The 461,373-nt window shown below is 68.2% G+C and carries 354 protein-coding genes and 5 pseudogenes (2 of these 359 running past the window's edge); 173 read left to right on the top strand and 186 right to left on the bottom strand.

Annotated features, from left to right (window positions below; genetic code table 11):
* Both ACIG5A_RS04920 and ACIG5A_RS04915 read right to left on the bottom strand, forming a co-directional pair.
* Positions 1-6,637: the beginning of an SDR family NAD(P)-dependent oxidoreductase gene (locus tag ACIG5A_RS04920; protein ID WP_397237802.1), read on the bottom strand. The gene continues 8,795 nt to the left of window position 1, outside the view; only the first 6,637 of its 15,432 coding nucleotides appear in the window; the start codon lies at positions 6,635-6,637; the stop codon falls past the left edge of the window.
* Positions 6,634-7,677 carry a hypothetical protein gene (locus ACIG5A_RS04915; protein WP_397237800.1) on the bottom strand — a complete coding sequence of 348 codons (1,044 nt, stop codon included), beginning with the start codon at positions 7,675-7,677 and terminating at the stop codon, positions 6,634-6,636. The genes ACIG5A_RS04920 and ACIG5A_RS04915 overlap by 4 nt, the downstream gene beginning before the upstream one ends.
* An 88-nt stretch (positions 7,678-7,765) precedes the next feature.
* Between ACIG5A_RS04915 and ACIG5A_RS04910 the strand changes: the two genes are divergently transcribed.
* From ACIG5A_RS04910 to ACIG5A_RS04885, 6 genes are all read left to right on the top strand, one after another.
* The gene (locus ACIG5A_RS04910; protein ID WP_397237798.1) at positions 7,766-8,272 is read left to right on the top strand and encodes a hypothetical protein; all 507 of its coding nucleotides are present in this window, start codon (positions 7,766-7,768) and stop codon (positions 8,270-8,272) included.
* Between the two features lie 31 nt (positions 8,273-8,303).
* On the top strand, positions 8,304-9,368 hold the full coding sequence (locus ACIG5A_RS04905) for a hypothetical protein (protein ID WP_397237796.1): 1,065 nt from the start codon (positions 8,304-8,306) through the stop codon (positions 9,366-9,368).
* Positions 9,369-9,670: 302 nt separating this feature from the next.
* Positions 9,671-10,483, top strand: a complete 813-nt coding sequence (locus tag ACIG5A_RS04900) for an SAM-dependent methyltransferase (protein ID WP_397237794.1) — start codon at positions 9,671-9,673, stop codon at positions 10,481-10,483.
* 138 nt (positions 10,484-10,621) lie between these two features.
* Entirely contained in the window at positions 10,622-11,104 is a 483-nt protein-coding gene (locus ACIG5A_RS04895) for a hypothetical protein (protein ID WP_397237792.1), read from the top strand.
* 15 nt (positions 11,105-11,119) lie between these two features.
* On the top strand, positions 11,120-11,857 hold the full coding sequence (locus tag ACIG5A_RS04890) for an ABC transporter ATP-binding protein (protein ID WP_397237790.1): 738 nt from the start codon (positions 11,120-11,122) through the stop codon (positions 11,855-11,857).
* Positions 11,854-12,693 carry an ABC transporter permease gene (locus tag ACIG5A_RS04885; protein WP_397237788.1) on the top strand — a complete coding sequence of 280 codons (840 nt, stop codon included), beginning with the start codon at positions 11,854-11,856 and terminating at the stop codon, positions 12,691-12,693. The genes ACIG5A_RS04890 and ACIG5A_RS04885 overlap by 4 nt, the downstream gene beginning before the upstream one ends.
* Before the next feature lie 5 nt (positions 12,694-12,698).
* On the opposite strand, the gene ACIG5A_RS04880 is transcribed toward ACIG5A_RS04885, so the two are convergent.
* Positions 12,699-14,165: a cytochrome P450 gene (locus tag ACIG5A_RS04880; protein WP_397238810.1), complete on the bottom strand. Its 1,467-nt coding sequence runs from the start codon at positions 14,163-14,165 to the stop codon at positions 12,699-12,701.
* Positions 14,166-14,849: 684 nt separating this feature from the next.
* On the opposite strand from ACIG5A_RS04880, the gene ACIG5A_RS04875 reads away from it, so the two are divergent.
* From ACIG5A_RS04875 to ACIG5A_RS04860, 4 genes are read left to right on the top strand one after another with little or no spacing between them, the layout of a single operon-like run.
* A complete protein-coding gene (locus ACIG5A_RS04875) occupies positions 14,850-15,137 on the top strand; it encodes a hypothetical protein (protein ID WP_397237786.1) in 288 nt (95 codons plus the stop codon).
* Positions 15,134-16,534 carry a hypothetical protein gene (locus ACIG5A_RS04870; protein ID WP_397237784.1) on the top strand — a complete coding sequence of 467 codons (1,401 nt, stop codon included), beginning with the start codon at positions 15,134-15,136 and terminating at the stop codon, positions 16,532-16,534. Before ACIG5A_RS04875 ends, ACIG5A_RS04870 begins: the two co-directional genes overlap by 4 nt.
* Positions 16,518-17,078 carry a hypothetical protein gene (locus ACIG5A_RS04865; RefSeq protein ID WP_397237782.1) on the top strand — a complete coding sequence of 187 codons (561 nt, stop codon included), beginning with the start codon at positions 16,518-16,520 and terminating at the stop codon, positions 17,076-17,078. Before ACIG5A_RS04870 ends, ACIG5A_RS04865 begins: the two co-directional genes overlap by 17 nt.
* A 29-nt stretch (positions 17,079-17,107) precedes the next feature.
* Positions 17,108-17,398 (top strand): hypothetical protein, encoded by a 291-nt coding sequence (locus ACIG5A_RS04860; RefSeq protein ID WP_397237780.1) that lies wholly within the window; start codon positions 17,108-17,110, stop codon positions 17,396-17,398.
* Between the two features lie 288 nt (positions 17,399-17,686).
* Here ACIG5A_RS04860 and ACIG5A_RS04855 read toward each other — a convergent pair whose 3' ends face one another.
* The 7 genes and pseudogenes from ACIG5A_RS04855 to ACIG5A_RS04825 all read right to left on the bottom strand — a co-directional run bounded on the left by ACIG5A_RS04855 (position 17,687) and on the right by ACIG5A_RS04825 (position 24,118).
* On the bottom strand, positions 17,687-18,586 hold the full coding sequence (locus ACIG5A_RS04855) for a ribokinase (RefSeq protein ID WP_397237778.1): 900 nt from the start codon (positions 18,584-18,586) through the stop codon (positions 17,687-17,689).
* Between the two features lie 27 nt (positions 18,587-18,613).
* Complete coding sequence (locus tag ACIG5A_RS04850; RefSeq protein WP_397238808.1) at positions 18,614-19,438, bottom strand: D-ribose ABC transporter substrate-binding protein; 825 nt, start codon at positions 19,436-19,438, stop codon at positions 18,614-18,616.
* A 147-nt stretch (positions 19,439-19,585) separates the two neighbouring features.
* Positions 19,586-20,500: pseudogene (locus ACIG5A_RS04845) on the bottom strand (ABC transporter permease); the annotation flags it as partial.
* 43 nt (positions 20,501-20,543) lie between these two features.
* A complete protein-coding gene (locus ACIG5A_RS04840; protein WP_397237776.1) occupies positions 20,544-22,076 on the bottom strand; it encodes a sugar ABC transporter ATP-binding protein in 1,533 nt (510 codons plus the stop codon).
* Positions 22,073-23,086, bottom strand: coding sequence for a LacI family DNA-binding transcriptional regulator (locus ACIG5A_RS04835; RefSeq protein WP_397237774.1), 1,014 nt, complete (start codon positions 23,084-23,086; stop codon positions 22,073-22,075). The genes ACIG5A_RS04840 and ACIG5A_RS04835 overlap by 4 nt, the downstream gene beginning before the upstream one ends.
* Before the next feature lie 130 nt (positions 23,087-23,216).
* Positions 23,217-23,717: a DUF3237 domain-containing protein gene (locus tag ACIG5A_RS04830; protein WP_397237772.1), complete on the bottom strand. Its 501-nt coding sequence runs from the start codon at positions 23,715-23,717 to the stop codon at positions 23,217-23,219.
* A complete protein-coding gene (locus ACIG5A_RS04825; protein WP_397237770.1) occupies positions 23,714-24,118 on the bottom strand; it encodes a nuclear transport factor 2 family protein in 405 nt (134 codons plus the stop codon). Before ACIG5A_RS04825 ends, ACIG5A_RS04830 begins: the two co-directional genes overlap by 4 nt.
* Positions 24,119-24,217: 99 nt before the next feature.
* Between ACIG5A_RS04825 and ACIG5A_RS04820 the strand changes: the two genes are divergently transcribed.
* The 4 genes from ACIG5A_RS04820 to ACIG5A_RS04805 all read left to right on the top strand — a co-directional run bounded on the left by ACIG5A_RS04820 (position 24,218) and on the right by ACIG5A_RS04805 (position 30,128).
* Entirely contained in the window at positions 24,218-24,793 is a 576-nt protein-coding gene (locus tag ACIG5A_RS04820) for a TetR/AcrR family transcriptional regulator (protein WP_397237768.1), read from the top strand.
* A gap of 214 nt (positions 24,794-25,007) precedes the next feature.
* Entirely contained in the window at positions 25,008-26,270 is a 1,263-nt protein-coding gene (locus ACIG5A_RS04815; RefSeq protein WP_397237766.1) for a sialidase family protein, read from the top strand.
* Positions 26,271-27,002: 732 nt separating this feature from the next.
* The gene (locus tag ACIG5A_RS04810) at positions 27,003-28,676 is read left to right on the top strand and encodes a M4 family metallopeptidase (RefSeq protein ID WP_397237764.1); all 1,674 of its coding nucleotides are present in this window, start codon (positions 27,003-27,005) and stop codon (positions 28,674-28,676) included.
* 255 nt (positions 28,677-28,931) lie between these two features.
* Positions 28,932-30,128, top strand: a complete 1,197-nt coding sequence (locus tag ACIG5A_RS04805; protein ID WP_397237762.1) for an FAD-dependent oxidoreductase — start codon at positions 28,932-28,934, stop codon at positions 30,126-30,128.
* Between the two features lie 111 nt (positions 30,129-30,239).
* Here the strand turns inward: ACIG5A_RS04805 and ACIG5A_RS04800 are convergent, their stop codons facing one another.
* The 3 genes from ACIG5A_RS04800 to ACIG5A_RS04790 all read right to left on the bottom strand — a co-directional run bounded on the left by ACIG5A_RS04800 (position 30,240) and on the right by ACIG5A_RS04790 (position 34,271).
* Positions 30,240-31,007, bottom strand: a complete 768-nt coding sequence (locus tag ACIG5A_RS04800) for a hypothetical protein (RefSeq protein WP_397237760.1) — start codon at positions 31,005-31,007, stop codon at positions 30,240-30,242.
* Between the two features lie 192 nt (positions 31,008-31,199).
* Positions 31,200-32,579, bottom strand: coding sequence for a hemopexin repeat-containing protein (locus ACIG5A_RS04795; protein ID WP_397237758.1), 1,380 nt, complete (start codon positions 32,577-32,579; stop codon positions 31,200-31,202).
* Between the two features lie 246 nt (positions 32,580-32,825).
* The gene (locus ACIG5A_RS04790; protein WP_397237756.1) at positions 32,826-34,271 is read right to left on the bottom strand and encodes an MFS transporter; all 1,446 of its coding nucleotides are present in this window, start codon (positions 34,269-34,271) and stop codon (positions 32,826-32,828) included.
* Positions 34,272-34,321: 50 nt separating this feature from the next.
* Between ACIG5A_RS04790 and soxR the strand changes: the two genes are divergently transcribed.
* Positions 34,322-34,780 (top strand): redox-sensitive transcriptional activator SoxR, encoded by a 459-nt coding sequence (soxR, locus tag ACIG5A_RS04785; protein ID WP_397237753.1) that lies wholly within the window; start codon positions 34,322-34,324, stop codon positions 34,778-34,780.
* Between the two features lie 32 nt (positions 34,781-34,812).
* Here the strand turns inward: soxR and ACIG5A_RS04780 are convergent, their stop codons facing one another.
* Complete coding sequence (locus ACIG5A_RS04780; RefSeq protein ID WP_397237751.1) at positions 34,813-35,280, bottom strand: hypothetical protein; 468 nt, start codon at positions 35,278-35,280, stop codon at positions 34,813-34,815.
* Positions 35,281-35,419: 139 nt separating this feature from the next.
* On the opposite strand from ACIG5A_RS04780, the gene ACIG5A_RS04775 reads away from it, so the two are divergent.
* From ACIG5A_RS04775 to ACIG5A_RS04755, 5 genes are all read left to right on the top strand, one after another.
* The gene (locus ACIG5A_RS04775; RefSeq protein WP_397237749.1) at positions 35,420-36,634 is read left to right on the top strand and encodes an aminotransferase class I/II-fold pyridoxal phosphate-dependent enzyme; all 1,215 of its coding nucleotides are present in this window, start codon (positions 35,420-35,422) and stop codon (positions 36,632-36,634) included.
* 116 nt (positions 36,635-36,750) lie between these two features.
* On the top strand, positions 36,751-37,767 hold the full coding sequence (locus ACIG5A_RS04770) for a FecCD family ABC transporter permease (protein ID WP_397237747.1): 1,017 nt from the start codon (positions 36,751-36,753) through the stop codon (positions 37,765-37,767).
* The gene (locus tag ACIG5A_RS04765) at positions 37,764-38,804 is read left to right on the top strand and encodes a FecCD family ABC transporter permease (protein ID WP_397237745.1); all 1,041 of its coding nucleotides are present in this window, start codon (positions 37,764-37,766) and stop codon (positions 38,802-38,804) included. Before ACIG5A_RS04770 ends, ACIG5A_RS04765 begins: the two co-directional genes overlap by 4 nt.
* 29 nt (positions 38,805-38,833) lie before the next feature.
* Entirely contained in the window at positions 38,834-39,655 is an 822-nt protein-coding gene (locus tag ACIG5A_RS04760) for an ABC transporter ATP-binding protein (RefSeq protein ID WP_397237743.1), read from the top strand.
* A 14-nt stretch (positions 39,656-39,669) separates the two neighbouring features.
* Positions 39,670-40,689 (top strand): ABC transporter substrate-binding protein, encoded by a 1,020-nt coding sequence (locus ACIG5A_RS04755; RefSeq protein ID WP_397237741.1) that lies wholly within the window; start codon positions 39,670-39,672, stop codon positions 40,687-40,689.
* A gap of 16 nt (positions 40,690-40,705) precedes the next feature.
* Here ACIG5A_RS04755 and ACIG5A_RS04750 read toward each other — a convergent pair whose 3' ends face one another.
* The gene (locus tag ACIG5A_RS04750; RefSeq protein ID WP_397237739.1) at positions 40,706-41,332 is read right to left on the bottom strand and encodes a TetR/AcrR family transcriptional regulator; all 627 of its coding nucleotides are present in this window, start codon (positions 41,330-41,332) and stop codon (positions 40,706-40,708) included.
* A 173-nt stretch (positions 41,333-41,505) separates the two neighbouring features.
* Between ACIG5A_RS04750 and ACIG5A_RS04745 the strand changes: the two genes are divergently transcribed.
* On the top strand, positions 41,506-42,444 hold the full coding sequence (locus ACIG5A_RS04745; RefSeq protein ID WP_397237737.1) for a metal-dependent hydrolase: 939 nt from the start codon (positions 41,506-41,508) through the stop codon (positions 42,442-42,444).
* Positions 42,441-43,589, top strand: a complete 1,149-nt coding sequence (locus ACIG5A_RS04740) for a hypothetical protein (protein ID WP_397237735.1) — start codon at positions 42,441-42,443, stop codon at positions 43,587-43,589. The genes ACIG5A_RS04745 and ACIG5A_RS04740 overlap by 4 nt, the downstream gene beginning before the upstream one ends.
* Here the strand turns inward: ACIG5A_RS04740 and ACIG5A_RS04735 are convergent, their stop codons facing one another.
* Entirely contained in the window at positions 43,590-44,192 is a 603-nt protein-coding gene (locus ACIG5A_RS04735; protein ID WP_397237733.1) for a TetR/AcrR family transcriptional regulator, read from the bottom strand.
* A gap of 49 nt (positions 44,193-44,241) precedes the next feature.
* Here ACIG5A_RS04735 and ACIG5A_RS04730 point away from each other — a divergent pair, with 49 nt between their 5' ends.
* The gene (locus ACIG5A_RS04730) at positions 44,242-45,702 is read left to right on the top strand and encodes an MDR family MFS transporter (protein WP_397237731.1); all 1,461 of its coding nucleotides are present in this window, start codon (positions 44,242-44,244) and stop codon (positions 45,700-45,702) included.
* 43 nt (positions 45,703-45,745) lie between these two features.
* On the opposite strand, the gene ACIG5A_RS04725 is transcribed toward ACIG5A_RS04730, so the two are convergent.
* The 7 genes from ACIG5A_RS04725 to ACIG5A_RS04695 all read right to left on the bottom strand — a co-directional run bounded on the left by ACIG5A_RS04725 (position 45,746) and on the right by ACIG5A_RS04695 (position 53,040).
* Positions 45,746-46,498: a hypothetical protein gene (locus ACIG5A_RS04725; protein WP_397237729.1), complete on the bottom strand. Its 753-nt coding sequence runs from the start codon at positions 46,496-46,498 to the stop codon at positions 45,746-45,748.
* Positions 46,499-47,010: 512 nt separating this feature from the next.
* Positions 47,011-47,514, bottom strand: coding sequence for a MaoC family dehydratase (locus ACIG5A_RS04720; RefSeq protein ID WP_397237727.1), 504 nt, complete (start codon positions 47,512-47,514; stop codon positions 47,011-47,013).
* A 3-nt stretch (positions 47,515-47,517) separates the two neighbouring features.
* Positions 47,518-48,498, bottom strand: coding sequence for an ornithine cyclodeaminase family protein (locus tag ACIG5A_RS04715; protein WP_397237725.1), 981 nt, complete (start codon positions 48,496-48,498; stop codon positions 47,518-47,520).
* A complete protein-coding gene (locus ACIG5A_RS04710) occupies positions 48,485-49,387 on the bottom strand; it encodes an HpcH/HpaI aldolase/citrate lyase family protein (RefSeq protein WP_397237723.1) in 903 nt (300 codons plus the stop codon). Before ACIG5A_RS04710 ends, ACIG5A_RS04715 begins: the two co-directional genes overlap by 14 nt.
* Positions 49,384-50,643, bottom strand: a complete 1,260-nt coding sequence (locus tag ACIG5A_RS04705; RefSeq protein WP_397237721.1) for an aminotransferase class I/II-fold pyridoxal phosphate-dependent enzyme — start codon at positions 50,641-50,643, stop codon at positions 49,384-49,386. The genes ACIG5A_RS04710 and ACIG5A_RS04705 overlap by 4 nt, the downstream gene beginning before the upstream one ends.
* Positions 50,640-51,869 carry an MFS transporter gene (locus ACIG5A_RS04700; protein ID WP_397237719.1) on the bottom strand — a complete coding sequence of 410 codons (1,230 nt, stop codon included), beginning with the start codon at positions 51,867-51,869 and terminating at the stop codon, positions 50,640-50,642. The genes ACIG5A_RS04705 and ACIG5A_RS04700 overlap by 4 nt, the downstream gene beginning before the upstream one ends.
* 418 nt (positions 51,870-52,287) lie before the next feature.
* Positions 52,288-53,040, bottom strand: a complete 753-nt coding sequence (locus ACIG5A_RS04695) for an AraC family transcriptional regulator (protein ID WP_397237717.1) — start codon at positions 53,038-53,040, stop codon at positions 52,288-52,290.
* Positions 53,041-53,197: 157 nt separating this feature from the next.
* On the opposite strand from ACIG5A_RS04695, the gene ACIG5A_RS04690 reads away from it, so the two are divergent.
* A complete protein-coding gene (locus ACIG5A_RS04690) occupies positions 53,198-54,364 on the top strand; it encodes an FAD-dependent oxidoreductase (protein WP_397237715.1) in 1,167 nt (388 codons plus the stop codon).
* Here ACIG5A_RS04690 and ACIG5A_RS04685 read toward each other — a convergent pair.
* The 4 genes from ACIG5A_RS04685 to ACIG5A_RS04670 are packed head-to-tail and all read right to left on the bottom strand — an operon-like array spanning position 54,361 to position 58,633.
* Positions 54,361-56,082, bottom strand: a complete 1,722-nt coding sequence (locus tag ACIG5A_RS04685; protein WP_397237713.1) for an aminotransferase class V-fold PLP-dependent enzyme — start codon at positions 56,080-56,082, stop codon at positions 54,361-54,363. The genes ACIG5A_RS04690 and ACIG5A_RS04685 overlap by 4 nt on opposite strands.
* Positions 56,079-56,846, bottom strand: coding sequence for an amino acid ABC transporter ATP-binding protein (locus ACIG5A_RS04680; RefSeq protein WP_397237711.1), 768 nt, complete (start codon positions 56,844-56,846; stop codon positions 56,079-56,081). The genes ACIG5A_RS04685 and ACIG5A_RS04680 overlap by 4 nt, the downstream gene beginning before the upstream one ends.
* Positions 56,839-57,714: an amino acid ABC transporter permease gene (locus tag ACIG5A_RS04675; protein WP_397237709.1), complete on the bottom strand. Its 876-nt coding sequence runs from the start codon at positions 57,712-57,714 to the stop codon at positions 56,839-56,841. Before ACIG5A_RS04675 ends, ACIG5A_RS04680 begins: the two co-directional genes overlap by 8 nt.
* On the bottom strand, positions 57,701-58,633 hold the full coding sequence (locus tag ACIG5A_RS04670) for an ABC transporter substrate-binding protein (RefSeq protein WP_397237707.1): 933 nt from the start codon (positions 58,631-58,633) through the stop codon (positions 57,701-57,703). The genes ACIG5A_RS04675 and ACIG5A_RS04670 overlap by 14 nt, the downstream gene beginning before the upstream one ends.
* 156 nt (positions 58,634-58,789) lie before the next feature.
* On the opposite strand from ACIG5A_RS04670, the gene ACIG5A_RS04665 reads away from it, so the two are divergent.
* The 8 genes and pseudogenes from ACIG5A_RS04665 to ACIG5A_RS04630 form a co-directional block, all read left to right on the top strand.
* The gene (locus tag ACIG5A_RS04665) at positions 58,790-59,971 is read left to right on the top strand and encodes an acyl-CoA dehydrogenase (protein ID WP_397237705.1); all 1,182 of its coding nucleotides are present in this window, start codon (positions 58,790-58,792) and stop codon (positions 59,969-59,971) included.
* Between the two features lie 206 nt (positions 59,972-60,177).
* The gene (locus ACIG5A_RS04660) at positions 60,178-61,167 is read left to right on the top strand and encodes an AvrD family protein (protein ID WP_397237703.1); all 990 of its coding nucleotides are present in this window, start codon (positions 60,178-60,180) and stop codon (positions 61,165-61,167) included.
* The gene (locus ACIG5A_RS04655; protein WP_397237701.1) at positions 61,164-61,868 is read left to right on the top strand and encodes an AAA family ATPase; all 705 of its coding nucleotides are present in this window, start codon (positions 61,164-61,166) and stop codon (positions 61,866-61,868) included. Before ACIG5A_RS04660 ends, ACIG5A_RS04655 begins: the two co-directional genes overlap by 4 nt.
* Positions 61,865-62,878: a beta-ketoacyl-ACP synthase III gene (locus ACIG5A_RS04650; RefSeq protein ID WP_397237699.1), complete on the top strand. Its 1,014-nt coding sequence runs from the start codon at positions 61,865-61,867 to the stop codon at positions 62,876-62,878. The genes ACIG5A_RS04655 and ACIG5A_RS04650 overlap by 4 nt, the downstream gene beginning before the upstream one ends.
* A complete protein-coding gene (locus ACIG5A_RS04645; protein ID WP_397237697.1) occupies positions 62,875-63,132 on the top strand; it encodes an acyl carrier protein in 258 nt (85 codons plus the stop codon). Before ACIG5A_RS04650 ends, ACIG5A_RS04645 begins: the two co-directional genes overlap by 4 nt.
* Before the next feature lie 12 nt (positions 63,133-63,144).
* A complete protein-coding gene (locus ACIG5A_RS04640; RefSeq protein WP_397237695.1) occupies positions 63,145-63,777 on the top strand; it encodes an AAA family ATPase in 633 nt (210 codons plus the stop codon).
* Positions 63,774-64,694: a TIGR03619 family F420-dependent LLM class oxidoreductase gene (locus tag ACIG5A_RS04635; protein ID WP_397237693.1), complete on the top strand. Its 921-nt coding sequence runs from the start codon at positions 63,774-63,776 to the stop codon at positions 64,692-64,694. The genes ACIG5A_RS04640 and ACIG5A_RS04635 overlap by 4 nt, the downstream gene beginning before the upstream one ends.
* A 21-nt stretch (positions 64,695-64,715) precedes the next feature.
* Positions 64,716-65,432: pseudogene (locus tag ACIG5A_RS04630) on the top strand (alpha/beta hydrolase); the annotation flags it as partial.
* A gap of 116 nt (positions 65,433-65,548) precedes the next feature.
* On the opposite strand, the gene ACIG5A_RS04625 reads toward ACIG5A_RS04630, so the two are convergent.
* Genes ACIG5A_RS04625 through ACIG5A_RS04615 form a run of 3 tightly spaced genes read right to left on the bottom strand, consistent with a single transcriptional unit; the run spans position 65,549 to position 67,267 of the window.
* Positions 65,549-66,259, bottom strand: a complete 711-nt coding sequence (locus ACIG5A_RS04625; protein ID WP_397237689.1) for an HAD family hydrolase — start codon at positions 66,257-66,259, stop codon at positions 65,549-65,551.
* Positions 66,260-66,271: 12 nt separating this feature from the next.
* Positions 66,272-66,778 (bottom strand): flavin reductase family protein, encoded by a 507-nt coding sequence (locus tag ACIG5A_RS04620; RefSeq protein WP_397237685.1) that lies wholly within the window; start codon positions 66,776-66,778, stop codon positions 66,272-66,274.
* A 24-nt stretch (positions 66,779-66,802) separates the two neighbouring features.
* Positions 66,803-67,267 (bottom strand): nuclear transport factor 2 family protein, encoded by a 465-nt coding sequence (locus ACIG5A_RS04615; RefSeq protein WP_397237683.1) that lies wholly within the window; start codon positions 67,265-67,267, stop codon positions 66,803-66,805.
* Positions 67,268-67,547: 280 nt separating this feature from the next.
* On the opposite strand from ACIG5A_RS04615, the gene ACIG5A_RS04610 reads away from it, so the two are divergent.
* Positions 67,548-67,988: a transcriptional regulator gene (locus ACIG5A_RS04610; protein ID WP_397237681.1), complete on the top strand. Its 441-nt coding sequence runs from the start codon at positions 67,548-67,550 to the stop codon at positions 67,986-67,988.
* On the opposite strand, the gene ACIG5A_RS04605 is transcribed toward ACIG5A_RS04610, so the two are convergent.
* A complete protein-coding gene (locus tag ACIG5A_RS04605; protein WP_397237679.1) occupies positions 67,951-69,096 on the bottom strand; it encodes a hypothetical protein in 1,146 nt (381 codons plus the stop codon). The genes ACIG5A_RS04610 and ACIG5A_RS04605 overlap by 38 nt on opposite strands.
* Complete coding sequence (locus tag ACIG5A_RS04600) at positions 69,093-69,578, bottom strand: hypothetical protein (protein ID WP_397237677.1); 486 nt, start codon at positions 69,576-69,578, stop codon at positions 69,093-69,095. The genes ACIG5A_RS04605 and ACIG5A_RS04600 overlap by 4 nt, the downstream gene beginning before the upstream one ends.
* A gap of 374 nt (positions 69,579-69,952) precedes the next feature.
* Between ACIG5A_RS04600 and ACIG5A_RS04595 the strand changes: the two genes are divergently transcribed.
* Both ACIG5A_RS04595 and ACIG5A_RS04590 read left to right on the top strand, forming a co-directional pair.
* The gene (locus ACIG5A_RS04595) at positions 69,953-70,789 is read left to right on the top strand and encodes a helix-turn-helix transcriptional regulator (RefSeq protein WP_397237675.1); all 837 of its coding nucleotides are present in this window, start codon (positions 69,953-69,955) and stop codon (positions 70,787-70,789) included.
* An 11-nt stretch (positions 70,790-70,800) separates the two neighbouring features.
* Entirely contained in the window at positions 70,801-71,457 is a 657-nt protein-coding gene (locus ACIG5A_RS04590; RefSeq protein ID WP_397237673.1) for an NADPH-dependent F420 reductase, read from the top strand.
* 61 nt (positions 71,458-71,518) lie between these two features.
* On the opposite strand, the gene ACIG5A_RS04585 is transcribed toward ACIG5A_RS04590, so the two are convergent.
* The gene (locus tag ACIG5A_RS04585; RefSeq protein ID WP_397237671.1) at positions 71,519-71,851 is read right to left on the bottom strand and encodes an ArsR/SmtB family transcription factor; all 333 of its coding nucleotides are present in this window, start codon (positions 71,849-71,851) and stop codon (positions 71,519-71,521) included.
* 198 nt (positions 71,852-72,049) lie between these two features.
* Here ACIG5A_RS04585 and ACIG5A_RS04580 point away from each other — a divergent pair, with 198 nt between their 5' ends.
* Entirely contained in the window at positions 72,050-73,477 is a 1,428-nt protein-coding gene (locus tag ACIG5A_RS04580) for an MFS transporter (RefSeq protein ID WP_397237669.1), read from the top strand.
* A 62-nt stretch (positions 73,478-73,539) separates the two neighbouring features.
* On the opposite strand, the gene ACIG5A_RS04575 is transcribed toward ACIG5A_RS04580, so the two are convergent.
* Positions 73,540-74,691, bottom strand: a complete 1,152-nt coding sequence (locus tag ACIG5A_RS04575) for an LLM class flavin-dependent oxidoreductase (protein ID WP_397237667.1) — start codon at positions 74,689-74,691, stop codon at positions 73,540-73,542.
* A 157-nt stretch (positions 74,692-74,848) separates the two neighbouring features.
* A complete protein-coding gene (locus tag ACIG5A_RS04570) occupies positions 74,849-75,604 on the bottom strand; it encodes a helix-turn-helix domain-containing protein (protein WP_397237665.1) in 756 nt (251 codons plus the stop codon).
* Positions 75,605-75,801: 197 nt separating this feature from the next.
* On the opposite strand from ACIG5A_RS04570, the gene ACIG5A_RS04565 reads away from it, so the two are divergent.
* Positions 75,802-76,935: a serine hydrolase domain-containing protein gene (locus tag ACIG5A_RS04565; RefSeq protein WP_397237663.1), complete on the top strand. Its 1,134-nt coding sequence runs from the start codon at positions 75,802-75,804 to the stop codon at positions 76,933-76,935.
* Positions 76,936-77,192: 257 nt separating this feature from the next.
* Here the strand turns inward: ACIG5A_RS04565 and ACIG5A_RS04560 are convergent, their stop codons facing one another.
* Positions 77,193-78,746, bottom strand: a complete 1,554-nt coding sequence (locus ACIG5A_RS04560; RefSeq protein WP_397237661.1) for an acyl-CoA carboxylase subunit beta — start codon at positions 78,744-78,746, stop codon at positions 77,193-77,195.
* Between the two features lie 275 nt (positions 78,747-79,021).
* Here ACIG5A_RS04560 and ACIG5A_RS04555 point away from each other — a divergent pair, with 275 nt between their 5' ends.
* Positions 79,022-79,591, top strand: coding sequence for a hypothetical protein (locus tag ACIG5A_RS04555; RefSeq protein WP_397237659.1), 570 nt, complete (start codon positions 79,022-79,024; stop codon positions 79,589-79,591).
* 74 nt (positions 79,592-79,665) lie between these two features.
* Positions 79,666-79,866 (top strand): hypothetical protein, encoded by a 201-nt coding sequence (locus tag ACIG5A_RS04550; protein WP_397237657.1) that lies wholly within the window; start codon positions 79,666-79,668, stop codon positions 79,864-79,866.
* 346 nt (positions 79,867-80,212) lie between these two features.
* Here the strand turns inward: ACIG5A_RS04550 and ACIG5A_RS04545 are convergent, their stop codons facing one another.
* On the bottom strand, positions 80,213-80,440 hold the full coding sequence (locus tag ACIG5A_RS04545) for a hypothetical protein (RefSeq protein ID WP_397237655.1): 228 nt from the start codon (positions 80,438-80,440) through the stop codon (positions 80,213-80,215).
* 55 nt (positions 80,441-80,495) lie between these two features.
* Here ACIG5A_RS04545 and ACIG5A_RS04540 point away from each other — a divergent pair, with 55 nt between their 5' ends.
* From ACIG5A_RS04540 to ACIG5A_RS04490, 11 genes are all read left to right on the top strand, one after another.
* Positions 80,496-80,663: a hypothetical protein gene (locus tag ACIG5A_RS04540; protein WP_397237653.1), complete on the top strand. Its 168-nt coding sequence runs from the start codon at positions 80,496-80,498 to the stop codon at positions 80,661-80,663.
* Complete coding sequence (locus ACIG5A_RS04535; RefSeq protein WP_397237651.1) at positions 80,660-81,925, top strand: DUF222 domain-containing protein; 1,266 nt, start codon at positions 80,660-80,662, stop codon at positions 81,923-81,925. The genes ACIG5A_RS04540 and ACIG5A_RS04535 overlap by 4 nt, the downstream gene beginning before the upstream one ends.
* 347 nt (positions 81,926-82,272) lie before the next feature.
* On the top strand, positions 82,273-83,679 hold the full coding sequence (locus ACIG5A_RS04530) for a M14 family zinc carboxypeptidase (protein ID WP_397237649.1): 1,407 nt from the start codon (positions 82,273-82,275) through the stop codon (positions 83,677-83,679).
* Positions 83,680-83,873: 194 nt separating this feature from the next.
* The gene (locus ACIG5A_RS04525; RefSeq protein WP_397237647.1) at positions 83,874-85,163 is read left to right on the top strand and encodes an SMI1/KNR4 family protein; all 1,290 of its coding nucleotides are present in this window, start codon (positions 83,874-83,876) and stop codon (positions 85,161-85,163) included.
* 301 nt (positions 85,164-85,464) lie between these two features.
* The gene (locus tag ACIG5A_RS04520) at positions 85,465-87,582 is read left to right on the top strand and encodes a hypothetical protein (protein ID WP_397237645.1); all 2,118 of its coding nucleotides are present in this window, start codon (positions 85,465-85,467) and stop codon (positions 87,580-87,582) included.
* A gap of 276 nt (positions 87,583-87,858) precedes the next feature.
* Positions 87,859-89,175, top strand: coding sequence for a DegT/DnrJ/EryC1/StrS family aminotransferase (locus ACIG5A_RS04515; RefSeq protein ID WP_397237643.1), 1,317 nt, complete (start codon positions 87,859-87,861; stop codon positions 89,173-89,175).
* Positions 89,176-89,190: 15 nt separating this feature from the next.
* Positions 89,191-90,129, top strand: coding sequence for a sulfotransferase (locus tag ACIG5A_RS04510; protein ID WP_397237641.1), 939 nt, complete (start codon positions 89,191-89,193; stop codon positions 90,127-90,129).
* Positions 90,130-90,133: 4 nt separating this feature from the next.
* The gene (locus tag ACIG5A_RS04505; protein ID WP_397237639.1) at positions 90,134-90,949 is read left to right on the top strand and encodes an SDR family NAD(P)-dependent oxidoreductase; all 816 of its coding nucleotides are present in this window, start codon (positions 90,134-90,136) and stop codon (positions 90,947-90,949) included.
* A 49-nt stretch (positions 90,950-90,998) separates the two neighbouring features.
* Positions 90,999-91,874, top strand: a complete 876-nt coding sequence (locus tag ACIG5A_RS04500; protein ID WP_397237637.1) for a family 3 encapsulin nanocompartment shell protein — start codon at positions 90,999-91,001, stop codon at positions 91,872-91,874.
* A gap of 9 nt (positions 91,875-91,883) precedes the next feature.
* Positions 91,884-93,173: an NAD(P)/FAD-dependent oxidoreductase gene (locus ACIG5A_RS04495; RefSeq protein WP_397237635.1), complete on the top strand. Its 1,290-nt coding sequence runs from the start codon at positions 91,884-91,886 to the stop codon at positions 93,171-93,173.
* A 5-nt stretch (positions 93,174-93,178) separates the two neighbouring features.
* Positions 93,179-93,901 carry an aspartate/glutamate racemase family protein gene (locus tag ACIG5A_RS04490; protein WP_397237633.1) on the top strand — a complete coding sequence of 241 codons (723 nt, stop codon included), beginning with the start codon at positions 93,179-93,181 and terminating at the stop codon, positions 93,899-93,901.
* A 15-nt stretch (positions 93,902-93,916) separates the two neighbouring features.
* Here ACIG5A_RS04490 and ACIG5A_RS04485 read toward each other — a convergent pair whose 3' ends face one another.
* Complete coding sequence (locus tag ACIG5A_RS04485) at positions 93,917-94,198, bottom strand: hypothetical protein (RefSeq protein ID WP_397237631.1); 282 nt, start codon at positions 94,196-94,198, stop codon at positions 93,917-93,919.
* A complete protein-coding gene (locus ACIG5A_RS04480; RefSeq protein ID WP_397237629.1) occupies positions 94,195-94,344 on the bottom strand; it encodes a hypothetical protein in 150 nt (49 codons plus the stop codon). The genes ACIG5A_RS04485 and ACIG5A_RS04480 overlap by 4 nt, the downstream gene beginning before the upstream one ends.
* 106 nt (positions 94,345-94,450) lie before the next feature.
* Here ACIG5A_RS04480 and ACIG5A_RS04475 point away from each other — a divergent pair, with 106 nt between their 5' ends.
* Entirely contained in the window at positions 94,451-95,056 is a 606-nt protein-coding gene (locus ACIG5A_RS04475; protein WP_397237627.1) for a TetR/AcrR family transcriptional regulator, read from the top strand.
* Between the two features lie 731 nt (positions 95,057-95,787).
* Positions 95,788-97,704 carry a BTAD domain-containing putative transcriptional regulator gene (locus tag ACIG5A_RS04470; protein ID WP_397237625.1) on the top strand — a complete coding sequence of 639 codons (1,917 nt, stop codon included), beginning with the start codon at positions 95,788-95,790 and terminating at the stop codon, positions 97,702-97,704.
* On the opposite strand, the gene ACIG5A_RS04465 is transcribed toward ACIG5A_RS04470, so the two are convergent.
* From ACIG5A_RS04465 to ACIG5A_RS04455, 3 genes are read right to left on the bottom strand one after another with little or no spacing between them, the layout of a single operon-like run.
* Positions 97,693-98,469 (bottom strand): thioesterase II family protein, encoded by a 777-nt coding sequence (locus tag ACIG5A_RS04465; RefSeq protein ID WP_397237623.1) that lies wholly within the window; start codon positions 98,467-98,469, stop codon positions 97,693-97,695. The two genes, ACIG5A_RS04470 and ACIG5A_RS04465, sit on opposite strands and share 12 nt — an antisense overlap.
* Before the next feature lie 14 nt (positions 98,470-98,483).
* The gene (locus ACIG5A_RS04460; RefSeq protein ID WP_397237621.1) at positions 98,484-99,149 is read right to left on the bottom strand and encodes a 4'-phosphopantetheinyl transferase; all 666 of its coding nucleotides are present in this window, start codon (positions 99,147-99,149) and stop codon (positions 98,484-98,486) included.
* Positions 99,146-100,054: a metallophosphoesterase family protein gene (locus tag ACIG5A_RS04455; RefSeq protein WP_397237619.1), complete on the bottom strand. Its 909-nt coding sequence runs from the start codon at positions 100,052-100,054 to the stop codon at positions 99,146-99,148. The genes ACIG5A_RS04460 and ACIG5A_RS04455 overlap by 4 nt, the downstream gene beginning before the upstream one ends.
* Positions 100,055-100,230: 176 nt before the next feature.
* Between ACIG5A_RS04455 and ACIG5A_RS04450 the strand changes: the two genes are divergently transcribed.
* The gene (locus tag ACIG5A_RS04450; protein WP_397237617.1) at positions 100,231-100,896 is read left to right on the top strand and encodes a class I SAM-dependent methyltransferase; all 666 of its coding nucleotides are present in this window, start codon (positions 100,231-100,233) and stop codon (positions 100,894-100,896) included.
* A 112-nt stretch (positions 100,897-101,008) separates the two neighbouring features.
* Here the strand turns inward: ACIG5A_RS04450 and ACIG5A_RS04445 are convergent, their stop codons facing one another.
* From ACIG5A_RS04445 to ACIG5A_RS04395, 11 genes and pseudogenes are all read right to left on the bottom strand, one after another.
* Positions 101,009-102,094 carry an HAD-IIIC family phosphatase gene (locus ACIG5A_RS04445; protein WP_397237615.1) on the bottom strand — a complete coding sequence of 362 codons (1,086 nt, stop codon included), beginning with the start codon at positions 102,092-102,094 and terminating at the stop codon, positions 101,009-101,011.
* Positions 102,095-102,109: 15 nt separating this feature from the next.
* Positions 102,110-103,219, bottom strand: coding sequence for an acyl-CoA dehydrogenase family protein (locus ACIG5A_RS04440; RefSeq protein ID WP_397237613.1), 1,110 nt, complete (start codon positions 103,217-103,219; stop codon positions 102,110-102,112).
* Positions 103,216-103,491, bottom strand: a complete 276-nt coding sequence (locus ACIG5A_RS04435) for an acyl carrier protein (protein WP_397237611.1) — start codon at positions 103,489-103,491, stop codon at positions 103,216-103,218. The genes ACIG5A_RS04440 and ACIG5A_RS04435 overlap by 4 nt, the downstream gene beginning before the upstream one ends.
* Positions 103,492-103,502: 11 nt before the next feature.
* Positions 103,503-104,339, bottom strand: coding sequence for a 3-hydroxyacyl-CoA dehydrogenase family protein (locus ACIG5A_RS04430; RefSeq protein WP_397237609.1), 837 nt, complete (start codon positions 104,337-104,339; stop codon positions 103,503-103,505).
* Entirely contained in the window at positions 104,339-110,827 is a 6,489-nt protein-coding gene (locus ACIG5A_RS04425; protein WP_397237607.1) for a type I polyketide synthase, read from the bottom strand. The genes ACIG5A_RS04430 and ACIG5A_RS04425 overlap by 1 nt, the downstream gene beginning before the upstream one ends.
* Positions 110,828-110,852: 25 nt before the next feature.
* The gene (locus ACIG5A_RS04420; protein WP_397237605.1) at positions 110,853-120,749 is read right to left on the bottom strand and encodes an SDR family NAD(P)-dependent oxidoreductase; all 9,897 of its coding nucleotides are present in this window, start codon (positions 120,747-120,749) and stop codon (positions 110,853-110,855) included.
* 35 nt (positions 120,750-120,784) lie between these two features.
* Positions 120,785-133,132, bottom strand: a pseudogene (locus ACIG5A_RS04415) (SDR family NAD(P)-dependent oxidoreductase); the annotation flags it as partial.
* Positions 133,125-149,015 carry an SDR family NAD(P)-dependent oxidoreductase gene (locus ACIG5A_RS04410; protein WP_397237603.1) on the bottom strand — a complete coding sequence of 5,297 codons (15,891 nt, stop codon included), beginning with the start codon at positions 149,013-149,015 and terminating at the stop codon, positions 133,125-133,127. The gene ACIG5A_RS04410 and the pseudogene ACIG5A_RS04415, both read right to left, overlap by 8 nt.
* Positions 148,990-163,398: a type I polyketide synthase gene (locus tag ACIG5A_RS04405; protein ID WP_397237601.1), complete on the bottom strand. Its 14,409-nt coding sequence runs from the start codon at positions 163,396-163,398 to the stop codon at positions 148,990-148,992. The genes ACIG5A_RS04410 and ACIG5A_RS04405 overlap by 26 nt, the downstream gene beginning before the upstream one ends.
* Positions 163,399-163,409: 11 nt before the next feature.
* Positions 163,410-168,869: a type I polyketide synthase gene (locus ACIG5A_RS04400; RefSeq protein WP_397237599.1), complete on the bottom strand. Its 5,460-nt coding sequence runs from the start codon at positions 168,867-168,869 to the stop codon at positions 163,410-163,412.
* 11 nt (positions 168,870-168,880) lie between these two features.
* The gene (locus ACIG5A_RS04395; protein ID WP_397237597.1) at positions 168,881-177,397 is read right to left on the bottom strand and encodes a type I polyketide synthase; all 8,517 of its coding nucleotides are present in this window, start codon (positions 177,395-177,397) and stop codon (positions 168,881-168,883) included.
* Between the two features lie 236 nt (positions 177,398-177,633).
* Here ACIG5A_RS04395 and ACIG5A_RS04390 point away from each other — a divergent pair, with 236 nt between their 5' ends.
* The gene (locus ACIG5A_RS04390; protein WP_397237595.1) at positions 177,634-178,596 is read left to right on the top strand and encodes a hypothetical protein; all 963 of its coding nucleotides are present in this window, start codon (positions 177,634-177,636) and stop codon (positions 178,594-178,596) included.
* The gene (locus ACIG5A_RS04385; protein ID WP_397237593.1) at positions 178,593-179,672 is read left to right on the top strand and encodes a hypothetical protein; all 1,080 of its coding nucleotides are present in this window, start codon (positions 178,593-178,595) and stop codon (positions 179,670-179,672) included. The genes ACIG5A_RS04390 and ACIG5A_RS04385 overlap by 4 nt, the downstream gene beginning before the upstream one ends.
* Before the next feature lie 68 nt (positions 179,673-179,740).
* On the opposite strand, the gene hemA is transcribed toward ACIG5A_RS04385, so the two are convergent.
* The gene (gene hemA, locus ACIG5A_RS04380) at positions 179,741-180,979 is read right to left on the bottom strand and encodes a 5-aminolevulinate synthase (protein ID WP_397237591.1); all 1,239 of its coding nucleotides are present in this window, start codon (positions 180,977-180,979) and stop codon (positions 179,741-179,743) included.
* 311 nt (positions 180,980-181,290) lie between these two features.
* Here hemA and ACIG5A_RS04375 point away from each other — a divergent pair, with 311 nt between their 5' ends.
* Together ACIG5A_RS04375 and ACIG5A_RS04370 are read left to right on the top strand one after the other, a co-directional pair.
* Positions 181,291-182,835: an AMP-binding protein gene (locus tag ACIG5A_RS04375; RefSeq protein WP_397237589.1), complete on the top strand. Its 1,545-nt coding sequence runs from the start codon at positions 181,291-181,293 to the stop codon at positions 182,833-182,835.
* 6 nt (positions 182,836-182,841) lie between these two features.
* Entirely contained in the window at positions 182,842-184,410 is a 1,569-nt protein-coding gene (locus tag ACIG5A_RS04370; RefSeq protein WP_397237587.1) for a long-chain fatty acid--CoA ligase, read from the top strand.
* On the opposite strand, the gene ACIG5A_RS04365 is transcribed toward ACIG5A_RS04370, so the two are convergent.
* Both ACIG5A_RS04365 and ACIG5A_RS04360 read right to left on the bottom strand, forming a co-directional pair.
* Positions 184,371-185,039: a response regulator gene (locus tag ACIG5A_RS04365; RefSeq protein ID WP_397237585.1), complete on the bottom strand. Its 669-nt coding sequence runs from the start codon at positions 185,037-185,039 to the stop codon at positions 184,371-184,373. The genes ACIG5A_RS04370 and ACIG5A_RS04365 overlap by 40 nt on opposite strands.
* Positions 185,014-186,288 carry a sensor histidine kinase gene (locus tag ACIG5A_RS04360; RefSeq protein WP_397237583.1) on the bottom strand — a complete coding sequence of 425 codons (1,275 nt, stop codon included), beginning with the start codon at positions 186,286-186,288 and terminating at the stop codon, positions 185,014-185,016. Before ACIG5A_RS04360 ends, ACIG5A_RS04365 begins: the two co-directional genes overlap by 26 nt.
* Positions 186,289-186,535: 247 nt before the next feature.
* Between ACIG5A_RS04360 and ACIG5A_RS04355 the strand changes: the two genes are divergently transcribed.
* Complete coding sequence (locus ACIG5A_RS04355) at positions 186,536-186,772, top strand: helix-turn-helix transcriptional regulator (protein ID WP_397237581.1); 237 nt, start codon at positions 186,536-186,538, stop codon at positions 186,770-186,772.
* 39 nt (positions 186,773-186,811) lie between these two features.
* Here ACIG5A_RS04355 and ACIG5A_RS04350 read toward each other — a convergent pair whose 3' ends face one another.
* Positions 186,812-187,471, bottom strand: a complete 660-nt coding sequence (locus ACIG5A_RS04350; protein WP_397237579.1) for a response regulator transcription factor — start codon at positions 187,469-187,471, stop codon at positions 186,812-186,814.
* Between the two features lie 200 nt (positions 187,472-187,671).
* On the opposite strand from ACIG5A_RS04350, the gene ACIG5A_RS04345 reads away from it, so the two are divergent.
* The 6 genes from ACIG5A_RS04345 to ACIG5A_RS04320 all read left to right on the top strand — a co-directional run bounded on the left by ACIG5A_RS04345 (position 187,672) and on the right by ACIG5A_RS04320 (position 197,155).
* Positions 187,672-188,136 (top strand): WXG100 family type VII secretion target, encoded by a 465-nt coding sequence (locus tag ACIG5A_RS04345; protein WP_397237577.1) that lies wholly within the window; start codon positions 187,672-187,674, stop codon positions 188,134-188,136.
* 8 nt (positions 188,137-188,144) lie between these two features.
* A complete protein-coding gene (locus ACIG5A_RS04340) occupies positions 188,145-188,660 on the top strand; it encodes a YbaB/EbfC family nucleoid-associated protein (RefSeq protein WP_397237575.1) in 516 nt (171 codons plus the stop codon).
* A gap of 15 nt (positions 188,661-188,675) precedes the next feature.
* Positions 188,676-190,307 carry a hypothetical protein gene (locus ACIG5A_RS04335; RefSeq protein WP_397237573.1) on the top strand — a complete coding sequence of 544 codons (1,632 nt, stop codon included), beginning with the start codon at positions 188,676-188,678 and terminating at the stop codon, positions 190,305-190,307.
* Entirely contained in the window at positions 190,304-194,299 is a 3,996-nt protein-coding gene (locus ACIG5A_RS04330; RefSeq protein WP_397237571.1) for a nucleotidyl transferase AbiEii/AbiGii toxin family protein, read from the top strand. The genes ACIG5A_RS04335 and ACIG5A_RS04330 overlap by 4 nt, the downstream gene beginning before the upstream one ends.
* Before the next feature lie 151 nt (positions 194,300-194,450).
* Positions 194,451-196,370: a hypothetical protein gene (locus tag ACIG5A_RS04325; protein ID WP_397237569.1), complete on the top strand. Its 1,920-nt coding sequence runs from the start codon at positions 194,451-194,453 to the stop codon at positions 196,368-196,370.
* Entirely contained in the window at positions 196,367-197,155 is a 789-nt protein-coding gene (locus tag ACIG5A_RS04320) for an ESX secretion-associated protein EspG (RefSeq protein ID WP_397237567.1), read from the top strand. Before ACIG5A_RS04325 ends, ACIG5A_RS04320 begins: the two co-directional genes overlap by 4 nt.
* 6 nt (positions 197,156-197,161) lie before the next feature.
* Here the strand turns inward: ACIG5A_RS04320 and ACIG5A_RS04315 are convergent, their stop codons facing one another.
* Entirely contained in the window at positions 197,162-197,635 is a 474-nt protein-coding gene (locus ACIG5A_RS04315) for an NUDIX domain-containing protein (RefSeq protein ID WP_397237565.1), read from the bottom strand.
* A gap of 82 nt (positions 197,636-197,717) precedes the next feature.
* On the bottom strand, positions 197,718-198,149 hold the full coding sequence (locus ACIG5A_RS04310) for a pyridoxamine 5'-phosphate oxidase family protein (protein WP_397237563.1): 432 nt from the start codon (positions 198,147-198,149) through the stop codon (positions 197,718-197,720).
* A 174-nt stretch (positions 198,150-198,323) separates the two neighbouring features.
* Between ACIG5A_RS04310 and ACIG5A_RS04305 the strand changes: the two genes are divergently transcribed.
* Positions 198,324-198,569, top strand: coding sequence for a hypothetical protein (locus ACIG5A_RS04305; RefSeq protein WP_397237561.1), 246 nt, complete (start codon positions 198,324-198,326; stop codon positions 198,567-198,569).
* On the opposite strand, the gene ACIG5A_RS04300 is transcribed toward ACIG5A_RS04305, so the two are convergent.
* From ACIG5A_RS04300 to ACIG5A_RS04285, 4 genes are read right to left on the bottom strand one after another with little or no spacing between them, the layout of a single operon-like run.
* Positions 198,566-199,306 carry a GAF and ANTAR domain-containing protein gene (locus ACIG5A_RS04300; RefSeq protein ID WP_397237559.1) on the bottom strand — a complete coding sequence of 247 codons (741 nt, stop codon included), beginning with the start codon at positions 199,304-199,306 and terminating at the stop codon, positions 198,566-198,568. The two genes, ACIG5A_RS04305 and ACIG5A_RS04300, sit on opposite strands and share 4 nt — an antisense overlap.
* Before the next feature lie 16 nt (positions 199,307-199,322).
* The gene (locus ACIG5A_RS04295) at positions 199,323-200,210 is read right to left on the bottom strand and encodes a hypothetical protein (protein WP_397237557.1); all 888 of its coding nucleotides are present in this window, start codon (positions 200,208-200,210) and stop codon (positions 199,323-199,325) included.
* Between the two features lie 36 nt (positions 200,211-200,246).
* Entirely contained in the window at positions 200,247-202,148 is a 1,902-nt protein-coding gene (locus ACIG5A_RS04290) for a CheR family methyltransferase (protein ID WP_397238805.1), read from the bottom strand.
* Positions 202,149-202,150: 2 nt separating this feature from the next.
* Positions 202,151-202,732: a chemotaxis protein CheB gene (locus ACIG5A_RS04285; protein WP_397237555.1), complete on the bottom strand. Its 582-nt coding sequence runs from the start codon at positions 202,730-202,732 to the stop codon at positions 202,151-202,153.
* Positions 202,733-203,939: 1,207 nt separating this feature from the next.
* Here ACIG5A_RS04285 and ACIG5A_RS04280 point away from each other — a divergent pair.
* The 13 genes from ACIG5A_RS04280 (at position 203,940) to ACIG5A_RS04220 (ending at position 215,515) form a co-directional block, all read left to right on the top strand.
* Entirely contained in the window at positions 203,940-204,155 is a 216-nt protein-coding gene (locus ACIG5A_RS04280; RefSeq protein ID WP_397237551.1) for a DUF397 domain-containing protein, read from the top strand.
* A 461-nt stretch (positions 204,156-204,616) separates the two neighbouring features.
* Complete coding sequence (locus ACIG5A_RS04275) at positions 204,617-205,393, top strand: hypothetical protein (RefSeq protein WP_397238803.1); 777 nt, start codon at positions 204,617-204,619, stop codon at positions 205,391-205,393.
* Positions 205,386-206,408 carry a pyridoxal-phosphate dependent enzyme gene (locus ACIG5A_RS04270; protein ID WP_397237549.1) on the top strand — a complete coding sequence of 341 codons (1,023 nt, stop codon included), beginning with the start codon at positions 205,386-205,388 and terminating at the stop codon, positions 206,406-206,408. Before ACIG5A_RS04275 ends, ACIG5A_RS04270 begins: the two co-directional genes overlap by 8 nt.
* A gap of 1 nt (position 206,409) precedes the next feature.
* Positions 206,410-207,624 (top strand): hypothetical protein, encoded by a 1,215-nt coding sequence (locus ACIG5A_RS04265; RefSeq protein WP_397237547.1) that lies wholly within the window; start codon positions 206,410-206,412, stop codon positions 207,622-207,624.
* On the top strand, positions 207,621-208,865 hold the full coding sequence (locus ACIG5A_RS04260) for an MFS transporter (protein ID WP_397237545.1): 1,245 nt from the start codon (positions 207,621-207,623) through the stop codon (positions 208,863-208,865). Before ACIG5A_RS04265 ends, ACIG5A_RS04260 begins: the two co-directional genes overlap by 4 nt.
* Positions 208,862-209,656: an SAM-dependent methyltransferase gene (locus ACIG5A_RS04255; protein ID WP_397237543.1), complete on the top strand. Its 795-nt coding sequence runs from the start codon at positions 208,862-208,864 to the stop codon at positions 209,654-209,656. The genes ACIG5A_RS04260 and ACIG5A_RS04255 overlap by 4 nt, the downstream gene beginning before the upstream one ends.
* Positions 209,653-210,732 (top strand): pyridoxal-phosphate dependent enzyme, encoded by a 1,080-nt coding sequence (locus ACIG5A_RS04250; protein ID WP_397237541.1) that lies wholly within the window; start codon positions 209,653-209,655, stop codon positions 210,730-210,732. Before ACIG5A_RS04255 ends, ACIG5A_RS04250 begins: the two co-directional genes overlap by 4 nt.
* 52 nt (positions 210,733-210,784) lie before the next feature.
* Positions 210,785-211,438, top strand: coding sequence for a class I SAM-dependent methyltransferase (locus tag ACIG5A_RS04245; protein ID WP_397237539.1), 654 nt, complete (start codon positions 210,785-210,787; stop codon positions 211,436-211,438).
* 8 nt (positions 211,439-211,446) lie between these two features.
* The gene (locus ACIG5A_RS04240) at positions 211,447-212,130 is read left to right on the top strand and encodes a YqcI/YcgG family protein (protein ID WP_397237537.1); all 684 of its coding nucleotides are present in this window, start codon (positions 211,447-211,449) and stop codon (positions 212,128-212,130) included.
* Positions 212,127-212,684, top strand: coding sequence for a non-canonical purine NTP pyrophosphatase (locus tag ACIG5A_RS04235; protein ID WP_397237535.1), 558 nt, complete (start codon positions 212,127-212,129; stop codon positions 212,682-212,684). Before ACIG5A_RS04240 ends, ACIG5A_RS04235 begins: the two co-directional genes overlap by 4 nt.
* 48 nt (positions 212,685-212,732) lie before the next feature.
* A complete protein-coding gene (locus ACIG5A_RS04230) occupies positions 212,733-213,266 on the top strand; it encodes a TIGR00730 family Rossman fold protein (RefSeq protein WP_397237533.1) in 534 nt (177 codons plus the stop codon).
* Complete coding sequence (locus ACIG5A_RS04225; protein WP_397237531.1) at positions 213,263-214,138, top strand: hypothetical protein; 876 nt, start codon at positions 213,263-213,265, stop codon at positions 214,136-214,138. The genes ACIG5A_RS04230 and ACIG5A_RS04225 overlap by 4 nt, the downstream gene beginning before the upstream one ends.
* A gap of 147 nt (positions 214,139-214,285) precedes the next feature.
* Positions 214,286-215,515: a helix-turn-helix domain-containing protein gene (locus ACIG5A_RS04220; RefSeq protein ID WP_397237529.1), complete on the top strand. Its 1,230-nt coding sequence runs from the start codon at positions 214,286-214,288 to the stop codon at positions 215,513-215,515.
* A gap of 5 nt (positions 215,516-215,520) precedes the next feature.
* Here ACIG5A_RS04220 and ACIG5A_RS04215 read toward each other — a convergent pair whose 3' ends face one another.
* The 7 genes and pseudogenes from ACIG5A_RS04215 to ACIG5A_RS04185 all read right to left on the bottom strand — a co-directional run bounded on the left by ACIG5A_RS04215 (position 215,521) and on the right by ACIG5A_RS04185 (position 221,913).
* Positions 215,521-216,357 carry an SDR family NAD(P)-dependent oxidoreductase gene (locus tag ACIG5A_RS04215; RefSeq protein ID WP_397237526.1) on the bottom strand — a complete coding sequence of 279 codons (837 nt, stop codon included), beginning with the start codon at positions 216,355-216,357 and terminating at the stop codon, positions 215,521-215,523.
* A 27-nt stretch (positions 216,358-216,384) separates the two neighbouring features.
* Positions 216,385-217,152, bottom strand: a complete 768-nt coding sequence (locus tag ACIG5A_RS04210) for a hypothetical protein (protein ID WP_397237524.1) — start codon at positions 217,150-217,152, stop codon at positions 216,385-216,387.
* A complete protein-coding gene (locus tag ACIG5A_RS04205) occupies positions 217,088-218,047 on the bottom strand; it encodes a terpene synthase family protein (protein WP_397238801.1) in 960 nt (319 codons plus the stop codon). The genes ACIG5A_RS04210 and ACIG5A_RS04205 overlap by 65 nt, the downstream gene beginning before the upstream one ends.
* Positions 218,048-218,124: 77 nt before the next feature.
* Positions 218,125-218,454 (bottom strand): cytochrome P450, encoded by a 330-nt coding sequence (locus tag ACIG5A_RS04200; protein WP_397238799.1) that lies wholly within the window; start codon positions 218,452-218,454, stop codon positions 218,125-218,127.
* A gap of 97 nt (positions 218,455-218,551) precedes the next feature.
* Positions 218,552-219,583, bottom strand: a pseudogene (locus ACIG5A_RS04195) (cytochrome P450); the annotation flags it as partial.
* A complete protein-coding gene (locus tag ACIG5A_RS04190; RefSeq protein WP_397237522.1) occupies positions 219,475-220,539 on the bottom strand; it encodes a terpene synthase family protein in 1,065 nt (354 codons plus the stop codon). The pseudogene ACIG5A_RS04195 and the gene ACIG5A_RS04190, both read right to left, overlap by 109 nt.
* Positions 220,540-220,551: 12 nt before the next feature.
* On the bottom strand, positions 220,552-221,913 hold the full coding sequence (locus tag ACIG5A_RS04185; RefSeq protein WP_397237520.1) for a cytochrome P450: 1,362 nt from the start codon (positions 221,911-221,913) through the stop codon (positions 220,552-220,554).
* A gap of 172 nt (positions 221,914-222,085) precedes the next feature.
* Between ACIG5A_RS04185 and ACIG5A_RS04180 the strand changes: the two genes are divergently transcribed.
* Complete coding sequence (locus ACIG5A_RS04180) at positions 222,086-223,120, top strand: polyprenyl synthetase family protein (RefSeq protein ID WP_397237518.1); 1,035 nt, start codon at positions 222,086-222,088, stop codon at positions 223,118-223,120.
* Between the two features lie 82 nt (positions 223,121-223,202).
* Positions 223,203-223,943, top strand: coding sequence for an AAA family ATPase (locus ACIG5A_RS04175; protein ID WP_397237516.1), 741 nt, complete (start codon positions 223,203-223,205; stop codon positions 223,941-223,943).
* A 60-nt stretch (positions 223,944-224,003) separates the two neighbouring features.
* Here the strand turns inward: ACIG5A_RS04175 and ACIG5A_RS04170 are convergent, their stop codons facing one another.
* The gene (locus tag ACIG5A_RS04170) at positions 224,004-225,458 is read right to left on the bottom strand and encodes an amidase (RefSeq protein ID WP_397237514.1); all 1,455 of its coding nucleotides are present in this window, start codon (positions 225,456-225,458) and stop codon (positions 224,004-224,006) included.
* 400 nt (positions 225,459-225,858) lie between these two features.
* On the opposite strand from ACIG5A_RS04170, the gene ACIG5A_RS04165 reads away from it, so the two are divergent.
* Complete coding sequence (locus tag ACIG5A_RS04165; protein ID WP_397237512.1) at positions 225,859-226,785, top strand: cutinase family protein; 927 nt, start codon at positions 225,859-225,861, stop codon at positions 226,783-226,785.
* A gap of 138 nt (positions 226,786-226,923) precedes the next feature.
* Positions 226,924-228,666, top strand: a complete 1,743-nt coding sequence (locus ACIG5A_RS04160; RefSeq protein ID WP_397237510.1) for a phospholipase D-like domain-containing protein — start codon at positions 226,924-226,926, stop codon at positions 228,664-228,666.
* On the opposite strand, the gene lanL is transcribed toward ACIG5A_RS04160, so the two are convergent.
* The 3 genes from lanL to ACIG5A_RS04145 all read right to left on the bottom strand — a co-directional run bounded on the left by lanL (position 228,663) and on the right by ACIG5A_RS04145 (position 231,691).
* On the bottom strand, positions 228,663-231,233 hold the full coding sequence (gene lanL / locus ACIG5A_RS04155; RefSeq protein WP_397237508.1) for a class IV lanthionine synthetase LanL: 2,571 nt from the start codon (positions 231,231-231,233) through the stop codon (positions 228,663-228,665). The two genes, ACIG5A_RS04160 and lanL, sit on opposite strands and share 4 nt — an antisense overlap.
* Positions 231,234-231,414: 181 nt before the next feature.
* Positions 231,415-231,549, bottom strand: coding sequence for a hypothetical protein (locus ACIG5A_RS04150; RefSeq protein ID WP_397237506.1), 135 nt, complete (start codon positions 231,547-231,549; stop codon positions 231,415-231,417).
* Positions 231,550-231,559: 10 nt separating this feature from the next.
* Complete coding sequence (locus ACIG5A_RS04145; RefSeq protein ID WP_397237504.1) at positions 231,560-231,691, bottom strand: hypothetical protein; 132 nt, start codon at positions 231,689-231,691, stop codon at positions 231,560-231,562.
* Here ACIG5A_RS04145 and ACIG5A_RS04140 point away from each other — a divergent pair.
* The 3 genes from ACIG5A_RS04140 (at position 231,663) to ACIG5A_RS04130 (ending at position 234,706) form a co-directional block, all read left to right on the top strand.
* The gene (locus tag ACIG5A_RS04140) at positions 231,663-232,982 is read left to right on the top strand and encodes a radical SAM protein (protein WP_397237502.1); all 1,320 of its coding nucleotides are present in this window, start codon (positions 231,663-231,665) and stop codon (positions 232,980-232,982) included. The genes ACIG5A_RS04145 and ACIG5A_RS04140 overlap by 29 nt on opposite strands.
* Positions 232,983-233,022: 40 nt before the next feature.
* Positions 233,023-233,592, top strand: a complete 570-nt coding sequence (locus ACIG5A_RS04135) for a TetR/AcrR family transcriptional regulator (protein WP_397237500.1) — start codon at positions 233,023-233,025, stop codon at positions 233,590-233,592.
* Positions 233,593-233,671: 79 nt separating this feature from the next.
* Positions 233,672-234,706: a medium chain dehydrogenase/reductase family protein gene (locus ACIG5A_RS04130; protein WP_397237498.1), complete on the top strand. Its 1,035-nt coding sequence runs from the start codon at positions 233,672-233,674 to the stop codon at positions 234,704-234,706.
* A 35-nt stretch (positions 234,707-234,741) separates the two neighbouring features.
* On the opposite strand, the gene ACIG5A_RS04125 is transcribed toward ACIG5A_RS04130, so the two are convergent.
* A complete protein-coding gene (locus tag ACIG5A_RS04125; protein ID WP_397237496.1) occupies positions 234,742-235,575 on the bottom strand; it encodes an NmrA family NAD(P)-binding protein in 834 nt (277 codons plus the stop codon).
* A complete protein-coding gene (locus ACIG5A_RS04120; RefSeq protein WP_397237494.1) occupies positions 235,568-236,002 on the bottom strand; it encodes a nuclear transport factor 2 family protein in 435 nt (144 codons plus the stop codon). The genes ACIG5A_RS04125 and ACIG5A_RS04120 overlap by 8 nt, the downstream gene beginning before the upstream one ends.
* 89 nt (positions 236,003-236,091) lie before the next feature.
* Here ACIG5A_RS04120 and ACIG5A_RS04115 point away from each other — a divergent pair, with 89 nt between their 5' ends.
* Positions 236,092-236,688: a TetR/AcrR family transcriptional regulator gene (locus ACIG5A_RS04115; protein ID WP_397237492.1), complete on the top strand. Its 597-nt coding sequence runs from the start codon at positions 236,092-236,094 to the stop codon at positions 236,686-236,688.
* A gap of 227 nt (positions 236,689-236,915) precedes the next feature.
* Here the strand turns inward: ACIG5A_RS04115 and ACIG5A_RS04110 are convergent, their stop codons facing one another.
* Positions 236,916-238,250 (bottom strand): cytochrome P450, encoded by a 1,335-nt coding sequence (locus ACIG5A_RS04110; protein WP_397237490.1) that lies wholly within the window; start codon positions 238,248-238,250, stop codon positions 236,916-236,918.
* A 280-nt stretch (positions 238,251-238,530) separates the two neighbouring features.
* Here ACIG5A_RS04110 and ACIG5A_RS04105 point away from each other — a divergent pair, with 280 nt between their 5' ends.
* Positions 238,531-239,055 carry a hypothetical protein gene (locus ACIG5A_RS04105; protein WP_397237488.1) on the top strand — a complete coding sequence of 175 codons (525 nt, stop codon included), beginning with the start codon at positions 238,531-238,533 and terminating at the stop codon, positions 239,053-239,055.
* Between the two features lie 4 nt (positions 239,056-239,059).
* Positions 239,060-240,271 (top strand): DUF6545 domain-containing protein, encoded by a 1,212-nt coding sequence (locus ACIG5A_RS04100; protein WP_397237486.1) that lies wholly within the window; start codon positions 239,060-239,062, stop codon positions 240,269-240,271.
* On the opposite strand, the gene ACIG5A_RS04095 is transcribed toward ACIG5A_RS04100, so the two are convergent.
* The 4 genes from ACIG5A_RS04095 to ACIG5A_RS04080 are packed head-to-tail and all read right to left on the bottom strand — an operon-like array spanning position 240,268 to position 251,676.
* Positions 240,268-241,089, bottom strand: a complete 822-nt coding sequence (locus tag ACIG5A_RS04095) for an SDR family oxidoreductase (protein ID WP_397237484.1) — start codon at positions 241,087-241,089, stop codon at positions 240,268-240,270. The genes ACIG5A_RS04100 and ACIG5A_RS04095 overlap by 4 nt on opposite strands.
* Positions 241,086-241,562 carry a PaaI family thioesterase gene (locus tag ACIG5A_RS04090; protein ID WP_397237482.1) on the bottom strand — a complete coding sequence of 159 codons (477 nt, stop codon included), beginning with the start codon at positions 241,560-241,562 and terminating at the stop codon, positions 241,086-241,088. Before ACIG5A_RS04090 ends, ACIG5A_RS04095 begins: the two co-directional genes overlap by 4 nt.
* A 15-nt stretch (positions 241,563-241,577) precedes the next feature.
* Complete coding sequence (locus ACIG5A_RS04085) at positions 241,578-243,173, bottom strand: NAD(P)/FAD-dependent oxidoreductase (protein WP_397237480.1); 1,596 nt, start codon at positions 243,171-243,173, stop codon at positions 241,578-241,580.
* 34 nt (positions 243,174-243,207) lie between these two features.
* Positions 243,208-251,676 carry an SDR family NAD(P)-dependent oxidoreductase gene (locus ACIG5A_RS04080; RefSeq protein ID WP_397237478.1) on the bottom strand — a complete coding sequence of 2,823 codons (8,469 nt, stop codon included), beginning with the start codon at positions 251,674-251,676 and terminating at the stop codon, positions 243,208-243,210.
* Positions 251,677-252,105: 429 nt separating this feature from the next.
* On the opposite strand from ACIG5A_RS04080, the gene ACIG5A_RS04075 reads away from it, so the two are divergent.
* A complete protein-coding gene (locus ACIG5A_RS04075) occupies positions 252,106-252,651 on the top strand; it encodes a hypothetical protein (RefSeq protein ID WP_397237476.1) in 546 nt (181 codons plus the stop codon).
* 19 nt (positions 252,652-252,670) lie between these two features.
* Here the strand turns inward: ACIG5A_RS04075 and ACIG5A_RS04070 are convergent, their stop codons facing one another.
* From ACIG5A_RS04070 to ACIG5A_RS04060, 3 genes are read right to left on the bottom strand one after another with little or no spacing between them, the layout of a single operon-like run.
* The gene (locus ACIG5A_RS04070) at positions 252,671-253,828 is read right to left on the bottom strand and encodes a glycerate kinase (protein WP_397237474.1); all 1,158 of its coding nucleotides are present in this window, start codon (positions 253,826-253,828) and stop codon (positions 252,671-252,673) included.
* A gap of 34 nt (positions 253,829-253,862) precedes the next feature.
* Positions 253,863-255,173, bottom strand: coding sequence for a 2-hydroxycarboxylate transporter family protein (locus ACIG5A_RS04065; protein WP_397237472.1), 1,311 nt, complete (start codon positions 255,171-255,173; stop codon positions 253,863-253,865).
* The gene (locus ACIG5A_RS04060; RefSeq protein ID WP_397237470.1) at positions 255,173-256,273 is read right to left on the bottom strand and encodes a tartrate dehydrogenase; all 1,101 of its coding nucleotides are present in this window, start codon (positions 256,271-256,273) and stop codon (positions 255,173-255,175) included. The genes ACIG5A_RS04065 and ACIG5A_RS04060 overlap by 1 nt, the downstream gene beginning before the upstream one ends.
* 112 nt (positions 256,274-256,385) lie before the next feature.
* Here ACIG5A_RS04060 and ACIG5A_RS04055 point away from each other — a divergent pair, with 112 nt between their 5' ends.
* Entirely contained in the window at positions 256,386-257,345 is a 960-nt protein-coding gene (locus ACIG5A_RS04055; RefSeq protein ID WP_397237468.1) for a LysR family transcriptional regulator, read from the top strand.
* 82 nt (positions 257,346-257,427) lie between these two features.
* Entirely contained in the window at positions 257,428-258,072 is a 645-nt protein-coding gene (locus ACIG5A_RS04050; protein WP_397237466.1) for a hypothetical protein, read from the top strand.
* Positions 258,073-258,096: 24 nt separating this feature from the next.
* Here the strand turns inward: ACIG5A_RS04050 and ACIG5A_RS04045 are convergent, their stop codons facing one another.
* Entirely contained in the window at positions 258,097-258,945 is an 849-nt protein-coding gene (locus tag ACIG5A_RS04045) for a sterol desaturase family protein (RefSeq protein ID WP_397237464.1), read from the bottom strand.
* A 417-nt stretch (positions 258,946-259,362) separates the two neighbouring features.
* On the opposite strand from ACIG5A_RS04045, the gene ACIG5A_RS04040 reads away from it, so the two are divergent.
* Positions 259,363-259,920, top strand: coding sequence for an RNA polymerase sigma factor (locus ACIG5A_RS04040; RefSeq protein WP_397237462.1), 558 nt, complete (start codon positions 259,363-259,365; stop codon positions 259,918-259,920).
* Positions 259,917-260,882, top strand: coding sequence for a hypothetical protein (locus ACIG5A_RS04035; protein ID WP_397237460.1), 966 nt, complete (start codon positions 259,917-259,919; stop codon positions 260,880-260,882). The genes ACIG5A_RS04040 and ACIG5A_RS04035 overlap by 4 nt, the downstream gene beginning before the upstream one ends.
* 343 nt (positions 260,883-261,225) lie before the next feature.
* On the opposite strand, the gene ACIG5A_RS04030 is transcribed toward ACIG5A_RS04035, so the two are convergent.
* Entirely contained in the window at positions 261,226-261,720 is a 495-nt protein-coding gene (locus tag ACIG5A_RS04030) for an RICIN domain-containing protein (protein ID WP_397237458.1), read from the bottom strand.
* Between the two features lie 321 nt (positions 261,721-262,041).
* On the opposite strand from ACIG5A_RS04030, the gene ACIG5A_RS04025 reads away from it, so the two are divergent.
* From ACIG5A_RS04025 to rox, 6 genes are all read left to right on the top strand, one after another.
* Positions 262,042-263,916: a protein kinase gene (locus tag ACIG5A_RS04025; RefSeq protein WP_397237456.1), complete on the top strand. Its 1,875-nt coding sequence runs from the start codon at positions 262,042-262,044 to the stop codon at positions 263,914-263,916.
* A 165-nt stretch (positions 263,917-264,081) separates the two neighbouring features.
* Positions 264,082-265,347 (top strand): glycosyltransferase, encoded by a 1,266-nt coding sequence (locus ACIG5A_RS04020; protein WP_397237454.1) that lies wholly within the window; start codon positions 264,082-264,084, stop codon positions 265,345-265,347.
* A 101-nt stretch (positions 265,348-265,448) separates the two neighbouring features.
* The gene (locus tag ACIG5A_RS04015) at positions 265,449-265,904 is read left to right on the top strand and encodes a hypothetical protein (RefSeq protein ID WP_397237452.1); all 456 of its coding nucleotides are present in this window, start codon (positions 265,449-265,451) and stop codon (positions 265,902-265,904) included.
* A 39-nt stretch (positions 265,905-265,943) separates the two neighbouring features.
* Positions 265,944-266,087, top strand: a complete 144-nt coding sequence (locus ACIG5A_RS04010) for a hypothetical protein (RefSeq protein WP_397237450.1) — start codon at positions 265,944-265,946, stop codon at positions 266,085-266,087.
* Between the two features lie 48 nt (positions 266,088-266,135).
* Positions 266,136-267,155, top strand: coding sequence for a DUF5995 family protein (locus ACIG5A_RS04005; protein ID WP_397237448.1), 1,020 nt, complete (start codon positions 266,136-266,138; stop codon positions 267,153-267,155).
* Between the two features lie 182 nt (positions 267,156-267,337).
* A complete protein-coding gene (gene rox / locus ACIG5A_RS04000) occupies positions 267,338-268,765 on the top strand; it encodes a rifampin monooxygenase (protein WP_397237446.1) in 1,428 nt (475 codons plus the stop codon).
* An 84-nt stretch (positions 268,766-268,849) separates the two neighbouring features.
* Here the strand turns inward: rox and ACIG5A_RS03995 are convergent, their stop codons facing one another.
* Positions 268,850-269,107, bottom strand: coding sequence for a hypothetical protein (locus tag ACIG5A_RS03995; RefSeq protein WP_397237444.1), 258 nt, complete (start codon positions 269,105-269,107; stop codon positions 268,850-268,852).
* Between the two features lie 108 nt (positions 269,108-269,215).
* Positions 269,216-269,386: a hypothetical protein gene (locus ACIG5A_RS03990; protein WP_397237442.1), complete on the bottom strand. Its 171-nt coding sequence runs from the start codon at positions 269,384-269,386 to the stop codon at positions 269,216-269,218.
* Between ACIG5A_RS03990 and ACIG5A_RS03985 the strand changes: the two genes are divergently transcribed.
* The 9 genes from ACIG5A_RS03985 to ACIG5A_RS03945 all read left to right on the top strand — a co-directional run bounded on the left by ACIG5A_RS03985 (position 269,370) and on the right by ACIG5A_RS03945 (position 287,514).
* Positions 269,370-269,690, top strand: a complete 321-nt coding sequence (locus ACIG5A_RS03985; protein ID WP_397237440.1) for a hypothetical protein — start codon at positions 269,370-269,372, stop codon at positions 269,688-269,690. The two genes, ACIG5A_RS03990 and ACIG5A_RS03985, sit on opposite strands and share 17 nt — an antisense overlap.
* 891 nt (positions 269,691-270,581) lie before the next feature.
* On the top strand, positions 270,582-279,071 hold the full coding sequence (locus ACIG5A_RS03980) for an SDR family NAD(P)-dependent oxidoreductase (protein ID WP_397237438.1): 8,490 nt from the start codon (positions 270,582-270,584) through the stop codon (positions 279,069-279,071).
* Between the two features lie 28 nt (positions 279,072-279,099).
* Positions 279,100-280,677, top strand: a complete 1,578-nt coding sequence (locus ACIG5A_RS03975; protein WP_397237436.1) for an NAD(P)/FAD-dependent oxidoreductase — start codon at positions 279,100-279,102, stop codon at positions 280,675-280,677.
* Between the two features lie 4 nt (positions 280,678-280,681).
* Positions 280,682-281,599: an SDR family oxidoreductase gene (locus ACIG5A_RS03970; RefSeq protein ID WP_397237433.1), complete on the top strand. Its 918-nt coding sequence runs from the start codon at positions 280,682-280,684 to the stop codon at positions 281,597-281,599.
* A 7-nt stretch (positions 281,600-281,606) separates the two neighbouring features.
* Entirely contained in the window at positions 281,607-283,361 is a 1,755-nt protein-coding gene (locus ACIG5A_RS03965; RefSeq protein WP_397237431.1) for a long-chain-acyl-CoA synthetase, read from the top strand.
* Positions 283,358-284,140, top strand: a complete 783-nt coding sequence (locus ACIG5A_RS03960) for an alpha/beta fold hydrolase (RefSeq protein WP_397237429.1) — start codon at positions 283,358-283,360, stop codon at positions 284,138-284,140. Before ACIG5A_RS03965 ends, ACIG5A_RS03960 begins: the two co-directional genes overlap by 4 nt.
* Positions 284,130-284,609: a PaaI family thioesterase gene (locus tag ACIG5A_RS03955; protein WP_397237427.1), complete on the top strand. Its 480-nt coding sequence runs from the start codon at positions 284,130-284,132 to the stop codon at positions 284,607-284,609. The genes ACIG5A_RS03960 and ACIG5A_RS03955 overlap by 11 nt, the downstream gene beginning before the upstream one ends.
* A 240-nt stretch (positions 284,610-284,849) precedes the next feature.
* Positions 284,850-286,061 (top strand): lipase family protein, encoded by a 1,212-nt coding sequence (locus ACIG5A_RS03950; protein WP_397237425.1) that lies wholly within the window; start codon positions 284,850-284,852, stop codon positions 286,059-286,061.
* 208 nt (positions 286,062-286,269) lie between these two features.
* Positions 286,270-287,514, top strand: coding sequence for a hypothetical protein (locus ACIG5A_RS03945; protein ID WP_397237423.1), 1,245 nt, complete (start codon positions 286,270-286,272; stop codon positions 287,512-287,514).
* A gap of 18 nt (positions 287,515-287,532) precedes the next feature.
* On the opposite strand, the gene ACIG5A_RS03940 is transcribed toward ACIG5A_RS03945, so the two are convergent.
* The 7 genes from ACIG5A_RS03940 to ACIG5A_RS03910 form a co-directional block, all read right to left on the bottom strand.
* A complete protein-coding gene (locus ACIG5A_RS03940; protein ID WP_397237421.1) occupies positions 287,533-288,582 on the bottom strand; it encodes a polyprenyl synthetase family protein in 1,050 nt (349 codons plus the stop codon).
* Entirely contained in the window at positions 288,579-289,601 is a 1,023-nt protein-coding gene (locus tag ACIG5A_RS03935; RefSeq protein WP_397237419.1) for a hypothetical protein, read from the bottom strand. Before ACIG5A_RS03935 ends, ACIG5A_RS03940 begins: the two co-directional genes overlap by 4 nt.
* Entirely contained in the window at positions 289,598-290,962 is a 1,365-nt protein-coding gene (locus tag ACIG5A_RS03930; RefSeq protein WP_397237417.1) for a cytochrome P450, read from the bottom strand. The genes ACIG5A_RS03935 and ACIG5A_RS03930 overlap by 4 nt, the downstream gene beginning before the upstream one ends.
* A gap of 19 nt (positions 290,963-290,981) precedes the next feature.
* The gene (locus tag ACIG5A_RS03925) at positions 290,982-292,331 is read right to left on the bottom strand and encodes a cytochrome P450 (RefSeq protein WP_397237415.1); all 1,350 of its coding nucleotides are present in this window, start codon (positions 292,329-292,331) and stop codon (positions 290,982-290,984) included.
* 259 nt (positions 292,332-292,590) lie between these two features.
* Entirely contained in the window at positions 292,591-293,988 is a 1,398-nt protein-coding gene (locus ACIG5A_RS03920; protein WP_397237413.1) for a pyridoxal phosphate-dependent decarboxylase family protein, read from the bottom strand.
* Between the two features lie 36 nt (positions 293,989-294,024).
* Entirely contained in the window at positions 294,025-296,022 is a 1,998-nt protein-coding gene (gene asnB / locus ACIG5A_RS03915; protein WP_397237411.1) for an asparagine synthase (glutamine-hydrolyzing), read from the bottom strand.
* A 45-nt stretch (positions 296,023-296,067) separates the two neighbouring features.
* Positions 296,068-297,378, bottom strand: coding sequence for a glutamine synthetase family protein (locus ACIG5A_RS03910; protein ID WP_397237409.1), 1,311 nt, complete (start codon positions 297,376-297,378; stop codon positions 296,068-296,070).
* Between the two features lie 404 nt (positions 297,379-297,782).
* On the opposite strand from ACIG5A_RS03910, the gene ACIG5A_RS03905 reads away from it, so the two are divergent.
* On the top strand, positions 297,783-299,183 hold the full coding sequence (locus ACIG5A_RS03905; protein ID WP_397238797.1) for a cytochrome P450: 1,401 nt from the start codon (positions 297,783-297,785) through the stop codon (positions 299,181-299,183).
* Here the strand turns inward: ACIG5A_RS03905 and ACIG5A_RS03900 are convergent.
* From ACIG5A_RS03900 to ACIG5A_RS03840, 13 genes are all read right to left on the bottom strand, one after another.
* A complete protein-coding gene (locus tag ACIG5A_RS03900) occupies positions 299,153-300,649 on the bottom strand; it encodes a flavin-containing monooxygenase (protein WP_397237407.1) in 1,497 nt (498 codons plus the stop codon). The two genes, ACIG5A_RS03905 and ACIG5A_RS03900, sit on opposite strands and share 31 nt — an antisense overlap.
* Before the next feature lie 6 nt (positions 300,650-300,655).
* The gene (locus tag ACIG5A_RS03895; protein ID WP_397237405.1) at positions 300,656-302,164 is read right to left on the bottom strand and encodes a flavin-containing monooxygenase; all 1,509 of its coding nucleotides are present in this window, start codon (positions 302,162-302,164) and stop codon (positions 300,656-300,658) included.
* Between the two features lie 7 nt (positions 302,165-302,171).
* Entirely contained in the window at positions 302,172-303,344 is a 1,173-nt protein-coding gene (locus ACIG5A_RS03890) for a hydroxymethylglutaryl-CoA synthase (protein WP_397237403.1), read from the bottom strand.
* Positions 303,341-304,399, bottom strand: coding sequence for a hydroxymethylglutaryl-CoA reductase (locus tag ACIG5A_RS03885; protein WP_397237401.1), 1,059 nt, complete (start codon positions 304,397-304,399; stop codon positions 303,341-303,343). The genes ACIG5A_RS03890 and ACIG5A_RS03885 overlap by 4 nt, the downstream gene beginning before the upstream one ends.
* A complete protein-coding gene (locus tag ACIG5A_RS03880) occupies positions 304,396-305,493 on the bottom strand; it encodes a phosphomevalonate kinase (protein ID WP_397237399.1) in 1,098 nt (365 codons plus the stop codon). Before ACIG5A_RS03880 ends, ACIG5A_RS03885 begins: the two co-directional genes overlap by 4 nt.
* On the bottom strand, positions 305,490-306,527 hold the full coding sequence (mvaD, locus tag ACIG5A_RS03875; protein ID WP_397237397.1) for a diphosphomevalonate decarboxylase: 1,038 nt from the start codon (positions 306,525-306,527) through the stop codon (positions 305,490-305,492). The genes ACIG5A_RS03880 and mvaD overlap by 4 nt, the downstream gene beginning before the upstream one ends.
* A gap of 44 nt (positions 306,528-306,571) precedes the next feature.
* The gene (gene mvk, locus ACIG5A_RS03870; RefSeq protein ID WP_397237395.1) at positions 306,572-307,546 is read right to left on the bottom strand and encodes a mevalonate kinase; all 975 of its coding nucleotides are present in this window, start codon (positions 307,544-307,546) and stop codon (positions 306,572-306,574) included.
* A gap of 132 nt (positions 307,547-307,678) precedes the next feature.
* Entirely contained in the window at positions 307,679-308,500 is an 822-nt protein-coding gene (locus ACIG5A_RS03865; RefSeq protein WP_397237393.1) for a methyltransferase family protein, read from the bottom strand.
* A complete protein-coding gene (locus ACIG5A_RS03860) occupies positions 308,491-309,498 on the bottom strand; it encodes a fatty acid desaturase (protein WP_397237391.1) in 1,008 nt (335 codons plus the stop codon). The genes ACIG5A_RS03865 and ACIG5A_RS03860 overlap by 10 nt, the downstream gene beginning before the upstream one ends.
* Before the next feature lie 61 nt (positions 309,499-309,559).
* On the bottom strand, positions 309,560-310,828 hold the full coding sequence (locus ACIG5A_RS03855) for a hypothetical protein (RefSeq protein ID WP_397237389.1): 1,269 nt from the start codon (positions 310,826-310,828) through the stop codon (positions 309,560-309,562).
* Positions 310,825-311,916, bottom strand: coding sequence for a polyprenyl synthetase family protein (locus ACIG5A_RS03850; RefSeq protein WP_397237387.1), 1,092 nt, complete (start codon positions 311,914-311,916; stop codon positions 310,825-310,827). Before ACIG5A_RS03850 ends, ACIG5A_RS03855 begins: the two co-directional genes overlap by 4 nt.
* A gap of 464 nt (positions 311,917-312,380) precedes the next feature.
* Complete coding sequence (locus ACIG5A_RS03845; protein WP_397237385.1) at positions 312,381-313,001, bottom strand: response regulator; 621 nt, start codon at positions 312,999-313,001, stop codon at positions 312,381-312,383.
* Positions 313,002-313,071: 70 nt separating this feature from the next.
* Positions 313,072-314,268: a sensor histidine kinase gene (locus tag ACIG5A_RS03840; RefSeq protein WP_397237383.1), complete on the bottom strand. Its 1,197-nt coding sequence runs from the start codon at positions 314,266-314,268 to the stop codon at positions 313,072-313,074.
* Between the two features lie 86 nt (positions 314,269-314,354).
* On the opposite strand from ACIG5A_RS03840, the gene ACIG5A_RS03835 reads away from it, so the two are divergent.
* The 6 genes from ACIG5A_RS03835 to ACIG5A_RS03810 all read left to right on the top strand — a co-directional run bounded on the left by ACIG5A_RS03835 (position 314,355) and on the right by ACIG5A_RS03810 (position 320,223).
* Positions 314,355-317,354, top strand: coding sequence for an RND family transporter (locus ACIG5A_RS03835; RefSeq protein ID WP_397237381.1), 3,000 nt, complete (start codon positions 314,355-314,357; stop codon positions 317,352-317,354).
* Positions 317,355-317,660: 306 nt separating this feature from the next.
* Positions 317,661-318,041 (top strand): hypothetical protein, encoded by a 381-nt coding sequence (locus ACIG5A_RS03830; protein ID WP_397237379.1) that lies wholly within the window; start codon positions 317,661-317,663, stop codon positions 318,039-318,041.
* Between the two features lie 41 nt (positions 318,042-318,082).
* Positions 318,083-318,844, top strand: coding sequence for a F0F1 ATP synthase subunit A (gene atpB, locus ACIG5A_RS03825; protein ID WP_397238795.1), 762 nt, complete (start codon positions 318,083-318,085; stop codon positions 318,842-318,844).
* A gap of 42 nt (positions 318,845-318,886) precedes the next feature.
* Positions 318,887-319,138, top strand: coding sequence for a F0F1 ATP synthase subunit C (locus tag ACIG5A_RS03820; protein ID WP_397237377.1), 252 nt, complete (start codon positions 318,887-318,889; stop codon positions 319,136-319,138).
* 6 nt (positions 319,139-319,144) lie between these two features.
* Complete coding sequence (locus ACIG5A_RS03815; RefSeq protein WP_397237375.1) at positions 319,145-319,660, top strand: F0F1 ATP synthase subunit B; 516 nt, start codon at positions 319,145-319,147, stop codon at positions 319,658-319,660.
* Entirely contained in the window at positions 319,657-320,223 is a 567-nt protein-coding gene (locus ACIG5A_RS03810) for a hypothetical protein (protein WP_397237373.1), read from the top strand. The genes ACIG5A_RS03815 and ACIG5A_RS03810 overlap by 4 nt, the downstream gene beginning before the upstream one ends.
* 65 nt (positions 320,224-320,288) lie before the next feature.
* Here the strand turns inward: ACIG5A_RS03810 and ACIG5A_RS03805 are convergent, their stop codons facing one another.
* The gene (locus ACIG5A_RS03805; RefSeq protein WP_397237371.1) at positions 320,289-321,194 is read right to left on the bottom strand and encodes an aromatic prenyltransferase; all 906 of its coding nucleotides are present in this window, start codon (positions 321,192-321,194) and stop codon (positions 320,289-320,291) included.
* Positions 321,195-321,410: 216 nt separating this feature from the next.
* Here ACIG5A_RS03805 and ACIG5A_RS03800 point away from each other — a divergent pair, with 216 nt between their 5' ends.
* The 7 genes from ACIG5A_RS03800 to ACIG5A_RS03770 all read left to right on the top strand — a co-directional run bounded on the left by ACIG5A_RS03800 (position 321,411) and on the right by ACIG5A_RS03770 (position 328,692).
* Positions 321,411-322,226, top strand: a complete 816-nt coding sequence (locus tag ACIG5A_RS03800; protein ID WP_397237369.1) for an endo alpha-1,4 polygalactosaminidase — start codon at positions 321,411-321,413, stop codon at positions 322,224-322,226.
* Positions 322,227-322,401: 175 nt separating this feature from the next.
* Entirely contained in the window at positions 322,402-324,426 is a 2,025-nt protein-coding gene (locus tag ACIG5A_RS03795) for an MMPL family transporter (RefSeq protein WP_397237367.1), read from the top strand.
* A gap of 5 nt (positions 324,427-324,431) precedes the next feature.
* Positions 324,432-325,598 (top strand): sensor histidine kinase, encoded by a 1,167-nt coding sequence (locus ACIG5A_RS03790; protein ID WP_397237365.1) that lies wholly within the window; start codon positions 324,432-324,434, stop codon positions 325,596-325,598.
* Positions 325,595-326,233, top strand: coding sequence for a response regulator (locus ACIG5A_RS03785; protein WP_397237363.1), 639 nt, complete (start codon positions 325,595-325,597; stop codon positions 326,231-326,233). The genes ACIG5A_RS03790 and ACIG5A_RS03785 overlap by 4 nt, the downstream gene beginning before the upstream one ends.
* A gap of 252 nt (positions 326,234-326,485) precedes the next feature.
* Positions 326,486-327,199 carry a tRNA-dependent cyclodipeptide synthase gene (locus ACIG5A_RS03780; RefSeq protein WP_397237361.1) on the top strand — a complete coding sequence of 238 codons (714 nt, stop codon included), beginning with the start codon at positions 326,486-326,488 and terminating at the stop codon, positions 327,197-327,199.
* On the top strand, positions 327,196-328,386 hold the full coding sequence (locus ACIG5A_RS03775; RefSeq protein WP_397237358.1) for a cytochrome P450: 1,191 nt from the start codon (positions 327,196-327,198) through the stop codon (positions 328,384-328,386). The genes ACIG5A_RS03780 and ACIG5A_RS03775 overlap by 4 nt, the downstream gene beginning before the upstream one ends.
* Positions 328,387-328,428: 42 nt before the next feature.
* A complete protein-coding gene (locus tag ACIG5A_RS03770) occupies positions 328,429-328,692 on the top strand; it encodes a ribosomal protein L7/L12 (protein ID WP_397237356.1) in 264 nt (87 codons plus the stop codon).
* Here ACIG5A_RS03770 and hrpB read toward each other — a convergent pair.
* Positions 328,689-331,130: an ATP-dependent helicase HrpB gene (gene hrpB / locus ACIG5A_RS03765; RefSeq protein WP_397237354.1), complete on the bottom strand. Its 2,442-nt coding sequence runs from the start codon at positions 331,128-331,130 to the stop codon at positions 328,689-328,691. The two genes, ACIG5A_RS03770 and hrpB, sit on opposite strands and share 4 nt — an antisense overlap.
* Positions 331,131-331,283: 153 nt before the next feature.
* Here hrpB and ACIG5A_RS03760 point away from each other — a divergent pair, with 153 nt between their 5' ends.
* The 3 genes from ACIG5A_RS03760 to ACIG5A_RS03750 all read left to right on the top strand — a co-directional run bounded on the left by ACIG5A_RS03760 (position 331,284) and on the right by ACIG5A_RS03750 (position 334,968).
* Complete coding sequence (locus tag ACIG5A_RS03760) at positions 331,284-332,072, top strand: arylamine N-acetyltransferase (RefSeq protein ID WP_397237352.1); 789 nt, start codon at positions 331,284-331,286, stop codon at positions 332,070-332,072.
* Between the two features lie 137 nt (positions 332,073-332,209).
* Positions 332,210-333,106, top strand: a complete 897-nt coding sequence (locus ACIG5A_RS03755) for an aminoglycoside phosphotransferase family protein (protein ID WP_397237350.1) — start codon at positions 332,210-332,212, stop codon at positions 333,104-333,106.
* Positions 333,107-333,207: 101 nt separating this feature from the next.
* Entirely contained in the window at positions 333,208-334,968 is a 1,761-nt protein-coding gene (locus tag ACIG5A_RS03750) for a flavin monoamine oxidase family protein (protein WP_397237348.1), read from the top strand.
* A gap of 7 nt (positions 334,969-334,975) precedes the next feature.
* Here ACIG5A_RS03750 and ACIG5A_RS03745 read toward each other — a convergent pair whose 3' ends face one another.
* The 7 genes from ACIG5A_RS03745 to ACIG5A_RS03715 form a co-directional block, all read right to left on the bottom strand.
* Complete coding sequence (locus ACIG5A_RS03745) at positions 334,976-335,488, bottom strand: DUF4232 domain-containing protein (RefSeq protein ID WP_397237346.1); 513 nt, start codon at positions 335,486-335,488, stop codon at positions 334,976-334,978.
* A gap of 17 nt (positions 335,489-335,505) precedes the next feature.
* On the bottom strand, positions 335,506-336,402 hold the full coding sequence (locus ACIG5A_RS03740) for a TIGR03619 family F420-dependent LLM class oxidoreductase (protein WP_397237344.1): 897 nt from the start codon (positions 336,400-336,402) through the stop codon (positions 335,506-335,508).
* A gap of 103 nt (positions 336,403-336,505) precedes the next feature.
* Positions 336,506-337,276 carry an ESX secretion-associated protein EspG gene (locus tag ACIG5A_RS03735; protein ID WP_397237342.1) on the bottom strand — a complete coding sequence of 257 codons (771 nt, stop codon included), beginning with the start codon at positions 337,274-337,276 and terminating at the stop codon, positions 336,506-336,508.
* Positions 337,273-339,738 carry a PPE domain-containing protein gene (locus ACIG5A_RS03730; protein ID WP_397237340.1) on the bottom strand — a complete coding sequence of 822 codons (2,466 nt, stop codon included), beginning with the start codon at positions 339,736-339,738 and terminating at the stop codon, positions 337,273-337,275. Before ACIG5A_RS03730 ends, ACIG5A_RS03735 begins: the two co-directional genes overlap by 4 nt.
* Complete coding sequence (locus tag ACIG5A_RS03725; protein WP_397237338.1) at positions 339,738-340,148, bottom strand: YbaB/EbfC family nucleoid-associated protein; 411 nt, start codon at positions 340,146-340,148, stop codon at positions 339,738-339,740. Before ACIG5A_RS03725 ends, ACIG5A_RS03730 begins: the two co-directional genes overlap by 1 nt.
* Positions 340,145-342,967, bottom strand: a complete 2,823-nt coding sequence (locus tag ACIG5A_RS03720; protein WP_397237336.1) for a hypothetical protein — start codon at positions 342,965-342,967, stop codon at positions 340,145-340,147. The genes ACIG5A_RS03725 and ACIG5A_RS03720 overlap by 4 nt, the downstream gene beginning before the upstream one ends.
* Positions 342,968-343,282, bottom strand: coding sequence for a WXG100 family type VII secretion target (locus ACIG5A_RS03715; protein WP_397237334.1), 315 nt, complete (start codon positions 343,280-343,282; stop codon positions 342,968-342,970).
* A gap of 144 nt (positions 343,283-343,426) precedes the next feature.
* Between ACIG5A_RS03715 and ACIG5A_RS03710 the strand changes: the two genes are divergently transcribed.
* A complete protein-coding gene (locus ACIG5A_RS03710) occupies positions 343,427-344,071 on the top strand; it encodes a hemerythrin domain-containing protein (RefSeq protein WP_397237332.1) in 645 nt (214 codons plus the stop codon).
* 4 nt (positions 344,072-344,075) lie between these two features.
* Here ACIG5A_RS03710 and ACIG5A_RS03705 read toward each other — a convergent pair whose 3' ends face one another.
* From ACIG5A_RS03705 to ACIG5A_RS03680, 6 genes are all read right to left on the bottom strand, one after another.
* On the bottom strand, positions 344,076-346,925 hold the full coding sequence (locus tag ACIG5A_RS03705) for an AfsR/SARP family transcriptional regulator (protein ID WP_397237330.1): 2,850 nt from the start codon (positions 346,923-346,925) through the stop codon (positions 344,076-344,078).
* Between the two features lie 157 nt (positions 346,926-347,082).
* On the bottom strand, positions 347,083-347,886 hold the full coding sequence (locus ACIG5A_RS03700) for an SDR family oxidoreductase (protein ID WP_397237328.1): 804 nt from the start codon (positions 347,884-347,886) through the stop codon (positions 347,083-347,085).
* Between the two features lie 255 nt (positions 347,887-348,141).
* Positions 348,142-349,587, bottom strand: coding sequence for a DUF222 domain-containing protein (locus ACIG5A_RS03695; protein ID WP_397237326.1), 1,446 nt, complete (start codon positions 349,585-349,587; stop codon positions 348,142-348,144).
* A gap of 955 nt (positions 349,588-350,542) precedes the next feature.
* Positions 350,543-352,243 carry an SMI1/KNR4 family protein gene (locus ACIG5A_RS03690; RefSeq protein ID WP_397237324.1) on the bottom strand — a complete coding sequence of 567 codons (1,701 nt, stop codon included), beginning with the start codon at positions 352,241-352,243 and terminating at the stop codon, positions 350,543-350,545.
* A gap of 105 nt (positions 352,244-352,348) precedes the next feature.
* Positions 352,349-352,981 carry a cytochrome b gene (locus ACIG5A_RS03685; protein ID WP_397237322.1) on the bottom strand — a complete coding sequence of 211 codons (633 nt, stop codon included), beginning with the start codon at positions 352,979-352,981 and terminating at the stop codon, positions 352,349-352,351.
* Complete coding sequence (locus ACIG5A_RS03680; RefSeq protein WP_397237320.1) at positions 352,978-354,045, bottom strand: catalase family peroxidase; 1,068 nt, start codon at positions 354,043-354,045, stop codon at positions 352,978-352,980. The genes ACIG5A_RS03685 and ACIG5A_RS03680 overlap by 4 nt, the downstream gene beginning before the upstream one ends.
* A 246-nt stretch (positions 354,046-354,291) precedes the next feature.
* On the opposite strand from ACIG5A_RS03680, the gene ACIG5A_RS03675 reads away from it, so the two are divergent.
* A complete protein-coding gene (locus ACIG5A_RS03675; RefSeq protein ID WP_397237318.1) occupies positions 354,292-355,089 on the top strand; it encodes a VOC family protein in 798 nt (265 codons plus the stop codon).
* A 79-nt stretch (positions 355,090-355,168) separates the two neighbouring features.
* Here ACIG5A_RS03675 and ACIG5A_RS03670 read toward each other — a convergent pair whose 3' ends face one another.
* Entirely contained in the window at positions 355,169-356,017 is an 849-nt protein-coding gene (locus ACIG5A_RS03670; protein ID WP_397237317.1) for an SDR family oxidoreductase, read from the bottom strand.
* Between the two features lie 229 nt (positions 356,018-356,246).
* On the opposite strand from ACIG5A_RS03670, the gene ACIG5A_RS03665 reads away from it, so the two are divergent.
* The 4 genes from ACIG5A_RS03665 (at position 356,247) to ACIG5A_RS03650 (ending at position 358,649) form a co-directional block, all read left to right on the top strand.
* The gene (locus ACIG5A_RS03665) at positions 356,247-357,002 is read left to right on the top strand and encodes a 2-phosphosulfolactate phosphatase (protein ID WP_397237315.1); all 756 of its coding nucleotides are present in this window, start codon (positions 356,247-356,249) and stop codon (positions 357,000-357,002) included.
* Between the two features lie 80 nt (positions 357,003-357,082).
* Positions 357,083-357,523 carry a T6SS immunity protein Tdi1 domain-containing protein gene (locus tag ACIG5A_RS03660; RefSeq protein ID WP_397237313.1) on the top strand — a complete coding sequence of 147 codons (441 nt, stop codon included), beginning with the start codon at positions 357,083-357,085 and terminating at the stop codon, positions 357,521-357,523.
* 87 nt (positions 357,524-357,610) lie between these two features.
* Positions 357,611-358,036 (top strand): hypothetical protein, encoded by a 426-nt coding sequence (locus tag ACIG5A_RS03655; protein ID WP_397237311.1) that lies wholly within the window; start codon positions 357,611-357,613, stop codon positions 358,034-358,036.
* Between the two features lie 22 nt (positions 358,037-358,058).
* Entirely contained in the window at positions 358,059-358,649 is a 591-nt protein-coding gene (locus ACIG5A_RS03650; protein ID WP_397237309.1) for a phosphoribosylanthranilate isomerase, read from the top strand.
* 10 nt (positions 358,650-358,659) lie between these two features.
* Here ACIG5A_RS03650 and ACIG5A_RS03645 read toward each other — a convergent pair whose 3' ends face one another.
* Positions 358,660-359,865, bottom strand: a complete 1,206-nt coding sequence (locus ACIG5A_RS03645; protein ID WP_397237307.1) for a hypothetical protein — start codon at positions 359,863-359,865, stop codon at positions 358,660-358,662.
* A gap of 96 nt (positions 359,866-359,961) precedes the next feature.
* Between ACIG5A_RS03645 and ACIG5A_RS03640 the strand changes: the two genes are divergently transcribed.
* The gene (locus tag ACIG5A_RS03640) at positions 359,962-361,644 is read left to right on the top strand and encodes a hypothetical protein (RefSeq protein ID WP_397237305.1); all 1,683 of its coding nucleotides are present in this window, start codon (positions 359,962-359,964) and stop codon (positions 361,642-361,644) included.
* Between the two features lie 116 nt (positions 361,645-361,760).
* On the opposite strand, the gene ACIG5A_RS03635 is transcribed toward ACIG5A_RS03640, so the two are convergent.
* From ACIG5A_RS03635 to ACIG5A_RS03615, 5 genes are all read right to left on the bottom strand, one after another.
* Complete coding sequence (locus ACIG5A_RS03635; RefSeq protein WP_397237303.1) at positions 361,761-362,957, bottom strand: JmjC domain-containing protein; 1,197 nt, start codon at positions 362,955-362,957, stop codon at positions 361,761-361,763.
* Positions 362,947-363,093: a hypothetical protein gene (locus tag ACIG5A_RS03630; RefSeq protein WP_397237301.1), complete on the bottom strand. Its 147-nt coding sequence runs from the start codon at positions 363,091-363,093 to the stop codon at positions 362,947-362,949. The genes ACIG5A_RS03635 and ACIG5A_RS03630 overlap by 11 nt, the downstream gene beginning before the upstream one ends.
* Before the next feature lie 160 nt (positions 363,094-363,253).
* Positions 363,254-363,613, bottom strand: a complete 360-nt coding sequence (locus ACIG5A_RS03625) for an antibiotic biosynthesis monooxygenase family protein (protein WP_397237299.1) — start codon at positions 363,611-363,613, stop codon at positions 363,254-363,256.
* A 26-nt stretch (positions 363,614-363,639) separates the two neighbouring features.
* On the bottom strand, positions 363,640-364,308 hold the full coding sequence (locus ACIG5A_RS03620) for an NAD(P)-dependent oxidoreductase (protein WP_397237297.1): 669 nt from the start codon (positions 364,306-364,308) through the stop codon (positions 363,640-363,642).
* An 18-nt stretch (positions 364,309-364,326) separates the two neighbouring features.
* Positions 364,327-364,833 (bottom strand): carboxymuconolactone decarboxylase family protein, encoded by a 507-nt coding sequence (locus tag ACIG5A_RS03615; protein ID WP_397237295.1) that lies wholly within the window; start codon positions 364,831-364,833, stop codon positions 364,327-364,329.
* A 117-nt stretch (positions 364,834-364,950) separates the two neighbouring features.
* Here ACIG5A_RS03615 and ACIG5A_RS03610 point away from each other — a divergent pair, with 117 nt between their 5' ends.
* Both ACIG5A_RS03610 and ACIG5A_RS03605 read left to right on the top strand, forming a co-directional pair.
* Positions 364,951-365,151 carry a hypothetical protein gene (locus tag ACIG5A_RS03610; protein ID WP_397237293.1) on the top strand — a complete coding sequence of 67 codons (201 nt, stop codon included), beginning with the start codon at positions 364,951-364,953 and terminating at the stop codon, positions 365,149-365,151.
* On the top strand, positions 365,148-365,468 hold the full coding sequence (locus ACIG5A_RS03605) for a hypothetical protein (protein ID WP_397237291.1): 321 nt from the start codon (positions 365,148-365,150) through the stop codon (positions 365,466-365,468). The genes ACIG5A_RS03610 and ACIG5A_RS03605 overlap by 4 nt, the downstream gene beginning before the upstream one ends.
* Positions 365,469-365,522: 54 nt before the next feature.
* On the opposite strand, the gene ACIG5A_RS03600 is transcribed toward ACIG5A_RS03605, so the two are convergent.
* The 11 genes and pseudogenes from ACIG5A_RS03600 to ACIG5A_RS03550 form a co-directional block, all read right to left on the bottom strand.
* Positions 365,523-365,750 carry a ferredoxin gene (locus ACIG5A_RS03600; RefSeq protein ID WP_397237289.1) on the bottom strand — a complete coding sequence of 76 codons (228 nt, stop codon included), beginning with the start codon at positions 365,748-365,750 and terminating at the stop codon, positions 365,523-365,525.
* Positions 365,751-365,755: 5 nt separating this feature from the next.
* On the bottom strand, positions 365,756-366,958 hold the full coding sequence (locus ACIG5A_RS03595; protein ID WP_397237287.1) for a cytochrome P450: 1,203 nt from the start codon (positions 366,956-366,958) through the stop codon (positions 365,756-365,758).
* 99 nt (positions 366,959-367,057) lie between these two features.
* Positions 367,058-367,645, bottom strand: coding sequence for a TetR family transcriptional regulator (locus ACIG5A_RS03590; protein ID WP_397237285.1), 588 nt, complete (start codon positions 367,643-367,645; stop codon positions 367,058-367,060).
* A gap of 59 nt (positions 367,646-367,704) precedes the next feature.
* A complete protein-coding gene (locus ACIG5A_RS03585) occupies positions 367,705-368,988 on the bottom strand; it encodes an enolase C-terminal domain-like protein (protein WP_397237283.1) in 1,284 nt (427 codons plus the stop codon).
* A complete protein-coding gene (locus ACIG5A_RS03580) occupies positions 368,985-370,415 on the bottom strand; it encodes an aldehyde dehydrogenase (NADP(+)) (RefSeq protein ID WP_397237281.1) in 1,431 nt (476 codons plus the stop codon). The genes ACIG5A_RS03585 and ACIG5A_RS03580 overlap by 4 nt, the downstream gene beginning before the upstream one ends.
* Positions 370,416-370,432: 17 nt before the next feature.
* Complete coding sequence (locus tag ACIG5A_RS03575; RefSeq protein ID WP_397237279.1) at positions 370,433-371,566, bottom strand: mandelate racemase/muconate lactonizing enzyme family protein; 1,134 nt, start codon at positions 371,564-371,566, stop codon at positions 370,433-370,435.
* On the bottom strand, positions 371,563-372,486 hold the full coding sequence (gene kdgD / locus ACIG5A_RS03570; RefSeq protein WP_397237278.1) for a 5-dehydro-4-deoxyglucarate dehydratase: 924 nt from the start codon (positions 372,484-372,486) through the stop codon (positions 371,563-371,565). Before kdgD ends, ACIG5A_RS03575 begins: the two co-directional genes overlap by 4 nt.
* Before the next feature lie 26 nt (positions 372,487-372,512).
* Positions 372,513-373,397, bottom strand: coding sequence for a LysR family transcriptional regulator (locus tag ACIG5A_RS03565; RefSeq protein WP_397238793.1), 885 nt, complete (start codon positions 373,395-373,397; stop codon positions 372,513-372,515).
* A gap of 199 nt (positions 373,398-373,596) precedes the next feature.
* Positions 373,597-374,592 carry a lactonase family protein gene (locus ACIG5A_RS03560; RefSeq protein WP_397237277.1) on the bottom strand — a complete coding sequence of 332 codons (996 nt, stop codon included), beginning with the start codon at positions 374,590-374,592 and terminating at the stop codon, positions 373,597-373,599.
* A gap of 4 nt (positions 374,593-374,596) precedes the next feature.
* A pseudogene (locus ACIG5A_RS03555) lies at positions 374,597-375,961 on the bottom strand (sugar porter family MFS transporter); the annotation flags it as partial.
* A 117-nt stretch (positions 375,962-376,078) separates the two neighbouring features.
* The gene (locus tag ACIG5A_RS03550; protein WP_397237275.1) at positions 376,079-376,885 is read right to left on the bottom strand and encodes an NAD-dependent epimerase/dehydratase family protein; all 807 of its coding nucleotides are present in this window, start codon (positions 376,883-376,885) and stop codon (positions 376,079-376,081) included.
* A gap of 400 nt (positions 376,886-377,285) precedes the next feature.
* Here ACIG5A_RS03550 and ACIG5A_RS03545 point away from each other — a divergent pair, with 400 nt between their 5' ends.
* Both ACIG5A_RS03545 and ACIG5A_RS03540 read left to right on the top strand, forming a co-directional pair.
* Positions 377,286-377,924 (top strand): hypothetical protein, encoded by a 639-nt coding sequence (locus tag ACIG5A_RS03545; RefSeq protein ID WP_397237273.1) that lies wholly within the window; start codon positions 377,286-377,288, stop codon positions 377,922-377,924.
* Positions 377,925-377,940: 16 nt separating this feature from the next.
* Positions 377,941-378,342 (top strand): phage tail protein, encoded by a 402-nt coding sequence (locus tag ACIG5A_RS03540; protein WP_397237271.1) that lies wholly within the window; start codon positions 377,941-377,943, stop codon positions 378,340-378,342.
* A 66-nt stretch (positions 378,343-378,408) separates the two neighbouring features.
* On the opposite strand, the gene ACIG5A_RS03535 is transcribed toward ACIG5A_RS03540, so the two are convergent.
* Both ACIG5A_RS03535 and ACIG5A_RS03530 read right to left on the bottom strand, forming a co-directional pair.
* On the bottom strand, positions 378,409-378,747 hold the full coding sequence (locus tag ACIG5A_RS03535; protein WP_397237269.1) for a hypothetical protein: 339 nt from the start codon (positions 378,745-378,747) through the stop codon (positions 378,409-378,411).
* 56 nt (positions 378,748-378,803) lie between these two features.
* Complete coding sequence (locus ACIG5A_RS03530) at positions 378,804-379,802, bottom strand: methyltransferase (protein WP_397237267.1); 999 nt, start codon at positions 379,800-379,802, stop codon at positions 378,804-378,806.
* A 105-nt stretch (positions 379,803-379,907) separates the two neighbouring features.
* On the opposite strand from ACIG5A_RS03530, the gene ACIG5A_RS03525 reads away from it, so the two are divergent.
* On the top strand, positions 379,908-380,390 hold the full coding sequence (locus ACIG5A_RS03525; protein ID WP_397237265.1) for a hypothetical protein: 483 nt from the start codon (positions 379,908-379,910) through the stop codon (positions 380,388-380,390).
* Between the two features lie 423 nt (positions 380,391-380,813).
* Here the strand turns inward: ACIG5A_RS03525 and ACIG5A_RS03520 are convergent, their stop codons facing one another.
* Entirely contained in the window at positions 380,814-381,587 is a 774-nt protein-coding gene (locus ACIG5A_RS03520) for an ATP-grasp domain-containing protein (protein ID WP_397237263.1), read from the bottom strand.
* A gap of 239 nt (positions 381,588-381,826) precedes the next feature.
* Between ACIG5A_RS03520 and ACIG5A_RS03515 the strand changes: the two genes are divergently transcribed.
* Positions 381,827-382,294, top strand: coding sequence for a hypothetical protein (locus tag ACIG5A_RS03515; protein WP_397237261.1), 468 nt, complete (start codon positions 381,827-381,829; stop codon positions 382,292-382,294).
* A 165-nt stretch (positions 382,295-382,459) separates the two neighbouring features.
* Here ACIG5A_RS03515 and ACIG5A_RS03510 read toward each other — a convergent pair whose 3' ends face one another.
* A complete protein-coding gene (locus tag ACIG5A_RS03510) occupies positions 382,460-383,689 on the bottom strand; it encodes an alpha/beta fold hydrolase (protein ID WP_397237259.1) in 1,230 nt (409 codons plus the stop codon).
* Positions 383,690-383,893: 204 nt separating this feature from the next.
* Between ACIG5A_RS03510 and ACIG5A_RS03505 the strand changes: the two genes are divergently transcribed.
* On the top strand, positions 383,894-384,688 hold the full coding sequence (locus tag ACIG5A_RS03505) for a maleylpyruvate isomerase family mycothiol-dependent enzyme (RefSeq protein WP_397237257.1): 795 nt from the start codon (positions 383,894-383,896) through the stop codon (positions 384,686-384,688).
* A gap of 114 nt (positions 384,689-384,802) precedes the next feature.
* Here the strand turns inward: ACIG5A_RS03505 and ACIG5A_RS03500 are convergent, their stop codons facing one another.
* Positions 384,803-385,120 carry a DUF222 domain-containing protein gene (locus tag ACIG5A_RS03500; RefSeq protein WP_397237255.1) on the bottom strand — a complete coding sequence of 106 codons (318 nt, stop codon included), beginning with the start codon at positions 385,118-385,120 and terminating at the stop codon, positions 384,803-384,805.
* Positions 385,121-385,176: 56 nt separating this feature from the next.
* Here ACIG5A_RS03500 and ACIG5A_RS03495 point away from each other — a divergent pair, with 56 nt between their 5' ends.
* The 4 genes from ACIG5A_RS03495 (at position 385,177) to ACIG5A_RS03480 (ending at position 387,264) form a co-directional block, all read left to right on the top strand.
* Entirely contained in the window at positions 385,177-385,401 is a 225-nt protein-coding gene (locus tag ACIG5A_RS03495) for a helix-turn-helix domain-containing protein (protein ID WP_397237253.1), read from the top strand.
* Positions 385,402-385,527: 126 nt separating this feature from the next.
* Entirely contained in the window at positions 385,528-386,049 is a 522-nt protein-coding gene (locus ACIG5A_RS03490; protein ID WP_397237251.1) for a hypothetical protein, read from the top strand.
* A 151-nt stretch (positions 386,050-386,200) separates the two neighbouring features.
* A complete protein-coding gene (locus tag ACIG5A_RS03485) occupies positions 386,201-386,845 on the top strand; it encodes a hypothetical protein (protein ID WP_397237249.1) in 645 nt (214 codons plus the stop codon).
* A gap of 98 nt (positions 386,846-386,943) precedes the next feature.
* On the top strand, positions 386,944-387,264 hold the full coding sequence (locus ACIG5A_RS03480) for a hypothetical protein (protein WP_397237247.1): 321 nt from the start codon (positions 386,944-386,946) through the stop codon (positions 387,262-387,264).
* A 94-nt stretch (positions 387,265-387,358) separates the two neighbouring features.
* Here ACIG5A_RS03480 and ACIG5A_RS03475 read toward each other — a convergent pair whose 3' ends face one another.
* Positions 387,359-389,035 (bottom strand): hypothetical protein, encoded by a 1,677-nt coding sequence (locus ACIG5A_RS03475; protein WP_397237245.1) that lies wholly within the window; start codon positions 389,033-389,035, stop codon positions 387,359-387,361.
* A gap of 107 nt (positions 389,036-389,142) precedes the next feature.
* Between ACIG5A_RS03475 and ACIG5A_RS03470 the strand changes: the two genes are divergently transcribed.
* Complete coding sequence (locus ACIG5A_RS03470; protein ID WP_397237243.1) at positions 389,143-389,547, top strand: hypothetical protein; 405 nt, start codon at positions 389,143-389,145, stop codon at positions 389,545-389,547.
* 84 nt (positions 389,548-389,631) lie between these two features.
* Positions 389,632-390,879 (top strand): hypothetical protein, encoded by a 1,248-nt coding sequence (locus tag ACIG5A_RS03465; RefSeq protein WP_397237241.1) that lies wholly within the window; start codon positions 389,632-389,634, stop codon positions 390,877-390,879.
* 663 nt (positions 390,880-391,542) lie between these two features.
* Here ACIG5A_RS03465 and ACIG5A_RS03460 read toward each other — a convergent pair.
* Genes ACIG5A_RS03460 through ACIG5A_RS03445 form a run of 4 tightly spaced genes read right to left on the bottom strand, consistent with a single transcriptional unit; the run spans position 391,543 to position 398,781 of the window.
* The gene (locus ACIG5A_RS03460) at positions 391,543-393,171 is read right to left on the bottom strand and encodes a DHA2 family efflux MFS transporter permease subunit (RefSeq protein WP_397237239.1); all 1,629 of its coding nucleotides are present in this window, start codon (positions 393,169-393,171) and stop codon (positions 391,543-391,545) included.
* On the bottom strand, positions 393,168-396,488 hold the full coding sequence (locus ACIG5A_RS03455; RefSeq protein ID WP_397237237.1) for a serine hydrolase: 3,321 nt from the start codon (positions 396,486-396,488) through the stop codon (positions 393,168-393,170). Before ACIG5A_RS03455 ends, ACIG5A_RS03460 begins: the two co-directional genes overlap by 4 nt.
* Positions 396,485-397,873, bottom strand: coding sequence for a serine hydrolase domain-containing protein (locus tag ACIG5A_RS03450; RefSeq protein WP_397237235.1), 1,389 nt, complete (start codon positions 397,871-397,873; stop codon positions 396,485-396,487). Before ACIG5A_RS03450 ends, ACIG5A_RS03455 begins: the two co-directional genes overlap by 4 nt.
* Positions 397,870-398,781, bottom strand: coding sequence for a serine hydrolase (locus ACIG5A_RS03445; protein ID WP_397237233.1), 912 nt, complete (start codon positions 398,779-398,781; stop codon positions 397,870-397,872). Before ACIG5A_RS03445 ends, ACIG5A_RS03450 begins: the two co-directional genes overlap by 4 nt.
* A 283-nt stretch (positions 398,782-399,064) precedes the next feature.
* Here ACIG5A_RS03445 and ACIG5A_RS03440 point away from each other — a divergent pair, with 283 nt between their 5' ends.
* From ACIG5A_RS03440 to ACIG5A_RS03420, 5 genes are all read left to right on the top strand, one after another.
* Positions 399,065-400,225 (top strand): M20 family metallopeptidase, encoded by a 1,161-nt coding sequence (locus ACIG5A_RS03440; protein ID WP_397237231.1) that lies wholly within the window; start codon positions 399,065-399,067, stop codon positions 400,223-400,225.
* On the top strand, positions 400,222-401,067 hold the full coding sequence (locus ACIG5A_RS03435; RefSeq protein WP_397237229.1) for a GNAT family N-acetyltransferase: 846 nt from the start codon (positions 400,222-400,224) through the stop codon (positions 401,065-401,067). The genes ACIG5A_RS03440 and ACIG5A_RS03435 overlap by 4 nt, the downstream gene beginning before the upstream one ends.
* On the top strand, positions 401,064-402,167 hold the full coding sequence (gene menC / locus ACIG5A_RS03430; protein ID WP_397237227.1) for an o-succinylbenzoate synthase: 1,104 nt from the start codon (positions 401,064-401,066) through the stop codon (positions 402,165-402,167). The genes ACIG5A_RS03435 and menC overlap by 4 nt, the downstream gene beginning before the upstream one ends.
* Before the next feature lie 36 nt (positions 402,168-402,203).
* The gene (locus ACIG5A_RS03425) at positions 402,204-403,838 is read left to right on the top strand and encodes a PucR family transcriptional regulator (RefSeq protein WP_397237225.1); all 1,635 of its coding nucleotides are present in this window, start codon (positions 402,204-402,206) and stop codon (positions 403,836-403,838) included.
* Between the two features lie 185 nt (positions 403,839-404,023).
* Positions 404,024-404,758 (top strand): lytic polysaccharide monooxygenase, encoded by a 735-nt coding sequence (locus tag ACIG5A_RS03420; RefSeq protein WP_397237223.1) that lies wholly within the window; start codon positions 404,024-404,026, stop codon positions 404,756-404,758.
* Positions 404,759-404,825: 67 nt separating this feature from the next.
* On the opposite strand, the gene ACIG5A_RS03415 is transcribed toward ACIG5A_RS03420, so the two are convergent.
* Complete coding sequence (locus ACIG5A_RS03415) at positions 404,826-405,821, bottom strand: MASE1 domain-containing protein (protein WP_397237221.1); 996 nt, start codon at positions 405,819-405,821, stop codon at positions 404,826-404,828.
* A gap of 232 nt (positions 405,822-406,053) precedes the next feature.
* Between ACIG5A_RS03415 and ACIG5A_RS03410 the strand changes: the two genes are divergently transcribed.
* The 3 genes from ACIG5A_RS03410 (at position 406,054) to ACIG5A_RS03400 (ending at position 409,029) form a co-directional block, all read left to right on the top strand.
* Complete coding sequence (locus ACIG5A_RS03410) at positions 406,054-406,440, top strand: hypothetical protein (RefSeq protein ID WP_397237219.1); 387 nt, start codon at positions 406,054-406,056, stop codon at positions 406,438-406,440.
* A gap of 110 nt (positions 406,441-406,550) precedes the next feature.
* Positions 406,551-407,219, top strand: coding sequence for a response regulator (locus tag ACIG5A_RS03405; RefSeq protein ID WP_397237217.1), 669 nt, complete (start codon positions 406,551-406,553; stop codon positions 407,217-407,219).
* Between the two features lie 64 nt (positions 407,220-407,283).
* Positions 407,284-409,029 (top strand): GAF domain-containing protein, encoded by a 1,746-nt coding sequence (locus ACIG5A_RS03400; protein WP_397237215.1) that lies wholly within the window; start codon positions 407,284-407,286, stop codon positions 409,027-409,029.
* 80 nt (positions 409,030-409,109) lie between these two features.
* Here ACIG5A_RS03400 and dgoD read toward each other — a convergent pair whose 3' ends face one another.
* From dgoD to ACIG5A_RS03360, 8 genes are all read right to left on the bottom strand, one after another.
* Entirely contained in the window at positions 409,110-410,255 is a 1,146-nt protein-coding gene (gene dgoD / locus ACIG5A_RS03395) for a galactonate dehydratase (RefSeq protein ID WP_397237213.1), read from the bottom strand.
* Positions 410,252-411,007 carry an SDR family NAD(P)-dependent oxidoreductase gene (locus ACIG5A_RS03390; protein WP_397237211.1) on the bottom strand — a complete coding sequence of 252 codons (756 nt, stop codon included), beginning with the start codon at positions 411,005-411,007 and terminating at the stop codon, positions 410,252-410,254. Before ACIG5A_RS03390 ends, dgoD begins: the two co-directional genes overlap by 4 nt.
* A 196-nt stretch (positions 411,008-411,203) precedes the next feature.
* Entirely contained in the window at positions 411,204-412,148 is a 945-nt protein-coding gene (locus tag ACIG5A_RS03385) for a sugar kinase (RefSeq protein WP_397237209.1), read from the bottom strand.
* A gap of 163 nt (positions 412,149-412,311) precedes the next feature.
* On the bottom strand, positions 412,312-412,923 hold the full coding sequence (locus ACIG5A_RS03380; protein ID WP_397237207.1) for a bifunctional 4-hydroxy-2-oxoglutarate aldolase/2-dehydro-3-deoxy-phosphogluconate aldolase: 612 nt from the start codon (positions 412,921-412,923) through the stop codon (positions 412,312-412,314).
* A 119-nt stretch (positions 412,924-413,042) separates the two neighbouring features.
* Positions 413,043-413,921, bottom strand: coding sequence for an SMP-30/gluconolactonase/LRE family protein (locus ACIG5A_RS03375; protein ID WP_397237205.1), 879 nt, complete (start codon positions 413,919-413,921; stop codon positions 413,043-413,045).
* A gap of 58 nt (positions 413,922-413,979) precedes the next feature.
* Positions 413,980-415,032 (bottom strand): ABC transporter permease, encoded by a 1,053-nt coding sequence (locus ACIG5A_RS03370; RefSeq protein ID WP_397237203.1) that lies wholly within the window; start codon positions 415,030-415,032, stop codon positions 413,980-413,982.
* On the bottom strand, positions 415,029-416,552 hold the full coding sequence (locus ACIG5A_RS03365; protein ID WP_397237201.1) for a sugar ABC transporter ATP-binding protein: 1,524 nt from the start codon (positions 416,550-416,552) through the stop codon (positions 415,029-415,031). The genes ACIG5A_RS03370 and ACIG5A_RS03365 overlap by 4 nt, the downstream gene beginning before the upstream one ends.
* The gene (locus ACIG5A_RS03360) at positions 416,543-417,592 is read right to left on the bottom strand and encodes a substrate-binding domain-containing protein (protein ID WP_397237199.1); all 1,050 of its coding nucleotides are present in this window, start codon (positions 417,590-417,592) and stop codon (positions 416,543-416,545) included. Before ACIG5A_RS03360 ends, ACIG5A_RS03365 begins: the two co-directional genes overlap by 10 nt.
* Before the next feature lie 142 nt (positions 417,593-417,734).
* Between ACIG5A_RS03360 and ACIG5A_RS03355 the strand changes: the two genes are divergently transcribed.
* The 7 genes from ACIG5A_RS03355 (at position 417,735) to ACIG5A_RS03325 (ending at position 423,233) form a co-directional block, all read left to right on the top strand.
* Positions 417,735-418,964: an ROK family protein gene (locus ACIG5A_RS03355; RefSeq protein ID WP_397237197.1), complete on the top strand. Its 1,230-nt coding sequence runs from the start codon at positions 417,735-417,737 to the stop codon at positions 418,962-418,964.
* 114 nt (positions 418,965-419,078) lie between these two features.
* The gene (locus ACIG5A_RS03350; protein ID WP_397237195.1) at positions 419,079-419,624 is read left to right on the top strand and encodes an RNA polymerase sigma factor; all 546 of its coding nucleotides are present in this window, start codon (positions 419,079-419,081) and stop codon (positions 419,622-419,624) included.
* Positions 419,624-420,304 (top strand): ubiquinol-cytochrome c reductase iron-sulfur subunit, encoded by a 681-nt coding sequence (locus ACIG5A_RS03345; RefSeq protein ID WP_397237193.1) that lies wholly within the window; start codon positions 419,624-419,626, stop codon positions 420,302-420,304. The genes ACIG5A_RS03350 and ACIG5A_RS03345 overlap by 1 nt, the downstream gene beginning before the upstream one ends.
* A 69-nt stretch (positions 420,305-420,373) precedes the next feature.
* Positions 420,374-420,856, top strand: coding sequence for a cupredoxin family copper-binding protein (locus ACIG5A_RS03340; RefSeq protein WP_397237191.1), 483 nt, complete (start codon positions 420,374-420,376; stop codon positions 420,854-420,856).
* Between the two features lie 44 nt (positions 420,857-420,900).
* Positions 420,901-421,803, top strand: a complete 903-nt coding sequence (locus ACIG5A_RS03335; protein WP_397238791.1) for a metallophosphoesterase family protein — start codon at positions 420,901-420,903, stop codon at positions 421,801-421,803.
* Complete coding sequence (locus ACIG5A_RS03330; RefSeq protein ID WP_397237189.1) at positions 421,800-422,198, top strand: hypothetical protein; 399 nt, start codon at positions 421,800-421,802, stop codon at positions 422,196-422,198. Before ACIG5A_RS03335 ends, ACIG5A_RS03330 begins: the two co-directional genes overlap by 4 nt.
* A gap of 105 nt (positions 422,199-422,303) precedes the next feature.
* Complete coding sequence (locus ACIG5A_RS03325; RefSeq protein ID WP_397237187.1) at positions 422,304-423,233, top strand: NADP-dependent oxidoreductase; 930 nt, start codon at positions 422,304-422,306, stop codon at positions 423,231-423,233.
* Between the two features lie 1,021 nt (positions 423,234-424,254).
* On the opposite strand, the gene ACIG5A_RS03320 is transcribed toward ACIG5A_RS03325, so the two are convergent.
* The gene (locus ACIG5A_RS03320; RefSeq protein ID WP_397237185.1) at positions 424,255-424,941 is read right to left on the bottom strand and encodes a methyltransferase domain-containing protein; all 687 of its coding nucleotides are present in this window, start codon (positions 424,939-424,941) and stop codon (positions 424,255-424,257) included.
* Here ACIG5A_RS03320 and ACIG5A_RS03315 point away from each other — a divergent pair.
* The 3 genes from ACIG5A_RS03315 to ACIG5A_RS03305 are packed head-to-tail and all read left to right on the top strand — an operon-like array spanning position 424,940 to position 427,185.
* Positions 424,940-425,338 carry a MerR family transcriptional regulator gene (locus ACIG5A_RS03315; RefSeq protein ID WP_397237183.1) on the top strand — a complete coding sequence of 133 codons (399 nt, stop codon included), beginning with the start codon at positions 424,940-424,942 and terminating at the stop codon, positions 425,336-425,338. The genes ACIG5A_RS03320 and ACIG5A_RS03315 overlap by 2 nt on opposite strands.
* 30 nt (positions 425,339-425,368) lie before the next feature.
* On the top strand, positions 425,369-426,571 hold the full coding sequence (locus ACIG5A_RS03310) for a hypothetical protein (RefSeq protein ID WP_397237181.1): 1,203 nt from the start codon (positions 425,369-425,371) through the stop codon (positions 426,569-426,571).
* A 14-nt stretch (positions 426,572-426,585) separates the two neighbouring features.
* Positions 426,586-427,185, top strand: a complete 600-nt coding sequence (locus tag ACIG5A_RS03305) for an HD domain-containing protein (protein WP_397237179.1) — start codon at positions 426,586-426,588, stop codon at positions 427,183-427,185.
* Between the two features lie 47 nt (positions 427,186-427,232).
* Here the strand turns inward: ACIG5A_RS03305 and ACIG5A_RS03300 are convergent, their stop codons facing one another.
* Positions 427,233-428,336 (bottom strand): glycerophosphodiester phosphodiesterase, encoded by a 1,104-nt coding sequence (locus ACIG5A_RS03300; RefSeq protein ID WP_397237177.1) that lies wholly within the window; start codon positions 428,334-428,336, stop codon positions 427,233-427,235.
* Between the two features lie 100 nt (positions 428,337-428,436).
* On the opposite strand from ACIG5A_RS03300, the gene glpT reads away from it, so the two are divergent.
* Entirely contained in the window at positions 428,437-429,798 is a 1,362-nt protein-coding gene (gene glpT, locus ACIG5A_RS03295) for a glycerol-3-phosphate transporter (protein ID WP_397237175.1), read from the top strand.
* Here the strand turns inward: glpT and ACIG5A_RS03290 are convergent, their stop codons facing one another.
* The 4 genes from ACIG5A_RS03290 to ACIG5A_RS03275 are packed head-to-tail and all read right to left on the bottom strand — an operon-like array spanning position 429,799 to position 432,806.
* The gene (locus tag ACIG5A_RS03290) at positions 429,799-430,650 is read right to left on the bottom strand and encodes a LysR family transcriptional regulator (protein ID WP_397237173.1); all 852 of its coding nucleotides are present in this window, start codon (positions 430,648-430,650) and stop codon (positions 429,799-429,801) included.
* Between the two features lie 31 nt (positions 430,651-430,681).
* Complete coding sequence (locus tag ACIG5A_RS03285) at positions 430,682-430,966, bottom strand: hypothetical protein (protein WP_397237171.1); 285 nt, start codon at positions 430,964-430,966, stop codon at positions 430,682-430,684.
* Positions 430,967-430,980: 14 nt separating this feature from the next.
* Positions 430,981-431,514 carry an LpqN/LpqT family lipoprotein gene (locus ACIG5A_RS03280; protein WP_397237169.1) on the bottom strand — a complete coding sequence of 178 codons (534 nt, stop codon included), beginning with the start codon at positions 431,512-431,514 and terminating at the stop codon, positions 430,981-430,983.
* Positions 431,511-432,806: a phage head morphogenesis protein gene (locus ACIG5A_RS03275; RefSeq protein ID WP_397237167.1), complete on the bottom strand. Its 1,296-nt coding sequence runs from the start codon at positions 432,804-432,806 to the stop codon at positions 431,511-431,513. Before ACIG5A_RS03275 ends, ACIG5A_RS03280 begins: the two co-directional genes overlap by 4 nt.
* Before the next feature lie 480 nt (positions 432,807-433,286).
* Between ACIG5A_RS03275 and ACIG5A_RS03270 the strand changes: the two genes are divergently transcribed.
* A complete protein-coding gene (locus ACIG5A_RS03270) occupies positions 433,287-433,688 on the top strand; it encodes a hypothetical protein (RefSeq protein WP_397237165.1) in 402 nt (133 codons plus the stop codon).
* Here ACIG5A_RS03270 and ACIG5A_RS03265 read toward each other — a convergent pair.
* From ACIG5A_RS03265 to ACIG5A_RS03230, 8 genes are all read right to left on the bottom strand, one after another.
* Positions 433,644-434,885 (bottom strand): glycerate kinase, encoded by a 1,242-nt coding sequence (locus ACIG5A_RS03265; protein ID WP_397237163.1) that lies wholly within the window; start codon positions 434,883-434,885, stop codon positions 433,644-433,646. The genes ACIG5A_RS03270 and ACIG5A_RS03265 overlap by 45 nt on opposite strands.
* Positions 434,854-436,629, bottom strand: coding sequence for a glyoxylate carboligase (gcl, locus tag ACIG5A_RS03260; protein ID WP_397237161.1), 1,776 nt, complete (start codon positions 436,627-436,629; stop codon positions 434,854-434,856). The genes ACIG5A_RS03265 and gcl overlap by 32 nt, the downstream gene beginning before the upstream one ends.
* Positions 436,630-436,631: 2 nt before the next feature.
* On the bottom strand, positions 436,632-437,531 hold the full coding sequence (locus tag ACIG5A_RS03255; RefSeq protein ID WP_397237159.1) for a 2-hydroxy-3-oxopropionate reductase: 900 nt from the start codon (positions 437,529-437,531) through the stop codon (positions 436,632-436,634).
* Positions 437,524-438,348, bottom strand: coding sequence for a hydroxypyruvate isomerase family protein (locus ACIG5A_RS03250; RefSeq protein WP_397237157.1), 825 nt, complete (start codon positions 438,346-438,348; stop codon positions 437,524-437,526). The genes ACIG5A_RS03255 and ACIG5A_RS03250 overlap by 8 nt, the downstream gene beginning before the upstream one ends.
* A gap of 15 nt (positions 438,349-438,363) precedes the next feature.
* Positions 438,364-439,131: a fumarylacetoacetate hydrolase family protein gene (locus tag ACIG5A_RS03245; RefSeq protein WP_397237155.1), complete on the bottom strand. Its 768-nt coding sequence runs from the start codon at positions 439,129-439,131 to the stop codon at positions 438,364-438,366.
* 9 nt (positions 439,132-439,140) lie between these two features.
* On the bottom strand, positions 439,141-442,056 hold the full coding sequence (locus ACIG5A_RS03240) for an FAD-binding and (Fe-S)-binding domain-containing protein (RefSeq protein ID WP_397237153.1): 2,916 nt from the start codon (positions 442,054-442,056) through the stop codon (positions 439,141-439,143).
* 86 nt (positions 442,057-442,142) lie between these two features.
* Positions 442,143-443,495: an MFS transporter gene (locus tag ACIG5A_RS03235; protein WP_397237151.1), complete on the bottom strand. Its 1,353-nt coding sequence runs from the start codon at positions 443,493-443,495 to the stop codon at positions 442,143-442,145.
* Positions 443,496-443,678: 183 nt separating this feature from the next.
* On the bottom strand, positions 443,679-444,845 hold the full coding sequence (locus ACIG5A_RS03230) for a pyridoxal-phosphate-dependent aminotransferase family protein (protein ID WP_397237149.1): 1,167 nt from the start codon (positions 444,843-444,845) through the stop codon (positions 443,679-443,681).
* A 92-nt stretch (positions 444,846-444,937) separates the two neighbouring features.
* Between ACIG5A_RS03230 and ACIG5A_RS03225 the strand changes: the two genes are divergently transcribed.
* Together ACIG5A_RS03225 and ACIG5A_RS03220 are read left to right on the top strand one after the other, a co-directional pair.
* Positions 444,938-445,675: an IclR family transcriptional regulator gene (locus ACIG5A_RS03225; RefSeq protein ID WP_397237147.1), complete on the top strand. Its 738-nt coding sequence runs from the start codon at positions 444,938-444,940 to the stop codon at positions 445,673-445,675.
* A 178-nt stretch (positions 445,676-445,853) separates the two neighbouring features.
* Positions 445,854-447,752 carry a nitrate- and nitrite sensing domain-containing protein gene (locus ACIG5A_RS03220; protein WP_397237145.1) on the top strand — a complete coding sequence of 633 codons (1,899 nt, stop codon included), beginning with the start codon at positions 445,854-445,856 and terminating at the stop codon, positions 447,750-447,752.
* A 124-nt stretch (positions 447,753-447,876) separates the two neighbouring features.
* Here ACIG5A_RS03220 and ACIG5A_RS03215 read toward each other — a convergent pair whose 3' ends face one another.
* Positions 447,877-448,242 carry a hypothetical protein gene (locus ACIG5A_RS03215; RefSeq protein ID WP_397237143.1) on the bottom strand — a complete coding sequence of 122 codons (366 nt, stop codon included), beginning with the start codon at positions 448,240-448,242 and terminating at the stop codon, positions 447,877-447,879.
* A gap of 113 nt (positions 448,243-448,355) precedes the next feature.
* Entirely contained in the window at positions 448,356-448,898 is a 543-nt protein-coding gene (locus ACIG5A_RS03210; RefSeq protein ID WP_397237141.1) for a YaeQ family protein, read from the bottom strand.
* Between the two features lie 66 nt (positions 448,899-448,964).
* Between ACIG5A_RS03210 and ACIG5A_RS03205 the strand changes: the two genes are divergently transcribed.
* Both ACIG5A_RS03205 and ACIG5A_RS03200 read left to right on the top strand, forming a co-directional pair.
* Positions 448,965-449,618 carry a hypothetical protein gene (locus ACIG5A_RS03205; protein WP_397237139.1) on the top strand — a complete coding sequence of 218 codons (654 nt, stop codon included), beginning with the start codon at positions 448,965-448,967 and terminating at the stop codon, positions 449,616-449,618.
* Positions 449,619-449,622: 4 nt separating this feature from the next.
* The gene (locus ACIG5A_RS03200; protein WP_397237137.1) at positions 449,623-450,012 is read left to right on the top strand and encodes a hypothetical protein; all 390 of its coding nucleotides are present in this window, start codon (positions 449,623-449,625) and stop codon (positions 450,010-450,012) included.
* Between the two features lie 3 nt (positions 450,013-450,015).
* On the opposite strand, the gene ACIG5A_RS03195 is transcribed toward ACIG5A_RS03200, so the two are convergent.
* Both ACIG5A_RS03195 and ACIG5A_RS03190 read right to left on the bottom strand, forming a co-directional pair.
* Positions 450,016-451,248 (bottom strand): MFS transporter, encoded by a 1,233-nt coding sequence (locus ACIG5A_RS03195; RefSeq protein WP_397237135.1) that lies wholly within the window; start codon positions 451,246-451,248, stop codon positions 450,016-450,018.
* Positions 451,249-451,415: 167 nt separating this feature from the next.
* The gene (locus tag ACIG5A_RS03190) at positions 451,416-451,862 is read right to left on the bottom strand and encodes a winged helix-turn-helix transcriptional regulator (RefSeq protein ID WP_397237133.1); all 447 of its coding nucleotides are present in this window, start codon (positions 451,860-451,862) and stop codon (positions 451,416-451,418) included.
* A gap of 85 nt (positions 451,863-451,947) precedes the next feature.
* Here ACIG5A_RS03190 and ACIG5A_RS03185 point away from each other — a divergent pair, with 85 nt between their 5' ends.
* Positions 451,948-453,171, top strand: a complete 1,224-nt coding sequence (locus tag ACIG5A_RS03185) for an MFS transporter (RefSeq protein ID WP_397237131.1) — start codon at positions 451,948-451,950, stop codon at positions 453,169-453,171.
* A gap of 41 nt (positions 453,172-453,212) precedes the next feature.
* Here ACIG5A_RS03185 and ACIG5A_RS03180 read toward each other — a convergent pair whose 3' ends face one another.
* On the bottom strand, positions 453,213-454,367 hold the full coding sequence (locus ACIG5A_RS03180; RefSeq protein ID WP_397237129.1) for an LLM class flavin-dependent oxidoreductase: 1,155 nt from the start codon (positions 454,365-454,367) through the stop codon (positions 453,213-453,215).
* Between the two features lie 271 nt (positions 454,368-454,638).
* Between ACIG5A_RS03180 and ACIG5A_RS03175 the strand changes: the two genes are divergently transcribed.
* Both ACIG5A_RS03175 and ACIG5A_RS03170 read left to right on the top strand, forming a co-directional pair.
* On the top strand, positions 454,639-455,301 hold the full coding sequence (locus ACIG5A_RS03175; RefSeq protein WP_397237127.1) for a class II aldolase/adducin family protein: 663 nt from the start codon (positions 454,639-454,641) through the stop codon (positions 455,299-455,301).
* Between the two features lie 223 nt (positions 455,302-455,524).
* Positions 455,525-455,905, top strand: a complete 381-nt coding sequence (locus ACIG5A_RS03170) for a VOC family protein (protein WP_397237125.1) — start codon at positions 455,525-455,527, stop codon at positions 455,903-455,905.
* Positions 455,906-455,971: 66 nt separating this feature from the next.
* Here the strand turns inward: ACIG5A_RS03170 and ACIG5A_RS03165 are convergent, their stop codons facing one another.
* From ACIG5A_RS03165 to ACIG5A_RS03150, 4 genes are all read right to left on the bottom strand, one after another.
* Positions 455,972-457,009 (bottom strand): asparaginase, encoded by a 1,038-nt coding sequence (locus ACIG5A_RS03165; protein ID WP_397237123.1) that lies wholly within the window; start codon positions 457,007-457,009, stop codon positions 455,972-455,974.
* 72 nt (positions 457,010-457,081) lie between these two features.
* Positions 457,082-457,297, bottom strand: coding sequence for a hypothetical protein (locus ACIG5A_RS03160; RefSeq protein WP_397237121.1), 216 nt, complete (start codon positions 457,295-457,297; stop codon positions 457,082-457,084).
* A 143-nt stretch (positions 457,298-457,440) separates the two neighbouring features.
* Positions 457,441-457,926, bottom strand: coding sequence for a hypothetical protein (locus ACIG5A_RS03155; protein WP_397237119.1), 486 nt, complete (start codon positions 457,924-457,926; stop codon positions 457,441-457,443).
* A gap of 229 nt (positions 457,927-458,155) precedes the next feature.
* On the bottom strand, positions 458,156-458,551 hold the full coding sequence (locus ACIG5A_RS03150) for a PPOX class F420-dependent oxidoreductase (protein WP_397237117.1): 396 nt from the start codon (positions 458,549-458,551) through the stop codon (positions 458,156-458,158).
* Positions 458,552-458,657: 106 nt separating this feature from the next.
* On the opposite strand from ACIG5A_RS03150, the gene ACIG5A_RS03145 reads away from it, so the two are divergent.
* Complete coding sequence (locus ACIG5A_RS03145; protein ID WP_397237115.1) at positions 458,658-458,960, top strand: ArsR/SmtB family transcription factor; 303 nt, start codon at positions 458,658-458,660, stop codon at positions 458,958-458,960.
* Between the two features lie 16 nt (positions 458,961-458,976).
* On the opposite strand, the gene ACIG5A_RS03140 is transcribed toward ACIG5A_RS03145, so the two are convergent.
* The 3 genes in view from ACIG5A_RS03140 to ACIG5A_RS03130 are tightly spaced (at most 49 nt apart) and all read right to left on the bottom strand, a layout consistent with a single transcriptional unit that may run on beyond the window.
* Complete coding sequence (locus tag ACIG5A_RS03140) at positions 458,977-459,561, bottom strand: hypothetical protein (protein WP_397237113.1); 585 nt, start codon at positions 459,559-459,561, stop codon at positions 458,977-458,979.
* 49 nt (positions 459,562-459,610) lie between these two features.
* Entirely contained in the window at positions 459,611-460,840 is a 1,230-nt protein-coding gene (locus ACIG5A_RS03135; protein WP_397237111.1) for a TMEM143 family protein, read from the bottom strand.
* Between the two features lie 35 nt (positions 460,841-460,875).
* On the bottom strand, positions 460,876-461,373 hold the final stretch of the coding sequence (locus ACIG5A_RS03130) for an amino acid adenylation domain-containing protein (RefSeq protein WP_397237108.1). Its footprint extends 7,746 nt past the window's final position; 498 of the gene's 8,244 nt are visible here — the last part of the coding sequence; the start codon falls outside the window, past its right edge; its stop codon occupies positions 460,876-460,878.

Genomic DNA, 461,373 nt, shown 5'->3' with positions numbered 1-461,373 from the left:
GCTGGGAGCTGCCGTTGGGCGCGGTGAGCCCGTTGGAGGTGCCGTCGGAGTTCACCGCCGATCCGCGGATCACGGCCAGCACCCGGCGCCCCGCTCGGGTGGCATCCGACAGCCGTTGCAGGACAAGGACTCCCGCCCCCTCCGCCCAGCCGGTACCGTCGGCGTCCGCGCCGAACGCCCGGCAGCGGCCATCGGCGGACAGCCCGCCCTGGCGGGAGAATTCGACGAATATCCCGGGTCCGGCCAGTACGGTCACCCCACCCGCGACCGCGGTCGCGCATTCGCCCGCTCGCAACGATTGGGCCGCCAGGTGCAGCGCCACCAGCGATGACGAGCACGCCGTATCCACCGTCACCGCGGGCCCCTCGGTGCCGAGCACATAGGCGACGCGACCGGAGATCACCGCGGGCAGTGTCCCGGTGAGCAGATACCCCTCGGCCGGTCCGGGCACGGCCGGGTCGGGCCCGTAGGACTGCGGCGTCGCGCCGACGAATACGCCGGTCGCGCTGCCACGCATCGACGCGGGGTCGATGCGCGCGTCCTCGAGCGCCTCCCAGGCGGCCTCGAGGAAAATCCGTTGCTGCGGTTCCATCGCGAGGGCCTCGCGCGGGGATATGCCGAAGAACCCGGCATCGAAATCCGTTGCGCCGTCGAGGAATCCGCCGCCGGTGGTGGCGCTCGCCCCGGCCCTCAGCCGGTCGAGGTCCCAGCCGCGGTCGGCCGGGAAACCGGTGATCGCGTCGGCTCCGGACTCGAGCAGCTGCCAGAACTCCGCCGGACCGCGCACTCCGCCGGGCAGCCGGACCGCCATGCCGATCACCGCGATGGGCTCGGTATTCGCGACGTTCGCGGCGATCTCCTCGTCGGCGCCGCCGCCCGCGAGCCGTTCGGCCAGGTGCGCCGCGAGCATGGCCGCGGTCGGATGGTCGAAGACCGCGGTGACCGGCAGGGTCACCCCGGTGTCGTGCGCGAGGCGGGTGCGCAGGTCCACGGCCGTGAGCGAGTCGAAACCGGCGTCGCGGAACGGCCGCCCGGCGGGTATCGGATCCCGTTCGCCGAGGACAAGGGCGGCCTCGCGGCACACCAGATCGACCAGGTCGGTCCGGTCGGTGTCGACCGGTGCCGCGGCGGCGGGCTCCGGTGGGTCGCCGAGCCAGAAGCGCCGCCGCTCGAAGACCGAGGTCGGCAGCGGTACCGGACGGGACGGCGGTAGCACGGCCGTCCAGTCGACGTGGCCGCCCGCGATGAACACTTCGGCCAGCGCCCGGGTGATCCGTCCGGGACCGCCGTCGTCGCGGCGCAGCGTGCCCGCGACGACGACGTCGCGCCCCGCGCTGTCGGCGATGGCCGCGGTGAGCACCGGATGCCCGCTGGACTCGACGAACAGGCCGTATCCAGCCTCCGCGAGTCGCGCGACGGCCTCGGCGAAGCGGACGGGCCTGCGCAGATTCCGTACCCAGTAGTCCGGCTCGAGCGGGCCGCCCACCCAGGCCACGTCGACGGTGGACATCCAGGGGATGCGGGGCGCTCGCGCCACGATTCCCATGAGAGCCACGGCGATCCGGTCCGCTGCCTGCTCGACCTGCGTGGTGTGCGAGGCGTAATCCACCGGCACCCGGCGCACGCGGATTCCGCTTGCGCGATACCGTGATTCGAGTTCGGTGAGCGTGTCCGGATCTCCCGCGAGCACGACGGCGCGCGGACCGTTCACCGCGGCGAGCTCCACACCGGCGACGGGTTCGATCTCCTCCGGCGCCACCGCCACCGACAGCATTCCACCGCGCCCGGCCAGCTCGTCGGCGATGATCCGGCTGCGCAGGGCGACCACCCGCGCGGCGTCCTCGAGCGACAGCGCACCGGCCACGCAGGCGGCGGCGATTTCGCCCTGGGAGTGTCCGAGAACCGCATCGGGCCGGAATCCGGCCGATTCCCACACCGCCGCAAGGGCAACCATGACCGCGAACGACACCGGTTGCACCACGTCGACCCGATCGAATTCCGGCGCTCCCCGCACGCCGAAAACAATGTCGCGCAGTGACCATCCGGTATGCGGTTCGAGCGCCGCGGCACAGTCGGCCATGCGGGCGGCGAATACCGGATTCGCCGCCCACAATTCGCGGCCCATTCCGCGCCACTGGGCGCCCTGTCCCGGAAACACCAGCACCGACCGGCCCGAATCGACGGCGACACCGGTGACGGCATCGGGTGACGGCCGCCGCGCGGCGAGGTCGCGCAGCCCGTCCTCGGTCAGCACGACGGCGCGGTGCGCGCGCAATGGCCGGGTGGTCACCAGCGATCGAGCGACGCCGCCCGCGCCGTGTCCGGCGATGTGCGCGTCCAGCCTGGCCGCCTGCTCGGCGAGCGCGGCGGCCGAACGCGCCGACAGCACCAGCGGCCACGCCTGCGCCGCGGGTTCCGCGGTCGGGAGCGGTGGCTGTTCGAGCACGACGTGCGCGTTGGTTCCGGAGATTCCGAACGACGAGACCGCTGCGCGCCGCGGCCGTCCGGTCGGCGGCCACGGTACCGGTTCGGTCAGCAATCGCACGGCGCCGCGGGACCAGTCGACGCTTTCGGTGGGCTGTTCCGCGTGCAGCGTGCGCGGCAGCAGTTGGTGCCGCAGCGCGAGCACGAGTTTGATCACACCGGCCACCCCGGCGGCCGCCTGGGTATGGCCGACATTCGATTTCACCGATCCCAGCCACAGCGGTTCATCCCGATCCGGCCCGTAGACGGCCAGCAGCGCTTCGGCTTCGATCGGGTCGCCGAGCCGGGTTCCGGTGCCGTGCGCTTCCACCGCATCCACCTCGCAGGCGCGCAGTCCCGCGTCCGCCAGTGCCCGCCGGATCACCCGCTGCTGCGCGGGACCACTCGGCGCGGTCAGGCCGTTGGAGGCGCCGTCGGAATTCACCGCCGATCCTCGCAGCACGGCGAGCACCTCGCGGCCCTGCGCACGCGCATCGGAAAGGCGTTGCAGCACAAGCACTCCCGCGCCTTCGGCCCAGCCGGTGCCGTCGGCCGCCGCGGCGAAGGCGCGGCAGCGCCCGTCCGGGGACAACCCGCCCTGGCGGGTGAACTCGACGAACATGCCCGGATTCGCCAGCACCGCGGCCCCGCCCGCGAGCGCCGTCGCGCACTCCCCCGACCGCAGAGACCGGGCCGCGAGGTGCAGCGCGACCAGCGACGACGAGCACGCCGTATCCACCGTCACCGCGGGACCCTCGGTGCCGAGTACGTAGGCGACCCGCCCGGACAGCACGCCCGCCGACGTGCCGGTGAGCGTGTACCCCGCTGTCTCCCGGGTGGTTTCGTGCATGCGGTGCCCGTAGTCCGATGCCGTGGCGCCGAAGAAGATGCCGACTTCGGCGCCGCGCAGTCCGGTCGGGTCGAATCCGGCGTATTCGAGTGCCTCCCAGGAGGTTTCGAGCAGCAGTCGCTGCTGCGGATCCATCGCCGTCGCCTCGCGCGCGGAGATGCCGAAGAAGCCCGGATCGAAACCGGCCACGTCGGTGAGGAATCCACCGTGGTTGCCGAGTGCGTCCGCGTGCCAACCGCGGTCGACCGGCGCCGTGCTGATCAGGTCGGCGCCGGCGGCCAGTGCCGTCCAGAACGTTTCCGGCGAGTCGATGCCGCCGGGGAAGCGGCAACCGATCCCGACGATCACCACGGGGTCGTCGGAATCCGATGCGGCGGTTTCGTTTCCGGGCCGTGCGGGCTCCGCGGCCGGGGTGGGCCCCTCCGCACCGCGGTTCGCGGCGGCGGCGAGGTGCGTGGCGAGGCGTTCCGGGGTGGGGTGGGCGAACAGGGCCGTGGTGTTCAGCCGCACGCTCGTCGCGGTGTCGAGCCGAGTGGCCAGCTCCACCAGCATCGCGGAGTCGAAGCCGAGGTCCTGAAAGGACACCGCGGGATCCACCTCGGCAGGATCGGCGAACCCGAGCGCGGCGGCGGTTTCGTATCGGACCACGGTGGCGAGATCGTCTCCCGGCGCGGCGGCGCGCGGCTCGGCGTCCTCGCCCACCCAATATCTCTGACGTTGAAATGCGTAGTGCGGAAGCGCAATGCGATCCACATGCCGGTACCTGGCCGTCCAGTCCACCGGCATTCCCCCGGTGGACAGTTCGGCCAGCGCGACGAACAACCGGTCCGGCCCCGCTTCGCCGCGCCGCAGCGTCGGCACCGTCACCACCGCACGGTCCTCGGCCAGTGCGCAGTCCCTGATCCCCGCCAGCAGCACCGGATGCGGGCTGATCTCGACGAAAGCCCCGTATTCCGCATCGAGCAGCCCGCGCACGGCCGCGTGCAGTCGGACGGGCTCGCGCAGGTTGCGATACCAGTACTCGGCGTTCAGTTCGGCGCCGGTCAGCTGTCCGCCGGTGACCGTGGAGTGGAACGGAATCGCCGCCGGGCGCGGGCGCAGCGCGGCGAGCGCGGCGATCAGCTCGTCGCGTACCGGTTCCACCAGCGCCGAATGCGACGCGTAGTCCAGGGCAACCCTGCGTATCCGCGTCGTCGGCCCCCAGGCGGCGGCCAGCTCGTCGAGCGCGTCGAGTTCGCCTGCGACGGCGACGGATTCGGGACCGGAGAGCACGGCCACCGCCAGCCGGTCGCCCCACGGAACGAGCCGCTCGCGCACCGTGTGTTCCGGCAGCCCCACCCAGATCATGCCGCTGCCACCATCGAGGTGCCGCGCCACGAGCCGGCCACGCAGCGCGCTGAGCCGCGCGCCGTCCGCCAGGGAGAGCGCGCCCGCGACGCACGCGGCGGCGATCTCGCCCTGGGATTGACCCACCACGGCGGCCGGGGTGATGCCCTGCTCCCGCCAGAGCGCGGCCAGCGCGACCATCGTGGTCCACAGCGCGGGCTGGATCACGTCGGAGCGGTCCATCGCCGGGCCCGTGCCGCGCAGCACCTCGGTCACCGAGTAGTCGACCCACGGCGCGAGCGCGGCATCGCATTCCGCGACCGCCGCGGCGAATACCGGCGCGGTACGCAGCAATTCGGCCGCCATGCCGGGCCACTGCGTGCCCTGGCCCGGGAAGACGAAGACGACGTCGCCCCGCACCTGCCCCGCCTTCCCCCGGACCACCCGCGAGTGCGGCGTCCCCGCGGCGATCGCGCGCAGCCCCTCGGCCAGTTCGGCGCCGGAACGGCCGACGACCGCGGCGCGATGGGACAGCGGGCTGCGGGCCGCCAGCGATCGGGCGATCTCCATCGGCCCGCCGGCGGCGAATGCCGCTGCGCTACTGTCCGATTCGGCCGAGTGCAGATGTGCGGCGAGCCGACCGGCCTGTGCCCGCAACGCCGCGTCGGTATGTCCGGACAGTGGCCAGACGATCGGTCCGGTCGCGGTCGCCCGCGACGGTTGCGGCGCGGGCCAGGACTGCACGACGAGATGCGCGTTGGTGCCCCCGATCCCGAACGACGACACTCCGGCCAGCACCGGGCCCGTGCCGGATCCTGGCCACGGCTCGCATTCGCGCACTACCCGCAGCCGTGCCCGCGTGAAACGGATGGCCGGGTTGGGTTCGCTGAAATTGAGGCTGGCGGGCAATACCCGATGTCCCAGCGCGAGCACGGTTTTGATCAGCCCGATAACACCGGCCGCGGCCTCGAGGTGCCCGATATTCGTTTTCACCGATCCGACCGGCAGTGGTTCGGCGCGGCCACCGTGGACCTCGCCGAGGGCCGCGGCCTCGACCGGATCGCCGACCGGGGTTCCGGTGCCGTGCAGTTCGACGTATCCGATCTCCTCGGCCGTCACCGCGGCCCGGCGATAGGCGGCGCGCAGCACTCGCGCCTGCGCCTGGGCGCTCGGCACGGTGAGCGCGTCGCAGGCGCCGTCGTGGTTGACCGCTCCGCCCCGCAGGACCGCGTGCACGCGGTCGCCGTCCGCGAGCGCGCGGGCCAGTGGTTTCAGCACCACCAGACCGCCGCCCTCACCGCGGGCGAAACCGTTGGCAGCGGCGTCGAAGGTATGGCAGCGGCCGTCGGCCGACAGCGCGCCGAGCCTGGCCAGCGCCTCGGCCGTATCGCCGGTGAGGTTGAGGTGTATGCCACCGGCGACCGCCAGGTCCGATTCGCCGCCGCGCAGGCTTTCGCACGCGGTGTGCACCGCGACCAGTCCGGACGACTGCCCGGTATCCACTACGAGGCTCGGACCGTCGAATCCGAAGTAGTGGGACAGCCGGTTGGCGAGGATGCCGCGGTTCGTCCCGGTGAGCGTATGCGGGCTCGGTGTGCCCACCCGCGCGGCCAGTAGGGCGTAGTCCGCCGAAGTGGCGCCGACGAATACGCCGGTGCCGAATCCGGGTCCCGGCACGATTCCGGCGTCTTCGAATGCCTCCCAGCATAATTCGAGCAACAGCCGTTGCTGCGGGTCGGCGTCGCGCGCCTCACGGGGAGACATCCCGAACAGTGACGCGTCGAATCCCGCCACATCGGCGAGATAACCCGCGCGCGCCATGACGCCCGCGCGAACCGCGGCATCGAGCGCGGCGACGCGGTCGGATGGCGGCGCGGACAGCGTGTCCCGGCCGTCGATCAGCACCTGCCACAGCTCGGCGACGGTGTCGGCGCCCGGCACCCGGCACGCCATACCGATGACGGCGACATCCGAGTCCAGGGACGCGTTGTCGTTCACGGCTGTTCGGCGCCCGCCGCTTCGAGCGGCGCCGCGTAGGGTGCGACGAAGGCCATGAGTTCGGCCATCCACGCCGCCGGGTGCACTGCCCTGCAGGCGGCGCCCGGCATGGCGCGCGCGGCTTCGACCGCCTCGAGCAACGCGGCGGTGGTCACAGTCGCGTTGTACCGGTCCATCAGCCATTGCCTGCCCTGCTCGCGAATGCGTGCCGCGCCGGGCAGATCGAGCAGTTCCAGCGCACGGTCGGCGAGCTGCACGGTCTTCAGGTCCGGCACCGGCCAGGCCGACGGCGCCTCGAACAGCTCGTCACCACCGCCGAGTCCGTATCCGGTGACCAGGCAGCCCGCGGCGAGCGCTTCGGCAACGGGCAGCCCGAAGCCTTCGCCCTCGGGCGCACCGAGGGCGATGAATACCGAGGTGCCGGCCAGGATCTCCGCAACCTGCTCGTGCGATACGCCGCGGATATCGCGCAGTTCGACACCGGCGCAGCGGGGATCGTTGCGCAGAATCTGTTTGAGCAGCGCACTTTCCGAGGGGCGCTTGCGGGACATCCAGGCAATGCTGCGGGTGCGTTGCGGCGCGGGCCGGAACAACTCGGCGTCGATCGGATTCGGCACCAGTTGCGGTGCAGGCAGATTCGGGATCGCCCGGCTCAGCACCTCGACGCCGTTGCGTGAGATCGTCCAGAGCGCGGGGTCGGTGCTCCAGCCCGGGTAGGGGTTGAGATCGGGGCACGTCAGAAACGTCATGAAATGGCCCTGCACGATGATGACCTTGCGGCCACCCGGCGCCGGATCACGGCCCGGCAATACGGTCAGTTCGGGCACGACCACGAGATCCTCTGCGCCGAGGTCGATTTCGGCTCCGGACAGCGTGGGCACCGTGTCCTCGAACCAGTTGTAGCGGAATCCCGGCGTCGGCGACCAGCGGTAAGCCTCGACGCCCGCGGCGTCGAGCAGCGCGACATGTTCGGTCAGCAGGCGGTTCCCGCCGACAGGATATTGGTACTCGTATCCGGTGTAGATCACCCGTCCAGCCATCGCCGACCTCGCATTTCACACTAATGACGCCCAGTAGGGGCGTTTCAGCCATCCGCAGCTGCTCACAGGGCATCCCCCGCGAGCACATATGGGAATTCAGCTGATTGAACGTGCGCGAAACGCTACAAACTCAGTCGAATATGATCAAGATCTTCTCGAGTTTGCCGATGGTCATGCCAGCAGCCGTGCCAGCGCTCAAAAATTGCGACGACAAGCAATTACCGCCATAGCCACGCGGTTACACGTTCGAAAAGTCACTCGGCGCGTTGCCACACGACACGCCGAAAGTATTTCCGATGACTCGCGATGCGCAGCCGGAAATGATCAAAGTTATTACAGCTTCGACAAATCATCATTTTTGAATCATATTTCGATCAATCAGGCAGCCCATCAATGGCTTTCGCGCCCGGAATCGGCTCGCGGAGGACCGCGGATGTCGATCACTCGCCCGTTCTCGCGGACCTTCGGCACCGGGGCGCCGACGGCGACGAACGCGTTGGAGCCGGTGAATATCGTTCATCGCGTGGGACTCTCGTCCTTCAGCGACCTGGATGCCCCAGACGGCCCGCTCGGAACGGCCGATATGCGACACTGACGCTGTGCAGCCGAAGCGCAGGGTTCACTTCGTGGGCAGCTTGCCCACAGAGTTGGACAGTCCAGAGAAGGCAATGGCGTTCGCCGTCGACACGGCCGGTGAATTCCTGGACGGCATGGTTCCGGGCGGTGAAGCGGATCCTTACCGCGCCAAGTGGTACATCAGGCCCATCATCGACCGGCTCGGCAAGGCCCCGGCGCTGGCGCCCGTACGCAGCGGCGACTGGTCAACGCTGCGTTCCCGCGACACCTTCCGGCTTCGAACAGGCCGATCGCTGGCCGAGGCCGACGTCGACGCCGCGCTCGGCTATGCGGAGGAGGCCGGGCGCGCCGGGGACGCACTGGTCGACATGTGCCGAACCCATCCCGGACTTCGCTTGCAGGTCGGCATACCGACGCCCTTCGTCATCGGTTTCATCGCCTTCGAGGCGCGGATGCTCAGATGGCGAGGCGCACCCGGTGGTGGTGACCGCGGCTTCCCCTATTACCGCCCGATCGTCGACGCCACCGTCAGGGAGATCGTCCGCATCCAGGAAGCGTTGGGGGACAACGTCGTATTCCAACTCGAACTGGCGGCGGAGACGCTGCTCTGCGCGATGACTCCCGGGGTCCTGCGGCATGGCCCGGCCACCGTGGCGGGTCGAGCGATCGCGCGCCTCGTCGCACGGGCGCCCCACGATGCCCGTTTCGGCGTGCACCTGTGCTACGGGAGCCTCGACGACAAACCGGCCGTGACGCCGAGATCGACGGCACCGGTCGTCGCGCTGGCCAACGCGATAGCGCGATACTGGCCTGCGGGAAGACATCTCGACTTCGTCCACATGCCCATGGGCGATGGCAAACAGGCGCCGGTCCGGCCGCGGTACTACGCGCCACTGACCCGCCTCGAATTGCCTGCCAGCACGCGGGTGATCGCCGGGCTGGCGCATCCGGCGCAGCCGCTCGCGCAGGCACGACAGGGGCTGGCGGCGGCGGAATCGGCCTACGGCGGCGTGCTGGACGTCGCGGCCCCGTGCGGTCTAGGCCGCTATACGACCGTCGACCGGGCACGGTCCGCGGTGGCACACGCGGTCGCCTTGGCCGAAACGGATCTCTGAACCGCCGGTCGTCGACCGGGCTCGACACCGGCACCGACACCGGCGGCGACGCACTCTCCGACGCCGCCGTGCACACGTCATGACCCGGCCAGCGACGGCAGTCCGAAGTAAGCGCTGGTAGACCTGCCGTGGGCGGTGAATCGTGTTGTGTCGGAGCATGGTTCGCCGATGGCTCGGATCGGGGACCGGTCCGCGCGGGCGGCGCGGCGCGACGCTCGGGCAACAAATTTTTCCGCCACATCCGGGCGACAGATCTCCGGAGGAGCACCCGGCTGCGGTACCGATCGGCTACGGTTGAACCTGTGGTCGAAGGAACTGAAGGGCCTGCGTCGGAGATCAACCGAACGCCACAACCGTTCAACCCGGGTCAGCTGAACTCTGCCCGGGTGTACGACTATCTGTTGGGCGGGAAAGACAGTCGCGAGGTCGACCAGGACATGGCCGGCCAAATGCTCTCTGACGCACCCGAACTCCGGACGTTGGTCTGGTTCGCCCGCGGCTTCATGCGCAAGGCGGTCGAGATGGCCGCGGAAGCCGGTATCCACCAGTTCATCGATCTCGGCTCGGGTATCCCGACCTCGCCCAACGTGCACGAGGTTGCGCGGGCGATCGACCCGTCGGCGCAGGTGGTGTACGTCGACTACGACCCGGTGGTGCACGCCCATTGCGACGCGCTCCTGGCCAAGCCGCGGGGTATCACCGCACTTCTCGGCGATATTCGCCGTCCCGACGACATCCTCGATCAGCTGAAGAACCGCACCCTGATAGACCTCAGCGAGCCGGTGGCCATCACGCTCATCGGGGTGCTGCATTACGTGATGGACGAGGAACACCCCGCCGCGATCATGGCCGCCTTCCGCGATCAATTGGCGCCGGGCAGCTACGTGGCGATGACTCACGGCTCGCTTGATTCCACTCCGGAAATACTCAAGGTGCTCGAGGGCACCCGGGGCTCGTCGGCCCAAGTCGCCTTCCGGTCCAAGGCACAGACCGAGTCCTTCATGGCCGGGTTCGAGTTGCTCGAACCCGGTGTTGTGCCGGTGCAGCAGTGGCTACGCCCCGACCTGCCCGAGACTCGCATGGTCATGCTCGGCGCCATCGGCCGCAAGCCATGACGCGCCGGCGTGAACCGGAGTAGACAGGAACATTTGCAAACCACCGACGAAGGCGCTCGAACTCGCTAATTTGTTGTTTGCCGCCTGCACATTTCGTGCGTGCATCAGGCTCTGTCCCAGTCGATCAGAGGATGAAAGATGAAGACCCTCAAAACTGTCGCTGGTGTCGTGTCGACGATCACAGCGGTCACCATGGTCACGACCGGCGTCTCGATTGCCAATGCCCCTATTGCCTCCGCCGTTCCCGACAACTTTCTCATCACCGACGATGTCCCCACCCTGGACCAGCTCAACGACCAGGTCGACTTGCTCATCGAACAGCCCTCCTCCGACGAGGCCAAGGCCGCCAACATGGAGGGCGGCATGAGAGCGATCGTGGTGGCGAAGACCCTCTACAACCTCGGCTGGTACCGAGCCCCGCGCGGGTCGAACGACATCACCGGTCCCGAAACCCACGACGGCAACGTGCACACCGCGATGCTCCGCAGCAAATCGGCGGGCCAACCGGATCTGGTCGCGCGCGTGGTCTGGAAGCGCATCGATGGTGTCTGGAAGCTGTCCAACAGCTCCGTGTGCGAGGGCATCAAGGCCGTGGGGCTGGCGCTGGCCTGCGACTTCTGACCGGCTGCGAGCGGCGTGATCGACATCCGTGACCTCACCCTGGCCTACCCGGGCGTGACCGTGCTCGAAGTCCCCGAACTGACGGTGGCAGACGGGACACTCACCTACCTGATCGGCCTCAACGGCACCGGCAAGACCACGCTGCTGCGGTGTATCTGTGGCGTCATCGCGCCTGCCGTCGGCACCGTCCGTGTCGACGGCACCCTCGTCCGGGCCCATCACACCACACCGGCAACGCTGGGCATGCACCTCAACTACCGAGCCTTCGACCCGCGCCACACCGCGCGGCGGCACCTGCGCTGGATCGCCCGCGCCCGTGGCATACCCACCGGCCGGGTCGGCGACGTCCTCGACCTCGTCGACCTCGCCGGGGTCGCCGATCGCCGGCTGGGGCACTATTCGCTCGGCATGCTCCAACGCGTCGGTATCGCCGCCGCATTGCTCTCCGAGCCGCGAACCCTGCTGCTCGACGAACCGCTCAACGGCCTCGACATCGCGGGCATCCGCTGGATTCGCGCACTGCTGCGCGATCTCGCCGATGCCGGAACCTGTGTCCTGGTTGCCACGCACCTGCTCGACGAGGTCGAACGCAACGCCGACCACATCGTCGTCCTCGGAAACGGGCGCGTGCTGGCCGACCAGTCCTACGCCCACCTCATGAACACCCTCGGTCCCGATGAGACCAGGCTCGAAGACGCCTACCTGCGAATCGCCGGGCTGCCCACCGACGTCACATTGGGCGTGGGCACATGAACAGCCCCGGTCCGGCCACTCTGATCCGCCGCGGCGTCGCCGCCGAATGGACCCGCACCACCGGACGCAGCTTCCTGTGGACCGTCGCCGTCCCCATCACCTTCGCACTGCCGCTGGTCATCACGTTCGGAATCGCCGCTGTCGCAGAACGACTCGCCACCGTTCCCGGGCAGAGTTACGTGGCCACGGTCTCCACCACCAATTCCGTGTACTGGGTGATGACCTTGTCCGTGTCGGTGATGATGGTCGCCACCGCTTACGCCCACGCCACTCAATGGCGCGGTCAGACAAGCGATTTGAACGCCTTCCTGTTTCCCCGGGCCTGGACGGTCGCGTTGGCCCGGTGGATCTACTACGGCGCCGTCACGGCGATATCGACAACTGTTCTGCTCGTGATCGTCATGGTCACGCTGCCACACCAGTTCCCCCACATCTATGGGGCCGTCGACATCACCGACTCGGCCGGTATCCGGTTCCTCTGGACCGTCCCGAGCTACGCGTTCGCCGCATGCGGAATAGGCATCGCGGTCGGATCACTGATTCGCACTCCGTCCGCCGCCATCGCCGTCCTCTTGTTCTGGATCTATGTGGCCGAGAACAACATCAACCTGCTGCCGCACGGACACACGCTGCAGGCCTACGCACCGTTCCTCAACGCCGTCGCCGCCACCGGCCAGGAAGTCGCCTTCCTCCCCCGCTTCGGCCGCAACGGATCGCTGCTCTACTTCATCCTCGTCGCGGTCGCCCTGTTCCTCGGCGCAGCCGTCCTGCCCATCGTCATCCGCCGGTTGTCCGGATACCGCAGAACGACGCTCACCAAATCAGGCACGGCCTGAGCCGATTACACGGAGGCCGGACGAACCTCGAGCGGAAGCCTTTCCATTCCGGGGATCGGCCCCAGGGATCGCGGGACCCGCTTGGTAGCGACCGGCTGGAAGTCCCACTTCGACAGCAGGCTGTGGACAGTCGTTTGCAGCGCCAGCCAGGCATAGTTGTTGCCGATACACATCTGGTTGCCCTTGCTGAACGGAATGAAGCTCCGGCATTTCGACCCGCTCGACCACCGATCGGGATCGAAGGTATTCGGATCGGTGAAAATCTGCGGGTTGCGGTGAATAGCCGCGATGCTGTAGCCGATATTGGTCCCGGCCGGAAATGTGAAACCGTCGAGCTCGACCGTGGTGATGTTGCGTCTGGTCTGCAGCAGCGCCGAATGGACCCGCGTGACCTCGTTCAGGAAGTGGTTCAGGTAGTCCAGCTGGTCGAGGCTCCGTGGGCTGAGATCCCCTGCGGCGGAGAACTCTTTCTGCAGTTGCGCAGCCACCTCCGGATGCCGCGACAGCTCGTACAGAGCCCAGGTCAGCGTGGCGGTCGAGGCGTCGATCCCGCCGAACAGAATCGTCATGGCCTGCTCGATCAGGTACTCGTCACCATGGTGTTCGTCCGACGAATCCAGCAGCATGTCGATCAGGTCGTCCCGGCGCTCACCGCTGGCCCGGCGCGCGACGAACAGCTCCCTGCAGTAGTCCCGCAGCTGCGTTCCCGCCGAGATGAATCTGCGGTTCACCGGCAACGGCAGGTTCGTCAACCGCTTGGGCAGCACGCTGCCCACCATGGCGCCCGCGCCGATGTCCGTGATCAGACTCGAGATGAGTTGTATCTCCTCGGTCTCGGGTCTGTGCGAGAACATGGACTCGAGGAGGTTGGCGATCACCATCCCCAGCATCGCGGCACGCACATCGACGATCTGGCCCGGCCGCCATGAGCTCGCCAGCGCGTCCGCGTTGCGCTGCATGACGTCCGCGTAGCTTTCCAACTCTGTCCGATGGAACGCTGGTTGCAGCAGACGGCGAAGATACTTGTGTTCCTGACCATCCGCGACGATCAGCGACTCGCCGAAGACGAGACGGATGCGTTCGAAGAGAAGCCCGCGCTCGAAGGCGTCGGAGTTCTCCACCAGCACCCGGTGGAGCAGTTCGAAATCGGTGATGACATAGACGGCGAGGCTGCCGATATCGACGCGTGCTATCTTTCCGATGCTGGCCAGATCCACCATGAACTGAACGGGATCACGCCACATCCGCCAACCGTGTCCGAGCACTGGCAAACGTCCGGGCCCGCACGGAACTTCACGAAGATCCACTGCATGTTGCCTTTCTTCCGGCGGTTCGAGCCCGGAGATTTCGGGTGCTCGGATCACACTCCGGACAGCAGCGACCCACTCCTTCCCGCATGCCCATCGGCGAGGTCGCGGCGCAACCGGTCCACACCTTCGACTGTAGTGGGGTCTGCTCGTACCGAGAAGCATGTACGCCTGCTTGCGCTGTCGCGACAACCACCTCCTTCACCGCCCCGTCGCGGCTGTTGCCACGCACCACCCCCTCGGTCTCGGACTTCTCCGATCGTTCACGCGGGGACTTCTGCACGAATAGGTGACAACCGGGCTGGATGACCGAGGCCCGTTGCCAGTCAACGCGTTACATTAGCCGGGATTTCCCACCGCCACCGACTTTCCTGCCGAACAACCAACGGCCCGATCGCCGATCCGGGCCCATCGACCCCGAGCCCGTGCCTCCTCCGGACACCAGAAGGGCCGAAACCCTGTGCCGGACCGCTTCTACGCCTCGGACGCGCGCCCCCGGCGAGTGGCGAACAAACCGGCTGCCGCATCGGTTCGGGCGCTGCGAGATCTCGCACGGCAGACAGAAAGTCTTCCGGCAGAACACGTTTAGCGAACCCTGACTATCGCAAGCCCCTAGAATACATGGCGCAGGGCGGATCTCGATGGGCGATAGCATCAATGCCTACGCGCCACCCGAATCAATTGATAGTGCGCTCTGGGGGAATACTCGATGCCAGCAGCAGGATCCAGGCGGGCAACTCGCCCGCGCAAAGCCTCGCCGCCCAGTTCGACTCCGCGACGGAACTTATTCGACATGTACCGTTTCGATCCCGTTCAGGGAATCGGCACCAGGAATAAAGGTCGCGGGCGGTGAGCGGGTTCGAGGTCGAGATCGGCCAGTTGCGGGCGGCGGCCAAGGCGGCGGGATCCGCTGCGGGACAAGCCCTTACGGCGGAACCCGGGGCCGGGTTGGCTGCGGTCGCGACCGCATTGCCCGGCGGGGCCACGGCGAAGAGCGCACCTACTCTGGCGTCGACGTTCAACGAGCGCGCGAAGGGGTGGGCAGGCGAAATCGGCCAGTGGAGCGAAACGGTCAGCTCGGCCGCGACGTTGTATTCCGAAAATGAGGCCGAGGCGACAAAGGCTTTCCGCGGATGACCATCGGCTACGACGACGTCCGCAAATGGGACGCTGGGGCGCTCGATACATCGGCCACCAATCTGCGCGGGCGGCGGGACACGCTCATCGGGTTGCAGGACGAGCTCGACGACGCCAGGAAATTACCCGAATGGCACGGTCCCGCAAGCGATCGCGCGCGCGGCTCGCTGGGAAATACGCGAAACAACGCCGAGATCCTGATCGCGGAGCTGTCCGCCGTCGAGCGCGCGCTACAGGATATGTCGGACGACGTGTCGGCCTTGCAGAACCGGGTCACCAACAACGACTCCCTCGCCGACGCCTACCAGTTCCGCATCGCGGCCGACGGCGCGATCGTGGACAGCAAGCCCGCCGATCCCCCACTGAAGTCGCGGATGGAGGCCGAAGACCGCGCCGAGATCCGGCGGTACCGCGACATCATCAGGAAGCAGTTGGAGCAGGAAACCAGGGCGATACTCACCACGGCGACCACCATCGACGCCGCCCTCGCCCGGGTGATGCAACTCGCGCAGGACCGTAAGATCAGCGACCACGGAGCGACCACCCTGGACGCCGCGCGCAAGGGTGGGGAGATCGACGCCCAAGTGGCCGAGATGGAGCAGGCGCTGCGCGACGCCGGGCTGCTGACCGGGCCGCCCGTGTCCGGCTACTACCGGCAGTGGCTGGAGAACGCCGTGCGCCGTGGCGTCTCGATCGACACGATCAAACAGATCGCCGCCGAACACCACATCACGCCCGAGGACTTCAAGATCCTCGAAGGATTGGAAGAGATCCGCGAGGACGAGGACGGCGACGGGATCTTCAAGTCGTACTTCTTGCTGCCGACCAACATCAGCGGAAACGACGCCGCGAAGGCGGTGCGGATGACCTACATCCTCAACGCGGGCACCGACTACGGCACCGAGGGTGAAAAGACCGACTTCGCACCGACCCCGTACGGATCCGCGGAACTGCGGCGAATCACCGAACGGCAGAAGGCGAACTCCTGGAGCTACCGGGAAGATGTGGGATTCGTGCACGGCAACGGTGGACGGTTGGCGACCACCCCGAACGGCATGATGATGGGCCTGGGCGGAAACTTCATCCAGGACCTGTACAGCCAAAAAGGCGGAACGACTTGGGGCGACACGTTCATGGTCAACATCGACGACCCGAAAGACGCGGCGCAGCAAATTCGAGAGGTGGCAAGGTCGGGCCACGCGTGGTACGACGGCAAGGACGGCCCGTACCAGGGGAATCTGGACCTCGACCGACTGCTGCACCACGAGGAACGCCACTCCCAGCAATGGGCGCGCAAGGGGCACGCGGGCTTCCTCGCCTCCTACGCGTGGGAGCAGATCACCGGCGGTAACAAAACCGAGGAGGAGGCGGGACTTTCCGATGGCGGATATCGCTGAGCGGCGGCGGGTCATCGGGGCGGTCCTGCTGCTGGCGGCGGTGACCGCCGGATGCGAGACCAAGGCGCAGTTCGCGCCGTCGCTGCCACCGGCGGCCGGATTCCGCGTCGACGACGGCATCTTGAAACTCTGGACGGGCACCCCGTGCGATGGCGTCACCGGCCTGACGTTGATCTTCGACTCCGGCACGCGGGAAAGCACGGAACAGCGGTGGACCGCGCCGCGGCCGGGGGTGCTGGTGGAGCATATGGACTTGCTGAGGACCGCCAAGGAATCCGCTCCGGACGCCGGTGGCCCGCTACAGATCCAGAAGCCGCTGCCCGCCGACTACGACTGGACCACGGCAGGCTCGCTCAACTTCTCGGTCGACGGCCCGAAGGCATACGGCGCCAGGGCCGACGTCGCCCAGATCCTGCGCGAATCGGCCCAACACCCTTCCGGGAGTTACCTTTTCGGCCCGCGCGGCTGGATGGACGCATCCGACGTCCGGCGCGAGAACCAGAAGTCCTTCCTGACCATCTGCACCCCTGACCCGCAGCGATAGCGGCACCGGCCAACCCCGCGAAGTCGACCATGGACACACCCGATCGCACCAGCCGCAGAGGCAGCCTGCGGACAACGCTCCGTGGCCTCGTGCTCGGCGCATTTGCCTGCACCGCCGCGTTGATCGTGCTGCTCGGCGGCACGGCAGTACTCAGCGCCACCGGCTTGCTGTTCGATCCGCACGGCTACAGAACGTTCGCCGGAATCCTCTTCGCGGCGATCCTGTCACCAGTCGCGCTGGCCCTGTGGCTGCTGTACCGAACGATGCGACGACGCAGCAATGACAAGCGGCCGCACCGCATCGGCCGAGCTCCGCGGTAACGTCGGGTCAGGCCGTATCGACCCGATCGCGGAGGATCGCCATGACATCGACCAGCCGGTTCGACCTCCCCGACCGTATGACGTGGGAGGAGCTCGAACTCCTTCCACAGGAGATCGCCCGGCAGATCGAGCTCCATGACGGTCGCGTGGTCCGTGCCCGCATGTCCAAACCGCGTCACCAGCGCTTCAGCGCAGGATTGGCAATGTCCTCGAACGCAACGCCCAGGTGGCCATCCGTGCTGGTGAGCCCTCCGGCTGGTGGCAGCCCAGTCGATCTCGGCGTCGGGCTCAGAGCGCGTCCAGCTGGTCGGCGGTGGGGTAGGACGCTTGGGCGCCTGGTTTGGTGACGGCGGCGGCGCCTACTCGGGAGGCGTAGGCGGCTGCGGTGGGGAGGGGTTCTCCCTGGGCGAGGCGCCAGGCCAGGGCCGCGGTGAAGGCGTCGCCCGCTCCGGTGGTGTCGACGACCTCGACGCTGCGGGCGGGGATGGGTGTGGCGCCCGCCGGGTCGGCGACGAGTGCACCGTCGGCGCCCAGGGTGATCACGACGGAGCGTGGGCCGAGGGCGAGCAGGGCCGCGGCCCATGCTCCGGGGTCGGGGCCTGCCGTCGGGCCGAGGAGCACGCGGGCCTCGTGTTCGTTGACGATCAGTGGGTCGCAGGCCGCGAGCAGCTCGGGCGGCAATGCGCGCGGCGGTGATGCGTTCAAGACAAATCGGTTGTGCGGCAACAGGTTTCGTACCACCTCCAGCACGGACTCCAGCGGTATCTCCAATTGGGCCGACACCACGCGCGCGGCGCGCAGCAGGTGTGCCGCGCCGCGTACGTCCTCCGGTGTGAGCCGCCCGTTGGCGCCGGGCGACACCACGATGCTGTTGTCGCCGGACGGGTCGACCGTGATCAGTGCGACGCCGGTGGGCGCACCACCGATCAGTACGGCCGTCGTGTCGGCACCGGCGTCGCGCTGCGCATCGAGCAGCATCCGCCCGTTGGCGTCATCGCCGACCCTGGCCAGCAGCGCGGTCCGCGCGCCGAGCCGGGCGGCCGCGACCGCCTGATTGGCGCCCTTCCCGCCGGGAAGCACGACCAGATCGGAGCCGAGCACCGTCTCCCCCGCCAGCGGCCGCCGCTCGACCTCGACGATCAGATCGGCGTTGGCCGAACCGACGACCAGCAGGTCATAGCTATCCACGCGTTGCCTCCCTTGGTATTTCGCGGGTCACTTGCCGAATCCGGCCACGTTCTGTTTGGTCACGACCTGCACCGGCACGTGCACCGTCTGTTCGACCGTCTTGTGCTGGGCGGCGAGCAGCGCGTTGCGCACCGCGATCCGGCCGAGTTCCTTCGGCTGCTGGGCCACCGAGGCGAACAGCGTGCCGGATTCGACCGCGGTCAATCCGTCCGGGGTTCCGTCGAATCCGATGACCTGTACCGACGTGCCCGCCGCCGTCCCGAGTGCCTTGATCGCGCCGAGCGCCATCTCGTCGTTCTCGGCGAAGACGCCCTTGATATCCGGATGGGCCTGCAGCAGATTCGTCATCACGTCGAGGCCCTTGGTGCGGTCGAAGTCGGCGGGCTGTTTCGCGACGACGGTGATGCCGGGATAGTCGCGCAGGCCGGCTTCGAAACCCGCGCCGCGCTCACGGCTCGCCGAGGTGCCCGGCTGCCCCTGCAGGATGACGATCGTGCCTCGGCCGCCGAGCTTTTCGGCCAGTGCCTTGGACCCGAGCCTGCCGCCCTCGACATTGTCGGAGGCGACGAGGGCGGCGGTCTCGGCCTTGTTCACGCCGCGGTCGATGGCGACCACCGGAATCCTGGCCTTGTTCGCGGCGCGCACCGCGGGCCCCGCCGCATCCGAATCGACCGGGTTGACGATGATCGCCCCGCTGTTCGCGCTGGTGAAGTTCTGCAGCTGATTCGCCTGCTGTGACGCGTCGTTCTGGGCGTCGGTCACGGTCAGGTCCACGCCGAGCTTGTCCGCCTCTTCCTGTGCGCCCTGCTTGATCTGCACGAAAAAGGGGTTGTTCAGCGTGGACAGCGACATGCCGAGCTTCGTGTCCGTCGACGAGGATCCGTTGTGCAGCAACGACAATCCGCCCACCGCGGCGACGGCGACCACGGCCGCGAGTGCGTATGTCAGTGCCTGACGGCCCTTTCCGCCCGTGCTGTTGCCGACCACGACCGCTGCCGTCCGGCCCGCCTTGCGCCGCAACGTATCCAGCAGTACCGCGAGCGCGATGACCACGCCGATCACCACCTGCTGCCAGAAGGCGGAGACCGAGAGCAGGTTGAGGCCGTTGCGCAGCACCGCCAGAATCAGTGCGCCGACCAGTGTTCCGGAGGCCTTGCCCGAACCGCCCGCCAGGCTGGCGCCGCCGATGACCACCGCGGCGATCGCATCGAGCTCGTAGCCCTGCGCCGCCTGCGGTTGTGCCGAGGACAGCCTGGCGGCGAGCACGATGCCTGCGGTCGCCGCGAAAAGCCCGGCCAGCGCGTAGATGACGACCTTCTGCCGCTGTACCCGCAGCCCGGACAGGCGGGCCGCTTCCTCGTTGCCGCCGATCGCGTACATGGCGCGGCCGATGTAGGTGCGCCCGAGGATGAACGCGGTGAGCAACCCCATCACGATCATGACCAGCACCGGGACCGGTAGCCAGCCGCCGAGCGTATCGCCCAGGTGCGCAATCGAATCCGGCACGGCGATCGGGCTGCCCTGTGAAATCACAAGGGACAGACCGCGCCCCACCGACAGCATGGCGAGTGTCGCGATGAACGGCGGCAGCTTCCCGTAGGAGATCAGCACGCCGTTGACACCGCCGCACAGGAGACCGGTGCCGACCGCGAGGACCACCGCGAGCCAGACCGGAAGTCCCGCCGAGGTGGCGCTCCACGCGAGGACGGTGGCCGAGAGCGCGGCGACCGAACCGACCGAGAGGTCGATACCCGCCGCGACGATCACGAAGGTGACGCCGAAGGCGAGGATGGCGGTAACCGCCGCCTGCACACCGATATTCAGCAGATTGTTCGTCGTCAGGAAGTCGCCAGACAGCGCGGACAGCGCGATGACGAGCACGATGAGCGCGGTGAGCGCGCCGTTGTCGAGCAGCAGACGCCGGAGGCTGCGCGGGCCTGCCGGATGATCGGGCGAGTCAGCGGCCACGGTTGGTCTCCAGTTCGATCGAGGATTCGGTGGACGGGGTGGTGACGGCCAGCGCCATGACGGCGTCCTGCGTCGCCTGGTCGGAGGAGAGCTCGCCGACGATCCGGCCGTGGGCCATCACCAGCACGCGGTCGCTCATGCCGAGCACTTCCGGCAGGTCGCTGGAGATCATCAGCACCGCGGCGCCCGCCGCCGTCAATGCGTTGATGAGCTGGTAGATCTCGACTTTCGCGCCGACATCGATACCGCGGGTCGGCTCGTCGAGGATCAGCACCTTGGTGTCGGCGAGCAGCCATTTGCCGATGACGACCTTCTGCTGATTGCCGCCGGACAGAGTGCGCACCTGCTGGCCGAGGCCCGCCATCCGCACGCCGAGCTGCGCGGCCATCCGTGCCGCCGCCCGATGCTGTGCCGCGCCGTCGACGAGTCCGGCGCGGGTGGCCGAGCGCAGCGTGGCGAGGCCGAGATTCGCCTCGACGGAGGCATCGAGGACGAGTCCCTGCCCCTTGCGGTCCTCCGGCACCAGGCCCATGCCGGCGCCGACCGCGGCGACCACGTCGTGGCGGCGCAGCTCGCGACCCGAAACCTGTACGGTCCCTTGGTCATACGGATCCGCGCCGAAGATCGCCCGTGCCACCTCGGTGCGCCCGGCGCCGACGAGTCCGGCGACGCCGACCACCTCGCCAGCCCGCACCCGGAAGCTCACCTCGTGGAATACGCCCGCGCGGGTGAGCTTGTCGACCGCGAGCAGCGGCGGCCCGGCGTCGGTGCGTTCGCGCGGATACTGCTGGTCGATCGAGCGCCCCACCATCAGGCGGACGAGCTCGTCCTGCGTGGTGGACGCGGGCACCTGACCGACGCTGCGCCCGTCGCGAATGACCGTCACCCGGTCACCGAGCGCCGCGATCTCTTCCAGATGGTGGGTGATGAAGACGATGCCGACCCCGTCCGCGCGCAGCCTGCGCACGATCGCGAACAGCGTCTCGACCTCCTCGGAGGTGAGCACCGCGGTCGGCTCGTCCATGATCAGTACCCGGGCGCGCAGGCTCAGCGCCTTGGCGATCTCGACCATCTGCAGCCGGGCGATACCGAGCTCGCGGACTTGCGCGCGCGGCGAGACCGCGACACCGACCTGCTCGAGCAGCGCGGCCGCGTCGGCCTCCATGCGCTTGCGGTCGATCATCCCGAATCGGCGCGGTTGCCGCCCGAGGAAGATGTTCTCGGCGACGGTCAAGTCGGGGACGAGGTTGAACTCCTGGTAGATCGTCGCGATGCCGAGGCGCTCGGCATCCTGTGCGCCGTCGATGCGAACCTCGGTGCCGTCGAACAGGATTCGTCCGTCATCGGGCCGATGGGCACCGGACAGCGTCTTGATCAGCGTGCTCTTGCCCGCACCGTTCTCGCCGAGCAGGACGTGGACCTCGCCGCGGCGCAGGTCGAAGTCGACACCGTCGAGCGCGACGACGCCGGGGAATACCTTGCGTATCCCCTCGATGCGCAGCAGCTCGTCCGTGGGGCTCATGTATCGCTCCTCTGTCCGGTCGGCGCCTCGCCACAGGAGCGGCGCACGATGAGCCTGGCCTGCAGCGTGACCGATTGTGGTGACCTGCCCTCGATCCGGTCGACGAGGGCGTGGACCGCCGCCCGGCCGAGTTCGCCGGTCGGCTGCGCGATCGCGGTGATCGGCGGGTCGGTGTGGACGAACCACGGGATGTCGTCGAATGCGGCGAGCGCGATGTCGTCGGGAACCCGAAGCCCTTGTGCGCGAATGGCATCCAGCGCGCCGAGCGCCATCAGGTTGTCCGCCGCGAAGATGACCTCCGGCGGCTCGGGCATGGCGAGGAAGCGCTCCGTCGCGCGGCGCCCGCTCACCGCCTGGAAATCCCCGTGCTCGACGTAGGCGTCGGGGCAGGCGAGTCCGTAGGTGGCCAGTGCCGCGCGGAAGGCGTCGATCCGCTCCCTGCCGGTGGTCGTCGTCGCCGGACCCGCGATGATCGCCAGGCGCCGATGGCCGAGCCGATACAGATGGGCGACGAGGTCGCGCACGGCGGCGCGGCCGTCGGCGCGGATCACCGGCACGTCGAGGTCGGGAATCCAGCGATCGACGAACACCATCGGGCCGCCCGCGCAGGCGGCGTCGTACACCAGCGGCGAACCACCGTCGGCCGGCGAGACGAGCAGCCCGTCGATGCGCCGGTCGAGCAGCGTCCGAATGTGATGGTCCTGCAGTTCCGGCCGCTCGTCGGCGTTGCCGATGATGACGCTGTAGCCGAGTTCGCGCGCCTGTTCCTCGACCGAGCGCGCCAGCTCGGTGAAATACGGATTGAGCACGTCGCTGATGACCAGGCCGAGTGTGCGGGTCTGATCGGTGCGCAGCGACCTGGCGACCACATTCGGCCGGTATCCGAGCGCTTCAACGGCGGCAAGCACCCGAGCCCGCGCCTCCGGACTGACCGAGGGCCGATCGTTGAGCGCCCGCGACACGGTGGCGACCGAAACCCCCGCCTCGGCGGCAACATCCTTGATGCTCACCACGGCAACACCACCTCCGTGTAATCGTTTACAGCAAGGATTGGAAACGATTACACGGGTCCGCGTCAAGTCCTGATTCCGCGCGTGCCGGGCTCGCGGTCAGGCAACGGGTGCGACAGGACAGCTCCTGCTACAGAATCCGATACATCCGGTGGTCGATGCGGCCCTCGCCGTATTCGCCGTAGCCGACAACAACCAGCCCGCACAGCCATGAGTAGCGTTCGTCGGAGGTCTCGAACCTGGGAGTCGGCCGCACATAACTCTCGTCCACGGACAGCCGTTCCCCGTTTGCCAGGCGCTGCCGTCCGTCGGGCGGGAAGCGAAGCACTCCGTTGGACTCGTAGTGGATGAGGACGCCGTCGTCGGTGCGCAGTGTCGCGCGAACGTCCATGCGACTGACCCCATCGGCCCCCAGCCAGACCCAGTCGCCGCCGCCTGGCAGCATTTCGCCGCGGAAGCCGGGCCCGTGGAAGCGACCGCCCTTGGTCACGAATGTCATCCGAGTGCCGAGCGGCGTCGAGATCATCTGCGCGGGCTCGAGGTCGATGCTGAGATCGCAGAGATGCTCGACCGGCAGCGCATCGAGCAACGCCCGATCGAACAATCGCGTGACCGGCTCGAGCGCGCTCACGCCGCACCCCCGAATGCGGCCTTCAATTCGGCGAAATCGAAGAACGTGTCCTTCCGTGCGACGAGTCCGTCGGACGCCACCTCGACGACGTCGAGGCAATGGACGCCCCGGCGATCCTCACCGGGCCGCCGGAAGGTCAGCGTCCAGTCCAGAACCCAATGCCCGCTGCCGAACAACACACGCCGCTCCTCGAAACCGAACCCCGGGTAGCGCTCGAAAACCTGCGCGAACTCGCGACGTAGCGCCTCGCGACCACGGACGGCAGTGCCGCGACCGTGGGCCTGGAACCGCGAGTCAGGGGTGTGCAGAGCAACGATCGCGTCGACGTCGTGCGCCTCCCACGCCGCGAAATATCGTCTCGTGATCTCGGAAAGATCCAAGGTCGCCGGTTGGATTGTCATCGAAACTCCTCAGGTCGGGACAAGTCGACACTAAAATATACGATCGTATGCGTCAAGGCGTACGATCGTACGGACGTAAGATTCGATACGATCGTACGCATGACTCGAACAGGTGACACGCGTCGCGCCGCGATCGTCGATCGCGCGGTACACGTCGCATCGATGGAAGGTCTGGAGGGACTTACGCTCGGGCGACTGGCGGAGGCTCTGAACACCAGCAAGAGCGGCATCCAGTCCCTCTTCGGCACCAAGCAGGAACTCCAACTCTCGATCGTCGCCGCCGCATCACAGGTCTTCGAGCGCGACGTCCTGCTCCCCGCCGAACAGCAGCCCGCCGGGCTGCCGCGACTGCGCGCGTTGATGTCGTTGTGGATCGACTACCTGGAGACCTTCGAGGGCGGATGCCTCTTCGTCGCTGCCGCAAGCGAACTCGACGGCCGGTCCGGGCCCGTCCGAGACGCCGTCACCGTCGCGGTCGGGCGGGCCGATGCCCTGCTTCACCGCGACGTCGAACTCGCCCGTCGCCTGCACGAGCTGCCGCCGGACACCGATGTCGAGCAGCTCGTCTTCGAACTCCACGCCATGGTGCTCCAGGCGAATCACGACCGCCAGCTTCTCGGCCGGACCGACGCTCTGACCCGCGCGCGCAACGCGGTCAACCGGCTACTCGACTGACAACAGCTGGCCGCAGATATCCGGCCTGCACCCGGGCCCGCGCCCGCGGACTCACCGAGGGCCGATCGTCGAGCGCCCGCGACACAGCGGCGACCGAAACCCCGCCGCCCGCCGGTCGATTCGACAACCGGGCCGTCCGGCGGGCTCCGGAATCCGAATCACCGTGGTCCGGTCGCCATGAATGAACTCGGCGGCGCGAAGGGAGTGATCTGCGATGGGTCTGGTGCGCGGCGGGGTGTTGGTCGCCCTGGCATCGGCGTTGTTCCTGGCCGGGAGCTCGACCGGGTCCGGGAGTAAACAGGCCGCAGCGGCGAGCCCGTTCCGGACACCGGTTGTGGTCGGGCACAGGGCTTTCGAGCCCGGGATACAGGTCGCGCCGGATGGAACGCTGTACATCGAGGGACCGACCGGCGTGCTGTCGGGCGGTATCTCGAGTCCCAGCAGCGTTTTTCGGTCACCGGACGCCGGGACGAGTTGGACGGCCACGCCGCCGGGCATGCGCGGGTGGTGGCCCGGTGGCGGAGACGCCGCGCTGTCGATCGCACCCAACGGCGATCTGGCCTTCGCCGACCTGTGGGCGGGCAGTTCGACCGCGAGCCGATCGACCGACCGCGGCGACGGGTGGACCGCGGTCCCGATCGCGGGCCTGCCGATCCAGGACCGGCAGTGGCTTGCGAGTACGGGATCGGCGACTTACCTTGCGTACCACCAGCTTCCCAGCGGGGTCGCGGTATCGAGGTCGTTCGGTGACGGCCTGTTCTACCCGCTGACCACCGTGGCCGCCACCGTGCTCGACCAGGGCGGCTGCCTGACCTGCTCGCCGGGCGGTGTCATCGCCGCGAGCGGTGGGCCGCTCGGCGACAAGGTCGGAGTCATCTTCAACGCACTCAACGGCGGGGTCGGGTTCAGCCGTTCGATCGATGGCGGGCTCACGTGGTCGGTGAAAACCTTGGCGGCGGTGGGGAGTTCGGACACCACCCTCAACTTCCCCACCGTCGCCGATGCCGGTGACGGCCGGTTGGTCGCGGTCTGGCTGCGGGTCGCGGGCGGGCGCAGCTCGGTTCACCTTGCCACCTCGACCGATTGGGGTGACACCTGGACCGCGCCGAAAACCGTTGTCGGCTCCGGCACTTCGGTATACCCGTGGGTGGCGGCCAAGGGCGGCAAGGTCGCCGTCTCCCTGTACTGGAACAGCACCGACGCCACCGCCGACAGCACCGCCGACGGCGTGCCCTGGTACGAGTCCTACCTCGAAAGCACCGATTTCGCGGCAAGTTTCGGCCCGCTGCACACGGCAGATCCCACCCCGGCGAAAACCGGTCCGATCTGCACGGGCGGTACGACCTGCTCCGCCAACCGCGAACTGGGCGATTTCCAATCGGTGGCCCTCGATGACGCGGGCCGCGCCAACCTGGCCTACAACCGCTCGATCGACAACGGGACCGACGTCGAGGTCCGATTCACCCGCCAGGACTGACAGTAGCCCTCGGCGACTCCTGCGCGTCGAAAATCGCACCGGCACACCGGCCGCAGAATTTATCCCGACCAATAGACAGCCGCCGATTACGCCACAGCCATGGCGGCACCGGCCGACATTCCACTATTACGCCATCAATAGGCGCGTCAAAAACGACGACATGGGTAACTGGCCGCAATTAAATGGCCCGTTTCGTCAATCACCGCATGGAATGTATTCGTGTGCGACTTTACATTGTCGCGCTCCGGCGTCGAAATGTGATCGCGGCAAGATTCACGGGAGCATGTCACCCGAAAGGGAGAATCACTCGACCGCGATTCCGGCCGGGCTCATCGGGCCCGTGACCACGGGGCGGCCCACGAGTGCTCGTGGCCTGGGCGTGTACGCACGCGATTCGTCGCGCGTGCGGTCCCGGACCGCGGGCAAGGCTCTCCCCCGGAGTCCTGATTTCGATCGTTGCGCACATCTGCCCGACCTTGGGTCAAGTAGGTGATTCCACAATGATCTTCACTGGACAGAGCCGCCCGAACCGGGCTACCCAGTTCGATCATTGCCCGAGTTGCCTCTGCTGCCGATGGACTCGATCATACAGCCGGTAGCACCGGCCAATTGAGGCGCGGAACATTTGCTACCGCGGCTTACCGCTGGCCAGACGGCTTTCTCGGTCCCATCCGCCGATTCCCCAGTTTATTCCTCAGTTGGGAAGGCTACGAGACGTGTTTTTACTTGGCTATGAGACACACACATAAACGGGCATTACGATCTTCCGCCTGCGCGATATTCGCCACCGCGGCGATCGTGTTCACCTATGGCCCCGGTGCCTATGGCGAGCCACCGTCCTTGCCGTCCCTGCCGGGCGATCTGTCCGCGGTGCCGAAGGACGTGCTGTCGGATCCCCAAGGCACCGTCCTGCAGGTGATACCCAAGGAACCGCTGTCGGTTCCAGGAGGAACCGCCGCCGAAGCACCCGCCGCGGCACTCGCACATGTTCCTGGCGTGACGAAGGTTCTCGGCCAGAACGGCGATATCGTCGGCGAACTCGTCGTGGATTCGGTGTTCCCGGTCGGTGAGGGGGCCACCGTACGCCTGCGTCAGGAGATCGACTCGGTGCCGGTGTTCAGCGCGTCGGTGGCACAGTCCCTGGCCGCCGACGGCTCGCTGATCTCGGCGACCGGTTCGGTATCGAAGAAGTCGGAGGGCAAGTTCGCGACGACGACTCCGTCGGACCAGGTGGCGGCCACCGCGGTGAAGAAGGTCGCGGACGAGAGCAAGACGCCGGCCGACAAGCTGGCCGCGGCCGAGACCAAGGCCTACTGGTACGACCCGAAACTGGCCGCCAAGGACGACGCGCAGAGCGTGGCCGTTCCGGCATTCAAGGTCGAGGTCAACGGCGAGGTCGACGCGGAAGGCGAACCCACGCAGTGGATCGTGTTCGTCGATGCCACCAACACCGACAAGGTGCTCGACAGCTGGAGCGTGGTCAAGCACCTGAACCGTGTCGTGTGCGACAACGCGAACCGGCGGATCGACCCCAGCCAGGCCGCGTGCGGCACCGGTAGCCTCCGGGCCACCAGGAAGGAAGGCCAGGGTCCGGTCGCGGTGCAGGATGTCAACCAGATCTACGACTACCTGGGCAACACCGAGGCGTTCTACGCCAAGTACACCCCGCTGGCCAGCCTGACCAACCTCATCGGCTCCGACACCGGAGACGGCAACGGAAAAGCGTTGCGCGGCACCGTTCGTCTCTGCACCACCACGGCGTGCCCGTACCGCAACGCCTTCTGGTCCGGCAGCTACATGGCCTACGGCTCGGGTCTCACCACCGAGGACATCACCGGCCATGAGCTCACCCACGGCGTCACCCAGCACACCAGCGGCCTTGTCTACCGCAACGAGCCGGGCGCGATCAATGAATCCATGTCGGATATCTTCGGCGAGCTCACCTTCCTGGTGAACACCAGCAATACCTGCAACACCCCGGCCAATCGGTGGCGGCTCGGCGCTTGCAGCGCCATCGGCGTGATCCGCGATATGAAGAATCCGAACGCCTTCCAGGACCCGGACACCTACCGGGGCACCTACTGGTACTCCGGTTCCGGAGACAACGGCGGAGTCCACACCAACAGCGGTGTCGGCAACAAGGCCGCACAGCTCATGGTCGACGGCGGCAGCCTCAACGGCGTATCCGTCACCGGCATCGGCATCCCGAAGACCGCCGCGCTGTACTGGACCACGCAGACGATTTTGACCTCCAACTCCAACTACGCGGCACTGGGCAGCGCGCTGGCGGCAGCGTGCAAGACCAACGTCCGCAACGGGACTGCCGGAACGACAGCGGCCGACTGCACCCAGGTGGTCAACGCCACCAAGGCCGTCAAGATGCCGAACCTGCAGGCCAACGACTAGAACTAACCGAAATCTAACCTTTCGAGCCGATCGTCAGGCCCGGCCCCACGCCGGGCCTGACCTTTTGCCCACCCCCGGTGCGGCCTGAGATCGACTGTTGCGCACCGTGTCAGCGCCGGTTATCGTTCTCGGCGGACGCGCGAAGACACAGTCCGGTTCGGTTAGTCCGGACAGCTCTCGTAGCCGAACTCCGACACCCGTCAGGGTGCGACCTGTGCGTCCCTTCCATTGATGCTGCATGCGAAGGGACTGTTCATGTCGAACAATCATGTCGTTGTCATCGGCGCCGGACTCGGCGGCCTCGCCTTGGCGCAGGGATTGGTCAGGGCCGGAATCGACGTCACCGTCTTCGAGCGCGACGACGCGCTCACCGCGCGAGCGCAGGGTTATCGGCTGCACCTCGACGGCCGGACCCGCGATACGCTCCAGGAACTGCTATCCCCCACTCTGATGCGGGTTTTCGACGCCACCGCGGCCGTCGTAACCCCGCGATTCACGGTGCTGAATGCCCAACTCGACGAGCTGACCGTCAGGCCGTCGGCGCCGGGCGTCGTGGATTTCGCGGTCGACCGGCTGGTGCTGCGGCAGATCCTGCTCGCCGGGATCGAAGACCGGGTGCACTTCGGCAAGGAGATGCGGGAGTTTCGTCTCGGACCCGACGGCAGGCCGACCGCCTGCTTCGCCGACGGCAGTCGTATCACCGGCGATGTGCTGGTCGGCGCCGACGGCGTGAATTCCGTGGTCCGCCAACGCTATCTGCCGCACGCGCGGGTGGTGGATACCGGCGTGCGCGGCCTGCACGCCATTGTCCCGCTCACGAACGAAACCCGAAACCTGTTCGACGACTACATGTTCGGGGTCTATACCGTCATCGCGGGCGGCGCCGGCACTCATCTGGGTATCGGGCCGATGCGGTTTCCGGAGCCGCCGCACACCGTCGCCGGGGCGCTGCTGCCGGGACTGCGCCTGCTCCCGGTGTCCGACTACGCGGTGTGCGCTTTCGGCGCGCGCCGCGAACGGCTGGGTTTGCCCGATGATCGGCTGCGCGCACTCGACGGTCCCGCGATGCACTCGATCGTCACGGACGCGGTACGCGACTGGCATCCACGGCTGCGCGATATCGTCGCCCACATCGACCCCGCCTCGATTTTCCCGCTGATCATGCGCAGCAGCGTGCCCATCCCCGCCTGGCCGACCACGCGGGTGACCCTGCTCGGCGACGCCATCCACGCGATGAGCCCCGCCTCGGGCGTCGGCGCCTGCACCGCACTGCGCGACGCCGCCCGCCTGTGCTCGGCGCTGCGCCGAGCGGCGACCGGGCGTGATCTGATCACGGAACTGCGCGAGTACGAGGCGGAAATGATCGACTACGGCTTCGCGGCCGTGCGCGTCGGCGCCGAGAACGGGCACCGATTCCTGGCCCAGGATCCGCTGCCCATCGCAGCGCTCTGAGCGGGCCTGCTTCGAGAACACTTGGCGCCGAACGCTTCTGAGTAAGCCACTGGTAGCGGAGATCGCTCGGTGCGGTATCGGTCGTGACCGATACCGCACCAGCCGCGATGGTTACTGTGCTCGGTCCAGGCCGAGGTCGGGCAGCAGGGTGAAGACGCCCGGGTCGGTCGGTTGGGTGGGTCGGGGCGCCGGTGCCGGTGCCGGTGCGTTGGGGCCGATGACGGTGGTGGTGAAGATCGGCGCCGGGTCCGGATAACAGGACACCGGGACGTCCACCGCGAAGAACCCCGCCTGGGCATTGACGACCATGGTCAAGCCCGGATCGGCATAGCTCGTACCGGCCAGTGTGGTCGTGATCGAGCCGGAGTTGCCCGCCGTCACGTTCACGCCGAGGGCGGGCAAAGTGAACGTCGAGCCACCGGGCAGCCGGTTTGTCACCTTCATGACGGCTTTGCCGCCGCTGGTGTTGATCGTCGCGTTGACGGTCCCGCCGGACAGCGACGAGGACACATAGGTGGAGTTGGTCGGGAAGGGTGCGGTCAGCGCCAGGTCACGCACGTAATTGATCTTGTACCCGCCCTGCGTGCCTGGAATCTGCCCCTGGCCCGCGGTCAGCGTGATGCCGACCGCGGCACCGGGAGCCGCGGTGGCCGGTGCCGTTCCGGTGACCTGCATGGTCATCGTCGATTCCTGCGGTGCGCCGATCGGCGGCCTGGCCTGACATTTGAAGTTGACGGTCACCGGCCCCGCCGCAGTGGCCTCCGCCGCAGCAGGGCCCGCCGAAGCAGGCCCCGACAACAGCGCCGCGGGTGCGAGCGCCAGCGATACGAGCGCCGAGATCGCGGATACGCGAGCAATTTTCGCCGAATGTGTTTTCATCGCCGTTCCTCATGAATCTTTATGGCGCCACGGACGACCGCGATGTGCCGGACGTGGCGGCGAGCAATGATGTAACAGCCCAATCATCCGAAAAGCAGATGCTTCTGATTGTCTACAACGATTATGTGCATGGCGCACACCGCAGTTGAAGCGGACGAACTGGGGATTCGACTGGGGATTCGCGGCGCGGATTCAGAACTCGTCGGGTGGGCCGCTGATTATGAAGCCGTTGAGCGCGACCTTGGCGTGCGGCGAGAATTCCGAACACCACGGCAATGCGTTCAGGTCGTTCCAGATCGCGTCGTAGCGCTGGGATTCCTCGGCCTCACTTTTCGCCGGGAACAGGTGGACGGTATCGCGCATCCCCGGGTTGGTGAAACCGCCACCGCGCGACTGCCGTGCACCGTGCGAATAGCCGATCGTGGTGAATCCGACCACCCGGTGCCCGGCGAAGAACACCGACAGGGCGATCAGCAAAGCGGTTCCCGGCGAGTTCCGGCCCGCCAGGCAGCCGAACAACATCACCGGTGCGGTCGGGTCGAGCGCATCTCTGATGGCGGCCAGGTCATTCCGCAGCCCCGTATTGGTGGCGAGCGTGATCGGAGTCAACCGCACCCGGTCCACCGCGGCGCCGTTGATCGCGACCTCACCGGACTCGCCGTGGGCGTTGATGGCAAGCCGGGACACCTGTCCGCGCTGCAACGGACCACAGCTCTGGAACAGATTGCCGCACACGAAGTTCGGCACGTCCAGCGGTTCGTCGACCAGCTGTCGCCGCAGGCTGTTCGAACTACCGAAGGTCAGTCCGGTATCCCACCCGGCCTGGCCGCGTGTCGTGCCGAGCGGATAGGGCAGTTTGCTGAGCGTCGAATTGTCCGCCTCGAGCAGCCGGGCATCCGGTCCGACATTCAAGGCGGTATCGATCTGCGCCCAGACCGCGACGCCGTGCTTCCATTCACCGGCGATCGAGTGCGGATACCCGGGCGACGGCGCGTCGGCGCCCCAGTCGTACCTGGCGTACCGGCCGTCTTTGAAGAAGTAGGCGAAGTTCGTGAAGTCCCCGCCGCCGTTGATCGCCGCATCGACCCCGGAGCCGAAGTCCGCGGGCAGATTCCACGCGGACATGTCCTTGATGCCTTCGGTCGCATCGGTCGCCCAGACATAGGCGACATACTTGCTGCCCTTGAAGAAATAGGTACGGCCACGGAACCGACCCTGACCGTCCAGCACCGCGTCCACACCGGACAGGAACTCGGCGGGCAGCCGCCACAGCGCGATATCCCGGTCGACCAGATCGAAAGTGTCGGTGGCCCAGTCGTAACGGTCGTACCGGTTACCTTTGAAAAAGTAGGCCTTGTCGGCGAACTCGCCGAACCCGTTCACGGCCGCGTCGAAACCCGAGAGCAATCGGCCCGGCGGATGCCATTCGGTCATATTCCGCGGATAGCCGAAGTCCTCCCGGTCGTTGCGCCAATCCCACCGCACGTAACGGTCGCCCTGGAACAGATAGGCCTTGCCCGTGAACTGCCCGCGCCCTTGGAGCGCCGCATCTACTCGATCTTCCAGATGCATGGTGGTCCCGCCTTACCGATGGATCGAAGTGGCGGACCCCGCGACACCCGCGCCACCCTGTGCACCAACCCTAAGAACCGGGCGGCGCGACAGCACGAGTAGTCGGTACTCGATGCGCTGCCCCCACCCGCCAGATCCGGGCGGGTACCGCATCCCACCGGAGGATCCCCCGCGACCGGCCGTCCGCCTGCCCGTGGCCGCAGGCTCCCATGGGCCCGACGCGGCACGGCCGATCGCGGTGGCGGACTACGCGGACTGCTTCCGCCTGCGGGTCGCGAAGGCAGCCGTGGCCGTGCCCAGCGCGGTGACCACCGCCATGCCGAGGACCATCAGGCGGGCGGAGTCGACCACCGTGTCGTCGCCGATGCGCATGAGCGTGCCCGCGACGGCGGAGGCCACGGCGTAGGCGATCAGCTGCGTGGTGCTCAGGGAGGCAGCGGCTTTCGCGCCTTCGGCCGGGTCGTCCGTGCTACCCATGGCGGCGACGCCCAGGTGCGGGAAAGCCAGGCCGATGCCGAGGCCTGCGATGAAAAGGAAGACGGCCCAACCGATCACGAGGACAGTGGCGGCACCGTCGGCCTGCAGCACACCGTAGGCGACCAGGCCGCCGGTCAGGATCAGCGGGGCGATGCGGATCGCGCGCCGCGCACCGCGACCGGCCAGGCTGACGCTGGGAATCTGCGCGACCACCCAGCCCACCGACAGCGCCGCCCCGAGGAATCCGGCGGCCAGCGGCGAAAGACCGCCGAGCTGCTGCCCGAACAGCGGGATGAAGTTCTCCGTCATCACCCCCGCGCACAGCGCGGCGACGGTGAGGTAGATCCACTTCAGCGAGGCGCCGCGGACGTAGGTCAGTCGCGGTAGCACACTGACCGAGCCCTTCGCCTCGACGACCAGGAACGCCGCGATCAGCGCGACACCGGCCGCCAATGCGACGGCAGTCGCGATACCCAGCGGCACAGTGGAACTGAGACTGAACGCGGTCGCAGCGAGGGTCAGCAGCAACAGCGACAGCGCGGGAACCGGGGCCTGCTCCCCCGCCGCCGCCGTCCGGCGCGGCAGCGCGCGCCGGGTGAGCGCGGCGAGCAGCAGCGCCACGGCGAGCAGCAGCCCGTACGCCCACCGCCACAGACCGAGCTCGGCGAAGACGCCGCCGAGCGCGGGCCCGATCAGCGCGCCGACACCCCACATCGCGGAGACCAGCCCGGCCGCGCGACCCCAAAGATGTTCCGGCAGTGCGGTTCTGATGACGGCGAAGCCGAGGCCCGCGAGCAGGCCGCCGCCGAAGCCCTGCACGACGCGCCCTGCGACGAGTACCTCCATGGTCGGACTGAGCGCGTTGATCGCCGCGCCCGCCGCGAAGATCAGGAACCCGGCGAGGTAGGCGAACGCCGCGCCGCGCGCGGCCAGGATGCGGCTGACCAGCATGGAGGCGATCACGGCGGCCATCAGGAAGCCGGTCGCGACCCAGGCGTAGTACCGCTCGCCACCGATGTCGTCGACGATCGACGGCATCAGCGCGGCGGTGAAGTAGAGGTTCATCGCGTACAGCGCGACGCCGCCCGCCAGGATCAGCACGGTCGGCAGATGTCGCGCGGTGAACAGTTCGGACCAGCGTCCGGTGCCTTCGGCGGTTGTCGCGCTATCCGTATCTACCTCGGCTGATGGGGTATTCGATGAAGTCGCAGTCACAACGAGCTAGGCTAGAACTTAAAGTCCACTTGAAGTCAAGAGAGCGCTACATGGCCAAACCCACCGATCTGCTCACCATCGGCGAAGTCGCCGAGCGCGCGGGCGTCGCGACCTCCGCGGTCCGCTTCTACGAGGACCAGGGGCTGATCAACTCGGTCCGCACCTCCGGTAACCAGCGCCGCTACCGCCGTCACGTGCTACGCCGGCTGTCGTTGGTGCTGTTCGCGAAACGGCTCGGCATCCCGCTGGCCGAGGTGGCCGAAGCGTTCGACGGCCTTCCCGAGGAACGCATGCCGAGCAAGCGCGACTGGGATCGAATCGCCAAGCGCTGGAGCGACACCCTCGAGGCCCGCCGCAAAGAGATCGAACAGCTCCAGCGCGAACTGACCGGCTGCATCGGCTGCGGCTGCCTGTCGCTACGCCGCTGCTACGTCCTGAACCCCGCCGACACCCTCGCCGAACACGGCTCCGGCCCCCAGCGACTGCTGCACCCCGACGAAGACGAATAGGCCCAGTCAGCAGGATTACGCGGTCAGCAGGATTACGCGGGCGGTAGGTAGCGCGCCGGGATCGGTTGCTGCTCGGACTCTTCGTCCCAGAGGATCGTCACCACCCACCAGCGTCCGTCTTTGTGCAGCAGCTGAATGCTGTTGACGCCGCGGATGACCGGGGCGCCATCCGGTGTCAGCCGGGACTCGTAGGTGCTCATCGCGTGCACCACCGCGCCGAACCGCTCGGTGCGGCGGGCTATTTCGGCTTCATAGAAGGACTGCACCTGGAGCAGCGGCCGGATCTCCGCGATGAACGCGTCACAATCCAGCGGCTGGCCGCCGGGGTGATGCTCGGTGAGCGGTGCGCTCGGGATCAACCGCGCACCCGGCAGGAACAGCGCGCGCATCCGATCGAAATCGCGGTCGCCCGGCGGGCCCGAGATCACGTCGTACAGCGCGTCGATGATGGCGTCCACCGATACCGTGTCGGCTTCGGTTCGGTCGGTCGTTGTCGTCATGCGGTTCATTGTCGGCACCGGCCCGCGTGCGCACCCAGCTGCCGGTTCGCTGTGTGGACCGCTCCCTTCAGTTCGCCGCGAGTCCGCGACATGCTGTGCACTGCAATCACTTCCACCTACGATCACGCGAGGGCGCGACGTGCGGACCGAACCGGAGATATCCACCCTGACCGAGGATCTCGCCGCCGCGGGTCTCGCGGACGGGTTGCTCATGCGCAGCGCCGAGGACGACGCGTTGGACGGCCGCACCGTCCGATTGGACGGCCGGTCGCTGCTGAACTTCGGGGCGTGCGGGTATCTGGGACTGGAGCTGGACGCGCGGCTGCGCAAGGCCGCCATCGCGGCGGTCATGCGCTACGGCACGCAATTCGCTTCCTCCCGCGCCTATCTGGAGGCGCCGGCGTATCCACTGCTGGAACGGTTGCTCGGCGACATGTTCGACGGTCACGTCCTGGTCGCGCCGAGCACGACGCTGGCGCACTTCACGGCGCTACCCGTCGTGGTGGGGACCGCCGACGCGGTCATCTTCGATCGACAGGTCCACCACAGCGTCCAATCGGTGGCACCGCAGCTCAATGCGCGGGGTACGACACTCGAGTTCGTGCCGCACAATGACCTCGTACGCCTCGAGCGGGCCATCGAGCGGCTCGCGGCGGCGCACGAGCGGGTGTGGTACCTGGCCGACGGCGTCTACAGCATGTTCGGCGACCTGGCACCGCTGCCGGCATTGGCGGCGCTGCTGCGGCGTTTCGAGCAGTTGCACCTGTACATGGACGACTCGCACGGGATCGGGTGGTCCGGTCGCCACGGCCACGGCCCGACGCTGGACCTGCTGGCCGGACACGAACGGGTTGTCGTCGCCGCCTCGTTGAACAAATCCTTCGCGGCGGCGGGTGCCGCCCTGGTGCTGCGGTCGGCGGCAATGAAGAAGCGGCTGCGAATACTCGGTGGTCCCGCGGTCTTCTCCGGACCGATCCAGCCGCCGATGCTCGGTGCGGCGGTGGCCTCCGCCCACATCCACCTCGGCCCGGAACTGGCCGAACGGCAGGCGGCATTGCGCGCCCGCATCGAACTGTGCACCAGCCTCATGCTCGAAGCCGGTCTGCCCCTGGCGAATTCGTCGATCAGCCCGATCCGCCACGTCACCTTCGGACATCCGGACATCGCCCGCGAAGTCGGCAGACACCTACTCGCCGAAGGCATCTACACCAACCTCGCGATCTTCCCGGCCGTTCCGCTGCGACAGGCCGGTCTGCGGGTGACGATCACCCTCCACCACCGCCCGGACGACATCCACGCCCTCGTCGACGCCCTTGCCCGGCACTGCCCGCCGGACCTTCGGCCACTCGCCTAGCGAATCCTCCCCACACCAGCCACCAATGGCGATCCTGCCGGTGGTGCGGACGGCTCGCCTGCCATGAATTAGGGTAGGCAAACCGTATCGTCCGCAATCGAAGGTGACCGACACAGATGGATCGCGCCCGCGCCAGGACGCTCCCGCTCGCAGTGGGGCTGGTGCTGCTGTTGGCAGTGCTCGCGTTCGCGATGATGCTGAGCATCGCCGTCGGGTCCCGCGCGTTGACGTTCACGACCGTCCTGGACGCCGTGCTCCACTACAACCCCGCCGATGTCGACCACGCCGTCGTGCGCGATCTGCGGCTGCCGCGCACGGTGATCGGCGTGCTGGTCGGTATCGCGCTGGGACTGGCCGGATCGATCATCCAGGGCGCCACCCGGAATCCGCTCGCCGATCCCGGACTGCTCGGCGTCAACGCGGGCGCCGCACTGTGCGTCGTGCTCGGAATCAGTGTGCTCGGCCTCAGTTCGGTAACCAGCTACGTGTGGTTCGGCTTCGCGGGCGCCGCGATTGCGGGCGCGGTCGTCTACCTCGTCAGTTCGCTCGGCCGCGACGGCGCCACACCGATGAAGCTCGCGCTCGCGGGAGCCGCGGTCACCGCCGCGTTGCAGTCCGTGACCAGCGGGCTGCTGCTCACCGACACCACCACCTTCGATCAATACCGCTTCTGGCAGGTGGGCTCGCTCGCCGAGCGCGACCTGCCGACCATCGGACAGGCGCTGCCGTTCCTCGCGGTCGGCATCCTGCTCGCGGCGCTGTCGGCGCGCATGTTGAACGCGCTGGCGCTCGGCACGGACGTTGCCCGCTCGCTCGGCCAGAATGTGCTGCTCGCCCGCGGTGTCGCCGCGGGCGCGGTGGTCGTCCTGTGCGGCGCGGCAACGGCTATCGCCGGACCCATCGCCTTCGTCGGCCTGATGATTCCGCATGCCGCCCGGCTGATCACCGGCCCCGACCACCGTTGGCTGCTGCCGTATTCCGCGGTACTCGCCTCGATCCTGCTGCTGGTCGCGGACGTGGTCGGCCGCGTCATCGCCCGGCCCGCCGAGGTGCAGGTGGGTGTCGTGACCGCCGTCATCGGCGGGCCGCTGCTCGTCGTGCTGGTGCGCCGCCGCAAGCCGGCGCAGGCATGACCGCGGTCGATGCGGCCGCGCTGGCCGCCGTCGCCGAGGCTCGGCGCGCAGGTGCCACCCGCGCACGGGCGGTGACACTCGGGTTGTTCCTGGCGCTGCTGATGGTTTTCGCGCTGACCTTGTCCGTCGGCTCGTATTCGGTTCCGCTGAGCGAAGTTCCGGGCATTCTGCTCGGCGGCGGCGCACCGCAGGACGCGTTCGTGGTCACGCGGCTGCGGTTGCCGCGCGCGGTCGCGGGCATGCTCGTCGGTATCGCGTTCGGTATCGGCGGCACCCTGTTTCAGCGGCTGCTGCGAAACCCGCTGGCAAGTCCGGATGTGATCGGGGTTTCCCAGGGCGCGAGCGCGGCCGCCGTCACCGGTCTGATCGTCTTCGGACTGTCCGGCGCGTCGCTGGCGCTCGCCGCCTTCGCGGGCGCGGTCGGCACGGGCGCGGTGATCTACGGGCTCGCGCGGCGCGGCGGGGTGAACGGTTTTCGCCTCGTGCTGGTCGGTGTCGGTGTCGGCGCGGTGCTGACCAGCGTCGTGTCCTACCTCATGACGTGGGCCGATGTCGCACTCGCCCAGCAGGCGCTGGTCTGGATGATCGGCAATCTCAATGGCCGGAGCTGGAATTCGGTCGTGCCGCTGGCGATCGCTCTCGCGCTGCTCCTCCCCGCCGCCGCGCTGCTCGCCCCCGCGCTCGACGGGTTGCAGCTCGGTGACGACGTCGCGGTCGGCCTCGGCCTGCGGGTGGAGCACACGCGGCTGCTGTTGCTGCTGATCGCCACCGCCAGTGTGGCTTTCGCGACGGCGGTGGCCGGTCCCATCGCCTTCGTCGCCTTCGTCGCGAACCCGATCGCCACCCGGCTCACCGGCGGTGGCCGGACGGCATTGGTACCGGCCGCGCTCACCGGCGCGCTGGTCACACTGGTCGCCGATTTCGTCGCACAGCATCTGCTCGGCGCCCCACTGCCGGTCGGGGTGGTCACCGGCGCCGTCGGCGCACCGTACCTGCTGTGGCTGCTCGCCGCGGCCAATCGGGCCGGGCGGGTCTGAAGGGGCCGTGCGTGTTTGAAAGGGATGCCGTGACACCAACACTGCGCACCGAGAACCTGCGGCTCGGCTATGGGCCGGTGACAATCGTCGACGACCTCACCGTGCACATCCCCGAGGGCCTCGTCACGATGATCGTCGGCACCAACGCGTGCGGGAAGTCGACGCTGCTGCGCGGCCTGGCGCGGCTGCTCACGCCCGCCGAGGGCGGGGTCTACCTGGGCGACGCGCCGATTTCTTCGCTGCGGAGCAAGGATGTCGCGCGGGTACTCGGGCTGCTGCCGCAGTCGCCGGTCGCGCCCGAGGGCATCACGGTCGCGGATCTGGTCGGCCGCGGCCGCTATCCGCATCAGGGCATGTTCCGCCGATGGTCGGCCGAGGACGACGCGGCCGTGGCGCGTGCCATGCAGGTCACCGACACCGTCGAGCTGGCGGCACGCTCGGTCGACGAACTCTCCGGCGGCCAGCGCCAGCGCGTGTGGATCGCCATGGCGCTGGCCCAGCGCACCCCGATCATGCTGCTCGACGAGCCGACCACCTTCCTCGATATCGCCCATCAGGTGGACGTACTCGACCTGCTCGCGGACCTCAACGAGAAAGACGGCACCACGGTGGTGATCGTGCTGCACGACCTCAATCTGGCCGCCCGCTATGGCGATCACCTCATCGCCATGAAAGGCGGCCGCATCGCCTGCGAGGGCGCGCCGTCGGACGTCCTCACCGCGGAATTGGTGGAGGACGTCTTCGGCATGCGGTCACAGATCATTCCGGACCCGGTGTCCGGCACCCCGATGGTCGTTCCGATCGGACGGCATCGCTCCGGCCGGGCCGCCGCGCTCGCCACCCGCTCCTAGGAAGGAATCACACAATGGCTCGATGGACGAAAGCCGTGGTCGCGGTGGCCGCCGCCGCCCTGCTCGCCGCATGCTCGGCCGATCCCGCGACGACTCCCGCGGGTGCGGGCGATACCGGTCACGGTGACAAGAATGTCGCCACCGGTGGCGCCCAGTTCGCCACCGCCGATATCGAGACCGCCAAACTCAAGGCGGACGTCGGGCCCGGGGTGTTTCCGCGCACGGTCACGCAGGCCATGGGACAGACGCGCATCGAGAAGAAGCCGGCGCGGGTCATCGTTCTCGACTCCGGCGAGTTGGACGACGTCCTCGCGCTCGGCGTGACACCGGTCGGCATGGCGACCACCGCAGGACAGCAGGGGGTGCCGTCGTATCTGGCCGACCGCGTGCGTGACATCGCGACGGTCGGTCCGACCAACACCCTCGACCTCGAGAAGATCGCGGCGTTGAAACCGGACCTGATCCTGGGCAGCAAGTTGCGCGTCAACGATCTGTATCCGCAGCTGTCGGCCATCGCGCCGACCGTGTTCTCCATCCGGCCGGGCTTCCCGTGGAAGGAGAACTTCCTGCTGGTCGGCGCCGCGCTCGGCGCGGAGGAGCAGGCCACGAAGCTGCTCAACGACTATCAGGCCATGGCGAATCGGGTGAAGGCCAAACTGCCGGGCGCGCAGACGATTTCGCTCCTGCGCTTCATGAGCGGCAACATCCGCCTGTACGGCAACAAATCCTTCATCGGCGTCATCCTCACCGATGTCGGCCTGTCGCGGCCCGCGAATCAGAACGTCGACGAGCTGGCGGTGCAGATCTCGAAGGAGAACATCGACCAGGCCGCGGCCGACTGGATCTTCTACTCGAGCTACGGCGCGGACGCCTCGCCGGACCAGAAAGCCGTGACCGCGGGCCCGATCTGGCGGAACATGAACGCGGTCAAGGCCGGTCACGCCATCGCGGTCGACGACGAGGTGTGGTTCCTCGGACTCGGCCCGATCGGCGCGATGCGCGTGCTCGACGACCTCGGCAAGACCCTCGCCTGAACGTTCCCTGGCGGTATCAGCGATGGGGGCTCGACACGGCGGTCGGCTGGGCGATGATCGCCGATCCCATCCAGCGCCGTAGATACCGCCGCAACTCGTCGTCGCTCCGTGGTGGATTGCCCGGCGACACGAAGAACGACTGCATGGTGCGCAGCAGGAATTCGACCAGCTCGGGCAAAGATTCGTCGTCGTAGCCGTAGTGCGCCCAATCGACGTCGAAGCGCTTGATCATGGTGATGCCGAAGGCTTGCGCCTCCTCGGAAGTGATGCCGCTGGGGTCGGCGTTCGAATAGGTGGCCGTGAGCAGAATGCCGAGATGCGGCGTCCTGCGCACCTGAGTGAGGGTGAAGACCACACCCTCGGTCATCGCCTCGACCGGATCGGTTCGCCCGCTGACGTGCGCGGCGAGCCGATCCAGAAATCCGCCGACCGAGGCGATCGCCGAGGCCCGCATGAGCGCGTCCGCGCTGGGGAAGTAGCGGTAGACCGTCTGCCGGATGACCCCGAGCGACTCCGCGACGTCGGCGATGCTGATCTCCGCGCCGGTGCGCCCGATCAATTCGACTGCGGCAGTGACGATTCGACGAGCCGCCTCGTCATCGTTGTCCGGCGGACTCCCGCCCCACCCGCGCCTTCGTGCCACGCCCGACCGTAACACGGACTCGCCGGTCGCTTCGGACGGCACGCACCCTGAGCAGGGTTTTCATATCATACACTTGAACAGCGTCGTGTATGTTTGTATGTTCACAGCGGCATCGGAGCGCGCGACCCGGGCCGACACGCCCACCCACCTCCCGAAGACGAGGTATCGCCGAAATGACGGAATTGATCGTGCGGAAGCTGACTTTCGCATTCGAGGAACACGACGTGCCGTTTCTCTGGAATCCGGAGAACCCCGCCTTCTCGAGCATGGCCAACGCGGTCTCGTTCCTGGCCATCGGATTCGAGAAGATGATCGTGAAAATGATCATGCAGGCCAAGCCGCAGTTCACCGATCCGGCGGTCGCCGAGGAGGCGGACGCGTTCATGCGGCAGGAGGGGCAGCACTCGACCGCACACCGGCAGCATGTGCGCGGACTGATCCGCGCCTATCCCGGACTGCGCGAAACCCTCGATGCGGTGGTCGGCGAATTCGACCGGCTCACAGCGGAAACCCCGGTGAAGTACCGGCTCGCCTACACCGCCGATCTGGAGGCCACCTTCACCTCGGTGTTCAAACTGATGCTCGACAACGAGGCAGCCCTGTTCCGCCCCGGCGACGATCGGGTCGCCTCGCTGTTCATCTGGCATTTCGTCGAGGAGGTCGAGCATCGCAGTTCCGCGCTCATCATCTTCGATTCCGTTGTGGGCAGCGATATCTACCGGATGCGGGTAGCCCCCTCGATTTTCCGGCATGTCCTTCGGGTGATCCGAATCGCCTGCGCCGGGTTCAACAAGCATGTGCCACTGGAGGATCGGAAGATCGACGCGCTGTCGATGTTCGCGTCGTACCGCTACCGGCAGCGCCTGGGTAAATTGCTGCCACGCTTCGCGATGCCCGGCCACGGCCCGATGCCGCGCGCCTTCGACGATCTGCCGCTGCGCGAACAGCTCATCGCGTTGCGCGGGGTCGTGCGCAGTCAACTGCCGAAACACAATCCCGCACTGGAGAAGACGCCCGCGCTCGCCGACGTGTGGTTCGAGCGGTACCGCGACGGATACGACGTCACACGCTGGTACACCGCCGAGGCGAGCGGATCGGCGGCGAACCGGTGACCGACCATTGCCCACCCACCTTCGACGAACTCGCCACGGCGCTGGGGTTCACCTGTGACAGCGCTGGCGGGCTGGTCGAGCTGAGAAATCCACTGGCACTGGAAAACTGGACGCTGCCGGTACTGGAGACGACCATCATTCTCGGGTCGCTGCTCGCTCTCACGCTGGCCGTCGTGCGCCTGCGCCGGAAGGGCGATCCCACCAATCTGGTGCTCTGGTTCGGCGCAACCGCCTATCTGTTCCTCATCGAACCGCCGCTGTATTTCCCGGCCGCGTTCGGGATCTCGGGGCAGGTGGACACCATGTTCGCGCACAACGTGTTCACGGTGGACTTCCTGTGGGGACGGCTGCCGCTCTATATCGTGGCGATCTACCCGTTCATGGCCACCATCGCCTACGAAATCGTCCGGATGCTAGGCGTTTTCACGCGATACGGCGCGATCGCCGGAGCGGCCTGCGTCGGCTTCGTCCACCACGCGTTCTACGAGATCTTCGACCAGCTCGGCCCGCAACTGCGCTGGTGGGAGTGGTCCACCTCGAATCCGCTCAACCAGCCCATGTTCGATTCCGTGCCCCTGCCGAGCGTGGTGGTCTTCGCCGCGCTGTGGCCGATGTCGCTCGCCTTCTGCGTCTACTGGTTCGTCGGGCGGCGAGTGGATCGGGGCGAGCACTTCTCCGGGCCCCAACTGATCTGGCGCACCGTCGTCATCGGCCTACTGGCCGCCGCTGGAACCTTCATCCTCCCGCTTCCCGCCACGATTCTCGGCCTGGGCGGCACGACCATCCGCGGCACCGTCTACGCGGCGGAACTGATCGTCCTGACACTGGTCGCGATCCCCGTCCTCTACCGCCGATGGACCTGCCTCCGCCAGGACACTGCCGCCGAACCCCGCCATGCCGACGACCTCGTCCGCGTCTACAGCGTGGTCTACCTCCTCGTCATGGCGATCCTGTGGGCCACCGCCCTCCCGGACTTCCTCGACGCCACCGACGGCATCACCCGCAACGGCGACCCCATCGGCAACCTCTGGTACACCCTCGCCTGCTTCACCATCGCAATCCTCTGCACCGCAGCCACTTTCACCCTGCCGACCCCTCATCCGGCAGGCAACAGACGGCGTAGCCTGGCTGCACCGGCACGATGATCAGGGTCGGGTGGCGTAGCCGTTGAGCAGAAGTTCGGCGACGTAGGGGCCGATCATCGCCGGGTCGGCGCGCATGCTGCGGGCGAAGCGGCCGACGATCTGCAGGGTGCCGACAATCGCGTGCGGGAGGAGTTCGGGCGGCAGGTCGGTGCGCAGGAACCCTTCGCGGCGACCGCGTTCGACGAGTTCGAACACGACCTGCTGCATCCGCCGGGCCGCCGGTGACGACGACGGCCGATGCCGGTCGGTGGGTAACGGCTGCCAGTCGGTGTTGGTGGACAGCACCGGATAGCGGTGGCTGAGCGCGGCCATCGCCGTGATCAGGTCACGCAGCGCGGTGATCGGGTCGGCGTCGCGCTCGCGGGCGCGGTCGACGATATCGCGCGCCTCGCGGGCGGCGGCGTCGTAGATCGCGGCACGCAGCGCGTCGCGGTTGCGGTAGCGGCGGTAGATGGTCATCCGGGTGAGACCGGCTTCGTCGGCGATGCGCTGGATGGTCGCGTTCGGGTCTTCGGCGAGTACTCGCGCGCCGACGCTCAGGATGTGCTCGTCGTTGTGGCGTGCGTCGGCGCGTGGACCGCGGCGCCGGCCGGTCGCATTCATCCATTAAATGTTACACATGCGCACCAGTTAGCCTTCTAGCGTCGGCGCCATGTCCTCGAATTCCGTAGCGGTGCAACGCCTCGACCCGCATCTGATACGCCTCGCTCTGGTCCTGGTCACCGGGATCTTCATGAGCATGCTCGACACCACCATCGTCAACGTCGCGCTGAGCACGCTGGGGCGCGAACTCGACGCCGGACTGTCCACGATCCAGTGGGTGGTCACCGGATACCTGCTCGCGCTCGCGGTGGCGATACCCGCCACCGGATGGCTGACCGACCGGTTCGGCGCGAAGCAGGTGTTCGCCGCCTCGATCGTGGTGTTCACCGCGACGTCCGGCCTGTGCGCGGCCGCGTGGAATGTGCACAGCCTCATCGTGTTCCGCATCGCGCAGGGCGCGGCGGGTGCGTTGCTGATGCCGGTCGCGCAGACGATCCTCGCGCAGGCCGCGGGGCCCGAACGGATGGGGCGGGTGATGGCGCTGATCGGGGCGCCCGCGATGCTCGGGCCGATCTTCGGGCCGATGCTCGGCGGGGCGATCGTCGACAACCTGTCCTGGCGGTGGATCTTCCTGATCAACGTGCCGGTGGGGGTACTCGCGCTGACCCTGTGCGTACGCATGCTGCCCGCGAGTTCCCCTGCGGTGGAACGTAATCCGTTCGACGTGCGCGGGTGGCTCATACTCGGACCCGCGCTCGCGCTACTGGTGTATGGACTGTCGCAGGCGGGGGCGGCGAGCAGCTTCACCCCGGTCCGGGTGTGGGCGACGATCCTGGGCGGTGCGCTCCTGCTCGCGGCGTTCCTCGGGCACGCGGCCGTCCGCGGCGAGCGAGCGCTCCTCCCACTGGGATACTTTCGCGATCCGGCGTTCAGCGGCGCCGCCGTCGTATCGCTGACGCTCGGCATCACGATCTTCGGCGCCTTGCTGTTGATACCGCTCTATTACCAGCAGGTGCGCGGCGACTCCGCACTCATGGCCGGATTGCTGCTCGCCCCACAGGGATTGGGCGCCGCACTCGCGATGCCGGTGGGCGGTTGGCTCACCGATACCTTCGGGCCGCGCCGCGTCGTCCTCGCCGGTGGTGCGCTCATCGCGGTGAGCACCGTGGCGCTGACCCGGATCACCGACACGACCGCCTATCCGGTGATGGCGGCGATCCTGCTGGTGCGCGGGCTCGGTCTCGGCACCACCATGATGCCCGCGATGGCCGCCGGTTACCGCAACCTGCCCGCGCGGGCGGCCGGACACGCCAGCGGTGTGCTACAGATCTTCTCCCGCGTCGGCGGCACCCTCGGTGCCGCGATCATGGCCGTGGTCCTCGCCCAACAGCTCACCCGCACCACGGATCACACCCCCGCCGGGCTCAGCCACGCCTACGCCGTCACCTTCTGGTGGGCCACCGCCATCGCCGCGATCGGCGCCGCGATCTCCCTCCTGCTGCCCAATACCCCACCGCCGCAACCGGTCCTGGATTCGGAATCCGCCGAAGGCCGCGCGGACACAGCGTAATCACCGTCACCAGGCGAGCCGGTCAACGCTCCCTCGCTCGCGGTCAGTCGAGGGCACCTCCGAGCAGTAGCAACCACAGCAGATGCAGGATCGGGTCGTATTCGAACGTGATGGTCACCTTCGGTTGCTGGGCGTGGTTGGCGGTATCGATCGGGGCGCATTCGGGAACGGCATTGAGTCCCTGGCCATAGTGGCATGCCATGGTGATGGATGTCAGTGCGGCGCCCGGGGAAAGCGACGAGCCGGCGCCACCGCCACCACCGCCACCACCCTCGTTACCGGCCGCCCCCGGGCCCTGGCAACCACCTTGCATACCCCCGCCACCACCACCGCCGCCGCCCTTACCACGCCCGGCTCCGCCCGCCCCTCCGGTGCGGTCGCCGATCTCCGGGGCGAAATCGGCGGGCGGACAAGAGTATGAGCCCAGTACGGCAGGGCCGTACTGGCCATCGGGTCCTTTACCGCTCGGGTTGGCGTTGCCATCTTGCCCGCCGCCCACACCGGGATCTGTTTGCGCAGCGGTGATGCCCAGGCCGCTCCCGCCGCTGGAGCCGCACCCGACACAGTTGGCGTCTCCGGGGCCGGCCCAGCCACCGCTGCCACCGGGCTCGCCCACCCCGCCGGCGCCACCGCCTCCCCCACCGCCTGCCGCGATGATCAGTGGAACGTGGTTGCCGTCGCGGATCTCCGAAGGATCGCCACCCGCACCACCACCGGTTCCCTCGGCCACATCGCCTTTGCTGCTCCCCACCACGACGAACAGCACGTCGCCGGAGTTGACGGAGAGATCGGACACGACCCTCGCCCCGTATCCGCCTTCTCCCCTGGCACCACCACCTGTGCCGCCGGCACCGCCGCGACCGCCGACCGCGGTGACATGAATTCTGGTGACACCGAACGGAAGCGGGGTCGGGACGACGAATTCGTACTCACCGGCCGTAGTGAATTCGCATACGGCGGTGCGACTGTAGGGCCACGCCGGTGGATCGCATCGCTCGGGTAGCAGCGGCTCCGCCGAGGCAGGTGCAACGGAGAACAGGGCCACAAGGACTCCGACCAGTGCGGCGGCGAACACTCCGGTGACACGTCGATGCGTCACCGTGCCGCGCCACCGTGCCGAGCATGTGACGGTTACTGCCATCGGGCCACCTTCGGTCGCTTCGGACCAGCGCGCGCTCACCGGCGTCGACCCCGAGAGCTTCCCATGGCCGCACATCCACCCGAGCGCGAATTGCCATATGGCAAACGCACACTCGGCGCGGCGCGCATGCCACCCCGACGAGGCCGAGTGGCAGATGGGCCGTCAGCTCATGCCGCGGGTGGTGGGGATTCCCGGCATCGGACGAGGAAGGATCGCTCGTAGACGATGACGGTTTCGCCGGTGGATTTGGTTCCGGTGGTTTCCACGGTCACGATGCCCTGGTTCGGGCGGGAGTTCGAGCGGCGCTTGGCGAGGATTTCGGTTGTCGCATAGAGGGTGTCGCCGACGTAGACCGGTTCGGCCATGCGTACCCGATCCCAGCCGAGGTTCGCGACGGCGCGGGCGGACAGGGTGTTGACCGTCATTCCGCCGACGATTCCGAACGTGACCTGACTGTTCACCAGGACGCGACCGTATTCGGCATCCGCCGCGTAGTGCTTGTCGAAATGCAGGGGATGCTGGTTCATGAACAGCAGAGTCAGCCAGGTGTTGTCCGTTTCGGTGATCGTGCGGCCCGGCCAGTGCCTGATCGTCATGCCGGGTTCGAAGTCCTCGTAATCGCCGCCGTACTCCTCGACGTACTCGTTGTCACCGATCTGTCGTAGCGTCATGGGTCAGGCTCCTTGTGTGGCGCAGGCGAATTCGTACATGGCCGCCGCGGTGGCGGTATCTTCGATGGCCAGGCCGACGCTGCGGTACACGGTGGTACCGCCGCTCGGCGCCACCGCGCCGTTCAGCACCGCGCCCAGCTCGTGCAGGTCTTCGGGACCGATCAGGTTGCGGGCCAGCGCGGCGCGCACCTCCCCCGCGTCCTGCATGGCGACATCGCGCTGCTCCACCACGGTGAACGCGGTCCGCAGCAGCGCGGCGTCGACCTCCAACGCATCCTCGTGCACGCCGCCGATGATGTTGAGATGCGCTCCGGGACTTATCCATTCGGCATGGATCAGTGGTCTGCGGTCGGCGGTCGACGTCGCGGTGCAGATGATCTCGGCGTCGCGCACCGCGAGCCTCGGCGAGTCGCACACGGTGACCTCGCGCGGCGGGTCGGGGCGGGAGCGAATCCAGTCCGCGAAGTCTTCGGCCCCGGCCCGCGTCCGCGAACACACACGCACGCAACGGATCCGGCGCACGGCGCAGACCGCGCGCACCAGCGCGCGTGCCTGCACTCCGGCGCCGAGGACCGCGAGATCACCGGCATCTTCCGGTGCGCACAGCCGCGTCGCCAAACCGGCGACCGCGCCCGTGCGCAGCGCGGTCGACTCCGCACCGTCGAGCAGAGCCGTGATCCGGCCGGTGTCGAGATCGGTCAGCACGACGACGCCCTGGATCAACGGCAGACCGCGGCGCGGATTGTCCGGGGTGAACGTGGCGACCCGCACGGCCGCGACGCCGCGCTGCTCCCAGATCGCCGGACTGACCATCACCTCGGCTCCCGGCGGCGCGCCGAACCGCAGCGATATGCGCGGCGGCGATTGGGCGCGGCCCGCGTGCAGATCACGGAAGACATCCGCCAGTGCCGCGATGACCAGCGGAAGACGGTCGTCGCGCGACATCTCCGCCGCATCGATCGAGTACGGCTCAAACATGGTCATGCGCCGGTTCCTTCGCGCCCCGGCGCGCGTCGACCGCACTGCCGAACCGCTTCGCCCATGCCTCGCCGAGCGCGACGGTCGACCGAGCCTTACGGGCGAACGGCGGTCCGATCATGTCGCCGTCGAGCACGGCGATACCACCGGCCGCCGCGTGCACCGCCCTGGTGACCCGGTGCGCGAACCACAGGCTCTCCGCGTCCGGCCGGAAGGCCTGGTTGATCGCCTCGAGTTCCTTGGGGTGGACGGTGATCTTGCCGTGGAAACCGAGGGCACGCACCCGCGCGATCTCCTCGACGAGCACCGCGGGCTGCGCCAGATGGAAGCATGGCGTGTCGATGCAGCCGATTCCGTGTTCGGCGCAGGCGATCGCCATGCGCTGCCGCGCGGCGAGCATGCCGTCCCAGGTGATCTCGACGCCGATATCGGCCGCCAGATCCGCCGAGCCGAGCATCAGCCCGTCGGCCTGCGCGGCGATGGCGTCCATGCGGGCGACCGCCGCCGCGGTTTCGATCGTCGCGTACAGCTCGGGATACGCCCCGGCCGAGGCGAAGGTCTTGCGGATCACGACGAGCTCGGCCGGGAACCGCACCATGGGCACGACGACGAATCCGGGTTTCACCGCGCCCTCGGTGAGCATCAGCAGATCGTGGACGGCCTCGATGGTGCCGAGCTCGTTGATCCTGACGCCGACGTTCGCGGCGTCGGGCGCTTTGTCGAGCGCCTCGCGGCAGATCTGCCGCGCACCGGCTTTCACCGGGCCGGGGATGGAGTCCTCCAGATCGATGATGTGTACATCGGCGTCGTAGGACCAGCTTTTCACCACGGTGTCGAGCGACAGTGCGGGCGTGCACAGCAGGCTGCGGGGTATCGCCCGCACGCCGGCGCTCATCGGACCGGCTCCGGCTCGATCGCCGCCGCTGGTGCGCCGACTTCCTCGAGCACTTCGCACAGCCTGCGGATCTGTTTGTCCGTGTGGCCGTAGCGCAGCATCACCCGCAGCCCCGCGGTGCCGCGCGCGACGATGGGGAAGAACACCGGCGACACGTAGAAACCGGCCTCGAACACCCGCCTGCCCGCCTCGATGACCGTGGCGTCGCTGATCGGGACGAGCCGGATCGGGAAGGTCCTTCCGCTCTGATCGGTCCGGATGAGCGAGTCGAAGAGCGCGATGTTCTCGCGCAGCCCCTCCTGGCGCATGGTCAGTTCCGCGGTCCGGTGGATCTGCGCCGAGGCCAGGCTCGCGCCGATCGCCGCGGTGTTCATCGGCTGCGAGTAGGCCAGCGCGGCGCCGAACCGTTCGATGATGCGCAGCGTCTGCTTGGAATGTCCGTCGAGCACGATCACCGCGCCGCTGGTGCCGAACGCCTTGTTCAGCGTCATCACCACGATGGTGCGTTCGTCGCGGATCGGGCTGTGCGAGCGCACATAGCCGACGCCGCGTTCCCCGTACGCCGACAGCGAATGGGAGTCGTCGTAATAGACCATCAGGCCGTACTTGTCCTGCAACTGCGCCAGCTCCTGCACCGGCGCGTAGCCGCCGAGGCTGTCGCTGCCGTCGCAGATGAAGGCGACCCTCGCGTATTTGCGGCAGCAGTCCTCGATGAAGTCGAGATCGTTGTGCCTGCAGGTGGCGATCTCGGTCTCGTCGGCGCAGACCGGCTTGACGTTGGCCATCGAGATATGGGCGTTCTTGTCGAAAACCATCAGCGGCCGGGTGCCGTTGCCGAGATCGCCGGACGCGATCAGCGGCAGCAGGCCGAAGCTCGCGGTGCTCGCGGCGATCGAGCAGATGGTCTGCGCGCCGAACAATTCGTCCAGCGACGCCTCCAGTTCGAGCATGGCGGGTATCTGCACGCGGGTGCGCGGAATGCAGTGGTCGAGCACGCCATAGCGGCGCATCGCCTCGATGCCGCCTTCGATGACTTTCGGGTGCGAGTCGAGATCCAGGTATGAGCAGCAGCTGAAATTGACGAATTCATGTCCCGCCTCGGTGTGCAGGATACCGTCGGCGAGGTCGGCCACGATACCGGCCAGGCCATTGCGTTCCGAGGTGTCCCAGAATTCGTTTCCAATGCCGATTGCCTTGGCATTGTTTCTATATCTGTTGGTGGGTGTGACGACGTTACGCGACGATAAATCACTCATCGCAGTACCTTTCTTGTTGGAGTCTTGCCAAGTTTTCGATAGCCGGCGGCGACGACCAGTAATGCGATGACACCGCCGCCGACGGCCAGCGCCGCCGCTTTATCCGATCCGCCCGCATCGGCGAGTGCGCCACTGATCGCGATGCCGATGGCGGCGCCGAGCGCGGCGAGGCTGGAGAGCCAGGAGAATCCCTCCGACAGCGAACCGGGCGGCGCCAGCGACTGGAGCAAACTGCTGCCCGCGATCCAGGTCGGCGCGATGGGCAGGCCGGACAGGAATGCGCAGAGCGCCATCACCGGCGGCGCGTCGACGAGGGCGAGCGGGACCGCGGCGACGCCGAGCATCGCGACGGTGACCAGAAAGAGCCTGCTCTCCGGCATGCGCCAGTTCACCGCGCCGAACCAGATGCCGGAGACCATGCTGCCGAGCGCGTTCAAGGCGAGCAGCCATCCGGTGACTTCGGTGATGTGCTGCTCGCGCGCGAAACTGATCAGCGAGATGTCGATCGCGCCGAGGTGAACGCCCATGGCCACGTAGGTCATCACCATGATCTGAACGCCCGCTATCAAGATCGCCGGATCGCTCTTCCGGCCCGTCATCGCTCCGGCAGCGGGTTCGGACTGCCGATGGCGCGCGAGACCGGCGCAGCCGACGATCACCAGCACCGCGCAGGCAACCAGACCGAAGGCCGGATGCAGACCGGTCACCACCACGACGACCAGCAGCGGACCGAGGACGAAGACGATCTCGTCGAGTATCGACTCCAGCGCATAGGCGGTCCGCAATTTATCCGCGTCGACCAGCGCCGCCCAGCGAGCCCGAGCGAAGGGGCCGACCGGAACCGCCGTGCCGCCCGCGCATACCGCGGCGCAGATCAGTAGCCACAGCGGTGCGTGGAATACGGCGGCGGCGAGCAGCAGCCCCATTCCCATTCCGTGCAGCGCGCAGACGATCAGCATGATTTCCCGCTGACTGCGGCGATCGGCCAGCCTGCCGAATACCGGACCGGCAATTCCCTGCGCGAGCACGATGACCCCCGCGACGGTTCCGGCGGCCTGCAGCGAACCCTCGGTCGCCAAGATCAGCATGACGCAGCTCACCGCCCGCATGGCGGTGGGAAAGCGCCCGATCAGCCCCCACAGCGCGAGTGCGCCCGCCCCCGGCGATCTCAGCAGCCTCGAGTAGGCGCCCAGTCCGGAATTCAATTCGGAAATAGTGCTTGCCATTTACTCTCCATATGATGCACGGCCATAACCGCAGGCCATTCCAGGAATGCACTGACGGAACATCGGAACAGATGATTGCAAGCGAAGTGGCCCTCCCCCGGTCATCGCGACTTTCTCGGCCGTTCAAGATTGGTGAGCACAACTTTAGGTGAGCCGAAATGGAGCGTCAATGCCGAGGACGGGTAGCTACTCGCACTACCTGACGCCCCGACATACCCGATGAGCTGCGACTTCTCGAACGGGCACGTTGCTTCCCCACCCGACCGCATGGTCCGATGGATGAACCGGGCCGCAATTCATAACGAACCGTCCAGTCGGTGTCGCATAGTTTTAGCTGGTAGCAAATTAGTTGCCAATGCACCGCGGAATGGACTAATTGCGCCCCGGCGAAAGTCCGCGCGATCGCCGCCCCCGGCCCCTATGGGCGGTAGATGCTGGGCGGCTGGCCGGTGACGCGCTGAAAGGTCGCCGCGAAGGCGCCGGGTTTGCGGTAACCGACCGCCCGCGCGGTGGCACCGACGGATGCTCCCCGCGCGAGGTGAGTGAGGGCCGCCCGCACGCGCACGTGGGTGCGCCAGCGCGCGAAGGTCATCCCGGTCTCGTCGGCGAACAGGCGGGTAATGGTTCGAACGCCCGCGTTCGCGTGCCGGGCCCACCCGGCGAGGTCGCGGTCGTCGGCGGGGTCGGCGATGAGCGCGTCGGCGATCACGCGGATGCGGGAGTCTTCGGGCAGCGGCACCTCGAAGGTGGTGGTCGGGACCGGTTCGAGCAGGGCGAGCAGGAGGGCTTCGGCTTGCCGGCGGAGGTGGTCGCGGTGCGGATGCCGGTCGAGATGAACGATCAGCTCGCGGATCAGCGGGGTGATCCGCACGCCGGTGGGTTCGGCCCAGTCGATCGGACAGTGCGCGGCCTCGAGAACGACGGTGCAGATATCGCCCTGCCGAAGCACTTCGACCGAGTGCGCGGTGCCTGCGGGCACCCACAGGGCGTGGGTCGGCGGTACGAGCCAATCCCGGGTGCCGGTCCGCAGCGTGACGGTAGCCGTTGCCGCCCAGGCGATCATGTGGTCGCGGTGGTGGTGCGGCGCCAAGACGGCGCCGTGGGCGAAATCCGACCGGGCGATGGCCAGCAGCGGCGGGCTCGGCTCGTCGACGGTGCGCTCAACGGTCACGACGCGGCCTCTCTGATCGCGGGAGTTGGCCGGTTCGAGGTCATTGTTGGCCACCTTCCGTCATCCGGCCATTTTAGGCTGGGTTCACCTCGCCGTCCGGCCGGGACGACATTTCGCACACTCAGCGAAATCTATTGGAAGAGTTAGGTATTGGGACATGGTGGCAGTGATGATCATCGGTGCGGGGCTCGGCGGGCTGTGCTTGGCACAGGGGCTGCGCCGTCGTGGCGTGGCATTCGAGGTCTACGAGCAGGATCCGGGCCTCAACAGCCGGACACAGGGCTACCGGTTCCGGGTCGACGACACCGGCAGGCAAAGCTTGGCTGAGTGCCTGCCGGAGGATCTGTACCGGCTGTTTCATGCGACCTGCGCCATCACGATGTCGGAGGGCCGATTCGTCGACACCGCACTGAACGAGATCACCGGCCGGGCCGTCGGCACCTGGTCCCCCGCCGAGGTCGAAGCCGCACCCAGCCAGGAGGTGCCGGGCGACCTGAGCGTCAACCGCTCGACCCTGCGCGAAGTGCTGCTCATCGGCATCGAGGATCGAGTTCACTTCGGCAAGGCGCTGACGCACGTCACCGAGAGCGATGATCGGGTGATCGCCCACTTCGCCGACGGCACATCGGAAGCGGCAGCTGTCCTGGTCGGCGCCGACGGCGTGAATTCCGCTGTGCGGCGGCAGCTTCCCTTGACCGAGCCACACGACACCGGCGCGGTGTGCAGCTACGGCAAGACCATTCTCACCCCGCAGGTGCGCCGGACCGTCGCCGCGGATCTGCTGACCGGCACCTCGGTCGTCTTCGCCCCGGACCACGCCGTCGTCCTCGACGCCATGACGTTCCGGCGGGAGCCCTTCGACAACCACCACCGACTGACCACGGTGCCGGACTACCTGTATTTCGCCTTCTTCGGCCCCAGCGATGTGCTCGAGCACGGAAACCGTTCCGGCGCCGAGGTATTGGCGATGGTCGACCGCTCGACCGCCGACTGGCACCCCGGTCTGCGCGCGGTATTCGCCGCGGCCGAGCCGAATTCGGTGGTCGCCACGACCGTTCGCACCGCCGGTTCCCTGGACGCATGGCCGGCGGGCCGCGTCACCCTGCTCGGTGATGCCATCCACCCCATGAGCCCGGCGGCCGGACTCGGCGCCAACACCGCTCTGCGCGACGCCGCCCACCTCGCCGAGGCATTGCGCGCGGCGGGGGCCGGAGATCGGTCGCCGATCGACGCCGTCGCCGACTACGAAACCCATATGCGCGCATACGCCGCGGCGGCCGTGGCCGCCTCCCTGTCGGGCACAGCGATGCTGACATCACGCTAGGTCCGGACCTCGTTGAGGTAGTTGTAGATCGTGTAGCGGGTGACGTCGAGGTGGCCGGCGAGATGGTCGACGGCGTCTTTGATGAGGAAGAATCCCGCCTCGTCGAGTTCGCGGACGACGGCTGCCTTGTGGCGCTTTTTCATGAGATCGACGGGGATGCCGACCTTTCCGACGGCGCGGTCGACAAGGAAGCGCTGCAGGCTGTCGACGTCCGCGGGGAAGGTCTCCGGTGCGCCGTCGCCGTCGGTGGCCGCCGTGGTGTCCAGGCTGTTCACGCACAGGCAGCCGATGGCCACGCCGTCCGCGTCGTGCAGGAACAGCGTCGAGGAGCGGATCGGGCGGCCGTCGGGACCGTGCGTGCGGTAGTTCGTCCGATCGTGGGTGGTGCCGCGGCGGACGAGACCGAGCAGCAGATCGGTCATCGGGCCGCCGACGCCACGTCCGGTCAGATCGCCGCCGATCGCGATGATCGAGTCGGGCAGCCTGCTCAGATCGTGCAGCAGCACCTCGTTGCCCGGCCCGAGCATCGCCGCGAGACCGGGAACGGCGGGCACGAGCGCGGTCAGCACGTCGTGGGTGGCCGCCGCGGGTACGGGGGCCGAAATACGCGGCCGGGCAAGCGTTTCCAATGCCGAGCGGAGCAGCTCGGCGGCGGCGGGCGAGGTCGACGCGTGCGGTGAGAGCCGGACGTGCTGCGGCCGGATCGTCGCCGCGATGCCCGATGCCGTGAGCGCGGCGCCGACCTGTTCGGCCGAATGACCGGGCATGGTGAACGCGAGAATGCCCGCCCGCCGGTCCACGGCGGAGACGATCTGCGCGCCCGAACTCGCCAGCACTTCCGAGATCTCGCCGATTCGCTCCGCGATCCTGGCCGCGATCGCACCGGTCCCCGCCTCCTCGACCAATTCCAGCGCGGCGGCGAACGCCCCCGAGGTGATCGGGCTGAGATTGGACAGCGACCACGCGGTCGCGGTGCGCTCGGGCGGATGGATCTCGTCGTCGAACAAGCCGGGATCGCGGGCACCGGTCCAGCCGGACAGCACCGGATCCATCCGCTCGAGCGCCCGGTCGGACAGCACCGCGAAACCCGTTCCCCACCCGGCACGCAACCATTTCTGCCCACCGGCGACTAAGATGTCGGCAACCTCCCACGGCTCCTCGGTGACGCCGAAACCCTGGATGCCGTCGACGACGAGCAGCCGGTCACCGATCACCTCGCGCAACGCGGCGAGATCGGCACGGTAGCCGGTGCGGAAGTCGACCGCGCTCACGCTCACCGTGGTGATCTCCCCGGTCAGTGCGGCCGCGACCCGCTCCGGTGTGACGTAGCCACCGGCCAGCCGCCGCACCTCGAGCAGGCCCGCCTGCTCGGCGCGCGCCCACGGATAGGTGTTGGCCGGGAATTCCGCGCCCGAAACCAGCACCGCGCCACGATGATTGAAGGCCGCTTGGAACAAGCCCAGACTGGTGTGCGGCAGCAGCACGACGTGGTCGGTGTCCGATCCGGCCAGCCGCGCCACGGCCGCCTTGGCCCGAATCTCTTGCCGCATGAGGTCATCCACCGTAGATGGCCCGGCGGTGGTCGCCTCGTGCAGCAGCTTCGCGGTGGTGTCGAGCACGGTGTGCGCGGGCGGCCCGAACCGCGCGAAGTCCAGATACCCTGCGGGCTCGTCGAATTGCAGCAGGTACCGCGGCGAGATCCGCGTCGCCGGATTCACTGCAGGATCCGCCCGAGGAACTGCCGGGTGCGCTCGTGTTTCGGTGCGCCGAGCACCTCGCCCGGCGGTCCGGTCTCGACGACGACACCGTCGGCGAGGAAGACGACCTCGTCCGCGGCCTCGGCGGCAAAGCTCATCTCGTGTGTCACGACGATCATCGTCATCCCCGCTTCCGCCAGCGAATTCATCACCGCCAGTACCTCACCCACCAACTCCGGATCCAGTGCCGACGTCGGCTCGTCGAACAGCATCAGCTTCGGGCGCATCGCCAGCGATCGGGCGATCGCCACCCGCTGCTGCTGTCCGCCCGACAGCTGCGCCGGATACGCGTCGGCACGGTCCGCCAGCCCGACCCGGTCGAGCAGTTCCCGCCCCTGCCGCCGCGCGGTCGCCGCGTCGACGCCGAGCACCCGCACCGGACCCTCGACGACATTCTCCAGTGCGGTGCGGTGGGCGAAGAGATTGAACCGCTGGAACACCATGCCGATATCGCGCCGCTGCCTGGCGATCTCGCGGGTGCGCAATTCGTGCAGCTTGCCGCCGCGCAGCCGGAAGCCGATCGGTTCGCCGTCGACCCAGATCTGCCCGCCGTCAATGGTTTCCAGGCGGTTGATGCACCGCAGGAAGGTGCTCTTACCCGCGCCGGACGGCCCGAGCAGGCACACGACCTGACCTCTGCCGACCTCGAGGTCGATACCGCGCAGCACCTCGGTGTGACCGAAGTTCTTGCGCACGTTCACAGCTCGCAACAGCGGCTCAGCCACGGGCACTCCTCGTCAGGGGCACACCGCGCAATGCCTTCGCGGCCCGTGCCATCGGGCCGCGGTCCGCCGCACTGAACGCGCGCTCCAGGTAGTGCTGGCCCACACCGGCGATACTCACCACGACCATGTACCAAAATGCCGCGGCGAAAAGGGTTTCCATCACGAGCAGGTTGTTGGACGAGATGTTGTTGGCCGCGTGGATCAGCTCGGTCACCCCGATCACCGACGCCATCGACGTGCCCTTGAGCATGTTGACGAAGTCGTTGCCGGTGGGCGGGACGATCACCCGCATCGCCTGCGGCAGCACCACCCGGCGCAGCGTGGCCGCCGGTGTCATGCCGATCGATTCGGCCGCCTCGATCTGCCCGCGGTCGACGCTGTTGAGTCCCGCCCGCACGATCTCGGCCATGTACGCGCTCTCGTTGAGCGCCAAGCCGAGGAACGCCGCGGTGAACGCGCTGATCAGCACATTGGTCTGTTCGTGAAGGAGGAACGGGATCGAGATCATCGGGAAGATCAGCGCCAGGTTGTACCAGAGCAGGATCTGCAGCAGTACGGGCAGCCCGCGGAACAGCCAGATGTATCCCGCCGCGAACCAGCTCGCCACCGGGTTGGCACTGCGCCGCAGCAGCGCGACGACGACGCCGAGCACGATCGCCACACCCTGCGAAAGCACCGCCAGGACAACGGTATTGACCAGACCGGTGACCATCACCCGGTAGGACAGGAACTCCGGCACGCTGCGCCACTGGATCTGCGCGCCGGCGAGCGCGGCCCCGAGCAGCACCAGCAGACCGAGGATCACCGCACCCGCGAACCAGCGGCCCCAATGGCCGAGCCGGACGATCGGCAGCTCAGCTTCCGCCATTGATCACTGCCTCCCGGACCGCGCCCTGCTCGACACCCCACGCGCGCAGAATCTTGCCGTAGGTGCCGTCGGCGATCAGCGCGGTCAGCGCCTTCTGCACCAGTTCGGCGAGCGGCCGATTCCGCTTGTCCACGCCGATGCCGTAGGGGCCGCCGTTGATCGGCTCACCCGGCACGACCTCGAAGAATTTTCCGTCGCCCGCGGTGCGCGAGATGTAGACGGCGCTGGGCAGATCGTTCAGGATCGCCTGGACCCGGCCGGTGCGCAGCTGATTCTGGTTCTGGTTGTCGCTGTCGGTCGCGGTGACCTCGAGCGCGCCTTTACCCGCCTGTCCGCACTTCGCGCTCTGCTCCGCCGCGAACTTCTGATGACTCGTCCCCTGGACGACCGCGACCTTCTTGCCGCACAACGCATCCGGGCCGTTGATGCCGTCCGGATCGCCCTTGCGGATCATGATCGTCACACCGGAGGTGAAGTAGTCGACGAAGTCGATCTGCTCCTGCCGCGCCTTGGTGTCGTTCATCGCCGCCATGGTCAGATCGATCCGGCCGGACTGCAGGCTCGTGATCAGCGAACCGAACGCCATGTCCTGATGCTGCACCGCGACACCGAGTTTGGCGCCGATCGACTTGGCCAGATCGACCTCGTAGCCGATCGGCGTCGTGCCGTCGGCGGCATAGAAGTTGTTGGGCGCCGACTGGATATTCGACGCGAGCCGCAGCACCTTCGCCTGCGAGATCGCCTCGGGCAAACCGGCATTCAACTGGGGATCCACGGTCACCGCCCCGGTGATCGCCGCGGTATCCGGCACGGCCGACGGCGAATTCCCGCCCGCGCCATCGGTTCCACCCCCACAGGCAGCAAGGAGGCCGACCAGCCCCACCATCAATGCGCCACGCAGCGCAGGGTTTCGGGACATCGCGTGCCTCCGCTCTCTAGATTGGCCGCGACGCTACCTCTGGCTGTTGAAGAGGTCAACAGGAAGTTGAAATTTGCTGCTCCGCTGGGGGCCAACGGGTTCCACTGGGCCGACCGCACCCTTTACACCGCAGGGTGCGAGATCGGACAGTGGTGTATGACTGCCTCGGCTCGACTGCACATCAGCGAAGAATTCCCGGCGATGCTCGAACGGATCGACGCACTCGGCGAATCCATCGACGCGAACGCCGACGCCGCCGACACACTCGGCAGGCTCACCGACGACATCGCGAAATCCTTGCTGGACACGGGGATCATCCGCGCGGGCCTGCCGGAGAATCTCGGCGGCTACGAGTTCTCCCCGCGGCAGGTGATCGGGACGATCGAACGGCTCAGCTACTACGACGCCTCGGCCGGGTGGACGATGATGGCGCTGCAGATGATCACCGGCACCACCGCGGCCTATCTCGGCGCCGCGGCGGCCGCCGACCTGTTCCCCGACGTCGCGGCGGGTGAGTACGCATTGCTGGCCGGCCACGGCACCCGGCCGGGCCGCGCCGTTCCGGTGGACGGCGGCTATCTCGTGAGCGGGGACTGGCAGTTTGCCTCCGGCATGGCGCTGGCCACCCACATCCACAGTGCGATCCTGGTCGAGGGCACCGGGGAGCCGCGGATACTCGCGATGCCCAAGGCGCAGGTGAAGCTCGTCGACAATTGGGACGTGCTCGGACTCCGCGCGACGAGCAGCATCGACTATCACTGCACCGATGTGTTCGTCCCGCACACGCATACCTATCTCGCGACGACGATGTCCCCCGCCAACGGTGGCGCGGTCTATCGCGTCGGCCTCGTGAACATGGCCGCCGTCGTGCACACCGGCTGGGCGCTCGGCGTCGGCAGGCGACTGCTCGACGAATTGAAGCGCTACGCCTCCACGAGATTCGGCACCTTCAACGCCGCCGTCGACACCGCGCAATTCCACGCCGACTACGCCGAAGCCGAAGCCCAGCTGCGCGCCGCGGCCGCCTGGGTCACCCAGGTCTGGCAGCACAATGAAGACACACTCGCCGCGGGCGAACTACTGAGCACCGAACAGGAAACACTCATCCGGCTTGCGCTCAATCACACGACACGCACCGCCCACGCCATCGGCCAGACGGTCCACCGCTGGGCCGCGACGACAGCCATCCGCCGCGGCCCCATCGACCGCTTCCTGCGCGACCTCGCCACCGGCACCCAGCACATCACCTCGGGCCCGATAGTCCTGCAGAACTGCGGAAAGTGGCTCAGCGGCGCCCACCCCGAAGCCCACTGGGAATTCCTCGACCTGATCGAGTGACTGCGTCCCGGCCGCCGACCGCGAACCGGCCGATCCACCCGCGATCACCGAGCCCCATCCGCATCGGATGGGGCTCGGTCCGTCTGCGGGCACGGCACCCCTGGTGGTGACAGTCCCAGTTTCTATGGCAACTGCATAAACGCGCTCTGGAGAACATATTTCGGGTGTCCTAATTTGAGACGGGAAGCCTTGGAGAGGATTTCGTTATGACAGCTCGGGTTGTGTCGAATCGGCAATCCTTCGATACCATCGACGACTATCTCGGACCGCGTGAACACCGATTCTTCGGCGAGGGATTCAAGCGGGCGGCACATCGCATCACCGACGTCCGTATCCATCCCGCCGGCGACGGGACCGGAATTGTCACGTCGACGGTCGGTGTCGAGTATCCGGCGGACTGGTCGCGCAAAGGTGACCACGATCAGCGCGCCCATTTGTCGACCGTCGATGTGCTCGTGCTGGCCGCCCGGTTGATCGAGACCTATCTGACCCGCGTGCGCGGCCTGACCCGCGGCCAGTTGGCGACGGCGGTGCTCGAGCAGGTGAGCGTCAGGGCGGGCGCGGCGCCGGTCGAGGACGACCTGCGGGGTTTTCCGGCCTCCGCGCGGATCTCGAGTGCCGCGGCGGCCGCCGACGGGTCGGTCACGACGGTGGCCGAATGTGCCATCGGGACACTCACATTGCGCTGCCGGGTGCGGCACGAGGCAGGCACGGGGGTGGCGCGATCGCCGCACTGGTTCGAGGAACTGCGCGAGCCGGGGCCGTACCTGTTCGCGGAGGACTACACCGCGCGCAAGCAGTTCCTGGAGGCGGTCACCGTGCATCGCGTGCACGGTCAGGCGCTCGCCACGGTCCGGATTCACGCACCACGCACTGGCCTGCCCGCCTCGGCGCTGGTGGTCGACACGTTCGTCGTCGGTCTCCAACTGGGTCAGCTGCTGCTGTACGAGCTCGACGGGCTCAGCCGCGCCGACAGCGACACCCTGTGGATGCGCAGGACCATCGTCGAATGCGGGGAACACCAATTGTCCCGTGTCCCAGCGGCTCCGGCGGTCGCGAGGCTGGAGAACAGCAAGCTGATCGAAAAGTCAGGAAATCAGGTCTGGCGTATCGCGGATATCGTCTGCGAATTCCAGCAGATCGAAATGCGGTGTTCGGTGGCGCATCGAATCCGCTCAACTGGAGGACAACAATGAGAATCGCTATCTCGGGCACCTATTCCGTCGGTAAGACGCTGACGACGATGGCCGTCTCCCATCTGCTCGGTCTCCCCCGCAGTGCGGCATCGACGATGCGCGAATTGCTCCCGATCTCGGTGCCGGGCAAGACGCTGGAGGAATGCACGGCCGCCGAGATCATCATGCTGATCACCCGCCGCAACCAGGGCCGCGCGGTGAACGAGAGCCACCTGCCCGCCGGATTCGTCTCCGACGGTTCGTCGCTGCACGAGTGGTGCTACGGCACGGTGCGGGTCCTGGTCGGCATCAACCCCAACGACTCGGTGAACCTCGAGACGATCGAGATGACCGAGGAACTCGGCTTCTACGCGGAGGTCATGCAGCAGATCGGCGTGCCCGCGGCACAGCATGCCAAGGCCTCGTACGACGTTTTCGTCCACTTGCCCATCGAGTTCCCGCTGGTCGCGGACGGCCATCGTCCGGTCAACGAGCGGTTCCGGTCACTGGCCGACGAGTTGCTCCTCACCACACTCAACGATCTCGAGATTCCGTACCACATCGTCGGCGGTTCGGTGCCCGAGCGATTGCGAAAGATCGTCGATCTCTTCGATATCGAGCCGGTCATGAGCATCGAGGAGGCCATCCGGCGCGCCGACGAGGACTACGCCCAACTCGACACCCGCAGCGAGACCGACCGGCTCGCGCCGACCCCGGCATGACGCGGGCGGCGGTACTCACCGGCCTCGGCACCGCCTTGCCGCCGGGGCGGGTGACCAACGACGACCTGGCCGAGCGGCTCGACACCTCCGACCAGTGGATCCGATCCAGAACCGGTATCGCGCAACGCTATTGGTCCACGGACCAATCCACCGGAGACCTCGCCGCCGAGGCGGGCGCGGCCGCGCTGAACTCCGCGGGCAGCCCTCCGGTGGACCTCGTCCTGGTGGCGACCACCACCCCCGATCACCCCTGTCCGGCGACCGCACCGGAGGTGGCCGCGCGCCTCGGGCTCGGTATCGTCCCCGCGTTCGACGTGGCGGCGGTCTGCACCGGCTTCGTCTACGCATTGGCCACGGCCAGTGCGCATATCGAGGCGGGGATGGCACACCACGTGCTGGTCATCGGCGCCGACACCTATTCGACGATCCTCGATCCGGACGACAGGGGCACCACGGTCATCTTCGGCGACGGCGCCGGAGCGGTCGTGTTGAGCGACGGCGAAAACACCGACCCCGGTGCGCTTCTCGGCTTCGAGCTCGGTAGCGACGGCACGCACCGGGAGCTGATCACCATTCCCGGCGGTGGCTCCCGCGCCCGTACCAGCCAGGGAACCCACAGCGACTCACCGTATTTCACGATGCAGGGCAAGGCCGTGTTCGACCACGCGGTCACCAGGATGGGCGAGTCGACGCGGGCGGTGCTCGCGCGCGTCGGCTGGTCCGCGGACACCGTGGAGCGGCTCGTCGGTCATCAGGCCAACGTCAGGATCCTGGAGTCGCTGGCCCGCCATCTCGGTGTCGGCCGCGACCGCTTGGTGATCGACGTCGATCGGGTGGGGAACACCTCGGCGGCCTCCATTCCGCTCGCGCTCGCGCGGGCCGTCGGCGACGGCGCCCTCGTCGCGGGGCAGCGGACCGTCTTCACCGCCTTCGGCGGCGGATTGACCTGGGGATCGACCGCTTTGATATGGCCCGACGTGAAACCGAATCACGCTGAGGAGAACTCGTGAACGAGCCCGTGATCGAACGCATCACCACACTGGTGAGTGCGATCTTGAAAGACCAACTCGACATCGAGGTGTCCGGCCTGTCCGCCGACACCGCGTTCGAGGAGCTGGGCGTCGATTCCCTGGTGCTCGTCGAAGTCGCGGTGATGGTGCGCGAGGAGTTCGGTGTCCAGGTGACCGATGAGGAGCTCGCCGCCGGTCAGACGATCGGCGGCGCGGCGCGGATCGTCACCCAGCGTCTCGTGCCGAGCACCTGATCGGGGAAGGGGATGAGAATCGCGGTGGTCGGCGCCTACGGGAACGGAAAGACCACCCTGACCACGAAGCTGGCCGACCTGCTCGACCTACCGCGCGTGCACGGCGCGCCCATGCGGAATCCGGTGGGCACGGTACCGAAGTCGCTCGAGGACTGTTCCGACCTGGAGCTGCTACAGCTGACCCTGCGCCGCTTCGCCGAACGCATCACGGCCGAGGAACGCGTTGGCGCGTTCGTCTCCGACGGCTCGTCGCTGCACGAATGGGTCTATCTCGCAGTGCGATCGGCGGTCGGCAGACATCCCGACGTCGATCGGCTGCCGCCCGCGAGCCGGTCGCCGTACTTCGATGTCGTGGCGCACGTCGGCGCCGTGGTGCAGCAGCGGACGGCCGGATCCTACGACCTGTTCGTCCACCTTCCCGCCGAAATCCCGTTGGCCGCAGGCGAAACCGCGATCAACGAACAGTTCCGCGTGCTGTCGGATCGGCTGCTGCTCGACACGCTCGACGGGCTCGGCTGCCCGGTGCACGTCGTCCGCGGCGATGCCGAAGAACGCCTCACCCAGGTCGTGGCGCTGGCTCAGGCCACGAACACCTCGTCTGCCGTTGCGCGGCAGCACCTCCCAGGAAGGATCTCGATTCCATGACCGTCGACAACCCACTGCGCCTCGGTTTCTGCCTCCCGACGTTCGGGAAGGCGGCCAATGAGGTGGGCGGTATCGCCACCTACGCCGTCGAAGCCGAGAAGCTCGGCGCCGCCAGCCTCTGGGTCGGAGATCGCTTGCTCACTCCGGTGGATCCGCTCGTCGGCTACACCCCCGATTCCACCGATATCCCCATCGAATTCCGGTCCGCGGCCGACCCGCTGGCCGCCTTGACGATCGCGGCGGCGGTGACGAACACGCCGCTGCTCGGCAGCAGCACGATCAACGCGCCGTGGTACTCCCCCGCGCTGCTGGCGCGGGCATTGACCAGTATCGATATCGCCAGCAACGGCCGGCTCATCGCCGGATTCGGCATCGGCTGGTCGCCCGAGGAATACCAGGCCGCCGGCGTGCCGTTCGAAGGCCGCGGTGGGCGACTGGAAGAACTGCTCGATGTGCTCGAAACCTGGTGGACCGCAAACCCTGTCGCCCATGAGGGACCGTTCACGACCATCGCGGCCAGCCATGTCGAGGCGAAGCCGGTCCAGCGCCCGCGTCCCCCGATCTACTTGGGGGCGTTCGGTTCTCCGGCGCTGCGCCGGATCGGCAGGCGCGCCGACGGGTGGCTGCCGGTGGTGTGGGCGCCGGAGGCGTTCCCTGCCACGCAGCTCGCCGACAGCTGGGCGGTGATCGAGCGGGCCGCGGTGGCGGCGGGGCGCGATCCCGAAAAGATCGGCAAGATCCTGCGCATCAATGTCGCGGCGGGCGCCTCGGTGGAAACGGTCGCCGCGGTAGCACTCGAGACCGTCGAACTCGTCCGGCCCGAGCAGACGCTCATCGACTTCATGTTCGTCGCCGACTCGGTCGACCACACCCTCGACCTCACCGGGCGCGTCCTGGAACTCGTCGCGGCGGGCTGAACCGCACCAGGAGGAGTCGCCATGACCATCACCTCCCCGGATCGGCCGCACCCGGCGACCGGTGCGGCCGATATTCGCGCGATCACGCTCGCGGCGGCCGGAACCCGGTTATCCGCGCTGCGCAGCACCCCGCGCGACCGCCCACCCCGTGCGACCATCGTCGCTCTGCACGGGTTGGGCATGCGCGCAGGCTATTTCGACGCGCGCACGCTGTCCGGGATCTCACTGCTCGAGCTCGGCGCCGAACTGGGATTCGCCGTGGTCGCGGTGGATCGCCCCGGTTACGGACTTTCCACGCACGACCTGCCCGAGGGGCTGTCACTGTCCGGCCAGGCCGACGCGCTCGGCGCGGCGCTGGACGATCTGCGCTCCCGCTTCGGTATCGGCGCCGGACTGTTCCTGCACGCCCACTCCTTCGGCGGTGCGCTCGCGCTGGTCACCGCCGATCACCGCAGGCGGCTCGGACTGCTCGGCGCCGACATCGCCGGGTGCGGTCACCGTTCGCCCTATTCGGCCGAGGAACTACTGCGCGGAGAGGGGCCGCGGATGTGGAATTGGTTGCCGCGCGAGGCCTATCCGCCGCGGACCCTGCGCGCGGCGCGCGGCATGGTCGCACCGACACCGGCGGGCGACCGGCTCGCACTGGCGACCTGGAGCGCGGACTTCGCCACCGTCGCCGACAACGTCCGTATCCCGGTGCGGTTCACCTTCGCCGAGCATGAGCGGTGGTGGCGCCACGACGACGCGGCACTCACCGATCTCGCCGCGCATTTCCGGCACGCACCGCAGGTCGTCCTCGATCGGCAGTCCGCCGCGGGACACAACACCAGCCTCTGCTACTCGGCTCGCGCATTTCACTTGCGCTCGTTGGCCTTTGCGGCCGAATGCCTGGCGTCGAGCGCGGCGAACCCGGCCGAGGGCGCCAATCGGCGCCAGCCGAGGCGAGCGGCATGGCCGGCCAGCAGCGGATCGTCGCCGACCACAACGGGATTGCCGACGGCCGCGAGCAGCTGAAGGTCGGATTCGTGGTCGCCGTAGGCCCAGCAGGCGTCGAGCGCGGCGGACTCGGCCTCGGTGAATTCCTGCGCGGCAACGGCTTTCGCCGCCCCGATCATGGGCCGGTCGATCTCTCCGGTGAACCGGCCGCCCGCGTGTTCGGGAGTCGCGCTCAGCACCGCGTCCACGCCGAGCGCGTCCGCGATCGGCGCGAGGCACGCGGGAAACGATCCGGAGACCAGGACGGTCCGATGCCCGGCGCGCCGGTGCCGTGCGAGCGCGCCGACGCTCGCCGGATGGTAGAAGCCGGGCCGATCGCGCTCACCGGCGAACCATCGGCGGCCCGCTTCGCGCACGGCCGCCGTCTCCTCCCCCGCGAGCGCGCGGAACAAGACCCGGTTCAGCTCCTCTCGCGGAACTCCGTCCGCGGTGGCCGCGGCGAGGCGGGTGCGCACATCCCGATAGCGCTCGGACGTGCCCGCGGCGGTGAAGTACGACTCGAGGAACCGGTACATGCTCGCGACGCTGATCAGCGTCTGATCGACATCGAAGAACGCGACTATCGCCATGGGGCCGCGCCGTCACGACGCGCGGCCGGACAGGCGGGCGTAACCGCCGCGGAAGAACACCAGCGGATGATGATCGTCGGTCGCGGCCAGGTCGAGCACGCGGGCCAGGACGAAAACATGGTCGCCCGCGTCGGTGACGCTGGCGACCTCGCAGTCGATCCACGCGGCAACGCCGTCGAGCACCGGCGCACCGGTCGCGCTCGGGCGCCAGCGCAGGTGGGTGAACTTCGCGCCGCCGCTGCGCGCGAACACCGCCGATACCTCGTCCTGGTGTTCGGCGAGGATGTTCGCCACGAAGCGTCCGGTGCGTTCGATGCGCGGCCAGCTTGTCGAGGTCTTACTCGGGAAGAAGCCGATCATCGGCGGGTCGAGCGATACCGAGCAGAAGGAGCCGACGGTCAGGCCGACCGGCTCGTCCTCGTACAGCGCCGAGACCACGACCACGCCGGTCGGCAGGTGGCCGAGCACTCGGCGGAATCGGTCCGGTTCGACGGCGGGCGGTCGCAGACTGGTCACCATTCACCTCTTCTGGAGCGGGAGTTGTCATCCGGCGGATTCGCGGGCCAGGTCTCTGATATGCCGGTTGCCGTCCGCCCAGCGCATGATCATCGTCAATGCGCTGATGCGCCACCGCCCCGATTCGCGCACCAGGCGATAGTGGTATTCACCACCCAATCGCCACAGCGGTCCGCCGTGCGGATTCGGAAGATATTGCGTTGCTTGATACATCGCGGTGGCCGACGCGGTGTCGCCGTGCACCTCGACCAGCTGATTGGAGATCATGTGCTGGGTCGCGGTCAAGCCCTCTCTGTTGCGCCGCCACGCCTGAATGATCTGATCGCGCGAAATGGTTTCGGCCGGTTGCCCGGTGAGGCTGCGGTAATCGAGAAGAACCTCGTCGGTGAACAATTCCGTCATGTCGTCCCAAGCGCACGTATCCAGGTACCAGCCGACGCGACGGCAGATATCGGAAATCTCGGCGCGGTCGTGCAGATATTGATCGGTCACATGATCCAACGTAAGACAGATATCGCGCAGTCGAGTAAGCGAATTTGTTCCTGTTGTCACGAAGCTAGGAGTGCCACCACCACCCTTCGGCACGGCGGTGTGACGGAGTCGATCGCGGCCGTGCCGAGTATTATCGCGAGGATGCCACGGCGCCCGCCGAACGGATGCGGCACAGCGCATTCGGCGACGGTTGCCGTAGTATCACTACTCGGGTGTCGGGCAGGTGCGCGAGCGTCCGCCCGGTACGGGCCGCCGATCGACGGTGGAGGATAAAGGGATCATGACGAGGTCATCTGCCGAACTCTTCGCGGACAAACTCAATCTCCTGCTCGACCGCAGCGCGGCCAGGTCCGGCGTTGCCATGTCGCTGTCCCAGTTCGTCACCGACCTGGAAAACAAGACCGGTGTGACGATCAGCAAGGCGTATCTCGCGGCACTGCGCAAGGGACAGGCGCCGGAACCTCGCCTGGATGTGGTGCGCGGTCTGGCCGAGTACTTCAATGTCGGCCCCTCGTTCTTCTTCGACCAGGAACCGGCGGACGCGGATTCGGTATCCGACGAGATGATGCACGCGATGAAACGCGCGGGCGTGCGCCGGATCGGCTTACGTGCCGCGGATTTGAGTGATCAATCGCTCAGTCATATCATTTCGATCATCGACAACATTCGCGCGCTCGAGGGGCTCACCCCGGTCGGTGATGAGGATGAGGATGCTCGGTGAGCAGCCGAATCAATTCATCGGCCCGCTCCCCCCTGGTGAGATACTTTCCGCGGATCGTCAGCCGATAGCGCTCGGCTACGTGGAGTAGCCAGTCGCGATCGACGCAGAAATCGTCGTAGGCGTCCGCGAACTGCGCGGTGTCCTGACCACCCGTGGCGGCCACCGCGACCCGGCCCGTGGTGCGGCGGGCCATGGTGGCGCAATCGGACAGGAACACCACGCATTCGAGCAGCTGCAACGCCGCGCGCTGCGGCGTGTACAGGCGAGGGATCCGGGGAATGGTCTTGGTCGATATCTGCGGAAACGTTCGCGCGCACACCTTCGCCAGCGGCGCGAGCGCGGCGCAGTTCCTGATATTCGCCAGATACGTGCCGAGCAGCGCCAATTCACGCGGCAGGGCGACACCGGAGGCGTACAGCACCGCACCCACCGCGTTGGCGCAGGCCGGGAGGGAATTCCAGCGTGCCGGGTCGGCGAGCCCGAACCACGAGGCCAGCGTGAGACGGCCGATCGCGTAGACGGCGATCCCGATCGATCCCGCGACCACCATGTACACCGCGAATCTGCTGGTGTGCCTGCGGAGGTGACGCAGCTGCGATACGCAGATCGCGATGATCAGCACCTTCGACGCCAGCATGCAGGTGGCGAAAACGACGATGTACAGATCCCCCGCGGGCGAGCCGCGGATGTACAGGATGTAATTCGCGCCATAGGGATTCGAATACAGGTGCGTGAACAGCCCGACGAGCGTCACGGCGCCTGCCACGAACGGGGCCGCGAGCAGCGTGTACTGCCGCGAGCTCAGCGGGCCCGCGGTACGCCAGCTCACGACGACGAGCACGGTGGTGTAGTTCCACGCCAGCGCGAGCAGGTGGGTGCCGAGCGCCGCGAGGTGCCCGAGGCCGACCAGGTGCTTGGTGGACGAGGCGTAGACGATCGCGACCATCTCGTAGAACGGCAGGCCGATGAGCAGCGTCGACATGACGAGCAGGTTGCTGTCGCGCTGCGCCGACGACCGGTGCAGCACCCGCAGCAGGGCGATCGCGAAAAAGGCGGCGACGGACTGATACCCGAAGAAGAAGGTCCGATCCGTTGCCCCGGAGATCACGGCCGATAGCCCAGGCTCAATGCCAGCCGCCGGGCGGAATCGGACTCGAGCGAGCCACATCGTCGGAGTTGCTGTTTGTGCAGTTCGCAGCGCAGAAGTCGGGCGAACAGCTCGGCCTCGTGCTCGATTTCGGCGTCCGCCGACTGGCGGCACAGCACCGCGCCGCGGTGCATGACGTCCGGCGCCGGTTCGATATCGCCGGGAAACGTGCCGCGGTGCCCGAGCAGGATGTGGCCGAGTTCGTGTTCGATGATGTGGCCGCGGTGGGCCGGTGTCGCGTATCGGTCGACGAGGATCAGGTCATGGGTAGGCAGGTCGACCCAGAGCCCGAAGACCAGGGTCTCCGACAGGTCGACGGCGCGAATCTTGATGGCGCGCCCGCGCGCGTGCTCGGCCGACTCGATACAGCGATCGAGGGTAACCGTGTCATTGCCCGCACTGTCGGCGATGGCCGTCCGAAGCGCGCAACGCATTCTTTCCATCTGCCGGCGTGTCTTCCGCCGAGAGCTCACTCCCAAGGAATCCCCCTCCACCAAGTGGAACCTGTAAACGAGGCTAACAGTCCGGGCGAGGGGGCGCACCTCGTCGAAAGGGGTTGCGGCGCCGCCGGTTCACGACATTGCGGGCATGTTTCCCCAGAGTGTGGCGTGCGCCACATCGCCTTGAGCGGTCACCGTCACCCCCGTAGCGTCTTCGCTAGAAGACGATCTGTGTTCATACGTGTACGACGATGATGTCGAACGTGCGGCCCACATTCACCCAACTCGGCAACGGGGAGGCAATCCACGGATTGCCGTCCGGCTCTCGGCGTTCGCTCCCCGCTCTTGGCTTGCCCAGTGTTGGCAGGAGATGAATCATGAAGTCTTACAAAGGGATCGACGACGTCACCGGGCCCGAGATCGGCGGGCGGCGCGCGGCCCTTCGCCACTTTCTGCGCTCGCGACGCGGCCGCCTCACCCCCGATGCGGTCGGGCTCGTGGCGGGCGGGCGCAGGCACACACCCGGGCTCCGCCGCGAAGAGGTCGCCGTGCTGGCCGGCGTCAGCGCCTCCTGGTACACCTGGCTCGAACAGGGCAGGGACATCAAGGTTTCCGACGGCGTGCTCGACGCGATCAGCGCCGCACTCAAACTCGACGATATCGAGCGTGCGCACCTGTACCTGCTGGCGGGCGTCAACCCTCCCCCGCTCGACCAGCGGATCAGCCCGGAAGAAGTCGGCAGGCTCCGCCTCGTCGTCGAAGGATGGCCGCACGCACCGGCGTTCGTGGTCGACCGCTACTGGAACACGCTGCTGAGCAATACCCGCGCGAGCGAGGTACTCGGCGTCCGCGACCGTGATTACAACTACCTGTGGTCCTTCTTCACCGACGCGACGAACCGGCGGCGCTATCCGCGCTGGCACGACGACGCGCGCAGGCTCGTCGGCCAATTCCGGGTCCAGGCCGCGCGATTCCCGAACGACCCGGCGTTCGAGCGCATGACCGAACGCCTGTGCACGGAGAGCCAGCATTTCGAGCGGCTGTGGGCGCGGCACGACACCGTGGACTCGACGGCCGTGACGGTCGAGTTGCGCGGGGACTCGAGTTCGGGGCTGCGATTCGAACACATCACCCTCGGACTGAGCCAGCGTGCCGAGCCGCGACTGATGCTCTTCATCCCCCGAGTCGACGACGAATTGTCCATCACCGCATGAAGGAGTCTCGCATGACCAGTTCGACCACGCACCAGATCGGCATCCTCGGCGCCGGCAAACTGGGGCAGCCGATCGGCAGGCACTGGGCGATCGCCGGCCACTCGGTGATCCTCGGTTCCCGCAGTCCGCGAACCCTCGCCCCGGCCGTGGCCGACTGGGAACAGGAGGCGCGGGTCACCGACCTGGCCGAGGCCGCCGACCTGGCCGAGGTCGTGCTGCTGACCGTGCCCAATCCGGCACTCGACGAACTGCTGGCGACGGTGGGTGAGCGCCTGCGCGGAAAGATCGTCATCGATGCCACCAACCCGATCGGGCGCTCGGCGGACGGGCGCATCATCTCCGTACTGCGCCCCGGCCTCACCCAGGGCAGGCGGACCGCCGAAGCACTGCCGGACAGCCGGGTGGTGCGCGCGTTCACGCACGTGATGTACGAACTGCTGTGGTCGCGCGGCACCCAGCAGCGCGCGGCCTGGGGCATGGCGCTCGCCGGAGACGACGAGCAGGCCAAAGACACTGTCGCGCAGCTGATTTCCGACACCGGATTCACACCGGTCGATATCGGCGGCCTGGACGACTCGGCCGCGCTCGAGCCGGGCGGCGCACTGTTCCCGAGGATGTTCGCACCGGCCGACCTGCGGGTGGCCGCCGGGCTCGCCACCTCGGTATAACCCGATACCGCACGGCTGCCGCGCATACGGTTTCGGCGTATCGCGCGGCAGCCGTGCGCGGTCAGCCCTCGCGTTGCGCCGCGTCCACAATCGCGGCGAGCAAGCCCGGTACGGCCGCTTCCAGGTCGTCGCGGCGCAGGGTGTTCATCTTCACCGTGCCCTCGTAGTGCTGGTGGATGATGCCCGCCTGCCTGAGCACCTTGAAGTGATGGGTCCGCGTCGAGTACGTGACGTGGATGTCGAACGCGCCGCACGCGACCTGCTGGTCCGCGGCGGCGAGCTGGCGAACGATACTGCGCCGCACCGGATCGGTCAGCGCTTCGAGCACCGCCTGCAGCGTGATGTCCGCGGCGGGCAGGTGATCGGTGATGCGCTCGCTGGTCTGTGCGGCCACGGTCCGCCCTTCCTTCGTCGGTGCCGGCTTGGTTATCCCCATCATACGACCTTCATCATACTTCGATCGTCATCAAAATTTGACGGCCATCGTAATAAGGGATTCAATGGTGGTGGATTCGACGCTGCGACAGCGGAAACCGCTCAACCCGCGGCGACCCCCTGCGACCCACCCCACATCCCCACTGAGGAGAGAGCGATGCCAAGCTCGGAGTCCGACACAGTGTCATTGGTCAGCGGTAGTACCCCACCCCCACCCAACGTCCCCGCGGGCCTGACGCTCACCGCGCTGGCCACCGGGTTCGTCATGGCCGCCTTGGACGTCACCGTCGTCAACGTGGCGGGCGCCGAGATCCAGGATCACCTGCATGCCTCCCTGGGCGAGCTGACCTGGATCGTGGACGGATACGTCCTCACCTTCAGCGCGCTGCTCATGCTCGGCGGCGCGCTGGCCAATCGAGTCGGCGCCAAGACGATCTACCTGGCGGGCATGGCCGTCTTCTTCCTCGCCTCGCTCGGCTGCGCCCTCGCCCCCGACGCGGGCACCCTCATCGCCGCGCGCATCGTCCAGGGCGCCGGTGCGGCACTGTTCATGCCGAGCTCACTGTCACTGCTGGTCTTCGCCTTCCCGGAGAAGCGCCAGCGCACCAGAATGCTCGGCCTCTGGTCGGCCATCGTCGCCACCGCGGCGGGATTGGGCCCGACCGTGGGCGGCCTGCTCGTCGGCACCTTCGGCTGGCAGAGCATCTTCCTGATCAATCTGCCGATCGGCATCATCGGCATCCTGCTGACCCGCAGGTACATCACCCCCGTCGCCGGACGCGATATCGCGATCGCCGTGCCGGGGCACGCGCTGTGGATCCTCGCGCTCGCCGCGTTGAGTTTCGCACTGATCCAGGGACCGCGCCTCGGCTGGGGCGCGGGGCCGATGCTCGCGGCCTACGCCGTGCTTGTGCTCGCGGCCGGTCTGCTCGTGGCATACGAGCGCAGGGCCGAGGAACTCGTCATGCCGTGGGAGTTGTTCCGCCGCACCAGCTTCACCGGCGCCAACCTCGTCGGGTTCCTGTTCAACCTGGCGCTGTACGGGAGCATGTTCATGCTCGCGCTGTACCTGCAGAACGCCCGCGGCGCGAGCGCGTTCCAGGCCGGGCTCGCGCTGTTGCCGATGACGATCTGGTTCCCGCTCGGCAATCTCGTCTACGCGCGCATCTCCGCCAGATTCTCCAACGGCGCGCTGCTGACCCTGTTCCTGACGATCGCCGCCGTCGCCTCGCTGACGATGGTGTCGGTCTCCACGTCCACACCGTATTGGGTACTGGCACTTGCCGTTTCGATCGCCAATATCGGCGCCGGGATCATCTCCCCCGGCATGACGGCCGCACTGGTCGACGCCGCGGGCGCGGAGCACGCCAACGTCGCGGGCTCGGTGCTCAACGCCAACCGGCAGATCGGCACGCTGGTCGGCATCGCGGCGATGAGCGTCGTGCTCGGCACGATCACCGACTGGAACCGCGGACCGGCGGTGTCGTTCCTCGTGATCGGGCTCGCCTACCTCGGCGCCGCCGCCGGTGCCTGGCTGCTGATCCTGCGCCCCGAGCGCGCCGCCACGGTGGCCGCGCCCGCCTGACCGGTACGTACACCGCTGTGCGGGCCCCGAGTGAATCGGGGCCCGCACAAGGTATTTCACGATCAGGCCACGCCGGGGCGCGCCCCGTGACCGGGCAGCGTGAGCTGGGGGAACTGCTCACGATTGTCCTTGTACCACTGCGCGGACTCGGCCGGCCGGTGCGCCGAACCGGTGAAATGCGGTGCCACATACCGCGCGAGCAGATCGTAGCTGCGCTTCGTCCGCTCCAGATCGGCCCAATCCTGGGCGTACACGAGCAATGTGCCGAATCCGCCGGTCTCCTCGCGCAGTTGTTCGATGCCGGCCACACAGTCCTCGACCGAACCGACGATCGCGCTGCCCGCCTCGACCGCGGCCTCGATCGCGTTCTCCGGCGCGACGCCCGGAATGCTCACATCGAGCCCGCGCAGGTCGCCCCAGTATTCGTAGGCCCACCGCTGGTATCCCGCCCGGACCGCGTCGATCGCTTCCTTGCGGGTCTCGCCGACGAATATCGGCAAGGTGATCCGCCAGTTCGCGCGATCGATCGCCTGTCCGTGCTCGGCCGCGGCGTCCTCGTGAATCTGCCACTGCTCCTTCAGGTTCGGCGGCTTGTGCCCTGGACGCGAGACACCGAACGACACCACGCTGATCCCGTGCCGTCCCGCCAGGCGCATGCTGTTGCCCGAACCGACGCTCGCGGCGGCGATCTCCACTTTCTCCGAGCGGTACGGCGCGAACTGAAGTTTCGCGTCCTGCAGCGTGAACCACGATGTCTTCGCGTTCACCCGCTCCTCGCTGGTCAGCAGTTCCACCACCGCCTCTAGCGATTCCTCGAACCGCTGGCGCATCTCACTCCACTCGATGCCGAGCATGTGCGCATCGACCGGAATACTTCCCGCGCCGACACCGAGGATGAACCGCCCACGAGTCAGGTGATGCAGGTGAATCGCCCTGGAGGCCACCATGAACGGGTGGTGATACGGCAGGGTGATCACGCCGGACGCGAGCTTGATCTGCCTGGTCCGATCGGCCGCGGCCGCCAGGAACAGCTCGGGGATCCCGATACTGTTCCAGCCCGCCGAATGATGCTCGCCGACCCAGAATTCGTGGTAATTCAATCGATCGAGTAACTCGATCAGCTCGAGATCACGCTCGAACTGCAGCGTCGGGTCCTCGCCGAGCGGGTGGAACGGTGCCAGAAACGCGCCGAAATTCAGTCGTTCCGGATACATGACGATCCTCTCTTGTGGCGGCAAACTGATACCGGCGGCCGACACCGCGATGCGGCGATCTCCGCCACGAAACAATCGACAGCCGGAACATGAAGTGAGCCGGTGAATCTCGCCGACAAGAATTGAATATAGGACCCGCCCTGTTTTCTCCCGAGAGTCAATTTCTCCTAGTGCCAGCGCCACCAGGTTCGACCTCGGCGTCACGCGTCCGCGGGCCGGTGGCGGAGTAGACCTCGCGCCAGTGCGTGGCCGAGCGGACCAGGTCTTCGCCGACGTGGTGCAGGAACTGGCCCATCCGCTCCAGGCGGACACCGGCCGGGGTGGTCGCACCGAGTCGCCGGGCGCCGTCGCTGCAGGCCGCGGCGATCTCGGCGTCGATGCGCGAACTGGCCATGACGGCTTGGAACCACACGTCGTCGTCGATGACATAACGTTCCACGCGGCGGCGAGAGTCGCGCTCGCGCTTGATGATTCCGATGGCGTCCAGGTAGCCGACGGCCTTGGAGACGGAGGCCGGGCTCACCCGCAGGCGCCGTACGAGTTCGGCCGAGGTGAGGCTGCCGCTATCGGTGGTCAGCAGCGCGGCGAGCACGGTGGCCATCATCCGCGGCATCCCGGTCCGGACGAACAGTTCCATGCTGTGCGCGGCCACCCCCTGCACGATCCGTGGGTCGCGGCCGCCGAATTCGGCACGCCCCGTCGGCCGGGGCGCTGCGGTCTTGCTCGGTTGGGTGCTGGCCCGGTGGGCCTGGTCGGCGTGGTAGCTGCCCGGCCCGCCGTTGCGCAGCACCTCGCGGGTGATGGTCGAGGTCGGCCTGCCGATGCGGCGGCCGATCGCGGCGTAGGTCAGCCCCTCACGCAGTGCCGCCGCGATCCGCCGCCGGTCCTGCTGGGTGAGTCTTTCTCGTGGCATCCCGCTGCCCTCGCTCCTGGATATCGAAACCGGCCCGCACATTTGATCGTTGCGTTAGCGAGCAGAGCAGCGCAACGAAATACGCCCATCTACCAGCCTGATCGAGTGTTGCTTCATCAGAACATGATTGACGCAAGCGTGTACGCAACGCAACTCTCGACCTTGTCGGAACGTCCAACAGAGCAAGGGAAATCACCATGACCAACAACGAGATTCAGCGCGTACTCGACTGGGCCGTGGCCGAGGCCGGTATCCTCGGCATCGTCGCCGAGGTCCAGGACGGCGATCAGGCGTGGTTCGGTGCGGCGGGCGTCGCCGACCGCGCGACCGGCGCTCCCCGCCGCCCGGGGGAATACGCCCAGGTCGGTAGCGGCGGAAAGGCATTCATCGCCGCGGTGCTGCTCAGCCTCGAGGCCGAGGGCGCACTGAACATCGACGACTCGGTCGACACCTGGCTGCCCGGCGTGCTGAACGTCAACGGCTACGACGGCGACGCGATCACCATCAGGCACCTGCTCAGCAATACCGCGGGCCTGTTCGCCACCGGCCTCGCGCCCGAACTGGCCCGCCGATACGCCACCCGTCCCGCGTTCATCGAGCACCGCTTCGACGACTACACCACCGAGGACCTGTTCGCCCTCGCGGTGTCCCAACCGCCGATCGCGGCGCCCGGCGCGCGCTTCCTCTACGCCAACGGCGGCTTCTACCTGGCCGAGGCGATCGTCGAAAAGGTCACCGGCAACGGCTTTTCCGTGGAGGTCGAGCGCAGGGTCTTCGAGCCGCTCGGCTTGACGCACACCTACGTGCGCGGCCCCAAGGAGACGGGATTCCGCGATCCGCATCCCCGCGCGTACTCCAACCAGTTCTACAAGGACGGCACCGATCCGGCCGCGGTGACCGGAGCGAACTGGGCCTCGCTCCTCGAGGATCCCGGCCTCGAGCCGCTCGACGTCACCGAATTCGACACCTCGTGGACCCCGGGCAACATCGTGTCCACCACCGGCGACATGATCCGATTCGTCGGCGCCCTGGCACACGGCACCCTGCTGGCGCCGGTCCAGCACCACCGGATGTGGACCACGGTGACCACCGAAGGCGCCAACTGGCTGCCCCACACCCGGTACGGGCTCGGGCTTTTCGAGTTCGACAAGGCAGCCACCGGCGGCCGGACGCTGCGCGGCGTGGGCGGCAGCTACTGGGGAACGATGTTCTTCACGGTGAGCGCCGCCGACACCGAGCACACCATCTCCGTCCACACCAACACCGAATTCAAATCCTGGGAGGTCCTCAGCAGGATCTACGAAGCAGGGTTCGGGGTGAACCTCGGCTGACGAAAGCGCCGGGCGGCCCAGGACCTAGGTGCTGAACAAACCGCGTGCAGGGGACCTTTGGGCTGAGGAATTGAAAAAGCAGGCGATAGAATGCCGATCGGCGGGTCGCTCGGGCAGCGTGCGGCATTCGATACCACCGATCCAGTGGTATCGATCTGCGTGTACGGCGACCCGGTGTGCGACGGCAAGGATCTGTTCGGGCAGGACGGCAAGTTCAAACCGACCGACAACCCGATCGCCCAATCGGGCGCCAAGACTCACATCGGGTACACCGCGTGCTTGCGCGGATTGAATTCCGGTTTGGCCGGCGGCTTGTCGCGCAGCAGGCGCAGCGCGTGCCGGATCTCGAGGCGGGTGCGCGCGGGTTCGATGACGGCGTCGATGTAGCCGCGTTCGGCGGCGATCCACGGGGTCGCGATCGTCTCGTTGTAGTGGTTGACCATGAACTCGCGCGCGGCCGCCCGCTGCTCCGGCGGCAGCGCGGCCAGCTGCCGCTTGCCGACGAGATCGACCGCGCTTTCCGCGCCGATCACCGCGATTCGGGCCGTCGGCCAGGCGAAACTGATATCGGCGCCGACCTGGCGGGCCGCCATCATGCCGTACGCGCCGCCGTAGGACTTGCGCACCACCAGGTTGATGATCGGCACCGTGGCCTCGATGATCGCCCGCGGGACCCGGCCGCCGCGGATGATCACGCCATTGGCCTCCTGCTCGAGACCCGGCAGCACGCCGGGGGTGTCGACGACGAACACCAGCGGAATATTGAACGCGTCGCACAGCCGGATGAAGTAGGTCGACTTGTCGGAGCAGGCGGCGTCGATGGAACCGCCGAGTACCAGCGGCTGATTGGCGATCACGCCGACAGGGACACCGTCGACCCGCGCGAATCCGGTGATCAGGTTCGGCGCGAAAGCCGCACGGATCTCGTGGAATTCACCGTCGTCGAAGATCCGAAGCAGGATCTCGTGCATGTCGTATCCGGTGCGATCGGAATCCGGGATGATCGCGTCGAGTTCCCGGTCGCTCGCCGTGATCTCCTGTTCCAGACCGGGATTCACGATCGGCGGTTGCTCCAGGCAGCTCGTCGGCATGTAGCTCAGGTACTGGCGGGCCCACTCGTAGGCTTCCTGCTCGGTGTCCGCCACGTGATGCAGGGTGCCGCGTTCGGCCTGGACCGCGGCGCCGCCGAGGTCCTCGGCCGTGATGTCCTCGCCGTTCACGGCTTTGATCACTTCCGGACCGGTGACGAACATGTAGGAATCCCGCGTGCCGATGAGCACGTCGGTATTGATGGGCCCGTATACCGAACCCGCGGCGCATTTGCCGAGAATGATCGACACCTGCGGCACATAGCCGGACAGCTTCTCCAGCACCCGGGAAATATCGCCGAACGAAGCGATCGAACCCACCGCGTCCTGGATACGCGCACCGCCGGAATCGTTGATCGTCACCACCGGGCACGCGTTGTCGAACGCGAACTGCAACGCGCGCATGAACTTTCGGGCGGAGGTGATACCGACCGACCCGCCGTACACGGTCTGATCGTGGGCGACAACGACCACCGGACGGCCGCCGATCAGGCCGCGGCCGGTGACGAGCCCGTCACCATAGAGGGCATCCGGTTGGCCGGGCTGCCGAGCCAGCGCGCCGGTCTCGATGAACGTTCCGTCGTCGAGCAGCATGCGCAGCCGCTCACGGACGCTCGGAATCCCCTTCTTCGCCCGCTTGGCGATACCGGCCTCACCTGCCGGTTCCTCGGCGATCGCCAGGATCTCGACCAGCTCGTCCAACTTCGTCCGGGTTGCCACCACGCTCCGCGCTACCTTCCTCACCAACTGACATGCCCCCGCGACGTTAAGGGTTGCGGACCCGAGAACGGCCCCTCCACCGCCAGATGCGTGACAGGTCACACTCCGAACCCGGTCCGCATGGCATGCGCAACAGCCCGGCCCGTGTTCCCGCGCTTCGCGAATACGACCATGCGCCAACGACAATGGTGTGGTCCGTTGAGCGGATCGCCATGCTGTTCCCCGGATCGGCCCATGCGACGATACGGCCGTCGTGGTTCAGTGTGTGGAGGTGTCGGGTGAAGCGGTCGATCAGGCTGGCGCTCGGATGTTGTGCGATGCTCGTGCTCGCCGGCTGCGGCGGTCCCGGACCGACTGCGACATCAGCGCCGAAACCGGCCAAGCCGCAGTGTGATTCGGCGTACATGGGTCGCGGATACGGTTCCGAAATCGGTCTGTCGACGGCTACGCGCAACGTCTACGCCATCACCTTGTACACGGTGCCGGGTCAGCCCGAATGCACGATGTCGGGCTATCTCGAAGTCGAAATCACTCTCAAAGGCGGCAAATACCTGCGTGCCACACCAACCCTGCGCGGTCCCGCAGGCGGTTTACCCGCAAACGACGACAGACTACCGGTGGTCGACGTCATCTCGACCGAGGAGCCCGTCAACGGCGTCAAACGACGCTCCGCCGTCGCCCTCCTGGAGGGCCCCAGCGTGGACAGCCTAGGCAGACCATGCCCAACCTCCACCGAAATCAGCTTCAAACTCCCGAACTGGAAAGAGCCCTACGTCTCACAAACCGAGATCGCAACGTTCACCCTCTGCGCCATGGAGATCCACCCCCTGACCGCCCGTGCCGAGTAGATTCCGCACCATCGCGCCCCTGGCCGACACGTCAACGCCCAAGCGGCACAAGGCAAGAGGATGGTGGACCAAGAGTGAAGAGGGACAACGGCTTCGACCCACACACCCGGTCGTTGATATCCGCCAACGAACGCAACTGGGATGCACGAACCCCGATCCACGCCGCATCGCAGTTCTACGGAGCAGACGGCAGCATCCCCGCCGAGTGGTGGTTCGCGCACTTCGAATGGGATGACCTCGGCGCGTTGACCGGCCGCGACCTCGTCCCGCCCTGACCTCGCTGGGCCCGAAACCGGATCCGGACCAACAAGAACTCTTGCTACGAGAGGACTATCTCGAGGGCCGCGGCCCGATCCAACACAACAGCATCCACACCTATACCGACGGACCTGCCCTGCCAGCCGACACGACTCCCGTATACGAATGGGCCCACGGACTCGGCCAGGTCGTCACCGCTCTCGCAGACGCCGGTCTGTCCATAACCCGCCTACGGGAAACCGAACTCCTCCCCTGGCCACGTTTCGAACGCATGATCCGCGACAAGAAAACCGGATGGTGGCGCCTACCACCTTCCGACGCCCGCGTCCCCCTCCTGTACGCCCTAGCCGCAACCAAAACGAACTACGTCGCGTAGCTGATCCCGAACCACGAACCGCCGGAGACGTCAGCCTCCCAACGGAATCCGAGACGCTCGAGGTTCGGTCCCGGATGAGTGCCGAGGCGGGCAGTGTGCGCGGTGCCGGCTATGGCGAGCGGAATGTGTTTGCCCGCGTCGCGATGTGAAAAGGTGCAGTTCAGATGGGGTTTTTGCTGGACTAGGCCGGTAGGGTTTCGATAGAATTCGTTCATGTGTTCGAGCGATCCGGCTGATCTTCAACGGGGTATCGCCCCGTTGAACACGGCCATGACCGGACTGCTCGACCGGGATCTGACACCACTGTCCGATGATGACGTGGTCGCGATGGTGCGCGAGCTCGAACAACACAAGCGGATGGCCGTCGCGCTGGAACACCGCCTGTATGTGGAGGTTTCGGATCGCTCGATCCCCGGCGCACCGGCGCGGGAACGTTGAAGCGGTTCCTGATCGAAACCCTGCGCCTGTCCCACACCGAAGCCGCAGCCCGGGTCGCGGCGACCACCCAATTGGGGTCGTTCCACACCATGCACGGCGAACCGATCGAACCCCGCATGCCCGCCACCGCCACCGCGCAAACCGAAGGCGAGATCTCACCAGAGCATGCACGAGTGATCCACAAAGTGTTGAACCGGATCCCCGGCTGCACCGACAACCCCGAATACGAAGCGGCCGAACAGATCCTGGCCACCGCGGCCCGCGACCTCGAACCCGAGAAAGTAGCCCAGGTCGGCGAGAAAATCCTGGCCTACCTCGACCCCGACGGGCAGAAAACCGATCACACCGACCGGCAACGCCGCCGCGAGCTCACCCTCGGTATCCAACACTCCGACGGCATGTCAGCCATCAAAGGCATGATCACCCCACAACTACGAGCCCTGCTCGACCCCTGCATCGCCAAACTCGGCCGCCCCGGCATGAACAACCCCGACGACCCCGAAAGCCCCCGCGGCGACAGCGAACACATCGACCCCGACCTACTCACCGCCGCCGCGAAACGCGACACCCGCACCACCGCCCAACGCACCCACGACGCGCTGCTGGCACTGCTGGCCCCCGGTGTGTCCCCCGACAACCTCGGCTCGCACCGTGGTTTGCCGGTCTCAGCGATCATCACCATGAGCATCGACCAGCTGGAAGACGCTGCTGGTGTCGCCACCACCGCCACCGGCGGCACCGTCCCCATCGAAGACGCCATCGAAATGGCCGCCACCGCGAAACCCTATCTGGCAGTACTCGACCGCACCGGGATGCCACTACACCTCGCCCAAGGCCGACGCCTGGCCTCACCCGCACAACGACTGGCATTGATCGCCGCCCTGCACGGCTGCACCCGCCCCGGATGCAGCGCACCCGCCAGCATCACCGCCGCCCACCACATCCGCGACCACGCCAAAGGCGGACCCACCACCATAGAAAACCTCACCCTCGCCTGCGACCACTGCCACGCCCTCATCCACGACGGCCCCGGCGGCTGGAAAACCATTGCACTAGGCAAGGATTCGAAATACCCAGGCCGAACCGGCTGGATCGCACCACCCCACATCGACCCCAACCAACAACCAAGGGTCAACCACCACCATCACCCAGGTGAGCTACTCGCCGAAACCCTCGCCAGAATCCACCACCGCGACGAACAAGACCGACAACAACACCGCAACTGGCTACAACGCATCCAGTCCCGACCAGACACGGCCTGACGTTGCGTTCAGTGCCGCTGCGCCCGTGGGTCCCATTGTCGCGGTGGCATATCCAGTGTGCGGCTCGGGCGGACTTTCCCACCCATTTCCCCACTCGCCGACTGGGGTTTCTCCGAGGCGACTTATCGGCTTAACCTCCCAAGTAGCGGACTGGGTCGCGACGGCCGACCACAGATAGTTTCGAGGATTCTCCCGACGGTCGCCGCCCCAGCCTTCGATGAGGACTGCACAGTATCGCGATGGCATGCGGTGGGTGGCAGTGACGCGAATGACAAGGGAAGCCAATGAACAGTTTTCGTAAGGTTCTCATATCTATTTCGGCGGTAGTCGTCGGTGGATTTTCCACGATGGTATTCAATCCGGCGCTGGCGCATGCCCAGGACGATGCTCCCTATTACTGGGACGTTTCCGTGCCGTCGAAGACCCAGATCGACATCCTCGACGGCGCGGGGATCGAAAGGGTTCCCGCGGGTCCGGGCAAGGTGACGATCGCGGTCGACGAGGCGGGCGCCAAAGCGCTGAAGGACAAGGGGTTGAACCTGACCAAGGGGGCGCCGGTGTACAAGTCGCTCCCGCAGGAACGAAAAGCGCCCGACAGCACGTACTACGGCGGCTATCACACCGCGGCGGACCTGCTCGCCCATGCCAAGGATGTCGCCGCCAAGAATCCTGGCATCGCCAAGGTGTACGACATCGGCAAATCCTGGAAGGCCACCACGGGCACCGGCGGCCACACCATGAACGTCATCTGCCTGACCGGCACCGCGAAGGGGACAACCGACGCCGAAAAGGCCGCGGCGAAAACGACACTCGCGCCGAGCGGCTGCGCACTGTCGCCCGACTCGGCCAAGCCGCGCTTCCTGCTGACCGCGCAGATCCACGCCCGCGAGCTGGCCACCGGTGAACTGGCATGGAAGTGGATCGACTACCTCGCCAGCGGCTACGGCACCGATGCCACAGTGACCTCGATCCTGGACACCACTGAGGTCTGGGTCGTCCCGGTGACCAATCCCGACGGCGTCGACGTGACGGCCAGCGGCGGCAACCGGCCCAAGATGCAGCGGAAGAATGTCGACAACAGTCAGACACCGTCGTCCTGTTCCGTCGTCGACCGGTCCGGCAACGGTCCAGGCATCGATCTGAACCGCAACTTCACCATGCGCTGGGGTGACGACTCGAACAACCCGTGTGCGCAGACCTACCAGGGTCCGCGCGCCGCCTCGGAACCGGAAACCAAGACGATCCAACAGCTTTACGCGAACCTGTTCACCAATCAGCGGCCCGCGGGCGGCGGTGACGTCCCGAAGACCGCCAAGGGTGTCGTGATCGATCTGCATTCCTACGGCAACTACGGCATCATCCCGACCGCGGCGACGCCGACGAACAGGGAGCAGTTGCGGACGCTCATCAAGAAGGTCGTACCCCGCGGATTCATCGTCGGCACCGATGAGGAGACCGTCGGATACACCACCTCGGGCACAACCGACGACCAAGCCCACGGCGCACTCGGCCTGGCCTCGTTCACCATCGAGATCGGCCCGAACGGTTCCTCGAACTGCGCGGGCTTCATGCCCCGCTACTCCTGCGTCGAGAGCACCTTCTGGCCCCAGATGAAGAGGGCCTTCACCGTCGCCGCCCAATCCGCGGGCGCACCGTACAACCAAACCCCCACCAGCCCAGCCGCTTTGGACAGCGACGCCACCGCGGACACCGAGGCAACCGTCGACACGGAGGCCAACTCGGACACTGAGTAACCGAATCACCCCACCCTGGATCCACCGGCCCGGTCCACAGCGACCGGGCCGGTGGATCCGGTGCGACCTGTCGGCGGCACCGGCTCGACGTTCTGAACCGATTCGCCCAGCCACGACGAGACCACCAGTGCCGCACCATGATCCCGGCCGAACGGATGCCGAACTTGTCGGTGGCTACTCGTAGCGTTCATGAAATGAACTGGAGACCGTGGCTGGAACTGTGGAGCGAGGAATGGATCACCGGCAGCGATCCTGGTGAGCTGGATCCCGAGGTGGTGCGGCAGCGCTGGCTCGGGTACGCCCCGGCCACCGAGGGCGACGTCGCGGCGGTCGAGGAGCGACTCGGTCTGCGGTTGCCGCCCTCGTATCGCGACTTCCTGCTCACCACCGATGGATGGCGCCATGCCGGGGTATTCGTGTGGCAGATGCGTGATACCACCAATCTGGGGTGGTTGCGTGACCTGGACCCGATCTGGGAGTCGTGGGCCGACCTGCTCACCGAGGATCCGGTCGACGCGCCGGGTACCCCGTTCAGTCGCGGGCTGCTGATCTCGCTCGCCGCCGATGCCGGGGCCCTGTTCCTCGACCCGGCCGACCGTGACGAGAACGGCGAGTGGGCCGCCTACAGCGTGTTCTCCTGGGCTGAATTTCCGCGGCGATATCCGTCGTTCACCGCACTCATGGAATCGCTGTACCAAGGCTTTCATCAAATACATCAGCCGGCGGGCAAGACCAGTGACGATTGGGATCTGGCGGTGGAACAGGCACGGGGCGAGGCTCTCTCCGGGGACATCGATAAAGCCATGGCGGCCCTGGAAAAGGCCCAGGAGTTCGGCAGGCCACGCGCTACTGTCCTCCGAGTCCAGCTCCTGATGTTCCTCACCACCTCCTCCCCCTACGAGGCCTCCCGGCTTCTTTCGCGTCTGCTACCTCCGGCGCCCGTCCCGGACGGATTCTTCACGGGTCCACTGTTCACGGAAGAGTTCCTGCCGTGCATGTTCCTGCAACACGCACATAAAGAACCCTGGTATGGCTCCGCGCTCGAAAATGCCGAGTACCTGGCGGACCGCGCGGTCACCGGGCACCGCGTAGCCCTCGACATCGCCCGGCAGCACGCAGACCAAGGGGCCGCCTCTCGGTACTCCGCGCGCCAAGTCGCCCAGACCCTCGAAAACGCCGAGAACGACGCCGGTTTCGCGATCGGTCGCACTATCGGCGAGCACCGAGCACGGGTGCAGCAGCCCGGCTATCGGCTCACCTACGGGAACCATGCCTTCGACACCGCGGTGCGGAACGCGCTCGCCGAACACCACTCGGACCCAGGGGCACTGTGGCATGCGCTCGAGGCCGCGATGACACACTGGCGGCCCCGCACACCAGATCACATCGCCCCGATCGCACTGCTCGCCGACCCCGTACTGGCGTACAGCCTCACCCCGGAGCGCGGGCGCGCGTTGCTGAGCCAACCGCGAGGCGGCCGCTGACCTCGGCCATCCGCTCTGCGCAGCGGCAGCCCTGCTGACGATGGGTCTCACGGACCCGGCCGCACAGGCGGATAGTCAGAGCTACCGCTGCCAGAACGGGACCTGTACATCAGGTACCACCGGAGCAGCGGCGAATCGACCGAGGTGTCCGTGGGGCCCGGCCCGTGGATCCGGCTTTCCACGTGCATTGTCCCGAGAGGGTGCGAGTGAGCATGCGCGTCATGGCGATTCGGTTGTCACCGGGCTCGGCTACGGTGGGCGGCGTTTCGGGTCGGGATGGGTGCACAGACGGAGTGGGTGGATGTTCGCAGGACTGGGTGAGGTCGACTGGGAATCGGCGGATTCGTATTACGGGGCGGAGAGCAATATTCCTGAACTGTTGCGCCGGGTCGCGTCGCGGGATCCGGGCGACGACAAGCGCCGCGTCGCGCTCCTGCTGCTGCGGGACCGCTTGCACCCGGACCCGGACGACTACGACTACGACCCGGACGACGATCCCGGCGATGCCCTACTGGGGTCGGTATGCATGCCGTTTCTGCTCGAATTGGCGTTGGATCCCTTGGTCGATGAGCGGTCTGAGCTGCTGAAGCTCATCGCCGACATCGCGGGTGCCGGCGCGAACGAGGAGGCGGTCGGTGCCGAACGGCGCAACCGGCAGACGGCGCGCGAGGCGATCGGCCGCGAGCTACCGAATCTGCTCGACCTTCTCGCCGACACCGGCGTGGAAGTCCGCAGAGCGGTCACTCCGGTACTCGCGGTCTGCACCGGACAGTGGCACACGGTGGTTCCCGCGCTGCGGGCGCACATCGGCATCGAACCCGATCCGATAGCCAGAATCGGCATGATGGACTGCGTCACCTCGATCGTCAGGTACTGGCCGGAGCAGGCCGATCGGCTCGGAATTCCGCGGTGGTGCGCCGAAACGCTTGCTGCCGACGAGGATCCGATCGGCCAGCTGACGGTCTTGCGCGGCATGCTGGACGCGAACTCGGCGGCACTGCCGAGCAGCGTGACAACGATCGCGGCCCGCGCCGTGCGTCGACTGGCATCGGTGGAACTGCCGGACTCGTTCTCCGCGCCTAACCTCCTGTCCACCGAGGAATGGCTGGCCGGGTTGGCGCAGGATGTGTACGTGTCGCTGGCCGTACGGCCCACAGAACAGTACGACTTCCTCCGAGATCTGTTCCACGCACCCCAGCCCGAAATACGCCGGGACGCATGCCGTCTCGCCGGGGAGAGGATTCGGCGGTGGCGCGGAGAGCACGCCGAGCTGCTCGAAGCCATCGCGGAGCAGTTGACCGATCGCGCATTGTGGCAGACCGCGGCCGAGCAACTCGGTTCGCTCGGGCCTGCCGCCACGCCCGTGCTCGACCACATCCTCGAAGCACTCAAGCGATACCCGCGGATCACCGAATGGGATGGGGAATCGCCATTCCCGCAACCACTGCCACTGCCATGGCTGTCGCTGCACACCAGGGACCCCATGCAGAACCAGCCCGGTCCGTTGCTGCGTGCCGCAGCAGGCACCGGCGATCCGCGTGCACTGCCCGCGGTCCGCTGGACACTGGAGCTCGACGAAATACCGGACCGGCTCGACCACATCCTCGAACCGCTCGGCGCGCACGCGATCGGGCTCGTGCCGCTCATCCATGCGTGCATGGTCCGGGCGCATACGAATCCGGCGGATCGTCGGCTCGATCTGCGGGCGCACCGGCTCGCCCGCGCGCTCGGGCGGATCGGTGAACCCGCCGCGGCGGCCGCGCCTGACATCGCCGCAATGCTCGCGAACGACAGGAGTGCGGGGTTGGTCGAGGTCTTGGGCCAGCTCGGCGTGGGCGCGCGTGCCACCGTCGAGGTGGTGCGTGGCTTGCTCGATCACCCTCGCCCTCGCGTCCGGGTCGATGCCGCGTTCGCGATGTGGCGGTTCACCGGCGATCCCGAACCGGCGCTGGCGCGACTGCGCCCGGCATTGGCCGCCGTGGATGAATCGGTCCGCGCCCGCGACCTACGTGTTCATGCCATCGAGCTCACCGGGCGCATGGGCTTCGCGGCCGGCGACTGTGCCCCGGCATTGCGCCACCTCATCGACCACGGCCGGGATCTGTGGACGATAACGGCCGCCGCCATCGCATTGTGGCGCGTCACGGGCGATCCGGACCCGACGGTGCCGCTGCTGCTCGATCTGAGCGCTCGTGGCCGCACCGAATCCGCGCAGGACGAACTCTCCGCCGAACGGCGACCGCACTGGCTCACCGTCGCGGCCGACTGTTTCGCGGAGATCGGCCACGCCGCCCAGCCCGCCGCACAACTCCTGACCGCCGAACTGGCCAGGACCGAGCGCCGCCACGGCACCGTCGCCGCGGATATCGAGCTGTGCCGCGCCTGTCGGCGCGCCCTCGATCGGATCTTCGCCGCCTGATCCGGGATTTTCGTCGAAACCGTTCGGCCGCGGCCGGTTTCGCCGGTTGGCGCAACGACGCCATTGCGCTGATCACCGGGTCCGCCGCGGCCCCGCGCGCCGATCTTAGTGAAGTCTTAACGTGGATCTCGTTGTTGGACAATCGATTTCGAATATCCAGAATGAACCTTCGGTGTACCGTTGCGCACACGCGCCACCGGGGCCACGCAGGAACCCGGCGGGGCGACGAGGTGGCGGCTCGCCGATGGCTTTTGGGTAGTTGGGCAGGGAATCACGATGGCGGACAACGAAGTCGACCATTCGGTAGCGGAGTGGCAATCGCCCGCCGCGCGAATGGCAGCCGATACGACACTGGCCCTGGACGGCGGTAGTCCCGTCCGGCGCGCGCCGTGGCCGACATATGACAGGGGTGCGGTGTGCGTCCACCCCGATGACGAGGAGGCGGCGCTGCGCGCGATCCGCAGCCACCTCTATTTCCGATACGACTACCGTCCCGCGCACGAGACCGAATGCGGCAGGTTCGAGGCGGATCTGTGCCGCTACTTCGACTGCGCGCACGCGCTGGCCACCTCGAGCGGCACCACGGCGCTCGCCCTGGCCATCATGGCCGCGGGCATCGAGCCGGGCAGCCTGATCGCCTGTCCCGGTTTCACATTCGCCGCGACGCCCAGCGCCATCGTGCTCGCCGGATGCCGTCCGTTCCTCGTCGACATCGACGAGAACCTGCACCTGGACGTGGCCGATCTGCGCAGGCGGTGGACACCGCAGGTGAAGGCGATCATGGTGGTGCACATGCGCGGCTTCGCCGCGGATATGGGCGCGCTGATCCGCTTCGCCGACGAGATGGGCGTGCCGGTCTTCGAGGACGCGGTGCCCGCGCTCGGCGCGGAGCTGGACGGCCGTAAACTCGGCACCTTCGGCCTGGCCGGCGCGTTCAGCACCCAGTCGGACAAGTCGCTCAACAGCGGCGAGGGCGGGTTCCTGGTCACCGACGACAGCGCGCTGTTCGCCCGCGCCACCGTGCTTTCCGGCGCGTACGAGGGGCGGCTGCGGCGGCACTTCCCCGACGGTGAGCCGCCGATCGCCACCGACCTGGACCTGCCGCTGCTGAGTTTCCGGATGGACGAGATCCGGGCCGCGCTGCTGCGGGCGGAGCTGACGCGCCTGCCGATTCGGCTGGCCGAGTTCCGGCGCAACTACGACTACGTCGCGGCGGCGCTGGCCGATGTCGACGGGATCGCGATCCGGCAGCCCGTGGCGCCAGGTGCGTATCTCGGCGAGGCGTTCATTTTCCGCGTGCCCGACAGCGGTGCGCAGTGGTTCGCCCGTGCGCTGTGCCACGAGGGCATCGAGGCGCGCAATCTCGGTTCCGGCGCCGACACCAATATTCGGGCCTTCTGGAACTGGCGGTTCATGTTCTCCGGCATGGACACCGCGGCCGTCAAAGCGCTGCTGCCCAGCGCGACCCGCTATCTGCAAGAGGCAGTGGATATTCCGCTGTCCTCCACGCTGTCGCAGGCGGACTGCGACGAGCTCGTCGCCGCGGTGCGCAAGGTCGCGGGCGCGCGCACGGCCACGCTGACCACGAGCTGAGAAGGCGATCGGCAGATGACGAACACACCGCTCACCGTCCTGTGCATCACCGGATGGTGTCGCAACGGCAGCACCATCATCGGCAATATTCTCAACGAGATCCCCGGGTTCTTCCACGTCGGCGAGTTGCACTTCCTCTGGCGCAACGCCGCGGGCCGCGGCGCGAACGAGGAGTGCGGCTGCGGGCGCAAGCTGGTGGATTGCCCTGTCTGGTCGACGATCCTGCCGGTCGGGCGGCCCGCGGGAATCACGTTGGCGCAGCACGCCGATACGGTCGTGCGGCACCAGCTCGCCACCGTGCGGACCAGGCACACCTGGCGAGTGCTCGGCCGTGGCCTGCACAACGAGCAGATCCGCGCGCACGCCGCCTTGATGACCGAGGTGTATCACGCCATCGCGGCGCGCAGCGATGCGCGCGTGATCGTCGATACCTCGAAGGTGCCCGGCGAGTCGGCGCTGCTCCCGCATCTCGACGGAATCACCCCGTACTACGTGCATCTGGTGCGCGATCCACGGGCGGTGGCCCAATCATGGAGCAGGCCCAAGGAATACGTGTACGAAATGTCGCCTGGTAAGAGCACCGGCTACTGGACCGGGTTCAATCTCGCCGCGCACGCGATCACCCGGCGCTACCCGGAACGATCGATGCTGTTGCGGTACGAGGACTTCATCGCCGAACCGGAGGCGACGATCGATCGGCTGCTTCGGCTGTGCGACAGCGACCCGGCGGCCAACCCGGTCTCCGACCGGACCGTCGACCTGCACACCAATCACACGGTCACCGGCAACCCGGACCGCTTCCATGTCGGCGCCACCGTCATCCGTCCGACCGACAACACTTGGCGGACAGAGCTTTCCGCGGCGGATCGCCGCACGGTCGAGGCGCTGTCGTGGCCGCTTGCGCGCCGATACGGCTACGAGCTGGGCAGCCCCAACTCGAACGGCAGGGGCTAGCCGCATGGATCTGGGTCTCGAACACAAGGTCGCGCTGGTGGCGGGCGGGTCGAGCGGTATCGGCCTGGCGATCGCCAGGGAGCTGGCCGCCGAGGGCGCGCACGTCGCACTCGGCGCACGCGACGCCGGGCGGCTCGCGGCAGCGGAGCGGGCCGTGAAAGAGGTTGCGCGCGCACGGGTGCACACCACCAGCGTGGACATCACCGACAGCGCCGCAACCCACCGCTGGATCGACACCGTCGCCGCCGTATTCGGCGGGCTGCACATCGTCGTGATCAGCGGCGGCAGTCCGCCCGGTGGCACCGCGGCGTCCTTCGGTACCGCGGACTACCGCGCCGCCGTCGACGATATCTTGATACCTGCCGTCGATGTGGCGCTGACGGCGCTGCCCCATCTCAGGCGGGCGCAGTGGGGCCGAGTGCTGTTCGTCGCCTCGGAGACGGCGAGCGTCCCGCTGAGCGGCCTCGCGCTGTCGGGCGTAACCCGCACGGCCATCACGCGTTTCGCGCAATCGCTGGCCGCCGAGGTGGGCCGCGACGGCGTCACCGTCAACGTCCTCGCGCCGAGTGCGACGCACACTCCCCTGCTGGAAAGGGTTGCGGCGCAACGATCCGGCGACGGCGATATCGACGATCAATTGGCCGCCATGGGCAGCCACACGGCGCTGGGCCGGATCGCCCGTCCCGACGAGCCCGCGGCCGCGGCCGCGTTCCTGGTGAGCGCGCGAGCCTCCTACATCACCGGCACGGTGCAGCTGGTCGACGGCGGTGCGAGCGTACTCGGCCCGGCCGCGTGGCGATCTCCCGCGAAACCTGAATGAACAGCCCAGGTCTCGGCAGCGTTGCCGATGACACGAAAGGAATACCGCAATGTTGAACACGGATGGCGTCAAGCAGACGCTGGCGCAGGTCGTCGCGGACCGCAAGCACGAGCTCTCGCCGGGGCGGATGTTCGTGGAGGCGTGCCTCGAGCACGGCCTCGACGCGGCGGTCGACTACGACGTGACCATCACCGATTCGCTCACCAGCTCGCGCCGCAAACCGCGTAACCCGGCCCGCAACATGCTCAAAGCCATTGATCTGTCCCGTGATCCGCGCCGGTTCTACTGGCACGAGAGCCCGCCGACCGCGACGGACGCGCCGATCGAGGGCGCCGAGGTGCGCCGCGAGCTGGCCAGCCGATTCCACAAGTCGCCCATCCCGGAACTGCTCACCACCACGGCCTGGGTGCAGGTGCCGCCGGGACTCTGGGAAGACCCCGAGACCTTCGAATCCTTCGTCAACTACCGGCTGATCGTGCGGCTGTGCACCGCTGAGAACGTCACCATCATCAGCGGCGAGGGTGGTCTGCTGAATATGCCGGGCATCGCGCGGATGACCGAACCCGGCCCCTTCGCCTCGACGATCCTGCGCGCCTGCAACGAGATCGAGCAGATGGGCGGCACCGCCGACGGCATGATCATCAACCCGGTCGACTACTACCGCGCCATGGGCGACGGACGCCTGATGGACGATCTCGAACAGAACGGCGTGTTCATCGTCCGCACCCGCCTGGTCGAGCCGGGGACCGCCATCGTCGGCGACTTCGGCCACGGCGCACAGCTTTTCGACGCGGGCCGTTCGGTGATCCGCTTCGCCGAGCCGCCCGAGGGAACCTTCACCGAACCGGGTGTGGCGCTCATGGCGCAGATCTACGAGCGGGTGGTGGTCAACCTGCCCACCAATTTCTTCGTCGTCACCGTGTAGGCAGGCGTCGTGACGAGTGAGGAGGCGGCACCCGTGCGCGACGACCCCGACGTGGTGGTCGTCGGCGGCGGGGTCGCCGGTCTGTTCTGCGCCTATCACCTGCGCCGCGGCGGCGCCTCGGTCACCGTGCTCGAGCGGGGCGCGCTCGGCGGGCCGCAGTCGTGCTCATACGGGAATACGGGTTTCGTCGGCACGCACGGGGCCGCGCCGCTGGCCGAACCCGGGCTGCGGTCGTTGCGCGCGCTCGGCATGCTGAATCCCGACGCGCCCTTCTATGTCGCACCGCGTGCGGATCGCGAATTACTGCGCTGGCTCTGGCATTTCGGGCGCGCCTGCGCTCCCGAAGCCGCGGCGGCCGGTTTCCGCGCACTGGTCGGCATGAAGAAACGCAGCCTGGAGCTGCTGCTCGAGCTGTGCGCGTCGGAAAGCATCGCGGCCACGTTCGCGTCACCCGGCATCGTGCTGACGTACAAGACGGCGCAGGGTTTCGCCGATGCCGGTCGCACCGTGCCGCGCGCCGTGGCCAGCGGGATACCGCTGCGTGTGCTCGGGCCCGGTGAGCTCGGCGAGCTGGAGCCCGAGACCCGGTTCGACATTCACGGCGCCCTCTACAACCCGGAGGGCGCGTATCTGCGTGTGCCCGCGTTCGTCCTCGAATTCGGGCGGATGCTCCGCGAGATGGGCGTCGACATCCGCGAGCACACCGACCTGACCGGCTTCGAGATGAAGGCGGGGAAAGTCGAACGGCTGCACACGAATCGGGGCGATCTGCGCCCTCGTGACATCGTCCTCGCGGCAGGCGCCTGGTCGGCCGAATGCGCGCGCATGACCGGCGTCGACCTGACGCTCCAGCCGATCAAGGGCTACAGCGTCACCGTCGACATGCCGCCCAGCGGCCCGAGCAGGCCGGTGCTGCTGAGCGAGGGCCGCGTGGCGATGGTGCCGCTGGGTGATCGCCTGCGCATCGGCGGCAGGCTCGAACTCACCGGAATGAGCGATGCCGTGTCCGAACGACGGGTGCGGGGGATGCTGCGGACCGTCCGTGCATACCTGCCCGCGCTGGAGCGGACGCGAACGCACGAAACCTGGTGTGGGCTCCGGCCTTCCACACCCGACGGCCTTCCGCTGATCGGCCGCGCCGGCCCGCGCAACCTGCTCATCGCGGCCGGTTACGGCCATATCGGCATGGGGCTCGCCCCGGCGGGCGGCGAACTCGTCCGCCGGATCCTCGCGGGCGAGCCACCCGACACCGACCCGAATCCGTTGCGGCCGGACCGTTTCGGCGCCCCGAGGAGGTGAGAGCAGTGACCACGATCGGCGTACTCTGCCTCGACACCACGTTCACCAAGATCCCCGGCCACATCCGCAATCCCCTGACCTTCGACTTCCCGGTCGTCTATCAGGTGGTGCGCGGCGCAACGCCGCGGCGGATGGTGACCGAGGCGGATCCGGCCCTGCTCGACCCTTTCCGCACCGCCGCAAGGGAACTCGAAGCCCAAGGGGTGGCCGCGATCACCAGCGGCTGCGGCTTCCTCGTCCTGTTCCAGCGGCAACTGGCCGCCGCCGTGCGGATCCCGCTGTACAGCTCCAGCCTCATCCAGCTGCCGATGGTGCACCGCATGCTCGCCCCGGACCGCAAGGTCGGCCTGCTCGTCGCCCAGAAGGACGCGCTCACCCGGCGGCACCTGGCCGCGATCGGCGGCGAGTCGGTGCCGGTCTGCGTCGCCGGGATGTCCGAGCACCCGGAATTCCGCGAGGTCATCCTCGACGGCCGCGGCGAACTCGACCCCGAACGCCTCGGCCGCGAGGTGCTCACCGAGGTCGAGCTGCTGGCCGCGGCCAACCCCGACCTGGGCGCACTGGTCATCGAATGCACCGACCTGGTGCCCTACGGTCACGCCATCCAGCGCCACCTCGGCATCCCGGTCTTCGACATCGTCACCCTGACCACAATGATCTACCGCAGCCTGCACCACCGCCCCTTCACCGGTACGCGGTCACCAGCCGTGCTGACCGGCACACAGTAAGCGCGCCAGCCGATTTCAGGGCAGCGGGAGCTCGTCGAGAACGCGCACCTGGACCGAATCCGCGATGACGCCGCCGTGGGCGATCTCCTCCTCGACGCCGGGGCGCGAGCGCCAGCCGAACGCCTGCTCGGGCGATTCGAATCGGACGATGACGAGCAGGCGGTCCGCTTCCTTCGGATCGGTGAGCACGAGGACCACTTCGCCGCCCGCCGCCTTGCGGCGTTCGGCGCCACCGGCGAACGCGGCCGTCCAGTGCGCGACATCCCGGACCCGTTGATCGACAACCAGATACGTCATTTCACTACCTCCCGCAGGCACGGCCGCACACCGCGGACCGCATCGATTCCCTTGTCGATCCACTGATTTCGCGGCCGCTCACGCGAGGGCGACCCCTCGTGCGCCTCGCCAGGACCGCGCAGCGATTTGAAGACCCCCACGATCATTCGATACCTCCCTATGCATTCAATGCACTGCTGTGCATTTACTGCAACCTAGTATATTGATCGGGGAGCAAGGCATGTCAAGGTGCCGATCGGAGGACGACAGCGGATGACCGAGCCCACGACCGAGGCGGGCGCCGGACGGGTGGCACAGCGCAGGCGCACCCGCAAGGCGATCGTCGACGCCACGATGACACTGCTCGAGCGCGGCGCCGAACCGTCGGTGAACGACATCGCCGCGGCGGCCGATGTCTCGCGCCGCACCATCTACCTGCACTTCCCGACGCTGGATCAGCTGATGCTCGACGCGACACTCGGGCTGCTCAGCGCGGGCACCGACGCGCTGCTCGAGCAGGTCGGCTCCGACGACCCGCTGGTACGGGTGACAGCGCTGGCCCGCGCCATGGGCGCCGACATCGACACCCTGCTGCCCCTGGGACGGCGGCTGATCAAGCTGACCGTCGACGCCGCCCCCGCCGCGGACGGACCGCGCCGCGGCTATCGACGGGTGCGCTGGATCGAATGGGCGCTGGCGCCGCTGCGCGACCGACTGAGCGAGAACCGATTCGACGAACTCGTCTCCGGCGTGGCGATGGTGCTCGGCTGGGAGGCGTTCGTGGTACTGATCGACGTCCGCGGGCTGACACCCACGGATGCAGTGGAGTTGAGCACACGGACGGCGGCGACCCTCGTCGAGTCGGCAATGCGGCCGTAGCGGCGATCCGTACACCGAGGGGCCCACCAGCCGGACCCGGCCGGTCGCCACCAGCAGCGATTCCAGCGATATTTTTACCGCGGTGACGAATATCCCCGATCGAGCATAATTCGACCGATTAGCAGCCACGTGAGCTAATCGAATTCAATGACGCATCGGCCACATCCACAACCCATTACAGATGCGCCCAACACGTGCAAGATTGCATTATCCGGAAACGCCTGCGATGAATATCACCCATCGCCGAACAGCCGGTTACACGAACCTGAAAGCGATATTAGAATTACCTTGCCACGACCTGGCCACAGAGCCAGATTCTGCTTGAATCCCGACTTTTTCGGCGGCGACCGGACCAGCGACACGAGCGACTGCCCGGCCTGGCCGCACACGGACCGACCGAGCGGACAGCCCTGCGGGACAGGCGATCCCATGGCTGATACGCCGCCGATCACGGGTGGCGACACTCCGGCGGGAAGCTCGCCACTGGTCACCCGACCAGGGGAAAGAGGGTCACCACGGCACGACCCTTAAGCGAAAATTAGAGCACCCTAAAGTTTTCACTGTTGCCGAATACTATAACCTACGGTAATAAATATCTGTCTGGTACCGTCAGTTGCGGTCTCGACGACCACTTCACCCGCCGAGGAGGAATTTGAAAGCTGTATCAAAACGATTCTTCGATAATGGTCACATGTGATGTCAAGTATTCGTTTTGCTCCAGAAGGAGAGTTGTGGAGTTCCAGATTCTCGGCCCGTTGGTCGTTCGCTCGGGGGATCGTGAGGTGGCTGTTTCGGCGCCCCGGCAGCGGATCGTGCTGACAACGCTGTTGCTCAATCCCAACAAGGTTGTCTCGGTCGGCCGCATCGCGCAGTTCGTCTGGGACGACCCGCTGCCGCCGAGCGCGGCGGCCACGGTACGCACCTATGTGATGCGGTTGCGCCGGGTACTCGGCGCGTTCGGGGCGGAGCGAATCCAGACGTGCGCGCCCGGTTATCTGATCCGTATCGAGGACAGCGATACCGATCTCGGGCGATTTCTCGCGCATCGCGCGGCGGCGAAAACGCTTGCCGTTTCGGGTGATCTGGCCGGCGCCGTCGCGGAACTCGACCGTGGCCTCGGTCTGTGGCGCAGCGATCCGTTCGTGGACGTGCCGTGCGCGCGACTACACGAATCCGAGGGCGTGCACCTGGGCGAGCTGCGGCTGCAGACCCTGGGCTGGTGGGTGGACATGCAGCTGGAGCTGCACCGGCACGCCGAAATCCTGCCTGCCCTGCGCCGAGTCGTGCGCGAGCAGCCACTGAACGAGGCCTTCGTCGGCAGGCTCATGCTCGCGCTGTTCCACTCCGGCCAGCAGTCCGAAGCGCTCGGCCTCTACCAGCGCGTGCGCACCGACCTGATCGGCCAGCTCGGGATGGAGCCCGGCACGGAGCTCCGCGCGATCCAGCATCGGATCCTGCGTGGCGAGCGGGATCCGGTGGCTCCCGCGGTGCAGGCGCCACGCCCCGAGGCGCCGCCCGCCGTGGCGCGGGTGAAAGTGCCGACGCCCGCGCAGCTCCCGCCGCAGCCGCGCGACTTCGCGGGGCGGACCACCGAAATCCATCGGCTGCGCGCGTTACTCACCGGCCAGGTCGAGGCGCGACGGCCGACGGCGACGGTCGTCGTCACCGGGGCGGCCGGGATCGGGAAGACCAGCCTGATGCTGCGCGGCGCGCACGCGGCCGTCGGCGAATTTCCGGACGGCCAGCTCTATGCCAGCTTCGAGAGCCAACCCGGTACGACGGTCGAGCCGATGGACCTGGCCACGCGCTTCCTGAGCGAATTGGGCGTGCCCAGATCCACCATTCCGGACGGAGAGACCGACCGGCTCGCGCTCTACCGTTCGGTGGTCGCGCGCCGCCGGGTCCTGATCGTGCTCGACGACGTCTGCGCCGCGTCCCAGGTCCGCCCGCTGATACCGGGCAGCGGTGCGAGCCGCGTCCTGGTCGGCAGCCGCAAACGCCTGGCCGACTTCGACGGGACGAACACCCTCGTCCTCGATCCGCTCGGCGAGCACACCGCGATGGATCTGCTCACAGGCATCGTCGGCAAGGCCCGCCTCGACGCCGAACCCGAGGCCGCCCGCACGATCGTGCGTGCCTGTTCCGGCCTGCCGCTGGCCCTGCGCATCGCCGGGCTGCGCCTGCGCAGCCGCCCGAACCGCAGCATGGACGACCTCGCGCAGCGACTCGCCGACCCGCAGTGCGTGCTGGACGAACTGCAGGTCGGCGACGCGGCGGTGCGCTCGGCGCTCGATCGCGTGTATCAATCACTCGGCCGCTGCGCCAGGGCGGGCAATGATCTGCGCAAAGCCTTCCGCTGGCTCGGCATGATCCCCAACCGCTGTGTCCGGCCGCGCACGATGGCCGTGCTGCTCGACTGTTCCGAGGCACGCGCGGAGGAACTGCTCGCGGATCTGGCCGATGTCCATCTGCTGCGCGGGCAGGGCGGTGGGAACTACACGATGGACCGGCTGAGCGCGTCCTTCGCCTGTGAGCGCATGTATCAGGAAGAGCTGTCCGGGTATTACATCGCCGCGCTGCGGCGGCTCAACCGGCACGGCTACACCGCCGAGCTACCGGTCGTGCCCTCCGGGCGACTACCGGGCTGACCCGTTCGCCGCCGACCGATTCGACGCGGTCTTCACGAAATGCTCGGAGATCACGTCGAGCACTCCGGCGGCATTGCTGTTCAGGAAGAAATGGCCGCCGGGGAAAACCCGAATGTCGAAGGGGCCCTGCGCATGCCGGGCCCATTCGCGCGCCTCGTCGACGGTCGTCTGCGGATCGTGATCACCGGTGAGCGCGGTGATCGAGCACGGCGGCGGGCCGTCCGGCACGAACCGGTAGGTCTCCACCGCGCGGTAGTCGCTGCGCAACGCGGGCAGGATCATCTCCAGCACCTCCGGGTCCGCGAGCAGCTCCGATTCGGTGCCGCCGAGGGCGCGCACCTCGGCGGCGATGCCCGCGTCGTCGCGCAGGTGCACCGATTCCGCATGGCGCAGGTGTGGTGCGCGGCGCCCGGAGGCGAACAGGTGCAGCGGCTGGTCCGGATTGTCGCGCCGGAGGCGGCGGGCCACCTCGAAGGCGGTCACCGCGCCCATGCTGTGCCCGAACAGGGCGAGCGGCCCGGTCCAGGTCCGCATGATCTCGTAGATGTGGTCGGCCAGTACGCCGATATCGTCGATGCCAGGTTCGTTGCGCCGGTCCTGGCGGCCGGGATATTGGACCGCGATCACGTCCACCGCGGGCGCGAGCGCCCGTGCGACGGGCAGGAAATAGCTGGCCGCGCCGCCGGCGTGCGGGAAGCAGACCAGGCGGTGCGCGGCCCCGTCGGCCGGTTGCAATCGGCGGAACCAGTTCTTTTCGTCGTCCATGGTGTCCTCTCTGCCTATCGGATAGGCCGTTCGATGACTATCGAGGTGAGCAGCAGGCCGTCGGAGGCGATCCATCGGCCGTCGAATCCGGTGAGCGCGCGCCCGTCGACCAGCGGCGGGTCGACCAGCAGGCGCGCGGTGAAGGTGCCGTCCACCGCGGGGCGCACGTCGGCCTCCGCGAAATCCAGGAACCGGCGGGTCAGCGGAAACCAGGCTTTGTAGACGCTTTCCTTGGCGCTGAAGAGCAGGCGGTCCCACGAGACGCCCGGCCCGTCTTTTGCCAACCGCCGCAAGTGATTTCGTTCGGCATGCGCGGCGACGGCGTCGAGTACTCCGGCGGGCAGGGCGGCATTGGGCTCCGCGTCGACGCCGAGGGTGCGCACCTCGCCTTCGTGCGCGAGCGCGCAGGCGCGGTATCCGTCGCAGTGGGTGATGCTGCCGACTACGCCGTCCGGCCATACGGGGGCGCCGCGCTCCCCCGGCACGATGGGCACCGCGGGCAGGCCGAGTCGCGCGAGCGCGGCCCTGGCGCACCAGCGTGCGGTGGTGAACTCGTTGCGCCGCTTGGCGACCGAGTATCCGAGCGCCGCCTCCTCCTGTGGAAAGAGCACGACCGGTGTATCCGGATCCCCGAAGGACTCCACCGCGGCCACCGCGGCGGGCAGTATCCGCGCGATCACAATCGCCCCGCCCCGAACCACATGCCCGCCGGACGGCCGGTGTCCGGCAGGATCTGCCTCGGCCGGCCCGGCTCGCCGCCGCGCGGGCGCCACTCGCGCGGATACCCCAGCGACACCTCCTCGAACCGGACGCCGTCGTGCCAGGTGGTGCGCGGGATGTGCAGGTGCCCGTACACCACGGCGGCGGCGCCGAACCTGGTGTGCCAGTCGGCCGTTCGCTCGGTACCGCACCACTGGGCGAAGATCGGGTAGTGCAGGATCCGCGTCGGGGTACGCACCAGCGGATAGTGATTCACCAGCACCTTGGGCATCGCGGGATCGCAAGCGCGCAATCGCTCCTCGGTGGCGGCCACCCTGGCCGCGCACCACGCCTCCCGGTCCGGATAGGGATCCGCGTGCAGCAGGAATTCGTCGGTGCACACCACACCCGTCTCGTGCGCGATGGCCAGCGCCTCCGCCTTGGTGGCGACGCCGTCCGGCAGAAAGGTGTAGTCGTAGAGCAGGAACAGCGGTGCGATCAGCACCGGTCCGCCGGGTCCGTGCCAGATCGGGTACGGATCCTCCGGGGTCAGTACCCCGAGGCCGCGGCAGAGCTCGACGAGCCGGTCGTAGCGGGCGACGCCGCGCAGGGTCACCGGATCGTCTGTCGGCGTCCACAATTCGTGGTTGCCCGGCGCCCACACCACCGTGGCGAAGCGCTCGGCGAGCAGGCCGAGCGCCCACTCCACATCGGCGAACCGTTCGGCGACGTCACCGGCGACCAGGAGCCAATCCTCGGGTGAGTCCGGGCGCAGCCGCGCCACGATATCCCGGTTCTCCTGGTGCCCGATGTGCAGATCGCTGAGGGCGAGCAGGCGGCCGTTCGCCGCGGCGCGGCGGGCGGTGGAGTTCGGATGATCGGGCACGTTTCGCAGCGTATGGCCGGGCCGTGGCTCGACCGTCACGCCGTGATATCGCCGGGACGCGCGCCACGCCACGGAAACGATATCCGGCTGCGCCACCATCGAGTGCGCCGCGGCGATCTCGCCGTCCGAGGGTCGCCGGTGGGCACCGTCCTGACCGCTCCCTACGAAGGATCATCGTGGCTGATCAGATCGCTCTCACCACCCAGCTCACCGACTACGTCCGCGACGTCTCCCTGCGGGAGGACGACATCCTGCGGGAACTGCGGGAGGAGACCGCGGACCTGCCGGGCGGCACGGCCATGCAGGTGCTCGCCGAGGAGGGCCAGCTGCTCGGCGTGCTGGCCCGGCTCGCCCGCGCGCGCTCGATACTCGAGCTCGGCACCTTCACCGGCTACAGCACGCTGTGCCTGGCCCGCGCGCTTCCCGCCGACGGCAGGCTGGTCACCTGCGATATCACCGACCGGTGGCCGGCGATCGGCATGCCGTACTGGCAGCGCGCCGGGGTGCGCGACCGCATCGACCTGCGCGTCGGCGACGGTTGCGCGACGCTGGAAACGATGCTGGCCGAGCAGGGACCCGAACTCTTCGATCTGGTGTTCATCGACGCGGACAAGGCCAATTACGCCCGATACTACGAACTTTCGCTCGACCTCGTGCGGATCGGCGGTCTGATCGTGGTGGACAACACCCTGTTCTTCGGGCGGGTGGCCGATCCCGGCGCACAGGATGCGGACACCGAAGGGGTGCGCGAGCTCAACGACCGCATGCGGTCCGATGACCGGGTGGCGATCAGCATGCTGACGATGGCGGACGGCATCACCCTCGCGGTGCGCACGAGCTGATCGACGACAGGCTCGCGGCCACCGGCAGGGTCGCGGGCTCCCATGGTCACGAAATACACAGTGTCTCGGCGCAATTCGCCGAGACACTGTGCTATCCGCCATGTGCTGTTCGTCAGCGCGGTGCTGCGCTCAGATCGGTCGCGTCGAGCCGCGTGGTGGTCGACCCGCTCCACGCGGCCGGGTGCAGGTGCAAGCGCTCGACGCCCGCCACCTCCGGTGCGGCCAGCGCGTCACGGCAGGCACACGGTTCGTCGTCGAAACCGGCGAACCGATAGGCGATTTCCATCATCCGATTGCGTTCGGTGGGCCGGAAGTCCGCGACGAAATGCGCACCGGCCCGGTGCGCCTGATCCCCGAGCCAGGCGAGCAGCGTCGATCCCGCACCGAACGAAACCACCCGGCACGACGTGGCCAGCAGCCGCAGATGCCAGACGGCGGAATGCTTTTCGATCAGGATGACCCCCACCGCACCGTGCGGGCCGAACCGGTCGCGCATGGCCGCGACCAGCACCTCGTGCCGCGGATCCCGCAGCAGCGCACGCAGTGTCGCGTCCGAGTAGTGCACGCCGGTCGCGTTCATCTGGCTGGTGCGCAGCGTCAGCTCCTCGACACGGGACAGCTCCTCCTCGGTGGCGCGCCCGATCCGCAGCACGAGCTCGAGCGAGCGCAGGAAATCCTCGTCCGCGCCCTGGAATTCGGCGCGTTCGGCGTCGCGGCGGAACCCGGCCTGGTACATCTGCCGCCTGCGGCGCGAATCGACCGTGCTGGTCGCGGGAGTGAATTCTGGTAAGCCGGTGAGTGTTTCGGCCATCTCGGCCGGATAGCAGCGCACCTCGGGCAGGTGGTAGGTCACCTCGGCCCGCTCGGCGGGTTGATCGTCGATGAACGCGACGGCGCCGAGCGCGAAGTTCAGCGTCTCCGCGATGCGGCGCACCGCGTCCGACTTACGCCCCCAGCCGATCTCGGGCAGGACGAAGTAGTCCGCGAGCCCGAGCTCGACCAGCCGGGCCCAGGCCGTGTCGTGGTCGTTGCGGCTGCACACCGACTGCAGGATGCCGCGCGCGTCGAGCTCGGTGATCACCGCACGGATCGACTCGGGCAGCACCACCTCGCCGTCCTCGAGCAGCGTGCCGCGCCACAGCGTGTTGTCGAGATCCCAGACCAGGCACTTCACCGTCGGTACCGATTCCGCGGTCATCGCCGCCTCCCTCCGTTACGCATTGGCCAGCGCGTGCTCGGCCAGCAGCAGCAGGCACATCTCGTTGCTGCCCTCGATGATTTCCATGCACTTGGCATCGCGATAGGCGCGCGCCACCGCGTGCCCGTCGCGGGTGCCCGCGGAGGCGAGCACCTGGACCGCGACCGCGGCGCCGCGGGCCGCCTCGGTGGCGCTCACATGTTTGGCGAGCACCGTGGCGAACACCTGGTCCGGCAGCCCCTCGTCCCAGCAGCGGCTGGCGTGCTCGCAGGCGCGCGCCGCGGTCTGCTCGGCGATCAGCAGGGTGGCCAGGTGCCCGGCGACGAGCTGGTGCTCGCCGAGTGGACGCCCGAATTGCTTGCGCGACTTGGCATGTGCGCCCGCGGCCGCGAGGCAGGCGCGCAGGATGCCGACGCAGCCCCAGGCCACCGACATCCGGCCGTAGGCGAGCGCGGTGGTGACCACCAGCGGCAGGAACTGGCCGCCGCCGCCCAGCAGATTCGCCGCGGGCACCCGGACCTGGGTCAGGCGCAGGTCCGCGTGACCGGCGGCGCGGCAGCCGAGCGGATCCGCGATGCGGTCGACCCGCACACCGGGGGCGTCCGCCGGCACCACCACCGCGCCGGCGCCGCCGTCGTCCAGCACGCCGACGACAACAATGAGATCGGCGTACATCGCGGCCGTCGACCAGGTCTTGTGCCCGTCCACGACGACCGTGTCCCCGTCGCGGACGATGCGCGTCCCGATGGCCGAAAGATCGCTTCCCGCACCGGGTTCGCTGAAGGCGACCGCGGCGAGCCCGCCACCCGTGAGCCGCGGCAGCAACGCGGCCCGCTGCCGCTCGTCACCGAGCCGGGTAATGGTCCAGGCCGCCATGCCCTGTGAGGTCATGACGCTGCGCAGTGAGGAACACCGGCTGCCGACGTGCGCGGTGAATTCGCCGTCGCGGGCGCTGTCCCAGCCGAGGCCGCCGTGCGCCGCGGCGACCTGCGGGCACAGGTATCCGGCCGCGCCGAGCCGGGTCAGCAGCTCCCGCGGCAGCTCGCCGCGGCGATCCCACTGCTCGGCCTGATCACCGACGAGGTCGGTGATCAGCGCCCGCGCCGCGGTGAGCTCGGCGCTCACCGCTCGCCCTGTAGCCGCCGCACCAGCGCGACCATGTTCACCACCGTGCGAAAGTTGTCCAGCCGCAGGTCTTTTCCGCGGATGGAGATGCCATGGGCCTGCTCGAGGAAGACCACGAGCTGCATGGCGAACAGTGAGGACAGCCCGCCCGCGGCGAACAGATCCGCCTGCGGATCCCAGGAGCGCTTGGTCTGCGCCGTCAAGAACTCCAGCACGCCCTGCTCGATGGCGGCGTCGGTGGCCTGCTCGACCTGAATGTTGGTTGCTTCCACTGTCTTTCTCCTCAATTCGTGTACTCGTAGAAACCACGGCCGGACTTGCGCCCGTGGTGGCCGAGCCGGACCTTCTCCAGCAGCAGGTCGCAGGGACGGCAGCTTTCGTCGCCGGTGCGCTCGTGCAGCACACGCAGCGAATCGACCAGGTTGTCGATGCCGATCAGGTCGGCGGTGCGCAGCGGCCCGGTGCGATGGCCGAGGCAGTTCTCCATCAGCGCGTCGACCTCGTCGGCGCGCGCGGTACCCTGCTGGACCACCCGCGCCGCGGTGTTGATCATCGGGTGCAGCACGCGACTGGTCACGAAGCCTGGCGTGTCGCGGACGACGACCGACTGCTGGCCCAGCGCGACCAGATGGCGTTCGAGCTCGACCATGGCGTGCCCGTCGGTGCGCGCGCCACGGATGACCTCGACCGTCCGAATCAGGTACGGCGGGTTCATGAAATGCGTGCCGACCACGTCCTGCGGCCGCCGCGCGAAATCGGCGAGCTCGTCGATCGGGATCGACGACGTATTCGACACCAGCGGCGTGCCGGGCCGCACCACCGCCGAAAGCTCCTCCAGCACTTTCGCTTTCACAGCCAGGTCCTCGGTGGTCGCCTCGATGACGATGCTGGCCTCGGCGAGGTCGGCGAGCGCGGTGGTGGTCGTCAGCGCACCGGGCGCCACGTCATCGGCGAGCTTGCCCATCAGCTGGGCCATCCGCACCTCCGCGCTGATCCGCGCGCGTGCGGTCGTCAGCCGGTCGTCGTCGACGTCGACCACGACGACCGGCAGCCCGCGCACCAGCGCGAGCGTGGCGATACCGACGCCCATCACACCCCCGCCTACCACGGCGATATTCATCAATCAACCTTCCTTTCAGTGCGTTCCGGTCGGGACAGGATCGAATCGAGCCAGTCGGAGACGGCGCTGCTCGTGGTCGCGGCGTGCTGTTCCAGCATCGAGAAGTGGTCGCCTGGCACGTCGATGACGGTGTGCGCGCCCGGCCAGCTCGAGCGCCAATCACCCACCGCGGGCGCCGATTCGCCGAGCGGGCTGGAGGCGCGCACCAGCAGGGTCGGCGCCTCGACCGCGGGCGGGCGGTAGTCGTCGAGAATGCGGAAGTACTTGCCCATCGCGGTGAGTCGCGCGTCGTCCATCGGGACCGCCTGTTCCTCGCGATCGAACATGCCGCGCAGCAGTACGTCGTTGAACTGGGTCATCGCCTTGTCGGTGGACAGGTAGGTGTCGAGCAGGACGACGGCGGCCGGGCGGACGCCACACTCCTCCAGCCGCGCGGCGACGCCGTGCGCGGCGATACCGCCCGAGGAGGAACCGAGCAGCACCAGTGGGCGTTCACTGCCCACCCGCCCGAGAATCTCCTCCGCCTGGTAGTCGAACAGCGCCGCCATCGTCGACGGGAGCCGCTGGCCGGGCAGGAAACCGGGCGCCGCCAGCGCGCTCGCACCGTAGGTGCCGCGGAACTGCGCGACGAAACGCGCGTACTGGTGGCCGCCGCCGAGGGCGACAAGTGAACCGCAGCAGACCAATTCGGGTGCGTCGTCGTGCACGGTGATCCGCACCAGCTCCGGCGGATCCTCGGTGTCGCGCAGTTGCGCGGCGGTATGGAACTCGGGGCGAAGCGCGCTGACGTTCTTGAGCAGTTCGATGGCCTCGTCGGATTTGCCGCGCCGGCACAGCTGCCGGAACAGGGTGCTCACCGGATCGGGGTCGGCAGGGACCGACGGTCCGGCCGCGGCGCGCGCGGGCGAACCGGCCGCGGAGTTCCATTCCGTGACAACCAGTTCGGCGAGTGCGGCCGGGCTGCCGCTGCTGAACACGACCGTCGGGAGCAGGCTGATCCCGAGTGCGGCGGCGAGGCGGTTGCGCAGTTCCAGCGCGGTCAGCGAGTCGAAGCCGACCGAAAGGAACGGGTCGTCGGCGCCGATCGCGGCGGCGTCGGCGTGACCGAGCACCTCGGCGGCGTACTGCCGCACCGTATCCAGCAGGATGGCGCGGTGTTCGCCGGGGTGCGCCGCGGCGAGGCGGTCGCGCAGCCGCTCGTCGGTCGCGGACGCCGCGGGGCCGCCCGCTCGGACCAGCGAGCGCAGCAGCGGCGGTACCCGGCCGCCGCGCACCGCGGCGAGGTCGAGATCGGCGGGGACGAGCAGCGGGTCGGGGACGGCGCACGCCGCGTCGAACAGCGCCGCGCCGGTCTCCGCGGACAGACCGTGAATTCCGCTGCGGCGCATGCGATTCAGGTCCGCGTCGGACAGGTCGGCGGTCAGCTCGCTGCGCTGCTCCCACAGGCCCCAGGCGAGCGATTTCGCCGGGAGGCCGGACCGGTGCCGGACGGCCAGCACGGCGTCCATGGCGACATTGGCCGCCGCGTACGCCGACTGCCCCGGCCCGCCGAAGACACCGGCGATCGACGAGTACGCCACGAACGCGCGCAACGGCAGGCCGAGCGTGGCCTCGTGCAGGTGCCACACGCCGTCGACCTTGGGGCGCAGCACCGCACTCAACCGCTCGGGGGTGACATCGGGCAGGAGGGCGTCGTCGAGCACACCTGCCGTGTGCACGACCCCGATCAGTGGGTGCTGCTGTGGAATACGGGCGAGCATCGCGTCGACGGCGGCGCGGTCGGTGACGTCACAGGACTCGATGCGGACCCGCGCGCCGAGTGCGGTGAGATCGGCGACCAGTTCCTCGGGCGCCGCCGCCGGTCCCCGCCTGCCGACGAGCAACAGGTGGCGCACACCATGATTGATCACCAGATGCCTGGCGAGAATGCCGCCGAGCGTGCCGGCGCCACCGGTCAGCAGGACGGTGCCAGTGCCGTCGAAGAGCTCGGTCTCCGCCACGGCGGCGCGCACACGCGCGAGCCTGGGGACGTGAATCGCACCCGCCCGCAACGCAACCTGCGGTTCATCACTGGCCAGCACTCTATCGAGCAACTGAATCGTCGCGGCGGGGTCGTCGGTGTCGAGCAGCACGAACCGATCCGGATTCTCCTGCTGGGCCGAACGGATCAGCCCCCAAACCGCCGCGCCCGCGATATCGAGCGGCTCCGCGCCGAGATCGACAGCGCCACGGGTAACTATGACCAGCGGCGGGCACCCCTCGGCAGGCAGAGCAAGCCAGGCGCGCAGGTGGTCCAGGATCGCCGCCGTAGTGCTGTGCACCGCCGCGATACCGGAACCGATTGGCGGACAAGGCAGCAGCACCGCATCGAGACCGATGGTGTCGGCCCCGATGGCGGGCGCCGCATCGAGCGGCAGCAACCGCTCATCACCATCGCCGAGTACAGCGAAACGGGATGCGATCTGCGGTACATCGCCCGCGAATTGGTCGTCACCGAACACGGCGCGGCCAGACCCGGCATGCATTGCGCCGCCCGCGAGTCCATCGTCGCCGAACACGGCGCGGCCGGACACGATCTGCGGTGCATCGCCCGCGAGTTCATCGTCACCGAACACGGCGCGGCCGGACCTGGCATACGTTGCGCCGCTCGTGAACCGGTCGTCGCCGGGCACGGCGCGGTCGGATGAACCCTGCGGTACGCCGCCCGCGAAACCGCCGCCGCCGAGCGGTGCACGGCCGGACTCAGCATGCGGCACACCGCCCACGGAACCGTCCTCACCGAGCGGGGCGAGGCGGGGCGCAGCCTGCGGGGTGCCGCTCGGGGTTGCCTCCTCGAGGACGGGCCATTCGACGCGGAACAGTGAATCGGTCGGTGCGCGTAGGGAATCGAAGGAGGCGGTGCGCATGGTGAGGGTGCCGACGGTCAGGACGGGGTGGCCGTCTTCGTCGGTGACGTCGAGTGATACCGCGTCCTGGCCCTGTGGGCGGAGGATGACGCGTAGCACTCGGCCCGCGGGGACGTCGGACCAGATGCGGACCTGGTGCCACGAAAAAGGCAGTGGCACACCGGTTGCGGTGGGCTGTGCGGCCGGGTCGGTGTCGGCGTCGGCATCGCGGAGGGTGATCGTGTGCAGGAAGGCGTCGAGGAGTGCGGGGTGCACGCCGAAACCGCTCGCCACGGTGTCGGGCAGCGCGACCTCGGCGCACACCTCGGCGCCGGAGGACCACGCGGCGCGCAGGCCGCGGAAGGCGGGGCCGTACTCCACGCCGCGCGCGTCGAGCAGACTATAGAGCCGGGCGACGCGCATCTGCCGCGCGCCCGCGGGTGGCCACGAGGCGGGCGGCACGGGCGGTACGGCGGCGGCCGCGGGGGCGAGCACCGCGCTGCCGTGCCCGGTCCACTCCGCCCCGGTCCACTCCACGTCGGCGTCACGATCCGCTGGCCTGGAATGGATTTCGACGGTGCGGCGACCGCTCGGGTCGGGCGCGCCGACGGTCAGCCGCAGGTGCACACCGGCCCCCTCGCCGGACAGCACCAGCGGCGCGGCGAGGGTGAGCTCCTCGATCGATTCGCACCCGAGGCGCCGTCCGGCGTGGGCCGCCATCTCGAGATAGGCGACGCCGGGCAGCAGGACCGTGCCGCGCACCGCGTGATCGGCCAGCCACGGCTGGGTTGCCACCGAGAGCCGACCGGTGCAAACGGTACCGCCGCAAGGCAATTCGACCGCGGCCCGCAGCAGCGGATGACGCGGATCGTCCTGTCCGATGGCGGCGGGATCACCGGCCGCCGCCGTCGGGTCGAGCCAATACCGTTGCCGTTGAAAGCCGTACGTCGGCAGCTCCACCGGGCGCGCGCCCGCCTGGTCGAACACCGGCCGCCAGTCGACCGGCAGCCCGGCCACGTCCGCCTGACCGAGCGCGGTCAGCAGGCGGCGCGCGTCGCCCTCGTCGCGGCGCAGCGTGTCGAGAACGGTGACATCGTCGAGCCCGGCGTCGACGGCCGCGTCCTGGATGTTGAAGGTCAGCGTGGGATGCGGGCCGACCTCGACAAAGGTCCGGTACCCCGCGTCGAACAGAATCCCGGCGCCGTCGTGAAAGCGCACGGCCTGGCGCAGATTGCGGAACCAGTACTCGGGCCCGAGTTCGGCGGGCCGCACCCATGCCGCGTCGGTGGTGGACAGCATCGGCACCGTTCCCTCGCCGGGCGTCAGACCGGCGAGCGCGTCGAGCAGCGGCGCGCGGACCGCGTCCACGGCGGCGGAGTGCGGTGCGTAGTCGATCGCGGTGCGGAAGGACATCACGTCCGCGGCCTCGGTGAGCAGCTCGTCCAGCGCGGCCGCCTCCCCCGCGAGCACCACCACGCGCGGGCCGTTGACGGCGGCGATCGACAGGCGGTCGCCGTGCCCGTCGATCAGCTTCTCCGCCTCCTCGACCGACAGCAGCACGGTGGCCATCGCACCGGCGCCGGTCAGCGTCGCCAGCGCGCGGCTGCGCCCGACGGCGACCGCGGCGGCGTCCTCGAGCGACAGGATTCCGGCGATGTGCGCCGCGGCCACCTCGCCTTGGCTGTGCCCGATCACCGCGGCGGGCTCGATGCCGTGCGCCCGCCACACCGCCGCCAGGGACACCAGCACCGAGAACAGCACGGGCTGCAGCGCGGCTACGTCGTCGATCGATGGCGCGCCCGGTTCCTGCCGCAGCACCGCGAGGGGTGACCAGTCGAGGTGGCGGGCGAGCACGCGTGCGCACTCGGCCATGCTCGCGGCGAAAACCGGTGAACTGTCCAGCAATTCGCACGCCATTCCATGCCACTCGGCACCGAGACCCGGAAAGACGAAGACTGCTTTGCCCGGCTTGCCCGCCGTGGTGGCCTCACGGTCCGCGCGCGCGAGCGCGGCCACCGCGTCGAGCAGTTCGGCGCGCTTCTCGCCGACCAGCACCGCGCGCTCGCCGAACCGGGATCGGCACAGCGCCAGCGACATTCCGACGTCGGCCGGATGCAGGTCCGGTTCGGCGGTGACGTGCGCGTGCAACCGCTCGGCCTGCGCGCGCAGGGCGGCGGGTGTCCTGGCGGACAGCAGCCACGCGGTGGGACCGTCGGTGCGCTCCGGTGCGTGCGCGTCCGGGTCGGCGGGCGCGGATTCGAGCAGGAGGTGCGCGTTGGTCCCGCTCGCGCCGAAGGACGACACCGCGGCCCGGTGTGGCCGCCCGGTGACCGGCCACGGCGTCGCGGCGGTCAGCAGTGCGACTTCGCCCTGGCGCCAATCGATCTGGGTGCTCGGCTCATCGATGTGCAGCGATCGCGGCAGCGTCCCGTGCCGCATCGCGAGCACCATCTTGATCACGCCGCCGACGCCCGCCGCGGCCTGGGTGTGCGTCAGATTGGATTTCAGCGAGCCCATCAGCAGCGGGCGACCGGGCGGACGGTGCGCGCCGTAGACATCGAGGACCACTTGGGCCTCGATCGGGTCACCGAGTACGGTGCCGGTGCCGTGCGCCTCGAGCGCGTCGACCTCGGCGGGCGACAACCCCGCGTTGCGCAGCGCCTTCTCGATGACCCGCCGCTGCGCCGGGCCGTTGGGCGCGGTCAGGCCGTTACTGGCGCCGTCCTGGTTCACGGCCGAACCGCGGATGACCGCGAGCACCGGGTGACCGTTACGCCGCGCGTCGCTCAGCCGCTCCAGCAGCACCATGCCCGCACCCTCACCGAAGGCGGCGCCATCGGCGCTGGCGGAGAACGACTTACAGCGGCCGTCCGCGGCCAGCCCACCCTGCCGCGACGCGCCGCTGAGCACGCCGGGCCCGGACATCACGGTGACGCCGCCGGCGAGGGCGAGCGAGGTGTCGCCGGCGCGCAGTGCCTGGCAGGCCAGGTGAACGGCGACCAGCGAGGAGGAGCACGCGGTGTCCAGGCTCACCGCGGGCCCCTGCAAACCGAGCAGGTAGGACACGCGGCCGGAGACCACACTGGGAATGGTTCCGGTGCCGAGGAATCCGGCCAGATCCTCGGGGGTGTGCCCGAGCCTGCTGCCGTATTCGCTGTTGATGACGCCCGCGAACACGGCGGTGTCGCCGCCGCGCAGGCTGCGCGGCGTGATACCCGCGCGCTCGATGCTCTCCCAGCAGACCTCGAGCAGCAGCCGCTGCTGCGGGTCCATGGCCAGCGCCTCGCGCGGTGAGATCCCGAAGAAGCCGGGATCGAATTCCATGGCGTCGCACAGGAATCCGCCCGCGAGTTCGGGTGTGCCCGGTTCCCGTGGCAGGTCCCAGCCGCGGTCGGCCGGTGCGGGCGTGACCCCGTCGCGTTCGTCGATCAGCAACTGCCACAGCTCTTCCGGCGTCCGCACGCCGCCGGGGAAGCGGCAGGCCATGCCGACGATCGCCACCGGCTCCCGCTCCCGCTCGACCAGCCGGTGGTTCTCCTGTCGCAGCTGCTGGTTGTCCAGCAGGGCGGCGCGTAGCGCCTCGACAACCTGATCCGTTGTCATAGCAGTCCTTTCGCTGTCGGTGCGGTCAGGCACGGCCGTTCCCCAAGGCCATCCGCACCAGTCCGTCCACATCCATGTTTTTGATCGATTCCGCCTCGAGCGATTCCGACTCGTCCGGTACCGGTGGCCGCGCCGCCCGCTCCGGCGGCGGCGCCGATACCGCCGGTGGCACAAGGTGTTCGGCGATATAGGCCGCGACGGCCTCGGGCGTCGGATGGTCGAAAACGAGCGTCGCGGGCAGCCGCAATCCGGTCACCGCGTTGAGCTGGTTGCGCAGCTCCACCGAGGTGAGCGAGTCGAAGCCGAGATCCTGGAAGGCGAGTTCCGGATCGACGGCGGCCGCACCCGCATGTCCGAGCACTCGCGCGGCCCTGTCCCGGACCAGGTCCTCCAGCACCGTCTTCCGCTCTGCCGCACCGACTTCGGCTAGGCGCGCACGCAGGGAGTTCGCCTCGGCGGCGGCCACACCCGCCGCCACCGGCCTGACCACACCGCGGACCAGTCCGCGCATCAGGGCGGGCACCTCGGCGGCGGAGCCGGGCCGCTGCCTGCCCAGGTCGAGGCGCACCGGCACCAGCAGCGCGGCGTCCTGGCGCAGTACCGCGTCGAACAGCGCGAGACCCTCGGCATCCGAGAACGCCGCGACGCCACCGCGTGTCATCCGCTGCCTGCTCGTCTCGTCCAGGCTGCCCGTCATCTCGCTGCGTTTCGCCCAGAGTCCCCAGGCGATCGACTGCGCGGGCAGGCCGTGCGCGCGCCTGCTGCTCGCCAGCGCGTCGAGGAACGCGTTGGCCGCGGCGTAATTCGCCTGTCCCGCATTGCCGATGACACCGGCGGCCGAGGAGAACAGCAGCAGCGCCGACAGCGGCAGGTCGCGGGTCAGCTCGTGCAGTGCGAGCGCGCCGTCGACCTTGGGCCTGAGCACCGCGGCCAGCCGCTCGGGCGTCAGCGACGACACCGCGCCGTCGTCGAGTACGCCCGCGGTGTGCAGTACGGCGGTCAGCGGATGCGCGGCCGGTATCCGCGCGAGCGCGGCGGCCAGCTGATCGCGGTCGGCGACGTCGCACGCGGCGAATTCCGCTGTCGCACCGAGCTCTTCGAGATCGGCTGCCAAGCAGGCGGCCGAGGGCGCGTCGGCGCCGCGCCTGCTGAGCAGCAGCAGCCTGCGCACCCCGTGCTCGCGGGCCAGATGCCTGGCCAGCAGTCCGGCGAGCACGCCGCCCGCGCCGGTGATCAGCACCGTGCCCGCCGGGTCGAACGACGGCGCGGCGGCGGACGGCGCCGCCACTCTGGCCAGCCTCGTGGCGAACAGGCCGCCCGCCCGGATGGCGAGTTGCGGTTCACCGCCGGCCAGCCCGGCGGGCAGCAGCGCGAGCAGTTCCACCGGGTCCGCCGCGTCGACGAGCACGAAGCGGTCCGGATGCTCGGACTGTGCCGAACGCACGAGGCCGCACACCGCGGCGGCCGCCAGGTCCGTCACACCCTCGTCCGCGGTGAGCGCGACCGCGCCGCTCGTCACGAAGACCAGGCGGCTTTCCGCGTAGCGTTCCTCCGCCAGCCACTGCTGGATCAGCGCGAGCGCGGTGGCCGTCGCGGCGTGGACGGACGCGGAATCCGCACCGGCGCCGCGGCATTCGACGAGGACCAGATCCGGCACCGGTGCGCCGCTGTCGATGGCGACGCCGAGCCCGGCGAGGTCGGCGTACGTGTCGGGCAGCAGGCCTGCCTGTCCGATCGCCGCCCAGCGGCCCGCGCGCGGCAGCTCGGCGCCGCGCACCGACAGCGGCGTCCAGTCCACTCGGAACAGCGCGTCCGGCACGGCCGCGACGGACAGCGCGTCCGGCCGGATCGGCCGCACCGCCAGTGCCGCGACCGAAATCACCGGCCGCCCTTCGAGATCGGCGGCGTGGATGGTGACCGCGCCGTCCTCCTCGAAGGCGAGCCGGATCCGCAGTCCCGTCGCGCCGACGGCGTGCAGCACGACACGGTTCCAGGAGAACGGCACCTGCGCGACGCCGGGTTCGGCCGCGTCGTTGCCCAGCCAGATGCCGTGCAGTGCCGCGTCGAGCAGGGCCGGGTGCACACCGAAGGCGCGCGCGGCCGGATCGTCGCGATCGGGCAGGTGCACCTCGGTGAAGATCTCGTCGCCGCGCCGCCAGGCCGCGCGGACACCGCGGAAGGCCGGACCGTAGCGGTAGCCGGACGCGCCGAACCGGTCGTACAGGTCGTCGATCGCCACGGGCGTCGCGCCCGCGGGCGGCCAGCTTTCCTGTTCCACCGGTGGCGTGACGGCGAATTCGGCCACGCTGCCCATCGCGTGCCGGATCCAGCGCGAATCCAGTCCGTCCGCGCGCCGCGAGTGGATCGTCAGCGCGCGGGCGCCGTCCTCGCCGGGTGCGCCGACCCGCACCTGGACGCGGACCTCTCCCGCGCCCGGCAGCACCAGTGGCGCCTCGAGGGTGAGTTCCTCGAGTACCGCGCAGCCCGCCTCCGCGGCGGCGCGCAGCGCGAGTTCGACGAACGCCGCGCCGGGCAGCAGCACCACCTCGCCCATCGCGTGATCGGCCAGCCAAGGCTGCTCGCGCGTCGACAAGCGGCCGCTGAGCAGGGTCTCGCCGGTGTCGGCGAGCTCGACGGCCGCGCCGAGCAGCGGATGATCCGCGGCATCGAGCCCGGCCGCGGCGACATCGGCGGCGCCCGCGCCCGCGGCGGGCAGCGCCCAGTAGTGCCGGTGCTGGAAGGGATAGGTCGGCAGGTCGACGCGCCGCGCGCCCGCGAAGAACGTCGACCAGTCCACCGGCCGTCCAGCGGTCCACGCCGCGCCGAGGGAGAGCAGCAGCCTGCGCAGATCCCCTTGATCGCGGCGCAGCGTGCCGAGTACGACGCCGTCACATCCGGCGGCATCGAGGGTCTCCTCCACCGCGGCGGTGAGCACCGGATGCGGGCTGACCTCGAGAAAAGCGGTGTACCCCTGCTCCGCGAGTACGTGCACGGCGGATTCGAATTCGACGGTGCGGCGCAGGTTTTCGTACCAGTACTCGGCGTCCATGACCCGGGTGTCGAGCCACTCCCCCGTCACCGTCGAGTACAGCGGTACCTCGGCGCGGACCGGCTCGATCGGCGCCAGTGCCCGCAGCAGCTCGGATTCGATCCGCTCGACCTGCGCCGAGTGCGACGCGTAGTCCACCTCGATGCGCCGCGCGCGGATCCCGTCGGCCGCACAGGCGGCCAGCAATTCGTCGACGGCCGTGGCCTCGCCCGAAACAACCACGGCCGCAGGGCCGTTCACCGCCGCGACGGACAGCCGCGCACCCCACGCTGCGAGCAGCTCGGCCACCCGTGCCCGCGGCAGCGCGACCGACATCATCGCCCCGGTGCCCGCCAGCTCGGCGAGCGCGCGCGACCGCAGCGCCACCACCCGCGCACCGTCGGCGAGCGACAGCGCGCCCGCGACCACGGCCGCGGCGATCTCGCCCTGGGAGTGGCCGAGCACCGCGTCGGGTTCGACGCCGTGCGCGCGCCAGACCGCGGCGAGCGAGACCAGCACCGCGAACAGCGCGGGCTGCACCACCTCCACCCGGTCCAGCGGCGCGGCCGAGCGCAGCATCTCGCACAGCGACCAGTCGACGTGTGCGGCGAGCGCGGCCTCGCATTCGGCCATCCGTTCGGCGAACACCGGCGATTCGGCGAGCAGCTCGCGGGCCATGCCCGGCCACTGCGAACCCTGGCCGGGAAAGACGAAAACCGTTCTGCCCTCGGCATCTTGGACGCCGTGTACCGCGGCGGCCGTCTCGGCGCCGTCCGCGACGGCGCGCAGCGCGGCGGTCAGTTCCGCGGCATCGCCGCTCAGTGCGCAGCGGTGCGCGAACGCGGTGCGCCCGGCCAGGCTCGCGCCGATCTCGGTGGGCTCGATCGCGCCGGATCGATCGAGGTGCGCATACAGCCGCGCCGCCTGGTCCGCCAGCGCGGCGGGCGTGCGCGCGGAGAGCACCCACGGCAGTGGCCCGCCGATCGAATTGCCTTGCGCCTCCGCCGTATCCGGCTCCGGCGCCTGCTCGAGGACGACGTGCGCGTTGGTGCCGCTGAGGCCGAACGACGAGATGCCCGCACGGCGCGGTCGACCGGTCTCCGGCCACGGCACGAGGCCGGTCGCGAGCGCCACCGCGCCGCCGTCCCAGTCGACGTGGCTGGTCGGCCGGTCGATGTGCAGTGTCCGCGGCACCTGCGCGTTGCGCAGTGCCAGCACCATTTTCAGCACACCGGCCACACCGGAGGCGGCCTGGGTGTGGCCGATGTTCGACTTGAGCGAGCCGATCAGCACCGGCCGCTCGGCCGGGCGGTCCTGCCCGTAGGTCGCGAGCAGCGCCTGTGCCTCGATCGGGTCGCCGAGCGTGGTGCCGGTGCCGTGCGCCTCGACCACGTCGACCTCGGCGGCCGGCAATCGGGCGTCGGCCAGTGCCGCGCGGATGACCCGCTGCTGCGACGGGCCGTTGGGCGCGGACAGGCCGTTGCTCGCGCCGTCGGAGTTCACGGCCGAACCGCGCAGCACGGCGAGCACCGGATGCCCGTTGCGGCGGGCGTCGGCGAGGCGCTCGACCAGCAGGACACCGACGCCCTCGCCCATGCCCATGCCGTCGGCGGCCTCGGCGAACGCCTTGCACCGGCCGTCGCCCGCCAGGCCGCGCTGCCGGGAGAAGCTCAGGATGGCACCGGGTGTCGACATCACCGCGACCCCGCCGACCAGGGCGAGGGTGCAGTCACCGCCGCGCAGTGCGCGTGCCGCCGTGTGCAGCGCGACCAGCGACGACGAACAGGCGGTGTCGACGGTGACGGCGGGACCCTCCAGCCCGAAGGTATAGGCGATGCGGCCGGAGACGATGCTCGGCGCGCTGCCGGTGAGCAGATGACCCTCGCCCTGTCCCGATTTGGCCACGGCGGCGCCGTAGTCGCCGTAGTTGACGCCGATATAAACGCCGGTGCGCGAGCCGCGCAGCGCCTCGGGATCCAGGCCCGCCCGCTCCATGGCCTCCCATGCGGTCTCGAGCAGCAGCCGCTGCTGTGGATCCATGGCGATCGCCTCGCGCGGCGAGATGCCGAAGAAATCCGCGTCGAATTCGCCCGCGTCGTGCAGGAATCCGCCATGCCTGGTGGTCGCGGTGCCCGGATTATCCGGGTCGGCATCGAACAGTTCGTCCTCGCCGGGCCAGCCTCGATCAGTCGGGAAGCCGGTGACCGCGTCGCCGCCGTCGACGAGCAGCCGCCACAGCTTCTCCGGCGTGTCGATGCCGCCGGGCAGGCGGCAGCCCATCGCGACGATGGCGACCGGCTCGTCGGGCGTGGCGAGATCGCTTGCGGGCGCCACGAATTCGGCGGTCGGGCCGCCGAACAGTTCCGTCGCGAGGTGCGCGGCGAGCGCGCCAGCGGACGGGTGGTCGAAGACGAGCGAGGAGGGCAGCCGCAGCCCCGTCGCGGCGGTGAGCCGGTTGCGCAGCTCGACGGCGGTCAGCGAGGCGAAGCCCAACTCCTGGAATGCCTTGCCCGGCGGCACTTCTCGCGGCGAGTCGTGCCCGAGGACCGCGGCGGCCTGTGCACGGACGAGGTCGAGCAGTGCGCGCGTGCGTTCCGCGGCGGGCAGCGTTTCGAGGCGCTGGCGCAGCCGGATCCCGGCCGGATCCGCCGGATCGGCGCCGCGGCCGCGCAGCGCCCCGCGCGCCTCGGGGATGGTGCGCAGCAGCGGGCTCGGCCTGCTCGAGGTGAAGACGGGCGCGAACCGTGCCCAGTCCACGTCGGCGATCGCGACGACCGTCTCGTCGTCGTCGAGTACCTGTTGCATCGCGGCGACGGCGGTGTCCGGGGCCATCCGGCGCAGGCCGTGCTCGTCGAGCTTGAACAGGTCGGCATCCGCCACCGCGGCCGGATCGCCGGTCTGCCAGACGCCCCAGTCGACGGTGGTCGCGCGCAGTCCCCTGACGCGGCGCCGCTGGGCCAGCGCGTGCAGGTACGCGTTGCCCGCGGCGTACGCGCCGTGACCGCCGCTGCCCCAGAGACCGGCGATCGAGGAGATCAGGACGAAGGCGTCGAGGTCACGGTCGAGCAGGGCGTCGAGGTGCGCCGCGCCTGCCGCCTTGGCCGCGACGACGTCGGCGAACGCGGCCATCGGTGCGGCTTCGAGCGGTGCGAGCGCGATGAACGCGGCCGCGTGCACGACCGCGGTGACCGGCGTGCCCGCGGCATCGAGGTCAGCGAGTAGCCGCCGCACTTGATCGCGGTCGGCGAGATCGCAGACGGGCATGCTGAGCCGGGCGCCGTGTGCGGTGACGTCGGCCCGAAGCCGCTCGGCGGCAGGGGTGTCCGCGCCGCGGCGGCCGGGCAGCACCAGGTGTTCGGCGCCACCGCCGGCCAGCCAGCGGGCCAAATGCGCGCCCACCGCGCCGGTTCCGCCGGTCAGCAGGACGGTGCCGCGCGGGCGCCACGGGGTGCCGTCCTCGCTCGGCGTGCGCGGGGCATGCACCAGCCGCCGGGCATACAGTCCGTTCGCGCGCAGCGCGAGCTGGTCCTCGCCCGCGGCGTCACCGGCACCGGCCAGTCCGGCGCCGAGCCGCAGCGCGGCGAGCTCGTCCGGCGCCTGCGGCAGATCGAGCAGACCACCCCACCGCTGCGACTGTTCCAGTGCCGCAACCATTCCCATGCCCCAGACCATCGCCTGCCGTGGCCCCGTGAGCGGATCGGTGGCGCCGGTGCTCACCGCGCCGGTGGTCGCGCACCACAGCACGGCCGCACCGCCGATATCGGCCAGCGCCTGGATCAGGGCGAGGGTGAGCGCGAGTCCCTCCGGCATGGCCGGATGCTCCGGATGCGGGTGCTCGGCGGCGGCGAGCAGGGAGACGATGCCGGTCGCCGCGACGGCGCCCGCGTCGACGAGGCGGGCGGCGAGCCGCTCGCGGTCGATATCCGCCGCGCCGAGTTCGACGAGCTCGAGGTCGGCGCCGAGACCGGTCAGCGCACCCGCGAGCCAGCGGGCCTGCGGCGAGTCGCTCGCGCCGTCCGGCAGGACGAGCAGCCAGCGGCCCGCGAGCACCGCGGCCGACGGGTCGGCGAGCCGCTGCCAGGTGATGCGGTAACGCAGTCTGTCGACCGGATCCAGCTCGGCCGGGTCCGGCGCGCTCGAGTTCGGCTCGGTCGGATTCGGCTCCCGCTCACCGGGTTCCGGCCAGAATCGGCGCTGCTGGAACGGGTAGGTTGGCAGGCCGACCGGGTGTGCGCCGGGGAAGGCGACGGTCCAGTCGACGACGACGCCGCGCACCCACAGCTCGGCCGCGGCGGTCGTGACCCGGCGCAGGTCACCCTCGTCGCGCCGCAGGGTGCCGGTGACCACCGCGTCGGTCAGGCCCGCGGCTTCCACGGTGTCCTGTACCGGCACGGTGAGCACGGGGTGCGGCGATGCCTCGACGAATACCCCGTACCCCTGGCGCGCCAGGTCACCGATCGCGGCCTCGAACCGGACCGCACCGCGCAGGTTGCGGTACCAGTAGTCCGCGTCCATCTCGGCGGTGTCCAGCCAGTCGCCGGTGAGCGTGGAGAACAGCGGGATGCGGCCGGTGCGCGGCACGATATCGGCCAGCGCCGCGCGCAATTCGTCACCGATCGCCTCGACGTGCGCCGAATGCGAGGCGTAGTCGACGGGCACCCGCGTCGCGCGCACACCGCGGGTATCGCAGTGCGCGAGCAGTTCGGTGAGCGCGTCCGCGTCGCCCGAAACGACCACGGCGCCAGGCCCGTTCACGGCGGCGACGCCGATGCGGCCCGCCCATGGCGCGATCGCGGACTCCGTGTCGTCGTGGCCGAGCGCGAGCGCGACCATCCCGCCGCGCCCGGCCAGCCCGGCGATGGCGCGGCTGCGCAGCGCGACCACCTTCGCGCCGTCGCCGACGGACAGCCCGCCCGCCACGACCGCGGCCGCGATCTCGCCCTGGCTGTGCCCGACGACCGCGTCCGGCTCGACGCCCATGGCACGCCACAGCGCGGCGAGGGCGACCATCATCGCGAAGAGGGCGGGCTGGACGACGTCGACGCGATCCAGCGACGGCGCGCCGGGGGCATCGCACAGCACCTCGGTCAGCGACCAGTCGACCGATCCGGCCATCGCCCGCTCGCATTCGGCGACGGCCGCGGCGAAGACCGGCGACTCGGCGAGCAGCTCGCGGGCCATGCCCGTCCACTGGGCGCCCTGGCCGGGGAAGACGAAGACGGTTCGGCTGTCGGTCGAATTACATTCACCAACAACGATATTCGGCGTGTCCGCGGCGCCGCGAGCCAAACCGCCCAGCCCGTCGAGCAGTTCGGCGCGCTCGCGAGCGAGCACGACGGCGCGATGCTCGAACGCGGTCCTGGTGCGCACCAGCGAGTACCCGACGTCCGCCGGTGCGAGTGCGGGGTCGGCGCTCAGCGCACCGGCCAGCCGGACCGCCTGATCACGCAGCGCGCCCGGTGTCCGTCCCGCGAGCACATACGGCGCGACCGGCGGCTGCGGCGGGCGCGGCTCAGCGCTCGCCGGTTCGGGCTCGGGGGCCTGCTCGAGGATCACGTGCGCGTTGGTCCCGCTCATCCCGAAGGCCGAAACACCTGCCCGCCGCGGCCTTTCGGTCCGCGGCCAGGCGCGGCTCGCGGTGAGCAGCCTGATGTCGCCGCCCGACCAGTCGACGTGCGGGGTCGGCTCGGTGATGTGCAGTGAGGCGGGCAGGACGGCGCGCTGGAGCGCGAGCACGGTCTTGATGACGCCCGCCACGCCGGCCGCCGCCTGGGTGTGCCCGATATTCGACTTCAGCGAACCGAGCCACAGCGGCCGATCGGCGGGCCGGTCCTGGCCGTAGGTGGCGAGCAACGCATCGGCCTCGATCGGATCGCCGAGCGTGGTGCCGGTGCCGTGCGCCTCGACCGCGTCCACCTCCGCGGCGGTGAGGCCCGCATCGGCCAGCGCGGCCAGGAGCAGGCGCTGCTGGGACGGGCCGTTCGGGGCGGTCAGCCCGTTGCTCGCGCCGTCCTGATTCATGGCCGAGCCGCGGATCACGGCGAGCACCGGATGCCCGTTGTCACGTGCCTCCGAAAGCCGTTCCAGCAGCAGCACTCCGACGCCCTCACCCCAGCCGGTGCCATCGGCGGTGGCCGAGAAGGCCTTACAGCGGCCGTCGGCCGACATCGCGCCCTGCCTGCCGAATTCGGCGTAGACGAGCGGCAGCGACATCACCGTGACACCGGCCGCGAGCGCGAGCCCGCACTCGCGCCTGCGCAGTGCCTGCACCGCCAGGTGCAGCCCGACGAGCGAGGACGAGCAGGCGGTGTCCACGGTCAGTGCCGGTCCCTCCAGCCCGAGCGCGTAGGACACCCGGCCCGCGAGCACGCTCATCGAGTTGCCGGTGACGATGAAATTCCGCACCGCCTCGGGCGCGTCCAGGGCCACCTGGGCGTATCCCTGGTCGACGGCCGCGGCGAAAACGCCTGTCGCGCTGGCGCGTAACGCCGCCGGGTCGATGCCCGCCCGTTCGATCGCCTCCCAGGCGGTGGTCAGCAGCAGCCGCTGCTGCGGATCCATCGCGGTGGCCTCGTGCGGGGAGATCGCGAAGAAGTCGGCGTCGAAATCGGCGACGCCGTCGATGAAGGCGCCGCGGCATGCGGCATTGCCCGCGCCGAGCTGTCCGAGATCCCAACCGCGATCCTCCGGTACCGCGGTGGTGGCGTCGCGGCCGTCGGCGAGCAGGTCCCACAGCTGTTCCGGCGTGCGGACCCCACCGGGGAACCGGCAGGCCATCGACACGATCGCGATGGGCTCGTGCCCCGCGGACTCGGCCTCGGCGAGTTGCTTTCGCGTGCGCCGCAGATCGATCGTGACGCGGTTGAGGTAGTCGCGTAGCTTCTGCTCGGTCACCGTGCTCCTACGTGTCGTCTCGGGTGTCGCGGGCTTCACGAGATGCCCAGTTCTTTGTCGATGAGGTCGAAGAGCTCGTCGTCGCTGGCGCCCTCGATGACCTGTTCCTGGTGCGCGCCAATCGATTCCGCGTCGAGTGCGTCGACCTTGGCGAGCGCTCGCCGCAGGCGCGCGGCCAGTTCGGCGGGCGGTGCGGCGCCGGGGGCGGCCAGTGCGTCGATGCGCGCCTCGAGCCTGCTCAGCTCGAGCAGCACCGGCGGTGCGGCGGGCGCGGTCCGGTCGCCGACCCTGGTGAGTAGGTATCTGGTCAGCGCCTCCGGGGTGGGGTGGTCGAAGACGAGCGCGGCGGGCAGCCGCACCCCGACCGCGCTCGCCAGCCGGTTGCGTAGTTCGACGCCGGTCAGCGAATCGAAGCCGAGATCCTTGAACGGGCGGCCGGGCTGGATGTCACCGGCCGAGGCATGGCCGAGCACGGTGGCGGCGTTGCCGCGCACCACGTCGAGCAGGATCCGGTGCGCCTCGGGAGTGGTGAGCCCGGCCAGCCGGGTGGCGAGCGACCCGTCCGACGTGGCGTCGTGCACGCGACGCAGGGTCTGTCTCGGCGCACGGACCAGGCCGCTGAGCAATGGTGGCACGTCCGCGCCAGGTGTGAACCGATCGAGCCTGGCGGCGAAGACGTACGGGTGGGCCGCTTGCCATGCCGCGTCGAACAGCGCAAGTCCCTCCGCCGAGGTCAGCGCGCCGAGGCCGGTGCGGGTCATCCGGCGCTCGCCCGCATCGGCCACGCCCGCGGTCATCTCGCTGCGTTCGGCCCACAGGCCCCAGCCGATCGAGACACCGGCCAGGCCTTGCGCGCGCCGCTCGGCCGCGAGCGCGTCCAGCGCGGCGTTGGCGGCGGCGTAATTCGCCTGGCCAGCACCGCCGAGTAGCGCGGCGCCGGAGGAGAACAGCACGAAGGCGGCCAGATCGCGGTCGAGGGTCAGCTCGTGCAGCGCGTACGCGGCGTCCACCTTGGGCCGCAGCACCCCTTCCACCTGGGCCGGGGTGAGTGAGCCGACCATGCCGTCGTCGAGTGCGCCCGCGGCATGGACGACCGCGGTGAGCGGATGTTCCGGCGGGATCGCCGCGAGCACGTCCGCGAGGGCGCCGCGATCGGCGGCATCGCAGGCGACCGCGCTGGCTCGCGCGCCCAATTCGCCCAATTCAGCGAGCAATTCGGCCGTGCCCGGCGCGTGCGCACCGCGGCGGCTCAGCAGGATCAGCTGTCGCACACCGTGTTCCGCCACAAGGTGCCGGGCGACGAGCCCGCCGAGGGTGCCGGTGCCACCGGTGATCAGCACCGTACCCGCCTGGTCGACCGGCGCGGGCACCAGCAGCACGTTCTTGCCGATGTGCCGCGCCTTGCTCAGGTACCGGAACGCCGCGGGCGCCCGCCGGACATCCCAGCAGGTGATCGGCAGTGGGGTGAGCACGCCCTGTTCGAACAGCGCGAGCACCTCGGTGAGCAATTCGCCGATGCGCCGCGGGCCCGCCTGCACCAGGTCGAAGGCCAGGTAGCGCACGCCGGGATAGCGGTCGGCGATCTCGGCGGCGTCGCGGACGTCGGTCTTGCCCATCTCGACGAAGGCGCCGCCGCGCGGCAGCAGTCCCAGTGACGCGTCGACGAATTCCCGTGCCAGGCAGTCGAGTACGACATCGACGCCGCGGCCGCCGGTGACCGCCGTGAACTGCTCGGCGAAGTCGAGCGTCCGGGTGGAGGCGCGGTGCGCGTCGTCGAATCCCATGGCGCGCAGCACATCCCACTTCCCTGGGCTGGCCGTGCCGAAGACCTCGGCACCGGCGTGCCTGGCCAGTTGCACCGCCGCCATCCCGACACCGCCGGTGGCGGCGTGGATGAGCACCGAACGGCCGCGCCGCAGTCCACCCAGGTCGAACAGGCCGTAATAGGCGGTGAGAAAGGCGATCGGCGCGGACGCCGCCTGCGCGAACGACCAGCCCTCCGGCATCCGGGCGACGGTGCCGCGATCCGCGACGACGACCGGGCCGAACGCACCGCCGAACACACCCATCACCCGCTCGCCCGGCACCAGGTCCACGCCAGGACCGGCCTCGAGCACCGTGCCCGCCCCTTCGCTGCCGATGGTCGGCTGATCGGGATCGAGGCCGAGCGAGACGACGACGTCGTGGAAGTTGAGGCCCGCGGCACGCACGGCGATGCGCACCTGTCCGGGCTCGAGCGGTGCGAGCGCGTCCGGTGCGGGCAGCAGCGCCAACCCGTCGGCGTGTTCCGCGAGCCCGAGCCGCCAGGCCGGTGCGTCCGGCACGCCGAGCTCGTCGCGGTCGTCGGCACTCAGCCTGGGCACCAGCAGTTCCCCGCCGCGCACCGCGTACTGGCCTTCGACAATGCCGCCGGTTGCCGCCGCATCGACCAGCGCGCCCAGCGATGCGGGATCCGCGTCGATATCCGCGAGCACGAACCGGCCGGGATGCTCGAGCTGCGCGGTGCGGAGCAATCCCCACACACCGGATTCGGCCCAGTGCGCGCCCCGGTCCCCCGGGCCGATCCGCACCGCGCCCCGGGTGACGACCACCAGGGCCGACTCGGCGCATCGCTCGTCGGCCAGCCACTCCTTGACCAGTTCGAGTGCCCGAATAGTGTTGTCGAGCAGTGCGTCCCGTGGATCGGCGGCGGCGCCCGGGATACCCGCGGGGACGTGTGCCGGGATCGTCGTCGCATCCGCCCGCAGCGCACCGAGGTCAGGCCGACACGCCACGGGCGGCGCAACGGCGTTCGGCTCGGATGCCACGGTGGGCGGAGCAGTGGTGTCGCGTACGGCCTCCCGTGGATCGGTCGCGACCGGAATATCAGTGAGCAGGTCGGCGGAGATCGTCACCGCGTCCGCGCGCACCGCCGTGAGGTCCGGCCAGCACGGCGCGGCGGGCGGCGCCGTGGTGTCGCGCGGCGCATCCTGCGGATCGGCGGCGATCACGACCGAGATATCGGTGAGCACGTAGTCCGGGATCGTCGCCGCGTCCGCGCGCAGCGCCGCGAGGTCCGGCCAGCACGCCGCAGCGAGGTCCGTCTCGGATACCGCGGCGGCCAGCGCAGCCGGGTCCGACCCGGATGCCGCGGCGGCCAGCGCAGCCGGGTCCGACCCGGATACCGCGGCGGGCAGCGCAGCCGGGTCCGGTAGAGACGCCGCAGCGGCCAACGCAGCAGGCAGGGTGGCGCCGAGAACCGCCCAGTCAGTGGCGATTCGGCTCGCGGCCGACATCGGAGCGGGTATCCACTCCAGGTGTGCGAGCCGATCGGTGGCCGGGCTGGCCGCGCGCAGTCCGCCTGCGGGTACCGGGCGCAGCGCCAGCGCGTCGACGGTCAATACCGCGCGGCCGGTCAGATCGCGGGCCTCGAGTGAGATCTCGTCGGCACCGTGGGCGGTGATGCGGACGCGTAGTGCCGCAGCACCCGCGGCGCGGGCGGTGACGCCGGTCCACGAGAACGGCAGGCGCGCAACGTCATCGCGGTCGGGCAGCAGCGCCGACGCTTGCAGCGCCGCGTCGAGCAGGGCCGGGTGCAGTAGATAGCCCTCGCCGTCGCCGGGCCGCGGCAGCGCGATCTCGGCGAAGATCTCGTCGCCGCTGCGCCAAGCGGCGCGCACACCGCGGAAGGTCGGGCCGTAGTGGTATCCGGCCGTGGCGAACCGGTCGTACAGGCCGGAGACGTCGATCGGTTCGGCGTCGGCGGGCGGCCAGGCCGCCACGCTGTCCTCGGGTTCGTCGCCGAGCGGAGCGAGTGTGCCGGTGGCATAGCACGTCCACGCCGGGCCGGTCTCGTCCTCGGGCCGCCCGTATATGCCGAGCGCGTGGTCTCCGCCGGAAGTCGCTGTGCCGACGCGCACTTGGAGCCGGAGCGTGCCGCGCTCGGGAATCACCAAGGGGGCCTGCAGAGTCAGCTCATCGATCAGGCCGCAGCCCACCTCGTCGGCCGCGCGCAGCGCGAGCTCGAGCAGCGCCGTACCCGGCAGCACGGTGACGCCGGAGACCGCGTGTTCGGCGAGCCATGGCGTTGCCGCACGGCTCAACCGGCCGGTGAACAGCTGCTCGCCGGAGTCGGCGAGGTCGACGGCCGCGCCGAGCAGCGGATGCCCGGTCGCGCCGAGTCCCGCGGCGGCGACATCCGCCGCACTCGCGGTGGCATCGAGCCAGTAGCGGGTGTGCTCGAAAGGATAGGTGGGCAGGTCGATTCGACGCGCGCCAGGGAAGACGGCATGCCAGTCGAGGGCGACGCCGCCCGCGTGCCCCTCGCCGAGCGAGCGCAGCAGCCGGTCGAGGCCGCCCTCGCCGCGGCGCAGCGAGCCGGTCACCACGGCCTGCGGCGCGGGGTCGGCCAGCGTCTCCCCGATGCCGACGGTGAGCACCGGATGCGGGCTCATCTCGAGGAAGGCGGTGTGTCCCGCATCCGCGAGCGCGCGCACGGCCGGTTCGAAACCGACTGTGCCACGCAAATTTCGGAACCAGTACTCCGGTGTGAGCTCGGGTCCGGTCAGCCAGGCCGCATCGACCGTGGAGTAGAAGGGCACCCGGCAGTCCGCAGGCGCGATACCGTCGAGCGCCGCGATCAACTCTTCGCGGAGGGCGTCCACGTGTGCGGAGTGCGAGGCGTAGTCGACCTCGATGCGGCGGGCACGGACCCCGTCGCGCTCGCAGTCGGCGAGCAGTTCGGCGACGGCGCCGGGGTCACCGGCGACCACGGTGGCCGCCGGACCGTTGACCGCCGCGATCGCGAGACCATCACCGCTGCGCGCCAACCGGTTTCGTACCTCGTCCACGGGCAGCGCCACCGAGGCCATCGCCCCCTTGCCCGCGATGGCGCGCAGCAGCCCGCTGCGCAGCGCCACGATCTTCGCGCCGTCCTCGAGCGACAGCGCGCCCGCCACCACGGCCGCGGCGATCTCGCCCTGGGAGTGGCCGAGGACGGCATCGGGCTCGACGCCGTAGCCGCGCCAGGTCGCGGCGAGGGAGACCATCACCGCGAACAGCGCTGGCTGTACATGGTCGACCCGGTCCAGCGCCGCCGGATTCCCGAGAATCGCCACCAGCGGTAGGTCGATGTACTGCGTCAGCGCTCGTTCGCAGGCGGCCATCGACTCCGCGAAAACCGTGCTCGTTTCGAGCAATTCGAGCGCCATGCCCGCCCACTGCGCGCCCTGGCCGGGGAAGACGAAGACCGTGCCGCCCGCTGGCCCGGCGACGCAGTGCGCCACGGCCGCATCGGGCACGCCCTCGGCGACGGCCCGCAGCCCGGCGAGCAGTTGCCCGCGGTCACCGACCACGACCGCGCGGTGCTGATGCCTGGTCCTGGTGACGGCCAGCGACAGTCCGATATCGGCGGGGTGCAGTCCGGGACGCGCGGCGAGGTGCGCGGTGAGCCGCTCGGCCTGGGCGCGCAACGCCGCCTCGGAGCGGGCGGACAGCACCCATGCGGCAGGCCCCTCGGCCGCAGACCCGTCCTCCGCCGCGGGTCCGGGCTGCGCCGCGGGTCCGGGCTGCGCCGCGGGTCCGGGCTGCGCCATGGGCTCCGGCTGCGCCACGGGTTCGGGCGCCTGCTCGAGCACCACATGCGCGTTCGTCCCGCTCACGCCGAAGGCCGATACCGCGCCACGGCGTGGGCGTCCCGTGTCCGGCCACTCTTGCGATCGCGCAAGCAGCCGCACCGCGCCCGAGGTCCAATCCACCTGCGTCGACGGCTGATCCACGTGCAGCGTCGCGGGCATCACGCCGTGCCGCAGCGCCTGCACCATCTTGATGACGCCGCCGACACCGGCGGCCGCGGACGTGTGCCCGATATTGGATTTCAGCGATCCGAGCCACAGCGGTGCACCGTCGCCGCGATCCTGGCCGTAGGTCGCCAGCAGTGCCTGCGCCTCGATGGGATCACCCAATGTCGTTCCGGTGCCGTGCCCTTCGACCAGGTCGACCTCCGCCGTGGTCAATCCGCCGTCGGCCAGCGCGGCACGGATCACCCGCTGCTGGGCAGGCCCGTTCGGCGCGGTGAGCCCATTGCTCGCGCCGTCCTGGTTGACCGCCGAACCGCGCACCACGGCAAGCACTTTCCGGCCACTGGCCAGCGCATCGGACAGCCGTTCCAGCAGTACGACACCGACCCCTTCACCGAAACCGGTGCCGTCGGCCGCATCGGCGAACGCCTTGCACCTGCCGTCGGCGGCGAGCCCGCGCTGGCGGCTGAACACCACGAACAGTTCCGGGCTGTTCATCACCGTGACGCCACCCGCCAGCGCCATATCGGACTCACCGGCCCGCAGCGAGCGCACCGCGAGGTGCAGCGCGACCAGCGACGACGAGCAGGCCGTATCCACCGTCACCGCAGGGCCTTCCAGCCCGAGGACATAGGAGACGCGGCCCGAGGCGACGCTCGCGGAGTTGCCGGAGCCGAGGAATCCCTCGACCTCCTCCGGCACGTTCCCGATCAGCCGCACGGCGTAGTCGTGGTGCATGACGCCGGTGAATACGCCCGTGCGGCTGCCGCGCAGGCTCGTCGGGTCGATGCCCGCCCGCTCGAACACCTCCCACGACGTCTCGAGCAACAGCCGCTGCTGCGGATCCATGGCGAGCGCCTCACGCGGCGATATCCCGAAGAATCCGGCGTCGAATTCCGCTGCGTCGTAAAGGAACCCGCCTTCCTTCACATAGGACGTGCCGGGCCGCTCGGTCTCCGGGTCGTAGAGGTTGCCGACATCCCAGCCGCGGTCGGCGGGGAATTCGGCGATCGCGTCGGTGCCGGTATCGACCAGATCCCACAGTGCCTCGGCCGAATTCGCGCCGCCGGGGAACCGGCAGCCCATGGCGACGATGGCGATCGGCTCGTCGGCCGTGGCATCGCGGCGAGCCGCGGTGGCCCGCGCCGGTCCGGTATCGCCGGTCAGCTGGGTGTCGAGGAAGTCGCTGAGCGCGTCGGGGGTGGGATGGTCGAAAACCAGGGTGGCGGGCAGGCGAAGGCCGGTGGTGAGGTTCAGGCGGTTGCGCAGATCCACCGCAGCGAGCGAGTCGAATCCGAGGTCGCGGAAGGCACGATCCGGCGCCACCGCGTCCGCGGCGGCATGCCCGAGGACGGCCGCGACCTGCGCGCGGACCAAGTCGCGCAACTCTTTTCGGCGCTCGCTGGCGGGCAGGGCAGCTAAGCGGCCCGAGGCCGTGGTGGCGCCGTCACCGAACTGCCCCGCCGCGGCCCGGCGGGCGGCCCGACGGACGAGGCCGTGCAGCAGCCGCGGTATCGGCTCGGTATCGGCGCGAGCCCGCAGTGCCGCGAGATCGAGTGGCATGGCGACCAGCAGCGGTTCATCGGCGGCGGTGGCGGCGTCGAACAGCTCCAGGCCCTGCGCGTCGGTCAGCGCGGGCATGCCGGAGCGGGCGATGCGCCGGGCGTCCTCGGCGTCGAGATGACCCGTCATCGCGCTGCGCTGCGCCCACAGCGTCCAGGCGATCGACTGCCCCGGCAGCCCGTTGGCCCTGCGGTGCTGGGCGAGCGCATCGAGGAAGGCGTTCGCCGCCGCGTAGTTGCCCTGCCCCGGACCGCCGAAAACACCTGCGGCAGAGGAGAAGAGCACGAACGCCCGCAAGGGCATACCAGCCGTGAGCTCGTGCAGATACAGCGCCGCGTCCACCTTCGGCCGCAACACCGCATCGATCCGCTCGGGAGTGAGCGCCTCGATGACGCCGTCATCGAGCGCACCCGCGGCATGTACCACCGCGGTCAGCGGATGCGCGGCCGGGATGTCACCGAGCAACCGCCGCAACGCCTCCCGATCGGCGACATCGCAGGCGACGATCTCGCACCGCGCGCCAAGGGCGGTGACTTCCTCGACGAGCGCGCCCGCGCCGGGCGCTGCCGCGCCGGTCCGGCTGGTGAGCAGCAGCCTGCGCGCACCGGCGGCAACCAGATGGCGAGCAACCCGCGAGCCGATCAGCCCGGTACCACCGGTGATGAGCACGGTCCCCGCCGGATCGGCAAGCGGCGCACTGTCTTCCAGTACACCCGTCCGCACAAGCCGAGGCACCCTAACCACCCCGTCACGCACCGCAACCTGATCCTCCTCGGTAGCACCGAGAACACCTGCGAGAGCACGGATCTCACTCGAATCCCGCACATCCGCCAGCACGAACCGCCCGGGATGCTCGGACTGCGCAGTACGCACCAACCCCCAAACCCCCGCCCCCGCCAGATCCGTAACGTCCGCACCAGGCGTCACCGCTACCGCCCCACACGTCACCACGACCAGCCGCGCCGCACCGAACAGCTCCTCGGCAAGCCAGCCCTGCACGAGCGCAGCAGCCTCGCGCACAGCACGGTGCACAGCATCCGGTGCGGCCGCGGCGTTCTCGGACGACAACGCCATAACCGGTTCCGACACGGCAGCCTGTGCGGTGTCCGCAACGGCCCCGGCATTCACCGGCAGCTGCGCGACAACCGATTCCGGCACAACGACATCCACCGCGTGGTGCGCGGCGCCCGGGTCGGCCGCGGCGTTCGCGGGCGGTGTGACGACCAGCCCCGGCACAGCGGCGTGCACCGCACGCTGCTCGACGCCGGGGCCCGCCGCGGCATTCGCGGGCAGTGGTGCGATGACCAGGTCCGGCATGGGTGTGCCCGCGGCGACGGCGGCGCGCAGGGCGGTGAGGTCGGGGTAGAGCGCACTGCCGAGCACTACCGGCTGCGCCGTCTCGTCGGAATCGTTGACGCGCAACGGTTTCCAGTCGAGCCGGAACAGTGATTCGTGGCGGGTCGGTTGCTGCGGTGCGGTGGAGACCGGGCGCAGTAGTAGGGCGTCGATCGTGGCTACCGGCTGGCCCGCGGTATCCCATGCGTGCAGTGAGACGGCATTGTCCCCGGCGGGGCTCACCTTGGCGCGCAGGGCGATGGCGCCGTGGGCGTGCAAGGTCGCGCCGGTCCAAGCGAACGGCATTCGGCCCGTGTCATCTCCTGCGAGGCCGGTGACGTGCAGGACGGTATCGAGCAGGGCGGGGTGCAGGCCGAAAAGCGCTGCCTCGGTGTGTTGTTCGGTGGGTAGTGCGGCCTCGGCGTAGATGTCTTCGCCGAGGCGCCATGCGGCGCGCAATCCCTGAAAGGTCGGTCCGTAGGCGAATCCGCCCTCGGCGAAGCGTTCGTACATGTCGGTCAGGTCGATGGGCGTCGCGCCCTGCGGCGGCCACGCTTCGCCGGTGGGTGCGACGTTCGCCTCGTCGGACAGCGTGCCGCCCGCGTGCCTGGTCCACGGATCGTCCGGTGCGGCATCGGCGGGCCTGGCGTGCACGGTGATCGCGCGCAGCCCTTCGCTTTCCGCGCCGACGGTGACCTGCACATCGATGGGGGCCGTGGTGACGGCGAGCGGCGCCTCCAGCGTCAGCTCGGCCACCCGGCGCAGGCCGACCTGATCGGCGGCGCGGGCCGCGAGTTCGAGGAAGGCGGTGCCGGGGAGCAGTGCGGTGCCGAATACCGCGTGTTCGGCGAGCCACGGGTGGGTGCGGGTGGACAACCGCCCGGTCAGCACGAGCGAATCACCGTCGGCGAGCGTCACTATCGCGCCGAGCAGCGGATGTTCCGCGGCGGCCAGACCGGCCGCGGTCACGTCGCCGGTGGCCGGGCCGGAATCCTCCAGCCAGTACCGCTGCCGCTGGAACGCGTAGGTGGGCAGGTCGATGTGGTGGGCGGGCAGGTGGGCGTACACGGGCCGCCAGTCGACGGTGACACCGGCGGCCCACAGCTCGCCGACCGCGGCGTAGAACCGGGCGAGTCCGCCGTCGTCGCGGCGGACCGTACCGGCCACCAGCGCGTCGATTCCGCCGGCCCGCGCGGTCTCCTCGACCGCGACGGTGAGCACCGGATGCGGACTGATCTCGACGAACGCGCGCGGTCCCGCGTCGAGTACCGCGCTGACGGCGTCGCGCAGTTCGACGGTGTGGCGCAGGTTCCGGTACCAGTAGCCGGCATCCAGACCGGACGTGTCCAGCTCCGCACCGGTCACCGTGGAGTAGAACGGCACCTCGGCCCGGCGCGGGGTGATCCCGGCCAGCAGCGTCAGCAGTTCCTCGCGGATCTGCTCGATATGGCCGCTGTGCGAGGCGTAGTCGACATCGATCCGGCGGGCCCGCAACTCTTCGGCCGCCGCCTGATCGAGGAATTCGTCCACGGCGGCGCGCTCACCCGAGATCACCACCGCGGCAGGGCCGTTGACCGCGGCGACGGACAGCCGCGCACCCCACCGCGCCAGCTCCGCGCGGACGCGATCCACCGGCAGCTGTACCGACGCCATCGCGCCCGCGCCGGTGATCGCGCGCAGCGCACGGCTGCGCAATGCGACGACTTTCGCGCCGTCGGCCAGCGACAAACCGCCCGCCACCACCGCGGCCGCGATCTCGCCCTGCGAATGACCAACCACCGCAGCGGGTTCCACACCGAACGAACGCCACACCGCCGCCAGCGACACCATCACCGAAAACAGCACCGGCTGAACGACATCCACCCGATCCCACACCGCGTCCGCGCGCACCAGCTCGCACAGCGACCAATCCACGTGCGGCGCGAGCGCCGTCTCGCATTCGGCCATCCGTTCCGCGAACACCGGCGACTGCGCCAGCAGCTCGCGCGCCATCCCGACCCACTGCGAGCCCTGGCCGGGGAAAACGAAAACCACGCGCCCGGTGCGGATGTCACCGCCGCGCACCACCGTCGGCGACGGCAGATCGGCGGCGAGCGCCGTCAGGTCGGCGGCGCGGCCGTCACGGTCCGCGCCGAGCAGAACCGCCCGGTGCTCGAAGACCGTCCGGCCGCCCAACGCTCGGCCGACCGCGTCGAGATCGAGTTCGGGATGCGCGGCGAGGTGTTCGCCCAGCCGCTCTGCCTGTGCGCGCAAACCCCCGAGAGAGCGGGCCGACAGCAGCCAGGGCACCCCCGCGGCATCGGTGGCCGATCGCGCGTCCGCGCGCACCGGCTCCTCGGCCTGCTCCAGGATGACGTGGCCGTTGGTGCCGCTGATCCCGAAGGAGGAGACCGCGGCCCGCCGCGGATGGCCGGTATCCGGCCACGGCACGGCCTCGGTCACCAATTCGACTGTGCCCGAGGACCAGTCGACCTGGGTGGTGGGGTGCGCGGCGTGCAGGGTCGGCGGCACCGTCGCGTACCGCATGGCCATGATCATCTTGATGACGCCGCCGACCCCGGCCGCGGCCTGGGTGTGACCGATATTGGACTTCAGCGAGCCGAGCAGCAGCGGCCGGTCGCGGCCGCGCCCATAGGTGGCGAGCAGCGCCTGCGCCTCGATCGGATCGCCGAGAGCGGTGCCGGTGCCGTGCGCCTCGACCACGTCGACGGCGTCGGGCCGCAGCCCGGCGTCGGCCAGCGCCCTGCGGATGACGCGCTGCTGAGCGGGCCCGTTGGGGGCGGTCAGCCTGCTGCTCGCGCCGTCCTGGTTGACGGCGCTGCCACGCACCACGGCGAGTACCGGATGCCCGTTGCGCCTGGCCTCCGAAAGGCGTTCCAGCAGTAGCATTCCCACGCCTTCGCCCCAGCCGGTGCCGTCGGCCTCGTCGGCGAAGGATTTGCACCGGCCGTCGCCGGCCAGCCCGCCCTGCCTGCTCATCTCGGTGAAGGGCACCGGGGTCGACATCACCATCGCGCCGCCCGCCAGCGCCAGCGAACATTCCTTGCGGCGCAACGCATGTGCCGCCAGGTGGATGGCGATCAGCGACGAGGAGCACGCGGTGTCGACAGTGATCGCCGGGCCCTCCAGCCCGAAGCTGTAGGAGATGCGGCCGGAGGCGACGCTGTCGGACATGCCATTGCCGAGATAGCCCTGAATGTCCTCCGGCACCCGCTGTAAGCGCAGCGCGTAATCCTGGTACATCACGCCCGCGAAGACCCCGGTATCGCTGCCGCGCAACGTCTTCGCGTCGATACCGGCGCGCTCGAACGCCTCCCAGGTCGTCTCGAGCAGCAGGCGCTGCTGCGGGTCCATGGCCAGCGCCTCGCGCGGGGAGATGCCGAAGAACTCCGGCTCGAAATCCGCGACCGCGTCGAGGAAGCCGCCCTCGGCGGCGTAGGTACTGCCGGGCCGCTGCCGGGTCGGATCGTAGAGCGTCTCGAGATCCCAGCCGCGGTCACCGGGAAACCCACTGATCGCATCGGTGCCGGATTCGACCATCCGCCACAGCTTTTCGGGGGTGTCGACACCGCCCGGGTAGCGGCAGCTCATGCCGATCACGGCGATGGGTTCGCGGGCCGCGGACTCGACCTCGGTGAGCCGGTTCCTGGTGTGGTGCAGATCGGCCGCCACTCGCTTGAGGTAGTCGCGGAATTTGTCATCAGTCACGGGAATCGTCACCTTCGTAGATCGCGGAGGGGAGCGCCTCGCCCATCCCGAGTTCGTTGTCGATGAAATCGAAGAGTTCGTCGTCGGTGGCCAGGCCGCCCATGCGCTGCCCGAGCGCCGCGGCGGCCGGATCGGCGTCGGCGCGCAACGTATTCAGGAGCAGTTGCAACCTGTCGAGCACCAGCGGGTCGGCCGGGCGACCGTCGAACACTTGCTCGAGCCGTTCGAGCTCGGCCATGCCGCCGGTCACGGATTCGCTGTCGTCCGGTGCGAGTTCGGCGGCCAGATGCCCGGCGACGGCCGTCGAGGTCGGGTAGTCGAACAGCAGGGTGGCGGGCAGGCGCAGCCCGGTCGCCCCGTTGAGCCGGTTGCGCAGTTCCACCGCGGTGAGCGAATCGAAACCGAGCTCGAGCAAGCCACGGTCGACGTCCACCGCCGCCGGGTCGGCGAAACCGAGCACCGTGGCCGCCTGCGACCGGACCAGCTCCAGCAGGATGCGTTCGCGTTCGGCCGCGTCGCGCCCGTGCAGCCGCTGGGTGACCGACTCCCCCGCGGCGGCGCCCGCCACCCGCCGCGCCCGCGGCGGTATCAGGCCGCGCAGCATCGGCGGATATCCCGCGTCGGCCGTCGCCGCGAGATCGAGACGCAGTGGCAGCGCGGCCGGTTCGTCGGCGGCGACGGCCAGATCGAACAGCCGCACACCGTCTTCGGGACTGAACGCGACGATGCCGCTGCGGGCGATGCGGCGCAGATCCGCCTCGTCGAGCGAGCCGCTCATCCCGCCCTCGGTGGTCCACAGCCCCCAGTCGAGCGCGGTCGCGGGCAGGCCGTGCGCGCGCCTGCGCTGCGCGAGCCCGTCCAGCACGGCATTGGCCGCGGCGTAGTTGGCCTGGCCCATACCGCCGAAGACACCGGCGATGGAGGAGAACAGGACGAACGCCGACAGCGGCCTCCCCGCGGTGAGCTCGTGCAGATGTAGTGCGCCATCCGCCTTGGGTCCCAGCACTTTTCGCAGGCGCCGCGGGGTGAGCTCGCCGATCACGCCGTCGTCGAGCACACCGGCGGCGTGCACCACCGCGCTGAGCGGATGCGCCGCCGGGATCGCCGCGAGCAAGGCCGCGACCTGATCCCGGTCGGCGATATCGCACGCGACGATGTCGACGTCGGCGCCACGGCCTGCCAGCTCCGCGCGCAGCGCGGCGGCGCCCTCGGCGCCGAGGCCGCGGCGGCCGGTCAGCACCAGCCTGCGCACGCCGTGCTCGGTCACCAGGTGGCGGGCGATGTGCCCGCCGATCGCGCCGGTGCCGCCGGTGATCAGGACGGTGCCGTCCCGCTCCCATACCGGGGCGGGCGATTCGGCGCGCGGAACCCGGGTCAAGCGGGCCTGATGCGCCACTCCGCCGCGCAGGGCAAGCTGCGGCTCGCCGGAGCCGACGGCGGCGGGCAGCGCCGCGACCGACGCGGCCTCGCCGTCGAGATCCGCGAGCACGAACTGGCCGGGATGTTCGGTCTGCGCGGTGCGCACCAGGCCCCACACCGCCGCGTGCGCCAGGTCGGTCGCCTCGGCGCCGGGTCGCACGGCCACACCGTCGCGCGTCACCAGCAGCAGGGCGGCACCACCGAATCGCTTCTGCGCCAGCCATTCCTGGACCAGCCCGAGCGCATACTCGGTGGCGATTCGCACCGCCGCGGCGTCGTCGTCGCCTGCCGCCGGGGTCGACGGGATCGGAGCCACCACCACGGCGGGCGGCGCGCCGTCCGCCAGCTCGGCCAGATCGGCCACCGCGCGGGTGACGCCCGCCGCCGCCCACTCGGCCGTCGCCGCGCCTACCACGACCCACTCCCCTTGCGCGCCTGTAGATCTCGCGGCCACCGTGGGCCATTCGACCCGGAACAGCTCCTCGTGCCCTGCCGCGGGACGGGCCGAGCCGACCTGCTCGGCCGCTACCGGCCGCAGCGTCAGCGCGCGGATCGAGGCGACCGGATCGCCCGCCGCGTCCACCGCGAGCACCGATACGGCGTCGCGCCCGGCCGGTCGCAACCGGAGGCGCAGCGTCGACGCGCCCGCGGCATGCAGTCGAATACCGGTCCAGGAGAACGGCAACCAGCTCTGCGTCGAGCCGTCCAGTATCCCGAAGGTCAGCGCGTGCAGTGCGCTGTCGAGCAGGGCGGGATGCAGCCCGAACCGCGCGGCGTCGGCGCGCTGCTCACGCGGCAGGCTCGCCTCGGCATACACCTCCTCGCCGAGGCGCCACGCCGCGCGCAGACCTCGGAAGGCCGGTCCATAGGCGAAGCCGCCCTGTTCGAATCGTTCGTAGAGACCGTCGACGTCGATCGGCTCGGCGCCCGGTGGCGGCCACTGTCCCTGCGGCGCGGGCTCATTCGACTCGGCCACGGTCAGCAGGCCGCTCACATGCCTGGTCCACGGCTGTTCCGGCGACGCGGTCTCCGGCCGGGAGTGCACGGCGATCGAACGGCTACCGTCCGCATCGGGCGCGCCGACCGAAACCTGGAGCAGCACCGCGCTGTTCGGCGCGATCACCAGCGGCTCCGCCAGTATCAGTTCGTCGACCTCGTCGCAGCCCACCTCGTCACCGGCGCGGATGGCCAGCTCGAGGAAAGCGGTGGCCGGGAACAGCGCAGCGCCGAGGATGGCGTGGTCGGCCAGCCAGGGGTGACTGCGGAGAGAAAGCCGTGTGGTGCAGAGGAATCCGTCGGAATCGGCGAGCTCGACCATGCCGCCCAGCAGCGGATGCCCGGCGGGACGCAGCCCGGTCGAGCCGATATCGCCGGTCCCGGCGTCGGCATCCAGCCAGTAGCGCTCGCGCTGGAAAGCGTAGGTGGGCAACGCCACCGGCCCGTCGCCATGCCCCGCGAAGAACCGCGCCCAGTCGACCGGCATGCCCCGCGTGTGCAGGTGCGCCAGTGCCGTACGCACCGAGGCGATCTCGCCGCGGTCCCGGCGCAGCAGCGAGACCATGGCGTCGGGATCGACACCGTGCTCGGCCAGGCTGTCGCGGCCCATGGCGGTCAGCGACTGGTCGGGGCCGAGCTCGAGGAAACGGGTGACGCCTTCGGCGGCCAGGCACGCCATGCCCTCGTGGAAGCGAACGGCGTTGCGCGCGTGGGCAACCCAGTAGTCGGCGCAGCAGATCTCGGCGGCCTCGGCGACCCGGCCGGTCAGGTTGGACACCACCGGGATCAGCGGCGGCCGGAACTCGACGGTGTCGGCCACCGCGCGGAAATCGTCGAGCATCGCGTCCATCCGCGCGGAATGGAAGGCGTGGCTGACCGTCAGCCGCCGCGCCTTGCCGCCGGTGGACTGCCAGCGGGCGGCGATATCGAGCGCCGCGTCGGCGTCGCCGGAGATCACCGTCGACGCCGGGCCGTTGACCGCCGCGATCGATACCGCGCCCGCCGGGCCGTCGAGCAGCGGCGTGACCTCCGCCTCGGCGGCGGTCAGCGCGATCATCGCGCCGCCCTCCGGCAGCGCCTGCATGAGCCTGCCGCGCGCCGCGACCAACCGGGCGGCATCGGGCAGCGACAGGACGCCCGCGACATGCGCCGCGGCGAGTTCGCCGACCGAATGTCCGAGCAGCAGTGCGGGATTCGCGTCCCAGTGCGCCAGCAGCCGGAACAGCGCCGTCGCCAGCGCGAACAGGGCGGGCTGGGTATACGCGGTGGTGTCGAGCAGAGCGGCCTCGGGCGAGCCCGCCTCGGCGAACATCACCTCACGCAGCGGCCGGTCGAGCAGGGCGTCGAATTCGGCGCACACCGCGTCGAACGCGTCGGCGAAGACCGGGTGGGCACGGTAGAGCTCGGCCCCCATGCCGGGGCGTTGACTGCCCTGACCCGCGAACAGGAATGCCGTTTTCCCCGAGCCGGATCGACCGCGCAGCACACCGGGCGCGGTGCCGTCGGTGGCCAGCGCGCGCAGACCGCCGAGCAGCGTCGCGCGGTCGTCCGCGACAATCGCACCGCGGTATTCGAAGGCGCTGCGCTGCGTCGCCAGCGCCCGGCCGACCGCGTCGGGATCGAGTGCGGGACGGTCCTCGGCGTAGGCGAGCAGCCGCTCGGCCTGTGCGCGCAGTGCGTCCGCGCTCCGGGCGGAGACGAGCCAGAGTCCACCGCCACCGCCACCGCCCAAGTCCGCGGCCGGGTCCATGGCCGGGGCCGAGTCCAGGGCATGGGCTTGGGCTGGGGCTGGGGCCGAATCCTGTTCCACCGGAACCTGTTCCAGGATGGTGTGCGCGTTGGTGCCGCTGACGCCGAAGGAGGAGACGGCGGCCCTGCGCGGGCGTCCGGTCTCGGGCCACGCCGTGTTCTCGGTCAGCAGCGTCATCGCGCCCGAGGACCAATCCACCAGCGGGGTCGGCCGGTCCACGTGCAGCGTGCCGGGCAGCACGCCGTGCCGCATGGCCTGCACCATCTTGATGACGCCCGCGATACCGGCGGCCGCCTGGGCGTGCCCGATATTCGATTTCAGCGAGCCGAGCAGCAACGGCCGGTCCGCGGGCCGATCCGGCCCGTACGCGGCGAGCAGCGCCTGCGCCTCGATGGGGTCGCCGAGCCGAGTGCCGGTGCCGTGCGCTTCGACGGCGTCGATATCGGCGGCGCGCATTCCGGCACTGGCCAGCGCCTGGGCGATGACGCGCTGCTGCGACGGTCCGTTCGGGGCGGTGAGGCCGTTGCTCGCGCCGTCCTGGTTCACGGCCGAACCGCTGACCAGCGCGAGCACCGGATGACCGTGCCGCCTGGCGTCGGAAAGCCGTTCCAGCACAACCACTCCCGCACCCTCGGCCCAAGCGGTGCCGTCGGCCGCCTCGGCGAAGGGCTTGCAGCGGCCGTCCTCGGCGAGCACGCCCTGCCTGCTGAATTCGACGAACGATCCGGGAGTCGACATCACCGCGACACCGCCCGCCAGCGCGAGCGTGCACTCACCGCCGCGCAGCGCCTGCGCCGCGAGGTGGATGGCCACCAGCGACGAGGAGCATGCCGTATCCACGGTGACCGCGGGCCCCTCCAGCCCGAAGGTGTAGGCGATGCGGCCCGACGCGACGCTGCCCGCGCTGCCGAGGCCGAGGTAGCCCTCGAGCTCCTCGGACGGCTGCCGCACGCGGCCGCCGTAGTCGTGATAGCTGGATCCGACGAAGACACCGCCCCTGCTGCCCTTCAGCGACAGCGGATCGATGCCTGCCCGTTCGAACGCCTCCCACGCGATCTCGAGCAGCAGTCGCTGCTGCGGATCGATGGCGAGCGCCTCGCGCGGGGAGATGCCGAAGAAGGCCGGATCGAAATCGGCTGCGCGGTGCAGGAATCCGCCGTACCGGGTGTAGGAGGTGCCCAGCTGGTCCGGGTCGTCGGAGTAGAGCTCGTCGACGTCCCAGCCGCGGCCCGCCGGGAACGGCGAGATGGCATCGACGCCGTCGACGACGAGTTGCCATAGCTCCTCGGGCGATTCGACATCGCCGGGGAATCGGCAGCTCATCGCCACGATCGCGATCGGGTCGTCGGTGCGCGCGGTCACCGGGGCCGCGGTCGCCGCCGGGAGGGCCTCGACGCCGAGCAGCCCGGCGAGGTGACGCACGAGCGCGGCGATGGTGGGGTGGTCGAAGACGAGGGTGACCGACAGCCGCAGCCCGGTGGCCGCCGCGAGCCGGTTGCGCAGGTCGACGGCGGTGAGCGAATCGAATCCGAGATCGCGGAAGACGCGGCCGGGTTCGACGCCGTCCGCATCGGCGAACCCGAGCGTCTCGGCGACCTCGGCGCGCACCAGGGCGGACAGCTCCGCCTCGCGCTCGGCGGTGGACAGTCCGGTGAGCCGGGCGGCGAGTGGGTTGGCCGCGCCACCGTCCGCCGGGCCCGTGCCGAGGAACGGCATCGCCTCGGGCAACGCGCGCAGAATCGTGTTGGGACGCACCATTTCCGAGGTCCGGGCGAACCGCTCCCAGTCGAAACCGGAGACGATCAGCCGCGGCTGTCCCGCCGCCAGTGCCGCGCCGAGCGCCGCGAGCGCGAGTTCCGGCGTCATCGGCTCGAGACCGGCGCGCACGAGCCGATCGCCCACCGCGGCGGCCGCGCTGTCGCCCGCCCACAGGCCCCAGGCCATCGAGGTGGCGGGCAGGCCGCGGGCGTGCCGCTGTTCGGCAAGGGTGTCGAGGTAGGCGTTGGCGGCCGCGTAGCTGCCCTGGCCGGTACCAGGCATGGTGGCCGCGAGCGAGGAGTAGAGGATGAATCCGTCCAGCTCCAGATCGCGGGTGAGCTCGTCGAGGTGCGCGGCGGCCGCGACCTTGGGCCGCAGCACGGCGGCGGCGCGCTCGGGGGTGAGGCTGTCGAGTACGCCGTCGTCGAGGACACCGGCGGCATGCACCACGGTGCGCAGCGGCTGGTCGACCGGAACCGCGGCGATCAGATCGGCGAGCGCGTCACGGTCGGTGACATCGCAGGCCACCGCAACCGCGGCCACACCGAGTTCGGCCAGTTCGGTCACCAGCGCCTCGACACCCGGCGTACTCGGTCCCCGCCGACCGGCGAGCACGATGAACCGCGCCCCACGCCGCGCGAGCCACCGCGCGGCATGCGCGGCGAGCGCACCGGTGCCACCGGTAATCAGCGCGGCACCCGAGGTGCTCCAATCATTGTCCGCCGCAACCGATTCGGCCCGCACCAGGCGGCGGGCGAAGATCCCGGACGCACGCAGCGCGACCTGATCCTCGCCGTCGAGACCGGCGAGCACCCGAACCAGCCGATCGAGCACCCGGTCGTCCCACCGCGCGGGCAGATCGATCAGACCCGCCCACCGCTGCGGATACTCCATCCCCGCGACCGCACCCAGCCCCCACGTCATCGCCTGCTCCGCGACGGGAACAGCATCCGCCCGGCCGACCCGCACCGCACCGACGGTCGCGGCCCACACCGGCGCGGCAACGCCCGCGTCACCCAGCGCCTGCATCAGGGTCACCGTCATATCGAGACCAGCAGGCACCACCGGCTGCGCCGGATGTCCCCCACCCGCGAGACCGAGTAGCGACAGCACGCCCTGCGGCGCACCGGCATCGAGGCGCTCACGCAGTTCGTCGGCGAGACGTGCACGGTCGCCATCGCGGAACGAGACGCCGACGCCCACGCAGTCACCGCTGTCAAGCGGCACGCTCGCATCGGGACTCTCATCACCGCCGACCGGCAGGCACACATCAGCGCTTTCGCCACTGTCGAGCGGCACACTGACACCGGCGCGACTGTCGCCGCCGAGCGGGAGGCTCGCATCAGCGCGGTCGCCATTGCCGATCAGCGCGCTCGATTCACCCCTGTCGCCACCGACTGGCGGCACCGTGACACCGGCGCGGTTACCCTCGCCGACCGGCACAGCCACCTCGGCGCGGCGGTCATCGCCGGGAGGTAGAGCCACACCCGCGCGGTCACCGCCGAACGGCACGGTGATGACGGTGGCGCCGTGCCGTTCAAGTGCGCTGGCACAGGATGCGGCGGACGCGTCCGCCGCCATGGCGTCGGGCACGATCAACCACCAAATGCCATGCAGGGCCGGTTTTTCGGTGCCAGTGGCCAGGGGGTGCCAGCTCACCTGATAGCGGAGGGTGTCGAGTACCGAGCGGTCGCGGCGATCGCGGTGCCAGGACGACAGGGCGGGGAGCACGGTGCGCAGGGCGGCCTGATCCCGCTCGTCGGCCATCCGCAGCGTGTCCGCTACGGCGTCGGCGTCGCCGCGCTCGATCGCGGTCCAGAAGTCCACGGCGACCGGATCGCCGACGGTCGCGGCCGTATCGGCACGCTCGGCGACCGGCCGCTCCAGCCAGTAGCGGGAACGCTGGAACGCGTAGGTCGGCAGGTCGACACGGTGTGCAGCGGTGCCGGAAAAGACGGCGTCCCAATCGATGTCGACACCGCAGGTGTGCAGCGCGCCGACGGAGAGGAGGAAGCGGCGCATGCCGCCGTCGGCCTCGGCGAGGGTGCCGGTGACACAGCCGGGGGTAGCCGCCGAATCCAGGGCCTGCCGAAGCCACACCGACAGTGTCGGATTCGGGCTCACCTCGACGAATACCGTGTGCTCGTCGCGCAGCAGCGCGTCGACGGCGGCCGAGAACACGACCGGCTCGCGCAGGTTGCGCTGCCAGTACCCGGCGTCCAATGTAGTTGTGTCACACCGCGCTCCGGTGACCGTGGAGTAGAACGGGATCTCCGATGCCAGCGGCGTCAGCTCGGCGAAGGCCGCCGTCAACTCGGCGTCCAGCTCCCGCACCTGCGGCGAATGCCCGGCGAAATCGACGCCCGGCAGCTCCCAGGACATGATTCCGGCGTCGGCGAGCCGGTCGCTCAGTGCGCGCAGCGACTCGGTATCCCCCGACACCGTCACCGATCCGGGACCGTTGACCGCGGCCACCGAGACCCGATCCGCCCACGGCGCAAGGTATTCGGTGATCGACTCCACCGTGGCCGCGGCAAACAGCATCCCGCCCCGGCCGATCAGCGGCAGCAGCGCCTTGCTGCGCAGGGCCACCATGCGCGCGCCGTCCGCGAGGGACAGACCACCCGCCACCACCGCCGCCGCGATCTCACCCTGCGAATGACCAACCACCGCAGCAGGTTCCACACCGAACGAACGCCACACCGCCGCCAACGACACCATCACCGAAAACAACACCGGCTGAACAACATCCACCCGACCCAGCGGATCTTCCGAACGCAGGAGGTCGATCAACGACCACTCGACATAAGGCGCCAGCGCCGCCTCGCATTCGGCCATCCGCTCGGCGAAGACCGCCGACTCGTCCAACAGCGCACATGCCATGCCCGCCCACTGCGAACCCTGACCCGGGAAGACGAAGACCACACGCCCTGCGGCACCGACCGTCCCTTCGACGAGCAGATCGTCGGCGCGTCCTTCGGCCAGTGCGCGCAGGCTCGCCACCATGGCGTCCTGGTCAGCGCCGCCGACGACAGCCCGATACTCGAACGCCGTCCGATCGTGCCGCAGCGAGTAGCCGATATCGCAGGGCGACAGGGCTTTCCGGTCCGCGAGGTAACCCGCCAGCCGACCCGCCTGCGCCCGCAATGCCTGCTCGGTACGCCCCGACAGCGGCCACAGCACCGGCCGCTGCACCAGCTCTGCGTCAGCGATCGCCGACTCCGCCGCGGGCACTGGCTCGGCGGCGGGCATCGGCTCGACGGTAGGCACTCGCTCAGCGGCAGACACTCGCTCGGCCGCAGGCGCCGGGTCTGCGGCGGGTGTTGACTCACCGGCGAGCACCGGTCCCGTGACAGCTGCCTGCTCTGCCCCGGACACCCGCTCCGCGGCGGACACCCGCTCCGCCCCGGGCACCGGTCCCGCGGCAGGCGCCTGCTCCGCGGCAGGCGCCTGCTCGATGATGACGTGCGCGTTGGTGCCGCTCAGCCCGAAGGAGGAGATTCCGGCGCGACGCACTCGCTCACCCCGCATCCACGGCTCAGCCTCGGTAAGCAGGGTCACCGCGCCGGTGGACCAGTCGACGTTCGGTGTGGGCTCGGCGGCGTGCAGCGATCGGGGCAGCAGATCGTGCCGCAGCGCCTGGACCATCTTGATGATGCCCGCGACGCCCGAAGCCGCCTGGGTGTGGCCGATATTCGACTTCACCGAGCCCAAGCGCAGCGCCTGCTCCGCGCCCCGCCGCCGTCCGTAGGTGGCGAGCAGCGCATCGGCCTCGATCGGGTCACCCAGTCTCGTACCGGTGCCGTGACCCTCGACCACGTCGACCTCCGCGGGGCCGAGCCCAGCGTTCGCCAAGGCCGCGCGGATGACCCGTTGCTGCGCAAGGCCGTTGGGTGCGGTGAGCCCGTTGCTCGCGCCGTCCTGGTTGATCGCGGAGCCACGCACCGTGGCCAGCACCGGATGCCCGTTGCGCCGGGCGTCCGAAAGCCGTTCCAGCGCAAGCACACCGACGCCCTCGGCGATGCCGAACCCGTCCGCGGCCGCCCCGTAGGACTTGCAGCGCCCGTCCGCGGCCAGGCCGCGCTGGCGGCTGAAACCGGTGAGCGACAACGGTGATCCGAGCACGGTGACACCACCGGCCAGTGCGAGCGTGCACTCCCCGCCGCGCAGCGCCTGTGCGGCCAGATGCACCGCGACCAGCGACGAGGAGCATGCGGTGTCGATGGTGACGGCGGGTCCTTCGAGCCCGAGGCTGTAGGCGATCCGGCCGGACAGCACACTGGTGGAGACACCCGCGATCAGGTGGCCCTCCACCTCGTCGGGCACCTCGTGGTTGCCGTACCCCTGGTAGGCGCCGCCGGCGAAGACGCCGGTCCTGCTGCCGCGCAGGGTCACCGGATCGATGCCCGCGCGTTCGAGCGCCTCCCACGACGTCTCGAGCAGCAGCCGCTGCTGCGGGTCCATGGCCAACGCCTCGCGCGGCGAGATGCCGAAGAATCCGGCGTCGAATTCCGCTGCGTCGTCGAGGAATCCGCCCGCGACGGCATAGGTGGCGCCGGGCCGATCCGGGTCGGCGTCGTAGAGCGCCGCCACGTTCCAGCCGCGGTCGGCCGGAAGTTCGGCGATCGCGTCGCGGCCCTCGACCAGCAGCCCCCACAGCTCGTCCGGATCGTGCACGCCGCCCGGGTAGCGGCAGGCCATCCCGACGATGACGATCGGGTCCGTCGCGTCGGCCGCGGCCACCGGCGCCTGCTCCGGTACGTCGGCCGCGGTGCCGAGCACCAGCTCGCCCAGGTGCCGCGCGAGCGCGACGACCGAGGAGTAGTCGAAGATCACCGTCACCGGCAGCCGCAACCCGGTGGCGGTGTTGAGCCGGTTGCGCATCTCCACGGCGGTCAGCGAGTCGAAACCCAGGTCACGGAAGGCTCTTTCGGGTTCGACCTCGGCGCCGGAGTCGTGGCCGAGCACGTGTGCTGCGTTGGCACGCACCAGATCGATCAGGATGCGCTCGGGGGCGGCGGCCTCGCGCAACCGGCGGCGCAGTGCCGAACCCGCGCCGTCGTCCACGGCGTCCGCGTCCTCGGCGGCCATGACCCGGCGCACTTCGGGCAGGCCCGCGATGAGTGGGCTCGGCCGCACCGAGGTGAACACCGGCGCGAACCGCTCCCAGTCGACGGCCGCCACCACAATGACGCCTTCGTCGTTGTCCAGCACCCGGCCGAGCGCGCCGAGCGCCACCGCGGGCGACATGAAAGGCACCCCGCGCCCGCGCAGTTGCTCCTCCACGAGGTTCGCCGCCATGCCGCCGCCCTCGGCCGGATCCCAGATGCCCCACACGATCGAGGTGGCGGTCAGGCCGCGGGCGCGGCGCTGCTCGGCCAGCCCGTCGAGGTAGGCGTTGGCGGCGGCGTACGCGCCGTGCTCGGCGCTGCCCCAGACCGCCGAGATGGAGGAGAACAGCACGAAGGCGTCCAGCGGGTCGTCGCCGAAGACGGCGTCGAGATTGTCGGCGCCGCGCACCTTGGCATCGAGGGTCCGCGCGAAATCGTCGGGATCGGTGTCGGCGAGCGGCACGAGCACACCGGCGCCCGCGGCATGGATCACCGTGCTGATATCTGCTCCGCCACTGCGTAATTCGGCGACGAGTCCGGCCAGCGCGGCGCGGTCGGTGACATCGCAGGCGGCGATCGTCACCCTGGTGCCGCGCGCGGCCAGCTCGTCGATCAGCTCGTCCACGCCCTCGGCGGCACGGCCACGACGGCCGACCAGCACCACGTGCCGCGCCCCTCGATCGGCGAACCAGCGGGCCAGATGCATACCGACGCCGCCGGTGCCGCCGGTGATCAGGACCGTGCCGCGCGGCTGCCACGGGTCCGCCGGTGCGGTCTCGCCGAGTGCGGCGCGGACCAGTCGCCTGCCGTGGATTCCGCCCGCGCGGATCGCGAGCTGATCCTCGTCGTCGCGTGCGGCGAGCACCTGACGGAGTCGCTCGGCGGCGCGCTCGTCGAGTGCAGCGGGCAGATCGACGAGGCCGCCCCAGCGTGCCGAATGTTCGAGTGCGGCAACCCGGCCGAGGCCCCACAGCAGACTCTGCGCGGGACTGGTCAGTACGTCGGCGCCGTCGGTGGCGACCGCGCCACGCGTGGCCCACCACATCGGGGCCGCGCATCCGCTGTCCCCGAGCGCCTGCAACAGCACCAGGCTCAACGCGGTGCCGTCGGTCAGCTGCGGGTTGCGCCGGTGCGGTGTTTCGTCCACACCGAGCAGCGACAGCACGCCGTCGACCGGCACGGACAGTTCCGCGAGCACTTCGGCGAGGCGGGCCGCCAGTGCCGCCCGATCGTCATCGGACGAGGTGAGCACGATCCGCACCACCGTCGCGCCACCATCACTGAGCGCCTGTGCGCAGGCGTCGACGATTGCAGCGCCCGCGTCACCCGCAACACCCGAAGTGGCCGCAGCACCCGAAGTGGGCGCAGTCACCGCGTTACCCCAAGTGCCCGCAATGGCAGCATCGCCCGCAGTAGCCGCAGTGCCCGCAGTGCCCGCAGTGCCCGCAGTGCCCGCAGCACCCGAAGTGGGCGCAGTCACCGCGTTACCCCAAGTGCCCGCAATGGCAGCATCGCCCGCAATAGCCGCAGTGCCCGCAGTGCCCGCAGTGCCCACGTCACCCGAGGTGGCCGCAGTGGCCGCGTCACCCGAGGTGGCCGCAGTGGCCGCGTCACCCGAGGTAGCCGAGGTAGCCGAGGTAGCCGAGGTAGCCGAGGTAGCCGAGGTAGCCGAGGTAGCCGAGGTAGCCGAGGTAGCCGAGGTAGCCGAGGATGAGACGAGTAGCCAAGTGCCCGTGAGGGTTTGGCCAGGGCGGTCGATAAGTGGAGACCAGTCGACGCGGTAGCGCCAGGAGTCGGCGGTGGCGCGGTCGGCGAGGCCGCGGCGCCATGCGGCGAGCGCGGGCAGGACGGCGCCGACGGTATCGGCGGATTCCAGGCCGAGTGTCGCGGTGAACGCCGGGAGGTTCTCGTCGTTGACCGTCTCCCAGAAGGCCTGCTCGGCGGGGTCCGCGGCCGGTGCGGCGGCCGCGGCGTCCGCGGGGCGTTCGAGCCAGAACCAGCGATGCTGGAACGGGTAGGTCGGCAGTGACTGCTCGCCGCAAGGGATGTCGGCGAAGAACGCGGACCAGTCCGGCGTCAGCCCACGAACCTGGGCTTCCGCGAACGAGCGCAGCGCGGCGTCCATACCGCCGTGCTCGCGGCGCAGCGTGCCCACCGCGGTGGCATCGATACCGGCGGCATCGGCGCTCTGCGTCACGCCGACGGTGAGCACCGGGTGCGGGCTCGGCTCGATGAAGAAGGCGTAGCCGTCCGCGAGCAGGCTCTGGGTGGCATCGGCGAAACGCACGGGCTGGCGCAGGTTTCGATACCAGTAGTCGGCGTCGAGTGTCGCGGTGTCGCGCCATGCGGCCTCGACGGTGGAGAAGAACGGCACCTCGGCGGCGGTGGGTTCGATATCGGCCAGGTCGGCGAGCAACCGCTCGCGCAGCCCCTCGACCTGCGGCGAATGCGAGGCGTAATCGACCGGGATGATCCTGGCCTGAACGTCCGCCGCGACCAGGTCCGCGACCAGTCGCTCGACGGCGGCGGCGTCACCGGCCAGCACGGTCGAGGACGGCCCGTTGAGCGCGGCGACCGAGATCCGATCCGTCCACTCGCGCAGGCGATCCGTCAGCTCCGCGGCCGCCAGCGGCACCGAGGCCATGCCACCGCGACCCGCGAGCTCGGCGATGGCCTGGCTGCGCAGCGCGACGATCTTCGCACCGTCCGCGAGCGACAGACCACCCGCCACCACCGCCGCCGCGATCTCACCCTGCGAATGACCAACCACCGCAGCAGGTTCCACACCGAACGAACGCCACACCGCCGCCAACGACACCATCACCGAAAACAACACCGGCTGAACGACATCCACCCGATCCCACGGGTCGTCCGCGAAGATCCGCTCGCGCAGCGACCAGTCCACGAACGACGCAAGCGCGGTCTCACACTCGGCCATCCGCTCGGCGAACACCGGCGACTGCTCCCACAGCTCGCGCGCCATCCCGGTCCATTGCGAGCCCTGCCCGGGAAAGACGAAAACTATCCGCCCGGTGTGCATTTCACCGCCGCGAACCAGGCCGGGCGCCTCCGCGCCCACCGCCAGCGCACGCAGTCCCGCCAGCGCGTCGTCGCGGTCACCGGCGATCACCACGGCACGGCGCTCGAACGCGGTCCGCGTGGTGGCCAATGCCTTTGCCACACCCGCTGTTCCGGCCGTTGGATCGCTCTCCATAGCGGCACGCACAGCGTCGGCCTGCGCGTACAGCGCCTCCTCGGTGCGAGCGGAGACGACGAGCGGCAGCGCCGAGCTACCTGAAGACAGTGCGGCGTCGGCGCTGACGCGCGACAGCGCCGAGTCGCCCGAAAGCGGTGCGGCAGCGCCGGTGACGAGCGGCACCGGCGGCACCGGGTTACCCGAAGGCGCTGCGGCGTTGGCGGTTTCGGTCAGCGGCGCCTGCTCCAGCACCACGTGCGCGTTGGTTCCGCTCACACCGAACGACGACACCGCCGAGCGCCGCGGCCGCTCCAGCTCCGGCCACGTGCGCGCCTCGGTCAGCAGCCGCACCGCACCGGAGGTCCAATCCACCTGGGTGGACGGCACTTCCGCGTGTAGCGTGCGCGGCAGCACGCCGTGGCGCAGCGCCTGCACCATCTTGATCACCCCGCCGACACCGGCGGCCGCGGAGGTGTGCCCGATATTCGACTTCAGCGAGCCGAGCCACAGCGGCCGCTCCTCGGGCCGCGCCCGACCGTAGGTCGCCAGCAGCGCCTGCGCCTCGATCGGATCGCCGAGCCTGGTTCCCGTCCCGTGCGCCTCGACCACATCCACATCCCCCGCGGACAACCGGGCATCGGCCAGCGCGGACCGGATCACCCGCTGCTGCGCGGGCCCGTTCGGCGCGGTCAAACCGTTCGACGCGCCATCCTGATTCACCGCCGAACCGGCCACCACCGCGAGCACGGTGTGCCCGTTGGCGATCGCGTCCGACAGCCGCTCCAGCAGCAGCACCCCGGCGCCCTCCGACCACGCGGTGCCGTCCGCGGCATCGGAGAAGGCTTTGCATCGGCCGTCGGGGGCGAGGGCGCGCTGGCGGCTGAACGAGACGAACGCGTCGAGGTCGGCGCCGACCGTCACGCCGCCGGTCAATGCCATCGAGCACTCCCCCGAGCGCAGCGACCGCACCGCCAGGTGCAGCGCGACCAGCGAGGAGGAACACGCGGTGTCCACGGTGAACGACGGACCGGTCAGCCCGAGCAGGTACGAAAGCCGCCCGGAGACAACGCTGCTCGTCGTCCCGGTGTGCAGCAGACCCTCGACCTCGTGGACACGCGCGCAACCCGCGCCGTAGCCGTTGACCATGGCGCCGATGAAGACACCGGTCGCGCTGTCGCGCAGCGCGGCGGGCACGATGCGGGCCCGCTCGACGGTTTCCCAGGCGACTTCGAGCAGCAGCCGCTGCTGCGGGTCCATGGCCAGCGCCTCGCGCGGCGAGATGCCGAAGAAGCCGGGATCGAATTCGCCTGCGTCGTAGAGGAATCCGCCGTTGCGAGTGTAGGAGGTGCCTGGGTTGTCCGGGTCCGGATGGTAGAGACCGTCGATATCCCAGCCACGATCGGCAGGCCACTCGGTGATGGCATCGGTACCGGCGGTGACCAGATCCCACAGCTGTTCCGGCGAGTTCGCGCCGCCCGGATACCGGCAGCCCATACCGATGATCGCGATGGGCTCGTGCCTGGCGTCGCGTTCCTCCCGCAGGCTGCGCCTGGCGTCACCGAGATCGGCGGTGGCGCGGCGCAGGTACTCGAGCAGCTTCTCGTCGTTCGGCATGTGTCGTCCGTCCTCAGGCCTGGCCGTAGTTGTTGTCAAGAAGGTCGAAGAGCTCGTCCGCGCTCGCGGAGCCGAGCTGGTCGCGGCTCGCGGCGGGCGCCGCGGCGGCGGTCCAGCGGTGGACGAGGTTCTGCAGGCGGATACCGATCTCCCGCCCGCCGGGTATGTCCGGCGCGAGACCGGCGAGCGCCGATTCCAGGCGTGCCAATTCGGTCAGCGCCGACGCGCCCGCCGCAGTGTCCGAGCACAGCTCGGCGTAGAGCACGTCGACCAGCGCGCTCGGTGTCGGATGATCGAACACCGCGGTGGCGGGCAGCGAAACCCCGGTGGCGGAACGCAATTGGTTGCGGAACTGAACCGCGAGCATCGAATCGAAGCCGCTGTCGGCGAACGCCTGCTCCGGCCGGACGGCCGCGCGGTCGCGGTGGCCGAGCACCGTCGCGGCGTGACCGGTGACGATATCGAGCAGCATCCGGCGCCGGGCCGGTTCGTCCAGTGGCGCAAGGCGTCCGGCCAGCGCGGTGTCCGGCTCGGGTTGACCGCGCAGCGCCTCCGCGACCGCGGGCAACTCCCGGATCAGGCCGAGCGCACGCGGGCTCGGCACGGTGGCGACGATCCGGTCTACCTCGAGATCGGCGACGAACCCGGTCGCCTCGTCCTGTTCGAGCAGTCGCTGCAGAACCGCGGTGACGGTCCCGGCCCGCATCGGCCGATCAGTCGCCACCGACCGATCGTCCAGTCCGCCGACCGCGGCGACCAGCGCGTGCGCACCCCGATCCCGGCGCTGCCGCGCCAACGCCGCCACCGCGGCGCACGCGGCACTGGCCGCACCATGCCGCGCCGCCCCCCACACCCCACTCAGACCGGTCAACACAATCCACGTCGCGTCGCCGAATCCCGCCAGCCCCTCCAGATTCCGCATCGCCCCCACCGCCGCCCCCACGGTGCCATCGAGCTCCTCAGCCGTGAGCGCGGCGATCGTCGCGCCGGAACTCCCCGACACGGTCGAACGCACTGCGTCGCCGAGCGCCGCTGCCGCCGAAGCAGCAGTAGTCACGCCGGAACTCCCCGGCTCAGCCGAACTGACGATGCCGCCGGACTCCTCCGCAGTGTGCACCGCACCGGGCGCGCCTGGACTCCCGGACGGGGCCGAATGCGCGGTGTCACCGAGTTCCTCGGCCGATAGCCCAGCGGTTGTCGCGCTGGAAGTCCCTGGCACAACCGAACGTGCGATGCCGCCGAGTTCCTCGGCCGCCAGCGTCGCCCTTGGCGCGCGGGGGCGTCGCGGTACGGCCGAATGTACAACGGTGCGAATGGGTTTCGCGCCCTCGAGCTCGGCGAGCAGATCCGGGTCGTCGGTGGCGCGGCCGGTGACTGTCAGCTCGGCACCCAGGTCGGCCAATTGCGCGCGCAGTGTGTCGACGGCAGGCTGGTCGCCGTCGCCACCGGTGATCAGGATGTGCGTCGCGCCCTGTGCGGCGAGCCATCGGGCCAGCTCGGCCGTCAGGTCGCTCATGCCCGCCGTGATCAGTGCCGAGCCACCGGACGGTATCCACTCACGGCGCGCGGGTCCGTGCTGAATCTCGGTGCGCCGCAGGCGCCTTCCATACGCACCCCCGGATCGGAGCGCGATCTGGTCCTCGCCGTGACCGCCTGCCAGCGCCCCAGCAACCAGATCGGTGAGTTCGTCCCCGACCATCGCGGGCAAGTCGAGCAGACCACCGAAGCGAGATTCCTGTTCCAGCAGCAGCACCTGCCCGAGCCCCCACAGACACGCCTGTCCCGCGTGCGCCAGCGGTTCGTCGGCGACCGCGACCGCACCGGTGGTCACGCACCACAGCGGAGCAGCCAAACCGCGCGCATCGAGACAGCGCAACAATTCGACCGTCGCAACCAACCCGGCGGGCGCGCCATCGCGACCAAGCACAGCATTGCGACCAGGCGCGACATCGCTACCGGGCATCGCATCCCCACCACGCACAACATCACGGCCGACCACCACACCCCCACCGGGCACCACACCACGACCGAGCAGGGCATCGCGACCGGGCAGGGCATCACTGTCGAGCAGGGCATCGCGATCAGGCACGGCGTCGCGGCCGGGAGTGGGATTCTCGTCGAGGCCGAGTAGCGAGATGATTCCCGAGATGTCCGGCGGCAACGGCACATCGGCCAATGCCTCGTCTACCGAGGCGCCGGTGGCCACCGCGACGGTGACGGGCTGCGCGCCGCCCTGCCGGAGCGCTTGCGTGCACACTCGCACTGCCGCGTGTTCGCGATGGTCGGCGGGGACGAGGAGTAGCCAGTCGCCGTGTGGGCGGTCCGTGGCGAACTCGGCTATCGGCTGCCATCCCATTCGGTAGGTCAGGCCCTGATCCGCCGCGGTGGCCGGGGTGGCGGTGGCATGCCGACCCGGTGACGGCAGCCAGAAGTGGTCGCGCTGAAAGGCATACGTGGGCAGCGTCGCGGTCCGGCCGCTGCCGTTCAGCGCGGGTACCTGGCGCCACGCCACGGTCACGCCTGCGCACCAGGCCTCGCCGAACGAGGTCAGCAGTCGTTGCCAGCCGCCGTCGTCGCGGCGCAGCGAGCCGATGGCGGCGATCGCGCGGCCGCGCTGTTCCGCGGTGCCGTCGATCGCGGCGGTGAGCACCGGATGCGGGCTCATCTCCAGGAATCGGGTGAACCCGGTGTCGAGCAGACTTGTTGTGCCGCACTCGAATTCGACGGTATCGCGCAGATTGCGATACCAGTAGCCCGCATCGAGCGATGAACCGTCGACGCGCTCGCCGGTCACCGTCGAGTACAGCGGAATCTCGCCGCGGCCCGGCCGGATATCGCCGAGCGCCGCGAGCAGTTCGTCGCGCAGCTGTGCCACCTGCGCGGAGTGCGCGGCGTAATCCACCGGGATCTCGCGGGCGCGAACACCGCGCGGCGCGCAGTCGGAAAGCAACGCCGCCAATGCCTCCGGCGCACCGGCGACGACCACGGCCGCCGGACCGTTGACCGCCGCGACACAGATCTCGCCGCCGTACCCGGCGATCAGCTCCTCGGCGCGCTCCCGGCCGACCGCGAGCGACACCATGCCGCCCGCACCCGACAGGCCGCGCAGCACGCGGCTGCGCAACGCCACGATCTTGGCCGCATCGTCCAGCGACAGCACACCGGCCACACAGGCGGCCGCGATCTCCCCCTGACTGTGCCCGATCACCGCATCGGCACGCACACCGGCGGCCGACCACTGCGCGGCCAGCGCCACCATCACCGCGAACAACGCGGGCTGCACCACATCGACCCGCTCCAGCGAAGCCGCATCGGGCTCGCCACGCAGCACACCCGTCAGCGACCAGTCGACGTAAGGTGCCAGCGCCACTTCACATTCCGCGATCCGGGCAGCGAATTCCGGCGCGCTGTCCAGCAATTCGGCCGCCATACCCGCCCATTGCGCACCCTGCCCGGGGAAGACGAACACCGTGCGCCCCGTCCCCGCCACACCACGAACAACATCTGGCGCTGCCGCATCCTCCGCAATCTCGGTCAGCGACCGCAGCAGCGCTTCCCGCTCCGCACCGACCACCGCGGCCCGCACGGAAAACCCTGACCGCACCGCCAATGCCCGTGCCACATCCGCGTTCTCGAGATCCCCATGCCGAATCAGATGGTCACGCAGCCGAACAGCTTGCGCCCGCAACGCCGCCTCGGTCCGCGCCGAAAGCATCCACGGCACCGGCCCCGCCCGACCACCATGCCGCCCGTCGGATACGGACCGCTCGTCGCCCGCGACTCGCAGCCGCCCACCCGATCTCGCCGCGGGCCGCTCGTCAACCACAGCGTCGGACCGCTCACCCGACACCACGACGGATCGCTCTCCGACCACAGCCGACACCCGCTCACCCAGCACCGCGGCGGACCGCTCGTGGGTCACAGCTCCAAGCCACTCGGCCACATCGGCCACCCGTTCACTCAGCTCGGCAGCGGGCGCCTCGGCCACAGCCGAAACCCGTTCGCCCAGTAGGGCAGCCGGCTGCTGGTCCGGCGTAGCAGCAACCCGCTCTTCGTACGCCGCTTCCTCGAGCAGGACGTGGGCGTTGGTGCCGCTCATGCCGAAGGCCGAGACGCCGGCGCGGCGGGGGCGGCTTTCGGATGGCCATGGCATGGCCTCGGTGAGGAGTTCTACTGAGCCGGTGGACCAGTCGACGCGGGAGGTGGGTTCGTCGATGTGCAGTGTTCGTGGGAGCAGGCCGTGCCGCAGGGCCGCAACGGTTTTGATGATGCCCGCGATGCCTGCGGCCGCTTGGGTGTGGCCGATGTTGGATTTCAGCGAGCCCAGGTGCAGCGGTCCGCGTCCCTGCCGGTCGGCGCCGTAGGTGGCGAGCAGCGCCTGTGCTTCGACCACATCCCCCAGCACGGTGCCGGTGCCGTGCGCCTCGACGAGGTCGACGTCGGCGGCCTGGAGTCCGGCGTTGGCGAGCGCCTGCCGGATCACCCGCTGCTGCGCCGTGCCGTTCGGTGCGGTGAGGCCGTTGGAGGTGCCGTCCTGGTTGATCGCGCTGCCGCGCACGACGGCGAGCACCGGATGCCCGTTGCGGCGCGCGTCGGACAACCGCTCGACCAGCAGCATGCCGACGCCCTCGCCCCAGCCGGTGCCGTCGGCCGTCTCGGCGAACGACCGGCAGCGGCCGTCCGCGGAAAGCCCACGCTGCCTGCTGAATTCGACGAACACATCCGGTACCGCCATCACGGCCGCGCCGCCGACGAGGGCGAAGGAGCACTCCCCCGCCCGCAATGCCTGCCCGGCGAGGTGCAGCGCGACGAGCCCGGAGGAACAGGCCGTGTCCAACGTGACGGCCGGGCCTTCGAGCCCGAGCTGATACGCGATGCGCCCCGAGGCGACGCTGGTCACCGTGCCCGCGAGCAGGTGCCCCTCGACCTCGGCCGCATTCGCCCCCGAGCCGTAGCCCTGCCCGGCGACGCCGACGAAGACGCCGCCGGTGGTGTCCGCGAGCCGCAGCGGGTCCATCCCCGCGCGCTCGAGCGCCTCCCATGCGGTCTCCAGCAGCAGCCGCTGCTGCGGATCCATGGCCAGCGCCTCGCGCGGCGAGATCCCGAAGAACTCGGCGTCGAAATCGCCCGCGCCGGTGAGGAATCCACCGCCGGCGGCGTAGCTGGTGCCGGGGTTGTCGGCGTCGGGATGGTAGAGCGCGGCCAGGTCCCAGCCGCGGTCGGCGGGCAGCGCCGAGACGGCATCGATCTCGTCGGTCACCAACTGCCACAACTCTTCCGGCGTCCGAACGCCGCCGGCGAAACGGCAGGCCATGGCGACCACGGCGAGCGGTTCCGCCGGATCGGCCACCGCGGCGCCGACCACCGGAACCGGCGCGGCGCCGTCGGTCAGCAACGAGTGCAGGTGCGCACCGAGTGCCGCGATGGTCGAGTGATCGAACAGCAGCGAGGCCGGCAGCGCCAGCCCGGTGACGGCGGCCAGCTGGTTGCGCACCTCGACGGTGGTCAGCGAGTCGAATCCGAGTTCGCGCAGCGGCCGCTCGGTGTCGAAGACGTGGCCGGCATCGTGACCGAGACCCCGCGCGACCTGCGCACGCACCAATTCCCCGACCAGATCGCGCTGTTCGGACTCGGCGAGACCGCGGAGCCGCTGCCGCCAGCCCGCGGCGGTATCGCTCGCGGCCGCATCCGGCGCGTCGTCCTGCGCGGCCTCGGGAATACCGCGCAGCAGCGGGCTCGGCCGTGCCGCGGTGAATGTCGGCGCGAACCGCGCCCAATCCACCTCGGCGATGACCACCTGGCTGTCGCCCGCGGCGATGGCCTGCCGCAGCGCGGCGACGGCCACCGCCGGATCGAGTCCGATCAGCCCGTGCCTGCGCAGCGTCGCGCCCGCGTCACCCTTCGCCATCCCGGTACCTGCCCACGGCCCCCAGGCCACCGAGGTCGCGGGCAGCCCGCGTGCGCGGCGGCGCGCGGCCAGCGCGTCCAGGTGCGCGTTGGCGGCCGCGTAGCCGCTCTGCCCGCCGCTGCCCCAGGTCCCGGCGATCGAGGAGAAGAGGACGAACGCCTCGACCGGCGCACCGTCGAGCAGTTCGTCGAGATACGACGCGCCGTCCGCCTTGCCCGCGAGTTCGGCGGCCAAGTCCGCGGCGGTGCGGTCCTCGATCGGCGCGACCGACACCGAGCCCGCGGCGTGGAACACCGCGCGCGGCGAATCGCCCTCGGCCCGTAGTGTTTCCAGCAGTGCGGCGATGTCGCCGCGATCGGCGGTATCACATGCCGCCACCGTGACACGGGTACCTGCGGCTTCCAGTTCGGCGGCGAGCGCCGCGACACCGGGGGCGGCCGCGCCGCGACGCCCGGCGAGCACGAGATGCTCCGCGCCGTCGGCGGCCAGGTCACGGGCGACCTCGGCGCCGATACCACCGGTGCCGCCGGTGATCAGGACGGTCCCCGACGGTCGCCACGGCTGTCGCACGTCGACTCGACCGGCATGGACGAGGCGACGGCCGAACAACCCGACCGGACGGATCGCAAGCTGATCCTCCTCGCCCAGCCCGCCGGCGAGCACGGCCGCGAGCAGCCGCCCGGACGAATCGTCCAGCGTCTCCGGCAGTTCGACGAGACCGCCCCACATGCCGGGACGCTCCAATGCGGCGACCCGGCCGAAACCCCAGACCTGCGCCTGTTCGGGCACGGACGCCGAATCGTGTGTGGCACACCACAACCGCAGATCCGCGCCGACATCACCGACGGCCTGCACGAGACGTAGCGTCGCGCCGAGTGGCTCGGATCCCCGTGCGAGCAGCGACAGCACACCATCCGGCGCCGCATCGCGCAGCCGCGCACCGAGGTCGGCCCGGCTGGTATCCGCCGCGACCTCGATGACCGTCACCTCGGCACCGTGCGCCTCGAGCACCTGCCGCACCGCCGTGATCTCAGATGCCACCGGGACCACCAGCGACCATCGTCCGGCCAGCCGGAACCGGTCCGGCGCCTTCAGTGGCGTCCAAGAGATGCGGTAACGCGTTGTCGCGGCGAGGGATTCCCGCTCCGCCCGTGCGCGCCAGGCGGACAGCGCGGGCAGCGCCTCGTTGAACGGGGTATCCACATCGATGTTCAGCAGCGTGGCCAGCGCCGGTGCATCGCTATCCCGCAACAGATTCCAGTCGCCCGCCACCGGCGTGGGCACGGAATCGGGCCAGAACCGCTTGTGCTCGAACGGGTATGTAGGCAGATCGACCTGCCCGCCCGCGGTCGGCCAGACAACAGGAACGCCGCGCACGTACAGACCGGCCAAAGCAGCGGTCACCGACCGGGACTCCGTGCGCCCCTTCGGAAGTACGGTCAGCACCGCACCCGCGGGCTGCGCGGGCAGGCATTCGGCCAGCATCGCCGCCAGCACACCGCCGGGCCCGACCTCGACGAATGTGGTCGCCCCCGCCGCGACCGCGGCATCGACGCCGTCGCGGAAACGTACTGTCCCGCGCACATGCTCGACCCAGTACGACGCGCGGCACAGCTGCTCCGCCGCAACGGGCGCACCGGTCAGATCGGAAATTACTGTGACCTGTGGCGTCGCATAGCTGATCGATGCCGCGACCCGCCGGAACTCGTCGAGCACGGGTTCCATTCGGGCAGAATGGAATGCGTGGCTGACCGCGAGCCTGCGGGTGCGGCGACCGCGCTCGCGCCACTGCTCGGCGGCGGCGAGCACCGCGTCCTCGTCACCGCTCAGCACGGTGGCGGTGGGCCCGTTGACGGCCGCGATCGCGACCGCGTCACCGGTGAGCAGCGCGCGAACCTCGTCCTCGGCCGCCTCGACCGCCACCATCGCGCCACCGTCGGGCAATTCGTCCATGAGCCGTCCGCGCGCGGCCACCAGCGCGCACGCGTCGGGCAGCGTCAGCACGCCCGCGATATGGGCCGCCGCCAGCTCGCCGACCGAATGCCCCAGCAGCACATCCGGCCGGACACCACGCCGCTCCAGCAGCCGGCACAGCGCCACCGAGACGGCGAAGAGCGCGGGCTGGGTATACCGGGTCCGATCGAGAAGTCGCGCCTCGTCCGAATCCGCCGCGGCGAACATGATCTCGCGCAGCGGACGGTCGAGGTGCGGTCGGAACTGCGCGAGCACCTCGTCGAGCGCCGCGGCGAACATCGGCTCGGCGCGGTAGAGCTCGGCGCCCGCCGCGGTGAACTGACTGCCCTGGCCGGGAAACAGGAAGGCGAGCCGCCCGTTGCCCGGCGCGATGCCGGTGATCAAGTCACCCGTGTTCGCGCCGTCGGCGAGTCCGGCGAGCGCCCGGCGCATCGCCGCGTCGTCCTCGCGGAGCACCGCGGCCCGGTACCGAAGGCCCGAGCGTGCGGTGGCCATGGTGTGCGCGACATCCGCCGCCGCGACATCGGGGTGGCTGTCGAAGTACCCGTCGATACGGGACGCCAAGGCGCGCAGCGCTTCCGGGGTGGCCGCGGACAGCAGCAGCGGCACCGGGACGGCTTCGGCCGCTCCCCGCTCCTCGTCCCGCGGCGGCTCCTCCAGAATCACGTGCGCGTTGGTGCCACTGATGCCGAACGCCGAAACACCGGCCCGCAGTGGCTCTTCGGCGCGCGTCCACGCGGTCGGCTCGCTCAGCAGCCGCAGCCCCGACGTGCTCCAGTCGACGTGCGGGCTCGGCGCCTCGGCGTGCAGGGTCGGCGGCAGTTCGGCGTGCCGCAGCGCCAGCGCCATCTTGATCACGCCGGCGACACCGGCGGCGGCCTGCGTATGCCCGATATTGGATTTGACCGAACCGAGCCACAGCGGCCGGGTGTCGCGATGCGCTTCGCCGTAGACGGCCCGCAGCGCCTGCGCCTCGATCGGATCGCCGAGTGCGGTGCCGGTGCCGTGCGCCTCGACCGCGCCGACCGCCGCGGCGGTGATGCCCGCGTCGGCGAGCGCGGCGCGGATCACTCGCTGCTGGGCAGGCCCGTTGGGCGCGGTGAGCCCGTTGCTCGCACCGTCCTGGTTGATCGCGGTGCCGGTGACGAGCGCGAGCACCCGATGCCCGTTGCGCCTGGCGTCGGCGAGCCGCTCGAGCATCAGCACGCCGGCGCCTTCCGACCAGGTGGTGCCGTCGGCGTCGGCCGAAAACGCCTTGCACCGGCCATCTCTGGCGAGTGCGCCCTGCCTGCTGAACTCGACGAACAGCGTCGGCGTGCTCATCACGGTGACGCCGCCGGTCAGCGCGCGCTCGCACTCGCCGCGGCGCAGCGCCTGCACGGCCAGGTGCAGCGCGACCAGCGAGGCCGAGCACGCGGTGTCCACCGTCAGCGCGGGCCCCTCCAGGCCGAGGGTGTAGGCCAGGCGGCCGGACAGCACGCTGGCGGTATTGCCGGTCAGGAAGTGCCCCTCGGTATCGTCCGCGGCGCCCGCGATCAGGGACGAGTAGTCCTGCCCGTTGGTGCCGACGAACACACCGACCGAATCGCCGCGCATCGACTGTGGCTCGATGCCCGCGTGTTCGATGGCCTCCCAGCAGGTTTCGAGCAGGATCCGCTGCTGCGGATCCATGGCGAGCGCCTCGCGCGGCGAGATGCCGAAGAAGCCCGCGTCGAAACCGGCCGCGTCGCCGAGGAACCCGCCCATCCTGCTGTAGGTGGTCCCCGGCCGCTCGCGGCGGGGATCGAAGAGCCGATCGGTATCCCAGCCTCGGTCGTCCGGCCAGTCCGCCATGGTGTCGCGGCCCTCGGCGAGCAGCCGCCAGAACGCGTCGGGTCCGTGTGCGCCGCCGGGGAATCGGCAACCGATGCCGACGATGGCGATCGGCTCGTCGGTGGCGGCGGCCGTGGCGCCGGGCGCCTGCGGCACGGCCGCGTCCGATCCGCCGAATTCGGCGGCCAGATGCGCGGCGAGCGCCTGCGGTGTGGCGTGGTCGAACAGAATCGTGGTCGGCAGTCGCAACCCGGTGGCCTTGGCCAGTCGGTTGCGCATGTCGACCGCGTTGAGCGAGTCGAAACCGAGTTCGGCGAAGGCTTTTCGGGTATCGATCGCGTCGGCGCCGGCGTAGCCGAGCACGCGTGCGGCGAGATCGACGATCAGCGTTGCCAATTCGCGGGTCCGCTGCGCCTGCGGCAGCGCGGCGAACCGCGACCGCGGCGCGTCTCCGGTCTCGGCGGCGGCCGCGACACCGCGCAGGTGCTCGAACAGCGCGAGGCCACGGGTCCGGCCCGCCGCGGCGAAGCGGGCCCAGTCGACGTCGGCGACGACGGTGTTCTCGGTGTCACCGGCCAGGATTCGGCCCAGCGCACGCAGCGCGGCATCCGGGTCCATGGCGCGCACGCCGAGGCCGCCGAGCCGTTCGGCATCGCGTGCGCCGACCATCCCGTCACCGGCCCACATACCCCAGGCGACACACGTGGTCGGCAGGCCCGCCGCCCGGCGGGTGGCGGCCAACGCGTCGAGCGCCGCGTTGGCGGCGGCGTAATTCGCCTGACCCAGACCGCCTGTCGTGCCCATCAGCGAGGAGAACAGGACGAACGCCGACAGGTCGTGGTCCACGGTGAGCTCGTGCAGCCAGCGCGCGGCAGTGACCTTGATGCGCAGCTGGCCGTCCAGCCGGGCCACGGTCATCGCGTCGGCCATGCCGTCGTCGAGAATGCCCGCCGCATGCACCACGGCCGTCAGCGGCCATTGCTCGGGTATCCCGGCCAGCGCCGCGGCGAGCTGCTCGCGGTCGGCCACGTCGCACGCGACGATGCCGACCGCCGCGCCCGCGCCTTCGAGTTCGGCCCGAAGTTCTTGTGCGCCTGGGGCGTCCGGTCCGCGCCTGCTCAGCAGCAGCAGGTGTTCCGCCCCGCTCGCGGCGAGCCGCCTGGCGACATGAGCGCCGAGCCCACCGGTGCCGCCGGTGATGAGTACGGTGCCGGTACCCGGCCACTGCTCCCGGCTCCGGGCGCCTTCCTCGACCGAACGCAGGCGGCGGCCATACACGCCGGTGGCACGCACCGCGACATGGTCCTCGTCGCGCACAACAGCCAAGACCGCGCACAGCCGTGCAGCTGCTCCTTCGTCGAGTACCGGCGGCAGATCGACCAGCCCGCCCCAGCGATCCGGATGTTCCAGCGCCAGTACGCGACCGAGCCCTGCAACGGCGCCGTACGCGGGCACGCCCGGCGACTCACCCGAACCGATGGTGGCGAGACCACGGGTGACACACCACAGCGGAGCGGCCACACCGGCATCACCCAGCCCCTGTGCCAAGGCAAGGGAAAGCGCGACGCCCGCAGGCACATTCGGATACTCGGGGTGCGCCCGCGATTCATCGGCGAGCAGCGAAAGCACCGCGGTGACGGACCGCTCCGCGACCGCGGCGCGCACGAGCGCGGCCAGCGAATCCCGGTCGTGCTCGACTCCGGGCACGGTGAGACGAATCAGGTCCACACCCGCGGCGGCGAGACGGTCGGCCACCGCACCGCCGGTCTCCGGCTCGACGATCAACAGCGGACCCGCCGGTATGGCGGCCGTCACCGAAAGCGATTGCCACACCGCGCGATAGCGCCATGCGGCGGCACGCCCGGCGCGCCACGACGACAGCGCGGGGATGACCTGCCCGAGCGCCTCGGGCGACACGTCGAGGTCCTGCGCGAGGTCGGCCACCGGCCTGATCTCCAGCTCGCGCCAGAAATCATCGCTTTCCGCTGCGGCGGAACGGATTTCCGGATCGAGCCAGTACCGCTGCCGCTGGAACGGATAGGTGGGCAGGGCAACCGGGCGAGCGACCGTGTCGTCGAGCGCCACCGTCCAGTCGACGGGCAGTCCGCGGACCCACGCCTCGCCGAGCGCGCACAGCAGCCGGTGCCCGCCGCCTTCGCCGCGGCGCAGGGTATGCAGCGCGGCAACGGAAGTGCCTGCCGCCGTGGCGATGTCCTCGACGCTCGCGGCGAGCACGGGGTGCGCGCTGATCTCGAGGAACGCGGTATGCCCCAGTTCGGCCAGTGCGCGCACCGCGGGTGCGAAGGCGACCGTCGCGCGCAGGTTCCGGTACCAGTAGCCGGCGTCCAGTTCGGCGGTGTCCACCCAGTCGCTGTGCACCGTGGAGTAGAAGGGCACCTCGCCGCTGGTCGGCCGGATTCCGGTCAGCGCCGCGAGCAGATCCGTGCGCACCCGCTCGACATGCGCGGAGTGCGAGGCATAGTCGACATCGACGCGTCGCGCCCGGACACCCTCGGCCCCACACTGTTCGAGCAGTTCCTCCAGCGCGTCGGAATCACCCGCGACCACGGTCGCGGCGGGTCCGTTGACGGCCGCCACCGAGATCCGGCCGGACCAGGGGGCGATGAGATCGGTGGTGTCCTCGGCGGACCGCGCGATCGAGGCCATCCCGCCGCGCCCGGCGAGCACCACGATGGCCTGACTGCGCAGCGCGACGATCTTCGCACCATCGGCCAGCGACAAACCACCCGCCACCACCGCAGCAGCGATCTCACCCTGCGAATGACCAACCACCGCAGCAGGCACCACACCGAACGAACGCCACACCGCAGCCAACGACACCATCACCGAAAACAACACCGGCTGAACAACATCCACCCGACCCAGCGGATCTTCCGAACGCAGCAGACCAATCAACGACCAATCAACGAACGGCGCGAGCGCCGCCTCGCACTCGGCCATCCGCGCCGCGAATACCGGCGACTCGTCCAGCAACTCCCGCGCCATGCCCGCCCACTGCGAACCCTGACCCGGAAAAACGAAGACGACCGGCCCCGCGTCGGCCGCCGATCCCTGCGCGATACCCGGCCCGGACTCGCCGTCGACGAAGGCGGAGAACAGTTCTGACAGCTCCGCCCGGTCGGCGACGACGACGGCCCGCTGCTCGAAGGCGGTACGCGCGGTGGCCAGAGCGCACGCGAGGTCGTACGGAACGACCATGTCGTCACTGGCCAGCGGCAGCAGTTGCCGGGCCTGATCGTGCAGTGCCCGGGGCGTGCGCGCCGAAAACACCAGCGGCACCGGACCGGACGGAACGGCCCGGTCGGCGGGTTCCGCGTCGGTGGCCGGTTCCTCCAGTACGACATGGGCATTGGTGCCACTGATCCCGAACGAGGACACCGCCGCCCGCCGCGGCCGCTCCCCCCTGGGCCACGGCACCGCCTCGGTCAACAGCGAGACCGCGCCCGATTCCCAGTCCACGAACGACGAGGGCTCATCGACGTGCAACGTGCGCGGCAGCACCCCGTGGTGCATCGCCTGCACCATCTTGATCACGCCCGCCACCCCGGCGGCCGCCTGCGCGTGCCCGATATTGGACTTCAACGACCCCAACCACAGCGGGCCGCCGGACCGCCGCTGCCCATACGTCGCGAGCAACGCCTGCGCCTCGATCGGATCACCCAACCGTGTTCCCGTGCCGTGCGCTTCGACCGCGTCCACGTCCGCGGCGGTCAGTCCGGCGTCCGCCAGCGCCGCGCGAATCACCCGCCGCTGCGCCGGGCCGTGCGGCGCCGTGAGCCCGTTGCTCGTCCCGTCCTGGTTGATCGCCGAGCCGCGCAGCACCGCGAGCACCCGATGGCCGTTGGCCACCGCATCCGACAACCGCTCCACCAGCAGCAGCGCCGCGCCCTCGCCCCAGCCGGTGCCGTCGGCACCGGCGGCGAAGGCCTTACAACGACCGTCGGGCGCCAATGCGCGCTGCCTGCTGAAGCCGACGAATTCGGCGGGACTCGACATGACCGTGACGCCACCCGCGAGCGCGAGATCGCATTCGCCGCGCCGAAGCGCCTGTGCCGCGAGGTGCAACGCCACCAGCGACGACGAACACGCCGTATCCAGCGTCACCGCAGGGCCTTCCAGGCCGAGCACGAACGACACCCGCCCCGAGATGACACTGCCCGCGGAGCCGACCAACCGCTGGCCGTCGATGGACGACAGACCACCAGGCAGCGCGAGCCCCTGGTCGTAGAACATCGCACCCGTGTAGACGCCGGTCTTGGATCCGCGCAACGACAACGGATCAATACCCGCCCCCTCCACCGCCTCCCACGCAACCTCCAGCAACAACCGCTGCTGCGGATCCATCACCAACGCCTCACGCGGCGACACACCGAAAAACTCCGCATCGAAATCCCCTGCACCGGACAGAAATCCGCCTTCACGCACATAGGAACAACCCGCCCGATCCGCATCCGAATCGAACAAACCCCCTAGATCCCACCCACGATCCATCGGAAACTCCGACACCGCGTCCCCACCCGCCGACACCAAATCCCACAACCCATCGGCCGACGCCACCCCACCCGGCAGCCGACACCCCATCCCCACAATCGCCACCGGCTCCCGCCCCGCGGCCAACTCCCCCCGCAACCGCACCACCTCACGCACCGCATCCCGGAGAGCACCAACCAACTCCTCGGAACCACCAGCACCAGAACCTGCGCCCACCTGCGAACTCCTCACCGCTCGACCCCCGAACGCGCCAACGAAATCAACTCGGCGACCCCCAACTGATCCACGTCGACCACCGACGGCGGAGTGCGCGAATCCACCAGGGCGAGCAGCCCTTCCAGCAATCCGGCCGCGCGGAGCGTGCCGATCGGCACCGCCGCGAGGTCCCTGCGGAAGCGGGCCTCGTCGAACTCCTCGTCCTCGGTCACGGTAGCGAACAGCTCCTCGCGCAGCAGGCGGGCGAGTTCGGCGGGCGTCGGATGGTCGAACAGGACGGTCGGCGAAAGCCGAAGCCCGGTCACGGTATTGAGCCGGTTGCGCAGTTCCAGCGCGCTCAGCGAATCCGCGCCGAGCTCGGTGAAGGTCTGGCCGTCCCGCACCCGTCCTGTGCTCGAATAGTCCAGTACGGCCGCCACTTCCGCGCGGACAAGCGCCAGCAGCGCCTGCTCCTGTTTCACCGGCGTCAGCGCGGCGACGCGCCGCAGGAAATCACCGTCGGCCCCGTCCCGTTTCGCCGCACCGCGCGGCCGAATCAGCCCGCGCAGCAACGGTGGTGGCTCGCCGACTGTCGCGGCGCGATCGACCAGCATCGGCGCGAGGTACGGCACTTCCTGGCCCAGCGCGATATCGAACAACCGCAGGCCGTCCGCGTCGGTCAACGCGCCGATACCGGCGCGGGCCGTGCGCGCGCGCTCGGCCGCACCGAGTGCGGCCGCCATACCGCGCTGCGCCCACGCACCCCAGCCGAGCGAGATGCCCGCCAGCCCCTGTGCGTTCCTGTGTCGCGCGAGTGCGTCCAGGAAGGCGTTGGCGGCGGCGTAGTTGCCCTGGCCCGCCGTGCCGAATATGCCCGCGACAGAGGAGAACAGCACGAACGCGTGCAGATCGGCGTCGCGGGTGAGCTCGTGCAGATGCCACGCGGCATCCACCTTGGGCCGCAGCACGGCGTCGACCCGCTCGGCGGTGAGCGCGCCGACGACGCCGTCGTCGAGGACACCCGCCGCGTGGATCACCGCGGTCAGCGGATGCTCGGCCGGGATCCGCGCCAGCGTCGCGGCCAGCGCCGCCCGATCGGCCACATCGCAGGCCGCGACGGTGACCTCCGCGCCGAGCTCGGTCAGCTCGGCGCGCAGGTCCTCGATTCCGGCCGCCCGTGCACCGCGACGGCTGACGAGCAGCAGCCGTCGGACACCGTATTCGGTCACCAGATGGCGGGCGAAGAGCCGCCCCAGCGCACCCGTCGCACCGGTGACGAGCACCGTGCCGTGCGCGGGCAGCTGCTCTCGCGGACCGGCTGCCGTCTCGGCCACCGCGAGCCGCGCACCGAGCAGCGCCCCGGCGCGCAGCGCGCATTGCGGCTCACCGGCCGCGAGCACGTGGGACAGGGCACGGTGCGACCGCGCGTCGGTGTCCAGGTCGACCAGCGCGAAGCGGTCCGGGTTCTCGGTATGGGCCGACAGCAGCAGGCCCCTGACGCTGGCCGCGGCCAGATCGGTGACGGTCTCGCCGGGCTCTGCGGCCACGGCGCCCCGCGTGACGACGATCATCCGAGCCGCACCGAACCTGCTGTCCGACAGCCATTTTCGAGCCATTACCAGGGCACGGTGGCAAGCGGTGCGCGCCGCCGCGGTCACCTCGCCCGCGCTCGCGGCGAACGGAACGAGCACCGCGTCCGGCGCCGTCGCGCCCGCGTCGATCGCGGCGGCCAGCTCGTCGACATCGGTGTACGCGTCGACCGCGCACCCGGCGGCGATCAGCTCGTCGATCAGCCCGAGATCGTCACCGACCACGGTCCAGGCGACGGACCCCGCGGGCGGCTCGACAGCGACCGGTACCCATCGCAGCGCGAGCAGCGAATCGTCGGCTGGGCCGAGCCGCTCGGCGTTCAGCGGCCGCACGCTCAGCGAGGCCACGGAGGCGACCAGCCGCCCCGCCGGATCGGTCACGGTGAGCGCGACCGCCGCCGCGCCGACCGGCACCACGTGCACCCGCAGCGCCGAGGGCCCGGTGGCGCGGCGCCGCACGCCGGTCCACGCGAACGGCACCTGCGCCTGTTCGGCGGCCGGAAGCGCGCCGAGTCCGAGGGTGTGCAGCGCCGCGTCGAGCAGAATCGGGTGCAGGCCGAAGGCCTTGGCCCGCGCCGACTCTTCCTCGGGCAGTGCGACTTCGGCGAAGATCTCCGCCCCGCGACGCCAGGCCGCACGCAGGCACCGGAATGCGGGGCCGTAGGTGAGCCCGCTCGCGTCGAGCACGTCATACCACCCGGCCAGATCGACCGCCGCGGCGTCGGCGGGCGGCCACACGGCGGGGATCTCGATCTCGTCCGCCGCATCGGTGGCGACCGCGCCGACCGCGATCCTGGTCCACTCGTCGGTCGCGTCCCGGTGCGCGGGCCTGGCGTGCACGGTCAGTGCTCGCCGCCCGTCCTCCCCGGCCTCGGCGACGAAGACCTGGACGTCTACCGCGCCGTGCTCGGGCACCGTCAGCGCAGCCGTCATGGTCAGCTCCGCGATGGTGTCGGCGCCGACCCGCTCGGCCGCGGCCAGCGCGAGTTCGACCAGCCCCGCGCCGGGGAAGACGATCCGATCCCGGACCCGGTGGTCGTTCAGCCACGGATGCGCGTCGCGTGAGATCCGCCCGGTCAGCAGCACCGAATCCGTCTCCGCCTGGCGCACAACCGCACCCAGCAGCGGGTGGCCGGTGTCATCGAGCCCGAGCCCGGCCGCGCCGCCGCCGGACGCGGCGTCCGGCCAATAACGCTTGTGCTCGAAGGCATAGGTCGGCAGGTCGACCCGCCGTGCGCCGGGGTACAGCGCGGTCCAGTCCGGCTCGATGCCGCGAACTCGCAACCGGGCCAGCGCGGTGGACAGCGACCGCTCCTCGGACAGATTCTTCCGCAGCACCGGCACGAATTCGCAAGTCCGCGTTTCCGCTTCGGTGAGAGACTCCTCGGCGAGGGCGGAAAGGACGGCGTCCGGCCCGATTTCCAGACAGGTGCGCACGCCACGGTCGTACAGGTGGCGAACGGCGTCACCGAACCGCACCGCCTCGCGCGCGTGCCGAACCCAGTAACCGGGCGAGCGGATGTCGCGCCCCGCCGCGTCACCGGTCACCGTCGACACCAGCGGAACGGTCGGCGCGTGATAGGTCAGAGTCCCTGCGACGGTGGCGAATTCGTCCAGCATCGGCGCCATCAGCGGCGAGTGGAAGGCCCGGCCGGTCCGCAGCTCACGGGTCTTGTGCCCGCGCGCGGACAGCTCCGCCGCGATCCCGGCCACCACCTCGGCGTCGCCGGAAATCACCAGCGACCGCGGCCCGTTCACCGCGGCGATGCCGACGCGGTCCGCCCGCCCGGCCAGCAACTCGGCCACCTCGTCCTCGGTGGCCAGGACCGAAACCATCGCGCCGCCCTCCGGCAGTTCCTGCATCAGCCTGCCGCGCGCGGCGACCAGGGTGACCGCGTCCTCGAGGGAGAACACACCGGCGACATGGGCCGCGGCGATCTCACCGATCGAATGCCCGGCCACCCGCTGTGGCCGAATGCCGAAGTGCCGCACCAGGCGATAGAGCGCGACCTCGAAGGTGAACAGGCTCGCCTGCGTGAAGATCGTCCGGTCGAGCAGCTCCGGTTCCTCGGCGTCGAGCACCGCGCGCAGCGGCCTGCCGAGCCGGTCACCGAACAGCGCGCAGATCTCGTCCACCGCCGCCGCGAACACCGGGAACCGGGCAGCGAGCCCGCGGCCCATCCCCGTTCGCTGCGCGCCCTGCCCGGTGAACAGGAAGGCGAGATCGCCGTCGGCCGGTGTGCCACAGATGATCCGGGCGCTGCTGCCCCCGGCGGCGAGTGCCGCCAACTCGCCGAGCAGGCCGTCGCGGTCGTCGCCGAGCACCACGGCGCGGTGCCGGAGGGCCGCGCGCGTTGTCGCGAGGGAGATGCCGACATCGCTTGCCCACCAGGCTGATCGGCCGAGCAGATGGGCGTGCAGGCGCTGCGCCTGCTGCCGCAATGCCTCTTCGCTGCCCGCCGAGATCGGCCACAGCACATCGCCCGGCGTCGCCGCGGTCGCGCCGTCGTCCTCGGGTCCGAGCGCTTCGGCGCTCGGTTCCTCCAGTACGACATGGGCATTGGTGCCACTGATCCCGAACGAGGACACCGCCGCCCGCCGCGGCCGCTCCCCCTTCGGCCAGTCGGCCGCCTCGGTCAGCAGCGAAACAGCGCCGGAATCCCAATCGATGTAGGGCGAGGGCTCCTCCGCATACAGCGTGCGCGGCAATACCTCGTGGCGCATCGCCTGCACCATCTTGATCACGCCCGCCACCCCGGCGGCCGCCTGCGCGTGCCCGATATTCGACTTCAACGACCCCAACCGGAGCGGCCGTTCGACGGGCCGGTCCTGCCCGTAGGTGGCGAGCAGGGCGTGCGCCTCGATCGGATCGCCGAGCCTGGTACCGGTCCCGTGCGCCTCGACCACATCCACATCCGCCGCCGACAACCCCGCATCGGCCAGCGCCGCACGAATAACCCGCTGCTGCGCAGGACCATTCGGCGCGGTCAAACCATTCGACGCACCATCCTGATTCACCGCCGAACCACGCACCACCGCCAGCACCCGGCGACCGTTGGCCACCGCATCCGACAACCGCTCCAGTAGCAGCACGCCGACGCCCTCGGACCAGCCGGTGCCGTCGGCCGCCGCGCCGAACGCCTTGCAGCGCCCGTCGGCGGCCAGCGCGCGCTGCCTGCTGAAATCGACGTAGACCGACGGCCTGGCCAGCACGGTCGTGCCGCCCGCCAGGGCGAGGTCGCATTCACCGCGCCGAAGCGCCTGCGCCGCAAGGTGCAACGCCACCAGCGACGACGAGCACGCCGTATCCAGCGTCACCGCGGGGCCTTCCAGCCCGAGCACGAACGACACCCGCCCCGACAGCACGCTCGTCGCGGCGGCGATCCGCTGCCCCTCCACGGCGGGCAGCCGATCGAGCAGGCTCGGTTCGTAGTCGTGATACATCGCGCCGGCATAGACACCGGTCTTGGATCCGCGCAACGACAACGGATCAATACCCGCCCCCTCCACCGCCTCCCACGCAACCTCCAGCAACAACCGCTGCTGCGGATCCATCACCAACGCCTCACGCGGCGACACACCGAAGAACTCCGCGTCGAACCCAGCCACGTCAGCTAAGAACCCACCCTCGCGCACATACGAACAGCCCGCCCGATCCGCATCCGAATCGAACAAACTCCCTAGATCCCACCCACGATCCGTCGGAAAGCCCGACACCCCATCGCCGCCCGACGACACCAGATCCCACAACCCCTCCGCCGACACCACACCACCCGGCAATCGGCATCCCATCCCGACAATCGCCACAGGCTCCCTGGCCGCGGCCAACTGCCCGCGCAGCCGCACCACCTCACGCGCCGCATCCCGAAGGGCACCGACCAACTCCTCAGCACCTGCGCTCACCTGCGAACCCATCACTCGACCCCCTCACGTACCAGCGAAATCAATTCCGCGATGCCCAACTCGTCCACCCCGTCCTCGTCGACCACAGCAGGGGTCGGACGCCGATCCGCGCGGACTTTCCCGGTGTCGATTCCGGTCCTTTCGGTGGCGCTCACCACGCCGAGCAGATACGCGACGATCGCGTCCGGGCGTGGATGGTCGAAGACGAGCGTCGAAGGCAGCCGCATACCGGTCGCTCGGATGAGACGATTGCGCAAGTCGATCGAGAGCAGCGAGTCGAATCCGAGTTCCTTGAATGCCCGGGGCAATTCGATGGATTCGGGATGCGGGTGCCCGAGCACGGCCGCGACCTCCGCGCGCACGAGATCCGCCACCAGCCGCTCGCGGTCCTCCGCCAGCGGCACGGCGGCCAAGCGCTGCCGCAGGTCGGTCGCCGCCGCCTCGGCCGCGACCGGGCGGGTGGTGTCGACCATGCCACGCCAGATCGGCGGCGGGTCCACCGCGCCGCGGCGCCGGGCTGTCAGGTCGACGCCCATCGGCGCGACGGCGGCACGCCCGCTCACAAGGGCCGTGTCGAACAGCGCGAGCGCCTGATCGTCCGGCATTGCGACGACGCCGCCACGCGCCATCCGCCGCCGGTCCGCCGCCGACAATCCGCCCGTCATACCGCCTTCGGCGGCCCACATACCCCACGCCATCGATACCGCGGGCAGTCCCGCTGCCTGTCGCGCCACCGCCAGGCCGTCCAGAAACGCGTTCGCCGCCGCGTAATTCGCCTGACCCGCGCCGCCGAGCACACCCATCACCGAGGAGAACAGCACGAACGCGGACAGCTCCCGATCGGCCGTCAGCTCGTGTAAATACCACGCCGACAATGCTTTTGCTTCGAAGACCGCGTCCAGATCGGCGGCCGACATTCCGGTGAGGGTGACGTCGCGCAGCACACCGGCCGCGTGCACCACCGCCGACAGCGGCGGCGCGGCATCCACCGCGGCCGCGAGCGCCGCTCGATCCGAGACATCGCAGGCCACCACATCGGCGCGCGCGCCGAGCTCCGCCAACTCCGCCACCAGATCGGCCGCACCGGGTGCCGACGGACCGCGGCGCGACAGCAGCACCACGTGCCGCACACCCCACCGCCGGACCACGTGCCGCGCCAGCAGCGCACCGAGGGCGCCGGTGCCGCCGGTGATGAGCACCGCACCGTCACCGAGCCCGTCTGTTGTCGACTCCGCCACTGCCGCAACAGGACTCAGCCGAGCGGCCGACACCTGACCGGCACGCACCATCAGCTGCTCCTCGCCATCGGGCAGCCGCAACACCCCACGCTCGTCCGGCAGCCCCGCAGCCCCACGCTCGTCCGGCAGCCCCGCAGCCTCACGCGCATCCAGCAGCCCGAGCGGCCCCGAGGTGTCGTCCACATCGATGAGCACGAACCGCCCGGGAAACTCCGACTGGGCCGAACGCACCAAGCCCCACACCGCGGACCCGGCGATATCCGACACGACCGGCCCCACCGCACCGGCGGTCACCACCACCAGCCGGGATCCGTCGAATCGCGCGGCACTTACCCACTGCTGCACCACATCCAGCACCCGGCGGACCGTCGCCGCGGCGGCCTCGGCCGACCCGGGGCCACGGCCGCTCGTCCGGGTGTCGAGCAGCACCGCGCCGTCGGTCACCGCCGGGGTGGCCGCACCGGCCCACTCCGTCACGGACGTATGGGAGCCCGGTTCCGTTGGGACCCATTGCACTTCGTACAGACCGTGGTCGCCCGCAGCAGCGGACAGCTGCCCGGCGGCAAACGGACGCAACGTCAGGCCGTCGATCGTCAGCACGGGTTCTCCTCGCGGATCGGTGACGGTCACCGCCACGGTGTCGTCGCCCACGCGCGCGACCCGGACGCGCAGCGCGGACCCGCCCCGCGCCCACCGCCGAATCCCGGTCCAGGCGAAGGGCACCGCGAGGCCATCGTCGAAACCGCCCGGCAGCAAGGTGGTTTGGACGGCGGCGTCGAGAACTGCCGGATGCACCCCGCAGTAGCCGTCGGCCGCCGACGCCGCGGCGGGCAGCTCCACGTCGGCGAACAGCTCCGCGCCCCGCCGCCACGCGGCGCGCAACCCCTGGAACGCGGGCCCGTAGTCGTATCCGCGATCGAAAAGTCCCGCGTAACACTCGTCCAGGGGGATCTCCTCGGCGTCGGCCGGTGGCCAGGCCATCGGCGCGAAATCCGGGCGATCACGATCCGCGGCGGCCAGCGTCGCCTCCGCGTGCCGCGTCCACTCGCCCGCCGGCCGGTCGTCGGCCCGGGAGAAGATGCCGATCCGCCGCCGCCCGCCGCCGCTGGCGTCGATCACCACCTGCACCGAAATCGCTTCCGTAACAGGCAGTATCAGCGGTGCGTGCGACACCAGCTCCTCGACCAGCGCGCAGCCGATCTCCTGGCCCGCACGCAGAGCGAGTTCGACCAGCGCCGTACCGGGGAGCAGCACCGCGCCATCGATCGCGTGATCGACAAGCCACGGGTGCGTCGTCCGGGACAGGCGGCCGGTCAGTACGACCGTGCCGTCCGCAGCGACGTCGACCGCGGCGGCAAGCAGCGGATGTCCCGCTCGGCGCTGCCCGGCCGCCAGCGGATCGGTCGCGGCCGCCGTGCCGGAATCGAGCCAATACCGCTGCCGCTGAAACGGATACGTCGGCAGGTCGACGACGCGCGCGCCCGCCCCGGCGAAGACACCGGTCCAATCGACCGGGGCGCCGTGTACGTACGCGGTGGCGAGGCTGGTGAGCAGGCGGGCGCGATCGCCCGCGTCGCGGGTCAGCGTGGCGACGGTCGCGATCGGCGTGCGGAGTTCCTCCGCGGTTTCCTCGATGGCGGTGATCAGCACCGGATGCGGGCTCACCTCGACGAACAACTGGTGTCCGCCCGCGAGCAGCGCACGGACGGCGGCGTCGAACCGCACCGTGTCGCGCAGATTTCGGCGCCAGTGCTCCGCATCGACGGCGTCGGCGTCGAGCGGGCCGCCGGTGACGCTGGAGAAGAAGGGGATCTGCGCCGCGGTCGGCGCGATGGGCGCGACCGCGGCGGCGAGGTCGTCGGCGACGGTCTTCATCTGCGCCGAATGGAAGGCGAAGTCCGAGACGCTCTTTCGGGTGCGGATGCCGTCGGCGGCGCATGCCTCGGTGAACGCGGCCAGTTCGGCGGGGTCACCGGCGACGAGCAGGGAGGCGGGCGCGTTCACCGCGGCGATGTCGAGCCCGTCGGTGAGCCGGTCGCTCGCCCGCTCGGGAGTCATTGCCGCCCACACCATCGCGCCATGTCCGGCCAGCCCGGAGTCGGCGAGCAGCCGTCCCCGTGTCGCGATCAGCTTTGCCGCCTCGCTCAGCGTGAGCATGCCCGCGACGCAGGCCGCGGCGATCTCGCCGCGGGAGTGCCCGAGCACCGCGGCGGGCCGGACACCGTACGACTCCCACAGCGCGGCAAGCGAAACGCTCACCGCGAAGAGCACCGGCTGCCCGACGTCGACACGGTCCGGCGACGGTGCACCGTCCGCGCCGCGGAGCACCGCGAGCAACGACCAGTCCGTGTACGGCGCGAGCGCCGCCTCGCACTGTGCCATCCGTGCCGCGAAAGCGGGCGAGGTCTCCAGCAGTTCCCTGGCCATGCCGGTCCACTGCGAGCCCTCGCCGGAGAAGACGAAGACCGGGTTCGCCGATATCGGCCGCCCGTGCACGACCCCGGCCGTCGACCGCCGCTCGGCGACGGCCCGCAGTCCCGCGCGAAGTTCGTCCCGACCGTGGCCCAGAATCACACTGCGGCACCCGAGATCGGCCCGGGTGCGCACCAACGACCAGCCGATATCGACCGGCTCCCGGTCGGCGGCGGTGTCGGCCAGCCGCCCGGCCAGCGCGGCCAGCGCCGGCTCGTTCCCGGCCGACAGCACCCACGGCATCGGCTCGCCGACCGGCCTTGGCGCCGATTCGGTGGCCACGTCATGACTTTCGGGGTGCTCGAGGATGACGTGCGCATTGGTTCCGCTGATACCGAAGGACGACACCGCCGCCCGGCGCGGCCGCTCGCGTCGCGGCCACCCGCGCGGCTCCGACAGCAACCGGATCGAGCCCGAGGCCCAATCCACCTGACTGGACGGCACCTCCGCGTGCAGCGTGCGCGGCAGCACACCGTGGCGCATGGCCTGCACCATCTTGATCACGCCCGCCACACCGGCGGCCGCTTGGGTGTGCCCGATGTTCGACTTCAGCGACCCCAGCCACAGTGGCCGCCCGGCCGATCGCGCCTGCCCGTACGTCGCCAGCAATGCCTGGGCCTCGATCGGATCGCCGAGCCTGGTACCGGTCCCGTGCGCCTCGACCACATCCACATCCGCCGCCGACAACCCCGCATCGGCCAGCGCCGCACGAATAACCCGCTGCTGCGCAGGACCATTCGGCGCGGTCAAACCATTCGACGCACCATCCTGATTCACCGCCGAACCACGCACCACCGCCAGCACCCGGCGACCGTCCGCCACCGCATCCGACAAGCGCTGCAGCACAAGCATTCCCACTCCCTCCGACCAGCCCGTCCCGTCGGCGGCGTCGGCGAAGGATTTGCACCGCCCGTCGGGCGCCAGGCCGCGCTGGCGCCCGAACTCGACGAACATGCCCGGCGTCGACATCACCGTGACGCCGCCTGCCAGCGCGAGCGAGCACTCGCCACCGCGCAGCGCGCGCACCGCCAGATGCAGCGCCACCAGCGACGACGAGCACGCGGTGTCCACGGTCACGGCGGGGCCCGCCAGCCCGAGCGCGTACGCGATGCGCCCAGACATCACGCTCGCGGCCGTTCCGGTCAGCCGCAGACCGTCGGTGCCATCGACCGGCTCGTGCAACCGGGGGCCGTATTCCATCGCGGTACCGCCGACGTACACCCCCGCCGGGGCAGCCCGCAGGCCGTCGGGCCGAATTCCGGCGTACTCCAGTGCCTCCCATACCGTTTCGAGCAGTAGCCGCTGCTGGGGATCCATCGCGGTGGCCTCGCGCGGGCTGATGCCGAAGAACTCGGCGTCGAAATCCGCCGCCCCGTCCAGAAATCCGCCGCGCGGCACGCCGCCGTCCATATCCCAGCCGCGGTCGGCGGGCGCGTCGGCGATGGCGTCCACGCCGTCGGCCACCGCCTGCCACAGCTGCTCCGGTGAGCCGATGCCCGCGGGTAACCGGCAGGCCATGCCGACGATGACGACCGGATCGTCGGCGTCGGCCACCGCAGGCACCGGACGGCTCGGTTCCGGCACCGCCTGCGGCTCGACGGCGGGCGGCGCCGTCGCCGCGCGCTTCAGCGCGCGGCGCAGATAGCTGATCAGGCCGTCGGGCGTCGGATGGTCGAAAATCAGTGTGCCGGACAGGCGTACGCCCGTCCGGCGGAACAGGACGTCGCTCAGTTCCGCACCCATCCGGGAGTCGAGACCGAGCTCCTTGAAGGTGCGCGCGGCCGGTACCGCGGCCGCGTCGTCATGGCCGAGCACCCGTGCCACTTCCGATCGGACCAGCGCCGCGACATCCGCACCCGGTCCGAGCACGACGGCTTCCCCGCCACTCGAAGCCACTTCGCCGGGCACCACAAGATCCACACCGACCGGATGCGCTCCGCCGGGCACGACGGCAGGCTCCCCATCAACCAGGCGCGCTTCGCCCGGCACGGCGGACACCTCGCCAGCCAGCGAAGCTGCACCCGGCGCGACCGGCGCCTCGCCGGTCGAAGACACCTCGCCGGGCACGGCAGGCTCCTCGTCAACCAGGGAAACCGCACCCCGCGCGGCAGGCACCTCGCCGACTGCGGACCCTTCGCCGGGCATTGCGAATGCCTCGGCAACCGGCGACGCGGCAACAGGCGCGGCGGGTGCCTCGGCCAGCCAGTGGCGCCGCCGTTGAAAGGCATACGTCGGCAGGTCGATTCGGCGCGCGCCGGAGCCCGCGAACACCGCATCGGCATCGATCGAAATGCCGTGAGCCTGCACGGTCGCGAGCGCCGTGACGAACCCATCGAGCCCACTGTTCGCCGAATCGAGAGTGCCCGTGACACAACCCGGCACACCGGCCCGCCGCACCGCTTCCCGCAGCGGGTCGGTCAGTGCCGCGTCCGGACCGATCTCGAGGAAGTTGGTGTGGCCGTTGTGCAGCGCGGTCGACACGGCGGCCGCGAATTCCACCGGCTCACACAGATTTCGGAACCAATACCCGCCGTCCAGCGCGACCGGATCCACCAGGCCGCCGGTGACCGTCGAATACAGCGGTACCTCGCACGGCAACGGTGTCACCGCGGCGAAGGCGTCCAGCAACTCGGCGCGCACCGGTTCGAGATCGGCCGGATGACCGGCGAACGCCACACCGGGCACGCGCCACGACACGATCCCGTCGTCCGACAACTTGGCGCCGAACCGATCCAGTGCCGCCGAATCACCCGAGACGACAATCGATCCCGGCGCGTTGATTTCGGCGACCGTGATCCCGTCCCATGTGCTCCCGTCCCACGTGGTCAGGCGACGCGACAGCTCGCCGAGCGGTGTGGCGACGGCCAGCAGACCGCCGATTCCGACCAGTCCCCCGAGCGCCCGGCTGCCGGACGCGACCAGCCGCGCGCCGTCCTCCAGCGACAGCGCGCCCGCCACGCAGGCCGCGGCGATCTCCCCCTGACCGTGACCGACCACCGCCGCGGGCACCACACCGTACGAACGCCACAGCGCGGCAAGGGATACCGCGACGGCGAACGACACCGGCTGTGCCACATCGATCCGGTCCATACCGGGCGCATCGGGGTCACCACGGAGCACCCCGTCCAGCGACCAATCCACATACGCCCGAAACGCGCGCTCGCACTCCGCCATTCGCGCCGCGAAGGCAGGCGCCTCGTCGAGCAACCCGGCTACCGTCGAGCACTGCGACATCCGGCCGGGAAAGGCGAAGACCACCCCGCTCGACGTACCCGCGGTGCCCGCGACGAGGGCGGCGTCGGTATCCCCGTGTGCCAGCGCGGCAAGCCCGCGCATCAGCGTGTCGCGGTCACGTCCGGCGAGCACCGCGCGGTGGTCGAAGGCGGTGCGACCGGTGAGCAGCGACCAGCCGACATCGGCGGGCGTGTGCCCCGGACGTGCCGTCAGATAGGCGTGCAGCCGGGAAGCCTGGTCCCGCAGCGCTTCCGGGCCGCGTGCGGACAACGGCCACAGCACCGGCGTCGCCGGATCGCCGTGGACAGCCCCGCTCTCGCCGCGCGGCGCCTCCGCCACGATCAGGTGCGCGTTGGTGCCGCCGAGCCCGAACGCGCTCACCCCGGCGATCCGTGGTTCGCCCGTCGCGGGCCACGGCGTCAGTTCCCGCTGGACCCGCAGGTTGAGCCGGTCCAGCGGGATGGCCGGATTCGGTGTCGCGTAGTTGAGGCTGGCGGGCAGCGCCTCGTTCTCCAGCGCGAGAATCACTTTCAGCAGCCCGGCCACACCCGCCGCGCCCTCCAGGTGCCCGATGTTCGTCTTGACCGATCCGACGCGCAGCGGCCGGTCATCCGGCCGGTGGGCGCCGAGCGCCGCACCGAGCGCGGCCGCCTCCACCGGATCGCCGACCGCCGTTCCGGTGCCGTGCAATTCGACATAGTGCACGTCCCGTGCGGCGATGCCGGAGCGCCGGTACGCGAGCTCGATGACCTCGCGCTGGACCTCCGTCTCGGGAACGGTGAGCCCGGCCGCGGCCGCGCCGTTGTTGATCGCGGAGCCACGGATCACGCAGCGCACGCGATCCCCGTCTGCCACAGCCTGATCGAGCGTCTTCAGCAGGACGAGCGCACCGCCCTCGCCACGCACATATCCGTTGGCCCGCGCGTCGAAGGTGTAGCTGCGCCCGTCCGGGGAGAGCGCGCCCGCGGCGGCCAGTGCCAGCGCGGTGTCCGCGGTGAGGTTGAGCGTCACCCCGCCCGCCAGCGCCGCGGTGCATTCGCCCGCGCGCAGGCTCTCGCACGCCTGGTGCACCGCGACGAGCGCCGAGGACTGCCCGGTGTCGACGATCTGGCTCGGCCCGCGCGCACCGAGCAGGTAGGACAGCCGATTCGCGATCATGCTGCGCAGGGTGCCGGTGGTGGTGTGGGCGGTGATGCCCGCCGGACCGAGCCTGCCGCGGAGCACGGCGTAGTCGTCGAGCGCGGCACCGATGAACACGCCGGTCCGGGTGCCGGACAGGCCGGCGGGCACGACACCGGCGTGTTCCACTGCCTCCCAGCCCAATTCGAGCGCGAGCCGCTGCTGCGGGTCCATGGCCGCGGCCTCGCGCGGTGAGATTCCGAAGAAGTCGGCATCGAACAGGCTCGGATCGCCGAGGAATCCGCCGCGGGCCGCACCGGCCGCACCGCGCTCCCAGCGCTGCGCGGGCACCTCGGTGATCGCGTCCTGGCCCGCGACGAGCAGCCGCCAGAACCGCGCGGGATCATCGGCTCCTGGGAGCCGGCACGAATATCCGACAACAGCGATGGGAACGATGGAATTCATGAAACTCGATTCCTCGAATTTCTCGGCTGTGCCGAGATCGACTTCCGTTGATTGATTTCGATCATTCCGCACCCCGATATCGTCCCGATAGCGTCCGTGGAGACACCGTGTCGCGGCCTTGTCAGTCAATAAGCCGATGAGTAGCGTTGGCGTGGAGCGAAAGTCCGCCGGCCGATCACCGACGACCATTGCCGGCCGATGAATTCGAAGCACAAATAAGCAGCGGGAGAAATACGATGGCCCTGGGTTATCTATTCGGTGGCGGAGTCGGCAGCGAGCCGCGCGGCGTCGAAATGCACCGCGCCTATACCGGCGTACAGAATCTGTACCGGCAGGTCGCCGAGTGGACCGGCCTGACGGTCGGGCAGATCCTGGAGGACGACCTGCCCGAGGCGCCGGAGGTGCGCCAGAGCGTCGGCACCATCCGGGAGTCGGTGCACGCCATCGCGGTACACGACGTCCTGGCCGAGCAGGGGTTGCGGCCGAGCGTGCTCGGCGGCCTGAGCCTCGGCGGCATGTCGGCCGCCTGCCTGGCCGGTGCGGTCGGCCGCCGCGCGCTGTTCGAGATGCTCGCCCACGCCCGCGATACCCCCGACCAGCCCGCGGGCACCCCCGAACAGGGCATCGCCCTGGCATTCGAGCCGATCGGCGACGACACCGGCCGCTACCGCGGTGTTGATATGCCCGGCGTCTACACGGCCGGGCAGTTCGGCCCGACCGCCGACGGCGAGACCCGCATCCTCATGCTGTCCGGCGAGCGCGCGGCACTCGACGAACTGGGCGAACGGCTCCCGGAGGGCACCGTGGTTCAGCTGCCGGGTCGCTCGATGGCCATCCACTCGCCGCTGCGCGGTCACTTCCGCACCTTCATGGCCCCCTACATCGACGCCATGCCGTTCGCCGATCCCGTGGCGACGCTCATCTCGTGCCTGGATCGCAAGATACTGATGACCGCGGCCGACGTCCGAGATTCGTTCCAGCGCAACCCCACCGACCCGATCAACCTGGTCTACATCTACGAGGCCATGAAGGACGAGGGCGTGCGCCTCGGCCTGATCATGGGCGGTTCCATCCCCGACGGCGTGCTCCGGTTCCCGTTCCCGGTGGTGCACGTCGACCGCCCCGAACATATCGGGCAGGCGCTGACCACGGTCTTCGAGCTCGGCATCGATGTATCCGCTCCTCGGGTGGCGCGATGACCACGCGCACCGGCGACTGCGACGCCCTGATCGCGGGCTGGCTCGACACCGATCTCGACGAGTGGACCCGGCGCGTGGTGCGGCGGACCTTCGATCCGGCCACCGGCGCGCCCTACTGGTTGCGCCGTGCCGGCGAGCTGGATTTCGATCCGCGCGATATCACCCGCTACGACGAGCTCACCCGTTTCGGGCCGTTCCCGCTCGACACCCTGCGCGAGCGGGACCCCGCCGATTTCGTCCCGCTGGCCGTGCCACGTCCGCTCACCGGCCGGGTGTGGGATACCGGCGGCACAACGGGCACACCGTGCCGCGTCTACTACACCCCGGACATGCTGCTGCATCGCGGCGCCTGGCGCCGGTGGTCGTTCGTCGCGGAAGGCTTTCGGCCGCAACGCACTTGGCTGCAGGCCACCCCGACCGGCCCGCATCTGATCGGGAACGGCACCTGGGAGGCGGGCGAGCTGTACGCGGGCCTGGTCTACGCGATCGATATGGATCCGCGGTGGGTGAAGCGGCTCATCCGCGAGGGTCGCCTTGCCGAGGCCAACGAGTACGGCATCCATCTGGTCGAGCAGATCGCGGATGTGTTGCGGCACGGCCGAATCGACTACATCAACACCACACCCGCCCTGCTGCAGGTGCTCGCGCGCCGCCATCCCGACCTGGTGGCGGGCCTCAACGGCGCCAGGTTGAGCGGTACCCAGGTCAGCCCGGACATGCACCGCGATCTGGTCGCGGCGCTGAACGGCGGCATCTGCGGGCGCAGCTACGGCAACACCTTCGGCAACGGCGTCGGCCTGCCCGTCGAGCGCGACGGCAAACTCCTGCCGTACGCCCCCAACTATCCGCAGGTCACCATGGCGGTCGTCGACCGTGACGATTGGTCGGTGACGGTCCCTTACGGTGCGACCGGTCAGGTCAGACTGACCGTCCTGCACGAAGATCTGTTCCTGCCCAACGTGTTGGAGCGCGACCAGGCCGAGCGCTACGACACCGGATCCGGGTGGCCGAGCGACGGCGTCGCCAACGTCCGCCCGCTGCAGATCACCAGCACCGCGCCGGAGGGCCTGTACTGAAAGCCGGATCGGCCGTGGCCTTGTCACCGGGGCCACGGCCGATCCGCTTCGGTCAGAACAACTCTCGATCAGATCGATACGGCGGCGGTGTCCCGGTGCGCACCGACGCGCGCCTGCTCGAGATCACCCCAGATCCGATCGAGCACCTCGACGAAATGCCGCACCTCGGCGGCGGTGTGCACCGCACCGGGGGCCACCCGCAGGATCTCGCTGCCCGCCCGGACGCTCGGTGCGTTGATCGCCTGGACGTAGATGCCGTGACCACTCAGCAGCCGGTGGGAGATCTCCCTGCTCATCGCGTCGTCGCCGACGAGCACCGAGACGATGTGCGATTCGTCGGACAGGAAGGGAATGCCGTGCGCCCGGAGCAGACCGTGCATCAGATGCGCGTTGGCGCGCAACCGATCCCGTTCGATATCGGAGGCCCGCAGATGGCGGACCGCGGCGAGCGCACCGGCGACGAGCGCGGGGGGCAGTGCCGTGGTGAAGATGAACGAGCGCGACAGCCCGCGCACCACATCGATGAGCGGGGCGGGTCCGGCGATATATCCGCCGGTGGTGCCGAATCCCTTGGCCAGCGTGCCCATGATGACGGTGAACTCCGCCGAAAGCCCGAGCCGCGCCGCGATGCCCGCACCCTGCGGCCCGTACATGCCGACCGCGTGCACCTCGTCGAGGAAGGTCATCGCGCGGTGGCGGCGCGCGATCTCGGCGATCTCGGCGAGCGGCGCGACATCGCCGTCCATCGAGTAGATGGATTCGGTGACGATCATCTTCGGGCGGTCGGGGTCGGCGGCGGCGAGTTCGGCGAGGTGGGCGGCGTCGTTGTGCCGGAAGATGCGCTTCTCCGCGCCGCTGTGCCGCAGGCCATCGATGATGGACGCGTGGTTCTTCTCGTCGGAGAAGACCAGGCAGTCGTCCAAACCGGCCAGCACGGACAGCGATCCGTCGTTGGCCGTGTAGCCGGAGGTGAACAGCAGGGCGTCTTCCTTGCCGTGCAGGTCGGCCAGCTCGCGCTCGAGTTCCGCGTGGTAGGTGTTCGTGCCGCCGATATTGCGCGAGCCGCCCGCGCCCGCGCCGAATTCGCCGAGCGTGTCCCGCATCGCGGCGAGCACGCTCGGGTGCTGCCCCATGCCGAGGTAGTCGTTGCTGCACCACACATTGATCTCGACGGGCCCGCCGTCGTGCCTGCGCCGCGCCGCAGGGAAGCGCCCGGCGATCCGCTCGATCTCCAGGTACTCGCGCCTGCGGCCGGTGGATTCGAAGCCGGAGTAGAGCGCGCGCAGCGCATCGGAATAAGTGGCCATGAATGGTCAACTCGCTTTCTGTGAGCCGCGCACACGCAGGCGTTCGCCGCTCGGATATTTCGTGCGGAATTCTCGGACAGAATGTCGCCCGCGCGCGCGTGCTATCGCTTTCCGGCGGGCCGAGGATTGTTGCCGAGCTCAGGGAGCCAAGATATGGACGAGCGTCAGCATGGCAGGCGGAAATATCGTTCCGATAGCGCGGCGATGGCGTCCGGCGACCGATCGACGGCCTGCCGATATGGGGGGTTTACGAATTTTTTCGCGCTATGTACGCTCGTCGGGATTCCGCCTATCGAACCGGAGTTTCTTGCATGTCTGCGAACGACACTTATGTCCACCAGATCCTCGAGGTGCTGTCCCGTGAACCGGGCAAAGTCGTCCTCACCGGCGGCGGCATCGCCATGACGGCGGCCGAGTTCGACGGGCTCGTCCGGTCCGCCGCACAGCTGCTGCACCGGCACATCGCGGCCGAGCCCGCGGCCAGCGCGCCCGTTGTCGGCATACTCACCGCCACCAATACCCCGGCGACGCTCATCCTGCGCTACGCGGCGAATCTGGTGGGCGCCACCGTGGTTCACCTGCACACCACCAACGCGGTGGACCCGAACGATCCGCTGCCCACCCACGCGGCGCACCGCGCCGTCGCCGAGACGAAGGTGACCGTGCTCGCGGTCGACGCGGGCAATCTCGACCGCGCGCGCGTCCTCGGTGCGGGCGCGGCGGCGCCGATTCGCCTGGCCGCGCTCGGCGACCTCGGCCCCGACGTCCTCGACCTCACCGGCGGCGACCCGACCTTCGACGCGGCCGATATCGCGATCGCCCCGGACCGCATCGCCGTGGTGACCTACACCAGCGGGACGACGGGCAAGCCCAAGGGCATCGCCGTCGATTTCCGCGCCCGCCGTGGTTTCATCACCGCCGGACTGCAAATGGCTTGGCGTGCAACATATCTGGCGACCCTGCCGATGAGCCACTCGAGCGGCCAGGCGGCCGACGACTCGCTCGCCTCGGGCGGCGCGGTGATCATGCACGACGGTTTCGCCCCCGGCGCGGTGCTGCGCGCGATCGAGGAGCACCGGATCACCCGGATGCTCATCTCACCGCCGCAGCTCTACCTGCTCATGGATCACCCCGACGTGACCACCACCGATCTGTCGAGCCTGGCGATGCTCTGCTACACCGGCGCCCCGTCCTCGCGGAAGCGGCTGGCGGACGCGGTGCGGATATTCGGTCAGGTGCTGATCCAGATCTACGGCACCACCGAGGCCGCCGCCATCACCATGCTCGGCCCGGCCGAGCATCTGGACCCCGGCCTGCTCGGCACCACGGGTCGCCCGCTGTTCGCGCAGGTCCGCATCCGGGACCAGGAGGACGGGCGGGATCTGCCGACCGGCGAGATCGGCGAGATCTGCGTGCGCTCACCGTTCCGGATGGCCGAGTACGTCGGCGATCCGGAGCTGACCGCCCGCACCGTGCGCGACGGCTGGTTGCACACCGGCGATCTCGGATTCGTCGACGAGCGTGGCTATCTCACGATCCGCGGCCGGATGTCGGAGGTGGTCAAGACCAACGGCATCAAGATCTATCCGGCGGCGGTCGAGGACGCCTTCCTCGCGCATCCGGAGGTGGCGCAGGCGGCGGTCTTTCCCGTCGTCGACCAGGATCGGATCGAGTATCTGCACGCCGCGGTGGTGCTGCGCGATCCGGGCGCCGCCACCGAGGACGAGCTGCGCACCCATATCGCCGCCGAGATCTCCCCCAAACATGTCCCGGCCAGGATCCACCTGCGCGACGCGCTACCGCTGACCGGTGTCGGCAAACCGGACAAGGCGCTGCTGGCGAAGACGGCGGGCTGATCGGCCATGTCGCTTTCGGTGGCCGCCATCCTCGCCGAATCCGCGCGCAGGCGGCCGGATCATCCGGCGATCGTCTTCGGCCCGGCGTCGCTGTCCTATGCCGAGCTGTGGCTCGCGGCCCGGCGCTACGCGGCGGTGCTGCGCGCGCACGGCATCGGACCCGGCGATCGCGTGGTGCTGATACTGCCCAACACACCGCATTTCCCGATGGCCTACTACGGCGCGCTGGCGCTCGGCGCGACCGTGGTCCCGGTGCCGACGCTGCTGCGCGCGGCCGAGATCGCGCATGTACTGCGCGATTGCGATGCGGCGGCGGTGATCTGCGCCGCCCCGCTGCTCGATCGCCTCGGCGAGTCGGCCGCGACGCCGGTGTTCACCGTGCTGGAAGCCGGCGACTCGGGTCGGCCACGACTGGACGTGCTTGCCGCACAGCAGATTCCGATCGACGCCCAGGTGCCGCGCGATCCGCGCGATATCGCGCTGATCCTCTACACCTCCGGCACAACGGGCCTGCCGAAGGGCGCGATGCTGACCCAGCTCAATATCGTGCTGAACGTCGAGATCGGCATGGACTCCCCCTTCGCCATGGAACCCGGCGACGTGCTGCTCGGGTGCCTGCCGCTGTTCCACACCTTCGGCCAGATCTGCGGTATGCACACGGTTTTCCGCGCGGGGGCCACGATGGTACTGATGGAACGGTTCGACGGACCGCGCGCACTCGACCTGATGACCGCGCGGCGGTGCACGGTGTTCATGGGCGTGCCGACCATGTATCTCGCGCTGCTCGCCGCGACACCGCACCGGCCGCTGCCGCGGCTCGATCGGGCGTTCTCCGGCGGCTCGGCACTGCCCGTCCGCGTGCTCGAGGAATTCCAGGCGCGGTTCGACTGCCCGATCTACGAGGGGTACGGCCTGACCGAGACCTCCCCGGTGGTCGCCTACAACCAGCGGGCCTGGCCGTGTAAGCCTGGCACCGTCGGCAAGCCGATCTGGGGCGTCGACGCCGAGATCGCCAGGGCCGATATCGACGACCGCATCGAACTGCTACCCCCGAAGACGGTGGGCGAGATCGTTATTCGCGGGCACAACGTCATGGCCGGTTACCTGAACCGCCCCGAAGCGACCGCCGAGGCCATCGTCGACGGCTGGTTCCGCTCCGGCGATCTCGGCGTCAAGGACGCCGAGGGCTACCTGTCCCTCGTGGACCGGAAGAAGGACATGATCATCCGCGGCGGCTACAACGTGTACCCGCGCGAGGTGGAAGAGGTGCTGATGCGCCACCCCGCCATCGCCCAGGCCGCGGTGATCGGCATCCCCGACGACACCTATGGCGCCGAGGTCTGCGCGGTAGTCGTCCCGGACCCCGACGCCGACGACCGCGACCAGCTCGCCGCCGACATCATCGCCTGGAGCCGAAAGCACCTGGCGGCCTACAAATATCCACGCCAGGTGCGCCTGGTCGAATCCCTGCCACTCGGCCCGACCGGAAAGGTACTCAAACGGGAACTGGCCACCTTCCTCGGCAACGCGGAGCGCTACGCCGCGGATCTCGGCGTGACCAAACCGGTTTCGTAGGCGACGACGACGGCTTGAGCGCGGCTGGTCAGGTCGAGTTTCGTCATCACGCGGTTGAGGTGGGTTTTGACCGTGCCCTCGCTGATGGTCAGGCGGTCGGCGATGTCGTTGTTGGTGGCGCCGGTGCCGACCAGCCGCAGCACCTCCCGTTCGCGGGCGGTGAGCAGGTCGAGCTCCGCGTCGGACGGCGACGAGCCCGAAACACTGTGCTGGAGATAGGTTTCGATGAGCCGGCAGGTGATGCTCGGCGAGAAGAGCATATCCCCGCCGGCGACCGTGTGGATCGCCGACAGCAGCCGGTCCGGATCGGCTTCCTTGAGGATGAATCCGGACGCACCGGCCCGCAGCGCCTCGTAGACGTACTCGTCCAGGTCGAAGGTGGTGAGCATCAGGATCCGCGGCCGCGGGTTCCCGCCGGCGAGAATACGTCGCGTCGCGGCGATTCCGCCGACCACCGGCATCCGGATATCCATGACGATCACATCCGGATTCGTGGCGGCGGCCATGCCGACGGCCTGCTCGCCGTCGCTCGCCGCACCCGCCACCGTCAATCCGGGCGCCGCGTTCAGCAGTGCGACCAGACCAGCGCGAATCAGTGGTTGATCATCCACCACAAGCACACTGATCATCAGCTGGGTCACTCCCTGAAGCACACCGGTGCGTCGGCGACAACGGCCAAGGCACGGCCAATCGTACCGTGTACCCGCCGTCCGGACGCGGCCCGGCGATCAGGGTGCCGCCGTACAGCCTGGCCCGCTCGCGCATCCCGACCAGACCGTGACCACCGCCCGAATGGGCAACGGCGGCAGCGGAATCACCATCGTCGACGATGGTGGCCGTCAGCTCGCGGCAATCGCGGTGCACCACAACGGTTGCCCGGCAGGGCCCGGCGTGCTTGATCACGTTGGTCAGCGCCTCCTGGATGACCCGGTACACCGCGAGTTGCAGCCCGGAGGGCAACTCGTCGACCATTCCGGTGATCTCCAGTTCGGCCTCGACACCGACACCACGGACCCGCTCGATCAACGCGGCCAATCCCGGAAATCCCGGGGCGGGTTCGGTTTCGACGGCCGCGCCGATCTCCGGCGACGTATCCGAGGCGCGCAGCAGCGTGAGCACTCGGCGCAACTCCTCCAGCGTCTCCCTGCTCGTCGCGCCGATGGTGTGCACCGCGGCGCGCGCCGTGGCCGGATCGCTGTCGAATACGTACCTGGCCAGTCCGGCCTGCATGGAGATCACCGAAATATGGTGTGCGACAACGTCGTGCAGTTCCCGGGCGATCTGCAGCCGCTCCTGCACCACGGCATGCTCCACCCGCAGTTCCTGCTCGCGCCGCAACTGTTCGGTCGCCTCGATCAACTGACGATTGCGCAGGCTCAACCGCTGGGAGACACCGGCCAGCGCCCAGATCACCGCGGGCATGAAGACGGCCTGCGCGATCGCGACCGTCGTCGGGAACGCGGGCTCGGTCCAACCGCTGTGGAACAGCACAGCACCGAGCAGTAGCGCACCGGCCGCCGTGACCCGTGGCGATTTGATCGTCGCGACGGAGTAGAACGCCACCATCGGGGCATACACGTTCAGGCTCGGCAGGAATCCCAGCAGCAGGAATCCCGAGTACGCGGCCGACACCAGCACCAAGGTCGGCATCGGCGCGACCCGGCGGGCCGCCAACGGCAGGCAGATCAGGGCGGTCAGCAGATAGCCCCAGAGATCGAACACGCGCCAGCCCGGCGGATGAAATACGGTGCCGACCAGCCACATACCCGTGCACATCGCAACGGCGAGCATCGCGTCCACCATCCGCGGATTTCCGCGCCGCCACCGTAACGGAAATACTCGCCCGCCGGAGCTCAGGGCGCGGAATCTGGTCACCACGTGGGTCATCGTAGGAGCCGCACGTCCCGCGCAATAGTCTCCGGCCGCAAAGCCCACCGCGCCGCGCGGATTCGACAACCAGCGGACTACATCTCAGGTTTACCCCGGCGCCGGAAATACCACGGTGGGTGCAGATCGAAATCCAATCCGGGATAGACGCATCCGGCACGGCCCACGTAATAGCGTGTCGATAGATCCCACCATTCAGCCAGTACGGGAACATGGCTCGCGTGAACGGACAGAATCTATGCTGCTTGCCGAACGGAACCAACCGCCGTCGCTCGATGTGCTCACCGACCGCCAACGGGAGATCGCGCTACTCGTATCCACCGGTATGACGAATCGGATGATCGCGAGCAGGCTCGGAATTTCGGAATGGACCGTGGTGAACCATCTGCGGCAGGTGATGCTGAAACTACAGTGCCCGTCCCGATTACACGTGGCACTGGTCGTAGAACGAGAAATCGGCCCCGCGACCGCGTAGCGAGAAATGGTGCCACCCCCTGCGGTGGCACCATTTCCGTCAACCCTCCCACCGGTACCCGTAACCGCGTACCGTGGCGATCAATCCGGGCCGATCGATTTTCGCGCGCAATGCCGCGATATGTACATCGAGCGCCCGCGACATCTCCATCAGCACGCCGCCCCAGAGGCGATCCACCAGCTGCCTGCGGCTCACCGCCGAACCGGGGCGCTCCACCAGTATCCGGAGTAGTTCGAACTCCTTGTGCGTCAGCGTGACCGGAGCGCCGCTCACCTCGACCTGCCGTGCCAGCAGATCCACTTGCACATCCCGCGCGGAGACCAGGTGCGGCGTCGGACCGCCCGGCGTGGCCGCACGACGACTGGCCGCCTCGAGCCGGGCGACCAGCTCCGGGATGCGCGCCGGTTTCACCATGTAATCATCGGCGCCGCAACGCAATCCGCGCACGATGGAACGCTCGTCAGCATGACGGCTCAGGATGACAACCGGCATCGTGCTGACCGCCCGCAAGCGTCGCAGTACCTGCATCCCGTCCATATCCGGCAGGCCGAGATCGAGGATCACGGCATCGTAACCACCATAGGAGTCCAGCAATTCCGCACCGGTTCTCTTGTGGTCGACTTCATAACCCCAGATACTGAGCGCCTCAGCGAGCGCATCCCCGACTCCCTGATCCTCTTCGACGACTGCAAGCCTCACGCAATCCATTGTCGCGCACCACCGTCGAATACGGGGCGGGGGACCGACAGGCAGATATCTGCTACCCCGCATGCCGCACCGGGAATTCGCGGACACCGGCCTATCCGGCCGTTGACCTCGCATTTCCCTGACGAAAGCCCCCAATTCCATGGCCGCATAGTACCTTTCGCACGACCGGTATGCGCGCCACCCACGCCACGATGATCCGCGGAACTCACGCCTTTACATTCCCCGAACACACCGTGCTGGCGTTTCCCGAATTGGTCTCGCGCGCTGCCGGTCTCGATGCGATGATCGGAGCACATCGCGGCGGGACCAGTTCGAAGGACAGCGATATGACCGAACATCTCGAAGTATCTCCGAATATCGTGCGCCGCGCGGGCGGCGACCACGACACCGTGCGGGAACGCCTGCAGCGGATCGTCACGGACGCCTATGCGGCGATGTCGGTGGGATCGGCCGCATGGAGCGCCGACAAATTCGGTACCGAATTCGCCTACGGTTCGGGGGGAAAGGGTTTCGTCACCGGCATGGACGCGCTGATCCGCAACACCGAGAACATGGCTCGGTCCTTCGAGGAGATTTCCGGCGGCCAGCACCGGGCCGCGGCGAAGCTCGAGCGGACCGAACATACCAACACCGGATCCTTCGGCCGGCGGCGCTGAACGCCGAGATGAGCACCGAACACCTCGACTCGGATATGGAATCGCTGCTGGAAGCGTTCCAGCGGCAGATGCGCGAAGTCGTCGAGGTCCAGCAGCGGCGCGTGCTGCTCACCGCGAACGCCACGTCACGGGACAAGCGGATCACGGTCACCGTCAACGCCGACGGCCTCCTCATCGACGTCCAGTTCACCTCGGACATCGCGGAATTGGACTACGACGAGATCGCCTCGGCGATACGGGATCTCACGCAGGAAGCGGCTGCGGCGGTGGCACGCGAGACACAGGCGCTGATCGAACCGCTCACCGCACGGCAGACCCGGCTGCCGAAGGTGTCGGAGGTGATCGAGGGCATGCCCGATTTCGAGACCGGCCTGCCGTTGCGTCTCCCGGTGTCCACGGCCGCTCCCGGCGCACCGGAGCGCCGAGAGCTCGCCGCGCAAGCCACGGCGATGACGTTCGCCGACGTGGAGGAGCTCGACGGCGATCACCTCCGCGATATCGGCTCCATTCGCCAGGCGTGGTGAAGCGGGGAGACCACGATGGCGATCGAGATTCCCGGCTGGCTGCAGTGGGTCGCCCCGCTCGCCGGTAACGAATGGCCGCAGGGCAACGAGGATCTGCAGCGCGTGCTCGGGCGATCGTTGACAGAGCTGAGCGACGATCTGCGTGGTGTGCTCGCCGACGCCGACCAGGGGCTCGCCACAACGCAGGCCGGGTACCGCTCCGGACACGGGCGGGACCGGATGGAGCAGGTGCTGAACAACCTGCGCTCCGGGGCCGGATCGCTGGACGACATGGTCCCGGCCTACCGCGCGAGGGGTCAGCAGGCCGAGGAATTCGCCCTCGCGATCCGGTCCACCAAACTCGACATCCTGTTCACGCTGGGCTGGGCGGCACTGGAACTGGAGTGGGCGGCGGCAAGTGGTCCCGGCGGCTGGGCCGCCTCGATCGAGATCATCGGCAAGACCCAGCTCCGATGCCGGTGGCTCGGCATGGCGCTGGAGAAGGTGATCGCCAGGCTGCTGGCCAGGCTGAGCATCAAGAGCGAGATGGTGGTGCGCGCCGTCGTCGAGATGGTCGAGGAAGCGCTCCAGGAAGTCGCACAGGGCATTTCGCAGGAAGCCGCGATACAGAAGCTCAATATCGACGCGGGGTTCCAGGACAGGTTCGATCGGAAAAAGCTGATTCTGAACGCGCAGATCTCCGCGCTGGCGGGCGCGGCGGGCGGACTCGGCGGCTTCGGACTGCACACCCGTCTCACCGGAACACAATGGGAGCAGCCGGGATTCAAGGGCATGCTGGGTGGTGCGGCAGTGGGCGCCGGTGCCGGTCTCATCGGCGCGGCCGGGGCGGTCGCGGCCACCGGTGCGCTCACCAACCAGTGGAGCGCCGACCCGCTCGGATTCCTCAGCGGCGCGGCCTTGGGTGTCGGCCCGAGCGCGCTGCGCGGATATCGCGGGCCGGGGCACGGTTCGGCACCGGACCTCGCCGGGGCCGACACCGCACCCGCCGCCGCGCCCTCGGCGCCCAACCCATCGATCGGTGCCCCGAATACGGTGGGAGGCAACATCACCGGTGGTGCGCCACTGAGCGGCACGGGCACGAATTCGCCGGGAACGAACGCCTCGGGCCCGAGCGCCCCGAACGGCGGCGGCTCCCCCTCCGCGGCACCGGCGCCGCCCCGGCGGACGGCAGCACCCGCAACCCCGGCGCGCGCGGCGACGGCAGCGCCCGGACCTCCGGCGTGCCCGCCTCGGATGCACCGACCACCGGCGCGCGCGCTGCTACCTCTGACACGAACGCATCGGTCAACGGTGTGTCCGCGTCGATGGCGCAGCCGATCCCGCACACGACGCCGCCCGTCGCATCACCCGCATCTACCGCACCGCCCACGCCCATCGCACCGCCTACGACCATCACGCCACCAGCAACCACCACATCACCAACGAATGCCGCTTCAACAACGACCAGCACACTCCCCACACCCATCGCATCGCACGCGCCCATCGCATCGCCCACGTCCAATTCGTCTATCGCACCAGCAGGTCCCGCCGCGGGGCCCTGGCATGCTCAGCCGACCACCGGCGTGCCCCCGGTCGGGCCGGGCGTGGCGTCCGGCCGTGCGCCCGTGGACGGTCCACCGCGTGCCGCCGATCCGAATGGCGGCGTGAATATCCCCGACAGCACGCCCCGGTCCCGGGCCGCCGCCGCACGGACACCCGTGACCGGCGGTCCCGAACCGATCGCCATACGAACCGATCAGCGGACGCCCCTCGACGACCCCCCATCCCCACTACAGGTCGGCACCGATCGGCCGATCGCCGACGGCACCGCAGTACCGCCGGGCCCGATCATCGTGCTCGATCCGGGCGCCCGCCACCCCGGCGGCGATCCGAACGGCCGTGCCGGGGTGGCGAATACGCGTGCCCATCGCGGTAACGCCGCCGATCTCGGCGCCTTCCGCGGCAATGCGCGAACCGGAGCGGGCGATCTCACCGATTCCGCTGTCCTGAACCAGATCACCGAGAATCTGGAGCTGATTCGCCCGGACGGCGCGCGCTGGGACGAGGCCGCGCGGCACTTCCTCCTGCGGAACGAGCATGGCGACCCGGTCGTCGTCCGGATCGCGGTAGGACCGACACGCGACGGCGTGGTCGCCGAGTTCGCGCGGCGCACCGGCACTTCGGAATACGACGTCGTCATCTCGCCACGCGCGCGCGATCAGGATGTGGCGCGCGCGGTGGCGCATGAGCTCGCGGAAATCCAACTGGCACAGGATCCCTCGGTCGACCGCGATCCGGACAACGACCAGCCGCGGGTGCTGACCGCGCATTTGGCCGGGCGTTACGCGGAGGCCAAGGTGCTTGTGGGACAACTCGATCGCTCCCGCGGCAATCTCGCGCGCACGCTGAGCCTGCGCACGGATCTGTCCGACCTGGCGAACGCGCTCGGCCTGCTGAGTGCAGTACCGGACCAGCGCGCGCTCCTGGACGCGCACGATTCGACGCTCGCCACCCGGCTGGACGAGGAACTCGCGCGACCCGATCCCTCCGACACGCAGCAGCGCCCCGAGGGGGCCGGAATACATCCCCCCGAAACCGGAGCGTTCTATCGGCGACTTCTCGATGCCGCGCGCACGGCGGCACAGGACCTCGCCCGCGGCAGATCCGCGCAGATCCAGCAGTTCACGCTCCAGCGCGCCCTCGCGCGCCTGTTCAGCTCCGAGCACGGCGCCAACTGGGTGCTGAAGGGCGGCCAGGGCATGCTCGCCCGCATCCCGGGCGCGCGCACCAGCGCCGATATCGACCTCGTCCGGATCACCGAGGACGGAACGCCGGTCGACGCGGAGACACTGGTGGCCGAGTATCGCCAAGCGCTGCAACGCGAGCACGGCGATCACCTGAGGTTCGAGTACGACCGGCACGAGTCACTGCAGAACGGCGGCGTGCGGGTGTTCCACATCGCCTACCTGGGCGCGACGACAGTCATGGAGGTCGGCGTCGACCTCAACCCCGAGCGCGGTATCCCGATGTGGGATCCGCCGGATACCGTCGTGTTCCCGGCGGAGATCCTGCGTACCGACACCATGCCGCCGACACCGGAACTGCCACTGCTGTCGGTACGCGACGTCTTGCTGCACAAGATCGCCGGGATGTTCACCATGGGTTATCACGTGACGCCGAAGTGCGGCGACTGCGAGTTCCAGCCGGATAAGAACATCTATACCTGTCAGCGGGCGGGCAGCGAACTCCCCTATCGCCCACAGGATCTGGCGGACGTACTGCTGCTCGCCATGACCACCCCGTTCGACGGCGCCGCCACACAGCAGAACCTGCGCGAGGAGATCCGCTGGCGCGAGCAACAGGGTGATCACCTCGAGGTGCCCGGCCATTTCGTACTGCCGAACGAGAACTGGGTGGTCTGGTTCAACCAGCATCTCGGTCCCACCGACGCACTGCCGTTCCGAAATCTCGACGAGGCAATGCCTTTGGCGCGCTTGTTCCTCGATCCCCTACTGAGCGACCAGGATCTGCACGCGCACTGGGATCCACGGCAGCGGCGCTGGATCGGCGAGGCCACCCCGCCACCGACCGAGGCGCCGGCGGCCGACCCCGTCGCCACCGAACCGCAGGAAGGTGTGCAGCGCATCGAGGGAGCCGCCGACGCGCCGCCCTCGGGCATTTTCGCCACCCCGGACCAGATCGCACGGTGGGACGGGTTGTCCGCCGACGGCGGACGCCGCCTCGACGCGTTCCTCGCGGAACTGGTGGCCTACGTCGAGCAGACATCGGTGACCGACATGGTGTTCCGGCTGCACCGCGAGCTCGACCAGGTCGGCGTCGCGCCGGAGCGGATCTCCGGTATGGACAACAAGCACCTGCGGTTCTACTCGCATCAGAGCGGTGAGGAACATATCCACAGCATGGCGCTGACGGTCGACCCGGAGACCACGATCGAGATCGCCTTCCGTCCCAACGGCGTGTTCAAATCGTCGGCGCTGAACGCACAGCTCGCCCACATCGCCTATCTGGGTGAGCTTCCCGCGGGGATGACCGCCGAGCAGGCCAATGCCGTCGTGTTCGCACGCTGGGCCGAGAACCTGCCGATCGACGGCGTATCGCACGGCGAGCTGATCCGCGCTCTGTTCGATCTGCACGCGGAGCCGCTCCGTGCGGCGCTGCGGATCCGCCAGCGCCTCATCCAGGACTACGGGATCGACCCGAGCCGGATCCGGGTGGCCGTGGCCGAAGACGCCCGCGATGTCGTCTACACCGAAACGCGCTGGCAGCGAGCACATCTGTTCACGCTGAACCAGATCCGTGACCTTCCGGTCGCCGCGCGCGGGGCCATTCTGGACGCCGTGCTCGGGCATGGGGATATCGCCGAAAACCGCATCGCGCGTGCGGATGCCGTCCTGAATCGGCTACTCACCACGCACGAGGACGGCGATACCGGCCCGCGGGAGTACACGCTGCTGTGGGTGCGCGACTCGCGGCCGTACGGCACCCGCGGCGCCGAATTGGACACCAGGCCCGCACACATCCGTCAGTTGATCGAGACGATGCGCGCGCGACACCCCGATCGCCGCATCGTGCTTGTCGGCGACGACTTGTTCGCGGGGCGCCCGGGCATGCTCGAAATGTGGCGGCGCGCCGGCGTTCTCGAGGGCGTCGATACGAGCACCCTGGTCAGGTTCTGGGAGCGGGACGGCCTGAGTTACGGGGAACAGGCACTGTTCTTCCGCAGGCTCGCCGGCAACCGGAACGTGGCGCAGATCGGTTTGGAGAGTGGCGCTTTGGAGATCCCCATGATCCTCGGTGTGCCCACGGTATACCTGTCCGCGCGGGAGTACGACGGCAACAAGGCCAACCGGTGGAACCAGTACTTCCGGCCGGTGCAGCACGGCTGGACACTCCCGATCACTACCCTGAGCGGCGATCAGGTGTTCGACCCGTCCGGATTGCCGCGCTCGGAGTTCCATCCCGACGGCGACCAGCGCCCGGCCCCGCTCACCACGGTCGAACGGGTGCCGGTCGGCCCCGCCTCGACCGATCCGCTCGGCAGGCCTGTCGCGGTGCACTACCACGCCACGGTATCGCTGACCGCCACCAGGATCATCGCCCTGATCGAGAGCGGTCAATTGGCGCGCTGGACCGACCGGCTCGGACGCTCGGTGGACGCCGACGGCGAGGCGTGGACGCCGTGGAGCCCGCACGACTGGCGTAACAGCGGCCTGTACGCCGATCAATTACATCGGTGGCTGCACACCGAGGCGACAACGCCCGAACAGATCGCCGTCAAGTGGGACGCGATCCGGCTCACGCTCAAAGGCATTGTCGAACCGGGCTATACCGCCGACGAGACGTATCACGGCGTAGCCGCCATCCACCCGTACTTTCCGTTCTATTCCGAACATCCGGCGCCTGCCGATATCGCGCGCCGGCTGGCCGAGGCGTACGCCGCCCCACCGCAGGCGCGCGCCGCGGCCGTCGTCGAGGCGCTTCAGGCGCTGTTCGACGCCGCGGATATTCCCGATCAGGCCAACCGAGACCTGGCCGCTTTCGAACTGGCGCCGCTCGAACTCGACCACGTCATGGCGGCCCTCGATCGAGTGCTCGGGCAGAACACCGGCTATCGCCCGGGCGAAACCAGCTCGGCGTAATCCATTGTGCGCCCGGAATGTTCGGAAAAGGTAAAGTCTTCGGTCCCGGTAAAGACAATCCGTCAGCGGCCCGGAAAACGATCATCCCGTGCTCCAATGGTTCGGTATACACCGAGTTCGGTGCCGTCGGAGATGATCAGGAGAGCGACGAATGACGAATTCCGGACCGACGCCACCGGCGGGCAATCCCTGGCCCGCGCTCAGGCGGATGACCACCCATCCGGCACCGGGTCAGCAGCGACTCACTTTCCAGTTCGAACTGGCCAGGGTCATCGCGAATCACATCGCGGACGCACTGGGCCGCCTGACGACGATGCAGGCCGTCACCGAGGATATTCCGATACTCGATCCGATCGCGGGAACAATATCCTCCGGACCACTTTTCGAGCGGCTCGGCAGCCAAGCCGGCAGGCTGAACGACGTCCTCGGCCAGCACATCGGCATTCTCCGGGAGATGCGGGCCACCTTCATCGTGCTCGGAAAAGCCTATGCCGGAACCGAACACGTCGCCAGGGACTCCTTCGAAGCGATTCCGATAGGCGGCACGCCACTGCCCTCGGTGACAGTGCCGCCGGTCCGGCTACCGGACATCGGAATCAACGGGAAGTTCCCGCCACCCAATGCGGCTTTAACAAAGCAGCCGAACAACTCGGCGAACAACGGCTGGTGGACAGACAAGCGGGATCATCCCTTCGACAAGGATTGGAAGTGGCTCTTCCAGCTGGGCAAGAACATTCGGGAAAGCCCGGATATCTCGCTCGCGACGTACGGCGCGACGAAATGGCGGGAGCTGGCCAAGCAACTAGTGACGGTGTACGCGGAGCTTTCCGGCTCGCTGCATTCCGTCAGCAGCCCGGAACGCTGGTCCGGGTACGGACGAGACGCCGTGATCGGGGCGGTGGACGCCTACATCAACAAGGCAGTGCCCGGTTTGCACGACGGCATGGTCCGGATGAGTTACAACCTCGAGTTCGTCGGCGGCTGGCTACGGTCGACGGAGCTGAGCATGCCACCGAAAGAAGAGAATCCGGCGGGGGAAACCGAATACGGCGACAAGGGCGGGTACGCGGGCACGACCGATGACGAAACCTATCGCTATCAGCTCAATATGGAATCCTCGTTCGTCAAGGGCGTGACCGAGACCTATCGCTATATTCCCCACCTGCCGGAGCCGGCCGCGTCGTTCGGCGGACCCCAGAGCCAGGTTCCCCCTGGCGTCAACGGCGCCCCGCCGGCCACCGTGCCCGCCGCAGCACCGCCGGACCATCGCCCCGGCCCACCACCCGGCGACCAATCCGGTCCACCGCCGGGTTCGCGGCACGCTCCGCCACAGGGCGGTGGTGGCCCCGGTCCGGGACCTGGTGGACGCCAACGCTTCCGGCCCGGCGCCACCCCGACGCCGCGGCAGCGCACCCGCCCCGGTCAGGGGTTGACACCGGACCAGCGCAGGCGACAGGACAAACTGCTCAAAGACGCTGAGCGGCGATCCAAGGAAGCCGACCGGTTCAACCGCGAACAGCGCGAAAGGGCGCGCAAACAGCAGGAGGACTCGGCGAAATTCCAGAAGGAGATGCACGACGCCGCCCGCAAACAGCAGGCCCAGTCGGCCGCGGCGCAGGCCGCCCAGCAGGGACAGCAGGCCATGCAGCAAGCGATGCAGGCGGCGGAACAAGCCGCACAGCGGGCGGCGGGGAATCAAGCGCGGGCAGGCATGCCCGGGATTTCCGGCACGCCCGGACTGGATCCGAAGGCCGGTCTGCCCAAGGTCGGCGGACCGGGACCCGGTGTGGGAGTTCCCGGTTCGGTATCGGGGCGCGATGCCGCCGCGCAGGCCAAACTGTTTCCGCGGGCGAGCCTGTCCGGCGCGGCCCCGGCCGCCGCGCTCGGGCGCGCCGGAATGGCCCCGATGGCCGCGACACCCGGATCGCCCGGCGCGACGGGCGCGGCGGGTCGCGGCGCGGGCACCGACGCGAACAACCGCAAACGCCCCACCTTCCTGGACTCCACCGCGCCGATCGAGGAAGCCGTCGGCACGGCGCCGCGGGTCGTCGAACCGGTCATCGAACGATGAAGCGCACCTGGCGGTTCACCGATGTCGAGTTCATCGTGCTCTGGGAACAGTTGCGCGAGGACACCCTGCCCGCACCGTTCACCTTCCTCAGCCGGACCCCGGACTACGACGATTACCTGCGCGAAAAGCGCGAGGCCCGAGCGCATCTCGACCGCACCGTCGGCCACTCCGCGGACGAGATATTCGACATGGTTGCCGGTCCGGATATCCGAATCGTGCTGCGGGGCATAGACGGCCGGAATCCCGGCAACCCCGGGGGCAGCATCCGCGTGCTCGGCGTCCGCCGTGGCGAGAGGGCCTACGTGCTCGAGCAACTCGCCGGTGAAACCGTCCAGCACAGTGCGGGTTTCGTCATCACGGAATGCGAGGTGCTCGCACTCGCCGAGACGATCGCCGCCAAGCTGCCGAAGGCCGATCCCGGCAAGCGGCCATACATCTCGTTGCCCATGCCCGTGCGTCCCGAGGACGAGGTCGGCGACGCGTTCAACCGAACGGTGGTCAGGGGCGCGTTCGACGAGCTCGATACCTACGACGGCACCCGTTTTCTGGAGACCGTGCCCACCGCGGCCGGCTGGATCACCGTCCGCCAAGGCTTTTCGCGTTTCGGCCCGCGCGGCAGAGTGATCCGCCACCTGGAGTGGCGAGATCTGGCCGACGACGGCCGCTACCTGATCACCGCCCACCGGCCCCCGGCCGCGACAGCCGCCGACACCGGACGACTCACCGCGGCGATCAACACCGAGATCGCCGCGGTGGTTCGCGCCATCAAGGACGAGCGCGCCTGACCCCGATCAGCCGGAAACCGTTCGGCCGCAGACCTTCTCGTCCTGCGGCCAGCCGAACACGCCGAAGTTCTCGTTGCGCAGGAACAGTTTCAGGCCCTGCGCGGTGTAGGGGACGGTATCCAACGGGATCTCCGCAAGGGGGAACCACCGGACATCGGAGCACTTGTGCGGCTCGGCGTTGAACGGCTCGCCGTGCCACTCGGTGGCGTGGAAGAAGAATCCCACGCGCGCCGCCGCACCGTCCCCCGGGCGATAGTGCAGCGCGGCCGCCATGCGGATGTCGTTGCGGCCGAGCCGGATACCGACCTCCTCGTGCGCCTCGCGGAGGACGGCGGCCTCGACATCCTCGCCCGCTTCGAGCTTGCCGGAGGGCAGATTCCAGAGCCCGTCGCCGTATCCGGTGTTCGCCCGGCGCGCCAGCAGCACATGGTCACCGCGCGTCGCGATCAGCAGGACATCGACGAGGCTCGTATAGCGCACAGAGGTCTCCCTTGCTGGTTCAAGCGTGTCACGACTACTCGTAGCGTAGCGGGCGCCGCACGGCGCCGGCCGCGGCCGATCGTCAGGCCAAGCGCTGGTCGGCGATGTCCGCTATCGGCACGAAGTCGATGCCGGTGACGATGTCGGCGTGGATGCGGAAGATCCGATCGCGAGCGCCGAGGGCCGCAGGCGGCAGCATCAGCCGATACCGGTGTATCTCCTCCGGATCGCTCACTTTCTCACCCAGGCCGGTCACTATCACGCACCAGCCGAGCAGCGTGCGGTGATCGATCAGGTCCGCCTCGAAGCACAGCACCTGCCGATCCGCGAAAATCCCGGCACCGAGGTCGGCATAGATGATCACGCAGTCGCCGTCGACGATATGCGGGACCGGCCGAATGGCGGGCAACGCGCGCCGGGTGAAGACGAGCCGGCCGAATCGCGTGGTACCGAGCAGTCGCAACGATTCGATGTCCGACAACTCACGCGGGTGTCGCCTGTACTCGACAGCCATGCATACGATTATTCCGGAGCAGGTCCCCAGATGACATCCTCTGGTCGATTTCGGTTACCTTCTACCTCGCCTGACAGGTCGAAGCCGACCCCCGGAATCGCCATCCGGATCTAACGCACCGGTCGTGCTGGGGGCATGCTGAAGTCGTTGACACCATACGTGTGGAGGCGAAGCATGACCACCGATATCCCCGGAGAGATCCCCGACCGCAGTGGACATTCCAGACATCGCGCGAGCGCGTCGGAGTCCCTGCTGCGAGCGTCCGACGCCGCACTGCGCAGGTCCGCACGGATCCTGCGCAGCTCTCGAATCGCACTGGAGGATTCCCACACGGCGCTGCACCGGACCAGGGAGGCGCTGCACCGTCAGCGCGATACGATCCGGGACGGCGAGAAAGCGGGATCCGAGCGACCCGACTAGCGTGCTCGTCGCCGGGCTTCATCGAAATGCACCGGCGCGGGCGGCAATCCACTGACCGACTCGACGATTTCACCCGCCAGCTCGGCGACCTTGACATTGCGGTGCTGCGATACCGCGCGCAATCTGGCGAAGGCGTCATCCCGCGAGCACCGATACCTGCCCATCAGGATCCCCAGTGCCTGATCGATCGCGGACCGCGACACCAGCGCCGCGCGAAGCTGCCCGGCCAGCGCACTCTGCTCGGCCGCATTGTCCGCGATCGCCAACAGCACCCCGAGATGCTCGGCGGTGAATGCCGTTGCCCGGCAGGTCTCGTCGCCGAATGTCGTCGGGCGCCGCGCGTACAGCTCCAGCGCGCCCGCGACATCCTCACCCGCACCGAACGGTTGGCTGTAGACGCATCGAATCCCCTGCGCCTGTGCCCGTTTCGGATAGCCGGTCCAGCGCCGCTCCATCGCGAGATCGGGCGACGATACCGGTTCCCCGGTCGCGATGGCCTCCCGGCTCGGCCCCAATCCACCCGCGATACCTGCCTCCTCGACGAGCAGCCGCTGGATTCCGGGGTGGCCGCCGACCGTCACGTCGTCGGCCCGCAGGAGCACCAGACCCGTCATCGGCCGTTCCGGCAGCATCGTCGTCACCACGTCGGCGACGTCGGACAGCGACCGGATGAGATCACCGGTGGACAAGAGCAGTCCCGCCAGCCGCGACATACCCGTGGCCAATTCATCCGCCATCGACCGCTCCGACCCTTCAATCGAGCCGACTCTGATGTCGCACAACCCGCGACGCTAGTTCACGCATCCGCACGCCATCGGCGAAAGCACGAGCCCGCAGCAGCACGCGTGCGGTCTCGGTATCACAGCGGCACTGGACCGCCACCATGCCGACGGCCTGGTGGACCGTGTCCAGATAGTCGGCGTCATCGAATACCGGGCCGTGCAGCGCACCACCGGTTCGCGACTCGTCGACGGTGAGCAGGATGGAGGTGGTCAATATCTCCGCGATCCGGCGAGCTTCGGCCACCTGACCTGGGCGTTCACGCAGATCGGCGCCGAAGCCGCACAGCGCGCCGAGGCGATTCGTCCCCGCCGACAGCGGCACCGCGACGATACCGTCGATACCGAGCTGCGCGGCGGCCGGACCGTAACGCGGCCAGCGATCGGCTATCTCCACGCCGTCCGCACGCACCGCGCACCCGCGCGCTGCCTCCCTGGCCGGCCCCTCATCCAGCGTCAACTCCAGCTCGAGCGCCTCGTGTGACCTGCCGTCCGACGCGGCGATCAGCAACTCCTCCTGGTCGTTGCCGAACAGCGTGAGCCCGGCCCCGTCCATGCGCAGCATCTCCGCCACCACGGTCATGAACACCGGGCGCAGCGCATGGCCGCCCGCCCCGTGCCACCGCTGCAGCCGCAACGCATACAACCGATGCAGCCGGGCGCAGGCCGCATGCCGCGCCTCCATCGTGCGATGTAGCTTGGCTATCCGCCGCCGGAACGGCCGCATGCTCTCCGGCGGCAGCTGCGCGGCCGCCTCGTATTCGGCGGCGATTCGCGCGGAACGCTCTGCGCGCTCACGCTCGGCGGCACAATCCCGCCACGCGCGCGCGATCCCGTCCTGCGCGTCGAAGCTCGCCGCCACAGCTCTCAACGATACTCGCCGAACCCCTACGCCCGATCAGTTATCTTGTGCCGAAGGCACTGTCGGCGACGGCGACTGAATCTCCTCCATCATCAGCACCACCCCGTCTCGGCTCCCGTCCAACGGCGAACAGGTGATCGCGCAGGTAATCGACCGGCCGATACGGTTGATCGCGGGGATCTCGATGGCGCCCATGCGCCTGCCGGACTCGAGGCACTGCTGGATGCTGGCCCGCAATTGCTCGGTCGGCAACCCGAAATCCAGTGCGACAAAAGACTGTTGCTGAACCTCCCCGGATCGCAGACCCCAGAGCTCTTCCGCGCCGCGATTCCAGCTGCGCACCCGGAGTTCACTGTCGAGTACCACGACTCCGGCGGCGACGCTGGACAGCACGCCCTCCAGAAAGGTGCGCGCCTCGTCCAATTCGTTTGTGCGGATGCGCATTTCCTCGTTCATCGTCTCGAGTTCCTCGTTGCCCGACTGGAGTTCCTCGTTGGTGGTCTCCAACTCCTCGTTCGTCGACTGCAGCTCCTCGTTGGTCGTCTCGAGTTCCTCGATGCTGGACTGCAACTCCTCGTTGGTGGTTTCCAGCTCCTCGTTGGTCGACTGGAGCTCCTCGTAGGCAGTCTCCAGTTCCTCGCGTTTCACCTTCACTTCGAGCGAAAGCCGGGTGGACACCGTGGTATCCACGAAATGCACCACCGTGCCGAGCGTGACACCGTCACTGGCCCAGAGCGGCTGAATCAGCACGTCGAAGTACTGGACGTCCTCGGGGCCGAGCCTGCGCTCGACGGCATTCACTCGGATCACCCGGCGTTCCGCGTGCGCCTGTTCGATCAGTGAGCGCAATTCGACTGGGCGGTAGGAGATTTCGAGCTCACTGAGCGGACGGCCGACATCGTGCGCGTTCAAGGCGAACTGGTTGCGGATCTGGCCGTTCAGCACCGATACCCGCCCGTCGGTACCGACCGTGAGCAAGCCGTACGGGGCAGACTCCAGGGCGAGGTCGTTGAGCTGTCGCTTCCGCACTACGCCCTGCACCTCCTGCCCGAGCCCGATCTCGAGGCGAGCAGGCTGCGCCACATGCGGTGCGGCGCTTGCCCCGGCACGGCGCCGGAACATTCGCTGCCGCATATTCGCGACCTCGAATCGTTCACCGTCGGACAGGAGCATCTCCGCCTTACCGAGGAAGAGGACGCCGCCCTCGCGCAGGGCGAAATGGAATCTGTCCAGGATCTGGGACTGCGCCTCGACATTGAAATACATCAACGTGTTCCGGCACACCAGCAGGTCGAGCCGCGAGATCGGCGCGTCACGGGTGATGTCGTGCCTGCCGAAGATCACCCGGCGGCGCAGATCGGACCGGAACAGAAACTTGTCGCCGCTGGGCTCGAAATAGCGCTCACGCAGCTCGGCGGACAGTGGCTCCAGAGCTCGCGCCGAGTACAGGCCGGTGCGCGCGTCGCGCAACGCCTCCTCGTCGACGTCGGTGCCGTAGATCTTCACCCGTTGGGTGCACTCCTCGATGCCGAGCAGCTCGGCCAGCGCGATTGCCAGCGAATACGCTTCCTCACCGGAGGAACACCCCGCGCTCCAGATCCGGATCTCGCCACCCGGGTCCACCGAGCCGACCACTTCCGGCAGTACTTCCCGCTCCATGTACTGCCAGGCCTCGACGTCGCGGAAAAAGCTCGTCACATTGATGAGTACGGTGTTGAACAAATACCGGAACTCGTCGGCGTTGCTCTCCAGGCGATCGCGATAGTCGCCGTAGCCCTCGACGCTCACCTCGTGCATTCGTTTCCTGATACGCCGCGCCAGTGAAGAGCGCTTGTATCCGGTGAAATCGAATCCGCGCGAATCACGGATGAATTCCAGCAGGTCTTCCAGACCACCGTCCGCCGGAACGACGTCGGCGGTCTCGGGATCGTCCGACATCGTCACAGCTCACGCACCTCCAGCAATCCGCAGAGCACCTCGGCGATTTGACCTAGCGGCAAAACGAAATCCACCGCCCCCGTCGCGAGCGCGGCATGGGGCATACCCTTGAATTCGGCGCTGTCCGGCTCCTGCACGATGACCGTGCCGCCTCTCGCCTTGATCGCGCTGACCCCCATCCCGCCATCGCTGCCCGACCCGGTCAGCACACAGGCGATCGCTCGCGCGCCGAAGGCGCCTGCCACCGATTCGAACAGCAGATCCGCCGAAGGGCGGACGAAATGCACGAGTTCGCTGCTGGACAGCGACATGACTCCGTCGCCGTCGATCAGCAGATGAAAGTTGGGCGGCGCGACGTAGACGGTACTGGGCTGCGCCTGGAACCCCGCCTCGGCCAGTTGCACAGGCATCCGCGACTTCCGCCCGAGCACGTCCGCGATCACGGTCTTGTGCCGCGGGTCCAGATGCTGCACGACGAGCACGGGAACCGGGAAGTCCTCGGGGAGTCCTTTGAGGAGATTCCCCAATGCGGCGATGCCACCGGCCGACGAGGCGATGGCGACGATCCTGTAGCTATCGAGCACCGAAAGGTCGCCGCTCCCCGGCATTGTCGGGTTCACGCAGACCTACCGGTCCCGTTCCCGGCAGGCGCGACGATGGATGTCTGGGCTCCTGAGCACCGTCTGAGTCTAGCGCGCCGAGAGGCCCCCTCCGGCGAACGCGCCGATCGCCCGAAGTGGTCACGGCCAGCATCGCCACTCGCGTATCGCGAATGATCCCATCGATACAGTCGAGAACTTCGACGATCGCGGCCCGGCTCGCCCGTGCCTTCGCGATATCGATCGGGCCATCCGTGAAGCGTCCGCGAAGCCCGTGCAGACGCAGGCCGGTATCGAACAGCCGGCGCACGAATTCATCACCCGACTCGGCGAATTCATCACCCGACTCCGCGAAACCGACGATATCCCTCTGCGTTCCGGCATCCCTCTGCGTCCCGGCTACCGGCCGCGGCCGGTCCAAGGGTAGGTGCGCTATCACGCAACCTCGGTGTTCGGCACACGGTATGTCCGCCATGGAATCCTCCGAAGGGTCGCGTAACCAGCTCCGGAGCCGCGCTTCGGGACTCGGGGATCGCATCGAGTATACCCCGGTATCACCGGGAGCTCGGCGCCACAACGTCGGCAGATGCGGACAAAAGCCCGCTGTGTAGATCGCCCGGCAATGGCAACCCTGTATCCATGGAGGCGACTTCGAATCAACGGCACGAGCAGATCCTGCGTGACGCACAGTGCCGGAAAGACAAATTGGACCAGCTCAGAGCGGCAGCCGTAGTCGCTGGACGCAGCGTGCGGGCGGCCAAGGCCCGCTTGCTTCGCGCACAGATGGTTGCGGCGCAAGCCCATGGCGCCGTGGTCCGGACCGAGGCTTTCATCGAGTCCGCCCAAGGCACGAGGGTCCACGACGACGGCATCTACCGGCGACGATCCACCCTCGAACCAATGTCCGGCACGCGTGGTTGACGTATGCTGAACAGAGCGTTCCCTTTCCCGAGTCCTGAAGCGCGGCTCCGGTTTCTCAGTCGGCGGTCAGTGATCGGGGAGTCATCGTGCGTGCCCTATTCGTACAGGTTCTGCGCACCCTCGAAGTCGGTAGCTCCTCTGCTCGGGGGCCACCACCAAGAGGTGAAGATAACCATGCGCGGGCACGCGTTTCGCATAAGCCGAGCGCGGCCCCATTCCGTTATTGCTGTCGCAATTCCCGAATCCGATTGCCTGCGAGAGAGATTCGCCGATGATGCACAAGAAGGATCTGGACGCCATCGCCATGTACAAAGCCGCGGCCAGCGGCCCCGACGGCAACTGCGTGGGTTGGGCTCTGCTACGTGATGGCGCGATCGCGGTATTCAACACCGACGATGACCAAGACGGGGCCGCACTGCGGTTCACCCCCGCCGAATGGAATGCCTTCCTCGACGGTGTTCGCACCGACCGGTTCCTCGCCCTCTGATAGCCCCGAAGACCCCGCCCGACCGCACTCTTCAGCGCAAGGCGGGGTCTTCGGCGTGCGGTATTCCGACGACGGAACCCCTATAGCCCCTATAAGCAGAGCCGCCACCCCCTACCGTGCCGAGATGCCGGAATCCAGTCGCGGACAAGCAAACTGACGCCCCCCAGGCCAGCGCATCACAAGCGGAAATCGGGTACACGGAGCCATCCCTCCGCAATCTGCTGATTATGTTAGGACTTTCGACGAACGCGTACGGACCCTTGACAGTCCGAGTAACCGCCGCCTAATTTACTGAATCGAAGATGGGATGATTCAGATATTAGCTCCTGGTGTCTTCCGAGAGTTGCCGGGGAAAGGTAGAAGTCGTGCTCGTCGCACATGCGGCGGCACACGGATCCCTCGGCGAACTATGGCAGGGGCCGGTGCCGCATAACGGAATTCCGCGAATCGGATTGGTGACCATGCCGATTTCGCGCCACAGCTATGCGAGTTATCATCGGAGTCGAAACGACACGAAATATCATGCCGCCGAGCTGCCGGAAAAGAGAAGAGCGGCGCTCGAATGTTACACACGTATATATGACGTCCAAGTACCCCCGGGCCGTTGGGAATTCACCTCCGATCTGCCGATCGGGAAGGGCATGTCCAGCTCGACCGCCGACATTCTCGCCCTCATCAGATGCCTCGACAGCCTCTTCGGCCACAAGGCCGATCCGGAGATCACGCGCACGATTCTGACCACCATCGAGCGCTCGGACGCCATCGACGCCGACAGGTTCACCCTGTACCTCAGCGGCGCGCATCTCACGGTCAAGGACTACCCGTCCACCGCCGCCTTCAATGTGTGTTACGCCTACGACGAACGCGAGGTGCGCACCGAAGACTTCCCCGAGGAGTGGCTGCTCGGCGTCTACGAAGGCGCGGCAGGCGAATACGCGTCCTCACTCCGGCGCCTCGACGCGGCGCTGACCAGGCAGGACGGCCTGGCGATGGCCCGCGAAGCCACGAGGTCGGCCGAGCTCGCGCAGGAATACCTGCCGAGCGAATTGGTGGCCGACCTGCTCCACGACTACCCGGACCTCGGTGGTGTCGGCGTCATCCGCGCACACACCGGCACCGTCGCGGGCCTGCTCGCCACCCGCGATTTCGACGCGGCCACCCGGGCCGACCTGTGCCGTTACTTCCTGCACCGCGGCTACCGGTGCCATTTCACGAGAGCGGGATATCCCCTTGTTTGAGCACATGGCCGATGCGCTCGCCCGGCCCGACCTGATCCGCCTGACACCGCGCCTGCACACCCTACGGTTCGAGTCGATGAAGGTGATGTCCGCCCTCGGCGCGGTGGAGCAGCTCATGGCGGACGGCGTGATCCAACCGGGCGACACCCTGGTGGACAGCTCCAGCGGCGTCTACGCCCACGCACTGGCGCTGGCCTGCAAAAAGTACGGATTCCATTGCCACATCGTCGCTTCGCCCATTGTCGACGCCGCGCTGCGCGCGCAATTGCAGGTACTCGGCGCCACCATCGAACAGCCGCACGCGACCGACGACGCGAAATTGGACCAGGCCGGCCGGGTGCGCAAGGTGATCGAATATGTCGACCGCCACCCCCGGGCACACTGGATGCGTCAGTACCACGACCAAATCCACTATCGCGGCTACGAATTCGCGGCGCAGAGCCTGCTGAAACAACTCGATCCGACCGAGCTCGTCCTCGTCGGCGGCGTGGGTTCGGGCGCGTCGACGGGTGGGCTCGCCACGGCTTTGCGCAGGCACGGCGTCGACGTGAAACTCGTGGGAATTCAGCCATTCGGCAGCATTTCCTTCGCGAGCCAGGATGTCGAAGATCCGGAGTTCCTCATCGCGGGGCTCGGCAGCGGAATCCACTTCGGCAATATCGCCTACGACGCGTACGACGAGATCCACTGGATCGATTTCACCTACGCCAGGTCCGGCAGCATCGAATTGCTCAGGGAGCACTGCGTATTCGCGGGCCTGTCGAGCGGAGCGTCGTATGTCGTCGCCCAGTGGCAGGCGTCCCGCGCCGCGGACGGCCAGCGCCCCGTCGTCTTCGTGACGCCGGACACCGGACATCGCTACGTGCACACCGTTTTCGACGATCCCGGCTCCGCCGTCGTGCGGGACGCGGACCCACGGGTGATCACCGAGCCGGGCCACCTCGAGTTGCCGTGGTGCGTGACCGACTGGCGGCGATACGGCGTCAACTTCCCGCGGCCGAAGCGCGAGTCCTGACGTGGCGACCATCGTCATGCTCGAGGCGCTCGCCTTCGGGCTGAATCACCTCTCCGCGGCGGCTCGGCGGCGCGAAATCGACCTGGTACTCCTGACTTTCGACCGGGACTACTACCGCAGGCAACTGGCCGGGGACGACTACCTGCGCGTGGTCGACGTCGACACCCTCGACATCGACGCGGTGCACGCCGCACTCGACGCGCTGGGCGAGGTGTCCGGCTTGATCTCCAACACCGACACCTGGGCGCACACGGCGGCGACGCTCGCGGACAAGTACGGGTTCCCCAATGTCACGCAGGACGTTTCGTTGTTGCGCGACAAGGTGTGGGTGCGCAACCGGGTCGCCGACGCGGGGCTGAGCGCCGGCCGGGGTGTCCGTGGCTCGGACTGGGCGGGACAGTCCGAGCACGCCCTGCATATCGTCAAGGACGCGGAGGGCACCGGCAGCAAGCACGTCCGGCTGGCGGACGGAGTCACGTCGGTCGCGGAAGCGATTGCGGCACTGCGCGATCACGATGTCCCCGCCGACCGCATCACGGTGGAGCCGTACGCCTACGGCCCGCTGTACAGCGCGGAGACGTTCAGCACGGAATCCGGCACGGTACTGCTCGGCATCAACAGCCGCACCATGTCCGAACTTCCGCAGTTCCGCGAGCTGGACCTCACCTTTCCCTTCGGTCGCGGCAGTCGATGGGAGGCCGGTGTCGCGGAGTGGGTCGCGCAGGTGCTCGCCGGTATCGACCGCGGAACCGGGTTCTCCCATGTCGAATTCGTGGACACCGCGGACGGGCCGGAACTGGTCGAGGTCAACGCGCGGCTCGGCGGCGGCCTGATCGGTGAAGGCATCCGGGCGGCCGGTGGCATCGACCCGTTCGAACTCCTTCTGCTGCAAGCGACGGAACCACATCTGGACTCCCGGCACCTGGCGGCCGTCCGGCGCACGCCGGCGACCGGCGGCTACGCGCAGGTGCTGAAGTACGCGTCGAAGGCCGGCACACTCGGGAATGTCCTCGGCGCTGAGGATCTCGCGCGGTTCCCCGGCGACATCGAGTGGCACCCGCTCAAAGACAGCGCCTCTTCGATCGAGAGCATCGACGACCAGCGGGCCTGCTACGGCTTCCTCACCGCGACCGGCCCGTCGCCGGAGACCGCGCTGCATCGGGCGCACGCGGCGGCCAGGCATCTGCGCACCACCGAACCCGGTGTGCCGCGATGAGCCGAGCGCTACCCGCATGGTGCCGCGGGCCCGCCCGCACACTGCTGTTCGGGGCGTTCCTCTCCAGCGTCGGCGTCTTCCTCGTCGTGCCCTACCTCGCGATCTACCTGCGCGACGCCGCCGCGCTCGCCGCGGCCACCGTCGGCCTGTTGCTCGGACTGAACTACTGGAGCACCAGGGTTTTCGGCATGGCCGCGGGCGCGGTGGCGCACCGATGGGGCATGCGCCGAACCATGGTGGCGGGCAACCTGCTTCGCGCGGTCGGCTATCTGCTGCTGCTCGGCGATTCACCGGCGCGGGTCACGTGCGCCGTACTGCTCATCGGCGCGGGCGCCGGGGTGTACTTTCCCGTCGCCAAAGCCTGTCTGCTGCATGTGGTGGACGACGAGCACCAGCTCGAAGCCATTGCGGCGCGCAATATGTGCGCCAACGCCGGTGTCGCGCTCGGCCCGCTCATCGGCATGCTGGTGTTCGTGCACGGCCCGGCCGGGTTGTTCATCCTCGCCGCCGCGGCCTTCGGCGTCCTGAATATCCTGCTCCTGCCACTGCGTTTGCCGCCGAACGCGGGCCGGACCGAGACCGCACCGGCGTACTGGCGTGGCACGGCGGCGCTGGCGGTCCGGCGCCCCGTTGTCCTCGTCATCGTGGCCACCACCCTGCTCGGTCTCGCGATCGTCCAGTTGGACAGCACCTTTCCGTTGCTCGTCTCCCGTGGACCGTCGACGTGGCTGGCCGGTGCCCTGTTCCTGATCAATGCCCTGCTGGTGATCGTTGTGCAGCAACCCGTGGCGAAAGTCGTTGCCACCATGGGCGATCGGACATCCTTCGGCATCGGGTTCGCACTCTTCGCCGCCAGTTTCGCGCTGCTGTCGGTCCCCGAATCGCTGTGGGTCCTGTGGCTGGTGGCAGTCGGCGTCTTCAGCGTGGCGGAGGTGAGCGTGAGCCTCTCGATCGACAACCGGGTCAGGACGCAGGGCGCGGACCAGGCCACCACCATCTACGGGCTCGCGGGCATCGGCGACGCCTTCGGCGGCTTGGCCGGGGCCATGCTCGGTGCCTCGCTGGCCGGCACCGCGCAGGCGTCCGCAGGCTGGAGCGACTACTGGGTCCTGGCGCCGATGGTGCTGATCGCCGTACTCGTCGCGAGCCCACTCCTGTCCCCCACCCTCCGGACCGAACAGCGGGACACCGCGGACCACCACCGTCCCCGCGAGAGCACCAAAGGAGATGCGCGACAATGACTATCACGGTTGCCGGAATCGGCTACGGCGCGGACGTCACCGCGGCCACCGCGGCCGCACTCGGCGCGGCCGACGTGCTGATCGGCCACGAGTTCTTCCTGAGCAGTATCAGGCATCTGGCCGGGCCGGACGCGAAGTGCTTCGACGTCATCGACCAGGCGAGCGCCGACGAGGACGTCTTCGCGGTCCGCACCCGGGTCGCCGCCGAGCATTCCGCCGCGGGCGCGAACGTCGTCATCGTCTCGGGCGGCGATCCGGGACTGCTCGGCATGGCCGGACCGGCACTGTACAACCTGCGGCGCACCGGGGCCGCGGCGGTCGAGGACGTGCGCATTCTGCCTGGTCTGTCCGCGTGGCAGTATGCGTCGGCCGCGCTCGGCGCCCCGTTCAACGGCGGGATCGCCGTGCTCTCGCTGTGCCTGTACAGCCATACCGAGGAGAAGATCGCGCGCCAGATTCGCGGGATCGCCATGTCGGGCCTGGGCACGGTGGCCTACATGCTCCGCCACAACGGCGAAGAACACCCCGACCTCTTCCCGACCGGCGAGCCCGCGGCCGACATCTCGCGCAGGCGCTTCAGCCTCCTGAGAGATGCCTACCTCGCCGAACGCCCCACGGACACACCGACCTTCCTGCTGGACGGCTTGGGCCGGGCCGAGGGGCACACCACCCTCAGCGCTCCCCTCGCCGACGCGCTCGATCTCTACGAGAAGTCGGGACCCGAATCCGTCTTCTGCGTGCCCGGTGCGGAATTCGAGCGCACCGCCGATCGCATCTGGGGCACGACGTGACGGCACGCTTGGACGGACTGCGATGCATTCAGTGCGACGAGCAGTACCCCGCCGTGGACTTCCCGCAGGGCTGTCCTTCGTGCGCGGCGCGGGGGCGCCATTCGAACCTCTTCTGCACCTATGCGAAATCAGTTCCGGCACACCAGCGTTACCCCTACGCCGAAACAACCGATCTCGGCCACGGAGACACCCCGCTGCTGGAGCCGCCGTGGCTGGCGAACGTGTCCGTGAAGAACGAGGCGACCAATCCGACCGGTTCCCACAAGGACCGCTTCTCGGCGCTGGTGGCCACGCACGCACGCGCGGCCGGGTACGGCGGCGTCGTCATCGGTTCCTCGGGTAACGCGGGCATCTCCCTGGCGGCCTACGCCGCGGCCGCCGGACTGCGCTGCGCCGTGGCCGCCTTCGACTGGCTCCCCGATCGAATTCGGGCCTGCCTCACCGATTTCGGCGCCGAGGTGCGGACCTTCGCCACCGACCGGGAGCGCATCGAGTGGGTGACGAAGCAGGCCGCGACCGCGGAGCTGCTCACGGTCTCGAACATCACGCACCCGGTCGTCGGGAGCAGCTGCTACGGCATCGAAGGGTACAAGCGCATCTCCTGGGAGATCGCGGAGCAGGCTCCGGCGCCGGTGCGGCACGTGATCCTGCCGTCGAGCCGTGGCGACCTCGCCTGGGGCGTCTATCGGGGCTTCGCGGAGCTGAACGAGCAACGCGGCCTGCCCATTCCGCGGTTGCACCTCGTCGAGCCGTATCCCCGGCTGTCCGCGGTGCTCGACGGCGCGGCGCTCACCGGCCGGTTCCCCGGCGACTTCGGGCGGCTGTCCTCCATCGCAGGCGACGGCACGACCGTCCAGGCGCACCGGGCGGTGACCCGCTCGCAGGGCTCGGCGGTGGTGGTGTCCGACGCGGTCGCCGACGACTGGTTCCGGCGGCTGTGCCGCCGCGGCCATGTCTGGGAGCGCAGCAGCACAACGGTTTTCGCGGCCTGCGACGCACTGCGCGCACAGGGCCGCATAGGGGCGGACGAGCACACCGTTCTCGTCGCCACCTCACACCTTTTCAAGGGCTTCTAGTCCGACGGCTCCAGTTCGACACGGCCCGCAACGATGAGAGAAGGAAAGTCTGATGAAGACCAGCAGCCTCTGGGGATCTCCGCCCTCCCGCTTCTACCGCTTTCTCCGGGAGTTCGGTGCGCAGAATGCCGATCATCCACCGACACTCGCGGTCGTCGGGTGCGCGGATGGCAAGTTCGTCGTGCCCGCGGCACGACGCGGCATCAGGGTCTGGGCGATCGATATCGACGAGGTAGCCCTGTTCGGCGGCGTGAAGCACGACGCATCGGGCGCGGTCGACATGCCGGGATTGCGGTCGCGCGTCAAGGACGAGAACCTCGAGGAATTCGTGGAGATCGTGCACGGCGACTTCATGGCATCGCCGCCCGGCCGGACCTTCGACGCGGTCTTCACCAGCGGCGCGCTGCAGTACTCCAACAATATGGAGCACAGCCTGGCGCAGATGGTGGACGCGGTGGGCGACCTGGTGCGCGAGGGCGGGCTGTTCTACCTCGACTACATGCTGCCCTACGAGGAGAAGTACCAGGGCCGCCCCAATTGTCCCGAGGCGCCGTGGTGGGCCGAGTACTTCGCTCAGCGTCCGCAGTGGGACCTGAAATACAACCGCGTCATGAAGCCGACCCTCGATCGGGCGCACGTCGAATATCCCGTCGACCATTACCACCAGTGGGGGCATGTGCTCGCCACACGGGTTGCCACTGCCTAGGACCGGCGATGCAGCGCACCGAACAAAACGAGGAGAACGTACTCGCGGTGGCTCCGGTCGTTGCCCGGACATTGTGCCCCTTCGCCGTCAAAGCGCAGCTCAGCAGCGCACCCCCGTACGACGAGGCATGCTCGTTGCGCGCCAATCTGGCGGAATCTCTCGACGCGCTCACCCGCTTCACCGAGCGAGCGGAGACCGAACAGCTCGACGCGTTCGTCTACCGATTTCCGGTGTCCGCGGTGGGCGCGGAGATCGGCCAGCTGGCGCGCCTGGTGCGGACGTTGGTCGAAGTATTGCTGACCAACGATCCGGTCGCTCCCCGCCGTTTCGTGTATTGGGACGCACTGGTTCCGCAATGGCGCCTGTCCTATGCGGGCGTCGATTATTTCGCGCCCGTGTTCTCGCCGATCTACCGCAAAGATCACAGCAGGCACACCCACGGCGTATCGGATTCCGTCTTCGTGCTGATGCAACCCAATAGTTCTTTCCATGCACGACTCGGCAACAGGGCCGCGAAGATACGGCGGAATATTCGATCTCGCTTCGCCGACGCGGGCCAGGAATACTCGCGTTTCGAACTCGAAGCGCACCGATTCGTGCTACCGCTGAGCACCGGTGATGATGCGGTGAAGTGGTACGATGTTCCGCCTTTTCCCCGTGCGAATATGACAGATAGAGGGTGTATAGCGTGACGAGCACAGTGCTTCTCGCCAGCAGGAACTCCATCAAGATCGAAGAAGTCCGGACGTTCTTTCCCGGCATCGACGTGCTGGATGCCGAACTGCTGGAGGTGCAGTCGGTCGACGTGGTGCGCGTGGTGGAGCACAAACTCGAACAGGTCGCCGCACTGCGCCTGCCGGTGCCCGTCATCGTCGAGGACACGGGGCTCGCCGTGGAGGCGTGGAACGGTCTGCCCGGCGCGCTGGTCAAGTGGTTCGTGGACGGCATGGGAGCCCAGCGGCTCAAGGAGTCGATCCACGGTGCGGAGCCGCTCGCGGCGATCGCCACCAGTGCGGTCGGTGTCGTCTTCGACGGCGAGCAGGAGATCTGGGCCGGGCACACCGAGGGGCGCCTGGTCGACGGCCGTGGCGAACTCGGCGGCTGGACACCGATTTTCGAAGTCGACGGCACCGGGCTGACGCTCGGTGAAATGAATTTCGACCAGCGGATGCGCTGGACCATGCGGCGCGAGCCGCTCATGGCCGCGCGGGAGTGGATCGCGAAACGCCGGAATACGGCATCGTGAGCACTTCGCGCACCGACTGCACAATGACATCCTCAGCAAGGAAGCATCATGAGAATTTGCGTCTTTCTTTCCGCCGCCGATCTCGACGAGCGCTATGTCGCACCCGCCCGCGAGTTCGCTGAACTGCTCGGCCGCGCGGGCCACACGCTGGTGTGGGGCGGGTCGAATGTCGGGCTGATGAAAGTGATGGCCGATGGCGTCCAGAACGCGGGCGGACGGTTGTGCGGCGTCTCGGTCGAATTCCTCACCCATGTCATCCGGCCCGGTATGGACGAGTTGGTGATCGCGAAGGATCTCGGCGAGCGCAAGGCACTGCTGCTCGACAAGGCGGATGCGGTCGTGATGCTGGTCGGCGGCACCGGCACCCTGGACGAGACCACGGATATCCTCGAGCTCAAAAAGCACGGCCTGAGCGACAAGCCGGTCGCGGTGGTCAATACCGCGGGCTTCTACGACGGACTGAGGATGCAGCTGCTGCGCATGGAGGCGGAGGGGTTCCTGCCGGTGCCCCTCGAAGACCTTATCTACTTCGCCGACTCCGGACGGGAAGCGCTCGAGTACATCGAAAAATGCATCCGGTGAATCTTGTTCCCGAAGATCTCGGCAGTCTTCCCGGCACCGCCTACGGATCGCCGGACGATTGCGGCAGTACAAAGCCGGACGTCCGGCTGATCCGGCACGAGAATGGCATCGGCTGCGAGAACGCCGAATTCGGCTACACGCGACCACTGTGGGTCGCCTGGACAGCCCCGCTGACGAACGGATCCGAAACCCTGCTCGCCCGCCAGAGCAAGTCCACCCGCAGACGGAGCAAAGCCATCATTCGGCAGGCCACGGAACTCGAGGAGCGCATCGAGCCCGAGGTGCGCCGCGAAACCTTGAAAGAATGGAAGAAGATATACGACCGGCATATAGCCTCGATGCCGACCGGTCTGAATGTCGTAGACAAATACGCCTCGCTGGACAATCTCACGAACCTGAGTTTCGCCGGATATTTCGATTCCGGTGAAATGCACGCGGGCGTCCTCTTCGACACCGGCTCGGATCCGTCTACCGCACGCGTGCGGCTCTCGGCCGCGACACCGAACGCACGCGACGCCGGACTCCTTCGCGGCCTTTACCACCGCGTCGCGGATTACGGAGCATCACTCGGCTGCGATTCGATGAGCATGGGCTTCGACCCCAACCTGTTCGGCCATGTGGTCCAGCCGGGCCTGTGCGTATTCAAATTGCGCATAGGCTTCGATCCCGCACCGGCGCAGCGCTACGCCGACAACCCCGGCTACATAGACGTCACCGAATGCGTCGTCGGACCGTCGGGAATCGATGCCTCGCTCTTGCTCTTCGAGTACGCGCACGACCATGCGTTGAGCATGCTCGGCATTCGTCTCGGCTCTCCGGCCGAGCCCCCGATCGGCACCGAACACATTCGCAGGTGGATCGAGGCGCCCTAGACAGCGACTCTGCTGCCGACCCCGACGGGCCCGCCATGCGACCGCGGATCACCCGCGCTGTGGCGGGCCGCCGCGAATCAGCTTGTGGCCAAACCGAAACATGTTCTTCGACAGCCGCATTCGGCAACGGTGGCATCCTTGGATCGAATGACGAGGTCCTCGCACCCTGACCGTCCCCTCGCCGGTCGGCGAATCGAGATGCGGCGCCGCCAGCGCGGCCTGTCTCGCAAGGTGGTGGCCAATCTCGTCGGCCGCAGCGAGGAGTGGCTACGCCTCGTGGAATCCGGGCAGCGCAGGCTCGACAGCATCGATGTGCTCGCACGCCTGGCCGTCATCCTCCAGGTCCACGATGTCGCCGAGCTGATCGACTGGCCCAACCACAAACTCCCCCGTCCCACCGGCAAACCGCCCGACGAATTGCATCAGCTCAGACAGGTCGTCATCGATCACCCCGCACTCCGCGTCCGCGACGATCCGCCGGTCGAAACCCACACTCCTCAGCCACTTTCCAGCGCGCTGCGGGAATGCCGCCGAATCTGGACCACCGCACCACACCGATACTCCCAGGTGTCCGCGCGACTGCCCGCGCTCATCGCCGTCGCCAGGACCGCACACTGGCAACGCCGGGATCTCGAAACCGCCGCACAGCTCATCGACGCCTACCACCTCGCACGCGACCTGCTCACCGCCGCGGGCGATCATCGCACCGCCGCCACCGTCGCCGATCGCGCGCTGGAAATCGCCGCGCAGGTCCGCCAGCCCCTGTTCCTCGCCGCCAGCGCCTGGCACGTCGCCGACGGCATGCTGCACGCCGACGATCCGATGGACGGCCACGATTACGCACTGACCGCCGCGCACCGCCTCGCCGAGGCCGAGCTGACCTGTCCGGACGCCGAGATCCTCGGCGAGGCACTGCGTCTGCTCGCCGCCCACGGTGCGGCACTCGCCGGTGACCTCGCCGAATCGGCCCGGCTACTCGAACAGGCCGGACTGGCTGCCCGCGCGCGCGGCCACGACCGTGCCGCGCGGGGAATCCCCTTCGGCCCTGTCGAACTCGGCATCGCCGAGGTGAATATCGCGCTCGCCCAACACGATCCCGACCAGGCCATCCGGCTCGCCCGCCGCGTGTGCCTCACCGAGGAACAGGCGCTCGGCCGTCGCGCGGCCTATCACATCGACCAGGCCCGCGCCTACATCCTGCGGCGCGAGGACGCCGAAGCCACCATCGCCCTCATGAAGATCGCCACCATCAGCCCCGAGGACCTCTACTACGACGCCGACGCCCGGAACTGCGTCCAGCACCTCGTCCGCCGGGACAACTACCTCACCCGCACCGAGGTCGCCCACCTCGCCGACCTCGCGGGAATCACACGCTGACACCGTCATTCGCCGGTGTCGAGCACTGTGCCGGTATACCGCTCGAACGGTGTGGCGAGCAGTCTCGGGTACCCGCCCGCGAGCGTCCGGGTCAGCAGGTCGACGGCCACGGCATCCGGACCGGTGCGCACCCGAAGCCGGTCCCTGCGGATACCACGCACGATCTTCTCGGCCACCCGGTCCGGTGCGAGCGCAGGCGTGCGATCCAGATTGCGCTGCAGCGCTTTCCGTTGCCGTTCCCCGAGCAGCGGGCTGTTGCGGAACATATTCGTGCGAGTCGCCCCCGGGTAGACGGCGGTGACCGTGACAGCCGTGCCATGCAGTTCCATCTGCAAGGTTTCGAGAAATCCACGACAGGCGAATTTGCTGACGGCGTAGGTACCGAAACGGGGCACGCCGATCAAGCCCGCATAACTGACCACGTTGACGAGGTTCGCGCACGGCCGCGTCAGCAGATGCGGCAGAAAGGCCAGCGACGTGTTGACCACACCCCAGAAGTTGACCCGCACAACATGTTCGAACTCCGCCCGCGGCACGTCGATGAGCGGCAACGCCCGCGGTGCGATGCCGACGGTATTGACCACCACATCAACCGCACCGTAGGCCGCGATGACGGCGTCGACCATCTGCCGCAGCTGCTCGGCATCACCGACGTCGATCCGATGCGAACTCGCGTCGCACCCCAGCGCGGCAATGGTCTCGGCGGTCTCCCGCGCGGCCGCGTCATCGATGTCACCGACCGCGATCCGCATCCCGCGCCGTGCGAGTGCCGCGGCGGTCGCCCGGCCGATCCCGGATCCCGCCCCCACCACGACGGCCGTCTTCTTGTCCAGATCTCGCATCGCCCTCTCCCGGAACGCCCTGGGACCTCATTGCCCATCCCGATCGCTACCCGTTCGCAGATATCGAAGGGCGCAGGCGATTCCATCATCCAGCGCGTCGGAAAAGTTGGCGAGCGCGACGATGGTGTCGTCGGCGGCGCGTATCGGCATGCGGATCCCCGAGGGCGTTCCGGTGCGCGGTATCAAGTGGACGTGGGGTGCCCGGATGATCGCTTGGGTCAGCCGGGTGATGAGTTCGGCGGCGGGCACTCGGTAATCGACCCAGATGATCGCGTGCTGGCTTCGCCTACGGAAGTTCCTGAGCAGGGTGGTCGCGGTCACCGGGGCCGCGAAGTGGTCGGGGAGGTTCGCGTGACCGTGCCAGATGTCCACGCGCTGGCTGTGTCCGCGGCCGGTCGGGTCGAGCGGAGCAAGCACGGTATCGAACTCGGGCAAGACGCTGAAGGCCACTGTGTGGTCCGAGCGCACACTGTATCGCGGCCAATGCGGGTCCTGGTACGGATGGCCATCGCTGTCGCGGCGGTCGTACAGGACGAAAACCCCGAGGTTGGGTTGGGCGGGAACGAACACCTGGAAGAGCGCGTGCAGAGTGTGGCCGGGACGGCGCAGCGCGGGTACCAGCGCGACGTCGAGACAGTACACGTCCGAGGCGCTTCCGGTCGCCGGGGCGTACCCGTCCCAGTCGGGCACCGTGTAGTAGCCGGTCGGCATTCCCCGCGCGGTGAGCCTTTCAGCGCACGATGTCAGTGCGGCGTGCAGCGACAGCGCGGTCGCCGGTGTCCATCGTCGGTTCATGGTCGCCCTTTCCTCCCGGAGGCACCCATTTGCCTCGCTCGTCGTAGCGCCGAGGCTGGGCGAGTTCGTGCCAATCGAGATTGCCGATGATCCAGTGCCCCAACGCCTCCGCCATCCGCCGCAGACCCGCGCATTCGTCCGGCGTGAATTCCGCTGTGCACGTCGCCGACGCCTCCCGCAGGGCGACGAATAGGCGCATGCGCTCGTCCACCAGGGTGATGACATGCTCGATCGCGGATTCACGGGAGTACCCGAAGTGGCGTTCGGCGACGAGCACGGCGTTGTGATTGTCGCCCCGTGACTCTTCGCGATGGCAGCTGTAGACGTCGTTCAGCAGACCGACGTGCTCGGTCGCGACGATCCGCAGCGCCTTGAAGATTCCCGAACAGACCACTCGCTCCGTCAAGTGGCACTCGTAGGTGTGCTCGGACAGGTCCGAATACGGGAACATCGCACTGGTGTGCTGGCGTCGTTCGATATGCGACCACAGCGTCAGCCAGAACTGCTGCCTGCGGTGGGTGGCGTCCTCCAGGTAGGTGGTGATCCACGCGACGAAGTCCTGAGTGGTACGCGCGCGCAGGCCCTCGGGCATCGAGCACAAGGTGCGGGCCGTCAGGTCCGCCAGCCCCGCCAGCAGCGGATGCGCACCGGGCGGGGCGGGTTCGGGAATATCGCACCGCAGCACGGTGCACACGTCCCGGAGCAGCGGAGCGATCTCGGCGGGATCGTTGGTTTCGACATAGTCGTCCAGCACCGTGCCCCAGACGATCCAGTCGTTGAGCAGCTCGAGAGTCTCGCCGCGGATGGCCGGGTACACGCGGGCGGTGTACAGGTCGAGCCGCCACGACTCGACGCGTTCGGGGTGCACCACAGCGGTGATCCGGAATCGGCGCATCCACTCGAGCGTGTGCTCGCGGACCCGCTCAGCGTCGGGGCTGACGGGGGCGTCGAACAGCCGGAGAAAACGGTGCTTCATCGGTCTGTCCCCACCTCGCTCGATACCTCCCCACGGGCGGTGACGCGCATCCGTAATTGCCTGGGCTGCACCGTCATCGAGGGTAGGGCGGGGCTCGTGTCCTGGCCGGGTACGACGCGCAGCCGCCAGCGGCCGCAGAGGGTGGCCAAAGCCAGGGTGGCCTCGGTGACGGCGAAGGTGTCGCCGAGGCATTTGCGGGCACCGTCGCCGAAGGGGAGAGCGGGCGGCGGTTCGGCGGTGGGCCTGTCCCATCGGTCGGGGTCGAACCGCTCGGGATCGGGGTAGCGGTCGGCGCGATGGTGCAGCAGGTAGGGGCTGTAGACCACGGTCGTGCCCTTCGTGAATGTGTGCCCGCCGAGTTTCGGTGTCCTCGGTGGTCGCGCGGGTGACGAACCATGCCGGTGACCGCATACGCAGGGTTTCGGTGATGATTCGGCCGGTCAGCGGCAGGCGCGGAAGATCGTCGTAGCGGGCGGGGCGTCCGGCGAGGACGGTGTCGAGCTCGGCGTGCAGTCGTCCGGCGATATCCGGATGCTGATCGAGCAGGCACAGCGCCCACGCCAGTGCGACGGCGGTGGTGTGCGTGCCACCCAGGAAAATCGACACGACTTGATCGCGGATCTCGGTGTCGCTCAACCCGTTTCCCTCGGTGTCGCGGGCGGTGACCAGCGCGGACAGCAGATCACCCTGATCGACGGATTCGGCACGGCGCACCGCGATGACCTGCGCGAGGGAAGTGCGCAAGCCGGTGATCGCCCGCCAGTAGGCGCGGTTGCCCAGGATCGGCAACCGCCGCAGCGGCGCGGGCATCAGCATGCGCCGCATGGTGCCGTCGACGACGATTTCGATGTCACGCACCATGCGATGCCGGAGGTGTTCCGGCATCGCATGGCTGAACAACGTCGCCCCGGTCACCGTCGAGGTCAGCGTGTGCATCTGTGTTTTCACATCCAAAACCTCCCCGTCGCACCAGGATTCGGCGAGCTCGGTGATCCGCTCACTCATCACCGACGCATACCCGGCGATCCGGGAGGGATGAAACGCGGGTTGCAGCAACCGCCGCAACCGGCGATGCCGCGAATACGGGCACGAGGCAACGCCATCGCCCAGAATCTCCCTGCTGCGCTCGAACATCGGCCCGCCCTTGTCGAAGACCCGGTCGTGCCGCAGAACCTGCTGGGTCAACCGCGGATCGCACACGACCACCGCGGTGACCGGGCCGATACCGATACGAACGAGATCACCCTGCGCGGGCAGCGAGGACAGGAAGCCCAACGGATCACGCAGCAGCGGAACGAGATGACCCACCAGCGGAAGCCGGCCCCTGGCAGTGGCAATGGACACGGTCACCTCGCTGTCCGATCGGATCGCACCAACTCGAGAAGTTGGTTGGGGTTTTGCCGCCGGGTAAGGCGCACTGTCGAGCGGTAGCGGTTGGTGTCGCGCAGTTGCCATTTGACGCCTTCGTGGACCCAATCCTGAAGAATCTGCAGGTAGGTCGATACCGTCGGGCTCCACGCGATCCGTCCGTCGCACAGGCCCGTGCCGATGCGGAATTGGTCGTCGAGGCCTGCCAATTCGGCCGCCGCGGCGTGGAACATGTCCGCCGCTCGCGCGACATTGTCGTCGAGGTCGCCGCCGTACTCCTCCTGCATGGTCAGGACCAGGTTGTTCCGAATGCCGCGCAGGAGGTCGGCTTTCAGCCCGATGATGTCGTTCGCCCAAGCGGTGGCCGCCTGGCTCACGTTCCGTGCCCTCGCTATCAGTGGATGGCGGACGGTCTCTTCGGTCAGCTCGATACCGCAGGCATATTCGGTGAGGGTGAACGACACCAAGCCCGCGGTGGCGACGAAGCGCAGGTCGCTGCCCTCGGCCAGCGTGTTCACCGTCCTCGTGCGGATCAGGTCGGCCTCGCCCATCGCGCTCCAGAAGAACGCGCCCGCCTCCTCGCGCAGTCGCCTGCGCCATTGCGGGGACGTGTCCGCTCGGATCTGCTCCCACAGCTCACGCCAACTCCGCGCCGCGGGCAGGTCGAGCCGTCGGCAGTCCCGCTCGTCCTCCGCCAACCAGGTGCACGCGGTCTCCGCGATGTGGGCCACGTCCGCGGACCCGAGTGAATGCCCGAGTTGTTCGGCCCAGTCGTCGTAGACGAAGAGCCACGTCATGCTCTTGCCGAATACTTCACGCCTGCGCCTGTCGACCGCATCCGGGGCGATATACGCGCACATGCTCCCGATCCGGGCGGCGGCGTAGTATCCGCGGACAGGCTCGGTCGGCATCAGACCTGTTCGGCGCGCGAAATCGAGCACGAATTCGTCCAATTCGGGGCCCCAGGGAGCCCTGCGTTCACCCGGGACGAGGCGCAGCCGAGGAAAGTCGAACAGGTAGTTGATATCCAGGTTTGACGGCATCGTGCTCTCCGGTCACAGTCTCGGGTCCGGCGCGCCGGGTCCGACCGGCCCCGGAACCGCGCGCGCACTGACGCGCATACGTAATCGCTTGGGCTGCAACGTCATCGAGGGTAGGGCGGGACCGGTGTGCTGGCCGGCCATGCCGCACAGTCGCCAGCGGGCGCAGAGGGTGGCCAAAGCCAGAGTGGCCTCGGTGACGGCGAAGCTGTCGCCGATACATTTGCGGGCACCATCGCCGAAGGGGAGGGCGGCGGGTGGCGGGCTCGCGCTGGCTCGGTCCCATCGGTCGGGGTCGAACCGCTCGGGATCGGGGTAGCGGTCCGCGCGATGGTGCAGCAGGTAGGGGCTGTAGACCACCGTCGTGCCCTTCGCGAGCGCGTGCCCGCCGAGTTCGGTGTCCTCGGTGACCGTGCGGGTGAGGAACCAGATCGGCGGCCACAGGCGCAGGGTTTCGGTGATGATTCGACCGGTCAGCGGCAGGCGCGGCAGATCGTCGTAGCGGGCGGGGCGCCCGGCCAGGACGGTGTCGAGCTCGGTGTGCAGCCGTCCGGCAATGCCGGGATGCCGGTCGAGCAGGTACAGCGCCCACGCCAGCGTGGCCGCGGTCGTGTGGGTACCGCCGAGGAACATCGAGACGATCTGGTCGCGAATCTCGGTGTCGCTCAGCCCGTTTCCCTCGGTGTCGCGGGCGGTGACCAGCGCCGACAACAGGTCGCCGTGATCGACGGATTCGGCCCGGCGCGCGGCGATGACCTCCGTGATACCGGCGCGCAGGCCGGTGGTCGCCCGCCAGTAGGCGCGGTTGCCCAGGATCGGCAACCGCCGCAGCGGCGCGGGCATCAACGTGCGCCGCATCAAACCGTCGGAAACGATATCGATCTCGCGCAGCATGCGGTCCCGGGTTCGGTCCGGCACCGTCTGGGCGAACAACGTCGCGGCGGCCACTGTCGACGTGAGCGTGTGCAGCCGCGCTTCGACATCCACAACCTGTCCGTCGCACCAGGATTCGGTCATCTCGGCGATCCGCTCGCTCATCACCGATGCGTACCCGGCGATCCGGGACGGACTGAAGGCGGGCTGCATGAGCCGCCGCAGCCGACGGTGCCGCGAGTACGGGCAGGTGGGTACGCCATCCCCCACTATCTCCCTGCCGCGTTCGAATATCGGTCCGCCCTTATCGAAGACGCGGTCGCGGCGCAAGACCTGCTGAGTCAGCTGCGGATCGCAGACGACCACGGCGGTGACCGGGCCGATGCCGATACGAACCAGATCACCGTATGCCGGCAGTGAGGTCATCAAGCCCAGCGGGTCACGCAGCAGCGGAACGAGATGACCCACCAACGGCAACCGGCGCCGGGCGGTAGCGATGGACACGGAACGAGGCTAGATCCGTCCGGACGCTCGGACGCCAAATGCGCTGGCCGACAACGTTCGACCAGAGTGCGAGGACCAACGCCACGATGACGACGGCAGGCCCCGTCGATACCCGAGAAGTGGCAGCGCGGTGTTGGAGAATCTCGGCTGGCGTCTGCGTAGCGTGCTCACCGTGACGACCGCAACCGCTGAGTCGATCGGTGATCGAGATGCCGGGGTGGTGCTGCGCGCCGCGCGCGATCGCTGGTTACTGCCGCTGCGCCGTGCGGTCGAGACGCTGCCCGAGCCCATGCGGCGGATGGCGGGATATCACCTGGGCTGGTGGGACGAACACGGGATCGCCACCGGCGGCAACGGCGGCAAGGGGTTGCGTCCCGCCCTGGTGTCCGCGACCGAGAAGACGTGCGGCGCAGCGGAATCGGCGGCCGCCTGCGCCGCCGTCGCGATCGAGCTGATACACAACTTCACCCTGATCCACGACGATGTGATGGACCGCGACGCCACCCGCCGCGGCCGTGCGACGGTGTGGGCGGTGTGGGGTGTCACCGATGCGATCCTGCTGGGCGACACACTGCACGGGCTGGCTGTCCGGGTACTGGTGGACGGCCTGCCCGCGCAATACGCCGCTGCGGCGGTCGCCAGGCTGTGCACCGCCGTGATCGAGCTCGGCCGCGGTCAGCAGCAGGACTGCGCCTTCGAGCGCCGGTATGCCGCGACCGTCGCCGAATACGAAGCCATGGCCATGGGAAAGACCGGCTCGCTGATGGGTTGCGCGTGCGCACTCGGCGCGCTGTGTGCCGGCGCCGACCCGTGCACGATTGCCCGAATGGACCGGTTCGGCCGCGAGCTCGGGCTGGCCTTCCAGTTCACCGACGACATTCTCGGCATCTGGGGCGATCCCGCGGTCACCGGCAAACCGGTCGGCGCGGACCTCGCCCGCCGAAAACTCAGCCTGCCGGTCGTGATTTCCTTGGCATCGAAGAGCGGCGCGGCAACCGAGCTCGCTGCGCTCTACCGCCGCGATTCCCCCCTGACCGCAACCGAAATCGCCAGGGCCGCAGCGCTGATCGATGCGACGAGCGGGCGGCGTCGCGCGCAAGAGCTGGCCGATCTGCGAATGCGGTCCGCACTGCGCATGATCCCCGATACGCCCGCGGCCGACGATCTGGCCGCACTGACCCGCGCCGTAGCCCACCGCAATCACTAGCACCTGGCACCGGGCCGGCCGGGGCTTTCCGCGCGACCAATATCATCTACGGGGTGCGGCACCTGTTCTGGGAGAAGTGGCGATGAGCGCCTTTGTCCGGCGCGTCGTTCTCGACCGGCGCACCGTGCCGTCGTTCGACGAGTACCCGTTCTCGCTACCAGGGGTCCGCGAGCTGACCGAGCTGGAACTGCACCCGCGGGTGACGTTCATCGTCGGCGAGAACGGCAGCGGCAAGTCGACGCTGCTGGAGGCGATCGCCACCGAATGGGGTTTCAATCCGGAAGGCGGCACGAAGAACTTCAACTTCGCCACCCGCAGCTCCCACTCGAGCCTCAACGAGCACCTGCGCCTGGTGAAGTCCATGGACAAACCCCGCGACGGATTCTTCCTCCGCGCCGAGAGCTTCTTCAACGTGGCCACCAACATCGAGAATCTGGACAGGGAGTTCAGTTTCGGACCACCGGTGATCGACTCCTACGGCGGCGTCTCCCTGCACGAACAGTCCCACGGCGAATCCTTCTTCGCCCTCATGCTGCACCGCTTCGGCGGCAACGGCTTCTACGTCCTCGACGAACCCGAAGCCGCCCTGTCCCCCAACCGCCAACTCGCCATGATCGCCCGCCTCCACGAATTGGTCCGCGCCCGATCCCAATTCGTCATCGCCACCCACTCCCCCCTCCTCATGTCCTACCCGGACGCCTGGATCTACCAAATCGGCGACGACGGCTACGAACTCGTCGACTACGAAGAAACCGCCCACTACCGCCTGACCCGCACCTTCCTCGAAAACCCCGACACCTATCTCGACATGCTCCTCGACTGAGCATGCCGAAATGGCCCGCCCATCAACAGAATTGCGTACAGATGGGCGGACCACTCAGTGTTATTCGAAACCGGGGGGCGGGGTGAAGCCGCCGAATTCCTGTTCGATCAATTCCGCGAACTGGAGGGTGGTGTGGTCTTCGAGGTAGGGGCCGATGATTTGCATGCCGAAAGGCAGGCCTTCCGGGGTGCGGCCGATCGGGGCGGCGGTGGCGGGCAGGCCGATCAGGGTGGCGATGCTCGCCCAGATCAGGTGGTAGTTGTACGGGTAGGTGGTGCCGTCGATGTCGATCGTGCGGGTGTCCAGGTCCGAATGGTCGTGGGGGAAGGCCGGTGTCGGGGTGACCGGGGTGAGCACCACGTCGAATTCGGTGAACAGGCGGCGCCATTTGTCGGTCAGATCGATACGGACGCGATCGGCCCTGATCCAGTCGCCGTGACCGGCCAGGAACGCGCGCCGCATGACCGTCTCCAGGGTGTCGTCGTCCGGAATATCGGCCATGGCGGTGCGGAGCGCTTGATAGGTGTCGACGTCCGTATCCGCGGCGAACTGCGAGATCAGCAGCGTCAGATAGGTTTTCGCCGTCAGCGCGAGGTCGGGCAGCAGTTCGCTGCTCCTGGCCACGGTGGCGCCGGCCTTTTCGAGCCCCTGAGCGATCCGGTCGAAACCTGCGCGGACAACGGCCGATGTCGGCAGCAGCGGATGACTGTCGATGACGAGTACACGGAAGTTGCCGAACTCGGTACTGCGGGGCGGTCGCAACGCCAGCTGGTAGGCAACGGCTTCCACCTCGTCGGGACCGGCGAGCAGCAGGGTGGCCAGCGTCAGGTCGGCGGCGCTGCGCGTCATCGGCCCAACCACCGGGAGGTCCTGCGGTGCGGGCAGCGCTGGCGTGCGCGGCGGTGTGTTGCCGCGACCGGGCAGCAGCGTCCGCGACGGCTTGTGCGCGTAGATCCCGCAGAAATGCGCAGGCACCCGCAGCGATCCGCCGATATCGGAGCCGAGCGCGAGGGCGACATACCCCGCCGCGAGCGCCGCCGACGAACCACCGGAGGAACCGCCGGGCGAGCGCGTCAGATCCCAGGGATTGCTCGTTGTGCCGTAGATATCGTTGTACGACTGCCAATCATGCAGCGCCCGCGGCACATTGGTCTTGCCGACGATGACACCGCCCGCGGCCTTCACCCGCGTCACCAGCGGCGCGTCCTCGGCGGGCTGCCAGCCCGCCGCATCGGGAAATCCCCACGTGGTCGGCAGGCCCGCCATATTGAACGATTCCTTCACCGCCACCGGAACGCCGAGCAGCGGCGCGAGCTCACCGCGCGCCAGCGCCGCGTCGGCCTGCTTGGCGGCGGCCCGAGCGCGCTCGAAATCCCGCACCACAACGGCGTTGACCTTGTCGTCGAACTTCTCGATCCGCGCAATGGACAGTTCGAGCAGTTCGGTGGCCGAGATGGTCTTGGCCTGCAGTGCGGCCACCTGTTCACGCAGGGTCGCAAACTCCAGTCCTGGCATCTGATCTCCTGTGGTTCATGGCCGAAGAATCGGCCGGGACTCGCTGTACCGCCGCGAGTCTATACACATCTCGGCGATATCGAAAAATACTCCAGCACATAGCAATTCAGCCCGGAGCAGGGCGTATCGAACACTTCTTGTCAATAGACTGCGATATTGATGACGCCACTTGAAATGAATCGGCGAAAATGCCTTCGAAAGAATCCGGCCGTAACCACCCCGCGAACTCCACCGTCATCTTCACGCCGACGGCCTCGTGAACAATTCGAACAGACCGGACACGCGTACCAGACCGGCCAGTTTCTTGGTATCTTCGGCCAGGTGTGCTGACCGACTGCCGACGGTCGCCACGGCGGCTCCACCATGGAGGAGCCCGGAGTACGGCGTGAACAAGGAGTGTGTGGTGTTGCTTCGATCAGCGCGGCTGTTCCGAAGGTCTGTCGTCGCGGCGGCGTCGGTCGTCACCGTCGCGGCGGGCGTGCTGTCCGTCGCCGGGCCCGCGGGCGCGGCGCCCGATGGTTGCCCTGATCTGAATGTGGTCGCCGTGCCCGGGACGTGGGAGACCTCGAACAAGGATCCACGACAGGGCATGTTGTCCCTGGTCACCCGCGGATTGCCCGGCAGTGTGCGTACCGACTACGTCAGCTACGCCGCCACCGCGCTGCCATGGGAGGGCGAGGTCTACGGCCGGTCCAAGCGCGAGGCGGTCAACAACGCCCGCGGCATGATCGCCGATATGGCCGCCCGCTGCGGCGCGACCCGTTTCGCGATCGTCGGCTACAGCCAGGGCGCGGACGCGGCGGGCGATCTGGCCGCCGAGATCGGCACCGGCCTCGGCGTCGTACGGCCGGATCGCGTCGTCGCCGTCGGGTTGCTCTCGGATCCGCGCCGCTCCCCGACCGACGCGCTCGTGGGTCCGCAGGTGCCGGGCGCGGGTGCGGGCGGCGCGCGCATCGGCGGCTTCGGCTGGCTGAGCCCGAGCGTGCGCACCTTCTGCGCGGCGGGCGACCTCTACTGCTCGGTGCCCACCGATGATCTCGCGGGCCGCTTCGCCGGCTTCCTCACTCAGCTCTCGGCCCCGGACCCGCTGCAGTTCGGCAATTACGCGCAAACGCTGAATTCCATCCTCGGCGAGGCACTCGTCCCCGGCGGCACGGCCATCCTCAACGCCCCCGCCAACAACCCCGCGGGCGAGCAGTGGTCGCGCCAAGTCCAGCAGTTCCTCGAATCCGGCGTCCACCAGTCCTACCCGACCTACGTCGTCGACCCCAGCGGCGCCTCGGCCACCACCTGGCTGCACAACTGGCTCGCCGGCCTGGCCCGCTGACCCGCTCCCGGGCTCGGCAAAACGAGTAGCTCGTTACTCGGGTTGTTTGCTCGGGATGGCTCGATGATGGAGCAGTACGACATAGTCAGCTGCTCCGCCACCGGATCGATGGCGTGACGCTCACCGAGGAGGTGGGGCATGACCATCAGGTTGAAGGTGTACGCGAACGAGGACGACGCGCTGCTGTACTGGCGGCCTTCGGAGCCGATCGAGGATTGCCGCGGATTCGCTATCGAGCGGCGGCGTACGCAGGGCGCGGAACAGACGGAGGTGTCGTTCCTGCGGAATCGGATCGGGTTCGCCACCGAACCGGTGATCGACGTCGTCGACACCGAAACCGAGGAAGCCCGCCCGGTGTCGAAGCCGTCGACGGAGTGGCCGTTCCAGCGGTTCTCCTGGACCGATCATGACGCGAAGAGCGGCGATACCGTGTCCTATCGGGTGATTCCGGTGGTGCGCGACCCCGACCGCACACTGCGCCCGGTGCGCGCCGAGGCCAGCCGCTGGAGCTCGGAACGAACACTCGGCGCCACCCCGACCGGGACGTACCGGCCGTTCTTCAATCGCGCGTTCGTGATCTCCCAATTCATGGCGCGCTACCTCGCGGAGAATCACCTGTCGCTGCGTCAGTTCAAAGCGCGGATCAGCGACCGCGTCGACGATCGGATCCGCGCATTCCTGGCGGGTGGCCTGCGCACCGCGCTGCTGGAATTGCTGGACGGCACCGCCGACGATCACTCCGAGGTGTACGCGGCGCTGTTCGAACTCGGTGACACCGAACTCATCACCCACCTGGCCGCGCTCGGTCCGCGCGCCCACGTCGTGCTCGCCAACGGATCGATCCAGAAGGAGGACGGCGAGACCACCGCGCAGGCCCGCACCAGGGACGAGAACAAGGATGCCCGCGCCGAACTCGTCGCCGCCGGCGTGGATGTCGAGCAGACCAATCGGTTCACCTCCCCAGGTCCGTTGGGGCACAACAAGTTCCTGGTCCGCACCGATCACAGCGGCGATCCGGTGCAGGTCTGGACAGGATCCACCAACTGGACCCCGACCGGGCTGTGCACCCAGATCAACAACGGCCTGCTGATCGATGACCCCGCGACCGCTGCGATTTATCTCGAGCAGTGGCATCGGCTGCGCGACGCCGGTAGCGCGTTCCCGCCCGCGCTGACAACGAGCAATTCCGCACCACATCCGGTGCCGCACAGCGGATCCGTCGCCAGCACCGTCTGGTTCACCCGCTCCGCGCAGCAGGCCGATCTCGATGCGCTGCGGCAGGAGGTCGCGGCGGCCCGTCAGGGCATCCTGTTCCTGATGTTCATGCCCGGCGCCACCGGATTGTTCAGCGATGTGCAGGCCCGCGCGAACGAACCCGATCTGTATGTCCGCGGCGTGGTCAGCGAACTACCGCGCGGCCGCGCGGACGAGAGCCGGGCGAACATCGACCTGGTGGACGGGCGCACCCGCCGCAAGCTGCGCCTGGACATCGTCCGGCCCGAGGGCGTGCGGCACCCGTTCGCCCGCTTCGCCGCCGAGGTGACCCACGAGCAGTTCCTCAGCCAGGTGGGCCATGCCATCGTGCACAGCAAGGTCCTGGTGATCGACCCGTTCTCCGACAACGCGACCGTCATCACCGGCAGCCACAACTTCTCCCTCTCGGCCTCGTCGAAGAACGACGAGAACTTCGTGATCATCAAGGGCGATCGCGCGCTCGCCGAGGCGTACGCGGTCAATATCTACGGCGTCTACGCCCACTACCGCTGGCGCTCCTACCTCGGGCAGACCCGCCACCCCTTCAACGGCCTGCGCGACAACGACACCTGGATGGCGCCGATGCTGCGCAGCAATGCCCGCGACCTGAAGTTCTGGGGCGCTTAGGGTTTCGGTGCCGGGTCCGCCATCCAGGGGCGCGGGTTGGCGTACTTCAGGCGCAGCAGGAAGTCGACCCAGCCCGCGATGCCGACCGCGTAATCGGCGCCGTAGCCGGTTGTTTCGTCGGGGGCGAGCAAGTGGCCGTGATGGAGTCCGGCACGTGCGGTCAGTGTGGTGGCGATGTCTTCGGCGCGGCGGTAGTAGTCGGGTTTTCGGGTCGCCGCGAGGAGGTCGAGCTGTAGTTCGCCGCTGCCTGCCAGGCCGTGGCACAGGGTCGGGCCGCTTGCCCAGCGGCGGGCCCAGGCCGCGTCGGCGGCTCGTTCGGCCCAGTGCAGCGCCCGTGGATCGCCGGTGGCCTGCCAGTAGCGCAGCAGGAAGGTGGCGATGCCCGCGGATCCGCTGCACCAGTGGTCGAGCAGGCGCACCCGGTCGCGTGGCCCGACGGGCCACAGTGCGCCCGTTTCGGTGTCGACGCCTGCGGCATACAGGGTTTCGGCCGCCTCGGTGGCCAGGCGGAGCCAGCTCGGCTCGGCCAACCGAGTACCCGCGGTCAGCAGGAAAGCGGCGATGCCCGCGGTACCGTGCGCGAACCCGTAGTCGGCGAAACCCGCACGCGGCGAGTCGGATTCGTCGGGCAGCGGCCAGACCAGTTCGCCGTCGCGGTGTTCGGCCCGTCCGGCGAGCAGTGACGCGTAACCCGCCGCGCGATCGCGGAACATCGGCCGTCCGGTCGACGACCAGAGCAGCAGCGCCGCGTACCCGGCGCCGGCGAGGCCGTGGGTGATGTCCCGGTGCGGCGAGTGGCGCGGCACCTGGTCGAACAGCTCCGTGGCAGCGGTGACGAGGTCCGCGCGACCGAGCACGCGGCCCGCGTCGCACAATGCGACGGCGGTGCCCGCACGGCCGACGTACAGACCGGGCAATGGATTGTGTACCGAACCGGCGTGGCGGACAACCCATTCGGCGGCGGTCTCCATCGCGGTGCGCGCCCGGTCATCGCCGCCGATCTCGGCGACGCGGGTCAGCGTGGCGAGCACACCGCCCGCACCGTTGTACACGTTGCACGGATCGCTGCGCTGACCCCCTGTGGTCGTCGGCCACAGGCGGTCGCTGTCGGGTGTCATCGAATCGAGCAGATGGTGGATGCCGTCGGCGAGCAGCCGATCGATATCGGCCGAGCGGCGGTGGTGCACAACGGATCGCCGCGGGCGGTGCGCGGTGATCAGGAAGGTGCGGACCAGATCGAGGGACCAGCGCGCCGCCGGATCGTCGTCGAGCAGGCCGAGCAGCAGCGGTGCGGCCGAGGCGATGTCGCCGTCGGTTTCGGCGGCGATATCGAGCAGCCCGGCGATGCGGTCGCGGGTGGGGCGCGCGGGCTCGTCATCCGGGGCGAGTCCGGGTTTCGTTCCGGTGCACAGCAGCAACACCAGCGCGCCGAGCGCGTGCCGATCGGCCGCTGGATCGGCGGGCGCACCCGAGACCTGTTCCGGCGGCGCGTAATCCGGCGTCCAGCCGGTCACCAGCGCGTCGCCAGGAGCGCAGGCGAATTCGAGATCGACGAGAACAAGCGAGTCGTCCGGGCGGATCATCACATTCGACGGCGAAAGATCCCGCAGCACAACGCCCGCCGCGTGGACCGTCGCGAGCAGTTCGGTCAGCCGCAGCGCGATCGCCCGCCAGTCCACCCGGCCGTGCTGACGGCGGCACCATTCGAACAGTGTGGTGCCTGGCACGAATTCCTCGACGAGGAACAGATCCCCGCCCTGCTCGAACAGCGCGAGCAGGCGCGGCGTCACACCGAGCGGGGCGAGCCGGTCGAGCATCCGTGCCTCATTGCGCCTGGCGTCCTGCACATTCCAGCCGTGCGGACCGTCACCGACCCCGGCGCGCGCCTGCTTGACGACCACCTCCGCGCCCGTGAGCCGGTCCGTCGCCTCGAATACACCACCCTTGTTGGCATGGACGATCGCCCGGCGCACCTCGAACCGCTCGGCCAGCAGCACACCGTCGACCGCGTCGCCGAACGAATCGTCGCGCCCGAACGGGTCGGCGGCCCACGGTGGTGGCGCGAACCACGCGTCCCGCCGGTCGATCACCTTGCTGCCGTCGGGCGCGGTGAGTACCGGCACGTAGTTGCCTTCGCCGCCGAGCACGTCCACACCGACGAACTCGCCGTACCGGTAGTGCACCAGGCTGCCCGCGGCGTAGGGACGGTCGGACAGGATCATCGGCCCGGCGAGTCCGGCTGTGGCCTCGTGCAATTGGACCGCCAGCGCCCGCAGCTGGTCGTCGTCGGCGGGGTAGATCGTGAAGAACTTGCCCGCACTGCCGCGCGGGTAGTCCGCCGAATTCAACCGCCGGACACCGTCGAGCGAGGCGGCGAACTTGCAGATACATCGGGCCGCGAGGACGACGCCGAGCACTCGATCGAGCACCACCGGCGCCGAATCCACCGTCGCGGAAACGTGTAACTTCCACCCCTGCCGCGGCAGCCGGTAGCGGCACGGGTCGAGATGACACCAGAGGTCGTCGCTCCATATGTGCCAATCACGCTGCCGCACAAGGTGGCTCATCGCCACATCGATCAGCGGACGTGCAGTGGCCGAACTGTTCGCGGATGCTGAGGCGTCCAATGTCACATCGTTTCGCTCGTGCCGATCGCCGGGTCGAGTGATCGCGGCGGGGAGACCCGGATTCGCGTTCGAGCTGCTCCCCACCGCGATGCGATTCGACGCCGGTCGCATCAGCTCCAGATCATTCCCCGTCGCCCACGCAGCTCACGATAGTGGGATCGGGCCAGATGACGGCGCCTGCGCCGCGATCACGTTCCGGCAGTGCCTGCAGCGCCGCCACATCGGTGGTCAGCGATTCGACCTCGTACTTCATCATCGCCGCCGGATCACTCGGCGCCGTGGCAGGCCGAACCCACGGTCGGGTCCGGCCAGATGACCGTGCCCGCGCCGCGATCACGTTCCGGCAGCGCCTGCAGCGCGGCCACATCGGTGGTCAGCATTTCGACTTCATGCTTCATCGTCGATCTCCTGTCATTCTCGAATCGAATTCATCGACTCGGCAGCGACCGGCGAATCACCGGTGCAGTAACGAGCTTTCGATCGTCACCTTTCAATCGCGTTTCACATGCGTTTCATCAGAGCCATTTTCGGCGCACCGCCCCGGTGTGGCGACCACAGCGGTCCACTCAGCGAAACGCCCGTTCCCCGACCGCGATCGGCGCGGTTACCGTGGGGAGCACTCCAGACCAATCAGCTTGGCGGAAGGGCTGTTTCGTGGACGCGTATCATCGCCCGGCAGGAATCATATGGGACATCACGTACGCGTGCCCACTGCGCTGCTTCCACTGCTACTCGGAGTCGGGCAGGCGCAAAGCCATGCATCCGACGCGCGAACAACTGTTCCGGATGACCGATGCGTTCATTTCCCTTCGCCCGCAGGAAGTAGCGATCGCGGGCGGTGAACCGCTATTGGTGGACGGCCTTTTCGACGTCGCCGAGCGAATTTCCCGCGCGGGAATTTCGGTGATCCTCTACACCAGCGGCGCGCTGATGGACGAGGACAAGGCGCGCGAGTCGCTGCGGCACTTCCGCACGGTCTCGGTGAGCATGGACGGCGCGACACCCGAGGTGCACAACCGGGTCAGAGGCAGAGCGCGCGCCTTCGAGCGCGGCATGGCCGCCCTGGAGATACTCGACGAGACATCCCGGCAGCTGAAAACCGAGGGCACGGCACCGGCCACGCTCGGGATCGAGGTGTCGATCATGCGGAGCAACCTGCACCAGGTCGAGGACTTCTGCACGAAGATCGCGCCCCGCTTCCCCGAACTCCGGCATCTGGTCTACACGGTCACCATGCCCGCTGGACTGGCCAATCGCGCGGGGTTCGTCGAGCATGAACTGCTGGGCGACAAGGAATCTCAACGTCTGCTCGGCCCGGAGTATCTCGCGCGGCTGCGCGGACTCGCGCCCGCCGGGCTGGATATCCGGCTCGACGACCACTGGCGGGACATGATCCATCCCGACGATGTGGCGGGCGGACGCGTCATGCCGATCATGCACGTCAGACCGGACGGCGGCGTGCATGCGATGCCGATCTACGAGGGCACCGTGGGCAGCGTCCTCGATGAGCCACCGCTGACGGTCTGGGAACGGGCGGTCGCCAGGTGGAGCGATCCGTTCGTGGTGCGCACGCTCGGCCCGGTCCGGACCATGCGGCAGTGGGCCGAAGCCGCCAGGGCCATCGACTACCACTTCGCCGACGCGGACGACCGTGCGCGCATCGATCGCCGCCCGGCCTTCCAGCCGTAGGTGTTGACCGGATCCGAAGAGTGAGTGTACGGTCACTCACGTGAACAGACGGGGTGCCACGCTTTCCACATCGGATGTCCGCCGCGACGCCGTGGTGGACGCCGCCATCACCGAGTTCGCCCGGACCGGTTACCACGGCACGCCGATCAACACCGTGGCGGCACGGGCGGAGATCTCCCCCGCGTACGTCTTCAAGTTGTTTCCCGGCAAGATCGCCCTGTTCGTGGCCGCACTCGAGCGCTGCTCCGAATTGGTCGAGCGCGCACTCTCAACAGGCGCGGCCAGGGCGGCGGGCGCGAGCCCGGAGCAGATCCTGCACGAAATGGGCGGCGCCTACGCCGAACTCATCGGCGACAAGCGGCTGCTGATGCTGCAGGTGCACGCGCGCTCGGCCAGCGATATCCCGGAGATCGCCGAGGCAGTGCGCAGCGGCATGGCGCGGGTGACCACCCTCGCCAAGGAACGCTCCGGCGCCGCGGACGAGCACGTCCAGCGATTCATCGCCTACGGCGAGCTCTGTCACATGATCACCACCCTCGGCCTCGATTCCGACGAGGGCGCGTGGGCCACCATCCTCACCGCGGGCATTCGCCACCCGAACGCGCACTAGTCCCCCGACCAACCGCCCCTGACCGGGGCGTTCTTTTTACCGCAAGAGTGATTGACCAGTCACACACTAGGAGAGTCCCATGTCCACCACCGCACTCGAAATCGTCCTGCCCGGCCGCGTCGAGCCGAACGGTCTGCGGGTCACCCACCGCGACCTGCCCGCCCCCGGCCCGCACCAGGTGATCGTCCGCGTCGAAGCCTCCGGGATCTCCTTCGCCGAGCAGCAGATGCGCCGCGGCAAGTACTACGACCAGCCCGCCTTCCCGTTCGTACCCGGCTACGACCTCGTCGGCACGGTCATCGAGGTCGGCGCCGAGGTCGACCCCGCACTCGTCGGCCGCCGCGTCGCGGCGCTGACCAAGATCGGCGGCTGGAGCAGCCGAATCGTCCTCGATGCCGCCGACCTGGTGCGCGTACCCGCCGCGCTCGATCCGGCGGAGGCGGAAACCTTTGTGGTGAACGGGATTACCGCGTGGCAGATGCTGCATCGCACGGCGGCGGTGCGGGCGGGGCAGACCATCCTGGTGCACGGCGCCAACGGCGGTGTCGGCTCGACCCTGGTGCAGTTGGCGCGGGCCGCGGGAATCCGGGTGATCGGCACCGCGTCCGCCCGCAACGCGGCCGCCGTCCAGGCGCTCGGCGCCACCTGGATCGACTACCGCGGCGACGTGACGGCGCAGGTACGCGCGCTCGCGCCCAACGGCGTGGACGCCGTCTTCGACCACATCGGCGGCCCCGGCATCGCCGACTCGTTCGGCCTGCTCGCGCCCGGCGGCACCCTCGTCTCCTACGGCACCGCGTCGACCAAGAACGACGAGGGCAACTCCCGGCTGCCGGTGCTGCGCCTGTTCGCCCGGCTCGCCTGGTGGAATGCGCTGCCCAACAAGCGAAACGCGCACTTCTACAACATCTGGGCGGGCAAGCGCAACGCCGCCAGGTTCCGCAACCGGATCACCGAGGACCTCGGCGCGGTGTTCGACCTCGCCGCCACCGGCACCCTGCACGCCCAGGTCGCCGCCCGCATCCCGCTCGCCGAGGCCGGGCGCGCCATGGAACTCGCCGAATCCGGAACCGTCACGGGGAAGGTCGTTCTCGTCACCGACCCCGAGCTCTGAACCGAATCAGCCACCGCCGCGAGCCTGGATCGCGGTCACGCGGCCAGCCGCAGTTCCTCGGTGACGAACTCGGCGAAGCTGCGGGGTGGGCGGCCGGTGATCCGCTCGACGGTGTGGGTGATCCGGTTCTCGGCCCCGGCGCGAATGTCGTCGTCGAGCGCCGCGAGCATCAGGGCGAAATCGGCGGGGAGGCCGAATTCCGTGAAATGGCGGGCGAGTTCGTATGCGGTGAGACGGCGATGGGTCAGTGGGCGGCCGGTGATCTCGGTGATGATCGCGGCTACCTCGTCGTAGCTCAGTGCCTCCGGTCCGGTCAGCAGGTGTTCGGTGTTGTGCGGCTCGGCGTCGAGCAGGGCGTAGCCCGCGACGGCGGCGATATCGGCCGCGTCGATGAAGGCGATGCGGGCTTCGCCGGTGGCGGAGACGATTTCGCTCGCGCCGGCCTGGCGGATGGCCACCTGTGGGGCGCCGAAGTTCTGCATGAACCACGACGGCCGCAACACGGTCCACTCCGGAACCGTCGAACGCACCAGCCGATACAGCCCACCGAGCCCGCTCTCGGACTCCGGCACCGCCGAGGAACCGAGCACGACCACCCGCCGCACGCCGGCGCGGCGCGCGAGCTCCAGGAACGGTGCCACCACCGGCACCGGATCGTGCACGCCGACCGGCGCCACCAGGTAGACGGCCGAAACTCCGTGCAGGGCAGCGGCATACGTGGTGTCGTCGGCCCAGTCGAAGCGCACCCGGCCCGCCTTGCCGCCGGGCGTGCGCGTCGCCGATCGAACGGCAACACCACGGTGGCGCAGGAATTCGGCCACCCGCGATCCGGTGGTGCCGGTCGCGCCGAGGACCAGGATCTCACTCATGCGCACCGCCGAACGCGGTCACCAGATCCTGTGCGCCACCCATGATCTCGGCGGCGGCGAGCGGGCTCCAGTAGTCGCGATAGTGCTGGATCTCGCCGTCGCGCACCGTGATCACCGCGATGTAGCGCATCCGATACGGCTGCCCGGTGCCCACCGCGACACCGGTCGCCTCGAACTCGACGATGATCACCGCCGGATCGGCGGTGCGATGCACCAGCCGGACCGGGATCTCGCGCACCTCGAGGATATTCGGATAGTCGCGCAGGTACTCCGCGATCGCGTCGCGGCCCACCACCTCCGCCGGATAGCCCGCGGGCGCGAACGGGAATTCGAGGATCCCGTCGCGCGCCCACAGCCCGGCGAAGGCGGACATATCCCGGGCAACCAGCAGCGCCAACGCGCGGTCGACGACTTCGCTGGGATTCATACGGCCTCCTCACATCAGGACGATACGGTACCGTCCTGACCAAACGTACAACGGACGGTACCGTCCCGTCCACTCGCTACACTCACCGCATGACCCGACGCACCCCCACCGGCGCCGCCGTTCTCCAACCCCAGATCACCACATCGATCACCGAAGCCGTCCTCGACGAACTGGCTGAACAGGGCTTCGCCCGAATGTCCATGGAATCGGTGGCACGACGCGCCGGCGTCGGCAAAAGCGCCCTCTACCGCCGCTGGTCGTCCAAACAGGACATGGCGATGGCCGTGATCGCGGAATTCAGCGTCGCCCAAGCGCCCAACCCCGACACCGGCTCACTCCGCGGCGACCTCCGCGCCTCCATCGATGCCCTGCTCACCTGGCTCACGCACCCCCGTTTCTCCCGGATCCTCCCCGACCTCATCGCCGAAACCGCCCGCACCCCAGCCCTAGCCGACGTAGTAGCCACCATGATCGGCACCCCCCGCCGCGCCCGCGGCGCCGAAATCCTCGCCCGCGCAATCCACCGCGGCGAACTACCCGCCGACCTCGATCAAGAACTCGCCCTGGACCTCATAGCCGCCCCCATCTACTGGCGCCTCTCCGTCCGCTCATCCACCACCGACCCCACCTACCCCGACACCCTCACCGAAATGCTCCTCCGCGCCCTCGGCGCCGCCTCCCGCTGATCGTGGTGCGCGCCGACCGGTTCCGCGGCGTGCCCCAACGTCTGTCGGCTCGTGCGACGAATACGGAATCGATTGGTGCGGGGCACGGCGGAGTTGCCGGACCGTACGCCGTTGACGTTCGTGTTGCCCGCCGAGATTGCCGCCCGGCTGCCCGCGACCTCGACGGAGGCCGACAGGCTGCGGTCGGTCGGCACGGTGTGACGCGCCGCGGTGGGTGACCGCGGCGATTACACCGATGCGGGAGTGCGGGTTTCGGCTCGCATGTGGAGGCGGCGGGGGTGCAGGGTGACGGCGAGGGCAGGGCGCATGTCGTTGCCGGGCAGTGCGTGCAGGTGCCAGCGTGCGGCGATCGTGGCGAGCGCGATGGCCATTTCGTCGAGGGCGAGGAGGTCGCCGATGCATTTGCGGGGGCCGTCGCCGAAGGGGATCAGTGCGCTGCGGGGCGGCGGGTCGGCGGTGTCCCAGCGGTCGGGATCGAAGCGGTCGGGATCGGAATAGACGTCGGCGCAGTGGCCGACGAGATAGCTGCTGTAGGCGACGAGAGCGCCCTTCGGCAGCAGGTATCCGTCGAGTTCGGTGTCCTCGGTGACGTAGCGGGTGAGCAGCCAGGCCGGTCCGTGCAGGCGCAGCGTCTCGGTGATGATGTGGCCGGTCAGCGGCAGCCGGGGCAGATCGTCGTAGGTGGCCGCGCGCCCCGCGAGGACTGCGTCGACCTCGGCGTGCAGGCGCTGTGCGATCTCCGGGTGCCGGTCGACCTCCACCAGCACCCAGGTGAGCGCGTCCGCGGTGGTATGCGTGCCCGCGTTGAGGAAGGTGACCATGTGATCGCGGATCTCGGTGTCGGACAGCCGTTTTCCCTCGGCGTCCTGGGCACTGAGCAGGGCCGAGAGCAGATCTCCGTGATCGGCGTTCTCGGCGCGGCGCGCGGCGACGACGGCGCCGAGCGTGTCGCGCAGCCGCGCGATCGACCGCTGGTAGGTCCGGTTGGCCGGAACGGGCAGCCGGGTCAGCACCTGCGGGACCATACTGCGACGGAACACTCCGACGAAGGTGGCGTCGATATCGCGCACCATCTGCGTCGCCGTCGATTCCGGTACGGCCGTGGAGAATACGATGCTCGCGGTCGACTTCGCGGCGAATTTCCCGGTCTGCATGAGGATGTCGAGATCCTGCCCGGGCTCCCAGGAACTGGTGATCGCATCGATCTGCGCCGAGACCGACGCCGCGTACGCGGGCAGCCTGCTGCGATAGAACGCCGGCTGCAACATCCGGCGCTGCTGCCGATGCTCGCTGTGCGGGCACGAGACCAGCCCCGCGCCGAGCGCGCGCACGCCCTGTTCGGACAGCGGCCCGCTCCCCTTGTCGAAGATCCGGTCGTGCCGCAGCACATGCTGCACCAGCTCCCGGTCGCAGACCAGGACGATCTCCATCGGCCCCAGCTTGATTCGGACCAGCTTCCCCTCGGCGGGCAGCGCCGACACGAACTCCATCGGTTCCCGCATCAGCGACGGCACATGCCCCACCAGCGGCAGCCGCCCCCTGGCCATCGGGATCGAAGCCATAGATTTCACTGTGCACCTGCCAGATTCGACGACGGCGCGAACAGTCGCACTGTGACCGCGCCGCCCAGCACAACCTGCCCCAATCGTACTGAACCACCCCGGCTTTGAGACCCCCTAACTTGACGAGAGGCAACATTGCCGCGCCGGCGGCAGAGCGGAATTCGAGGCGGGGCGGCTCCGGGGTCGCCATGCTAGCCTCGATTCGGGACTGAAAAGACCGACTCTGCAATGAGTAAGGGGGGAAGTCGTGGATGGACCCCGATTCGCATCCGCACGTGCCATGAAGCAGCTGCCGCACCACGTCTCCGCTCTCGGATGGAAACTCCTCCGAGGCCAGCTTTCTACGCGCGCCAGGCTGCATGCGCTGGTCGACGACCTCGAGCTGCCGGTCGATTGGACGGTCGAGGAGTTCATCGCCGCGGTCGAGCACGCCCGCGGGCGCCGCATCGTGCGCCTGCCGCTGCCGACAACGGCCCCCGTCGGGCTGTGCGGGCTGTGGCTGGAATGCCGGGACTGCGACGTGATCCTGCTTCGCCAATCAGCCGATCCCGCAATCGAACTGCACGTCGCGCTGCACGAGGTCAGCCATATGCTGCTCGGCCACGGGCAGGACACGTCGATCCTCGCGGTGCGGTCGACCGGACTGGCGCTGGACGGGATCGACCTGTCCACGGTCCGCGCCGCCCGCGGACTGTCCAGCTACGCGTCGAGCGACGAATACGAGGCGGAACTGCTGGCGACGCTCATCGGCTTCCGCGCCCGCAGCGTCGGACCGCGCCGCAACCCGATGTGGAAAGAGCTGTAGTTGCATGTGGCCCGGCGATCACCTGTCGACCTCGGCCACCATGCCCGCGACGCTGTTCATCGTCGCCATCGCGATCATCCGCCCCGCTTTGACCCCGCGCACATCGACTTTCGGCACCCTCATCAACACGGTGCTCGGCTTCGACGCGGCCGCCGCCATCCTGCGTGAGCCGGTCATCGCCCGCCGGGCGGCCGAGGTCGTCCCCGGGGGCCTGCCCACCGTGTTCGATGCCTGGCACTGGCTGACCGTCACGGCCTGGGCCTGCGGATTCGGGATGGTGATCTTCCACGAGTACGGCCGGGTGCACTTCCGGATCCGGATCAATATCGTGATCGGGCTCTCGGTGATGGTCGGCCTGGTATTCCTGGCGCTGAGCGGTCCCGCGCGTGCGCACGGGCTCGCGTCCGTCGCGGACTACGGCGGCTGGCGCTTCGGTGTCTACATCGGCCTGTATTCGACGCTGCCGGTGGTGGTTTCGTGCTACATGTGCCTGATGAAACACCGGGCGACGGTGTGGCGGACGACCACGCTCTGGGAGCGATTCATGGTGGCCGCCGTGGTGTGTTTCGCCGTGGCCAGCTTCCTGCCCGCACTCTCGCTCGTCGTGTCCGCCGCCATGAACGCGGCGGGTGTCGGCAATCCGGTCACCGACCGCATGTACACCGCGGTCGCCGAGGGCATCGCCTCGGGCGAGCCGGGATTGTTCGTCTTCGCCGCGCTCGTCGCGGTGCTGGCCCGGTCCACGCTGCAGGCCGTCGCGCAGCTACTGCGGCTGGATCGCGACTCGCGCGCCGCGCGCAGGCTCCATCCGCTCTGGCGGGATCTGACGGCCGCCGCACCCCAGGTCGTCTTCCGGCCGAAGCTGGCCGACGACTGGAACGCGTCCGCACCGGAGCGCCTGTACCGCCGCCGGATCGAAATCCACGATGCCGCACAGATTCTCGCCCGATACGTACTCCCCCTGCCCGCCGCCGTCGACGACATGATCGACACCACCGTCGCCGACAGCGACCAGGAGAGCATGCGGTCGGTCGCCGAACTCGTGCTTGCCGCCGAGCGGCTCACCGGCACCGGTGCCGACCAGTCCGACGAACCGACCGTGGCCAGGGCGGACGTACCCGACCAGCAGATCCTGCTTCGCCTGTGGCAGCCGGCGCATCGGCTGCTCGAACGGTCCGGCGGCGCGGCCGCCGCCGGACTCCATCCGGGAACCTAACCGCGCGAATTCTCGAGCCGCCTGCGCATCTCGGTGAAGATCTGCGCCGCGCCGCCGAGGCACCATCCGCCGTCGACCGGAATGAGCGCCCCGGTCACATAACTCGCCATCGGCGAGCTCAGCCAGAGGCAGCAGTCGGCGATCTCCTGGCTGCTGCCGTAGCGGGCCAGCGGCACCGATTCGATGATGATCTGCTCGATCTCCGGTGTCGGCGCCAGCCGCGCCATTCCCTCTGTACCGGTGATCGGGCCGGGAATGATCGCGTTCACCCGGACCCCCGCCGCACCCCATTCGACCGCGCACGCCTGGGTCAGCATGTCGACCCCGGCCTTCGCCGAACACGCGTGCACCTGCATCTGCATGGGGATCGAGGATTGCGGCGCGGAAATATTGATCACCGCGGCACCGGGTTTGCGCAGATGTTCGTATCCGGCCCGCAGCACATTGAAGGTACCGATCAGATCGATACCGATGACGGATTTGAACGCGTTCGACGACAGCGCGGTGATCGGCGCGGGAAAATTACCCGCCGCACCCGACACCAGCACATCCAATTCACCGAATTCACCGCGCGCTGTCGCCAATGCCGCGGCGACGTCGTCGAATTCACGCACATCGGCGCTGAATCCGAGGACCGGGCCACCGTATTCGCGCAGTTCGGCGACGGCCTTGTCGACCTTCTCCTGACTGCGCGACAGCACGGCGACACTGGCTCCCGCCTTCGCGTAGGCGTGTGCGATACCGAGATTGATGCCGCTGGTACCGCCCGCGACGAAGACGCAGCGCCCCGAGTAGTCGAACGGCTGCCCCTCGGTCATGGCGCGGGCACCGGCAGGACCTGCAGCGTGCACGTCGCCGTCGCCACCAGCTTGTCGGCGCCGTTGCGTGCCTCCGCGGCAAGGAAAATGGCCTGCCGTCCCGCCTTGCGCACCGTGGCGTGCAACCGCAGCCGTTCGCCGGGAAATGCCGGGCGCATGTACTGCGTCACCATCTCCAGACTCGTCGTCGGACCGCGCGCGGTCAGGTAGCTGAGCGCGCCGAAGAGATCGTCGACCATCGCGGAGAGAAATCCGCCCTGCAGCAGGCCGACGGCGTTGGCGTACTGCTGCGAGACCGTCACCGTCGCGGTCAGCGATTTACCGGGGACGTATTCTTCGAACTGCATGTCCAGCGTCTTCGTGGACGGCGGCGGCAGCTGCAGATTCACTCCCGGCGGGATCGGGAAGCTGCGCAACAGTTCGAATGTGGCCGCCATGACCGCTTCGTGCCCGCGAATTGCCTCATCGCTCATAAGTAGCTCCGTTCATTACCGCGGCAGCGCTGCGCCGCTGTCGGAAACGCTTTCCAGCATTGTGTCGAACTCCACGGTAATCCCATGGGTTTTCGTGAGTTCCTGCTCGAACGATCCCGCCCAAGCTGCCAAACGATCGACATTGCGCCGCATATCGCGGAAGCACTGATCGGCGGTCTTGTCGGTGAGCAGATCCAGGTGCAGCTGCGTGCAGATGGGCTCCTTGCTGTACTCGAGGAACAGGTACTTGTCCGTCGGCTGGGTATGCGTCGCGAAGGCGCGCAGGTTCGCCTGCATCCGCGTCTGGATCTCGCGGAATCGCTGTGCGATGGGATGGAATTCGGCGGCCGCGTCCTCGTCGGCGAGCAGGCCGCGGAAGAGCAGCTGGGAGGGCAGCGCCCAGTAGAACGAGGTGTCCCAGATGACCTTGGTGAACATGGCGGGCGCGTGCCCGAAGATCGGGTAGTTGTTCAGGTAGACCGGAAGGTAATTCGGCCAGAGATCCTCGAGCAGCAGCCGGTTGTAGGTGTCGGCGACCTCCTCGGTCAGGCGGCCCTTGCGATCGAGTTCGATCATCCGGGTGGTGATGGTGTTGGTGTAGCCGATCCAGTCCGATCCCGGGCTGTAGAAGGCGTCGAGGAATACCGCCGCCTCGCCGACACAGGACCATCGGTGATGCGAAAACGCCTGCTTGGAAAAGTGACTCGCGTTGCGCAGCCGCAGGAAGTCGATGATCTCGGCGTTCTCGACGAACTTGGCGAGCGTCGGCTCGTATTCGTCGAGCCACCGGCGCGCTTTCGTTTCCGTCGAGTAGGTGCTGAAGGGATGGACGTTCTCGTCGGTGACGATGCCGACGCTGGTGTTACCCGACGACAGCGGGATCATCCACACCCAGTAACCCGCACCCATCAGGTGATTGGTCGAGAACCACCGGCGCTCTTGGGTTTTCGGCTTCCAGGTCGGGCTGGTCGACGCCGCCATCGTCTCGATGTCGTATTCGCCGCGGAAGCGCCACCAGGCCGCGTTGATCTTGTGCGGGCTCGGCGTGCCGAGGCCGAGCTTGCGCTGGATCAGCCGGTGGCGCCCCGAGGCGTCGACGAGGAACCGCGCACGCACCGTGCGCGGGGTGCCCTCACCCGCCAGCTCGAAGTGGATGAGATGATCCTCGTCCCCCATGGCGAGGTCGACATCGTCCACCTTGGCCTGCTCGACCAGATCGACGCCGAGTTCGCGGGCGTAGCGCCGCAATTCGCGTTCGAAGATGCCGCGGTCGATCTGATACGACGGCACACGGGGGAACCGCCGCGAACCGAGCTCGGGCCGCGCGTCGAACGGGCCGCGGGTATCGCCGAAGAAGAACCGCAGCCCGAGCTTGGGCAGTTGCTGCCGGTTGAAATGGCCGGTGAGGCCGAGCTGTTCGGTGTAGTAGTGCGCACCGACTTCGACGGTCGATTCACCCACTTTGTATGCGGCGTCGGGGATGTCGCCGCTGGTGCGTTCCAGGACAAGCACTGTGAGGTCGGGCATGGCCCGCTTGATCTGCCTCGATGCCGTCAGGCCCGCCAATCCCCCGCCACACACCACGACGTCGTAACGTTCGTCCGGTTTCATGATTCTCCGTTCCTGCTGTTGATCCCGGTCGCGCTCAATCGGCGTCGGCGACGAGGCTCGTGAAGCTCGGGAAGGTGTTCTCGGCGGCCAGCTCCCGGGCGATCGTCTCCATCACCCGCGCGCTCGCGTTCTGGATGAACAGGTGGCCGCCCGGCACGGTGGTGAGCGCGAACCTGCCGATCGTCAGCTGTTCCCAGCCGCTCAGCTGCGCCGGCTCGAACAGCGGGTCGTCGGCGCCGCGCAGGACCGTGATCGGCGCGCGCAGCATGACACTGTTGTCGAAGCGGTACTCGCCGAGCATCTTGAGGTCCGCCCGCACCGCCGGGATCAGTGGCTTGACCGCCGCCTCATCGTCGAAGTGCTCGGTGAACAAACCGTTGTCCCGCAACACTTCCAGAATCCTGCCGTCCGAGGCGCCGTCGACGTCGAAGCCGTCGCGCAGGTGCTCCAGGTTGCGCACATACCCCTCGACCAGATCCGGCGACGGCCAGCCGCCGATGATGAGTTTCATCGGCACCTCGGCGAAATTCCGCTCGAGATACTTGGTGAGCTCGTAGGCGAGCAGTCCGCCCATGCTGTGCCCGTAGATCGCGAAGGAGCGGTCGAGATACGGCAGCATGGCATCGGCCAGTTCCGCGATGAAGGCGGGCATCGAGTCGATCGGCGTCTCATCGATGCGGCTGTCGCGGCCCGGGTACTGGATGCCGACCACGTCGACCGTCTCGGGCAGGCTGTTCGGCCACGGTGTGAAGGCCGAGGAGCTGCCGCCGACGAAGGGCAGCGTGAACACCCGCAGCGTCGCCGTGTCGCCGCGGCCCTTGGTCGAGCGGATCCAGCGCTCCGGACCGGCGACCTCCACCGGCGCGGCGGGCGGCTCACCCGACACGGTCTCGAAGACATGGGCGAGGACATCGGTGGCGAGTTCGACCAGGGTCGGCCCGCGCATCAAACCCATTGTCGGGAAGTCGATGTCGAGTTGCTTGGCCAAGACGTTGCGGATCTGGCCCGCCATGAGCGAATCCATGCCGAGATCGGTCAGCGCGACATCGTGGGCCAGGCGGTCGACCGGCATATCGAAGATCCGCGCGATCTGCTCGGACAGTGCCGTGACGAGCCGCGGTTCTCGCGCGTCCACCGCGAGCTCGACGAGTTCGGCGCGCAGGCTCTCGGTGCCGAAGCCGCCCGCGGCGCCCGAGGTGCTGTCCTGCGCGAGGTGCGCCAGCCGCAGCGAGCTGCGGAACGACGGCATCACCTGACTCATCGTCACGAAGTCGACGCCGAAAACGCTGGCGCGGCCGACATTCTGCGCAAGGCACCGCCCGACGAAGCCCAGCGCGTCGGCGGGCGAGATCGCCTTCCAGCCCATCCTGGCGAGCGTGTCGAGCTTGTTGCGGACGATGAATCCGACCTCGCCGATGGCGCCCCAGTTGATGGTCAGCGCGGGCAGCCCGAGGTCGCGCCGGTGTGCGGCGAGCGCTTCCAGGAATCCGTTGGCCGCCGCGTAGTTGGCCTGACCCGGTGTGCCGATGTACCAGCTCATCGAGGAATACATGACGAAGGTGGTCAGATCGAGTGCGCGCGTGTGGTTGTGCAGGTGCCACGCGCCGTCGACCTTGGGCCGCACCGCCTTCAGGAACTGCTCCTGTGTCATCTGGGTCAGCGACACATCGTCGAGCACCATCGCGCAGTGGAATACGCCACGCAGCGGCGCCAATTCGGCCATCCGCGCGAGCAGCCCGACGACCTCGGACTCGCTCGACACATCGGCGCGCTCGAGCACCACGGTGGCGCCCGCCTCGCGCATCGCCAGGATCACCGGCTCGTTCTCGGCGTCGACCTGTGCCCGGCGCCCGGCCAGCACCACGGTGCCCGCGCCCTTGTCGACCAGCCATTTGGCGGTCGCCAGGCCGAATCCCGTGTAGCCACCGGTGACCAGGTAGGTGCCGTCGGCGTCGAACGACTCGTCCGCGCTCGCGGCCGGATAGACGAGCACCTCTGTCTCCGGCTCGAATTCGACGACGACCTTGCCGATCTGCTTGGCCCCCGCCATGTAGCGGAACGCGGCGCCCACCTCGGCGGCGCCGAAGTCGGTGTGCGGCAGCGCGGGCAGCGTGCCCGCCGCGACGCCGTCGAGCACCTTCGTCATGGATTCGCGGCACAGCGCCGGATCTTCCAGCAGCAGCCGGTCGATATCGATGGCCGCGTAGATGAGGTTGTTGCCGAACGGCTTCAGGCCGAGCTTGTAGTTGTCGTAGATGTCCTTCTTCCCGATCTCCACGAAACGGCCACGCGGGCGCAGCAGTTCGAGGCTCTTCGGAATGGTCTCGCCCTGCAGCGAATTCAGCACGAGGTCGACACCGTCGTAGCGCTGCTTGATCTCCTGCGCGAATTCCAGCGAGCGCGAGTCGAAGACCTCCTCGACGCCCAACGACCGAAGGTAGTCCCGCTTTTCATCGCTGCCAGCGGTGGCGAGGACCGTCGCGCCGAGCAGGTGCGCGATGTGCACCGCGGCGAGGCCGACACCACCCGCGGCGGCGTGCACGAGCACCCGCTCGCCCCGGCGCAGCCTGCCGACCTCCACCATTCCGTACCAGGCCGTCAGATACGCCATCGGCAGCGTCGCCGCCTCGGCGTCCGACAGACCGAGCGGCATCGCGAAGACCCGCTCGGCATCGGCGACCACCAGCGAGCCGAAACAGCCACGGGCAAAGGCGACGACGCGATCCCCCGGCACGAATCCCTCGACGTCGGAGCCGACCTCCGTGACGATCCCGGCGCATTCCACGCCGAGGTTGTCCTCGTAGAACCCGCCGAAGGTCGCGCCCTCCGACAGCACGCCGAGCGTGAGCATGACGTCGCGGAAGTTCAGGCCGGTGGCGAGCGGCCGGATGGCGATGTCACCGCCGCCGAGCACCGGTACGGCCTGCTGTTCGAACCGGAGCTGGTCGATCCCTGGCTCGGCGGGCACGGCGAGCGCGAACGGGGTCTCGTCCGATACGCGGCCCGAAGTGGCCGCGGACGCTTCGAATTCCGCCAGCGAGACGTGCTCGAGCCGGTCGATGTACCGGGTATCCGCGCGGAAGGCCACTTCCTCGTCGGCGACCCGCACATGCAGCAGCTCGTCGAACAGCTGCGCTGCCCGAACCTCGGTACCGCCCGCCGGATCGAAGTCGATGATCTTCGCGGGCAACGCGATCTGCTCGTTCAACAGCACACGCAGCACGCCCCAGCTCGAAAGCTGGGCGGGGGCAACGCGTTCGGTCCGATCGATGATCTGCGCCCCCGAGGTCGCCACCCAGAACCGCGGTAGCTTCGGCCATTCCAGCTCCTGCACCGCCTGCGCCAGCGTGATCACGCTGTAGGCGCCGTGCAGCTCCAGCGTCGGCAGCAGCTCGGCGCTGAGCTCGGCCTCCGCGAAGTCCAGGTTCCACAGATGCAGCACGCCCGCCACATCGCCCGCCTGTTCCCGCACATGCTCCAGCACGCGCTTCAGGTCCGCGCTGCCGGCCGGGTCCACCTCGAAGCGGCGGGCGTCGAGCTGCTCGTAGGAGTCGCCGCGGGTGACCACGACGCTGCCCGCGCCTGCCGCCCCGAGCAGGCCGAGATAGCGCTCGGCCACACCGCCCGCATCGGCCAGGACGACCCAGGCGCCCGGCTCGACCTGCGGCTGGTAGGGCTCGAGGTCGATCGCGCGCCCGCGCGCCACGATCACCGAATTACCGGACTGCTCCGCGGTGACCCGCTCGGAGAACACCTCGACGTGCTCGAAGTCCAGGGTGGGCAGGAACTCTCGCCAGGTCGCGTCGGACAGCAGCGGATAGCTCGGCCGCAGGTCGTGGTCGGCGAAGCGCCACCACCCCTCGGTCATGCCGAAGGTGAGGTCGACCCAGTGCGGCGACACCGCACCCTCGACGATCAGGACCAGGCCCTGCGAGGTCAGCAGGTCTTTGACGTTGCCGAGGGTGTCGCGCAGGCTCACGGTGGCGTGCAGGACATTCGACGCGACGATGATGTCGAAGTAGTGCGGATCGAAACCCTGTGCCGCGATCTCGGATTCGATGTCGAGGATGCGGTAGTCCATGAAATCGATGTCGGCGAACCGCTGACGCGCCTTGAACAGGAACAGCTCGGAGATATCCGAGTACACGTATTCCGCACGCTCGGCGGGCAATTCGGCGAGCACATGGCCGGTCGTGCCGCCCGTGCCCGCGCCGATCTCCAGTACGCGCACCGGCCGATCGGCAGGCAGCTCGCGCAGCGCCTCCGCGACGATGCGGCGGACGATGCGATTGGTCTTCTCGAACGAGAACGAGGTGCCGTAGAGATCGGCGACCGATTCGAACTCGTCCTCGGGGAAGATGAGCTCGATCGGGTTGACCTCGTCGCGCAGCACGGCGGCGAGCTCCGTGCCACAGCGTTCCAGTACCGCGAATTCGCTCGCGCACTCCGGATGCCGGTCACGCAATACCGCGAGCGTGGCGGCGGTATCGACCCTGGCCGGCTCGATCAGCAGTTGCCATGTGCCGCCGTCGTTTTCGACAATCCCGTGCCAGGACAGCATCTCCAGCAGGCGACCGAGGTAGCGCCGATGCTTCTCGTGCACCCGCAGCTCCAGCGCGATCTCGTCCTGAGTGAAGCGCCGCCCCTTCGCGAAGCTCATGCCCGTCTTGTAGAAGGCCTCGGTCACGTAGTCGACGCACAGGCGATTCATCGCCACTTCGGTGACGGCGTGGTAATTGTTGTTGACCGACCACTCCCGCAACTCCTCGATCAGCGGATCGACGGCGGTGTGCAGTGTCTGCTCCGACGGCAGGAAATCGGCCGGGATGCGCGTCTTCGCGTCGACGGGCGCTTGCCCCCAACGGAAGTCGTAGAACGACGACAGAATGTCGTCGCCCGCATCCATGGTCTGCGTGATGGTCTTGAGCCGCAGGCCTTCGAATTCGGCGATGATCGCGCCGTCGGCGTCGACGATCCAGAAATCGCCCTCGCGGAACCCGAGGTCCTCGTGCCGGTGCGCGCGCCCGTAGCAGTACACGGTGCCGACCGGCTTCTTGTGGAAGCTGAACCGCTTGACCTCGACCGGCAGGAAGAGCGTCTTCCCCTCGCTTGTCACGTCCGCGCCGAGCAGGACGTCGTCGTACACGGTGGCGAGCGAGGTGATGCACGAGTCGAGCAGCCCGGGATGGAACGCGTGGCGCGGCGCCTCGTCCGCGGACGCCGACGGCGTCTCGAGTTCGGTCAGCGATCGGCCAGGGGCGTGCCGGAACTTGACCGCCGCCATGAAGGTCGGGCCGAGGGACAGGCCGTTGCGGCGCAGTTCGGCGTAGAACTCCGCGGGATCGGATTCGGTGGTGCACTCCGCCCGGAGTTCCTCGAGCGATTCGGGGAGCGTGGGGGCGGGCGCGCCGCGGCGCAGCGTCCCGCACGAATGCAGGCTCCAGTCCTTGTCGCCGTCCTGACGGCTGTACACGGTGAATTGCAGCGCCTCGGTCAGCACGACCTGGACGGCAGGCGCCGGGCGGTCGTCGAAAACGAAAAGGGCGCGGCGGAATTCGACATCCTCCAGCGAGTACGCGCCGGGGCCGAACGCGTCCTCGGCGCAGCCGATCACCATATCCAGGTGCGCCGCCGCTGGATAGACGATCGGCCCTTGGACGCGGTGATCGTCGAGCCACGGGAAGCGGACCGGATCGAGCACCAGCTCCCACACGTGTTTGCCCGGCTCGTCGGCGACCGTCCGATGGCTGTTGTCGCCGACGAGCGGATGCCCGAGCGTCGGGAACCGGTGGCCGCGTGAGGTTGCCGATTCCAGCCAGTAGCTGTCGCGCTGCCACGGGTAGAAGGGCACCGCCACACGTTCGGAGTTCCCGTCGAAGACGGTGTCCCACGTCGGTTCGAAGCCCGCCACATACAGCGTGGCAAGTGAATCCAGCAGGGTGAAGCGGTCACTTTGCTTGCGGTGCAGCGACGGAACGACGGTCCCGGTGACCTGCCGCTTGCCGAGCAGCTCGCCGATGGCGGTCGCGTGGATGGGATGCGGGCCCAGTTCGACGAAGGCCAGGTGCTGGTCTTCGATGAGGCGATCGATGGTGGGGGCGAACCGTACCGGCTCGCGGACGTTGCGCCACCAGTACTCGGCGTCGAGCGAACCCGTCGGCGCGATGTCGGCGGTGACGGTGGAGTACATCGGGACAGTCGCCTCGCCGGAGGTGAGTCCGTCCAGGGAGGAGAGCAGTTCGTCCTTCAGCGGGTCCATGTGGTGGCTGTGGAAGGCGACGGCGACCTGGAGCATGCGGCAGAAGATCTTCTCCGCGTTGAGTTCTCGCTCGATCTCTTCGAGGGCGTCCGGATCACCGGCCAGCGCCACCGATTCCGGGCCGTTGAGCGCGGCGACCTCGACCCGACCGCGATACGCGGTGATCCGCTCCTCGACCTCAGCGTGCGTGAGACCGACGGCGAGCATCTTGCCCTTGCCGGAGGCCTGCTGCTGAACCCGGCTGCGGTGGAAGATGACCCGCACCGCGTCCTCGAACGACAACGCCCCCGACACACAGGCGGCGGCGACCTCACCGATGCTGTGACCGACCACCGCCGACGGGCTGATCCCCCAGCTCTGCCACACATTCGCCAAACCGACCTGCACCGCGAACACCGAGGGCTGGGCGATGAACGTCTCCCCGATGCGGCTGTCGGCCTCATCGCGGCGAAGTTCCTCGGACACAGTCCAATCCGCGTACTTCGCGAGTTCGGCGTCCACCCGCTCGACGGTCCGGCGGAATACCGGGTTCTCCGTCAGGAGTTCACGCGCCATCCGCCACCACTGCGGGCCCTGACCCGAGAAGACGAATACCGCACCGGACGCGGCGTGCCCCTTGACGCCACTGCGCACCGACTCGGGCGACGAGCCCGCGGCCACGTCGCGCAGGGCGCCGCGTAGCTCGTCCGCGGACGAGCACACCATGGCGAGGCGGTGGTCGTAGTGCGACCGGGTCCGCGCCTGCGTGGCCGCGGCGGCGGGCAGCAGCGCGGCGGCCGCGGGCCTGTCGAGGTAGTCGGCATAGCTGTCGGCGTAGGCGCGCAGCGCGTCTTTCGATTTCGCGCTGAGGCTGAACAGCACCGGCTGCTGCGCCGCGCTGCCCGCCGCCGCGCCCTGCTTCGGCGCCTGCTCGGGCGGGCCCTCGATGATCACATGGGCGTTGGAGCCGCCGAAGCCGAACGAGTTCACCCCGGCCAGGCGCGGGCCACTGCGCGGCCACGGTTGCCGGGTCTGCGCGAGCCGCAGGCCGAGTTCCTCGAACGGGATCTTCGGGTTCGGTTCCGCCGCATGAATATTCGCGGGGATCTCCCCCTTGTTCACCACCAGGCAGGCCTTGATCATGCCCGCGATGCCCGCCGCCGGTTCGAGGTGACCCAGGTTCGACTTCACCGCGCCGACGATGCACGGCCCGTGCCCATTGCGCCCGGCCGACAACGCCTTTCCGAGCGCGCGCGCCTCGATCGGGTCACCGACCGGTGTTCCCGTGCCGTGCGCCTCCACATAGCCGATATCCGCCGGTGCGATCCCCGCGTCGCGACAGGCGTCCGCGATCATCTGTGCCTGCGATTCCTCGCCGGGCACGGTCATACCGTTCGTGCGGCCGTCGGAATTGGTCGCGCTGCCGCGGATCACCGCGTAGATGTGATCGTCGTCGGCGATGGCCGCCGACAGCGGCTTCAGGATGACCGTGCCCGACCCCTCGCTGCGCACATAACCATCGGCCGCCCGGCTGAACGACTTGGATCGGCCGTCGGGCGACAGGAACGTCCCCTGGCTGAACGCGATGGTCGTCTCGGGCAACAGGTTCGCGCCGACGCCGCCGACGATCGCCATCGTCGCCTCGCCGGAGCGCAGGCTCCGGCAGGCGAGGTGCACCGCGACCAGCGAGGACGAGCAGGCGGTATCCACGATCATGCTCGGCCCGCGCAGGTCGAGCAGATACGAAACGCGGTTGGCCACAATGCAGTTCGTGATGCCCGCCATGGTGTGGCCGCCGAGCAGGTAGCGATTCTCGGGATTGAGCTGAATGATGCCGTAGTCGTGGCCGGAGACGCCCGCGTAGACCGCGGTCCGGCTGCCCGCGAGCGTTTCGGGCACGATGCCCGCGTCCTGCAGCGCCTCCCAGGTCGTCTCGAGGAACAGCCGCTGCTGCGGATCGATCCGCAAAGCCTCGTGCGGTGTGATGCCGAAGAACTGCGCGTCGAATGCGGTGATGTCGTCGAGGTATCCGCCCGCGCGGGTCCGCAGATGGCCGGGACGGGCCGCATCACGGTCGTAGAAGGCGGCTTTCGTCCAGCGATGCGCGGGGACATCGCGAATGGCGTCCCGCTCGTCGAGCAGGAGCTGCCAGAAGTCGTCGGCACTGGCAATCTGTCCTGGGAACCGGCAACCGATCCCCACCACGGCGATGCCCTCGTGCTCGGTCGACACCCCCTCGATGGCGGAACTCTGAATAGCACTCATCGCATGACCTTCACTTGTAATACACACATCACTGCGCCGAAGAAGACGGGCCTATTTGTCGCCATTGACACAGGGAGAGGCGAACTTTCGTCGTCGATTCACGCTGTTCCGGCGCCGGACCGTCACCCAGCCGAACTGCCATACAGCCGATGTCCACCTCACGTCCGGTACCAAGACCTGCGCTCGTACACGAACGTAACGACCCGTAGGTGCACATGTCAACGCATCGGTGCGCATTGCTGTGCATGACTACTCGTCCGTGCCAGTGCTCCACGGTCGGTTCCGCTCCGTGAAACACGGCGTGACGACGGGGTATTGAGCGATTACCCTGAGTGCGCCAGCCACTCCACCAGGGAATGCGTGATATACATGGGCACGATGAGTAGCTATGCGAGTAGCTATGCACACTCGAGTGGTATGGTGCTCGCCATGGGCGCCGAAGAGCAGGATCAGAGCGCCGAATCGAATGGACAACGGTTCGGCTGGCAGCTGAAGGCGTTCCGGCAGCGCAATCTTCCCGACGAGCTGATCACCCACCAGCGCATCCACGACCTCGGTGGCCCGACCCGGAATGTCCAGTCCCGCATCGAGAGCGGGCAGGTCGACACCATCAGTGCCACCACGGAGGCCAAATACAACCGGGCACTGGAGGCACTCGGCATGCCGCCCGGCAGCGCGACCGCGGTACTGCACCACGGCGGCACCCTCGGAGCACCGCCCGGCGAGCCCGCCGCCCCGGCGCCGACGGACGACGACGACGTCGAAAGCGGCGTGAGCGCCCTGCAGAACCTCGCGCGCAAACACCGATCCGTCGTCGACCTCGTCACCGAATTCGACCGTCTCGGCATCGAATTGAAGCGAGCCCGCAGCCACACGGAGGGCTACCAGCTCGTCTTCCCCAAAACCGCCATCGACCAACTCCTCCAAGCCCTGCAGCACGTCGCCGAACCCACACGCGACGACGAACCGTCCTAGGCGGCTGCCTCCGACTCCGCTACGCGTCGCTCCGGCCCGGCGCGAAGCGACCTCCGGCCGCTACGCCGAGAAACCGCTGATCCCTGCCGATTCGGGTGCCGATGCGGCGCAGGAGGTGTGCGGTAAGGAGTGGATCGGCGGTGGTGTCGGCGGTGCTCAGGTCGCCGACGGCGATGACGTCGGCGAAACCGTTTGCGGTGGCGGCGCTGCCGAGATCGTTGCGGCCGACCACGGCGATGAGTGGCGTCGGTGTCACTCGGGCCGCTACGGCGGCGGGTAGTTTGCCGTGCAGCGTTTGCTCGTCGAGTCGTCCCTCGCCGGTGATGATCAAATCGGCGTGCGCGGCGTGCCGGTCGAAGTCGAGCAGGTCGAGGAAGTAGTCCGCGCCGGAGACCACGGTGGCGGCGAGCATCGTTGCCGCGAAACCGATTCCGCCCGCGGCGCCGGAGCCGGGCGCGAGCGCGGCGGTGGCCGCGCCGTGATATCCCGAGCGGGCGAAGGCGTCGACAAGGGTCGTCAGCCCCGCCTCGAGTGCGGCGACCTGAGCCGCGTCCGCGCCCTTCTGCGGGCCGAATACCGTTGCCGCCCCGGTCGATCCGAGCAGTGGGCTGGTGACGTCGCTCGCGACGACGAGTTCGATGTCGCCGATGCCGACGGCGTGATCGCCGTCGACGCGATGAATGCGGTCCAGATGTCGGGCGGTGGGCGTGACGAGTCGGCCCGCCGGATCCAGGAATCGGTAACCGAGCGCCGCGAGCATGCCGATGCCACCGTCGGTGCTCGCGCTGCCGCCGAGCGCGAGGACAAGGCGCTCCGGCGACAGCCGCAGCGCGGCCCGAATCGCCTCGCCGAAGCCGTAACTCGATGCGGCCAGCGCGTCTCGTGGCCCGGCGGGGAGTGCGGCCAGGCCGCAGGTGTTGGCGACTTCGACGATCGCCACGTCACCGTCGCAGGCGATGACAGTGTCGTGCTGCTCGCCGGTCGCGCCGTGGACCGTCACGGGGACCGGCCGGAAACCGGCCGCCAGCGCGGCGGCGACGCTGCCGTCGCCGCCGTCGGCCAGTGGCAGAGTCCTGGTGTGCGCGCCTGCCTCGGCGAGGCCGTGTGCCAAGTGATCGGCGACCTCGGTGGCGGTGAGGCTGCCCTTGAATTTGTCGGGTGCGATGAGGACTCGCACGGGGTTGTCTCCTTTCGCGTGGTGCCGGGCCGCGCTAGCCGACGATGCGCAGCAGCGACGCCGCGGAGATCACCGTGCCGACTCCGCCCAAGCGCGTGGAGATCTGGGCGAACGGCATCAGGTTCATCCGGTTCGACGCCGACAGGATGGCGACGTCGCCGGTGCCGCCGAGGCCGCTGTGACACACCGTCACCAGTGACGCGTCCACGGGGAACATGCCGATCGCCTTGCCGACGTAGAACCCGGTGAGCGCCATCGAGAGCACCACCGCCGCGCACGTCAGCACGTAACCGACGGACAGCACGCCGACGACCTTCTCGAGCGGGATGTACGCCAGCCCGAGCCCGATCATCGTCGGATAGATGAAGTAGCTCGAGATGACCTTGTAGACGGCGCGGGCACTGTCCTCGACGCTGGCCGGGAAGACCTTGAACACCTTGCAGCACACCGAGATCAGGATGACGAGCACGGGTGCGGGCAGATGAACATACCGCTCGAGCAGTGTGCCGAGGACGAACAGCCCGCAGATGGTCAGCACGCCCATGGCGTAGTTCGGTTTCGTGTGCGGAGCCGTGTCCTCGAGCACGAGATCGCCGTGCTCGCCACGGATCTTGACGAGCCGCCCACCACCGTCGAGCTCGGGCCTGCGCGCGCCTAGCCGGGCGAGCACGCCGGCGGTGACGATCGCGACGATATTGCCGATGACCGCCGCCGGGATGAGCTGTGCGATGTAGTCCGCCGAGTCACCGCCGAGGATCGAGGCGTACGCCGCCGACGTCGGGATGACGCCCTCGCCGATGCCGCCGCCGAGAATCGGCACGACGATGAAGAAGAACGCCCGGTGCAGGTCGTAGCCGAACAGCAGGGCCACCCCGATCCCGACGGCGACGGCGACGGCCGTGCCCGCGATCAGCGGCGGGAAGATCTTGACCAAGCCCCTGATCATGACCTTGCGGTTCATCCCGAGCAGGCTGCCGACGACCAGCGTGGAGATGACGAAGTACAGAAAATTCGCCTGCTTCATCAGCGCGGTGGTGGCATCGAGCATCGTGTCGTTGACGACGCCGAAATACACCAGGATGGACGGAACCATCAGGCAAACCAGTGCGCCACCGCCGATTTGGCGGATGACGGGCAACCGGTTGCCGAGCGGGCCGAGCAGCATCCCCAGCCCGACGATGAGCGCGAGGCCGCCGATCATATTCTTCGGTATCGCGTTCAGTACGCCCGCGAGCAACACCAGCGCGGTCATCAGGACCGGGACGAGCAGCGGGATACCGTCCAGGTTCGCGCCGCGCAGGCGGCCCATCCTGGTCGGGACCTCCGACGGGGAATCGAGGCTCATCACGCCCTCGCAAGCGCCGAGGTGTTCGCCTGAAACTGCTGGCACACAGCCTCGCCGAGCGACCTGGTTGTGGCGCAGCCACCCATATCCGGGGTCAGCGCGTCACCACCGCGAGCGAGCACGTCTTCGACGGCGGTCATGACGGCCGCCGCGGCGTCCCGCTCCCCGAGATGCTCGAGCATCATGCTCGCGCTCCATATCTGCCCGACCGGGTTGGCGATGCCACGGCCCGCGATATCGGGGGCCGACCCGTGCACCGGCTCGAACAAACTCGGAAAACGCCGCTCCGGGTTGATATTTCCGCTCGGGGCGATACCGATGGTGCCGGTGCACGCCGGGCCGAGGTCGGAGAGGATGTCGCCGAACAGGTTCGAGGCGACGACCACGTCGAACCAGTCGGGGTGCAGCACGAAGTTCGCGGTGAGGATGTCGATGTGGTACTTGTCCACCTCGACGTCGGCGTATCCGCGGGCCATCTGTTCCACGCGCTCGTCCCAGTAGGGCATGGAGATCGAGATACCGTTGCTCTTGGTCGCCGAGGTCAGATGTTTCTTGGGACGGCTGCGCGCCAGTTCGAAGGCGTACTTCAGGATTCGGTCGACGCCGGTGCGCGTCATCACGGTTTCCTGGATGACGGTTTCGCGGTCGGTGTCTTCGAAGATCTTGCCGCCGATGCTCGAGTACTCCCCCTCGGTGTTCTCCCTGACCACGTAGAAGTCGACGTCGCCCGGCAGCCGACCGGCGAGCGGACTCGTCACTCCGGCAAGGAGTTTGACCGGGCGCAGGCTGACGTACTGGTCGAAGTGGCGGCGGAATTGCAGCAGGCTCCCCCACAGCGAGATGTGGTCGGGCACCACCTCGGGCCAGCCGACGGCGCCGAAGAAGATGGCGTCGAACCTGCTCAGCTCGTCGAACCAGTTGTCGGGCAGCATCTTTCCGGTCTCGACGTAGAAATCGGCGCTCGCGTAGCCGAATTCGGCGTAGTCGAGCCGGAAGTCGAAGGCCGATGCCGCCGCCTCGAGGATCCGCAGACCCTCCGGAACGACCTCTTTGCCGATGCCGTCGCCGGGGATGACGGCGATGCGATGGGTAGCGACCATGTGCGGAACTCCTCAGTGATGTGCGTCTGGTCACACATGTTCGCGCAACAATCGATCCCGAAAAAGCCCGCGCAAGGCAAGACACTCTTGCCCACGATGAAAGAATCACCGGATGCGAGAGATATCGACCGACGACGTGCTGTTCTTCGGCGTGGTCGCCAAGGCATCGAGCCTCACCGAGGCCGCCCGGGAAATGGGCACGTCGGTCTCCTCGGTCAGCAAACGGTTGAGCCGCATCGAGCGGCGATTGGGTGTCAGCCTCATGACCCGCACCACGCGGCGGCTCACGCTCACCTCCGAGGGCGAGCGCTACGCCGCGGGTTCGGCCGCGATCGCCGCCGAACTCACCGAGCTCGAAGACTCGCTGTCCGAACATTCGGAGCTCGTCGGGCGAATCCGTGTGCACGCCACCGTCGGTCTCGGGCGCGCCCACATCGCCCCCTTGGTCGCCGAGTTCTGCACCGCACATCCCCGGGTTCAGGTCGAACTCGAACTCTCCCCGCTCCCGCTCAACATCGCGGGCACCACGTTCGACGTCGGTATCCGCGTCGGCGCGCTGCAGGATTCGCGGCTGACCGCCAAGCGGCTGCACCCGAACCGGCGCATCGTGTGCGCGTCACCCGAGTATCTGCGCAGGCACGGCACACCGGCCGAGCCGAAGCAGCTACACAACCACAACTGCATCGTGCTGCGGGAGAACGAAGGCGATTACGCCCTGTGGCGATTCGGCACCGACAGCGACGAAACCGCGATCCGGGTGGCAGGGAACCTGTCGTCCAACGACGGCGACGTCATCACCCGATGGTGTGTCGAGGGATACGGTCTCATCATGCGCTCGACCTGGCACGTCGCCCCGCTGCTGCGCGAAGGCGCACTCGTGCAGGTACTCACCGACGTGCCAACCCCCAGTGCCGACATCCACGCGCTCTACCTCGCCACCGCCCATGTGCCGCGCCGCATCAGCTCGCTCGTCGACCACCTCACCGAAGGACTCGCCAGGCGCGTGCATTCCTGTGGCCTGGTTCGAATGTCACTGCCACACAAGGCAGAAGCCGAGCGGGCGCCCGAATGACGGCCTGTGCGAGACTCATCGGACGCCCACGGCGGCGCTGCCGGCATCCGGCACGGCAATCGGATAGAACGTGAGGAATCAGGTGTCCTTCGAACAGTGGAGCACCCGTTGGGAATCGGTCTCGCTGCCTGAGGCAGCAGAGCGTTACGACATCGGCGAAGCCAGCGACAACCAGGTGGAGGACCTGGAAGATCTGTTCGGGGACGAACCGGAGCGCTACTTCGTTCACCACGGCGACCTCACCATCGACGGGCCGCTATCGATAGGCAACGATCCCGGCCTGGCGCCGGACACCGTTTACGTCATCGATGGCGACCTGACGGTCAACGGGCCGATGCGCTTCGTGAACGCGGACGTCTACACGCCGCTGTACGTCACGGGCTCGGTCACCGCGCAGCACCTGCTGTGCCTCATGGACAGCAATTTGTTCATCGGCGGCTCGCTCACCGTCGGGGGTCTGCTGACAACGGAACTCTCCGACATGGGAATGCTGGTCGTGCACGGCGCCGCGACCGCGGGCGCCTGGCTCGAAACATGGGACAGGGGCGAGGTCACCTTCGTCGATGAGCTGAAGGCCCGTCGGCTGCGCGTGTCCGACGGCGATGACGCCGACGCGGATGACGCGGTCGATATCCTGTCGCCCGGGTTCCTGGACGGCGGCATCGACAACGTCTCGGAAGAGCTCTGGAAAGCCGCCCTCGAAGGACGTCCCCTGCTGCGCCCCTGATGTCCCGCCGGTGGGCGAAGCCACCTAGCGGGGTGGTCGGAAGAGGATCCCGACGCATTCGCGCACGGTCTCGGCGCCGCGCAGATCGTCCAGGATGTCGCGGTAGCCGCTGACGCCGATGACCAGCGGGTTGGCGCTGTCGACGTGGTGGGTCAAACCGTAAGTGGCGGGGTGGGTTTCGGGTACGAAGGTGCCGAATACGCGGTCCCAGGTGATGAGGACGGCGCCGTAGTTGCGGTCGACGTAGTCGGCGTCGCTGCCGTGGTGCACCCGGTGGTGCGAGGGCGTGTTGAAGACGTACTCGATCCACCGCGGCAGCTTGCCGACGGTTTCGGTGTGCAGGAAGAACTGATAGGTCAGATCGATGGTGATCGCGGCGCCGATCATCGCGGGCGAGTATCCGAGCAGAATCAGCGGGACGTTGAACGCGAGTTGCCATGGCGGCGCCCATTTCCGGCGCAGCGCCACCGCGAGATTGAAGTACTGGCTGGAGTGATGCACCTGATGACCGGCCCACATCAACCGGATCCGGTGGCTGGCCCGATGCCGGATGTAGTAGAGCAGGTCGTACCCGAGTAGCGCGAGCGCCCAGCTCCACCACGTCGACGGCATCTTCAGTGGCGTAAGAACATAGAACGCCGAGAAACCCCACAGCAGCGGCCCGATCTCCGTAAGGCCGTGAATCACCACCGAGCCCGCCCCGAGCGCCAAGCTGTTGGCAGTATCGACGAGCCCGTAACCCTTACTTTCCCGACCGCCCGGCCGCGGATCGATGACGCGCACCGCGATCACCTCGATCACGATGAGCACCAGGTAGATCGGCACAGCACTGACCGCGGCCATGGTCGAGTGCTGCAGGAATTCCACCAGCACGACCGCCCCCTCCTTCGAATCGGCTCCCGATGCGGTATACGGTCGATCCCACCCACTGGTTTCCGCAACCCCTCATTCACCTTCCGCAGGCCTGTACACCGTTTGACACTCCGGCGAGACGGCGCGATATCCGTTGCGCAGCAAGTACCGGGCACCGTCTGTTGTCTGTTTCCCGCCATCGGTTCACGTCGAGCGGCGTGTCAGGCTCTACCACGTTGATGCGTACAGCACATGAGGTGGAGAGGTACCAGACAATGAGCTCGATTGCCGCCAATCAGACAGTCGCCCGCTTTCGCCACGAAATCGCCTTCGCCGCAAGGTATTCAGATCTACGCGCAACAGGCACTCAGCGGCGCGATCGCAGGCAACGCGGTCTGGCCACTACGGTGCACACTTCACCAGCAGAGGATCGTGATCGTGGAAGATCCTGAGAAGTTTGGAGCCAGGCTTCGCCCGCTTGCACAGCAGGTTCCATCGGCTGCCGCCGCCGATCTGGCGGTCTACACCGATTTCTACCGGTCCTTCACGCCAACACTCGTTGCATTCCTTATCTATCACGGCGCCCACGTGGCCGATGCGGCCGAAATTGTCCAGGACACGATGATGAAAGCGTGGCAGTCATGGCCGACAATCGAGCACCCTGCTGCCTGGGCTAGGCGAGTCGCCAGCAGGGCGCTGATTCGTCGCATCGCCAGCATCGAGGACGAGGAGACAGTCGCTGAGATGCCTGAACGGTCAGCACTGCTCACAACTCATGTCGACGTGGCCGCCTGGGAATGCCATCACGACATTCTGCGAGTATTGCTCCAGCTGCCACCACGTCAGCGTCAGATTATGGCCTGGACGCTGGACGGCTACACGCCGAGCGAGATCAGTGCGGAACTTCGTCTCTCGCCAGCTCTGGTCCGATCCAACCTCAGGAAGGCTCGCCGCAACATCGCAATCCTCTTGGACAGCCAGAGCGAGGAGCCATGACCGCGTTCCTGCACACGGCCACAACTGTCAACGACTGGCTGGACCAACAGCATCAATCCTTGCTTGCCAACTTGGCCACACGCCTCGATATCGAGGCCGGCCTGCGTGAGACATTGATCCCACAACGGCATGCGGAGTTTCTCGGGACCATCCGACGGGTCCTCGATATCGAAGCGGGCCTTGCCGCCATCGTGCCTGTGCCGCTCCAGCCTGCGTCGCGCGCCGCGCCCGCCACCACCGATTCGCTTGTCGAACTGTGCACGGAATTGACAACTTTGCCGATCGAAGTCCGACTGGAGTTGCGAATTGCTTACGCTCCGAGGGTCGACGATGCGCTGATCCACGTACACGACGTCATCGCCGCCGTGATCTCGATCCTCCGACACCCCGTCCTCCAGGATCTAGACCACAGTTCACATCGTGGACTTCACGATTTCGAGGCCCACGTGTGGTGTGGAATCAAGCGTGTCGATCAAAATCTCGCTGAAGTCCGCGTGACCCTCCTGCAAGAAGTCTTCGAACGGGTCTGGAGCGTCCCGCACAGCGTCTTTGTCGGCCTGCCTGCTGCCTGGGCTACACATCTCCGCAAACTTTTCCGGTCGATGGTGCATGACATCGACTGTGCCAGTAGCGGATTCGAGAGCTCCCTGCTTCAGGGCATCAGTCGGCCCAACGCGCAGTGGATCCCGGTCGTGCGCGCCGCCGGTGGACGGGTCCGCGTAGTCACCAGCACGCTCGCGCGCGGCCTGGCCGATCTCGAGGACGTGCTCAACAATTTCAGCGGGGAGGATCTTCGAGCAGTCGACCTCGCTGGCGTGCAACTGTCGCGGTTGCGCTGGTCAGCCACTACTCAGTGGCCCGAACATTGGCGAGAGCAGATTCAACGTGATTCGTTCCCAGTCGGGCACGGAATCTTCGAGATCCGAGGTGGTGCAAGCACTCAACACGGGGCGTTGGTCTAGCATCCGCCATCGCCTGCACGCCGGGAGAAGGGAGTGGGGTCATTGGTTGAACTGATCAGCACCGCTGGTGGCGTTTCAATGGGAATTGGGCTCTTGGGTTGGTGGCTGCTCCACGATGGCCCGGTTCGCCTCTATGCGGGTGTGATCGCCGTCGGTCACCCCGATCCAACTCGACGGCGATCCGCTCGCCGAGTGCTGGAGTGCACAAGTCGCGGCGTGGTACCGCCCGATATCCGGCGACGACCGATGTCGAGGAGATCTCGACGAGGTCGAGCATCGGCGGGCACTGTTCGTCGTCGGGGCCGGTGACGTGTCCGGCAAAAAACATTGCGCGGCAGCCTCGTCAGTACTGCCGGGCCCAGACGTGTGGGTAGTTGTCGATTTCGTTGGCGAGCTGAGGGTAGATGTAAGACACATCATTCGATACTGCGAGGTAGAGTCTCGCCGTGGCATAGGGATTGTGCCAGATCTCATGGATCGTGCCGGAACCGTCGACATGCCATTGTTGACGTTCGAGCTCAGCGTTGCAGCGTTCGGTGAATGCATACTTACCGATTATGGCTGCGACGATACATAGCCCATCATCCACGCTTCTCAGCCCGTAGAGGCCGTTGTCCCTGACCAGGAACCTCCACTGTTGGGAGCGACTTCCGGAGCACTCCTCCAAGTGCAGCGAATTCGGGCCTGAACTCGCCAGGCACCTGTTGCTGTATGTGTTCTGGAGACTGAACGGCGGCGGGAGTTGCGCATTCGCGTATCCGCCGTCGACTGCCGACGATCCCAGCATTGCCAACGTGCCGGCCATCACCCCGATCGTACGCAGCAGTATCTTGTCCACGAGATCTCCTATCGGATGCTGTCAGCGAAGCCAATTCGACTGCGCACCGCCGACTCTGTGCGCCCCTCCTGTCATAGGCGCTTCACGCGCATGTCACCATGCCTCTGTTGGATCGTGAACAGCAGTGAGCAGGACCCGATTTCGATACGCGAAGCCTTCGACCATCGAAGGAGCTGCGGCCGGGGCGATCCCGGAGGCCCGGGGGACGTTGCGGCGCGGATGAACCGGGAGTCGGGCCGGTTCGTATGAACCGGATAGGTCCGTGATCAACGGCCGGCGAGCATTTCTCGTCGTACCGGCGGCGACGCTCGTATCCTGGCCGTGAGTAGCAAGCGAGGGGCGGCGTCCATGCGGCTGGATTCTGGATCGGTATTCGCCGGGTACACGATCGAACGGATTCTCGGAGTCGGCGGTATGGGGGTGGTGTACCTGGCCCACCATCCGCGCCTGGAACGACTGGTCGCGCTCAAGGTGCTCAGCGACAACCTCGGCGACGATGACAGGGTTCGCGCCAAATTCGAACGGGAGGCCGCGCTCGCCGCGCGCTTGGATCACCCGAACATCGTGCCCGTCTACGACCGCAGCGGCACCGACGCCGACGTGCTGTGGATCTCGATGAAGTACATCGACGGCGGCGATGCCGCGCACCTGCTCAAACGGCTCGGCGGGCCGGTCGCCGCGGCCACGGCGGTGCGGCTGCTCGCCGATGCCGCGCACGGCTTGGACTACGCGCACCAGCACGGGGTGCTGCACCGCGACGTCAAACCCGCGAACATCCTCATCGAACACGGCGATCACGGCGCCGAACGCGCGGTGCTCACCGATTTCGGCATCGCGCGGGCGCTCGACGACGCCGAGACGATGACCGGCACCACCGCCACCTTCGCCTACGTCGCGCCGGAACGCTTCCTCGGCCAGCAGGCCGACAACCGGGCCGACGTCTACTCCCTCGGCTGCACGTTCTACGAATTGCTCACCGGCCGAACGCCTTTCCCGCGCCTGGAGCAGGCAGCGCTGATCGCCGCACACCTGAACGAACCGCCGCCGCGGCCGACACTCGCCCATCCGGGCCTGCCGCAGGGGCTGGATGCGGTGATCGGGACCGCACTGGCCAAACGGCCCGGCGACCGGTTCGCCACCTGCGGTGCGCTGGCCGAGGCGGCGCGGCGAGTGCTCACCGATCTGCAACGGCCTACCGTGGTGCCGCCGTACTCGGGTCCGCATCCGACCTACTCCGGCCCACACCCGAACTACTCGGGTCAGCCACCGAATTACTCAGGCCCGCAACCGATCTACTCCGGGCCGCAGCCGATTCACTCCGGCTCGCAGCCGATTCCGGTGAACCAGCCGATTCCGGCTGGTCCGCAGCCGATTCCGGCCAACCCGCAACCGTTCTATTCGGGCCAACCACCCATCTATTCGGGCCCGCAACCGGGCCAACCGTTCGGCGGGTATCCCACCCCACCGCCGCGCCCGCGAAAGTCACTCGGGCTCATCGCAGTGCTCGCGGTGATCGCGGTGTCGATCGTCACGGCGATCACGGTCGGCATCGTCGTGGTCAAGGAGCGGTCGGGGCCGGCCACCGTGGCGAGCCCGACTCCGTCGCGCACCACCACCACTGCGCCGTCCCCCGTCGCCATCCAGCTACTCGACGACGGGGTCCGTATCGGTAGCGCCAACGCGCCCAAGACAATCGACATGTTCAACGAGCCGATCTGCCCCGCCTGCGGCAGGCTGCTGAACGGCTACGGCGCCGATATCGAGCGCGCCATCCAATCCGGCAAACTGGCCGTCCAATTCCACCTGCTGAACTTCCTCGACTCCAGCTCGGCCAGCGGCAACTACTCCACCCGCGCCGTCGCGGCCACCCGGTGCGTCGCCCAATCCGGCGCCGCCACCGTCTATTTGAAGACCTACCAGGGCCTGTTCGGCCAGTCCTTCCAGCCACTGGAAAAGGGCGCCACCGACCACACCGACGCCGAATTGGCCGAACTGGCCCGCACCTCGGGCGCCGCGGCCGCGACCACCGACTGCATCCGCTCCGGTCGCCTCATGGACCTCGCCCGAGCCACCGCCGCCCAAGGCTACGCCCTCCTCGAAAAACTCCAACGCGGCACCTTGTCCACCCCCGCCGTCTTCAGCGGCATCGCCCAAGTCGACACCACCCGCCCCGACTGGGTCACCGGGCTCAACTGAACTCCCCACCCCGCTCCGAGCCGTCTCTCCGGAGGAGACACTCGCTGCGCTGACCGGCCGCTGACCCGATGCCGCGCTGGATGTACCGGTGATCGCGTGGTGACGTGACGCTTATGGGCCGCGCATAGTGTTGCGGGACACGGCTTTCGAAGATGAGGTGCGCAGATGGCCAAGGTCTTACTCACCGCGTTCGGCACACGTGGCGATGTGGCGCCGATGATCGGGCTCGGCGACCGCCTGCAGCAGGCCGGGCATCAGGTGGTGCTGACCGCGCCGTCGGAGTTCAGCGAGCTCATCACCGCGTGCGGATTGCGTTGGCTCCCTTTCGATGTCCACATCGACGCGGACTACGACCCCGACGGCCAGAACCGCGTGCAGCTCGCCATGAACCTGATCACCCCGGCGGGCCTGCTCGCCACCGGGCGGATGTTGCTGACCACGCTGCACGACGAGGAAGCCGACGTCCTGCTGCTCTCGCCGTTCGCCGAATTCGCCGGGCACGCACTGGCCGAAGCGCGTGGCATCCCCAGTATGGGCGTGCGGCTGCAGCCGGTGTCCATCACCGCCGACCACCCACCGGCCACACTCACCTCCGCGTCGATGGGCGCGCTCGGAAACCGTGCCGCCGGATACCTTTCCGCCGCCGCGGTCGATCGGGTCTATTCGTCTACCTTCGCCGGGCTCCGCGACCAGCTCGGCCTCCCTCGAGTGTCGGCGGCGACGCTGCGCCGTCGTCGCACCGCCGCGGAATGGCCTATCCTGCACGGATATTCACGCCATGTCGCCCCGCGCCCGGTGGACTGGCGGCCGGGTCTTGACGTGGTGGGCTACTGGTGGCCCCCACGTCCCACAGGATGGCAGCCGCCACCCGAGCTGCTGACCTTCCTCGAAGCAGGTCCACCACCGGTATACATCGGTTTCGGCAGCCTCAACATGCCGAAGGCCGAAGCCGCCCGATTGTCCGAATTGGTAACCCGCGCACTGCGTATCGCCGGCGTGCGCGGCATCGTACAGGCGGGCTGGGCCGGGCTGAACGTCGACTCCGACGACGTACTCACCATCGGCGATACTCCCCACGACTGGCTGTTCGACCGTGTCGCCGCGGTGGTCCAAGCCGGTGGCGCGGGGACAGCCGCGGCGAGCCTGCGCGCCGGACTACCGTCGGTCGTCATCCCGGCCTCCGGCGGCGATCAACCGTTCTGGGCCAAACGTCTACGCGTTCTGGGCGTCAGCGCCGCCACCCTGTCCCGCCGCCGCCTCACCGCCGAACGTCTCGCCGCGGCCATCGATTCCGCGCTCACCGATCCCACCCATCGCGCCAACGCCGAACGTCTGTCGGCGCAGATCGCCACGGAAGACGGCGCCGGACAAGTGGTCACCGCGGTCGAACGACTGACCAGCCGGCAACCGAATCCGCGTTCGTATCGGTAGCCGACTACGCGTTCGTGCGACCGGCGCGCGGCACGCCTATGGTGGACAGGGTTGTTCGTCGGGGATCTGAAGCAGCTGATTTCGAAAGGTCGCACATGTCCATGGGTTCGATTTCACGTGTCCTGTCCTGCGTCTTCGCCACCGCCGCACCGTTATTCGTGCTCGCGCCGAACGCCGCCGCCGCCCCGGACAGCCCCTACACCTGTTCGGGCGTCTTCCTGTCGAGCGACGGCGCCGCCGAAGTGGAGTCCTGCGTCTACGCCGAGAACGGCGTCCCGAGGGCCTTCGGCGGCCTCACCATCAAATCCGACACCATCACCCGCGAATCCTGCACCATGTCCGTCACCGTCGTCGACTACAACGCCTACGAAACCGGCGCCAACGAAAACGTCGCCACCAGCGGCCCCTTCCCCTGTTTCAACGGCAGGTACCCCTCACCGCCCCTCACCGTCGACCGCCCCTTCGCCATCCCCGGCCACCGCTACCGCAGCTACACCGAAGTAACCAACAACGGCCAAGGCATAGCCCGCATCTACAGTCCCGACCTCATCCTCTGACCCACCCCGCACCGGAGCCCAACCGCCCGGTCGGAGGTGATGCGCGGCAACCCGATGCGAGTCCACCAGAACGAAGCCTCGGCGTCGGGCAATGCCGCATGCACATCCTCCACCGACCCCATTGCGTCCGTGATCAGCGGCGATCCGGGTCTCGACGTCGTCGCGCATCTCGACAACAAGTAGCTCGCCGGTAGAGACCCGGAGTTGCGGTGCAGCTGACAAGATTTGGGGATGCGGATCGGGCGGTTCTTGTGGGCGGCAGTATCGGTTGTGGTGGTGGTGGTGGTCGTGTCGAGTGCGGGTCCGGTGAGGGCGGATCCGGGGGCGACGGCGCAGCGCGATGATTCGGCCGGATCGCGGCTGCTGCTCGGGGTTGCGGGGTTGCCGCCGGTGCAGGCGCTTGCGGAGATCACGCGGCAGATCTTCGGGCCGGAGGGGAAGTATCTGCCGTGGGCGTATCAGTTGCCGCCGCTGCCGGTTCCGTACACGACGCCGGTGACGGTGTGTCCTTCCGGGGAGGTGTCGTGCGTCGACGAGGTCATCGCCGAGATGGCGCGGCGCGCGGCGGTCATGCGGGCGACGTGTGACGACAACGCGCCATTCTCGCTGACCTACCTCGCCATTACCAAGGCGGAGCGTCGAACCGCCAGTACCGCAGGCGGATTCGCCGATCCGGGATATCTGAACAATGAGGATGTCCACTTCGCGAACTACTACTTCCAGGCGATCGACGACTATTACCACGGTGACCGCAGCAAGGTCGCCGAGGCCTGGCAGTACAACTTCCGTGCGTCCGACGCGCATTCGGTGACCGTGCTCGGCAATGCGATACTGGCCTACAACGCCCACAGCACCCGCGATCTGCCTTTCACGATGGCCGATTTGGGCCTCACCGCCTCCGACGGCGCCAGCCGCAAACCCGATTCCGAGCGAGTCAGCGCGATGCTCACCGCGGCCGAACCGGAGGTGCTCGCGGAATTGGCCGCACTCTACGGCGACGCCGACCCCACCTTGACCGCCGGCCTGGGCGTGGAACCGATGGTGTTCATGTCCGTCGGCCAGACGATCCAGATCTGGCGCGAATATGCCTGGCGCGCAGCGGAACAACTCCTCCTGGCGCCCACGAGCGAACAACGCGACGCGATCTCCGGACAGATCGAAGCACTCTCGAATCTGCTCGCCGAAATCGTCACGAAACTCTTCGCACGCGACGACCCGCAACCACACCTCGGGCACTGCCCACTCGCGTAGCCGAACACGGTCTATGGCCGCGGTGCGCCGGAACCCCCGAGCGGGAACTGATAGCTCATTCCTTGCCCCCCTCAACATATAGCGCACCCCGGGCCTTGCGGCAAGACCCGGGGTGTGCTGCAGAATCTCTCGCCGGAGCCAGAACCTGCGGAAATCAGGGTTCTTCGTCGAATGGGGTATGCATGTTTGAGGTGATCGTGGCCGGCGGTGGACCGACGGGCGTCATGCTTGCCAGTGAGTTGCGCTTGCGCGGCGTGCATGTGGTCGTTGTGGAGAAGGAGGCGGAGCCGACCAAGGTGGTCCGCGCGCTCGGCATGCACGCGCGCAGCGTCGAGGTGATGGATCAGCGTGGGCTGCTCGACCGGTTCCTCGCGGTCGGCAAGCAGCATCCGCTCGGCGGTTTCTTCGCCGGCATCGCCAAGCCGAGTCCGGAACGGCTGGACACCACGTATCCGTTCGTGCTGTCCATTCCGCAGACCGTCACCGAGCGCCTGCTGACCGAGCACGCCATCGAGCTCGGTGTGGAGATCCGGCGCGGCTGCGAGGTGGTCGGGCTCACCCAGGACGAGGACGGGGTGAATGTCGAACTGGCCGGGGGAACGTCGCTGCGCTCGCGCTATCTCGTCGGCTGCGACGGCGGCCGCAGCACGGTGCGCAAACTGCTCGGCGTCGACTTCCCCGGTGAGCCGACGACGGTCGATACGCTGCTCGGCGAGGTGGAGCTCACCGCATCCCCGGAGACGCTCAACGCCGTCGTGACCGAGGTGCGCAAGACCCAATTGCGTTTCGGGGCGATGCCACTCGGAGGCGGGGTGTACCGCGTCGTCGCGCCGGCGGCGGAGGTGGCCGAGGACCGGACGGTCCCGCCGACGCTCGAAGAACTCAAACAGCAGCTGACGGCGACCGCCGGAACGGATTTCGGCGTGCATTCCCCGCGCTGGCTGTCCCGGTTCGGTGATGCCACCCGCCAGGCCGAGCGCTACCGGGTCGGCCGCGTGCTGCTGGCGGGCGACGCGGCGCACATCCATCCGCCGATGGGCGGCCAGGGCCTCAACCTCGGCATCCAGGACGCGTTCAACCTGGGCTGGAAGCTGGCCGCCGCGGTCGACGGCTCGGCGCCGGACGGGCTGCTCGACACCTACCACGCCGAACGGCACCCGGTAGCCGCCGACGTACTGGACAACACCCGCGCACAGATGGAACTGGTGAGCCTCGAACCGGGTCCCCAGGCGGTGCGCCGGTTGCTGTCCAAGCTGATGGATTTCGAAGAGGTGAACCGATATCTGCTCGAGCAGATCATCTCGGTCAGCATCCGCTACGACTTCGGCGAGGGTCATGAACTCCTCGGCAGGCGCCTGCGCGATATGCCCCTGAAACAGGGCCGCCTCTACGACCTGATGCACAGCGGCCGCGGACTACTCCTCGACCGGACCGGCCGTCTTTCGGTCGCGGGCTGGGCGGCCCGAGTCGACCACGTCGTCGACCTCAGCGAGGAATTGGACGCGCCCGCGATCCTGCTCCGCCCGGACGGCTACGTGGCCTGGGCCGGTACCGACCAACAGGAGCTGCGCGACCACCTCTCGAAATGGTTCGGTGCCGCCGTCAGCTGAACCCGGTGCGCAAATAACTTCCACCACAACATGATTCGGATCGGGCGCGATGTGGTTCCGCGCCCGATCCGAACGGATCGACTGCTAGTGGCGGATGCAGACGGTGCTTGCCTCGGAAGAGATGCCGCCCGTCAGCATGCACAGGATTCCGCCGAGCAGGGTGGTGGTGTCGTTGGCGCCGGAATTGCTGCCCGCGGATCCGGCGCCGCCCGCGGTGGGTGCGGCCTCGGCGGTGAACGGCTCGAGCGGGATCGCGTGAGCCGTCGGCATCGAGGACAACAGCGCGGCCGCCGTGACGGCGGACACCCCGAGGGCAGTGCGAATGACCTTGGATCCGAGCATTAAATTCCTCTGCTTCTTTACGGTGACAGGACAAGCCGGGGCCGACTCGCGGCACCGACCATGGGTTCGATCGTGACACCGTCTCGAAGCAGACAGATCATCCGACGGTCAGACCACTATCACTTTCCGGTAATCCGGTCGTCGGCCACCGAGCGCCCCTGCCGCGCTGGTGATGTCCCGCACAGCCGGCACGGCCACCGCCCGAATCGGCGCGATCCAGATTTGCCAATTGATTGCTGATTGGCTTTCCTGGAACATCAGAATGATCGAGAACATCATCGCCCCCGTGGTCGTCGCACTCCTCTATCCGTTCCTCCTCTTTGGCAGACTGGCAGCTCGGCTGGCAAAGAAGCTTCGGATCGAGGTCTTCGACGCGGCCGTGAGCCTCCTCATCGTCCTGCCCTGGCTCGACTCGTTCCTGACGTCGTTCTTCGCGCTCCGCGAGGGCAGGTACCCCGTCGGCGACCTCGTCCTGGTGACACTGGGCGCGATCTACCTGCTGCACGTCGCCGCGATGAGCCTGCGTGGCTTCTCCGCGGCGAGGCGATCCCGAGCAGAGGCCGACCAGCAGCCCACCGACTAGCTCCCACCTATTCGCCACCGTCGAAATTCTTACGCCCGATGGCACATTCCGGACGGCACAATGATCACCCCGCAGGCGCGGCACGAAAAAACCGCGCGTGTCAACAGCCCTTGGCATGAGCGAATTCAGTTCGACAACGATCGAACACATCACCGAGGTCGTATTTATATCGACGCACCGGTCAGTTCTGGATCGCCCACGATGTATCACCCCAGAACTCGCCGCGGCACCTTCACCTTCGTCCTGGAATACCTCACTTCACCGATCGAACGACGGGGTCACCCGCTGAACCGTTCGCAAGAACCGCGCCGACTCATCAAAGCAGATCCCGGTGGCGTCCGAGCCGAAACCGTTTAACGGAGCCGAAACGGATCGCGCCACCGCGTCCGCCGCGCCGCACAGCGCCGCCGCAGCAACCGCCGACGGCCGGCGGTCCGCTCAGTGAGATGGTCCGCTGAGCGAAACCGGTTGCTGCTCAAGGCAAGAGCACTTGCCAGGTAGTGGCGGTCGACGCGGTCGCGGTCCCCGGTCCGGATAGGGACCGGATCAACCGAGGGGGTCACGCGAGCGAATCGTTCGCCGACCTGTAGCTTCCACATCGCCCGGATCACCGCATCGGAATACACCGGATGCCGTGCGCGCCATTAATGCCCAAACTTTAAATAAAGCACGAATCGGGTATAGATTGACAACCCCCCGATCGGGTGTAATTTACCAGCGCGATTGCGGCTTACCCATGCCACCGAGCGGGGGCTTGCGAACAGTCCCGAAATGGAATTATCCTTCGATCCGCGGGGCAAGGCAGTTCCGAGAGGAAGTTCATGCCCACAACGGGTTCTGGGAGACACATCGAGGTCGATACAGATCCTGGTCCGCTGACGGCCACAAATAGTGACGTTGTTCGCGTGGTCAATCGATGTGTGGCGATTAAAACGAGGTAATGCGATGAATTCTGTTCACAGCTCCCCGACCGAGGCCGAGTCGAGCGCGCACGAAGGCATTGCCGTCGTGGGGATCGGGTGCCGGTTCCCAGGACAAGTTTCGAGCGCGGGCGAGTTCTGGCAACTCCTGCTCGACGAGAAGGATGCCGTGCGAACGGTGCCCGAGGACCGCTGGTCGGGTGACGCCTTCTACGACCGCGATGCGGCCCGCCCCGGGCACCTTCGCACCCGCGCGGGCGGCTACCTCGACGATGTCACCGCCTTCGACGCGCAGTTCTTCGGCATCACCCCGCACGAGGCGGCGCGGATCGACCCGCAGCAGCGTCTCTTCCTCGAGACGACCTGGGAGGCGCTGCAGGACGCGGGCATCGTCCCCGAGCGCCTGGCCGGCACGAAAACCGCTGTGTACGCGGGTGTTTCGGGCCACGACTACGGCATCATCCAGCTCAATCCGGAGAACCGCTACCTCATCGGCGGTCACACGATGACCGGCGTCACGAACTGCATTGTGGCCAACCGTGTTTCGTACCTGCTGGACCTGCGCGGGCCGAGTATGACGGTGGACACCGCATGTTCGTCCTCGCTGATCGCCATCCACCTCGCCTGCCGCAGCATCCGCTCCGGCGAGGCGACGATGGCCATCGTCGGCGGCGTCAGCACCCTGCTCATTCCCGAGGCGACCATCGGCTTCAGCCAGGGCACATTCCTCTCGCCCGAGGGCCGCAGCAAGTCGTTCAGCGAGACCGCCGACGGCTACATCCGCAGTGAGGGTTCGGGCACCATCATCCTGAAGCCGCTGTCCGCGGCGCTCGCCGACGGCGACCACATCTACTCGGTGATCCGCGGCACCGCGACCAACCAGGACGGCCGCACGAACGGCATCTCGGTGCCGAGCGAGGACGCCCAGGCCGAGATGATCATGGATGCCTGCCGCGACGCGGGCATCGCACCATCGGACATCGGCTACGTCGAGGCGCACGGCACCGGCACGGCCGTCGGTGATCCGATCGAGGCGCGCGCACTCGGAAAAGCGTTGGCGCCCGGGCGAAATGGCAATGGGCCGTGCATCGTCGGCGCGGTGAAGTCGAACCTCGGCCACCTCGAATCGGCGGCGGGCATCGCGGGCGTGATCAAGGCGTGCCTGGTGCTGAAGAACGGTGAGATCCCGGCGAACCTGCACGGCGAGGTGCCGAACCCGAAGATCCCGTTCGCGGAATTGGGCCTGCGGCTCGCGCAGTCGCGTCAGCCGTGGCCGGGTAACGGCCGCCGTCTGGCCGGGGTCAACTCGTTCGGTTTCGGCGGCTCCAATGCCCACGTCGTCCTCGAGGGCCCGCCCGCCGACGCGCCGAAGGCCGACGCGGAGGAGGCGACGGGACGCACTGCCCCGGAGACGGTTCCGGTGCTGTTCAGCCTCAGCGCGAAGACCAAAGACGCGCTCAAGGCCTACGCGGACAGCTATGCCGACTACCTGGACGACCCGACCGCGCCGGCACTGCCCGCCGTCGCGTCCACCCAGGCGCAGGCCCGTCCGCACTACGACCATCGCCTTGCGATGGTGTGCTCCTCGACGGAGGAATTGCGCGGTGCGCTGCGTGACGTGGCCAGAGGTCTGTCACCCGACGTCATTCGCAGCGGCGTGAAAACCCCTGCCGCGTCGAGCGTTGCCTTCGTCTTCTCCGGTCAGGGCCCGCAGTGGTGGGGCATGGCGCGTGAACTGCTGAACGAGAACCCGGTATTCCGCGAGACCGTCGAGCGGGTCGACACCGAGCTCGCCAAGCACGCCGATTGGTCGGTGATCGAGGAACTGCGCCGCGATGAGGCCGACAGCCGCATCGGCGAAACGTTCATCGCTCAGCCCGCGGTGTTCGCGGTGCAGGTCGGGCTCGCGGCGCTGTGGCAGAGTTGGGGTATCACCCCCGCAGCGGTGGTCGGTCACAGCATCGGTGAGGTCGCCGCCGCCTGCGTCTCCGGAGCGTTGTCGTTCGAGGACGCGGTGCGAGTCATCTTCCACCGCAGCCGGGTTCAGCAAAAGGCCTCCGGCAAAGGCAAGATGCTCGCGGTCGGCCTGCCCGAAGCCGAGGTCGAACCCCGCGTCGCCGCGTACCGCGGACGCGTGGCGATCGCGGCGCTCAACGGCCCGGAATCGGTGGCGCTGGCCGGTGATCCGGACGCCCTCGAAGAGATCGAGCGAGAACTCAACGCGGAGAAGATCTTCTGCCGCATGCTCCAGGTCGCCGTCGCCTTCCACAGCCACCACATGGACCCGCTGAAGGACGAACTGCTCTCCTCCCTGGACGGACTCACCTCCGGCGAAGCGTCGATCCCGATGTACTCCACCGTCACCGCCGACATCGCGCCGACGGGTTCGCTCGACGCCGAGTACTGGTGGCGCAACGTCCGCGAGCCGGTACGGTTCGCCCCCACCATCGATCGCCTCATCGAAGACCAGCACCTGGCCTTCGTCGAACTGGGCCCGCATCCCATCCACGCGACCGCGATCACCGAACTGCTGGAGAAGCGGCGCGCCGAGGGCATCGCCGTCCCGTCGCTGCACCGCAAGCAAAGCGATCGCACCACCCTGCTGACTTCGCTTGCCGCACTGTATGTTTCCGGGTTCGACCCGTCCTGGCAGACCCTCTTCGACGGGATCTCCGAGCGCGTCCAGGTGCCGTTCTACCCCTGGCAGCGCGAAACCTACTGGCTCGAGGCTGCCACCTCACGCGACCGCCGATTCCCGGCGCTGTCGCATCCCCTCGTCGGCGTCGAAAGCCGCGCCGCCGACGAGCCGGGCAAGCACGTCTGGGAACTGGTGATGGACACCGCCCGCTTCCCGTGGCTCGACGATCACCGGGTCCAGGGCCCCATCGTCTTCCCCGGCGCGGGCTACCTCGACATGGTGATCGGTTGCGCGGAAAGCGCATTCGGTCCCGGTCTGTACTCGATCGAGGATGTCGAATTCCGCCGCGCGCTGTTCGTCTTCGACGACCGGCCCGCCCCCGTGGTCCAGGTGGTGCTGACCAACGATCTGCACTACACCGTGTACAGCCGCCAGCAGGGCGACAAGGACTGGACGCTGCACTCGGTCGGCACGCTGCGCCGCGGCGCACCGAACACCTCACTGCCCGTGCCGTTCTCGGAACTCGAGGCGGAATGCCCGAACGAGTACGAGCCGGCGCAGGTCTTCGCCAAGCTCCGCAACAACGGCCTCATGCTCGGCCCGACGTTCAAAGCGATCACCAAACTCGGCTACGCCGAACTCAAGTCGCTCGGCCGCATCGATACGCCCGCGGCGCTCGCGGACGAATCGCCGCGGCACGCGATCCATCCCGCGGTCCTGGACTCCTGCTTCCAGTCGCTGTCCATCTCCATGGGCAACGATCCGAACAGCGACGCCAAGACGCTGTACCTGCCGGTCGAGGTGAAGCGCCTCAGCTACTACGCCAAGGCGAGCGACCGCGTGTATTGCTATGGGCGGGCCCGCATCAGCGCCGACCCCGCCTACTGCGAGGGCGATCTGTGGATCGTCAACGACGACGGCACCCTCGTCGCCGAGCTCGAGGGCTTCAAGGGCAAGTCGATCACCCAGAGCGCCGACGACGGCGACGCGCTGCTGCAGTGGTTCTACGAATACCGTTGGCACCCCGCGGCGGTGCGCTCGAAGACGCTCATGCCCGCCGACTTCATGGCGTCCGGAGAGGTCATCGACACCGCGGTCGACCCGCTGGTCGAGGAGCTGCGCAACTGGGACGTCAACCGTGAATTCCACTCGGTGACCGACGCCGAGATGAACCGGCTGTGCATCGCCTACGTGACCGAGGCCTTCCACAAACTGGGCATGGACATGTCCGAGGGCCGCCGCTTCACGCTGGACGAGATCGCCAGGGAGATGGGCGTTCACGACAAGCACAGCAAGTACCTGGCCCGCCTGGTGCAGCTGCTGTCGCAGCACGGCATCACCGAGAACGACGGCGGCACCTGGCGCATGCTCATCGAGCCCGCCCGCGTCGACACCGTCGCCGCGCTCGACAAGCTGCGCGCCGAGCATCCCGAATGTGAATCCGAGTACGCGGTGCTCGAGCGCTGTGGCAAGGAGCAGGCCGCGGTCCTTCGCGATGACGTGAACCCGATCGAGCTGCTGTTCCCGGAGCACGAATTCCAGTCCGTCGCCGACCTGTACGGCACCTCGTTCTCCTTCGGCCGGTGCAACCGCGTGGTGAGCAAGGTCGTCGCGGAGCACGTGCGCAACCTGCCTGCCGACCGGCCCGTGCGCGTCATCGAAATCGGTGCGGGTACCGGCGGCACCACCGGCTGGGTGATCTCCGAATTGCCTACCGACCGTGCGGAATACGTCTACTCGGACGTCACGCAGCTGTTCCTCGGCAAGGCACGCCAGCGGTTCGCCGATCTCGATTTCGTCGACTACCGCATCCTCGACATCGAGCAGGACATCGCGGCGCAGGGCTTCGACCCGCACTACTACGACATCGTGGTGGCCTCGAATGTCTTGCACGCCACCGCGAGTATGCGCGCCACCCTCGACAACGTGAAGGAGCTGCTGACCTCGCAGGGCCTGCTGCTGATCGTCGAGGCGACCGTGCCGCCGCACTGGGTCGATCTGACCTTCGGCATGACCGAGGGCTGGTGGAAGTTCAGCGACCACGACCTGCGCCCGAACTATCCGCTGATGACGGAGACGACCTGGCGCGACTTCCTGCCCACCGCGGGCTTCGAGCAGGTCCAGATCTTCTCCGACAAGAGCACGCCGACCGAGACCGGTAACTCGGTCATCCTGGCGCGCACGCAGTCGATCGACCTCGAGCCCTATCAGCCACAGGTCGAGCCGGGCCCGTGGGTCGTGCTGGCCGATGCCGACGGCGTCGGCGAACGCTACCTGGCCCGGCTCGGCGAGGCCGCCGCAGGCAGCGTCGTCGTCACCCGCGGCGCCACCTTCGAACAGCTCGACGCGCGCCGCTTCCAGGTGGACCCGACCAGCGGCGCCGATCTGAAGCGCGTACTGGAGCAGGTCCGCGAACAGACCGGAGACGTGGCGGGCGTGCTGCATCTGTGGAATCTGGATTTCGCGGGCACGCTGCTCACCACCGAGGCGCTGCCCGCGGTGGAACGCGAGGGCGCCTACAGCGTGATCGCGCTGGCCCAGGCGGTCGAAGAGGTGGAGTGGGCCGCGCCGCCGCGGTTCTGGATCGCGACATCGGGAGCGCATGCCCTCGGCCGCGACGAACGCGTCGCGCTGACCCAGATCCAGAGCTGGGGCATCCTGCGCGTGCTGTTGAGCGAGCACACCAGCCTGCCCGCGAAGATCATGGACTTCGACCCGGCGGGCGATACCGAGGTTCGGGCAGCGCAGCTCTTCGACGAGCTGCTGCACGTGCGGGAGGCCGACGAGGAGATCGCCTTCCGTGGGAACACCCGGTTCATCGACCGGCTCGAGCATGTCTCGCTCGCGGAATTCGAAGCGTCCGTTGCCACTCCGGCTCGGGTATCGGAGCGGACGCCGTTCGCGGTGACCGTTCCGGTCGAGCCCGGCATCGAGCAGTTGCGCTACGAAACGCAGGACATCCCGGCGCTCGGCGGCACCGAGGTGGCCATCCGGCCGCTGGCCACCGGCCTGAACTTCCGCGACATCATGCTGTCGCTGGGCGTGCTGTCGCAGGGCGCGACCTTCGGCGGGTTCTACGAGAACAATCTCGGCGTCGAATGTGCCGGTGTCATCACGCAGGTCGGGCCCGAGGTCGAGGGTCTCGCACCGGGCGATCACGTGGTCGCGTTCGCGCGCGGCTGCTTCGGCTCCCTGGTGGTCACCGATGCGCAGCGGGCGTTCAAGGCGCCGGCGAACCTGTCGGCCGCCGATGCCGCCACGCTGCCGATGGCGTACCTGACCGCCTGGTACTCACTGGTGGAGGTGGGCAGGCTGCGCCGCAGCCAGCGGGTGCTCGTGCACGCCGCCGCGGGCGGTGTCGGCCTCGCCGCCGTGCACATCGCGCACTCACTCGGCGCGACGGTCCTCGCCACCGCTGGCAGCGATGAAAAGCGGGACTACCTGCGGTCGTTGGGCGTCGAGGAGGTCTTCGACTCGCGCTCGCTGGAATTCGCGCAGGAGATCAAGCAGCGCTACGACGGTGTCGACCTCGTGCTGAATTCGCTGCAGGGCGAAGCCATTCCGAAGAGCCTCGAATTGCTGCGCCCGCGTGGCCGTTTCGTAGAGATCGGCAAGACCGACATCTACGAGAACTACAAGCTGGGACTGAAGCCGTTCGGCAACAACCTGAGCTACTCCGCGGTCGACATCGACCGCATGCTGCTCGAGGATCCCGCGCTGTGCCGCGAATCCATGACCGCGGTGCTGGAGCACATCGAGGCGGGCACGCTGCCGCCGCTGCCCCACACCGATTTCGGCGCGGTCGACGTGGCCGCGGCGTTCCGATACATGGCCACTGCCAAGCAGATCGGCAAGGTCGTCGTCGAGTACGAACCCGGCGCCGAGGTCATGGTCTACCCGACCTCGACCGGCGAGGAGGCGCTCGACGCCGACGGCACGTACCTGATCACCGGCGGCTACACCGGATTCGGCCTGCGGACCGCGCAGTGGCTCGTCGACAGGGGCGCGCGGACCGTGGTGCTGGTCGGCCGTCGCGGCCAGATCGATGCCGAGAACGAGCAGCCGATCGCGGCCATGCGGGCCAAGGGCGCCACCGTCGTGCTCGAACGCGCCGATGTGGCCATCGAATCCGAGGTGGTCGGGCTGCTCGAGCGGATCGCGTCGCTGCCGCGGCTGCGCGGCGTCTACCACGCCGCGATGGTGTTGCAGGACGGGCCGCTGGCCGCGATGACCGAGGAGCAGTTCCTGCGCACCGTGCAGCCGAAGGTCGACGGCGCGTGGCACCTGCACAACCACACCCGCGATCTGGACGCGTTCGTCCTGTACTCGTCCATGACGTGGAACGTCGGCACGCCGGGTCAGGCGAATTACGCTGCGGCGAACGGGTTCCTGGAGGCGCTGGCCATCCACCGTCGTGAGCTCGGCATGCCCGCACTGGCCATCAACTGGGGCGCGCTCGCCGAAGTCGGGTTCGTCGCACGCACCGGCCTCGACACGCTCGCCCGCCTGGGGTGGACGCAGATCTCACCGGACCACGCACTCGACTTCATCGGCCGGTGCCTGGCCCAGGGGGTGAACCGCGCCAGCGTCTTCGGCGTCAACTGGTCGAAGATGAATCAGGTCATGCCGATCATCCGCAGCTCGCCGCGGCTCGCGCACCTCGCCAAGGCGGAGGCCACCGGCGCCACCACCGCGTTCGGTACCGAGGGTCTGCGCGCCGAGCTGTTCGAACTCCCGGAGGACGCCCGCGGTACGCGCTTGGTCGAGGCACTGTCGCAACAGATTTCGCGGATCTTCGACATGCCGGTCGATCGCCTGGCCCACGATGTCGCGCTGACGGACCTCGGCATGGACTCGCTCATGGCGGGCCAGATCCGCAACGTGCTGGCCAAGCATCTCGAGATCGACTTCCCGACCATGGGTTTGATGCGCGGGCCGACGCTGGTGGAACTCGCCAACGAGGTGCTGACCCAGGTGTTCGGGGCGGGCTCGGGCGGGCTCGCCACCTCGGCGCCCGAGACCACCAGTGCGGAGCGGTGGATCCACTCGATCGCGGGCCGCTCCGATACCGCCGCGATGCGCGTGTTCGCACTGCCCTTCGTCGGCGGCGGCGCGTCGGTCTTCACGCCGTGGCCGGACAGCCTGCCCGAATCGGTCGACGTGATCGGCATCCAGTACCCGGGCCGTGAGGACCGGGTCGGTGAGACACCGATCGACTCGATGCAGACCTTCGTCGCCGAACTGGCCGAGGCGATGCTGCCCCATCTCGACCGCTCCTTCGCGATCTACGGGCACAGCATGGGCAGCCTGCTCGCCTACGAGCTGACGAAGTACCTCGAGCAGCAGTTCGGCGAGGTGCCGCTCAAGCTCATCATCGGCGGCTGGCCCTCGCCCGCGCTGGTCGAGGACTATGTGCGGAACCTGAAGCACATCCGCGACGGCTTCGATATGGACCGTGAATCCGATGCCAGGGTGCTGCAGGTGCTGCGGGACAACGATTTGCTCGCCGTGCCGATCGACGACGCCTCCTCGCTCAAGCCGATGATGCCCGCCATCCGGGCCGACTTGCGGATGCTCGGCGACTATCGCTTCGAGAACGGGTACGCGCTTCGCACCCCGATCACCGTCCTGCACGGTGCCGAAGACCAGCTGTTCGACGCGGATCAGCTGCAGGGATGGGAGAAGCTGACCAGTGGCCGCTTCTCGCTGACCACCGTGCCCGGTGGCCACCTGTTCATCCAGAACCCGAGTGCGCCGGTGATGCGGACGATCGCGCACGAGCTGTCCGCTGAGGACGCTTTCCCGATGTTCACAAGCCTTTGATGAGCGCTGAGCAGCTCGAACGGAGTAGATGATGGAACCGGTCGAACGTTACGACGTAGTGGTTTGCGGCGGCGGCCTGGCGGGGTTGACCCTGTCGCGGCAGCTCAAGCGGGCCATGCCCGAACTCACGGTGCTGGTGGTGGAGCGGACCACGGGCGATATTCCGGACGCCGCCTACAAGGTCGGTGAATCCACGGTCGAAGGCGGTGCGCACTACTACACCGAAATGCTCGGCCTCACCGGCTATTTCAACAAGCACCAGCTGCCAAAGCTCGGGCTGCGCTTCTTCTTCGGCGATACGCAGGGCCCGTTCGAGGCACGGCCCGAACTCGGCGCGCGGCGGTTCCCCCGGGTGCCGTCCTATCAGATCGACCGCGGCGTATTCGAGCGCGACCTGCGGCGCTACGCAAGGGAACTCGGCGTCGATCTGGTCGAGCAAGCCAAGGTGCTCGAACTCGATCTGGCCGAGAACGAGGACGATCACGTCGTCCACTACGAGGTGGACGGCGCCGAACGAGAAGTGCGTGCGCGCTTCGTGGTCGACGCGTCCGGGCGCCAGCGGCTGATCCAGCGCAAGTACGGCCTCGGCACCTCCAGCCCGCACAAGATCAACGCGGTGTGGTGGCGCCTGCGCGGCGAATACGACATCGACACCATGGCGGGTGACACCAACCCGACGTGGAAGCCGAAAACCCAAGAGAGCCGCTGGTTCTCGACCAATCACCTGATGGGTCCGGGTTACTGGGTGTGGGTGATCCCGCTGTCGTCGGGCAATACCAGCGTCGGCATCGTCACCGACGAGAACGTGCACCCGTTCAGCACCTACGCGACGGAGACGAAGGCGCATCGCTGGCTCGTCGAGAACGAGCCGGCGCTGGCGAAGTTCATCGAGGGCGCCGAGGAGATCGACTTCCTCAAGATGCGCAACGTGAGCTACTTCTCGAAGCAGGTGTTCTCGCACCACCGGTGGTCCTGCGTCGGCGAGGCGGGCGTCTTCCTCGACGCGTTCTACAGCCCGGGATCGGATTACATCGCGTACACGAATTCCATCACGACGCGGATGATCGAGCTCGACCGCAAGGGCGCGCTGACCCCGGAGGTCGCGAAGACCTACAACCAGCTGCTGCTCGAGGACATCTGGCCGAACTACCTGGCGATGTACCACGACAACTATCCGATCTTCGGTAACGCGCCCGCCATGTTCACCAAGGTCATGTGGGACACCTCGTTCTACTGGGCGCTGCCTTCGCAGATGCTGTTCCGCGGCCTGCTCACCGACGAGGCGGCGGCCGAGGAATTCCATCCCATCGCCCAGCGGTTCCACGCCATCCAGCTGCGGATGCAGGCGGCATTGCGCGCCTTCGGATCTCAGGCGCCGCAGCCGGAGAAGTACCTGTTCGTCGAGCACAGCAAGATTCCGATCTGCGCGCAGCTGCACCTGGATCTGCTCACGGACAAGACCGCCGAACAGTGCTTCCGCGATATGCGGCGCAATGTCGATCGCCTGGAATCCTGGGCGGATTCGTTCGAGCAGGAGGTCGCCAAACGGTTCGAGCAGCCCGAGCAGGTGCTGGCCGGTGCGGCGTTCGACGGCCCCGCCGCGTAATGCCATGACGCACTTCGAGGACCGCGTCGCGATCATCACCGGCGGCAGCCGCGGTATCGGCAAGGCGCTCGCACTCGCGCTGGCGCGCAAGGGAACCGCCGTCGTCATCGCGGCGAAGACGATGGACAGCGGTGGCAGGTTGCCGGGCAGCGTGCCCGAAACCGTCGGGGAGATCGAGGCATTCGGTGGCCGTGCGCTCGGCCTGCGATGCGATGTTCGCGACGACGCGGATCTGCAGTCCGTGGTCGACCAGACGATGCGGCGATTCGGCCGCATCGATATCCTCGTCAACAACGCGGGCGCCATGTGGCTGCAAGCGGTCGAGGGCACCCCGCAGAAGCGGTACGACCTGGTGATGGACATCAACGCCCGCGCGCCGTTCCTGCTCGCGCACCACTGCATTCCGCATATGCGAAAAGGCAAGTGGGGCCACATCGTCAACCTGAGCCCGCCGCTCGATCCGGATGTGCTGCAGCACATCGGCGGCAAGGTCGCGTACATGACCTCCAAGCTCAACGCGACGATGCTCACCTTCGGGCTCGCACAAGAGCTGGCGGCGGACGGCATCGCGTGCAATACGGTGTGGACCCGCACGCTCATCGGCACGCTGGCGACGCAGAACCTCGGCATCGGCAGCCCGGAGAACTGGCGGTCGGAGGATATCGTCGTCGACGCGATCATGGCTGTGCTGGCACAGGATCCGGCGAAGTTCAGCGGCAACGCCCTGGTCGACGACGAGATCCTGGCGCGCTTCAATGGCCTCGACGATCTGTCGCGGTACCGGTTCGTGCCCGATCACGAGCCGATGCCGATGACGTGGGCGCTGTGGGACGCCGTCGCCGATATCGCGCGCGACCGCTACTTCGCCGCCATGGCGGCCGCCGATCAGGCGAAGGCGGCGCCACTGCCGGAGGGCGCGTGAGGCCGTCGTGTCGCTGATCCACCGCATCCGGTCGTCCGGAATACTGGCGCGCGGCCTGCTCGAAGGCGCGGGCTCGCACCGCACGCTCGCGGTCGAGCTCGAGCGATCGAGCAGGCAGCGGCCCGCGCAGCCGTTCCTGCTCTACGAGGATCGGCGATTCGATTACGCGCAGGCCAATCGCCTCGTCAACCGGATCGCGCACACCTACCGGGCCAGGGGCGTCCGCAAAGGCGACGTGCTCGCCCTGCTCATGGAGAACCGGCCCGAGTTCGTCTGGCACTATCTCGCGGCGGGCAAGCTCGGCATCGTGGTGGCCCTTGTCAATACGCGCACCCGCGGCGACGGGCTCGCGCACGCGCTCACCGTGTGCGGCGCGAGTCATCTCACCGTCGGCTCGGAGTGCCTGCCCGCGTTCCTCGCGGTACGGGACCGGGTGGCGCCCGCACTGGTCGAGCGCTGCCTGGTCGACGAGGACGACAAGGGATCCGAAAGCGGCACAGCGGGTCTCGCGCGATTCGAGCCGAGCGAGAACGCCACCGATCCCCCCGAGACAGCCGAGCATGTCCTCGGGGACACGGGCGCTTACATCTTCACCAGCGGAACGACCGGGCTCCCCAAGGCCGCCATCATGAGCTATCAGCGGCTGACCACCCTCGGCCGGGTCATGGGCGGGCTGGCGTGGCGTTTCGAACCCGGGGACGTCATCTACAACTGCCTTCCGCTGTTCCACACCAGCGCGCTGGCGATCTCCCTGTCGAGCGTGCTCGCGCACGGCGCGACTCTCGCACTCGGACGGCGGTTTTCGGCGGGCGCGTTCTGGGACGACATCCACCGCTTCGAGGCGACCGGATTCAACTACATCGGCGAGATGTGCCGGTACCTGGTCAACACGGCGCCCGGTGATCGCGACCGCGGGCACCGGGTGCGGGTGATCGTCGGTCAGGGATTGCAGGCCGATATCTGGGCCGAACTCCAGTCCCGGTTCGCGATTCCGCGCATCGTCGAGATGTACGCCTCCACCGAGGGCAATACCGCGACCATCAACCTGAGCGGGACGGTCGGGTCGGTCGGCAAACCGCGCCTCGGCGCCGCGCTCGCGAAATGGGATTTCGAGCGGGACGACTTCGTCCGCGACAACGGTCATCTGGTGCGCTGCGGTCCCGGCGACTCCGGCGTGCTGCTCGGGCCGATCCGCAAGCGCACCCCCTTCGCCGGCTATCGGGACGAGGGAGCCACCCGCGCGAAGATCGTCACGGACGCCTTCCGCGAGGGCGACGCGCTGTTCAATACCGGCGACGTCTTCCGCATGGACGAGCGGAAGAACCTCTTCTTCGTCGATCGATTGGGCGACACCTATCGGTACAAGGGCGAGAATGTATCGACAGTGGAGGTACAGGAGCAGCTGGTGCGGTGGCCGGGTATCGCCGCCGCCAACGTGTACGGCGTGACGGTCCCGGGCCGGGAAGGCCGCGCCGGGATGGCCGCCGTCGTACTCGCCGAGGGCGCTCGATTCGACGGCGTGGCGCTCGCCGCGCATCTCGACGCGGCGTTACCGCCTTACGCACGACCGATATTCATCCGGATCCGCGCCTCGCTGGACACCACGGCGACGCTGAAACTGGCCAAGCTGGAGTTGCAGCGCGAGGGCTTCGCGCCGCGCGAGGGCGAGCCCATCTATGTGCGCGACGGGGGCGACGAAGTCTATTCGGAGCTCACGCCGGAGCGCTACGCGGCCATCGCCGGGGAAAAGGAGAAGCGATGACCGCACCCCCGCCCCTGTCCGTCCACAGGTCGGGTACCGGACCACCGGTCGTGCTGCTGCACGGCGGGCTGCCCGCCGATATGACCTGGGCCGCACAGCAGGAACTCGCGGCGAGCTGGACGTTGATCGCCCCGAATCGGCGCGGCTTCGCACCGAGCCCGGCCGCGGCGCGGCAGGACTTCCGCGCCGACGCCGACGATCTGGTCGATCTCCTCGCCGACCTGCCCGGCGGCGCCCATCTCGTCGGCTACTCCTACGGTGGTCTCGGCGCGCAGCTCGCGGCCGAGCGGGTGCCGGAGCAGGTGCGCTCACTGACCATGGTCGAGGTGCCGATGTGGAACGCCACTTCCGGCGACGCCGTCGTCGAGGCGTTCGCGGAGCTGTCGGACCGGTTCGCCGCGGATCCGGACGACGCCGAAGCAGAGCGCGACTTCTTCGCCGCGATCGGTGTCGACCCGAAAATCCTTGCCGGACTTGGTGATGACGTACTCCAGGCGCTCGAGCTCGGGCGCAGGCTGCGCTCGCCGCGGGAACTGGAGCCGCACTTCGAGCCGATCGTCGACGCGGGCATTCCGGCACTGGTTCTTTCCGGAGATCACCACCCCGCGCACGAGCGGCTGTGCGATGCTATCGCCACGCGGCTCGGTGCGCAGCGGGCCCGTTTGCCCGGAGCGGGGCATGCCGTCCAGCGCGCGCAGGGGTTCAACACGACGCTGGAAACGTTTCTGACTGCCGCGGAAAGGGTCCGCGGCGATAGAGGAGTTACCGATGAGCGATGACGCAACGATTCACGGGCACGAGGAAATCCTGAAGCAGACGATCGAGCTCTTCCGCAGCTTCCCTGCCCCGCCGGGCATCAACCTCGAGCTGCCGCCGCCGTCGTCGAAGACGCTGGACATCCAGTTCGAGGAGTATGTGCCTGGCAAATCGCTGACCGCGACGCTGATGGTGCCCAAGCACTTCGGCAACGCCGTCGGCCTGTTGCAGGGTGGATTCATCGCCGCACTCTTCGACGACCTGATGGGGCCGCTCAGCTACCTGATAGCGCGCAGCCCGACGACGAGTATGGAGCTGACGACGCACTTCCTGCGCCCGGTATTCGTCGGGGAGCAGCTGAAGATGACCGCCACGGTCCGTAAGGCGGGACGAACGGCCGTCTATCTCGCCGCGGAAGCGTACAACGGCGGCGGCAAGCTGGTGGCGACGGCGATGTCGACCATCCAGGTCATTCCGCTGCCCTCCGCCTAGACCGTCCGGCCGGCGAGCCGCAATCCCTTGCGATACAAGGGATTGCGGCTCTTTTCATACCCCTGGACGCGCGCCACACCGACCACGGCGTGTCGATCGGCGAATCGCCGCGCAAACCGCCTGCCTTCCCGCATCTTTCGCCGAATCCGGACCTGCCGCACGCGACGGTGAGCTTGGATGTCCAGCGATGAACGTGGACGAAAGACGAGCACAATGCTCCTGACCAGGCAGGAAAGTGGTGTGATCAGAAGGTTTTTCGGCAAGGCGATCGTTGCGGTGGGGGTCGCCTGCTGCGTGGCTGGTGCGGAACTGACTGCGGCACAGGCGGTTCCCGCGCCGACCGCCGACCCCTTCTACGCGGCCCCGGCCGACTTCGGCGCGAATCCCAACGGCGCGATACTGAAGTCGCGCGAGATCACGCTCGGCGGTGTGGCGCTACCGGTCAAAGCGTGGCAGGTGCAATACAAGTCGGTCGACGCGCGCAACAGCCCGACGACCGGAGTGGCGACCATTCTGGTGCCCGCGACACCGTGGACCGGTCCCGGCGCACGCCCCCTGGTTTCCTATCAGCTCGCCATCGACAGCATCGGCAGCCAATGCTCCCCGGCGTATTCGATCCGGGCCGGGCTGGAGGCGGGCATCAACAACTCCAATGCCGAGGCACCGGCCACCGTCACCGTGCTGCAACGGAACTGGGCCGTCGTGGTGCCCGACTACCAGGGCCCGCACGAGCGCTTCCTCGACGGCCCGCAGTCGGCGCACGGCGTGCTCGACGCCGTCCGCGCCGCGCGCGCCTTCGCACCGAGCGGGCTCACCCCGGACTCGCCGCTCGGCGCCATCGGCTATTCGGCGGGCGCCTTCGCCACCGCATGGGCGATGGAGCAGCAGCCGAGCTACGCACCCGAGCTCCGGTTCGCCGGATTCGCCGCCGGTGGCGTGCCCACCGAGCCACGCGAAATGATCCGAGCCGTCGACGGCGACGTCTCGTTCGGCCTGGCACTGCTCGTCCTGGCCGCGATCAATCACAGCCATCCCGAGGTGGACGTGCCCGCGCTGCTCAACGACCGCGGCAAATCGGTGATGGCCGATTTCGCGTCCGCCTGCGGCACCGATTTCCAGAGTTTCGCGTTCCAGCGAATGAACCAGTTCACCGCCGAGCCGGATATCGCGGGCAGTCCCCGGCTCGCCGGCGTGCTGGACGGAATGCGTTTGGGCCGAGCGGCTCCCACGACCCCCGCGTTCGTGTGGCATTCGACGGGCGATAACGTGCTCCCGATCGGCGGTACCGACCGCCTGGTCGATACGTGGTGCGCGGCAGGAACTTCGGTCACCTATACCCGCACCGCGATCCCGACCCACCTCGGCGCCGCCGCCGATCTGCCCGCCGCGGTCGACTACCTCGGCGATCGGTTCGCGGGGAAAGCGCCCGCGCCCGGCTGTTCGCGCCCCTGAAGCGACTGTCAATTCCATTGACCCCTAATTGGACTGGTACCCCATCGCCGGGTGCCAGTCCAATTACGCTGTCCTGCATTCGGTTCCACTGTCCACCGGAAAGCAGTAGAGTGAATGGCGAATTCCAGTGATGATCACGGAATATCGTTGAAGTGGGCCTCTCATGATCGTGCGTTCGACGCGTCCGTTTCCTCTCGACCCCACGACGATGCGCTTGCCGGAAAACGCAACTCGGCCGTCGCCGGTGGATGTGCTGCTGTATCGGCATGCCGGGCTGACGGCGGGCGCGATACTGCACCTCCGCGGGACGCCGCCGAAACTGGATGATCTTCGCTCCCATGTCGCCGGGCGGCTCGATGCCGTGCTCGCACTATCGGTGGACATGGAAGGGCAAGGCCTGAGTTCGCGGTGGGTTCGGCGGCAGCCGCGCCTGGCCGACCATATTCACGAGCGGCAGTCGACCGCCGAGGACGGCGCACACGCGGTGGCGCGGGAGCTGACCCGCGCCCCCTTCCCCGCCGACGGCCTGCGCTGGGACCTCACCGTCGTGCACGGCTACGCGCCGGGCAGCTACGCGATCATATTCCGGACCGACCACGGACTTCAGGACGGCGGCGCACTGGCGTACACCGTCGAGACGCTCTTCAGCGAGCAACCCGTCGAGCGGGCACAGTCCTCCGGTGTGGTTCGGGCACTGCACAATCCGCCCTCGCCGACCCTGCGGCAGACCGCGTCCGCCGCCGCGCTGCTGACCAGGACCGCGGCGAAGACCGGCCTGTGGCCGCACCCCGAATACGGCTACTCCGAGCGGCAGTCGCTGCAGTGGGCCGCCGTGCCGACGCAAGCCCTGCGCGACGTGGCGCGCGGGCACGGCGGCACCACGAACGACGCCTACATCGCCTCTGTCGCACGCACCGTCAACCAGTGGGTGGCGAGGCACGCCACCCACGCCCCCGGCGCCGTGCTGCCGTTGAACATGGCGGTCAACTTCCGCAGGCCCATCGATGCCGCGATACCGGGCAATATGTCGCTCGCCGCCCGCCTCGTGCTGCCCGGCCACGCCGCGCCACGGCCCGATTTTCTCGCGACGACCGTCCGTGCGACCGCGACGCTCAAGTCGCCCCCGCATCGCGAGGCGCTGCGCAGGCTGATGCATCGCGTGCCGCGACGGTTGATGAACTTGTCGATCGAGCCGGCGCTGGCCCCGGATCGAGGGACCATCTTCTGCTCGCACGTCACCTTCCACCACCCCATGCATTTCCGCGGCGACCCGGTCGAGACCATCGAACCGCTGGTCCTGCTGCCACTCGGCGCGCCGGCCGCGGCCGTGCTCTACACCTATCGGGAGCGCTCGTCGGCGCTGTTCGTCACCGACGCCGCGCTGCGGGAGATGGACACGCTGCACCACACCTGGCAGGACGAGGCGCAGCGCGTCGACGACCCCGGTCACTGACCGAATCCGCCCCGCCGCCTACATATTTCGCCCGGTGATCAGATCCGCGATCGCGGTCAGCGCGCACACCCCCTCGGCGGTCATGGTCGTCCCGGTCAGGCAGTCGAGCGCGGCCGACCGCTGCCGCCGCGCCTCCTCCTGCGCCCAGCGGCGGCCACCGGCCTCCTCGATCAGGCCCGCCGCCTCGCGGATCTCGCTGTCGCCCAACGGTTCCACCCTGCGGTAGAGCGCCGCCAGCCGGTGCCCCGCCGCGCTGCCGCCCGCCATCGCGGCCGCCACCGGCAGTGACTTCTTGCGCCGCCGCAGATCCGCGCCGACCGGCTTGCCGGTCGCCGAGGTGTCGCCCCAGATGCCGAGCAGATCGTCGACCAGCTGGAAGGCGATCCCGATGCGGTGGCCGAACTCGCGCAGCCGGGCCACCTGCTGGTCGTCCACCCCCGCCGCCAGCGCGCCGAGCGCACAGCACGCCGCGAGCAGCGCGGCGGTCTTCCCGGCCGCCATCCGCAGGCATTCGTCCAAGCCGACCTCGGCGCGCAGTTCGAAGGCCAGGTCCGCACCCTGCCCCGCGACCAGCCCGAGCAGAGCGTCGCACAACTCCCGCAGTGCGGCACGGCACAGCCGCGGCGTGCGCTCCGCGATGACGTCCATGGCGAGGACGAGCAGCGCATCACCCGTCAGCACGGCCTGAGTGTCGCCGAAGACGGCCCACACCGTATGCCTGCCACGGCGCAGCACATCGCCGTCCATCAGATCGTCGTGCACCAGGGAGAAGTTGTGCACGAGCTCCACCGCGGCGGCGGGCGCCACGGCCAGCTCGGGCGGCGCGCCCAGCGCCTGCGCGGACGCGAGGACCAGGGCCGAGCGCATCCCCTTGCCCCAGTCGCCGTTGTCCGGACGGCCCGCCTCGTCCAACCAGCCGAAGTGATACGCGGCCACCGAGCGCACCGGCTCGGCAAGCCGGTCGACGGCCCTGCGCAACTCCGGCTCGGTCAGCGCGCGTGCGCGTTCGAGGATCTGCCATGCCTCGGTGGAGCGGCTCGCGGTGCCCACCGATTCCGCGGCGGTCAAGGCTCGACCGCCATCAGTGCCGGCTCCAGGTACGTCTCGGGGCGCACCCCGACCGAATCCGCCTCGTAGCGCCTGCTTCTGCTCGACCAGTCGAGGTTGCCGCGCATCCAGGTACGCATCCCCGCGGCGTAGGGAATGAGCACGTCCGCATGCTCCGGAAATTCGGCGAGGAGTTCGCATTCCCTGGTCAGGTACAGCTTCGTCTCCGCCGAGATAGCCTCGCAGACGCATTCGAGCGCCGCGGCCGTGTCGAGTGCCCGGTGATGCTCCACGACGAGCACGAGGTTGTGCACCTCGCCCAGTGAGCGCTCCTTTTCCAGCGAATACACGTCGTTGGTCCAGCACACGACGTTGCACGCCGCGTCCAGCGCGGACCTGAATTCCGCACTGTCGTACACCGTTTCGGGGACATCGAGGTGTTCGACGAGGTCGATGTAGTCCATGCAGACGTAGATCGCGCCGGTGTGGCGGCGCTTCTCGATGTAGGTCGGCTCGTCCGGCACGATGCCCTCGATCCGGTTGCGGGCCTCCCAGGTTGCCGCCGTGGTGAGGCAGTCGTCAAGGTGCCGGATGTAGCGGCGGCGCCAGGCGGGTGTGGCGTCAGCGGCCGAACGCAGCCACAGGTCGGCGAGCGAGGACACGGCGGTGGGCGCGTCCGGGTCGGTCACCGCGGCCGCCCCGAAATCCGGGCTCTCCAGTACCGCACGCATCCGCGCCACCACGGCGCCCGCGTGCTCGGCGCTGCGCCCCACCGCGCCGTCGTCGAGCTGGTCGTCGACGAGGAACAGCCAGGCGAACCAGTCCGACATCAGGTCGAGGTGCACGGCGTCTGCGGCGGGGTAGACCACCGAGGTGAACCAGCCGAAATCCGCCTTCTCGAAGCGCCGCCGCGCGGCCTCGCGGTGCACGAGGCCGATCCGGCGGGTCCACTCGACGAGGTGTGCGCGCGTCTGCTCGACATACGGATTGATCTGGTAGGGAAAGGGATTGAAGATCTCCGGCACCGGTATCTCGTTCATCTCCGATGTCCCAATCGCAGATGCACCCCGCCCTTGGGATGCAGGGTGATCAGTGCCTCCGGGCGCACCTCCGGCGCGCCAGGAGGCTGGAACAACCGGTGCCCCCGCGCCACCGTGGCGAGCACCAGCGTCAGTTCGGCCAGCGCGAAATGCTTGCCGATGCAGATGCGGTGCCCGCTGCCGAAGGGGATGTAGGCGTGCTTGGGGCGCTTCGCGACTTCCTCGGGGGTGAACCGGTCGGGATCGAAACGCTCCGGATCCTCCCAGAATTCGGGATGCCGATGCAGGAAGTAGCTGTTGAGAAGGACATTCGTGCCGACGGGCATCCGGTAGCCGTCGATCTCGTCCGCTACGGTGGCCCGGCGCATGAATTGGTATGCCGGAGAATAGATCCGCAGCGTCTCCTCGACGATCTGGCGCGCGTAGGTGAGCTTCGGCAGATCGTCGAAGGTGGGCACTCGATCGCCGAGTACCTGGTCGACCTCGGCGTGCAGGCGCTTCTCGATATCGGGATGCCTGGCCAGCAGGTAGAAGGTCCACGACAGGGTGTTGGTGGTGGTCTCGTAGGCGCCGACGCAGATATTGAGGACCTCGTGGTGCAGCTGCTCCAGGTCCATCCCCTTGCCGTCCTCCTCGTCCACGGTGTGCAGGAGCAGGGTGAGCAGATCAGTCTCCTCGCCCACGGCGACGTCGTCGCGCAGGCGTTTCTCGATGAAGCCGGAGACGAAGGCGTCCATGTCGCCGATGGCGCGATACAGCCGCCGATGGCTGGGCGTCGGCACGCTCAGCGGCGGGAACGGAAAGCGGAAGAACGCGCCGAGAATTCCGTTGGCCACCTGGAAGGCCCGCTCGAAGGACTGCGCCGACTCGCCGACGTCCGCGCTGAACAGCGACCTGTTGACGATGCGCAGTGCCAGCTGCCCGATCTCGTCGGTGATATCGAGCAGTGCGCCGGGATCGGCGCGCCGCTCCCAGCGGTCGAGCATCTGCACCGTTTCGCCGGTCATGTTGCGGGCGAACGCACTGACCGTGCGCGGCGTGAAATGCGGTGCCATCATGCGTCGTTGGCGCCGCCACAGCGCCATGTCGGCGTTGGCGATCAGCCCCTTGCGCAGTACGGGCCGCACCACACGGAACAGGGCCGCGTCCTTGTCGTACTGCTCACCCTTATCGATCAGGATGTGCCGGATGTAGTCCGGATGATTGACCAGCACCATCGGAATGCCGAGCGGCCGGAAACGGAAGATGTCCCCGTGCCGCGCGATGCCCTTGTCCAGGAACGTGATCTGGTCACGTTTGAAGGCGAGCGTGCCGCCGATGCCGTCGCGCCGAGTGACCGTGGGAATTTCTTTGAGGGACATGCGAGACCTCTTTCGAGCTTCAGCGGCGTCGCAGCCGCAGCTGGATGCCGCCCTTGGGGTGCAGCGTCAGCAGCGGCTCGAAGCCGACGGGCGGCAGGCCGGCGGGCCGGGTGACGTGGAAGGTCTGGGCGAGCATGGTCGTGATGACGTGCAGCTCGGCCAGGGCGAAGTGTTTGCCGATGCAGTGGCGCGGCCCGCTGAGGAACGGCAGGTACACGTTGCGCGGGCGCTTGGCGATCTCCGCCGCGCTGAACCGTTCCGGATCGAACCGCAGCGGATCGGGCCAGAAGTCGGGGTGCCGGTGGAAGGTGAACAGGTTCAGATAAATGTTGGTGCCCTTGGGAATTCGATAGTCACCGATGACGTCGGCGGCGGCGGCGCGGCGCATGGTCTGCCAGCCGGGGGTGAAAAGCCGCAACGTCTCGTCGATCACCATGCGCGTGTACGGCAGGTTCGCCAGATCCGCGAAGGCGGGCACCCGCCCGTCGAGGACGCCGTCGACCTCGTCGTGCACCCGCTGCTGCATCTCGGGGCGCTCGGCGAGCTGGTAGAAGATCCAGGCGATGGAATTGCTCGTCGTCTCGTACCCGCCGATGATCATGGACAGGATCTCGTTGGCCAGCTGGGCGTGGGTGAGCGCGGCGCCGGTCTCGGCGTCGCGCGCGTGCAGCAGCAGCGTGAACAGATCGGTCTGGTCGCTGTCCTGTTTCAGCCGCGCGGCGATGAGATATTCGATGAAGGCGTCCATCTCGGCGAGCAGGACGCGAAGCCTGTTGCGCGAGGGCGACTTCCACGACAGCGGCGGGAACGGGAAGCGGAAGAAGTTGCCGATGATGGCGTTCACCTCGAGGAAGTCCCGCTCGAACTTGCGCCCGCGATCGTCCGCGTCGAGGCCGAACAGCACGCGCAGCACGATGCGCAGCGCCAGGCCCGCGACGTCGCTGGTGACCTCGACGACGGTGCCGTCGCGGGCGTTGGTCTCCCACTGGCGCAGCAGGACACCGGTCAGCTCACTGATGCCCTCGGTGAACTTGGCGACGTTCGAGTGGCTGAAGGTCGGCTGCATGATCCTGCGGTGCAGCCGCCACTCCTCGCCGCCTTTGTTGGCGAGCAGTCCTTCGCGCAGCACCGTGCGCGTCGCGCGGTAGAGGAAGTTGTCCTTGTTGTAGTTCTGGTGGTTGTCGACCAGGACGCGCTGCACGTAGTCGGGATGGTTGACCATCACCGCGGGCAGCCCACCGAGGCGCATCTGGAATATGTCGCCGTGATCGCGCACGGAACGGACGATGAAATCGATTTGATCGCGCCGCATTTCCTTCAGGCCGACCAGATTCTCCCGCGCGCTCAGCCGCGGTATCGGAGCTGTCATTACGCCTCCGCACAAAAGTACGTACCCATGGGGGAATTCGCGATGCACTCGGCGGAAACCCCAATGGTGCACATGACAATGCACAGTAAGGCCTGTAACCACAGCTGATCAGCTGCACTCCAGCCCTCCGTCGGATTCTTGGCCGCAGTACGGTCCAATTCCCAGAGAGTGCGCTGCGAAATTCTTCCTGACACCCAGAGCTTATACGCTGAGGCCTGACTTCACCACCCTATATGCAGCCAATTTACGGGAATATTACCTACATTTCGGCCACCTCGACGATCACGTCGAGCAGCTCGCGCAGTGTGTCCCGATCGGTGTTCGGCGACATGAGCGAGGCACGCAGGTAGGGGCTGCCGCCCAATTGGAATGAGGAGAGGAAGAAGCGGCCGTCCTGAATCAGCCGGGAGCGCAGCTCGAGCTGGCGGTCCGCCCACGGTTCGTAGCGGAAGCAGAGGATATTGCTCTGCGGCGCATAGGGCGCGGTGAAATCGGGCCGCTCCTGGATCAGCTCCCACAGGTGAGCGGCAAGATCGTATTGGCGTTCGACATAGGCGCGCATAGCGGCCTCGCCACGGTAGGCCAGCGTCAGCAGGATCTTGAGACCCAGTGGCGCCTTGGAGGTTTCGAAGGTGAACTGGCCGGGGTCCACGTCCTCGTTCTCCGGCCGGTACAGATAGCTCGCGTCCTGTTTGAACAGGGTGTCGAGATAATGCCGCTCGCGGAACAGCACGCCGGTGCACAGCGCCGAGGCACGCAGCATCTTGTGGCCGTCCCACACGGTGGAATCCGCGCGCTCGATCCCGGCGAGCAGGCCGCGCAACCGTGGCGAGAGCAGTGCGGACGCACCGTGCGCGCCGTCGAGATGGAACCACAGGTCGTCCGCGGCGCAGAAATCCGCGACCTCGGCCATCGGGTCGTACAGGCCCGTGCCGGTCGCACAACCGTTGGCCACCACGGCGATCGGGCGCTTGCCCGCGGCACGCACCTCGGCCAGAGTCGGCGCCAGCTCGGCCGGATCGATCCGGCCCAGTGCGTCGGTGGGCAACGGGTGCACGCCGCGCTCCCCCAGACCCATCACCGCCGCCGCCTTGCGCACCGAGTAGTGGCTCGTAGCCGGGGCGAGCACGACGAGGTCGTGCGCGTTCCCGTCGCGCCACGCGGTGGCGTCGGCGTGCGAGCGGGCGGCGAGCAGCGCGGTCAAGTTGCCGAGCGTGCCGCCGTTCGTCATTGCGCCGGTGCCGGTTTCGCCCCAGCCGACATGGTCGAGCATCCAGTGGCACACCGCGCGGTCGACGGCCGCCGCGGCCGGTGCCAGCTCGTACACCAGCGGAATGTTGTTGGTCACCGCCTGCAGTAGATCGGCGACCACACCGGGCGTATCGGAGGGCGCGATCTGATGGGCCATGTACCCCGGGTGGTGATGGCTGGCCGAGATATCGCTGTAGGTGGTGACGAACGACAGCAGCTCGGGCAGCGTCATCCCGCCCTCCTCGACCCAGCGCCGCAGCTCCAGCCGCTTGGCGACCGCATCGATATCGGCCGAGGAGACCACCTCGCCTGCCCCGGTCCGTACGGTGGCGATATGGGCGGCAAGGGTTTCCAGGACCGCTGTCCCGACCTCACCTACATCGTCGACAAGGTCGACCTGGCGCATGGTGGTTCCTCTCTCCAGATCTTCGGCGAACATCGATCAGCCCGCGGCCGCGCCGACCGGGTCGTGGTCGCCGTCGATGCTGCGCATCATGATTCGGTCGATATCGACCTCGGGCACCCGGAAACCGTTGACCAGGAACTCGTCCATCAGCAGCAGGCTGAGCAGATGCACATAGGAATGGTTGTAGGGGTATGGCACCCTTCCCGCTTCCGTCGCCGTCACCCGCTCGACGAGCCGGTCCACCGCGGCGGGCGACAGGAAGCCGACCCGGCGAACGGCGGAGGGGCGCAACACATCCGACACCCAGTCGTCGCCATCCGGCGCCAGCGCTTCGGCGCCGGGCACGCGCATGCCGAACTTGGGCCGGTCGACGATCTCGCGCGGCAGGCGGTCGGCGTACGCCTCGCGCAGAATGTGCTTCTCCCGCGTGCCGCGCAACTTCCATTCGATCGGCAGCGCCGCGGCGTATTCGACGATGTGCCGATCCATGAACGGATAGCGGCCCTCCACCCCGAATCCCGTTCCGGCGCGGTCGCCCAGGCAGGTCATCCCGTAGCCGATCAGGAAGGTGTGCATATCGATCAGCATCGAGCGATCGATGGCGGAGCGCCGATCGAAATCGGGGAAGTCCGCGCGCAATCGGCGCAGCAGCACGGCATGGTCGTCGTCCCTGCCACCCGCCGCGTCGATGAGCTCGTCGACCGGTTCGGTGTCGAAGCGGCGCAGATGGGCGCCGAGCGCGAAGTCGAGATCCGGCCGGTCAGTGTAGAACTGGAGAATCCGGTCGGCCGCCGACGGATCGGTGTGGCGGGTATCGATCAGCGTCGGCGCCAACTCGTCGACCGCACCGGCGAAAGAGCCACGGGCCAAACACCGTTCGATGATCGCCGCCTCTTTGGCGATGTCGTACCCGGCCAGCAGCTCGTCCGAACCCTCACCGCCGAGGATGACCCGCACGCCGGACAAGCCGACGTGCTCGGCGAGTACGCCGTAGGCCACCGGCGCGGTGAAGTGCACCGGCTGTTCGCACTGACGAACTACATGCGGGAACCGCTCGCGGATCTGCTTGCGCGACACCGGTATCCGCGTGTGGTTGCTGCCGAGCCGATCCACCATGGCCTGCTGGAACGGCGACTCGTCCACCGGACTGTCCTCGACATCGAGGGAGAAGGTGGTGAGCGGCTCGCCGAGCAGCTCACTCATCTCGGTGGCGACGACCGCCGAATCGATGCCACCGCTGATATAGGTGCCCAACGGATAGTCGGTGCGCAGGCGCAGCCTGATCGACTCACGGATCACCTCACGCAGCCCGGTCTTGGCCTCCTCGAAAGACTTCGGGACCGGACCCGCGGACTGCCTGGCGATGCCGTGGTAGTACTTCGACAGCTCTGCGCGACCGTCGCGCACCACCAGGATGTGCCCCGGCGGGATGGATTCGATACCGGTGAAACAGGTCTCGCCAGGCACCGGGCTCCAATAACGCATCGCGCGGCGTACCTTCTCCGGCGCGAGTTCCCGAGTCACCTGGGGAAAGGCGAACAGCCCCTTGATCTCCGAGGAGAAGAAGAACGTCCCGTCGCGCTCGGTGTACAACATCGGCCGCTCGCCGAAGCGATCGCGGCCGAGGATCAGCACCTTCTCCCACTTGTCGTAGAACACGAAGCCGTACTGCCCGTTCATCCGCGACAGCGCGTCGAGGCCCCAGTGGGCGAGTGACTGCAGCAGCACCTCGGTATCGGAGTTCGTCGTGAAGCGAATCCCCTTGCCCTCCAGCTCACTACGCAGCTCGAGGTAGTTGAACACCTCGCCGTTGAATCCGGCGATGTATCGATGATCCGGCGTCACCATGGGCTGCTGGCCGAGCCTCGGGTCGATGACCGAGAGCCGGACGGTGCCCAGGGTGAATGCGTCGCTGTCGTAGAGTCCTACCTCGTCGGGGCCGCGATGGGCGATCGCGCGGATACCGCGCCGCACCAGCTCGAGCCGTTGATCCTTACGTGCACCACTGCCGATGAATCCGACCACTCCGCACACGAATATCTCTCCTATCCCTGCCGATCGACCTTCGGATTGCCGTGACTACACCGAATCCAGGTATCGGCTCCGCTCCCATTCGGTGACTTCCCGCTGACTCGCCGCGGCCTCGCTCGACGCCACGCGGCACAGGTTCTCGACCGTCTCCTTACCCAACGCCCGCGCGGCGAACTCGCTCGCGCCGAACAACGCCGCCGCCTGCCAGATATTCGTCGGCAGCGCCGGATACTCCGCCGCGATATAGGCGTCGCCCGCGGGCGGACCGGGCGTCAGATTCTCGCTGATACCCGCCGCACCGGCCATCAATTGGGTGGCGGCGAGCAGATACGGATTGGCGTCGGCCGCGGCGATCCGGCTCTCCACCCTGGTGCCGTCCGCGTCGCGGACCAGGACGCGGACCGCGGTACATCTGTTGTCCACGCCCCAGGACAGATTGGTCGGTGCGAACGAATGATCCGCGACCCGCTTATAGCCGTTGGGCGTCGGCACGGCCACCAGCTGCACGTCGGCCGCATGCTTGAGCAGCCCGGCCACATAATTGCGCCCGATGCCGCTCAGCCCGCCCTGGATCGCGTCCCAGAAGGCGTTGTCGCCTTCTTTGCGCCACATGCTCTGATGAATATGCAGGCCGCTGCCGGAAAGCTCGCCGAACGGCTTGGCCATGAAGGTCGCCCGGAATCCGTGCCGCTGCGCCAGCTGCTTGACCGCATAGCGGAAAAAGAGCAGTCCATCGGCGGCGGTGAGCGGATCCGACGGGGTGAGGTTGATCTCGACCTGCCCCGGCGCGTATTCCGCGCCGCAGGCCTCGACCTCCACCTCGGCGCGCAGCAGCATCGCGCAGATCTCGTCGAGATAGGGTTCCAGATAGGAATTGTCGTGCAGACTGTAGACCGGATTCCGGTCATTGTGCGAAAGCAGCGACTCCGCGTCCAGCGCGTAGAACTCGGTCTCCATCGCGATATACGGCGACAAGCCGAGCTGTTCGAGCTCGGCGACCGCCCGGCGCAGCACACCGCGCGGTGAAATCGACACCGGACTTCCCGATCCGTCGACGACATCACAGAAGACCAGCGCGGTGTTCGGCTTCCACGGCACCAGCCGCACCGTCCCGATATCGGGGCGGAGGAAGATATCCGGATAGCCGTTGGACCAGCTGTAATCGGCGGTCTCGATGACCTCCATCCGGTAGTCCCAGGCCAGCACCGCGGACGACATGCCGACCGCACCCGATAAACCATTGGCCAGAAACGATTGCACCGGAATTCTTTTTCCACGTATTGCGCCCGCCATATCCGGAGTGGCAAGCTCGACCGTGGTTATCGAATGCTCTTTCAGGAATTGCTCGATTGCTTCCATCGCCATCCTCTCTCGGCGGCCCGGCCCGGTGCGGTCGCCGATGCGCACACGGACCAGTGTGTCAGAAGTGCAACGAATCCGACATGGCCGATACGCCGAACATGGCAGAATCAATTTTCAGAGTAGTTTCAGACAAATTTCAGACAACATTCAGAACATTTTCAGATCGCTCGGTAGTCGCGGTGCGCGGATGTATCCGATCGGCGAATCCGAGACGATCACCGGAACGCGCGGTTACGCTCGATCGGATACGTCGACGCCGCAGGTCGGCAGTGGCCATGGCCGCGGCGCACGCACCACGGGACAGCTAGGAAACGATCGTGACCGAAAATACCACCCTCGCCGACACCGTAATCCAACCGAGGCAAGCGCCGGGCCCAACCGGTCGGGATTCTCTCCGCGTGATGTCCGGCATTCGCCGCGATCCCTGTCGCGCATTTCAGGATCTCGTCGATAAATATGGCGATATCGTCCGCATCGACATTTCGGGACAAACATTTTTCGTCGTCAATGATCCCGAAATGGTGGAACAGGTATTCGTGGCGCGGCAGCACAATTACGGCAAGACGCTCAATGCCAAGGTGGCGGCCATGGCGCTCGGCAACGGACTGCTCACCAACGACGGCGAATCCTGGACCAGGCAGCGCAGGACCATCCAGCCGCTGTTCGCCCGGCGCCAGCTGGACCGGTTCGCCGAGAACATGATCACCGCGGCGCGGCGCAGGCTCACCCGCTGGGACGCCAGGCCCGATGGCGCACGGTCGGAGATCTCCGCCGAGATCAACGCGTTGACGCTGGACGTCACCGGCCAGGCGCTGTTCGGCTGCGACCTGTCCGACGACGCCGCGCACGTGCACGAGGCGCTCGTCGAAATCCTGCGCTGCGTCGGCAAGGCCATGACCTCGCTGCTGACCTGGCTGCCCACCCGCATTCCCGGCGTCTCCCCCGACCTCGCCCTGCGCATGCAGGCCCCGCGCTGGCGCAGGCTGGACGCGGCGGTCGCGGTGCTCGATGATGTTGTCGCCCGGCTGATCCGGGAACGCCAGCAGCATCCCCAGCCCGACAAGCACGACCTGCTCGGGTTGCTCCTCGACGCGCGCGACGAGGCGGGCGCCGCGGCGATGAGCCCGCGTCAGGTCCGCGACGAGCTGGTCACCTTCCTGCTCGTCGGGCACGACACCACGGCGTATTCCCTGGCGTGGACATTGCTGCTGCTGTCCCAGCACCCCGAGGCACGCGAGAAGCTGGTGGCCGAGATCGACGCCGTGCTCGGCGACCGGCAACCCACACCGGCCGATCTCGACGAGTTGCCGTGGACCACGGCCGTTATCGAGGAGTCGATGCGGCTGTATCCGCCGTCGTGGCTGATCGAACGTCAGGCCGTGGCCGACGATGTGCTCGGCGGCTACGCCGTACCGGCCGGGTCGACGGTGTACGTCGCGTCGTATCTGCTGCACCACGACCAGAAGTCGTGGCCGAATCCGGAGGGCTTCGATCCACGCCGGTTCCTGCCCGAGCACCGGCAATTCGTCTTCCCCGCCGCCGATGGCGCGAGTCCGGTTGCGCGCCCGCGTTATTCATACCTCCCGTTCGGCGCGGGCCAGCGCCAGTGCATCGGCCTCGGCTTCGCCCGCATCCAGGCCAAGCTCATCCTCGCCATGCTCACCCAGCGCTACACCTTCGATCTGGCGCCCGGCGCCCGCATCGTGCCCGAGTACACCCTGACCCTGCGCCCGCAGAGCGGCGTGCCGATGATCATGCGGCGCCGCGGAGCTCAGGCGGCCTCGCGTGGCGTGGTGTCGTAGGCATCCACGTCGAACGTCTTCAGCATGCGCCGGAAGCGGAAGCTGAAGTCGGGCCACAGCGCGACATTCGTGCCGCGCTTGTCCAGGAACCAGCTGGTGCAGCCGCCGGTCAGCCAGACGCTGCCGACGAACTTCTCCTGGAGTTCCCGGTTGTAGGCGAGCTGCGCGTCCGCGCGGACCTCGACCGTGCGCAGGCCGCGTTTCGCCATCGTGGCGACCGCGTCGGCCACGTAGTTGATCTGGGATTCGATGGTGTAGATCGCCGAGGTGTAGCTCAATGCGGAGTTGGCGCCGAGCATCACGAACGCGTTCGGGAAGCCCGCGACGGTCGAACCCTTGTAGACCTGAAGGCCTTCGGCGTCGAACACCTCCGACAGCGTGCGCCCGTCCTTGCCGCTGTACAGATCGAAGGTCGGCGAGTCGGCGATACGGAAGCCGGTGGCCAGGACGATGGCGTCGACCTCGCGTTCGGTGCCGTCGGCGGCGACGATCGACCTCTCCCGGATCTCCTCGATACCGTCGGTGATCAACTCGACATTGTCGCGGGTCAGCGCCGGGTAGTAGTCGTTGGAGATCAGCATGCGCTTGCAGCCCAGGCGATAGTCCGGTGTCACCTGCTTCCGCAGCGCCGGATCGCGGATCTCCAGCCACATCTTCACCCGCGCGATGAACTCGAACAGCGCGACCGCGGGTGTGTATTTCGACTGCGCGATGACGAAAAGCTCACGGTTGGCGTAGATCAGCGCGCGCACCAGCCGCTGCAGGCCCGGAATATGTTTGAACGCGAGCCGTTCCAGCAGGGTGTACGCGTGGGTCACCCGCGGTAGCACCCACGGCGCGGTGCGCTGATATACCTGTACCTGAGCCACTTCCGGCGCGATGGCAGGCACGATTTGAATGCCCGAGGCGCCGGTGCCGATCACCGCGACCCGCTTGCCCGTCAGATCGGCGTCGTGATCCCAGCGCGCGGAGTGGAAGATCTCCCCCTGATAGGCGTGAATCCCCTTGATATCGGGCAGCTTCGGCTGACTCAGCGGCCCGGCGGCCGAGATCGCGATATCGGCGGTGAAGCGCCCCCGGCTGGTCTCGACCTCCCAGTGGGCGGCCTCGGCATCCCAGCGCGCGCCGGTCACCTCGCAGCCGAAGACGAACTTATCCCGCACCCCGTACCGTTCGGCCACGTCCCGGATATAGCGCTGGATCTGCGGCTGCGTCGAGAACGACCGCGTCCATTCGGGATTCAGCGCGAACGAATACGAGTAGAGCTGCGACGGCACATCGCACGCCGCACCAGGGTACGTATTGTCGCGCCAGGTGCCACCGACGTCGTCGCCCTGCTCGAGCACGAGAAAGTCGGTGTCCCCCTGCTGCTTCAGCCGGATCGCCAGCCCGAGCCCGGCGAATCCGCCACCGGTGATCAGCACGTGTACATGACGTAGCACAGCGTCATTCCCCCTGTCGCTCATGATCTCTCACGCCGCGCGCGTCGTGGTGTCGTAGGCCTCGAGGTCGAAGGTGCGCAGCCGCCGCCGGAACAGGAAGCTGAAATCGGGCCACAGCGTCGCGTTGTCGCCGTTCTTGTCGAGGAACCAGCTGGTGCAGCCGCCGGTGAGCCAGACGCTGCCCGCCATCTTCTTCGCCAGTGCGGTGTTGTAGTCGGCCTGGACGTCCTTGCGCACCTCGAACGTGCGCAGGTTCTTCTTCGCCATGGTCGCCACCGCGTCGGCGATGTAGTTGATCTGGGATTCGATGATGTAGATCAGCGAGGTGTAGTTCAGCCCGGAGTTGGGGCCGAGTATCACGAACGCGTTCGGGAAGTTCGCGACGACCGTGCCCTTGTACGCGCTGATGCCCTCGGCGTCGAACATCTCCGACAGCGTGCGCCCGTCCCTGCCCCGGAATATCTCCCACGTCGGCGAGTTGGTGACGCGGAAGCCGGTGCACAGCACGATGGCGTCGACCTCACGTTCGGTCCCGTCCGCCGACACGATCGACCGCCCGCGGATCTCCTTGATGCCGTCGGTGACCAGATCGACGTCGTCGCGGCCGAGCGCCGGGTAGTAGTCGTTCGAGATCAGCATGCGCTTGCAGCCGAGGCGGTAGTCGGGTGTCACCTTCTTGCGCAGCGCGGGATCGCGGATCTCCAGGAACATCTTCACCCGCGCGATGAACTCGAAAAGCGCCGCCGCCCGTGGGTATTTGGACTGCGCGATGACGAAAAGCTCACGGTTGGCGTAGATCAGCCCGCGCAGCAGTCGCTGCAACCCGGGAATGTGCTTGAAGGCGAAGCGCTCGACCCCCAGGTACGGCCGGCTCAGATGCGGCAGCACCCACGGCGCGCTGCGCTGGTACACGTCGACGTGCTCGGCCTCGGGCGCGATGGACGGCACGATCTGGATCGCCGAGGCGCCGGTGCCGATGACGGCGACCCGCTTACCCGTCAGATCGCTGTCGTGATCCCAGCGCGCGGAATGGAAGATCTTCCCCTCGAAGGTGTTGATTCCCTTGATATCCGGCAGGCTCGGCTCGCAGAGCACCCCCACCGCGGAGACCACCACGTCGGCGGTGAACCGGCCCTGGTTGGTGTCGACCTCCCAGACGCCCTCGACATCGTTCCAGCCGCCGCCGGTCATCTCGCAGTCGAAGATGTGCCGGTCGCGCACCTGATACTTCTCGGCGATGCCGCGGATATACTGCTGGATCTCCGCCTGCGGCGAAAACGACCGCGACCATTCGGGATTCAGCGCGAACGAGTACGAGTACAGGTGCGACGGCACGTCGCAGGCCGCACCGGGATAGGTGTTGTCGCGCCAGGTGCCGCCGACGTCGCTGCCGCGTTCGAGCACCAGGAAATCGGTGCAGCCCTGCTGGTGCAGGCGCACGGCCGTGCCGAGTCCGGCCAGGCCGCTGCCGACGATGAGGACGTGGGTGTGGCGCGGAGCCGTCTCGCTGGCAGGCGTGTTGGTTTCTTGCTGGCTCATGGCGTCCTCATCGGGATTCGTAGATGCGCTTGTGGCCGGAGATCGCGGCCAGCCGGAACGGCCGGGCGGTCTCCTCGACGGTGGCGTGATACATGCCGTCGGCGGGAGATTCGGCTTCGTGCAGTGCGCGGTAGCGGTCGTAGCCGAGGGTGGCGCGGGTACCGATCGCCTGCCGGTTGGCATCGGTTCGCAGGTGCTCGCGGTAGCCGGGTTGCACTGTGCCGCTGAAGAATTCGGCAACGCTGCCGGATCCGTAGCTGATCAGCGCGAGCGGCCGATCGGTGAGGTCGTCGGCGTGGTCGAGCAGCGAGGCCAGACCGAGGTAGAGCGAGGCGGTGTAGCTGTTGCCGACCGTGCGGTTGTAGTGGGTGGTGTGGTGGATCGCGGCGGCGATCTCCGCGGTATCCGCGGTGTGGCCTTGGCTTTCCAGCAGATGGCGATGCGCCTTGTATGCCATCTTGGTGAAGGGCTGGTGGTAGCAGAACGCGGCGAACTCCCCGAGATCGCGACCGCCGCGGCGCCGGTAATCGGTCCATGCCTCCTCGGTCGCCTTCTGGTAGGCGTTCACCGAGGTCTTGCCGTCCACCACCGCCGCGGTGCGGTAGTTCGGGCGCCAGAAGTCCATGATGTCGGCGCTGTAGAGCCCGGAGTACGGATCCAGTCGCAGGATGGCCGGATTCGCGCTGACCAGCATCGCGACCGCCGCCGCGCCCTGGGTCGGCTCGCCGGGGCTGTCGAGTTCGTACTTGGCGATATCGGTCGCGATGACCAGCACGCGCTGGGTCGGGTCGAGCGCGATGAGCCCGGCCGCGAACTGCAGCCCGGCCGTACCGCTGTAGCAGGCCTGCTTGAGTTCGACCACGCGCGCGGTGTTGGGCAGGCCGATCAGCGGATGCAGGTACAGCCCAGCGGCTTTGGACTGATCGACGCCGCTCTCGGTGGCCAGCAGCACGGTGCGGATGTTGTCGACGCCGTGCCGGTCCAGGATGGGCTGGGCGGCGGCCGCGGCGATGGTGACGATGTCCTCGTCGGCGGCCGCGACGCTCATCTTCTCCTGGCCGATCCCGATATAGAACTTGTCCGGGTCGACGCCGAGACGACCGGCGAGCACCGCGTGGTCGAGGGCGTAATGCGTGGTGGCGAAGGAAAGATCGTGTATGCCGATCGGCAGTGTGGTCATTGCTGTACTCCGTTGCTGGTGGTTGGCCGCTCGAATTGGGTATGGGCGCGCATCAATTCGCCGCGATTGGTCTGTGCCGCCATCAGCGACAGCTCGCCGCACAGCACGGTGGCCGCGGCGAGAACAGCGAGCCTGCGGGCGTTCTCGCCCGGCTCGCGCGCTTCGCGGCAGCCGAGGCGGGTGAGGTTCTCCTCGACGAAGTCCTGGTGTTTGCCGTTGCCGACCGTGCCGACGATGAGATTGGGCAGTGTGCACGAGAAGTAGAGGTCGCCGTCGCGGTCCTCGGCATGGGTGATGCCCTGCGAGCCTTCGACGATGTTCGCGGCATCCTGCCCGGTGGCGAGGTAGAAGGCCAGCAGCATGTTGGCGTAATGCGCGTTGGCGGAACGAATTCCGCCCGCCAGCAACGTGCCGATCAGGTTCTTGCGTATGTTCAGCTCGACCACGTCCCGCGCGGTGGTGTGCAGCCTGGCTGCCACCAGGTCGCGCGGGATGAGCAGTTCGGTGATGACGTTCTTGCCGCGGCCGAGTATCCCGTTGACCGCGGTCGCCTTCTTGTCCGTGCAGTAGTTGCCGGAGATCGACACGTAGCGCAGCCCGGGCAGTGTCGCGAGGATATGGTCCATCAGGTGGTCCGCGGCGAGCGTGGCCATGTTGTGGCCGGACGCGTCGCCGGTGCTGAATTCGAAACGCAGGAACAGCAGATTCCCGGTGATCTGGTGGTGCAGGTCGATGAGCCTGCCGTAGCGGCTGCTGCCCGCGGCGACCTCCTGTAGTTGGGTGAATTGCTCTTTGAGCCTTCCGACCGTGGTGTACGCGGTGTGCGCGTCGTCGGCCTCGAGCAGGATCGAGCGGGTCATCCGATCGTCGACGAGGGTGGCCACGATCCCGTGTTCGGTCAGCGTCGACATCCGCGCGCCGCGCCGGACCGAGGGCCACAGTGGCGATTCGTAGGTGGCCAAGGGCACTTCGACGAGGTCGTCGACGGTATTGCCGGTGACGCGCAGAGGACCGACCCACTGCAGCGGGACAGCCGCATACGACGTGTCGTTCAAGGGTGGCTCCTTCTTTCCGGTTCGAATGGATGGATACGCAACGGCAGCGGCCGGATACCCGCGCCGACCCAGCGGTCGGTGAGTTCGGCGATGGCCGTATCGCGGGTGCGATCGATGAGCGCGATACCGCAGTCGCCGCCGCCGGCGCCCGACGGTTTGGCGGCGGCACCGACCGCGTCGCCCGCCGCGCACAGCGCGAGCAGGCCCGGTGTCATGATGCCCAAACCGGCCGCCGCGTCGAGGTCGGTGAGAAGTGTTCGGGCGCAGTGTATCTCGGCGCCGATTCCGGCCGAGTCGTCGGCGTCGAACGCGCTGACGAGCCGCCGCACGCAGTCGTCGCTGTGCGCGAGGAACGCGGTGTGCTCGCCGATCCTGCCGCGCCTGTCCCGCAGTCCCGCCACCAGTTCCGGTGTCGACGCGGGCTTTCCGGTCCAGCCGACCCGCATCGCGAGCCCGGTCGGCGCGGGCAGCGACCGCACCGACAGCCCGGGCCACGACGCCGACAGCGCGGCGTCGATCCCCTCGGCGGCCGCGAGCTCGGCGACCAGGCGCCGGTCGGGTGACGCATAGGCGATCCAGCCGCCCCAGGTGCTTGCCGCCACGTCGCCGCCGGAGGCGCGCGGGTTGACCGAGACGGTGGCGAGCATCGCCAGCCGGTACCGGTCCATCAGGCCGAGCTCCAGCCCGTAGAACGTCGCCAGCGCCGCGACGGCCGCGACGGTGACGGCCGCGCTGGCGCCGAGGCCGAACTTCCTGCCGTCGGCGTCGGCGAGCTCGCTGCCGATGCTCAGTCGATGGGGCCGGTGCGCGATACCGCGCTCGGCGAGCAGCCGGTCGACGGTCACGGCGGCCGCGAAGAGATAGTCGAAGGCCGCGGGCACGCCCGCACCCGACGGGATCAGCCGGTCGCCGGAGCGCCGGCACGAAAGCGTCACGCCGCCTTCGAGATCCGCGTGCAGCGTCGTCTCGGCCGCCGCGGTCACCGTCGCGGTCACGTAGCGGTCGACCGCCGCGAGCACCGCGTGATGCCCCGGCTCGACCACGGCGTATTCGCCCGCGATGAACAGCTTTCCCGGAGCACGGCAGGTGATCATCGTTCGCGGCCCGTCACCAGCGCCGCGCCCGGCCCGAGATGGGCCACCGTCGGCGCGACGAAGTCACCGAGCTCGACGAGCGCCGCCGCCACCCGCTGCGCGTCGGCGCGTGCGCACAGCACGGTGACGTTCGGCCCGGCGTCGATGGTCGCGTAGGCGGCGACACCCTCGGCGCGCAGGGCGAGCACCCGATCGAGTACCGCGATCGACTGCGGCGACAGGTACCGGATCGCCGGCCTGGCCGCCAGCATGCTGGCATGCATGCCGAGCGCGTTGCGCTCGGCGATCTCGCCGACCGCCGGAAGATCGTTGCGCGCGATGGCTTTGCGCATCTCGTCGAGGTCGGCCGCGGACGAGTCGGCCCACGGCCGATACAGCGGTGAGGTGGCGCAGGTCCGTCTCATGGCCTCCCGGCTCGACACCGCCTTCGCGCCGTGGTCGACGACGGCGACGACCAGGGCGGGGTCGAGCGCGTCGCCCTCGATCGCTTCCGCGTAGGAGCTCAGATCACCCGCCTCGCCGTCGCCCTCCCCCGCATGCCACACCGCGAATCCGCCGAAGATGGACCGGCTGGCCGAGCCGGAGCCGCGCCGGGCCAGTCGCGACAGCGTGCGTGCGTCCGCGTCGAGCCCGTAGACGGCCGCCGCCGCGGTGGCCAGTGCGGCGAAACCGCTTGCCGAGGACGCGAGTCCGGCGCCGGTCGGTCCGGCGTTGGTGGAGTCGACCAGCGCGTGCTCCGCGCGACCCGCCCGCGCACGGATCATGTCGAGGAATCGCACCACCCTGGTGTGCGCCTGCCCGATCGCGGTGTGGCCGTTGAGAACGACGGTATCGGCCGAGCCCTCGATCAAGCGCACCGTCGTGGTGGTCGGGTAGATATCGAGGGTCATCGACAGACTGCCCGTGACGGGCAGGAACATCGCCTCGTCGCGTTTGCCCCAGTACTTCACCAGGGCGATGTTCGGATGCGCGACGGCCACCGCCGCGCGCTCGGCGATCGGGTCGACTGCTGTCGCTGCGGCTGTGGATGTCATTGCGGTGTACAGGGTTCCGTTCTCGGATCGGCTGGCGGACGGTGTCATGACGGCATGCCATGGGTCGGGACGATCCAGGTCTGCACCGCACCCGCGCGCCGCAGCGCGGCGCTCACCCTGGCCGCGGCACTGCCCGGTTCGGTGAGGGCGAGCACGCAGCCGCCGCGGCCGGCGCCGGTGAGTTTCGCGCCGTACGCCCCGGCGTGCAGCGCCGCCGTGACGAGTGCGTCGATCTCGGGCGTGCTGACGCCGAGTTCCCGCAGCAGATCCTGGAATTCGAGCAGTGTGCGGCCGAGCGGTGCGGCGAGCCCGGCCGCCAGGTCCGCCGCGGCGGACTCGATCAGCTCCTCGGCATGGTGCAGAATCCGCTGAGCGCCTTGGGGATCGCGAGCCAGCTGCTCGCGCACGGCGGCCACCGCCGGCTGGGTTGCGCTGGCCGCGCCGGTATCGGCGATCACCAGCGCGGCGTCGAGCCCGACGGCCAGCGGGCGAGCGGTGCCCGCGTGGAACCAGATCGGCCCGGTCGCCAGCGCGGTGCTCGCGTCGACACCGCTGGCCCTGCCGTGCGCGAATTGCTCACCGCACTGCACCAATTCGTACAGCGCCGCGGTGCCGACGGTCCTGTCGTAGAGATCGGCGACCGCGCGCACCGCGGCGCCCGCACAGGCGGCGCTGGAACCGAGGCCGCGGGCGGGCGGCAGGTCGCAGTCCAGCACCACCTCGACCCTCTCGCGGATCTCCCACCGCCGCAACGCTTCTTCGACCGCGACCCGCGGACCGGACGACGGATCGTCCGGTACACGATCGGCGCCGGCCACGAACCGGAACTGCCTGCCCGCCTGCGGAACTCCGGTCGACGCTCCCGAACCGCCCGGTTGGGCGACCGCGTGCACCGCGAGCGTCGGCAGGGGAAACGCGATGGCGGGAGTGCCGTGGACAACGGTGTGCTCGCCGAGCAGGATCGCCTTGCCGTGTGCGCGACCGGTACCGCAGACGACACCGGCACGATGGCTGTTCACGTCGATTCATCTCCAAGCTCGAACCGGGCCGCCCCGCGCGTGAGCACGGGTAGGGAGTTGGGCAACAAGGGAACTCGACCACCACCAGCACGTCGAGTATCCCGCGCGAGCGGCGGTGGCCGCGCGGGATCGCTACTGCCTGCGCGCCGCGCGCCGCAGGCGGGCACGCGCCGCGGTGCTCAGCGGTGACGGGAAGAAGGCGGGCACCTGCGCGGCATAGGCGCGGTAGGCCGCGCCGAACCGGGCGATGAGATCGCGCTCCTCCATGTAGGTGCCGATCAGGATGTACCCGGTCAATCCCGCCGCCCACAACAGATGTCCGGCCGTGAGCGTGCTCGCGCACCAGAAGCTGAGCAGCAGCCCGGTCATCAGCGGATGGCGCACCACGCGGTAGAGCCCGTGCACCTGAAGCCGGTCCGACGTCGCGTCGGGCACCTGGGTGACGTACCGGCGGTAGGCCTGGCTCAGCCCGAGCAAATGAAAGTGGTTGAGCAGCAACGTCGCCGCGTAGACCACCACGAAGCCGAGCCAGAATCCGGCGTCGAGCACCGTGCCGAGCGTGCCTTCGGCAGACCAGATCCGATACGGCAGCGGCTGCCAGCCCAGGCACAACACCCACATGGCCAGGCAGGTCATCACGATATAGACCGTGCGCTCCAAGGCCTCCGGCACGAATCGGGTGACGAACGCCTTGTAGGAGGGCCGCGACATCCCCGAGTGCTGCAGTCCGAACAGCGCGAGCAGCAGCACGTCGATCGCGACCGCGGGGACGGTCGACAGGCGTGGACCGTCGTCGACCGTCTTCGGCAGCCACCAGCCGCCGGCGAACAGCAGCATCAGGGGCACGGTCACCCCGGCCACTCCGTAGACGGCGAAGGCGATCAGGAACGGGACGAGCCTGCGACGGTCGGTCAGCACACCCCGTACCTGATGCTGCGTGGTGGTCAGATCCATGCGAACCAGGGCAGGAGCCGCGGACGGACCTTACCCTCCTCCATTCGCTTGTCCAGCTTGACCTTCCACCGCTCGCCGTAGGACGCGTTGAGGAATCCGTTGCGTACCACCAGGCGCCAGGCCGAGTTGATCGTCATCCAGTAGGGCACGATGACGCCGGGATCGACCTGCTTCATGAAGTCGAGCTTGTCCGGGATCTGGCTCCAGTGCACGCCGGGGTAGCGATGGTGCACGCTGTGGTAGCCCTGGTTGAAGATGAAGAAGTTGAGCCAATTGCCCGCCGTATTCAGCGATTTGCTCGGATCGTCCTGGTAGTCGCGTGCGGGCGCGTGGGTCAGCCAGGCGAAGTAGCCGGAGTTCAGCTGGGTGATCAGGAACGGGATGCCCCAAAACAGCGCGAACCGGGTGAAGCCCGCGAAGTACCAGATGGCCCCCGCCAGCACCAGCGCCAGCGTGAGGTCGAGGATGAACTGGTAGCGCCGCTTGCGCCTGCCCTCCGACGGATCGGCCGCGAAAATCATTCGCACGGTGTGCTTCTTGACGACGGTGCCGTACCTGATCCAGTACCAGACCGCGCCGAATCCGCGGTCCAGCCCCTCGGTGGACGTGACGTCGCCGGGGCCGTCGTTGAACCGGTGATGGTTGAGCACGTGCACCTCGCGCATCTCCGCCGCCGTCAGCGTCGCGGGCAGACAGCACATGATGTCGACGAACCGGTTCATCGGCTTCGACACGAAAAGCGCACGGTGCGTGTGCATGTGCAGCACACCGATGGTGAGCGAGAAGTCCAGCAGCGTCAGCAGCAGTATCAGCGGCACCGCCAGATACCAGTTCGTCGCGGCGGGCACGAACACGGCGAACGCCAGGATCACCGCCCAGCCCCCGACGTGAATCAGCGGGCCGATATTCGCCGGATGCTCGAGCTTCAGCACCCGGCGGCTGAAAGGTTCTGCCGCGACGGGTGTTCCGTCGCCGGCGCGGATGGGCGCGGTGGTCATGGACGTACTCCTCGAGTGGTTGTTAAAGGCGTTCCTTTGCTGGGATGGGTTGACCCATTGCTCATGGGCGTTCTCCTGGGGTCGAGGTGTCTAGTGCGGCGAGTTGGAATTTCGTGGCGAGCGCCCGCATCACGTCGGCGTCGCGCGGTGGCAGCCGTTCCAGGGCACCGAAGGCCAGGTGGTCGGCGATCATCATGATGCGGATCTCGGAGTCGGACAGCTTGCCGGTCAGCGGTTCCTCCGGCAGTTCGCGCACCAGGGTGAAGGTGGTGTCCACGATCAGCGGACCCACCTCCGGCGACATCGTGCGCGGGTCGCCCAGGCCGAGCACCCCCGATGTCGCGGTCGCACCGGCGGTGAGGTCGGGCGAGGAATCGAGGACGCGGTGGATGGCGCCGTCGGCGGACCGCCGCACCCGGTCGAGCATCTCGGCCCAGTTGGTCGGCGAGCTCGCGGCGAGCACCGCCGCGCCGAGCTTGCGCCGATACGGCGCGGGCGCGCCGACGGACGCGCACAGGAAGGCGGTGGTGGTAATCGTCATGTACGCCATGGCGACTCGCGCGCCGCGGTGCACGGTGTGTGGGCCCATCCAGGCCAGCAGGGAGATGCTGCCCAGTGCCGGGGCGAGCAGCCGCAGCATCACCGCCTGGGTCAGTTCCTCGCGGTTCCCCGCGCCGTACAGCGCGAGTTCGCCGTCGCGCAGATCGTTGGCCATCTGAGTGGTGACGCCGACGCACCCGGCCAGCTCGCGCAGATCGACCTCGGTGAACTTCTCGCCGACGGCGACCGCCTCGCACGCGTAGTACACCACCCGCCCGAGCACACCCTCGCTGTACGTGCCACGCGGCAACGGGGATTCGAGATTGCGGGCCATCACGGCGCCCACATCGGCGAGCATCAGCCCGACTCTTTCTCCGCGCTCGGGCGGCAGTGCCGACAGCAAGGCGCGGACGTCGTCGATGCGCTCGGCGAGCACCAGGTCGACGGCCTCGCTGTCGCGGGCCGCGACCGCGTGCAGCGGCGGGGGCGGTGTCTCGGTGTCGCCGTTCAGATAGCCGACGGCGCTGAGCACCGCCTCCCCCGCCTGGGAGCGATCGAGGAGATCCTCGTAGGCGTCGAGCACGCGGCAGGCCAGCAGCGCCGCGGTGGCCTCGGCCCGCAGGTCCGCGGACAGGAAACCGATGGCGATGCCGAGGTTTCGGGCCGCCGGGATCAGCGCGAGCCTGGCGAGCCGCTCCGGTGTCGGGGCGGCGCGCAGCGCGGCCAGATCGGGTGCGCGGCGCAGGTGCCGCAGCCCGCGGGCCAGGATGGTCAGCCTGTTGCCGGTCATCGGGAGATCACCTGCACCGTGAGCTCGCGCAGGTCCTCCCGCGCCGGCGAGACCGGAAACACCTCCAGCGCCCGGCATGCCGCCTCGACGGCCTCGACGGCGACCGCGCGCGCCGCCTTCGTCGCTCCGCTCTCGACCAGATCGGCCTGCAGATCGGCACTGGAAGTCGTATCGGAGAGCCACATTTCGCGCGCGTCCGGCCGCAGCGCCAGCCATTCGATCACCGGCCAGGTCGGTACCCTGCGGTCGATATCGCCGCAGGCCTCCTTACCGAGCCCGGGATCGCCCTCGACATCGCGCACGTCGTCCATGATCTGGAAGGCGAGGGCGAGCTGATCGGCGTACTCCATCAGCGCGCGCAGCCGATCGTCGTCCACCGCACCCGCCGAGCCGCCGTACGAGCATGCCAGCCGGAACAGTGTGCCGGTCTTCGCGTCGACGACGAGTTTGTAGTGGCGGCGCAGCGCGTCGCCGTCCACGGCGGGCGGCAGCGTCTCGATGAGCTGGCCGAACGACAGGTCCGAGAGCCGGTCCAGGTAGGTGACTCCCTTCGCCTCACCGAGCCGCGCGAAAACCACCGGGTTGTCGGTCAATACCCGCGCGCAGATCTGTAAAGCGGTGCCCGCCAAGTGGAATCCGGCCCTGGCCGCGGTACGCACGCCGAACGCGGCCGCGACCGACGGCGCGTCGCGCCGCAGGAGCGAGCCGTCGCAGATGTCGTCGTGCACGAGCGAGGACTCGTGGAACATCTCCATCGCGCATGCCATGTCGACGGCGTCGCGCAGCGACACCGCCTCGGCCGCCGCCGCGGGCAGCAGGCGGGCGCAGGCCAGCACGAGGCGCGCACGCACGCGTTTACCCGGCGCGGCGAGGACATGGTGGTAGATATCGTCGAAATCGTCACCGGTGACCAGGATTTCGCGCAGTCGCTCGGTGACCAGCGCGAGCTGGTCGACACGCGGGACGGTGTGCGCGTGCCCGTTGGTCGCGGGAATCGCGCTGTGCGAGCGGCCGTTGACGACGGCCTGCGTGGTGATCGGTGCTCTGGGCGCGCCTGCCACCTGGTCGCCCAGGTGTTCCAGACGCACAGCCAGGCGGGAATTTGGTTGGCGTGCTGGCGGTAGGGCGGAGTAATCCATGGCAGTGCACCCTCTTGCGTGTGATCACGGTGGACGGGGAGAACGGGTTGTCAGCAGGCAACCACAGGCTCGGCAGACGGTGTGTCACATAAATACGAGGCCCGGGTTGGCCCCGCAATCCTGCGGTTCGGCGGCGAATCCGGGTGTCGGAAGATTAGCGCCTGAGACAGCGGGGGCATAGTAGTTTTGCCCAAAATTAGGAGCTGTCCCAAAGTTACGGCAGAGCAAGCCGGTACGGATCACAAGTCACGTATCGCGTTGTGTACCAGTATATTTCGTTAGCTTACTGTTGGCGAATCGGCGTGTCGCTCATCCCATGTATACCACTTTGCGGACAGATCTGTTCGTCATAGTCGCACGTGATGCGGCCACACAGGAGCCAGCGAGGTCAATCCCTAAGGCAGCGCGGGCAATTAGCTGAGCAGGCCGAGGGACATGGCGGTGGCGACGGCCGCGGTCCGGTCGGACACTTCGAGTTTCGCGAAGGCCCGTTGCAGGTGCGTTTTGACCGTCGCCTCGCTGATGTGCAGCGCCACACCGATGTCCACGTTGGTGTGGCCCTTCGCGACGCAGCCCAGTACCTCCAACTCCCTTGCCGACAACTGGATTCGGTCCGACGGCCCCGCGCGCCGCGCCAACCGGCCCGCCACCGACGGCGCGAGCACGGTCTCGCCGCAGGCCGTCGCGCGGATGGCGTCGGCGAAGACGGCGCGCGAGCTGTCCTTGAGCAGATATCCGGAGGCGCCCGCCTCGACGGCGCGCAGGATATCGGTGTCGGTGTCGTAGGTCGTGACGATCAGAATCTTCGTCTCCGGCCGATGTTTCAGTATCCGCGCGGTGGCGGTGACGCCGTCGACATCGGGCATCCGCAGGTCCATCAACACCACCTGCGGGGACAGCCGCATCGCCAGCGCCACCGCCTCCGCGCCGCAGCCCGCCTCGCCGACCACCGTGAGATCCGTTTCGGCGGACAGCATCCCGCGCAGACCCTCACGCACCACCGGGTGGTCGTCGACGAGCAGCACCTCGATCACGCTGTGTCCTTTTCGGCATGAGCGGGGCCCTGCGTGGTCACGCTGCGCTGCCGCCTCCGGGCCTGACCGCTCACGCCGGTACCTCGATCCGCACCGTCGTGCCGCCGCCGACCGCGCTCGACACCGTCATCAGCGCGCCGATCTGCTCGGCCCTGCGGCGCATGCCGGACAACCCGAACCCGGCCGCCGCCACCGCGGGATCGAAGCCGATCCCGTTGTCGGCCACGGATAGTCGCACGCCGCCCGCCATCCCGCCGACATCGACGGTGACCGCGTCGGCCCGCGCGTGCTTGCGGACATTGGCGAACGCCTCCTGGGCGGCGCGCAGCAATGCCACCTCGCTCGCGGTGCTCAACGGCGGCAGCCCCGATTCGGCCGTCACCGTCACCGCGATCCCGGTCTCCTCGCTGAGCCGATCGCCCTGGCGGCGAATGGATTCGACGAGCGAGCCGTCGTTCAGCGCCGACGGCGTCAGCGCCGCGACCATGGCACGCGCCTCGACCAGATTCTCCTGCGCCGTCGCGCCGATCAGCCCGATGTAGCGCTGCACCGCAGCGGGATTCGCGACCTCCGCCTCTACCGCCTGTGCCAGGGTGACGATGCTGGTGAAGCCCTGGGCCAGCGTGTCGTGGATTTCCCGCGCCAGCCGCTCCCGTTCGGCGGCGGTGCCGGCGTCGTGGGACAGCCGCGCCACCTCACCGCGGCTGTGCTCCAGCTCCGCCAGCACCTCCGCCAGGTCCTCGTAGCGCCCGAACGCCAGGTTGAACGCGGTGCCGACGACCAGGCTCACCAGCAGGCCCGCGATCGAAATGATCGACACCAGTGCGACATCGGGCCCGTGGATGCCCTCCAGCGTGAGCACCCCGGCGACCGGGATGACGCCGACCACCCCGGCGGCCACCGCCCCAGCCCGCAGCGGCACCGGCATGAGGACCAGCGGGTAGACGATCAGCAGCGCGCCGATCGCCGGATTCGACAGGCAGCCCGCGAGGGTGAACAGCCCGATCACCACGCAGACGAAAACCACCGAGCGGCGGCCGAGTTCACGGGCATAGTAGAAATCGCGGCCGAAGCTGCGCCCCCACACCAGCATTGCCGACAGCACCAGCGTCGCGGCCAGCGGGTGGCCGGGATAGCGCGGATCGAGCAGGAAGATCACCGCGACGGCGCCGGCGAAGCCGAGCGCCTCGTAGCCGACCCACATCCGGTACCACAGATCCGAGCGGAACAAACCCGGGTCATGCTCGGTTGACCGCGCCGCCTCCATTCACCGACGATAGCGTCGACGGCCAGGTCGTGGTGTCCACCGACCAGTTGACATGCGTCGACGCGCCGGAAGTGGAGGGTGATCCCATGGCCAATGCTGTCGGCGGTGCGGTTCGCCGCTATCGCTACCTCATCGTCGGCGCCTGGCTGCTGGCCGCGGGCGTACTCAATCTCGTTGTCCCCCAGCTCGATACGGTCGTCTTCGCGCATTCTCCGCGGTTCGTGCCCGCCGACGCGCCGTCGGCGCAGGCGCTCACCGAGATGGGCAAGCGGTTCGGCGAATCGACCGGCTCCGGCATCGTCTACCTTGTCCTGCACCGCGATACCGGCCTCACCGCCGCCGATCGCGCCTTCTACGACGCGGTCGTGCGCGCCGCGCGCGCCGATCCCGCCCGGGTGGAATCGGTGATGGACCTCTGGTCCTCCCCCGCCACCGCGCCCGCCGTCCGCAGCACCGACGGACAGGCGGCCTATCTATTACTGCGCACCGCGGGCGACACCGGAACGACCGCGGCATCGGAATCCGTCGCGGCCGTGCGGGCTTCGGTGGCGTCGGTGCCGAAGCCCGACGGGCTCTCGGTCGACGTCACCGGGCCGACCGTGAGCGTCGCGGACCTGCTCGACGGCGCACACCGTGACCTGCTGATCATCACCGCGATCACCGTCGTCTTGATCGCGCTGCTGCTGATGCTGGTCTACCGGTCGATATTCGCCGCGGCGATACCGCTTGCGACGATCGGCCTGTGCCTGGCCATCGCACGGCCGGTGGTGGCGTTCGCGGGCGAGCACGGCGTGGAGACCTCCATCTTCTCGGTGGCGATGCTGTCGGCGATGATCCTCGGTGCCGGAACGGATTACGCGATCTTCGCGCTGAGTCGCTATCACGAGGCGCGACGGGCGGGCCGAGGCCAGGCCGAGGCGTACGACGTGGCCTACCGCCGCATCTCGCCGGTGCTCATCGCCTCCGGCCTCGCGGTGTCGGTGACGTGCACGGTGATGAGCGCCGCGCGCATCGGCATGTTCCGCACCATCGGCATCCCCTGTGCCATCGGCATACTCGTGGTCGTCTGCGCCTCGGTGACCCTGACCCCGGCACTGATCGCCATCGCCGGGCAGCGCGGGCTGATCGAACCGAAAGGCACCGGCAGTGCGCGGTATTGGCGCGGTCTGGCGTCGGTCGTCGTGCGCAGACCCGCCAGAATGCTCGCGGTCTCGCTGGTGCCGGTACTCGCGCTCATCGCCGTACTGTCCACGCTCGCCCTGAATTACGACGAGCGCGCCACCCAGCCCGCCGATACCTCCGCCAACCACGGTTTCGCCGTCACCGCCGCCCACTATCCAGGCAACCAGCTGCTGCCGAACTATCTGCTCATCCGTTCCGATACCGACCTGCGCTCCCCCGGCGTCTACGCCGCGCTGGACTCGATCGCCGCCGCCGTGGCCGCCATGCCCGGCATCGTGGCGGTGAACGGTCTCACCCGGCCGTTCGGCGGCCCCATTCCGCAGGGCACCGTCGGCAATCAGCTCGGCCAGGTCACCGGCCAGCTCGGCGCCGCGTCGACCCAATTGGTGGCGGCGCGGCCCGACGTCGACCGCCTCGTGGCCGCCACCGCGGCGCTCGCGGGCGGCGCGACAACGGCCGATGCGGCCGCGACGCGATTGGCCGACGGCACCAGGCGGCTCGACGACGGCCTGACCGCCATGCTCGACGGCGCCGCCCAATTGGACGCGGGCGCAACGCGACTGCGCTCCGGCTCGGCCGCCCTCGCGGCGGGCATCGATACCGCCATGGCGCCGATCCAGGCGCCGCTTTCCGCACTCACCGCGCTGCGCGACCAGATCGCGGCGAATCCGCACTGCGACGCCGATCCGCTATGCGCCACCGCCCGTACCGCGCTGGCCGCGCTGGACGGCTCCGCCGCCGGTCGAGTGCTCGCCGACCTCGGCACCCTGCGCGACGGCGCGCACACACTCGCCGACGGCAACGACCAACTCGCCGCCGCCGCAACCCGACTGCACGACGGGCTCGTCACCGCGCGAGCCGGGTCCACCCAGCTGCTTGCCGGGCAAACTCGGCTCACCACGGGGCTCGGCACCCTCGCCGACGGCGCCACGCAGGTCAACGCCGGTGTCGCACAGGTCGGTAGCAGCTTCACCCGCCTGGCGACCGGGCTCGATCAGGCAACGGCCTACCTCGACGGCCTGCGCACCGATGCGGGCGCGGCGCTGAACAACAGCTTCTACCTGCCCGCCTTCGCGCTCGCCGATCCGGATATCGCGGCAACCTGGGCGATCAACCTGCGCTACTTCGTCTCGCCGGACGGTCACCTGGCCCGGATCGTGGTCACCGACTCCGGCAACGCATTGACCACCGACGGAATGGCGCGCACCGAGCAGATCCTCGACACCGCCCGCCGGGCCGCGGCGACCACCACGCTCGCGACAAGCCGTATCGACGTCACCGGGCTCACCGCCACCTACATCGATCTGCGGCAGCTGGCGCTGCGTGATCTCGCCGTCATCATCCTGGCCACGTCCCTGCTGATCCTGCTCGTGCTCGGGGTGATGCTGCGCAGTCTCGTCGTTCCCCTCTATATCCTCGTCTCGGTCCTGCTGTCCTACGCCGCCGCGCTCGGCCTCAGTGTGCTTGTCTGGCAGCACGTTCTGGGCCGACCGCTGCACTGGTCGGTACCGTCGATCGCGTTCATCGCGCTGGTCGCCGTCGGCGCGGACTACAACCTGCTGCTGATGTCGCGCGTGCGCGACGAACTGCGCGCCGCACCGGGCACCGCCGCCGCCATCGCCCGCGCGTTGACCAGCACCGGCGGCGTGATCACCACGGCGGGCGCCGTTTTCGCCATCACCATGTTCGCGATGCTCAGTTCGTCCATCAATGTGGTCGCCCAGATCGGCTGCACCATCGGCGTCGGCCTGCTCATCGACACCCTCATCGTGCGCACCGTGATGATTCCGGCGACGGCCATGCTGCTCGGCCGCCACAACTGGTGGCCGGGCCGTGCCGCCGAGACCGCGCCGCGGCACGCGCCGGAGCCCGCCGAGGAGCCCACATCCGGGCGTGCACCGTAGTCCGGCGGCCGCCGAAATCGGTTCGCGGCGCTGTAGCGCCGGTGTTTGACATTATCCGCCGAATCGGACAAATGGGATTCCCATGACAAGACATGTGAACTGTGGATTATGTTGAGCGGCCTGTTTTTACACAAAACGGAGGGTCGCGGTCATTGGTTTCGTTAACCAACATGTCGCTGCGAGGTATATCAAGATCTTTTAAGAGAAAGATCAAAAACGTTGATACACAAGGATGTTGGTATGTGTATGCTGTGGATCAATCAAGAACCCACCAGAAGGTTGGGATGAGGGCGAGGTGGTGTCGAAGTGGACGTCAACAGGCTCCAAATACGCCGCGCGGCCATTCTTGCGATCGGTTTCGGCGTACTGATATTGATGGGCACCGGAGTTATCGATCGACTACTACTCGGCGTGTTCCTGTGTAGCGGTTTGATACTCGGCTGGCTCAATGCTCAGCTGACGCTGCGCAGTGCGACACGAATCGCCGATTCGGAACGGCCGAGTAAGCAACGACTGGCCGGATCGACGGCCGTGCGGTTGGCCGTAATAACGGTGATCGCGCTCGCGGTGGCAATCCTGGCCCGGCCCAACGGTTTCGGCATCTTCTTCGGATTGGCCACCTTCCAATTCCTGCTGATCCTCAATACCGTGCTGCCCGAGTTGAAAGCGCTGCGCCAGACATCATGACGATCTCAGTCGCACTACCTGCCCAGGCGTCCCTGTCCGGTATGACGCTGGCCGAAGCGGGCGCCGAACCCGGCGCCGAAGAGCCGAAGATCAAGGTCGGCGAGCACGCCGTCGCGCATTGGCTCGGCATGGATTTCAATGTCGACACCATCATCTCGACGGTGGTCGCCGCGCTGCTCGTGATCGGGCTCGCGTTCTTCATCCGGGTGAAGATGACCTCCGCCGTGCCGAACCTGGTCCAGCTGTCCGCCGAGGGCGTCACCAAGATGATACGCACCCAGGTGGAGACCAACATCGGCATGAAGGTGGCCCCGTTCGCGCTGCCGCTCGGCGCGACGCTGTTCATCTTCATCCTGCTGTCGAACTGGCTGTCCGTACTGCCGGTGCAGATCGGCGAGGGCGAGCTCGTCGCGCCGCCCGCGTCGGATGTCAACTTCGTCTTCGCGCTCGCGCTGTTCGTCTTCGTCTTCTATCAGAGCGCCGGTGTCGTGCGGCGCGGCCCGCTCGGGCATGTGAAGCAGCTACTCAAGGGGCATACCGGTTGGGGCCCCATGGTTTTGATCAACATCATCGAGGAGATCGCCAAACCGCTCTCGCTGTCGCTGCGATTGTTCGGCAACATGTTCGCGGGCGGTGTGATGGTCTCGGTGATCGCGCTCTTCCCGTTCTGGATCAGCTGGGGTCCGACCGCGCTGTGGAAGGCGTTCGATCTGTTCGTCGGCCTGATCCAGGCATTTATTTTCTCGCTGCTGACCGTGCTCTATTTCAGTCAGTCGATGTCACGTGAAGATGAACACCACTGATCGGCGCGGCCGGTCGAACTATTCCGAGAAAAGGAACCAACAATGGCAGCAGACCCAACCATCGTCCAGGGCGCCCTCATCGGCGGTGGCATCATCATGGCCGGCGGCGCGATCGGGGCGGGCATCGGTGACGGTCTCGCTGGCGCGGCATTGATCAACGGTGTCACCCGCCAACCCGAGGCCGAAAGCCGGTTGCGCGTCATCTTCTTCCTGACCGTCGGTCTGGTCGAGGCGGCGTACTTCATCAACCTAGCCTTCATGGCACTGTTCGTCTTCGCGACTCCCGGCAAGTAACGCGCCATGACTCCGCGAACAGATGATGTGGTAGCCCAGGGGAACTTTCTCATTCCCAACGGGACCTTCTTCGTCGAGCTGTTGATCTTCCTGATCGTGCTCGGTGTCATCTGGTTCTTCGTCGTTCCGCCGATCCGCAAGGTATTGGCGGAACGCGAGCAGCGGGTCGCCGAAACTGCCTCGAACGACAAGGAAGCGCGGCGATTGTTCGCCGAAGCCACCGAGAAGTATCAGTCGGGGCTGGAGCAGGCGCGCACCGAAGCGGCGAACATTCGCGACGAGGCACGGGCCGAAGGCAGGCAGATCCTCGAGGAGCTGCGTGCCGAGGCACAGGCGCAGTCCGATGCGATATTCGCCGAAACCTCGGCGCAGCTGCGGGCCGAAGCCGATCAAGTGGCGGCGGAACTGCGTCAGACAATCGAGCCGCTCGCCCAAACCCTCGCCGACCGCATCGTCGGGGTCGACGACGATCTGCACGCCGGAACGACCCCGGGCCATCAGACGGGACGGTCGCCCTCATGAACCACTCCGAAATCGTTCTCGCCGAAGGTATTTTCCACCTGAAGCTGGAATGGCCGGTCCTCCTCAGCCAGCTGGTCTCCTTCGGTGTCATCCTGTACGGGCTGTACCGGTTCTGGCCGTTGGTGCACAAGAACGTCATCGACAAGCCGCGAGACCTGATCGAGCGGCAGCTGCAGGAGAGCGATCACGCGAAGGCCCGGCTCGCCGAGGCCAAGCAGGCCTATGACACCGCGCTGGCCGAGGCGCAGCGGGAGCTCGAACTGCTGCGCAAGGACGCCAGGGAGGATTCCGTCTACATCATCGAGCAGATGCGCGCCGCGGCCGCCGCCGAGGTGGCCAGGGTGCGCAAGCAGGGACGCGATCAGGTCGTGCTGTTCCACAAGCAGGTGATTCGCAAGCTCGAGGAGGATCTCACCGCGAGCGTGCTGGCCAAGACGACCGCCAAGGTCCACGAACTGGCCAGCGCGCAGGAGTACAAGGTGTCCAGCATCGAGAAGGTGCTCGACGATCTGGAGACCATGCCTCCCAACGCCCGGCGTCGAACTCAGTCCCAGTGGAACTGAAATAGCCTGGCTGACAACACGATACGAGTTCCTGACGGCGCGGGCATTGCCCGCGCCGACTCGCGTCAACGGGAGTTGGTCACCCGCTGCGGCGCGGTGCCGCCGGGGAAGGTGATGTTCGCGGCCGCGGCATATTCGGCCTGGACCTTGAAGTAGCGTCCGGTGGGCCCGTAGGCGGCATAGAAGACGAACCCGCGGCTGGCGGGATCGGCGAACGGCGCACCGGCGACGAACCTTTCGAGCACCGGATCGAGATGGACCGGGAAGCTCTCCGTATCGAGGCGCACCGGGAGGCAGATGCGCTGCATCTCCGGCGCGGTCCAGGAGAAGGTGCGATACAGGTTGAACGCGCGCCCGAGCAATGCCAGCTCGTCCGCGGCGGCCGGAGCGAAGTCGAGATCGCTCAATATCTCGGCGATATCGGCCGAGGTGAGGGTGCCCGGCACGAAGACCTGAGAGTAGAGATTCAGCGTGCGCGCCGTGAAATCGACTGCCATGATGCCGATCTGGCCGCCGTAGTGGGCCAGGTGCGCCGCATGACCGCGGGCCGAATCCGGGATGCCCGCGAAGCCGAGCATCCGCTCGACGCTCAGCAATTCCGGGAACATCAGCCAGACCTTCTGCACACCGCCGGTGAGCGCGAGATCGACACCCGACCGCGTCGGCACCGCGGCCAAGACCTCGGTGAGCAGCGTCTCCATCGGATGACCGGTGAAGGTGAGCAGTCCGGCGTCGCGCAGCGTAGCGATCAGCTCGCCGGGGTCACCCGGGTGCATCACCCGCGCATTGACGTCACGCTCGGCGACGGGCTGGGTGGTGGTGCGGACACCGACGACGGAATGCGTCCAGAGGTCCGCGAGTGCGTCGAGCACCGGATCGACGACGGCCGGGTCGTACCTCGTCTCGGCCAGTCGCGCGTACTCGCGCAGGTCATTACGGAATTTGTCGAGCGTCAAGACAGATGTGCCCATGGTCACCTTCGATTGCCGACCGCCACGTTGCTGAACAGCTGGACCATATGTTGCCCGCGCTCATCGTAACCCGGTTCTCGGTGATACGGCCGCTCATCAGCCCTTTCCCGACGGCAGCCCCCAGGCTTCGGGGTTTGACGGTGTACGACGGCAATGGTTGTATCGGCCTGTGCCCGAGGGGGTTTCGACGGTCACACCGGAAACGAAGAGAGTCGAGTGATCACAATATCCACCTCACGCATCCTCCGACACGCCGCCGTGGCGGTCGTGGCCATGGCCACCTGTGCCATCCAGCAGGCCGGTGCCGCGAGCGCCGCGCCGCCGGTCACCCCACCCCCGCTGCACGGTGGGTTCGACTATCAGATCACCGAGCCTTACGACCCGCCGCAGGGCGTCACGATCGTCAGCCGCGACCACTCCGCCGCGAAGGCGCCGAACATGTACAACATCTGCTACGTGAACGGCTTCCAGGCGCAGCCGGGCGCGGAGAGCGAGTGGGAGCCCGACCTGCTGCTGCGCGACGCCGACGGCAAGGTCGTGATGGATACCCGGTGGAAGGAGGCGCTGCTCGACATCCGCACCGACGACAAACGCCACCGGATCGCGAACAAGGTCAACACGTGGGTCGACGGCTGCGCGAGCAAAGGATTCAATGCCATCGAGGTCGACAACTACGACAGCTACACCCGCTCGAAGAACCTCCTCACCCCCGACCACGCGGTGACCTTCGCCGCCGTGCTCGCCGGGCACGCGCACGACCGCGGCCTGGCCATCGGGCAGAAGAACGGTGCGGAACTCGTCGGCCGCCGAGCCGAGGCGAAGCTGGACTTCGCCATTGCCGAGGAGTGCGGTGACACCAAGGAATGCGGCGTCTACGCAAGAGCGTTCGACAACCACGTCATCGATATCGAATACACCGACGCGGGGCTGGCCGCGGCATGCTCGGGCTTCAAGGACACACTGAGCATCGTGCGCCGCAACGTCGACGTCACCACGCCCGACGACCCCGACTACGTCCGAAAGACCTGCTGAGACCGGTAAACCCGGCTCGTGTCCACCGGTCGGTGGACACGAGGTTCCACCTGTCGCGGGTGTCGGTGGTGCCACCGCAGCGGACAGCATGGTGCGCATGCGAAATCGCCAGGTAGCCATAGCCAATTGGAGTGCACGTCATCCTTGGCGCGCCATAGCGGGGTGGGTGCTCTTCGTGGCGGTGTGCCTCGGCGGTGGCCTCGCGATCGGCGCGAAACCCGCGGCCACCGAGGATTTCCGGATCGGCGAGGCGGGCCGGGCGGAAGCGATGGCCGCCGCGGGCGGGCTGCAACAGCGGCCGATGGAGCGGGTGCTGATCACCGCGGGGCCCGGCGCGGCGGCGCTCGACCCCACTGCCGCCACCGCCGCCGCGCATAAGATCACCCAGCGCATGCTTGCCATGCCAGCGGTCGAATCCGTTGCCGCGCCGGTCTTTTCGTCCGACGGCAGCGCGTTGCGCGTCGATGTGACCATGAAGGGCGCGGAGCTCGACGGTAAGAAGCAGGTCGCCGCGCTGCGCGCACAGACCGAGGAGGTACAGCGCGCCGAACCCGGCCTGCTGATCGAGGAGACCGGCGGTCCCTCCATCAGCAGCGGCGTGGACGCGCTGCGCGGGCGCGACCTCGCGCGCACCGAAATGATCGCGCTGCCGATCACGCTGATCACCCTGCTCGTCGTCTTCCGTTCCGCGGCAATGGCACTGGTGCCGCTGCTACTCGCGATCTCGTCGATCGCCGCGGCCATCGGGCTGTCGATGCCCGCCTCCCACGTGTTCCCCGACAACGGCGTCGGGATCAACATCATCCTGCTCATCGGGATGGCGGTCGGCGTCGACTACACGCTGTTCTATCTGAAACGCGCGCGGGAGGAACGCGCGCGTGGCGGCGGGTTGCTCGGCGCCCGTGCGGCGGTGGAACTGGCCGCGGCCACCTCGGGGCGTGCCGTGGTGATCTCCGGGCTCGCGGTCGCGGTATCCGTCGCGACCATGTATCTGGCCGACGACGTCATCTTCTCCTCGATCGCCACCTCGGCCATTCTCGTCACCCTGGTCGCGGTCGCCAGCTCGCTGACCGTGCTGCCCGCGCTGCTGACCGTGCTCGGCGACGGCACGCAGCGCAAAACCGCACCGAAAGCCGGAATCACCGGTGCAGTGCTGCGCCGCACCGCGGCGAATCCGGCTGTCGCGCTGGGTATCTCGGTGCTCGCGATGCTCGCGCTCGCCGCACCGCTGCTCGGTCTCACCCTCACCGATATGGGCCGCGAGACCCATCCGCGCACCATCCCGGCCATGCGGGCTTTCGACCGGCTGAATACTGCCTTCCCGCAACTGAAGTCGATGCATCAGGTGGTCGTCACCGCCGAGCCCGCCCGCGCGGGCCAGGTGGCGGACGCATTGCGCGCACTCGCCGAGCGAGCGCGGACCGACCCCGACTTCGCGGGCGCCGCCGAGTTGCGCGCCTCCGCCGACGGACGGGTGAGCCTGCTGGAACTGCCTGTGCCACACCACGTCAGCGAGAACGCGGCCCGCCGCTCGCTCGAACGGCTCCGCACGGACTACCTGCCCGCCACGGTCGGCGCGCTGCGCGCCGCCGACTACGCGGTGACCGGCGACATCGCTCGCTACGCCGACTATCCCGCCCATCAGAAGCGCAAGCTGCCGCTGATCATCGCGACGCTGCTTCTTGCGACCTTCGCGCTGACCGTCGCCGCCTTCCGCTCGGTGGTACTCGGCCTGATCGGCGTGCTGCTGAACCTGCTGTCGGCGGGCGCGTCGCTCGGGCTGCTCGCGCTGGTGTTCCAGCACACCTGGGCCGAGGGCCTGCTCGGCTTCCATTCGACCGGCACCATCGGTTCCCGGGTGCCGCTGCTGCTGTTCGTGATCCTGTTCGGGCTGTCGATGGACTACCAGGTCATCGTGCTGAGCCGGATCAGCGAGGCCGTACGCGGCGGCATGCCTGCCCGCCGTGCGGTGCTGGAGGGTGTCGGCGGCTCGGCGGGCGTGGTGACCAGTGCCGCGTTCGTCATGGTGACCGTCTTCGCCAGCTTCGTTCCGCTGCACATCATGGAGATGAAGCAGATGGGTTTCGCGCTCGCGGCGGCGGTGCTCCTCGACGCGTTCGTCATCAGGATGGTGATCCTGCCCGCCCTGTTACTGCTGCTGGGTGCGCGCGCCTGGTGGCCCGCCCGGTCCGTAGGGTGATCGGGATGGAGCAACGGCCGCGCATCGAGGACCGGTTCCGGTTGCGGGCGCTGCGCCGGTGGTACGCCGTGTGCTGGGTGGTGTTCGGGCTGTGCCCGCCGCTGATCGCGGTGCACGATCGGATCGACGCGACGAAGTACGGGACGTGGGCGGCGATCGCCCTGGCCGCCGGTGCCTTCGCACTTCGGACGGCCTTGCCGCGCGGTCTCGTCGGCAGGCCGGATGCCTTCCTCTGCGTGCTGGTCACGGTGCTCGGCGTCACGGCGGTGCTGCTCGAGGGCGGCGCGGCCTTCCTCATCGTCTCGCTGCCGATGTTCTGGATGCACGCCGCGACCGCGCGACGCGCGATCACCTATACCGTCGTCGCGACGGTGGCGACGCTCGCCGGGAACCTCGCCCACCCGCAGCCCTCCCCCGGCAACGCCGTGTTCACGCTCATCGGCGGCGCGGGCGGCATACTGCTCGGGCTGCTGGTGGACCGGGTGATCCGGCAGGCCGATGCACGCGCCCGCGTGCTGAGCGCCCAATTGCGGCGCACACAAACGGAATTGGCCGAGGCGCACCAGCGCCAGGGCGCGGCCGAAGAGCGCGAGCGGCTGGCCCGCGAGATCCACGACACCCTCGCCCAGGGCTTCGCCTCCATCATCGCGCTCGCCGAGGCGGCCAGGAACGGCATCGCCTCCGATCCGGCGCTCAGCGTGCAGCAGCTGCGCTCCATCGAGCGCACCGCGCGCGAGAATCTCACGGAGGCACGCGTTCTCGTCGGATCCGCGCCGGGATCCGATGCCGGCACGATCGCGCGCTCGCTGCGCCGGGTGCTCGATCGGTTCGTCGAGGATACCGGGCTCACCGTGCACGCGGAGCTGGCGGATATCGCCTGTGATCAGCCCACCCGGATCGCCCTGCTGCGCTGCACCCAGGAGTCGCTCGCCAATGTGCGCAAGCACGCGAACGCGAGCACCGTGAGCGTCGTGCTCGAGCGCGGGGCCACCGGTATCGAGCTCGAAATCACCGACGACGGTAGCGGATTCAGCCCGCGCGAGGCCCGCGGCTTCGGCCTCGACGGCATGCGCCGCCGCCTGGCCGAACTCGGCGGCGAGCTCACCGTGACCAGTTCCCCAGGCGAGGGCGCCCGAGTCTTCGCCGCACTGCCCGCGAACGATCGGATATGACAGTGCCCGAACAACTCCGCCTGGTGATCGTCGACGACCACGTGGTGATGCGCGCGGGCATCGCCGCACTGCTCGCCGCCGAGCCGACCATCGATATCGTCGGCGAGGCGGCCGACGGGCAAGCGGCGATCGAGTTGGTCGAGCGCCTCGCGCCCGACGTCGCGCTGCTCGATCTGCGCATGCCGGTGCTCGACGGGGTGTCGGCCACCCGCGCCATCACCGGCCGGACCGCCACCCGGGTACTGATCCTCACCACCTACGACACCGACGCCGATATCGAACGCGCCGTCGAGGCGGGCGCGATCGGCTATCTGCTCAAGGACACCTCGCGCGAACAGCTCGTCGATGCCGTGCACGCCGCGGCGCGCGGGCAGACCGTGCTCGCCCCGCGCGTGGCCGAACGCCTCGTCGCCCGGATCCGCCGCCCCGCCCCCGTCGCGCTCACCCCGAGGGAGGTCGATGTGCTGCGCGGGGTCGCCGACGGGCTGTCCAACCCGGAGATCGGCAGGCGCCTCGTCATCGGGGAGGCCACGGTGAAGACGCATCTGCTGCGGATCTTCGCCAAGCTCGACGTCGCCGATCGCACCCACGCGGTCGTCGTCGCCATGGATCGCGGTTTGCTCCCCGGACTCTGATGATCATGGAGATGCACAGCGGCACAAGAGATCTCGCTGTACTTCAGGGTTCCGCGCCGTGGCTATTGTATGAATCTCCAATGCGGCTGGCGGATTCCGGGCACAGTTCGGCGCGCCTGAGGTTGTTCCGAAAGCTCCGATAGCGCAAAGATCAAGGGGCTCACGAGGATTGAACCACCACAACGGCGTAGCGATCATTCTCGTGGCGGTAATCGCATCGAATCGTAACCTTCGACGAAAGGTACGCTGTTCGTGACGTCATCCATCGTCGCACCGTTCGCGGTGCGCCCCTTCACACCGCACTGCGAGGTCATCTACCGCGAGGCCGACCACGCCGTCATCGGAGTCTCACCGGGTAACAGCTACTTCTCCGGGCAGCGCCTGCGCGATCTCGCGCACTGGGGGCGCACGCACTTCGATCGGGTCGACTTCGTCTACACCGATATCTACATCGCCGAAATGTACGAGGCGACAGGGTATTCCGAGCTCGAGGCGCGCCGCAAGGCGGTGAAGAACCTGCGCGGCGTGCGCGCCAAGCTCACCACCGCGGCCGCGGCGGCCGACCCCGACGGCACGCGGGTGTTCCTCCATCCGATGTCGGAATTCCGCTCGAATCCGGCCTACCGGCGCATTCACGACGACATCACCGAGCGGCTCGACTCGGACGCGGAGTTCCGCGATGTCTGCCAGGAACTGGTGAACCGCTTCCTCTCGGCGAGAACCGCCGACGGACAGGCGCCGACACCCAGGCAGCGGCAGGTGTGCCTGGACTACGTCTGCGCCGAGGCGCCCCTGTTCCTCGACACACCGGCGATCCTCGGTGTGCCCTCCTCCCTGAACTGCTACCACCAGCTGCTACCCATGGCCGATCTGCTGTATTCGCGCGGCGCCGGTCTGCGCGCCTCGCGTAACCAGGGCCACGCCATCATCACTCCCGCCACCGGCGCCGAAGGACTGCACTCATGACCGCGACCGAAACCGTCCTCGACTTCCCGTTCTCCGCCCGCGGCGATCAGGTGCCGCACGAGGTCGCCGAACTCCGTGCGACACAACCGGTCCGCAAGGTGCGGACCATCGCGGGCGACCCGGCCTGGCTGGTCAGTACATACGCGCTGTGCAAACAGGTGCTCGAGGATCGGCGCTTCTCGCTGGCGGAGACGTCCGCGCCGGGTGTGCCGCGGCAGTACGCGCTGACCATCCCGCCCGAGGTGGTCAACAACATGGGCAATATCACCGGCGCCGGCCTGCGCCGCTCGGTGATGAAGGCACTCAATCCGAAAGCGCCCGGCCTCGAGGACTTCCTGCGCGCCACAGCGGCGGATCTGGTGGACGCCTTCGTCACCGAGGGCGCGCCCGCCGATCTGCGCAACGACTACGCCGAACCGTATTCCGCCGCGCTGCACTGCCATATGCTCGGCATTCCGCAGGCCGACGCGCCCAAGCTGTTGCGCAGCCTGCACGTCGCGTTCATGAATTCGGCGGAGCCGATCCCGGCCGCGAAGCTCAACTGGGATCGCGATATCGCCTACATGACCGAGCGGCTCGACGACCCGGCCAGCACCGGCCTGATCGCCGAATTGGCCGCGCTGCGTGCGGATCCCGAGTACGCGCACGTCCCGCCGGAGATGCTCGCGACCGTCGGCGTCACCCTGTTCGGCGCGGGCGTCGTGTCCACCAGCGGGTTCCTCACCATGGCCCTGTTCTCCCTGCTTCAGCACCCCGAATTGGCGGCGCGACTCGCCGCCGACCCGGAGCTCATCCCCGCGGGAGTCGAGGAACTGCTGCGCATCAACCTCTCGATCGGCGACGGCCTGCCCCGCCTGGCCACCGAGGACATCCAACTCGGCGACGTCCTCGTCCGCCGCGGCGAACTGGTCCTCGTCCTCGTCGAAGGCGCCAACTACGACGCCGAAGCCTTCCCCGATCCGCACTCGATCGACCTGGCCCGCCCCAACCCCACCGCCCACCTGTCTTTCGGTGGCGGCCAGCACTTCTGCCCCGCCACCGCCCTGGCCCGCCGCCACGCCCACATCGCCATGGAGGCCCTGCTGGCCCGCGTTCCCGACATGACACTGGCCATCCCGGTCGACCAGCTCGTCTGGCGCACCCGCTACATGAAGCGCATCCCGGAACGCCTGCCCATCATGTGGTAGCGCACCCGCGAGCGGACCATAGAAGTCGGCTATGTTCGTGGGATGTTCGGTAATCGGCGCTTGGAACGCAAGATCGACGCGGTGAACTACAAACTGGATCTGATCATGAAGCAGCTCGGTGTCGAGGTGCCCGCCGGGGCCGCATACGAGGTGCGCAAACCCGTTGCGGCGCCGATCGGTATGGCCGAGGTGGATGCGCTTTTGGCGCAGGGCAAGAAGATTCATGCGATCAAGGTGTACCGCGAGCTGACCGGGGTCGGCCTGAAGGAAGCCAAGGACGCGGTCGAAAGCCGGGAACGCTACTAGCCGCGGGCCGCGTTGCGGGCGGTGCCGCGGTGGGCGGGCACCGTGGCCGGGTCCTCCGGCCAGGCGTGTTTGGGGTAGCGGCCGCGCAGGTCGGCGCGGACCTGGGGCCAGCCGGTGCGCCAGAAGGAGGCCAGATCGGCGGTGACCGCGACCGGGCGCTGGGCGGGTGAGAGCAGGTGCAGCAGGATCGGGACTCGCCCTTCGGCCAGGCGCGGCGCCTGTGCCCAGCCGAAGACCTCCTGCACTTTGACCGCGAGCACCGGCGGGTCGGTCGAATAGTCCAAGCGAGGCCGGCTACCGGACGGGACCTCGAGGCGTTCGGGCGCGAGTTCGTCCATTCGGGCCGCTTCCGGCCAGGGCAGCAGTCGGCGCAATGCCTGTCCGGCGTCGATGCGTTCCAGATCGGCGCGGCGGCGCGCGGTGGCGAGTTCGGGTCCGAGCCAGGTGTCGGCAGCGGCGAGCAGCGATACGTCATCGACCGGCGGCCACGGCGCACCGAGCGCTCGGTGCAGGAAGTCCAAGCGCTGCCGAAGGACGAGGGCATCGGAATCCCAGTGCAGCAGCGCGAGACCTGACTCGTGCAACCCCCGGCGTACCGCGGCGCCGATCAATTGGGGATCGGGGTCGCGAATCGACCTCTCCGACAGCACGATCGCGCCGAGTCGCTCGACCCGCCTGGCAACGACACCGCCGTCGATCCAGTCCACCTCGTCGGCGGTCACCAGCAGGTTCGACGCGGCACGGCGGGCCAGCTGCTCATCGGCGACCGCGGCCAGCCGGATCTGCCCCTCGGCACGTCCCGGGTCGCGCGTCGCCACCGCGACCGCCAGCCACTGCGCGTCGCCCAATCCGGCACCGGGCGGCAACGTCACCGCGGTGCCACCGGCCATCAGGTAGCTCGTCGAACCGGGGCCACGCCGTCGGGCGAGCCGCTCCGGATGGGCAAGGGCGACAACGAGAGCCGGATCGTCGGCCCCGGCCGCCCCTTCGACCGACCGTGCCAGCCGCTCGACCTCCCGCCGCCACCGCGGCGGCCGTTCCCGCCGCAGCGTCCGCAGTCCGGCGACGAGATCGACGCCGGGCGTGAGAGTGTCGTCATCGAGCACACTGACGACCTCCGCGGCCGCCAGCGCACCGACCTCGGCCGCGCCGTCGAGCAGTGCCCGCGCCAACCGGGGATGCAGGCCGAGCTTCGCCATGCGCCGCCCGCGGTCGGTCACCGCACCGTCATCATCGACGGCGCCCAACGCGCGCAACACATCCCGGCCCGCGGCCAAACCACCGGGCGGCGGCGCATCCCACCAGGCGAGGCCGTGCCCGTCGGGTGTCCCCCAGCACGCCAGCTCCAATGCCAGCCGCGTCAGATCCGCCGTCCGGATCTCGGGCTCCGGAAACGCGGGCAGCGTGGCGTGCTCGTACTCCGGCCAGCACCGCCACACCCAGCCCGGCGCCTCGCGCCCGGCGCGCCCGGCCCGCTGCTCGGCCACCGCCGCCGAAACCCGCACTGTCGCAAGGCCGGACATGCCACGCCCGCGATCGATGCGCGGCACCCGAGCCAGCCCGGCATCCACCACCGCACGGACACCGGGCACCGTCAAACTGGATTCGGCGACCGCCGTGGACAGCACCACCCGCCGCCGCTCCCCCGGCCGCAACGCCCTGTCCTGGCTCGCGGCGGCGAGCCTGCCGTGCAGCGGTACGACATCGATGCCGGACAGATCCGCCAGAAGCGCTGTCGTCCTGCGGATTTCCGCCGCGCCGGGCAGGAAGACCAGGAGATCACCCTCGGCCTCGTCGAGTGCCGTGCGGGCGGCCCGCACGACCTGCGCCTCGATACGCTCCCTCGGCAGTGCCGGAAGATACCGCACGTCCACCGGGTGGGTCCGGCCGTCGACCCGCACCACCGGCGCGTTCCGATCACCGCCGAGCAGTGCCGAAAGCCGTTCCGCCGCAACGGTCGCCGACGTGGCGAGGACCCGCAGATCCGGCCGCAGCCCGGCACGCGCGTCGAGCAGCATGGCAAGCAGCAGGTCCGCGTCGAGGTGCCGTTCGTGGCATTCGTCGAGTACCACCACGTCCACCCCGGCCAACTCGGGATCACCCTGTAACCGCCGCACCAGCAGCCCGGACGTCACCACCTCGACCCGCGTCCGCGCACCGGCCCGCCGATCCCCGCGCACCGAATATCCGACGGTCTCCCCGACCTGCTCCCCCAGCAGTGCCGCCATCCGCGCCGCGGCCGCGCGCGCCGCCAGCCGCCGGGGTTCGGCCACCACCACCCGCCCCTCGGTCGCCGCCGCCAATGCCAGCGGGACCAGGGTGGTCTTGCCGGTCCCCGGCGGCGCGACCAGCACGGCCGTCTCATGGTCCGTCAGCGTTTCGACGATGTGGTCGAGTGCGCCGCGGACCGGCAGATCGGGAAGCTCAGGCAGTTTCATTACCGATCAGTCTGCCGGGTCACCGGAAGTAGGGCCGCGCCTGTACCCAGTGCAGCAGCCAGACCCTGAGCTGCACCCCGGACGTGGGCCGATAGGTTGCTGGTATTTCTGCGGGCTTGACTTCGATTGCGCTCGAGGATGCATCGTTGGCGCATGGATCATGACGTTGTCCACGAGTACCTGCGGCGGATCGGCGCGCATCCACCCGTTCGTCCCGACGCCGACGCGCTACGCGATCTACATCGGCGGCACCTCGAGACCGTCCCGTTCGAGAACCTGAGCATTCACCTGGGTGAACCGATCGTGCTCGAGCGGGAACCGCTGGTGGACAAGATCGTCCGGCGGCGGCGCGGCGGGTTCTGTTACGAGTTGAACGGAGCCTTCGGCGCCCTGCTCGAAGCGCTGGGCTTCCGGGTGACACTGCTGGCGGCGGGGGTGTTCGACCGCAACGGTCACCGCCGCCCGCCCTTCGACCATATGGCGTTGCGCGTCGATCTGGAGCGACCGTGGCTGGCCGATGTCGGATTCGGCAGGCACACAAGGCATCCGCTGTTACTCGACACCACCGACGCGCAACACGACCCCGACGGCGTGTTCCGCATCGTCCCCGTCGACGACGGCACCGGCGACCTCGACGTTTGCTCCGGCGACGACCCGCAATACCGCATGGAAGCGAGACCCCGCCGCCTTATCGACTTCACCCCCTTCTGCTGGCACCACCAAACCTCCCCGGACTCGCATTTCACCCAGCAGGTCACGTGCTCCCTGCCCACCGACACGGGCCGGGTCACCCTCAGCGGACACAAACTGATCCGCACCGAAGGCACGACCCGCACCGAGCAGACCCTCACCGACCCCGAAGCGCTCACCGCCTACCGCGAACTCTTCGGGATCGAGCTCGACCACATACCGACGCCGGTGAAAACACCGGGCGCGCGGTGAAACCGAGCGCGGCCATCGAGGTGAACGGACAGCCCGCAGTGGCTACGTACCTCGGCCCCTGCCGCGTAACCGGGGTACGCAACGCTGGAAAACGCGTTGTCGGCGCGTCCGGGATACGCGAGGCTGCGATGGTGCGGATGCATGAGGGGCAGTTGAGCGTGACAGCGGAGACGGTGCGCGGGTTGGTGGATGCGCAGTTTCCGCGGTGGCGCGGGTTGCCGATTCGGCGGGTCGACGGCGCGGGGACGGTCAACGCGATTTTTCGGATCGGCGCCGGGTTGGTTGCTCGACTTCCGCTGCGGGGTGGCGAGGTCGACGCGACATGGCGTGAATTGCGGGCAGAGCAGGCGGCGGCGCGAGAGTTGGCTGGCCGCACGGGATTTCCGACGCCCGAACCGGTCGCGCTCGGCGAGCCGGGAGCCGGGTACCCGCTGCCGTGGGCGGTGCAGACCTGGCTGCGCGGGGTGGTGGCCACCGAGCAGGATCCGGGCGGGTCGGTCGCGTTCGCCCATGATCTGGCCGCGTTCATCGGGGCGGTACGGGCGATCGACACCCGTGGCCGGACGTTCGACGGGCACGGGCGGGGCGGCGAGTTGCGGACCCACGATCGCTGGCTGGCGACCTGCTTCGAACGCAGCGCGGGTCTGCTGGATGTTCCGGTGCTGCGCCGGATGTGGGACCGCATGCGAGAGCTACCGCGTGGGACGGCGGCGGACGTGATGAACCACGGTGACCTGATTCCCGGCAACGTACTGGTGTCCGACGGTCGCCTCACCGGTGTGATCGATGTGGGCGGTGCGGGCCCGGCCGACCCCGCGTTGGACCTGGTCGGCGCATGGCACCTGCTCGACCCCGGCCCGCGCCGGGTGCTGCGCGATCGCCTCGACTGCGATGACCGCACCTGGGAACGTGGACGGGCGTGGGCATTTCAGCAGGCGATGGGCCTGGTCTGGTACTACGCGGAGACCAATCCGGTGATGAGCCGGACCGGAAGGCGCACCCTCGATCGCATCGCACAAGACATCCCCGGCTGACGCGGCCTGTCGTTGCATACGAACCGGCCGGTTTTGATACGGTGTGGCCCGCATCACAACCACTGGACCGGATCGTGATCCAAGAGAGGATCGGTCGGGGCATGACGGAGACTGTGATCGGACGGCGCGCACTGCTCGGCACCGCACTGGCCGCGAGCGCTTTCGCCGCGGCGACCACCTCGGCATGTCAAGCGCCACAGGCGAAGACGGACAGCGAACGCTCGATGACGCGCAGTCGCGAGCTGGCACACGAGATGCTCCAGGTCGACGGCAACGGCCGGGATCTGACGCTGACCTATCTGAAGACACTCATCGATACCGGCCTGCCCAAAACCGACGCACCCAAGCGGATCATCGTCATCGGCGCGGGACCAGCCGGGTTGACCGCCGCGAATCTACTCGCCGACGCCGGACACCGGGTCACCGTCCTGGAGGCCAACGCGAACCGCACCGGCGGCCGGGTGAAGACATTCCGCGGCATCTTCTCCGATCCCGCGCTCTACGCCGAGGCGGGTGCGATGCGCCTGCCGAGCGCGCATCCGCTTGTGCTCGCGCTCGCCGACACATTGGGTGTGCGGCGCAGGCAGTTCCACAACACCGATGTGCAGCCGGGCGCGCCCGCGGCGAATCTCGTTCCGGTGCGGTACCGCTCGTTCACCGGCGAGCAGTGGTCCAACGGTCCGGAGACCGAGTGCCGCCGCCCGGCCGCGGCGGGCCGCACGCTGATCAAGGTCAATGGCCACCTCGTCACCCGCGCCGACTACGACGCGGATCCGGCCGGCATCCACACCGGTTTCGGCGCCGACCTCACCGCACCGACTCGTCGCGCACTCGATATCGCGATGCACCGCGTCGAGGTGCCCGCGGACCTGCCCATCGATCGCCGAATCGATGGCTGGACAAACATTTTCAACAGGTACGAGGACTATTCCACGCACCGCTACCTGATGGAGCGAGGTTGGCCGCTGCCGCACATCGAAGCGGTCGGGACGCTGGAGAATCTCACCTCGCGACTGCATTACGGCGTCATCCCCGCACTGGTCGACCACGCGCTGATCCGGCCCGATGCCACCTACTGGGAACTCGAGGGCGGCACCGCGACCCTCACCGACGCGCTCACCGACAGGCTCGGCCCCGCCGTCCTCCGTGGCAAGCGCATGACCCGGGTGGAACAGACCGACGGCGGCGTAAAGGTATGGACCACAGCCGAATCCGGCCACGAACGCAGCGACGGCGCACCGATCGATCCGATCGAATCGTTCGACGCCGACTACGCGATCGTCGCCATCCCGCTGACCTCGGCCCGCTTCTGCACCTTCGATCCGCCACTGTCCTACGCCAAACGCCGCGCCATCACCGAGCTGCACCACGACGCGGCGACCAAGGTATTGCTCGAGTTCAAAACCCGGTTCTGGGAACAGGGTCCGGCCGGATTCCGCGGCGGCGGCTGCGTGTCGGACTGCCCCAACCGCTTCATCTACTTCCCATCGCACGTCACGGATTCCGACGGCGGCGTGGTGCTCGCCAGCTACACCTGGTCCGACGACGCCATGCGCTGGGACTCGCTCACCGAGGGGGAGCGCCTGCACTTCGCCCTCGGCGGTATGCGCGATATGTTCGGCCCGCGCGTCGACGCCGAGTTCACCGGCGTCGGCATCTCCCAGAGCTGGCAGCGTGCCCGCTACGCCCTCGGCGAGGCCGTCATCCCCACCCCGGGCCAGTTGCACGAACACCACGCCGCCACCCGAACCGTCGAGGGCCGCCTGCATTTCGCCGGCGACCACACCAGCCTCAAACCCGCGTGGATCGAGGGCGCCCTGGAGAGCGCGGTCCGTACCGCACTCGAAATCCACACTCGCTGAGGACAGCTCAGTAGGTCAGTGCGGAATTCGCGTCGCGCTGCCAGTAGGTGACCGTGGCGGCGCCGACCGTGGTGCCCGCCGGGAGGTCGACGGTGACCGAATCACCGTCGTAGGTGTTGTTGTCGCTCTCGGCGAATGCCACACCGAGCCGCCGGGCCGGGATGACGTCCGGGTTGTCGGCGGCGGAGGTGATGATGCCCGCGTACGCGGTTTCGCCGGGATTGATGGTGACCAGTGCCTGCGGACGGCTGTCTTCGATTGCGGGGGCGGCGGATTGGGCTTCGTCGAAGCGCAGGCGCGGGTAGTAGTAAGCGGTACACGGCGATCCACCGATATTGGTGACACCGAGGATCAGATGATTGATCGGCCGCGCGGCATTCTGCACGGCGACAGTCGTATTGGCCGCTATGCAGGCATCGGACCTGCCGACGTTCTCATCGGCGGTGGCGGTGGCGGTGGCTGCAGGAAGCGACAGCGTCGCGGCGACGAGTGCCGCAGTGGCGTAAGCGGTACGGAACATGGTGGGGATCCTTTCGGTCAGCGGAGGAGCTTCAGCAGGTCGGCAGCAACGTCGAGCGCACCGTCGACGGTGTTCGCCGGATAGGTGAGGTCGACGAAGATGTCGTCGAAGGACGTCGCGTCGACGAGCCGGTGCACGGCGTCGGCGATCTGTTGCGCCGTGGTATTCGCCGCCGGGTTGACCCGGACGACGGTGGCGATCTCGTGCGGGTCGCGGCCCGCGATCTCGGCGTGCCGCGCGATGATTTCGCTTTGCTGGACAAGGTAATCGGCTTGTTCGGCCGGTCCGGGAACCATCAGCACCGGGAGCCAGCCCTGCGCACGGCGGCCGATCCTGGCCAGGCTTTCCGGCGTGAAACCCGCGAGGTGGATGGGCGGATGGGGACGCCGCACCGGTTTCAGCTCCGACCGGTGGCGCGGCACCGACACCCGTGCGCCACGGTATTCGGCCGGGTCGGTGGTCCAGATGTGTTCCAGCGCATCGAGTGTCTCGTCGAGGCGGGCGCCGCGGGCAGTGAAGGGCACGTTCGCGGCCTGGTATTCCTCCGGCGACCAGCCGATGCCGAAGCCCGGCGTCAGCCTGCCCGCGCTGATCACGTCGATCGTGGTGAGCGACCTGGCCAGCAGCGCGGGCGGATACCACGGCACCACAAGGACATTCGTGCCGAGCCGGACCCGCTCGGTGACACCGGCCGCTAGCGCGAGCAACGCGAAAGGGTCGAGGATCGCGTTGAACTCGGGCGGGATGGTTGGCCCACCGCCGTAGCCGACGGTGGGGTCCACCGCCGCGAACATCCGGTCGCCGACCCAGAGGCTGTCCGCGCCCGCCGCTTCGATCTCGCGGGCGAAACGGGCGACCTGAGCACCCTCGTGCGCCTGCCCGCCGAACTGCGGTAGCGCGAAACCGATCTTCATCCAGAGTGCTCCTGTCATTCGTCGAGATATCGATCGTCGCTTCGGTCGATCAACACCCGTCGCATGACGGATCAACAGAGGATCTGTCACGGTTCGCGGGGTGCTACCTGTCCTCGTCGGCGAGCCGGGCGAGCATGGTCTCGATACCGGCGTCGACCAGGGCGGTCAGCTGGGCGGCGCCGACACCGACGGCCGTCGGCGCGCCCGCGCAGACGATGGCGTAGCGGCCGTCGTCGACGAGGTCACGCCAGGCGATCACATGCGTGCCGATACCGCGCGGACCGAACTTCGAACGGCCCTGACTGATGTCGATGACACCGTGTCGCTCGGTGGGCATGCGGAGGAAATCGGCCGCCCACGCGGTGGCACCGTCGTCACCGGTGAGCGAGCGGCCGAACGAATAGTCCATGCCGTCGGCGCCCGACAGGGCAAGCAGCGGGACGGTGCCGCGGCAGCCGGGCGGTGCGTGGCCGAGCGCCGCGAGTACCGCACCGGCGAGCTGCTCCGGATCGCATTCGGCGATCAGGTAACCGCCGCTGTGCGATTCCGTCTCACCAGGCAGCTGCGTCACGACACATCCGCGAATGGCATTGTGCCCCGCCAGTACTCGCACCCTGTGCGCCGGTTCGGAATCCTCGTTCCTGCCGTGCACCTCGATCCGGATGAGCGGCGCGGCAACGGCATCGAGAGCCGCCCGCAGCGACCCGTCGATCCGGCCCCGCAGTTCCGCTGCCACGGCGGTCTTCTCGCGCTCGTAGTCGTCGAGCAGTGGTGTGCGACTGGTGAACAGCAGCGGCGGTGGGAGGGGTGCGCGGTACAGCATCTCCCACAGCACCGCGAACTTCAGATCGGTGGTGCGCCAGGCACGATTCATAGGTCGACGACCGGACCGGACTGGGGCACAACGGGTTCCTGCGGTGTAGGCCTCGGTGGCCGGTTGGCGACCACGCGCGGCTGTCCCGGCTGCTGTTGATGCACGGGCGGCCGCTCGCTGTCGGGCTCGACCGGCGCGGCGGGGATCGGTTCGATAACCGGTCTGATCGCGACCTGATTGGGGCCGAGTGCGTCCTCCAGATGCTCGGCGGAATTGAGGTATTTGGGCCGCTTGTACTCCTTGTCCTGCGCGCGAGCGGGCGCGCCCATCGGTGGTGACATAGGCATGCCGGGCGTGCCCGCGGTTTCCGCTCCCGGTGCGGCACTCGCCGGCAGTACCGATGCGGATGAACTCACGGACGCACGCGGGAACAGCGCCGCCGACCTCGACGGATCCTGCGGCGCCAGTCCTGGCCCGGTGTCACCGGACACCCCGCCGGACAGACCGCCGCCACCCGTGCGGGCATTGGCGCTCAGCGCGGGTGAAATGCGCGTGGTGTCGGGCGGGTTCAGTCCGGCCGGGTCCGCCGCGCCGGGCATACCGGCCAGCGACTTCGGCAGGCCCGGCAGCGATTGCAGAGCTTGCGCCGCATTCGATCCGAGCTGGCTGATCGGGTTCGAGCCGGATGCGAAGTCGGGCGTCGATTCCGGTCGGGAGGTGTCGCTCGGGAGCCGCGGGCCCGGCGGCCGCTGATTCGGCGATGAGTCGAACGGCGGCCGCGCTATCGGCGAATCCTGTGGAACCACCGGTCTGCTCGGGTCGGTCAGCTGCGGTCGGCCCAGCTGCGGCAGCACCGATCCGTCGGGATGCGCTGTGGGCCCATTCGATCCGGATAGGTCGGGGAAACGCGGCAGCACGCTCGACGGGCGGTCCTGATCCGTCCCCGGCGTCTTCATGTCCGGCCATTCAGGGTTGGCGAATACCGGCGTGGTGAGCGGCGGATCCTGCTGAGCCGATGGCATATTCGACACGGACATCACCGGCCGGTCGACTACGGGCATGGTCACCTGTCCGCCTGGCGGTACCACCGGCGAATTCGGATCCGGCACGTCGAGATCAGCGAACGACGGCACGTTCACCGGCCGCCCCTCCTGTGTGACAGGCGCATTCCAGTCCGGCACTTTCTGATGACTCATCGATGGCATGGCCACCATCGGGTCCGGCAGCGCGGATGCCGGTCGCGCGTCAGGTCGGTACTGCGGTACCGGGTCGACGCCGGGCCGATGCTGCTGCGCCATCACGTCAGCCCAGTTCGGCTTAACGCCCTGCGGCGGATGATCCTTCGGAGTCGGCGCCGCATCATCGAACAGTTTCGGGAACTCCGGCTTCTTGACCTCCGGCTTCTTGACGCCGGGCTTCGGGTCCTCAGGTAGCGGGACCGCCATGTCGAACAAGTTCGGGACCGGTTTCTTGACCTCCGGTTTCTTGTCCTCTGGCTTCTTGTCCTCTCCTGCTGACGGTTTGGCCGAGGCCGGTCCCACGATCACGGGGATCTCGCTGGTGGATTCGTTCATTCCCCCGACGTACAGCGCCTTGAAATACTCCCGGTACATCGGCAGCTGATCGGTGCGCTTACCCGGATGACTCGGCACCCAGCCCTGGCTTGCCGGATTCCAATACCCTTTGACCTCAGCGGGTTCCGGCGGCTCCGGCGTCGGCGGCATCGACCGTCTCGTCGCATCCAGCCAGCCGGCGGTGAACATCAGGTTGTCGCCCATGAGCACCATGGCCTCGGTCAGCGCCTTCACCTCGGTACCGTATTTGCGCGCCGCCGCGATCGCCGCTTCGGCGCCATCGCCCTCCCAGCGGTCCTCGATCGAGGTCAGGTTGTTCACGAACTCCTGCGCCTGCTGGTACAGCGATTTCGCCAGCCAGGACCACGCGCCGCCCGCATCGGCGATCGGCTGCGCGCGAATCGACCTGCCGAGATCGTGGAGCTGACGCCAGGTCAGGAAGTCCGGGTTGTCGGGCATGATCGAGGGGGAATCCTTGCTCCCCTTGAACTTCGACATCGAGTCCGGCACATCCGGTGACTTGCTCCGCGACGGCGACACCGACGGAATCTCGGCCTTGCCCGGCTTTCCCTCGATCGAGGACGGCGTATACGCCACCCGGACATGACTCAAGTCGATGATCGAATCACGCTCGGCCTGCGCGTAGGCGCGGCCCGCGACCTTGAACGCGTCGGCCATGTCGGCCAGCAGCTTGACGTGGGCCTCCAGCGCCTTGGCCAGTTGCCGCCCCTTCCCGCTGAATACCCCACTCAGCGCGCGCCCCGACGACAGGGTGCCGATCTGGTCGAGCCGATCCAGCTTGTTGTCGCCGACCGCCTTCTTGATGCCGAGCAGGAAAGCGACCAACTCGGCGCACTGGTTCGCGCAGTCCACGGCAACCGTGTCGTCGACCCTCAGGAATCCGCTCGACGCGAGCTTGTCCAGGCCAGGCCACTCCGATTCCGCCATCACCGCTGCCCGTCAACGGAATACGACGACAGGCCCATCGGCGCCCGATAGTCCTCGAAATCCGGCGCGCCGGGAATGAGATCCGACAATCGAGGCAGCCCTTGCCGATGCGCCAGCAACGGTCGCATCAGCTCCTCGCTCCTACGCGCGACCTCCGCGGCCGCCGCCTGCGCCGTCGCGGGTATGGCCGCGGCGATCTCCTCATAGCTGAGCTCATCGATCTCCTCGGAGAATCGCGCATCGATCGGAATACCGTTGGCGTTCACCGTGATCGTGATGCGCCCGTCGTACGCGGCCGCCGTGGCGGTGAGCGCGGCACGCTGCCGCGCCACCTCGTCGATACCGCCGAGAAGCTCATCCAATGCCGCACGCGCGGCGGCCATCTCGGACTTCATGTGTTCGTTGGTCATCGATACTCCTTCCCGCTCGGCGCGATCCCGCTGCGCGGATGACCGGCCGACCCATCGACACCCCGCCACACCGAACGATCCGGCGCGGCAATGTAATAGCTCCCAGGCATTTCATCCATTTCACCGTCCTGCTTAGGCCGCCCCTTCGCCTTCATCCCGCTGCCCGCCAACGTCGCCCGCTCATCCGGCGCGTCGACGCCCGACTCCCGCAGCAGTTCCGCGAACTGCTCTCGCTGCTCTCCCGCAATCCGGCTCCGATACGTCGGCCGAACTGCGTCCTGCCCACTCCCCAACCAGTTCTCCACACGCTGCACCACCTGATTCGGCACGTCCCGAATATCCCGCACCACCGCCGCCCCGTACTTGTCGATGTGCTCCCCCAGCATCCGATCGGCCACCGTAGGCACCTTGGTCTCGAATCTCGTTGCCCCAGTGGCCTCTTTGAACTCCTTCCACGCCAGGGCCGCCGTGCCCGGGGTAGCCCGGTCGCTCGATTGTGGCGGTGGCGCGCCGACGGAACTGCTGGGCGCCGCACTGCCGCTGGCCGCCGATGCCCCAGCAGCAGGAGCCGCCGCCTGACCAGCTGCTGCCTGCCCGTTGGCACCAGCGGTCTCCTCGTCACCAGGTCGCCGCTGATCGTGCCCAGCCGACGGAACCTGACCAGGTTCGCCGTTCTCCTGACGCTGCGACGCGACCGGTGATTCGACGCCACCAGCATGGCCGCCGTCATGCCCAGTAGCCGCACCGTCAGGCCTGGTCGTCGATGAACCTTCGTGGTCCGGGTTCGCCTGCTGGTGCCCAATCGGCGAGGCCTGCTCGGAACCGTTGATCTCTTGCCGTGCGGGCACAGTCGGCGTGTCACCGCCACCAGCGGGGGTTCCATCGTGTTCGGGCGCCGCCGCCACGTGGTCGATTGTCGGGTGGTCGGAGCTCGACGTTCCCCCCTGGCTATCAGGCGCTTGATCATGACTGCCCGCGCTGGTTTCATCGCGGCCGGTGGGTGTGTCTTGGCGGCCATTCACGGTGGGCTCGTGGCCCGAAGCCGCCGAGCCGTCGTGACCACTGGTCACCTGCTCCTGCGTGGGAGGGGGTGGATCGCGAGGGATGTTGCCCTGACCGGCGGGCGAGTTCTCGCCGACTCCGGCGGGACCCTGGTCAGGCGCGCGAGCGATCGGGTCACCACCGCTATTTACGTTCTGCTCGTGGCTAATTGGGCGCTCAACAGGTTCACCGGGCGTTCTATCACCCGCTGCGGGGGCGATCTGATCATGCCCCACAGGCGCAGGTACATGCTCAGCGCCTGCGTTGCCCTCCTGCCCATCAGACGTTGTACTGCCGACCTCTCGGTCGTGCGTGAACGGAGCGGGTTCCTCGCCGGTGGGCATCCGATCGCGGCCAGCGTTACCGGGCTGGTCGTTTCCAGACGTCGGCTGTTCGTGCGGGTTCGTCGTTGCCTGCTCAGGTCGACTGGTGTGCAAGGGGTTTCGGTTGACGGACTCTTGGCTCGGCCGTGGCGAGTCACGGGTCGGCGGGGTAGGGCGGGTGCCGTCGGGGGTGACCGGCCTCGTGGGGTGCGCCGAGAATGTTTGTAGCTCATGCGTATCGAACCTCGGTGGTGGCGCTCCGCGCTCGCCGACTCCGCCGCGAACGAGCCCGGAACCGCCACTGCGGAAGGCATTTCCGGCCAGCCCTGCGGTGAGGCTCCAATCGCCGGTGATGCCCGCGGCGATGATATTGCCGCCGAAGGTAGAACCCACGCCGCCCGCGGCGCCCGCCACGATGCCACGAAAGGTGCCGCCGACGCCATGGGTCAGGTCGAATCGCCCCGGCCTGTTCGCGATCTCGGCCACGCCCTTGCCGAAGTCGGTTTTACCTATTCCTTTGCCCATCAACGGAGTACCGGCGCCCTCGCCGAACCCTTTGACGCCGTTCTTGGCGATATCCCAGCCCTTGCTCTTGTTCATCAACTCGATCGCACGGCCGAAACCGTTGCCGAGCGCATTGCCCAGATGTGCGCCGCCCGCCGAGGCAGCCGCCGAGATACCCACCTCCTTCCAGTCGATCCCGCGCCGATGGCCCTGCCCGACCTGGATCGCCTGGATCAGCAGATCCTGGTCGACCGCCCAGACGGCGGCGGTAGCGCTCTGGGATATCAGCCCTTTCGCCATTTGCCCGCCGCCCGCGGCGATCGCCTCGCGGGTGCCGATCTTCGTGAGCGCGGATTCGACGGCCGCCCCGGCTTTGGTGCCTGCGTATTCGAACAGCTTGATCGGCAGGCTCAGCACGAATTTCACGGCCCGCCAGGCATAATCGGCAGCCTTCACCAGCCACGGCACCACCTTTTCCAAGGCGGCGATCAGCCGGCGTCCGACCATGTACAGGAAGGCGCGCGCCGCGCCGATCGCCGCGGCCTCCACCAGGGGCGCGGTCGGCGGAAACAGCCACGCGTCGGCGATTTCCCAGGCCAGCATGCTGAGCGAGCTGATGATCATCAACTTGGTCTGCTGCAGCGCCGTGCCCGCGTGTTCGGCGGCCGCGCCGATCTGCTCGAACATGGTCGCCAGGTGCTCGACGGAACTGTCACCGCGCAGCAGCTTGTCGAAGGCCGCGGCGGCGTTCTCCGATCCCTTGCCCGCCGGATAGGCGGCCAGCGCCACATCCTTCGCTTTCGCGATATCGGCGATCAGTGCGTTCAGCTCATGCGCCGCGGTCTGCCACGCATGTGCCAGCGCCCACATCTTGTCCTCGTCGCCGTCAGGCCATTCGGCGCCCGCGACAAGTCCCAGCCACCGAAGCCCTTCCGGCATCTCCAGCGACATCTATTTCAATTCACCCGCGGAGCGTTCTTCAGCGGAAGCGAATTCCTTTGCGGCCGCCGTCAATCCGGCGGAGTATCCACCCAGCGCACCAGCCAGCCCCTTCGCGCCGTCGATCATATTGCTTTCCGCCCGCACGTACCCCGCTGCGCCACTCGCGAACTTCGCACCGAATTTGTCGTCACCCCACGGACTTCCGAGCCCACTGGTGGCGTCGACCAGCCTCGTCAGTATCTCTTGCGCCCTGCTCTGCACCTCTCCCACCACGATGCCTGCCTGCCGTAACCGCTGCGGATTCACCTCGACCTTTTCGGGCATGCGTCGAATTCCAGCACGGCTCCGAAAATTCCGTCAACGCAAGCGACGGGGTGTTGATCACCTGTTGATTCGAATGCCGACCGTTGTTGATCGGGTGACGCAACCATCAGAGTGGTCAATACTGTCCCGCAGAAAGGAATACACGTGAGCACCCCGCATATTCAGGAAATGGTCGTGGTCCATCGGGGCTTCCGCCGGATGCTGGAGCTCGCGCCCGGACTGGTGCGCGCGCTCGCGCCGGGCGATACTGTCCGTATCGATATCGTCACCGACCATCTGCGGGAGTTGCTGGCGTCGCTGGAGATTCATCACCGCGGTGAGGACGAGTATCTGTGGCCGCTGCTGCGCGCCAGGGTCACTCCCCCTGCCGAAGTCGTTGTGCGCATGGAGGATCAGCATCATCGGATCGAGGCGCTCAGCGTGGCCGTCGAGAGCTCGATCGTCGAGCTACTCGCGGATACGGGACCGGTAACGCGGGAACGCCTGGCCGCCCAACTCGAGGCCTTGAGCTCGATCCTCAACGCGCACATGGACGATGAGGAGAATTCGGTGCTCCCATTGGTCGCCGCGCATCTCACCGCTGACGAATGGGATGGGCTCGGCCGTTGCGGGCTGGCGAAGGTCGATAAGAAGAAGCGGCTCGCCGCGTTGAGCGCGCTTCTGGATGTGGCCACTCCAGCAGAACGGCAGATCTTCCTGGCGAAGGTGCCAGGACCAGTCCGGCTGCTGTGGCGGTACGCGGGCCGGCGCGCCTACGCCCGCGCCAAGGATCGCCTCTACGCGGCGTAACGAGCTATCGCCGGGTCGCGTCCAGCGCGGCCACCGTTCGGCTGTGCATGAGCACGGCGTCGGCCTGGTGCGCGGGTCCGGCGGTCGCGCTCAATACTCGAACGGCTTCGGCCGCAGCGGATTCAGCGGCTTCGAGGCGTCCGGCACGCAGGCGCGCGTCGGCGAAGCGCAGCAACGCCCACCCTTGGATACGACCGGATCCGCGCGCCTCGGCGGTACCTACCGCCTGTTCACTCAGCGCCAGAGCCCGATCGGTATCGCCGTCCCGTTCGAGCGCCACCCGGCTGAGCTCTTGCAGTGCGACGGATTCGAAATCCGAGGTACCGAGTTCCCGGGCGATCAGCAACGCACGATCGGCCGCGACCGCGCACTGATCCCACTGCGCCGCATCGCCATGGCACAGGGCGAGGCTCGCCGCGGCCTGCCCTTCGCACCACCGGTCGGCCATGGCCGCGAACATCTCGATCGCGGTCCGCAGCCGCGACACGGCGTCGTCGAAACGTCCGGCGAAGTAGTGCAGCAGGCCGAGCAGGTGCTCGATCTCCGCCAGGACGAAGCGGTCATCGAATTCCGTGAGTGCGACCCATGTTTCGAGCGCGAGTCGATACGCCTCCTCGGGTTCACCGAGATCCATGGTGAGCACGAATGCCAGCGCGGCTCGGCCCCGCGCGGCCGCAACCCGATCGCCGTGGCGATCGGCCGCATCGATCAACGCGCGCAGGGCCTGCGCGCGATGCGGTGAATGCCTGCTCGTTTCGAGGGTCGCGGCGACGGCCAGTGCGAGATCGATGCTGAGGGACGCGTGTTCGGGGTGGTCGGCGGCGATCTGCGTGCCGAGGGCGATGATCGTCGGCTGCTCCAATCCGAGCCATGCCGCAGCCTGATCCAGGTTATCGATCGGCTCCCCCACGGCCACCGTGGCGGCCAAGTGATCGTCACGGTGCCCCGGCGATCGCACCCGGAGCACGTTTTTCGCGGTGGCCAGCAGGAAGTCGAGGAGCCGGGGCAGTACGCCCTCCTCGCCCTCCTGGTCTTCGCCGGTCAGCGTGCGGGCGAACAACCGCAGCAGGTCGTGGTACCGGTAGCGACCGGGTTGTGGCGATTGCAGCAGACCGAGATCGACCAGCGCCTCGCAGAGTTCCTCGGTCCGGTACTCGTCTCGATCGAGTACCGCGGCGGCGGCCGCCAGCGAAAGACCCTGCGTAGCAGGCACGGACAGCAACCGGAATGCGCGCGCCTGTTCGCCGTCGAGGTGGCGGTAGCTGAAACGGAAAGTGGTCTCCACCGCCGCCGAGCCCAGGCGCAGCTCACCCATCCGCCTGCCTTCGTCGGCCAACCGGGCGGCGAGCGCACCGATCGACCACAGCGGGCGCGCCGCGAGCCGTGCGGCAATGATCCGAATCGCCAACGGCAGCAGCCCGCATGCAGCGGTAATCGCGTGCGCGGCATCGAGTTCGGCCGCCACCCGGTCCGCACCGACGATACCGCGGAACAGCGCCAGCGCCTCGCCCTGATCCAGCACGTCGACGGGGACCAGTTGCGCGCCAACGAGATCCACCATCGTCGAACGACTGGTGATCGCCGCCGCGGTCCCCGGTGCGGCTGGCAGCAGCGCGGCCACCTGCGCCGCATCGCGGGCATTGTCGAGTATCAGCAACACCTTTCGCGTCGCCAATCTCGCACGCAACAGCACGGACCGGCCGGCGCCATCCGCAGGGATCGCCCCCTCACCGACACCGAGTGCACGCAGCAGGGCACCGAGCACCGCGGTGGGCTCGGCCGGAACATCCGACACCCCACACAGGTCGACGTAAAACCTGCCGTCGGGATACCGATCGGCCAGCAGGTGCGCGACATGGACGGCCAGCGTGGTCTTCCCGATACCGCCCATCCCTGTGACGACCGCGAGCACCGGAGCGGTCTCGCTGGGCTCGAGCAGATCGACGAGCTCGCCGACCTGCCTTTCCCGCCCGGTGAAGTCGCGAATATCTGCCGGGAGCTGTGCGGGCAGTGCATATTTCACCGCATCTCCCGGCGGCTGCCGCGCGTCATCGCGATACCGCGTTTCAGGCTGGCGCGGATCAGCGATCGATATGTTCGAGACGGGGAGCACTGCTACCGGCGCGGGCAGGTCGTCATCCAGAATGCGACTGTGTAATTCGGCGAGGTATGGACCGGGCTCGATACCGAGCTCCTCGATCAGCGTCCGCCGCGCCTCGCCGTACACCGCCAGCGCCTCGGCGCGCCTGCCCGCGTAATAGAGTGCCGTCATCAACAGTCCGCGCGGGCGCTCGCGCATCGGGAACTCCGCGCTCAATACCGTGAGCTCGCCAATGATTCGATCGTGCTTGCCCAGCTGTAAATCCAGGTCGAACCGCGCCTCCAGCAGCGTGACGCGCAGCTCGGACAGACGCCGACGCTGCGATTCCGCGAACGGCCCTGGCACCCCCGCCAGCGGCTCGCCCCGCCACAGCGCGAGCGCCTGCGTCAGCAGCTGCCGCGCCTGTTCGAATTCACGTGCACCACGGGCGGTTTCGGCGGCCTCGGCCAGTGCTTCCGCGCGACCGCAGTCCATCGCCTCCCCCTCGACCCGAACTTCGTAGCCGTCCCCCACCGACACCAGCACGGTAGCCGCGTCGCGCGGCGCCCGATCGGGTTCGATCACCTTGCGCAACAACGCGATATGAGAGCGCAAGGAACCGATCGCATTGCCCGGCGGCTGATCCCCCCATACCGCGTCGATCAGCTGCGCCGCCGTCAGCGGCCGCCCGCCCGCCAGTAGCAGCGCCGCGAGCACGGCCTGGGTGCGCGGCCGCCCGGTCGCGACCTCGGCATCGCCCCGCTGGACAGTCATCCGCCCCAGCACGGCGAATCGCAGCCCCGCCTCTCCCACAGCACCTCCAGCTTCCGCTCCGCGCGCACAGGCGCGATCGACCGCGGAATCCGTGCGATCCGCCGCACCGACCCTACCGCCCCGCGAAATGTGCCCTATGCCACTGCCGGCGCCGGATTCAGCGCCGCAGCCCGTAGGCGCCCGCGATGATCCGCTCCATGACCGTACGTGGCAGCAGACGGCGCACGGCGAACATGGCGGGCGCACCACTGCCGACGGCATACAGCGGCTTGGGCCGCGGAGCCTCCACCGCCGTTCGGATCGTCTCCGCAACCCGTTGCGGCGTAATGCCTTCCGCCTGTTTCGTATCGAGCTTCGCCATGAACCGCGTGAAGTCGGCGGTATGCGGAGAACCCTCGTCGAGGTACTTGGTGCGCCGCTCACGCAGCCCGGTATCGATCTGCCCCGGCTCGACGGTGGTGAACCACACGCCGAACGGCGACTCCTCGAACCGCGCCGCCGTGGCGAATCCGCGCAGCGCCGCCTTCGTCGCCACGTAGGAGGACCGGTATGGCATCGGAAAACTCGCCAGCATCGACCCGACCATCACCACCCGGCCATATCCCCGCTCGCGCATCCCCGGCAGCACCGCCCGAGTGAGCGCGATCGGCCCGAGCACATTGAGCTGGAACAACCGCTCGACCGCCGCGGTCGGCAACTCGGCCAGCGGCCCGGCCTGACTCTCCCCCGCATTGTTGACCAGCACATCGACGGTATCGAGCCCGGCGGCGAAACGCTCGACGGAATCATGATCCGTAAGATCGAGCGCCCGATAATCGACCCCGGCGATCCGGTTGCCCTCCTCGATCTTCTCCGGGTCACGACTTGTCCCGATCACCTGATACCCCCGCGCCACCAGCGCTTCGGCAGTGGCCCTACCGATCCCCGACGAAGCTCCGGTCACTACAGCAATGCGGGTCATATGGTCTCCCTGCGGGTTTCGTACCAGCGAACACTGTTCAGCACGATAGCGGCAACGCGTCGGCGAAGCTTAACGCGACCGACCGTCCGCTCCGCCGCACTCACCTAGTTCAGGCATCGGTGAATGAGGGAGTGCCGAGGCGAGTAGGCCGACACGAGCTTCGTAGTCGCCGACCTCGGTTCAGGCGTTGCTGTGGCCGGGCGACGGTGAGTCGCCCGGCTGGCGTCGGGTGAAAGCACATTCGGGGGGTACCCGCTATTCAGTTGGGTGTGGCGGACTTCCGTTCTCCCGCCGCCGAGCTTCCCGCCCCTCAGCGATCAACTCATCCGGATGATGGCGATGATTCACCCGCGGTTCTTGATACGGGTCGACATGCTTCGGTGCGATCCAACCCACCCGACCGGGATACTCCGAGAACCGGTCCATAACAACGGTTTTCCACCCATTCGGCCCATCATTGACCAAAGCATGACAGGCATCACAGGCGAGAGTGAGATTATCGATTCCTGTCGATCCGCCGCGCGCCCATTCGGTCACATGATGCACCGCGCACATACTCGCGGGCGCATCACAGCCCGGCCGAGAACAGCCCCGCAAGGTCGCGGTCAACACACGGCGCTGATCAGCAGACGCCAGCCGTCGGCGGCTGAAATGCAACGGCTGGCCTTGAGAGTCGAAGATCAGCAGATACGGTTTCGCATGCGCCGCGAGCTCGATCGCTTCGGTGATCGGGACCGTGCCGCCGGTCGCGGTGGTCGCGCACCCGGCCGCATCCTCCAACTGATCGATGCCCATCGTGAGGATGAGTTCGACCGGCAGACCGCGATGGGTGCCGAGATGGTCGACTTTGGTTTCCGGGTGCAGCAACGCCAACACCGCATCATGATTACGCTGCACCGTCGTGCGTGTATCCCGCGCCGCCGCGGCGACCATCGCCTCACGATCCACATGCTCACAATCCCCACGCGGAGAGTCCGGATCATCAGGATTGTTCATCCCCGGCCGCGCCCATTTCGCCAACACCGGCTCCAGCAACGCCGACAGCTCCGGAGTGACATCCCCGATCAACCGCGCCATCCCATCCACACCCGCTTTGGATAGGTGCAGGCTGCGGCGGCGTTGCCGTTCCCGATGATCCGGCGCAGGACCCTCTAAATCCAAATAGGACAACAGTTTCGCCCCGACCTTGCCCATGTCATCGACATGCACCGTCCGCGCATACTCCGCCAGCGCGGCTTCCGCCGCGACATGCTTTTCGGTCAACGTGTGGCGCGGGATCTTCTTCAAGACTTCGGAGATCTTGCGGGCATGCTCGACACAGATCGCACCCTCGGCCAACGCTTGCGCGGTCTCGGGATGCTGGGGTTCTCGTTCGTCACCGTGCAGGTTGTGGAAGGTTCCCAACTCCACCACCGCCGTATTCCGCAGTGCGGCTTCACGATGGGAGATCCGCAACGTGTGCATCAAAAACTTCGGCAACGTCCCCGCACCGGTCTTATCCGGGATACTGCGTTCACACACCTGCACCAGCACCCGATGCTCGGCCGCGTCCAGGATCCGACGGGCGTATTCGATATCGCGAACGGTGTCGATGACCTCGTCATCGCTCAACGGCAACAACGGAGCATCCAGCAGCGAGTTGACCCCAGCGAGCAACGGGGCGCTAACCCGTTGCTCGGCAGTCACTTCGGCTGGTGTCATACGATTATTCTATCGAAACCATGTTCGATTGTCACGAGACAATAACGGACACTTCCGACAGAATCGCTGGTCGCTTGTCCATGAAAAAGGTTGCAGTTCTTGACTATTCACCGGTTCCGGTCGGTCATAGTCGCTGCGGTAGGGGTGCGGGGCTTACCCGTCTCACGGCTCACTCTCTGCGTGATGCGCTGCGGCTACCGGGTCTACCGGGAGCATTGCTGGGCACGTCGCCTGCCGTACCCGGCTTACCACTCACCATTGGGTGGGGATGTTCGGCTTCCAGCCCGGTCGTCTGGCTGTGGTGCCGTTCTCGAGATTGAAAAGATGAAAGAGGAAAGAGGAAAGAAGTCACCGGTTTCGGTGGTCGAAAAGCGGTGCGACACCACGGGGTTGGCCACCATGCCACGGGTGGACACCATGCGGCGGGGTTGGCCAGATCGACCCAGATTGACACGGGGTTGGCCAGAATCTCCCGGGGTCGGCCAGACTGGCACGGGTTGGATGAGATACAGGCTGGGTGGCGCGGATCCGCTGGCGAGCGCAGTCGAATGGCCATACGACACACCGCAACCGGCGGCCATTTGACTGCGCTCGATCCCCGAAGCTCGCCGAGCGTAGTCACGTGGTGGTGCGCTACGCCGGAAGGGCCACCATCTGACTACCCTCGAGCCCGAACCGAGCCCAAGCGCATCCAGATGATGGTGCGACACACCGGAGTTCGCCGGAGTACGGCCGTCCGGCGCGGGGAGTTGGTCGAGGGTAGTCACATTGCGGTGCGATATGCCGGAAAGGGCCACAATCTGACTGGGCTCGACGACGAACCGGGCTCCGATCGCTATCCGAACCGCGGATTCTCGCCCGGACGTACGCTCGCGGGCCCGATCCTGGGTAAAGCCCGCAGCGCGTTACTCTCCGACGAAAGATCATCGCAGTCTCTGCCCGGCTCATGCGGGAATCAGTCGTCGGTCAGCTGCTTGCGAAACTCCTGCCGCCAATGGGGGCTCTGACGGCAGCCCACGACCAAGCCGAGGGCTTCCCGGGCCGGCAGGTTGAGCGCGTCGGCTAGGGCGCGGGCGGCCATCGCGCGGTCCTGCCAGACGGACCGGTCCTTCCAGTCGGCGAATATCACCTGGGACTCGGCGTGCACGCGGCGCAGCCGCAGGTCAAGGGCGGAATCGTCGGTAACGCCGTGGTGATCCTCCCCGCTCAGCAGTGACAGGGCGGCAGTGACCTCGTCGTAGGTGTCGAGTCCGGTCTCGGTGGCCAGTGCCGACATCTGCGCGGCGAGTACGCGGCGCAGGCGCTCGGGCGTCGCGGCGTCGACGAGGGAGGTAAACCGGTCGGGCACGGGTGTCCGGAAGTTGTGCTCCGGGTACCCGAAGTTGTTGTCCGGGAGCAGGGGAAGGATCCGCGCGCTGTCGAGTTCCCCGTCCAGGCCGGGCGGGAGCAGTGGGATGCCACAGCGGCGAACGACCGCGTCACACGCCGCCATCAGCCGTTCCCGACGCTGCTCGGGTGTGTGTTCCTCCCCCTCGTCGCGTGGCGGCAAACCGGGGAAGACCTCGAACGGGTCGCGCGGGCCGTGGGGGACGACCGATCGGGTGTCGTACCTCGTCACCAGTTCGCCGTTGTCGAAAAGGGACACCGAGATCGTGCCGTAGGTGTCCCAGTAGCCGACGGACACCGCGCGGGTGCCACGGGACACACGGCGCAGCACCTCATCGCGTGTGCCCTCCAAAACATGGCGACCTTCCTCGATGCCGAACGCCCAATCGCCGTGGGTTCCCACGCGGACCACCGGCAGCAGTACGCCAGGGTTCTGCGGCTGGTCTGGACTTTCTGCCTCCTCCCGCCACCGTGGGCGCCGGGTCTCGGGCAACGCGCCGAACCGGCGCAGGAGTTCGGCCTCGTCCAAGGCCTGCGCGAACGTCAGGCAGAAATTGTCGTACCCGCTGGGCCAGGTCTCGTTCGGCGTGGCGTCGGAAGCCGTCCGGTGTGGCGCGGCGATGACCGGCTCGGCGAGCGCGCGGTCGAACAGGGACCGCGGCTCGGATCGCCGTTCGGGAGCGAACTCCCACAGCAGCATCCCGTCGTCGACGACAGGCACATACGATAGCCCCACCGTCATTTCGGTTCCGCCCTCCAGGGAGTCGGCGACCTGCTCCAGGAAGGCCGCGAGGCTGCCCCATTCCCCGAAGCTCACGGTCTCGGCCTCCCGCTTCCGGCCCACCGCGCCGAACGACTCGCCTCGACGGCAGTCCACGAACAGCCCGTCCGCACTGGAATCGCGGGCGAAGGGTACGAAATCGTGGTGCCAGAAGTCCTCCATCAGCGGGTCCCCTTCGTACCTGGCCCACGACTCCTGCTGGCTCCGGCCCGAGGAGAGGATCTGGGCGAGCGTGTAGGGCTCGAAGCCGGGGAAGGTGAAACCACCCTCCTCGGGGGAGACGAAACCCCGCTCCCCGGGCGAGACTCCGTCGTGGTGCCGCAGATACGCGACCAGATCCGCGGGGAACTCCACCCCCAGCTCGGCAGCCGCGGCGCTGATCGCCTCCTGCGCCGCGGGCGGGCGCAGGGATGCGAAGGTACGCGGCGCGTGCGCGGCGAGCCAGGAGTCGATCCGTCGCCAGGACTCTTCCATCAGGGGAACGTGCATCGTGCGATCATCACACGCGCCACCGACACCGATGCCTGCCCCTGCGCCGGCAACTTCCTGTAGCGCTCACAGCGGCAGACAATGCGTTCGATATCGATATCAGGTTCAGAATTGCCTGCGGGACACCAGCATCCGGCGCAGCAGTCCGTCGCGCAGCGCGACGGCGTGCCAGAGGACCGCGCACATGTGGGCGGTGAACAGCGCCAGCAGCAGATAGGCCAGCCAGGTGTGCGTGAGATGCAGTCCGGCGTAGAGACGCGCGTTCTCGGGTGCGAGGGCGGGCAATCGCAGGCCGCCCGCGACCCGCACCGGCATTCCCGACGCCGACACCAGCGCCCAGCCGAGCAGCGGCTGCAGGATGAACAGCACGTACAAAGCCAATTCCGAGGCCACCGCGACCACGCGCTCACCGCGCGGCAGTCCGGCGCCCGGGACGGGACCGCGGCGCAGCAGTCGATTGGCCACGCGCACTGCGGCCAGAGCCAAGATCGCGAGGCCGACGGTGCGGTGAATGCTCAGCAGCACACCGTAGTTTCCGATCGTTCCGATCATGGCGGCGCCGAGGAACAGCATGGCGACGATCAGCACGGCCATCAACCAGTGCAGCACCCGCGCCAACAGATTGTAGGAGGGATCCCCGGCCGTCTCGGGTGAATCTGCCTGAGGCACCGCGTGATCCGGCGGTGTTTCGGTGCGCTGTGGCCCGACGGCCGTTGCTTCGCCGAGGGACTCGCTCATGCCAGTTCCTCCGCCCGCAGCGGCTGCCGCACGGCCGTCTCGCCCGCGCGGCGGCGATAGGATTCGGCGTACGCGGCCGAACGAGCCTGCAGCACTGGATCATCGGAGGGCGCCAGTCCATTCGGGAGGACCAGCGGGTCGAAGTTCACGTCCCGCACATTGGCGGCGGTCTCGGTGGCGATCTCGGTCACCACGATGGTGCCCAGATCGATGCGGCGCCGGTCGGCGGGCCAGGCGACGGTCGGATCATCTGTCGGGTCGGTACCCCGGATGCCCACCACGGCAATCAGTTTCCAGCGCACCGGCCCGCGGCGAATATCACGGGCCAGGCTTGTGAAGAGCTGATTGTCCCCGGATGCGGCAGTGACGTCGACGGTTTCGGGTTCCAGTCGCCACCGCACCGGCGTCCTGCGCCCGTTGGCGTCGACACATTCGAAGGCGTTGAGGCCGTGGAAGGTCGAGGTGGCGAAGCTCGCGGTGGCCGGGTGCTGTTCGATGACCTCCAGTGCCGCAGCGGTTTTCGGGTGCGCGGCCACATAGTCGCGCACCCGGGCGGGATCGGGCTTTCCGGTCGACGGGTCGGGTGCGTACGCGGCTGTGCGGTCGTGGAAGTCCTGGGCCGAGGCATCGGTGAAGACGGGGATGTTGAGCAGCGCCAGCCGCCACTCCTCCCCCGCCGCCAAGGCGATGCGCAGGCCGAATCCGCGGCGGGCGGCGGCGGTGTCGGTCGCGAACGGCTTGCCTCCCGCGAGGGAGAATCGGCCGCTGAGCGGGTAGGTCCCGGGGCGGAACACCGAAGCCGCCGACAGTTCCGCGCCGGCGCCGGTGCTGTCGAATCGTCCGGCCACCGCGATGCCCTTGGCGTGGTTGCGCCGATAGCCGGGTACGAATCCATTGGCCGCCTGCAAGCCGTCGACGACGCGGCGGGCGGTCAGCCGGGCCGGGCCGATTCCGTTCTCGGCGAACAGGAATCCCCCGACGCTGACCGCTCCCGCACCGGCGACGAGTGCCGCGCCGAGCAGTGCGCGCCGGTTCAGTCGTGGCGAGATGTTCTCCCCACCCATACATGTCTCCTCGTGTCGACTATCGAAACGAGATCCACGATCGTGCGCGACGTCCGCGGCGGCAATCCGACGCGGCGGGTGGCGCGATGATGTCACGGTTCGGTAAGGAATCGCGCTCATGCGCGCAGCGGCCGCATTGTCCACAGGGGCGGGCAGATTCGCCGGACATTCGAACCCCACAGCCTGTGGTGTGTGGTTCGCTGGACGTGCCGGACGAACGACTCACCTGAATCCAAGGAGGACAAGATGCCGACTCGTGACTCCGCTTGGCCGCAGGGCACGCCGTGTTGGGTCGACTGCCAGGTCGACGACACCGGGAAGGCCCGTGAGTTCTACGCCAACCTTTTCGGCTGGGAGGTCATGGACAGCCCCGCTGATTCGGGCGGCTATCTGATGGCGCTGCGCAACGGCAAGCCCGCGGCGGGGATCGGGCCGAAACCCGAGGGTATGCCGATGCCGTCGGCCTGGACCACGTATTTCGCGGCGGGCAGCGCGGACGATATCGCCGGTAAGGTCACCGCGGCGGGTGGGCAGGTGTTCATGCCGCCGTTCGATGTCATGGATGTGGGCCGGATGTTCGTCGCCGCCGATCCCACCGGCGGTGTGTTCGGCGTCTGGGAAGCCAAGGCGCACACCGGTGCGGGTATCTACAACGAACACGGCGCCTACTGCTGGAACGAGCTGCACACCCTCGGCTACCAGGCCGCGCAGGACTTCTACCGCAAGGTGTACGGCTGGACCTACAACGAGATCGGCGACGGAGCGAACTTCATCTACTCCACGTTCACCCCGGGCGGCGATCCCGCGGGCGGCATCATGGACGCGAGCAAGACGGGGCAGGACATGAGCTACTGGCTCACCTGGTTCCAGTACGACGATGTCGACGCTGCCCTGGCCCGCGCCGCCGAACTCGGCGCCACGGTAATGATGGGCCCCGACGACAGCCCCTTCGGCCGCATGGGTGTGCTACGAGCCCCGCAGGGCGAGGTGTTCGGCGTCATCGACACCAACGTCACCGTCGGCGAACCGCCCACCGGGACCTAGCGAGATCGGTCGAGCGCAGCCATCCGGCCGCCGAGTGCGACGTGTCGTGCGGCCGTTCGACTGCGCTCGGCAGACGTGGCTAGGCGCAGTCGGGGGTGCCGAATTGGGCCAGGATGGTGTCGATGCGGTCTCGGGCGCTCAGCGCCATTTTCGGGTGGGTGGTGACGTAGAGCTGGTCGGCTTCGACGGCGGTGAGGATGATGTCGGCGGCATTGGTGGCGGGGATTGTCTCGTCCAGCATCTCGAAGACGCGGTCCCGCATGTGCGCGAACTGTTCCAGCTGTTCGGGGTTCACCTCACCTGGCCAGATATCTTCGGTCCCAAAGGATTTGGCGCTCTGCTCCAGCCCGCGCAGCAGGCGGGTGTCGACCGGTCCCGGGCACACCACCGTCACCCCGACGCCGGGCGCGAGCAGCGCCAGTTCCGTGTGCAGCGCTTCCGAAATCGCCACCACCGCATGCTTGCTCGCCGAATAGGGCGCGCTGAACGGTGTCGCGGTCAGGCCGGCCAGCGAGGACGTGTTGACGATATGCCCGCGCCCGGCGGTCACCATATGCGGCACGAACGCGTTGATCCCGTTGACGACGCCGCCGACATTGACCGACCAGGTGCGCTGCCAATCCTGCGGTGCGATGGTCCAACTCGGCCCGCCGACACCGGTGCCCGCATTGTTGAACGCGATGTCCACCCGGCCGAATTCACGCATCGTCCGCTCGGCCAGTGCGCGCACCTGCGCGATATCGGCGACATCGGTTGCCACCGCGAGTGTTCCGCCGCCGAGCTCGGCGGCGGCCGCGGCCACCGATTCCGCTTCGACATCCGCGAGCACCACGTGCAGACCCCGGCCCGCCAGCGCGGTCGCCACGGCCTTCCCGATCCCGTTCGCGGCCCCGGTCACCACCGCGACCTGCCCGGTTTCCAATTTCACTCGACTCACCTCCGATGAACCAGTCTGCGCATCGCGTAGCCGCGGAGCACGCGATGCGAACCACTCAGTGGACCGCGACCGGATCGACCGCACGATGATCCCGCCCGCACATGAGCATCGGCAGCGCGCCGGAAAACGACGAACACACTCTCGCTCAGCACAATCCAAAGGCTTCCACCCCGGCCATGATCGCGATAGGAATATCGGTCGAGCGATTGGGAGGGTGGGTATGAACGCGGGAATCTTCCGCCAGGAGCACTATCGGGTCCGGCTGGAATGGGGACGGGAAGGTGTCGAGCAGCTCGCCGGGGAGTGCGGCGTGCTCATCGTCGTCGACGTGCTCTCGTTCTCCACTTCGGTCGATATCGCGGTGGGCCGCGGCGGCCGGGTGCTGCCGATACCCTTGCGCCACAACGATCCCCGTGCGGCGATCGAAGCCGAGCGTGCGGGCGCGGTGCTCGCCGCGGCGAAATACGAACCGGGCTGGTCGTTGAGTCCGTCGTCGCTGCTGGAACTCCCCGCGAACACCTTGCTCGCGCTGCCGTCGCCGAACGGCGCGACGCTCTCGGCCAGAGCGGCCGAGTTCGACACCAGGGTCATCGCGGGATCGCTGCGCAACGCCTCCGCGGTCGCCGAGGCCGCCGTCGACCTGGCGGGCGATCTGCCGATCGGGGTGATCGCCGCGGGCGAGCGGTGGGGCGTCGTCGAGGGCCCGCTGCGTCCGAGCATCGAGGACTACCTCGGCGCGGGCGCCATCGCCGCCGCACTGCTCGACCACCGCGACGGCGGCTCACCGGAGGCCCGGCTGGCCGCCACCGCCTTCCGCGCCGCGGGCAGGGAGCTGCCTCGATTGGTGGCCGAGGCGATCTCCGGACAGGAGCTCGCCGACGCCGGACTCGCCGCGGATGTCCGGCTGGCCGCCGAACTGGATGCCAGCATTGCGGTGCCCGTGCTCGTAGACGGAATCTATTCCGGTGTGGGCTAAACTCGCCACCGTAGGCAGTAGAGGGCTTCCGATCGAGTGGATCGGAGGCCCTTTCGCAACGGATGGCGGGATGGGTTTCGATGGACGATCGCGGCGCTTCGGGGTTCCGGTTGGTCGGCCCGTACCAGCTCGCCGACGCGATGCCGGAGTGGGAGCCGCACTTCCCGCAGTTCGACACCGTGTTCGGCTACTCCGATCTCGGTCATGTCTTCCTGAGGAACGGCCGCACCCGCGACTACGCGATCCTGCACCCCTACATCGCGAGCGCCAAGGACTACGGCCGTTTCATCGAGATCACCGACTTCGTCGCCGAGGTCCTGCTGGACCCCGGTTTCGCCGAGTATGTCCTTCGCCCGTCCCATGTGGCCGCGATCCGTGAGCTGCACGGCCCGCTGGTCGACGACGAGGTCTACATCGCCGCGCCGTATCCGTTCCTCGGCGGCTCCGAACGCCCCGACGCGTACATGCGCGGTGACGTGTGGGTCTTCCTCGATCTCGTCGCCCAGGCACAGGGACTGTAAACAGCAACAGTTTGGCAACACTTGGCACCCGGATGGGTGAACGGTGCTGGGATGAGGGACGGGGTCGTTCATCGACAGGAGTTCACCATGTTCCGCAGTCGGTACTTGTCAGTTCTCGCCGGAGTGGCCATCGGATGGGGAATCGTCGCCGCTCCCGTCAGCGCGCAGACACCCGCTTCGATCACCGTCGGGCCCACGCTGAAGTACGAGGTCGCCACGTTGGGCATCGGCGGGTCGGCCACCTGCGACGGAGGTGGCACCGCGGGTGTCAACGTGCTGAACGGTTCGCTGGAGCAGATGTTCGAGGGCGGCATCGGCGGGCCGATGGCCATCCAGCTCGACGGACCTGTGCTGGTCGATTGCGACGGTAGCGCGCACCCGTGGTCCGGCAACATCATCGCTCCCGGACGCGTGCTACCGAACTCCTCCGGCGGCAGCGTGACGGTCACGCTCACCCAGGGCTCGTCCACCATCGCCACCACCGGTCCGCAGCCGATCCATATCGTGGGCTGACCCGCCCCGTAGTGTTCTGCGCATGTTCGTGAAGCTGTGCGGGTTGCGCACCGAGGAGGATGTGGCGACCGCGGTCGCGGCGGGCGCGGATGCGGTCGGATTCGTTTTCACCACGAGCCCACGGCGGATCCCGGTCGACGTGGCGCGCGATCTGCTGCGCGAGGTACCGCCGGAGATACTGACTGTCGGTGTCGTGCACGGCATTTCGCCCGCGGAGGCAGGCGAGCTCGCGCGCGCGTCCGGAGTGTCGGCCCTCCAATTGCACGGCTCCTACCCGAGCACGGCGTTTCGCGAACTGGCCGAATTCCGGCTGCTGCGGGCGACCTCGCTCATCGCCGATACCGATGTGCGCACCGGCGCCTACGGCGAGGAGTGGCTGCTGCTCGACTCCCCCGTCGCCGGTTCCGGCGCACGCTGGGACCTCACCGCGCTGAACGCGGCACGCCCGACCGGAAACTGGCTGCTCGCAGGCGGTTTGACCCCGGCGAACGTCGCCGAGGCCATCGCGATCGCGCAGCCGTGGGGTGTGGACGTGTCCAGCGGCGTGGAATCCACTCGCGGCGTGAAGGATCACGGCCTGATGCGCGAGTTCGTCGCCGCGGCACGCGCCTGACCGGAGCCGCTCACCGCCAATGCGGGCGGGCGCCGGTGTCCACCAGATTCCACTGCTCCGAGGCCGAATTCTCCGCGTAGTAGTACACGGTGCCGGGCAGCAGCGGTTCGGATTCGGCCGTCGCGGCCGCGAAGGTGGCGCGGGCGGATTCGTGCAGGACCGATTGGTCGACGCCGAAGCGCTTGTGCGCCAGTTCGGCGAGGTAGTCCAGCGCGTGGTGGCCCATGAAGCTGTCGTAGGTCAGGCTCGCGAGATGTGCTGCGGCCATGGGCAGATCGTGGCCGATGACGTTCATCGACGGCAGTGCCCGGCTATGTCCGAGCCGCTCCCGGATCGCGGGATCGATGTAGACGCCGCAGTCGCGGTAGCGCACGTCGATGCGGCGTGCGTCGGCGCTGAACGACACCAGGGTGTTCTGGCCGTGCGGTTCCAGCAGGCACCCGGTGGTCTCGGCGGCGCGCACCCAGAGCCGGATCATCGGCGCGACGATGTGGTCGGCGATCAGCGTCGCGGGCGCATGATCACCGGCCTCGACCAACTGCTCGAACAGTGTCGGATCCTCGGGCGCGCGAATATCGCGGCCGTACAGCGCGAACAGCGGGACCGTGTACGTCTCCACCGCGGGCGCCTCGCGCACCACGAATCCCCAAGCGTCGCTGCCCGATCCGAAGACGCCGCCACACACCTCGGCCAGGAACGGCACGCCCGCCGCGGCGAGTTCGTCGGCGACCCACAGCTCCAGCTCGATCATCGGTGCGCGCAACCTGCGGGTGAATCGCGAGATCCGCCGCGGATAGTGCAGTTTGAGCTGATGCGGCGGCACGGCGGCGCCGTCGATCGCCGTCACGAATACCGTGCGCGCGTTGGCCAGCGGTACCACCTCGAGCCGCGGGCCCGGCGCGCAACGCAGAAGTTCTTCGCGCCCGACGAGATCCGGGTGCGCCAGCGCGCCGGGATGGACGGGCAGCAGCATCCGATCACCGTCGCGGTACAGCCGCGGCAGTGCCGAGGCGACGCTGTTGGTGCGCAACGTGCCGAGGTGCTCGGGAACCCAGAAGCTGGGCACAGTGAAGGAGGCGGCCCCGTGCTGGGGGTGGTACTCGGGCTCGACATCGGTGATGTCGGCGAACTTGCTGTAGGTCCGGGTGCCGCCGCCGGCATAGCGTTCGGCGGCGTGCCAGCGGTCGAGCGGATCGACAGCCTGATCGAGAAGCATGCCGGTCAGCCTAACCCCAGCAAACTCACCGTTCACCTCGTAGCGCGCGTCGGCATTCGGTCGCCATGATCGCGCCGTGGTGGCACGATCGTCGGCATGACCGCGGACTATTACGACCTCGGGACCTACACTCGGCGCGTCACGACGAATTCGCCCGTCGCCCAGCTCTGGTTCGACCGCGGCCTGGTCTGGACCTATGCCTTCAACCACGAAGAGGCGGCCCGCTGTTTCGCCCGCGCGGCCGAGCAGGACCCCGGATGCGCGATGGCGCACTGGGGGCTCGCGTACACCCTCGGCCCGAACTACAACAAGCCGTGGGAGTTCTTCGACGAGGTCGAGCTGGCCGATACCGTCGCGCGCACCCACGACACCGCACGGCGGGCACACGATCTCGCGGACCGGGTGACACCGGTCGAGCGCGCCGTCATCGGCGCGCTCACCGCCCGATACCCGGCGAACGCGCCCGACGGCGACAGCCCGGGCTGGAATCGCGCGTACGCCGCGGCGATGCGCGATGTCTACCAACGGTTTCCGGATGACCTCGACGTCGCGACGCTGTTCGCGGACGCGCTGATGAACCTGACGCCGTGGGCGCTGTGGGATACCCGCTCCGGCAAGCCCGCCGAGGGAGCAGGCACGGTGGAGGCAAGGACCGTCCTCGAGCGCGCGCTGGCCGACACCGACGGCAGGGACCATCCCGGCGTGCTGCACATGTACATCCATCTGATGGAGATGTCCCCGACGCCGGAAACCGCACTGGCCGTGGCCGATCGGCTGCGCGGCCTGGTACCGGACGCGGGCCACCTCGAGCACATGCCGTCGCATCTGGATGTGCTGTGCGGTGATTACCGTTCGGTCGTGCGCGCCAATTCCGCCGCGATCACCGCCGACGAGAAGTACGCGCGCCGGACCGGGGAAGCCGACTTCTACACGCTGTACCGCGCGCACAACTACCACTTCAAGATCTACGGTGCGATGTTCCTCGGCCAGTCCGGTACGGCGCTGGAAACCGTTGCACAACTGGAGAAGTCGATTCCAGAGGACTTGCTCCGGGTGCCGTCGCCGCCGATGGCGGACTGGCTGGAGGGCTTCCTGCCGATGCGGGTCCACGTACTCATCAGGTTCGGCCGATGGGCGCAGCTCATCGATCTCCCGTTGCCGGACGATCCGGACCTGTACTGCGTCACCACCGCGATGCTGCACTACGGCAAGGCGGTGGCGTTCTCCGCGACCGATCGGATCACCGAGGCGAGCGACGAACAACAGCGCTTCCGTACCGCCGTCGCACGCGTCCCGGAATCGCGGACCCTGTTCAACAACACCTGCCGGGACATCCTCGCCATCGCCGAGGCGATGCTCGACGGTGAGCTCCAGTATCGTCAAGGCAACTACGACAAGGCATTCGAGGCACTGCGCCGCTCGATCGACCTGGACGACAACCTCCCCTACGACGAACCGTGGGGCTGGATGCAGCCGACCCGCCACGCCTACGGCGCCCTGCTACTGGAACAGGGCCGGGTCGCCGAGGCCGAAGCCGTCTACCGCGCCGATCTCGGCCTCGACGACACGCTGCCCCGCCCATCCCAGCATCCGGCGAACGTCTGGAGCCTGCACGGCTACCACGAATGCCTCGTCCGTCTCGGCAGGACCGCCGAAGCCCGCATCATCGCCCAGCAACTGAAGCTGGCCACCGCACTGGCCGACGTCCCGATCACCGCCTCCTGCTTCTGCCGCCTGACCTCCGAAAGTTCCTGCTGCACCGCCCCGGATAGCCACTGAGGGAATCGAGATCCGCCGAGCGCAGTCGAATGGTGGTCCCGCACGGCGTGTCGCACCGTCATTCGACTGCGCTCGACACGCGGTGGACCTGGTAGCGGCAACCTATCGGGATGGGCCTAGGCTGGTGCGGTCGCGGCGCGCACCAGGTGGGCGCCCGCGAGCGCATCGATCAGTGTGTCGAGATGCTCCGGCGGCGACTCGGGTGTGACAGCACGGAGGTCCGCGACGGCGAAGGTTGTGCCGGTCGTGAGTTCGTTGATCCACCGGCAGGCAGGAAGCAGTGCCGCGTCGATATCCAGGAGCGTGGTGCGGGTGTTGTACAGGCCGTAGGCGGTGACGGCGATCCGGGCGATCTCCTCGCTCCGATATTCGTGCACGCTGAACGAGGATTGTCCGCGGCGCAGGAAATGCGAAGGCACCCGCCGTGATTCGTCGACCGACGGCCGGAAGATATCGCGCGGGTCGATGCGGGCCGCCGCGTCTTGCAGCGCCTTGCAGTCCTCGGCCATACGATCCATTGCCTGCTGGTCGGGATCGTCCAGACCGTAGCAGTATTCGAGCCAGCGCTGATCCCGGGACAGTTCCGCCTTCAGTGCCGCGAGCGCCATATCCAAACGGGTGGGCGGCAACAGCAGCACGTGCAGCGACAGCGAATCCTCGTCCGACGAGGTCGCATGCCAGTAGCCGCGCGGAATATGTAGTACCGCACCGGCTTCGAGCTCGTAGGAGGTCAGCTCGGCGGGCGGCTCGGCGGGCGGCAGCTCCGGCGCGTACGCACGCATCCTCGGCGGCACCGGCTCCCCCGGCGCCCAGGGCTGCATCGGCAGCGGCGTGTAGGTGTTCGGGGCGATATGCCAGGTCTTGCGTCCGGTCAGCTGCACCGTGATGATGTCGACCGGATCGAAGTGCGCGACCGTGGTCGCCCCGGCGCGGTTACAGAACAGCTCACACCTGGCGGACGGGCTCGGCACACCGAATGCCGCGGCGACTTCGCGCTCGTGGTCGGCGAATTCGTCGACCTGCTTGAAGTACAGCGTCGTCCCGGCCGCATGGAATCGGCGCGCGCTCTCGATCGGGATCGGCGCGGTGACCAGGCCGCCGCCCGGCCTCGGCATCCAGGCGAGCACCGTCGGCTCACGGAATTCGAAGATCCGCTCGAGCGGATCCAGCCCCAGCGATCGGATGAGCCGCTGTGCGAGTTGCGGTTTCGGCCGGACATACACCGGGCCGCGGCCGAGGCTCGCGCGCCGGAACTCGGCCAGATCCGCGGTCTCGAACCAATCGTCGAGCCCGAGTATGGATTCAGGCAACATCCGGGTCCAGGATCTCACCGGACTCGTCCAGGATCTCACCCCTGGAGACCTTGCCGCTGCGCCTCGCGATCGAGCCCGCCAGAATGCCCTCGGTATCCTCGACCGCGACCACCGTCGCAATACCCTTGCCCGCCATGACATCCCGCCTCTCGTCGCGCGTTTTCTCCGCTCCGCCAGCGTAGGACGGCCGAGCATCGGCGGTCGACCGTCCGGTCCGCTGATCGAACCCCGATGTGTGATCATCAGGAGCTGACGTCTGTGACACGCCTGGCCAGTTCCTGATGATCGCGCCGGTACTACAGCTCGTCACCAGGGGCGACATCGAGGATGCCCTGGTAGATGCTGGGCCGGGATCGGACGTTCAGCGACATCAGCAGCTTCGCGCTCTCCTGCCACTCCGGCAGGTCGAGTGCCGCTTCGAGCTGAACGCCGCTGTCCCAGCTCGCCACGTTGACGAAACGCAGTTCGGCATCGTCGATCAGCGACTTGTGCAGCCGGGCGCGCACGAATCCCGGCTGGGCCGCCATGATGCGGGCGGTCCCCTTCCACAGCCGCAGGAATTCCTCGGATTCCTCGACGGGCACGGTGAAGGCGTTGATCATCGTGATCGGCTCGTGCACGGGGGTCGCGGTCCGGGTGACCGGTATTTCTGGCATGGCTCTTCCTTTGCGTAGTTGTGCGATCAGTTGGCCATGCCGACGGCCTGGCCCACCGTTTCCGGCCACTCGAGGGCGCGGAGCATGCAGTGCGCGACATCGGCGCGCGAAATGTACCGGCCGCCAGGCAGGTTCTCCCCCAGTGCGGTGCGGTAGGTGCCGGTCAGCGCCTTGTCGTTGAGCTGCACCGGCCGGATCGCGGTCCACTCCAGGCCGCTGCCGCGCAGCGCGTCCTCCATCACCGCGAGGTCGAGGTACTGCGGGCGCAGCACCGCCTTGACGATGGGGTAGATCACGTACTTGAGGAACGGGCCGTCGCCGGGATCCCGCTTCGGCGGATTCGGGCGGCCGGGCGAGGGTGTCGTCCGCACCGGCGCCGCGCTGACCACGATCAACCGGTCGACCCCGGCATCGCGCATCGCATCGATGATCGCCACGGTGGCCTTCGACGCCACCCCCGCGCCCGCGTTACCCGCGGGCCCCACCGCCGAGAGCACCGCGTCCGCACCGAGGATGATCTCGGCGAGCTGCATCCGGCCCACGGCGGCCAGATCGGCGGTCACCGTGCGCACCGGATATTCGGCCACCTTCGCGGGATCACGCACCACCGCGGTGACCTCGTGCCCGGCCGCAACGGCCTGCGCGAGCACGTGCTTGCCGACCTGACCGCTCGCCCCGAAAACAATGAGCTTCATGACTTTTCGGCCTTACTCTTACGTCCACTGCTCGACAGGCGACTTGCCCGGCAGCGGCCTGCCGATGACGGCCAGCGGGATGAAGAAGTTGACCTGCCCGATGAGCAGCGCCAGCGTGGCCAGTTCCTTCTGGTCGTAGTGCTTCGAGACCTCGGCGAACAACTCCTCGGAGACCCGCTCGCGGCCGGGGGACGGTTGCAGCACCGCCTCGACCAGTGCCAGCGCGGCCCGCTCGGCCGCGGTGAAATACGGCGCGTCCCACCAGGTGCCGACGCCCGTGATCCGCTCCTCGGATTCGCCCATCTTGCGCAGGTCGGTCGTGTGCAGGACGGTCAGGTAGGTATTGCCGACGATCTGACCCGCACGCAACTGCACCAGGCTGATCGTGGCCTGCGGCACCAAGCCGTTGGCGGCCAGCTTGTACAGCGCCCCCGCTACCGGCCCCATCTCGGGCACGAGCTGCATGGGGTTCGACAGCCGCGAACGCTCGGCCCGCAGCTCGGTAGCCGTCTCTGTGTTAGTCACCGGAGTTCCTCTCTGATTCACGATGGTTCCGGTATGTGGACGAATCAGAGTTCGCAAAGGTAACAGGCTGCGGCGTAGGTCACGTCCAATACAGCCTTGGGCTGTATGGTTGACTGTATGACCAAGCTGACTATCTCGATGCCGGATGAGCTGGCCGAGGCCATCCGCGCCTCGGCCGGGGGCAACGTGTCCGACTACATCGCCCGCGCGGTCCGGCAGCAACTACTCGCAGACGATCTGCGCAAACTCGCCGCATTCGAGCAGGCCGAGCCGAAGGCGAGCCTGGCCGATGAGTTCCCGCAGGGATTCGAGGAGTGACCGGACCGGCAGTGGTTCAGGGGCAGATCTGGAAGGCCGTAAGCCCATTGGCCGGGCAGGAGGCGACGATCGTCATCCTCGACGCCGCACCGGGCATGCTCGAACGCCGCCGCATCCTTGCCGCGCGGGTGCGCCCCGAGCGAGAAGTGCCACAAGCGATGCGACTGCTGGCCGTCCCGACCAGCGACGGGCAGACGGTCGCGGTCTACGACATCGCCGCGTTCGACAAAGCCTGGTTCACCGAACTGACGGGGGCGCTCACCGAGGACGAGCTCGGCCGCGTAAAGGCCGCTCTCGCCGCACGATTCGATCTCTGATCCGCTGGAGATCACCACCACCTGGACGTGGCGGACGCTCGCCTGACCGGGTGGTCACTGCTCGGGCGCGAGGATCTCCCCGGTGCTCGCCGCCCGGACCAGGATCGCCTCGATCGGGCACGACTCGGCCGCGTCGATCACCCGCTCATCCGGCTCGACCAGCTCGGCCTTCGGGCTGGAACGCTGATCGACGAAGCCGAAATGCTCCGGCGCCATGCCGAGGCACACCCCGGAGCCCATGCACACGTCTCGATCGACGGTGACGCGCCACTGCTCAGTCATACCGTTCACCAACTCACCGGGAGTGCTTTCGGCCCGCGCACGAGCAGGCCGGTTTTCCACGGTACCTCTTCGACCGGTACGGCGAGCCGCAGCGCCGGGAAGCGCCGCAGCAGCGAACCGAGCGCGACCTGGAGTTCCACCCTGGCCAGCTGCGCGCCGAGGCAGTGATGCGCGCCGTGCCCGAATGCGATGTGCGGGTTGACCGTTCGGGTGAGGTCCAAAGATTCGGGATCGGCGAAGACGGCCTCGTCCCGGTTGGCGGCCTGGGTGTTGACGAAGACCGCCTCCCCCGCCCGGACGGTGACGCCGCTGAGTTCGACATCCTCGACGGCCACCCGCGCCGACCCGCCGCCCGACCCGAGCTGCACATAGCGCAGCAGTTCCTCGATCGCGCCCGGCAGCAGTTCCGGCTGCCGCTGCAACAACTCCCAGTGCCGCCGTTCGGTGAGCAGCGCGTAGGTGAAATTGGCGATCTGGTTCGCGGTGGTCTCGTGCCCGGCGATGAGCAGGCCGATGCCGAGGTTGACGAGTTCGTCCTCGCTGAGCCGATCCTCGTTGTCGCGGGCGGCGACGAGTGCGCCGAGCAGATCGTCGGTGGGGTCCTCGCGGCGCTGCGCGACGAGTTCGGCGAGGTAGCCCTCCAATTCGAGGCGCGCGTCGGTGATCTGCTCGCGGGTGTAGGCGGTGGTGGACAGCACGACATCGGAAAAATCCCGGAACCGGTGCTGATCCTGGGTGGGCACCCCGAGCATTTCGCAGATCACGGTGATGGGCAGCGGCAGTGCCAGCTGCGTGACCAGATCGGCGGGCGGTCCGGATCGTTCGATCTCGGTCAGCCGCTCGTCCACGATCTGCTGCGCGCGCGGCCGCAGCTGCTCGACCCGTCGACTGGTGAACGCCTTGGCGACCAGCTTGCGCAGCCTGCTGTGCTCGGGCGGATCCATGCTCAGCAACCCGTTGGCGCGCGGCGGTTCGGGGGTGGTGCGCGGCAGGTCTTCGCGGTCGACGGTCACCGAGCGGCTGAACCGCGGGTCGGCGAGCACCAGTTTGACGTCGTCGTAGCGGGTGACCAGCCATCCGTCGCCGCCGTGCGGGAGCCGGATCCGCGAGACCGGTTCCTCCCGTCGCAGCCTGGCGAACAGCGGATGCATGTCGAGGCGGACCGGTTCGCCGAACGGGTATTGGCGAACCTCGATATCGGTGGTCATTCGATCTCCCTTCGAAGCAGGGCCGATCACTGATGTAAGCGACTGCTTACTAAGCAAAGGTAAGGGAAGTCACAGCGTCGCGTCAACGGATGAATTCCGTTACGCCTGCGGGAAATTCACGTCGATACCGGGCAGCAGCACCTGTGCCGCACGCAGCACATGCTCGGCAACCGCCGCCGTATCCGCGCTGGCGAGCGGTTCGCGCTGGTGCACCGACCGCAGCAGCCCGATACCGAGCAACCAGGCCAGCAGTAGATCGGCACGCAGCTCACCGTCGGCGTCATCGGTGAGCGAGGACAGCGCGCGGACATATTCGTCGCCCAGCTCGCGCCGGATCGCCGCCGCGCCCTCGTCCCCGCCGGACCGCAGCGCGGCCTGCAGCCACTGCTCCCTGGTCGCGGAATCGGTCGGCGCCAGCGCCCTGACCAGCAGCCGTGCCAGCAGTCCCGCCGTCGGCCCCTCGGTGAGCACCTGTCTGCCGCGATCGGCGATCGCGGCGCGGAACAGCTCGTCCTTGGTGCCGAAGTAGCGGAACAGCAGCGCCTGATTCACTCCGGCGCGCGCGGCGATATCGCGCACCGTGGCCCGCTCGTAGCCGCGCTCGGCGAACAGTTCGCGCGCCGCCGCCAGAATCGCCGCGGTGGTCGCCGCCGAATCCCTGCGGCGCGTGCCCGACTCGTCACTCACTTGCCTACCCTCCGCTGCCCGGTCTCAGAAGCGTAGAGGGTGACCGTGCGGGTCAGGCGTCAGAACTTCGGGCCGCGGATCGGCCGATAGCCGGGGTCGGCGGCGCGCATCGCGGCGACATCGTCTCGTTCGCGCAGCGCGGGCAGGCGTCGCCAGCGTTCGTGCAGGCGCGCGACGGCGTCGCGATCGAGTTCGATACCGAGGCCGGGCGTATCGGTGACTTCGATCGCGCCGCCGTCGAATTCGAACGGCGCGGTGATCACGTCCTCGGCCTGCCATGGATAGTGGGTGTCGCAGGCGTAGTCGAGATCGGGGATGGTGGCGGCGACCTGGGTCATGGCGGCGAGGCTGATGCCGAGGTGGGTGTTGGAGTGCATGGAGACGCCTTTGCCGTGGGCACGGCAGACCGCGGCGAGATCGCGGGTGGCCAGCAGGCCGCCCCAGAAGTGATGGTCGGACAGCACCACCTGGACCGCGTCGCGCGCGAAGGCGGGTGCTATTTCGGCGACCGAGGTCACCACCATATTGGTGGCCAGCGGAATCCCGGTGCGCCGGTGCAGTTCCGCGAGATCGTCGAGACCGGTCGTTGGATCCTCCAGATACTCGACGGTGCCGCGCAGGCGTTCGGCGACGCGCAACGCGGTGGCCGCCGACCATCCGCCGTTCGGGTCCAGGCGCAGCGGATGATCCGGAAAGGCGGCGGCCAGCGCCTCGATGGCGGCGCATTCGGCATCGGGCGCGAAGACGCCGCCCTTGAGCTTGAACGAGCGGAATCCACCGAGTGCGAAGAACTTTCGTGCCTGCCGCACCACCGAGTCCGGATCGAGCGCGGCGCCCCACGCGTCGGCGGGCGCGTCCGCGACGGGATGCTCGGCCCATTTGTAGAACAGGTAGCCGGAGTAGTCGACCCGATCGCGGACCTTGCCGCCGAGCAGCGCGTGCACCGGCAGGCCCAGTTCGCGGCCGTACGCGTCCATGGCCGCGACCTCGAAGGCGGACAGCACGCTCAGCCGCACCTTGTCGGTGGTCAGCGCGCCGCGCAGCCCACCGGCGATCGGGATGTCCGCCAGCAGCTCCGACGACGCCCGGTCGCCGAGCGAGCGGATCGCGTTGAACGCGCCCGACGGCATGCCGATCAGTGCACGCGCGAGCTCGGCCGCCCGGCTCAGGTACACGCTGTCACCGTAGGTTTCGCCGAGACCGACTATGCCGGAATCGGTTTCGACCTCGACGATGAGTCGTGGCGTATAAGGCTGGTGCACCCCGCCCACATTCAGCAGCGGCGCGTCGGCGATGAGGATCGGCGTGAGCCGGACATCGGTGATGAGGGATCCCACGGTCACTCCCGCTTCCCGTCCACCCGCCGCGGCAGCGCCCACGGATTGTCCGAACGGACGGCGGGTGGCAGCAGCGCGTCGGGGAAGCCCTGCCAGGCCACCGGCCGCAGGAAGCGGGAGATCGCCGCCGCGCCGACGGATGTCGTCGTCGGCGCGGTGGTCGCGGGATAGGGCCCGCCGTGCTGCTGCGCCCAGGTGACGGTGACGCCGGTCGGCCACTGGTTCCACAGCAGCCGCCCGGCCAGACCGGTCAGGGCGGGCAGCAGCGCACGGGCGGCGTCGATTTCGGTGTCCTGTGCGAACAAGCTTGCGGTGAGCCCTGGTTCGAGCGCATCGAGCACCTCGAGCAACTCTCCCGTGCTCTCGTACTCCACGACCAGTGAGACGGGTCCGAAGCATTCGCTGCGCAGCAGCTCGCCTCCGGCGAGGAAGTCGGTGGCGCTGACGCCGAACAGCTTCGGCCGCAAGGGGTCCTCGTCCGGCGCGGAGATCGGGGTGACCGATCGATGCGCACGTAGCCGAGTGGCCCCCGCCAGGAAGCCCTCGGTGATCCGCGAATTCAACAGCGGCTGAGCGGGTTTGGTTTCGATGCCGATACGCAGCGGCTCGGTGAGCCCGTGCCCGGCGGGCACCAGCAGCAGTCCAGGTTTCGTGCAGAACTGTCCAGCCCCGAGAGTGAACGAATCCAGGTAGCCCGCGACGATTTCCGGTCCGCGCGCCCGCACCGCGTCCGGCAGCACCACCACGGGATTCACACTGCCGAGCTCGCCGTAGAAGGGAATCGGCCGCGGTCGCGCGGTCGCGATGTCGAACAATGCCCGCCCGCCCGGCACCGACCCGGTGAACGACGCGGCGGCGACCGCGGGATGCCGTAGCGCCTCCACGCCCGCCTCGACACCGTGGATCACCGCGAAGATCCCCTCGGGCGCACCGGCTTCCGTCAGCGCGGCACGCACGATCGCACCGGTCCGCTCCGACAGCCGCGGATGTCCGGGATGCGCCTTGACCACCACCGGGCAGCCCGCCGCGAGCGCCGAGGCGGTGTCGCCGCCCGCGACGCTGAACGCGAACGGGAAGTTGCTCGCGGCGAAGACCACGACGGGCCCGATCGGCAGCAGCGCGCGGCGGATATCCGGGCGCGGGCCCATCGGCCAGCCGGGATCGGCATGGTCGACGGTGGCGTCGAGATAGGCGCCGTCGGCCAGCACCTCGGCGAAGAAGCGCAACTGAAAGGTGGTGCGCGCGAGTTCGCCACGCAGGCGCGGGGTTTCGGGCAGCCGGGTCTCCCCGGCCGCGAGCGGGATGAGCTCGTCGGCGGCGGCATCGAGTGCGTCCGCGACCCCGTCGAGCCAGGCGATGCGTTCGGCGGGCGTGCTTTCGGCGGATGCGGCGGCCGCGATGACGCGGTCCAGTTCGTATAGATCGGTGTCCATTGTGTTCCTCGCGCAGTTCAGGCGCGGACGGTGTGCTCGGCCACGGTCCACGCGCGTGCTTGTCCGCTGAGGGTTACCCCGAGCCCGGGGCGGCCCGGCAGCCACATCCGTCCCTCGGCGATATCGAGGCTCTCCTCGAACAGCGGATCGAACCATTCGAAATGCTCGACCCATGGCTCACGCGGATAGGCGGCGGCCAGATGGAGGTGCACTTCCTTCATGAAATGCGGTGCCAGCGCCAGGTTTTCGCTGTCGGCCATGGCCATGATCCGCAGGAACTGGGTGATGCCGCCGACCCGTGGCGCGTCGGGCTGCACGATATCGGCGGCGCCCGCGCGGATCAGCTCGCGATGTTCACCGACGCTGGTGAGCATCTCCCCGGTCGCGATCGGGGTGTCGAAGGCCGCCCTCAGCTCGGCGTGCCCGCGAAAATCGCAGGCGTCCAGGGGTTCTTCGATCCAGGTCAGCCCGAACGGTGCGAGTGCGCGGCACATTCGCCGCGCGGTGGCGCGATCCCACTGCTGGTTCGCGTCGACCATCATCGCCACACCGTCACCGAACTTCTCCCGCACGGCCGTCAGCCTGGTCAGATCGACCGCGGCGTCGGGATGGCCGACTTTGAGCTTGACCCCGCCGATCCCCCGCGACAGCGATGCCGCCGCGCGCTCGAGCACCTCCTCGATCGACGCGTGCAGGAACCCACCGGAGGTGTCGTAGCAGCGCACCGAATCCCGGTACGCGCCGAGCAGCTTCGCCAGGGGCAGCCCGGCGCGCTTGGCTTTGAGATCCCACAGCGCGATATCGAAGGCCGCGATCGCCTGCACCGCGAGCCCGCTGCGCCCGACCGAGGCGCCCGCCCACATCAGCGTGTCCCAGATCTTGCCGATATCGCTCGGATCCGCGCCGAGCAGCACCGGCGCCAGCTCCCTCGCATGGGCGAATTGTCCTGGGCCACCGGCACGTTTGGCATAGCTCAGCCCCACGCCGCCGTAGCCGCCCGCGGTCTCGATCTCGGCGACGAGCACGGCGACCTCGGTCATCGGCCGCTGCCGCCCGGTGAGCACCTTGGCGTCGCTGATCCCAGTCCGCAGCGGCACGGTCACCGAAGACACGGTGACACCGGTGATCTCGTCGAGTACGGCGCCGCTCATCGGGTCACCGTGATGGTGCGGACGAGCTCGGTGAGTTCGCCGAGTTCGGTGCCGGTGAGATCGGTCAACGGCGGCCGCACCGGCCCCGCAGGCCTGCCGACCGCCGTGAGCCCGGCCTTCACGATCGACACCGCGTAGCCGGGACGCCGGTCACGGATGTCCAGATACGGGATGACGAATTCGCGCAGCAGGCGATACACCGTGTCCCGATCCCTGGCCCGCACAGCGCGGTAGAACGCCAGCGCGAACTCGGGGACGAAGTTGAACAGCGCCGAAGAGTAGGTGGTGACGCCCATTTCGGTGTACGGCAGTGCGAAGGTCTCGGCGGTCGGCAGGCCGCCGATGTAGGTGAGCCGGTCGCCGAGGCGGGCGTAGATGCGGGTCATCGTCTCGATATTGCCGACGCCGTCCTTGAAGCCGATCAGGTTCGGGCAGCGCTCGGCCATTCGAGCCAGGGTGACATCGTTGCAGGTGGCATTGGCGCGACTGTAGAAGATCACGCCGAGCGAGGTCGCCGCACAGATGGCGGCGACGTGTTCGATCAGCCCGTCGGGCCCGGCCTCGGTGAGGTAGGGCGGCAGGAGCAGAATGCCTTCCGCCCCGGCGGCTTCGGCGGCGCGCGCCTGCTCGATCGCGGCGGCGGTGCCCGCGGTGGCCGGCGCGACGACCGGTATCCGGCCGCCGGTCTCGGCCACCGCCGCGCGCACCACCTGATCGATCTCCGGCGGTGTCAGCGAGAATCCCTCTCCGGTGCCGCCCGCGGCGAACAGGCCCGCCACCTCGTACTGGGCGAGCCAGGCGATGTGTTTGCGGTAGGCGGCCTCGTCGAAGGCGAGCTCCGCGTCGAAATGGGTGACCGGAAACGACAGCAGCCCGCGGCCCAGAGCGGGGCCCAGCTCTTCGGCGGACAGGTGGGACACGTATACCTCCTGGGAGACAAGCGGTTTCAGTGCGCGGGCGGCAGCGAATCGAGCAGCGCCACCACGCGATGCAAGGCCGGGTTCGCGCAGTCGCGGCGCCAGACCGCGTGCAGCACGACCGGATCGTCGATACCGGCGAGCGGGCGGAACCGCACACCGTCGGGATGCAGGTGGGTGGCGCTGTCGGGGACGAGCGCCAGCCCGCGCCCGGCCGCGACCAGCGCGAGCATGGTGTGCACCTGGGTGAGCTCATGGGTGGCCGTGTAGGGCACGGCCGCAAGGATTCCGGCGACCAGATCCGCGAAATACCGTGCCGGGCCCGGCGCGTAGACGAGCAGCGCCTCGCCGCCGAGGTCGTCGATCGGGATCGGCTCGAGCCCGGCCAACCGGTGCGTGGCGGGTACCGCGAGCACCAGCCGCTCGGAATGCACCAGGCGACAATCGAATTCACCGGCGTCGAAGGGTGGCCGGGCGAGCGCCAGATCCAGTTTGCCGCTGCGCAGGTTCGCGAACTGCTCCGAACTCACCATTTCCCGCAGCACCACCTCCACACCGGGCAGCCCCTGCTCCACGTGGTTGAGCAGGCGGCCGAGGAAACCGAAGCCGGAGGCCGCGGTGAACCCGATCCGCACCGCGCCCGCGGTGCCCGCCGCGACCAGCCGCGCCGCGTCCGGCGCCGCCTCGGCCAGCGCGAGCAACCGCCGCGCCTCGACCAGGAACACCTCGCCCGCCGGGGTCAGGCGGACCTGTCGCTGGGTGCGATCGAACAGTTCGACACCGACTTCGCGCTCCAGCTTCTGGATCTGCCTGCTCAGCGGCGGCTGGGTCATCCTGAGCCGTTCGGCCGCGCGCCGGAAGCTGCCCTCCTCGACCACGGTCACGAACCCGCGGACATGTTCCAGCGATACCAGCGAGCTGAGCCGCCCGGAGCCCAGCCGCCCGGTGTCACCGACCGGCTCGAGCCGAGGCAGTCCGTCCGCGAGCCACAGCCGCGCACCGTCGGTATCCGCCATGATCGACCTCCTCTGCCGTCTTCGCAGGCTATGGCCCCGCGGTGATACTCGTCCAACGTTCATTTCGTATCGACCGATACCTCGTCGGCATCGGCGCTCAGCCGTTCAGGTCGACGATCTCGACCCAGTTGGGGTCGGCGCCCACTGCGCGGCGGTCGACCAGCTCCAGTCCGCCACCGGAGCCGATGGCGTAGCCGGCGACGTGACCGGTGCGCTGCCCGGCCGCCACCAGGAACCGCCCGCGGGGGTCGATGGCGAATCCGCGCGGCCGGGTCTCGGTGAAGGTGTGCCCGCAGGGTGCGAGCGCACCTGTCGCGCCGTCCACCCGAAAGCACGCCAGCGAACTCGAAACCCGCTCGGCCACATAGAGATACCGGCCATCCGGGGTCACCCGCAGTTCCGAGGTGGCCGGAGTGATTCCGGCGTGGCTCGGCGGCACCACCGAGAGCGCGGTCACCGGATCGAGCACACCGGAATCGGCGTCGAACAGGAAGCTTTCGACGGTGCCGTCCAATTCGTTCGATACGTAGACCACCCGGCCGTCCGGGTGGAAGGCGATATGCCGCGGGCCCGCACCGGGTTTCGTCGCCACGAAGGGCGGCGCGTTGGGCGTCAGCGTACCGTCGAACCGGTACTGCCACACCGTGTCACCGCCGAGGACACCCACGAACACATACCGATTCGACGGATCGGCGACGATCGAGTGCGCGTGCGGCGGCGTGGCGAGCACCTGAACCACCTCCCCCACCGCACCGTCTCCGCCGATCCGCTGCACCGCGACCTTGTCGCCGGTGTACGAGGCGCTCAGCAGATAGTGCCCCGAACGATCGACGCCGAGGTAGGCCATGTTGTCCGGCAGCGGCCCGGTCGCCACCGGCACCAAGTCCCCTGTCCCGGACTCTATTTCGAATACCGCGACCCGGTACGGCGTCGACCGCAACCCCGCGTACAGACGGCGGCGATCGGGCGACACCGCCAACGGCATCACCTTCCCGTCGACGGCAACCGCGCGCACCGGAGTCAGCACCCCGGACGCGTCCAGCCGCAAGACCGAGATCTCGCGGCCGTCCGCATTCGATACGTAGACGATCACCCGATCACTTCGCCTCGGCCGCTTGGCCACCAACGCGGGCGCGCAGATCCAGTTCGATCTGCTCGAGGCTGCGCCCCTTCGTCTCCGGCACGAACCGCTGCACCAGCAGGAACATCACCACACTCACCCCGGCGAAGCACCAGGCCGAACGGGCAAGCCCCAGATGGTCGTTCATCACCGGGAACAGGAAGGTGATGGTGAAGGTCGACGCCCACAGCACCACGCTGCCGACGCCCATTCCGACACCGCGCACCCGCAGCGGGAAGATCTCCGCCATCATCACCCAGACCACCGCGCCCCAGCCGAGTTCGTAGCCGGCCAGATAGACATTGAGCAGGATCAGCGTGGTCAGACCGGTGACGGTGTGATTGTCCACGGTCAGCACGATGATGCCGAGCAACAGCAGCGACGCGGCCATACATACGTTGCCCAGCAACAGAAGTGGCTTGCGTCCCCACCGGTCCACCACGAAGATCACCCACGCGGTGAACGCCACCTTGATCACGCCGAGCACGATCGCGGCGAGCAGCGAGGTCGAATTGCCGAAGCCGAGATCGGTGAACATCTGCGGCGCATACAGATTCACCGCGTTCACACCCGAGAACTGCTGGCCGACAGCGAGGATCAGCGCGACGATCAGCGCGGGCCGCGCCCACGGCAGCCACAGATCGCGCAGCCTGCCCTTCTGCTCGGCGTCCAGGCGAATCACGGCGCGAATACTGTGGATTTCACCGTCGATGTCGGCGGATCCGTGCGTACCCGCCAGCACCTCCCGCGCCTTGGCCTCGTGACCGGCCTTGAGCAACCAGCGCGGCGTCTCCGGCAGCACCGACATGCCCGCCAGCAGCACCACCGCGGGGATCGCGGCCACCGCGAACATCAGCCGCCAATTCCCGGTACCCGACAACGCCCAGTCGACGATGTAGGCGAGCAGGATGCCCGAGACGATCATCAGCTGATTCAACGTCGACAGCGCACCGCGCGCCCTTGTCGGCGCCAACTCGGACAGATACGTCGGCACCGTCGCCGACGAGCACCCCACCGCGATACCGGTGACGAAGCGGGCGAGCACCAGCGTCGCCGCATTCGGCGCCAGCGCGCAGCCGATGGCGCCGACACCGAACACCACCGCGGCGATCATGATGGTGCGCCGCCTGCCGAGCCGGTCGGTGATCCGCCCGGCGATGGCCGCGCCGATCACCGCGCCCGCGGCGAGGCAGCCGCCGATCACACCCTGGGTGAACGAGGTCAGGTGCCATTCCTTCTTGATGAACAGCAGTACGCCGGAGATCACGCCGAGGTCGTAGCCGAACAGGATGCCGCCGAGCGCGCCGAAGAAATAGAGAAAACGAACATTGGTCATGATGCTGCGATTCTTTCGAGGTCTGCGAGGCCCTCAGCGTCACATGGGAAGCAGGGGCGGTAATCGGAAATCCCGATTCGATTTCGGTATCGCGCAATGCGATTCCGGTGTGTGCCGCCCGGCTCAGAGCGGATTCGGTTTGCCGAGTGGCGTTTCACAGAAAGCGCCGCCGATATACTTCGGCGCGAGCGCGGGATCGGTATCGATCTCCCCGGCGTATCGCTCCGCGTCGTCACGGCTGCGATAGCCGAGCGCCTCGGCCGCGCGCAGCGAGACCACCCGCCGCGTATTGTCCGAAACGGCCCAGAGCACTTGGAAGCCGGGACGTTCGGCGGCCAGGCAGGCCTCGAACAGCCGCGCGCCGTCGTCCGGCGACAGCCACATCGACAGCCCGCGCAGATCGGCGGGCCGCTCGAAGCACGATCCGATCCGCAGGCAGAGGACATCCATACCGAAGCGCGAATGATAGAGGCTGCCCAGCGCCTCCACCGCTGCCTTGCTCACCCCATAATAGGTATCCGGACGCGGAAATGATTCCCCCGCAATGCCTTCCGGATCCCCGGTGTCGAATTCCCGGAATCCGGCGGCATGATTGCTCGACGCGAGCACCACCCGGGAGATCCCGGCCTCGCACGCCGCCGCCAAAACGGTATGCGTGCCGTCGATATTGGCCGCGAGCACGCGATCCCAGGCATCCTCACGACTGATCCCGCCGAGATGAATGATCGCGTCGACATCGCGACAGGCGGCGGCCATGGTCACCGGATCGGTGAGCGAGCCCGTCACCAGCTCGACCCGTTCACCGGGCCCCGGCTCCGGCAGCGGATGCAGATCGAGTAGTCGCAGCACTCGGCCGGGCCGTGCCAGCCGGGGCCGCATCAGCGTGCCGACACCACCCGCCGCGCCGGTGATGAGGATTCGTTCCACCATCGTCAGACCTCCTATAACCGAGCGGCGACTGTGGCTCACCTCACTCGCTGTGCCAGAAGGCTATTGGCTTCGACTGATGCGCGTCCAACACCGCATGAGCATCGACCGATACCGAATCCGCCACCCTGCCCTCCAGCAGCCGAAGCGCCGAGCGACTCGCTGTTTGATGTCCGGCGGCTATGGACTGGCCGTTATCGCGGTGCTCCAATGGAAGCGGACCAGTCTCGTGGCTCTGAAATACCCATTCTCGCAGTGTGTTTCGTCTCGTCGTGCTGGTAATCGGACTGCGTTGTGCGCGGCGGGATGATGTGCGCGGTGTACGGAGTCTGCGCAGTGGCGCGTATGCCGCTGCGGTGGGGCCGGTCATGTCTGGTTCTTCCATCGAGCCGAGGAGTGGGACATGCCCAAGTGTGGCGGCAATCGTGATCTGTACTTCGGCACCTATCGTGGCCGAGTGAAGCGGCAATTCAATGAAGAGTGGCTGAAGGAGTACATCGAGGCCCTCACGAAACCTGCTCAGAAAAACCGGGACAGCGATAAGCCGAAGGATTTGCTGGAAGGTATCGTCAGTGCGTTGGCGAAGAAATTCGACGAGACCGTGATGAAGAAGACCGGCGGTGATCCGGCGAAGATACGCAAGTATCTGGGGGACTGGCTGGGCGCCAAGGACGTCGAGATAAGCGTGACGTTCTCGTACGGCAAGAAGTCGACCGGCAACGCCGACTACTGGGCAGACGGGGTATACAACAAGTTCGAGTCCAGCAGTGGTTACACACTGGATCTGCAGAGCACTCCCCATCGGGTGGAGTTCGGACTCGCGACCGGCAAGACGGTCACCAAGGGTTCTGGAATATCGGCTACCCAGGTGAACCCTGCGAACGCCTGGGAATTTGTGCACGGAGGCTGGTCCCATACGCCGCGCGAATCCTTCAAGCTGCAGGCGCTCGATTGCGCGGACGACGGCGTACCGCAACGGCTCTACTCGGTCGAGAAGACCAACATAACAACCCGGACAATCGAACTCACCCGCCAGAGCTGATCGGAGAGGCGAAGCGATGAACACGGATGTAACGATCAGCGTGACGGTGGACGAGGCGCCCGCGGAGCCGATCATCGAGATCGAGCACGTCGCCATCGATCCGGCGTTGGCCTCGCCCATCGAAGGCGCGGCGGGCGAAGTCCTCATCCTGGTTCCGGATACACCTTCGGCCGGCGCGGTTTCGCTCCGTCGCAGCGCCGCGGCGAGTGGCGCATTCGCCGATTGGTTCGCCGGGGCAGTGCGCGGGGACACCGATGTCCAACCGAAGAACGTCACCATCGTCATCGATCGAGGTCAAGGAGCGCAGGCCACCCAGATTGCCTTGCGCGGTGCGTTCCCCTTCGATTGGAGCGAACCCGACGAGATCGATGGAGGGCAATTGGTGACCTTGTACTTCGACGATATCGATCTCGGCTGACACCGATTCGACTCCGGCCGGACCCTCCGCCCGCTTCGGTCGAAGCGACCGGAGGGTCTGCTCGCTCTAGTGCATGTCCACGAGGTACGGGTGCACCTCGGCCGGGTCGACATTCACTCGCGCCCGCACGGTGCGATCGTCGCTGATGCGTACGACCACCGGGGAGGTGTTGGTCGGGTCCCCGGGCTTGAAGCTGCTGCCGACGCGGCTGTCCTCATCGATCGGCGAGCAGTATCCCACCCACACCTCCACACCCGGATCAATGCCGTTGGCCATCAACACGCGCTTGACCCTTTCCTTGTCGTCGATGCCCAAGAGCTTGGCGATCTGACCGTGGTACGCGTGCTGCGCATCCAATACCGCCTGGCCGAAATTCAAGGGTTCGGTCTGCAGAACAATGCTCATTTCAACCTACTTTCTTGCCCACCAACAGGATTCAAAAAACGATACCGGGACTCGGCTCAGCTGATCGTCACTTCGAGGAGGGTGCGGTTGTCGGCGATTTCCGCAACGGATTTCAGCTGTAGGCCGTGGGCGCCGATCAAGGTGGCGAATTCGTCGAGCGTGCGTTCGCGGCCACCGAAGAATACGAGCATGGACAGGTCGATCGCGGTGTGGGCGCCGAGGCCGTGCACGGCTTCGACGATCAGGATGGTTCCCGCCGTACCCGCGGCTTCGGCGCAGCGGGTGAGGATTTCGTGGACGTTGGCATCGTCCCAGTCGTGGAGGATGTCGCTGAGCAGATAGGCATCGGCCCCGGCGGGCAGTGGCTCGAAAAAGCTGCCCGCCACGGCGGTGGCACGGTCGGTCAGACCGGCCGCGGCGAATTCCTCGGCGGCGCGGGCCGCGGTGGCGGGCAGATCGACCAGCTGCCCGCGCACCGACGGATGCGCGCGCAGGATCGCGCTCAGGACCGCGCCTTGCCCGCCGCCGACATCGACGATGGTGGCGAAGCGACTCCAGTCGTATCGCTGGGCGATCTGCGGCGCGATAGCCTGGAATCGGCGAGTCATCTTGGCGTCGAAGGATTCTCGCAGCGCGGGCGTCTCGGCGAGATCGGACCAGAAGTCGCGGCCGTAGCGGTGCGGATAGGCCGCTTCGCCGGTGCGTACCGCATGCTCCAGTTCGACGTAGGCCAGTTCCGCGCGCCCGACCGCGGAGTTGATGTCGAGTTCGAGCAGCAGTTCGTTGTCCGCGTCCGAACGCAACTGCCGCCCCAGCTCGGTGAGGTGGTAGACGCCGTTCGTGTGTGTGAGGACCGTCAGGGTCACCAGATGGGCGAGCACCCGAGTCAGCGCAGGCGCCGAAGTGGACGTGCGCTCGGCCAGCTCCGTGACAGTGGCCCCGGCATCGCCGAACTGGTCCGCCAGCCGCAGCGTCGCCGCGACGCGCAGGGCCATCGGGGTGGCCAGCCACGCCATATCCCGCAACGTCTGAACCAGTGCCTGGTCATCTCCCATCGGCCTCACTGTAGTAATCAACTCGAACCACAGCCCCGAACGCCACATCATCGGCATATACGCGAGTTGTGGCACTGGATCGCGGCCGTGGCCATGATGGGCGGGGTGAGTTCGTATCACTTGGCCGAGCCGCCGCTGTTCACCCGCCTGCGCGATGCCTCCAGTGTCCTGATCGCCGGGGCGGGCGGCGGATTCGATGTGTACGGTGGCCTGCCACTCGCGGTAGCACTGGAAAAGCAGGGCAAGAAGGTACATCTGGCGAACCTGTCGTTCAGCGACCTGCGCCGGACCCCACTCGACGACTGGCTGGTACCGGGAGTCGCCGCCGTTGGCCCCGAAACCCCCGGCAACGACGACTACTTCCCAGAACGCGGCCTGGCGCGCTGGCTCGCGACCACCGGCCGCGAACCGATCGTGTACGCATTCCCCAAATCCGGTGTCCGGCCGTTGCGCGCGGCCTATGCCGCGCTCGTCGAGCAACTCGACGTCGACGCCCTCGTGCTGGTGGACGGCGGCACGGACATCCTGCTGCGCGGCGACGAATCCGGCCTGGGGCAGCCTATTTCGCCGCCGTTGTCCACGCATTAGCCGAAACACCTTTGCGCCCAAGCATTGTCCACTCCCAAATCGCCAGCGCCCTGCGCGGTGAATTCGGCGACGTCCACGCCACCGACCGCACCACCGGCACAGAACTTTTCGTGAACCCCCTCATGGCGATGTACCTGACCGTCGACCTCCCCGCCCTGGCCCGCACAGTCGAATACCTACCATTCCTCGAACCAACAGAACACCCTTACCAGGTAGCCCAGGTAATCGAAGCCCACCTGACCTCACGCCCCACCCCCCGCCCCACCACCCCCATCCCCCACTGATCACGCCGCCCGGCCGCTCACTCCTGAACGGCCTGCCCTACCGCGAGCTCCTGCGACTCACCGCGGACCAGGCCAAGCGGTGGGGTCTCGGAAACGAAAACGGACGGAGGTGATGACATGGCATGTGGCGACGCCCTTCTCACAGGTCCGCCCGGGCGAGGGCCTCGGCTTCCATCGCGGCGATGAAGTCGGCGACGTTGGAACCATAGATGCCCCAGCTGTTCACGCCGCCGATCTCGACCAGACGGGGTGCAGCGTCGGGGCCGACGCCGACATCGACGGTGACCATGCCGGAGCCGTGGGCGAGCAGTCGTGCCGCCGCTGTCTCGGCGAAGGTGCGCACGTGATCGGGAACCGGGAGGTAGGGCTCGATCGGATAGGAGCTTCCGCAGACGAATCGGCCGTCGCGGCAGAAGCATCGGTACTCGCGTTCGAAGGTCACGACCTCGGACACGACAACGAGTTCGTCTCGGTAATGGTCATAGAGTTCGAGCCAGCGCGCCAAGTCCGCGATCGCATGAACACCTGCGGGAAACAGCTTGTAGTTCGTATCGCTGTGGATGAAGACCTGGTCACTGTCGAACATGCGCCGCAGCGGTAGATCAGGAAGCGCCGAAAATGGCACGAGGACGGCGGTACGTCCGAGGAGGTCGTACATGTGCCGGTAGTAGAACGAGCAACGCAGCATCGCGTAGTCATCGAACACCGCTTCTCCGAGCCGCGGCACGCGGCGCATGCGCGTCATCGTCGGCATCGTCCCGTACCCGACGATCGCCCGGCTCCGCGGGACAGCGGGCCAGCGCCCCACCATCGCGTCGCGCTCTTCGATCATCAGGGGATCGTCGAGCGCCGCCGCGACGACAGCGGAGCCCGGGAAGTCCTCGTGGAGATCGATGAGCCATTGCGGTCGCATGACATGATGCTATTCCGCGCCGACGAGGTATCTCCGGGTTACTTTCGTGCGCAACCTGATTCGGGTGCGCGAGCGTTTGATGAACCGCTGGTCGCCTTTCCGCGATCGCCTAGGTCATCGCTCGCCCGCTCGCCGCGCGAAGCGACGGGTAACGACAGCAACCCGTTAGCCGATGGAACAATGAATTCGAAGCCATCTCGTGCCATCGACCTTGCAGCAATCGCAGTTGAAAGGCTGAAATGTCCTACCGGAAACTCGCCAAGATCTCCCTATCCGCCAGCGCGGTAGTAGCCGCCCTCATCGCCACCAGCGCCCCCGCCGCGGCCTCGAACTACATCCCCGTCGAACTCCCCATGACCACCACCGGCGCCAACGGTCCGGGCTGCTCCGGCGACGTCTGGGCAGTAGGCAATGTCTACCCCGACGGCGACGTCCCCGGCACAGTAGACCTCCAACTCAAAGGCTGGCTGAAGGTCTTCGGCGTTCCCGCCCCCTGGTGCAGCCTGGCCCCCACCGTCCGATGGCGCAACCTCGACACCGGCGCCACCGGCCAAGCCGCCACCCCCCTGGGCGCCTGGCAACCCTTCTTCTGGACGGCCCCCGTAGTCGGCAACCTCCGCCTCGTAACCGGCCCCGGCCAAGTCGAATTCACCCTCACCACCGATCTCCCCCACACACCGAGCGTCACAAACTTCCGAGTGTACTGACACCGACCTCGAAAACACCTGCACCGCAAGGGCTTCAGATCCTCGGGCGGCCCGCAGCGTGGCGACACGATTCCGCTTTCCCGCGATTGCCGCAATGCGGCCGGGCCCGTAGCTATTTCGGGACAGCCGAGGAAACCGAACCTCGGCGGTGACAGCAGTGCAGGCTCAGACCCGGCCGCGGACGAGGTCGATCAACCGCCCGAGCACGTGATCGCTCGATGCGCGCAGCCCGTTGTGCTCGTACTCGTTGGTGATCCACGGCCGCAGTGTCGGGATCAACCGCGCGGTCTCCTCGGAGAACGTCCGCTCGACGTACATGTCGTCGGCGTAGATCGCGGCCGCCGCCGGGACCGTGCACTCGCGCAGCACGTCGGCGTCATACAGCCGCGGCCACTCGTGTGCGGCGAGCAGCTCGGCGGTCTCCTTCATCGGCCGGAGACCGTGGTAGTCGTCGAAGAGCCAGGGGAACACGTGCTCTCCGGTGAACAGCGTCCGGTCGCTGCGGAACTTGTCCGGCAGCACGCGCTCGGCGGACCAGCGGGTGGCGAATCCGTCGGAGTAGGACGACTCGTGGATCACCGAGTACAGCGGATTGCGCGCGGTGAACGGTAGCGAGTTCGCGACGTCGTGCGCGAAGGCGGGGGACTTCGGATCACGTTCGAGCAGATAGTGCAGCGTCTCCTCGCCGCCGCTGACACCGAGAACGTACCCGAGCTGCTGGAACAACCGCGCGGTGAGCGGACTGCCGTCGGGCAGGACGACGGCCCCGTCGTCGAGCATCGGCAGCAGCGCCTCGACCCGGCCGCGATCGCCCGGATAGCGGAGGTAGTACTGGCGGTTGCGCTCGATCAGGTTGTCGAACGTCGCGGTGTAGACCTCGTCGGGATGCCGCGCGATCGGCGGCAGCCCGCCGGTGAAGAAGGCCTCGGCCAAGGCTTCGGGAGCGTGGGAAAGGTAAGCGAGCGCGCAAAACCCGCCGAACGACTGCCCGAGCACGCTCCACTTCTCGACGCCGAGCTGTCGCCGCACGAACTCCGCGTCGCGGACGATCGCGTCGGCGCGGAAGTGGGTGAGGTATTCGGCCTGCTCGGCCGGAGTGCCGGACAACATGCCGACCGGCGTGGACCGTCCGGTGCCGCGCTGGTCGAGCATCAGCACTCGATACTCCCGCAATGCCCGCGACAGCCAGCTCGGCGTCCCGCGCGACGGCCGCGGCGCCTCGTGCCCGGGCCCGCCTTGGAGGTAGACGAGAAACGGCCGGTCGAGCCCGTCCGGATCGGCGACCTCCCGAGCGAAGACAGTGATCTTCGGGCCGTCGGGACGGGAATGGTCGAGGGGGACCGAGAACTCGTGCTCGACGAGCACCAGCCCAGAGATGCGCACACTGGTTGCCATACGCGCGATTCAACCAGAACGGACGCCGAATTGACCTGGGAGTCCACCGTATTCGGCCAGCGACGACGATAGCCGCCGCCGACTATCGGGAGCTGACTTCGGGATGACGCGGGGGCACACGAATGAGAGAGTCGGCACGGCACCAATGAGTTCGACCGACGCAGCCCGTCATACCCACGACAACGAATTACGAAAGGGCATCCCATGACCGAGCTGACCGCCGAACGCGCCCGGCAAGCCATTGTCGACCACACCCGAGCTCTGGCGGAATCAGCCGCCGCGGCCGGACCCGGCGCGACCGTGCCGACAGCCCCGCAGTGGACCATCACCGATCTGGTCGAACACGTAGGACAGACCCAGAACTGGGTCGCCGAGATCATCGAACGGCGCATCACCGACCCCACCCAGCTGCCCATGGAGATGGCCGAACTCCCCGCCGATCCCGGCGAATGGCAGGCGTGGCTGAGCGAATCCGCGCAACGGGTCGCGAACGCCTGCTCCGATGACGCCCTCGATGCGCCGGTGTTCAACCCCGCTGCCGACGGGCGATCAGGGACGCGATTCTGGCTGGCCGGCATGCTCAACGAGGCGGTCGTACACGGCGTCGACGCTGCCCATACCGCGAACCGGTCGGCTGACATCGCCGCTGACATCGCCGCCGCGCTCATCGGCAACCACTTCGCGATGCTCACCTCGCCCACCTGGGAGATGCAGCGGCCCGAGTCCGCGAACGCTCTCCGCGGCGCCGGGCAGACGCTGCAATGGCTGGCCACCGATCTCGCCGACGGCACCGGCGCCTGGTTCGTCGAACGGCGGCCAGACGGGGCAACGTGGCGACCCGGAAGGCGGCCCGCCGATGTGACGGTGAGCGGCCCGGCGCGAGCGCTGCTACTGACGGTGACCCGGCGACTCCCCCTCACCGGGCGCGACGTCAGCATCGATGGCGACACCGACCTCGCTCAGCACTGGCTCGACAACACCGCACACGTCAGCGGCTGACCGGCACCCACGCGCTCGAGCAGATCGTGTCCCGGGGCGAACACCCGGCTCCACGCCGACGGCGAGAGGGACCGAGCGGCCTTCCTCGACCGGGGCAGGGTAAGAGCACGGCCCTCAGCTCGCGGCCGCCAGCACCCTCCACATCTTTCTGGAACGCGAACGCACCTGCGGGGCCGCGTATTCGATTCGCCGGCGCGCTTCGGTGGCACTGATCCGCAGCAGATCGGTCAACAGCTCCACGGTGTCCCGATAGCCGGTGCCCGCGGCGAGGCCACGGCGCTCGGCTTCGGCGACGGCCGCGCGCATCGCGGCGTCCAGTCGCCTCCGGCGGCGTTCGATTTCCACTAGGGTGCGCAGCAAATCGACATCGGCCAGTTCCGGCCATCCCGGTGTTCGAGCATCCGGCGCCAGCGCGGTCGAATGTGTGGTCACCCGAGCCACCCTACCCCAACCGTAGAACATATGTTCGATAATCCGCTTCACTCGACGTGCCGTGTCGGCATCGCCGGATCCATGCTCAGCGAACCGGGCGCACCGAGGTCGAGCGAGTCCGGCAGGAACGTGCGCTCGCCCTGCTGAGCGATACCGAGCTGTCGATGCGCTCGATCGCCCACCGCGTCGGCTTCAGCGATGAGCGGGCGCTGCGCCGGGCAGTCCGGCGCTGGCACGGCATACACCCCTTGGCTGTTCGCGACGGGTTCGTCGCGGGCTGAAACCTGCGGACCGCCAAAGCGGCACAGACCGGCTGGTTCGTATACTTTCCTCGGTCCACTTCGGAAGAGGGCGATCCGGCGTGGCTCGCGCTCTTCCTCGCGTCGATGGTTGTTTGGGGTAGAGAGATGGCGAGTAGCGATGTCGAGCTGGCGGCTCGTTGGTGGCAGTGGGCGATGGCGGTGCCGAACGCCAAGAATCCGGTGGTGGACAAGACCGGCGAGTTCGCCGCGATCGATCAGCCCACGGATGTCTGGTTCCTGGCAGGCACTTTCGGTGGACGAGTCGAGCGGCGGTGCACGATTCCGCACGGCAGGCCGATCTTCTTCCCGGCTTTCAACATGTTCCAGAAGGTTCCGGACGGGTTCTTCGCGCGTGGCGAGGTACCGGTGGCGCCCGCGGCCTCCGGTCACGCCGCACTGAACGGAGTCCCACTGCCGGTGCGAACAGTGACCAACGACAAGGCATTTCCAGTCACGGCGGCCGCGGGCGGCCCCTTCGGTTACACCGGCCGGTTCAAGGCCAAAGCTTGGGGCCTGTGGGTCCGTCTCGACGACCTCGCACCCGGCGACTACGTCCTCACCTTCGGTGGCGAATACGAGCCCGGTGGCTTCTGGGTCGAGGTCACCTATCAGTTGGAAGTCCGCTAGTACCCCAACACCCGTTTGGAGAAGCAGGGATGGGTTGCGCGGCAACTCCGTCTCGGCCACCTCGTTGTCGACTGTCGCGCGAGTCTTTTCGCAGTTGCGCGACATGCTCGACCGCGACCGGATCGGCCTGCCCGCAGGTTGATCGGAGTCTGTGCCTCCACTGCCGCAGTACAATTCACATCACCGGGGGGTGTGGCGGTGGCATCTATCGGCGCATAGGAGGAGTAGCTGGCCGATGTCCGACTTCCTGCGAACAATCTTCGATAGCAGTGGTTTCGGGGATGTCGTTGTCACGAGGACCGATGACCGTTGTTCGGCGCAGTTCGGAACAGCGGATTCACCGGTGGTGACCATCGAACGAATCGGTCCACCAACGCGACCGAGTATTCCGATCGGGACCAGAGATGCGAGCTGTCTCGTGGCGCGGGTGAACGACCGTCCGATGAAGGTGCTTCCAGGCCCCGGGCGCGTGCGCAGGCGCAGCTATCGTGTGGTCGTCGAAATCGATGACCGTGTGCTGACTCTGGAACCGAAATCCGAAGCAGTATGCAGATTCCTCAACGGACGGCCGGGAGAGATCGATCAGTCGTTCTGCGTGTTCATCCTGATGAATAACGGGACGGTCTGTGTGGAATGGGCGACGCCGACCACGACCGAAGTGCGAGGACACACCGTCGAACCACCGCGGCCCACCGACGAGGACGTGCTGATCGGATTCGCGCTCGCGGCGGCATTCGGTATCGGTTCACTGTCGGTGGTATCGATAATCATCGGGTTCATCGGAGCGATCGGCTGAGCGCATCGCCGTGTCGGAGTAGGCATCAGCGCGGGTCGGGCACCAGATCTTCCTTGTCCATCCCGACCACGCTCGATCGACTTCGGTAGGCTCGTGGGGTGGGCGGGGACTTGTTACTGCTGATCGTCACCATCGGCCCGATGGTGCTGTTCGGGTGGGCGGCTCTTCGGGCGAAGCACCGCGGACTCGGAGGGGCGTTCGCCGGGCCGTTCCAGGAGATGTTCGATCCCGGCGCGGCGCGCGCACAGATCGTCATCGAGCAGATCGCGGAACTACCGGATCCCGCGGACTCCGGCGACCCGGACAACGACGACGACGATGTGCCGAATACGGTGGTGTACAAGGGTATTCGACTCGACATCCACCCTGACAAGGCTCGGCGGCACGGTAGTGACGGGACCGCCCGGAAAGCTGGGTGAGCACCCGTCCGGCCAACCCGCGACGCCGACGATGCAGGCGAATACGCTGGCCGGAATCAACCGTGCGAGTCGCGACAAAGAGCGTGTTGCCAGGCTACCTCTCGGTCGAGCACCGCAGGATTCGCCCGTCATCGAGGCCGACGAGGAGCCGACCGGCACCGACGACGGTCAACGCGGTCGGTATGACAGGAATCGCGGCGACGGTGAGATATCGGCGCCGAAATACAGTGCCGGACTGAAGTTCCAGTGCCACAAGCTCACCGTCCGCGTAGGCGATGTACACGGTTTCCTGGTCGGCATCGAGCGCGGTGGGTTTGTGATCTGTGCGGAAGATCCAGGTCGGCTCACCAGTTGTGGTGTTGCGCCGCACCACGAACGAACCTCCGGGTTGTAACCCGTGGCCGTGATAGACGGTCCCCGCGTGGACCAGGTCACCGTCTGCCGTCTCTACACCCGGGCCCGCAAAGTGTGTCTCATCCGGTACCCATGAGAAGGGGAACACCCGTGCGAAGTCCGTCGTCTTCGGCGCACGCGGATGCCCGGCTGTCGATGTCTCTTCCAGATCGGCTGTGGCCAGCCATATTTCGTGTTCATCGATGCTCAGCGCGTCTTCGTCGGGCGCGATGTCGTAGAAGTAGACGCGGGTGCCGCGCCGGATACGAAGCCTGCTGCGTTCATTGTTGATGCCTTCAGGAGCCAGTGCAGGCAGGCCGTCAGCGCAGCGCACCAAAGACACCGGGGTCGGGCAGCTCAGGCAGTCGAGCCGCGTCCCGTCATCGAGGGAAAGCTGAATGACCGCCTGCGGCTCATCCCTCCACCCTGGACGTACCAGAGCGGTCCAGGCCGAACGCTCATCGGCGGCCACGACGATGTCACGCCCGCCCAGCTCATCCGAGACAGTCCACTGCCGTTGCCCCGAGGGCAACCAGGACTCCAGCCCGATACCGTCGAGCGCGGCAATGATCCTGCCGTCGGACAGCTCCTCGACCGCGCGAATGTTGCGTCGCGGCTCCCACCTCGGGGACAGCTCGCAGATCCGCCGGCGCGCTCGATCCCGGTTGTCGGGCCGCTGCAGCGGTATCCGAGGCCCGGCCAGCTCGGACCCGGTGAGCGAGTTGGCCTGCACAGCCCTCCAGTCCGGCCGATGAACCACCGCGACATACCCCTCGACCCAAGCGTTCTCGTCCTCGTAGTCGTCCGGGGGTGCCATCCACACACTCAGCCCGTGGTCGTCGAGCCACTCCAAGCCCAGGACCTGGCGGCCAGGATAGCCCTCGAAGAGCGAGATGGTCGCCCCTGTCTCCAGGTCCAGCAGGAGTAACTCACCCTCGAAGTCGAGTCCGCCGTCATAGCTACCCGAACCGACGGCAAGAAGCGGAAGGCTGGGATGGAAAGCCATGGCGTGCACGGGGAAACGCACACGAAGCAACGCACGACACGCCAGGTCGGCGCTGTCGTACACCCCGACCGGCGCAGCCTTGCCGAAACCGTCGTATTCACCTGCTACTGCCAGCGCATGCTGACGCTCGTCGTCGACGATGAGGACAGGGTCACCGATTTCGGCCAAGGGACGATCTCCGATGATCCGATCAATCCGGAATGCAGTACAGACGTGGTGCACGATCACATCTTCGGGATGTTGATCCACTTCGGGCTGGTCGTCGTTATTGCCGGGGACCAGCCCAGCACCGGGGGTCACCGGCAGGGGCGCACGGCGCCCTTCCTGTAGGAAAAGTTCACGCGCCAACCATAACCACGAATTCAAATCCATTGCAAACCAGTAGAAATGGGGTCGATGAGCCGACTCGGCACTTCGCAAAACTGGGTGGCGGGGGTAGATTCGATCGGGAGTTCGGAGTCGCAGCATGGAAGATTGATATGCATCGCCGATTGACAGCCCTGCTTGGCATCACCAGTCCCCTGTTCGCCATGGCCCTCGGTGTTGCCGCTCCCCAGGCCGCCGCGTCGACGACGGTAGTGTTGGCGCCCTGGGTTTCGTGCACCGACTTCTGGTGCCGCAACGAAACCGACGACACCTATCGGGTGGATGTGGTTGTCAACTGCGGGTTCGGAATAGAGCGCGTCACGCGGGCCTGGCTTCCGGCGCACAGGACGACGAGCGTGAACGGTGGATGCGGTAGCCGCAGCGAGCCCTGTGCGAATGACAGCAAGAGCTCGTGCAGCCACTCCAATCCGATCTTCGGGATCAGGTACGACAACGTGGTGATCGACAACCGCCCGATTCCACCGTGGCCTTTCGGCGGCACCGGCTCATCCTTCTGAACCGAGACGATACGACAGGGCCGCGGCTCGTGAGCGGCGAGAACCCGCCGAGTCCTCGACGCGGGACGGAGCTACGGTGTTGGGGTGAGTGAGGTTGAGACAGTTGCACATTGGCTGAACGATGGCGCGGGTTCCATCGAACGTCTGGTGTGCCATCCCCGTCTTTCGCTGGTCGCCGGTATCGACTCGGAGCGGCCGACGGTGCATATCTGGGACTATCGGGAGCTGCTGTACCACGGATCTATCGGCGCCGACTCCGCCGGCTATGGCGACGCGCAGCGATGGGAGCGGAGTGGGCGAACACCCACTGTCGCGTGGCATCCGGACGAGCCGCTGCTCCTGGTGCTGGCCGAGGGGGGAGTTGTGCAGTGGACGCCCGAGGGCGTGTCCGAGCCGGACGGGCTCTCGCCCGATGCCGCCTACCATTGCATGACATTCAGTCCCAACGGCGAGATATTGTGGGCCTCGCCGTCGGCGAGCGATGCCGACGAAGACGGGGAATACCGTTCCGACGCCATCGATCTCGCCTCGGGAACCATCTACCCCGACGTCGGATGGGACACGGGGGTCGCGGTGCATCCGGCCGGTGGATTGGCGGCCACTCTCCGCAGTAACCAGGGTGAGACCCATATGATCTTCGCGCGGCTCGCCGACGACAACGCGATGTGTGTGCTTCGTAAGGCACTGATCCTGGATGTCGACGGCTATCAGACGCCTATCTTCAGTGCGGATGGACGGCATCTGGCGATCCGTGGCAACGCCTACGGGAATACGGTGGATATGTTCGAATTCCCGTCTCTGGAGCTCGTTTTCAGCACGGGCCTCGAGGAGCTCCGCCCGCCCGGCGGATCCACGGACATCAGGCACGAGCAGCTTCGTGAGTGGTCACGCCACAACATCGCATTCGGAGCGCGGCCGGGCACACTGTGGATCGGTACGCCCACCGGGAGTCTCATCGAGGTCGATGTGGACGAGATGACCGCCGTCGACCACGCCATCCTGAACGACTCCCCGGTGACTGCTCTGACCGCCACGGCGACAGGCGAACTCGTCGTCGCAACCGGCGACGGCGAGCTCCGGCTGGTACGACCGGCCTCCGCACAGGCCGATGCCGGCGACGGTATCGCGCTGCGGGACAGTGTGACTGCCTTCCTGGACGCCACCTCCGAGATTCCCGACGACGGCGCCGTCGAAGAGTATCTCGTCCTCACCGATGGAATGCGGACCTGGGATGAGGACGACCTGAAGACGGTCACCAGCGCATCCACCGCGGACCCGAGCTGGCTGCAACTCAGGGCGGTCATGAATACCCTGCGCAACCAACTCCAGTGACGTGCACTAGATGCGGTCGAGCAACCACGGCAAACTTCCCGCGATCGCGGCTCCACTCGCCCACGCCATCAAGCCAACTAGGCAACCAGTCGGCGCTGCTACCTTCAACGTGCCGTGCCCAGCGGCTTCCATGTACTCGTCATACTTGTCACCGAGCAGCATCCGCATGTCATCCCTGACCGCGTCCAGCACTTCGGGAGGGGCAGCCCGGTCTTCCGGCGACAGGGGCCGGTGTCTCCGTCCATCCCGGGACGCAGCGACATTGAGTAGAAACTCGAGTGCTTCGCCTGCCGTCGGCGGCTCATACAGCGGCCCCGGGCAGGCCCAGCCAGGGATCACCTGTGTTGGCACGCCACGTCTCTGGACCCACGACGGAAACGTGAGCACGACGGTCCACACCCTGTGATCAAGGGGCGTTGCACTGTCGACGCGGATGCCGTCGCGGACAGTCAATCGATGAACCGCGATCCCGGGCATAGCCCCTCCCACTGCTGGTCTCCACGCGCAGTCCGCAGGGGCTCCCCGATTGTTCCCCCGAGACCGACTCCAGATTAAACCCGTTTCACACCGGAAGCCACCGAGATCCCACACCCGGCCGAGGAGTCGCCGTCAACCCGCGCGGACCTCCGCCCGTCTCGTTCGCGCGAGCGGAGGTCCCGATCATCAGGAAATCGGCGCCTGATCCACAGCGCGCGCGGGTCGGTCTGTGTCGCAGGGTGATTCGGTGTTTGGGTCGCGCACGAATACCGCGAGTGCTCCCGCTAGCACCGCGATGACGATGCAGACGCCGAAGACTACGTGAACGCCGTCGGTGAAGACGCGGTGGGCGGTGTCGGTGATGGTGGTGACGACGGTGTCGGTGAGATCGCGGGGCAGGGTTTGGGTGGACGATGGCGGGAAGCCGAGGCCGACCTGCTGCTGGATACCGGGATCTTCGGCCACTTGTTCGGCGAGTGCGGTGTTCGGCGCCAACGCGGTGCGAACGGCATCGGGGAACTCGGCGCTGATCAGTGAGGCGAGCAGAGTACCGAAGCCGGCGATGCCGAGGGTGCTGGCGAGCTGGCTCACCGCCTGTTTGACGCCCGCCGCCACACCGGCTTGTTCGGCGGGCACGGTGCCGAGTACGGCCTCCATCGAGGCCACCATCAGGAAACCGGTACCGACGCCGATCAGCGCCAGTGGCACGGCGAGGGTGAGTGTCGCCGAATCCGGTGCGAGCCGCAGCAGGAACGCGAAAGCGATGGCGTTGCAGGCGGCTCCGAGCATCATCGTGGCCCTGGCCCCGAACCGCTGGGTGAGCAGCCCGCCGGTGGGTGGCGCGATCATGTACGCGATGAACAACGGCAGCAACGCCGTTGCCGCATCGGCGCTGCGTTTACCCTGCACCCCTTGCAGATAGAACATCAGATAGAAGGTGACCGCGGACATCCCGATCAGGGTCAACGCGAGCAGCACGAGCCCGACGCTGAACGATCGGTTGCGGAACAGCCCGAGCGGCACCATCGGATGCGCCGAAAGACGTTCCACGACAAGGAACCCGGCGAAGAACACGATGCTGACCACGGCGAGCCCGATGGTTTGCGCAGACGCCCAGCCATTGTCTTGCACACCGGTGACCGCCCAGGCGAGGCTCACGACGGCGATGGTCGAGGTGAGCACACCGGGCAGGTCGAGCGGATTCGAAACACGTTGCGCGGATTCGGAAATGACCAGCGCGCCGATACCGATGCCGAGGATCCCGAACGGCACCGTAACGAAGAACGCCCACGACCAGCCGAGGTGTTCGACGAGCCAGCCGCCCAGCTGCGGTGCGCCGGTCAACGCCAGCGCGGTGACCGAACCGAACACACCGAGCGCCGTCGGCAACCGGTTCGGCGGGAACGCGGCCCGCAGCGCACCGAGAGCGGCGGGCAGCAGCAGCGCCGAGGACGCGCCCTGCAGCACCCGTCCGCCGATGAGCAACTCGATCGAGCCCGCGAGCCCGCACAGCAGCGAGGAGGCGGTGAATCCGCCGACACCGAGGAGGAATATCCGTTTGCGGCCGAACCGGTCGGCCAGCGTCCCCGCCGGGATCGCCAGGCTGGCCAGCGCCAGCAGTTGCGCCGTGCTCACCCACTGGATCTGGGCGGGCCCGGCCCGCAGCCCCGCGGCGATATCCGGGCTCGCGACGGCGACCACGAGGCCATCGATCTGCGTCACGAACGCGCCGACGGCCACGGCGAGCAGAGTCAGCCAGGCGCGCAACGGAATCCGCTCCGCCCCGGCTCGCGCCGGGGCGTTGCGATGCGTCATCCCGCGTCGCTTCGGCGTTCCGGGGTGGCGCGCACACCGGCGTGCAGATACCGCGTGCCGTCGGCGATTTCGTAGAAGTTCACCGACTCCCAGGCGTCCTGCAGGGGCACGCGCGCGGCGAACACCCCCTCGGCGACGGGCACCAGCACGCGTTCCTCCGTGGCTTTGTCGCCGATCATCTCGGCCAGCTCGCCGGTCAGCGTCGAGCGCAGCACCAGCCCGCTCTCGCCCTCGAATACCTCGTGCCGTATACCTGTTCGCTCGTAGACGCCGACGTAGCGGCTCAGCTCCAGTCGCACGGGTTCCGCGGGCGGGCCGAACGCTTCCGGCGCCGTCACACCCGCGAGCTCGGCCGCGATCTCCTCGGTCAGCGCGCGCATCACGGGCATGAACTCACCCCCGTTGGTGAGCACGGTGAACGCCAGCCGATGACCGGGCAGCACCCGCAGCATCGACACCTGGCCGATGGTGCCGCCGTCGTGACCGATCACCCGGTGCCCGCCCCAGTCGCCGCGGAACCAGCCGAGGCCCCACGAGTCGGCCACCCAGCCGTCGAACGGCAGCCGCACCTGTTCGGCCTGCATCTGCGCGACCGCCTCGGCGGACAGCATCCGCTCGCCGTCCGGGGCGATCCCGTCGTCGAGATGCATTCTGGCGAAGGTCAGTACGTCACGGGCGGACGTGGCGATCGCACCGGCCGGACCGCTGCTGCGCGGCAGATACCACTGGTCGGCCCGACGCGGTGTGCCGTCCGGGCCCGGCATGTGCCCGACCGCCGCCCTGTGCAGCAGCGCCTCTTCCGGCAGGGTCACCGTGTGCCGCAGGCCGAGTGGCTCGAAGAGCAACTCGCGCATGGCCGCATCCCAGGTCGAGCCGGTGAGCACTTCCAGCACGCGCCCGGCGAGGCTGAAGCCGGAATTGCAGTAGGACCAGGTGGCATCGATCGGGTGATTGACCGGGACCGTGGCCAATTCGGCGACGTAGCGCTCGAGGCAGTCGTCACCGCGGCCGGTATCGGTGAAGACATCGCCGTCGATGCCGCTGGTGTGGATCAGCAGGTGGCGCATCGTCACCCGGTCGAAGACGGCCGAATCACCCCGGCGCAGTTCGGGAAGGATCTCCGCCAGCGGCGTATCGAGGTCGAGCTTGCCCTGATCGACCAGCCGCATGATGGCCGCCGCCGTCCACACCTTGGTGATCGAGCCGATCTGGAACAGCGAATCGGTGGTGACGGGTACGCCGGTCTCGAGGTTGAGCACGCCGTGCGCGACCTCGATCATGCTGTCGCCGTGCGAGATCGCCAGCACCGCACCCGGAATTCCGTGCCGCTCGGCGAGTGTCGTCAGCCGTCGCTGCCAGTGCGCCGCATCCAGTGGCGCGATGGCGGCGGGCTCCCCCGGCGCATGCGCGCGGGTGTGCCGGATCACCCAGTCGACGATTCGGCGATTGAAATCCATTCGGTGGCTCGGCTTTCCGTCCAGGATGAACAGATGGGACGCGCCCGGGTACACGACCAGTTCGGCAGGCACCCCGCGCTCGCGCAGTGCCGCGTACCACTGTTCGGCCTGGCCGAGCGGGCAGCGCGCCTCGGCCGCACCCTGCAACACCAGCGTCGGCGTGGTCACCTGGTCCACGTAGGTCATGGGCGACAGCTGGGCCACCGCGTCCACCCCGGAACCGATTTCGGTGCCGACGAGGAGGCTGCCGGTGTCGGAGGTGCCGATGAAACTGCCCAGATCGCTCAGCACGCCACCGGCGACCACCGCGGCGAACCGGTCGGTGCGGGTGGGCAGCCAGCAGGCGACGTAGCCGCCATAGCTGTAGCCGGACAGCGCGATTCGCCGCGAGTCGGCGATGCCCTCGTCGATCAGCTGATCGATCGGCTCCAGGAAATCGTGCTCGTCGGCGCGGCCCCACGCACCGAGCGCGGCGCGCAGGAACTCCTCGCCGTAGCCGTCGCTACCGCGCGGGTTGAGCAGCAACACCGTCCAGCCGCGGGCCGCGAGCACCTGGTGGTAGGCATGTGCCCAGTCCCACACCGGATTCCAGGCATTGTGCGGGCCACCGTGCGCATCCACGAGCAGCGGGCCACCTGCGGGCGCCGCGGGATCACGCAGCAGCCAGCCGTGCACCTCGGTCCCGTCGGAAACGGTGAACACCCGCTCCTGCACAGGAATCGGCGTGATGTCCGGCAGCGCGGTGGTGGTGTGCCTGGTGAGCGCCTGCTGCGCGCCGGAGGCCAGCGTCAGCAGCACGATCTCGCCGAAGCTTTCGGTGCTCGACACCACCAGCGCGGCGTGTCCGGCCGCGACGGACACGCCGGCGACCGCGCGATCGCCGCCGACGAGTTTGCGGATGCCCGTTTCATCGCGGAGATAGAGATGGGTGTATCCGCGATCGCGCGCACAGAACAGCACCGCGTCGGCGCCGGCGGGTGCGGGCAGCGCACCGGGATATCCCGGCCCGCCCGGCATCAGATTGCGATCGAATCCCGCTGTCAGATCGGCGGATTCGCCACCGTCGGCTGGGATGCGCAGGAGCCGGTTGTTGCGTACCTCGGTGTCCACGGTCGCCACGGCGAGCAGGCTCGCGCCGTCACCGCCCCAGACCACCGCCGACACGGTGCCGCTCGCGCTGCCGATCCGCCGGGGTTCGCGCCGGGTGGCCGCGGCATCGGCAATGCGCACCGCCGAGGCGCTCGGATCATCGTCGTCGACGAGCGAATCGGTGCAGACGAGCCGGGTGCCGTCCGGCGACCACGCGGGCGTTCCGGCATGGAAATCCCCGTCGGTCACCTGACGGATGGACCCGTCGGCCAGGTCGAGAACGAAGATGTGCGAACGGAATCCGCGCAGCCACCCCGTGCCGTCGATCTTGTACGTCCGGCTGGTGATGTGCACAGGGGCATGCGGATCGAGCGAGGATCCGGTGGTGTCCACCGGCGCGGTGAAGGCGATCCTGGTGCCGTCCGGGCTCCACACCGGTTCGCCCGCGCCGAGCGGCAGCTCGGTGATCCGCTCCGGTTCTCCCCCGGCGGCGGGCAGCAGCCACAGCTGTGCCGGGCCGTCCTCGGCGCGCAGGAAGGCGATGGTCCGACCGTCAGGTGACCAGCGCGGGCAGATATCGGCCGTGCCACGGGTCAGCTGGGTCGGCTCGCTGCCGGGCACGACCTGCCAGAGCGCGCGAATGTCGGTGTCGCGCACGGGATCGACGGTGCGCAGTACATAGACGACGCGGCTGCCGTCCGGGGCGAGCGCCGGATCCGATGGCGTCGCGACGCGCGCCAGATCGTCGAAACCGAGGTACTTGGTGTTCATGCCACACCGCTTTCGATCTTGTGGGCGATGCCTCCGCCGCAGCTGAGGTACCACCCGTCGGAAAGTTCTTCGAACGCTCCGGGCATCCAGCGCCCGGACTTGATCTCCTGTGCCGCGAAGCGGTTCGCGTCCAGCGGCACCAGGGCGTACTCCTGCACCGGATCCGGCATCAGCTCGGCCGCGACGCCGAGCAGGGTCTGCCGTAGGCGTGGGCCGTCCGGGCCCGCCGTCACCTCCGCCCGGTACAGCGGCGCCTGATAGACCCCGAGATGTCCGGTCATCTCGACCTCGGCGGGTGTCTCGGGCGGCCCGAACGGCCGCGGTGCCGTGACCCCGGCCAGTGCCTGCGCGATCTCCGCGCTCAATTCCTGGACGGCCGTGCCGATATCGTCGCCGGTATTGGTGAGGACGACGAAGGACAGCCGATGTCCGGGCAGCACCCACAGCTGCGCGGATTGGCCGAGCGTCGCGCCGCCGTGGCCGATCACGCGTTCGCCGCGCCAGTCGGCGCGCCACCATCCGATGCCCCAGGAATCGGCGGTCCATCCCGAGTACGGCAAGACGACCTGTTCGGACTGCATCAGCGCGACGGATTCGGCCGACAGCAGCCGCTCGCCCGACGGCGCGACACCACCATCGAGATGCATCCGCGCGAAGGTGAGAACGTCACGGGCCGAGGCGCTGATGTATCCGGCCGGGGCGACGTAGCGCGGCCGGAACAGCCACGAGTCGACTCGCTGCGGTGTCCCGTCCGCGCCGGGCATGTGACCGACGGCGGCGCGGTGCAGCAGCGCGTCCTCGGGCAGCGTGACGGTATGGCCCAAACCGAGTGGCTCGAACAGCATGTCGCGCATGGCCGCGTCCCAGGTCTGTCCGGTCAGCACCTCGATCACCCGGCCTGCGAGACAGAACCCGCCGTTGCTGTAGGCCCAGGTCTCGCCGAGCGGATGCGCCGGTTCGCTGTCCGCGAGCGCGGTGACGAACCGCGCCAGACAGTCGTCACCGCGGCCGGTATCGATCACCGGATCGTCCAGGCCGCCGGTGTGGATGAGCAAGTGCCGCAAAGTGATCCGCTCCGCGGTGGCCGGATCGGCGAGCCGCAGTTCGGGCAGCACCTCGCGCAGCGGCGTATCGAGCCCGATCATGCCCTGCTCGACCAGGCGCATGGCCAGGGTCGCGGTCCACACCTTGGTGATCGAACCGAGGTGGAACAGCGAATCGGCGGTCGTCTCGACGCCGGTGTTCACGTTCAGTACACCGTGGGCGACTTCGATCAGCTCGTCGCCGTGCGAAATCGCCAGTACGACACCGGGAATCGCGTGCCTGGTGGCGATATCGGCGAGCCGTGCCCGCCAGTGCTCGATATCCGGCACTGTGGCGTTCATGCCTGAATTCCTTCCGAGCGCAGGGAATCGACGGCCAGCCGCGCGGCCGTGCCGATGGCGGCGTCCACGGCGGGCAACCGCTGGGCCGGGGATTCCGCGACAGTGAAAACCGCGACCGCGTAACGCTTTCCGTCGGGGAAAGTGAGCACACCCGCCTCGTTCCTGACGAACGGGAGCGTGCCGGTCTTGGCGCCGATCAGCACGTCGTCGCCGAAGCCACTGGCGATCCGGTGCGGCCAGATCTGCTGGCACATCATCGTGCGCACCTGCGCGCACGCCTGCGCGGGCGCGGCGGTGTCCTGCCAGATCGCGGACAGCAGGGTGGTCAGCTCGCGCGGCGTGCTCGCGCTGGTGCGCTCCGGCGTGCAGACCGAAAGAGCGCGCAGTTGTTCCGGTGTCGCGGCGGCGAACACGGCCGCCAGATCGTTCGGGTCGACATCGGGCATCTCGGCGATCAACTCGTCGACGATGGTGGCGAACAGGTCGGCGCAGCCGCCGATGATCCGCGTCTCGCGCAGCCCGAGTTCGGCGAGCACACCGCGCACGGCGTCCACACCGACCCGGCGCAGCAGCACGTCCGTCGCGGCGTTGTCGCTCATCGTCAACGCGAACAGTGCCAGGTCGTGCCAGCTCATCTCGACATCGTGCGCGCAGCCCGCGGTGCCGATACCGCCGATCCGGTCGCGCGCGGTGACCGTGGCGCGCTCGGCGGGATCCAGTTCGCCGAGGGCGACCTGGCGTGCGTAGGCCAGCGCCACCGGAATCTTGAAGACCGAGGCGAGCACCACGGGCGCGTCGGCGTCCACGCCGATTTCGGCCGTCCCGTCCACCTCGCGTGCGTGCAGATAGCCGCTGGCTCCCGCCGCGGCGAAGACGTCGGCGATGCGCCGCCTCGATTCGGATGACACTCGGTCACCTGCTCCGATCGTTGCTGTCATGCCACCCATGGTCGCCACGCTGGGCCGTTGCGTCGTCGTTCGCGACTACGAACGCGGGGCGGCCGGTTGGTGCGCGTCGACTAGTCCCTGCGAGCCAGTGGCTGTGCGACCCGAGGGGCGAAACCGTCAGGGTTTCCCCTGATCGTCGAATCCCACCAACCGGCACGCCGGGATTCATCCGCCGAAACGAGGCGCGGCCGCGCGCGGGCGGCGATTCTCGAAGGCGGAGGACATCTTCACGAGGAGGTATTCGATGACATCCGCGGCAGCCGAACTACCCGAGTCGGCCGCACCCGCACTGGTCGAGCGGTTCCGTACCGACCTGCCCGCGTTCATCGGCGATATCGAGCGCCTGGTGCGCTGCGAATCACCGTCGGCCGATCAGGACGCCGTGGCGCGTAGCGCCGAGGAGGTGGCGTCGCTGGGCACGGCGCTGTTGGGCGTCGCGCCGGAGCGGATCACGCTGTCCGGGTACACCCATCTGCGCTGGCGCTTCGGCACTCGGCCACGTGCACTTGTGCTCGGGCATCACGACACCGTGTGGCCGGTGGGCTCACTGCGCACCCATCCGTTCCAGGTCCGCGACGGGACCCTGTCCGGCCCTGGCTGTTTCGATATGAAGGCGGGCCTGGTGCTCGCGCTGCGCGCCGTCGCGGCGCTCCCCGACCCGTCCGGTGTCACCATCCTGGTCACCGGTGACGAGGAGCTCGGCGCGCCGTCCTCGCGCGAGCTGATCCTCGACTCGGCGCGCGGCTGCGCCGCCGCACTGGTCGCCGAGCCCGCCGGGCCGGCCGGTGCGCTCAAGATCGCGCGAAAAGGCGTGTCCCACTACCGGATCCAGGCCAAGGGCCGCGCCGCGCATGCCGGGCTGGAACCCGAGCACGGCATCAATGCCGCCGTCGAACTGGCCGAACATCTCCGCACCGTCGCCACGCTCGGCGATGCGGCGGCGGGCACCACCGTCACCCCGACCACCATGGCGGCGGGGACGGCGGACAACACCGTCCCCGCGAACGGATATTTCGCGGTCGACGTGCGCGCCTTCGAGGTGGTGGAACAGGATCGGGTGGACGCCGCGCTCCGCGCCCTGCGCCCGGTGCTGCCCGGCGCCGCGCTCGAGATTCACGGCGGCCCGAATCGGCCACCACTGCCCGTCGCCGCCTCGCGTGCGTTGTTCCGCCGCGCGGTGCGGCTCGGCGCAGAGCTCCGCATCGGAACACTCACCGGAACCGCGGTGGGTGGCGGTTCGGATGGGAATTTCACCGCGGGTATGGGTATCCCCACTCTGGACGGGCTCGGTGCCTGCGGCGGTGGCGCGCATGCCGACCACGAACATGTGCTGATCGACGAATTGGCCCCGCGCGCGGCACTTTTCACCGCTCTGCTGGCCGAATTACTCGGGGAGGCGTCATGACAACCGTGCTGACCGAAGCGGAGGCCACCGCCGAACAGGCGGCGCGGCGGGCCGGGGTGACCATCCGATCGCTGTCCTCGATGGACGAGCTACGGGCGGTCTGCGACCTGTGCGACGCGATGTGGCAGGCCGAGCCGACGGACCGGCCGCTGCAACCCGCCCTGCTTCGCGCGTTGACGAAGGCGGGCGGCTACGTGGCGGGCGCGTTCGACGGGGCGGAAATGGTCGGCGTCGGCGTCGGCTTTCACGGCGCGCCCGCGGATGCGTTGCTGCACAGCCACATCACCGGCGTGATCGCCAGGATGCGCGGGCGCGATGTGGGATTCGCGGTGAAGACCCATCAGCGCGCCTGGGCGCTGCGCCGCGGCGTCACCACCATCGGCTGGACCTTCGATCCGCTGGTGCGGCGCAACGCCTACTTCAACATCGCCAAACTGGGTGCGACGCCGGTGGAGTACCTGCCCGACTTCTACGGGCCGATGGCCGACGGCTTCAACGCGGGCGATGCCACCGACCGGCTGCTGATCAGCTGGGACCTGCGGTCGCCCGCGGTGGCCGCGGCCTGTGGTGATCATGTCCGTCAAGGCGTCGACGCCACGAATGCGGCTGTCGCACTGGATATCTCACCCGACGGTGCACCGGTCCGCCGGCCCGTGACCGGACCGGCGGTGTTGATCACCGTCCCCGCGGATATCACCCGGCTGCGCGCCGCCGATCCCGACCTCGCCAAGCGCTGGCGGATCGCGGTGCGCGAGGCGCTGACCGACCGGATGACCGATGGCGCGCACATCACGGGATTCGACCGCCACCGCGGCTACGTACTGACGAAGGAGCATGCATGAAACTCACCGGAGTCGAGCTACGAAAGGTGCGGATGCCGCTGAAATCGCCGTTCCGCACCTCGTTCGGCACCCAGCTGGCCCGCGACCTCCTGCTGCTGCGTGTGGTCACCGACGAGGCGCACGGCTGGGGCGAATGCGTCGCGATGGCCGAACCGTTGTACTCCGAGGAGTACGTCGACGGTTGCGCGGATGTGTTGCGCCGCTTCCTGATTCCGGCCCTGTTCGCCCACGGCAACCTGACCGCCATCGACGTCGCGCCCGCGCTCGCCGCCTTCCACGGACATCGCATGGCCAAGGCGGCGTTGGAAATGGCGGTACTCGATGCCGAGCTCACCGCTCGCGGTGTGCCGCTGGCGCGCGAGCTCGGCGCGACCCGCGATCGCGTGCCGTGCGGCGTTTCGGTCGGCATCATGGATTCGATCGATGAGCTGCTCGCCGCCGTCGGCGACTATCTGGATCAGGGATATCTGCGCATCAAGCTGAAGATCGAACCCGGCTGGGATGTCGCGCCGGTGCGCGCGGTGCGGGAACGCTTCGGCGACATCGCTTTACAGGTCGACGCGAACACCGCCTACACCCTCGCCGACGCCGCCCGCCTCGCCCGCCTCGATCCGTTCGAACTGTTGCTGATCGAACAGCCACTCGCGGAGGACGACCTGCTCGGCCACGTCGCACTCGCCGCGCGGGTGCGCACCCCGATCTGCCTCGACGAGTCGATCACCTCGGCGCGCGCGGCGGCCGCCGCCATCACACTCGGCGCGTGCCGGGTCGTCAACATCAAGCCGGGCCGGGTGGGCGGCTATCTGGAATCGCGGCGGATCCACGATGTCTGTGCGGCACATGGGATTCCGGCGTGGTGCGGCGGCATGCTGGAAACCGGAATCGGCCGGGCCGCCAATATCGCGCTCGCCGCGCTACCCGGCTGCGTGCTGCCCGGTGATACGTCGGCCTCGGATCGCTACTACGACACCGACATCACCGTGCCGTTCGTGCTCGACGACGGGCATCTTCCGGTGCCCGCGGGGCCGGGACTGGGGATCGGCCCGGACGCGGAACTCCTGGATACGTTCACCGTGGCGACCGAATGGCTTCCCCAGTAGCGGCGCGAAGCGATCATGATCGCTAACGTTGGACCGGTGACCAGAAGCCCAGCCGTCGACCTCAGCCGCATTCTCGATGACCTGGGCTCGACGATGCTACGGCTGGTCTGCGGCAGCGCCGAGACCGCGCGGCGCATCGGCGGACTCGTCATCCACGATCCGCTCGACGAACCCGCGCTGCCCGCGGGCGCGCTGGTGCTCGGCATCGGCGCGCACGATCCGGCGCAGATCAGGGAGCTGCTCGCCGATGTGGGCGGCAAGGGCGCGGCCGCGCTGGTGGTGCGCGCGCCCGTCCACGTCGACCCCGTGCTCAACGAGGTCGCGCAGCGCGGCGGCGCCGTGCTGCTCGAGCTCACCAAGGGCGCGTCGTGGACTCAGCTCTCCACCCTGCTGCGCGCGCTGCTTGTCACCGACAACGCGGTCGACGAACCGGAAACCCTCGGCGGCATACCGTCCGGCGATCTGTTCGCACTCGCCAACGCGGTGGCCGCGCTGCTGGACGCGCCGGTGACCATCGAGGACCGCAGCAGCAGGGTGCTCGCGTTCTCCGGCGGCCAGGACGCGGCGGACCGTTCCAGGGCGGAAACCATTCTGGGACGCCAGGTTCCGGACTGCTACTCCGCCGTGCTGGAGCAGGCGGGCGTATTCCGCGCGCTCTACCGCAGCGATCTGCCGGTGCGCGTGGAACCGGTGCCGGGACTCGACGGATTCACCATGGCCAGGATCGCGCAGAGCGTGCGCGCGGGCGACGAACTGCTCGGCACCATCTGGGCCGCCACCGACGCACCGCTGACCCCCGAGCGCATCCGCTCGTTCCAGGAGGTCGGCAAGCTCGCCGCGGTGCACCTGCTGCGCCAGCGCGCCGGGTCCGACGTGGCGCGGCGGCTACGCGCGGATCTGGTCAGCCGGGCACTGGACGGCGGCCCGCTCGCCGTCGAGGCGCTGCGCAAACTCGGCGTCGCCGACCAGCGGGTCGCGGTGCTCGCCATGGCCGTCGAACCCGGCGCCAACCCGCCGACCATCGATGATCGCGCGCGGCGCGTCGGCGAGCACGAGCGCCTCGCCGACGCCCTGGCGCTGCACCTGGACGCCGTGTATCCGACGGCGGCCACCGCGCTGCTCGGTGAGACCACCTACGGCATCGTGCCCGTCACCGGATCCGACGATCGCACCGCCGAGATCGTGCAGGACTTCCTCGCGCGGATCGGCGATCGCGCGCCCGTCGTCATCGGAATCGGCACCACCGCAACCGATATCGTCGGCCTGCGCCGTTCCCGCGAGGACGCCGATCGCGCGCTGCGGGTGCTCGCCGCCGAGACCGGGCCGCGCCGGATCGCACACATTTGCGACGTCCGCACCGAAGCGCTGCTCCAGGAATTGCGCGACCTCATGACGGTTCGCCGCGACGCACCCTCCGGACCGGTCGCGCGCCTGCTCGCCTACGACAGCGCGCAGGGCGGTTGCCTGCTGCCGACGCTGCGCGCGTGGCTCGACGCGTTCGGTGACGTCAACGCCGCGGCGGCGGCGGTTTACGTGCACCCCAACACCTTTCGCTATCGGCTGCGCCGCATCGCCGAGATCGGGCGCATCGATCTGACCGACCCGGATGCCCGCTTCGCGGCGATGCTGCAGCTGAAGCTGATGACCATGGGCGGGCCCGGCCTGGGGTAAACCCGTTGTTCCCCAGTTGTTCTGGCCGTTGCCCGGGAACCGTCGCGCGCCTACGGTCCAGGTGCGCGCGCATCTCGATGATCTAGATCACATCCCGATTCCGATGGCTCGGGGTGGGGACGCCTGCCCCGCGCCGTCGTTCAGGTAGGAGTTTGATCTCGATGCCCGGAAAACGACAATCGATAATGTATGGCGCCGCGGCTGCCCTCACACCGCTGCTGGTCGCCGTGGTCGGAGCCGGAACCGCGAATGCGCACGGATATGTTTCCTCGCCTGCCAGCAGGCAGGCGCAGTGTGCGCAGGGCACTGTTTCCTGCGGCCCGATCAAATACGAACCGCAAAGCGTCGAAGGTCCGAAGGGACTGCGTGATTGCGCAGGGGGCAACAGCCAGTTCAACGATCTCAACGACGACAACAAGGGCTGGAAGGTGCATTCGGTCGGCCGCACCGTCGATTTCACCTGGACCTTCACCGCCAGGCACCGCACGTCCAATTACGAGTACTACATCGGCAATACGCGGGTCGGCTTCGTCGACGGCCAGAACCGGCCGCCCGGCCAAACCGAAACGCACAACATCAACCTCGGCAATTTCACCGGCAAGCAGAAGCTGCTTGCCATCTGGAATATCGGTGACACGGCGAACGCCTTCTACGCCTGCATCGACCTCAACATCGGCGGCACTCAGCCGCCGACCACCACCCCGCCGACGACCACACCACCGACCACTACCCCGCCGACCACCACCACGAAACCACCGACAACCACACCGGCGCCCGGCAAGACCTGGACCGCCGGAACGCGCTACGAGGTCGGCACCGAAGTGTCCTACGAGGGCGTGCGCTACCTGTGCCAGCAGGCGCACACCGCCCAGCAGGGCTGGGAACCCCCCAACACCCCTGCCCTGTGGCAGAAGATCTGACCCGCTATTCGGGTAGGGAAATGGCCAGGGTCAGCAGGAATGCGGCTGCCCCTGGCTCTCGGCCCGGCTAGCCGGGCCGCTCCCCGGACTGGATCCGCGTCGACAGCACGCGGTTCACCACCTCGGCCACCCCCTCCCCGAGCGGCCGGTGCCCGGAGAGCACGACCAATCCCCGTGCCAGCTCGGCGCAGGCCGCGTCGACGGCTTGCCTGGCGTGATCGCGCTGCGCGATCACGGTGGCATGCAGCAGGGCGGTCAATGTCACCGTCGCGTTGAACATCTGGAGGTGGATCATCTTGGCGGTCAGGCCGAGGCCGTCGAACGCGGGCAGGTTCCGCGACACCGCGAATGTCGTGACGAGCGAGGCGATGAGGGCGCATGGCAGCGCACCCGCCAGCTGGAAGCGCACGCCTGCCCAGATCAGGAAGGGGAATACCACGAAGTCCAGCTGCTGGCGCCCGAATGCGGGCAAGGCGACGGCCAGGAAGGTGCCGACCACGAGCGCCACCGCCTCGGCCGCCCGGAACAGGCTGATCTCCTTCGGCATTCGGGCGGTCCGGGCGACGAGCAGCAGGGGCGCGAATATCAGGACGCCCATCGCGTCCCCCGCCCACCACACCCACCATGTCGTCCAGAAACCGCGCCCGGCGACGAAGGCGAGCACCGCGCTGCCGATCGTCGCGCTGATCAGCATTCCGGCCAGTGCACCGAGGAAAACGAGCGCGAGCCCATCGCGGAACCGGTCGAACCGCTCGCGGAAGCCCGTCTGCCGCAACAACAGATACGCGCACACGGGAGCCGCGGTATTGCCGACCGCGATCAGCAGGACCGCGGGCACCGACGGTCCGAGCGCCAGGTTGGTGAGAAGCGCACCCAGTGCGATCCCCGGCCAGATGCGCAGCCCGAGCAGGAGCAGACAGGCCAGTGATATCCCGGTCGGCGGCCACAGCGGGGTCACCTGCCCGCCGACGAGCGCCAGCCGCAGTCCGATCTGCGCGGCTCCGAAGTACGCCGCAGCGACGGCAACGATCCACAGTGCCGGGACGACCCCACGGACGGACACAGTCACTAACGATAGTGAGCGTTGCCCGGTCCCGGCGCCCAATCGACCACGAGTTCTCATTCAGCGACCACGGCAACCGCGCCCACCGTACGGTGCACACGCTGGTGACATCCGTCCCTCCGGGCCGGGACTTTCGGCACTCGCCACCTCCCACGGTCCGAGTAGCCTCGAAGCTAACCGTCCGAGTCCCGAAGCGTGGCAACGAATCACCCGTTCACTGTGGAGCGAAATGATGCCGAAGATTCCTGGCTCGCGCGATACGGACGACGCCGCGGCACCCCGGGCGGCGACGGCGCCGGAGCCTCTCACAAACGGATACGACCCGCGCAGTGCCCTGTACGCCGATTCTGCGGATCGGCTGGTCCGGCAGCTGTTCGATGTGGGGCTGCGACTGCACGGTCTACGCGAGGTGTTCGAGGATGACGACGCACTGTCCGAGCGGAACCGTCGTGCCGGCGACGCGGTTGCCGACATCCTCGAAGATCTGGACAAGATCATCCGCAATACCGGGCTCACCATGCTCGCCGCTGTCAGCTCCGGCCATTCCGCGACCGCGGACGCGCGCCGACTCGCGACCGGCAGCGGGCGCCCCGTCATCAAGCGCATGAACCGCAGGTGATTGCGATAACGGACATGTGCACCAAACCCGAAGAGGTCAAGGGACTTCGGTCACCGATTCGAGGACCGACTCCAGCCTGTGATGCCGTCGTTTTTCGTACGCTAGAACCTATGACCGAGGGAGATCAGCCCCCCACGATCAAGGTGTTCCTGGTGGATGATCACCACATCGTGCGGCGCGGGGTCGCCGACCTGATCGATACCGAGCCCGATCTCGAGGTGATCGGCGACGCGGGCACCGTATCCCAGGCCATGGCACGCATCCCCGCCCTGTGTCCCGACGTGGTCGTCCTCGACATACGACTGCCCGACGGCAACGGTATCGAGCTGTGCCGGGAACTGCTGAATCACCACCCGCGCCTACGCTGCCTGATCCTCACCTCGTACACCGACGAGCAGGCCATGCTCGACGCAATCCTGGCCGGGGCCAGCGGCTATGTGGTCAAGGATATCGACACACTCGAGCTGGTCGATGCCATCCGCGCGGTCGGAGCGGGCAATTCGCTGCTGGACAACCGCGCGGCCGCCGCGCTCATGGCCAAGCTGCGCGAAGACGCCGAAGCCAGAACCGGGCCACTGGCCGGCCTGACCGAGCAGGAGCGAACGCTGCTCGACCTGCTCGGCCAGGGGCTGACCAACCGGCAGATCGCGAGCCGAATGTTCCTGGCGGAGAAAACCGTCAAGAACTATGTTTCCCGTTTGCTGATCAAACTCGGGGTGGAGCGGCGCACTCAGGCCGCCTTACTCGCCACCAAGCTCAATCCGCCGAAGCCGGAATGAGTCGGTGCCCGGCCGCTGATCGGATCGCGGTCCCCGGAACCGGGCCCGTGCGAAAATGCGGTGTATGGAAGGCGAGTCGTCCGAAGCGGCGGCGGTCGGCCGAACTGCCATGACCGAGGCACTGTCCCAACTGCGACTGCGGGAGCTGCTGAACGAAGTTCAGGACCGGATCGTGCAGATCGTCGGCGTGCGTGATCAGATGGATCGGTTGATCGAAGCGATGCTGGTGATCACCGCCGGACTCGATCTCGACGACACACTGCGCGCGATCGTGCACAGCGCGATCGAGTTGGTCGATTCCCGATATGGCGCGCTCGGCGTTCGTGACATCGATATCACCAGTCATCAACTGGCCGAATTCATCTACGAGGGCATCGACGACCGCACCCGGCTCATGATCGGCGACCTGCCCCGCGGCCACGGCGTACTCGGCGCGCTCTTCGAGGATCCCAAACCCATCAGGCTGACCGACCTTTCGGCACATCCCGCATCGGTCGGCTTCCCGGAGCACCACCCGCCGATGCACACCTTCCTCGGCGTTCCCGTGAAGGTACGCGACGAGATATTCGGCAATCTCTATCTCACCGAGAAAGCGGGTGGCCAGCGATTCACCGAGGACGACGAGGTGATCGTCCAAGCGCTCGCCGCGGCCGCGGGTATCGCCATCGCCAACGCCCGCCTCTATGAACAATCCCGCATCCGCCAGCTCTGGCTGGAAGCGACGCAGGACGTCACCACCGAACTACTCGCCGGCCGCGAACCGAACGAGGTACTCGGGATGGTCGCCGATCGGGCACTGCGGCTGACCCAGTCGGCGTGCACTTTCCTCGCGCTACCCGAAGATCCGGAGATTCCACATGACGACGTGACCGAACTGGTGGTCGTTGCCAGCGCGGGCACCGACGTGAGAATAGTGACCGGGCAACACATTCCAGTGAGCGAGTCGCATGCGGGCATCGCGTTCCGGGAGAACAGGGCACTGGCTGTCGACCGGCTCGGCTTCAGGCCGCGATTCGAGCATCCGGTCGAGGTCGGCCCGGCGCTGGTGCTGCCACTGCGCGCCGAACAGTCCGTGATCGGCGTGCTGACCATCCTGCTACCCGTCGGCGCCACGCCGCTGGACGCCGCGGGCCGGAGCATGATGGTCGCCTTCGCCACTCAGGCCGCCCTTGCGCTGCAACTCGCCGACAGCCAGCGCCGCAATCGCGAACTCGACGTGCTCTCCGAACGCGACCGCATCGCCCGCGACCTGCACGACCATGTCATCCAGCGGCTGTTCGCCGTCGGGCTCTCGCTGCAGGGCACCGCGCAACGGGCCCGCGTGCCCGAGGTCAAGAGCCGGCTCATCGACACCATTCAAGACATCCAGGCGATCGTGCAGGACATCCGGCACTCGATCTTCGATCTGCACAGCGGCACCACGGCCGACTCCCCCAGATTGCGTCAACGCCTGCACGCCATCATCGCCGAGATGACCGCCGACACCGGGCTGCGCACCACCGTCCGGTTGGCCGGTCCGGTCTCGGTGCTCGCGCCGCCGCTGTCCGACGATATCGAAGCGGTGCTGCGTGAAGGGATCAGCAATGTGGTGCGGCACGCCAACGCGGCAACGGTGTCGGTGAATATCGTGATGCGCGACGACATCACCGTCGAGGTATCCGACGACGGCATCGGGCTCCCGGCCGATGCCACCCGCAGAAGCGGACTGGCCAACCTGGCCGTGCGCGCGGAGCGGGCAGGCGGAACCTTCTCGATCGCCCGCCGCCCCGCGGGCGGCACCGTGCTGTTCTGGACCGCTCCGCTGCCCTGACGACGGATTCGCTCGCCGCAACACTCCTGCCCGCCCTGAGCACATCAGGCTGAGTACGCGCGCATCAGCTCACCGACGCTTCACCATTCGGCGAAGGAGCCGTCGCGGTGCGACCAGATCGGGTTGCGCCAGCGGTGGCCGTGTTCGGCGGCACGGAGCACCGCTTTCTCGTCGACCTCGATGCCGAGGCCCGGCGCGCGGAGTAGGTCGACGTAGCCGTCGCGGTAGGCGAAAACCGTTGGGTCGACGAGATAGTCGAGCAGGTCGGAGCCGGTGTTGTAGTGGATGCCGAGGCTTTGTTCCTGGATCAGCAGGTTGGGGGCGTTGAAGCCGACCTGCAGGCTGGCGGCCAGTGCGATCGGGCCGAGTGGGCAGTGCGGGGCCAGCGCGATGCCGCGGGATTCGGCGGCCGCGGCGATGCGGCGCACCTCCGAGATGCCGCCCGCGTGCGACAGATCCGGCTGGACGACGGCAACGCCCTGCTCGAGCACGGAGTGAAAGTCCCAGCGGGAGTACAGCCGTTCGCCGGTGGCGATGGGAATGCTTGTCGCGCCGACGATTTCGCCGATCCGATCGCTCAGCTCCGGCACCACCGGCTCCTCGACGAAGAAGGGGAGATACGGCTCGAGCAGCGGCAGCACCCGCTTGGCCATCGGCGCGGACAGGCGGCCGTGGAAGTCGATCGCGATATCGAATTCGTCGCCGGTGGCGGCACGGACGGCGGCCACCCGGTCGACGATCTCGCGGGTGGCGCGCGGTGTGTCGATCGGCTCGAGTTCGGCGGAGGCGTTCATCTTGATCGCGGTGAACCCAGCCGCCTGCCGCTCCAGCGCCGCCTCGGCGACCTCGTCGGGACGGTCACCGCCGATCCAGCTGTACACGCGGACGCGGTCACGAACCGCGCCACCGAGCAACTGCCACACCGGAACTCCGAGCGCCTTGCCGGTGATATCCCAGAGCGCCTGGTCGATTCCGGCGACCGCACTCGACAGGATCGGACCACCGCGATAGAAGCCGCCCTTGGTGAGCACCTGCCAGTGCGCCTCGATACTCATCGGATCCTTGCCGATGAGGTAGTCGGACAGTTCGTCCACCGCGGCGGCCACGGTGTGCGCGCGGCCCTCGATCACCGGCTCACCCCACCCGGTGATGCCCTCGTCGGTGTCGACCCGCAAGAAGCACCAGCGCGGCGCGACCGAATAGGTAGTGAGCGCAGTGATTTTCACCGAGATTCCTTTCGTACACTCCAGCCACCGTCGACGACGAGATTCGCGCCGGTGATGAACGAGGCGTCGTCGGAGGCGAGGAACGCGACCGCGGCGGCCACCTCATCGGGCTGACCCATCCGATCCAATGCGGTGGCTCGTGCCGACATCCGCCTGCCGTCGGCATCGACGTCATCCCAGACGGGGGTCAGAATCGGCCCGGGCAGAACGGCATTCACCCGAACCCTGGCCGTCCCGTACTCCACCGCGAGCTGGCGGACCAGCGCCGTCAATCCGCCCTTGGCGGCGGCATACACCGGGAACCCGGGCAGACCGAAGTTGGCATGCACGCTCGATACCGCCACCACATTCCCCTGATTGGCCCGCAGATCATCGATGAACGTGCGCACCCCGAGAAACAGCGGCCGCAGATTCACCGCGAGCCCCTCGTCCCACTGACCGACCGACAACTCGTGCGCGGGTATCACCGCCTGCCGAGACGCATTGCTGCACAACAAGTCCAACCGCCCGAACAGCGCACCGACCCGCTCCCGCAACGCAACCCACGACTCCTCCTCGGCCACATCACACCGAACGAATTCCGCGCGATGCCCCGCCGCCCGAATCTTCGCCGCCACATCACGCCCCGCCGTCTCGGCGATGTCGGCGATCACCACCGCCGCCCCCTCGGCCGCCAACCGCTGCGCGGTCGCCGCCCCGATCCCCGAAGCGGCCCCGGTAACCACGGCGACCTTGTCCGCAAGACGATTCATGCCCATTCCTCGCTGACGGCCGACTCCGGCATCAGCGAAGACGCCACTGATCCGCTCGCTCATATTCAGCCCCTTCCCCGCGCTCGGTTCCGCCGTGCCCCGCCACAGTCGTGGCCTGCGCACCCTCGCCCATGCGTCGGCGCCTGCCAGCAGGCGACGAGTTGCCGATCCACTGCCTCATGCATTTCCTCCGTGCTCAACGATTGATATCGGGCGCGGCGAGCAGACCGAGCTCGTGCCGGTATGGCAGACCGGCCCAGTCGCCCTGGGCGGAGACGGCGAACGCGCCGCAGGTAGCGCCCAGTAGCAGGCGATCCGGGACGGCTGCCCCGTCCAATGCCGCCGCGAGGTATCCGGCGACGAAGGCGTCTCCGGCGCCGACCGGATCGACGCTGGTCACCGTCAAAGCGGGTTGGGCGAACAGCTCACCGTCGCGCCAGCCGAGCGCGCCGTCCGCGCCGAGCTTCAGCACCACCTCCGACGGGCCCAGTGCCGCAAGCGCTTTCGTCATCGCCGCCGGATCACCAGGCGGGACGAGCAATGCCGCCTCGTCGACTCCGGCGAAGACGATATCCGCGCGGGCAATCAGATCCACCAACGCGGCGGCCGCCGCGTCGGGCGACCACAGCGCACGACGGTAGTTGATGTCGAACGACACGGTGACCCCCGCATCGACAGCGGCATCAAGCGCCGCGCGCACCGCTTCGCGCGCCGAATCGCTCAACGCCGGAGTGATACCGGTCAGATGCAGCACTCGGCACTTCGCGATCCGCCGCGCGTCGACATCGGCCGCGGACAACCGCGACCCGGCCAGCCCGCGCCGATAGTAGGTAGCGCGAATCCGGTCGGCCGTACGCCGCTCCCGCACCATCAACCCGCTCGGCACCTCCGTATCGATCCGGCACCCGCTCACATCGATCCGCTCCGCCCGCAGCCGATCCAGCACCATCACCCCGATCGCATCCGCCCCGACACACCCCGTCCAAGCCGCCGAATGCCCGAGCCTGCGCACGCCGATCGCCACGGTCGCCTCGGCCCCCGCGAAATCCATCCGCATCGCCGCACCGGACGCCAGCGGCCCCGGCTCCACCGCCGCGACTACCCCGAGCGCCTCGCCGAACGTGATGAGACCACCACTCATGACAGCCGCTCCCGTCGCGATGAATCCCACGATCGGCACTCGTTCCGGGCCGCCGAGTGCTCGGGTGCACTGCGCCCAACGGCCACGGCTACCGCCGCTGCCAGACCTACGGTGGTTCGCGCGTCACGGTGATTGTCGGCCCGGCGCTGTCGCTGAAGCCCTTTCATAGCAACAGCTCTCGTAGGAGGGAGGTTCGGTCGTTGAGGGCGTCGAGGCTGCCGTCGGTGCATGCGTCGCCGATGAGGGGCGAGCCCATGCCCACGGCGGTGGCTCCGGTGTCGAGATAGGCTCTCGCGTCGGCGATTCCGATGCCGCCGGTCGGGACCAGTGGGATGCCGGTGAGTGGGCCACTGACCGCGTGGAGATAGTCGGGGCCGCCTGTCGCGGCCGGGAAGACCTTCACCATGGTGCTGCCGAGGGTCCAAGCGCGGTGGATCTCGGTGGGCGTCAACGCGCCGGAGATCACCGGGACGCCGAGTCTGCGGCCTTCGGCGATCACCTCGTCGATGACCGCGGGAGTGATCAGGTAGGCGGCACCGGCGTCGACGGCCTGCGCGGCGGCTTCCGCGGTGAGCACCGTTCCCGCCCCCACCGGATGCGCGAGCCCTGCGCAGTCCCGTAGCGCGTCGAGCGCACCCGGTGAGTTGAGTGTGAATTCCACTGCCGTGATGCCGGATTCGTGCAAGACGGCGGCCACCTCGGGAAATCGCTTCGCGCTCGGTGCGCGGAGTATCGCGATCACCGGGATGTCGAGCCACATCAGGTCGAACGTCATCGGTGCCCACCTATCTCGCGTCGGGGTCGGGGGTCATCGGCAGGCCGGGGCCGCCGAGCGTCAGGCTGAACGCACAACCTGACGCGATCGTGACCGCCTGATCGGTCGGGCGTACCCGGTCAACTGCCATCGGCGTGCACCAATCTCGTATCGGCGTAAGGGGTTACGGGCAGGCCGACGGTGCCGGGTTTGCAGGTGAACAGGCGGCCCGCGTCGGGTTCGGTGGCCGCCTCGTCCTCGGCGGCGGTGGTGATCACCAGGACGTCCAGGCGGGGTCCGGCGAAGGTGCAGCTGGAGACCTGGGAGGGGCCTACCTCGACAACCGCGCGCGGGTGACCGGACGGATCGAAGGCGCGAACCTCTCCCGCGCCCCAGACCGCGACCCAGACCCACCCGTTGGCATCGACGGTCAGACCGTCGGGTTCGCCGTCGAAGAAGGCGGCGAATGGGCGGCCGGGGCCGAAAGTGCCTGTCGCGGTGTCGTACTCGAAGGCGTCGACGCGACGGGTCGGGCTGTCGGCGTAGTAGAGGGTGGCGCCGTCGGGGCTCCAGCCCAGCCCGTTGGAGATGGTGACGCCGTGGCGGAGGGTGGTCAGCGATCCGTCGGGGTCGAGCCGGTACAGGGCAGCGCTGCCTTTGACGCCGTCCTCGGACATGGTGCCCGCGAGCAGTCGTCCGGCGGGGTCGACCTTCGCGTCGTTGGTGCGGCGGCGGACGCCGTCGTCGGGCATGGGCAACGTCGCGACCGGCGTGGCCGTTCGCCCGGCGATCCGAACGATGCGGTCGCCGACGGTGGCCAGCAAGGCGCCGGATGTGCAGGGCAGCACCGCACTCACCGGCCCGTCGAGGCGCATCGTCGACTGGTCGACGAGGTCGAGCGTGCCGTCGAAGGATGCCAGTGTCGCACTGTGGATATCACCAGACCGGATGTCGACCCACAGCAGCATCTCCGTGTCCGGATCCCAGACCGGCCCCTCGCAGAGTCGTCCGGGCGGCACCGAACAGCGTTGTGCGCGTATCGTATTCAGAACAACCTCCTCGAATGCCGTGCCGGACTCAGGTCGGCAGCCCGACCGCGCGCTCACCGCTGCGCCGCTGCTGGATCACCACCGCGGCCACCAGCAGGGAACCCTGGGCGACGTTCTGCCAGAAGGTGTTCACCCCGACCACGTTCAACCCGTTGTCCAGCGCGCCGAGCAGCACCACCGCGAGCAGCGTGCCGCCCACCGTGCCCTTGCCGCCCTTCAGCGCACAGCCGCCGAGAGCGGCCGCAGTGATCGCCTTGAGCTCCAAACCCTCACTGCCGGACACGGGTTGGCCGGATCCGGTGCGCGCGGTCAGGATGATGCCCGCGATCGCCGCCACCGCGCCGGCGAGCACATAGACCGCGATCAGATACTTGTTGATGTTGATGCCGGAGAGCCGTGCCGCGGTGTCGTTACCGCCGATGGCATAGATATTGCGGCCGATGTCGGTGTATTTCAGCAGGCAGTGCACCGCGAGCGCGACCAGCGCCAATATCAGCACCGGCACCGGCAACCCGGCGATCTTGCCGCGGGCCAGGAAGATGAACACGTCGTTGTCGAGCACGAATCCCTGTGCTTTGCCGCCCGAGATCAGCTGCGCCACACCCTTGTACGCGGCCAGCGTGGCCAGCGTCGCGATCACCGGGTTGACCCGCCCGTAGACGATGATCACCCCGTTCACCAGGCCGAGCACCAGCCCGACGCCGACGGCCGCGAGGATACCGACGAAGGCGTTGCCCGAGGCCGAGGTGAACGCCATGGCGCTCACCACCGAGGCGACCCCGGCCTGTGAGCCCACCGAAATGTCCAGCGCCCCGCAGATGATCACCACCGTCTGCACCACGGCGAGCAATCCGAACACGGTGACCGCCTCCCCGATACCGGCGAGGTTCTTCGGGTCGAGATACCCGGGATTGAGCCATCCGAAGATCGCCACGATCACCGCGAGCGCCCCGATCAGGCTCAGGTTCCCGGTGCCGACGGCATGCACCAGGCGCGCGCCGAGCGACACCGTCGGGCGGGCGGGCGCGGGTTTTTCGGGTGCGGCCGATTCGGTGGACAGCGAAAGTTGTTGCTCTGTCATAGATTTCCTCCGGATGAATGCGCCGTCAGGTCCCCCGCCATGGCCAGCGCGAGTATCGCTTCCTCACTGGCCTGCGCGCGGTCGAGCTCGCCGGTGACGTGGCCGTCCTGCATGACCACGATCCGGTCGGCCAGCCCGAGCACCTCCGGCAGTTCCGAGGAGATGACGAGCACGGCCATCCCGGCCTCGGCCAATTCCTCGATGACGTGGTAGATCTCGATCTTCGCGCCGATATCGACGCCGCGGGTCGGCTCGTCCAGGATCAGCACCTTGGGTTTGCGGGCCAGCCAGCGGGCGAGCACCACCTTCTGCTGATTGCCGCCGGAGAGCTTGCGCACTTCCTGTTCGACGGAGGGCGTACGGATGCGCAGCGTGCGCACATACTCCTCGGCGAGTGCGCGCTCGGCGCCGCGCCGCACGAACCGCAGCACACGCAGCCGCGAGAGCACCGCGAGCGAGATGTTGTCGCGCACACCGCGAAACATCAGCAGCGCCTGCGCTTTTCGCTCCTCCGGCGCATAGCCGATGCCGGCCCGCACCGCGTCGCGCGGTTGCCGCAGCCGCAGGCGTTTGCCGTCCACCCGTACCTCACCGGACCGGATCGGCAGATCACCCGCGAGCGCACCGGCCAGCTCGGATCGGCCCGCACCCACCAGCCCGGCGAGCGCGACCACCTCCCCGGCCCGTACCGCCACCGTCACCTCGCGCACGTCGTCGGTGGTGACCGCGTCCACCTCCAGCACCACGCGTCCCGGCGTGCTCTGCTTGCGGGCGAACATCGTGGACAGATCCCGCCCGACCATCATCCGGACGATCTCCCGATCACTCGTCTCGGCGATCGCCCGCACCCCGGCCAGCGCGCCGTCACGCAGCACCGCGACCCGGTCGGCCAGCCGGAAGATCTCCCGAATCCGGTGCGACACATAGATCACCGCGAGCCCGCGTTCGCGCAACCGGTCGATCAGCGCGAACAGCAGCTCGGTCTCGTGATCCGACAGCGACGAGGTCGGCTCGTCGAAGGCGATCACCTTCGCGTCGGTAGTGAGCGCCCGCATGATCTCGACCAGTTGCCGTTGCGCCGCGGTGAGTTTCGACCCGAGCGTGTCCGGGTCCAGATCACGGCCGAAGCCGAGCCGCGCCAGATCGGCGCGCATCCGCTCGCGCAGCGCGGCCCGATCGAGCAGCCGTCCCGCGCGCCGTGGCAGCGCACCGAGGTAGACGTTCTCGGCGACCGAGACGTGCGGCACGATCTCCGGCTCCTGCGCGATCACCCTGATGCCCGCCGCACGCGCCGCGGCCGGGGTGGCCAGCTCGAGCCGGACACCGTCGAGCTCGAGCACGCCGCTGTCCGGACGGTGATCGCCGCCGAGAATCCTGATGAGCGTGGACTTCCCGGCCCCGTTCTCCCCCATCAGGGCGGTCACGGCGCCGGCCGGGAAGTCGATGCTCACCTCGCGCAGGGCGGGCACACCGGCGAAACTCTTGGCCACACCGGTGACCCGCAGCCCGGTCAGCTGCATGCGACGCCCGCCTGCTGCCAGTTGCTCGAATCGACCATCTTGGTCGGCGCGAACGCCTCGGTCGGCATCTGCTTGCCGTTCTTCAGGAAGTCGTAAATGGTCTGCACGGCAAGCGAACCGACGTCTTTACCGTTGATGAACAACGCCGCCTTGAATCCGGTCGGCTTGCCGCCGCGCCATTCCTTGCACGCGAGGTAGGCGCCGAGGCCGACGCCGAGCACATTGTCCGCGGCGTAGCCGGAGTTCTGAATGGCCGCGACGCCGCCGCTGACGTTCTCGTCGTTGCAGCCCATGACGATCCAGTTCTTCACCGACCGATTGCCCGCGACGGTGGCCGAGATCTTGTTCTGCGCATCCGACGGCGTGTTGTCGGTGCCGACCTCGATCACCCGCACGTCGGTGCCGGACGCTTCCCGAAATGCCTTCTGGTTGGCCTTGACTCGGTCGGTGCATACCGTGACGTCCTGCTTCCAGGCGTCGACGATGGCCGTCTCCTCCGGCTTCCAGCCGAGCTTCTTGAAGTCCTGGCCCGCGCGGGTGCCGACCTCGGTGCCCATCTGCGTGCCGCTGAAGCCGACGCGCGGGATCAGCTGATCCTTCGCGCACGACGCGGGATCCGGTCCGTTGGTACACACCTGATCGTCGGAGGTGAGCAGCGCGACGCTGCCGGACTTGGCCAGCTGCACCACCTGCGGGCCGACCGACGGATCGGGCACGACGATGATCACGCCGTTGGCCTTCTGGTTCACCGCGTTCTGCACCTCGGTGACCGCCTTGTTCGCGTCGTTGCCGAGGTTCACCACCTTCAGATCGACGCCGAGTTCGGCGGCCTTGGCCTTCGCGCCTTCGGCCTCGCCGATGAAGTACTCCTGATCGCCCTGCTTCTGGGCATAGACCAGGCTGATCTTTCCGCTGGTGTGCTGCGGTCCGTGCTGTTCGCCGCCGCTGTCCTTCCCGGACGAACAGGCGGACGCGGCCAGCGCCAGCGAAAGTCCCGCGATGGCGGCGGTGGTCCATCGGCGTCGATGCGTCAAGGACATGACGTACTCCCTCATCAAGATCCGCCGATGCGCGGCGGTACTGCTTGTGACTCAGGTAACAGTATGACTTCGGCTAACTGTTGTAAATAGTCTTCGCGGAACTGTTTCGGTAGCGTTTTCACCGTCGGACGGAAGGAGTGGGGTGTATCAGCTGACCGCGCGGGATATCAGGCGTCGCAACCGGTTCGCCGTGCTGCAGGCGGTCTACGCGGCCGGCGGGCCGACGAGCAGGCAGGAGATCACCCAGGCCACCGGGCTGTCGTTCGCCACGGTCGGCAATATGATCGCCGAACTGCTCGATGTCGGTGTACTCGCCGAGCAGGGCCGCGACGCGGCGGGTGTGGGCAGGCCGCGGGCGCGGCTGGCGATCAACCCGGCGCGCGGCGTGCTCATCGGCGTCGACATCGCCGAAACCGCAATACATTTCGATCTGTTCGATCTGGCCATGACGGTGCTGAGGTCGGTCGAGACCGCGATCGACCCGGCCGCCACCGAACCGGACGCGGTCGCCGACCTCATCGCCCGCGGTATCGCCGAGCTGACTCCCGTCGACGCCGATCGCGTACTCGGTGTCGGGCTGAGCGTGCCGGGGCTCGTCGAGCCGGAGGGCGGCGTCTCGGTGTTCTCGCCGTACTGGCACTGGCACAACGTGCCGCTCAAAGCCCTACTGGAGCAACGGGTTCCGCACCCGCTCTACCTGGACAACCCGCTCAAGGCGAGCACCGCGGCACAGCTGTGGTTCGGCGCGGGCCGCGATGTCGACGACCTGATCGTGGTGACCCTGCGCGCCGGTGTCGGCATCGGCATCGTCATCGATGGCGCGCTGTATCGCGGCGTCACCAACAGCGCGGGCGAATGGGGACATACGAACCTCGTACTCGACGGGCGCGCATGCCGATGCGGGCGGCGCGGCTGCGTCGAGGCCTACGTCAGCACGCGCGGCATCGCCGCGACCCTGCGCGAGGTGGCGCCGGACAGTCCGCTGCTCGACGGCGACGACGCCCATGTACTCGCCGCCGTCGCCACCGCCGCCGAGCGAGGCGATGCCACCGCACTCGAGGTGGTCGAACGCACCGGCCGCTACCTCGGCGTCGCCGTGGCCAACCTGGTCAACTTGTTCAACCCGCGCACCATGGTCTTCGGCGATGTGGTGGCCAACCTCCTCGGCGCCCCACTGCTCGAGATCACCCGACGGGTAGCCGCCGACCACGCCATGTCCGACACCTTCCACGCGGTGACCCTTCAACTCTGCACCCTCCCGCACAATCCGGCCAGCCTCGGCGCCGCCACCTTCGCCCTCGACGGATTCCTCACCGACCGGGAAACTTTCGGCTCCATCGCCGCGTGGCGCGCCACCCGCACCACCACCTGACCGTGAACCGCTGACGCTGCGGCACCGTGGATCACACAGCGGTGCGGTGTAACCCGGCCACCTATCTACCAGTGAACGCGGTGGCCGGTTCCCGCGCCCGGAAGGTGGTCGGCAATGGTGGCGAGGTCGAGATCCGAGCCGCGGTCCTCGGCCGCCGCGCTGCGGCTGGTGTCCGGCCAGGGGTATGCGAGCTGGGAGCAGGTGTATCGGGACAACGTCGGCTGGGTCTACGGGCTGATGTTCGCGAAGGTCGGGAACCGTTCCGACGCCGAGGATCTCACCGCCGAGGTGTTCGTGGCGGCGCTGAAGCCGCTGCGGATCTCCGCGACGGTGCCGGAGATCCGCGCTTATCTGCGCGGCACCGCACGGACGGTACTCGCCGGATATTGGCGCTCCCGGCTGGGCAGAGAGATCACCGTCATCGATGACGTGCCCGACAATCCGCCGGAGCAGCAGGACAATTCGACCGCGGTGGACCGAGCGCAGGCCGTTTTGAGCCAGTTGCCGGATCGCTATCGCCGGATCTTGGAACTGCGTTTTCTGCAAGGATTATCGGTGCGTGACGCGGCGAACGCACTGCACATCACGGTGGCGAATGCGAAGGTGTTGCAGCACCGGGCATTACAGGCGGCGGCGCGGCTGAGCGAGGGAGGTGCGTGATGAGCGAACGGGAGGTCGACCGGTACGTCGAGGATCTGCTCGCCGGTCGGCGGCCGCACGCGTTCCGGCCCGATGACGCGGAGGCCGGCGAGATCCGTGCGGCCATCGAGTTGCGCGCCGCCCGGCTCGGCAGCGATGCGCCGAGCGAGGAATTCCTGACCGGTCTACAGCGGCGGCTCGCCGACGAGATCGACTCCGCGCCAGCGCCTCCCGGCTCGCGCACCACCCGGCGCACAGTGTTGATCGGCACCTCGGTCGCCGCGGCCGCCGCGGCGGGCGGCGTGATCGACCACGTGGTCGTCGCGGGCCTCGATGGCGGCGCATCGGCCGCACAGCAGGCGTTGACGCCCAACAACGGCGCCTGGCATCCGGTCGCGGCCAGCGCCGATCTGCCCGAAGGCGCCACCCTCGCGTTCGACGTCGGTGCCGTGCGCGGATTCGTGCGGCGCCGTGACGGCATCCCGAGCGCGGTGTCCGGTGTCTGCACCCATCAGGGCTGCAAACTCTGGCTGGACGCGCCGGCCGCCGAGCTGCGCTGCCCCTGCCACACCACGTCGTTCACCACCGACGGCCAGGTCGTCACCCATCAGCTGCCGATCGCCCCTGCGCCGCTGCCGCGGCTGCGGATCCGCGAGATCAACGGTGTCATAGAGGTTTTCGCACCCACCGAACCCGCCTGAGCGCTGTAACCCCGGTGCCTATCTGTTGGTGAGTGCCCGCATTCGCGGGCCCCGAACGGAGACCGGACCATGACACGACTTCGCCTGCACCGAACCGCGATCGCCACCGCGGCAGCAGCTTTGACGGCGGTGAGCCTGACCGGGTGTGGTGGCAGTAGCCCCACCACCACGGACACGGCGGCGCCCGCACCGACTTTCGCATCGGGCGCCCCCGGCATGACACCAGGCGCCATGTCACCGATGCCGGGCATGCCGCCGATGCCCGGCATGTCGTCCTCGGCGGGGCAGCCGGCACCGGCGGGACCGAACGCGGTGAGCATCGACAACTTCGCTTTCGCGCCACCGGCTTTGACGGTGCGGGCCGGAGCGACCGTCACCTGGACCAACCGCGACGAGGAGCCGCACAATGTCGTCGCGAAGGACGGCGGCTTCCGTTCCCCGACCATGGGCAGCGGCGCGACGTTCACCTTCACCTTCACCAAAGCCGGTAGCTACGAATATATCTGCGCGATCCACCCGTTCATGCACGCCACCGTGGTGGTGACCCCGTGACCGAGCAGCATCCCGAGCACACCGACCCACGCGACCCGCACGCCATGTCCCGTCGGCAATTGCTGCGGCACGGCGCCTGGTTCGGCGCGGCGGTCGGCTTGGCCGTGGTCGGCGGCGAAGTGATATCCCACGTCGCCGGCACCGCCGATACCGCGCCCGAGCGTCCGACGCTGCGATTCGCCCAACTCAGCGACAGTCACATCGGGTTCCAGGGCACCGCCAATACGAATGTGGCCGACACCTTCACCGAGGCGATCGGGCAGGTGAACCGCCTCGGCTACACCCCGGACTTCGTCATCCACACCGGCGACCTCACCCACCTCGCCACCCCGGAGCAGTTCGACCAGGTCCGGCAGATGATGACCGGGCTGTCCACGCCGCACGTCTTCACCGTGCCGGGCGAACACGATTCGACCGACGACGCCGGGCAGCGCTACCGGTCGGTGTTCGGCAACGGCACCCGCGGCGACGGCTGGTACGGCTTCGACATCGCCGGTGTGCACGTCATCGGGCTGGTGAACACCCTCAACCTGCAAAACCTCGGACACCTCGGTCCCGATCAGCTCGACTTCGTCCGCAAGGACGTCGCCGGCTTGTCCGACGACACTCCGATCATCGTGTTCAGCCATATCCCTTTGTTCGCCATGTACCCCCAATGGGGTTGGGGCACAGACGATGCCGCGCAGGCGCTGAGCTACCTGCGCCGCTTCTCCTCGGTCACCTGCCTCAACGGCCATGTGCACCAACTGTTCACGAAAACCGAAGGCAACATCACCTTCTACAGCGGAACCACCACCGCCTACCCGCTCCCCCACCCCGGCGACGGCCCGGCGCCCAAACCGGTCACCCTCCCCGCGGGCAAGCTGCACGACGCACTCGGTATCCGCGAGGTCACCTACCGAAAAGGCACCCAGCTCCTCGCGATCAAGGATCGGCCACTCGAATGATCGCGCGACCGACAACTTCCGGCCTGCTGCTGCGCACCGCACTCGGCGTCAGCCTGGTGGTCGGCGGCTACATGCACGCCGAGCTCTACTGCCGTGGCTACCGCTCGATCCCCTTCATCGGCCCGTCGTTCCTGATCCAGGCCGCCGCGTCGTTCGCACTGGCTATCGTCGTCCTTGCCGCCCCATGGCCCCTGCGCCTGGCCGCGGCCGCCCTCGCCCTCGGCTCACTGGCCGCCTTCGCCCTCTCCCGCACCACCGGCCTGTTCGGCTTCACCGAAATCGGCTGGACCCCAGCGCCACAGGCAGCGATCACCGTGCTCGCCGAATCCCTCACCGTCGTGCTGTGCGCCCTGTCGATGAGACACCGTCCGTGGCGCACCGAGAAGATGGCCTGAACCTTGCGCTTAATGACCATCAGGCCACTTTTCTCTGGGTGTCGGCGCCAGCAGGCTGGTCGCAGACGTACGCGTGACGCGTACCTGTGGGGAAGGGAGTTGTCGATGCGCGCGATCAGCCAAGAGGTGCTGGGCGGTCCGGAAGTTCTCACCGTGGTCGAGCTGGACCGGCCCGCGCTCGGACCCACCGACATCCTGGTTCGGGTCCATGCGGCGGGCGTCAACCCGACCGACTGGCTGCATCGCACGTCGGGGCTGTATCTGGGTGCGCCGCCATTCGTTCTCGGCTGGGACGTATCCGGTGTGGTGGAGGCCGTCGGGGTCGGTGTGACACTGCACAAGCCGGGCGACGAGGTCTTCGGCATGCTGGACTACCCGCGCGGCACCGGCGCCTACGCCGAGTACGTGGCCGCCCCGTCCCGGAACTTCGTCCGCAAACCCGCGAACATCGACCACGCACAGGCGGCGGCACTGCCGGTGGTCGCTCTCACCGCCTGGCAGGCCCTGGTCGACACCGCCGATGTGCGTCCCGGCCAGCGGGTGCTCATCCACGCCGCGGCCGGCGGCGTCGGCCATGTCGCCGTGCAGATCGCCAAGGCACGCGGCGCCTACGTGATCGGCACCGCGAGCGCGCCGAAACACGATTTCGTCCGCGGCCTCGGCGCCGACGAGGTAATCGACTATGCCCGCACCGATTTCGCCGATGCAGTGCACGACATCGACGTCGTCCTCGATGCCGTCGGCGGCGACTACGCCCAACGCTCGCTGCGCACCCTGCGCCCCGGCGGCATCCTCGTCGCCATCGTCTTCTCGAACAGGGAACAGACAACGGCCGCGGCCGAGGAGCACGGTGTCCGCCTGGAATACCAAACCGTCGAAGCCGATCACGCGGGCATGACCGCCATCGCCGCCCTCGTCGACGCGGGCCTCCTGCACGTCGAGGTCGCCGCCACCCTGCCACTCGAGCAGGCCGCCGACGCCCACCGCCACAGCGAAACCCGCCGGACTACAGGCAAACTCGTCCTCACCGTCTAGGTGGGTTTGGGGGCGAGCACTCGAGGCGCAGTTCTGGACGGGGTTGAAAAACCTAATTATCGTGTTGCGTCCTGGACGGGGTTGCTTTGCCTCCCGCTGTCAGGTGCATCATCTCGCCTCCCAGCCCACTTACCCTCTCCTGGTATCTCCTTCACCTGGGGTGATGTCCAGGGCCGGAAGGTATTTGCTGCACCGGTGGGTCCCGACGGGGCAGGTGCGCGCGTCAGTTGCGGCCATTCCTGGCGCGCGCCGCAACCACATCTGAGTGCACTCGGGCCCGGTTCGGTATCGAGCGTAGTCAGATGGTGGCCCTTGCCGGTGTATCGCACCACCATGTGACTACGCTCGGCGAGCTTCGGAGATCGAGCGCAGTCACATGGCCCCTGGTTACGGCGTGTCGTGGGGCCATTCGACTGCGCTCGACCAACTCCCCGCGCCGTACGGCCGTACTCCGGCGTGTCGCACCATCATCCGGATACGCTCGGCCCCGGTTCGATATCGAGCGTAGTCAGATGGTGGCCCTTGCGGTGTATCGCACCACCATGTGACTACGCTCGGCGGGTTTCGGAGTTCGAGCGCTGTCGAATGGCCCCCGGTTACGGCGTGTCGCCCGGCCATTCGACTGCGCTCGACGAACCCGGGCACCCCGTTGTCGTATGCGAGTCAGCTCCGAGGTTTCGCAACGCTTTTCGACACCGGCCCCGCTGCCTTTTCTCTTTTGATCTTTGAATCTCGAGAACGGCACCACAGCCAGACGACCCGGCTGGAAGCCCAGAACATGCACCCGAACTCGACTTCCAAGCCGGGAACGGCAGACGACGCGCCCCGCATTGCCTCGGGTAAACCCGTCAGCCGCAGTGCATCACCAAAACACCCAGCCGCGAGACGGGTAAGCCCCGCACGCTTACCGCAGCGAACTTGACCGACCAGAACCACTGAATACCCTAGAACCACAACCCATTACATGGATACGCGATCAGCAATCGCATTCGCCCGCATTTCTGATAGTGGTCGACTTCGGCTAATCGGCTCGTGTGCCTCCGACGACGAAGATCGGGATGGCGGTGAAGAGGCGGTCGGCCTCGGCTCTGGCGGTTTGCTCTTCGAGCCAGGGCCCGTCGCTGAGGGTGGCGAGCAAGGGAAGTACCGAGGCGTCGGTTCGGACGATCGTGTGGATCTCGACGGTGACGTCGGTGAATCCGTTGTCCAGCAATAGATTCCGGTACCGGCGGGCGACCCGCGGGCTCGGCACACGGTCCGCCCGAGCGTGGACGAGCGAGCGAACCAGTTCGGGATCGTCGGAATCGACAAGGAAGGCGTCCCAGTCCTGACCGGTGAGCACCGCGCGGCCCTTCGCGGCCAGCACACGGCGGGCCTCGGCGACGGCGAGCTCGGGCTCGGGGAGGGAGTGCAGGATCTTGTCGGCGCGATAGCCGGTCACCGAGCCGTCGCCGAGCGGCAGCGCGGTGGCGTCGGCGATGTGGAATTCGCCCGCGGACCAGCGTTCGGCGGCGACCGCGATCATCTCGGCGTCCAGATCGAAGCCGATCGCGCGCACCCCCCGGGCCGCGAGCTCACCGACGGCGCGCCCACTACCGCAGCCGATGTCGGCCACGGTGTCGCCGAGCCCTTCGTAGGTGCGTTCCCGCACGTACTTGGCCTGAGGGAGATCGTCGAAGGTGTCGAGGAGACTGAGCAGAGTAGACATGTCCGCCAGTGTGCGACTTAATGTCGACATGAAGTCAATCGGCGAGGTGGCGGCTCGCTTCGGATTGCCGACACACGTGCTCCGGCATTGGGAGTCGGAGGGCCTGCTGACACCGGCCCGCGTGGGCGACCGCCGCCGCTATTCCGACGAGGACCTGCATCGGGTGGCGCTGATCCTCCTCTCCAAGGAGGCGGGCTTCGGACTCGCGGACATCAGGACCATGCTGGCCGCCCGCACCGCACCGGCCCGCAACGAGGTGGTGGCCCGCCACCGCGAGAAACTGCGGGTGCGGATCGCCAAGGCGCAGGCCGCGCTCGACCTGCTCGCCGGCGATTGCACACACGACGACATCACGACCTGTCCGCACTTCCAAGGGCTGCTGGCCGACCGGTTATGATGTGCCCCAGATCAATTGGGGAGGCTCGGTATGAGCACTCGGCTCAGCGGGCTCGCCCTTCGGGTGGTGCGGCTCGGCCTGCGGATGCCCATGCAGGTGCTGTGGCGCCTGGACGGACCCGTCGACCACGAGGCGCTTGCCACGATGCATCGCAATCTCCTTGCGGGACCGCTCAATCGGCGGGTGCGGTTCGCCAGGGTTCCGTTCGCCAGACCGGTCTGGTCGCCGTCCGCCGAGGCGAATCCGGTCCGGATCTCCGGGCACACCGTGCGGGCGGCCGAGGTGCTGGATTGGGCGGATGCGGCGGCCGCCGCCGATCTCGATGTCGCGCGCGGCCTCGGCTGGGAACTGACCGCCACGGCGGTCGACGACGGCACCTCGATCGTGTCGCTGGTCTGCTCGCATGCCCTCACCGACGGCCAGGGACTGCTGGCGATCCTGACCCTCGCCGCACGTGACGAGCACCGGGCGGAACCAGCCGCGGCGGATCGTCCCTCGCTCATCGCCGACGCGAATGACGCACTGCGCGGCGGGATTCGGGAGCACACGCGGTTGGCGGTCTTGCGCGCCACGGCGGGCGGAACGACGCGCAGTCCGGTGGCGATCGTTCGCAACACAGTGCGGTCGACGCGCACACGCCGCGCGCCGGATCAGTGGCGCTCCACGGTCGCCGTACAGGTCGATACCGCGACGATCGAACGGATCGCAACCGAAAACGCGGGCACGGCAACGGGATTGACGCTCGCCATCCTGGCCAACGTGGCCCGGCGCGCCCGCGGCGAGATCGCGGCCGCCGATCCACTGGCCGTGGCCGTGCCGGTCAGCCTGCGCGCACCGGACGATCCGGAATCGTCGAACGCGATGGCCATCGCGACAGTCGCGCTCAACGCGCAAGACGGCAGATACACCGACCTCACGGCAGTCAGGCAGTGCTGCAAAGCCGCGTATTCCGGTGTGGCGGCCGGTGATACGGCGCTGGGGCATACGGATGCGGGATTCTCCAGCGTCGGTGTGTTCCCCGCCGAAGCGCGCACCGCCTTCGGCCCCGCGCTCGGCGTGATCGGCCGGGCGATATCCAATTCGGGACTGCGGCGCGGTCACGTCTTCGTCTTCGCGACCTGGGGTGACGGCACGACGTCGCTGTGGTTCCAGGCCACGGGCATTCACCTGGACCGCACCATGGTCGGCGACGAGTTCGACGCCTGGGGCATCGACGTATCGCACTGGTGGTGATGGACAATGTCGTGGTGAAGCTCCACGATCTCGTGATTCCCGACAGCGCCGCATGCCGCGCCGCCACCGAGGTGGCGACGGCCTACTGCACGCCCGCCCTGCTGAACCATTCGATCCGGTCGTATCTGTGGGCGGCCGGACATGCGGAGCTCAGCGGCATCGAGTTCGACGCCGAGTTGCTGTATGTGGCCGCGCTGCTGCACGATCTCGGCTTGGTCGAAGAGTTCGACAACACCGGCTTGTCCTTCGAAGTCGCGGGCGGCCACCTGGCCTGGGTCTTCGGCGCGGCCGCCGGGTGGCGCGTCGAGCGGCGGGTGCGGGTCTCCGAGGTGATCGTCCGCCACATGGCCGACGCGGTCGACGTGACCGCCGACCCCGAGGGTCATCTGCTGGAATACGGGACATCGGTGGACATCTCGGGCCGGGGCTGTGACACGCTCCCCGACGAATTCCGCCGCGGCGTCCTCGAACGCCATCCCCGCGCGGGCCTGCCCACCGAGTTCCTCGGCTGCTTCCAGGCCCAGGCCGAGCGGAAGCCGGACAGCTCCCCCGCCGCGGCACTGCGCAGCGGAATAGCCGACCGCATCGGCGCGAACCCGCTCGACCGCCCGTAATACCGAGTTCCGGCCGCTCACCCCGATGGGTGAACGGCCGGAGAGTATTACTTCACGTACCCCTTGGGCAGCGGCATCCCCTTGTCGCGCATCACCTCTCGCGCACGGTTGGGGTAGTCGGTGATGATGCCGTCCACGCCCTGGTCGAGGACGAGCGCGATGGTCTCCTTGTCGTTGACCGTCCACGGGATCACCCGCAGGCCGAGCTCGTGCGCCTTCTTCACGTACTCCGTGGAGGTGGTGAGGGTGAAGCCCTTGTCACCGACCTTGGCGTTGCTGTCCCACGGGTTCACGTAGCTCGGCGAGGAGATGTCCGCGCCGAGCGCCTTGATCGCGCCGAGCGGGTCACCGGCGTGGTCCTCGTACTTGATCGGGCTCAGCCACACGCTGCCCGCCTTGAACGTCGAATCGTCGTAGAGCGCGACCGTCGGGATCGCCGGGTTCTTCGCCTTCACCAGCGGCAGGCTGCGCCAGTCGAAGCTCTGGATCTCCACCTTGCCGGTGGCGCCCGCGGCGTCGATCGCGCCGAGGATGACGTCGACGAACTCCTCGGGGGTCGCCGACTGCTCCGGCTTCTGCGCCTCGATCTTGGTCTCGATGTTGTAGCGCAGGCCCTCGAACGCGCCGGGGTAGGTCTTCACCAGATCGAACAGCTCGGGCAGGCGCGCGATCTTGTTGCCCGGAAGTTCTTGCGCCTCGGTGAAATTCGCCAACTTCCTACCGCAGTCGAGCGTGCGGACCTGATCGTAGGTGAGGTCGTGCACCACCTTGCCGACGTACGGGTACTGCGGATCGTCCGGGAACGCGGCGGCGGTGTCGGTGCACTTCTCGGCCTGGATCACCGGGTCGTGCCAGATCACCGGGACCTTGTCCTTGGTAAGCACGATATCGAGTTCCAGCGTGCTGACGCCGAGCTCGATGGCCTTGGCGAAGCCGGGCAGCGACTCCTCGATGGTCATGCCGCGGCCACCGCGGTGCGCCTGCAGATCGAACGGCCGGTTCTTGTCGGCCTGCGCCGAGCTGCTGCTCGATGCCCCCTTGCTGTCGTCCGAGGTCTTGTCGCACGCGGTCAGCCCGACTGCGGCAACCGCGACACCGAGGACGGCGATGGTTCGCCGCACGGTCGTTGCTCTGGATAGGAAGGAAGTCATGGCCGGTATGCTAACCACGAATTTGATCTTGCAGGCAATTCCCAGCTAACGTGCGTGCCGGCCCTCGGCGAGGAGGGCCTATGAGTGCTGGAGGCCGAACATGCTGAGCATCCTCGCGCCCGCGCCCCACCGGGAGCGGTTGCCCGAGCGAGATATCGATCCGTTGTACAAGCGGCTGCGATGGCAGATCTTCATCGGCATCTTCTTCGGTTACGCGGCCTACTACCTGGTCCGCAAGAACTTCACGCTGGCCATCCCCTACCTCACCGACGGCGAGCACGGCGATTACACCAAAGGCCAGATGGGCCTGGTGCTTTCGGCCATCTCACTGGCCTACGGCGTCTCCAAGTTCGTCATGGGGCTGATCTCCGACCGCGCCAACCCGCGCGTGTTCCTGCCGTTGGGCCTGGTGCTGTCGGCCTCGGTCATGCTCTTCATGGGCTTCGTGGACTGGTCGACCTCGAGCGTGCTCGTCATGTTCGTACTGCTGTTCGTCTGTGGCTGGTTCCAGGGCATGGGCTGGCCGCCCTCGGGCCGCACCATGGTGCACTGGTGGTCACAGAAGGAGCGCGGGCAGGTCGTCTCGGTATGGAACACCGCGCACAATGTCGGCGGTGGCCTGCCGCCGCTGCTGTTCCTGCTCGGCATGGCCTGGTTCCACGACTGGCGCTCGGCGTTCTACATGCCCGCGATCCTGGCGATCATCGTGGCGATCTTCGCCTATGTCCTCATGCGGGATACACCGCAGTCGGTGGGCCTGCCGCCGATCGAGGAGTACAAGAACGACTACCCGAAGGACTACTCGGCCAAGGACGAGGTGGAGCTCACCGCGAAGGAGATCTTCACCAAGTACATCCTGCCGAACAAGCTGCTCTGGTACATCGCGCTGGCGAATGTGTTCGTGTACCTGCTGCGCTACGGCGTGCTCGACTGGTCGCCGACCTACCTCAAAGAGGTCAAGCACTTCACCCTCGACAAGTCGTCGTGGGCCTACTTCCTCTACGAGTACGCGGGCATTCCCGGCACGCTGCTCGCGGGCTGGCTGTCGGACAAGGTGTTTCGCGGTAACCGCGGCGCCACCGGCGTGCTGTTCATGGGCCTGGTGACCGTGGCGACCCTGGTGTTCTGGATGGCGCCCGCCTCGATGCCCGGCGTCAGCATGGCCTGCATGATCGTCATCGGCTTCCTGATCTACGGCCCGGTCATGCTGATCGGCCTGCACGCGCTGGAACTGGTGTCGAAGAAGGCCGCCGGTTCCGCCGCGGGCTTCACCGGCCTGTTCGGCTACCTCGGCGGCTCGGTCGCGGCCAGCGCGGTCATCGGCTACACCGTCGACCACCTCGGCTGGAACGGCGGCTTCACCATCCTCATCGGCGGCGGTGTCGCCGCGATGCTGCTGCTGATCCTCACCATGGTCAGCGAGAAGAAGCACAAGGAGCGGCTCGACCTGGTCGACGCCTAGTCACGGCTGCCGGAGCCGGCGCGTATTGGCGAGGATCGCCTCGCTGAGCGCCTGCTCCGGCCCCGACGACACGGCGTGCCGATGGATGAGCACGAACTCGAGGTCGCCGAGTTCGGGCAGGTTCGGGTCGTCGATCGGGAAAAGCCCCGTGGGAAGCAGTGTTTCGACATGGACGGCGATGCCGAGTCCGGCGAGCACGGCGGCGCGCAGACCTAGTTGACTATCGCTGACGCAGGCGACGCGCGAGGCGCGGCCTGCCCGCTCGAGTGTCTCCAGCCCGACCCGGCGGGTCAGGCTCGGCTCGGGGTATACGACCAGCGGTACCGGGTCGGTCGGCGGCGTGGCCTCCGGCCTGCCTGCCCAGACCAGGCGGTCACGGAAGAGGAATTCGCCCTCCTCCTTACCCGGCAAGCGTTTTCCGAAGACCAGATCCAGTTCGCCCGCCGCCATCCTCGATTTCAGGTTGTCGCTGAGCCCGACGGTCAGCTGTAGGTCGACGCCGGGATGGCTGCGGCGGAAGTCGAGCAGGATATCGGGCAGCTGGGTCGCGACGAGGTCATCGGATGCGCCGAGCCGGACCAGGCCGGTCAGCGTCGACTGCGAGAAGTACTGCTCCGCCGCATGTTGCGCCTCCAGGATCGACCGCGCGAACCCGACCATCGCCGCACCGTCCGCGGTCAGCGCGAGATTGCGGGTATCGCGCCGGAACAACTCCCGCCCGGCGGCCTTCTCCAACCGTGCGACGTGGCCACTGACGGTGGACTGCCGCAGCCCGAGAATCCGCCCGGCCGCGGTGAACCCACCGGCCCGCTCTACGGCGAGGAATGTCCTGAGCAACTCGGGTTCGAACACCCGATCAATCTATCGTGTCGAGCGTTCACGACTACCGGATAGATCGCGCTCCGTGATCGGCGGCGGTATCGGGCCAGCCCTTGTCGCTGATCTGTAGCGTCCAGCCCTCGGGTGGTTGGGTGAAGTCCATCCACCGGTCGTGGCCCAGCCACAGCGACCACATCTCCTCGTCCGGGAAATCACCCAACCGGACATGCAATGTTTGCCGTGGTGTCCGCCCGATCATCCAGCTGCTGTCGTCGGCGTCCTCGGTGAACACCACGATCGCGCCGAGCGCTTCTTCGAGATCGGTGATCTCGCTGGAACGATTGACCATGTACGTGCCCCCTCTCAGTCCTCGAAATTCACGCTACGCACAACCTTGTCGATCAGGCTGCCATACCGCGACCGGTCCGCCTCCGCGGTAGTACCGGTGGCCTGCAACAGATAACCGACATTGGCGCGCTGATACACCGCGTACTGGGTCACCGTGTACAGCGACTGCTCACCGGACTGATACAGCCCCGCCTGAACCGACCAGCCCGAGTGCCGATTCGCCGCGGGCCACACCTGCGCCTGCTCCTCACGCCATCCCGGCAACCGGCGCGCGTCGACGAAGGCGTGCTCGACCAGATCCGCCAAATCCACACCATTGTTCACGATGACCCGCGTCAACACGACAACGACATTGCTCCGGAACCCGCTCTGCTCCGCCGATTTCAACCCGTACACCCGCAGATATCCCGAACTCTCACCCGAAAGCTCTTCCCACGCATCGGGATCGAGCTCGATCACGACCGCGCCGGGGATCGAGCGCGGGTTGGTCACCCGATGGCTGCTGATCGCGACCGACCCGAGCGCCTCATAGATCGTGCCAATGCTCAAGAGAACCACCCACCGATCGTCTTACCCACCGAACTGCCCGCGATACCACCGACGACACCACCGACCACGCCACCCACACCGGCACCGATAGGCCCACCGAACGCACCGATAGTAGCGCCGACCTCCGCGCCAGCCACCATACCGCCCACCGCGCCCACACCCTTACCGACCGCCTCGGGCACCGTCTCGTTACCCGCCTTCACCTGGTTATAGCCGTCATACACCTCATAAGCCGCCGCCAACGGAATCGCCGCCTTACCCGCGATCCGCAAGGCCTTACTCCCCGCACCCTCGGCCACGGCTGCCGGTTCGACACCGCCCATACGGGCGCGGACCTCCTTCGGATCGGGGAGCTGCGGATTCTTCGAATCGACACCGAGCGCCTCGTTCACCGAGGCACGGCCCTTGGTCGAGGTATCGATGATGTCCTGCAGCGCCTGTTCCCGAGTCAAACCCTTCCTGGTCATCTTGTCCCGAACCGCCTCCTCGAACGATCCATAGTTCTTCTCGTTCTCGGCGAGGTATTGCGCCCCCGGCCTATTCGACATCAGGTCGCGAGCCCGTGCCCGTACCTCGTTGCGCAGCTGCTGGGCGATCTTCGATCGTTCTTCGAGCGGAACCCCGGCCCGCTCCAATTGCTTGTTCAATTCGTCGATCTTCAACTTGCCCAGGGCATCCCAATTCCGCGCCTCGACGTCGGACAGCGAGAACTCCGGATATTCCGGCAGGCCGAGCGATTTGAGGCCGTAGACGGCGGCGTAGGTCGGATCGTGGTTCTGCTTGGCCAGCTCCTCCGGACTCGTCTCGCCGTCGGCGCCCTTGATCGCCGCGGCCAGATCGGTGTCCACCATCTGGGCGTTGATCAGCAACTGGTTGACATCGAGCTGTAGCGCCTTGCGTTTCCCCTCGAACACCGCGAGCTGTTCGGAGGTGTAGGGGCCCTGGATGGTTCGGACGACCGTGCCGTCGCCGTTGATACGGAACCCATCCTTGCTCGCCTCGCCGCGCAGACCGGTCAACTTCGATTTGATCGTGGAGACCTCGTCGGCCGCGGTTTTGGCCGCCTTCGCGATGGCCGCGACATGCGTTCCGTGCGAATCGAAGTCGACGCGAGTCTTGCCGATCGACCGCTTCGCAGCCGCCGAGGCCTCACCATCCCAGCTCTCGAACGCCTGCAGGCTACCGAGATTCGTCGACCGGTCATCACAGTGCTCGGCATGCGACGAGCACACCTGAAACACCTTCTCGATGTCGGCGACATTCCATCTATCGATGTCGTCGATGTCGATCATAGGTCGAGCAACCCCCGACCCGGTGAGTGAATACAGCCCCTCATCGAATACCCCCGTATTCGTATCGGATTCGAGCCACCAATTGATCACACGCTAACCTCGACGGAAACCGGAGTCAATACCGGAAAACAGGGACCCGTGTACCGAATCATCCAGCGGGGCAACAGATACCGGTGCCAGTAACAGGATCGGGTAACGCTGCCGAACAGGTCCGACAGCGATCCGTTCGCAAATTTCGCCGGTTGCGGAATGGCACTGACATCCCGGCCATTACGAGTGATACTCGAATGAGGAGCAGGCTCGGCGCTCCGCGCAAGAACACAGGGGGAAATAATGTCGAAACGAGGCTGGCTGGTCGTTGCCGCGATAACGGCCGCAGCGCTGGCAGGAGGGTGCGGGACTGCGCAGGACCAGTCTCGCTCTACGACAACGACAACGACAACGACAACGACGACCACGGAATCGGCGCCGCGGTTCCCCGTGACCCACATCCCCGCGCCGCCACCGCCTCCCCTGGTGAACCGCCGCGCCGATAACGGCGAGATCGTGCAACAGGACGGCCTTGTGGGTCCGGGCGAGCTGCACATCATCAACGACAACACCAGGGACTACGCCGTGGTGGTGACCAACGGCGACCCGAAGGCACCGCAGGCGACGATCTACGTGCACGGCAGATCCGAAGCCACGCTCAGCGGAATCGCAGGCACCTACTTCGTCTACCTGAAGTCCGGCATCGACTGGGATCAAGCCACCCTCGGCTTCACCCGCGACCGCACATTCCAGAAGTTCAACGATCCATTCGACGAAGAGTCCAACTGGGAGATCCAGCTGAAACCGTCACCCACCGGCAACGCCAGAACCAGCGACGTCCCCCCGTTCTGACGGGTCGGGCGCGGGCTCGGCGGGGCGTAGGTGGTCGGTGGCGATCCGCTCGCCGAGGCGTTCCAGGAGCCCCGGTGCATCGGTGTGGCAGCGGACGAGGTCGGGGTCCAGGTCGGTGAGGGGATAGGCGGCGGCGATGCCCGCGGTGCGTAATTCGGTGTGGGACAGCAGGTTTTGGCCGCATACCGCGACGACCGGGATACCGGCGGTGTGGGCGGCCGTGACGATGCCGGTGACGGTTTTGCCGTGCAGGGTTTGGTCGTCCAGTGCGCCTTCGCCGGTGATGACCAGGTCAGCGTCCGCGAGATGGTCGGCGAATCCGATCAGGTCGAGTACCAGGTCGATGCCTGGGCGCTGGTGAGCGGCGAGGACGGCGAGTACCGCAAAGCCGGCACCGCCCGCAGCACCGGCGCCGGGGGCGTCGCGCACGTCGGTGCCGGTGGCCTCGGCGAGGAGATCGGCCCAGTGGGTGAGGGCCGCGTCGAGCACCGCCACTTGGGTTGCGTCAGCACCCTTTTGCGGGCCGTACACCACTGCCGCGCCGCGTCGGCCGGTGAGTGGGTTGTCCACGTCGTTGGCCAGGGTGATCTCGATACCGGACATTCGCTGTCGCAGTGCGGTCAGGTCGATGGTTGCCAGCTGCCGAAGTGCGTTGCCGCCGGGGCTTATCGGCGCTCCGGCGACGTCGAGCAGGTCGGCGCCCAGCGCTTGCAGCAGGCCCGCGCCGCCGTCGGTGCCCGCGCTGCCGCCGATGCCGAGGACGATCTGCCAACAGCCCGCGTCGACCGCGGCGGCGATCACCTCGCCGGTGCCTCGGCTGGTTGCGACCATCGGATCGAGGCGACCTCCTGGCAGTCGGGTCAGTCCGGAGACGTCGGCGAGTTCCACCACCGCGAGGTCACCGCGTCGCGCGTATCTGGTGGCCACCGGCGCACCTGTCGGTCCCGACGCGATCACCGGGAATGCCTCGAACCCGGCGGCCAGCGCGGCGACGACGGTGCCGTCACCGCCGTCGGCCACCGGGACGACCGAGACCGAGGCGGCCGGTAGTACGCGGTGAATACCTGCGCCGACAGCGGCACCGACCTCGGCCGCGGTCAGCGTTCCCTTGAACTTGTCGGACGCGATCAGCACCCGCGGTGTCGTGCGGTCAGTCGTCGTGCGGTCAGTCACGGAATACCGTTGCGGTCGGGGCATCCTCGGGACCGGTGGCCAGCTCTTCGAACTCGACGATGCTGTCGATCTCGAGTCCCATCGACACGTTCGTCACGCGTTCGAGGATCACCTCGACGACGACGGGCACCCGATAATCGGCCATGAGCTTCTTCGCGTCTTCCAGCGCGGGGCCGATCCACTGCGGATCGAAGACGCGAATCGCTTTGCAGCCCAGGCCTTCCGCCACCTTCAGGTGGTCCACACCGTAGCCGCCGACCTCGGGGCTGTTGATGTTGTCGAAGTCGAGCCGCACGTAATAGTCCATGCTGAACTGCCGTTGCGCCTGGCGGATCAGGCCGAGGTACGAGTTGTTCACCAGCACATGGATATACGGGATGTTGAACTGTGCGCCGACGGCCAATTCCTCGATGAGGAACTGGAAGTCGTAGTCACCGGACAGCGCGACGACCGTGGCATCCGGATCGGCGGTCGCCACCCCGAGCGCCGCGGGTAACGTCCAGCCCAACGGTCCGGCCTGCCCGGCATTGATCCAGTGCCGGGGCCGATACACATGCAGCAGCTGGGCGGCCTGGATCTGCGAAAGTCCGATGGTGCTGACGTAACGGACATCCGGGCCGAAGGCCCGGTTCATCTCCTCGTACACCCGCTGCGGCTTGATCGGCACATTGTCGAAGTGAGTCTTGCGCTGCCCCTGCTGCTTTCGTGCCCGGCACTGCGAAGCCCAAGCGGTTCGATCGGGCAGTTCGCCCTCGACGGCCCGATCGCGCGCCGCCGCCAGGAATACCGTCAGTGCCGCACCCGCGTCGGAGGTGATGCCGAAGTCCGGTGCGAACACCCGGCCGATCTGCGTCGGCTCGATATCCACATGCACGAAAGTACGGTCCTTCGTATATGTTTCGACGCCACCGGTATGCCGATTGGCCCATCGGTTGCCGATACCGAGCACGAAGTCCGACGCAAGCAGACTTTCGTTGCCGTACCGATGCGAGGTCTGCAACCCCACCATCCCCGCATGCAGCGGATGATCATCGGGAATGGTGCCCCACCCCATCAGGGTCGGCACCACCGGAACGCCGGTCAGCTCCGCGAATTCGACGAGCAGTGCCGCCGCATCGGCGTTGACGACGCCGCCACCGGCCACGATCAACGGCCGCTCGGCGGTGTACAACATGTCGAGCGCCTTCTCGGCCTGGGCACGCGAGGCGGCCGGGCGATGCACTTCCAGCGGCTCGTAGGTGTCGATATCGAACTCGATCTCCGCGAGCTGCACATCAATCGGCAGATCGATCAACACCGGACCCGGACGACCCTCACGCATCAACCGGAACGCCTTCTGGAACGTCCCCGGCACCTGAGCAGGCTCCAACACCGTCACCGCCCACTTACTCACCGGTGCCGCGATCGAAGCGATATCGACCGCCTGGAAATCCTCCTTGTGCAACTTCGACACCGGCGCCTGACCGGTGATGCACAGAATCGGGATGGAATCCGCACTCGCCGAATACAACCCGGTAATCATGTCCGTACCCGCAGGACCCGAAGTGCCGATGCAGACACCGATATTCCCCGCCGCCGCACGGGTGAACCCCTCGGCCATATGCGAAGCAGCCTCCACATGACGAGCCAGCACATGCCTGATCCCACCATGCGCCTTCATCGCACTGTAGAACGGATTGATCGCAGCACCAGGCAAACCGAAAGCCTGAGTCGCGCCTTCTTTTTCCAGGATCAGCACGGCGGCATCGACCGCCCGCATCCGAGCCATCGTCAGTTCTCCTCATCCGAACGTCCGCTGAGTCGTTCCACACCGCGCAGCAGCCCGCTGTGATCGAGCCCGCCGTCCCCCGCGTCGACCGCGGCGGCCATCAGCCGGGCGACCAGGGAGCCGACCGGCAGTATCACGCCCGCCGCGTTCGCCGCCGCCGTGACGATCCCCATGTCCTTGTCGTGCAACGCGATTCGGAAACCGGGCGCGAAGGACCTATTCAGCATGTTGCCCTGCTTCTGCTCCAGCACCTTCGATCCGGCCAGCCCACCACCGAGTACCCGCATGGCCGCTTCGGTGTCGACGCCGTTGGCCTCGAGAAAGACCACCGCCTCGGCGAGCGCTTGAATATTGGTGGCGACGATCAGCTGGTTCGCGGCCTTCACCGTCTGCCCGGAACCGTTGGGCCCCACATGGACCACGGTCTTGCCGACCGACTCGAACACGGGCTTCGCGGCGTCGAAGTCCGCGGCGGTACCACCGACCATGATCGACAGGCTGGCCTGCATCGCACCCGCCTCGCCGCCGGATACGGGGGCGTCCAGCAGGTGGAAGCCACGCTGCGCGGCCTGTTGCGCGAGCACGACCGTGACATCGGGCCGGATGCTGGAGAAGTCGATGATCAGCGTGCCCGGTTTCGCGTTGTCGAAGACGCCACCCGGCCCCGCCAAAACGGCTGTGACATCCGGTGAATCGGGCACCATCACGCACACCACCTCGGCGTCGCGGACCGCCTCGGCGATCGAGGTGGCCGCCTGGCCGCCGACCGCGACGAGTTCTCGGGTCTTGTCCGGGCTGCGGTTGTAACCGATCACCGGGTAACCGGCACGGGCGAGATGGACGGCCATCGGGCTGCCCATGATGCCGAGGCCGATAAAGGCGATGGTGGTCTTTTCAGGCACGAGCGGTACGCCTTTCGCGTGGGATCCAATCGAAACTGTCGGCGGCCGCGCCAGCGGCCCGGTATTCGAGTCCGACCCACCCCCGGTAGCCGCCCGCCTCGAGGTCCGTGAGCCAGCGGCCCAGCGGCAGTTCGCCGCTGCCCGGCGCACCACGCCCCGGATCGTCGGCGATCTGGACATGTCCGATCCTGGCAACGTGATCGGCGATGACCTTGTCGACATCGTCGCCATTGCAGGCCAGGTGATAGAGATCGGCGAGCAGCCGGATGTTTCCGACACCCGAATCCGCTCGGACCCGGTCGATCACGGCGACGGCATCGGCCGCGGAGCGCAGCGGGTAGCGGCTCGCACCGCTCACCGGCTCGACCAGCACCGTGCCACCGATACGGGCGGCGGCACTCGCGGCGACGGCGAGATTCGCCGCGCCCACTTCGTCCTGCCGTGCCGCCGACGCGTCGTCCACGCGATTTCCGTACAGGGCGTTGAACATTCGGCAGCCGAGCCGTTCGCCGATGCCGAGGGTGACCGCGACATTGTCGCGGAACTCCGTGGAGCGGACGGGCCAGGACACCAGTCCTCGATCCCCGCCGGGCATATCCCCCGCCGCGAAATTCAGGCCGACCAGCTCGGCGCCCGAGTTGTCGATCGCGGCGACGAACGCATCGACCTCTTTGTCGCCCGGCACCGCCTCGGCGAACGGCCACCAGAATTCGACCGCGTCGAAGCCCGCGCGCCGCGCCGCGTCGGGCCGTTCCAGCAGCGGCAATTCGGTGAACAGGATCGAACAGTTGACTTCGTAGCGCAACGAGTGCGACATGAGTCCTCCTCTCTCTCAAACCATTTCGTGGGAAGTCCGCTCGGCCACCACATTGCGCAGCCTGCCGATGCCGGAGATCTCGACCTCGACGGTGGCGCCGGAGGCCATCGGGCCGACCCCGCCAGGACTGCCGGTCAGCAGCACATCGCCGGGTTCGAGCGTGATCCACCTGGTGACGAAGGCCAGCAGCTCCCACACCCCGAACACCATGTCCGAGGTCGACTCCTGTTGCACCACACGGCCGTCGAGCCAGGTGGTGATCCGCAGCGTGGACGGATCGGCGATATCGGTCTCGATCCACGGACCGAGCGGGCAGAAGGTATCGGCGCTCTTCGCACGGGCCCACTGGCCGTCCGCGCGCCAGTCGTCCGCGGTCACGTCGTTGGCGCAGGTGTAGCCGAGCACGAACTCCGCCGCGCGCTCGACGGGGACGTCGCGTGCCGTGCGCCCGATGACGACGGCCAGCTCACCCTCGTATTCCAGCCGCGCGACGCCCGGTGGCCGCAGAATCGGCGTGCCAGGCCCGGCGATCGCGTTGGGAGTCTTGAGGAACAGCGACGGCTGCCGCGGCCACGGCAGGCCCTTCTCGATGATCTGACTGCCATAGTTGCTGCCCGCGCAGACGATGGTGCGCGGATCGCAGGGCGAAAGCAGCGTCAGCTCGGTCACTCCGGCTACTTCCGCGCCCGGTTCGGCACTCCCACTCGGGAATTCGTGCACGACATCGCCCAGCAGCACACCTCGCCCCACCAGACCGTTGAGCGAATAGCGAACAATACGCATGAAACTCTCCTATTCAGCCAGCGCCTGGCGCACCAGCTCGACCGGGTGCCACGCGGTGCGGCCCGCGCCGTGGAAGATCTGCTGCCTGCACGACACACCGGTCGCGGCGACGATGGTGTCCTCGGGTTCGGCGGCGAGCGCGGGGAACAGCCGGTCGCCGCCGACGATGAGCGAGGTCTCGTAGTGCTCGGACTCGAACCCGAACGAGCCCGCCATGCCGCAGCAGCCCGACTCGATCTCCATGACCTCGACGCCCGGAATCCGTTGCAGCAGTGCCATGGTGGCCGCCGTGCCGACCTCGGCCTTCTGATGGCAGTGACCGTGGAACACGATCCGCCGCCCCGCGAGCGGCGAATCCGCCCGCAGCGGTAGCCGTCCCGCGTCGATCGCCGCGGTGAGCAGTTCCTCCACCTGCCTGACCCGGCCCGCGATATCGCGTACCGCCGCCGAATCCGGCAGCAGTGCGGTGTGTTCGTCGCGCAGCATGAACAGGCACGAGGGCTCGCAGCCGACGATGGGCGACCCGGGCTCGGTATTCGCCGCGAGCGCGTCGATCAGCCCGGTCGCCTTCTTCTTCGCGTCGTCGAGCAGCCCCTTCGACATGCTCGACCGGCCGCAGCAGCCGCCGCCCGCCAGCTCGACGCGCCAGCCCGAGCGCTCGAGCAGTTCGATCGCCGCCTGGCCGATATGCGGCTCGGTGAAGGTGGTGAACGAATCGGCGAGCCAGTTGACCGTCCCCACCGGCGCATGGACCACGGACCGGTGCCTGCGGAACCAGCGCAGCAGGTTGACGCGCTGATAGACCGGCAGTGGACGGGCCGCCGCGATGCCGAGCGTGCGGTCCATCATCCGGCGCAGGACGCCGACCCGGCCCGGCAGGTTCGAAACCGGAGCGGTCGCCGAACCGAGCCGGTTGAGGAACCGGATCGAGCCGAAAATCCGTGAGCGCAACGGTATTCCGTGGATCTCGTGATGATGCGACAGCGTCTCGGCCTTGAGTGAGGCCATATCGACGCTCATCGGGCATTCGCTCTTGCACGCCTTGCACATCAGGCACAGATCGAGGATCTCGTGCAGCCGCTCGCCGCCGAGCGCCGCGTGCGGATCCGGTTCGGACAGCGCCTTCACCAGCGCGTTGGCCCGGCCGCGGGTGGCGTGTTCCTCGTTCTTGGTCGCGATATAGGACGGGCACATCACGCCGGTGGTGGCCTTGCGGCACAGTCCGATGTTCATGCACCGGTCCGCCGCGCCGCGCATACCGCCGACGACCTCGAACTTCAGCGCCGTCGTCAGCGGCGGCGCAGGCGGCAGCGCGTCGCGGTCGCGCAGGTTCTCGGTCATCGAGGGCGCGTCGACGATCTTGCCCGGATTCATGACGCCGTGTGGATCGAAGAGCCGCTTGACCTTTCGCATCGCCTCGTACAGCTCGTCGCCGAAGATCTCCCGGTTGAACTCGCTGCGGGCCAGGCCGTCGCCGTGCTCGCTGGAGTTCACCCCGCCGTATTCGGCGACGAGATCCTTGACGGCCTCGGCGACTGTGCGCATCTTGGCCACCTGCGCCGGATCGGTCAGGTCGACGAACGGCCTGATGTGCAGGCAGCCCACCGAGCAGTGGCCGTAGAACCCGGCGTCGAGCTCGTGCTCGTCGAGAATCTCCTTGAACCGCTTGGTGTATGCGGCCAGGTGCGCGGGATCGACGGCGGTGTCCTCGACGAAGGCGAGCGGGCGGCGGGTGCCCTCGCCCGCGGCCATCAGCAGGCCGAGGCTGGACTTGCGCACCTTGAGCAGTGCCTTCTGATCGGCGGGGGTCACCGCGCGCAGCGTGTGGTAGCCGTGCCCGTTGCGCTGCCACAGCGCGTCGAGCCGATCGAGCCCGGCGATGAGCGCGGCGTCGTCGTCACCGGAGAACGAAACGAACAGCAGCGCACCGGGATCGCCGACGAGGATGTCGCCGAGCCCGGCGTATTCGATCTTCTGCCGGGACAGGTCCAGGATGGTGCGATCCATCAGCTCGACCTGGTTGGGCGCACAGCTCAGCGCGTCGGTGGTGGCCGCGATGGCGCGCATCGTGTCGGTGAAGTGGCCGACGGCGTAGACGGTGCGCGCGGGCTTGGGCACCAGGTCGACCAGCGCGTGCGTGGCGATCACCAACGTGCCCTCCGCGCCGACCACGAACTTCGCCAGGTCGAACGGGTGGTCCGCGCCGAAGCCGAGCAGCCGGTCGAGCCGGTAGCCGCCCGCCCGCCGCCAGAACGTGGGCATCCCGTTCCTGATGATCTCCTCGTGCCCGCTGACCAAATCCGAAAGTTCTTGGTATATCCGGCCTTCCAGCGTCTGCACGGTCGCCCGGCGCTTGCGTTCGATCTCGTCGACGGGTTCGAGCCTGGCCCGCGAACCGTCGGAGAGCACGACATCCAGCGCGCGGACATGATCGATGGTCATGCCGTAGGTCAGCGAACCGCTTCCCGCGGAATTGTTTCCGATCATCCCGCCGATGGTGGCCCGGTTACTGGTCGAGGTGTCCGGCCCGAACATCAGGCCGTGCGCGGCGGCGGCCTGGTTGAGCTGATCCTGCACCACCCCGACCTCGACCAGCGCGGTGCGCGCCACCGGATCGATCTCGATGATGCGGTTCATGTGCCGGGACAGGTCGAGTACCAGCCCGGGGCCGACGGTTTGGCCCGCCAGGCTCGTGCCCGCGCCGCGCGCCACGATCGGCACACCGCGCGCTCCGGCGGCGCGCACCGCGGCGGCGACGTCGTCGGCGTGCCGCGGAAACGCCACGCCCAGTGGGGTTATCGCGTACATACTTGCGTCACGGGAGAAGATATGGCGGCTGTAGTCGTCGAAGGCGACCTCGCCGTCCATCGTCTCGCGCAGGGCGCGCTCCAGGGCGGCCGCATCGGTGACGATCGAGAGCGTCATCGGAACTCCTTGTGCTCCATAGTTGTCGGCAACAGCACCCCGGTACGGCGGCGGATCCGCCGGCACGGATCCACCGCCGCGCCGGGTCAGACGGCGCGAGCTTGATCCGGCGCCGGATCGCCTTCCATGGGCGCCGGTCCCGCCGTTGCCGTCGCCGGTTCGAGGCTCGTCGCCATGCGCAGTTTCTTGCGCAGTGTCAGCACCAGCAGTCCGGCGACACCGAAGACGGCGCCGAAGAACGCCTGGGTGAGGGCGTATCCGCCACCGCTGAGATCGCTGAGCCAGCCGCCGATATAGGGCCCGAAGAAGCTGCCCAAATTACCGACGCCGTTGATCAATCCGACGCCCGCGCCCGCGGCCGCCAAGGGCGTCAGCTTGGTGACCGTCGCCCAGAACGGCCCGTACCAGGCGATCGAGGCGGCCGTGCCGAGGATCATCGCCGTGAGCACGAGCCACTTCTGCTGCGCCGAGATCAGGCTCGCGCCGCCGAGAATCACCGCGGCACAACCGAGCACGATCGACATGTGCGCGACGTGCCCGCCTCTGCGGTCCGCCGATCGCCCGACGAGGATGATGGCGATCCCCGCCGCGATCTGCGGCAGCATCGCGACAAGGCCGACCTTCATATCGGTGTGGAATGCCTTCTTGAGCACGCTCGGCAGCCACAGCGTGAGGCCGAGCAGGCCCATCTGCGTCAACGTGTAGATGAGGGCGAAATGCCACACGATCGGACTGACGAAGGCGGCCTTGAAGGTGCCGCGGTGCTGCAGCGGTTCACCCTCCTCGATCTTGGCTCGCTCGATGTAGTCACGCTCCGCCGCCGAGAGCCACCCCGCTTTGGCCGGCGTATCGCGGATCACCGCCAGCCAGGCGATGAGTCCGACGATCAGCGGCGCGCCGCCCTGGATGATGAACATCCAGCGCCAGTCGAAGTAGGTCAGGATGATGCCGGAGAACGGCGCGGCGACGATCGCCGCGATCGGGGTGTACAGCTTGAAAATCGCGTAGGCCCTGCTTCGTTCGGCAAACGGGAACCAGGCACGGATGGTGGCGATCAGCGCGGGTTGCACGCCGCCCTCGGCCACCCCGAGCAGGAAGCGGGCGAGCAGCAGCTGGCCGATGGAGTTGGTGAAGCCCTGGGCCATCGCCGCGACGCTCCACAGCACCATCAGGATGGCGATCCACCTTCGCGCGCTCCATCTTTCGGCCATATAGCCGCCGGGAATCTGCAACAGCAGATAGCCCCAGAAGAAGATGCCGCTCGCCAAACCCTGTTGCGCTTTGGTGAGCCCCATATCGGACTCGAGGTGCGGCAGTGCGAAACTGATATTGGTACGGTCGATATAACAGATGACGTAGATGAAGACGATGACCGGCAGAATGTAGGTCCACCGCTTCATGGTGGACAGACGCCGGACAGGGGAAGTCCGCTCGGACAACGACCTACCTCCTCGTAGGTGACCGGCATGGGTGAGCGCCGGTGGGTTTTTCGGATCCCAGCTCGTGACGGAGCATTGGGCGAATCGCTCGTAGCGGAGGATCGAGAGTCGAGACCTGGCGGGGGCGGGCTTACGACGTACCCAGCGGGGAGCGAGATTTGGTGATACCTGCTGTGCGCAGGCTTATTCGGCGCGCAACACCTCGAGCGCGGCGGGCAGGCCGGCGGGATCGATGGTGACTCCGGCCAATTCGAGGCCCATCTGCACACCGGACAGCGTGCCTGCGAGCGTCAGGTCGTTGAGATCACCGAGGTGACCGATCCGGAACACCCGCCCGGCCAGCTTGCCGAGGCCGGTGCCGAGCGACATGTCGAAGCGGTCCAGGATGATTCGGCGGACCTTGTCCGCGTCGTACTCCTCGCCGAGCAGCACCGCGGTGAGGGAGCCGGAGTATTCGCGCTCGTTGACGCACAACACCTCCAGACCCCAGCCGCGCACGGCCGCCCTCGTCGCCGCGGCATGGCGGTTGTGCCGCGCGAACACCGCGGGCAATCCCTCTTCCTCGAGCATGATCAGCGCTTCGCGCAGTCCGTAGAGCAGGTTCGTCGCCGGGGTGTAGGGGTAGAAGCCGTGCTCGTTGCTGTCGAGGATGGCGGTCCAGTCCCAGTAGGACTTCGGCAGCCGCGCCGTGCGCGCCGCGGCAAGCGCCTTCTCGCTGATCGCGTTGAAGCCCAGGCCCGGCGGCAGCATCAGTCCCTTCTGTGAGCAGCCGACCGTCACGTCGACACCCCAGTCGCTGTGCCGGTAGTCGATCGATCCCAGCGAGGAGATCGTGTCGACCAGCAGCAGCGCCGGATGCTCCGCCTCGTCGATGGCGGCCCTGATCTCCGGGATCCGGCTGGTGACGCCGGTAGAGGTTTCGTTGTGCACCACCATCACCGCCGCGATGCGGTGCGCCGTATCGGCGGCGAGCCGCTCGGCGACGGCCACGGGATCGACGCCGCGGCGCCAGTCCCCCGGCACGAAATCGACGACGAGCCCGAGCCGTTGCGCCATATCCCGCCACAGCGTGGCGAAATGGCCTGTCTCGAACGCGAGTACGTGATCGCCGGGCGAAAGGGTGTTCACCAGCGCCGCTTCCCATGCGCCGGTGCCGGACGAGGGATAGACCACGACCGGTTCGGCCGTGCCGAATACCGGTTTGAGTCGTTGCAGCAGATCGAGGCCGAGTTCGGCGAATTCGGGCCCGCGGTGATCGATGGTCGGCTGCGCGATGGCGCGCAGCACCCGATCGGGGACGTTGGTCGGGCCGGGGATCTGCAGAAAATGCCGTCCACTGTGAGCGGTCATCACACCAATTTCCATCCTGTGCCGTGCTATGGCACACTGTGCCGTGAGAAGGTGCAGCAAGGGTAGGGATGTGTGACGGAGGAGTCAAGGCTTTGCGCAATGTCCTGAATACGCTCCGGGTACTCGAGGAAGTCGCGGCCCGCCAGCCCATCGGCGTCGGCGAATTGGCGCGCGTACTGGAGATGCCCAAGAGTTCGGTGCAGCGGGCGCTGGTCACCCTGGATACCGCGGGCTGGATTCGCCCCGCGGCGGGCGAGGTCACCCGATGGGTGCTGACCACCAAGGCACTGGCGGTCGGCAGCAGGGCGGGCGGCGATCTCGGCCTGCGCGGCGCGGCGTTGCCGATCATGGAGGATCTGCGCAGGCATACCGAGGAGACCGTGCACCTGACGGTGCCCGAGGGCGGCAAGATGGTGCTGATCGAGCGGCTGGAGACCGACAAGCCGGTGCGCACGGCCATGGCGCTCGGGCACGCGCTGCCCTTCCACGCCTCGGCCAACGGCAAAGCCGTTCTCGCATACAGCGATCCGGAACTCGTCGGGCAACTGCTCGGCAACGAGATGCCGCGCTACACCGACACGACGATCACCGATCCGGCCGAGTTGCGCGCCGAGCTGACGGTTGTTCGCGATCGCGGCTTCGCCGTCAACCGCGGCGAATGGCGTTCCGATGTAGGCGCGGTCGCCGCCGCGGTCCTCGACGGCAACGGGCAGCCGATCGCGAGCCTCAGCGTGAATATTCCGATCGGCCGCCTCACCGCGGAATCCGAACCGTTCTTCGGCGCCGCCGTCCACGCCGCCGCCGCGACACTCGGCGCGCGGCTCGGATAGCGTCCGCAATCACGGCCGTTCGATTACCGCACGTTGCGAGTGTGTTGAGAAGTATTACCAAACCCTCATTCCCCAGGTGACCGATTTGCGGTAGCCGCGAGCCCATGGAACTTTGCTCCCTAATTCCATGCGCTCACCGTCGAGCTCTCGTGGCTCACCTGTTCCAGGAGTGATCGTTGTGGCGAATATTCTGCACCCGCGCACCATTCGCGGTCAGCTGAATCGAATCCTCGCGCTCACACTGAGTTCGGTGCTGGTACTGCTGAGCGTCATCGCCTACCGCGAGATCGCGGAGTACCGGCGCAGCGGTGACACGCTGCGTGCCGTCGCGGTGGCGCTGGCGGTACAGGATCTTATCCACGAAACGCAGCGCGAGCGCGGCCTCAGCAACGGCCTGCTCGGCGGTGATCCGCGACTGCGGCAACAGGTTTCCGAACAACGCGAGCACACGGGCGACGCCATCGGCGCGCTCGATCTCGCGCTGGCGAACGGCGCGCCGGGTGCGGAGCGGGTGCGCACCGCGCTCGGCAAGCTGACCGGCCTGGACAACCTCAGAGCGCGGGTGGACGAACGAAATGTGGACCGACAGGCCGCATTCCAGTTCTATACCGACGCCGTCGACGCGCTCAACGGCCTGTCGTTCGGTCCAGACCACGCGCGCGACGACGCCGTCCGGCGCGGACTGGAGGCGTTGCGCGCACTGGGTGAGGCCAAGGAGCACACCGCGAAAGAGCGCGGCTTCCTCAACGGTGTCTTCGCCGCCGAGGGCTTCGGCCCCGGTGAATTCGTACAGTTCCTCGATATCCGCGCGGCGAAAGCCGCCGGCCTGGCCGCCTTCTCGCGGGACGCGACCCCGCGACAGCAGGCCGCGCTGGACGGCGCGATGCGCAGTACCGACGCGCTCGCAGCGGGAGCATCCGAGCGAATCGCCCTGGACTCCAACGGGACTCGCCCACTGCACGGGGTTGATCCGATCACCTGGTGGGCGCGGATGACGACCGTGGTCGACGATCAGCGCGCCGCGCAGCACGTTGTCGGCGCCGATATCCGGGCCCGTGCGGACGAAGTGCGCGCCGCCGCCGCGCGCAACGTGATCATCGCTCTGCTCGGCGCCGCGCTGGCCGTCGCCGCGATGGTGGCGCTGGTGATCGTCTCGGTGCGTGCCATCATCCGCCCGCTCGCCGCGCTGGCGGCCGAGGCGGACGATATCGCCACCCGTCGCATGCCCGAGGGCATCGCGGCCTGGCTGCGCTCCGGTGCGACGCAGCCCGAACCACCGCGGCGAGTATCCGCCCCGGACGGGTCGAGCATCGAAATCGCCGCCGTGGCACGCACATTGGACCGCGTGCAGCTCACCGCGTTCGAACTCGCCGCGGAGCAGGCGCTGATCCGGCGCAATACCACCGAGTCGATGGCGAACCTGGCCAGGCGCAATCAGAACCTCGTCTGCCGCCAGCTCGGCCTGATCAGCAAGTTCGAACGCGACGAGCTCGATCCCCTTGCCCTGGGCAAGCTGTTCGAGCTCGATCATCTCGCCACCCGGATGCGGCGCAACGCCGAAAGCCTGCTCGTGCTCACCGGACAGGCAGGCCAACGGCGCTGGGCCGCACCGATGCCGCTCACCGACGTGATCCACGCCGGGCTTTCCGAGGTGGACGACTATCGGCGGGTGTCGCTGCGCCGGGTGGACGAGGTCGTCATCGCGGGCGGGGTGGTCAACGAGCTGGCCCATATGCTCGCCGAGCTGATCGACAACGGATTGGCCTTCTCCCCACCGGGTCTCGAGGTCGAGATCGCCGGCCGCCGGACGCCCGGCGGCTACCTGCTCGCGGTGATCGACCACGGTATCGGCATGCCGGTCGATCAGCTGGCCATCGCGAATGCGCGGCTGCGCGGCGAACAGGACTTCGTCGTCACCGCTACTCGATACCTCGGCCACTACGTGATCGGCCGGCTGGCGCGACGTCTCGGCGTCACCGTCGAGCTGACCGCCGCCCCGATCAGCGGCATCGTGGCGCGGATGGCGCTGCCGCCGCGACTGCTCGCGACAGAGCGGGACGTCGCGCGCGCCGCATGAGCCGCGCCCCGCGTTCGCTTCGATGGCCTTGTCCGTCGAATCGACGCGCGGCCGACAAACATTGAAAAGTGGTGGCGACATTTGTCGCCACCACTTCCGGTGATCGTTTCGGCCGAGGAAATTACTAGGAAAGGTTGGCGGTCAAGGTGTATCGGGCGACCGGGCTGTGCGTGTACACGTTGATCGTGTAGCCGCCGGAGACCTGCGGGAGCTTGATGCGGCTCCACTTGGCGTCCTTGCACAGGACGACGCCGGTGGGCGAGACGATGGTGAATCGGGCCTCGCCCTGGCTCGACGTGAGGTCGGTGGTCAGGGTCTGACCTGCGCTCGCGTTGATGACGTAGGGGTTGACGTAGCCCGAGTTGACGCTGCCGCTCCACGACGAGTTGGCGTTGGCGGCGCCCGCGCCGAGTGTGGCGACGGCGATCGCGGCAACGGCTACGACGAAGCCGACGACGAGGAGGCGGAGTTTCGCGGGGATCTTTTGCATGAATCCCATAGTCGGGTCGCCGCCTAATGAATGCTTAACGCTCACTTGGCATCTCGAATAACGCCAGATCGTTCCCGAATATCGGACGCGAATGGTCCACTCACCGAACCGATTCAGCCGATCGAGTGTTCTTCCACGGGCGTGCGCAGATTCGTCCCGTTGAGTTCCAGATACAGCACCCGTTCGGTGATCGACAGGGTGACGGTATTGCGGCGTTCGAGCACGGCGACCGCCGCATCGATGAAATCGCGGTCGAAGCTGTAGAGCGGAATGTCCTCGGCGCGGTGGATCCGCTTGCCCGCGAATTGCGCGAGCACCTTCGCCGGATCGCGATGGGTGTAGATCGCGGCGCGGCCCGCGAGCTTGCTGCCCCGATGCACGCGCTCGGCGTCGGGTGCGCCGACCTCGATCCAGGCGGTGACCCGTCCGGTGAGGTCGCGGATCTGCACCGCGGGCTCGTCGGTGGCCGAGATGCCGCCGTCGCTGAAGGTGATGCCCTCCTCGTATTCGAGGCAGTAGGCCAGCAGCCTGGTCAGCATGTATTCGGCGGTCTCGGACGGGTGGCGCGCGACCCGCAGCTCCAGATCCTGGTAGACGCCGCGGTCGACGTCGGCCAGCTGGACGGCGAAGTTGTGCAGTGTTGCGCTTAGGGCCATGGGACCAGCAGCTTAGCCGGGCCGCCCGAGGTGGCATTCGACCAGTCAACGTTTAGCATTCCGGGTATGCGCCGTCGGAGGTGGCTGCTTGCCGCAGTGTGTGTGGTGGCGTTGAGCGCCAGTGGATGTATCGGTGCGGTCGAGCGCGACGGCTTCGAACACGAATTGCGCTCACGGGGTGGCGGATTGGTGAACGGGCTGACCGCGTCGGCGGTCGCCGCGGTGCGAGAACGCCTGGGAACCACCGATTTTCAAGCGAACGTGCTGATGCTGACCGCGCCGGACTCCATGCGGTTCCGCCTGGTGCTCAACGATCAGCCGAACCAGGTGACTCGATTCCTGTCCGCCTGGCCGGATCCCACCGCACGGCAGGCGACAGTGCGCCTGCGGGTGCGCAATCCGGACGGATCGCGACGGCTCGACGACTACTCGTTCACCCTCGGCGCGCTGAGCGCACCACGGCCCGTGCGGGTTTCGGCGTTCGACGATATCGACGGCGAGGGCTTCGCGATCAGCGAGGTGCCCGGCCTCGCGCGGATCGAGGACATCGTCGACACCGCGCTGACCCGCAGCGGACTCGGTGACGGGCAGGTCACCGTGCTCGTCGTGAGCCGCTTCGGCCGTGACGTCCGTATCGTCGCCAACGTCGCCTCCCCGCGGACGGAGCTGGTCGCCGAGTTCGACCACACGGGCGCGTTCCTTCGAATCCAGCAGGTGTGAGGCCATGGCGAGATTGCTCACCACCGCGGTGTCGACCGGTTTCAGCGCGGGCTTGTTCAGCACCGTGCTCCCCGTGGCGGTCTGGCCGGGTGAAGCGAAACTGACCGCGCCCCTGTTCTGTTCGGCGCCCTACCGCGAACCGATCGTGGTGTCGGATACCACCCACGACTCCGAGGGCACCTCGGTCGACTACACCCTCTATTGCGCGACAGAGCGCGGCGCGGTCACCGACGAGGGGTTCGTTCTGCCGTTCCTGGTGCTCATGGCGGTGCACATCGCGATCATCACCGCCGTGGTCTACCTCGCCGGGCTCTGGATGCGGCGCCGCACGCCCGTCGATGCGGTGACCGCCGCGTCCGAACCACGCACCTATGGTGAGGCCGAACCCCTCTGACTGTCAGCGCACGGCCGTATTCGCCGGATCGCCCGCGGTGAACCGGCGGCTCACCGCGGTACGGAACGCCTCGGCGTTCTGCGGCACCAGGCTCGCGGCGACGATCGCGACCACCGGCGCGACGACCAGCATCGAGAACGCCGCGGTGTAGGACGCCCTGTCCACGATGACGCCGAAGAGGTACGGGAAGACGATGCCCGCCGATTGCGTGCCGAACACGATCACTCCGGCCACCGTGCCGACGAACCCGGCGGGCAAGGCACGCAACGGTACCGCGAACGACGGCATCGCGCACAGCCCACTGCCCGCGCTCAGCACGGTGAGCACCACGATGAACAGCGCCACCGACGGCGTGTGCGGCAGCAGCAGCACCAGCACACCGCTGATCACCATGACCGGCACCACGATCGCGCGCGGACGGCCCTTCAGCCGATCCGAGAGCCACCCGCCCGCGACGATGCCGACCGCGGCCGCGAGGGTCGGCGCGATCGCCAGGAACGCGGCGACCGACACCTCGACGCCGTGCTCCTCCTCGAGATAGGTCGGCACCCAGGTGGTGAGCCCCCACGTCAGCCCGCCGTTGCCGAACGATATTGCGGCACAACCGATCACCGCGGGCGAGCGGAGCAGCGCCCAGGCCGGTCGGTGTTTTTCCTCGGCGTCGGCGCCCCCGGTGAACTCCGGGCGCGGCATCCACCGCACCCAGCACAGCACCACGAGCACGCCGAGCCCGGAGATGGCGAGGAACATGCCGCGCCAGCCGAGCGTCATCAGGAACACACCGGCGATCAGCGCCGCGAGCAACGTGCCGCAGGCGTTCGAGGTGTTGACCCAGCCGTTGGCGGTGGTGCGTAGCGTCGGTTCGGTGCGCTCGGCCAGTATCTGCACCGAGGCCGAGGGGAAGACGCCCTGCGTGATGCCGAACGCGCACCTGATCAGCAGCAGTGCGCCGAACGACCAGGCCAGCGCGGTGAGCCCGGTGCACACCGACCAGGCGAGCAGGCCGATCAACCCCATCCGGTAGGCCCCGAACCGATCGGCCAGCAGCCCGCTGGGAATCTGCACCGCGGCATAGGCGAGGAAGAACGCCGACACCACCATCCCGCGCTCCGCGTGATCGAGGCCGAGGGTGTCACCGATCGGCGTGAGCGCGAAATTGATGACGAAGCGATCGATGAAGTCCACGGTCCAGGCGAGAAATAGCAGCAGGATGGTCACCCGCGTGGTGCGTGTCATGGCGCCAACCCCTTTCACCAGCAACCGGGATCGGTTGTCCGCCAATCATTTCAACACGCAGATAACACGCTTGGCCAGGCGGTGAAGTAAGGGGCGCACGGTGTGCCAGCGGTTAGCTGAACGCCTGCGGCGAACTCGATCGACCAGGGCGCCGGCTCGACTGCCTCTCAGCGGGCAGTGCCGACCTTGTGGACGCGAGTCGTTGCCGCCGTGAGGGTTTCGCCGATCTTTGTGGTCGGGCGCAGTTCGGCGACGGCGCTGCCGTCGAGGCCCCTGAGTGTCGAGTGTGGTTCGTTGCGGGTGAAGGCGTGGCGTTCACCCCACTGCCGCAGCGCGACGATGGTGGTGAACAGGTCACGGCCCGCGTCGGTGAGCTCGTAGATGTGCCGCTTGCCGCCGGGGGTCGGGGCGCTGGTGAGGATGCCGTGCTCGATGAGCCTGCGAAGGCGGTCGGCGAGGATGTTCCTGGCGATCCCGAGGCGCTGCTGGAATTCGGTGAACGCGGTCGCGCCGTCCATGGCGTCGCGCACGATCAGCAGGCACCACCGATCGCCGACCAGGTCGATCGTGCGCGCTACGGGGCAGGTGGGGTCGGTCCACTCCCTCGCGGTCATGCCAACTCCTCACTATCGGTTGCAATTCGAAACCATTATGCCCTACGGTCGAATGGTTGCGTTTTGCTACCGATTGGGAGGTGTGGTGTCTTCAGGAGTCAGCCGATCACAGCGCGTGATCCTGGCGCTGGTGTGCGCCGTCGCGGTGTCGACGATTTACGCGATTCAACCGGTATTGGCCACGGCGGGAAGCGATCTGGGCCTAGCGCCGGAATCGCTGGGCCGGCTCGTCGCCGCGGGGCAGATCGGCTACTTCGCCGGTCTGATCCTCCTGGTCCCGCTCGGTGACGTGCTCAACCGGCGCGGGCTCATCACCGCGCACCTGGCGCTCACCGCGGTGGGCGCGGCGATCGCGGCCGCGGCGCCCAACGGTGTTCTGGTGATGGCCGGACTGGCGATCGCAGGCGTGTTCGCGGTCGTGGTGCAGGTGACGGTCGCCTACGTCGCCGCCGTCTCCGAGCCGAGTGAGCGTGGCCGCAATATCGGCGCCGTCACCTCGGGCGTGGTGATCGGCATCCTCGGCGTGCGCATTCTCGCGGGCGTGCTCGGCGATACCGCCGGGTGGCGTGCGGTCTACGCGCTGCTCGCCGTGCTCTGCGCGGCGCTCGCCGTCACCGCGCGGGCGACGCTGCATCCGGACCGGCGCGCGAGTGAGGCGCGATACCTGGACGTGCTCGCCTCGATGGGACGGCTCGTGCGGACGGATCGGCTGCTCATGAGCCGGGGGTTGATCACGCTGTTCCTGTTCGCGGCCTTCGGGACGCTCTGGAGCGGGCTGGCACTCCCCCTCGGCGCCGGGCCATGGCATCTCGGCACCACCGCGATCGGCCTGTTCGGGCTGGCGGGCCTGGCCGGAGCGCTCGGGGCCGGAAGGGCGGGGCGATGGGCCGATGCCGGTCGCGCACAGGCGATCACCGGCTGGTCGCTCGCGCTGCTGACCGGCTCCTGGCTGCTCGTCGCCCAGGTCCGCTCGTCGCTGTGGCTACTGATCATCGGGATCGTCGCGCTCGACTTCGCGGTCCAAGCCGTGCATGTGAGCAGCCAGCACCTGCTGACCACCGCGCATCCGAATCGGGCGAGCAGCGTCATCGGGGTGTACATGGCCTTCTACTCCCTCGGCTCGGCACTCGGCGCACTCACGACCACCTGGGCATACGGCTCATGGGGCTGGGCGGGCTCGTGCTGGGTGGGCGCGGGCTATGCACTGGCCGCACTGGTCGTTTGGGGGCTGGCCCGGCTCGGCCGCATCGCAGATCCTGTCGACGTCGACTCCGACGGCGCCGCACCGCAGCCGTGCCCCGCCCGATAGCCGGAGCCTGCATTGGATGCGCGCCGAGTAGTCACGTCCGGTTATGTGGCAGGGCGATCGCTCCCCGGCTGTCGCCGCAACCGTGCCGCCAGCCACATCACCACGCCGTAGCCGAACATCGCGTCGGCGCCGGATACCAGTGCGGCGGTGGGGAAGACGATCGCGTGCCGCAATCCGGCGTCGGACAGCTCCCTGACCCGGGCCAGAATCTGTGTGGGGGTGCCTATCATCAGCCACTCGTGCAGTACCTCGTCCGGCACCTCCGCGATCGCCGCCAGCACCTCGGTCTTGGTCAGGCGGTGCGGCATCAGATCGATCAGGCCTCGGAACCCTTCTCCGAAGGGATGTTTCGCACCGCAGCGCGACCACACCGCGTCCGGCGCAAGCAGCCCCAGATAGCGGACGGCAGGTGCGCGCAGCAGCCGCCGGAGCGCGGCAGGTGTTCGCGCGGTGAGCATTTGGATCATCTGCGCGGGCACGATCGCCTCGGGATCGCGATCGGCGGCGCGCGCCGCGGTGTGCACCAGCTTCAGCCGCCGCTCGTACTCGTCCGGCGACACCGTCTCCCACGGATACCACCCGTCGGCGTACCGCCCCGTCAGCTCGAGCATCCGTGGTCCGTGCGCGCCGATCCAGATCTGCGGCGTCCGGTCCGCCGGAACCGTCAGTTCCATCGGCGCCCGGTCGACCTGGTAATACTTGCCGGAGAACTCGATGGAGTCGGTCCCGGCCAGTGCCGCGCGCAGCACCTGCAGCGCCTCCTCGAGCCGATCGACCGGCCGATTCCACACGAAGCCGTACGGGTCGAGGTTCTCCCGCTCACCGGACCCGATCCCCAGGATCGGCGGCGCCTTCGTCATCTGTGCCAACGTCATGAACGTCTGGGCCAGCAGGACCGGATGCCGCCGATGCGGATCGGTCACCCCGACGCCCAACTGCACCCGCCCCGCACCCGCGGCCAGATGGGCGAGCAGCGGCGCGTAATCGAACTGCGCGTCCGGGCTCGGCACCGCCTTCGCCTGGGCCGTGAACTCGCTGTCCCACACCGCCCGCGGGAACACGCTGATCAAATGATCCGGCGCCAGTACCGAATCCAGCCGCCCCAGCCGAGCCATCCGCGTCACGAACCGCGCGGCGCCGAGCGGCGGATTGACCCCGGTAAGCGTCCCCACCGCAAACGACTTCGAATCCGCCACTGTGGTCTCCTCCCGACCCGCATGCCCGCCCCAGGCACACCTCACCGATTATCCAGCCGACCCGCATCCGCGTCCGGCGATTCCCTCGAGCCGTGCGTCCGCTGGGCGACCGCCGATCATGGTCTGCCCATTGTCATCGAGGGCACCGGCAGCGCTCGATGTCCGAGCCACGGCACCTGTCGGCCGGCATCGCGCCAGCACAGGGCCACGGTGACGGCCCACCGAGAACGACCTTTCACCTCGAAAGTCCGACCGGCGGTAGGTTGGCCGAGTGCTGTCGCTGAATGCCGCCCGTACCGAGATCATCGCGCAATGTCGTCGACTCGCCGCGGCAGGCCTCGTTCTCGGCACGGCGGGCAACATCAGCGTGCGCTGCGGCGACCTGGTGGCGGTCACCGCGACCGGCGCGGTACTGGCCGATCTCACCGAAACCGGCGTGACGGTGGTCGATCTCACCGGCGCGGTCGTATCCGGTACCTTCGCGCCGACCTCGGAACTCGCACTGCACCTTGGCATCTACCACGCCCACCCCACCGGCGCGATCGTGCACACCCACGCCCCGCGATCGATCGCCCTCGGACTGGTCCGCGACGAGCTCCCGGTGATCCACTACCAGCAACTGCCACTCGGCGGCGCCACCACTGTCGTGCCCTTCTATCCCTTCGGCACCCCGGAACTCGCTGCGGCCGTGCGTGATTCACTCGACGGTCGCCACGCCGCACTGCTGGCCAACCACGGCGCGGTCACCCTCGGCGCCGACCTGTCCGAGGCCGCCGACAACACCCTGCTCCTCGAATGGGCCTGCGGCATCTATCTCGACGCCGCCACGGCAGGCCCGCCGCGCGCACTGACCCCGGACCAGCAGCAAGCGGTCAGTCGAATCAGTGCCGACCTGGGCTACGGCACCACCAAGCCGGTCGGTCGAACCCGGTGAGCGATCTGCTCGGTTTCTCGTGCGGTCACCGCCCAAGCCGTGGACTGTGCTGTTCATCCGGCGCCTACCAGTCAATTCCTCGTCTCCCGATACGATCCCGTCCGCCGATGTGACCGTCGGGTCGGACGACTGACGCAGCGCTCCCTCGACGTCCCTCGCATTTCCTCACGCCGACGAGGAAAACCGCTGTCCGCAGGGGGCGGGCGCGCGTAGGGTCGCACGGATGGCTTGCAGGATCACCGAACTCGTCATCGACTGTGTCAATCCGGAACTGCTGGCGGACTTCTGGAGTGAGGTTCTCGGGTATGTCGAGCTCGGGCGGGAGGACGGGAGCATCGAGATCGGGCCGCCTGATACCGGTTTCGGCGGTCCGCAACCGACGCTTGTCCTCAGCCCCAGCGACGATCCGCGGCCCGGAAAACTCCGGTTGCACATCGATGTGAACCCCACCGATCGTGATCAAGACGCCGAGTTGGCGCGACTGCTCGCGCTCGGCGCCAAGCCCGCCGATGTCGGTCAGACCGGGACCGAGAGCTGGCACGTTCTCCACGATCCGGAGGGCAACGAATTCTGCCTCCTGCGCGCCAAGGTCGACCCTGTCTGAGCGAGGCCTCTCGGCGGCGCACCGAACGCCCGGCACCAGCGCACCGAACGCCAGCGCATCACGCTCCTAGTTGGAATCGCTCGGCCAGGGCCAGGTTTCAGCACTGCGGTAGCCGCCAGCGGCCGCGAAGGCGGCCTCGAGTGTGGTCTTGTCGCCGCCGCTGGACAGGAGCATGTACAGCAGGATCCGGGCTTTGACCGGGTCGAGATAGCCCGCGCAGATGAGGCCGCGAGCAAGAAGATCACGCTCGGAGCCGGGAAATCCGTAGGTGGACCGGAGCACCGAACCAGCACCGGTGCGGGAAGCGAGGATCACCGGGACTTTGGCGGCGAGCGCTTCGAGCGCGGGCACGAGTTCGGCGGGGACGTGTCCAGGTCCCGCACCGGCGAGAATCAGGCCGTCGATGTGGTCGGCTATCGCGCGCAGGGTGGCGCCGTCGTCACCGAGCGTTGCGGTGAGGATCGGGATCCGAATGCCGTCAACAGGTTTCGCCGGAATGGTAGTGCGATGAGTGAGCCGACTCAGCAGGCGGGGCTGCCCCTCCACGACATAACCGAGCGGCCCGCCGTTCTGCGATTGAAACGTGGCGGTGCTCGTGGTGTGGGTTTTGCGAACGCGGCGCGCGGCATGGATCTCGTCGTTGAACACCACCAGACAACCTTGTTCGCGGCTATCCGGGTCGGCGGCAGTCTGTATGGCGGCCAACAGATTCGCCGGTCCGTCGGCTCCGGCCAGCGTGGGATTGCGCATCGCCCCGGTCACGACGATCGGCTGCGGTCCGGTGTGCAGCAGGTCGAGCAGATAAGCGGTTTCCTCGATGGTATTGGTGCCCTGCGTGACAACGGCCCCATCGGCCTCGGCCAGCCCATCACGGATGGCTTCGGCAAGTGCGGTGACGTCCGAAATCTTCAGCGACGCCCCCGGCACCTGCCGAAAGTTCACCACCGCCACGTCGATACCGGTCTCCGCCAACCCGGGAACGTCGGCGACGAGTTGATCAGCAGTCAAGGCCGGAGCAACACCCCCGGTGGCCACGGCGGTCATGGCGATGGTGCCACCAAGACCGAAAACGGTGACACGGCGGTGGATTTCGACAGTGCGCACCGTCGCAGCCTAACGACCCTGACGTCGATATCGACCGAAACCCCTCGCGACATGCCCCCGGCGAACACCCGCTCAGCCGGCTTCACCAGACCAGTCCAGTCGCTCATATCCATCCTCCGGAAACCCCGGCGGACGATTGCGTCCGAAGTCGGCATACACGTCGCCCCACCGAGTGGGCACGATGAAGTGCGCGAACTGATCGAGCTCGGTCTCACACCAAAGCCTGAGCAGCTTGATGAACTGTTCGAGCTCCGCATCGGTCATACCCACACCATCTGCATCCGCCATGCCGAAAGGCTAATAGCACACCCGCGTCGTCATCGCCCTCGAGCTCCGCCGCATCCTCGCCCGCATCTCAGCCGAATCCACCCAGCACACCGACTCCGACACGCCGACGCGGTGCACCAACCCCAACGAGCCATGCCGCTGGCTCACCTCGACTCGGCAGGTTGCTCGTCATCGGCACAGTCGCACTTCTCGTGCAGGGGGCTCGAGCAAGGTGGATAGCCGGTGGCGAAACCGCTGGCTGCTAGTTTGATTTGGGGAGAGAGGATGTTTCGCCACCGCGGGTTCGCCCCTCGCAGGCGCTCGCGGAGGTAGTCCTTCATCGCTGGGCCGAGCCGCTCGGTGAATGCCATATCGCGCTCCGGGTCGAGGACCGGAATGTGATGGAGCAGTCCGATCAGCGCGTCGATCGCGGCGCGCTGCACCTGTTCGGGAACCTCGGCGCCGGCAGCCAATTCGACCAGCAGCGTGTGGATTTCGTCGTCGGGATAGCGGCCGAGCGTATACGCCGCTTCGGCGCGCTCGTCCACGTCCGAGGACGAGTCGCCGGCAATGGCCATCAGACCGCGGGCGGTCTCGGGCAGCGATTCATGGATCGGGTTCGCACGAAAGAACTCGTGCGCGGTCCACAACGCCTGCCATTCCTGCTCGGTCGGGACGAACCGATCCGGCGAGGGAACCGCACAACCATCCCCACCTCACACGATCTGATCCTTGCCACCCACCCAGCCAGTGGTCGGCACACTGGGGCCGGACACTACCAATGGGCACCGACAACACGCCTGCACCACAAGGCTTTCCGCAGGTCGGGCCTGCGGTAGTGCTGGCCCGACCGCGCCGTCAGGTGGCTGGATACCTCGGTCAGAGGGCGACGGTGATGACCTTCGCCGGGATGACTCGCACGATGAGGCGGTGCACGTCGGCGGACTCGGGCGGCGGGTTCACGCCCAGGTATTTGTGCGAAAGCTGTTGCGGGAGGGTCTTATCAGGGTCGCTGATCAATTCGACGGTGCCGCGGATCTCGGCGCAGGTGTAGGGGTTCTCGAGGTCGAAGATCGAGACCGAGATTCGGGGATCCCTCGCGAGGTTGCGTGCCTTGCGGCGCGCGACGGTGGTAGAGAACAGGAGCGCGTCACCGTCGCGCTGAACCCAGACGACCGAGGATTGGGGGCTGCCATCCGGTTCGAGGGTGGTGACGGTGGCGAAGTTCTTGCCGTCGAGGAGCTTGCGGGTCGCTTCGTCGAAGGTTGCTGGCATGGCGAATCCTTTACCGGTGGTTGATGTTCGAGCCCGTCGGCGGGTTGGACTCGCCGACGTCCGACCGATACTAGACATGTAATTAGCTAATTGCCATAATAGCTAAATGCTCGATGTAGACCTGGTCAAGGCACTGGCCAACGACAAGCGACTCCAGATCCTGGAGTGGCTGCGCGATCCGGCACAACACTTCCCCGAGCAGCAGGACGGTGACCTGGTCGTCGACGGGGTCTGCTCGACGATCATCGCGCAGAAGCTCGGCGTCAGCGCGCCGACCTGCGGCGAACATCTGAAGGTGCTGGCGCAGGCAGGGCTGATCCACGGCACGAAGGTCAAGCAGTGGGTGTTCTACCAGCGCAACGAGGATCGCATCGGCAGAGCGAAGGAGCTGCTCAGCGGCGAGTGGTGATCACAGTGCGAGAGGGTCAGATTTCACCCACCAGGCCGCTTCGGAAATAGCCTTCGTAGATTTCCGGTGCTTCGGTGCGGCCCTCTTGGGGAAGAGTGGCGGCGCCGGAGTCGATGTCGAAGATGAAGCCGGTCGGGCATCTGTCGCGAAGGTAGAGGTAACTCTGCGCAACGGCGGCCCAGTAGACGTTCGCGAACCGCGCGTGGGGGTAGTTGCCGTCTTGCAGTCCGGCGGGGTCCGGTGCGTATCGCAGCACGTCCTCCTGCGTGCCGTGGAACACCGGGAGATCGACGGGTGGGGGTGGCGGCGGCGGGTCCTGCGGCGGCTCATACAGTTTCTGCCACGACACGATCTCCCAGAAGTCGTAGCTCCGTTTCTCCACCACCCATTCGTCTTCTTGGAACGCCTGATCGACGGACCGACGATAGATCTCCTTCATGTGCCCGAAGAGCAAAGTCAGTGTGCCCGCGGCGCGATCGACCCGCGCAAAGTTCCCGTAGTAGTCCCAGGTGGGACAACTGTGCGAAGGAACCTTGATCGTGACTCGCACCATCTCGCCGGGGACCAGTTGGTCCAGATCCATCTCCTGTTGTTTGTCCATCCATCGAGCAAAGCACGGCGCGACGGAATACACAGTGGTACAGGCGAGTTCACTGAATTGCCGACGGATCGGCGGGAAACAGGTTGTCCCACTGCCGGTCCAACAGCTGTTTCGCACGGGGCAGGGCTACCACACCGAACGCGCCGCGCTCGTTCTCGTCGAGCAGTCGCAGTTCCCGGAGTCTGTCCAGCCCGGCGCGGATATCGAGGTCGAACGTTGTCGCCCACCGTTGACGGAACCACTCCTCTATCCGCTCATCGAGGGCGGTGGCGGTGAGCGGACCGGCGGTGCGCAGGAAGTGGTAGGTCAGGACGGCTTCCTTGACCTCGGATTCCTCGGCGGCGCCGAGCAACTGGTGGAACACCCCGGCGTCGTTGTCGAGATTGCGGAAGTAGAGGTGTTCGGACAGTGTCTTCATCAGCTTCAGTTTGCGGTTCTTGAATTTGGCGAACTGGCGGATGAGATATCCGCCGAAGGCGGCCGATCCGGCGCCGAGGGTGACCAAGGCGGTTTGGTCCAGTTGGACCGATTCGTCGCGGAGGCCGAGCCAGAAGGCCAGCAGCAGAATCAGCAGACCCAGTGACGCAATGAGTTTGGTGACGAGCACGATGATTCCGGAGATCACCGCTGGCACGCCGATCAGCAGCTTGTCCATGGGCCGCATGCGAACTCGGACGCCGGGATACAGCATCTCCAGATCGTTCTTCGGTACGTTCTGGAACAGCTTCAGCAACACACCGCCGTTCGGCCGATCGCCGCCGCCCGCCGCCCGCTCGGCGAACGCGATGTACACGAGAACCCTGGCGTAGCTGGTGAATTCGACAGTGCGCCACCGCAACCCGTAGAGCCACTTCACCCGCTCGGTGCGCTGCGACACCCCGCGCCGGAAGAACATCGCCGTGTCGATGTCCTCCTCGTCGACCTCCAGCCGCACCTTCACCAGTGCATGCTCGTCGAACGCGTGCGCGATCTCCTCGGCATCGATACGCGTGAAATCCGCCGCCTCGGCCAACGCGACGAGTTCCCCCTCCACGACCCGCCGCGCCGCCGCTCGCCGCTCGGGCGTCGCGGCGCCGATCGCCCGCACCTCCTCGGCCGGATGAAGCAGCTGATAGGCATCGAGCACCGCCTCGCCCCGCACATGAAACCCGTAGTGCACCACCGCATCCAGCAGCCGCGCGAACTCCAGGAACGACTCCCGCTCCCCTTCGGGCATCTCACCGGCGCACAGCGAGATCACCGCCCCCTTGCGAAACGGCAGGAAGTGTTCGGCATCCATCGGCAACTCCCTCGGCGACCAGGCTTGTCAGCCTTTCACGATAGGTCGGCGCGGACCCCCGCCGCGCCGAGGTCACTCGCTGGCGAGGGGTTGACGAGCGGGGTGGTGTGGGCGGGCGGTAGGTAGAGGTCGGTCAGGGGTGTGTCCGCGGGACGATAGAGGATCACGTCGATGTGGGTCGGGTCGCTGGTGGACCAGGTCGAGGCGAGCGCGTAGCCGTTGGCTTCGGCGAGTTCGCGGAATGCTTCCGGGTCCGGGGCGGTCAGGTCCGCCGGGGTCAGGCGACGGTTGGGGATTTCCGCCACGCGTAGGGCTTCTGGACGGCTTTCGGCGAATAGTTCGGCCACGGTGGTGATGTCGGCGCCCCAGCGCAGGGTTGGCGCGGTGGCCAGCGAGGTCGTGGTGGAGGTCTTGGTCAGGACCACGTCGTAGCGGTAGGCGGTGAGTTCGTTGTGGTGGGTGGTTCGTTTGAGCTGGATGTCGACGGCGACAGGAGTGCCGGAGGCGAGGTGGGTGAAATAGGCAGGGTCGAC

It is taken from the genome of Nocardia sp. NPDC052566 (genome assembly GCF_044547285.1).
Lineage (GTDB): Bacteria > Actinomycetota > Actinomycetes > Mycobacteriales > Mycobacteriaceae > Nocardia.
Note: the sequence above shows the minus strand (reverse complement) of the source record. Positions and strands in the feature narration are given on the sequence as shown.

What these genes read in the sequence shown, in the direction of transcription:
- ACIG5A_RS04915 (WP_397237800.1), bottom strand. Translation starts at nt 7,677, where the DNA reads ATGGCTGGACGGGTGATCTACACCGGATACGAGTACCAATATCCTGTC.
- ACIG5A_RS04910 (WP_397237798.1), top strand. Translation starts at nt 7,766, where the DNA reads ATGGGAATTCAGCTGATTGAACGTGCGCGAAACGCTACAAACTCAGTC.
- ACIG5A_RS04895 (WP_397237792.1), top strand. Translation starts at nt 10,622, where the DNA reads ATGAAGACCCTCAAAACTGTCGCTGGTGTCGTGTCGACGATCACAGCG.
- ACIG5A_RS04885 (WP_397237788.1), top strand. Translation starts at nt 11,854, where the DNA reads ATGAACAGCCCCGGTCCGGCCACTCTGATCCGCCGCGGCGTCGCCGCC.
- ACIG5A_RS04880 (WP_397238810.1), bottom strand. Translation starts at nt 14,165, where the DNA reads ATGCTTCTCGGTACGAGCAGACCCCACTACAGTCGAAGGTGTGGACCG.
- ACIG5A_RS04870 (WP_397237784.1), top strand. Translation starts at nt 15,134, where the DNA reads ATGACCATCGGCTACGACGACGTCCGCAAATGGGACGCTGGGGCGCTC.
- ACIG5A_RS04865 (WP_397237782.1), top strand. Translation starts at nt 16,518, where the DNA reads ATGGCGGATATCGCTGAGCGGCGGCGGGTCATCGGGGCGGTCCTGCTG.
- ACIG5A_RS04860 (WP_397237780.1), top strand. Translation starts at nt 17,108, where the DNA reads ATGGACACACCCGATCGCACCAGCCGCAGAGGCAGCCTGCGGACAACG.
- ACIG5A_RS04850 (WP_397238808.1), bottom strand. Translation starts at nt 19,438, where the DNA reads ATGTCGCTGTCCACGCTGAACAACCCCTTTTTCGTGCAGATCAAGCAG.
- ACIG5A_RS04840 (WP_397237776.1), bottom strand. Translation starts at nt 22,076, where the DNA reads ATGAGCCCCACGGACGAGCTGCTGCGCATCGAGGGGATACGCAAGGTA.
- ACIG5A_RS04825 (WP_397237770.1), bottom strand. Translation starts at nt 24,118, where the DNA reads ATGACAATCCAACCGGCGACCTTGGATCTTTCCGAGATCACGAGACGA.
- ACIG5A_RS04820 (WP_397237768.1), top strand. Translation starts at nt 24,218, where the DNA reads ATGACTCGAACAGGTGACACGCGTCGCGCCGCGATCGTCGATCGCGCG.
- ACIG5A_RS04815 (WP_397237766.1), top strand. Translation starts at nt 25,008, where the DNA reads ATGGGTCTGGTGCGCGGCGGGGTGTTGGTCGCCCTGGCATCGGCGTTG.
- ACIG5A_RS04810 (WP_397237764.1), top strand. Translation starts at nt 27,003, where the DNA reads ATGAGACACACACATAAACGGGCATTACGATCTTCCGCCTGCGCGATA.
- ACIG5A_RS04805 (WP_397237762.1), top strand. Translation starts at nt 28,932, where the DNA reads ATGTCGAACAATCATGTCGTTGTCATCGGCGCCGGACTCGGCGGCCTC.
- ACIG5A_RS04800 (WP_397237760.1), bottom strand. Translation starts at nt 31,007, where the DNA reads ATGAAAACACATTCGGCGAAAATTGCTCGCGTATCCGCGATCTCGGCG.
- ACIG5A_RS04795 (WP_397237758.1), bottom strand. Translation starts at nt 32,579, where the DNA reads ATGCATCTGGAAGATCGAGTAGATGCGGCGCTCCAAGGGCGCGGGCAG.
- soxR (WP_397237753.1), top strand. Translation starts at nt 34,322, where the DNA reads ATGGCCAAACCCACCGATCTGCTCACCATCGGCGAAGTCGCCGAGCGC.
- ACIG5A_RS04780 (WP_397237751.1), bottom strand. Translation starts at nt 35,280, where the DNA reads ATGACGACAACGACCGACCGAACCGAAGCCGACACGGTATCGGTGGAC.
- ACIG5A_RS04770 (WP_397237747.1), top strand. Translation starts at nt 36,751, where the DNA reads ATGGATCGCGCCCGCGCCAGGACGCTCCCGCTCGCAGTGGGGCTGGTG.
- ACIG5A_RS04765 (WP_397237745.1), top strand. Translation starts at nt 37,764, where the DNA reads ATGACCGCGGTCGATGCGGCCGCGCTGGCCGCCGTCGCCGAGGCTCGG.
- ACIG5A_RS04755 (WP_397237741.1), top strand. Translation starts at nt 39,670, where the DNA reads ATGGCTCGATGGACGAAAGCCGTGGTCGCGGTGGCCGCCGCCGCCCTG.
- ACIG5A_RS04745 (WP_397237737.1), top strand. Translation starts at nt 41,506, where the DNA reads ATGACGGAATTGATCGTGCGGAAGCTGACTTTCGCATTCGAGGAACAC.
- ACIG5A_RS04735 (WP_397237733.1), bottom strand. Translation starts at nt 44,192, where the DNA reads ATGAATGCGACCGGCCGGCGCCGCGGTCCACGCGCCGACGCACGCCAC.
- ACIG5A_RS04730 (WP_397237731.1), top strand. Translation starts at nt 44,242, where the DNA reads ATGTCCTCGAATTCCGTAGCGGTGCAACGCCTCGACCCGCATCTGATA.
- ACIG5A_RS04720 (WP_397237727.1), bottom strand. Translation starts at nt 47,514, where the DNA reads ATGACGCTACGACAGATCGGTGACAACGAGTACGTCGAGGAGTACGGC.
- ACIG5A_RS04715 (WP_397237725.1), bottom strand. Translation starts at nt 48,498, where the DNA reads ATGACCATGTTTGAGCCGTACTCGATCGATGCGGCGGAGATGTCGCGC.
- ACIG5A_RS04710 (WP_397237723.1), bottom strand. Translation starts at nt 49,387, where the DNA reads ATGAGCGCCGGCGTGCGGGCGATACCCCGCAGCCTGCTGTGCACGCCC.
- ACIG5A_RS04705 (WP_397237721.1), bottom strand. Translation starts at nt 50,643, where the DNA reads ATGAGTGATTTATCGTCGCGTAACGTCGTCACACCCACCAACAGATAT.
- ACIG5A_RS04700 (WP_397237719.1), bottom strand. Translation starts at nt 51,869, where the DNA reads ATGGCAAGCACTATTTCCGAATTGAATTCCGGACTGGGCGCCTACTCG.
- ACIG5A_RS04690 (WP_397237715.1), top strand. Translation starts at nt 53,198, where the DNA reads ATGGTGGCAGTGATGATCATCGGTGCGGGGCTCGGCGGGCTGTGCTTG.
- ACIG5A_RS04675 (WP_397237709.1), bottom strand. Translation starts at nt 57,714, where the DNA reads ATGGCGGAAGCTGAGCTGCCGATCGTCCGGCTCGGCCATTGGGGCCGC.
- ACIG5A_RS04670 (WP_397237707.1), bottom strand. Translation starts at nt 58,633, where the DNA reads ATGTCCCGAAACCCTGCGCTGCGTGGCGCATTGATGGTGGGGCTGGTC.
- ACIG5A_RS04665 (WP_397237705.1), top strand. Translation starts at nt 58,790, where the DNA reads ATGACTGCCTCGGCTCGACTGCACATCAGCGAAGAATTCCCGGCGATG.
- ACIG5A_RS04660 (WP_397237703.1), top strand. Translation starts at nt 60,178, where the DNA reads ATGACAGCTCGGGTTGTGTCGAATCGGCAATCCTTCGATACCATCGAC.
- ACIG5A_RS04655 (WP_397237701.1), top strand. Translation starts at nt 61,164, where the DNA reads ATGAGAATCGCTATCTCGGGCACCTATTCCGTCGGTAAGACGCTGACG.
- ACIG5A_RS04650 (WP_397237699.1), top strand. Translation starts at nt 61,865, where the DNA reads ATGACGCGGGCGGCGGTACTCACCGGCCTCGGCACCGCCTTGCCGCCG.
- ACIG5A_RS04640 (WP_397237695.1), top strand. Translation starts at nt 63,145, where the DNA reads ATGAGAATCGCGGTGGTCGGCGCCTACGGGAACGGAAAGACCACCCTG.
- ACIG5A_RS04635 (WP_397237693.1), top strand. Translation starts at nt 63,774, where the DNA reads ATGACCGTCGACAACCCACTGCGCCTCGGTTTCTGCCTCCCGACGTTC.
- ACIG5A_RS04625 (WP_397237689.1), bottom strand. Translation starts at nt 66,259, where the DNA reads ATGGCGATAGTCGCGTTCTTCGATGTCGATCAGACGCTGATCAGCGTC.
- ACIG5A_RS04620 (WP_397237685.1), bottom strand. Translation starts at nt 66,778, where the DNA reads ATGGTGACCAGTCTGCGACCGCCCGCCGTCGAACCGGACCGATTCCGC.
- ACIG5A_RS04610 (WP_397237681.1), top strand. Translation starts at nt 67,548, where the DNA reads ATGACGAGGTCATCTGCCGAACTCTTCGCGGACAAACTCAATCTCCTG.
- ACIG5A_RS04600 (WP_397237677.1), bottom strand. Translation starts at nt 69,578, where the DNA reads ATGGAAAGAATGCGTTGCGCGCTTCGGACGGCCATCGCCGACAGTGCG.
- ACIG5A_RS04595 (WP_397237675.1), top strand. Translation starts at nt 69,953, where the DNA reads ATGAAGTCTTACAAAGGGATCGACGACGTCACCGGGCCCGAGATCGGC.
- ACIG5A_RS04590 (WP_397237673.1), top strand. Translation starts at nt 70,801, where the DNA reads ATGACCAGTTCGACCACGCACCAGATCGGCATCCTCGGCGCCGGCAAA.
- ACIG5A_RS04580 (WP_397237669.1), top strand. Translation starts at nt 72,050, where the DNA reads ATGCCAAGCTCGGAGTCCGACACAGTGTCATTGGTCAGCGGTAGTACC.
- ACIG5A_RS04575 (WP_397237667.1), bottom strand. Translation starts at nt 74,691, where the DNA reads ATGTATCCGGAACGACTGAATTTCGGCGCGTTTCTGGCACCGTTCCAC.
- ACIG5A_RS04570 (WP_397237665.1), bottom strand. Translation starts at nt 75,604, where the DNA reads ATGCCACGAGAAAGACTCACCCAGCAGGACCGGCGGCGGATCGCGGCG.
- ACIG5A_RS04565 (WP_397237663.1), top strand. Translation starts at nt 75,802, where the DNA reads ATGACCAACAACGAGATTCAGCGCGTACTCGACTGGGCCGTGGCCGAG.
- ACIG5A_RS04545 (WP_397237655.1), bottom strand. Translation starts at nt 80,440, where the DNA reads ATGAACGAATTCTATCGAAACCCTACCGGCCTAGTCCAGCAAAAACCC.
- ACIG5A_RS04540 (WP_397237653.1), top strand. Translation starts at nt 80,496, where the DNA reads ATGACCGGACTGCTCGACCGGGATCTGACACCACTGTCCGATGATGAC.
- ACIG5A_RS04530 (WP_397237649.1), top strand. Translation starts at nt 82,273, where the DNA reads ATGGTATTCAATCCGGCGCTGGCGCATGCCCAGGACGATGCTCCCTAT.
- ACIG5A_RS04525 (WP_397237647.1), top strand. Translation starts at nt 83,874, where the DNA reads ATGAACTGGAGACCGTGGCTGGAACTGTGGAGCGAGGAATGGATCACC.
- ACIG5A_RS04520 (WP_397237645.1), top strand. Translation starts at nt 85,465, where the DNA reads ATGTTCGCAGGACTGGGTGAGGTCGACTGGGAATCGGCGGATTCGTAT.
- ACIG5A_RS04515 (WP_397237643.1), top strand. Translation starts at nt 87,859, where the DNA reads ATGGCGGACAACGAAGTCGACCATTCGGTAGCGGAGTGGCAATCGCCC.
- ACIG5A_RS04510 (WP_397237641.1), top strand. Translation starts at nt 89,191, where the DNA reads ATGACGAACACACCGCTCACCGTCCTGTGCATCACCGGATGGTGTCGC.
- ACIG5A_RS04505 (WP_397237639.1), top strand. Translation starts at nt 90,134, where the DNA reads ATGGATCTGGGTCTCGAACACAAGGTCGCGCTGGTGGCGGGCGGGTCG.
- ACIG5A_RS04500 (WP_397237637.1), top strand. Translation starts at nt 90,999, where the DNA reads ATGTTGAACACGGATGGCGTCAAGCAGACGCTGGCGCAGGTCGTCGCG.
- ACIG5A_RS04485 (WP_397237631.1), bottom strand. Translation starts at nt 94,198, where the DNA reads ATGACGTATCTGGTTGTCGATCAACGGGTCCGGGATGTCGCGCACTGG.
- ACIG5A_RS04480 (WP_397237629.1), bottom strand. Translation starts at nt 94,344, where the DNA reads ATGATCGTGGGGGTCTTCAAATCGCTGCGCGGTCCTGGCGAGGCGCAC.
- ACIG5A_RS04475 (WP_397237627.1), top strand. Translation starts at nt 94,451, where the DNA reads ATGACCGAGCCCACGACCGAGGCGGGCGCCGGACGGGTGGCACAGCGC.
- ACIG5A_RS04465 (WP_397237623.1), bottom strand. Translation starts at nt 98,469, where the DNA reads ATGGACGACGAAAAGAACTGGTTCCGCCGATTGCAACCGGCCGACGGG.
- ACIG5A_RS04445 (WP_397237615.1), bottom strand. Translation starts at nt 102,094, where the DNA reads ATGACCGCGGAATCGGTACCGACGGTGAAGTGCCTGGTCTGGGATCTC.
- ACIG5A_RS04430 (WP_397237609.1), bottom strand. Translation starts at nt 104,339, where the DNA reads ATGAATATCGCCGTGGTAGGCGGGGGTGTGATGGGCGTCGGTATCGCC.
- ACIG5A_RS04425 (WP_397237607.1), bottom strand. Translation starts at nt 110,827, where the DNA reads ATGACAACGGATCAGGTTGTCGAGGCGCTACGCGCCGCCCTGCTGGAC.
- ACIG5A_RS04395 (WP_397237597.1), bottom strand. Translation starts at nt 177,397, where the DNA reads ATGAATTCCATCGTTCCCATCGCTGTTGTCGGATATTCGTGCCGGCTC.
- ACIG5A_RS04390 (WP_397237595.1), top strand. Translation starts at nt 177,634, where the DNA reads ATGGCCCTGGGTTATCTATTCGGTGGCGGAGTCGGCAGCGAGCCGCGC.
- ACIG5A_RS04385 (WP_397237593.1), top strand. Translation starts at nt 178,593, where the DNA reads ATGACCACGCGCACCGGCGACTGCGACGCCCTGATCGCGGGCTGGCTC.
- hemA (WP_397237591.1), bottom strand. Translation starts at nt 180,979, where the DNA reads ATGGCCACTTATTCCGATGCGCTGCGCGCGCTCTACTCCGGCTTCGAA.
- ACIG5A_RS04375 (WP_397237589.1), top strand. Translation starts at nt 181,291, where the DNA reads ATGTCTGCGAACGACACTTATGTCCACCAGATCCTCGAGGTGCTGTCC.
- ACIG5A_RS04370 (WP_397237587.1), top strand. Translation starts at nt 182,842, where the DNA reads ATGTCGCTTTCGGTGGCCGCCATCCTCGCCGAATCCGCGCGCAGGCGG.
- ACIG5A_RS04365 (WP_397237585.1), bottom strand. Translation starts at nt 185,039, where the DNA reads ATGATCAGTGTGCTTGTGGTGGATGATCAACCACTGATTCGCGCTGGT.
- ACIG5A_RS04355 (WP_397237581.1), top strand. Translation starts at nt 186,536, where the DNA reads ATGCTGCTTGCCGAACGGAACCAACCGCCGTCGCTCGATGTGCTCACC.
- ACIG5A_RS04345 (WP_397237577.1), top strand. Translation starts at nt 187,672, where the DNA reads ATGATCCGCGGAACTCACGCCTTTACATTCCCCGAACACACCGTGCTG.
- ACIG5A_RS04340 (WP_397237575.1), top strand. Translation starts at nt 188,145, where the DNA reads ATGAGCACCGAACACCTCGACTCGGATATGGAATCGCTGCTGGAAGCG.
- ACIG5A_RS04335 (WP_397237573.1), top strand. Translation starts at nt 188,676, where the DNA reads ATGGCGATCGAGATTCCCGGCTGGCTGCAGTGGGTCGCCCCGCTCGCC.
- ACIG5A_RS04325 (WP_397237569.1), top strand. Translation starts at nt 194,451, where the DNA reads ATGACGAATTCCGGACCGACGCCACCGGCGGGCAATCCCTGGCCCGCG.
- ACIG5A_RS04320 (WP_397237567.1), top strand. Translation starts at nt 196,367, where the DNA reads ATGAAGCGCACCTGGCGGTTCACCGATGTCGAGTTCATCGTGCTCTGG.
- ACIG5A_RS04310 (WP_397237563.1), bottom strand. Translation starts at nt 198,149, where the DNA reads ATGGCTGTCGAGTACAGGCGACACCCGCGTGAGTTGTCGGACATCGAA.
- ACIG5A_RS04305 (WP_397237561.1), top strand. Translation starts at nt 198,324, where the DNA reads ATGACCACCGATATCCCCGGAGAGATCCCCGACCGCAGTGGACATTCC.
- ACIG5A_RS04300 (WP_397237559.1), bottom strand. Translation starts at nt 199,306, where the DNA reads ATGGCGGATGAATTGGCCACGGGTATGTCGCGGCTGGCGGGACTGCTC.
- ACIG5A_RS04290 (WP_397238805.1), bottom strand. Translation starts at nt 202,148, where the DNA reads ATGTCGGACGATCCCGAGACCGCCGACGTCGTTCCGGCGGACGGTGGT.
- ACIG5A_RS04280 (WP_397237551.1), top strand. Translation starts at nt 203,940, where the DNA reads ATGATGCACAAGAAGGATCTGGACGCCATCGCCATGTACAAAGCCGCG.
- ACIG5A_RS04275 (WP_397238803.1), top strand. Translation starts at nt 204,617, where the DNA reads ATGCCGATTTCGCGCCACAGCTATGCGAGTTATCATCGGAGTCGAAAC.
- ACIG5A_RS04260 (WP_397237545.1), top strand. Translation starts at nt 207,621, where the DNA reads ATGAGCCGAGCGCTACCCGCATGGTGCCGCGGGCCCGCCCGCACACTG.
- ACIG5A_RS04255 (WP_397237543.1), top strand. Translation starts at nt 208,862, where the DNA reads ATGACTATCACGGTTGCCGGAATCGGCTACGGCGCGGACGTCACCGCG.
- ACIG5A_RS04245 (WP_397237539.1), top strand. Translation starts at nt 210,785, where the DNA reads ATGAAGACCAGCAGCCTCTGGGGATCTCCGCCCTCCCGCTTCTACCGC.
- ACIG5A_RS04240 (WP_397237537.1), top strand. Translation starts at nt 211,447, where the DNA reads ATGCAGCGCACCGAACAAAACGAGGAGAACGTACTCGCGGTGGCTCCG.
- ACIG5A_RS04230 (WP_397237533.1), top strand. Translation starts at nt 212,733, where the DNA reads ATGAGAATTTGCGTCTTTCTTTCCGCCGCCGATCTCGACGAGCGCTAT.
- ACIG5A_RS04220 (WP_397237529.1), top strand. Translation starts at nt 214,286, where the DNA reads ATGACGAGGTCCTCGCACCCTGACCGTCCCCTCGCCGGTCGGCGAATC.
- ACIG5A_RS04215 (WP_397237526.1), bottom strand. Translation starts at nt 216,357, where the DNA reads ATGCGAGATCTGGACAAGAAGACGGCCGTCGTGGTGGGGGCGGGATCC.
- ACIG5A_RS04210 (WP_397237524.1), bottom strand. Translation starts at nt 217,152, where the DNA reads ATGAACCGACGATGGACACCGGCGACCGCGCTGTCGCTGCACGCCGCA.
- ACIG5A_RS04205 (WP_397238801.1), bottom strand. Translation starts at nt 218,047, where the DNA reads ATGCGCCGATTCCGGATCACCGCTGTGGTGCACCCCGAACGCGTCGAG.
- ACIG5A_RS04190 (WP_397237522.1), bottom strand. Translation starts at nt 220,539, where the DNA reads ATGCCGTCAAACCTGGATATCAACTACCTGTTCGACTTTCCTCGGCTG.
- ACIG5A_RS04175 (WP_397237516.1), top strand. Translation starts at nt 223,203, where the DNA reads ATGAGCGCCTTTGTCCGGCGCGTCGTTCTCGACCGGCGCACCGTGCCG.
- ACIG5A_RS04170 (WP_397237514.1), bottom strand. Translation starts at nt 225,458, where the DNA reads ATGCCAGGACTGGAGTTTGCGACCCTGCGTGAACAGGTGGCCGCACTG.
- ACIG5A_RS04160 (WP_397237510.1), top strand. Translation starts at nt 226,924, where the DNA reads ATGACCATCAGGTTGAAGGTGTACGCGAACGAGGACGACGCGCTGCTG.
- lanL (WP_397237508.1), bottom strand. Translation starts at nt 231,233, where the DNA reads ATGAGCCACCTTGTGCGGCAGCGTGATTGGCACATATGGAGCGACGAC.
- ACIG5A_RS04150 (WP_397237506.1), bottom strand. Translation starts at nt 231,549, where the DNA reads ATGATGAAGTACGAGGTCGAATCGCTGACCACCGATGTGGCGGCGCTG.
- ACIG5A_RS04145 (WP_397237504.1), bottom strand. Translation starts at nt 231,691, where the DNA reads ATGAAGCATGAAGTCGAAATGCTGACCACCGATGTGGCCGCGCTGCAG.
- ACIG5A_RS04130 (WP_397237498.1), top strand. Translation starts at nt 233,672, where the DNA reads ATGTCCACCACCGCACTCGAAATCGTCCTGCCCGGCCGCGTCGAGCCG.
- ACIG5A_RS04125 (WP_397237496.1), bottom strand. Translation starts at nt 235,575, where the DNA reads ATGAGTGAGATCCTGGTCCTCGGCGCGACCGGCACCACCGGATCGCGG.
- ACIG5A_RS04120 (WP_397237494.1), bottom strand. Translation starts at nt 236,002, where the DNA reads ATGAATCCCAGCGAAGTCGTCGACCGCGCGTTGGCGCTGCTGGTTGCC.
- ACIG5A_RS04115 (WP_397237492.1), top strand. Translation starts at nt 236,092, where the DNA reads ATGACCCGACGCACCCCCACCGGCGCCGCCGTTCTCCAACCCCAGATC.
- ACIG5A_RS04110 (WP_397237490.1), bottom strand. Translation starts at nt 238,250, where the DNA reads ATGGCTTCGATCCCGATGGCCAGGGGGCGGCTGCCGCTGGTGGGGCAT.
- ACIG5A_RS04105 (WP_397237488.1), top strand. Translation starts at nt 238,531, where the DNA reads ATGAAGCAGCTGCCGCACCACGTCTCCGCTCTCGGATGGAAACTCCTC.
- ACIG5A_RS04100 (WP_397237486.1), top strand. Translation starts at nt 239,060, where the DNA reads ATGTGGCCCGGCGATCACCTGTCGACCTCGGCCACCATGCCCGCGACG.
- ACIG5A_RS04095 (WP_397237484.1), bottom strand. Translation starts at nt 241,089, where the DNA reads ATGACCGAGGGGCAGCCGTTCGACTACTCGGGGCGCTGCGTCTTCGTC.
- ACIG5A_RS04090 (WP_397237482.1), bottom strand. Translation starts at nt 241,562, where the DNA reads ATGAGCGATGAGGCAATTCGCGGGCACGAAGCGGTCATGGCGGCCACA.
- ACIG5A_RS04085 (WP_397237480.1), bottom strand. Translation starts at nt 243,173, where the DNA reads ATGAAACCGGACGAACGTTACGACGTCGTGGTGTGTGGCGGGGGATTG.
- ACIG5A_RS04080 (WP_397237478.1), bottom strand. Translation starts at nt 251,676, where the DNA reads ATGAGTGCTATTCAGAGTTCCGCCATCGAGGGGGTGTCGACCGAGCAC.
- ACIG5A_RS04075 (WP_397237476.1), top strand. Translation starts at nt 252,106, where the DNA reads ATGGGCGCCGAAGAGCAGGATCAGAGCGCCGAATCGAATGGACAACGG.
- ACIG5A_RS04065 (WP_397237472.1), bottom strand. Translation starts at nt 255,173, where the DNA reads ATGAGCCTCGATTCCCCGTCGGAGGTCCCGACCAGGATGGGCCGCCTG.
- ACIG5A_RS04060 (WP_397237470.1), bottom strand. Translation starts at nt 256,273, where the DNA reads ATGGTCGCTACCCATCGCATCGCCGTCATCCCCGGCGACGGCATCGGC.
- ACIG5A_RS04055 (WP_397237468.1), top strand. Translation starts at nt 256,386, where the DNA reads ATGCGAGAGATATCGACCGACGACGTGCTGTTCTTCGGCGTGGTCGCC.
- ACIG5A_RS04035 (WP_397237460.1), top strand. Translation starts at nt 259,917, where the DNA reads ATGACCGCGTTCCTGCACACGGCCACAACTGTCAACGACTGGCTGGAC.
- ACIG5A_RS04020 (WP_397237454.1), top strand. Translation starts at nt 264,082, where the DNA reads ATGGCCAAGGTCTTACTCACCGCGTTCGGCACACGTGGCGATGTGGCG.
- ACIG5A_RS04015 (WP_397237452.1), top strand. Translation starts at nt 265,449, where the DNA reads ATGGGTTCGATTTCACGTGTCCTGTCCTGCGTCTTCGCCACCGCCGCA.
- ACIG5A_RS04010 (WP_397237450.1), top strand. Translation starts at nt 265,944, where the DNA reads ATGCGCGGCAACCCGATGCGAGTCCACCAGAACGAAGCCTCGGCGTCG.
- ACIG5A_RS04005 (WP_397237448.1), top strand. Translation starts at nt 266,136, where the DNA reads ATGCGGATCGGGCGGTTCTTGTGGGCGGCAGTATCGGTTGTGGTGGTG.
- rox (WP_397237446.1), top strand. Translation starts at nt 267,338, where the DNA reads ATGTTTGAGGTGATCGTGGCCGGCGGTGGACCGACGGGCGTCATGCTT.
- ACIG5A_RS03995 (WP_397237444.1), bottom strand. Translation starts at nt 269,107, where the DNA reads ATGCTCGGATCCAAGGTCATTCGCACTGCCCTCGGGGTGTCCGCCGTC.
- ACIG5A_RS03985 (WP_397237440.1), top strand. Translation starts at nt 269,370, where the DNA reads ATGATCGAGAACATCATCGCCCCCGTGGTCGTCGCACTCCTCTATCCG.
- ACIG5A_RS03990 (WP_397237442.1), bottom strand. Translation starts at nt 269,386, where the DNA reads ATGATGTTCTCGATCATTCTGATGTTCCAGGAAAGCCAATCAGCAATC.
- ACIG5A_RS03975 (WP_397237436.1), top strand. Translation starts at nt 279,100, where the DNA reads ATGATGGAACCGGTCGAACGTTACGACGTAGTGGTTTGCGGCGGCGGC.
- ACIG5A_RS03970 (WP_397237433.1), top strand. Translation starts at nt 280,682, where the DNA reads ATGACGCACTTCGAGGACCGCGTCGCGATCATCACCGGCGGCAGCCGC.
- ACIG5A_RS03960 (WP_397237429.1), top strand. Translation starts at nt 283,358, where the DNA reads ATGACCGCACCCCCGCCCCTGTCCGTCCACAGGTCGGGTACCGGACCA.
- ACIG5A_RS03955 (WP_397237427.1), top strand. Translation starts at nt 284,130, where the DNA reads ATGAGCGATGACGCAACGATTCACGGGCACGAGGAAATCCTGAAGCAG.
- ACIG5A_RS03945 (WP_397237423.1), top strand. Translation starts at nt 286,270, where the DNA reads ATGCGCTTGCCGGAAAACGCAACTCGGCCGTCGCCGGTGGATGTGCTG.
- ACIG5A_RS03935 (WP_397237419.1), bottom strand. Translation starts at nt 289,601, where the DNA reads ATGAACGAGATACCGGTGCCGGAGATCTTCAATCCCTTTCCCTACCAG.
- ACIG5A_RS03930 (WP_397237417.1), bottom strand. Translation starts at nt 290,962, where the DNA reads ATGTCCCTCAAAGAAATTCCCACGGTCACTCGGCGCGACGGCATCGGC.
- ACIG5A_RS03925 (WP_397237415.1), bottom strand. Translation starts at nt 292,331, where the DNA reads ATGACAGCTCCGATACCGCGGCTGAGCGCGCGGGAGAATCTGGTCGGC.
- ACIG5A_RS03920 (WP_397237413.1), bottom strand. Translation starts at nt 293,988, where the DNA reads ATGCGCCAGGTCGACCTTGTCGACGATGTAGGTGAGGTCGGGACAGCG.
- ACIG5A_RS03910 (WP_397237409.1), bottom strand. Translation starts at nt 297,378, where the DNA reads ATGGAAGCAATCGAGCAATTCCTGAAAGAGCATTCGATAACCACGGTC.
- ACIG5A_RS03905 (WP_397238797.1), top strand. Translation starts at nt 297,783, where the DNA reads ATGTCCGGCATTCGCCGCGATCCCTGTCGCGCATTTCAGGATCTCGTC.
- ACIG5A_RS03900 (WP_397237407.1), bottom strand. Translation starts at nt 300,649, where the DNA reads ATGAGCGACAGGGGGAATGACGCTGTGCTACGTCATGTACACGTGCTG.
- ACIG5A_RS03895 (WP_397237405.1), bottom strand. Translation starts at nt 302,164, where the DNA reads ATGAGCCAGCAAGAAACCAACACGCCTGCCAGCGAGACGGCTCCGCGC.
- ACIG5A_RS03890 (WP_397237403.1), bottom strand. Translation starts at nt 303,344, where the DNA reads ATGACCACACTGCCGATCGGCATACACGATCTTTCCTTCGCCACCACG.
- ACIG5A_RS03880 (WP_397237399.1), bottom strand. Translation starts at nt 305,493, where the DNA reads ATGATCACCTGCCGTGCTCCGGGAAAGCTGTTCATCGCGGGCGAATAC.
- mvaD (WP_397237397.1), bottom strand. Translation starts at nt 306,527, where the DNA reads ATGACATCCACAGCCGCAGCGACAGCAGTCGACCCGATCGCCGAGCGC.
- ACIG5A_RS03865 (WP_397237393.1), bottom strand. Translation starts at nt 308,500, where the DNA reads ATGGATCTGACCACCACGCAGCATCAGGTACGGGGTGTGCTGACCGAC.
- ACIG5A_RS03860 (WP_397237391.1), bottom strand. Translation starts at nt 309,498, where the DNA reads ATGACCACCGCGCCCATCCGCGCCGGCGACGGAACACCCGTCGCGGCA.
- ACIG5A_RS03855 (WP_397237389.1), bottom strand. Translation starts at nt 310,828, where the DNA reads ATGACCGGCAACAGGCTGACCATCCTGGCCCGCGGGCTGCGGCACCTG.
- ACIG5A_RS03840 (WP_397237383.1), bottom strand. Translation starts at nt 314,268, where the DNA reads ATGGAGGCGGCGCGGTCAACCGAGCATGACCCGGGTTTGTTCCGCTCG.
- ACIG5A_RS03835 (WP_397237381.1), top strand. Translation starts at nt 314,355, where the DNA reads ATGGCCAATGCTGTCGGCGGTGCGGTTCGCCGCTATCGCTACCTCATC.
- atpB (WP_397238795.1), top strand. Translation starts at nt 318,083, where the DNA reads ATGACGCTGGCCGAAGCGGGCGCCGAACCCGGCGCCGAAGAGCCGAAG.
- ACIG5A_RS03820 (WP_397237377.1), top strand. Translation starts at nt 318,887, where the DNA reads ATGGCAGCAGACCCAACCATCGTCCAGGGCGCCCTCATCGGCGGTGGC.
- ACIG5A_RS03815 (WP_397237375.1), top strand. Translation starts at nt 319,145, where the DNA reads ATGACTCCGCGAACAGATGATGTGGTAGCCCAGGGGAACTTTCTCATT.
- ACIG5A_RS03810 (WP_397237373.1), top strand. Translation starts at nt 319,657, where the DNA reads ATGAACCACTCCGAAATCGTTCTCGCCGAAGGTATTTTCCACCTGAAG.
- ACIG5A_RS03805 (WP_397237371.1), bottom strand. Translation starts at nt 321,194, where the DNA reads ATGGGCACATCTGTCTTGACGCTCGACAAATTCCGTAATGACCTGCGC.
- ACIG5A_RS03790 (WP_397237365.1), top strand. Translation starts at nt 324,432, where the DNA reads ATGGAGCAACGGCCGCGCATCGAGGACCGGTTCCGGTTGCGGGCGCTG.
- ACIG5A_RS03785 (WP_397237363.1), top strand. Translation starts at nt 325,595, where the DNA reads ATGACAGTGCCCGAACAACTCCGCCTGGTGATCGTCGACGACCACGTG.
- ACIG5A_RS03775 (WP_397237358.1), top strand. Translation starts at nt 327,196, where the DNA reads ATGACCGCGACCGAAACCGTCCTCGACTTCCCGTTCTCCGCCCGCGGC.
- ACIG5A_RS03770 (WP_397237356.1), top strand. Translation starts at nt 328,429, where the DNA reads ATGTTCGGTAATCGGCGCTTGGAACGCAAGATCGACGCGGTGAACTAC.
- hrpB (WP_397237354.1), bottom strand. Translation starts at nt 331,130, where the DNA reads ATGAAACTGCCTGAGCTTCCCGATCTGCCGGTCCGCGGCGCACTCGAC.
- ACIG5A_RS03760 (WP_397237352.1), top strand. Translation starts at nt 331,284, where the DNA reads ATGGATCATGACGTTGTCCACGAGTACCTGCGGCGGATCGGCGCGCAT.
- ACIG5A_RS03755 (WP_397237350.1), top strand. Translation starts at nt 332,210, where the DNA reads ATGCATGAGGGGCAGTTGAGCGTGACAGCGGAGACGGTGCGCGGGTTG.
- ACIG5A_RS03750 (WP_397237348.1), top strand. Translation starts at nt 333,208, where the DNA reads ATGACGGAGACTGTGATCGGACGGCGCGCACTGCTCGGCACCGCACTG.
- ACIG5A_RS03745 (WP_397237346.1), bottom strand. Translation starts at nt 335,488, where the DNA reads ATGTTCCGTACCGCTTACGCCACTGCGGCACTCGTCGCCGCGACGCTG.
- ACIG5A_RS03740 (WP_397237344.1), bottom strand. Translation starts at nt 336,402, where the DNA reads ATGAAGATCGGTTTCGCGCTACCGCAGTTCGGCGGGCAGGCGCACGAG.
- ACIG5A_RS03735 (WP_397237342.1), bottom strand. Translation starts at nt 337,276, where the DNA reads ATGAATCGTGCCTGGCGCACCACCGATCTGAAGTTCGCGGTGCTGTGG.
- ACIG5A_RS03730 (WP_397237340.1), bottom strand. Translation starts at nt 339,738, where the DNA reads ATGGCGGAATCGGAGTGGCCTGGCCTGGACAAGCTCGCGTCGAGCGGA.
- ACIG5A_RS03725 (WP_397237338.1), bottom strand. Translation starts at nt 340,148, where the DNA reads ATGACCAACGAACACATGAAGTCCGAGATGGCCGCCGCGCGTGCGGCA.
- ACIG5A_RS03720 (WP_397237336.1), bottom strand. Translation starts at nt 342,967, where the DNA reads ATGTCGCTGGAGATGCCGGAAGGGCTTCGGTGGCTGGGACTTGTCGCG.
- ACIG5A_RS03715 (WP_397237334.1), bottom strand. Translation starts at nt 343,282, where the DNA reads ATGCCCGAAAAGGTCGAGGTGAATCCGCAGCGGTTACGGCAGGCAGGC.
- ACIG5A_RS03705 (WP_397237330.1), bottom strand. Translation starts at nt 346,925, where the DNA reads ATGACTGTCCAGCGGGGCGATGCCGAGGTCGCGACCGGGCGGCCGCGC.
- ACIG5A_RS03700 (WP_397237328.1), bottom strand. Translation starts at nt 347,886, where the DNA reads ATGACCCGCATTGCTGTAGTGACCGGAGCTTCGTCGGGGATCGGTAGG.
- ACIG5A_RS03695 (WP_397237326.1), bottom strand. Translation starts at nt 349,587, where the DNA reads ATGACACCAGCCGAAGTGACTGCCGAGCAACGGGTTAGCGCCCCGTTG.
- ACIG5A_RS03690 (WP_397237324.1), bottom strand. Translation starts at nt 352,243, where the DNA reads ATGCACGTTCCCCTGATGGAAGAGTCCTGGCGACGGATCGACTCCTGG.
- ACIG5A_RS03685 (WP_397237322.1), bottom strand. Translation starts at nt 352,981, where the DNA reads ATGAGCGAGTCCCTCGGCGAAGCAACGGCCGTCGGGCCACAGCGCACC.
- ACIG5A_RS03680 (WP_397237320.1), bottom strand. Translation starts at nt 354,045, where the DNA reads ATGGGTGGGGAGAACATCTCGCCACGACTGAACCGGCGCGCACTGCTC.
- ACIG5A_RS03675 (WP_397237318.1), top strand. Translation starts at nt 354,292, where the DNA reads ATGCCGACTCGTGACTCCGCTTGGCCGCAGGGCACGCCGTGTTGGGTC.
- ACIG5A_RS03665 (WP_397237315.1), top strand. Translation starts at nt 356,247, where the DNA reads ATGAACGCGGGAATCTTCCGCCAGGAGCACTATCGGGTCCGGCTGGAA.
- ACIG5A_RS03660 (WP_397237313.1), top strand. Translation starts at nt 357,083, where the DNA reads ATGGACGATCGCGGCGCTTCGGGGTTCCGGTTGGTCGGCCCGTACCAG.
- ACIG5A_RS03655 (WP_397237311.1), top strand. Translation starts at nt 357,611, where the DNA reads ATGTTCCGCAGTCGGTACTTGTCAGTTCTCGCCGGAGTGGCCATCGGA.
- ACIG5A_RS03650 (WP_397237309.1), top strand. Translation starts at nt 358,059, where the DNA reads ATGTTCGTGAAGCTGTGCGGGTTGCGCACCGAGGAGGATGTGGCGACC.
- ACIG5A_RS03645 (WP_397237307.1), bottom strand. Translation starts at nt 359,865, where the DNA reads ATGCTTCTCGATCAGGCTGTCGATCCGCTCGACCGCTGGCACGCCGCC.
- ACIG5A_RS03640 (WP_397237305.1), top strand. Translation starts at nt 359,962, where the DNA reads ATGACCGCGGACTATTACGACCTCGGGACCTACACTCGGCGCGTCACG.
- ACIG5A_RS03635 (WP_397237303.1), bottom strand. Translation starts at nt 362,957, where the DNA reads ATGTTGCCTGAATCCATACTCGGGCTCGACGATTGGTTCGAGACCGCG.
- ACIG5A_RS03630 (WP_397237301.1), bottom strand. Translation starts at nt 363,093, where the DNA reads ATGGCGGGCAAGGGTATTGCGACGGTGGTCGCGGTCGAGGATACCGAG.
- ACIG5A_RS03625 (WP_397237299.1), bottom strand. Translation starts at nt 363,613, where the DNA reads ATGCCAGAAATACCGGTCACCCGGACCGCGACCCCCGTGCACGAGCCG.
- ACIG5A_RS03620 (WP_397237297.1), bottom strand. Translation starts at nt 364,308, where the DNA reads ATGAAGCTCATTGTTTTCGGGGCGAGCGGTCAGGTCGGCAAGCACGTG.
- ACIG5A_RS03610 (WP_397237293.1), top strand. Translation starts at nt 364,951, where the DNA reads ATGACCAAGCTGACTATCTCGATGCCGGATGAGCTGGCCGAGGCCATC.
- ACIG5A_RS03600 (WP_397237289.1), bottom strand. Translation starts at nt 365,750, where the DNA reads ATGACTGAGCAGTGGCGCGTCACCGTCGATCGAGACGTGTGCATGGGC.
- ACIG5A_RS03595 (WP_397237287.1), bottom strand. Translation starts at nt 366,958, where the DNA reads ATGACCACCGATATCGAGGTTCGCCAATACCCGTTCGGCGAACCGGTC.
- ACIG5A_RS03580 (WP_397237281.1), bottom strand. Translation starts at nt 370,415, where the DNA reads ATGGACACCGATCTATACGAACTGGACCGCGTCATCGCGGCCGCCGCA.
- ACIG5A_RS03575 (WP_397237279.1), bottom strand. Translation starts at nt 371,566, where the DNA reads ATGAGCGGCGCCGTACTCGACGAGATCACCGGTGTCACCGTGTCTTCG.
- ACIG5A_RS03550 (WP_397237275.1), bottom strand. Translation starts at nt 376,885, where the DNA reads ATGGTGGAACGAATCCTCATCACCGGCGCGGCGGGTGGTGTCGGCACG.
- ACIG5A_RS03545 (WP_397237273.1), top strand. Translation starts at nt 377,286, where the DNA reads ATGCCCAAGTGTGGCGGCAATCGTGATCTGTACTTCGGCACCTATCGT.
- ACIG5A_RS03540 (WP_397237271.1), top strand. Translation starts at nt 377,941, where the DNA reads ATGAACACGGATGTAACGATCAGCGTGACGGTGGACGAGGCGCCCGCG.
- ACIG5A_RS03535 (WP_397237269.1), bottom strand. Translation starts at nt 378,747, where the DNA reads ATGAGCATTGTTCTGCAGACCGAACCCTTGAATTTCGGCCAGGCGGTA.
- ACIG5A_RS03530 (WP_397237267.1), bottom strand. Translation starts at nt 379,802, where the DNA reads ATGGGAGATGACCAGGCACTGGTTCAGACGTTGCGGGATATGGCGTGG.
- ACIG5A_RS03520 (WP_397237263.1), bottom strand. Translation starts at nt 381,587, where the DNA reads ATGCGACCGCAATGGCTCATCGATCTCCACGAGGACTTCCCGGGCTCC.
- ACIG5A_RS03515 (WP_397237261.1), top strand. Translation starts at nt 381,827, where the DNA reads ATGTCCTACCGGAAACTCGCCAAGATCTCCCTATCCGCCAGCGCGGTA.
- ACIG5A_RS03510 (WP_397237259.1), bottom strand. Translation starts at nt 383,689, where the DNA reads ATGGCAACCAGTGTGCGCATCTCTGGGCTGGTGCTCGTCGAGCACGAG.
- ACIG5A_RS03505 (WP_397237257.1), top strand. Translation starts at nt 383,894, where the DNA reads ATGACCGAGCTGACCGCCGAACGCGCCCGGCAAGCCATTGTCGACCAC.
- ACIG5A_RS03490 (WP_397237251.1), top strand. Translation starts at nt 385,528, where the DNA reads ATGGCGAGTAGCGATGTCGAGCTGGCGGCTCGTTGGTGGCAGTGGGCG.
- ACIG5A_RS03475 (WP_397237245.1), bottom strand. Translation starts at nt 389,035, where the DNA reads ATGGATTTGAATTCGTGGTTATGGTTGGCGCGTGAACTTTTCCTACAG.
- ACIG5A_RS03470 (WP_397237243.1), top strand. Translation starts at nt 389,143, where the DNA reads ATGCATCGCCGATTGACAGCCCTGCTTGGCATCACCAGTCCCCTGTTC.
- ACIG5A_RS03460 (WP_397237239.1), bottom strand. Translation starts at nt 393,171, where the DNA reads ATGACGCATCGCAACGCCCCGGCGCGAGCCGGGGCGGAGCGGATTCCG.
- ACIG5A_RS03455 (WP_397237237.1), bottom strand. Translation starts at nt 396,488, where the DNA reads ATGAACACCAAGTACCTCGGTTTCGACGATCTGGCGCGCGTCGCGACG.
- ACIG5A_RS03450 (WP_397237235.1), bottom strand. Translation starts at nt 397,873, where the DNA reads ATGAACGCCACAGTGCCGGATATCGAGCACTGGCGGGCACGGCTCGCC.
- ACIG5A_RS03440 (WP_397237231.1), top strand. Translation starts at nt 399,065, where the DNA reads ATGACATCCGCGGCAGCCGAACTACCCGAGTCGGCCGCACCCGCACTG.
- ACIG5A_RS03435 (WP_397237229.1), top strand. Translation starts at nt 400,222, where the DNA reads ATGACAACCGTGCTGACCGAAGCGGAGGCCACCGCCGAACAGGCGGCG.
- menC (WP_397237227.1), top strand. Translation starts at nt 401,064, where the DNA reads ATGAAACTCACCGGAGTCGAGCTACGAAAGGTGCGGATGCCGCTGAAA.
- ACIG5A_RS03420 (WP_397237223.1), top strand. Translation starts at nt 404,024, where the DNA reads ATGTATGGCGCCGCGGCTGCCCTCACACCGCTGCTGGTCGCCGTGGTC.
- ACIG5A_RS03410 (WP_397237219.1), top strand. Translation starts at nt 406,054, where the DNA reads ATGCCGAAGATTCCTGGCTCGCGCGATACGGACGACGCCGCGGCACCC.
- ACIG5A_RS03405 (WP_397237217.1), top strand. Translation starts at nt 406,551, where the DNA reads ATGACCGAGGGAGATCAGCCCCCCACGATCAAGGTGTTCCTGGTGGAT.
- ACIG5A_RS03400 (WP_397237215.1), top strand. Translation starts at nt 407,284, where the DNA reads ATGGAAGGCGAGTCGTCCGAAGCGGCGGCGGTCGGCCGAACTGCCATG.
- ACIG5A_RS03390 (WP_397237211.1), bottom strand. Translation starts at nt 411,007, where the DNA reads ATGAATCGTCTTGCGGACAAGGTCGCCGTGGTTACCGGGGCCGCTTCG.
- ACIG5A_RS03385 (WP_397237209.1), bottom strand. Translation starts at nt 412,148, where the DNA reads ATGAGTGGTGGTCTCATCACGTTCGGCGAGGCGCTCGGGGTAGTCGCG.
- ACIG5A_RS03380 (WP_397237207.1), bottom strand. Translation starts at nt 412,923, where the DNA reads ATGACGTTCGACCTGATGTGGCTCGACATCCCGGTGATCGCGATACTC.
- ACIG5A_RS03370 (WP_397237203.1), bottom strand. Translation starts at nt 415,032, where the DNA reads ATGACAGAGCAACAACTTTCGCTGTCCACCGAATCGGCCGCACCCGAA.
- ACIG5A_RS03365 (WP_397237201.1), bottom strand. Translation starts at nt 416,552, where the DNA reads ATGCAGCTGACCGGGCTGCGGGTCACCGGTGTGGCCAAGAGTTTCGCC.
- ACIG5A_RS03360 (WP_397237199.1), bottom strand. Translation starts at nt 417,592, where the DNA reads ATGTCCTTGACGCATCGACGCCGATGGACCACCGCCGCCATCGCGGGA.
- ACIG5A_RS03350 (WP_397237195.1), top strand. Translation starts at nt 419,079, where the DNA reads ATGGTGGCGAGGTCGAGATCCGAGCCGCGGTCCTCGGCCGCCGCGCTG.
- ACIG5A_RS03345 (WP_397237193.1), top strand. Translation starts at nt 419,624, where the DNA reads ATGAGCGAACGGGAGGTCGACCGGTACGTCGAGGATCTGCTCGCCGGT.
- ACIG5A_RS03340 (WP_397237191.1), top strand. Translation starts at nt 420,374, where the DNA reads ATGACACGACTTCGCCTGCACCGAACCGCGATCGCCACCGCGGCAGCA.
- ACIG5A_RS03335 (WP_397238791.1), top strand. Translation starts at nt 420,901, where the DNA reads ATGTCCCGTCGGCAATTGCTGCGGCACGGCGCCTGGTTCGGCGCGGCG.
- ACIG5A_RS03330 (WP_397237189.1), top strand. Translation starts at nt 421,800, where the DNA reads ATGATCGCGCGACCGACAACTTCCGGCCTGCTGCTGCGCACCGCACTC.
- ACIG5A_RS03325 (WP_397237187.1), top strand. Translation starts at nt 422,304, where the DNA reads ATGCGCGCGATCAGCCAAGAGGTGCTGGGCGGTCCGGAAGTTCTCACC.
- ACIG5A_RS03315 (WP_397237183.1), top strand. Translation starts at nt 424,940, where the DNA reads ATGTCCGCCAGTGTGCGACTTAATGTCGACATGAAGTCAATCGGCGAG.
- ACIG5A_RS03320 (WP_397237185.1), bottom strand. Translation starts at nt 424,941, where the DNA reads ATGTCTACTCTGCTCAGTCTCCTCGACACCTTCGACGATCTCCCTCAG.
- ACIG5A_RS03310 (WP_397237181.1), top strand. Translation starts at nt 425,369, where the DNA reads ATGAGCACTCGGCTCAGCGGGCTCGCCCTTCGGGTGGTGCGGCTCGGC.
- ACIG5A_RS03300 (WP_397237177.1), bottom strand. Translation starts at nt 428,336, where the DNA reads ATGACTTCCTTCCTATCCAGAGCAACGACCGTGCGGCGAACCATCGCC.
- glpT (WP_397237175.1), top strand. Translation starts at nt 428,437, where the DNA reads ATGCTGAGCATCCTCGCGCCCGCGCCCCACCGGGAGCGGTTGCCCGAG.
- ACIG5A_RS03285 (WP_397237171.1), bottom strand. Translation starts at nt 430,966, where the DNA reads ATGGTCAATCGTTCCAGCGAGATCACCGATCTCGAAGAAGCGCTCGGC.
- ACIG5A_RS03275 (WP_397237167.1), bottom strand. Translation starts at nt 432,806, where the DNA reads ATGATCGACATCGACGACATCGATAGATGGAATGTCGCCGACATCGAG.
- ACIG5A_RS03265 (WP_397237163.1), bottom strand. Translation starts at nt 434,885, where the DNA reads ATGCCCCGACCGCAACGGTATTCCGTGACTGACCGCACGACGACTGAC.
- gcl (WP_397237161.1), bottom strand. Translation starts at nt 436,629, where the DNA reads ATGGCTCGGATGCGGGCGGTCGATGCCGCCGTGCTGATCCTGGAAAAA.
- ACIG5A_RS03250 (WP_397237157.1), bottom strand. Translation starts at nt 438,348, where the DNA reads ATGTCGCACTCGTTGCGCTACGAAGTCAACTGTTCGATCCTGTTCACC.
- ACIG5A_RS03245 (WP_397237155.1), bottom strand. Translation starts at nt 439,131, where the DNA reads ATGCGTATTGTTCGCTATTCGCTCAACGGTCTGGTGGGGCGAGGTGTG.
- ACIG5A_RS03240 (WP_397237153.1), bottom strand. Translation starts at nt 442,056, where the DNA reads ATGACGCTCTCGATCGTCACCGATGCGGCCGCCCTGGAGCGCGCCCTG.
- ACIG5A_RS03230 (WP_397237149.1), bottom strand. Translation starts at nt 444,845, where the DNA reads ATGACCGCTCACAGTGGACGGCATTTTCTGCAGATCCCCGGCCCGACC.
- ACIG5A_RS03215 (WP_397237143.1), bottom strand. Translation starts at nt 448,242, where the DNA reads ATGCAAAAGATCCCCGCGAAACTCCGCCTCCTCGTCGTCGGCTTCGTC.
- ACIG5A_RS03210 (WP_397237141.1), bottom strand. Translation starts at nt 448,898, where the DNA reads ATGGCCCTAAGCGCAACACTGCACAACTTCGCCGTCCAGCTGGCCGAC.
- ACIG5A_RS03205 (WP_397237139.1), top strand. Translation starts at nt 448,965, where the DNA reads ATGCGCCGTCGGAGGTGGCTGCTTGCCGCAGTGTGTGTGGTGGCGTTG.
- ACIG5A_RS03200 (WP_397237137.1), top strand. Translation starts at nt 449,623, where the DNA reads ATGGCGAGATTGCTCACCACCGCGGTGTCGACCGGTTTCAGCGCGGGC.
- ACIG5A_RS03195 (WP_397237135.1), bottom strand. Translation starts at nt 451,248, where the DNA reads ATGACACGCACCACGCGGGTGACCATCCTGCTGCTATTTCTCGCCTGG.
- ACIG5A_RS03190 (WP_397237133.1), bottom strand. Translation starts at nt 451,862, where the DNA reads ATGACCGCGAGGGAGTGGACCGACCCCACCTGCCCCGTAGCGCGCACG.
- ACIG5A_RS03170 (WP_397237125.1), top strand. Translation starts at nt 455,525, where the DNA reads ATGGCTTGCAGGATCACCGAACTCGTCATCGACTGTGTCAATCCGGAA.
- ACIG5A_RS03160 (WP_397237121.1), bottom strand. Translation starts at nt 457,297, where the DNA reads ATGGCGGATGCAGATGGTGTGGGTATGACCGATGCGGAGCTCGAACAG.
- ACIG5A_RS03150 (WP_397237117.1), bottom strand. Translation starts at nt 458,551, where the DNA reads ATGCCAGCAACCTTCGACGAAGCGACCCGCAAGCTCCTCGACGGCAAG.
- ACIG5A_RS03145 (WP_397237115.1), top strand. Translation starts at nt 458,658, where the DNA reads ATGCTCGATGTAGACCTGGTCAAGGCACTGGCCAACGACAAGCGACTC.
- ACIG5A_RS03140 (WP_397237113.1), bottom strand. Translation starts at nt 459,561, where the DNA reads ATGGACAAACAACAGGAGATGGATCTGGACCAACTGGTCCCCGGCGAG.
- ACIG5A_RS03135 (WP_397237111.1), bottom strand. Translation starts at nt 460,840, where the DNA reads ATGGATGCCGAACACTTCCTGCCGTTTCGCAAGGGGGCGGTGATCTCG.